The organism is Pseudomonas sp. WS 5079 (assembly GCF_012985465.1).
In the GTDB taxonomy this organism is placed as follows: domain Bacteria; phylum Pseudomonadota; class Gammaproteobacteria; order Pseudomonadales; family Pseudomonadaceae; genus Aquipseudomonas.
On sequence record NZ_JAAQWN010000005.1, the window covers coordinates 1 to 451,989 of the forward strand.

426 protein-coding genes, 10 tRNA genes, 1 other RNA gene and 5 pseudogenes (1 of these 442 only partly in view) are annotated in these 451,989 nt (G+C 60.7%); 234 read left to right on the plus strand and 208 right to left on the minus strand.

Annotation, left to right across the window (positions count from 1 at the left end; all coding sequences use genetic code 11):
- Positions 1 to 37: 37 nt before the first annotated feature.
- The 17 genes and pseudogenes from HBO05_RS14300 to HBO05_RS14375 all read right to left on the minus strand — a co-directional run bounded on the left by HBO05_RS14300 (position 38) and on the right by HBO05_RS14375 (position 8,742).
- Positions 38 to 421 carry a hypothetical protein gene (locus tag HBO05_RS14300; RefSeq protein WP_262381415.1) on the minus strand — a complete coding sequence of 128 codons (384 nt, stop codon included), beginning with the start codon at positions 419 to 421 and terminating at the stop codon, positions 38 to 40.
- Between the two features lie 72 nt (positions 422 to 493).
- Positions 494 to 619 (minus strand): annotated as a pseudogene (locus tag HBO05_RS29445) (HGGxSTG domain-containing protein); the annotation flags it as partial.
- A 296-nt stretch (positions 620 to 915) separates the two neighbouring features.
- Positions 916 to 1,125 (minus strand): hypothetical protein, encoded by a 210-nt coding sequence (locus HBO05_RS14305; RefSeq protein ID WP_169956914.1) that lies wholly within the window; start codon positions 1,123 to 1,125, stop codon positions 916 to 918.
- A gap of 163 nt (positions 1,126 to 1,288) precedes the next feature.
- Entirely contained in the window at positions 1,289 to 1,621 is a 333-nt protein-coding gene (locus HBO05_RS14310) for a phage holin, lambda family (RefSeq protein WP_065943809.1), read from the minus strand.
- A gap of 223 nt (positions 1,622 to 1,844) precedes the next feature.
- Complete coding sequence (locus HBO05_RS14315) at positions 1,845 to 2,132, minus strand: hypothetical protein (protein WP_172312980.1); 288 nt, start codon at positions 2,130 to 2,132, stop codon at positions 1,845 to 1,847.
- 150 nt (positions 2,133 to 2,282) lie between these two features.
- A complete protein-coding gene (locus HBO05_RS14320; protein WP_169956910.1) occupies positions 2,283 to 2,864 on the minus strand; it encodes a hypothetical protein in 582 nt (193 codons plus the stop codon).
- Entirely contained in the window at positions 2,861 to 3,460 is a 600-nt protein-coding gene (locus tag HBO05_RS14325) for a recombination protein NinG (RefSeq protein ID WP_172312982.1), read from the minus strand. The genes HBO05_RS14320 and HBO05_RS14325 overlap by 4 nt, the downstream gene beginning before the upstream one ends.
- Entirely contained in the window at positions 3,457 to 3,738 is a 282-nt protein-coding gene (locus tag HBO05_RS14330; protein WP_169956908.1) for a hypothetical protein, read from the minus strand. Before HBO05_RS14330 ends, HBO05_RS14325 begins: the two co-directional genes overlap by 4 nt.
- Complete coding sequence (locus tag HBO05_RS14335) at positions 3,738 to 4,154, minus strand: recombination protein NinB (protein ID WP_169877750.1); 417 nt, start codon at positions 4,152 to 4,154, stop codon at positions 3,738 to 3,740. The genes HBO05_RS14330 and HBO05_RS14335 overlap by 1 nt, the downstream gene beginning before the upstream one ends.
- The gene (locus HBO05_RS14340; protein WP_172312984.1) at positions 4,151 to 4,387 is read right to left on the minus strand and encodes a hypothetical protein; all 237 of its coding nucleotides are present in this window, start codon (positions 4,385 to 4,387) and stop codon (positions 4,151 to 4,153) included. Before HBO05_RS14340 ends, HBO05_RS14335 begins: the two co-directional genes overlap by 4 nt.
- Positions 4,384 to 5,355 carry a hypothetical protein gene (locus HBO05_RS29305; protein WP_262381416.1) on the minus strand — a complete coding sequence of 324 codons (972 nt, stop codon included), beginning with the start codon at positions 5,353 to 5,355 and terminating at the stop codon, positions 4,384 to 4,386. The genes HBO05_RS14340 and HBO05_RS29305 overlap by 4 nt, the downstream gene beginning before the upstream one ends.
- Positions 5,352 to 5,624, minus strand: a complete 273-nt coding sequence (locus HBO05_RS14350) for a hypothetical protein (protein ID WP_172312986.1) — start codon at positions 5,622 to 5,624, stop codon at positions 5,352 to 5,354. Before HBO05_RS14350 ends, HBO05_RS29305 begins: the two co-directional genes overlap by 4 nt.
- Before the next feature lies 1 nt (position 5,625).
- Positions 5,626 to 6,432 carry an ATP-binding protein gene (locus HBO05_RS14355; protein WP_172312988.1) on the minus strand — a complete coding sequence of 269 codons (807 nt, stop codon included), beginning with the start codon at positions 6,430 to 6,432 and terminating at the stop codon, positions 5,626 to 5,628.
- A complete protein-coding gene (locus tag HBO05_RS14360; RefSeq protein WP_172313401.1) occupies positions 6,422 to 7,228 on the minus strand; it encodes a hypothetical protein in 807 nt (268 codons plus the stop codon). The genes HBO05_RS14355 and HBO05_RS14360 overlap by 11 nt, the downstream gene beginning before the upstream one ends.
- Entirely contained in the window at positions 7,228 to 7,983 is a 756-nt protein-coding gene (locus HBO05_RS14365; RefSeq protein WP_172312990.1) for a phage antirepressor KilAC domain-containing protein, read from the minus strand. Before HBO05_RS14365 ends, HBO05_RS14360 begins: the two co-directional genes overlap by 1 nt.
- 334 nt (positions 7,984 to 8,317) lie before the next feature.
- Complete coding sequence (locus HBO05_RS14370; RefSeq protein WP_058410615.1) at positions 8,318 to 8,509, minus strand: hypothetical protein; 192 nt, start codon at positions 8,507 to 8,509, stop codon at positions 8,318 to 8,320.
- A 29-nt stretch (positions 8,510 to 8,538) separates the two neighbouring features.
- Entirely contained in the window at positions 8,539 to 8,742 is a 204-nt protein-coding gene (locus tag HBO05_RS14375) for a helix-turn-helix domain-containing protein (protein WP_172312992.1), read from the minus strand.
- A 99-nt stretch (positions 8,743 to 8,841) separates the two neighbouring features.
- Between HBO05_RS14375 and HBO05_RS14380 the strand changes: the two genes are divergently transcribed.
- From HBO05_RS14380 to HBO05_RS14520, 29 genes are all read left to right on the plus strand, one after another.
- Complete coding sequence (locus HBO05_RS14380; protein WP_095040227.1) at positions 8,842 to 9,498, plus strand: S24 family peptidase; 657 nt, start codon at positions 8,842 to 8,844, stop codon at positions 9,496 to 9,498.
- 363 nt (positions 9,499 to 9,861) lie between these two features.
- A complete protein-coding gene (locus HBO05_RS14385) occupies positions 9,862 to 10,113 on the plus strand; it encodes a hypothetical protein (protein WP_172312994.1) in 252 nt (83 codons plus the stop codon).
- A 998-nt stretch (positions 10,114 to 11,111) separates the two neighbouring features.
- Positions 11,112 to 11,318 carry a hypothetical protein gene (locus tag HBO05_RS14390; RefSeq protein WP_172312996.1) on the plus strand — a complete coding sequence of 69 codons (207 nt, stop codon included), beginning with the start codon at positions 11,112 to 11,114 and terminating at the stop codon, positions 11,316 to 11,318.
- Between the two features lie 39 nt (positions 11,319 to 11,357).
- Complete coding sequence (locus tag HBO05_RS14395) at positions 11,358 to 11,618, plus strand: hypothetical protein (protein ID WP_172312998.1); 261 nt, start codon at positions 11,358 to 11,360, stop codon at positions 11,616 to 11,618.
- A gap of 21 nt (positions 11,619 to 11,639) precedes the next feature.
- A complete protein-coding gene (locus HBO05_RS14400; RefSeq protein ID WP_172313000.1) occupies positions 11,640 to 12,062 on the plus strand; it encodes a hypothetical protein in 423 nt (140 codons plus the stop codon).
- Complete coding sequence (locus HBO05_RS14405) at positions 12,059 to 12,250, plus strand: hypothetical protein (RefSeq protein ID WP_012724021.1); 192 nt, start codon at positions 12,059 to 12,061, stop codon at positions 12,248 to 12,250. Before HBO05_RS14400 ends, HBO05_RS14405 begins: the two co-directional genes overlap by 4 nt.
- Positions 12,247 to 12,396 carry a hypothetical protein gene (locus tag HBO05_RS14410; RefSeq protein WP_010566434.1) on the plus strand — a complete coding sequence of 50 codons (150 nt, stop codon included), beginning with the start codon at positions 12,247 to 12,249 and terminating at the stop codon, positions 12,394 to 12,396. The genes HBO05_RS14405 and HBO05_RS14410 overlap by 4 nt, the downstream gene beginning before the upstream one ends.
- A complete protein-coding gene (locus HBO05_RS14415) occupies positions 12,393 to 12,848 on the plus strand; it encodes a hypothetical protein (RefSeq protein WP_172313002.1) in 456 nt (151 codons plus the stop codon). Before HBO05_RS14410 ends, HBO05_RS14415 begins: the two co-directional genes overlap by 4 nt.
- A 161-nt stretch (positions 12,849 to 13,009) precedes the next feature.
- Positions 13,010 to 14,206 (plus strand): hypothetical protein, encoded by a 1,197-nt coding sequence (locus HBO05_RS14420; protein WP_172313004.1) that lies wholly within the window; start codon positions 13,010 to 13,012, stop codon positions 14,204 to 14,206.
- 7 nt (positions 14,207 to 14,213) lie between these two features.
- On the plus strand, positions 14,214 to 15,134 hold the full coding sequence (locus HBO05_RS14425) for a hypothetical protein (RefSeq protein ID WP_122753998.1): 921 nt from the start codon (positions 14,214 to 14,216) through the stop codon (positions 15,132 to 15,134).
- Positions 15,131 to 15,775, plus strand: coding sequence for a lambda exonuclease family protein (locus HBO05_RS14430; RefSeq protein WP_057712091.1), 645 nt, complete (start codon positions 15,131 to 15,133; stop codon positions 15,773 to 15,775). Before HBO05_RS14425 ends, HBO05_RS14430 begins: the two co-directional genes overlap by 4 nt.
- Positions 15,772 to 16,365 carry a hypothetical protein gene (locus tag HBO05_RS14435; RefSeq protein ID WP_172313006.1) on the plus strand — a complete coding sequence of 198 codons (594 nt, stop codon included), beginning with the start codon at positions 15,772 to 15,774 and terminating at the stop codon, positions 16,363 to 16,365. Before HBO05_RS14430 ends, HBO05_RS14435 begins: the two co-directional genes overlap by 4 nt.
- 69 nt (positions 16,366 to 16,434) lie before the next feature.
- A complete protein-coding gene (locus tag HBO05_RS14440; RefSeq protein WP_172313008.1) occupies positions 16,435 to 16,800 on the plus strand; it encodes a hypothetical protein in 366 nt (121 codons plus the stop codon).
- 57 nt (positions 16,801 to 16,857) lie between these two features.
- Positions 16,858 to 17,451 carry a DUF1566 domain-containing protein gene (locus tag HBO05_RS14445; RefSeq protein WP_172313010.1) on the plus strand — a complete coding sequence of 198 codons (594 nt, stop codon included), beginning with the start codon at positions 16,858 to 16,860 and terminating at the stop codon, positions 17,449 to 17,451.
- Between the two features lie 79 nt (positions 17,452 to 17,530).
- Positions 17,531 to 18,151, plus strand: a complete 621-nt coding sequence (locus tag HBO05_RS14450; RefSeq protein WP_172313012.1) for a DUF1566 domain-containing protein — start codon at positions 17,531 to 17,533, stop codon at positions 18,149 to 18,151.
- A 55-nt stretch (positions 18,152 to 18,206) separates the two neighbouring features.
- Positions 18,207 to 18,563: a four helix bundle protein gene (locus HBO05_RS14455; protein WP_172313014.1), complete on the plus strand. Its 357-nt coding sequence runs from the start codon at positions 18,207 to 18,209 to the stop codon at positions 18,561 to 18,563.
- 211 nt (positions 18,564 to 18,774) lie between these two features.
- Complete coding sequence (locus HBO05_RS14460; protein WP_262381417.1) at positions 18,775 to 19,935, plus strand: RNA-directed DNA polymerase; 1,161 nt, start codon at positions 18,775 to 18,777, stop codon at positions 19,933 to 19,935.
- A 43-nt stretch (positions 19,936 to 19,978) separates the two neighbouring features.
- Complete coding sequence (locus HBO05_RS14465) at positions 19,979 to 20,575, plus strand: hypothetical protein (RefSeq protein WP_172313016.1); 597 nt, start codon at positions 19,979 to 19,981, stop codon at positions 20,573 to 20,575.
- The gene (locus HBO05_RS14470; protein ID WP_172313018.1) at positions 20,572 to 20,883 is read left to right on the plus strand and encodes a DUF4406 domain-containing protein; all 312 of its coding nucleotides are present in this window, start codon (positions 20,572 to 20,574) and stop codon (positions 20,881 to 20,883) included. The genes HBO05_RS14465 and HBO05_RS14470 overlap by 4 nt, the downstream gene beginning before the upstream one ends.
- On the plus strand, positions 20,880 to 21,275 hold the full coding sequence (locus tag HBO05_RS14475; protein WP_172313020.1) for a hypothetical protein: 396 nt from the start codon (positions 20,880 to 20,882) through the stop codon (positions 21,273 to 21,275). Before HBO05_RS14470 ends, HBO05_RS14475 begins: the two co-directional genes overlap by 4 nt.
- Entirely contained in the window at positions 21,265 to 21,561 is a 297-nt protein-coding gene (locus HBO05_RS14480) for a hypothetical protein (protein ID WP_172313022.1), read from the plus strand. The genes HBO05_RS14475 and HBO05_RS14480 overlap by 11 nt, the downstream gene beginning before the upstream one ends.
- An 89-nt stretch (positions 21,562 to 21,650) precedes the next feature.
- On the plus strand, positions 21,651 to 21,941 hold the full coding sequence (locus tag HBO05_RS14485) for a hypothetical protein (protein WP_172313024.1): 291 nt from the start codon (positions 21,651 to 21,653) through the stop codon (positions 21,939 to 21,941).
- On the plus strand, positions 21,932 to 22,330 hold the full coding sequence (locus HBO05_RS14490; protein ID WP_172313026.1) for an HNH endonuclease: 399 nt from the start codon (positions 21,932 to 21,934) through the stop codon (positions 22,328 to 22,330). The genes HBO05_RS14485 and HBO05_RS14490 overlap by 10 nt, the downstream gene beginning before the upstream one ends.
- Positions 22,327 to 22,683, plus strand: a complete 357-nt coding sequence (locus HBO05_RS14495; RefSeq protein WP_172313028.1) for a hypothetical protein — start codon at positions 22,327 to 22,329, stop codon at positions 22,681 to 22,683. The genes HBO05_RS14490 and HBO05_RS14495 overlap by 4 nt, the downstream gene beginning before the upstream one ends.
- 49 nt (positions 22,684 to 22,732) lie before the next feature.
- On the plus strand, positions 22,733 to 23,158 hold the full coding sequence (locus HBO05_RS14500; protein WP_172313030.1) for a hypothetical protein: 426 nt from the start codon (positions 22,733 to 22,735) through the stop codon (positions 23,156 to 23,158).
- A 49-nt stretch (positions 23,159 to 23,207) separates the two neighbouring features.
- Positions 23,208 to 23,672 (plus strand): hypothetical protein, encoded by a 465-nt coding sequence (locus HBO05_RS14505; RefSeq protein WP_172313032.1) that lies wholly within the window; start codon positions 23,208 to 23,210, stop codon positions 23,670 to 23,672.
- Between the two features lie 36 nt (positions 23,673 to 23,708).
- Complete coding sequence (locus HBO05_RS14510) at positions 23,709 to 23,930, plus strand: hypothetical protein (RefSeq protein WP_172313035.1); 222 nt, start codon at positions 23,709 to 23,711, stop codon at positions 23,928 to 23,930.
- A gap of 2 nt (positions 23,931 to 23,932) precedes the next feature.
- Positions 23,933 to 24,166 carry a hypothetical protein gene (locus tag HBO05_RS14515; protein WP_172313038.1) on the plus strand — a complete coding sequence of 78 codons (234 nt, stop codon included), beginning with the start codon at positions 23,933 to 23,935 and terminating at the stop codon, positions 24,164 to 24,166.
- Positions 24,166 to 25,302: a tyrosine-type recombinase/integrase gene (locus HBO05_RS14520; RefSeq protein WP_172313041.1), complete on the plus strand. Its 1,137-nt coding sequence runs from the start codon at positions 24,166 to 24,168 to the stop codon at positions 25,300 to 25,302. Before HBO05_RS14515 ends, HBO05_RS14520 begins: the two co-directional genes overlap by 1 nt.
- Positions 25,303 to 25,411: 109 nt before the next feature.
- Here HBO05_RS14520 and HBO05_RS14525 read toward each other — a convergent pair.
- Positions 25,412 to 25,488, minus strand: a tRNA-Val gene (locus HBO05_RS14525).
- Positions 25,489 to 25,672: 184 nt separating this feature from the next.
- Between HBO05_RS14525 and HBO05_RS14530 the strand changes: the two genes are divergently transcribed.
- A complete protein-coding gene (locus HBO05_RS14530) occupies positions 25,673 to 26,956 on the plus strand; it encodes an FAD-binding oxidoreductase (RefSeq protein ID WP_169953476.1) in 1,284 nt (427 codons plus the stop codon).
- 164 nt (positions 26,957 to 27,120) lie between these two features.
- Here HBO05_RS14530 and HBO05_RS14535 read toward each other — a convergent pair.
- From HBO05_RS14535 to leuC, 19 genes are all read right to left on the minus strand, one after another.
- Positions 27,121 to 27,197 (minus strand) — tRNA-Asp (locus HBO05_RS14535).
- A 105-nt stretch (positions 27,198 to 27,302) separates the two neighbouring features.
- Positions 27,303 to 27,379, minus strand: a tRNA-Asp gene (locus tag HBO05_RS14540).
- Positions 27,380 to 27,434: 55 nt separating this feature from the next.
- Positions 27,435 to 27,510: transfer RNA gene (locus tag HBO05_RS14545), tRNA-Val, on the minus strand.
- Positions 27,511 to 27,617: 107 nt separating this feature from the next.
- Entirely contained in the window at positions 27,618 to 28,382 is a 765-nt protein-coding gene (locus tag HBO05_RS14550) for an SDR family oxidoreductase (RefSeq protein WP_170043540.1), read from the minus strand.
- A gap of 11 nt (positions 28,383 to 28,393) precedes the next feature.
- Complete coding sequence (locus HBO05_RS14555) at positions 28,394 to 29,605, minus strand: O-succinylhomoserine sulfhydrylase (protein WP_169953475.1); 1,212 nt, start codon at positions 29,603 to 29,605, stop codon at positions 28,394 to 28,396.
- Between the two features lie 66 nt (positions 29,606 to 29,671).
- Positions 29,672 to 31,177, minus strand: a complete 1,506-nt coding sequence (gene purF / locus HBO05_RS14560) for an amidophosphoribosyltransferase (RefSeq protein WP_169953473.1) — start codon at positions 31,175 to 31,177, stop codon at positions 29,672 to 29,674.
- Positions 31,178 to 31,218: 41 nt separating this feature from the next.
- Positions 31,219 to 31,776: a CvpA family protein gene (locus HBO05_RS14565; protein ID WP_169953471.1), complete on the minus strand. Its 558-nt coding sequence runs from the start codon at positions 31,774 to 31,776 to the stop codon at positions 31,219 to 31,221.
- 249 nt (positions 31,777 to 32,025) lie between these two features.
- Entirely contained in the window at positions 32,026 to 32,685 is a 660-nt protein-coding gene (locus tag HBO05_RS14570; RefSeq protein WP_170043451.1) for an SPOR domain-containing protein, read from the minus strand.
- Positions 32,669 to 33,976 (minus strand): bifunctional tetrahydrofolate synthase/dihydrofolate synthase, encoded by a 1,308-nt coding sequence (gene folC, locus HBO05_RS14575; protein ID WP_172313044.1) that lies wholly within the window; start codon positions 33,974 to 33,976, stop codon positions 32,669 to 32,671. Before folC ends, HBO05_RS14570 begins: the two co-directional genes overlap by 17 nt.
- The gene (gene accD / locus HBO05_RS14580; protein ID WP_172313046.1) at positions 33,973 to 34,893 is read right to left on the minus strand and encodes an acetyl-CoA carboxylase, carboxyltransferase subunit beta; all 921 of its coding nucleotides are present in this window, start codon (positions 34,891 to 34,893) and stop codon (positions 33,973 to 33,975) included. The genes folC and accD overlap by 4 nt, the downstream gene beginning before the upstream one ends.
- Positions 34,894 to 35,137: 244 nt before the next feature.
- Positions 35,138 to 35,770: a phosphoribosylanthranilate isomerase gene (locus HBO05_RS14585; protein ID WP_172313048.1), complete on the minus strand. Its 633-nt coding sequence runs from the start codon at positions 35,768 to 35,770 to the stop codon at positions 35,138 to 35,140.
- A 64-nt stretch (positions 35,771 to 35,834) separates the two neighbouring features.
- Complete coding sequence (gene truA / locus HBO05_RS14590; protein WP_169953538.1) at positions 35,835 to 36,659, minus strand: tRNA pseudouridine(38-40) synthase TruA; 825 nt, start codon at positions 36,657 to 36,659, stop codon at positions 35,835 to 35,837.
- Positions 36,660 to 36,897: 238 nt separating this feature from the next.
- Positions 36,898 to 39,435 carry a FimV family protein gene (locus HBO05_RS14595; RefSeq protein ID WP_172313051.1) on the minus strand — a complete coding sequence of 846 codons (2,538 nt, stop codon included), beginning with the start codon at positions 39,433 to 39,435 and terminating at the stop codon, positions 36,898 to 36,900.
- Positions 39,436 to 39,597: 162 nt separating this feature from the next.
- Positions 39,598 to 40,608: an aspartate-semialdehyde dehydrogenase gene (locus HBO05_RS14600; protein ID WP_169953461.1), complete on the minus strand. Its 1,011-nt coding sequence runs from the start codon at positions 40,606 to 40,608 to the stop codon at positions 39,598 to 39,600.
- Between the two features lie 239 nt (positions 40,609 to 40,847).
- Positions 40,848 to 41,960: an aspartate-semialdehyde dehydrogenase gene (gene asd / locus HBO05_RS14605; RefSeq protein WP_169953460.1), complete on the minus strand. Its 1,113-nt coding sequence runs from the start codon at positions 41,958 to 41,960 to the stop codon at positions 40,848 to 40,850.
- A 64-nt stretch (positions 41,961 to 42,024) separates the two neighbouring features.
- Positions 42,025 to 43,107: a 3-isopropylmalate dehydrogenase gene (leuB, locus tag HBO05_RS14610; RefSeq protein ID WP_169953458.1), complete on the minus strand. Its 1,083-nt coding sequence runs from the start codon at positions 43,105 to 43,107 to the stop codon at positions 42,025 to 42,027.
- A gap of 51 nt (positions 43,108 to 43,158) precedes the next feature.
- The gene (locus HBO05_RS14615) at positions 43,159 to 43,923 is read right to left on the minus strand and encodes a class I SAM-dependent methyltransferase (protein WP_169953456.1); all 765 of its coding nucleotides are present in this window, start codon (positions 43,921 to 43,923) and stop codon (positions 43,159 to 43,161) included.
- A gap of 146 nt (positions 43,924 to 44,069) precedes the next feature.
- Positions 44,070 to 44,714 (minus strand): 3-isopropylmalate dehydratase small subunit, encoded by a 645-nt coding sequence (leuD, locus tag HBO05_RS14620; protein WP_169953454.1) that lies wholly within the window; start codon positions 44,712 to 44,714, stop codon positions 44,070 to 44,072.
- Positions 44,715 to 44,724: 10 nt separating this feature from the next.
- Positions 44,725 to 46,143 (minus strand): 3-isopropylmalate dehydratase large subunit, encoded by a 1,419-nt coding sequence (gene leuC, locus HBO05_RS14625; protein WP_169953452.1) that lies wholly within the window; start codon positions 46,141 to 46,143, stop codon positions 44,725 to 44,727.
- 146 nt (positions 46,144 to 46,289) lie between these two features.
- On the opposite strand from leuC, the gene HBO05_RS14630 reads away from it, so the two are divergent.
- Positions 46,290 to 47,180 carry a LysR family transcriptional regulator gene (locus HBO05_RS14630; protein WP_169953450.1) on the plus strand — a complete coding sequence of 297 codons (891 nt, stop codon included), beginning with the start codon at positions 46,290 to 46,292 and terminating at the stop codon, positions 47,178 to 47,180.
- Positions 47,181 to 47,243: 63 nt separating this feature from the next.
- The gene (locus HBO05_RS14635) at positions 47,244 to 50,537 is read left to right on the plus strand and encodes an EAL domain-containing protein (protein ID WP_172313054.1); all 3,294 of its coding nucleotides are present in this window, start codon (positions 47,244 to 47,246) and stop codon (positions 50,535 to 50,537) included.
- 28 nt (positions 50,538 to 50,565) lie between these two features.
- Here HBO05_RS14635 and HBO05_RS14640 read toward each other — a convergent pair whose 3' ends face one another.
- From HBO05_RS14640 to gltX, 13 genes are all read right to left on the minus strand, one after another.
- Positions 50,566 to 51,885, minus strand: coding sequence for a hypothetical protein (locus HBO05_RS14640; protein ID WP_262377068.1), 1,320 nt, complete (start codon positions 51,883 to 51,885; stop codon positions 50,566 to 50,568).
- Positions 51,886 to 52,054: 169 nt separating this feature from the next.
- Complete coding sequence (locus tag HBO05_RS14645; protein ID WP_346266497.1) at positions 52,055 to 52,807, minus strand: hypothetical protein; 753 nt, start codon at positions 52,805 to 52,807, stop codon at positions 52,055 to 52,057.
- Between the two features lie 279 nt (positions 52,808 to 53,086).
- A complete protein-coding gene (locus HBO05_RS14650; RefSeq protein ID WP_172313057.1) occupies positions 53,087 to 54,547 on the minus strand; it encodes a hypothetical protein in 1,461 nt (486 codons plus the stop codon).
- A 558-nt stretch (positions 54,548 to 55,105) separates the two neighbouring features.
- The gene (locus HBO05_RS14655; protein WP_170043442.1) at positions 55,106 to 55,555 is read right to left on the minus strand and encodes an Hsp20 family protein; all 450 of its coding nucleotides are present in this window, start codon (positions 55,553 to 55,555) and stop codon (positions 55,106 to 55,108) included.
- Positions 55,556 to 55,673: 118 nt separating this feature from the next.
- Positions 55,674 to 56,633 (minus strand): tRNA-dihydrouridine synthase, encoded by a 960-nt coding sequence (locus tag HBO05_RS14660; protein WP_169953442.1) that lies wholly within the window; start codon positions 56,631 to 56,633, stop codon positions 55,674 to 55,676.
- A 67-nt stretch (positions 56,634 to 56,700) separates the two neighbouring features.
- Positions 56,701 to 57,132: a thioesterase family protein gene (locus tag HBO05_RS14665; RefSeq protein ID WP_169953440.1), complete on the minus strand. Its 432-nt coding sequence runs from the start codon at positions 57,130 to 57,132 to the stop codon at positions 56,701 to 56,703.
- Between the two features lie 55 nt (positions 57,133 to 57,187).
- Positions 57,188 to 58,021, minus strand: a complete 834-nt coding sequence (locus tag HBO05_RS14670) for an alpha/beta fold hydrolase (RefSeq protein ID WP_169953439.1) — start codon at positions 58,019 to 58,021, stop codon at positions 57,188 to 57,190.
- 30 nt (positions 58,022 to 58,051) lie between these two features.
- Positions 58,052 to 58,591: a TetR/AcrR family transcriptional regulator gene (locus HBO05_RS14675; RefSeq protein ID WP_169953437.1), complete on the minus strand. Its 540-nt coding sequence runs from the start codon at positions 58,589 to 58,591 to the stop codon at positions 58,052 to 58,054.
- Positions 58,592 to 58,775: 184 nt separating this feature from the next.
- Positions 58,776 to 58,851 (minus strand) — tRNA-Glu (locus HBO05_RS14680).
- 78 nt (positions 58,852 to 58,929) lie between these two features.
- Positions 58,930 to 59,005: transfer RNA gene (locus HBO05_RS14685), tRNA-Ala, on the minus strand.
- A gap of 49 nt (positions 59,006 to 59,054) precedes the next feature.
- A tRNA-Glu gene (locus HBO05_RS14690) sits at positions 59,055 to 59,130 on the minus strand.
- Between the two features lie 77 nt (positions 59,131 to 59,207).
- A tRNA-Ala gene (locus HBO05_RS14695) sits at positions 59,208 to 59,283 on the minus strand.
- A gap of 147 nt (positions 59,284 to 59,430) precedes the next feature.
- A complete protein-coding gene (gene gltX / locus HBO05_RS14700; protein ID WP_169953435.1) occupies positions 59,431 to 60,912 on the minus strand; it encodes a glutamate--tRNA ligase in 1,482 nt (493 codons plus the stop codon).
- A 198-nt stretch (positions 60,913 to 61,110) separates the two neighbouring features.
- Here gltX and HBO05_RS14705 point away from each other — a divergent pair, with 198 nt between their 5' ends.
- Both HBO05_RS14705 and HBO05_RS14710 read left to right on the plus strand, forming a co-directional pair.
- On the plus strand, positions 61,111 to 62,157 hold the full coding sequence (locus HBO05_RS14705; protein ID WP_169953433.1) for an HlyD family secretion protein: 1,047 nt from the start codon (positions 61,111 to 61,113) through the stop codon (positions 62,155 to 62,157).
- A complete protein-coding gene (locus HBO05_RS14710; RefSeq protein ID WP_172313059.1) occupies positions 62,147 to 63,697 on the plus strand; it encodes an MDR family MFS transporter in 1,551 nt (516 codons plus the stop codon). The genes HBO05_RS14705 and HBO05_RS14710 overlap by 11 nt, the downstream gene beginning before the upstream one ends.
- A gap of 120 nt (positions 63,698 to 63,817) precedes the next feature.
- Here the strand turns inward: HBO05_RS14710 and uvrB are convergent, their stop codons facing one another.
- Complete coding sequence (gene uvrB, locus HBO05_RS14715; protein ID WP_169953429.1) at positions 63,818 to 65,833, minus strand: excinuclease ABC subunit UvrB; 2,016 nt, start codon at positions 65,831 to 65,833, stop codon at positions 63,818 to 63,820.
- A gap of 343 nt (positions 65,834 to 66,176) precedes the next feature.
- On the opposite strand from uvrB, the gene HBO05_RS14720 reads away from it, so the two are divergent.
- Together HBO05_RS14720 and HBO05_RS14725 are read left to right on the plus strand one after the other, a co-directional pair.
- The gene (locus HBO05_RS14720; RefSeq protein ID WP_170057798.1) at positions 66,177 to 67,373 is read left to right on the plus strand and encodes an amino acid aminotransferase; all 1,197 of its coding nucleotides are present in this window, start codon (positions 66,177 to 66,179) and stop codon (positions 67,371 to 67,373) included.
- 115 nt (positions 67,374 to 67,488) lie between these two features.
- Positions 67,489 to 67,698 carry a hypothetical protein gene (locus HBO05_RS14725; RefSeq protein WP_057438594.1) on the plus strand — a complete coding sequence of 70 codons (210 nt, stop codon included), beginning with the start codon at positions 67,489 to 67,491 and terminating at the stop codon, positions 67,696 to 67,698.
- On the opposite strand, the gene HBO05_RS14730 is transcribed toward HBO05_RS14725, so the two are convergent.
- The gene (locus HBO05_RS14730; protein WP_172313062.1) at positions 67,695 to 68,576 is read right to left on the minus strand and encodes a LysR family transcriptional regulator; all 882 of its coding nucleotides are present in this window, start codon (positions 68,574 to 68,576) and stop codon (positions 67,695 to 67,697) included. The genes HBO05_RS14725 and HBO05_RS14730 overlap by 4 nt on opposite strands.
- A gap of 104 nt (positions 68,577 to 68,680) precedes the next feature.
- On the opposite strand from HBO05_RS14730, the gene HBO05_RS14735 reads away from it, so the two are divergent.
- Together HBO05_RS14735 and HBO05_RS14740 are read left to right on the plus strand one after the other, a co-directional pair.
- Positions 68,681 to 70,072 carry an aldehyde dehydrogenase family protein gene (locus HBO05_RS14735; RefSeq protein WP_172313065.1) on the plus strand — a complete coding sequence of 464 codons (1,392 nt, stop codon included), beginning with the start codon at positions 68,681 to 68,683 and terminating at the stop codon, positions 70,070 to 70,072.
- Between the two features lie 82 nt (positions 70,073 to 70,154).
- Positions 70,155 to 71,018 carry a sensor domain-containing diguanylate cyclase gene (locus HBO05_RS14740; protein ID WP_172313068.1) on the plus strand — a complete coding sequence of 288 codons (864 nt, stop codon included), beginning with the start codon at positions 70,155 to 70,157 and terminating at the stop codon, positions 71,016 to 71,018.
- Between the two features lie 37 nt (positions 71,019 to 71,055).
- Here HBO05_RS14740 and HBO05_RS14745 read toward each other — a convergent pair whose 3' ends face one another.
- Together HBO05_RS14745 and HBO05_RS14750 are read right to left on the minus strand one after the other, a co-directional pair.
- Positions 71,056 to 71,496: a TspO/MBR family protein gene (locus HBO05_RS14745; protein WP_172313070.1), complete on the minus strand. Its 441-nt coding sequence runs from the start codon at positions 71,494 to 71,496 to the stop codon at positions 71,056 to 71,058.
- 115 nt (positions 71,497 to 71,611) lie between these two features.
- Positions 71,612 to 71,845 (minus strand): hypothetical protein, encoded by a 234-nt coding sequence (locus tag HBO05_RS14750; RefSeq protein WP_172313072.1) that lies wholly within the window; start codon positions 71,843 to 71,845, stop codon positions 71,612 to 71,614.
- 216 nt (positions 71,846 to 72,061) lie between these two features.
- On the opposite strand from HBO05_RS14750, the gene HBO05_RS14755 reads away from it, so the two are divergent.
- Entirely contained in the window at positions 72,062 to 73,108 is a 1,047-nt protein-coding gene (locus tag HBO05_RS14755) for an FAD-binding oxidoreductase (protein WP_172313075.1), read from the plus strand.
- Positions 73,109 to 73,120: 12 nt separating this feature from the next.
- On the opposite strand, the gene HBO05_RS14760 is transcribed toward HBO05_RS14755, so the two are convergent.
- Genes HBO05_RS14760 through HBO05_RS14770 form a run of 3 tightly spaced genes read right to left on the minus strand, consistent with a single transcriptional unit; the run spans position 73,121 to position 73,867 of the window.
- Positions 73,121 to 73,336 carry a cytoplasmic protein gene (locus tag HBO05_RS14760; RefSeq protein WP_346266496.1) on the minus strand — a complete coding sequence of 72 codons (216 nt, stop codon included), beginning with the start codon at positions 73,334 to 73,336 and terminating at the stop codon, positions 73,121 to 73,123.
- A 14-nt stretch (positions 73,337 to 73,350) separates the two neighbouring features.
- Entirely contained in the window at positions 73,351 to 73,620 is a 270-nt protein-coding gene (locus HBO05_RS14765) for a Rho-binding antiterminator (RefSeq protein WP_172313078.1), read from the minus strand.
- A 16-nt stretch (positions 73,621 to 73,636) separates the two neighbouring features.
- On the minus strand, positions 73,637 to 73,867 hold the full coding sequence (locus HBO05_RS14770; protein ID WP_169953408.1) for a thioredoxin family protein: 231 nt from the start codon (positions 73,865 to 73,867) through the stop codon (positions 73,637 to 73,639).
- A gap of 115 nt (positions 73,868 to 73,982) precedes the next feature.
- On the opposite strand from HBO05_RS14770, the gene HBO05_RS14775 reads away from it, so the two are divergent.
- The 6 genes from HBO05_RS14775 (at position 73,983) to HBO05_RS14800 (ending at position 77,494) form a co-directional block, all read left to right on the plus strand.
- Positions 73,983 to 74,552, plus strand: a complete 570-nt coding sequence (locus tag HBO05_RS14775; RefSeq protein WP_170043433.1) for a MarR family winged helix-turn-helix transcriptional regulator — start codon at positions 73,983 to 73,985, stop codon at positions 74,550 to 74,552.
- Entirely contained in the window at positions 74,549 to 75,235 is a 687-nt protein-coding gene (locus HBO05_RS14780) for an MOSC domain-containing protein (protein ID WP_169953404.1), read from the plus strand. Before HBO05_RS14775 ends, HBO05_RS14780 begins: the two co-directional genes overlap by 4 nt.
- Positions 75,236 to 75,376: 141 nt before the next feature.
- Entirely contained in the window at positions 75,377 to 75,544 is a 168-nt protein-coding gene (locus HBO05_RS14785) for a DUF2986 domain-containing protein (RefSeq protein WP_170057791.1), read from the plus strand.
- 69 nt (positions 75,545 to 75,613) lie between these two features.
- Complete coding sequence (locus HBO05_RS14790; protein WP_172313081.1) at positions 75,614 to 76,240, plus strand: glutathione S-transferase; 627 nt, start codon at positions 75,614 to 75,616, stop codon at positions 76,238 to 76,240.
- Positions 76,241 to 76,305: 65 nt separating this feature from the next.
- Positions 76,306 to 76,836 (plus strand): AAA family ATPase, encoded by a 531-nt coding sequence (locus HBO05_RS14795; protein ID WP_172313084.1) that lies wholly within the window; start codon positions 76,306 to 76,308, stop codon positions 76,834 to 76,836.
- A 37-nt stretch (positions 76,837 to 76,873) separates the two neighbouring features.
- Complete coding sequence (locus tag HBO05_RS14800; RefSeq protein ID WP_170057788.1) at positions 76,874 to 77,494, plus strand: LysE family translocator; 621 nt, start codon at positions 76,874 to 76,876, stop codon at positions 77,492 to 77,494.
- A gap of 40 nt (positions 77,495 to 77,534) precedes the next feature.
- Here the strand turns inward: HBO05_RS14800 and HBO05_RS14805 are convergent, their stop codons facing one another.
- The 5 genes from HBO05_RS14805 to HBO05_RS14825 are packed head-to-tail and all read right to left on the minus strand — an operon-like array spanning position 77,535 to position 84,242.
- Positions 77,535 to 77,831 (minus strand): DUF3144 domain-containing protein, encoded by a 297-nt coding sequence (locus HBO05_RS14805; protein WP_170043428.1) that lies wholly within the window; start codon positions 77,829 to 77,831, stop codon positions 77,535 to 77,537.
- Between the two features lie 57 nt (positions 77,832 to 77,888).
- A complete protein-coding gene (locus HBO05_RS14810; RefSeq protein WP_170057786.1) occupies positions 77,889 to 78,599 on the minus strand; it encodes a tRNA (adenine(22)-N(1))-methyltransferase TrmK in 711 nt (236 codons plus the stop codon).
- Entirely contained in the window at positions 78,596 to 80,053 is a 1,458-nt protein-coding gene (locus tag HBO05_RS14815) for a TolC family protein (RefSeq protein ID WP_172313087.1), read from the minus strand. The genes HBO05_RS14810 and HBO05_RS14815 overlap by 4 nt, the downstream gene beginning before the upstream one ends.
- A complete protein-coding gene (locus HBO05_RS14820) occupies positions 80,050 to 83,151 on the minus strand; it encodes a MexW/MexI family multidrug efflux RND transporter permease subunit (RefSeq protein ID WP_172313090.1) in 3,102 nt (1,033 codons plus the stop codon). The genes HBO05_RS14815 and HBO05_RS14820 overlap by 4 nt, the downstream gene beginning before the upstream one ends.
- Positions 83,148 to 84,242: an efflux RND transporter periplasmic adaptor subunit gene (locus tag HBO05_RS14825; protein WP_172313093.1), complete on the minus strand. Its 1,095-nt coding sequence runs from the start codon at positions 84,240 to 84,242 to the stop codon at positions 83,148 to 83,150. The genes HBO05_RS14820 and HBO05_RS14825 overlap by 4 nt, the downstream gene beginning before the upstream one ends.
- A 119-nt stretch (positions 84,243 to 84,361) precedes the next feature.
- Between HBO05_RS14825 and soxR the strand changes: the two genes are divergently transcribed.
- The 4 genes from soxR to HBO05_RS14845 all read left to right on the plus strand — a co-directional run bounded on the left by soxR (position 84,362) and on the right by HBO05_RS14845 (position 89,322).
- On the plus strand, positions 84,362 to 84,856 hold the full coding sequence (gene soxR, locus HBO05_RS14830; RefSeq protein WP_172313096.1) for a redox-sensitive transcriptional activator SoxR: 495 nt from the start codon (positions 84,362 to 84,364) through the stop codon (positions 84,854 to 84,856).
- 224 nt (positions 84,857 to 85,080) lie between these two features.
- Positions 85,081 to 86,379 carry an MFS transporter gene (locus HBO05_RS14835; RefSeq protein ID WP_172313099.1) on the plus strand — a complete coding sequence of 433 codons (1,299 nt, stop codon included), beginning with the start codon at positions 85,081 to 85,083 and terminating at the stop codon, positions 86,377 to 86,379.
- Positions 86,380 to 86,456: 77 nt separating this feature from the next.
- Positions 86,457 to 87,350 (plus strand): bestrophin family ion channel, encoded by an 894-nt coding sequence (locus HBO05_RS14840; protein WP_170057782.1) that lies wholly within the window; start codon positions 86,457 to 86,459, stop codon positions 87,348 to 87,350.
- A 112-nt stretch (positions 87,351 to 87,462) separates the two neighbouring features.
- A complete protein-coding gene (locus tag HBO05_RS14845; RefSeq protein WP_172313102.1) occupies positions 87,463 to 89,322 on the plus strand; it encodes a DUF3857 and transglutaminase domain-containing protein in 1,860 nt (619 codons plus the stop codon).
- Here HBO05_RS14845 and HBO05_RS14850 read toward each other — a convergent pair.
- A complete protein-coding gene (locus HBO05_RS14850) occupies positions 89,303 to 89,803 on the minus strand; it encodes a DUF2938 domain-containing protein (RefSeq protein WP_346266495.1) in 501 nt (166 codons plus the stop codon). The genes HBO05_RS14845 and HBO05_RS14850 overlap by 20 nt on opposite strands.
- Before the next feature lie 111 nt (positions 89,804 to 89,914).
- On the opposite strand from HBO05_RS14850, the gene HBO05_RS14855 reads away from it, so the two are divergent.
- Both HBO05_RS14855 and HBO05_RS14860 read left to right on the plus strand, forming a co-directional pair.
- Positions 89,915 to 90,577 (plus strand): metalloregulator ArsR/SmtB family transcription factor, encoded by a 663-nt coding sequence (locus HBO05_RS14855; RefSeq protein ID WP_169953377.1) that lies wholly within the window; start codon positions 89,915 to 89,917, stop codon positions 90,575 to 90,577.
- Between the two features lie 20 nt (positions 90,578 to 90,597).
- Positions 90,598 to 91,035, plus strand: a complete 438-nt coding sequence (locus tag HBO05_RS14860; RefSeq protein ID WP_172313105.1) for an N-acetyltransferase — start codon at positions 90,598 to 90,600, stop codon at positions 91,033 to 91,035.
- On the opposite strand, the gene HBO05_RS14865 is transcribed toward HBO05_RS14860, so the two are convergent.
- A complete protein-coding gene (locus tag HBO05_RS14865; RefSeq protein WP_172313107.1) occupies positions 91,029 to 91,646 on the minus strand; it encodes an XRE family transcriptional regulator in 618 nt (205 codons plus the stop codon). The genes HBO05_RS14860 and HBO05_RS14865 overlap by 7 nt on opposite strands.
- A gap of 142 nt (positions 91,647 to 91,788) precedes the next feature.
- On the opposite strand from HBO05_RS14865, the gene HBO05_RS14870 reads away from it, so the two are divergent.
- From HBO05_RS14870 to HBO05_RS14880, 3 genes are all read left to right on the plus strand, one after another.
- Positions 91,789 to 92,925, plus strand: coding sequence for an FAD-dependent oxidoreductase (locus HBO05_RS14870; protein WP_169953371.1), 1,137 nt, complete (start codon positions 91,789 to 91,791; stop codon positions 92,923 to 92,925).
- A gap of 27 nt (positions 92,926 to 92,952) precedes the next feature.
- Positions 92,953 to 93,339: a RidA family protein gene (locus tag HBO05_RS14875; protein ID WP_172313109.1), complete on the plus strand. Its 387-nt coding sequence runs from the start codon at positions 92,953 to 92,955 to the stop codon at positions 93,337 to 93,339.
- Between the two features lie 116 nt (positions 93,340 to 93,455).
- Positions 93,456 to 94,517 carry a hypothetical protein gene (locus HBO05_RS14880; protein ID WP_169953367.1) on the plus strand — a complete coding sequence of 354 codons (1,062 nt, stop codon included), beginning with the start codon at positions 93,456 to 93,458 and terminating at the stop codon, positions 94,515 to 94,517.
- On the opposite strand, the gene HBO05_RS14885 is transcribed toward HBO05_RS14880, so the two are convergent.
- From HBO05_RS14885 to HBO05_RS14900, 4 genes are read right to left on the minus strand one after another with little or no spacing between them, the layout of a single operon-like run.
- Entirely contained in the window at positions 94,514 to 95,623 is a 1,110-nt protein-coding gene (locus tag HBO05_RS14885; protein ID WP_170043417.1) for an agmatine deiminase family protein, read from the minus strand. The genes HBO05_RS14880 and HBO05_RS14885 overlap by 4 nt on opposite strands.
- Before the next feature lie 20 nt (positions 95,624 to 95,643).
- A complete protein-coding gene (locus HBO05_RS14890; RefSeq protein WP_169953363.1) occupies positions 95,644 to 96,729 on the minus strand; it encodes an extracellular solute-binding protein in 1,086 nt (361 codons plus the stop codon).
- Between the two features lies 1 nt (position 96,730).
- Entirely contained in the window at positions 96,731 to 97,639 is a 909-nt protein-coding gene (gene aguB, locus HBO05_RS14895) for an N-carbamoylputrescine amidase (RefSeq protein ID WP_172313112.1), read from the minus strand.
- A gap of 4 nt (positions 97,640 to 97,643) precedes the next feature.
- A complete protein-coding gene (locus HBO05_RS14900) occupies positions 97,644 to 98,696 on the minus strand; it encodes an agmatine deiminase family protein (protein WP_172313115.1) in 1,053 nt (350 codons plus the stop codon).
- A gap of 135 nt (positions 98,697 to 98,831) precedes the next feature.
- Between HBO05_RS14900 and HBO05_RS14905 the strand changes: the two genes are divergently transcribed.
- On the plus strand, positions 98,832 to 99,701 hold the full coding sequence (locus HBO05_RS14905; protein ID WP_172313117.1) for a LysR substrate-binding domain-containing protein: 870 nt from the start codon (positions 98,832 to 98,834) through the stop codon (positions 99,699 to 99,701).
- Positions 99,698 to 100,219, plus strand: coding sequence for a G/U mismatch-specific DNA glycosylase (mug, locus tag HBO05_RS14910; RefSeq protein ID WP_172313119.1), 522 nt, complete (start codon positions 99,698 to 99,700; stop codon positions 100,217 to 100,219). The genes HBO05_RS14905 and mug overlap by 4 nt, the downstream gene beginning before the upstream one ends.
- Before the next feature lie 59 nt (positions 100,220 to 100,278).
- Here the strand turns inward: mug and HBO05_RS14915 are convergent.
- Positions 100,279 to 100,354, minus strand: a tRNA-Asn gene (locus tag HBO05_RS14915).
- Positions 100,355 to 100,614: 260 nt separating this feature from the next.
- On the opposite strand from HBO05_RS14915, the gene HBO05_RS14920 reads away from it, so the two are divergent.
- Positions 100,615 to 101,235 (plus strand): hypothetical protein, encoded by a 621-nt coding sequence (locus tag HBO05_RS14920; RefSeq protein ID WP_172313121.1) that lies wholly within the window; start codon positions 100,615 to 100,617, stop codon positions 101,233 to 101,235.
- A gap of 18 nt (positions 101,236 to 101,253) precedes the next feature.
- Here HBO05_RS14920 and HBO05_RS14925 read toward each other — a convergent pair whose 3' ends face one another.
- The 3 genes from HBO05_RS14925 to HBO05_RS14935 are packed head-to-tail and all read right to left on the minus strand — an operon-like array spanning position 101,254 to position 104,828.
- A complete protein-coding gene (locus HBO05_RS14925; RefSeq protein WP_170057771.1) occupies positions 101,254 to 102,486 on the minus strand; it encodes a CaiB/BaiF CoA-transferase family protein in 1,233 nt (410 codons plus the stop codon).
- A gap of 24 nt (positions 102,487 to 102,510) precedes the next feature.
- Positions 102,511 to 104,040, minus strand: a complete 1,530-nt coding sequence (locus tag HBO05_RS14930) for a 3-hydroxyacyl-CoA dehydrogenase (protein WP_172313124.1) — start codon at positions 104,038 to 104,040, stop codon at positions 102,511 to 102,513.
- A gap of 2 nt (positions 104,041 to 104,042) precedes the next feature.
- A complete protein-coding gene (locus HBO05_RS14935) occupies positions 104,043 to 104,828 on the minus strand; it encodes an enoyl-CoA hydratase (RefSeq protein WP_170057769.1) in 786 nt (261 codons plus the stop codon).
- A gap of 262 nt (positions 104,829 to 105,090) precedes the next feature.
- Between HBO05_RS14935 and HBO05_RS14940 the strand changes: the two genes are divergently transcribed.
- From HBO05_RS14940 to HBO05_RS14955, 4 genes are all read left to right on the plus strand, one after another.
- Entirely contained in the window at positions 105,091 to 105,930 is an 840-nt protein-coding gene (locus tag HBO05_RS14940) for an IclR family transcriptional regulator (RefSeq protein ID WP_169953341.1), read from the plus strand.
- A gap of 67 nt (positions 105,931 to 105,997) precedes the next feature.
- A complete protein-coding gene (locus HBO05_RS14945) occupies positions 105,998 to 107,152 on the plus strand; it encodes an acyl-CoA dehydrogenase family protein (RefSeq protein ID WP_172313127.1) in 1,155 nt (384 codons plus the stop codon).
- An 83-nt stretch (positions 107,153 to 107,235) separates the two neighbouring features.
- Positions 107,236 to 108,510 carry an MFS transporter gene (locus tag HBO05_RS14950; protein WP_170043403.1) on the plus strand — a complete coding sequence of 425 codons (1,275 nt, stop codon included), beginning with the start codon at positions 107,236 to 107,238 and terminating at the stop codon, positions 108,508 to 108,510.
- Positions 108,511 to 108,697: 187 nt separating this feature from the next.
- Positions 108,698 to 109,450, plus strand: coding sequence for an alpha/beta fold hydrolase (locus HBO05_RS14955; protein WP_169953333.1), 753 nt, complete (start codon positions 108,698 to 108,700; stop codon positions 109,448 to 109,450).
- Positions 109,451 to 109,516: 66 nt separating this feature from the next.
- On the opposite strand, the gene HBO05_RS14960 is transcribed toward HBO05_RS14955, so the two are convergent.
- Positions 109,517 to 111,028, minus strand: coding sequence for a nucleobase:cation symporter-2 family protein (locus tag HBO05_RS14960; protein ID WP_169953331.1), 1,512 nt, complete (start codon positions 111,026 to 111,028; stop codon positions 109,517 to 109,519).
- A 172-nt stretch (positions 111,029 to 111,200) separates the two neighbouring features.
- Here HBO05_RS14960 and HBO05_RS14965 point away from each other — a divergent pair, with 172 nt between their 5' ends.
- Both HBO05_RS14965 and HBO05_RS14970 read left to right on the plus strand, forming a co-directional pair.
- Entirely contained in the window at positions 111,201 to 112,151 is a 951-nt protein-coding gene (locus HBO05_RS14965) for a LysR family transcriptional regulator (RefSeq protein WP_172313130.1), read from the plus strand.
- A 143-nt stretch (positions 112,152 to 112,294) separates the two neighbouring features.
- Positions 112,295 to 113,128, plus strand: a complete 834-nt coding sequence (locus tag HBO05_RS14970) for a nucleoside-binding protein (RefSeq protein ID WP_170043402.1) — start codon at positions 112,295 to 112,297, stop codon at positions 113,126 to 113,128.
- Here HBO05_RS14970 and punC read toward each other — a convergent pair.
- Positions 113,125 to 114,309, minus strand: coding sequence for a purine nucleoside transporter PunC (gene punC, locus HBO05_RS14975; protein ID WP_172313132.1), 1,185 nt, complete (start codon positions 114,307 to 114,309; stop codon positions 113,125 to 113,127). The two genes, HBO05_RS14970 and punC, sit on opposite strands and share 4 nt — an antisense overlap.
- A 122-nt stretch (positions 114,310 to 114,431) precedes the next feature.
- Here punC and punR point away from each other — a divergent pair, with 122 nt between their 5' ends.
- The gene (punR, locus tag HBO05_RS14980; RefSeq protein ID WP_169953328.1) at positions 114,432 to 115,349 is read left to right on the plus strand and encodes a DNA-binding transcriptional activator PunR; all 918 of its coding nucleotides are present in this window, start codon (positions 114,432 to 114,434) and stop codon (positions 115,347 to 115,349) included.
- Here the strand turns inward: punR and HBO05_RS14985 are convergent.
- The gene (locus tag HBO05_RS14985; RefSeq protein ID WP_169953327.1) at positions 115,341 to 116,507 is read right to left on the minus strand and encodes an aspartate aminotransferase family protein; all 1,167 of its coding nucleotides are present in this window, start codon (positions 116,505 to 116,507) and stop codon (positions 115,341 to 115,343) included. The genes punR and HBO05_RS14985 overlap by 9 nt on opposite strands.
- A 98-nt stretch (positions 116,508 to 116,605) precedes the next feature.
- Here HBO05_RS14985 and HBO05_RS14990 point away from each other — a divergent pair, with 98 nt between their 5' ends.
- Positions 116,606 to 117,511 (plus strand): LysR family transcriptional regulator, encoded by a 906-nt coding sequence (locus tag HBO05_RS14990; protein ID WP_169953533.1) that lies wholly within the window; start codon positions 116,606 to 116,608, stop codon positions 117,509 to 117,511.
- On the opposite strand, the gene HBO05_RS14995 is transcribed toward HBO05_RS14990, so the two are convergent.
- Positions 117,508 to 118,131, minus strand: a complete 624-nt coding sequence (locus HBO05_RS14995) for an HAD family phosphatase (RefSeq protein WP_170043400.1) — start codon at positions 118,129 to 118,131, stop codon at positions 117,508 to 117,510. The two genes, HBO05_RS14990 and HBO05_RS14995, sit on opposite strands and share 4 nt — an antisense overlap.
- Positions 118,132 to 118,230: 99 nt before the next feature.
- Complete coding sequence (gene fabV, locus HBO05_RS15000; RefSeq protein ID WP_169954153.1) at positions 118,231 to 119,424, minus strand: enoyl-ACP reductase FabV; 1,194 nt, start codon at positions 119,422 to 119,424, stop codon at positions 118,231 to 118,233.
- 328 nt (positions 119,425 to 119,752) lie between these two features.
- Between fabV and ppnN the strand changes: the two genes are divergently transcribed.
- From ppnN to HBO05_RS15010, 3 genes and pseudogenes are all read left to right on the plus strand, one after another.
- Positions 119,753 to 121,126 (plus strand): nucleotide 5'-monophosphate nucleosidase PpnN, encoded by a 1,374-nt coding sequence (ppnN, locus tag HBO05_RS15005; RefSeq protein WP_172313135.1) that lies wholly within the window; start codon positions 119,753 to 119,755, stop codon positions 121,124 to 121,126.
- A gap of 111 nt (positions 121,127 to 121,237) precedes the next feature.
- Positions 121,238 to 121,336 (plus strand): annotated as a pseudogene (locus HBO05_RS29310) (AbrB family transcriptional regulator); the annotation flags it as partial.
- Positions 121,337 to 121,420: 84 nt separating this feature from the next.
- Positions 121,421 to 121,795 carry a hypothetical protein gene (locus HBO05_RS15010; protein ID WP_170043399.1) on the plus strand — a complete coding sequence of 125 codons (375 nt, stop codon included), beginning with the start codon at positions 121,421 to 121,423 and terminating at the stop codon, positions 121,793 to 121,795.
- Between the two features lie 115 nt (positions 121,796 to 121,910).
- On the opposite strand, the gene mqo is transcribed toward HBO05_RS15010, so the two are convergent.
- Positions 121,911 to 123,557, minus strand: coding sequence for a malate dehydrogenase (quinone) (mqo, locus tag HBO05_RS15015; protein WP_169954289.1), 1,647 nt, complete (start codon positions 123,555 to 123,557; stop codon positions 121,911 to 121,913).
- A 275-nt stretch (positions 123,558 to 123,832) separates the two neighbouring features.
- Positions 123,833 to 124,459: a TetR/AcrR family transcriptional regulator gene (locus tag HBO05_RS15020; protein ID WP_172313138.1), complete on the minus strand. Its 627-nt coding sequence runs from the start codon at positions 124,457 to 124,459 to the stop codon at positions 123,833 to 123,835.
- Positions 124,460 to 124,567: 108 nt separating this feature from the next.
- Here HBO05_RS15020 and HBO05_RS15025 point away from each other — a divergent pair, with 108 nt between their 5' ends.
- The 5 genes from HBO05_RS15025 to tal all read left to right on the plus strand — a co-directional run bounded on the left by HBO05_RS15025 (position 124,568) and on the right by tal (position 129,468).
- Complete coding sequence (locus HBO05_RS15025; protein WP_172313141.1) at positions 124,568 to 125,638, plus strand: sugar phosphate isomerase/epimerase family protein; 1,071 nt, start codon at positions 124,568 to 124,570, stop codon at positions 125,636 to 125,638.
- Positions 125,635 to 126,525 carry an alpha/beta hydrolase gene (locus HBO05_RS15030; RefSeq protein ID WP_172313144.1) on the plus strand — a complete coding sequence of 297 codons (891 nt, stop codon included), beginning with the start codon at positions 125,635 to 125,637 and terminating at the stop codon, positions 126,523 to 126,525. The genes HBO05_RS15025 and HBO05_RS15030 overlap by 4 nt, the downstream gene beginning before the upstream one ends.
- A gap of 142 nt (positions 126,526 to 126,667) precedes the next feature.
- Positions 126,668 to 127,216, plus strand: a complete 549-nt coding sequence (locus HBO05_RS15035; protein ID WP_172313146.1) for a cytochrome b — start codon at positions 126,668 to 126,670, stop codon at positions 127,214 to 127,216.
- Positions 127,217 to 127,306: 90 nt separating this feature from the next.
- The gene (gene dusA, locus HBO05_RS15040) at positions 127,307 to 128,299 is read left to right on the plus strand and encodes a tRNA dihydrouridine(20/20a) synthase DusA (RefSeq protein WP_169954161.1); all 993 of its coding nucleotides are present in this window, start codon (positions 127,307 to 127,309) and stop codon (positions 128,297 to 128,299) included.
- Between the two features lie 242 nt (positions 128,300 to 128,541).
- Positions 128,542 to 129,468 carry a transaldolase gene (tal, locus tag HBO05_RS15045; RefSeq protein ID WP_172313149.1) on the plus strand — a complete coding sequence of 309 codons (927 nt, stop codon included), beginning with the start codon at positions 128,542 to 128,544 and terminating at the stop codon, positions 129,466 to 129,468.
- A 132-nt stretch (positions 129,469 to 129,600) separates the two neighbouring features.
- Here tal and rssC read toward each other — a convergent pair whose 3' ends face one another.
- Positions 129,601 to 130,083, minus strand: a complete 483-nt coding sequence (rssC, locus tag HBO05_RS15050) for an anti-sigma factor antagonist RssC (RefSeq protein ID WP_029293846.1) — start codon at positions 130,081 to 130,083, stop codon at positions 129,601 to 129,603.
- On the minus strand, positions 130,083 to 131,264 hold the full coding sequence (rssB, locus tag HBO05_RS15055) for a two-component system response regulator RssB (protein ID WP_032863287.1): 1,182 nt from the start codon (positions 131,262 to 131,264) through the stop codon (positions 130,083 to 130,085). The genes rssC and rssB overlap by 1 nt, the downstream gene beginning before the upstream one ends.
- 277 nt (positions 131,265 to 131,541) lie before the next feature.
- Between rssB and HBO05_RS15060 the strand changes: the two genes are divergently transcribed.
- The gene (locus HBO05_RS15060; RefSeq protein ID WP_172313152.1) at positions 131,542 to 131,838 is read left to right on the plus strand and encodes a PilZ domain-containing protein; all 297 of its coding nucleotides are present in this window, start codon (positions 131,542 to 131,544) and stop codon (positions 131,836 to 131,838) included.
- A gap of 59 nt (positions 131,839 to 131,897) precedes the next feature.
- Here the strand turns inward: HBO05_RS15060 and HBO05_RS15065 are convergent, their stop codons facing one another.
- Entirely contained in the window at positions 131,898 to 132,584 is a 687-nt protein-coding gene (locus tag HBO05_RS15065) for a VacJ family lipoprotein (RefSeq protein ID WP_169954164.1), read from the minus strand.
- A 195-nt stretch (positions 132,585 to 132,779) separates the two neighbouring features.
- Here HBO05_RS15065 and HBO05_RS15070 point away from each other — a divergent pair, with 195 nt between their 5' ends.
- The gene (locus tag HBO05_RS15070; RefSeq protein ID WP_170057759.1) at positions 132,780 to 133,391 is read left to right on the plus strand and encodes an HAD family phosphatase; all 612 of its coding nucleotides are present in this window, start codon (positions 132,780 to 132,782) and stop codon (positions 133,389 to 133,391) included.
- Positions 133,392 to 133,501: 110 nt separating this feature from the next.
- Positions 133,502 to 133,768 (plus strand): DUF4404 family protein, encoded by a 267-nt coding sequence (locus HBO05_RS15075; RefSeq protein ID WP_076961288.1) that lies wholly within the window; start codon positions 133,502 to 133,504, stop codon positions 133,766 to 133,768.
- Between the two features lie 139 nt (positions 133,769 to 133,907).
- On the opposite strand, the gene queF is transcribed toward HBO05_RS15075, so the two are convergent.
- Together queF and HBO05_RS15085 are read right to left on the minus strand one after the other, a co-directional pair.
- Positions 133,908 to 134,738: an NADPH-dependent 7-cyano-7-deazaguanine reductase QueF gene (gene queF / locus HBO05_RS15080; protein WP_169954166.1), complete on the minus strand. Its 831-nt coding sequence runs from the start codon at positions 134,736 to 134,738 to the stop codon at positions 133,908 to 133,910.
- Positions 134,739 to 134,804: 66 nt separating this feature from the next.
- Positions 134,805 to 135,329, minus strand: coding sequence for a cupredoxin family protein (locus tag HBO05_RS15085; RefSeq protein ID WP_172313154.1), 525 nt, complete (start codon positions 135,327 to 135,329; stop codon positions 134,805 to 134,807).
- 154 nt (positions 135,330 to 135,483) lie between these two features.
- On the opposite strand from HBO05_RS15085, the gene HBO05_RS15090 reads away from it, so the two are divergent.
- Together HBO05_RS15090 and HBO05_RS15095 are read left to right on the plus strand one after the other, a co-directional pair.
- Entirely contained in the window at positions 135,484 to 136,164 is a 681-nt protein-coding gene (locus HBO05_RS15090; protein WP_169954168.1) for a heavy metal response regulator transcription factor, read from the plus strand.
- Positions 136,164 to 137,525 (plus strand): heavy metal sensor histidine kinase, encoded by a 1,362-nt coding sequence (locus HBO05_RS15095; protein WP_172313157.1) that lies wholly within the window; start codon positions 136,164 to 136,166, stop codon positions 137,523 to 137,525. The genes HBO05_RS15090 and HBO05_RS15095 overlap by 1 nt, the downstream gene beginning before the upstream one ends.
- A 105-nt stretch (positions 137,526 to 137,630) precedes the next feature.
- Here the strand turns inward: HBO05_RS15095 and HBO05_RS15100 are convergent, their stop codons facing one another.
- From HBO05_RS15100 to HBO05_RS15110, 3 genes are read right to left on the minus strand one after another with little or no spacing between them, the layout of a single operon-like run.
- Complete coding sequence (locus HBO05_RS15100; RefSeq protein WP_169954170.1) at positions 137,631 to 138,875, minus strand: lipoprotein-releasing ABC transporter permease subunit; 1,245 nt, start codon at positions 138,873 to 138,875, stop codon at positions 137,631 to 137,633.
- A gap of 60 nt (positions 138,876 to 138,935) precedes the next feature.
- On the minus strand, positions 138,936 to 139,619 hold the full coding sequence (gene lolD, locus HBO05_RS15105) for a lipoprotein-releasing ABC transporter ATP-binding protein LolD (RefSeq protein ID WP_169954171.1): 684 nt from the start codon (positions 139,617 to 139,619) through the stop codon (positions 138,936 to 138,938).
- Between the two features lie 7 nt (positions 139,620 to 139,626).
- A complete protein-coding gene (locus tag HBO05_RS15110) occupies positions 139,627 to 140,877 on the minus strand; it encodes a lipoprotein-releasing ABC transporter permease subunit (protein ID WP_169954172.1) in 1,251 nt (416 codons plus the stop codon).
- A 94-nt stretch (positions 140,878 to 140,971) separates the two neighbouring features.
- Between HBO05_RS15110 and HBO05_RS15115 the strand changes: the two genes are divergently transcribed.
- Both HBO05_RS15115 and HBO05_RS15120 read left to right on the plus strand, forming a co-directional pair.
- A complete protein-coding gene (locus HBO05_RS15115; RefSeq protein ID WP_170043346.1) occupies positions 140,972 to 141,556 on the plus strand; it encodes a PilZ domain-containing protein in 585 nt (194 codons plus the stop codon).
- A 43-nt stretch (positions 141,557 to 141,599) separates the two neighbouring features.
- Entirely contained in the window at positions 141,600 to 142,322 is a 723-nt protein-coding gene (locus HBO05_RS15120) for a glycerophosphodiester phosphodiesterase (protein WP_169954174.1), read from the plus strand.
- Positions 142,323 to 142,364: 42 nt separating this feature from the next.
- Here HBO05_RS15120 and sthA read toward each other — a convergent pair whose 3' ends face one another.
- Positions 142,365 to 143,759 carry a Si-specific NAD(P)(+) transhydrogenase gene (gene sthA, locus HBO05_RS15125; RefSeq protein ID WP_024074093.1) on the minus strand — a complete coding sequence of 465 codons (1,395 nt, stop codon included), beginning with the start codon at positions 143,757 to 143,759 and terminating at the stop codon, positions 142,365 to 142,367.
- A 190-nt stretch (positions 143,760 to 143,949) separates the two neighbouring features.
- Positions 143,950 to 144,963, minus strand: coding sequence for an FAD:protein FMN transferase (locus HBO05_RS15130; protein WP_169954175.1), 1,014 nt, complete (start codon positions 144,961 to 144,963; stop codon positions 143,950 to 143,952).
- A gap of 263 nt (positions 144,964 to 145,226) precedes the next feature.
- Here HBO05_RS15130 and HBO05_RS15135 point away from each other — a divergent pair, with 263 nt between their 5' ends.
- Positions 145,227 to 146,525, plus strand: a complete 1,299-nt coding sequence (locus tag HBO05_RS15135) for an MFS transporter (RefSeq protein ID WP_169954176.1) — start codon at positions 145,227 to 145,229, stop codon at positions 146,523 to 146,525.
- A 176-nt stretch (positions 146,526 to 146,701) separates the two neighbouring features.
- Here HBO05_RS15135 and HBO05_RS15140 read toward each other — a convergent pair whose 3' ends face one another.
- Positions 146,702 to 148,165, minus strand: coding sequence for a glyceraldehyde-3-phosphate dehydrogenase (locus HBO05_RS15140; protein ID WP_076961276.1), 1,464 nt, complete (start codon positions 148,163 to 148,165; stop codon positions 146,702 to 146,704).
- A 338-nt stretch (positions 148,166 to 148,503) separates the two neighbouring features.
- On the opposite strand from HBO05_RS15140, the gene mfd reads away from it, so the two are divergent.
- From mfd to HBO05_RS15155, 3 genes are read left to right on the plus strand one after another with little or no spacing between them, the layout of a single operon-like run.
- On the plus strand, positions 148,504 to 151,953 hold the full coding sequence (gene mfd / locus HBO05_RS15145; RefSeq protein WP_172313159.1) for a transcription-repair coupling factor: 3,450 nt from the start codon (positions 148,504 to 148,506) through the stop codon (positions 151,951 to 151,953).
- A gap of 10 nt (positions 151,954 to 151,963) precedes the next feature.
- Positions 151,964 to 152,533: a CsiV family protein gene (locus HBO05_RS15150; protein WP_170043341.1), complete on the plus strand. Its 570-nt coding sequence runs from the start codon at positions 151,964 to 151,966 to the stop codon at positions 152,531 to 152,533.
- Between the two features lie 9 nt (positions 152,534 to 152,542).
- A complete protein-coding gene (locus tag HBO05_RS15155) occupies positions 152,543 to 155,236 on the plus strand; it encodes a DEAD/DEAH box helicase (protein WP_172313162.1) in 2,694 nt (897 codons plus the stop codon).
- Between the two features lie 123 nt (positions 155,237 to 155,359).
- Here HBO05_RS15155 and nagZ read toward each other — a convergent pair whose 3' ends face one another.
- Positions 155,360 to 156,370 (minus strand): beta-N-acetylhexosaminidase, encoded by a 1,011-nt coding sequence (nagZ, locus tag HBO05_RS15160; protein ID WP_169954290.1) that lies wholly within the window; start codon positions 156,368 to 156,370, stop codon positions 155,360 to 155,362.
- Positions 156,371 to 156,510: 140 nt separating this feature from the next.
- A complete protein-coding gene (locus tag HBO05_RS15165) occupies positions 156,511 to 157,218 on the minus strand; it encodes a TetR/AcrR family transcriptional regulator (RefSeq protein ID WP_169954182.1) in 708 nt (235 codons plus the stop codon).
- A gap of 263 nt (positions 157,219 to 157,481) precedes the next feature.
- Between HBO05_RS15165 and lexA the strand changes: the two genes are divergently transcribed.
- Both lexA and sulA read left to right on the plus strand, forming a co-directional pair.
- On the plus strand, positions 157,482 to 158,090 hold the full coding sequence (gene lexA, locus HBO05_RS15170) for a transcriptional repressor LexA (RefSeq protein ID WP_029300096.1): 609 nt from the start codon (positions 157,482 to 157,484) through the stop codon (positions 158,088 to 158,090).
- 10 nt (positions 158,091 to 158,100) lie between these two features.
- A complete protein-coding gene (gene sulA / locus HBO05_RS15175) occupies positions 158,101 to 158,580 on the plus strand; it encodes an SOS-induced cell division inhibitor SulA (protein WP_169954183.1) in 480 nt (159 codons plus the stop codon).
- 149 nt (positions 158,581 to 158,729) lie between these two features.
- Here the strand turns inward: sulA and HBO05_RS15180 are convergent, their stop codons facing one another.
- The 6 genes from HBO05_RS15180 to fadB all read right to left on the minus strand — a co-directional run bounded on the left by HBO05_RS15180 (position 158,730) and on the right by fadB (position 166,214).
- Positions 158,730 to 158,963, minus strand: coding sequence for a hypothetical protein (locus HBO05_RS15180; protein ID WP_026136850.1), 234 nt, complete (start codon positions 158,961 to 158,963; stop codon positions 158,730 to 158,732).
- Positions 158,964 to 159,144: 181 nt separating this feature from the next.
- A complete protein-coding gene (locus HBO05_RS15185; protein WP_076961269.1) occupies positions 159,145 to 159,666 on the minus strand; it encodes a DUF6586 family protein in 522 nt (173 codons plus the stop codon).
- A 129-nt stretch (positions 159,667 to 159,795) separates the two neighbouring features.
- Complete coding sequence (gene topA, locus HBO05_RS15190) at positions 159,796 to 162,417, minus strand: type I DNA topoisomerase (protein ID WP_169954184.1); 2,622 nt, start codon at positions 162,415 to 162,417, stop codon at positions 159,796 to 159,798.
- A 114-nt stretch (positions 162,418 to 162,531) separates the two neighbouring features.
- Complete coding sequence (locus HBO05_RS15195) at positions 162,532 to 162,768, minus strand: DUF1653 domain-containing protein (protein WP_029300088.1); 237 nt, start codon at positions 162,766 to 162,768, stop codon at positions 162,532 to 162,534.
- A 93-nt stretch (positions 162,769 to 162,861) separates the two neighbouring features.
- The gene (gene fadA, locus HBO05_RS15200; protein ID WP_005786153.1) at positions 162,862 to 164,037 is read right to left on the minus strand and encodes an acetyl-CoA C-acyltransferase FadA; all 1,176 of its coding nucleotides are present in this window, start codon (positions 164,035 to 164,037) and stop codon (positions 162,862 to 162,864) included.
- A gap of 29 nt (positions 164,038 to 164,066) precedes the next feature.
- Positions 164,067 to 166,214 (minus strand): fatty acid oxidation complex subunit alpha FadB, encoded by a 2,148-nt coding sequence (fadB, locus tag HBO05_RS15205; protein ID WP_029300084.1) that lies wholly within the window; start codon positions 166,212 to 166,214, stop codon positions 164,067 to 164,069.
- A gap of 17 nt (positions 166,215 to 166,231) precedes the next feature.
- On the opposite strand from fadB, the gene HBO05_RS15210 reads away from it, so the two are divergent.
- On the plus strand, positions 166,232 to 166,573 hold the full coding sequence (locus HBO05_RS15210) for a hypothetical protein (RefSeq protein WP_169954185.1): 342 nt from the start codon (positions 166,232 to 166,234) through the stop codon (positions 166,571 to 166,573).
- A 173-nt stretch (positions 166,574 to 166,746) separates the two neighbouring features.
- Here the strand turns inward: HBO05_RS15210 and HBO05_RS15215 are convergent, their stop codons facing one another.
- Positions 166,747 to 167,184 carry a hypothetical protein gene (locus HBO05_RS15215; protein ID WP_169954186.1) on the minus strand — a complete coding sequence of 146 codons (438 nt, stop codon included), beginning with the start codon at positions 167,182 to 167,184 and terminating at the stop codon, positions 166,747 to 166,749.
- Between the two features lie 105 nt (positions 167,185 to 167,289).
- Between HBO05_RS15215 and HBO05_RS15220 the strand changes: the two genes are divergently transcribed.
- Positions 167,290 to 167,727 (plus strand): universal stress protein, encoded by a 438-nt coding sequence (locus HBO05_RS15220; RefSeq protein WP_169954187.1) that lies wholly within the window; start codon positions 167,290 to 167,292, stop codon positions 167,725 to 167,727.
- Positions 167,728 to 167,905: 178 nt separating this feature from the next.
- On the opposite strand, the gene HBO05_RS15225 is transcribed toward HBO05_RS15220, so the two are convergent.
- The gene (locus HBO05_RS15225) at positions 167,906 to 169,822 is read right to left on the minus strand and encodes an ATP-binding cassette domain-containing protein (protein WP_169954188.1); all 1,917 of its coding nucleotides are present in this window, start codon (positions 169,820 to 169,822) and stop codon (positions 167,906 to 167,908) included.
- 212 nt (positions 169,823 to 170,034) lie between these two features.
- Here HBO05_RS15225 and HBO05_RS15230 point away from each other — a divergent pair, with 212 nt between their 5' ends.
- Positions 170,035 to 171,963, plus strand: a complete 1,929-nt coding sequence (locus HBO05_RS15230) for a transglycosylase SLT domain-containing protein (RefSeq protein ID WP_169954291.1) — start codon at positions 170,035 to 170,037, stop codon at positions 171,961 to 171,963.
- A 48-nt stretch (positions 171,964 to 172,011) separates the two neighbouring features.
- Here HBO05_RS15230 and HBO05_RS15235 read toward each other — a convergent pair whose 3' ends face one another.
- Positions 172,012 to 173,781: an ABC transporter transmembrane domain-containing protein gene (locus tag HBO05_RS15235; RefSeq protein WP_170043388.1), complete on the minus strand. Its 1,770-nt coding sequence runs from the start codon at positions 173,779 to 173,781 to the stop codon at positions 172,012 to 172,014.
- 245 nt (positions 173,782 to 174,026) lie between these two features.
- Between HBO05_RS15235 and HBO05_RS15240 the strand changes: the two genes are divergently transcribed.
- Positions 174,027 to 174,200, plus strand: coding sequence for a PA1571 family protein (locus HBO05_RS15240; protein ID WP_029300072.1), 174 nt, complete (start codon positions 174,027 to 174,029; stop codon positions 174,198 to 174,200).
- Between the two features lie 63 nt (positions 174,201 to 174,263).
- Here the strand turns inward: HBO05_RS15240 and pdxB are convergent, their stop codons facing one another.
- Positions 174,264 to 175,406 carry a 4-phosphoerythronate dehydrogenase PdxB gene (pdxB, locus tag HBO05_RS15245; protein WP_169954190.1) on the minus strand — a complete coding sequence of 381 codons (1,143 nt, stop codon included), beginning with the start codon at positions 175,404 to 175,406 and terminating at the stop codon, positions 174,264 to 174,266.
- A gap of 142 nt (positions 175,407 to 175,548) precedes the next feature.
- Between pdxB and HBO05_RS15250 the strand changes: the two genes are divergently transcribed.
- A complete protein-coding gene (locus tag HBO05_RS15250) occupies positions 175,549 to 176,934 on the plus strand; it encodes an MATE family efflux transporter (RefSeq protein WP_169954292.1) in 1,386 nt (461 codons plus the stop codon).
- On the opposite strand, the gene tusA is transcribed toward HBO05_RS15250, so the two are convergent.
- Entirely contained in the window at positions 176,931 to 177,182 is a 252-nt protein-coding gene (gene tusA, locus HBO05_RS15255; protein WP_076961259.1) for a sulfurtransferase TusA, read from the minus strand. The genes HBO05_RS15250 and tusA overlap by 4 nt on opposite strands.
- Positions 177,183 to 177,325: 143 nt before the next feature.
- Entirely contained in the window at positions 177,326 to 178,399 is a 1,074-nt protein-coding gene (gene rlmM, locus HBO05_RS15260; RefSeq protein WP_169954192.1) for a 23S rRNA (cytidine(2498)-2'-O)-methyltransferase RlmM, read from the minus strand.
- 190 nt (positions 178,400 to 178,589) lie between these two features.
- Here rlmM and acnA point away from each other — a divergent pair, with 190 nt between their 5' ends.
- Entirely contained in the window at positions 178,590 to 181,331 is a 2,742-nt protein-coding gene (gene acnA / locus HBO05_RS15265; RefSeq protein ID WP_170043335.1) for an aconitate hydratase AcnA, read from the plus strand.
- 51 nt (positions 181,332 to 181,382) lie between these two features.
- On the opposite strand, the gene HBO05_RS15270 is transcribed toward acnA, so the two are convergent.
- Positions 181,383 to 181,790, minus strand: a complete 408-nt coding sequence (locus tag HBO05_RS15270) for an ester cyclase (RefSeq protein ID WP_169954194.1) — start codon at positions 181,788 to 181,790, stop codon at positions 181,383 to 181,385.
- Positions 181,791 to 182,048: 258 nt separating this feature from the next.
- Here HBO05_RS15270 and HBO05_RS15275 point away from each other — a divergent pair, with 258 nt between their 5' ends.
- The 8 genes from HBO05_RS15275 (at position 182,049) to HBO05_RS15310 (ending at position 193,949) form a co-directional block, all read left to right on the plus strand.
- Entirely contained in the window at positions 182,049 to 182,843 is a 795-nt protein-coding gene (locus HBO05_RS15275; RefSeq protein ID WP_172313164.1) for a CPBP family intramembrane glutamic endopeptidase, read from the plus strand.
- A 219-nt stretch (positions 182,844 to 183,062) separates the two neighbouring features.
- Complete coding sequence (gene wecB / locus HBO05_RS15280; protein ID WP_169954196.1) at positions 183,063 to 184,202, plus strand: UDP-N-acetylglucosamine 2-epimerase (non-hydrolyzing); 1,140 nt, start codon at positions 183,063 to 183,065, stop codon at positions 184,200 to 184,202.
- Positions 184,199 to 185,461 carry a UDP-N-acetyl-D-mannosamine dehydrogenase gene (wecC, locus tag HBO05_RS15285; RefSeq protein ID WP_170043333.1) on the plus strand — a complete coding sequence of 421 codons (1,263 nt, stop codon included), beginning with the start codon at positions 184,199 to 184,201 and terminating at the stop codon, positions 185,459 to 185,461. Before wecB ends, wecC begins: the two co-directional genes overlap by 4 nt.
- Positions 185,462 to 185,473: 12 nt before the next feature.
- Positions 185,474 to 189,154: a glycosyltransferase gene (locus HBO05_RS15290; protein WP_172313167.1), complete on the plus strand. Its 3,681-nt coding sequence runs from the start codon at positions 185,474 to 185,476 to the stop codon at positions 189,152 to 189,154.
- Entirely contained in the window at positions 189,078 to 189,890 is an 813-nt protein-coding gene (locus HBO05_RS15295; RefSeq protein WP_172313170.1) for a hypothetical protein, read from the plus strand. Before HBO05_RS15290 ends, HBO05_RS15295 begins: the two co-directional genes overlap by 77 nt.
- A gap of 31 nt (positions 189,891 to 189,921) precedes the next feature.
- On the plus strand, positions 189,922 to 191,130 hold the full coding sequence (locus HBO05_RS15300) for a glycosyltransferase family 4 protein (protein ID WP_346343158.1): 1,209 nt from the start codon (positions 189,922 to 189,924) through the stop codon (positions 191,128 to 191,130).
- The gene (locus tag HBO05_RS15305) at positions 191,127 to 192,299 is read left to right on the plus strand and encodes a glycosyltransferase family 4 protein (protein WP_172313173.1); all 1,173 of its coding nucleotides are present in this window, start codon (positions 191,127 to 191,129) and stop codon (positions 192,297 to 192,299) included. Before HBO05_RS15300 ends, HBO05_RS15305 begins: the two co-directional genes overlap by 4 nt.
- A gap of 84 nt (positions 192,300 to 192,383) precedes the next feature.
- Positions 192,384 to 193,949 (plus strand): PAS domain-containing methyl-accepting chemotaxis protein, encoded by a 1,566-nt coding sequence (locus HBO05_RS15310; RefSeq protein ID WP_038442232.1) that lies wholly within the window; start codon positions 192,384 to 192,386, stop codon positions 193,947 to 193,949.
- Positions 193,950 to 194,034: 85 nt separating this feature from the next.
- On the opposite strand, the gene HBO05_RS15315 is transcribed toward HBO05_RS15310, so the two are convergent.
- Complete coding sequence (locus tag HBO05_RS15315; protein WP_262381418.1) at positions 194,035 to 194,727, minus strand: alpha/beta family hydrolase; 693 nt, start codon at positions 194,725 to 194,727, stop codon at positions 194,035 to 194,037.
- A gap of 79 nt (positions 194,728 to 194,806) precedes the next feature.
- Between HBO05_RS15315 and ccoN (HBO05_RS15320) the strand changes: the two genes are divergently transcribed.
- The 16 genes from ccoN (HBO05_RS15320) to hemN all read left to right on the plus strand — a co-directional run bounded on the left by ccoN (HBO05_RS15320) (position 194,807) and on the right by hemN (position 209,715).
- A complete protein-coding gene (ccoN, locus tag HBO05_RS15320; RefSeq protein WP_169954201.1) occupies positions 194,807 to 196,231 on the plus strand; it encodes a cytochrome-c oxidase, cbb3-type subunit I in 1,425 nt (474 codons plus the stop codon).
- 10 nt (positions 196,232 to 196,241) lie between these two features.
- Positions 196,242 to 196,850: a cytochrome-c oxidase, cbb3-type subunit II gene (gene ccoO, locus HBO05_RS15325; protein ID WP_029300055.1), complete on the plus strand. Its 609-nt coding sequence runs from the start codon at positions 196,242 to 196,244 to the stop codon at positions 196,848 to 196,850.
- Positions 196,851 to 196,853: 3 nt separating this feature from the next.
- Positions 196,854 to 197,072, plus strand: coding sequence for a cbb3-type cytochrome c oxidase subunit 3 (locus HBO05_RS15330; RefSeq protein ID WP_169954202.1), 219 nt, complete (start codon positions 196,854 to 196,856; stop codon positions 197,070 to 197,072).
- Positions 197,069 to 197,992 carry a cytochrome-c oxidase, cbb3-type subunit III gene (gene ccoP / locus HBO05_RS15335; RefSeq protein WP_169954203.1) on the plus strand — a complete coding sequence of 308 codons (924 nt, stop codon included), beginning with the start codon at positions 197,069 to 197,071 and terminating at the stop codon, positions 197,990 to 197,992. Before HBO05_RS15330 ends, ccoP (HBO05_RS15335) begins: the two co-directional genes overlap by 4 nt.
- 536 nt (positions 197,993 to 198,528) lie before the next feature.
- Positions 198,529 to 199,971 (plus strand): cytochrome-c oxidase, cbb3-type subunit I, encoded by a 1,443-nt coding sequence (ccoN, locus tag HBO05_RS15340; protein ID WP_057439486.1) that lies wholly within the window; start codon positions 198,529 to 198,531, stop codon positions 199,969 to 199,971.
- Positions 199,971 to 200,579 carry a cytochrome-c oxidase, cbb3-type subunit II gene (gene ccoO, locus HBO05_RS15345; RefSeq protein ID WP_029300047.1) on the plus strand — a complete coding sequence of 203 codons (609 nt, stop codon included), beginning with the start codon at positions 199,971 to 199,973 and terminating at the stop codon, positions 200,577 to 200,579. The genes ccoN (HBO05_RS15340) and ccoO (HBO05_RS15345) overlap by 1 nt, the downstream gene beginning before the upstream one ends.
- Before the next feature lie 5 nt (positions 200,580 to 200,584).
- Complete coding sequence (locus tag HBO05_RS15350) at positions 200,585 to 200,770, plus strand: CcoQ/FixQ family Cbb3-type cytochrome c oxidase assembly chaperone (RefSeq protein ID WP_003175465.1); 186 nt, start codon at positions 200,585 to 200,587, stop codon at positions 200,768 to 200,770.
- Positions 200,767 to 201,741, plus strand: coding sequence for a cytochrome-c oxidase, cbb3-type subunit III (ccoP, locus tag HBO05_RS15355; protein WP_170043329.1), 975 nt, complete (start codon positions 200,767 to 200,769; stop codon positions 201,739 to 201,741). The genes HBO05_RS15350 and ccoP (HBO05_RS15355) overlap by 4 nt, the downstream gene beginning before the upstream one ends.
- 156 nt (positions 201,742 to 201,897) lie before the next feature.
- Entirely contained in the window at positions 201,898 to 202,152 is a 255-nt protein-coding gene (locus tag HBO05_RS15360) for a type II toxin-antitoxin system Phd/YefM family antitoxin (protein WP_169954205.1), read from the plus strand.
- Positions 202,152 to 202,562 carry a type II toxin-antitoxin system VapC family toxin gene (locus HBO05_RS15365; RefSeq protein WP_169954206.1) on the plus strand — a complete coding sequence of 137 codons (411 nt, stop codon included), beginning with the start codon at positions 202,152 to 202,154 and terminating at the stop codon, positions 202,560 to 202,562. Before HBO05_RS15360 ends, HBO05_RS15365 begins: the two co-directional genes overlap by 1 nt.
- 207 nt (positions 202,563 to 202,769) lie before the next feature.
- Positions 202,770 to 204,185, plus strand: a complete 1,416-nt coding sequence (gene ccoG, locus HBO05_RS15370) for a cytochrome c oxidase accessory protein CcoG (protein WP_169954207.1) — start codon at positions 202,770 to 202,772, stop codon at positions 204,183 to 204,185.
- 14 nt (positions 204,186 to 204,199) lie between these two features.
- Positions 204,200 to 204,739, plus strand: a complete 540-nt coding sequence (locus HBO05_RS15375; RefSeq protein ID WP_057960318.1) for a FixH family protein — start codon at positions 204,200 to 204,202, stop codon at positions 204,737 to 204,739.
- 114 nt (positions 204,740 to 204,853) lie between these two features.
- Positions 204,854 to 207,304, plus strand: coding sequence for a heavy metal translocating P-type ATPase (locus HBO05_RS15380; protein WP_172313176.1), 2,451 nt, complete (start codon positions 204,854 to 204,856; stop codon positions 207,302 to 207,304).
- 22 nt (positions 207,305 to 207,326) lie between these two features.
- Positions 207,327 to 207,554, plus strand: a complete 228-nt coding sequence (gene ccoS / locus HBO05_RS15385; RefSeq protein ID WP_169954209.1) for a cbb3-type cytochrome oxidase assembly protein CcoS — start codon at positions 207,327 to 207,329, stop codon at positions 207,552 to 207,554.
- On the plus strand, positions 207,547 to 208,230 hold the full coding sequence (locus HBO05_RS15390; RefSeq protein ID WP_170043328.1) for a sulfite exporter TauE/SafE family protein: 684 nt from the start codon (positions 207,547 to 207,549) through the stop codon (positions 208,228 to 208,230). The genes ccoS and HBO05_RS15390 overlap by 8 nt, the downstream gene beginning before the upstream one ends.
- A gap of 102 nt (positions 208,231 to 208,332) precedes the next feature.
- On the plus strand, positions 208,333 to 209,715 hold the full coding sequence (hemN, locus tag HBO05_RS15395; RefSeq protein WP_169954211.1) for an oxygen-independent coproporphyrinogen III oxidase: 1,383 nt from the start codon (positions 208,333 to 208,335) through the stop codon (positions 209,713 to 209,715).
- Positions 209,716 to 209,721: 6 nt separating this feature from the next.
- Here hemN and HBO05_RS15400 read toward each other — a convergent pair whose 3' ends face one another.
- The gene (locus HBO05_RS15400; RefSeq protein ID WP_057960322.1) at positions 209,722 to 210,192 is read right to left on the minus strand and encodes a hypothetical protein; all 471 of its coding nucleotides are present in this window, start codon (positions 210,190 to 210,192) and stop codon (positions 209,722 to 209,724) included.
- 154 nt (positions 210,193 to 210,346) lie between these two features.
- On the opposite strand from HBO05_RS15400, the gene fnr reads away from it, so the two are divergent.
- Positions 210,347 to 211,081: a fumarate/nitrate reduction transcriptional regulator Fnr gene (gene fnr, locus HBO05_RS15405; protein WP_032863348.1), complete on the plus strand. Its 735-nt coding sequence runs from the start codon at positions 210,347 to 210,349 to the stop codon at positions 211,079 to 211,081.
- A 90-nt stretch (positions 211,082 to 211,171) separates the two neighbouring features.
- Positions 211,172 to 211,720: an adenine phosphoribosyltransferase gene (locus tag HBO05_RS15410; RefSeq protein WP_169954212.1), complete on the plus strand. Its 549-nt coding sequence runs from the start codon at positions 211,172 to 211,174 to the stop codon at positions 211,718 to 211,720.
- Positions 211,721 to 211,838: 118 nt separating this feature from the next.
- Here the strand turns inward: HBO05_RS15410 and HBO05_RS15415 are convergent, their stop codons facing one another.
- The 5 genes from HBO05_RS15415 to dnaX form a co-directional block, all read right to left on the minus strand.
- Positions 211,839 to 212,987, minus strand: coding sequence for an acyl-CoA dehydrogenase family protein (locus tag HBO05_RS15415; protein ID WP_172313178.1), 1,149 nt, complete (start codon positions 212,985 to 212,987; stop codon positions 211,839 to 211,841).
- A gap of 200 nt (positions 212,988 to 213,187) precedes the next feature.
- Positions 213,188 to 213,790, minus strand: a complete 603-nt coding sequence (recR, locus tag HBO05_RS15420) for a recombination mediator RecR (protein ID WP_172313180.1) — start codon at positions 213,788 to 213,790, stop codon at positions 213,188 to 213,190.
- A gap of 58 nt (positions 213,791 to 213,848) precedes the next feature.
- Positions 213,849 to 214,874, minus strand: a complete 1,026-nt coding sequence (locus HBO05_RS15425) for an NADP-dependent oxidoreductase (RefSeq protein WP_172313183.1) — start codon at positions 214,872 to 214,874, stop codon at positions 213,849 to 213,851.
- Between the two features lie 141 nt (positions 214,875 to 215,015).
- Positions 215,016 to 215,354 carry a YbaB/EbfC family nucleoid-associated protein gene (locus tag HBO05_RS15430; RefSeq protein ID WP_003193199.1) on the minus strand — a complete coding sequence of 113 codons (339 nt, stop codon included), beginning with the start codon at positions 215,352 to 215,354 and terminating at the stop codon, positions 215,016 to 215,018.
- 66 nt (positions 215,355 to 215,420) lie between these two features.
- A complete protein-coding gene (gene dnaX, locus HBO05_RS15435) occupies positions 215,421 to 217,472 on the minus strand; it encodes a DNA polymerase III subunit gamma/tau (RefSeq protein WP_169954298.1) in 2,052 nt (683 codons plus the stop codon).
- A gap of 134 nt (positions 217,473 to 217,606) precedes the next feature.
- Here dnaX and HBO05_RS15440 point away from each other — a divergent pair, with 134 nt between their 5' ends.
- Complete coding sequence (locus tag HBO05_RS15440; protein ID WP_170043324.1) at positions 217,607 to 218,374, plus strand: transporter substrate-binding domain-containing protein; 768 nt, start codon at positions 217,607 to 217,609, stop codon at positions 218,372 to 218,374.
- Here HBO05_RS15440 and HBO05_RS15445 read toward each other — a convergent pair.
- Together HBO05_RS15445 and HBO05_RS15450 are read right to left on the minus strand one after the other, a co-directional pair.
- The gene (locus HBO05_RS15445) at positions 218,353 to 220,044 is read right to left on the minus strand and encodes an EAL domain-containing protein (RefSeq protein WP_170043323.1); all 1,692 of its coding nucleotides are present in this window, start codon (positions 220,042 to 220,044) and stop codon (positions 218,353 to 218,355) included. The genes HBO05_RS15440 and HBO05_RS15445 overlap by 22 nt on opposite strands.
- Before the next feature lie 18 nt (positions 220,045 to 220,062).
- Positions 220,063 to 221,628 carry a PAS domain-containing methyl-accepting chemotaxis protein gene (locus tag HBO05_RS15450; RefSeq protein WP_170043322.1) on the minus strand — a complete coding sequence of 522 codons (1,566 nt, stop codon included), beginning with the start codon at positions 221,626 to 221,628 and terminating at the stop codon, positions 220,063 to 220,065.
- 458 nt (positions 221,629 to 222,086) lie between these two features.
- Between HBO05_RS15450 and HBO05_RS15455 the strand changes: the two are divergent.
- Positions 222,087 to 222,402: pseudogene (locus HBO05_RS15455) on the plus strand (helix-turn-helix transcriptional regulator).
- A 33-nt stretch (positions 222,403 to 222,435) separates the two neighbouring features.
- The gene (locus HBO05_RS15460; RefSeq protein ID WP_172312976.1) at positions 222,436 to 222,720 is read left to right on the plus strand and encodes a hypothetical protein; all 285 of its coding nucleotides are present in this window, start codon (positions 222,436 to 222,438) and stop codon (positions 222,718 to 222,720) included.
- A 156-nt stretch (positions 222,721 to 222,876) separates the two neighbouring features.
- Here HBO05_RS15460 and ffs read toward each other — a convergent pair.
- From ffs to HBO05_RS15490, 6 genes are all read right to left on the minus strand, one after another.
- An RNA gene (ffs, locus tag HBO05_RS15465) (signal recognition particle sRNA small type) lies at positions 222,877 to 222,973 on the minus strand.
- Between the two features lie 208 nt (positions 222,974 to 223,181).
- The gene (locus HBO05_RS15470) at positions 223,182 to 224,348 is read right to left on the minus strand and encodes a putative zinc-binding metallopeptidase (protein WP_172313186.1); all 1,167 of its coding nucleotides are present in this window, start codon (positions 224,346 to 224,348) and stop codon (positions 223,182 to 223,184) included.
- Positions 224,349 to 224,434: 86 nt separating this feature from the next.
- Positions 224,435 to 226,792: an NAD-dependent DNA ligase LigA gene (gene ligA / locus HBO05_RS15475; protein WP_172313189.1), complete on the minus strand. Its 2,358-nt coding sequence runs from the start codon at positions 226,790 to 226,792 to the stop codon at positions 224,435 to 224,437.
- Positions 226,793 to 226,880: 88 nt separating this feature from the next.
- The gene (zipA, locus tag HBO05_RS15480; protein WP_169954221.1) at positions 226,881 to 227,744 is read right to left on the minus strand and encodes a cell division protein ZipA; all 864 of its coding nucleotides are present in this window, start codon (positions 227,742 to 227,744) and stop codon (positions 226,881 to 226,883) included.
- 253 nt (positions 227,745 to 227,997) lie between these two features.
- Positions 227,998 to 231,486 (minus strand): chromosome segregation protein SMC, encoded by a 3,489-nt coding sequence (gene smc, locus HBO05_RS15485; protein ID WP_172313192.1) that lies wholly within the window; start codon positions 231,484 to 231,486, stop codon positions 227,998 to 228,000.
- 2 nt (positions 231,487 to 231,488) lie between these two features.
- The gene (locus HBO05_RS15490; protein WP_169954223.1) at positions 231,489 to 232,148 is read right to left on the minus strand and encodes a GntR family transcriptional regulator; all 660 of its coding nucleotides are present in this window, start codon (positions 232,146 to 232,148) and stop codon (positions 231,489 to 231,491) included.
- 267 nt (positions 232,149 to 232,415) lie between these two features.
- Here HBO05_RS15490 and xdhA point away from each other — a divergent pair, with 267 nt between their 5' ends.
- The 4 genes from xdhA (at position 232,416) to guaD (ending at position 238,526) form a co-directional block, all read left to right on the plus strand.
- Entirely contained in the window at positions 232,416 to 233,864 is a 1,449-nt protein-coding gene (gene xdhA, locus HBO05_RS15495; RefSeq protein WP_172313195.1) for a xanthine dehydrogenase small subunit, read from the plus strand.
- A complete protein-coding gene (gene xdhB, locus HBO05_RS15500) occupies positions 233,857 to 236,256 on the plus strand; it encodes a xanthine dehydrogenase molybdopterin binding subunit (RefSeq protein ID WP_172313198.1) in 2,400 nt (799 codons plus the stop codon). The genes xdhA and xdhB overlap by 8 nt, the downstream gene beginning before the upstream one ends.
- Positions 236,257 to 236,371: 115 nt before the next feature.
- Positions 236,372 to 237,214, plus strand: a complete 843-nt coding sequence (xdhC, locus tag HBO05_RS15505; protein ID WP_169954226.1) for a xanthine dehydrogenase accessory protein XdhC — start codon at positions 236,372 to 236,374, stop codon at positions 237,212 to 237,214.
- A gap of 7 nt (positions 237,215 to 237,221) precedes the next feature.
- Positions 237,222 to 238,526, plus strand: a complete 1,305-nt coding sequence (gene guaD / locus HBO05_RS15510; protein WP_169954227.1) for a guanine deaminase — start codon at positions 237,222 to 237,224, stop codon at positions 238,524 to 238,526.
- A 122-nt stretch (positions 238,527 to 238,648) separates the two neighbouring features.
- Here guaD and HBO05_RS15515 read toward each other — a convergent pair whose 3' ends face one another.
- On the minus strand, positions 238,649 to 239,413 hold the full coding sequence (locus HBO05_RS15515; protein WP_057439513.1) for a GntR family transcriptional regulator: 765 nt from the start codon (positions 239,411 to 239,413) through the stop codon (positions 238,649 to 238,651).
- A gap of 220 nt (positions 239,414 to 239,633) precedes the next feature.
- Between HBO05_RS15515 and HBO05_RS15520 the strand changes: the two genes are divergently transcribed.
- The gene (locus tag HBO05_RS15520; RefSeq protein WP_169954228.1) at positions 239,634 to 240,824 is read left to right on the plus strand and encodes a benzoate/H(+) symporter BenE family transporter; all 1,191 of its coding nucleotides are present in this window, start codon (positions 239,634 to 239,636) and stop codon (positions 240,822 to 240,824) included.
- A gap of 53 nt (positions 240,825 to 240,877) precedes the next feature.
- Here HBO05_RS15520 and HBO05_RS15525 read toward each other — a convergent pair whose 3' ends face one another.
- Entirely contained in the window at positions 240,878 to 241,222 is a 345-nt protein-coding gene (locus tag HBO05_RS15525) for a YggL family protein (protein ID WP_170043316.1), read from the minus strand.
- 237 nt (positions 241,223 to 241,459) lie between these two features.
- Here HBO05_RS15525 and dacB point away from each other — a divergent pair, with 237 nt between their 5' ends.
- Complete coding sequence (gene dacB, locus HBO05_RS15530; RefSeq protein WP_170043315.1) at positions 241,460 to 242,920, plus strand: D-alanyl-D-alanine carboxypeptidase/D-alanyl-D-alanine-endopeptidase; 1,461 nt, start codon at positions 241,460 to 241,462, stop codon at positions 242,918 to 242,920.
- A gap of 133 nt (positions 242,921 to 243,053) precedes the next feature.
- Here dacB and HBO05_RS15535 read toward each other — a convergent pair whose 3' ends face one another.
- Together HBO05_RS15535 and rlmKL are read right to left on the minus strand one after the other, a co-directional pair.
- Positions 243,054 to 245,453: a GGDEF domain-containing protein gene (locus HBO05_RS15535; RefSeq protein WP_169954230.1), complete on the minus strand. Its 2,400-nt coding sequence runs from the start codon at positions 245,451 to 245,453 to the stop codon at positions 243,054 to 243,056.
- 135 nt (positions 245,454 to 245,588) lie between these two features.
- Positions 245,589 to 247,859, minus strand: a complete 2,271-nt coding sequence (gene rlmKL, locus HBO05_RS15540) for a bifunctional 23S rRNA (guanine(2069)-N(7))-methyltransferase RlmK/23S rRNA (guanine(2445)-N(2))-methyltransferase RlmL (RefSeq protein WP_172313201.1) — start codon at positions 247,857 to 247,859, stop codon at positions 245,589 to 245,591.
- 533 nt (positions 247,860 to 248,392) lie between these two features.
- Between rlmKL and HBO05_RS15545 the strand changes: the two genes are divergently transcribed.
- Positions 248,393 to 248,608 carry a ribosome modulation factor gene (locus HBO05_RS15545; protein ID WP_002553055.1) on the plus strand — a complete coding sequence of 72 codons (216 nt, stop codon included), beginning with the start codon at positions 248,393 to 248,395 and terminating at the stop codon, positions 248,606 to 248,608.
- A gap of 133 nt (positions 248,609 to 248,741) precedes the next feature.
- Here HBO05_RS15545 and HBO05_RS15550 read toward each other — a convergent pair whose 3' ends face one another.
- The 4 genes from HBO05_RS15550 to HBO05_RS29475 form a co-directional block, all read right to left on the minus strand.
- Positions 248,742 to 249,767 carry a quinone-dependent dihydroorotate dehydrogenase gene (locus HBO05_RS15550; RefSeq protein WP_169954231.1) on the minus strand — a complete coding sequence of 342 codons (1,026 nt, stop codon included), beginning with the start codon at positions 249,765 to 249,767 and terminating at the stop codon, positions 248,742 to 248,744.
- Positions 249,768 to 249,857: 90 nt separating this feature from the next.
- Complete coding sequence (locus HBO05_RS15555) at positions 249,858 to 250,322, minus strand: lytic transglycosylase domain-containing protein (protein WP_172313204.1); 465 nt, start codon at positions 250,320 to 250,322, stop codon at positions 249,858 to 249,860.
- Positions 250,319 to 250,726 (minus strand): winged helix-turn-helix domain-containing protein, encoded by a 408-nt coding sequence (locus tag HBO05_RS15560; RefSeq protein ID WP_169954233.1) that lies wholly within the window; start codon positions 250,724 to 250,726, stop codon positions 250,319 to 250,321. Before HBO05_RS15560 ends, HBO05_RS15555 begins: the two co-directional genes overlap by 4 nt.
- A 177-nt stretch (positions 250,727 to 250,903) precedes the next feature.
- On the minus strand, positions 250,904 to 251,764 hold the full coding sequence (locus HBO05_RS29475; RefSeq protein WP_346343159.1) for a secretin N-terminal domain-containing protein: 861 nt from the start codon (positions 251,762 to 251,764) through the stop codon (positions 250,904 to 250,906).
- Positions 251,765 to 252,010: 246 nt separating this feature from the next.
- Between HBO05_RS29475 and HBO05_RS15570 the strand changes: the two genes are divergently transcribed.
- From HBO05_RS15570 to cobA, 8 genes are all read left to right on the plus strand, one after another.
- Positions 252,011 to 253,237: a CmpA/NrtA family ABC transporter substrate-binding protein gene (locus HBO05_RS15570; RefSeq protein ID WP_170043312.1), complete on the plus strand. Its 1,227-nt coding sequence runs from the start codon at positions 252,011 to 252,013 to the stop codon at positions 253,235 to 253,237.
- 13 nt (positions 253,238 to 253,250) lie between these two features.
- Positions 253,251 to 253,826 (plus strand): ANTAR domain-containing protein, encoded by a 576-nt coding sequence (locus HBO05_RS15575; RefSeq protein WP_038442299.1) that lies wholly within the window; start codon positions 253,251 to 253,253, stop codon positions 253,824 to 253,826.
- 247 nt (positions 253,827 to 254,073) lie between these two features.
- Entirely contained in the window at positions 254,074 to 255,285 is a 1,212-nt protein-coding gene (locus tag HBO05_RS15580) for a nitrate/nitrite transporter (RefSeq protein ID WP_169954236.1), read from the plus strand.
- Complete coding sequence (locus tag HBO05_RS15585) at positions 255,285 to 256,952, plus strand: bifunctional protein-serine/threonine kinase/phosphatase (protein ID WP_172313409.1); 1,668 nt, start codon at positions 255,285 to 255,287, stop codon at positions 256,950 to 256,952. Before HBO05_RS15580 ends, HBO05_RS15585 begins: the two co-directional genes overlap by 1 nt.
- A 368-nt stretch (positions 256,953 to 257,320) precedes the next feature.
- The gene (nirB, locus tag HBO05_RS15590; RefSeq protein WP_172313209.1) at positions 257,321 to 259,774 is read left to right on the plus strand and encodes a nitrite reductase large subunit NirB; all 2,454 of its coding nucleotides are present in this window, start codon (positions 257,321 to 257,323) and stop codon (positions 259,772 to 259,774) included.
- A complete protein-coding gene (nirD, locus tag HBO05_RS15595) occupies positions 259,771 to 260,088 on the plus strand; it encodes a nitrite reductase small subunit NirD (RefSeq protein WP_169954238.1) in 318 nt (105 codons plus the stop codon). Before nirB ends, nirD begins: the two co-directional genes overlap by 4 nt.
- Positions 260,088 to 262,796 (plus strand): nitrate reductase, encoded by a 2,709-nt coding sequence (locus tag HBO05_RS15600; RefSeq protein ID WP_172313211.1) that lies wholly within the window; start codon positions 260,088 to 260,090, stop codon positions 262,794 to 262,796. The genes nirD and HBO05_RS15600 overlap by 1 nt, the downstream gene beginning before the upstream one ends.
- Positions 262,797 to 262,807: 11 nt before the next feature.
- Positions 262,808 to 263,545: a uroporphyrinogen-III C-methyltransferase gene (gene cobA / locus HBO05_RS15605; protein WP_172313214.1), complete on the plus strand. Its 738-nt coding sequence runs from the start codon at positions 262,808 to 262,810 to the stop codon at positions 263,543 to 263,545.
- A gap of 60 nt (positions 263,546 to 263,605) precedes the next feature.
- Here cobA and HBO05_RS15610 read toward each other — a convergent pair whose 3' ends face one another.
- The 8 genes from HBO05_RS15610 to ppsA form a co-directional block, all read right to left on the minus strand.
- Positions 263,606 to 264,586 (minus strand): OmpA family protein, encoded by a 981-nt coding sequence (locus HBO05_RS15610; RefSeq protein WP_169954241.1) that lies wholly within the window; start codon positions 264,584 to 264,586, stop codon positions 263,606 to 263,608.
- Between the two features lie 107 nt (positions 264,587 to 264,693).
- Complete coding sequence (gene sigX / locus HBO05_RS15615) at positions 264,694 to 265,284, minus strand: RNA polymerase sigma factor SigX (protein WP_172313216.1); 591 nt, start codon at positions 265,282 to 265,284, stop codon at positions 264,694 to 264,696.
- Positions 265,285 to 265,371: 87 nt separating this feature from the next.
- A complete protein-coding gene (locus tag HBO05_RS15620; RefSeq protein WP_169954242.1) occupies positions 265,372 to 266,196 on the minus strand; it encodes a mechanosensitive ion channel domain-containing protein in 825 nt (274 codons plus the stop codon).
- Positions 266,197 to 266,198: 2 nt separating this feature from the next.
- On the minus strand, positions 266,199 to 266,444 hold the full coding sequence (locus HBO05_RS15625) for a hypothetical protein (protein ID WP_038442312.1): 246 nt from the start codon (positions 266,442 to 266,444) through the stop codon (positions 266,199 to 266,201).
- Between the two features lie 85 nt (positions 266,445 to 266,529).
- Positions 266,530 to 267,525 carry a zinc transporter ZntB gene (locus tag HBO05_RS15630; RefSeq protein WP_169954243.1) on the minus strand — a complete coding sequence of 332 codons (996 nt, stop codon included), beginning with the start codon at positions 267,523 to 267,525 and terminating at the stop codon, positions 266,530 to 266,532.
- Positions 267,526 to 267,549: 24 nt separating this feature from the next.
- On the minus strand, positions 267,550 to 268,041 hold the full coding sequence (rraA, locus tag HBO05_RS15635; protein WP_169954244.1) for a ribonuclease E activity regulator RraA: 492 nt from the start codon (positions 268,039 to 268,041) through the stop codon (positions 267,550 to 267,552).
- A 229-nt stretch (positions 268,042 to 268,270) separates the two neighbouring features.
- Entirely contained in the window at positions 268,271 to 269,260 is a 990-nt protein-coding gene (locus HBO05_RS15640) for an alpha/beta fold hydrolase (protein WP_169954245.1), read from the minus strand.
- 99 nt (positions 269,261 to 269,359) lie between these two features.
- Entirely contained in the window at positions 269,360 to 271,735 is a 2,376-nt protein-coding gene (gene ppsA / locus HBO05_RS15645) for a phosphoenolpyruvate synthase (protein ID WP_029298284.1), read from the minus strand.
- A gap of 178 nt (positions 271,736 to 271,913) precedes the next feature.
- Between ppsA and HBO05_RS15650 the strand changes: the two genes are divergently transcribed.
- Positions 271,914 to 272,732, plus strand: coding sequence for a pyruvate, water dikinase regulatory protein (locus HBO05_RS15650; protein ID WP_076961191.1), 819 nt, complete (start codon positions 271,914 to 271,916; stop codon positions 272,730 to 272,732).
- 97 nt (positions 272,733 to 272,829) lie between these two features.
- Here the strand turns inward: HBO05_RS15650 and HBO05_RS15655 are convergent, their stop codons facing one another.
- The gene (locus HBO05_RS15655) at positions 272,830 to 274,218 is read right to left on the minus strand and encodes a PLP-dependent aminotransferase family protein (protein ID WP_275941745.1); all 1,389 of its coding nucleotides are present in this window, start codon (positions 274,216 to 274,218) and stop codon (positions 272,830 to 272,832) included.
- Positions 274,219 to 274,414: 196 nt separating this feature from the next.
- Here HBO05_RS15655 and HBO05_RS15660 point away from each other — a divergent pair, with 196 nt between their 5' ends.
- From HBO05_RS15660 to HBO05_RS15680, 5 genes are read left to right on the plus strand one after another with little or no spacing between them, the layout of a single operon-like run.
- Positions 274,415 to 275,308, plus strand: coding sequence for an EamA family transporter (locus HBO05_RS15660; protein WP_169954285.1), 894 nt, complete (start codon positions 274,415 to 274,417; stop codon positions 275,306 to 275,308).
- A 26-nt stretch (positions 275,309 to 275,334) separates the two neighbouring features.
- Positions 275,335 to 277,197, plus strand: a complete 1,863-nt coding sequence (gene moeB, locus HBO05_RS15665; RefSeq protein WP_172313219.1) for a molybdopterin-synthase adenylyltransferase MoeB — start codon at positions 275,335 to 275,337, stop codon at positions 277,195 to 277,197.
- 25 nt (positions 277,198 to 277,222) lie between these two features.
- The gene (locus tag HBO05_RS15670; RefSeq protein WP_172313222.1) at positions 277,223 to 278,137 is read left to right on the plus strand and encodes a PLP-dependent cysteine synthase family protein; all 915 of its coding nucleotides are present in this window, start codon (positions 277,223 to 277,225) and stop codon (positions 278,135 to 278,137) included.
- 23 nt (positions 278,138 to 278,160) lie between these two features.
- A complete protein-coding gene (locus tag HBO05_RS15675; protein WP_172313224.1) occupies positions 278,161 to 279,153 on the plus strand; it encodes a serine O-acetyltransferase in 993 nt (330 codons plus the stop codon).
- Between the two features lie 2 nt (positions 279,154 to 279,155).
- Positions 279,156 to 279,884 (plus strand): alanyl-tRNA editing protein, encoded by a 729-nt coding sequence (locus HBO05_RS15680; RefSeq protein WP_170043301.1) that lies wholly within the window; start codon positions 279,156 to 279,158, stop codon positions 279,882 to 279,884.
- Between the two features lie 54 nt (positions 279,885 to 279,938).
- Here HBO05_RS15680 and HBO05_RS15685 read toward each other — a convergent pair whose 3' ends face one another.
- From HBO05_RS15685 to HBO05_RS15715, 7 genes are all read right to left on the minus strand, one after another.
- Positions 279,939 to 280,826, minus strand: coding sequence for a hypothetical protein (locus HBO05_RS15685; RefSeq protein WP_172313227.1), 888 nt, complete (start codon positions 280,824 to 280,826; stop codon positions 279,939 to 279,941).
- A 214-nt stretch (positions 280,827 to 281,040) separates the two neighbouring features.
- Positions 281,041 to 282,525, minus strand: coding sequence for a 2-methylcitrate dehydratase (prpD, locus tag HBO05_RS15690; RefSeq protein ID WP_172313230.1), 1,485 nt, complete (start codon positions 282,523 to 282,525; stop codon positions 281,041 to 281,043).
- 231 nt (positions 282,526 to 282,756) lie between these two features.
- Positions 282,757 to 283,947: a 2-methylaconitate cis-trans isomerase PrpF gene (prpF, locus tag HBO05_RS15695; RefSeq protein WP_169954253.1), complete on the minus strand. Its 1,191-nt coding sequence runs from the start codon at positions 283,945 to 283,947 to the stop codon at positions 282,757 to 282,759.
- 11 nt (positions 283,948 to 283,958) lie between these two features.
- On the minus strand, positions 283,959 to 286,553 hold the full coding sequence (acnD, locus tag HBO05_RS15700) for a Fe/S-dependent 2-methylisocitrate dehydratase AcnD (protein ID WP_172313232.1): 2,595 nt from the start codon (positions 286,551 to 286,553) through the stop codon (positions 283,959 to 283,961).
- 202 nt (positions 286,554 to 286,755) lie between these two features.
- Positions 286,756 to 287,883, minus strand: coding sequence for a 2-methylcitrate synthase (gene prpC / locus HBO05_RS15705; protein ID WP_170057721.1), 1,128 nt, complete (start codon positions 287,881 to 287,883; stop codon positions 286,756 to 286,758).
- A 41-nt stretch (positions 287,884 to 287,924) separates the two neighbouring features.
- Positions 287,925 to 288,818 carry a methylisocitrate lyase gene (prpB, locus tag HBO05_RS15710; protein ID WP_169954256.1) on the minus strand — a complete coding sequence of 298 codons (894 nt, stop codon included), beginning with the start codon at positions 288,816 to 288,818 and terminating at the stop codon, positions 287,925 to 287,927.
- A complete protein-coding gene (locus HBO05_RS15715) occupies positions 288,815 to 289,525 on the minus strand; it encodes a GntR family transcriptional regulator (protein WP_170043297.1) in 711 nt (236 codons plus the stop codon). Before HBO05_RS15715 ends, prpB begins: the two co-directional genes overlap by 4 nt.
- Positions 289,526 to 289,797: 272 nt before the next feature.
- On the opposite strand from HBO05_RS15715, the gene HBO05_RS15720 reads away from it, so the two are divergent.
- The 4 genes from HBO05_RS15720 to pabB all read left to right on the plus strand — a co-directional run bounded on the left by HBO05_RS15720 (position 289,798) and on the right by pabB (position 294,315).
- Positions 289,798 to 290,334, plus strand: coding sequence for an ATP-dependent zinc protease (locus tag HBO05_RS15720; RefSeq protein ID WP_038442340.1), 537 nt, complete (start codon positions 289,798 to 289,800; stop codon positions 290,332 to 290,334).
- Positions 290,335 to 290,339: 5 nt separating this feature from the next.
- Complete coding sequence (locus tag HBO05_RS15725) at positions 290,340 to 291,872, plus strand: inactive transglutaminase family protein (RefSeq protein ID WP_169954258.1); 1,533 nt, start codon at positions 290,340 to 290,342, stop codon at positions 291,870 to 291,872.
- Positions 291,872 to 292,858, plus strand: coding sequence for an alpha-L-glutamate ligase-like protein (locus tag HBO05_RS15730; RefSeq protein ID WP_170057719.1), 987 nt, complete (start codon positions 291,872 to 291,874; stop codon positions 292,856 to 292,858). The genes HBO05_RS15725 and HBO05_RS15730 overlap by 1 nt, the downstream gene beginning before the upstream one ends.
- A gap of 113 nt (positions 292,859 to 292,971) precedes the next feature.
- Positions 292,972 to 294,315: an aminodeoxychorismate synthase component I gene (gene pabB / locus HBO05_RS15735; protein WP_169954260.1), complete on the plus strand. Its 1,344-nt coding sequence runs from the start codon at positions 292,972 to 292,974 to the stop codon at positions 294,313 to 294,315.
- A 250-nt stretch (positions 294,316 to 294,565) separates the two neighbouring features.
- On the opposite strand, the gene thrH is transcribed toward pabB, so the two are convergent.
- Positions 294,566 to 295,183, minus strand: a complete 618-nt coding sequence (gene thrH, locus HBO05_RS15740; protein ID WP_029298307.1) for a bifunctional phosphoserine phosphatase/homoserine phosphotransferase ThrH — start codon at positions 295,181 to 295,183, stop codon at positions 294,566 to 294,568.
- Between the two features lie 154 nt (positions 295,184 to 295,337).
- Here thrH and HBO05_RS15745 point away from each other — a divergent pair, with 154 nt between their 5' ends.
- From HBO05_RS15745 to HBO05_RS15755, 3 genes are all read left to right on the plus strand, one after another.
- Positions 295,338 to 296,072 carry a phosphoadenylyl-sulfate reductase gene (locus HBO05_RS15745; RefSeq protein WP_057960355.1) on the plus strand — a complete coding sequence of 245 codons (735 nt, stop codon included), beginning with the start codon at positions 295,338 to 295,340 and terminating at the stop codon, positions 296,070 to 296,072.
- A gap of 500 nt (positions 296,073 to 296,572) precedes the next feature.
- The gene (locus HBO05_RS15750; RefSeq protein ID WP_172313235.1) at positions 296,573 to 298,102 is read left to right on the plus strand and encodes an NCS1 family nucleobase:cation symporter-1; all 1,530 of its coding nucleotides are present in this window, start codon (positions 296,573 to 296,575) and stop codon (positions 298,100 to 298,102) included.
- Positions 298,103 to 298,116: 14 nt separating this feature from the next.
- Entirely contained in the window at positions 298,117 to 298,845 is a 729-nt protein-coding gene (locus tag HBO05_RS15755) for an aspartate/glutamate racemase family protein (RefSeq protein WP_172313237.1), read from the plus strand.
- Between the two features lie 14 nt (positions 298,846 to 298,859).
- Here the strand turns inward: HBO05_RS15755 and HBO05_RS15760 are convergent, their stop codons facing one another.
- Both HBO05_RS15760 and HBO05_RS15765 read right to left on the minus strand, forming a co-directional pair.
- Positions 298,860 to 299,342 carry an anti-virulence regulator CigR family protein gene (locus HBO05_RS15760; RefSeq protein ID WP_172313240.1) on the minus strand — a complete coding sequence of 161 codons (483 nt, stop codon included), beginning with the start codon at positions 299,340 to 299,342 and terminating at the stop codon, positions 298,860 to 298,862.
- 79 nt (positions 299,343 to 299,421) lie between these two features.
- Positions 299,422 to 300,345, minus strand: a complete 924-nt coding sequence (locus tag HBO05_RS15765) for a LysR family transcriptional regulator (RefSeq protein ID WP_169954265.1) — start codon at positions 300,343 to 300,345, stop codon at positions 299,422 to 299,424.
- Between the two features lie 125 nt (positions 300,346 to 300,470).
- On the opposite strand from HBO05_RS15765, the gene HBO05_RS15770 reads away from it, so the two are divergent.
- Positions 300,471 to 301,217, plus strand: a complete 747-nt coding sequence (locus tag HBO05_RS15770; protein WP_172313243.1) for a 3-oxoacyl-ACP reductase family protein — start codon at positions 300,471 to 300,473, stop codon at positions 301,215 to 301,217.
- Positions 301,218 to 301,278: 61 nt separating this feature from the next.
- Here the strand turns inward: HBO05_RS15770 and HBO05_RS15775 are convergent, their stop codons facing one another.
- Positions 301,279 to 301,968, minus strand: coding sequence for an HAD-IA family hydrolase (locus HBO05_RS15775; protein WP_170043292.1), 690 nt, complete (start codon positions 301,966 to 301,968; stop codon positions 301,279 to 301,281).
- A gap of 115 nt (positions 301,969 to 302,083) precedes the next feature.
- On the opposite strand from HBO05_RS15775, the gene HBO05_RS15780 reads away from it, so the two are divergent.
- Positions 302,084 to 302,440: a DUF2784 domain-containing protein gene (locus tag HBO05_RS15780; protein ID WP_169954268.1), complete on the plus strand. Its 357-nt coding sequence runs from the start codon at positions 302,084 to 302,086 to the stop codon at positions 302,438 to 302,440.
- Between the two features lie 95 nt (positions 302,441 to 302,535).
- Positions 302,536 to 303,195, plus strand: coding sequence for an aminopeptidase P family protein (locus HBO05_RS15785; protein ID WP_262381421.1), 660 nt, complete (start codon positions 302,536 to 302,538; stop codon positions 303,193 to 303,195).
- A 5-nt stretch (positions 303,196 to 303,200) separates the two neighbouring features.
- Here HBO05_RS15785 and HBO05_RS15790 read toward each other — a convergent pair whose 3' ends face one another.
- From HBO05_RS15790 to HBO05_RS15800, 3 genes are all read right to left on the minus strand, one after another.
- Positions 303,201 to 304,211: an alpha/beta fold hydrolase gene (locus tag HBO05_RS15790; protein WP_172313246.1), complete on the minus strand. Its 1,011-nt coding sequence runs from the start codon at positions 304,209 to 304,211 to the stop codon at positions 303,201 to 303,203.
- Between the two features lie 322 nt (positions 304,212 to 304,533).
- Complete coding sequence (locus HBO05_RS15795; RefSeq protein ID WP_169954270.1) at positions 304,534 to 304,959, minus strand: response regulator; 426 nt, start codon at positions 304,957 to 304,959, stop codon at positions 304,534 to 304,536.
- Positions 304,960 to 305,039: 80 nt separating this feature from the next.
- Positions 305,040 to 306,269 (minus strand): EAL domain-containing response regulator, encoded by a 1,230-nt coding sequence (locus tag HBO05_RS15800; RefSeq protein WP_172313248.1) that lies wholly within the window; start codon positions 306,267 to 306,269, stop codon positions 305,040 to 305,042.
- Positions 306,270 to 306,719: 450 nt separating this feature from the next.
- Here HBO05_RS15800 and HBO05_RS15805 point away from each other — a divergent pair, with 450 nt between their 5' ends.
- Genes HBO05_RS15805 through HBO05_RS15820 form a run of 4 tightly spaced genes read left to right on the plus strand, consistent with a single transcriptional unit; the run spans position 306,720 to position 311,632 of the window.
- A complete protein-coding gene (locus HBO05_RS15805; RefSeq protein ID WP_169954272.1) occupies positions 306,720 to 307,298 on the plus strand; it encodes a fimbrial protein in 579 nt (192 codons plus the stop codon).
- A gap of 50 nt (positions 307,299 to 307,348) precedes the next feature.
- Entirely contained in the window at positions 307,349 to 308,044 is a 696-nt protein-coding gene (locus HBO05_RS15810) for a molecular chaperone (RefSeq protein ID WP_169954287.1), read from the plus strand.
- 14 nt (positions 308,045 to 308,058) lie between these two features.
- Positions 308,059 to 310,554 (plus strand): fimbria/pilus outer membrane usher protein, encoded by a 2,496-nt coding sequence (locus HBO05_RS15815; RefSeq protein WP_172313251.1) that lies wholly within the window; start codon positions 308,059 to 308,061, stop codon positions 310,552 to 310,554.
- A 19-nt stretch (positions 310,555 to 310,573) separates the two neighbouring features.
- Complete coding sequence (locus HBO05_RS15820; protein WP_172313254.1) at positions 310,574 to 311,632, plus strand: fimbrial protein; 1,059 nt, start codon at positions 310,574 to 310,576, stop codon at positions 311,630 to 311,632.
- A gap of 90 nt (positions 311,633 to 311,722) precedes the next feature.
- On the opposite strand, the gene HBO05_RS15825 is transcribed toward HBO05_RS15820, so the two are convergent.
- The 6 genes from HBO05_RS15825 to HBO05_RS15850 form a co-directional block, all read right to left on the minus strand.
- The gene (locus HBO05_RS15825) at positions 311,723 to 315,355 is read right to left on the minus strand and encodes a transporter substrate-binding domain-containing protein (RefSeq protein ID WP_172313257.1); all 3,633 of its coding nucleotides are present in this window, start codon (positions 315,353 to 315,355) and stop codon (positions 311,723 to 311,725) included.
- Between the two features lie 2 nt (positions 315,356 to 315,357).
- The gene (locus tag HBO05_RS15830; RefSeq protein ID WP_169954276.1) at positions 315,358 to 315,984 is read right to left on the minus strand and encodes a response regulator transcription factor; all 627 of its coding nucleotides are present in this window, start codon (positions 315,982 to 315,984) and stop codon (positions 315,358 to 315,360) included.
- A 112-nt stretch (positions 315,985 to 316,096) separates the two neighbouring features.
- Positions 316,097 to 317,329, minus strand: a complete 1,233-nt coding sequence (locus HBO05_RS15835; protein WP_172313260.1) for an EAL domain-containing response regulator — start codon at positions 317,327 to 317,329, stop codon at positions 316,097 to 316,099.
- Between the two features lie 1,429 nt (positions 317,330 to 318,758).
- A complete protein-coding gene (locus tag HBO05_RS15840) occupies positions 318,759 to 319,553 on the minus strand; it encodes a DNA adenine methylase (protein WP_172313263.1) in 795 nt (264 codons plus the stop codon).
- Positions 319,554 to 319,709: 156 nt separating this feature from the next.
- Entirely contained in the window at positions 319,710 to 320,729 is a 1,020-nt protein-coding gene (locus HBO05_RS15845) for a phage portal protein (RefSeq protein ID WP_172313265.1), read from the minus strand.
- A complete protein-coding gene (locus tag HBO05_RS15850) occupies positions 320,729 to 322,489 on the minus strand; it encodes a terminase ATPase subunit family protein (RefSeq protein WP_172313413.1) in 1,761 nt (586 codons plus the stop codon). Before HBO05_RS15850 ends, HBO05_RS15845 begins: the two co-directional genes overlap by 1 nt.
- A 155-nt stretch (positions 322,490 to 322,644) precedes the next feature.
- On the opposite strand from HBO05_RS15850, the gene HBO05_RS15855 reads away from it, so the two are divergent.
- The 25 genes and pseudogenes from HBO05_RS15855 (at position 322,645) to HBO05_RS15970 (ending at position 340,473) form a co-directional block, all read left to right on the plus strand.
- Complete coding sequence (locus HBO05_RS15855) at positions 322,645 to 323,496, plus strand: GPO family capsid scaffolding protein (RefSeq protein ID WP_172313268.1); 852 nt, start codon at positions 322,645 to 322,647, stop codon at positions 323,494 to 323,496.
- 45 nt (positions 323,497 to 323,541) lie between these two features.
- Positions 323,542 to 324,594: a phage major capsid protein, P2 family gene (locus tag HBO05_RS15860; protein ID WP_172313271.1), complete on the plus strand. Its 1,053-nt coding sequence runs from the start codon at positions 323,542 to 323,544 to the stop codon at positions 324,592 to 324,594.
- A gap of 10 nt (positions 324,595 to 324,604) precedes the next feature.
- Entirely contained in the window at positions 324,605 to 325,312 is a 708-nt protein-coding gene (gene gpM / locus HBO05_RS15865; protein WP_172313274.1) for a phage terminase small subunit, read from the plus strand.
- A 103-nt stretch (positions 325,313 to 325,415) separates the two neighbouring features.
- A complete protein-coding gene (locus HBO05_RS15870) occupies positions 325,416 to 325,877 on the plus strand; it encodes a head completion/stabilization protein (RefSeq protein WP_172313276.1) in 462 nt (153 codons plus the stop codon).
- Positions 325,877 to 326,089 (plus strand): tail protein X, encoded by a 213-nt coding sequence (locus HBO05_RS15875; protein ID WP_172313279.1) that lies wholly within the window; start codon positions 325,877 to 325,879, stop codon positions 326,087 to 326,089. The genes HBO05_RS15870 and HBO05_RS15875 overlap by 1 nt, the downstream gene beginning before the upstream one ends.
- A gap of 45 nt (positions 326,090 to 326,134) precedes the next feature.
- Positions 326,135 to 326,458 carry a phage holin, lambda family gene (locus HBO05_RS15880; RefSeq protein WP_172313282.1) on the plus strand — a complete coding sequence of 108 codons (324 nt, stop codon included), beginning with the start codon at positions 326,135 to 326,137 and terminating at the stop codon, positions 326,456 to 326,458.
- Positions 326,455 to 327,297, plus strand: coding sequence for an N-acetylmuramidase family protein (locus HBO05_RS15885; RefSeq protein ID WP_172313285.1), 843 nt, complete (start codon positions 326,455 to 326,457; stop codon positions 327,295 to 327,297). The genes HBO05_RS15880 and HBO05_RS15885 overlap by 4 nt, the downstream gene beginning before the upstream one ends.
- Positions 327,294 to 327,497, plus strand: coding sequence for a hypothetical protein (locus tag HBO05_RS15890; protein WP_172313288.1), 204 nt, complete (start codon positions 327,294 to 327,296; stop codon positions 327,495 to 327,497). The genes HBO05_RS15885 and HBO05_RS15890 overlap by 4 nt, the downstream gene beginning before the upstream one ends.
- A complete protein-coding gene (lysB, locus tag HBO05_RS29320; protein WP_172313291.1) occupies positions 327,494 to 327,937 on the plus strand; it encodes an Rz-like lysis system protein LysB in 444 nt (147 codons plus the stop codon). Before HBO05_RS15890 ends, lysB begins: the two co-directional genes overlap by 4 nt.
- Positions 327,852 to 328,037: pseudogene (gene lysC, locus HBO05_RS29095) on the plus strand (Rz1-like lysis system protein LysC); the annotation flags it as partial. The gene lysB and the pseudogene lysC, both read left to right, overlap by 86 nt.
- Complete coding sequence (locus HBO05_RS15900) at positions 328,034 to 328,516, plus strand: phage tail protein (protein ID WP_172313294.1); 483 nt, start codon at positions 328,034 to 328,036, stop codon at positions 328,514 to 328,516. The pseudogene lysC and the gene HBO05_RS15900, both read left to right, overlap by 4 nt.
- Positions 328,506 to 328,964 (plus strand): phage virion morphogenesis protein, encoded by a 459-nt coding sequence (locus HBO05_RS15905; protein WP_172313297.1) that lies wholly within the window; start codon positions 328,506 to 328,508, stop codon positions 328,962 to 328,964. Before HBO05_RS15900 ends, HBO05_RS15905 begins: the two co-directional genes overlap by 11 nt.
- Positions 328,965 to 329,025: 61 nt before the next feature.
- Positions 329,026 to 329,598 (plus strand): phage baseplate assembly protein V, encoded by a 573-nt coding sequence (locus tag HBO05_RS15910; RefSeq protein WP_172313300.1) that lies wholly within the window; start codon positions 329,026 to 329,028, stop codon positions 329,596 to 329,598.
- Positions 329,595 to 329,939 (plus strand): GPW/gp25 family protein, encoded by a 345-nt coding sequence (locus HBO05_RS15915; RefSeq protein WP_172313302.1) that lies wholly within the window; start codon positions 329,595 to 329,597, stop codon positions 329,937 to 329,939. Before HBO05_RS15910 ends, HBO05_RS15915 begins: the two co-directional genes overlap by 4 nt.
- The gene (locus HBO05_RS15920) at positions 329,936 to 330,847 is read left to right on the plus strand and encodes a baseplate J/gp47 family protein (RefSeq protein WP_172313304.1); all 912 of its coding nucleotides are present in this window, start codon (positions 329,936 to 329,938) and stop codon (positions 330,845 to 330,847) included. Before HBO05_RS15915 ends, HBO05_RS15920 begins: the two co-directional genes overlap by 4 nt.
- Positions 330,847 to 331,464, plus strand: coding sequence for a phage tail protein I (locus tag HBO05_RS15925; RefSeq protein ID WP_092231644.1), 618 nt, complete (start codon positions 330,847 to 330,849; stop codon positions 331,462 to 331,464). Before HBO05_RS15920 ends, HBO05_RS15925 begins: the two co-directional genes overlap by 1 nt.
- Entirely contained in the window at positions 331,461 to 333,140 is a 1,680-nt protein-coding gene (locus HBO05_RS15930; RefSeq protein WP_172313307.1) for a phage tail protein, read from the plus strand. The genes HBO05_RS15925 and HBO05_RS15930 overlap by 4 nt, the downstream gene beginning before the upstream one ends.
- A gap of 1 nt (position 333,141) precedes the next feature.
- Positions 333,142 to 333,747: a phage tail protein gene (locus tag HBO05_RS29325; RefSeq protein ID WP_262381422.1), complete on the plus strand. Its 606-nt coding sequence runs from the start codon at positions 333,142 to 333,144 to the stop codon at positions 333,745 to 333,747.
- A gap of 91 nt (positions 333,748 to 333,838) precedes the next feature.
- A complete protein-coding gene (locus HBO05_RS15940; RefSeq protein WP_172313310.1) occupies positions 333,839 to 335,014 on the plus strand; it encodes a phage tail sheath protein in 1,176 nt (391 codons plus the stop codon).
- Positions 335,015 to 335,070: 56 nt separating this feature from the next.
- Positions 335,071 to 335,586, plus strand: a complete 516-nt coding sequence (locus HBO05_RS15945) for a phage major tail tube protein (protein ID WP_172313313.1) — start codon at positions 335,071 to 335,073, stop codon at positions 335,584 to 335,586.
- A 47-nt stretch (positions 335,587 to 335,633) separates the two neighbouring features.
- On the plus strand, positions 335,634 to 335,966 hold the full coding sequence (locus HBO05_RS15950; protein ID WP_172313316.1) for a phage tail assembly protein: 333 nt from the start codon (positions 335,634 to 335,636) through the stop codon (positions 335,964 to 335,966).
- Between the two features lie 8 nt (positions 335,967 to 335,974).
- On the plus strand, positions 335,975 to 336,094 hold the full coding sequence (locus HBO05_RS15955; protein WP_029293885.1) for a GpE family phage tail protein: 120 nt from the start codon (positions 335,975 to 335,977) through the stop codon (positions 336,092 to 336,094).
- On the plus strand, positions 336,084 to 338,759 hold the full coding sequence (locus tag HBO05_RS15960) for a phage tail tape measure protein (protein WP_172313318.1): 2,676 nt from the start codon (positions 336,084 to 336,086) through the stop codon (positions 338,757 to 338,759). Before HBO05_RS15955 ends, HBO05_RS15960 begins: the two co-directional genes overlap by 11 nt.
- 5 nt (positions 338,760 to 338,764) lie before the next feature.
- A complete protein-coding gene (locus HBO05_RS15965) occupies positions 338,765 to 339,205 on the plus strand; it encodes a phage tail protein (protein WP_172313320.1) in 441 nt (146 codons plus the stop codon).
- A complete protein-coding gene (locus HBO05_RS15970) occupies positions 339,202 to 340,473 on the plus strand; it encodes a phage late control D family protein (RefSeq protein WP_172313322.1) in 1,272 nt (423 codons plus the stop codon). The genes HBO05_RS15965 and HBO05_RS15970 overlap by 4 nt, the downstream gene beginning before the upstream one ends.
- Before the next feature lie 333 nt (positions 340,474 to 340,806).
- Here the strand turns inward: HBO05_RS15970 and HBO05_RS15975 are convergent, their stop codons facing one another.
- Together HBO05_RS15975 and HBO05_RS29330 are read right to left on the minus strand one after the other, a co-directional pair.
- Positions 340,807 to 341,319: a zinc ribbon domain-containing protein gene (locus HBO05_RS15975; RefSeq protein ID WP_172313324.1), complete on the minus strand. Its 513-nt coding sequence runs from the start codon at positions 341,317 to 341,319 to the stop codon at positions 340,807 to 340,809.
- Positions 341,320 to 341,398: 79 nt separating this feature from the next.
- A complete protein-coding gene (locus HBO05_RS29330) occupies positions 341,399 to 341,821 on the minus strand; it encodes an XRE family transcriptional regulator (protein ID WP_346343160.1) in 423 nt (140 codons plus the stop codon).
- Between the two features lie 21 nt (positions 341,822 to 341,842).
- On the opposite strand from HBO05_RS29330, the gene HBO05_RS15985 reads away from it, so the two are divergent.
- The 15 genes from HBO05_RS15985 to HBO05_RS16055 all read left to right on the plus strand — a co-directional run bounded on the left by HBO05_RS15985 (position 341,843) and on the right by HBO05_RS16055 (position 353,711).
- Positions 341,843 to 342,043 (plus strand): DNA-binding protein, encoded by a 201-nt coding sequence (locus HBO05_RS15985; RefSeq protein ID WP_017477234.1) that lies wholly within the window; start codon positions 341,843 to 341,845, stop codon positions 342,041 to 342,043.
- A gap of 29 nt (positions 342,044 to 342,072) precedes the next feature.
- Positions 342,073 to 342,546, plus strand: coding sequence for a YmfL family putative regulatory protein (locus HBO05_RS15990; RefSeq protein WP_092231670.1), 474 nt, complete (start codon positions 342,073 to 342,075; stop codon positions 342,544 to 342,546).
- The gene (locus tag HBO05_RS15995; RefSeq protein ID WP_092231673.1) at positions 342,543 to 342,845 is read left to right on the plus strand and encodes an ogr/Delta-like zinc finger family protein; all 303 of its coding nucleotides are present in this window, start codon (positions 342,543 to 342,545) and stop codon (positions 342,843 to 342,845) included. The genes HBO05_RS15990 and HBO05_RS15995 overlap by 4 nt, the downstream gene beginning before the upstream one ends.
- Positions 342,842 to 343,231 (plus strand): hypothetical protein, encoded by a 390-nt coding sequence (locus HBO05_RS16000; RefSeq protein ID WP_092231675.1) that lies wholly within the window; start codon positions 342,842 to 342,844, stop codon positions 343,229 to 343,231. Before HBO05_RS15995 ends, HBO05_RS16000 begins: the two co-directional genes overlap by 4 nt.
- A 75-nt stretch (positions 343,232 to 343,306) precedes the next feature.
- Positions 343,307 to 343,540: a hypothetical protein gene (locus HBO05_RS16005; protein ID WP_172313326.1), complete on the plus strand. Its 234-nt coding sequence runs from the start codon at positions 343,307 to 343,309 to the stop codon at positions 343,538 to 343,540.
- 12 nt (positions 343,541 to 343,552) lie between these two features.
- The gene (locus tag HBO05_RS16010; RefSeq protein WP_172313417.1) at positions 343,553 to 346,270 is read left to right on the plus strand and encodes a toprim domain-containing protein; all 2,718 of its coding nucleotides are present in this window, start codon (positions 343,553 to 343,555) and stop codon (positions 346,268 to 346,270) included.
- A gap of 25 nt (positions 346,271 to 346,295) precedes the next feature.
- The gene (locus HBO05_RS16015; protein ID WP_172313328.1) at positions 346,296 to 347,114 is read left to right on the plus strand and encodes a DUF5906 domain-containing protein; all 819 of its coding nucleotides are present in this window, start codon (positions 346,296 to 346,298) and stop codon (positions 347,112 to 347,114) included.
- 38 nt (positions 347,115 to 347,152) lie between these two features.
- The gene (locus tag HBO05_RS16020) at positions 347,153 to 347,464 is read left to right on the plus strand and encodes a hypothetical protein (RefSeq protein ID WP_172313330.1); all 312 of its coding nucleotides are present in this window, start codon (positions 347,153 to 347,155) and stop codon (positions 347,462 to 347,464) included.
- A 58-nt stretch (positions 347,465 to 347,522) separates the two neighbouring features.
- Positions 347,523 to 348,191 carry a DUF5406 family protein gene (locus tag HBO05_RS29100; RefSeq protein ID WP_222932568.1) on the plus strand — a complete coding sequence of 223 codons (669 nt, stop codon included), beginning with the start codon at positions 347,523 to 347,525 and terminating at the stop codon, positions 348,189 to 348,191.
- A 2-nt stretch (positions 348,192 to 348,193) separates the two neighbouring features.
- The gene (locus HBO05_RS16030; RefSeq protein WP_172313332.1) at positions 348,194 to 348,796 is read left to right on the plus strand and encodes a hypothetical protein; all 603 of its coding nucleotides are present in this window, start codon (positions 348,194 to 348,196) and stop codon (positions 348,794 to 348,796) included.
- Positions 348,789 to 350,468, plus strand: a complete 1,680-nt coding sequence (locus tag HBO05_RS16035) for a DNA cytosine methyltransferase (RefSeq protein ID WP_172313334.1) — start codon at positions 348,789 to 348,791, stop codon at positions 350,466 to 350,468. Before HBO05_RS16030 ends, HBO05_RS16035 begins: the two co-directional genes overlap by 8 nt.
- Positions 350,461 to 351,087 (plus strand): hypothetical protein, encoded by a 627-nt coding sequence (locus HBO05_RS16040; RefSeq protein WP_172313336.1) that lies wholly within the window; start codon positions 350,461 to 350,463, stop codon positions 351,085 to 351,087. Before HBO05_RS16035 ends, HBO05_RS16040 begins: the two co-directional genes overlap by 8 nt.
- A complete protein-coding gene (locus HBO05_RS16045; RefSeq protein ID WP_172313338.1) occupies positions 351,084 to 351,335 on the plus strand; it encodes a hypothetical protein in 252 nt (83 codons plus the stop codon). The genes HBO05_RS16040 and HBO05_RS16045 overlap by 4 nt, the downstream gene beginning before the upstream one ends.
- 13 nt (positions 351,336 to 351,348) lie before the next feature.
- On the plus strand, positions 351,349 to 352,200 hold the full coding sequence (locus HBO05_RS16050) for a DNA adenine methylase (RefSeq protein ID WP_172313340.1): 852 nt from the start codon (positions 351,349 to 351,351) through the stop codon (positions 352,198 to 352,200).
- Positions 352,201 to 352,517: 317 nt separating this feature from the next.
- The gene (locus HBO05_RS16055; protein WP_169873893.1) at positions 352,518 to 353,711 is read left to right on the plus strand and encodes a DUF3596 domain-containing protein; all 1,194 of its coding nucleotides are present in this window, start codon (positions 352,518 to 352,520) and stop codon (positions 353,709 to 353,711) included.
- 133 nt (positions 353,712 to 353,844) lie between these two features.
- Here the strand turns inward: HBO05_RS16055 and HBO05_RS16060 are convergent.
- Positions 353,845 to 353,934 (minus strand) — tRNA-Ser (locus tag HBO05_RS16060).
- 333 nt (positions 353,935 to 354,267) lie between these two features.
- Between HBO05_RS16060 and HBO05_RS16065 the strand changes: the two genes are divergently transcribed.
- The 3 genes from HBO05_RS16065 to HBO05_RS16075 all read left to right on the plus strand — a co-directional run bounded on the left by HBO05_RS16065 (position 354,268) and on the right by HBO05_RS16075 (position 356,947).
- Positions 354,268 to 354,957, plus strand: coding sequence for a crotonase/enoyl-CoA hydratase family protein (locus HBO05_RS16065; protein ID WP_169956995.1), 690 nt, complete (start codon positions 354,268 to 354,270; stop codon positions 354,955 to 354,957).
- Positions 354,958 to 355,173: 216 nt separating this feature from the next.
- Entirely contained in the window at positions 355,174 to 355,896 is a 723-nt protein-coding gene (locus tag HBO05_RS16070) for a 1-acylglycerol-3-phosphate O-acyltransferase (RefSeq protein WP_170043290.1), read from the plus strand.
- 79 nt (positions 355,897 to 355,975) lie between these two features.
- Positions 355,976 to 356,947: a magnesium and cobalt transport protein CorA gene (locus HBO05_RS16075; RefSeq protein ID WP_169956993.1), complete on the plus strand. Its 972-nt coding sequence runs from the start codon at positions 355,976 to 355,978 to the stop codon at positions 356,945 to 356,947.
- 24 nt (positions 356,948 to 356,971) lie between these two features.
- Here the strand turns inward: HBO05_RS16075 and HBO05_RS16080 are convergent, their stop codons facing one another.
- From HBO05_RS16080 to HBO05_RS16090, 3 genes are all read right to left on the minus strand, one after another.
- A complete protein-coding gene (locus HBO05_RS16080) occupies positions 356,972 to 357,694 on the minus strand; it encodes an amidotransferase (protein ID WP_169956992.1) in 723 nt (240 codons plus the stop codon).
- Positions 357,695 to 357,792: 98 nt separating this feature from the next.
- Entirely contained in the window at positions 357,793 to 359,937 is a 2,145-nt protein-coding gene (locus HBO05_RS16085; protein WP_172313342.1) for a 3-hydroxyacyl-CoA dehydrogenase NAD-binding domain-containing protein, read from the minus strand.
- Positions 359,938 to 359,953: 16 nt separating this feature from the next.
- Positions 359,954 to 361,159, minus strand: a complete 1,206-nt coding sequence (locus HBO05_RS16090; protein WP_169956990.1) for an acetyl-CoA C-acetyltransferase — start codon at positions 361,157 to 361,159, stop codon at positions 359,954 to 359,956.
- A gap of 686 nt (positions 361,160 to 361,845) precedes the next feature.
- On the opposite strand from HBO05_RS16090, the gene HBO05_RS16095 reads away from it, so the two are divergent.
- On the plus strand, positions 361,846 to 362,658 hold the full coding sequence (locus tag HBO05_RS16095) for a cytochrome c (RefSeq protein ID WP_172313344.1): 813 nt from the start codon (positions 361,846 to 361,848) through the stop codon (positions 362,656 to 362,658).
- On the opposite strand, the gene HBO05_RS16100 is transcribed toward HBO05_RS16095, so the two are convergent.
- From HBO05_RS16100 to HBO05_RS16120, 5 genes are all read right to left on the minus strand, one after another.
- Positions 362,655 to 363,194, minus strand: a complete 540-nt coding sequence (locus HBO05_RS16100) for a C40 family peptidase (protein ID WP_172313346.1) — start codon at positions 363,192 to 363,194, stop codon at positions 362,655 to 362,657. The two genes, HBO05_RS16095 and HBO05_RS16100, sit on opposite strands and share 4 nt — an antisense overlap.
- A gap of 144 nt (positions 363,195 to 363,338) precedes the next feature.
- Positions 363,339 to 363,968, minus strand: coding sequence for an NlpC/P60 family protein (locus HBO05_RS16105; RefSeq protein WP_057438759.1), 630 nt, complete (start codon positions 363,966 to 363,968; stop codon positions 363,339 to 363,341).
- 213 nt (positions 363,969 to 364,181) lie between these two features.
- Positions 364,182 to 364,886 carry a DnaA regulatory inactivator Hda gene (gene hda / locus HBO05_RS16110; protein WP_029292403.1) on the minus strand — a complete coding sequence of 235 codons (705 nt, stop codon included), beginning with the start codon at positions 364,884 to 364,886 and terminating at the stop codon, positions 364,182 to 364,184.
- Positions 364,887 to 365,101: 215 nt separating this feature from the next.
- The gene (locus tag HBO05_RS16115) at positions 365,102 to 366,175 is read right to left on the minus strand and encodes an AI-2E family transporter (RefSeq protein ID WP_172313348.1); all 1,074 of its coding nucleotides are present in this window, start codon (positions 366,173 to 366,175) and stop codon (positions 365,102 to 365,104) included.
- Positions 366,176 to 366,218: 43 nt separating this feature from the next.
- Positions 366,219 to 367,277 carry a DUF2066 domain-containing protein gene (locus HBO05_RS16120; RefSeq protein ID WP_172313350.1) on the minus strand — a complete coding sequence of 353 codons (1,059 nt, stop codon included), beginning with the start codon at positions 367,275 to 367,277 and terminating at the stop codon, positions 366,219 to 366,221.
- 358 nt (positions 367,278 to 367,635) lie between these two features.
- On the opposite strand from HBO05_RS16120, the gene purM reads away from it, so the two are divergent.
- From purM to HBO05_RS16140, 4 genes are all read left to right on the plus strand, one after another.
- Positions 367,636 to 368,694: a phosphoribosylformylglycinamidine cyclo-ligase gene (purM, locus tag HBO05_RS16125; protein WP_172313352.1), complete on the plus strand. Its 1,059-nt coding sequence runs from the start codon at positions 367,636 to 367,638 to the stop codon at positions 368,692 to 368,694.
- Positions 368,694 to 369,344 (plus strand): phosphoribosylglycinamide formyltransferase, encoded by a 651-nt coding sequence (gene purN / locus HBO05_RS16130; RefSeq protein WP_169956984.1) that lies wholly within the window; start codon positions 368,694 to 368,696, stop codon positions 369,342 to 369,344. The genes purM and purN overlap by 1 nt, the downstream gene beginning before the upstream one ends.
- An 8-nt stretch (positions 369,345 to 369,352) precedes the next feature.
- Positions 369,353 to 370,066: a DUF3108 domain-containing protein gene (locus HBO05_RS16135; RefSeq protein ID WP_170043285.1), complete on the plus strand. Its 714-nt coding sequence runs from the start codon at positions 369,353 to 369,355 to the stop codon at positions 370,064 to 370,066.
- A gap of 368 nt (positions 370,067 to 370,434) precedes the next feature.
- Positions 370,435 to 370,623, plus strand: coding sequence for a hypothetical protein (locus tag HBO05_RS16140; protein ID WP_169956982.1), 189 nt, complete (start codon positions 370,435 to 370,437; stop codon positions 370,621 to 370,623).
- A 93-nt stretch (positions 370,624 to 370,716) separates the two neighbouring features.
- Here the strand turns inward: HBO05_RS16140 and HBO05_RS16145 are convergent, their stop codons facing one another.
- From HBO05_RS16145 to HBO05_RS16170, 6 genes and pseudogenes are all read right to left on the minus strand, one after another.
- Positions 370,717 to 371,262, minus strand: coding sequence for a DUF2058 domain-containing protein (locus HBO05_RS16145; RefSeq protein WP_076963006.1), 546 nt, complete (start codon positions 371,260 to 371,262; stop codon positions 370,717 to 370,719).
- Between the two features lie 25 nt (positions 371,263 to 371,287).
- Positions 371,288 to 372,121, minus strand: coding sequence for a nucleoside triphosphate pyrophosphohydrolase (mazG, locus tag HBO05_RS16150; RefSeq protein ID WP_172313354.1), 834 nt, complete (start codon positions 372,119 to 372,121; stop codon positions 371,288 to 371,290).
- Positions 372,122 to 372,287: 166 nt separating this feature from the next.
- A complete protein-coding gene (relA, locus tag HBO05_RS16155) occupies positions 372,288 to 374,531 on the minus strand; it encodes a GTP diphosphokinase (RefSeq protein WP_169956980.1) in 2,244 nt (747 codons plus the stop codon).
- 120 nt (positions 374,532 to 374,651) lie between these two features.
- On the minus strand, positions 374,652 to 376,004 hold the full coding sequence (rlmD, locus tag HBO05_RS16160) for a 23S rRNA (uracil(1939)-C(5))-methyltransferase RlmD (protein WP_172313356.1): 1,353 nt from the start codon (positions 376,002 to 376,004) through the stop codon (positions 374,652 to 374,654).
- Positions 376,004 to 376,906 (minus strand): cysteine synthase CysM, encoded by a 903-nt coding sequence (gene cysM / locus HBO05_RS16165; protein WP_170057704.1) that lies wholly within the window; start codon positions 376,904 to 376,906, stop codon positions 376,004 to 376,006. The genes rlmD and cysM overlap by 1 nt, the downstream gene beginning before the upstream one ends.
- A gap of 193 nt (positions 376,907 to 377,099) precedes the next feature.
- A pseudogene (locus tag HBO05_RS16170) lies at positions 377,100 to 384,981 on the minus strand (retention module-containing protein).
- 466 nt (positions 384,982 to 385,447) lie between these two features.
- Here HBO05_RS16170 and HBO05_RS16175 point away from each other — a divergent pair.
- The 3 genes from HBO05_RS16175 to HBO05_RS16185 are packed head-to-tail and all read left to right on the plus strand — an operon-like array spanning position 385,448 to position 390,354.
- Positions 385,448 to 386,806 (plus strand): TolC family outer membrane protein, encoded by a 1,359-nt coding sequence (locus tag HBO05_RS16175; RefSeq protein WP_169955621.1) that lies wholly within the window; start codon positions 385,448 to 385,450, stop codon positions 386,804 to 386,806.
- A gap of 22 nt (positions 386,807 to 386,828) precedes the next feature.
- Positions 386,829 to 388,988 (plus strand): type I secretion system permease/ATPase, encoded by a 2,160-nt coding sequence (locus tag HBO05_RS16180; RefSeq protein WP_170043281.1) that lies wholly within the window; start codon positions 386,829 to 386,831, stop codon positions 388,986 to 388,988.
- A gap of 10 nt (positions 388,989 to 388,998) precedes the next feature.
- Positions 388,999 to 390,354, plus strand: a complete 1,356-nt coding sequence (locus tag HBO05_RS16185) for an HlyD family type I secretion periplasmic adaptor subunit (protein WP_169955619.1) — start codon at positions 388,999 to 389,001, stop codon at positions 390,352 to 390,354.
- A gap of 120 nt (positions 390,355 to 390,474) precedes the next feature.
- Here the strand turns inward: HBO05_RS16185 and HBO05_RS16190 are convergent, their stop codons facing one another.
- Both HBO05_RS16190 and HBO05_RS16195 read right to left on the minus strand, forming a co-directional pair.
- Positions 390,475 to 391,071 (minus strand): DTW domain-containing protein, encoded by a 597-nt coding sequence (locus HBO05_RS16190; protein ID WP_172313358.1) that lies wholly within the window; start codon positions 391,069 to 391,071, stop codon positions 390,475 to 390,477.
- Positions 391,072 to 391,073: 2 nt separating this feature from the next.
- On the minus strand, positions 391,074 to 391,967 hold the full coding sequence (locus tag HBO05_RS16195; RefSeq protein WP_169955617.1) for a LysR family transcriptional regulator: 894 nt from the start codon (positions 391,965 to 391,967) through the stop codon (positions 391,074 to 391,076).
- Positions 391,968 to 392,254: 287 nt separating this feature from the next.
- Between HBO05_RS16195 and speB the strand changes: the two genes are divergently transcribed.
- Entirely contained in the window at positions 392,255 to 393,205 is a 951-nt protein-coding gene (speB, locus tag HBO05_RS16200; RefSeq protein WP_169955616.1) for an agmatinase, read from the plus strand.
- 53 nt (positions 393,206 to 393,258) lie between these two features.
- Positions 393,259 to 394,641 carry a sodium:solute symporter gene (locus tag HBO05_RS16205; RefSeq protein ID WP_169955615.1) on the plus strand — a complete coding sequence of 461 codons (1,383 nt, stop codon included), beginning with the start codon at positions 393,259 to 393,261 and terminating at the stop codon, positions 394,639 to 394,641.
- A gap of 197 nt (positions 394,642 to 394,838) precedes the next feature.
- On the opposite strand, the gene HBO05_RS29335 is transcribed toward HBO05_RS16205, so the two are convergent.
- A complete protein-coding gene (locus HBO05_RS29335) occupies positions 394,839 to 394,961 on the minus strand; it encodes a PA1414 family protein (RefSeq protein WP_003210728.1) in 123 nt (40 codons plus the stop codon).
- A 139-nt stretch (positions 394,962 to 395,100) separates the two neighbouring features.
- The gene (locus HBO05_RS16210) at positions 395,101 to 395,994 is read right to left on the minus strand and encodes a LysR family transcriptional regulator (protein ID WP_172313360.1); all 894 of its coding nucleotides are present in this window, start codon (positions 395,992 to 395,994) and stop codon (positions 395,101 to 395,103) included.
- A gap of 101 nt (positions 395,995 to 396,095) precedes the next feature.
- Here HBO05_RS16210 and HBO05_RS16215 point away from each other — a divergent pair, with 101 nt between their 5' ends.
- On the plus strand, positions 396,096 to 397,259 hold the full coding sequence (locus tag HBO05_RS16215) for a YbfB/YjiJ family MFS transporter (protein WP_172313362.1): 1,164 nt from the start codon (positions 396,096 to 396,098) through the stop codon (positions 397,257 to 397,259).
- Here HBO05_RS16215 and HBO05_RS16220 read toward each other — a convergent pair.
- Both HBO05_RS16220 and HBO05_RS16225 read right to left on the minus strand, forming a co-directional pair.
- Positions 397,249 to 397,656 (minus strand): DUF2177 family protein, encoded by a 408-nt coding sequence (locus HBO05_RS16220; protein WP_172313364.1) that lies wholly within the window; start codon positions 397,654 to 397,656, stop codon positions 397,249 to 397,251. The two genes, HBO05_RS16215 and HBO05_RS16220, sit on opposite strands and share 11 nt — an antisense overlap.
- 66 nt (positions 397,657 to 397,722) lie before the next feature.
- Positions 397,723 to 398,559: a S1-like domain-containing RNA-binding protein gene (locus HBO05_RS16225; RefSeq protein WP_038446825.1), complete on the minus strand. Its 837-nt coding sequence runs from the start codon at positions 398,557 to 398,559 to the stop codon at positions 397,723 to 397,725.
- A gap of 334 nt (positions 398,560 to 398,893) precedes the next feature.
- Between HBO05_RS16225 and HBO05_RS16230 the strand changes: the two genes are divergently transcribed.
- From HBO05_RS16230 to HBO05_RS16240, 3 genes are all read left to right on the plus strand, one after another.
- A complete protein-coding gene (locus tag HBO05_RS16230) occupies positions 398,894 to 399,073 on the plus strand; it encodes a hypothetical protein (RefSeq protein ID WP_007946007.1) in 180 nt (59 codons plus the stop codon).
- A 216-nt stretch (positions 399,074 to 399,289) separates the two neighbouring features.
- Positions 399,290 to 400,012 (plus strand): TorF family putative porin, encoded by a 723-nt coding sequence (locus HBO05_RS16235; RefSeq protein WP_169955611.1) that lies wholly within the window; start codon positions 399,290 to 399,292, stop codon positions 400,010 to 400,012.
- 66 nt (positions 400,013 to 400,078) lie between these two features.
- Positions 400,079 to 400,945 carry a DUF6279 family lipoprotein gene (locus tag HBO05_RS16240; protein WP_170057699.1) on the plus strand — a complete coding sequence of 289 codons (867 nt, stop codon included), beginning with the start codon at positions 400,079 to 400,081 and terminating at the stop codon, positions 400,943 to 400,945.
- A gap of 15 nt (positions 400,946 to 400,960) precedes the next feature.
- Here HBO05_RS16240 and HBO05_RS16245 read toward each other — a convergent pair whose 3' ends face one another.
- From HBO05_RS16245 to HBO05_RS16255, 3 genes are all read right to left on the minus strand, one after another.
- Positions 400,961 to 401,788 carry a copper resistance protein B gene (locus HBO05_RS16245; RefSeq protein ID WP_172313366.1) on the minus strand — a complete coding sequence of 276 codons (828 nt, stop codon included), beginning with the start codon at positions 401,786 to 401,788 and terminating at the stop codon, positions 400,961 to 400,963.
- A gap of 10 nt (positions 401,789 to 401,798) precedes the next feature.
- The gene (locus HBO05_RS16250) at positions 401,799 to 403,535 is read right to left on the minus strand and encodes a copper resistance system multicopper oxidase (protein ID WP_172313368.1); all 1,737 of its coding nucleotides are present in this window, start codon (positions 403,533 to 403,535) and stop codon (positions 401,799 to 401,801) included.
- A 98-nt stretch (positions 403,536 to 403,633) separates the two neighbouring features.
- Entirely contained in the window at positions 403,634 to 404,023 is a 390-nt protein-coding gene (locus tag HBO05_RS16255) for a transcriptional regulator (RefSeq protein WP_169955607.1), read from the minus strand.
- Positions 404,024 to 404,178: 155 nt separating this feature from the next.
- Here HBO05_RS16255 and HBO05_RS16260 point away from each other — a divergent pair, with 155 nt between their 5' ends.
- Entirely contained in the window at positions 404,179 to 404,454 is a 276-nt protein-coding gene (locus HBO05_RS16260; RefSeq protein ID WP_170043270.1) for a hypothetical protein, read from the plus strand.
- Between the two features lie 48 nt (positions 404,455 to 404,502).
- On the opposite strand, the gene HBO05_RS16265 is transcribed toward HBO05_RS16260, so the two are convergent.
- A complete protein-coding gene (locus HBO05_RS16265) occupies positions 404,503 to 405,849 on the minus strand; it encodes a DEAD/DEAH box helicase (RefSeq protein WP_169955605.1) in 1,347 nt (448 codons plus the stop codon).
- Positions 405,850 to 406,042: 193 nt separating this feature from the next.
- Between HBO05_RS16265 and HBO05_RS16270 the strand changes: the two genes are divergently transcribed.
- Complete coding sequence (locus HBO05_RS16270) at positions 406,043 to 407,341, plus strand: mechanosensitive ion channel family protein (RefSeq protein ID WP_169955604.1); 1,299 nt, start codon at positions 406,043 to 406,045, stop codon at positions 407,339 to 407,341.
- Between the two features lie 120 nt (positions 407,342 to 407,461).
- Here HBO05_RS16270 and HBO05_RS16275 read toward each other — a convergent pair whose 3' ends face one another.
- The 3 genes from HBO05_RS16275 to HBO05_RS16285 all read right to left on the minus strand — a co-directional run bounded on the left by HBO05_RS16275 (position 407,462) and on the right by HBO05_RS16285 (position 409,594).
- Complete coding sequence (locus HBO05_RS16275; protein WP_128593759.1) at positions 407,462 to 408,331, minus strand: carboxylate/amino acid/amine transporter; 870 nt, start codon at positions 408,329 to 408,331, stop codon at positions 407,462 to 407,464.
- Between the two features lie 203 nt (positions 408,332 to 408,534).
- The gene (locus HBO05_RS16280; protein WP_169955603.1) at positions 408,535 to 409,134 is read right to left on the minus strand and encodes an FMN-dependent NADH-azoreductase; all 600 of its coding nucleotides are present in this window, start codon (positions 409,132 to 409,134) and stop codon (positions 408,535 to 408,537) included.
- 145 nt (positions 409,135 to 409,279) lie between these two features.
- On the minus strand, positions 409,280 to 409,594 hold the full coding sequence (locus HBO05_RS16285; RefSeq protein WP_172313370.1) for a 3-phosphoglycerate kinase: 315 nt from the start codon (positions 409,592 to 409,594) through the stop codon (positions 409,280 to 409,282).
- A gap of 49 nt (positions 409,595 to 409,643) precedes the next feature.
- Here HBO05_RS16285 and HBO05_RS16290 point away from each other — a divergent pair, with 49 nt between their 5' ends.
- The 5 genes from HBO05_RS16290 to aqpZ all read left to right on the plus strand — a co-directional run bounded on the left by HBO05_RS16290 (position 409,644) and on the right by aqpZ (position 414,731).
- Positions 409,644 to 410,567, plus strand: coding sequence for a LysR family transcriptional regulator (locus HBO05_RS16290; protein ID WP_169955601.1), 924 nt, complete (start codon positions 409,644 to 409,646; stop codon positions 410,565 to 410,567).
- Between the two features lie 14 nt (positions 410,568 to 410,581).
- Positions 410,582 to 411,385: an alpha/beta hydrolase gene (locus HBO05_RS16295; protein ID WP_170043269.1), complete on the plus strand. Its 804-nt coding sequence runs from the start codon at positions 410,582 to 410,584 to the stop codon at positions 411,383 to 411,385.
- A 3-nt stretch (positions 411,386 to 411,388) separates the two neighbouring features.
- Positions 411,389 to 411,949: a peptidylprolyl isomerase gene (locus HBO05_RS16300; RefSeq protein ID WP_169955599.1), complete on the plus strand. Its 561-nt coding sequence runs from the start codon at positions 411,389 to 411,391 to the stop codon at positions 411,947 to 411,949.
- Positions 411,950 to 412,029: 80 nt separating this feature from the next.
- Positions 412,030 to 413,862, plus strand: coding sequence for an ABC transporter ATP-binding protein (locus HBO05_RS16305; protein ID WP_169955598.1), 1,833 nt, complete (start codon positions 412,030 to 412,032; stop codon positions 413,860 to 413,862).
- A gap of 167 nt (positions 413,863 to 414,029) precedes the next feature.
- Complete coding sequence (gene aqpZ, locus HBO05_RS16310; protein WP_169955597.1) at positions 414,030 to 414,731, plus strand: aquaporin Z; 702 nt, start codon at positions 414,030 to 414,032, stop codon at positions 414,729 to 414,731.
- Between the two features lie 146 nt (positions 414,732 to 414,877).
- Here aqpZ and HBO05_RS16315 read toward each other — a convergent pair whose 3' ends face one another.
- From HBO05_RS16315 to aceK, 7 genes are all read right to left on the minus strand, one after another.
- Positions 414,878 to 416,002: a GNAT family N-acetyltransferase gene (locus tag HBO05_RS16315; RefSeq protein ID WP_169955596.1), complete on the minus strand. Its 1,125-nt coding sequence runs from the start codon at positions 416,000 to 416,002 to the stop codon at positions 414,878 to 414,880.
- A gap of 165 nt (positions 416,003 to 416,167) precedes the next feature.
- The gene (locus tag HBO05_RS16320; RefSeq protein WP_169955595.1) at positions 416,168 to 417,502 is read right to left on the minus strand and encodes an OprO/OprP family phosphate-selective porin; all 1,335 of its coding nucleotides are present in this window, start codon (positions 417,500 to 417,502) and stop codon (positions 416,168 to 416,170) included.
- 335 nt (positions 417,503 to 417,837) lie between these two features.
- Complete coding sequence (locus HBO05_RS16325; RefSeq protein WP_172313372.1) at positions 417,838 to 418,071, minus strand: zf-HC2 domain-containing protein; 234 nt, start codon at positions 418,069 to 418,071, stop codon at positions 417,838 to 417,840.
- Complete coding sequence (locus HBO05_RS16330) at positions 418,065 to 418,679, minus strand: RNA polymerase sigma factor (protein WP_170043263.1); 615 nt, start codon at positions 418,677 to 418,679, stop codon at positions 418,065 to 418,067. Before HBO05_RS16330 ends, HBO05_RS16325 begins: the two co-directional genes overlap by 7 nt.
- A 43-nt stretch (positions 418,680 to 418,722) precedes the next feature.
- The gene (locus HBO05_RS16335; protein ID WP_170043262.1) at positions 418,723 to 419,844 is read right to left on the minus strand and encodes a beta-ketoacyl-ACP synthase III; all 1,122 of its coding nucleotides are present in this window, start codon (positions 419,842 to 419,844) and stop codon (positions 418,723 to 418,725) included.
- 226 nt (positions 419,845 to 420,070) lie between these two features.
- Entirely contained in the window at positions 420,071 to 423,982 is a 3,912-nt protein-coding gene (hrpA, locus tag HBO05_RS16340) for an ATP-dependent RNA helicase HrpA (RefSeq protein WP_172313374.1), read from the minus strand.
- A 188-nt stretch (positions 423,983 to 424,170) separates the two neighbouring features.
- Positions 424,171 to 425,904, minus strand: a complete 1,734-nt coding sequence (gene aceK, locus HBO05_RS16345; protein WP_172313423.1) for a bifunctional isocitrate dehydrogenase kinase/phosphatase — start codon at positions 425,902 to 425,904, stop codon at positions 424,171 to 424,173.
- A 401-nt stretch (positions 425,905 to 426,305) separates the two neighbouring features.
- Here aceK and HBO05_RS16350 point away from each other — a divergent pair, with 401 nt between their 5' ends.
- The gene (locus HBO05_RS16350) at positions 426,306 to 427,931 is read left to right on the plus strand and encodes a methyl-accepting chemotaxis protein (protein ID WP_172313376.1); all 1,626 of its coding nucleotides are present in this window, start codon (positions 426,306 to 426,308) and stop codon (positions 427,929 to 427,931) included.
- Positions 427,932 to 428,002: 71 nt separating this feature from the next.
- Positions 428,003 to 428,899: a DMT family transporter gene (locus tag HBO05_RS16355; RefSeq protein WP_170043259.1), complete on the plus strand. Its 897-nt coding sequence runs from the start codon at positions 428,003 to 428,005 to the stop codon at positions 428,897 to 428,899.
- 31 nt (positions 428,900 to 428,930) lie between these two features.
- Here HBO05_RS16355 and HBO05_RS16360 read toward each other — a convergent pair whose 3' ends face one another.
- Entirely contained in the window at positions 428,931 to 429,791 is an 861-nt protein-coding gene (locus HBO05_RS16360; RefSeq protein ID WP_170057690.1) for a DMT family transporter, read from the minus strand.
- 445 nt (positions 429,792 to 430,236) lie between these two features.
- On the opposite strand from HBO05_RS16360, the gene HBO05_RS16365 reads away from it, so the two are divergent.
- Together HBO05_RS16365 and HBO05_RS16370 are read left to right on the plus strand one after the other, a co-directional pair.
- On the plus strand, positions 430,237 to 430,785 hold the full coding sequence (locus HBO05_RS16365; protein ID WP_172313378.1) for a hypothetical protein: 549 nt from the start codon (positions 430,237 to 430,239) through the stop codon (positions 430,783 to 430,785).
- A 42-nt stretch (positions 430,786 to 430,827) separates the two neighbouring features.
- Positions 430,828 to 430,992, plus strand: coding sequence for a hypothetical protein (locus HBO05_RS16370; protein ID WP_172313380.1), 165 nt, complete (start codon positions 430,828 to 430,830; stop codon positions 430,990 to 430,992).
- A gap of 45 nt (positions 430,993 to 431,037) precedes the next feature.
- On the opposite strand, the gene HBO05_RS16375 is transcribed toward HBO05_RS16370, so the two are convergent.
- The gene (locus tag HBO05_RS16375) at positions 431,038 to 431,976 is read right to left on the minus strand and encodes an aspartyl/asparaginyl beta-hydroxylase domain-containing protein (protein WP_169955575.1); all 939 of its coding nucleotides are present in this window, start codon (positions 431,974 to 431,976) and stop codon (positions 431,038 to 431,040) included.
- 206 nt (positions 431,977 to 432,182) lie between these two features.
- Positions 432,183 to 433,157 (minus strand): cysteine synthase A, encoded by a 975-nt coding sequence (gene cysK, locus HBO05_RS16380; RefSeq protein WP_169955574.1) that lies wholly within the window; start codon positions 433,155 to 433,157, stop codon positions 432,183 to 432,185.
- A 125-nt stretch (positions 433,158 to 433,282) separates the two neighbouring features.
- Between cysK and HBO05_RS16385 the strand changes: the two genes are divergently transcribed.
- The 3 genes from HBO05_RS16385 to HBO05_RS16395 all read left to right on the plus strand — a co-directional run bounded on the left by HBO05_RS16385 (position 433,283) and on the right by HBO05_RS16395 (position 436,512).
- Positions 433,283 to 434,359: a DUF748 domain-containing protein gene (locus HBO05_RS16385; RefSeq protein WP_172313382.1), complete on the plus strand. Its 1,077-nt coding sequence runs from the start codon at positions 433,283 to 433,285 to the stop codon at positions 434,357 to 434,359.
- Positions 434,360 to 434,476: 117 nt separating this feature from the next.
- On the plus strand, positions 434,477 to 435,322 hold the full coding sequence (locus HBO05_RS16390; RefSeq protein WP_029292347.1) for a MoxR family ATPase: 846 nt from the start codon (positions 434,477 to 434,479) through the stop codon (positions 435,320 to 435,322).
- Positions 435,323 to 435,333: 11 nt separating this feature from the next.
- Positions 435,334 to 436,512 carry a VWA domain-containing protein gene (locus tag HBO05_RS16395; RefSeq protein WP_057441266.1) on the plus strand — a complete coding sequence of 393 codons (1,179 nt, stop codon included), beginning with the start codon at positions 435,334 to 435,336 and terminating at the stop codon, positions 436,510 to 436,512.
- Between the two features lie 116 nt (positions 436,513 to 436,628).
- Here HBO05_RS16395 and HBO05_RS16400 read toward each other — a convergent pair whose 3' ends face one another.
- From HBO05_RS16400 to HBO05_RS16410, 3 genes are read right to left on the minus strand one after another with little or no spacing between them, the layout of a single operon-like run.
- Complete coding sequence (locus tag HBO05_RS16400) at positions 436,629 to 437,543, minus strand: biotin-dependent carboxyltransferase family protein (RefSeq protein ID WP_172313384.1); 915 nt, start codon at positions 437,541 to 437,543, stop codon at positions 436,629 to 436,631.
- Complete coding sequence (locus HBO05_RS16405) at positions 437,540 to 438,244, minus strand: allophanate hydrolase subunit 1 (protein WP_172313385.1); 705 nt, start codon at positions 438,242 to 438,244, stop codon at positions 437,540 to 437,542. The genes HBO05_RS16400 and HBO05_RS16405 overlap by 4 nt, the downstream gene beginning before the upstream one ends.
- A complete protein-coding gene (locus tag HBO05_RS16410; protein WP_169955570.1) occupies positions 438,241 to 438,984 on the minus strand; it encodes a 5-oxoprolinase subunit PxpA in 744 nt (247 codons plus the stop codon). Before HBO05_RS16410 ends, HBO05_RS16405 begins: the two co-directional genes overlap by 4 nt.
- A gap of 178 nt (positions 438,985 to 439,162) precedes the next feature.
- Between HBO05_RS16410 and HBO05_RS16415 the strand changes: the two genes are divergently transcribed.
- Complete coding sequence (locus tag HBO05_RS16415) at positions 439,163 to 440,101, plus strand: LysR family transcriptional regulator (RefSeq protein ID WP_172313387.1); 939 nt, start codon at positions 439,163 to 439,165, stop codon at positions 440,099 to 440,101.
- Positions 440,102 to 440,225: 124 nt separating this feature from the next.
- On the opposite strand, the gene HBO05_RS16420 is transcribed toward HBO05_RS16415, so the two are convergent.
- From HBO05_RS16420 to HBO05_RS16430, 3 genes are read right to left on the minus strand one after another with little or no spacing between them, the layout of a single operon-like run.
- Entirely contained in the window at positions 440,226 to 440,768 is a 543-nt protein-coding gene (locus HBO05_RS16420) for a DUF2937 family protein (RefSeq protein ID WP_016971394.1), read from the minus strand.
- An 11-nt stretch (positions 440,769 to 440,779) separates the two neighbouring features.
- Positions 440,780 to 441,556, minus strand: coding sequence for a class II glutamine amidotransferase (locus tag HBO05_RS16425; protein ID WP_029292340.1), 777 nt, complete (start codon positions 441,554 to 441,556; stop codon positions 440,780 to 440,782).
- A 30-nt stretch (positions 441,557 to 441,586) separates the two neighbouring features.
- The gene (locus HBO05_RS16430; RefSeq protein WP_225923868.1) at positions 441,587 to 442,051 is read right to left on the minus strand and encodes an MFS transporter; all 465 of its coding nucleotides are present in this window, start codon (positions 442,049 to 442,051) and stop codon (positions 441,587 to 441,589) included.
- Positions 442,052 to 442,141: 90 nt separating this feature from the next.
- On the opposite strand from HBO05_RS16430, the gene HBO05_RS16435 reads away from it, so the two are divergent.
- On the plus strand, positions 442,142 to 444,196 hold the full coding sequence (locus tag HBO05_RS16435; RefSeq protein ID WP_170057685.1) for a S9 family peptidase: 2,055 nt from the start codon (positions 442,142 to 442,144) through the stop codon (positions 444,194 to 444,196).
- On the opposite strand, the gene HBO05_RS16440 is transcribed toward HBO05_RS16435, so the two are convergent.
- The gene (locus HBO05_RS16440; protein WP_169955567.1) at positions 444,193 to 444,477 is read right to left on the minus strand and encodes a hypothetical protein; all 285 of its coding nucleotides are present in this window, start codon (positions 444,475 to 444,477) and stop codon (positions 444,193 to 444,195) included. The genes HBO05_RS16435 and HBO05_RS16440 overlap by 4 nt on opposite strands.
- A gap of 81 nt (positions 444,478 to 444,558) precedes the next feature.
- Here HBO05_RS16440 and HBO05_RS16445 point away from each other — a divergent pair, with 81 nt between their 5' ends.
- Positions 444,559 to 445,245, plus strand: a complete 687-nt coding sequence (locus HBO05_RS16445; protein WP_169955566.1) for a hypothetical protein — start codon at positions 444,559 to 444,561, stop codon at positions 445,243 to 445,245.
- A gap of 12 nt (positions 445,246 to 445,257) precedes the next feature.
- Here the strand turns inward: HBO05_RS16445 and rarD are convergent, their stop codons facing one another.
- Entirely contained in the window at positions 445,258 to 446,142 is an 885-nt protein-coding gene (rarD, locus tag HBO05_RS16450; protein ID WP_170043250.1) for an EamA family transporter RarD, read from the minus strand.
- A 622-nt stretch (positions 446,143 to 446,764) separates the two neighbouring features.
- On the opposite strand from rarD, the gene HBO05_RS16455 reads away from it, so the two are divergent.
- From HBO05_RS16455 to HBO05_RS16465, 3 genes are all read left to right on the plus strand, one after another.
- Positions 446,765 to 447,139, plus strand: coding sequence for a YajD family HNH nuclease (locus tag HBO05_RS16455; RefSeq protein WP_038448187.1), 375 nt, complete (start codon positions 446,765 to 446,767; stop codon positions 447,137 to 447,139).
- A gap of 134 nt (positions 447,140 to 447,273) precedes the next feature.
- On the plus strand, positions 447,274 to 447,741 hold the full coding sequence (locus HBO05_RS16460) for an RNA methyltransferase (protein WP_032863501.1): 468 nt from the start codon (positions 447,274 to 447,276) through the stop codon (positions 447,739 to 447,741).
- Positions 447,742 to 447,810: 69 nt separating this feature from the next.
- Positions 447,811 to 448,152, plus strand: a complete 342-nt coding sequence (locus HBO05_RS16465) for a DUF2892 domain-containing protein (protein ID WP_172313389.1) — start codon at positions 447,811 to 447,813, stop codon at positions 448,150 to 448,152.
- Between the two features lie 138 nt (positions 448,153 to 448,290).
- Here the strand turns inward: HBO05_RS16465 and HBO05_RS16470 are convergent, their stop codons facing one another.
- On the minus strand, positions 448,291 to 449,523 hold the full coding sequence (locus HBO05_RS16470; RefSeq protein WP_170043249.1) for a hypothetical protein: 1,233 nt from the start codon (positions 449,521 to 449,523) through the stop codon (positions 448,291 to 448,293).
- Between the two features lie 12 nt (positions 449,524 to 449,535).
- A complete protein-coding gene (locus HBO05_RS16475; RefSeq protein ID WP_029292333.1) occupies positions 449,536 to 449,985 on the minus strand; it encodes a YcgN family cysteine cluster protein in 450 nt (149 codons plus the stop codon).
- Positions 449,986 to 450,138: 153 nt separating this feature from the next.
- Between HBO05_RS16475 and HBO05_RS16480 the strand changes: the two genes are divergently transcribed.
- Positions 450,139 to 450,732, plus strand: a complete 594-nt coding sequence (locus HBO05_RS16480) for a nitroreductase family protein (protein ID WP_169955562.1) — start codon at positions 450,139 to 450,141, stop codon at positions 450,730 to 450,732.
- Between the two features lie 71 nt (positions 450,733 to 450,803).
- Here the strand turns inward: HBO05_RS16480 and HBO05_RS16485 are convergent, their stop codons facing one another.
- Positions 450,804 to 451,989: the end of a hypothetical protein gene (locus tag HBO05_RS16485; protein WP_172313391.1), read on the minus strand. The gene runs 2,237 nt beyond the window's last position; 1,186 of the gene's 3,423 nt are visible here — the last part of the coding sequence; its start codon lies off the right edge, out of view — the gene reads right to left on this strand; the stop codon is at positions 450,804 to 450,806.

The window sequence follows — 451,989 nt, forward strand, 5'->3', positions numbered from 1 at the left end:
AAACTTCTTGGGGTGGCTGATGAACTCGAACTGGGGCCTATTCAGCTTCAGGGTCGCTTGCATCTTCTACCCCGATGATTACTTGCTTGGGCTCGGGCAGGCCCTTGTTCGGGTCTTCCAGTTCGCGTCGCAGCTTCTCATTGGTGAGTCGCCGCGTCTCCAGGTCTTCCTTCGTCCGCTCAAGGCTCTCGACACGGGCAGTGAGGCGGTCGATCAGGCTGGAATAGTCGCGAACCTTGCTCGTAGTCGTGATCGAGGTGAGCGAGGTCTCCTTGCCGCCGACCAGGATCGGCTCTTCCTTCTCCGACTCCACCTCCAGCGTGTTGCCGAATTCGTTCTCCCTGGCTAGGGCACGCATCAAGCGCACTCGCGTCAGTCGTAATTCATCATCCACGCGCCCCAGCTCTATGCCGGCAAGCATGTCGTTCTCTTCGTCAGTCAGGAATCGGCTGTAGATCGAGCCGGGCTTCGCAGCGTTCTTGTTGCCCCTCTGTTCCTTAGGGCCTGAACTCTTGCCGCCGTGTAGCTTGCAGCGAGAGGAACCCGGTATCGCGTGACGCTTGCATGGTTCCCCGTTGCCGCGCTTGGATGCGCCGCATAGGGCCATAGTCAGCCTCATTCATGGGGTTGGTTTTCGCAGAACGATTCATTCAATGCATTCGAACGTCATTCAATGATCATTCGATTCTGTTTTACCTCACCAGCCGCCGACCATCTTGGCCCCTACCGCCATACCGGCGATGAACACCAGTACGACCATCAGCGAACCACGGCTCGGTGCCATCGATGCCACTGGTTGGCGCATGGGTGGCGGCTCTGGAGGCCTGACCGACTGGCATCCACCACACACTGGAATGCGCTGGTCCGTGATCAACGACACTCCGCACCCAGTGCACGCGGCGCACCTGGTGGGAGTCATGGCGCAACCTCATACTGGAATGCCCGATCAGCAGGCATGGCCGTCACAAACCGGCACCGGTGAGTATCGAACGCCTCATTGAACGCAATGGTGCGGCGGTACTCGGAGGTGACCTTACCGGTGAACCGCTCGCGGTGAACGACCACACCCTCACGCAGAAACTCGACCTCGGCCGACCCCAAGAGCTTGGTTACGATTACTTTCATGGCGTCACACGAAGCTGAAGGCCGCCACTGCCAGGACAATGATCACAAGCGCGATCCCGCCCAGCAGGGTGACAGTCTTGGAGGAATTGGTATTCGAAGCCATGGCGATGCCCTCGGCGCATTCCGCGCCACAATTTTGCGAGTTACGAAAACGTGGCGCGGATTACTCAGCCTTACGGCCTGGCAGCTTGAAGTCAGTCACCCGGTCAGCAATGGACCGGATCTTCTCCACGCCCAGGAAGCCAACCCAGCCACCGACGAAGGTAGCCATGCTCTGTGGGAGCGAGAAGAACTCAAGCCCGCTGATGATGGTCAAGGCCAGGCCGCCACAGATAGCGCCCTCCACGATCATCTGGCGCCGGGTACCCCCACCGTAGGTGATTCGCAGAACAGCCATCGCACAGGACAACGCAGCCGCATAGAGGATTGGCGAATGCTGGCTCAACCACGCAAGCGCTATCGCCCAGGTGTCTGGTTTGTCTGGCATGTTGGACATCTCGGTACCTCCCCGTCAGGGAGTTAGGGATACAACAGGCCAAAGCCTGCGGAATTGAATCGGCTCACACGGCACTCCCAGCTCGGAGCAATGGGCGTGGTGGAGCCGAAAGATTGGGACTTGATACGTCCGGGAAAGCACCCACTTGGGTAGCGGCTTTCCTCGGAGGTACAAAAAAGCCCGGCGCATATGTCTGGGCTTTTTCTATTGCTTCCAGGCGTATTCAGCAGGGAGTCAGGCCGACACCGTCAGGCGCAGGCTTGGCCGAGGCCATCACGAAGTGGTTGCTGGATGCGCGCAGATTGGATGCCAAACTTTCATCAGTGGTCTGGCCACCCGTTCGCCACATGGCCAGGGTCAGCTCCAGGCGCTTCACGCCGACGCTTGGCAGTTCGGCCAGCATCACCACGGATCGATAAGCGTAGGCTGCAGGCTCGGCGAATGCCGACAGGGAGAAACAGGACAGGCAGGCGGCGAGCACCAGGCCCAGGCAAGCGGACATTCGCTTCATCATTCGGCATTCCTTGTGGTGGGTTTCTTTGGGCAATAAAAAACCCGGCGCGGTGGCCGGGTTTTCTTGGATCAGGGAGTAAGTTGCCGAAGGCAAAACTCTAACAGTGGCGAAATCATGCCATGAGCCGCACGGGAACGCAATAGGCCCTCATGCGGCCTCGCGCATTTCGTAAATTACCGCTGCAACGGGGCTCAGTGCGCGGCGGTCCAGATCCTCGCAACATTCGAAGATCAGTTGCAGCACACCACCCCAATCCCGATCCCAGTTGCACGATTCCAGGCGCACTTCGTAGACCTGCCACATCCAGGCCCTGAACTTCTCGGCGCTGGCCAGCGGGTCTTCGTTGGACGATTGCCCGCCCTGGTGCATGTGCTGGTACCGCCGTAGCACGCCCTTCACGACGAACTCCAGCTTCTCGCGCTTGGCCGCCGTCATGCGTGGAGACCTGTTTTGCACCAGCAGGAACACGACCTCTTCCGCCGCTTCCCGGATGTCGTCGCTTTGCTCGGCAGCGTACATGAAGTCACCGAATACGCGGATCTGCGGGTGCAGGCGAGCGATTGCCGACTGGATATGCCCAGCCAGCGCACCGTGCACCGCGTGGCTCGCCGTGGGCCCGCGCTCGGTGGTCTGCACCACCACGCCCAATTGCACTACGTCTGATGTCTGGCCGGGGGCCGGGTTGTACTTGCAGTCATGCCAAGCCTGGCGCGCTGAGTTGATCTTCATGCTGCCTGCCCCTTCTTGAGTTCTCTGGTCTTTGCCCGGTACGTGGCCTTGATGGCCTTGATCTCATCCACGGTGTACTTGCGAACGCTCTGGTCGGATTCCAGGGAGTCGACCGCCTCCTGGCCAATGCGCGCTATCAGGCCGATCCGGTAGTCCACGGCATTGCCGGACAAAAACCGGTTGTCCTGCTTGCTCTGTGCGTGACAGTTGCGTTCATCGAAGCGCAAGTGCGGCGCTGAGCCGACGCTGCGGTAATGACCTGCATCTACCGCGTTGCCGCTCCAGTCCAATGGCTTGCCGCTGGAGATGCATAGGTGGCCGGCGGCCTGGTCCCGGGTGCGGATGAACTCGTTGAACGCCTGCTGGGCTTCGCGGATGTGATCGCCGCGGGTCTTGAGCGCCTCCTTGCGCACCTTGATATCCCGGCGACCGGCCTGGGCCAGCGACTTCTTCTCCTTGGCCTTCTGCGCCTCTACGGTGGCCAGCGCACACTTGGGACTGCACACCGCCTGACCGAGGCGCTGCGGGACGAATGAGGCCCTGCATGCTGGGTTCTTGCAGGTCTTGGGCTTTGGTTGCTTGCGCTCAATGGTCATTCCTGACTTCTCCGCAAGCTGTCGATGTATGCCTGCTTGGCCCTTTCATTGCTCGCCTTGCGCCGCTTCTGGTTGATCGGCTCCATCACGCGGAAGAAGCCCCACAAGAAAGGAACCGATACTGGAAAGGTGATCAGCATCGCCAGCCGGATAACAAATGCCGTTACCGCGAAAGCCAGCCGGTACAGCCCTTTCCAGGCCTCCCGATACATATCCCGATCAAACATGCCGGTGGAAACCTGCCAGGCGATGTAGCGCATCGTGAATTTCTGGCTCATCAATAGCGCCCTCCCCAGTTGTCCTTTTGTGTCCACCGCACCTGGTGCTCGGCGCCAAAAGCAAAAACCCATTCGATCAACTCTCCGCACTGCTTCACGGTGAGCTTGCTTGTACGCTCGTAGATGACGTCGAAGCCGTTACCGTCTACCGCTGGGATCATCTGCGGTTTGTCGCCCGTCTCCCGCAGCCAGGCGGCCGTCAGCAGGCGCTTCCAGATCAGGACATCCCACTTCTTCCCGGCGTGCTCAACCTGGGCCGCGATATCGGCCAGCGCCGCGTGCAGGGCCTTGTTCTGCTCCCCGCTGCGGTCCACTTCGGTGATGGCCAGCTTCTTGGGCTTGGCCAGGTCCAGGCCGGCGATGTAGCCCATGGCCTTGCTGCGGTCTGATTCGTTGCGGATCTGGAGGCTGGTCATTGATCAATCTCCACGTCGCGGCACTCTTCGCAGTAGGCAAGGCGCCCGGCGTGCGTCAGGTAGTAACCCGATACGGTGACGATGCCTTTGCGCTCGCTACCGAGTTCCAGATAGCCGAACTCTTCCATCTCCACGGCAAGCTTGGATTTGGTCTGGTATGGGAGGCGGTTTTCAATTTCAGCCGCAAACACCTTTTCCAGCATGTTGAACACGCTCTTTGCCATACCGGTCATGACTGCTCTCCCTGGCCAAGGGCGGCGCGACGGTCTTCGTGGAAGGCCAGAACCTCTTGCATGCCGTTGTCGACCGCGACGATTTCCCGGTCGAAGTAGGCCTGAGCAAGCGTTTCGTTTTCAGGTGGAAGCTCTCCAGGGCCAACCAGCGAGTTGTAAATCCACATCATGGCGCCCTCTGCGCCCAGCCCATGCTCCTCCTCGATGACCGCTGCGCGCATGGCGAGGATGTAGCGACCGAACAGCAGATCCAGCTCCTTGATACGCATCCTGGACTCTTGAAGCTTGTCGATCATTGTCCCGCGCTCTTCGCTCCAGCACCCCTCGTTGAACTTGACTGTGTCTTTCCACTCCGTGGCTTCTTCGCGCAGCGCAGTCAGCTCTTCGGCCTGCCGTTCAACCTGGCCCTTCCACATGTCGCGGTTACGCTCAATACGTTCGTTCTCAGCCTTCAGCTCAGCATTCACCCGCTCGTAGGCTTCGTAGCCGGTGCGTAGGCCGGCGACTTCGGCGCGGAGCTGGTCTCGCTCGGCCACCGCGTTTTCGGCAACTCTACTGAACGCACGCAGGGCTAGTTCGTCACGCTCGTTCTCGGCCTTGAGCAGAACGTTCTGGTCCTCGAGTTTGGTCATCATCAGATGCCATTCGGGCTCATCGTTTTCGGACTTAAGGCGCTCGTTCTCGGCGATCAGGGCCAGGACTGCGGCAGGGTTGGCGGCGGCAATATATGCCGCGTCTTCGGCGGTCATGCTCACCATGTGGTGAACCGGAGTTTCGTCGGTGCCCAGCGCTACGGATCCATTGACGACCGGATACGGGGCCTTGAGTTGCGGGTGATCCTTGGCGGTGAATATCCGCCGCTCGACGTGCGGGCGTCCAATTCGGCAAGGAAGCTCTGTTTCGATTACCTGCCAATCGCCTTGGGTTGCAGCCTCGGCCAGACGTTTCAGTTCGGTGTTGTCGGTCATGTCCGCTTCTCCGCTGCTTCTGCGATCAATGCCAGGCGCTCCAACTTGCGCGCCTGGAGCCATGCAACGGACATGCGGTCTTTCTCGCTACCCTTGTCGACCCACTCCCATACTGGGCGGCCGTTGCTGACCATGTAGGCCCGGTACATCTGGCTGTACTGTTGCTGGCGGATCTGCGTGACGCCGCGACCTTTCAGGAATCGCTCGTCGCCGGCCTTAGGTTTTGGCTTGGTTGGTGCTGTGCTGTATCGAATGCTGGTTACTGCCATGTCAAAAGCCCTCCTTGCCGCGCTGTGATTCCCAATCGAACGGAACAACGATCAGCCCGCCTTCCCGCAACCGGTCGACGCAGCGGTCGCCCATGGCCCTGCCCAGGTCATTCGCTTCCAGGTTGGAAATGATCACCGTCGGCGCCTCACGCTCGTACCGGCCGTTGATGATTGCGAACAGGGTGGTCAGCTCGAAGTCGCTCGGCTGTTCCTTGCTCACGCCGATCTCGTCCAGCACCAGCAGGTCGGGATTGATCAGACTGGCCAGGATGTCGCCCTCGGTGCGCTCGCTGTGCCGGTCGTACGTGCCACGGATGGCCTGCAGGACTGCCCCAACCGTGCGATACACCGCCGACCGGGAGGTCTTGTGCAGCAGTTCGTTGGCAATGGCCACGCCGAGGTGAGTTTTGCCGGTACCAGGCTTGCCGATCAGCACCATGCACCGCCCTACTTCGCGGATCTGGTCGAACGTGGCTACGTAGTGGCGGCAGAACTTCAACGCCTTGCGCTGTTGGTCATGCTCGACCTGGTAGTTATCCAGCGTGCGAGTAAGGAAGCGTTTCGGGATCAACGCATCGCCCAGCTTGCGAGCCAGGGCAATCCGCAGCTCGTATGCCTTGTTCGCCTTATCGCTGGCTTCACGCTCTTCTGCGATGGCGCGCATGCATTCGGGGCAACCGCCCTTCAGCTCGCGACCCAGCAGCACTGTGACCTTCTGGTCGAAGCTGCCGTGCTTGTCGCATTCCGCTGGCTGGGTACGGATCGGCGGCGCGCCTTCTGGAAGCGCCATAACCTTCTCAGAGCGCATAGGAACCGTCCTCACGCTGAATCAGGCCTGCGGTGTAGTCGCGATCTGCGAAACCGGTGTGGCGCGATTGTGGGAACTGGTGGACGTTGGTCGGGGTGTCGGGTATCTCGTCCTCCCAACGCTTACCGTTCAGCCACGTCGATGGGTGCGGGATGAACTGGCCCTTGTCCTTGATCCATTCCGGCGTCAGCACCTGCTTGCCCAGCGCCTTGACCATCAGGTCGAACAGGTCCGGGCTGACCTTGAGCTTGGCCCAGGCCTTCTCCGCCTTGTCCTTCCCCACCTTTCGCGGATAGAGCTTCCAGAACTTTGGGAAAAGGTCTTCCACCACCACCGGAGCAGGCGACGGAGGAAGGGAATCCGGAATCAGGAATCCGGAATCAGAAGAGAGGGAATCAGCCGGGAAAGAACTGTTCTCGCCTGGTGCTTGCATGGTGCTAGCACCAACCTTTACCGGGCAATGCTCTGGGACGGGCATTTCAGGGATGGTGCTCTTCGCTTCCTTGAGGTGTGGGTTCTGGTGTTTCGCCCAGTTCACGATCTGGATGGCGTTGAATGATCCAACCGTGTAGCGGGTGATGAACCCCAAATGATCCAAGTCAGCGAGCATCTTTTCGATGTCGACGTTGTCGGCCGGGAACAGGGCCATTTTCAGGCGGCGGGGACGATCCTCAAGCCTGCCCTCGCGGTCTGCTTCGGTCCACATGCCGATAAAGAGCAAGCGGGTGGCGAAATCCACCTCTGCCAGATGTTCGTTCGAGAAGAACCCTGGTTTGATATTTCTTGAGCGGGCCATCATTGGACCTCCAGGTTGTACTGCGCCCATAAACCAGCCACCCAATTGACTCCCCTTGGGGTGAATTTGGTCTGGTTGAAGGCGTGGCCGTTATCAGCGGTATCGGTTTTGACTTCGAAACGCCCGGCGTCGATGTGATGCTGGTAGGCCTGCCATTCGCCGCCCATGCGGTACATGATCTTTTTGTCGATCAGGAACTCACGGAACCGGGATTCGTTGGCCTTGAGCAGTTTTGCTGTCTGGCGGAACCCTTTGAGCCCCGTTGATTTGACGTATTCGTCCACGAACGCGATCTTGGGCGCGGCCGCAATGAGGGCCTGATTAGCCTGCTGCTGGAGCTCAAACTGTTCTGCCCAGGCACGGGCGGCAGCAGCTGGATTGGAAAAGTCAGGAAGAGTTGCGATTACGCGAGGGGCTTCCAGTGCTTTCAGCTTTTTCAGCACGGATCGACGTACAGCTTTCGACTCACGCATCCCGACCAGCATGCACTGATCAAGAGTGAGGCTGTACGTGGCTACCTGGTTGCCATGGACGGGGGTGTAATATTTTTGCACCCCCCCCAATTCATCGCCCAGTTCATCCTCGATGCGAGCAAGGAAGTGATCGTTTCGCACCTTTGGCTCTCCGGCGGAAAGGCGCGCTTCGTTGATCATGTCTCGCAGTTCAATGCTCGACATTGTCCGCGCCACGTTTTGCGATTGCAGAAAACGTGGCGCGGTTTCGTTGGTGTTGACGACTGATTGGGGAATAGGCATTATTCGCTCCAGAACGTTTTTGAATGTGCTGCACGAAAAGCCACCATTGCCCGGTGGCTTTTTTGTGCGTCCGATTTACTGCTTGGTTGTTTCACTGGCAGATCCTCAATAGTCCCTGAGGGACTTATCAGCCCTTTCGTCCTATGGAAGCGACGTTGCTCCGGCTCTTTGGTGGTCGGGTCATTCGATCAAGCGCCCGGTTCATAATTGTTGCGGCCAGCTCTTCTGGGGTTACGCCGTTGCGTCTGGCCAATAGCTCCAGATCAGCGAGTCCCTGCCAGTCGAGCTGGATTTCCAGCGGTTTTCTTTCAGGCACAGGGCCTCCTCGGCTACTTCAGGCCACGTCTGTTTTCGCGTTAAGCTCTTCCATCATTTGGTTCAGGCCGCGCTCCAAGATTTCGCGAGCGAGCACGGCTTTCTGGGTCCGCTGAAAGCGCGCCATAGCCGTCAGCAAGTCATCGGCGACCTCATCCAGGCGAACCTTGGTTGGCTTGTCGTGAAGGTGGTCAGGTGCGAAGTACGACATCTGTGTTTCCTTGTGTGATTGGAATGGGTTTAAGCGGCTTGGAATTCGGTGTTCTTCGCGGTCTTCTCACGCTCAGCAAGCAGCAGCTCAATGGCCTTGCCTGTGCCGTAGCCGACCATCGTCCCGCTGGCTGCGCGGGAGATCGTGGCCTGCGTGGTGCCGCAGTGCTCAGCTACTTCTGTCTGCGACAGCCCGAGCTGGAAAAGGCGATTCAACATCTCTTGAACTGTCATGACTGGAATCCTATGAGGTTTTGCATGACAAATCATACGAATATGCATTGCGCCATGCAATAGAATTCTCATAATCCGCATTCGTATATTTGGTGAGTAATGGATATCGCTGGGCGCATACGCGCGAAAATGGCCGACGCTGACCTAAACGAAACGCAGCTCGGCAAGAGGTCAGGCGTTCCGCAGCCAACGATCAACCGGATTTTGTCCGGGGAAAGCGCAAGCCCGCGCATGCCGACAATTGCAAAGCTGGCCAAGGCTCTGAGGGTCTCGCCGGAATGGCTCATGTACGGCACCGGCGACGAAACCTTTGACGCGAACGTGGAGTCGGCTCCAGGGCCGAACCGGTACTACGAATACCCTGAAATAAGCTGGGTACAGGCGGGAGTTGCAGCGGAGGCAATGGACTTGTTCAACGTGGGCGACTTTGAGGCGATGCACCCTTCTGACGCATGGGCCGGCCCGAATGGCTTTTGGCTAAAGGTGAGAGGGCCATCGATGACCTCAACCAATGGCATGAGCTTCAGCGAGGGAATGCTGATTCTGGTGGCACCGGGTGGCGACGTGGAAAGCGGCCAGTACGTCGTGGCCAAGCTGATTGACACCAATGAGGCCACGTTCAAGCAATTCATCTGGGACTCCGGCAGGGCCTACCTGAAGCCACTTAACCCGTCCTTCCCCACTGTAGAGGTGGACGACACCTGGTCCGTTGTAGGTCGAGTGGTTGATGCGAAGTGGCCTAGATCCGTCCTATAGCTGAAAGGTAGAATCGGAAAAAACGCCCGGCTATGTTCGGGCTTTTTTACGCCTTCGAAAAATATTATGCAAAAACGTATTGACCGCCATTATGAGGATTCGTATAGTTCACTGCATCGAGTCACCCAACAGGGACTCGCCAGGGCCTACCAAGACCCGCCGCAACACAGGCAGCGATGCCAGGCAGACGCCGAACGCTCTTTAAAAGTCTGACGTGACCCAACGACGTACCGGCAACCCCGGTGGTGAGAAAGCTAAACCGTCGTCCATGCAGCCTCTGGTAGCTGCCGTACTCCCACATGTGAGTACGCGAAACCACGCTTCCAAACCGGAACAGCATCGAACACGAAATGTGCGACGCCGGTGAGAGACGACTCGGATGTGTTGCGTGGTGGAGACAGAAAATTACGAGTTCTTCGGCGAAAACCCGCCGGAGACGATGACAAGGCGCTGGCGATGAAACTTCGAAACCACATGGCCCTGCTCAACCTTGAGTTGAGTTTCAAGCCTACGAATGTGAGCGAGAAGCTTTGCGCCGCGCCCTGGCTTCAAGGTTTCAAACAAAGCATGAGCGTCTTCTATCTGCTTCTGGATGTTGGCGATTTTGCGCTTTGACGACATTTGATTCACCGATTCAGTTGAAAGCGGACTGTATCAAGGTTCGGAGTTAAGGAAACACCAGAATCGAATTAGCGGGCCCGATAGCTTCGGCTGGGACCGCCGGACCTCATGCACCCTGCCCACCTAACCGGGCAAACGAGCTGCAGAGTGCATGTTGTAGGGACCTGTGATCCAAGGCGAACAGATGCTGATTGACGCCCTGGGGAGGAAGCTCACCGCCAACCAATGAAGACGAACGGCCAGCCCTGCAATCAGCAGCGGGCAACTGGCCAACACCGCTGACGCAACAAACCCAGGCCGTCGCCAGTAGCGGGCCTTGGCACAGATGGCGCCCTGCTGTTTCAGGCCTGCCATCTGGTTTCACAAATGCCTCTAGTCCCCCTGGAGGTATTTGGAAGCCGAGTAATCAATGAGGGCAAGACAATGCCTAACCCAAACAGCCCAAACGGCTGCTATCAGCGCCACGGGTATACGGTTGAGCGAACGCCACGGAAGAGCGGCGCCGGCCACCACCGAGCCATCTACGACCATAACGGCCAGCAGGTTCTGAACCGCGCCGGATACGACGCAGAAATCCAGTTCTGCATTGAGCATGGATTGATGCTGAAAGAGGATAGGACCCGCTGCAGTCCGCGTAGCTGTTAGTAACAGCGGTTGAAACGGAATGCATGGACCTGCATCAACCCCGGGGCCCACTGCACATCCCGCCGGGAGGGAGCCGAAAGGTAGCAGCAGCCCGCACATGCGGATTAATTCAATAGGTGGCCACTGCCTGCCCAGTGAGCGCACAACGGGGGATACAGCCATGAAATAGCTCAGCGAAGTAGATACCCCGCGCCACGTAGGGAGGTCTATGTGTCGCACCGAAAGCCCGGGCAATGTTCGGGCTTTTTTACGCGCCTCGATTACGTCAGCACTTCTCCCCCGCGCCCATCGGCAACCAGCGGGAGGCATGTGTGCTGACGAATACAGGTGAGCCAAAGGAGCGAGACATGAACTTCCAACCGCCAGATCCGCCCGATTATGGCCACTGCCTGACCTGCAATCGGGTCATCCATGTGGACGAAAAGCGAGGCGATAACTGCATCGAGTGTGACGACCAAGGAGGGAGCGACGGCGCCGATGAAAACGGGGTTCGCCCCGCTGTTTCTGAGGACGGCGCCTACCGCTTCAACCCGTGGACCGGCCAGCACGAATAGTCCGCTCGTTCCGCCTAACCCCAAACACTGGAGGTCGCCATGGCCCGAACTTACGAATATTGGACGGTCAAGGACGGCGAGGACATCGCTATCAAGCTGACCGTCACATATTACTCGGCTCGAAAAGGAAACTTCAGCTCGCAAGCCGTCGATCCAGATGAGTACTTCGGTCATTGCGAAATCAATTGGGAGTCGGAAGACGACACCAGCTTCATGACTGAATCCGAAATCGCCTCGATGGAAGAATGGCTTGTAAATGAGCATTACGAGTATCTGGCCGACCAAGACTATTACGACTAACCCGCCATCCTGGAGGCGACCATGAACGCAGCATTGAAGATATGCCAGGAGCGTTACGACGCTCAGTTGCCGCCTCCAGTGAGCGAGTCGGCGGTAGAGATTGCCCGCAAGGAGTGGATCGACAACGCGGTGGAAACGCTGGTTGATCGGCGCAGCGACGTGCAGTTCAAGCGCCGACTGCATTCAGCTCAGGGCGTGACGTTCAAGACCTTCGCCGCCGAGGTCGAGCAGTTCGCGGTCAACAGTGACAGTAAGAGCCCATGCGCCATTGGCGAAATGGTCATTGCTGGGTTGCTTGGTGATCGCTTCCTGGCGCGCGACGGCGCCGAGGACCTGATGGCGGTAGCTGACCCCAAAGAACAACTCCGCGTGATCGCCGAGGCCCTACTCCGGCCCTTGGTCAATGACGCCCTGATCGCCCAGGCAGAGGACAACGAACTATGAGCCCGCACATCCTGATTGATGAGGCGCTCGAGGCCCTGGAGCATCCCGCCAGCGAGCCCGGCGCCCAGCGCGTCGTCCTGAACATGATCACCAATATGCTCACCGGCAACGCCATCACCAACGAAGAGTTCGCCCACTACTGCCAGCGCCTCCTGAAAGTCACCAGGCAGCGCAAGGAGGCCGCATGAACAGCATGACCCTGGCTTTTACTCACAAGTCCTGGCTCGGCGCCCTGTCGCTGGCCTATGACGCCGGTATCGAAAACGTACACGCATGGAGCCGCAGGGCCTGCCTGTGCGGTGAGTGGACTGTGGCTTATGAGGTGAAAGCGTGAAGCTTGAGCGATCAATACTCATCACCTTGGCGGCTCACGAATCGGTCTTGCAGCGGATCAAGTCGCTGACTGCGGATATCGGCCTTCACCTTAGTCGATGTGAGAACCGCTACGACCTGATCGGACCTAAGCCTGTCAATGAGTTTCCCGAGCTTGGCGATCTGCCTTGGCCGAACGGAAGTGAAGAGCACTGGAACATCCTGTACGACGAGAAAAATCGCCGTAAGACGCACATGTGGGAGGCGTTTAGAGGATGGTCCGAAGAGGAAGACCGAGGCCTAAACGACGAAGAGATAAGGGATTACCTGCTTAAGCAAGGGTGCGTCCACTGCACCAGGGCATGGTATTTCGTCAGAGAACGCAAGAAAGCCCGCCGCGACCTTGGCAACTTCCGCCGCTCACTTCGCGCCTTAGGCAAGTCAGCAATCAAAGCGCTGGACCCGCAGCCATGACCACCCACCAGCAGCACAGGCGCCGCGCCATCCGCTGGGCCTTCTTCATCACCGGCCTGATCTTCTACGCCGTCCTGTTCCTGGGCCCCGCTATCGGCGGCCTGATAACCGAATAACCCCCAAACCTTCAATCGCTGCGAGCATCGCGGCAAGGATTCCCCATGTCCGCAGAACAGCAACTGGCGATCCTGCCAGCTAAAGAAGTAGCCCTGGCAGTATTCAGCGCCCCCAACGGCCTCGACCCATACCTACAAAGCGTCCGGGAAGAAATCGACAAGTTCAACGCCTCGGCACCTGACGTTAAAACCAAAAAGGGCCAAGACGCGTATCGCTCGATTGCTTACAGCCTGGCGGGATCAAAAACGAAACTCGACAGCCTGGGCAAAGAGCTCGTCGCAGAACTGAAGGATGTGCCAAAAAAGATCGACGCCGAGCGCAAGCGCGTTCGTGAGCTGCTGAGCACGTGGCAAGAGGAAGTTCGCAAGCCGCTGACTGACTGGGAAGCCGCCGAGCAGGCTCGCAAGGATCGGCACGTCGATGCCGTACAGGCAATTGCGGATTTTGCCTTGGATCTGTCGGACGTCACCGCCGCGGTACTGCTTGAGTCTATCGCCTCGGTTGAGGCGGTGAAGATGGGCGAGCACTGGGAAGAGTTCGAGGCTGAAGCTGCCCGCACCAAGGATCAGGTTCTGGACAAGCTGCGCGCCACCCTCGCCGCCCGCCAGAAATATGAAACCGAACAGGCGGAACTGGTCAGGCTGCGCGCCGAAACAGAAGCGCAGGCCCAGCGCGAGCGCGACGCCCAGATCGCCCGTGAAGCAGAGGAGCGCGCCCGCCGCGAAGCCGAGCAGCGTGCACAGGCAGAACGCGATGCCGCAGCCAAGCGTGAAGCCGAAGCAAAAGCCGCCGCTGATCGCCGCGAGCTGGAGTTGAAGCTGGCTGCTGAGCAATCGGAGCGCGCCGCCGCCCAGGCAGCGCGGGACAAGATCGAATCGGAGCAGCGCGCCGCGCAACAGAAGATCGAAGACGAGCAGCAACATAAGCAAGCGATGGCTCAGGCCGAAGCCGATCGAGTCGCTGCTGAGCAGCGTGCAGAACAAGAGCGCATTGACTCGGAGCGCCGCCAAGCTGAAGCCGCCGAGCGAGCGAGACTCGCAGAGATCGCCCGGGCAAATGCAGCTGCCGACGAGATCAACCGCCAAGCCGCCGCGCGGGAAGCGGACAAGGCGCACAAAGCAAAGATCAACCGCGCCGCGCTGGACGCATTTATCGCCGGCGGTATGCCCGTGGAATGCGCGAAACAGGCAGTCACCTTGATTGCTCAGCGCAAGATTCCAGCCATCGCCATCACTTACTGAGGTCGTCATGAACGAGATCATTCAAATGCCGGCACGCGAAAGCGCCGGCCTTACTGCCGCCGAGGTTCACCGCTTCTCGGCCGTAGAGATTCGCCAGCGCGTTAACCTGGTGCAGGAAGTGATGCAGGGCATCATGAAGCGTGAAACGCACTACGGCACCATCCCTGGAACCCAGAAACCAACCCTGTACAAGCCGGGTGCAGAGGTGCTTTGTGTGACCTTCCGGGTTGCGCAGGAATACCGAATTGAAGATCTTTCCGGCCCAGGTGTAGCGCGCTACCGGGTCACTTGTGTTGGTCGTCACCAGATGACCGGTGTTGCTCTCGGCGAAGGCGTCGGCGAATGCTCGTCCAGCGAAGAGAAGTACAAGTGGCGCGGCGTCATCTGCAAAGCGGAATTGGACGCCACTCCGGAGAATCTGCGCCGGAAGAAATATTACAAAAACGGTAATACGGCCGACCAGATCCGCACCGAACCAGCAGACCTGGCCAACACCATCCTCAAGATGGCCTGCAAGCGGGCCATGATCGCCATGACGCTCAACGTCACCGCGGCATCGGACATCTTCACGCAGGATATCGAGGATCTACCCGAGGAGCTGCGGCCACAGGAGCAGGCTCAGGCTCAGGCGCAAAGCCAGAAGGCCACACCAGCCCCCCATGACCCTGCCCTGTCAGCTCACTGGATTGCCCAGGCCGAAGCTGCAATCACGCCCGACGCACTGACAGAAGTTTGGAAGGCTGGGGTGGCTGTCATCAATGACGCCAAGGACACAACAGCCTACGACCTGTTCAAGGCCGCGGTGGTGGCGTGCGGAGTGAAGCTCAAGGCCACCGAAGAGGCCAAGCCGGAAAGCGAGGACGTCGCAGACCAGCAGCCCGAACCACCAGCCGACGAAGAAGTTGAATTTGAGGAGGTCCCAGAATGATCATCGTGAATTGCGCGCAGGGGTCGGAAGAGTGGCACCAGGAGCGAGCAGGCGTTATCACCGCCAGCATGTTTGGCGATGCGCGAGCGAAGCTCAAGTCAGGACCGAACAAGGGCGAACCAACCGCCAAGGCTCAGGATTATGCATTCCGACTGGCTGTGGAGCGGATCAGCGGCAAGCCCCTTGATGGCGGCTTTGAGACCTGGCAAATGCGCCGGGGGCATGAGCTGGAACCACAGGCCCGCATGGAGCATGAAGCTCAAACTGGTTTGATTGTCACCCAGGTCGGACTGGTCAAAACCGACGACGGCGCATTTGGCGCCAGTGCAGATGGCTTCATCGGCGAAGATGGCGGCTCGGAGTACAAGTGCTTCCTCGCCCCTGAAAAACTTCGGTCGTTCCACATCGACAATGACGCCAGCGAGATCATGGACCAGGTACAGGGGTGCATGTGGATCACCGGTCGCAAGTGGTGGCACATCGGGATGTACTGTCCAGCCCTTGAGTCGGTCGGACGCCAGTTGTGGTGGCAGGAATTCAAGCGCGACGACAACTACATCGACAAGCTTGAAGAGGAGCTTTGGGAGTTCAAGCTGCTGGTGGACGGATATGAGGAGAAACTGCGGAGTAAAGCAGCATGATCAGCATCCTCCGTAACGAAGTGGAACGGCTGCGCCCGGCGCACGATGAACTGGCCGCGCAGATGGCTGAGTTTGTGGCATCTGGCGGTGAGATCGAAGTCGCGCCGCCCACTGGCTACAAGCCAAAGCCCATCACCTACAGCAACCAGATGCCGCCATTGCCGAAGCCGTTTGTTCGGCGCAAATCTGAGGCAGATGCCCTGCCCCTCGACAAGGACGACATCCGCACCCAGGAGCGCCTAAGGCTGGTTGAGCAGATACGCCAGCTCGGCGTCACGCACACCCAAACCGAAGTCGCTGCTGCACTTGGTGTAAGCCGACGGCTCATCTACAACCACGCCGCCCGGTACGACATCACGTTTAAGGCGCCAAGCCGGGGCGGCGCTCGCAACCTGGTGCACAACGTTGTTGATAAGGAGCGGGATGCGAAGTTCGCCGAGCGGATCAGGGCATTCATGGAGCTTGGCATCAGCCGGCGCCAGTGCTGCGGGAAGCTGGCAATCGGCAGCAAGGCATTCGAACGCATCATCGCCACCCACGGCATCGACTATCCCAAAGCACGCCAGGGCGGAACTTCATGCGCCGCATAGCCCGCACCCAGCAACGCAAACGTCAAACCTGGCTCGCACTGCCGGCCAGCGGAATAGAAGAGGTAGGCCATGGCCGAGGAAGAGCAGCAGCCAACGGCGGAAGCCTTGAAGCAGCGCCGAAAGCGGGAGAAGGCGGCAGCGAAGGACGCTGCATTGGGCGTCGAGAAATTTACAATTGAGGTGGCCGGCATCTTCAAGGCCGACCTCAAACGCCTGATGAAGCAGCACGGCTTCAACAACCAGCAGGAGGTACACCAGACCCTGCTGCGCAACGTAATCGCAGCCGACTTCGAAACGGCGGCGCAGATGCTCAAGTGTGTCACGACACCTTTTGTTGTTACTGAAAAGGTGTCTCGCCTCATCCGGGAGGCGGGGCTGAAGTCGCTTGCCGATGACCCGCCGGAAGCTGACGACGAAATCGAAACACCCGAATAACCCACCCTACTTGCTGCATCCGGCATCCGGAGAGCGGCGCCTATCTGAGGTAACCGCATGAAAACCGAAATGATCACCCTGAAGCACGGTGACGCGTCTATCAAGATGCCCGCTTCCTCTCTGGCAAAACTGGCCATTGCCAGCGTTTTCGCTCAGGTGCTACCGCCAGCGGCGAACGTTCAACCTGTCGCATTCACCGAGGCACCTGCCGTCGGCGAGTACTGGACCGGCCAAGGCGGCATCAACGCCGGCTACGTAGCTGCCCGTGGCAATGTTCCAGCCCACTACCTGATCCTCGGTGACAAAGACTTGGGCGAATTCAAGTGGGGGCGCTATCAAGAAGAGTCGGCAGCTATCAGTAAATGGGATGGCGACTCCAATACTCAGGCCCTTGTTGAGGCAGGCGGCCACCCTGCTGCTGAGGCCGCGAACTCATACCAGGCTGACGGTCATGCCGACTTCTACCTGCCAGCTGCCACGGAGCTCTATCAAGCCTGGGCCCACGACTTGATAGCGAAGGGCGCGTACTGGTCATCATCGCAGCGCTCAGCCGACTTCGCAGTCTACCTGACCTTCGGTGATGGCTATCAGTACTACGACGACAAGAGCGACGAGCTCCGTGTCCGCCCCGTCCGCAGATTCTTTATTTAATCATTCATCCATTCGTTCTTGATCCGGCACACCAGGGCGCACAGCGCCTTTTTTGTTGCCTTCGAAAAGAGGAAGCATCATGTCCGCAGTTGAGAAAGCAGCACCAGCAGTAACCACCCCCGCAATCGGTCAGGCCTACGGCGGCGGCTTCGTCACCGGCATTACCCGCGACCCGGCCACCGGCAAGCGCTCTCTTCACATCTCCGCCGGCGCCGCTCACGAACTGGTCGGCGCCTGGGGCGAGTACGGCGTCAAGATCGAGGGTGCCGACAGCTTCACCGACAGCCTGGCCAACACCCAGGCCATGGCGGCGGCAGGCAGCGAGCTGGCTGTGAAGGTGCTAGCCCTGGATATCGGTGGCTTCACCGACTGGGCAATCCCGGCGCGCGACGTGCAAGAGCTGCAATACCGCCACTTCAAGCCGACCACCGAAGAGAACTGGGCGAACTCGCGCAATGGCGACAACCCAAACAGCGAGCCTGTAGGCCTGCTGTACAGCGAAGAAGACCCGGTGCAGACCCTCCACGCCGCGTTCCAGGAAGGCGGTGCTGAAGCGTTCCGCGACACCTGGTACTGGTCGAGTTCGCAGCGCTCAGCCGACATCGCTTTCACCATGACCTTCGGTGATGGCTATCAGGTCAGCGGCGCCAAGTACTACGAGCTCCGTGTCCGCCCCGTCCGCAGCGAATTTATTGATTAATTCGCTTATTTAATCCGGCCGCTTGCGGCCGGTTGCTTCTAGGAGCTGTATCGCAATGGGAATGCACACTGACTTGTCGATCTACAGGGCGGCCATGGGCCTCCTGCACATGGCAACAACGCTCACACGCAACGTACCGCGAGACCTGAAGCAGTCACTCGGCAAGCGAGTGATCGACGAGTGCATCGATGTCCTGATGCTGATTGCCCGTGCCAACGCAACTCAGGACAAGCGGCCACACCTGACCCTGCTGGTCGAGAAGGTGCAGGTGGTCGAGTTCCTGATGCGGCTCTTCAAAGACAATCGCTTTATCAGCATCCCGCAACACGCCCAGGCAATTGAGGTAACGACCTCAATAGGCAAGCAAGCAAACGCCTGGAAACGCTCTACCCCAGCCGCGCCCGCTACCTGAAGGTTACGGCTTTCTGGTCTGTGCGAATTGAATCTGGTCGTGCCGCTGACCTTTGGGTCACCGCCATGCGCACAAGAGATACCGCCGGTCTAAAGCGTCCGGGCAGGTCTTGCGCAGTTTCCTTGCTGATCGGCTATGCCTTCGGCTCGGTGACGTAGATAGCACGATAGGTCGCAGCGCTCAGCCAACAACGCATTCAACATGAACTTCGATGATGGCAATCAGAACAACAACGACAAGAACAACGAGCTCCGTGTCCGCCCCGTCCGCAGATTCGACTTTGGGTCCCTACCCGTTTCAGGATCTGGTCCAGGCCTATTACGACTGCCGACGCACCAAGCGCAACAGCGACAGCGCGCTGGCTTTCGAGATAGACCTGGAGCGGAACCTGATCCAGTTGCACGACGACCTGGTCAGCGGCAATTACCGCCCAGGTCGATCTATCTGCTTCGTGGTCACCCGACCGAAAGCCCGGGAAGTCTGGGCAGCAGACTTTCGGGACCGCGTCGTCCACCACCTCATGTACAACCATGTGGCCCCGCGCTTCTACGCCAGCTTCATAGCGGACAGTTGCGCATGCATTCCCGGGCGCGGCACGTTGTACGCCGCAACCCGGCTTGAGTCGAAGATACGCAGCGCCAGCGAAAACTGGTCGAAGCCTGTCTTCTACCTGAAGTGCGACTTGGCCAACTTCTTCGTCGCCATCGACAAGGCGGTGCTGCGCAAGCAACTGGAGGCCAGGATTACCGAACCCTGGTGGTTGGCCCTGGCCACGCAGATCCTCATGCACGACCCGCGCGAGGATTACGAGACCCGCAGCCCGGCGCACCTGTTCAACCGGGTGCCACAGCACAAGCGCCTGGTAGCACAGCCGGCGCGCCTTGGCCTGCCGATCGGCAACCTGTCGTCGCAGTTCTTCGCGAACGTCTACCTCGACGCCCTGGACCAGTTCGCCAAGCACCAGCTGCGCGCCAAGCACTACATCCGGTACGTCGATGACTTCGTGCTCCTGCATGAGTCACCGCAGCAGCTCAACCAGTGGCTGGCCGAGGTTGAAGCGTTCCTGCCCAGGCTCGGCGCTAAGCTAAACCCCACGAAGACGATCCTGCAGCCCGTGGATCGCGGCGTCGACTTCGTTGGGCATGTCATTAAACCCTGGCGGCGTACCACCCGTAAGCGTTCCCTTGCCCAGGCACTGAAGCGCACCGCCGCGGCTCCGGACGAGGATCTGCGCGAGACCGCCAACAGCTACTTCGGCCTGCTCAGCCAGGCCAGCCATAGCGAGAAAGACCGGGCCGCACTGGCTCGGGTCGTGCTGAAGCGCGGCAACAGCGTCAACGCCGGACTGACAAAGACCTTCCAGAAGACGTAACTCCCCCACTCAACCGCCCGGGCATGGCCCGGAAGGACTCCCCATGCCTACAGAAAACCAAACCCCCAAGCCCGCGCCGAGCCTTGCTACCGGCCACGACCTGGATGCTGCGACCTGGGCCAACTTCGTGACCCGCCTTCGCCATGACTGTGTTGGTGCTGGTGTTCACGATCACTGCACCTCTGCAGCGATCTTCATCGTCCAGGCCAGGCGAATCGTCTACGGGATAGACACCGACTACAGCGACAACCGCGTGCTACTCGATCACTACAATGACAGTGAATGGTTTTCGCCAAAGGAATACTGGGTAGACCAGGACGAGGAGGGCCGTGCAGAGCTGAACAAGGCAATGCAGGACTGGTCGAGCTGCCAGTTCATGAAGGCGGACGAGTCGGATCAGTGGCATGTCCTTGGTGAGCTAGAGGGGCACGTAGTAACCGGCTGGTGTGAGAGCTGGGAGTACATCAACGCTCACTTCACCAAGGATGCGGCCGAGGCATTCATCCGCCGCAAGAAGCACGACTATGGCAAAGGCATGCGGGTCTACGTCGAATCCCAGTACTACGCCTGGGAGTTCAACGCCATCAAGGAAGCGATCCTCGACGGCACGCTGACCTACAAGCCGAAGGAGGTCGCATGAAACGCATCTACCTCAGCGGCCCCATGACCGGCCTGCCTGAACTGAACTTTCCGCTGTTCCACGCCGAGACAGTGCGCCTTCGCGCCCTCGGCTTTGAAGTGGTCAACCCCGCAGAAGTTAACCCCGGTGGCGGATCGTGGGGCGATTGCATGCGCCGCGACATCGTTGAGCTGTTGACCTGCGACACAATCGCCCTGCTGAAGGGCTGGGCAGGCTCGGACGGTGCTTTTCTTGAACTCACTATTGCGTCACGCCTCGGCATGACGGTTGTGAATGCCCATGATCTGGTAACGAGGGAGGCTGTATGAGCGAAGTGAGGAAGTGGTACATCGGGGTATACGGCGGTGAAGCTCAGGCACGGCCTTGCTCCCCTGCCGAGTTCGAGATCATCAACGAGCGTGAGGGTCGGTATTTCGTGCTCAAGGAAGATTACGACAGCGCCGCGCAGTGCTTCCTTACCGCTGCTGAGGGATGCGTCGCGGCTGAGCGACGCGAGCGGGCCCTGCAACAGCGCCTGACCGCAGCGGATGAGCGGGAAGATGCGCTGTGCAGTCTCGCGCCAGAGGCTGAACTGGCCTTGAAGGCGCTGAATGTGGCCGTCAGCGTTTATGACGTTGAACTGGCAGATAGTGCTCGGCGTGGGCTGCGCTTGATTATCGCTGCACTCAAGCCAGCAGAGGGCGACCGCGATGACGCATAAGTGCTACCGCCGCGATCCAGAGGTGCGCGCCGTCGCAGATCTTGTGAGCGATGAGCAGATGCAGAGCTCGTTCCAGGGCACCAACTTCGGCCACGATGATTTCCGGGGGTTGCTGGCCCAAGGCTGCATCAAGGCACTGGCGGGCTGGCACCAGGGCCACACGCTGACGACCATCCTTGAAGAGCTGCGGCTGATCACCTGGAATCGGCAGGTTGGCAAGATCAAGGTCACAGCCAAAGGCCGCCACTACATTTGGCTCGCGTTCAAGTGCCGCCCGGGCGTCTGATCCCGAAAGGAGTACATCCGTACTCCGCCCGCAAAACCTGTAACCCCTCCCCCTTCAAAGTCAGCCGCTATAGCGGCAAGGACGAAGTCATGCCCAAAGAAAAGTATCCGCTCGCCGTCGAGAGCGTTGGCGGTGACACCTACATAGTAATGAGCCGCGGGCACCACGACCTGCGCGTGTTCATGGCAGAAGTCATCAAGGATTACGGCGACTGGAATCTCGGCGGTGCGCAGCACGTCTGGATCAAAACAACCCCTACCAAAGGCGGCTGGAACTACAACATCGTAGACCAGAACACCCGCGGCGCCTGGCCGGCGACCTATTGCTGGGAGTACGGCGAGGGGTATGAAGAGTGGCGGCAGGTGAAGCCATGCGCCTGAAGAAAGCTGAGCGCGAACAAGTGCGCCTGAAATATGGCGGGCACTGCGCCTACTGCGGGGTGCTGCTGGGTGACCGATGGCACGCCGACCACCTGGCGCCTGTCGTGCGTGAGCTGCTGTCCAAGCAGACCGTCGCCGGCACCTGGAAGCTGGTATCCGGCAAGCCGCTACGCCCAGAGCATGACGTGCTGGAGAACATGATGCCGGCCTGCGCGCCCTGCAACATCAGCAAGGGTGGCCAAACCCTGGAAGGCTGGCGGACTTGGATCGCCGGGCACGTCAACTCCCTCAACAGCTACCACCCCATCTATCGCCTGGCCAAGTCCTACGGACTGATCGCCGAGACAGGCGCGCCAGTGGTGTTCCACTTCGAAAAGGTGTCGCCATGAAGCTCACAGAGAAGCAGCAACTCGTCCTCGATGAGCTGCGCAAGATCGGGCGGAAAAACGCCCATCGCTATCGAGACAGCCAGCCGTACCTGCATCAGAAGGATTGCGAGAAGCTGGCGCTCGGTGACCAGGCGTGCGTGTTCGGCATGGGCGGCCTTACCTTTCAGGTTGGGCATCGCCTCGGTGTATCGGCTCCATCTGTGCTGAGTATCTTCAAGGCTCTTCGCCGCAAGGGGCTGGTAATTCGCGAAGAGAGCTATCCGGACTATCAGCGTGCGCGTTACTGGTGGCCGGTTGGCTTGGCCGCCGAACTCTACGCCGAACTGTCGGCTGAAAAGCGGGTGACGCCATGATCGCCCCCCTCTGGTTCGACTACGTCTTCATCTACAAGGGGCCAAGGTCATGAGCAGACAAGTTACCGAGCGCGACTTCCGAATGCCCGAGTTCCGGGACGCCAAGATTGAGGACTACGAAATCCGCGCAGACGGCAAGGTAGTCCGAAAGGATCGGTGGGAAACAGGCATCCACCAGATTAAGGGCATCGTCGGATCGAGTCGCGGCGAGTTTGAAATCGCCGATGTGGTCGATGCGGTACGAAAGCTCAGGGGCAACTGGGAAGATGCCGATCCAGATGAAGACCCGGGCCACCAGACGATAGATCTGCGCCTTTCCTGCGGGACGGTCCTGGCGCGATGCGAGCGTGGACCAGGCCAACCGCCTTTCACCTACCACTGGCAATTCGGCGCTATCGACTTTACCCGTACTGACTTCGGCGCCGATGTCATCGAATGGCAGAGGTCGCCCGAAGCGACCGACGCGACAGACTAACCCCAATCCCCCTACATGCCTGCCGGTGAGCGGCGGGCGAGGTATTCCTATGCCACAAGAAAAGAATGCATTCCGCGAAGCCGCTATCGAAGCGATCTCGGATATGGCACAGCACCTGCCGCTCGATTGCGAACTGCTGGTGGTGGCCTGCCGCCCAGGCAAGAAAGACTTTGACCTGGTGCTGCCTTCACCCGAGTCGAACCTGAACAACGCCCTCGACGCGCTTCGCCGCAACGGCCTGAGCATCGACGGTGACAACGCCTACAAGTGTGACCTGCTGGACTGCGTTGTCGGTGCCCTGGCCACAGGCGCGCAAAACTCCAACCCGCCACCGGCCGGGCACTGGTGCCAGCGCTTCTGGGATATCGGCCGGGAAGAACGCGCAATGCAGGATGAGCTGCTCGAAAGCCTATCCAACTTGGTAGGCCTGGCGAAACTCGGCGCCGCCAGGCTCGACAAGTACCACGCAGCCCTTGCCCACGCCGAAACGGTAATAGCAAAAGCAACCAGCTAACCCACCTTCTGCCGCCCAGCGCGGCAAGGACACCCCATGTACGCAACGAAACTCACCCTGCTCATCACGGCCATCGTGTTGTACGTGGCGGGGTCCACCTTCTGGTTTTTCTGGCAGGTGCCGGAGCTGCTCTCCACCGGTACCGAACAGACCCTGGTCGCAGCATTCGCCGGCTCCGTCGCCTGGATGCTGCTCACCTTCGGTTTCATTATCCACATCATCAAGACAACGCGGCCCAAGGCAGCCGGCGGGAGGTAGCTATGGCACGACTTATTGCGCAGATCACAGTAAAGCTGCCGCGCCTCATGGAGGCCGGCGAATACAGGAAGTTGCGGTATGTCGGCGGAAAGCCGAGCCTGCAGCAATTGAAGAAATGGATTGAGGAAGGCGAAGTGATTGGAGAGGTAAAGGGCGGGATGTATTTCGTCGATGTGCAGGCGGCGGTCATGGGCTCGAGTGACCCGCTGCTGGCCAAGATGCTGGAGCTCGGCTGATGGCTGCCCGGCCCCGCACGCTGCAAAACAGAAAGCTGCCGCCAAACCTTTACCCGAATGGGAAGTATTGGCGGTATCGCAACCCGGTCACCGGAGTGATGACCAGCATCAACCGACCACTGGAGGAGGCAATCAAGCTGGCCCGGGCGGCTAACCTCAAGTTTGCCGAGCTCGTCGTCGATGACGGCTCGCTTCTGGCGGTGCTGACCGGCGACCGCTTGCCTATCGTGAGCAACCTGCTCACGCGATTCGAAGAGGAGTGGCTGCCGGACCGGTCATATGCCGCGCGCACCCTCGAGGAAATCAAGTTCAAGCTTGAGCGGTACCGGCAGGATCTGGGCGACCGGCTGATAGGCCAGCTGGATGTGCTGGCCATGGCCGAGTACCTCGACAACTTCAGCAACAACGCCTACACGAAGCACCGCGGGCTGTGGGTGCAGATCTTCGCCTTTGCAGTAGCCAAGGGCCTCGCCGAGCGTAACAACGCCGAGCTGACCCTGGTGAAGAAAGAGACCGAGAAGAAGCGGCAGCGCCACACGCTCGACGGTTTGAAGTTGATCATCGAGGCGGTGACCACGCCTCCCTGGCTGAAGCGGGCAATCCGCCTGGCCCTGGCCAGCCTCCAGCGCCGGGACGACATCGTCACATGGCTCAAGTCCGCTGCGGATATGGAGAAGAACACGCTCACCGTCTCCCCCGGAAAGACCCAGGGTTATGAGAACCCTGTGCACCTCAAAATCACCATGGGCGCTGCGCTGCGGGAGGTGGTCGGGGAATGCCTGCGCTCGCCGCTCGCGTCGCCCTACCTGATCCACTACAAGCCCAAGGCCCGCCGGCGGGAACAGATCGACGCCAAGGACCACTGGACATCGGTGACGCCTGACTACCTGACCAAAGAGTTCAGCAAGGCCAGGGACGCAGCGCATGCCTACGACCATGTGCCGGCCGGTGAGCGACCCACTTTTCACGAGATCCGCGCATTGGGTGCCTGGCTGTATGAGCAACAGAAATTCCCACAGGAATACATCCAGGCGCTCATGGGGCACGCGGACGAGAAGATGACGAAGCACTATCAGGAGGGGCACGACGAAAAGAAGATCGAGTACCTGGAGGTGGGCGCCGAATTGGCGTTCTGAGGTGGGAGTTTTGCAAAAGTTTTGCAAAAGTTTTGCAAATCGCAGGCAACAAAAAAGGGCCCACCTTTCGGTAAGCCCTTCTAGACCGCCCAGCAGAGCGGATTTTGTTTGGTAGGCGCGATTGGACTCGAACCAACGACCCCCACCATGTCAAGGTGGTGCTCTAACCAACTGAGCTACGTGCCTGCTGTGAGGCCGCATTCTACGGAATTCCCGAGGGGTGTCAACACCTTTTTTGCAGCTAAGCCTATGAATATGCGAATTTTTTATTTTTTATTGGCGCCGCTGCTTTTTCCGGGTGGCTGGCAGGGCATTTTCAACTGAGGTAGGATCGGCGCACTCGTAAAAAATATAAAACAGAGGTTCCAGTATGGCGAACACCCCCTACCCCCAGTCCTATTACGCCGCGTCCGCCAATGCGGTACCTCCCCGGCCAGTGCTGCAAGGTGAAGTCGAAACCGATGTATGCGTGATCGGTGCGGGCTATACCGGGTTGTCGAGCGCGCTGTTCCTGCTGGAGAACGGCTTTCGTGTGACGGTGCTGGAAGCCGCGAAGGTAGGTTTCGGTGCATCCGGGCGCAATGGTGGCCAGATCGTCAACAGCTACAGCCGTGATATCGATGTGATCGAGCGTAGCGTCGGTGCGCAGCAGGCACAGCTATTGGGGCAAATGGCATTCGAGGGCGGCAGGATCATTCGTGAGCGGGTCGCCAAGTACCAGATCCAGTGCGATTTGAAGGACGGCGGTGTATTCGCCGCGCTCAATAGCAAGCACATGGGCCACCTGGAGTCGCAGAAGCGCTTGTGGGAACGCTACGGCCATACTCAATTGGAACTGCTCGACGAGCGGCGCATCCGCGAGGTGGTGGCCTGTGAGAACTACGTGGGCGGCCTGCTGGACATGAGTGGCGGGCATATCCATCCGCTCAACCTGGCATTGGGTGAAGCGGCAGCCGTGGAGTCCCTGGGTGGCACGATCTACGAACAGTCCGCCGCCGTGCGCATCGAGCGTGGCGCCAACCCTGTCGTCCACACCGCCCAAGGCAAGGTGAAGGCCAAATTCATCATCGTCGCCGGCAATGCCTACCTGGGCAACCTGGTGCCCGAGTTGGCGGCCAAGTCGATGCCTTGCGGCACACAAGTGATTACCACGGCGCCCCTGGGTGATGAGCTGGCTAAAAGCCTGCTGCCCCAGGACTTCTGCGTCGAAGATTGCAACTACTTGCTCGACTACTACCGACTGACCAGCGACAAGCGCCTGATCTTCGGCGGTGGCGTGGTGTATGGCGCGCGGGACCCGGCGAACATCGAAGCGATCATCCGGCCGAAGATGCTCAAGGCCTTTCCACAATTGAAGGATGTAAAAATCGACTACGCCTGGACCGGCAACTTCCTGCTAACCCTCTCGCGCCTGCCCCAGGTCGGCCGCATCGGCGACAACATCTACTACTCCCAAGGCTGTAGTGGCCACGGCGTGACGTATACGCACCTGGCAGGCAAGGTACTGGCCGAAGCCCTCAGAGGCCAGGCAGAACGTTTTGATGCGTTTGCCGACCTGCCGCACTACCCGTTCCCGGGCGGCCAACTGCTGCGCACGCCATTTGCGGCGCTGGGCGCGTGGTACTACGGGCTGCGGGACAAGCTGGGTTTCTGATCGATACCCTGTAGGAGCCGGCAAGCCGGCTCCTACAAGTTGCATCATCAAATCGCAGACACAAAAAACCCCGGTCTTTCGACCAGGGTCTTTGCTATCGATCCAATCAAGCATAAAGCTCTTCTTGGCGCTCTCAGGGTGTTCAGTGGACCCTGGAACAGATATGGCGCAGCGGACGGGACTCGAACCCGCGACCCCCGGCGTGACAGGCCGGTATTCTAACCGACTGAACTACCGCTGCGTATCGCTCAGACTGCCGAAGTGTCACCTTCAACCGCGTTCAAACATCTGACCGAACAGCCTTGGCTGTTCAATCTCAAATCCGAAACATCGGACCTGGAAAATATGGCGCAGCGGACGGGACTCGAACCCGCGACCCCCGGCGTGACAGGCCGGTATTCTAACCGACTGAACTACCGCTGCGCGTCGGTGCAACCTTTAACGTTGCGTCTTGCCCTAGGGCAAAACTCTCAAGAAGTGGTGGGTGATGACGGGATCGAACCGCCGACCCTCTGCTTGTAAGGCAGATGCTCTCCCAGCTGAGCTAATCACCCTTTGCTTCGTTGAGGCCGCGAAATTTACGCAGGTAGCGGACCTAAGTCAAGAGCCTGCTTGAAGTTTTTCTGAAAAAGACAAAATCGCTTCAAGACCGCTCCCCGCTCTACTCGCTGTAAATCATCTTCTTGCTCATGCCACCATCCACCACGAACTCTTGCCCGGTGACAAACCCCGCGCTACGCGACAGCAGCCATGCCACCATAGCCGCCACATCCTCAACCGTGCCTACCCGGCCCGCAGGATGCTGCGCATGATCGGCGTCACTCAGTGGCTCTGCACGGCGCGCAGCGGGATCACGGGCGTCGATCCAGCCAGGGCTGACGGCGTTGACCCGCACCTCCGGCCCAAGACTGATGGCCAGCGCGTGCGTCAGGGCTAACAGGCCGCCCTTGCTCGCCGCATAGGCCTCGGTGTCCGGCTCCGACTGCCGGGCCCGGGTCGAGGCCAGGTTGACGATGGAGCCACCATGGGCCCGCAGATAAGGTGCGCAGTGCTTGGCCAGCAACATCGGCCCACTGAGGTTCACCGCCAGCACCCGGTTCCAGTACGCCAGGTCCAGGCTATCCAACGTGATATTGCGCGGATCGGCCACAGCAGCATTGCACACCAGCGCATCCAGGCGCCCGAACTGGCCCAGCACCTCGGCAACTCCCAGCGCCACCTGCTGCTCATCGGCCACATCCATGGTGATAAACCAGGCGTTATCGCCCAGCACCTTGGACACCTTGGCGCCCCGCTCGCGATCCAGGTCGGCCAACACCACTTGCCAGCCTTCGCTGACCAACCAGGCCGCGATCCCCAGGCCGATACCCCGCGCCGCACCTGTCACCAACGCGACCCTGCCATTACTGGCACCAGCCGCCTCCAGGGACCACTCGATCACAAGGCAGCCAGCCCGCGAGCCAGGTCGGCCTGCAAGTCAGCCACGTCTTCCAGCCCCACCGCAACGCGGATCAGGCTGTCGCGGATACCGGCAGCCTCACGCTCCTGCGGGGCCAGGCGGCCATGGGAAGTGGTGCTTGGATGGGTAATGGTGGTCTTGCTATCACCCAGGTTGGCGGTGATGGAAATCAGGCGCGTGGCGTCGATAAAGCGCCATGCGCCCTCCTTGCCACCCTTGACCTCGAAACTGACCACCGCACCGAACCCACGCTGCTGACGCTGGGCCAGTTCGTGTTGCGGATGGCTCTTCAAGCCGGCGTAGTGGACTTTCTCGATGCCGTCCTGCTGCTCCAGCCACTCGGCCAGGGCCTGGGCGTTGGCGCAATGGGCCTTCATCCGCAGGCTGAGGGTTTCCAGGCCCTTGAGGAAAATCCAGGCATTGAACGGGCTCAGAGTCGGGCCAGCGGTACGCAAGAAACCCACTACTTCCTTCATTTGCTCGCCACGGCCGGCCACCACGCCGCCCATGCAACGCCCCTGGCCGTCGATGAACTTGGTGGCCGAATGCACCACAATATCTGCGCCCAGCTTCAGCGGCTGCTGCAAGGCAGGCGTGCAGAAGCAGTTATCCACCACCAACATCGCACCTTTGGCGTGGGCCACTTCGGCGAGGGCGGCGATATCCACCAGCTCTGCCAACGGGTTGGACGGCGATTCGACGAACAGCAATTTGGTATTGGCCTTGATGGCCCCATCCCAGGCAGAAAGGTCCGCCAGCGGCACGTAGTCGACTTCAATGCCAAAGCGCTTGAAGTACTTCTCGAAGAGACTGATGGTCGAACCAAACACACTGCGCGACACCAACACGTGGTCACCGGCACTGCACAGGCTCATGACCACCGCGAGGATGGCCGCCATGCCAGTTGCCGTGGCGACGGCCTGCTCTGCCCCCTCCAGTGCCGCGATGCGCTCTTCGAAAGCGCGTACCGTCGGGTTGGTGTAGCGGGAATAGACGTTACCCGGCACTTCGCCAGCAAAGCGTGCCGCCGCGTCTGCCGCAGTGCGGAATACGTAGCTGGAGGTGAAGAACATCGGGTCACCATGCTCACCTTCCGGCGTGCGGTGCTGGCCGGCGCGCACAGCCAGGGTATCGAAAGCCACGCCATCGAGGTCGCTGTCCAACCGACCGGCATCCCATTCCTGACTCATGCTGCCACTCCTTCACTCAATTCTTTATTTAAGATACAAAACCGGCCCCTCAGGGCCGGTAGTTACTCAGTTGTTGTACAGATCGATGATCGCGCTGACCGCCTGGGTCTTGATCTTGGAGGAGTCGTTACGCGCCTGCTCGATCTTGTTCAGGTAAGCCTCGTCGACGTCACCGGTCACGTACTTGCCATCGAAAACCGCGCAATCGAAATGCTCGATCTTGATCTTGCCGCCGCCAACCGCTTCGATCAAGTCAGGAAGATCCTGATAGATCAGCCAATCAGCGCCGATCAGGTCAGCCACATCCTGGGTCGAACGATTGTGCGCAATCAACTCGTGGGCGCTCGGCATGTCGATGCCGTACACGTTCGGGTACCGCACCGCAGGCGCAGCGGAACAGAAGTACACGTTCTTCGCCCCGGCTTCACGGGCCATCTGGATGATCTGCTTGCACGTGGTACCCCGCACGATGGAGTCATCCACCAGCATCACGTTCTTGCCGCGGAACTCCAGCTCGATGGCGTTGAGCTTCTGGCGTACCGACTTCTTGCGAGCCGCCTGGCCCGGCATGATGAAGGTGCGGCCGATGTAGCGGTTCTTGACGAAACCTTCGCGGAACTTGACGCCCAGGCGAGTGGCCAGCTCCAGCGCGGCGGTACGGCTGGTGTCCGGGATCGGGATAACCACGTCAATGTCGTGCTCCGGACGCTCGCGCAGGATCTTCTCGGCGAGCTTCTCACCCATGCGCAGGCGCGCCTTGTACACCGAGACACCGTCGATGATCGAATCCGGACGCGCCAGGTAGACGTGCTCGAAGATGCATGGGGTGAGTTTCGGGTTGATCGCGCACTGACGGGTATGCAGCTTGCCATCTTCGGTGATGTACACCGCTTCGCCCGGCGCCAGGTCACGCACCAGGGTGAAACCCAGCACATCCAGGGACACGCTTTCGGAGGCGATCATGTACTCGACGCCTTCGTCGGTATGGCGCTGGCCGAACACGATCGGGCGGATGCCGTGGGGGTCGCGGAAACCGACGATCCCGTAGCCGGTGATCATTGCCACGACCGCGTAGCCACCCACGCAGCGGTTGTGCACGTCAGTCACGGCGGCGAACACGTCTTCTTCGGTCGGCTGCAACTTGCCGCGCTGGGCCAGTTCGTGGGCGAACACGTTGAGCAGCACTTCCGAGTCGGAATTGGTGTTGACGTGGCGCAGGTCAGATTCGTAAATCTCCTTGGCCAACTGCTCAACGTTGGTCAGGTTGCCGTTGTGCGCCAGGGTGATGCCATAGGGCGAGTTGACGTAAAACGGTTGAGCTTCGGCCGAAGTCGAGCTACCGGCAGTCGGGTAACGCACATGGCCAATGCCCATGTGCCCGACCAGGCGCTGCATGTGACGTTGATGGAACACGTCACGTACCAGGCCATTGTCCTTGCGCAGGAATAACCGGCCGTCGTGGCTGGTCACAATACCGGCAGCGTCCTGGCCGCGGTGCTGGAGGACGGTTAGCGCGTCATACAGCGCCTGATTGACGTTCGACTTACCGACGATACCGACGATGCCACACATGCGACGCAACCCCTACTTAATGAATCTTGACTGAACACTACTTACTGCGGCGTGTTGCCCGGCAAGAGGTGCTCCTTGAACGGAAGATCAGCGGGTACGCTGATTCCGCTGGCCAGCCACTGACTGCTCCACCCCAATATGAGGTTCTTGGACCAGTCTGCAACCAATAGAAATTTTGGCACGAGACTCGACTCCTGCCACCACGAATCCTGCTGTACCGGGCCCAGGCTCAACAGCCCGACCGCAATGACCACCAGCAGCGCGCCACGCGCGGCACCGAAGGCCATGCCGAGAAATCGATCGGTCCCGGAGAGGCCGGTGACACGTATCAATTCGCCGATAAGATAATTGACCATTGCTCCCACCAGCAGCGTGGCGATGAACATGATGGCGCAGCCCGCGATGACACGAGCCGAAGGTGTTTCGATATAACCGGCCAGGTAAACGGCCAGGGATCCGCCGAACATCCAGGCGACGACTCCTGCAACGATCCAGGTCAGCAGCGATAATGCTTCTTTGACGAAGCCGCGGCTTAGACTGATCAATGCGGAGATGGCGATGATGGCTACGATCGCCCAATCAACCCAGGTAAATGGCACAGTGCAGCCTACAGACGGATAAGGCGGCGCATTTTAGCAGAGCGCCGGGCTATCGGTAAGCGGTGTTTGGTGGTCCATTGCAAATCAATGGGTTGTGGCAAGCTACGACCATCTCAAGACAGGCACAAACCAATGTGGTAGCGGGCTTGCCCGCGAAAGAGGTGTGCCAGCCAACTAAAATATCGGCTGATGCACCGCTATCGCGGGCAAGCCCGCTCCCACACAAGCACGCACAGTGTATTGCCAGAATCAGCCGCGCTCTGGCTGGAAGCGCACCACAAAACCTTTCAGGTTCTGCTGGCGACCCAACAGGTCACGCAGGCGGTCCGCCTCGGCGCGCTCGATCAGCGGCCCGACAAATACCCGGTTCTTGCCATCGGCAGTCCGGATATACGCGTTATAACCCTGGCTGCGCAGGGTTTTCTGCAAGGCTTCGGCACTTTCGCGATTGGACAGGCTGGCGAGTTGCACCGACCAACTGATCGGCAAGCCATTCGGATCAATACGACTTTGCCCCACATCAGGCTTGCCCGGGGCTGCCGGCTGCGGCGCCACTGGCTTCGGGGCCGGAGCAGGTGTAGCAGGCTTGGCCGCCACCACCGGTGCAGGAGCAGGCTTTACCACCGGCACACTCGGCTGGATCGGCGCCGAAGGTGCTTGCTGTTCGGCAATTTCCGTATCAGTCGGCACCGGCTCTTCCTCGGGCAACGCCTGCGGCTCAGGCACCACCACTGGCTCGACCTGGACCTGCGGCATCACCGGGGCCTGGGGCGCAGCCGGGGCCTCAACCGTGACCTGGCGCTGCTCGTCCTGGCGAGAAAACAGCATCGGCAGGAAAATCACCGCCAACGCCACCAATACCAGGGCTCCGACCATTCGCTGCTTGTATGCGCTATCCAGTAATGCCATGTGCAGCTTCCTCCGTGGAGCGCCGGGCCAACCACTCAAGCGCCTCGGCAACACAATAAAATGATCCGAACAACAGAATCTCGTCCTCGGCCGTTGCCACCGCGCATTGAGCCTCCAATGCAGCGGTTACGCTTGCATGGGACGTCACCGTCGCGCCAAGGTTCTGCAACACCGCCTGCACATCATCGGCCATACGGGTGCGCGGCGTATCCAGCGGGGCGACTGCCCAGGACTGCACACTGCTCAGCAAAGGCGCGACCACACCATCCAGATCCTTGTCCGCCAGCAGGCCGAACACCGCCAGGCGCCGACCCGCTGGCACTTGGCCGGCCAAACGGCGTGCCAGGTACTGTGCAGCATGCGGGTTGTGCCCAACATCCAGCAACAGGTTCAAGCGCTTGCCTTGCCATTCGAACGAACGACGATCCAGGCGCCCGACCACCTGCGTACGCTGCAAGGTATCGGCGATCTGCGCGCCATTCCACGGCAGATCCAGCAACAAGTAGGCCTGCAGCGCGAGTGCCGCGTTTTCCATGGGCAGGTTCAGCAGCGGCAGGCCGTGCAACTCGACGCCCTGGCCCCGCGTATCGACACCGCGCCACGACCATTGGTCACCAGACACCTCCAGGGCAAAATCACGGCCCCGCAGGAAAAACGGGCAATCCAGCTCGCGCACCTTGTCCAGCAAGGTATGCGGCGGGTCCAGGTCACCACACAAAGCCGGCTTGCCCTGACGGAAGATCCCGGCTTTTTCATAGGCCACGGATTCGCGGGTATCGCCCAAGTAATCGGCATGATCCACACCAATACTGGTGACCAACGCCAGGTCGGCATCCACCACATTGACGGTATCCAGGCGACCACCGAGGCCGACTTCCAGCACCACCGCATCCAGCTGTTCACGCTCGAACAGCCAGAACGCGGCCAGGGTGCCCATCTCGAAATAGGTCAGGGAAATTTCGCCACGCCCGGCATCCAGCGCCGCAAAGGCTTCGCACAACTGCTCGTCAGTGGCTTCGACGCCGTTGAGTTGCACGCGCTCGTTGTAGCGCAGCAGGTGTGGCGAGCTGTAGACGCCAACCTTCAAGCCCTGGGCCTGCAGCAACGCCGCGACAAAGGCGCAGGTAGAGCCTTTGCCATTGGTGCCTGTGACCGTGATCACCCGTGGCGCAGGCCGACCCAACCCAAGGCGGGCCGCTACCTGTTGCGAGCGCTCCAGACCCATGTCGATGGCTGACGGATGCAACTGCTCAAGGTAGGCGAGCCATTCGCCCAGGGTTCGTTGGGTCATAGGTTTGCAGGCACCGGCGGCACAACGATGGGTTCGACCTTGGGCGCGACGTACACCGGTGTCGGCAAGCCCATCATCTGTGCCAGCAGGCTGCCCAGACGCGGACGCAGTTCGGAACGGGCGATGATCATGTCGATGGCGCCGTGTTCCAGCAGGAACTCGCTACGCTGGAAGCCTTCGGGCAGCTTTTCACGCACGGTCTGCTCGATCACGCGTGGGCCGGCAAAACCGATCAGCGCCTTGGGCTCGCCGACGATTACGTCGCCCAGCATCGCCAGGCTGGCGGAAACGCCGCCGTAGACCGGATCGGTCAGCACCGAGATGAACGGGATGCCCTCTTCACGCAGACGCGCCAGCACCGCAGAGGTCTTGGCCATCTGCATCAGCGAGATCAGCGCTTCCTGCATCCGTGCACCACCGGAGGCGGCGAAGCAGATCATCGGGCAACGGTTTTCCAGGGCGTAGTTGGCGGCGCGTACAAAGCGCTCACCGACAATGGCGCCCATGGAGCCACCCATGAAGGAAAACTCAAACGCCGACACCACTACGGGCATGCCCAGCAGCTTGCCACTGACGGAAATCAGCGCGTCTTTCTCGCCGGTCTGCTTTTGCGCAGCGGTCAGGCGGTCCTTGTACTTCTTGCCGTCGCGAAACTTGAGGCGGTCCACCGGCTCCAGGTCAGCGCCCAGCTCGGCACGGCCATCGGCGTCGAGGAAGATGTCGATACGGGCGCGGGCGCCGATACGCATGTGGTGGTTGCACTTGGGGCAAACGTCCAGGGTCTTTTCCAGCTCCGGGCGGTACAACACCGCGTCGCAGGATGGGCACTTGTGCCATAGACCTTCAGGAACCGAGCTTTTCTTCACCTCGGAACGCATGATCGAGGGGATCAGTTTGTCTACTAACCAGTTGCTCATGCTTTCTTTCTCCAGTACCGGTGGCTTGAACACAGCCCCGCGTATGCCCTTGAGCTAAATTCATTGATGTGGCGATAACAATCACAGGACGGGGTCAGACGTTCGACCAGCCATTTCCTGCACCTGCCCTCAGCCTTCCAGACAACCCGCCAGTGCGTGGCTGCCACTTCATTGGCGCCGCCCGAGGGCAACGCCGGCCTGTTTTACACAGTGGTAGTTACTGACGGCGGCAGACTGCCAGCCGTCACATCGCGCCACTGCTGCTGCGCACTGCCTGCATGAATGCGTGAATCTTGCCAGGATCCTTGATGCCCTTGGCCTGCTCCACCCCGCCGCTGACGTCGACGGCATACGGGCGAACCTGGGCAATGGCCTGCGCCACATTGCCAGCGTTCAAACCGCCCGCCAGGATGATCGGCTTGCTCAAGCCCTGGGGAATCAGCGCCCAATCGAAAGCCTCGCCTGTACCACCGGGAATGCCCTCGACATAGGCATCGAGCAATATCCCACTGGCCCCGGCGTAGGCGGCGCAACTGGCGGCGATATCGTCACCGGCCTTGACCCGCAACGCCTTGATATACGGACGATGGTAGCCGGCGCACTCCTCCGGGGTTTCGTCGCCATGGAACTGCAACAGGTCCAGGGGCACGGCATCCAGGGTTTCATTGAGCTCGCAGGCGCTGGCGTTGACGAACAGCCCCACCGTGGTCACGAACGGCGGCAAGCCGGCAATGATCGCCCGGGCCTGCTGCACCGACACCGCGCGCGGGCTCTTGGCATAAAACACAAAACCAATAGCGTCAGCCCCCGCCTCGACTGCCGACAGCGCGTCTTCCATGCGGGTAATCCCGCAAATCTTGCTGCGAACGCCTGACATATCGTCAAAACCTCAGGGGGCTGTCCAGGAAAGTCCCGGATGGTAACAAATGCTTTTCCGGGCGTCAGCCGCCAAGTTCAGTGAAACCTGTGAGGAAGTGTGGCCCGATGAAACGCTGCGGCAGCTCGAACTCATCTCGGTACTCCACATCCACCAGATACAGGCCGAACGGGTGCGCCGTCACCCCGCCGGTCCGCCGCACCCGGCTCTCCAGCACTTCCCTGGCCCACTCCACCGGGCGCTCGCCAGTACCAATGGTCATCAGCACCCCGGCGATATTGCGCACCATATGGTGCAGGAACGCCCCGGCGCGGATATCCAGGACAATCATCTTGCCGTGACGTGTCACCCGCAGGTGGTGGACTTCCTTGATCGGCGACTTCGCCTGGCACTGCCCGGCGCGAAAGGCACTGAAGTCGTGGATCCCCACCAGATGCTGGGCCGCCTCGGCCATGCGCTCGGCGTCCAGCGGGCGGTGGTTCCAGGTGATTTCTTCGTTCAAGTGCGCCGGACGGATCTGATCGTTGTAGATCACATAGCGGTAACGCCGGGCAATGGCCTTGAACCGCGCATGGAAGTGCGCCGGCATGACTTTGGCCCAACTGACGCTGACATCGTGGGGCAGATTGATATTGGCGCCCATGACCCACGCCTTCATCGAACGCTCGGCCTGGGTGTCAAAATGCACCACTTGCCCGCAGGCATGCACGCCCGCGTCGGTGCGCCCTGCGCACATCAATGAAACCGGCGAGTCGGCGACCTTCGACAGGGCCTTCTCCAGGGTTTCCTGCACAGTCGGCACGCCAGAGGCCTGGCGCTGCCAGCCGCGATAGCGCGAACCTTTGTATTCCACGCCCAGGGCGATTCTGAAAAAGCCGGCGGCCGCCATTTCGGCGGCCGCGTTATCTATATTTGCCAAGAGCTGAGAGCCTGATAGTTGCGCAAAGGCGGCCATTATAAAGTGCCGGGCCTGGTCCTGGGGCATTTTGTGGGAGCTGGCTGGCCTGCGATAGCCTCGCCTCAATTCTACCGAAGGACCGAGTCGCCTCTATCGCGGCCAAGCCCGGCTCCCACCTTTGAATGCAAAACGGCGACCCGAAGGCCGCCGCTGCGTTAATTGCCAGTAATCACGCCAGGCGGCTAAGCATTTCCTTGGCTTCGCTGCGTTGGCCGTCGTCGCCTTCGGTGAGGACTTCGGCCAGGATGTCACGTGCACCACCCTCATCGCCCATGTCGATATAGGCCTGGGCCAGGTCGAGCTTGGTGGCAACTTCGTCGGTGCCCGACAGGAAGTCGAACTCCGGCTCATCGTCGCCCTTGGCGGCATCTTCAGCGGTGAAGCTCGGCTCGATCGACGGGCTTTCCAGGCTCTGGGACAGGCGCTCCAGCTCGGCGTTGACATCGTCAAGCTCGGAGGTGAACGCATCAGGCTTGTCCGATGGCGCAGGTTCGTCGGCCAGGGACAGGTCGAAGTCTTCCGGCAGGTCAAAATCTTCCAGCGCGGCGGGTGTCAGGGTCGGCGGCTCTACCGGTGGCAGGTCCTTCATCTCTTCTTCCAGGCCCGAGAGGAAGTCGTCGTCGGACTGGGAAGCCGGTGCATCCAGTTGCAAGTCGAGATCAAAGTCAGACAAGTCGTCCTCGCTGGCCTTGGCTTCGGTCTGCTGCTGCAAGACCGAGTCGAAGCTCAGGTCATCGACCTCGGGGGCGACCACCGCCGGCGACGCCGCCTCCAGGTCGTCCAGGCTCAGGTCGAAGTCGGTGTCGAACGCATCGGTTTGAGGCGTGGCGGCAGGCGCCGGTTCTTCCTGGAGCAGATCCTTGACGTACTGCGCATCCAGCGCGGCAGCGGCGACTGCAGCACTCACGCCCGCAGCCAGCACGGCCATGGCCGGGTAGCGATTTTTCAACAGTTCGACCTGGGCGTGGTTCTCGCCATTGGCGACCAGTTGGCGCTCCTGGGTCACGAAACCATCCTTGTCGCCCTGCTGGCCGTAGACCTCCAGGAGTTTGAGGCGCAGATCGCTGCGCTTGGGCTCCAGCTTGATCGCTTCTTCCAGCACCGCAGCGGCCTGGTTCAAGTGACCACGGTCCAGATGGGACTGGGCCTGGGCCAGGGCATCAGAGGAACCGGGCTCGATGATGGGCTTGCTCGGCGGCGCCATGCTGGTCGCAACTGCAGCTACAGGCGCCACGGCAACCGGAGCTGGAGCTGGAGTTGGAGTTGGAGCCAGCTTGACGTTTGCCGCCGGGACTTCAAGGCCTTCGAAGCTATCGAGCGACAAGTCTTGTTCAAGTTTTGCGGAAAACTCTGGCTCTTCCGCCAGCGCCCGCGCCATGCGCAGGTGTTTTTTCTCTTCCAGGCGCGCATTGCGATGACGTGCCCACAGCAGCAGGAGCAACAGCACTAGAAGGCCGGCAGCGCCGCCGATCACCCCGAGAACAATGGGGTTGGTCAGCAGGTCATTGAATTTGCCTTCGGCGCTGGCCTCGGGCGCAGGCTCAGCCGGGCTTTGCACGGGCGCAACCACCGGCGTTTCGGCCGCCGGAGCAGGCGCAGTCGGCGCCGCAGCCAGTTCGGCAGGTATTACCGCCGGCTGCGCCGGGGCGCCGCCTTCGGCCTGCAATTTGGCCAATTGGTTGTTCTTCAGTTCGATCAGCCGCTGCAGCTTGTCCAACTGACTTTGCAGGTCAGACATGCGGCTTTTGAGTTCTTCGTTTTCGCGGCGGGTCGAATCCAGGCTTTCCTGGGTCACGGCCAACTTGTTGTTCAGGGCCTTGCTGTCACCTGCGGCGCCTTTGACGCCGGCCTTGGCGGCCTCGGCCGAGACCAGGCTCAGGTTGTCCTTGGCGGCCGTTTGCGACGGCGCTGCGCCAGCCTGGGCGCGCTTGGTGGCGTCCAGTTGCTGACGCCCCGCTGCTTGATTAGCGGCACCGCGACGCCCCTGGCGCCAAGCCGCATTCTGCGCGGTCACTTCGGCAATCGCCTGGGGTTGCGGCAGGCTGGTGCTTTGTACCGGATCCGGCAGGCGCAATACCTGGCCGGTCTTCATGCGGTTGATATTGCCGTCGACAAAGGCGTCCGGGTTCAGCGCCTGGATCGCCAGCATGGTTTGCTGGATCGAGCCGCCATTGCGGTTTTTCGCGGCGATTTCCCACAGGGTGTCGCGAGAAGTCGTGGTGTGTTCAGCCGCCTTGGTCACGCTGGCAGCAGCCGGCGTGGCAAGGCGCGGCCCTGGGGCAATGACCTCTGGAGCCTTTTGCTCGAACTTGGCCGGGTCCAGCAAGACGCTGTAGTCCCGCATCAACCGGCCATTGGGCCATTGCACCTGCAACAAGAAGCGTACGTAGGAGTCGGGCAACGGCTTGCTGGAGGTGACGCGCACCACACTGCGGCCACTGGGGTTGAGCACCGGGGTAAAGGTCAGCTCATCGAGGAACGCCTGGCGATCGACACCCGCATCCACAAAGGCCTGGGAAGACGCGAGGCTGGGCACGATATCGGAGGCGCTGAGCCCGCCCACATCGAGCAGCTCGATCTCCACCGACAACGGCTGGTTCAACTTCGACTTGAGGGTCATCTCCCCAAGTTGCAGCGCTTGCGCCATACCGGAGGACAGCGCCGAGACGGCCGCTATTGCTAACACCAGTTTGCGAACTTGAACCATAGCCTCATCCTTTGTTTGAACACTCCTCGGCCCGCGAGAAGGTTGGGTACCGCTGCCATTCGGCATGGCGAGCCGATAGGTCACCGACGCGCAACTTTTCCTGCATGGGGCCAAGCATAGCGCTTGGCTAGAATCAATCTACAAATTGCCGCCAAGTATCTTTTACACAAGGTGTTTTATCAACAACTGTGCCAGTTGCACCGCGTTAAGCGCCGCGCCTTTGCGTACGTTATCTGACGTCAGCCACAAGTTTAGTTCCGCCGGGTCATCAATACCGGCCCGCACCCGACCCACGTAGACCACGTCCTGACCGACCGCATCCCCAACAGCGGTGGGGTAATCGCCCTCTTCCACCAGTTCGATGCCCGGCGCCGCCTCCAACACGCGATTGACGGCGCCAAGGTCCACGGCCCCCGCCAGTTGCAGGGACACGCTCAGGCTATCGCCAAAAAACACCGGAGCTTGAACGCAGGTTGCGGAAATCTTCAGTAACGGTAATTCAAGCAGGCTACGCAGTTCGTGGACCAGGCGTTTTTCCAGGGCGGTGTGGCCCTGCGCATCCGGCGTGCCGACCTGGGCCAGCAGGTTGAAGGCCATCTGCCGATCAAAGAACTTGGGCTCCAGGGGCCGCACATTCAGTAGCTCGGCGGTTTGCCGGGCCAGTTCACTGACGGCTTCACGGCCCTGGGCAGACACGGCCAGGTTGGCGGTGACGCTCACGCGCTGGATGTCCAACAGGCCGCGCAACGGCGCGAGCACCACCGCCAGGTGGGTGGCGCAAGGGCTTGGGCTGCCCACCTGGAACGGCTTTTTCAAGCCGTCCAGTACCTGGGCATTGGCTTCCGGCACCACTTGGGGCGCCTGTTCGGCCGGCAGGGCGCCGGACAGGTCGATCAATGAGCAACCGGCTGCCGTGGCGCGCGGCGCGAAACTCAGGGTGACCGCCGGGCCTGCGGCGAAGAAGGCCAGTTGCACCTTGCTGAAATCGAACTCATCGACTTCCCGTACCCGCACGTTTTTGCCGCGAAACGGCACCGACGCGCCGGCCGACTCGCTGCTGGCCAGCAGGTGCAGGGCGCCTACCGGGAACTCAAGTTCTTCGAGGATCTGCACCAGGGTTTCGCCCACCGTGCCGGTGGCGCCGATCACGGCGATATCAAAGGTCTGGGTCATGGAGGCTGCCTCGGGCATTGCGGGGGGAGCGGCACTTTACCGGGTGGTGGGGGGTGAGGCAATTGGCCTGGGGTTTGTGGTGTGGCGCGGGCCGTCATCGCGGGCAAGTCCGCTCCTACATTTGGATTTGTGAACACATTCAAGTGTGGGAGCGGGCTTGCCCGCGATGATGGCCTCAGGCGCAATAAAAAACCCGCGCCTGTCACCAGAACGCGGGTTTCTTCAACACCACTAAGCGATCAACGCTCCAGCAGAATCCGCAACATCCGACGCAGCGGCTCGGCCGCGCCCCACAGCAATTGGTCACCTACAGTGAAGGCGCCCAGGTACTGGGTGCCCATGTTCAGCTTGCGCAGACGGCCCACCGGTACATTCAGGGTGCCGGTGACCTTGGTCGGGCTCAGCTCCTGCATGCTGATATCACGGCTGTTGGGCACCAGCTTGACCCATGGGTTGTGCTGGCTGATCAGCCCTTCGATATCGGCGATCGGCACGTCTTTATTGAGCTTGATGGTCAGCGCCTGGCTGTGGCAACGCATGGCGCCGATCCGCACGCAAATACCGTCCACCGGGATCGGGTTCTTGAAGCGCCCAAGGATCTTGTTGGTCTCGGCCTGGGCTTTCCACTCTTCGCGGCTCTGGCCGTTCGGCAGTTCCTTGTCGATCCACGGGATCAGGCTGCCGGCCAAGGGCACGCCGAAGTTCTCGGTCGGGTAGGCTTCGCTGCGCATGGCCTCGGCCACACGGCGGTCGATATCGAGGATCGCACTGGCCGGGTCGGCCAGTTGATCGGCGACAGCCGCGTGGGTCGCGCCCATCTGCTTGATCAACTCGCGCATGTTCTGCGCGCCGGCACCGGAGGCCGCCTGGTACGTCATGGCGCTCATCCACTCCACCAGCCCGGCTTCGAACAGGCCACCCAGGCCCATCAGCATCAGGCTGACGGTGCAGTTGCCGCCGACATAGTTCTTGGTGCCGGCATCAAGTTGCTGGTCGATGACCTTGCGGTTGACCGGGTCGAGGATGATCACCGCGTCGTCCTGCATACGCAGGCTGGACGCTGCATCGATCCAGTAGCCCTGCCAGCCGGCTTCGCGCAGCTTGGGGAAGACTTCACTGGTGTAGTCGCCGCCCTGGCAGGTCAGAATGACGTCGAGGGTCTTGAGCTCTTCAATGTTGTAGGCGTCCTTGAGCGGGGCGATATCCTTGCCCACGGACGGCCCTTGGCCACCGACATTCGAAGTGGTGAAAAACACCGGCTCAATAAGATCGAAATCCTGCTCTTCCAGCATCCGCTGCATGAGCACGGAACCGACCATACCGCGCCAACCGATCAGACCTACACGTTTCATCGCAACTACACCTTGTTAAAAAGTGGGCCGCCTTGCAGCAACAACTGCAAGCGGGCCCGAGAGATTACAGATTCCGCAGCGCGGCGACTACTGCGTCGCCCATTTCCTGCGTCCCGACCTTGGTGCAACCCTGCGACCAGATGTCGCCGGTACGCAGGCCCTGGTCCAGCACCAGGCTCACCGCTTGCTCGATGGCATCCGCCGCTTCGCTGAGGTTGAAGCTGTAGCGCAGCATCATCGACACCGACAAAATGGTCGCCAGCGGGTTGGCAATGCCCTGGCCCGCGATGTCTGGCGCCGAACCGTGGCATGGCTCGTACATGCCCTTGTTGTTGGTGTCCAGGGACGCCGACGGCAGCATGCCGATGGAACCGGTGAGCATCGAGGCCTGGTCGGACAGGATGTCGCCGAACAGGTTGTCGGTGACGATCACGTCGAACTGCTTGGGCGCACGCACCAACTGCATGGCGGCGTTGTCGACGTACATGTGGCTGAGTTCGACGTCCGGATAGTCCTTGGCCACTTCTTCGACGATCTCGCGCCACAGCTGGCTGGAGGCCAGGACGTTGGCCTTGTCTACCGAGCAGACCTTCTTGCCGCGCACGCGGGCCATGTCGAAACCGACACGGGCGATACGGCGGATTTCACTCTCGCTGTACGGCAGGGTGTCGTAGGCCTGGCGCTCGCCATTTTCCAACTCACGCACGCCCCGTGGCGAGCCAAAGTAGATACCGCCGGTCAGCTCACGCACGATCAGGATATCCAGGCCCGCCACCACTTCCGGCTTGAGGCTCGACGCGTCGGCCAGTTGCGGGTAGAGGATTGCCGGGCGCAGGTTGCCGAACAGGCCCAGTTGCGCACGGATTTTCAGCAGGCCGCGCTCCGGACGGATGTCACGTTCGATCTTGTCCCATTTCGGCCCACCCACGGCGCCGAGCAGCACCGCGTCGGCAGCACGGGCACGGTCCAGGGTTTCGTCGGCCAGGGGCACGCCATGCTTGTCGATGGCAGCGCCGCCGATCACGTCGTGACTCAGTTCAAAGCCCAGGCTGTACTTGCTGTTGGCCAATTCCAGGACCTTGACCGCTTCGGCCATGATTTCCGGACCAATGCCGTCGCCAGGGAGAATCAGAATCTGCTTGCTCATGGGTTCCTCATTTCATCAAGCGACCCGCCCTCGGGCAGGTCGGGAAAATTATTAGCGTTCGGCCCAGACCACCAGCACGTCGGTGCTGAAGGTGCCATCGGCTTGAATCTCAAAATAATCGCGCACTTCCTGGCCCATCGCCTTTTGCAGCTCCAGGATCGCGGCGCGCAATACCTCTGGCGTGCGCATGCGCTCGACCCACGAGGTGTATTCCAGGCGCAGGCGCTGGCGATTGCTGTTGCGTACATGCAGGCCGGCTTCGCTGAGCTGGCGCATCCACTCGCCGGCGGAGTAATCGCGCACATGGCTGGTGTCGCGCAGCACTTCGACGGTTTGCAGGTAAGTGTCCAACAGCGGGCTGCCCGGTGACAAGACATCGACAAACGCCGCTACGCCGCCCGGCTTGAGCACCCGGCGCACTTCGCGCAGGGCCTGGCCCAGGTCGCTCCAGTGATGGGCCGAGTAGCGGCTGAACACGAAGTCGAACTCGCCATCGGCGAACGGCAGGCGCTCGGCGGCGCCGTGCAGGGTACGAATATTGTCCAGGCCACGCTCTGTGGCAGCGGCGGCGACCACGTCGAGCATCTGCTGCGACAGGTCGTAGGCCACCACTTCCTTGACCAGCGGTGCTACGTGGAAACTCACGTGACCGGCACCACAGCCCAGGTCCAGCAGTCGTGCAGCGCCCTGCCCGGCCAGTTCGGCCTGCAGCAGTGCGAATTCGCTGCCCTGAGCGTGCACGGCACTGCTCAGGTAGGCCGAGGCCTGTTCGCCGAATTGTTTTTGCACGACTTGGGTGTGGGCGGTGTTGGTCATGGTGATGTTCCTGGCTTTTGTGGTGTTCATACAGGCCCTTTCGCGAGCAAGCCCGCTCCCACATTTGAGCGCATTTCAACTGAAGGAACTCGGTCGAATGTGGGAGCGGGCTTGCTCGCCAAGGGGCCAGTCCAGCCTACATAGAATTACGCATCACGAAACAACCAAGGCTGGCTGGCCCGGTGCTTGGCTTCAAACGCGGCAATTGCCTCGCCGTCCTGCAAGGTCAGGCCGATGTCGTCCAGGCCGTTGATCAGGCAGTGTTTACGGAAGGCATCCACTTCAAAGTGGTACACCTTGCCATCCGGACGGGTCACGGTCTGTGCAGCCAGGTCGACGGTCAACTGGTAGCCCACGTTGGCTTCCACTTGCCCGAACAACTCGTCCACTTCGGCATCGCTCAGGATGATCGGCAACAAGCCATTCTTGAAGCTGTTATTGAAGAAGATATCGGCGTAGCTCGGCGCGATGATGCTGCGAAAACCATATTCTTCCAGGGCCCACGGCGCGTGTTCGCGGCTGGAGCCGCAACCGAAGTTTTCCCGGGCCAGCAACACGCTGGCGCCCTGGTAGCGCTCGGCGTTGAGTACGAAATCCTTGTTCAACGGGCGCTTGGAGTTGTCCTGGTAGGCGTAGCCCACGTCCAGGTAGCGCCACTCATCGAACAGATTGGGGCCAAAGCCGGTGCGCTTGATCGACTTCAAGAACTGCTTGGGGATGATCTGGTCAGTGTCCACGTTGGCACGGTCCAACGGCGCGACCAGACCTGTGTGTTGGGTAAAAGCTCTCATCGGGTATTCCTCAGATCAATTCGCGAACGTCGATGAAACGACCGTTGACGGCAGCCGCAGCGGCCATGGCCGGGCTGACCAGGTGAGTACGACCACCGGCGCCCTGACGCCCTTCGAAGTTACGGTTGGAGGTGGACGCGCAATGCTCGCCGGACTCCAAACGGTCCGGGTTCATCGCCAGGCACATCGAGCAGCCCGGCTCGCGCCATTCAAAGCCCGCTTCGAGGAAGATTTTGTCCAGGCCTTCCGCTTCCGCCTGGGCCTTCACCAGGCCCGAACCTGGCACCACAATGGCCTGCTTGATGGTCGAGGCCACCTTGCGGCCCTTGGCGATCACCGCCGCGGCGCGCAGGTCTTCGATCCGCGAGTTGGTGCAGGAACCGATAAACACACGGTCCAACTGGATGTCAGTGATCGCCTGGTTGGCTTTCAACCCCATGTACTTCAAGGCGCGCTCGATGGAGCCGCGCTTGACCAGGTCGGCTTCCTTGGCCGGGTCCGGCACGTTCTGGTCAACGGCCAGGACCATTTCCGGCGAGGTGCCCCAGCTGACTTGCGGCTTGATCTGGGCCGCGTCGAGTTCAACCACCGTATCGAACACCGCATCCTTGTCGGACACCAGGTCTTTCCAGGCTTCTACGGCGGCATCCCAATCGGCGCCCGCCGGTGCAAACGGACGACCCTTGACGTATTCGACGGTTTTTTCATCCGCCGCGACCATGCCCACGCGGGCACCGGCCTCGATGGACATGTTGCAGATGGTCATGCGGCCTTCGATGGACAGGTCGCGAATGGCGCTGCCGGCGAATTCGATGGCATGGCCGTTGCCGCCGGCGGTGCCGATCTTGCCGATCACCGCGAGCACGATGTCCTTGGCGGTGACACCAAAGGGCAAGGTGCCTTCGACCAGCACCAGCATGTTCTTCATTTTTTTAGCAACCAGGCACTGGGTGGCGAACACATGTTCCACCTCGGAAGTGCCAATACCGTGGGCCAGGGCGCCGAACGCGCCGTGGGTCGAGGTATGGGAGTCGCCGCAGACCACGGTCATGCCCGGCAAGGTCGCGCCCTGCTCCGGGCCGATTACGTGGACGATGCCCTGGCGCACGTCATTCATCTTGAATTCGGTGATGCCGTACTCGTCGCAATAGTCGTCGAGGGTCTGGACCTGCAAACGCGAGACCTGGTCGGCAATGGCTTCGATACCGCCCTTGCGCTCCGGGGTGGTCGGCACGTTGTGGTCTGGGGTGGCGATGATCGAGTCGACGCGCCATGGCTTGCGCCCGGCCAGTCGCAGGCCTTCGAACGCTTGGGGCGAGGTCACTTCGTGGATGATGTGACGGTCGATGTAGATCAGCGACGAGCCATCATCGCGCCGTTTCACTTCATGGGAATCCCAGAGTTTGTCGTAAAGCGTTTTGCCGGCCATCAGTCGGTCCTCATCAGCGTCTTTCTATGCCCTGGGCGTTGAACGATTCAATAACCCTTTGGCTTGTGAGGCTGATGCTATGGCGTTACATTAAATAACTCAAATTCATATTTTTCATGCTTTGGATAACCAACTGGAATACGACCATGGACCTGGCCAACCTCAATGCTTTTATTGCCATCGCCGAAACCGGCAGCTTCTCCGGGGCCGGGGAACGCCTGCACTTGACGCAACCGGCAATCAGCAAGCGCATCGCCGGCCTTGAGCAACAACTGAAGGTGCGCCTGTTTGATCGACTGGGCCGGGAAGTGGGCCTGACAGAGGCCGGGCGTGCCCTGCTGCCCCGCGCCTATCAGATCCTCAATGTGCTGGATGACACCCGCCGCGCCTTGACCAACCTGACTGGCGAAGTCAGCGGACGCCTGACCCTGGCGACCAGCCATCACATCGGCCTGCACCGCCTGCCCCCGGTGTTGCGCACGTTCACCCGGGAATACCCGAACGTGGCACTGGATATTCAGTTCCTGGATTCGGAAGTCGCCTACGAGGAAATCCTCCATGGCCGTGCCGAAGTGGCCGTCATCACCCTGGCCCCGGAGCCCCACAGCCTGGTGCGAGCCACCCCGGTGTGGGACGACCCCCTGGATTTCGTGGTGGCGCCCGAACATAGCCTGGCCAGCAACGCCAGCATCAGCCTGGCCGACATTGCCCGGCACCCGGCGGTATTCCCCGGTGGCAACACCTTTACCCACCATATCGTGCACCGGCTGTTCGAGGCCCAGGGCCTGACGCCGAACATCGCCATGAGCACCAACTACCTGGAAACCATCAAGATGATGGTCTCCATCGGCTTGGCCTGGAGCGTGTTGCCGCGCACCATGCTCGATGATCAAGTGGCCAGTATCGCTTTACCGGGCATACAGCTCAGTCGCCAGCTAGGCTATATCGTGCACACCGAAAGGACGCTGTCGAACGCTGCGCGGGCTTTCATGAGCCTATTGGATGCACAGGTCGATCCGGCTGGGATGCCGGCATGAGGCCGTGCGGCCTGTAGACCCTGCTCCCGCGCCGAACGCCCATCGAGCCAAGGCCCCTTGATAATGCCCAACCCTGTCGATCCCGTGCCGCCGCTGCCGCGCATTCACGCCCTGGACCCCCAGCAGGCGGAACAAAGCTGGGAAAACGCCCCGCAACTGCTGGCGGCGCTCAATGCCGCACGGCTCGGCGCCTGGAGCTGGGATATCGACAGCGGGCGGATCAGTTGGTCGCGCGGCACCCAGGCGCTATTCGGCTTCGACCCCCGGCAGCCATTGCCCAAGGACCTGGACTACCTCGACCTGCTGGCCGCCGAGGACCGCGGCCGCGTGATCCGGGCGTTTCACGCGGTCCTGGCCGGCGCACCCTTCGAACAAGCCATGCATCACCGCATCCAGTGGCCGGACGGCAGCCTGCACTGGCTGGAAATCAATGGCAGCCTGCTGCCGGATGCGTCCGGGCGCCGGCGCATGATCGGGGTGATCCGCGAAACCACCCAGCAGCGCGAACGCGAACATGCCCTGGGCCACTCCGAAAAACGCTTCGCCACGCTGTTCCACCTGTGCCCGAACATGGTCCTGCTGACCCGCCAGGAAGATGGCCTGATCAGTGAAGCCAACCAGTATTTTGAAAGCCTGTTCGGCTGGCCGGTGGCCGATGCCATTGGCCGCACCACCCTCGACCTGGGGCTGTGGGTCCACCCGGAGCAACGGGCCCTGTTGGTCAGGGCGACCCAGCGCAAGGGCGAGCCCATCACCATGGAGGTGCAATTTCGCGCCAGCAACGGGCAAATCCATGACGGCACCCTCAGCGCACAAAAGGTCGAGCTCGAGGGCCAGGCCTACCTGATCAGCACCTTCCTCGACACCACCGAACGCAAGAACGCCGAGCAGGCCCTCAAGGACAGCCAGGAACGCCTGGACCTGGCCCTGGACTCGGCCCAGTTGGGCACCTGGGACTGGCATATCCCCAGCGGCATGCTCTACGGCTCGGCGCGGGCCGCGCAGTTGCACGGCCTGGATCCGCACCCGTTCCATGAGTCGTTCGACGCGTTTTTTGAAGGCATGCCCGATGAAGAGCGCGCCAGCATGCGCGATGCCTATCGCACCTTGCGTGAGGGGCCGGCGGGCAACTACCAACTGACCTACCGCGTGCAACTGGAAGACGGCAGCTCGCGCTACCTGGAAAGCCGCGCCCGCCTCTACCGTGACGCGCAGGGCACGCCGGTGCGCATGGCCGGCACCTTGCTGGATATCACCGACCAGGTGGAACGCGAACAGCGCCTGAGTGCCTCTGAAGAGAAATTCGCCAGCCTGTTCCTCGCCAGCCCCGACCCGATCTGCGTCACACGCCTGGCCAGCGGCGAGTTCATCGAAATCAACCCCAGTTTCAGCCAGACCTTTGGCTGGGCCGCCGCCGAAGTCATCAACCACACCGCCGAGCAGATCGGCCTGTGGGATCAGCCAACCCAGCGCCTGCAGCGCATCGAGCAGGTGATCCGCGAGCAGGCGCTGAACAACGTGGCGATCATCGTCCACCACAAGAACGGCCAGCGCCTGGCCTGCATGATTTCCAGCCGGCTGATCAAGGTCGGCAACCAGCCCTGTGTGGTCACCACCCTGCGCGATATCACCCAGCAACAGCGCTCGGAGGCGGCGCTCAAGGCCAGTGAGGAGAAATTCGCCAAGGCCTTCCATTCCAGCCCCGATGCGGTGTCCATTACCGAGCGCGACACCGGGCGCTATGTGGAGGTCAATGACGGCTTCTGCCGCCTGACCGGCTACCGCGCCGAAGAAGCCATTGGCCTGACCCTGTATCAGATCGGCATCTGGGCCGATGAAAACCAGCGCGCCGCGCTGTTGGCCGAATTGCAGATCAAGGGCCGCATCCATCACCTGGACATGCTCTGGCACAACAAGCGTGGCGAGTTGCTGGCGGTGGAAGTGTCGGTCGAGCCGATTACCCTCAATGAAACCCCGTGCCTGCTGCTGACCGCACGGGATGTCAGCCTGCTCAAGAGCGCGCAGGCGCAGATCCGCCACCTGGCCTATCACGACCCGCTGACCAACCTGCCCAATCGCGCCTTGCTGATGGACCGCCTGAGCCAGCAGATCGCCCTGCTTAAACGCCACAACCTGCGGGGTGCGCTGCTGTTTCTGGACCTGGATCACTTCAAGCACATCAACGATTCCCTCGGCCACCCGGTGGGCGACACCGTGCTGAAAATCGTCACTGCGCGCCTGGAGGCCAGCGTGCGCATGGAGGACACCGTGGCGCGCCTGGGAGGGGACGAATTCGTGGTGCTGCTCAGCGGGCTGGAAGGTACTCGGTTAGAGGTCAGCAAGCAGGTGCAGTTGCTGTCCGACACCCTGCGCGAACTGTTGTCCGAGCCGATGTTTCTCGATGGCCAGCGCTTGCAGGTCACCCCCAGCATCGGCGTGGCGCTGATTCCCGACCACGGCTCGACCCCGGCCGACCTGCTCAAGCGCGCGGATATTGCCCTGTACCGGGCCAAGGATTCGGGGCGCAATACCACGCAGATGTTCCATAACAGCATGCAACGCACCGCCAGCGAGCGCCTGCGCATGGAGACAGACCTGCGCCTGGCGTTGTCGCGGGGCGAGTTCAGTGTGCATTACCAACCCCAGGTCGATGCCCGGGGCAATCGCATTGTCGGCGCCGAGGCCCTGGTGCGCTGGCAGCATCCGCAGTTGGGTGCGCAATCGCCGACGGAGTTCATCAAGGTTCTGGAAGACAGCGGGCTGATTCTCGAGGTGGGCACCTGGATCCTCGACGAAGCCTGTGGTGCCTTTGCCCGGCTGATCGCCGAAGGCCTGGTGGAGCCGGACGGCTTCAGTCTGTGCGTGAATATCAGCCCCCGGCAGTTTCGCCAGAATGATTTTGTCGAACGGGTAGAGCGCAGCCTCAAGCAGCATCAACTGCCGTTCACCTTGCTGAAACTGGAAATCACCGAAGGCATCGTGATCCAGAACCTGGACGACACCATCGGCAAAATGCGCCGCCTGAAAAAACTCGGGGTCAGCTTCGCCATGGACGATTTCGGCACCGGTTATTCGTCATTGACCTACCTCAAGCGCCTGCCGGTCGATGCCTTGAAGATCGATCAATCGTTTGTGAGGGACGCCACCCACGACCCGAACGACGCCGAGATCATCCGCGCGATCGTGGCCATGGCGCGCAGCCTGAACCTGGAAGTGATTGCCGAAGGCGTAGAAACGCCCGAGCAACTGGCGTTCCTGCAGGGGCTGGGTTGCCATCTGTATCAGGGTTATTTGCACAGCCGGCCGTTACCCCTGGATGCATTTATAGAGCTGTTACGGCCAGGCGCCGGGACCTGAAGAGCGCTCTGGGTCCCTGCGCCGGGTATCACACTAATTTCAATGCCCGGTGGAAGTGCCCCTGCCAGTGCGAGTTTTCCAGGCTGAGTTTTTGCCCATACAGGTCCAGCTTGCCGTCGATCACCGCCACCGAGTGGTAGGTGTTGGCCAAGGTGCCCGTGGTGCCACGAGCCAGTTCTTCAACCGTACTTTCACGGATATAGGCAAACAACCCAAGCCGACGCAATGCGGCGCCGGGGTATTCACCGTCGTTGAGTGTTGCCATGGCAACCTCGTAACTTTGGTTGCCACGCGAATCGTTGTTTTCCACCTGGGCCCGCTTGGCACTCACGGCGTACAAGAAGTTGGCATCGTCCAGCAGCGCCGGATTGCTACCCTTCAAGTTGGAGGCAGCCTTGGCCTGTTTCAGTTCATCGTGGGTCAGGGTCAGCTTGAAGGAATCCCTCATGAGCACTTCATAACCCTCAGCCGTGGCGGTGATCTTTTTAAAGATGCCTTGGGGATTTTGTCCAAACCGCATCATGGCCGCCTTGATCGCTGACACGGTGACACAGTTGCCTTCTGCCCCCTGGTAAAAACCGTTCCAGATATCTGCGGGCTGGGTGCCTATGGGCACACTGGATAATTTCAGATCAGGTAAATCGACGGTTGCGGGCGATACGCCAGGCACAGTCTGGTCATTGAACAACATATAACCGTAACTTCTATCAACCCGCTGTTTTTGCCCATAATTATGTTGGGTATTGTCCATGACAAACGCGGAGCCAAAATTATGGGTTTCCACCACACCTACGGCGCCGCTGGCGGCCATGTAAGTGGCAGGCACAAACTGGGCAAAACCAATCATCCCCATGCCCCGCAGGCAGTTCTGCATCGTTTCACCCTCAAGGCTCTTGTGCAGGACCTTGTCGAAACTGTCATAGCCACCTGCTTGTTGTTTGCGCTTGGCAAAAGCGGCGAGTACAACGTTGGCGTCGTTGATGGCTGCTCGGTCGTTGCCGGAAAATCGCGAGGCCTGCGCCGTAAGTTTTAGTTCATCATGGGACACATGAACCTTAAACTCATCTTTCATCGTAATGTCATAACCATCACCGGTCGATTTAATCTCATCAAACATATCGCGGGGGCTTTGACCAAAGGTCATCATCATCATTTTGATAACAGCCGCATGGGTACTATTGTCAAAATGCTCACCGAATCCACGGGGGGTGGCGGTAAAGGCATTCACGATATCTTGGGGCTTCTCCCCGCTACTAGTTGAAAAAACGTCAGCAGAAACAGCATTGACAGGTTTATCACCCAGCCTATAACTGTCAGTAAATGACCGATTGAGCATATTCACATTCATGACAACCTCCTAACCACAGACTTATTAAAAGTATGACAAACAAGACATCGCGCAAACCCGCGCATGCCAAGCATCCGGAAAACCCAAAGTAAAATTAACGTTAAAAACCTGCGCAGGAAAACAACAGCCACTCTTATAATTTAAAACGACAACTACACAACACTACTGATCACCCGATTAACGCCACTGCATCCCCATACCGCGGCGCCCTGCCTTTTCGACCCCATAACTCTTCCTTGCCGTCGATCACTGCGACCGAATGCCGGGCGCGGTTGACCATCCCGACCTGGCCGCGGGCCAAGGTATTTACCGGGACATTTTTTATATGCTTCTTTAAGCCCAAGCGCTCGAACCCTTCCCCTGCGCCACGCTCATCTTCACCATCATTGAGACTGCGGATGGCCGCGCTGAAACTTCTCGCCGCTCGACCGTCGTTGTTTTCTATCTGCGCACGCTTGGCACTGGCAGCAAACAAAAACTCAGCGTCCTTGAGCATGCCCCTGTCGCGCCCAAAAAAACGTGCGCCCGCTGCCGCCTGTTTCAACTCCTGGCTGGTCAACGTCAAATGAAAACCGTCACGCATCGTCACGTCATAGCCGCGCTCGGTTTTACTGACATTTTTGTAGATATCAGTGGGGCTTTGTCCAAACTTGTGCATGGCGGCCTTGATCGCTGAAACCGTTACGCAATTGCCATCCGGCCCTTGGCGAAAACCACCCCAGATATCATCGCATTTGGCCCCATTGCGCTTGGTCGACAAATCCGGAAGAGGTGTCTGGGGCTTTGGCACTAACGGTAAGGGCTTGATTTCAGGCGTGACAGGCGCGGGAACAACCTTGGCTTTATCAAGCTCCTTGCCACCCGACAGCAGCGCTGTAATTTGGCTCATGAACGTACTGAACATTGAAATGATGGTTTGCAAGTCCGCCGCCTGGTTTGCCCCACAGCCGTCCAGTTCAGCGACATGCCTGGGCGAGTGCTGATGGGAAAACCTGCTGACAGCCGAGCCCTGTAGCGAGGGACTAGCGGTCTCAATACTAAAAGCTCCTGCCAAGTACCCGGAACCATTACACATGACGCTGGAAGCACGGTTAACGCTTGAAACAGACATGTTTTTTCTCGCACAAAGTGCCCCTCCGGCCGATCGCTGACCGGAGAAGCAACTGATTGAAGTTAGAGGTCTATTGGCCCAAGAGGCGCGTTAAAACCGGCGATAGGGACGCGCCGACCACCCCATTTCATCAGGGCGGCATTCCGGCCCCGCAGCGGTCACATCCGGCTCAGGCCCAGGCTTATCCGGTAGCACTTCAGGGTTTGGCAGCGGGGATACCTCAGGCTTTACGCGACTGTCATTCGGGACTGCCGGTTCAGGCACCGCGTCGGGTGTCACCGCTGCAACACGGTTGGGCACCAAGCCCGGCCTCGCCCGACCATCACTCCCAGGCACCTGGGTATCAGGCGTCACCTTCGCATCGTTACCGGGCACTACCGTTGGCTTGGACTGCGGGCCAGGCCTCACCTTGGCGTCGTGGCGTATCACCACACCTGGCTCGGGTTCGAAACGAGGCGTCACTGTGACGCCGCCGCGCGGGCTGGGTGGCTGGTAAGTCGATGGGCAGTGGCAGTTGTTCACATTCACGTTCACCTGCACATGGTTGTCCGACGACACCTTGGCCTGCGCTTCTGGAGTCCCTGGCATAACCTTGACCTGCGGCAGCACCACAGGTTGTTTGCCGCCATCCAACAGTACCTTGACTTCTTTGCCGGGAGTCGCGGGCTTGGTGTCCGTGTCCAGTTTTTGCTCGGGCTTCTTATCGCTATCAACCAGGACCTTGGCGTCCTTGCCCGCGGGCACGGGCTTGCTTTCGGCGTCCGGTTTTAGCTCCGGTTTCTTGTCGCTATCAACCAGGACCTTGGCGTCCTTGCCCGCAGGTACGGGCTTGCTTTCGGCGTCCGGTTTTAGCTCCGGTTTCTTGTCGCTATCAACCAGGACCTTGGCGTCCTTGCCCGCAGGTACGGGCTTGCTTTCGGCGTCCGGTTTTAGCTCGGGTTTCTTGTCGCTATCAACCAGGACCTTGGCGTCCTTGCCCGCAGGTACGGGCTTGCTTTCGGCGTCCGGTTTTAGCTGGGGCTTCTTGTCTGTATCAAGCAGTAGTTTGGTGTCGTTGCTCGCAATCGCAGGCTTGCTCTCAGTGTCGGGTTTCTTCTCGGCTAGCTTGTCCGCATCGAGCTGCTTTTTTAAAGCCTGGCCTGAAATCAACAGTTTGCCGGTGGTCTGCGGTGTGTGCGTAGTAGGTTTGTCTCCACCCACCTGTGCCTTTGCATCCTTAGTGGTAATGGCGGCTCTGTCCCCAAGAGCAGGTTTGGTTTCAGACGGTTTATCCGCCGTGGGCAAGGCCTCGGAAGGATGCTTTTTACCCGACAACACATCTCGCATTGCCTTGAAGAGCAGTTCGAACATATCCAGCAGCTTTGCAAGAGCATCCGTACTGACAGTTGTATTTTCCCGCCCAACTTCAACATGCCGAGTGTGTTCCGGCACTACGCTCGACTTAGTATTTAACAACTTACTCACATCACCACTTCCAGGCGGCGCGACCAGATCAAGCTGATGATTAGCAACATTGACGCTCGGAGGATTATTAACAGACAGATAAGACATTATTCATCCCTCTTTCAGAAAAGCACCAGGACGTTCAGACGCCCATGACAAACACTGTTTTTTATGACTTGAAACGGCAGCGACCGTATCGAAGTCACTGGATTCGTGGGGAAATAAGCGTTCTGGTTCCAGATATCGCGGAAAACATAAGGACACTAAAAGGTAACTTAGGACTTTTACCCATGGACTTCTGCCGAAAACCTGCTTTTCTACGGCTTGTGCCTGATAAAAACACGTCATACCCGTTAATAAACTGCTGCGAGGAAAAAAACCGTTATAATTCGCCGAGTGTGCATGACAGCGCCCATGATATTTCCCGCGCGACTAAGACTGCTGCCATGCATCCAAACAAAGAAACACTCTAACTATGCAAACACGCACCCAACCAAGAAAGTTACACACACCTGCTAGCAAACAAATAAAACAACACACCCTCAACTAAACAAAACTCCCCTCGCTATCGATTAAAACACCTGCAACCTCCTTCAAGCCCCTAAACAAAAAAAGGGCGCCAGAGGCGCCCTTTTTGCAGATGATGAAAGATTTAAAAATATGCGCTTAGTGTTGCAGCGCCGGCTTCTGCGCCCCATTGATCGGGATACGCTTGGCCTTCGCTTCTTCCGGCACGACCCGCAACAGATCGATGCTCAGCAAACCGTTACTCAGGTCAGCAGCCTTGATCTCGATATGGTCCGCCAAGCGGAATGACAGCTTGAAGGCCCGCTGGGCAATGCCTTGATGCAGATAGGTGACGCTCTCAGCCTTGGTGTCGCGCTTGCCGCCGCTGACGGTCAACACGCCCTTCTCCACCTGCAACTCCAGATCGTCTTCCTGGAAACCGGCGGCCGCGATCACAATGCGGTATTGGTCTTCGCCATGTTTCTCGACGTTATAAGGTGGGTAGCTGCTGCCCGGCTCATTGCGCAATGCGGTCTCGAACAGGTCGTTGAAACGGTCGAAACCCACGGAAGAGCGGAACAACGGCGCCAGGGAAAATGCGGTACTCATAGGTCAAATCTCCTGAAATATCAGCAAGGTTCTTTATCTCCACGACCCGAGTTCGGCATCGTGTAATCCCTAGATAAGGACCACCCATTACATTTCAAGAGAGGCTGTAAGAAAAATTTCAGGCCGCTTGCGGGTGAGGCATACCGAGCAAACGACTGACCTGCAGCAGATCGGTTTCCCGGCGCAGCGCGGTAAACAGCTCCACGGCTTGCGGGTAATTGCGCGTCAGCATCGCCAGCCACTGCTTCAAGCGGCCAGGAGCCTGGCGCTCAGTCAGTTGCGCTACAGACTGCGTCCAGAACTCCCGGAGCATGGGCTGCATCTCCTCCCAAGTCATCTCTACCACCTCTTCACCTGCACGCGCGGCGGCGATTTGCCGGGCCAGGTCGGGACGCGCTACCAGGCCGCGGCCGAGCATGATGTCTTCGACCCCACTGATCTCGCGGCAGCGCCGCCAGTCCTCGACGCTCCAGATATCACCGTTGGCAAATACCGGCACCTTGACCACGTCCTGCACGCGCGGGATCCATTCCCAATGGGCGGGGGGCTTGTAGCCATCGGCTTTGGTCCGCGCATGCACCACGATGTGCGCCGCGCCACCTTCGGCCAGGGCCGTAGCGCACACCAGCGCGCCATCCGGGCTGTCGAAGCCCAGGCGCATCTTGGCAGTCACCGGGATATGCGCCGGCACCGCACGACGCACGTGCTCGACGATCTGGTTGAGCAGCTCCGGCTCCTTGAGCAGCACCGCACCGCCACGGGATTTGTTGACGGTCTTGGCCGGGCAGCCGAAGTTCAGGTCGATTACCTGCGAACCCAGCTCGCAGGCCAGCGCGGCGTTTTCCGCCAGGCACACGGGGTCGGAACCAAGCAACTGCACGCGCAACGGCACGCCCGCAGCGGTCTTGGCGCCGTGCAGCAGTTCAGGGGCAAGCTTGTGGAAATAGGCCGGGGTCAGCAGGCGGTCGTTGACCCGGATAAATTCGGTCACGCACCAATCGATACCGCCCACCTGGGTCAGCACATCCCGTAGGATGTTGTCGACCAACCCCTCCATGGGCGCCAAGGCAATTTGCATGGAAAACACTCAACGAAAAACGTGGCGCAGTTTACTGGGTTTCCCACAGTAACCGTTAACCCCCTTGTCAGATGTGCAACGCCACGCCATAGCCCTCGATAAACTCCGCCGGCATGCGCTTGGGCTTGCCACTGGAGAGTTCGATACAGACAAAGGTGGTTTGTGCACGCAGCAAGGTGGTGCCATCACTGGGGCGTATCAGTTGGAAGCGCCGGGTCATTTTCAGGCGCTGGTCCCAATCGACGATCCAGGTCGCCAATTGCAACTCATCACCTTCGTAGCCCGCCGCCAGGTAATCGATTTCATGGCGCACTACCGCCATGGCCCGATCCAGGCGCCGGTACTCGCTGAGGTCCAGGCCCAGGCGCTGGGAATGGCGCCAGGCGCAACGCTCCAGCCAGGATACGTAGACGGCATTATTGGCATGCCCCAGGCCGTCGATATCCTCAGGGGCCACCTGCAGATCGATGATAAACGGCTTTGCCAAGTCCCAGCCCATGCCCTGCTCCCGGTCGATTAATGTCGGCGGCGAGCAGTGTAACCCATCGTTCGGCTCAAGCGGTTTGCCGCGCTGGTTCACGACAGCCGGCCAGTAGCGCCAGTACGCCTTCGACCACCCGGGGATCGGCCAGGACTTTCTGGTGCCCGCCTTGCTCCAGGCGCAACAGGCGGCTGTCGAACCAGGCCTCGTGGATCATCTGCGAAGCTTTGACCGGGACGAAGGTATCGTCTTCGGCATGCACGATCAGGCCCGGGATATTCATTTGATAGTGCGCCACATCCAGGTGCTTGAGCGGGATGCCCAGGGAGTACTCGACCTCCTGGATAAACGCCGCCCGTGCCCGCGCCGGCATGCCGACCACTCCGGCAAAGCCGCGCAATACATCGAGCAAGCGAGAAGGCGCGGCAATGCTCACCAACGCATTGGTGCGCAGGCCCAACTGGATGGCCAGCATCGCACTGGCGCCGCCCATGGAGTGGCCGACCACCGCGTGCAACGGCGGCAACTCAGCGGCAGCCTCCAGCATCGCCCGGGCAAACAGCACCACGTGGGCCTCGCGGCCCGGCGAGCGGCCATGGGCCGGACCGTCGAGGGCAATCACCGAGTAGCCGGCACCCACCAATGCGTTGATCAGGCTGGCGAACTGGGTCGGGCGCCCTTCCCAGCCATGCATCATCAGCACCGCCGGGCCCTGGCCCCAGCGCAGGGCCGACAGGCCAAAGCGCAAGGTGATGCGCTCGGCCTGCGCCAGCAGCGGCAATTCCCAATCACGCGGCGGCAGATCCCGCGGCGTCATGAAAGCGCGACGCATCTGGTTGGCGATGGTCTGCGGCGCCAGCCTGCCCACAGTGCCGTTGACACGACGAATCCAGCTCAAGGTGCTCATCCATTCACTCCCCAGGCCCGCAAGCCTTGTTCAGCGCACTGCCGACTTGGAGGCGCGCAATACACGGTCCGACAATTCGCCAGGCCCCAGCGCCCGGGCCAATGCCAGACCACCAATCATCAAGGCCATGTCGGCCAGGGCCTTATCGGTGTCTTCCGGGCTGGCAGCCAGTTGTGCGGCCATCAGTTCGACGTGCCGGTTCAATACATCGCGAAATTCATCTGGCAGGCGGCTCATCTCGCCGACCGTGGCCGGGATCGGACAGGCCTGGGCGGTGGAATCGCGGTGCTTGCGCGACAGGTAGAACGCCGCCACCAGGGCTCGGCGCTCTTCGCCTGTCAGGCTGGGGTCCATATCGTCGATAGACGCCCGACGCGTGGCCAATAGCTGCTCGAACGCCTCCAGCATCAAGGCGTCCTTGCTTTCAAAGTGGGCGTAGAAGCCACCAACGGTCAGCCCCGCCGCTCCCATGACTTCACCCACACTCGGTTCGGCCGGGCCACGCTGGATCAGCGCGGAGCTGGCGGCCTGCAAAATACGTTCACGGGTTTGCGCTTTCTTATCGCTCATGACGGCCTCCGAATATTACGGTTAAAATATTATCTTCATAATAATTTTTAGCAAGCGCTGAATTCGACCGCTGGTCAGAAGAGGTTTTTTGTAAAGAGGGAGGGAGAAAACCCAAATGCCAGACAAACAAAAGGGCCATTCAATAATTGAATGACCCTTAAAAATCCCGCAGAGCGGGTAATCGTGGCGTCCCCTAGGGGACTCGAACCCCTGTTACCGCCGTGAAAGGGCGGTGTCCTAGGCCACTAGACGAAGGGGACACAAACCTTCTATACAACTGATCAGGCTGAACCTGATCGATCCAAGGACGGTGTGGCCGGAACCTTGAACCTGTAAATTGGTGGAGCTAAACGGGATCGAACCGTTGACCTCTTGCATGCCATGCAAGCGCTCTCCCAGCTGAGCTATAGCCCCGATTTTTCGCCTGGCGGCGCAGCAGACCTTGCGAGCTGCTTGTTGAAACTGGCGTCCCCTAGGGGACTCGAACCCCTGTTACCGCCGTGAAAGGGCGGTGTCCTAGGCCACTAGACGAAGGGGACAAAACCTTCTGTACAACATGATCAAGCTGGGCCTGATCGATTCAAGGACGGTGTGGCCAGACCTTGAACCTGTAAATTGGTGGAGCTAAACGGGATCGAACCGTTGACCTCTTGCATGCCATGCAAGCGCTCTCCCAGCTGAGCTATAGCCCCTCATCGGTGAGGACGGGGCGAATCTTAATGGCGCTTTGAAAGGCTGTCAAATTTATTTTCAACAATTTCCAAAGTTTTTTGCCGGGATAACAATCACTTACCGTCAAAACCCCGCAAAGCCGGGGTTTTGCCCTCACCAACGCTTAACTAGGCGATAGCAGCCAGCAGCTTTTCCCATTCCTTGTTTTCTTTCTTTGATACACCGCCAAGCAAATCAAGGGCTTGGCGCAGACGGAAACGGGTCAGGTCCGGACCGAGGATTTCCATCGCATCGAGTACCGACACCGAGCTGGCTTGCCCGGTAATCGCGGCAAACATCAGCGGCATGGCATCGCGCAGCTTCAGTTCCAGGGATTCGACCACAGCCTGGATGGTCGCGGTGATGGCCTCTTTTTCCCACTGGCGCAGGCTTTCGAGCTTCCACAGGATCAACTGCATCAACTGGCGAACCTGGTCAGCCGAGAGTTTTTTCGACTCGAACAGCTTGGCATCCGGATTCACGCCACCGGCAAAGAAGAAGCTGGCCAGCGGGGCGACCTGGCTGAAAGTCTCCACCCTGCCCTGCACCAGCGGTGCGATCTTCATCATGTACTCGGGGTTCAACGCCCACTGCTGCACACGGCTGGCGAACTCTTCCACCGGCAGGTCACGCAGCCATTGGCCATTGAGCCACGACAGCTTCTCGATATCGAAAATCGGCCCGCCCAGCGAGACGCGGGACAGGTCGAAGTTATCGACCATCTCCTGCAGCGAGAACTTCTCGCGCTCGTCCGGCATCGACCAGCCCATGCGGCCCAGGTAGTTGAGCATCGCTTCAGGCATGAAGCCCATACGCTCGTAGAAGGTCACCGAAGTCGGGTTCTTGCGTTTGGACAGCTTGCTCTTGTCCGGGTTACGCAGCAGCGGCATGTAGCAAAGCTGCGGCTGTTCCCAGCCGAAATATTCGTAAAGCAAGATCAGCTTGGGTGCCGACGGCAACCATTCTTCACCACGCAACACGTGGGTGATGCCCATCAAGTGGTCGTCAACCACGTTGGCCAGGAAGTACGTCGGCAGGCCGTCGGTCTTCATCAGCACTTGCATGTCCATGCGGTCCCACGGGATCTCCACGTCGCCACGCAACATGTCTGGCACCACGCACACGCCTTCGCTCGGCACTTTCATACGGATCACGTGCGGCTCACCGGCGGCCAGGCGCGCGGCCACTTCTTCCTTGGACAGCAGCAGCGCGCGGCCGTCGTAGCGCGGGGTTTCGCCGCGGGCCTGTTGCTCGGCGCGCATCTGGTCCAGTTCTTCGGCAGTGCAGAAACACGGGAAGGCGTGGCCCATATCGACCAGTTGCTGGGTGTATTGCTTATAGATGTCGCTGCGCTCGCTCTGGCGATACGGGCCGTGCGGGCCGCCGACATCCGGGCCTTCAGCCCAGGTGATGCCCAACCAGCGCAGGGCATCGAAAATCTGCTGTTCCGACTCACGGGTCGAACGCACCTGGTCCGTGTCTTCGATCCGCAGGATGAATTCACCGCCGTGCTGCTTGGCAAAGCAGTAGTTGAACAAGGCGATGTAGGCAGTACCGACGTGGGGATCCCCAGTAGGCGATGGCGCGATGCGCGTGCGGACGGTGGTCATGGCGGGTCTCGAATGGGCAATAAAGCTGAAAATAAAACAAGGGGCGAATGGTAACAGCCCCAAGCCCCCTGGCTCCAGCGTAGGCCGATCAACAAAGGGCATATAAGCCAAGGTTGGGGCTGGAACCTCGACATGGCTATTTGCCAAATCGTTAGCTGGCTATATTCCATTACCTTTTGTAACTGACACTGCGCCGCCATGCCTGCCCAACTCAAACGCCGCCTGTTTATCTTCCTGTTTATCGTCGCCCTGGTCGCCGCGGGCTTCTTTGCCCATTGGTTCTTCAAGGGACGTTTTTATGAAAGTACCGATAACGCCTACGTGCAGGGCGAGATCACCCGGGTCTCCAGCCAGCTTGGCGCGCGCATCGCCGAGGTGAAAGTGGGCGATAACCAGCACGTAGAAAAAGGCCAGTTGCTGGTCATCCTGGAGCAGGACGACTTCCTGCTGGCCATCGACCGCGCCAACGCCGCCCTCGCCACCCGCGAAGCCGAGCGCTTGCAGGCCACGAGCAAGCTAACCCAACAAGCCAGCCTGATCGCGGCCGCCGATGCCCAGGTGGCGTCCAGCCAGGCGACCCTGGGCCGCGCGCAGATCGACTTGTCCCGCGCGCAAACCCTGCGCAAGCCCGGCTATGTCTCGGAAGAACGCGTCACCACCCTGTCTGCCGACAACCATATCGCCCGCTCCCAGGTCGCCAAGGCCCAGGCTGACTCCCAAGGCCAGCGCCAGCAAGTCAGCGCCCTGAACGCCGAGATCAAGCGCCTCGACGCGCAGATCGCCAATGCCCGCGCCGACATCGCCCAGGCCGAACTGAACCTGACCCGCAGCGAAATCCACGCGCCCATCAGCGGCCTGGTTGGCCAGCGCGCCGCGCGCAACGGCCAGTATGTGCAGGCCGGCGCGTACCTGCTGTCCATCGTTCCCGACCAGGACATCTGGATCCAGGCCAACTTCAAGGAAACCCAGATCGGCCATATGGCCCCTGGGCAGACGGCCGAGTTGACCTTCGATGCCTACGGCGATACCCCCATCGAGGCGCGGGTCGACAGCCTGTTCGCCGCCTCCGGCGCGCAGTTCAGCCTGCTGCCGCCAGACAATGCCACCGGCAACTTCACCAAAGTCGTACAACGAATCCCGGTAAAACTCACCTTTGCCGCCGACAACCCACTGCACGGCAAGATCCGCCCTGGCATGTCGGTGACCGTCAAAGTGAAGATCCAAGACCCTGACCATGGCCGGTGATCAACTGCTGCGCCCGGTCGGCGAACCGACCCGGCGCGACTGGATCGCGGTAATGAGCGTCATGCTCGGCGCCTTCATGGCGGTGCTCGACATCCAGATCACCAACTCCTCGCTCAAGGACATCCAGGGCGCGCTGTCGGCCACCCTGGAAGAAGGCTCGTGGATTTCCACCTCCTACCTTGTAGCCGAAATCATCATGATCCCCCTCACCGCCTGGCTAGTGCAGTTGCTGTCGGCACGGCGCCTGGCGGTGTGGGTGTCGGTGGGGTTCCTCATCGCTTCGCTGATGTGTTCCATGGCCTGGAGCCTGGAAAGCATGATCGTGTTCCGCGCCCTGCAAGGCTTTACCGGCGGTGCGCTGATCCCGCTGGCCTTCACCCTGACCCTGATCAAACTGCCCGAACACCATCGCGCCAAGGGCATGGCGATGTTCGCCATGACGGCCACCTTTGCCCCCTCCATCGGCCCGACCATTGGCGGCTGGCTCACGGAAAACTGGGGCTGGGAATACATCTTCTATATCAACGTACCGCCAGGGCTGCTGATGATCGCCGGCCTGCTGTATGGCCTGGAGAAAAAGGCCGCGCACTGGGAATTGCTCAAAAGCACCGACTACATGGGCATCCTGACCCTGGCCGTGGGCCTGGGCTGTTTGCAGGTATTTCTTGAAGAGGGGCATCGCAAGGACTGGCTGGAATCGAGCCTGATCGTCAGCCTGGGCAGCATTGCCCTGTTGAGCCTGATCACCTTCGTCATCGTGCAGTTGTCCAAGCCCAACCCGCTGATCAACCTGGGCATCCTCGCCAACCGCAACTTTGGGCTTTCAAGCATTTCCAGCCTGGGCATGGGCGTGGGGCTGTATGGCTCGATCTACCTGCTGCCGCTGTACCTGGCGCAGATCCAGAACTACAACGCCCTGCAAATCGGCGAAGTGATCATGTGGATGGGGGTGCCGCAGTTGTTCCTGATCCCGCTGGTGCCGAAACTGATGAAATACGTGTCGCCGAAGTGGCTTTGCGCGGTGGGATTTGGCCTGTTTGGCTTTGCGAGTTTTTCCTCGGGCGTGCTCAACCCGGACTTTGCCGGCAGCCAGTTCAACCAGATCCAGATCATCCGTGCCCTCGGCCAGCCGCTGATCATGGTCACCATTTCGTTGATCGCCACCGCGTACATCCTGCCCCAAGACGCAGGCTCGGCGTCGAGCCTGTTCAATATCCTGCGAAACCTGGGCGGTGCCATCGGTATTGCGCTGCTGGCGACGTTACTGGATGCGCGGACCAAGACCTACTTTGACTACCTACGCGAAGCCATTGTGCCGACCAACCCGCAGGTGGCCGAGCGCATGGCGATGCTGACCCAGAAGTTTGGCAATGAGACGGCAGCGCTGGGCAAGCTCAGTGAGATTGCGCATCAACAGGCGCAGATCATGGCCTACAACGATGCATTTCACTTTGTGGGGTTAGCGTTGGCGGTGAGCATGCTGGCGATCTTTTTGACCAAGGCGTTGCCGACGGGACTCAAGGCTGGGGAAGCCCACTAGACCGAGTTGCCCCTATCGCGAGCAAGCTCGCTCCCACATTCGACTGCATTCCAAAGGTGGAACTCGATCAAATGTGGCAGCTGGCTTGCCTGCGATGAAGCCCAAGCAGTCAACGCAAATTCAGACCGCCAGCAACCGCTCGCGCAACTTGCCAATCTCATCGCGCATCTGCGCTGCCGCTTCAAACTCCAGGTCCCGCGCCAACTGGTACATCTTCTCTTCCAACTGGCGGATACGCTTGGTGATTTCACTCGGCGAGCGCAGTTCGTTTTCGTACTTGGCGCTTTCCTCGGCAGCCTTGGCCATGCCTTTGCGCTTCTTGCTGCGCGAACCCGGTACGGTGGCGCCTTCCATAATGTCGGCGACGTCCTTGAACACGCCCTTGGGGGTGATGCCATTGGCCAGGTTGAACGCAATCTGCTTGTCGCGGCGGCGCTCGGTCTCGCCGATGGCCCGCTCCATGGAGCCGGTGATGCGGTCGGCGTACAGGATCGCGCGGCCGTTGAGGTTACGCGCGGCACGGCCAATGGTCTGGATCAGCGAGCGCTCGGAGCGCAGGAAACCTTCCTTGTCCGCGTCCAGGATTGCCACCAGCGACACCTCGGGCATGTCCAGGCCTTCACGCAGCAGGTTGATGCCCACCAGCACATCAAAGGTGCCCAGGCGCAGGTCGCGGATGATTTCCACGCGCTCCACGGTGTCGATGTCCGAGTGCAGGTAACGCACGCGCACGCCGTGGTCGGCCAGGTAATCGGTAAGGTCTTCGGACATGCGCTTAGTCAGCGTGGTGACCAGCACCCGCTCTTCCAGGGCCACGCGCTTGGTGATTTCCGACAGCAGGTCATCGACCTGGGTCAGGGCCGGGCGGATCTCGATTTGCGGGTCGACCAGGCCGGTGGGGCGCACCAGTTGCTCGATCACCCGGCCAGCATGCTCGGCCTCGTAGTTGCCCGGCGTGGCGGACACAAAGATGGTCTGCGGGCTGATGCTTTCCCATTCGTCAAAGCGCATCGGCCGGTTATCCAGCGCCGAAGGCAGGCGGAAGCCGTATTCCACCAGGGTTTCCTTGCGCGAGCGGTCGCCTTTATACATGGCGCCGACTTGCGGCACGCTGACGTGGGATTCGTCGATCACCAGCAACGCATCCGCCGGCAAGTAGTCGTAGAGGGTCGGCGGCGGCGCACCGGACTCACGGCCCGACAGGTAGCGCGAGTAGTTTTCGATGCCGTTGCAGTAGCCCAGCTCGAGAATCATCTCCAGGTCAAAACGCGTGCGCTGCTCCAGGCGCTGGGCTTCCACCAGCTTGTTATTGGCGCGCAGGTATTCGAGGCGCTCGGCCAGCTCGGCCTTGATCCCCTCCATGGCATCCAAAAGGGTTTCACGTGGCGTCACATAGTGGCTTTTTGGATAGAAGGTAAAGCGCGGCAGTTTGCGGATCACTTCGCCGGTCAACGGGTCGAAGGCCGACAGGCTCTCGACCTCATCGTCGAACAGCTCGATCCGGATCGCTTCCAGGTCCGACTCTGCCGGGTAAATGTCGATCACATCCCCACGCACGCGGAAGGTCGCGCGGGCAAAGTCCATGTCGTTGCGGGTGTACTGCAAATCCGCCAGGCGTCGCAGCAAGGCGCGCTGGTCGAGTTTGTCGCCGCGATCGACGTGCAGCACCATCTTCAGATAAGTTTCCGGGCTGCCCAGGCCGTAGATGCAAGAAACGGTGGTGACGATGATCGCGTCCTTGCGTTCCAGCAGCGCCTTGGTCGCCGACAGCCGCATCTGCTCGATATGGTCGTTGATCGACGCATCCTTCTCGATAAAGGTATCGGAGGACGGCACATAGGCTTCGGGCTGGTAGTAGTCGTAGTAGGAAACGAAGTACTCCACCGCGTTGTTCGGGAAGAACGCCTTGAACTCCCCATACAACTGCGCGGCCAGGGTCTTGTTTGGCGCCAGCACCAGGGTCGGGCGGTTGATCTGCGCGATCACGTTGGCGATGCTGAAGGTCTTGCCCGAACCGGTCACCCCGAGCAACGTCTGGTGAGCCAGGCCGGCCTCGATGCCTTCGACCATCAGGCGGATGGCCTCGGGCTGGTCGCCAGCAGGTTCAAAGCGGGTGACTAGTTGGAAATCCGACATAACGTACCTCTTGAAGTCACCCCAGACTGTAAACCCGTCGGGGACGAAAAAGACCACAGCCCGCGAAGTTTCAGAGCAGACCGTAGGAAAAAACCATGATAGCTGTAGAAGTGGAGGCGAATGTGACGGGTTTCAAGGCACTCGCCCTACATGCCTGTGGCCATCAATGTTGCAATAAGACTAACGGTCGATAAATAAACCGAAAAACTTGGCCGAAAAGCCGTTTCGGCTGTCGCCGCGAGCGGTGTTGGCCTCTATACTAGCTCCCCGTTTGTGCACCGCTCTAGTGCATTCGGCTGGAGCGCGACACGTCCCTCCATTCCCCCATAGAGCTGCCGCAAAAATGAGCCTGTTCTCCGCTGTCGAAATGGCACCACGCGATCCTATCCTGGGCCTCAACGAAGCATTCAACGCCGATACCCGTACTACCAAGGTCAACCTTGGCGTAGGCGTTTACTGCAACGAGGAGGGGAAGATTCCACTCCTGCGTGCCGTTGCCGAAGCGGAAGCCATTCGCGTGGCGCAACACGCCGCTCGTGGCTACCTGCCGATCGATGGCATTGCCGCCTACGACCTGGCCGTACAGAAGCTGCTGTTTGGCGCCGAGTCGCCATTGCTGAGCGCTGGCCGCGTGATCACCGCCCAGGCCGTTGGCGGCACCGGCGCGCTGAAAATCGGTGCCGATTTCCTCAAGCAGCTGCTGCCCAATGCCGTGGTTGCCATCAGCGACCCGAGCTGGGAAAACCACCAGGCGCTGTTTGAAAAAGCCGGCTTCCCGGTGCAGACCTATCGTTACTACGATGCCGCCACCCACGACGTGAACCGCGCCGGCCTGCTGGAAGACCTCAACGCCCTGCCCGCCCAGTCCATCGTCGTACTGCACGCCTGCTGCCACAACCCGACCGGCGTCGACCTGAGCCCGGCCGACTGGAAAGACGTGCTGGAAGTGGTCAAGGCCAAGAACCTGGTGCCGTTCCTCGACATGGCCTACCAGGGCTTTGGCGACGGTATCGACGAAGATGCCGCCGCCGTGCGCCTGTTCGCCGAGTCGGGCCTGACCTTCTTTGTGTCCAGCTCGTTCTCCAAATCGTTCTCGCTGTACGGCGAGCGCGTGGGCGCACTGTCGATCGTCAGCGAGTCGAAAGAAGAAAGCGCGCGCATCCTGTCCCAGGTCAAGCGCGTGATCCGCACCAACTACTCCAACCCGCCGACCCACGGCGCGGCGATTGTGGCGGCGGTGCTCAACAACCCAGAGCTGCGCGCCCAGTGGGAAGCGGAACTGGCCGAAATGCGCCTGCGCATCCGCGGCATGCGCGAGCAGATGGTCAGCGAGCTGGCCAAGGCAGCGCCGGGCCACGACTTCAGCTTCGTCGGTCGCCAGCGCGGGATGTTCTCCTACTCCGGCCTGACCGTAGAGCAAGTCACCCGCCTGCGTAGCGAGTTCGGCATCTACGCCCTCGACACCGGCCGCATCTGCGTGGCGGCGTTGAACCAGGCGAACATCGCTGCCGTGACCAAGGCGATTGTGCAGGTGCTGTAAGCCTGAGTGCGAGGTACGAAGGGGGAAGCCAATGGCTTCCCCTTTTTTGTGCGAGACTCTGTAGGAGCCGGCTCCTACAGAGGCCGTGTTCCTTCACCATTGATATGAGCCGCCTATGAGAAACGACGACCTGGACCTGCGTGCCGACCGCGACGAACTGGACCACTTCACCCCGCGCACGCCCCCAGCCAAGCGGCAAAAAAGCCTGGTCCTGCAAGTCGCCCTGGGCGTCTTCCTCGGCGGCCTGGCCCTGTGGCTGGTACAGCTGGGCGCCACGGCGCTGATGGCGAAACTGGCGATGGGCACCCTGCAATTTGGTGGCTAGCTTGCCGGCTCCTGCAGGGGAATGCGTTCCTCCAGCAGTTGCACAAAGCTGTCCAGACTCTGCGACACCGTGCCCCGACGCCAGATCAGCCAGGTGTTGAGCAGGCGGAACTCGTCCGCCAACGGCCACACGCTGACCGTGGTAAACCCCGGCATACTCTCCAGCATACTGCGTGGCATCAGCGCCAAACCGGCGCCGGCGCTGACGCAGGCGAGCATGCCGTGGTACGACTCCATCTCGAAAATCTTCCCCGGCACCGCGCCATCCTGGGAAAACCAACGCTCAAAGTGATGCCGGTACGAGCAGTTGGAGCGAAAGGTATAGATGCTCGCCCCGTTCACATCCTGCCCACGGGTGATCGGCCCGTGATGCAACGGCGCAATCACCACCATTTCCTCTTCAAACACCGCCACGCCTTCCAAGGTGGGGTGCAACACCGGGCCGTCGACAAATGCCGCCGCCAGTCGGCCCGATAGCACGCCTTCGATCATCGTCCCCGAGGGCCCGGTGGTCAGGTCCAGCTCGACCTTGACGTGTTTCTGGTTGTAGGCCGCAAGCAACGCCGGGATGCGCACGGCGGCGGTACTTTCCAGCGACCCCAGGGCAAATGGCCCCTGGGGTTCCTCACCCGCCACGGTGGCGCGAGCCTCTTGCACCAGGTCGAGGATGCGCCGCGCATAGCCGAGGAAATTCCAGCCGGCAGGCGACAGGCGCAGGCGACTTTTCTCACGGATAAACAACTCCACACCCAGGTCCTGCTCCAGTTGCTTGATACGCGTGGTCAGGTTCGACGGCACCCGATGAATCAATTGTGCGGCAGCGCTGATGCTGCCTTGCTCGGCCACGGCCTTGAAAATCTCCAGTTGCACCAGATCCAAGTCATTCTCCAATCGTGAACGTATTGCTTAATATTATTCAGTTCCCGGAAAAGATACAGCCCCGTACGCTGGGCATCTTCTCCAACACTGCGCAGGACGGTGCCATGACCGCTATTTCTCACCAGACCCATGCCTTGTCGATCAACCCCGCCAATGGCGAAACCGTCGGCAGCTACCCGTACGAATCCGCCGCACAACTGGACGCCGCCCTCACCCGCGCCAGCACCGCCTTTCGCAAGGGTCGCCATACACCTGTGGCACAGCGCGCCGAATTGCTCCTGGCCCTGGCCGGCGCCCTGCGCGAACAAGCTGAAGAAATGGCGCAAATGATCACCCTGGAAATGGGCAAGCCCATCGCCCAGGCCCGTGGTGAAATCGAGAAATGCGCCTTGCTGGCCGAGTGGTACGCCGCCCACGGGCCGGCCATGCTCGCGCCGGAGCCGACCCTGGTCGACAACGGCAGCGCCCGGATTGAATATCGCCCGCTGGGCCCGATCCTCGCCGTAATGCCGTGGAACTTCCCGGTCTGGCAGGTACTGCGCGGTGCCGTGCCGACCATGCTCAGCGGCAACACCTACGTGCTCAAGCACGCGCCCAACGTGATGGGCAGCGCCTACCTGATGCAACGGGCCTTCCACACAGCCGGTTTCGCCGAAGGCTTGTTTGAAGTGATCAACGTCACCGCGCACGGTGTGTCCCAGGCCATCGCCGACCCGCGCATCGCCGCCGTGACCCTGACCGGCAGCGTGCGCGCGGGTATCGCCATCGGCTCCCAGGCCGGCGCTGCGTTGAAAAAATGTGTGCTGGAACTGGGGGGCTCCGACCCCTTCATCGTGCTCAACGACGCCGACCTCGATGCCGCCGTGCAAGCCGCGGTGACCGGCCGCTTCCAGAATTCCGGCCAGGTCTGCGCCGCCGCCAAGCGCCTGATCATCGAGCAAGGCGTAGTCGAGGCCTTCACCGCCAAATTCCTTGAAGCCAGCCGGCAACTGGTGACGGGCGACCCGACATCGAACGACACCTATATCGGCCCCATGGCCCGCTTCGACCTGCGCGACGAACTGCACGCACAAGTCCAGGCGACCCTGGCCGAAGGAGCCAGCCTGCTGCTGGGCGGCCACCCCATCGAGGGGCCAGGCAACTATTACGCCCCCACCGTCCTGGCCGATGTCACCGACCAGATGACCTCGTTCAAGCAGGAACTGTTCGGCCCCGTCGCCTCGATCATCACCGCCCGCGACGCCGACCACGCCGTGGCCCTGGCCAACGACAGCGAGTTCGGCCTCACCGCCAGCGTCTTTACCCGCGACCCGGCCAAGGCACGCGAGATCGCCAACCAGTTGGAAACCGGCGGCATCTTTATCAACGCCTACAGCGTGTCCGATCCTCGGGTGGCGTTTGGCGGGGTGAAAAAGAGTGGGTTTGGCCGCGAATTGTCACATTTCGGCGTGCGCGAATTCTGCAATGCGCAGACGGTATGGGTAGATCGGCGGTAGGCCGATCATCAAGATTCCTCATTGCCAGCTTGCGGGTTCAGGATATGATCAGGCCGTTATTTGAACCGGACTGCACTGACCCATGCCCGTTGACCTGCAAGCGCTCTATCCCAAACTGATCCATCTGATGCTGGATACGGTTTTCGTGGTCGACAGGGACAACCAGATTGCATTTGTCAGCGACGCCTGCGAGGCACTGCTCGGCTACCGTGCCGACGAGCTGACCGGCAGCCTGATCACCGACTACATGCACCCCGAAGACCTGGCAGCCACCCGGGCCTCGATTATTCGGGTGATGAACGGCCAGCCCCACGTGGATTTCCGCAACCGCTATATCCGCAAGGATGGCAGCCTCGTCCATATCCTGTGGGCGGCGTTCTGGTCCGAGGATGTCGGCGCGCGGATCGGCGTGGCGCGGGACATCACCGCCCTCACCCAGGCCGAGGAAGAACTGCGCTTCCTCGCCCATCACGACCCGCTGACCACCCTGACCAACCGCTCGCTGTTCAATGATCGCCTCGATTCGGCCCTGCGCAACGCACGCCGGCAGAAGAGCACGCTGGCGCTGCTGTTCCTGGATATCAATGACTTCAAAGGCATCAACGATGTGCATGGGCATGTCGCCGGCGACCGCGTGCTGTGCACCATCGCCAGGCGCCTGGAAGCCTGTGCGCGCGAGACCGACACGGTGGCGCGAATGGGTGGCGATGAGTTCACCGTGCTGTTGACCGACCTTCATTGCGAAAACGCCGTGGCCGAGAAGGTGCAGCAGATCCTCGCCATCATGGCCGCCCCCCTTGGCCCTGAGTTTGGCCCGGTGAAAATGCCGTCGTGCAGTATCGGCGTGGCGCGTTACCCGGATGACGGGGAAGATGCCGACACCCTGCTCAGCCATGCCGATGGCGATATGTACCGGGTGAAAAAACTGCACCGCGCGGCGGGGTGAAAGTCGCCCCTGCCCTGGCGATTATCCACGCTGGCCATCAACGGTTACTGCGCAGGATCGAAAAATTCAACGCCGCGGCAACACACAGCCACGCCAGGTAAGGGAACAGGATCAACCCGGTTATCAGGTCCAGGCGCACCGCCAGCACCACCATGGCCGCCACAGTGAGCCAAAGCAGGGTGATAACCACCATCGCGGCGAAAATCCGATGTGCGCCGAAAAACACCGGCGTCCACAGGGTATTCAACGCAATCTGCGCCGCCCACAAGGCCAGCACCGTTTGACTGCCGGGGATCAGGCTCAGGCGGTAACCGGCCCAGGCGAGCAGCAGGTAAATCAGCGTCCAGGCCACCGGGAACAGCCAGTTGGGCGGGGTGAAGCGGGGTTTGACCAGGGACTCATACCAGGCACCGGGCTTGAACATGATGCCGGTGCTGGCAGCGGCGGCGCAGGCGAGCAGGAAGATAAAGAAGGTCATTGGCGGTCCTTGGCTCAAGTCAGCAATCTGGGAAGTGTCCCAGGATTGGACGCCCCGGGGGCCCTGAAAAGTTCAGTATTTCCCGGTACGACAATCTGAACCGCAACCGTACTGGCTAGCCCTTCAACTCGCCGGCGCGATTACTCGCGGCGTCGTCATAAGCCACATACAGCGACTCGGCGATCTGGCTCTTGATGGCCTTGCTGGCCTCCAGCCCCAACACAAAGCCTTCGGCCTTGCCGCCAGCGCGGTTCAGGTCTTCGACGGTGCTGGCGCCAGTGATCGCTTCCAGCAATTTGGTAGCGTGCGGGCCAACGCCCTTGGGCAGGCTGATCTGGTCGATGCTCATTGCGCCACCTCGCAGAAGGTTGGGGATGGGGTGCTGCGGGTAAACGAGGTCATATGCGATACCTTGATGGCTTGGGGCCGATAGCGCGTGGAACCACTGCCGGGCAGGCATGGTAGACCGGGACGGAGGAAAAGGGTTGTATAAACGATCAGGCGCCGATGCTGTAGGATCTTTCACCTTTCGTGGCATCGCCAAGGCAATGGAGCGCAGGTCTAAATGGAAAACCCGCAGGGCAAACGAGTCGTGGTGATTGGCGCCGGTATCGTCGGCGCATCCTTGGCCTATCACCTGGCGCAAAAGGGCGCGCAGGTCAGCCTGGTCGAGGCGCATGAGATTGCGTCAGGCGTCACCGCCACGTCATTCGCCTGGCTCCACGCCACCCATCCGGGGCCCGACCCCATTGCCCAATTACGCGGCGCCGCAATCCAGGAATACCACCGCCTCCAAACCCAGCTGCCCGGCTTGCAGATCCAATGGACGGGCGCCTTGTCTTACGATGGCTCGCCACCGGCCTCGACAAACCGGGTATCACGCGCGCAGATTCTTGAGCTTGAGCCCAACCTCAAGCAGCCCCCTGACTATGCAACGTACGTAGCCGAAGAAGGTGCCCTCGACGCAGTGGCGGCAACCCATGCGCTGGTCGCCGGCGCCCAGGCGCATGGCGCGAAGCTGCTCACTCAGACGCCAGTGCTGGGGTTTGTCACCGAGGGCCAACAGGTGACCGGCGTCGAAACCTCACGGGGCATCATCCACGCCGATATCGTTGTACTGTCAGCCGGGACAGGCACCGCCAGGCTGACAGACATGTTGCACGTATCCCTGCCGATAACCGCATCGCCGTCCATCTTCATCCGCTACAAGCCACAACCCAAGCTTGTGCACACCCTCATTTCCAACCCGCACATGGAAGTGCGGCAAAACGCGGATGGCGCATTGCTGGCAGCCGAGGATTACCTGGGCGACGCCGAGGAAAACCGGGCAGACGCGATAGCACTACGCACAGCCAAGGCGATCGACCATGAGCTCAATGGGCTGGTGTGCCTTGAGCCGGAGTTGGCCTGTGTCGGGCTCAGGCCAATTGCTGCCGATGGCATCCCGATCATTGGCTATCTGCCCCAGGTGGCAGGTGTGTACGTTTGCACCATGCACCCTGGGGTCGCACTGGCTGCGGTCGTGGGTCGGCTTGCCAGTGAAGAGATGCTTGAAGACAAGCCAGCAGAGGCGCTTGGGGGATGTCGTCCGGGTCGATTTTTCCGCGGGTAGGCGCCGGCTTGCCTAGGGCAAGGTCGCGCTCTTGAAAATCGGTTCGCTGTGCAGCACTCGCACCCCATCCGGACCGCTTTCAAGCAGCCGGCGCTCGCTATCGGCGACCAGCAGTTCAAGGCCGTACCCTGCAGCCGCCAGGCACCGCGCGATTTCCTGCGCGGCGTCGTGCGCCCACGGGGTGGCGGATTCGAAATGCCCCAGCAGCCTGTCGTTGCTACTAATCATGAGTCGGTATCTATTCATTCTGTTCTCACAAGTTCAATACGGCCAAAACTGACATTAAGGCCAAGCGGGGAAATGGCCAGCAATTGGTCAAGACGCACCTCGCACTGGCCACTGTCGCGGGCCAGCAGCAAAAACTCTTCCTTGCTCGCCGCAATTCGCGTAGTCAGCGCCCTGGCGACGAAGCTGCGCCCGTCGATCAGTTCTACCTGCAGGCGGTAACGGTGCATGCAGGCGATCTCCAGGTAGTCGTGCACATCGCAGTTCAGGGGCTGATACGCGTTCATGATGATTTCCAGCGCCTTATTTCAGGTCATCGATGGACGCACCGAAATTCAGGTGCAACACCTGGCCGTCGTGAACAAACGCAGGGACTGACTTGACCCCGGCCAGTTCGGCTTCGCCAATGCGCTGGGGTTGTTGGCCAAGGTGGACGACCTCGACCTTGAGTGCCGGGTCCAGCAGGTTGAGCAAGGTCTGCTCAGCGGAAATACAGACGGAGCAACCAGCGTGGTAGAAGCGTGCGTTAGACATTTTGCGTCTCCTTCATTGAGTTGGTATCGATTCGATACCTAACCAAGAATTACCCCCGCGTCGCTATTTGTCAATATAGTATTTAATCGATACTATATGTCGACAGGAGTGACTCATGTCCGACACAACCCTTTTCGATCTGCTTGAACGGCTTGCCAGCCTCAGCCGCATCTGGTTCCGCCAGCACCCGTTGCTGGCCGATTTGCAACCCATCCAGTTGAGCGCGCTGATGTACCTTTCGCGCTGCAACCGCTACTCCAATACGCCGTTGGGCGTGACTGACTATTTGGGCCTGACCAAAGGCACAGTGTCGCAGTCACTCAAGGCGCTGGAGGCCAAGGGGCTGATCGTCAAAACCCAGGATGTGCACGACAAGCGCAGCGTGCATCTGCAGTTGACGGACACGGCGCGCGGCCTGCTGGACGCATTGTTGCCGCCGGACTTCCTCGCCGCCGGTGAGGCACGCATGGGCGCGCGCGGCGGGCAACTGCAGACACTGCTTGGCGAGTTGCTGCGCGAAGTGCAGCGCAGCGCGGACGTGCCCAGCTTTGGCCTGTGCCGCACCTGCCGCTTCCATCAGCACGTCGACGATCTGCCGTTCTGCGGCCTGACCCAGGAACCCCTGGCGCCGAGCGATGCCGCGCTGATCTGTCGTGAACATCAACCCCCGCAGGTGCCTGCATGAGCCTGACCACGATTCGCCTCGACACCCTGCTCACCGGGCGTGCGCAGCCTTTCACCCGGCCCGGCTCCCGCAGCGCCATCGACAAACAGCCGCGACCCGGCCCCCTGAAGGTCGCCACCCTGGGCCTCAGTGGCGACGAACAGGGCGACCTGCGCATCCATGGCGGAGTAGAAAAAGCCATCCACCACTACCCGCTCGAGCATTACGCCCGCTGGGCCGAGGAGTTGGGGGCCCATCCATTGCTCGCCCAGCCGGGAGCCTTTGGCGAGAACTTCAGCACCACCGGCTGGAGCGAGCATGACGTCTGCCTGGGCGATCGCATCCGGGCCGGGACAGCGTTGCTTGAAGTGTCCCAGGGGCGTATGCCGTGCTGGAAACTCAGCGACCGCTTCGCCGTGGCCGAACTGGCCCTGCGCGTGCAGCAGTCGGGCCGCACCGGATGGTACTACCGGGTGCTGGAGGAAGGTGTGGTGAGCGCCGGCGACAGCCTGCAACTGGTCGAGCGGCAATTTGCCGACTGGTCATTGGCACGCTTGTCCGCTGTGCTGTTCGACAAGCGAATGGAGAGCGAACTGTTGCGCGAATGCCTGGCGCTGCCGTTGGTCCCGTCATGGCGGCGCACGCTGGAGCGGCGCCTGGAAAAAGGCATGACCGAAGACTGGGGGCCCCGCCTGTTGGGTTGAAGCGCGGCGCGGGAGCGAGTGCTGCTACCCCGCCAGATTGTGCGAACAACCCGGCAGATGCCCAGGTTTTTCGCCGCAAAGCCGGCGCCTACTGGGGGTTGAGCTGATATCATCCAGGCATTAACGCGCTGAGTAGAAAGCATGAACCGTCGTAAGAAACTCAATCAGATATTAAAAGCCAACGCCAAAAAGGCCAGTGCCAAACTGGCCCCCAAAAGCAAAGAGAAGTACATCAGCAAGGCCGATCGCCTGAAACTGGAGACCGAGCCCGCTCAGGACGCGCCGATTTCCTCTGACACGCCCAGCTGATTCAGGGCACTCTACGCCGGCGCAGCAGTCTGCTTACAGACACCCCACTCTCGCCCGGCGGAGCTTCCCATGATGATTGTTCACCACCTCAACAACTCACGCTCGCAGCGCATTCTCTGGCTGCTCGAAGAACTCGGCCTGCCCTACGCGCTCAAGCTCTACCAGCGCGACCCAAAGACCAACCTCGCCCCACCAGAGCTCAAGGTGATCAACGCATTGGGCAAATCGCCGGTGCTTGAAGACGGCACCCGCGTGGTGATCGAGTCTGGCGCCATTGTCGACTACCTGATCCGCCGCCATGGCCAGGGCCGCCTGCAACCAGACTCCGCCACGGCCGCCTACGACAGCTACGTGCAATGGCTGCACTTTGCCGAAGGCTCGGCCATGCTGCCGCTGATGCTCAACCTGTACGTCGGCCGCCTGGGTGAAGCCGGCGCGCCGTTGCACCCGCGGATCGAGTCGGAACTGGCCAACTACCTGGGTTACCTGAACGACGCCCTGGCGCAGTCGCCATACCTGCTGGGCGAGGAACTGAGCGGCGCGGATATCCAGATGAGCTTTATCGGCGAAATCGCCAAGGCCCAGGGCAAGTTGCCGGCGTACCCGAACCTGGCCGCGTGGGTCCAGCGGTTCCAGGACCGGCCGGCCTATCGCAAGGCGCTGGAGAAGGGTGGGGAATACGCGTTTGCCCAGTAAATCACCGGGCGTTTGACTCCTCTTCCAGAGCCGGCATAATTGCCGGCTTTTTTCGGGACGTCCCCATGCAACGGATTGTAATTCTGGGCAACGCCGGCAGCGGAAAATCCACCCTCGCCCGCGCCCTTGGCCAGCGCCTCGGCCTGCCCGTCGTGCACCTGAACACCCTGTTCTGGGAACCCAACTGGGTCGAGACCGACGCCGAACAATTCCGCACACGGGTACGCGAAGCCGTCGCGTCGGACACCTGGGTGTGTGAAGGCAACTACGCCCGACGCACCTTCGACCTGCGCCTGCCCCGTGCCGACCTGATCATCTGGCTGGATACACCGCGACTCACCTGTTTCACCCGGGTACTGATACGCAGCGCCATGAAACGCCCTCGCGCGGATCGGCCCGTGGGGTGTACCGACAAGCTCGACCGGGAGTTCCTGACGTTTCTGGACTTTGTATGGAATTTTGATCGCGGCTATCGGCCGGGTATCGAAGCGATGCGCCTGGCAGTGGGGCCGGATGTTCCGACAGTGCATTTGCGCGGTAACCGGCAGGTGGCAGATTTTCTCGACCGCTTGCCTGGCCTTGCCATCGGCGTGTGATAACGTGCCCCAGGCCCACTGTGCAGGCACCCGCCCCATGTCCATCGCCGATAATCTGCTCGCCTTTACCCTCGCCGCCACCCTACTGACCCTCACTCCCGGGCTCGACACCGCGCTGGTGTTGCGTACCGCCACGGTGGAGGGCAAGCAGCAAGCATTGCGCGCAGCGCTGGGGATCAATGCGGGCTGTTTCTTATGGGGTGCGGCGGTGGCCTTTGGCTTGGGGGCGTTGATCGCAGTATCGGAGCTGGCGTTCAACCTGTTGAAGTACTGCGGCGCCGCTTACCTGGCCTGGCTGGGGCTGAATATGCTGCTGCGCCCACGTACTTCCCTGACGGTCGGCGACGCCCATGCCACACCCGGCACCCGCTGGTTCTTGAAAGGCATGCTGGGCAATGTGCTCAACCCCAAGATCGGGATTTTCTATGTGTCGTTCCTGCCGCAGTTCATTCCCCAGGGCCATTCGTTGATCGCCTGGACATTCGGCCTGGTGAGCATCCATGTGGTGCTCGGCCTGGCATGGTCCTTGACCCTGATCGGCGCTACCCAGCCACTGGCCGCAGTGCTGCGCCGGGGCAAGGTGATCACCTGGATGGACCGCAGCACCGGCCTGCTCTTTGTGCTGTTCGCGGCCCGCCTGGCATTGAGCAAACGCTAATCAGGGCTTGGACAAAGATCCAGCTGGGCGCTGGGGATCACTACGGCTTCGGGGCCGTCATGTACTGGCTGAAGTTGTTGATGTGATCATCCAGATTGTCTTCGAGCATCATCCGGTACTGCTCACAGAAGTACTTGAGCATCGCTTCTCGCGCCTCGGCCATCTCGGCGCCGGACTTGAAGTTGCGCGCACTCGCCCAGGCGTTGAAACGGGTGGTGCCGAACATCATCGAGGCGCTGACCTGGCCCAGGTTCTCGAGGGTTTTGAGTTGCTCGTTCGACAGCTCGATGTGCGCGTCGGCGCGGTCGTAGAAGGCTTGGTCGGTAGCGTCTGGCATGGTGGAACACCTGGGTTGGATAAATGAGTCATTGAAACATTTGCGGCAGGCAAGACCCTAGACCGGGTGCGTCGCCTCCAGCAACTGGGTAATCCAGCGCACCTCTTGCGCCAGTTCCTGCACTTTCTGTTCGGGCAGCGCCTGTCGCGCCTCGGCGAGTTGGCCCAGGGTGCGTTGTTTGTAGCGCAGCAGGCGCTGCCACTTGGCCAGGAAGGCCGGGCTGCGCGCCTGCATCTGCAAGGGGCCGAAGTACAGTTGCTCGGCGCTGTAGCTCACCGGCCCGCTGCGCTCGGCGACGATGATTTCGTAGTCGAAGCGGTTTTCCCGCAGCAACTCCTCGCAAAGGATGCGGTAGCCGTTGTCCATCAGCCACACACGCAACGGTTGTTCGCCGCCGTTGGGTTGCAGGATCAGGCGTTCCCGGCCGCTGAGATGCGCCTTGCCGCGCTCGAGGATGTCGCGGATGGTCTCGCCGCCCATGCCGCAGATACTCACCGCATCGAGCAGGTCGGCCGGTTCGATAGCCGCCAGGCCATCGGCCAGGCGCACGTGGATGTGCAGTTCGTGGCCGTTGTCGCACACGGTGCGCTGGGCCGCGCGAAATGGCGTCAACGCCACCTCGCCGGCCACTGCCGCGACAATCGCGCCGCGGTTCATCAACGCTACCGGCAGGTAGGCGTGATCCGAGCCGATGTCGGCCAGGCGCGCCCCGGCTGGTACCTGCGCCGCCACGCGCTCCAGGCGCTTGGACAATGTGTTGTGGTTCAACTGCTGTTCCTTTTCAAGGCACCGTTGGCCTCGCTGAGGGCCGCAGGGTAAAGCCTCGGCGCCCGCCAGGCCAGCGCCTTGTACAGGTCCACCGCATTGCCATAGGACGCAGCCTGCGCCTGGGCAATGGCCTGGCGCAGGTTGAGCAGGTCGCGCAGGCTTTGCTGCACCGACAGGTAACTGCCGGAACCCGCGCCATAACGTCGCTGGGCGATGTCCAGTGCAGCTTCGGCATGCCGTGCCGATTGCACCAGGTTGAGCAGGTGTCGCTGATGCTCGGCCAGTTGGGTGATGGCACCCTCCACTTCTTCCACGGCCACCAGCAGCACCTGTTCAAAGTGCGCGGTCTCGCGCTGCGATAGCGCCTGGGCGCCCCGCAGGCGCGCACGCACGGTGCCCAGGTTGAGTGCCGGCCAGGTCAGGCCTGGGGTCAGCTCGAATGCCCGGGATGCACTGCCCAGGTCACCGTCGCGCAAGGCGAAAAAACCGACAAACCCACCCAGGTTCAAGCGCGGGTACAGGTCGGCAGTCGCCGCGCCCACATCCTCGACACGCGCCGCCAGCAGCCGCTCGGCCTGCACCACGTCCGGTCGATTGCGAATCAACTGGTCGACATCTCCCAACGGTAATTGCCGCGCTACAGGCCCCGGCGCCAGGGCGTCGAGTTCGACGTTGAAACTACCCGGCCGCTGCCCCGCCAACACCTGCAAGCGGTACAGGCTGCGTTGCAGCTGGCTTTGCAGCGGCGCAATCGCCGCCTGGGCGCGCAGCGCATTGCCGCGGGCGCTCTCCAACTCTTCAGGCAAGCCACTGCCGGCCTGGCTTTGTGCCTCGGTCAGGGCCACCGTCTCTTGCCAACTGCGCACCGCATCCTGTGCCAACCGTAGTTGTTCGCGCTGGCCCTGCGCCGCGTAATAGGCATGGGCCACTTGCGCGGCAATACTCAATTGCACCTGCTCAAGGTCGGCTTGGGAGGCTTGGGCACGGGATTGCGCGGCACGGTTCAAGTGATCGAGACGGCCAAACAGATCCAGCTCCCATTGCAGGTCCAGGCCAGCACGCCAGGACTCGGACAAGCTGCGACTCGGCCGCGCGCCCGTCACCGCCTGCTGCTCCAGGCTGCGCTGGTACGCCGCCGTACTGGTGACCGTGGGCAGGCGCTGCAACGCTTGCTCATCGACATACGCGCGAGCCAGCAGCAGGTTTGCGCGCGCCTGGCGCACATCGTGGTTGTGGGCCACGGCGCTATCGATCAGGCGCGCCAGTTGGGCGTCGTCGAAAAAAGTCCACCACGCGGCCACCGGCTGCACCTTGGGCCCGGCGAATTCCTGGGCCTGCGGGCTGGCCAGCTGAATCGGCGCGATCTCGGGCACGCGGTAGTGTGGCCCCACCGAACACCCGCCCAGGCCGGCCAACGCGCCAAGCAACAGCGGGTAATGGATAAACGTCTTCATGGGCGTACCTCGACATGCCCGGGCGCCAGGTACTGCTCGGCATCGGCCAATTGTTGCTGGCGCAGGCCCCGCACCCGGTGATCACGGGCCAGCCAGGCATAAATAGTGGGAAGGACAAACAGCGTAAACAACGTGCCAACCAGCATGCCGCAGACGATCACCACGCCCAGGCCAAAGCGGCTATTGGCCCCGGCACCGTTGGCGAACAGCAGCGGCAGCACGCCGAAGGTCATCGCCGCCGTGGTCATCAGCACTGGCCGCAGACGGATCTGCGCGGCCCGGATGATCGCGCTGGCGCGGTCGAGGTTCTCGCGCACCTGGAGCTCATTGGCGAACTCCACCATCAGGATCCCGTGTTTGCTGATCAGGCCGATCAAGGTCACGAGCCCGATCTGCGTGTAGATATTCAACGTGGCCCAACCCAGCGCCAGCGGAATCAACGCGCCGCAAATGGACAAGGGCACGGTGACCAGAATGATCAACGGATCGACCAGGCTCTCGTACTGCGCCGCGAGCACCAGATAAATCACCACCAGGGCGGCGAGAAACGCCAGCACCAGCGCACTGCCCTCCTGCACGTATTGGCGCGACTCGGACTGCCAGTCGTGGCTGAACCCCGGCGGCAGTTCGCCGGCCAATTGCTCCAGCAGGGCCACCGCCTGCCCCTGGGAAACGCCCGGCGCCGGAATGGCTTGCAAGGTGCTGGCGTTCTGCTGATCGAACTGCAGCAAGCGGTTCGGCGCCACCGTGATATCCAGGTGCACCAGCGCCGACAGCGGGATCAACTGCCCGCCTTCGGTGCGCACATACTGGCGGGCCAGGGCCTGCGGAGTCAGGCGCTGCTCCTCGGTGCTTTGCGCAATCACATCATAAGAGCGTCCATACAAAGCGAAGCGGTTGATGTACTGCTCGCCCACCAGCACCGCCAGCGAATCGCCGATGTCGCGCATGCCAATGCCCAGGCTCGCGGCCTTGGCCCGATCGACCGTGACTTTGACCACCGGGTTGTTGTAGTCCAGGTCGCTGTCGACCACGGCAAACAGGCCGCTGTCACGGGCACGCTGCTTGAGGGTTTCCATGGTCTGGTACAGCACCGGGTAGTCCTGGGCGCTGCGCAGCACCATCTGCACCGGCAGGCCGCCGCTGGAGCCGGGTAGCGCCGCCACCTGGAAGGCAAAGATGCTGCTGCCCTCGACCTCGCCCACGGCCTGCTGCAACTGGGCCTGGACCTGCTCGGCCGAGCGCTCGCGGGCCTGCCAGGCGCTGAGGTTGATCCCACCGAAACTGGCCGCCGGCCCGTCGGTACCATTGATGATCCAGGTGTCGGTGGTTTCCGGCAGGCTTTCCATGACCCGATTGAGCTTGCTCGCAAAGCGTTCCGCGTAGTCGAGGTTGGCGTACTGCGGTGACTTGATGGCGGTCAATATCGCCGCCTGGTCCTCGGGCGGCGCCAGTTCGCGCTGCGGTAGCGTGTACAACCACGGCAGGCTCAGGCACACCAGCACGGCAACGCCGCCGCTGATCCAGCGTCGCGCCAGGGAGTAGCCCAACACCCGGCCATAGGTCGCGGCCAGTGCGCCAAACACCCGCTCGGCCAACTTGGCCATGCGCCCTTCTTGCTGCCCGGGCTTGAGCAGCAGCGAGCTCATCACCGGCGACAGGGTCAAGGCGACCACGCCCGAGACAATCACCGCCCCCGCCAGAGTCAGGGCAAATTCGCGGAACAGCGTGCCGGTCAGCCCGCCGATCAGGCCGATGGGCGCATACACCGCCGCCAGCGTCAGAGTCATGGCAATCACCGGCCCGGCGATTTCCCGGGCGCCGACCAACGCGGCGGCCACCGGCGTCAGGCCTTCTTCGATATGCCGGTGGACGTTTTCCACCACCACAATCGCGTCGTCCACCACCAGGCCGATGGCCAATACCATCGCCAGCAGGGTCAGCAGGTTGAGACTGAAGCCGAAGAGCAGCATCAAGGCTGCTGCGCCGAGCATCGACAGCGGTATCGCCAGCACCGGAATCGCCACGCTGCGCAGCGAGCCCAGGCACAACCAGATCACCAGCACCACGATCAGCATGGCCTCGAGCAAGGTATGCAGCACCTCCTCGATGGACGCCTCGATAAACCGTGCGGTCTCGTAGGCCAGGGCCACATTGACCCCCGGTGGCAGGGTCTGCTGGATTTGCGGCAGCAGTTTGCGGATCCCATCAACGATCACCAAGGGGTTGCCCGAAGGCGTGGGGAATAACCCCAGGTGCACCGCCGGGCGGCCATTCATGGTGGCGCTGGTCTGGGTTGCCGCAGCGCCCAGCTCCACGGTGCCGACATCGCGCAGGCGTACCAGGGCCGTGCCATCGTTGCGAATCACCAGGTCACGGAAGGCCTCGACGCTGGTCAGGTCGGTGTCGATATGAATGTCGGCCAGCACGAACTGGCCACGGATCTGCCCCGGCGTGGCCTGGTAGTTATTGCGGCGCACCGCTTGCGCCACGTCGGCGGCGGTCACTCCGCGCCCGGCCATGCGATCACTGTCCAGCCACAGACGCATCGCCAGGTTCTGCCCGCCGAAGGTCTGCACCTTGGCTACCCCGTCGATCCCGGACAGCTGCGGTTCGACCACCCGCGACAGGTAGTCGCTGAGCTCGGGAATCGACAGCGTGTCACTGGCAAACCCCACGTAGGCGACGGCGGTGGAGTCGCCGGCCGACAGCTCGACCACCGGGTCGTAGGCATCGTCGGGCAAGCGGTAACGCACCTGATTGACCTTGGCCATGGTCTCGGCCAGCGCCTGGGTCGAATCGCGGTTGAGGGTCATGCGCAGGGTGATCACGCTGCGCCCCTGGACCGACGACGACGCCAGGTAGTCGATGCCCTCTACCGACGACACGGCCTGGGTGATCGGCTGGGTGACGAAGCCTTGCATCAATTCGGCCGAGGCCCCGGGGTACTCGGTGCTGACGGTGATGGTCGAGCTTTCCAGCAGCGGGTACTGGCGTACCGGCAACTGGCCGAGGGCAAACAGGCCGGCGAGGACGATCAGGCTACTGACCACCAGCGCCAGCACCGGGCGCCGCACAAAACTGTCGGTGAAGTTCATGAGGCGGGTTTCCCTTCAACGTCCAGGGTGTTTTGCTCGACCGCTTCGACGGGCATGCCGTCGCTGAGCTTGAGCTGCCCGGAGACCACCACCTGGTCGTCCAGCGCCAGGCCCGAGGTGACTTCCACCAGGCCCTGCCAACGCTCCCCGGTGGTCACCTGGCTGCGACGCACACTCAAGGTGCCGGCCGGATCGGCATTGGCGACAAACACGGTCTGCCCGTAGGCGGTATAGGTGATGGCCGTTTCCGGCACCACCAGCACCCTGGGCGACTGCACCGCCGACAGGCGCACGCTGGCATACATGCCGGCCTGCAACGGCCCGCCGGGGTTGGCCAGGGTCGCTTGCACCCGCACCGAGCGCGACTGGCCGATCAGCGGGTCAATGGCGTTGATCTGCGCCGAAAAATGCTGGCCGGGCAAGGCATCCACCGTGAGTTCGGCGGTCTGGCCGATGCTCAAGCCTGGGGCCGACTGTTCACTCAGGGCGAAATTCACGTGCAGGCGCTGGGCATCCACCAGGCTGGCGATGGCTTCGCCGGTCTGCAGGTAGTGGCCTTGATGCACACGGCGGATGCCCAACTGCCCGGCGAACGGCGCGCGGATGGCTTTTTGCGCAATCCGCGCGTCGACCTGTTGCAGCTCGCCCTTGGCCATGTCCAGGGCGGCGGTGGCGTTGTCCAGTTGCTCCTGGGTCGCGACATTCACGGCCTCAAGCTTTTGAATGCGCTGGAACAGGGTCTGGGCATTGCGCAGTTGCGCGTGCAGGCGCAAGCGGTCGGCCTGCTCGGGGGCGTCATTGAGCTGCACCAGCAACTGCCCGGCCTTGACCGCTTGCCCGGACTCGAACGCGATCCGCGTGATCCGCCCTGGGGTTTCCGCCGCCACCTGCACCTGATTGGCCGCCTCCAGTTCCCCGGCGGCAAAGGCCTGGCGAGGCGCCTCGCCCTGGCGCACCTTGGCCAGCGCCACCTTGGCTACCGGCCACGCCGCTGCTGCCTGGGTTGAGGGTTGATTGCCCCATAACGTGATAACCAGGGCCAGCACCGCTACCGCTGCCACGCCCCCGCCCACTAGCATCCTTCTGCCCATGCCCTGCTCCGCTGATTTGTGGTGTGTTCGCTGCCGCTCCACCCCACACAGGCGCAAAGCGGTTGCAGCAAAGATCGGGCAGGACTATAAAACCTCAACTTAACTTGAGGGCAACCCCCATGGCAGCAGAAAAGCACCCGGACGGCGTGCGCTCACTCACCATTGGCGAGGTGGCCAGGCGCAGCGGCGTACCGATCTCCACCTTGCACTTCTACGAGTCCAAGGGCCTGATCGCCAGCACCCGCAACGCGGGCAACCAACGGTGCTTCCCGTCGCTGGTGCTGCGCAGCATCGCGATTATCAAAGTGGCGCAACGTACCGGCATCCCTCTGGAAGAGATCAAGCGCGCCCTGGGCCGCTATCCGCCGAACAGCAAACTGACCGCCGCGCAATGGTCAGAAATGTCCTCGGCCTGGCGCGACAACCTCAACGAACGCATCCGAACCCTGCAAGCCCTGCGCGACAGCCTGGACAACTGTATTGGCTGCGGTTGCCTGTCGCTTAACGACTGCCCGTTGCGCAACCCCGGCGATACCTTGAGCCAGGAAGGACCGGGCCCGAGGATCCTCGAGCGCGCCGCTAGCGCATCTGAAATGCAATCTTCCAATCCCTGAAGATCGAGGTGGGAGCTGTCGAGCCTTGGCGAGGCTGCGATGGCGGCGGCATTGCTGGGGTTGATGTTGGCTGACCCACCGCTATCGCTGGCAAGCCAGCCACATTTGATCTTCAGGGCCTTGCCAGGTCGGTGCTGACTACGCCGATGACACTTTTGAAGTAAGCCGCCCCGGGCGCTTTCCCGATAATCGAGGGCTTACTGACAAAATGCCGAGGCCCCGCCATGACGCGCGCATCTACCGAACAGGTCCCGCCGCAAACCCTGAGAAAAGTCATCGTCGCCGCCGGTATCGGCAATTTTGTCGAGTGGTTCGACTTCGCCGTGTATGGCTTTCTCGCCACCACTATCGCGCAACAGTTTTTCCCCAGTGGCGATGCCAGCGCGGCGTTGCTCAAGACGTTCGCGGTGTTTGCCGTGGCTTTTGCCTTTCGGCCCCTGGGCGGGATTTTTTTCGGCATGCTGGGCGATCGCATCGGCCGCAAGCGCACCCTGGCGATGACGATTTTGCTGATGGCCGGGGCCACCACCCTGATCGGCCTGCTACCCACGTATGCCACGATTGGCGTTACCGCGCCGATCCTGCTGTCGTTGATCCGCTGCGCCCAGGGCTTTTCCGCCGGCGGTGAATACGCCGGCGCCTGCGCCTACCTGATGGAACACGCGCCCAGCGATAAACGGGCGTGGTACGGCAGCTTTATCCCGGTGTCGACCTTTGCCGCCTTCGCCTCGGCGGCGGTGGTGGCCTATGCGTTGGAGGCCTCGCTGTCGGCCGAAGCCATGGGCAGCTGGGGCTGGCGCCTGCCGTTCCTGATTGCCGCACCACTGGGCCTGGTTGGCCTGTACCTGCGCTGGCGGCTGGATGAGACCCCGGCGTTCCAGGCGGTGAAGCAGGAGCATGCGGTGGCCCATTCGCCGCTCAAGGAAACCCTGCGCAACCATGGCGCGGCGATCTGCTGCCTGGGCGCCTTTGTGTCGCTGACGGCGCTGTCGTTTTATATGTTCACCACCTACTTTGCCACGTACCTGCAAGTGGCCGGTGGCCTGAGCCGGGCGACGGCGTTGCTGGTGTCGCTGATTGCACTGATCTTCGCTGCGGCAATGTGCCCGCTGGCCGGCTGGTATTCCGACCGCGTCGGGCGGCGCGTCACGGTGATGACCGCCTGCGGGCTGTTGATGGTGGTGGTGTATCCCTCGTTCCTGATGGCCAGTTCCGGCTCGTTCGCCGCGTCCATCGTCGGCGTGATGCTGCTGGCGGTGGGCGCGGTGTTGTGCGGTGTGGTCACGGCGGCCCTGCTCTCGGAAACCTTCCCGACCCGCACGCGCTACACCGCCTCGGCGATTACCTACAACATGGCCTACACGATCTTTGGCGGCACTGCGCCACTAGTGGCGACGTGGCTGATCAGCACCACCGGCAGCAACCTGTCCCCGGCGTTTTACCTGATTGCCGTGGCCCTGCTCGCGCTGGCCGGGGGCCTGGCCTTGCCGGAGACCTCGCGCATTTCCCTGCACGACGCGTAAGGCGCGGCGAACCTTTCTTGCGCAAACACCGTCCGAGCTAGGGCACTGATGCTTTTCGCCCGCTCGGAGGTTTGTGTTTGAAAGCTGCCATCGTCAAAAAGTACCGCCTGATTATCAAGACCATGGGTTATGTCGGCTGGGCACTGTTCTGGCTGCTGCTTTGGGATATTGCGGTCACCGTGGACTTCATGCTGTTTCTCAACGCCAAGATCAACCTGCCGCTGATGCCCCTGACGCTGCTTGGTTCGGCGCTGGTGGTGCTGATCAGTTTTCGTAACACCAGCGCCTACAACCGCTGGTGGGAAGCGCGCACGCTGTGGGGCGCGATGGTCAACAATTCGCGCAGCTTTGCGCGGCAGGTGCTGACGTTGCTCGACGACCCAGGCAGCGAGGTCAACCCGATCAAGTCGACCCTGCTGCGCCGCCACGTGGCCTATGTGAACTGCCTGGCGGCGCACCTGCGGGGCGAGCCGTGCCCGGAGGAAGTGCGGGCGTTTATTCCTGGGGATGAGTTTGCGCGCAACGGTGCTACCAACAACTTTGCCAACGACATCCTGACCGGCTCCGCCGCCCTGCTGGCGCGCGAGTACAAGGCCGGGCGCCTGGACAGTATTCGCCTGGCGCGGCTCGAATCAACCATGGTGGACTTGTCCAACAGCCAGGGCGGCATGGAGCGCATTGCCAATACGCCACTGCCCTACCCGTATGTGTATTTTCCACGGCTGTTTATCTCGCTGTTCTGCCTGATCGTGCCGGTGGGGCTGGTGGAGTCCCTGGGCTGGTTCACCCCGCTGGCATCGACGGTGGTGGGGTTTATGCTGCTGGCCATCGAACGTATCGGCACTGACCTGCAAAGCCCGTTTCGCTCCAGCGAACACCAGATCCAGACCGAAGCCATCTGCGAAACCATCGAGAAAAACCTGCAGTCGATGCAGCGTGATTCGTTGGGGGATGTTCGCAGGGACCACTAAAAAGCCTGCATTTTTCGAGCATCTATATAATAATGCGTCGCATTAAACGATTCGTTTATCACACCGCGCTCTTCCCCGCCGAGTGAGCGTCGCATTAGTCAGAAGGATCTCTATGCAAGGCTTTTACCTGCCCTCTGTGCGCCTGCTGGGCGCACTGTTTTTGGCTGTCTGTTCGCTGATGACCCAGGCCGCTACCGATGAAACCGACCACTCGGCCACCTTCGAAAAAAACCAACAGTCCTACGTGATCAATGCCGATGGCAGTTTCGTCCAGACCATCGAGCTGGTCACGCGGATCAACGAAGAACGGGCGATCAAGCACAACGCGCAACGTTCGCTGAGCTACAACCGCTCCCTGGAAAACCTCGAAGTGCTGCAAGCCTTCACCCAGAAACCCGATGGCCGCAAGGTGAAGGTGGGCGCCGAACAGATCAAGGAGCAGCAGGAAACTGCCTCTTCCCAGGCGCCGATGTTCCAGGACTCGCGGGTCAAGGTGGTGATTTTTCCAGAGGTGGCGGTCGGTGACCGGCTGGTCCTGCGCTACCAGCGCCAGCGCACTACGGCGCTGTTCCCGCAGCAGTTCGAAGACTTCTTCGTGCCGGACTTCTACGATGCCGAGCAGTTGAGCCTGAGCTACGACTTGCCAGCCGACAAGCCGCTGTTCGTCGATGCCCGGGGCTTCAAGGCCAGCACCCCGGCCGCGGCAGCCGGGCGCAAGGTGTACCGTTGGGACTACGTACCGCAGGAAAAAGCTCGCATGGAAACCGGCGCGGTGTCCTATGTCGATTACGGCCAATTCCTCGCGGTCTCGACGTTCGCCAGCTACAAGGACTTCGCCCAGGCCTATGAGGCCAGGGCCCAGGTCGAAGTGACGCCGGCCATTGCCGCCCTGGCCAAGGAACTCACGGCCAACCTGAGCACCCCGCGCAGCAAAGCCCTGGCCCTGAGCGACTGGGTGCGTAAGAACATTCGTTATGTCGCGGTGTATGTCGGCGCGGGCGGCGTAGTACCGCATCCAGCCCAGGCCGTGCTGGACAACCGCTATGGCGACTGCAAGGACCATGTGGCCCTGCTGGAAGCCATGCTGCGCGCAGTAGCGATCGAGAGTTCGCCGGTGCTGGTCAACCTGGGTAACAGCTACACCCTGGCCAAAGTACCCACCCTGGGCGTGCTCAACCATGCGATCACGTATGTGCCGGCCCTGGATCTGTACCTGGACTCTACCGCCACGGCCATCGCCGCCGGCTACCTGCCGATCCCGGTGCTGGGCAAGCCGGTGCTGTTGACGCAATCGGGCGAACTGGCCAAGACCCCGGCCGCGCAAACCGGCAAGGTTACCAACGACCTGCTATTCAAGGTCGACAGCAACGGCGCGGCGGACTTTGTGCATGCCACCACCGTGGAAGGCTGGGGCTCGGAGTTCAATCGCTACCTGCTCAATGCGATGAAACCGGCTGACCGCGACTCGATGATCCGCAACGTCCTCGGCTGGTACGGGCAAACGGGCCAGGGCACGTTCAAAAGCGACTCCCTGCAGGATGAAGGCAACCCGTTCAAGAACACCCTTGAAGGGCGCACCGACAACCTGGTCAACCTTCCAGGCCCCACCGGCGTGCCAGCGCTCAGCAGCCTGGTCGGCGGCATTGCGCAGAACGTGTTTGCCTTCGCCTCCGAGAAAGACCGCACCCAAGGCTTCGGTTGCCTCTCCGGAGAAACCCAGGAGCAGGCCCGCTTCGAGTTCCCCAAGGAAGTCACCGTGCTCGCCGTGCCCAAGCCGCAGTCCCTGCAACAGGCCGGCTTTGACTACCAGGCCACCTACGCCAAGGAAGGCAACACGGTGCTGATCACCCGCCACTTCAAGTTCGCCCATGCCAATACGGTGTGCAGCCCCGAGGACTTCAAGGCGATGAAGCCGGTGATCGAAAGCATGGTCAACGACCTCAAGAGCCAGATCATCGTGCAGACCCTGTAAGCAGGAGCAGCGCCCAGGCGGCCAGATACAGACCCACCCCAAACACCCCATGGGCCACCGTGCTGCGCAACCGCGCAGTATTGGGCCTGGGGGTTCTGGACGCTGCGATGCCGGCACCCATCGCCGGTTGCAAGATGAAGAACGGCGCGACCACCGATAGCACACCGAAGGTCAGGGCCGGCAGCAACGTAGGCTGTCGCGCCCATTCAAGACCCACCATCAACAGCAGCAACGCCGCAAAGAACACCCCGATCAGGTAATGGGTGACCCAACCCAGCAGCCCCTCCCCCGGCACGGGTGATGATTGGGCGATACCGGCATGCATCCAGCGCCCACGCGGCAGGTGGCCGACCCAACGACCGACCATGGAAAAATCCAGGGACGGCATGCCAAGGCAGCGCTTGAGCAACAACGCCCAAAGATCCATGACCAGGGTCGCACCGGCCCCGATAAACACCGAAAACCCAACAAACTCAAGCACGTCCCTACTCCCTTTGACCATTGGCGGTGAGCGCAGCAGCGGTGCTGAAGCGCCAGCAAAAAAACATTCAATTAATTGATTGAATGTTTGGCCGATGCTAGGATCTTTGCCATGAAACCGTCAAGCCCCTTATTCCCCGCCGATCACTTCATCGCCCTGGCCGACATTGCCCGGACCCTGGGCCACGCCCATCGCCTGGCGCTGCTTGAACACATTGCCCAGGAGGAGCGCTCTGTCGAACAACTGGCGCAACTGTCCGGCGTGTCTGTGGCCAATGCTTCGCAGCATTTGCAGCAACTCAAGCGCGCGGGCATCGTGCAGACGCGCCGTGATGGCAAACGGGTGCTGTACAGCCTGGGGGCCGGTCCGGTGGCGCCTTTGCTGGAAGCATTGCGTGGCTACCTGGCGTTCCAGCATGCCGAGATACGCGAGGTAGCCCTCGATAGCCTGTCGCGACGTGACCGCCTGGAGGGTATATCCATCGAGGAGTTGCTGCTGCAGATGCAAAGCCAGAGCGTGGTGCTACTGGATGTGCGCCCCGAAGACGAGTTCGCTTCAGGGCACTTGCCAGGCGCGCTCAACATCCCGGCTGAGGCCCTGCAACAGCGTTTGGCAGAGCTGCCCAAAGGCAAGCACGTGGTCGCCTACTGCCGCGGGCCTTATTGCGTGCTGTCCACCGATGCCATCAACACCTTGCACGCCCATGGCTTGCCCGCACGCCGGCTGCGCGCCGGGTTTGACGACTGGAAAGCGGCCGGCCTGAGCGTCGAATAACCCATCGCAAGACTTAAAAAATGATCAGACCCCTTGACCCCAAAGACCTCGATTGCGTCCTGCAGATCTGGCTGGATGCCTCGCTCATAGCCCACGACTTTATCGACGCCGCCTTCTGGCAGTCGCAGGTCGAGAACATGCGCAACCTGTACCTCCCTGCATCCCAGACCTTCGTCATTGAGCGTCAATCGACGGTGGTGGGGTTTTACTCGTTGCTCGAGCAGCAGATGGCCGCGCTGTTTGTCGCCCCCGACTGCCAGGGCCAGGGCCTCGGCAAACAGCTGGTGGCGCACGCCAGGAAGCAGCAGCCCGTACTGACCTTGGCGGTTTATAAAAACAACAGCGCCAGTTACCAGTTCTACCTGTCACAAGGGTTTGTGGTCACCCATGAGGAGATCGATGAGCACAGCGGCCAAGCGCAATACTGGATGAACAGCGTCGCCAGCACACCTCAGTAATCCGTCATCACCACCATCACTTCAGCGTCCACCTCGCTTTCGGCGAGGTAGATATGGCCGATGCCGCTATTGAAATAAGCGGTTTCGCGACAGCCAATGCTGATGGACTCGCCCGTTTCGAATTGAATCCGCACCCGTCCGGACAGCACCACCGCGAACTCCTGGCCGGGGTGGCGGATGTAGTCGTCAAACTGGGTCAGTTCACGGGCGAAGATGCGTGCGTACATCGGCGTCATGCGCCGCCCGGGGAAGTCCCCGGCCATCGGGTGATAGTCATAATTGCCCGTGCTGTAGCCCGCCGCGCTATCTATGGCGGTGCTGACCACGGTGGGCTGGACCTGGTTGGGCGCGGTCGTTTCCGGGATGAATAACTGCGCAATATCCACGCCCAGCGCCCGCGCCGCCGCCGCCAGTTTTTCGTAGCTCACCGATACCTGCGCCAGTTCCATCTTCGACAAGGTCGACAGCGCCACGCCCGAACGCTCAGACAATTGCTTGAGCGTCAGCTGCTGGTTTTTGCGGATCCCCCGCAGGCGGGCGCCTACCTGGCTGCGATCTATCAGCGGATGGGCCGTGGAACACGAAGCGGGCGCTGTCTGATCGGAACTCATGCTGACTCTCTGTCGTGGACCAAGCCCGGAATATTAACCCACGAGGAAGGCTTGACTGGGAAATTCTCATACCCTACATTTCTCTTATGTGAGAATTATCAAAAACGAGAAAAACCCATTCGCACACAGAAGGTACTCAGGCATGCAGGACCGCGATTGTTTCGATTTCGCCATTATCGGCGGGGGCATTGCAGGGGCTTCACTGGCCTATCGCCTGGCAAGTGAGGCCAGTGTGGTGGTGCTCGAGCGTGAGAGCCAGCCGGGTTATCACGCCACTGGCCGTTCTGCCGCCATGTTCATGGAAACCTACGGCACCCCGCAGATTCAAGCGCTGACCCGCGCCAGCCGGGCCTTCTACGAGCAACCACCGGCAGACTTTACCGAGCACGCACTGCTGGAGCCTCGCGGCTGCCTGTATGTTGCCAATCACGGACAGCAGCCATTGTTGAAAAAAACCTTCGACAGCCACTTGGCAACCGCAGCCAATGTGTCGCTGATCGATCGCGAACAGGCGCTGTCACTGGTGCCTTGCCTGCGCCCGGAGGCGATCGCCGGTGCCATGCTTGAAACCGAGGCCCGTGACCTGGATGTGCATGCGCTACACCAGGGTTTCCTGCGGGCGATGCGCCGTGCCGGTGGGGTCTTGCAGTGCAACGCGCAGTTGAGTGGCGCCACCCGCCAGGGCCGTTACTGGCTGCTGACATTGGCCGACGGTCGGCAAATACGCGCACGTAATCTGGTCAACGCCGCTGGCGCCTGGGCCGACCAGGTTGCACAGCTATGCGGCGTAGCACCGGTCGGCTTGCAAGCGTGCCGCCGTACCGCATTCACCTTCGATGGCCCCGAGGGCGTCGACTTTTCACGCTGGCCCGCCGTTATCGGCATCGATGAAAGCTTCTACTTCAAACCCGACGCCGGCCAACTGCTGGGCTCACCGGCCAACGCCGACCCGGTCCCGCCACAGGACGTGATGCCCGAAGAGCTGGATGTTGCCACCGGGATTTATCACATCGAAGCCGCCACTTCCCTGAGCATTCGACGGCCACGCCACAGCTGGGCCGGCCTGCGCTCATTCGTGGCCGATGGCGACCTGGTGGTCGGCTGGGACGAACAGTGTGAAGGCTTCTTCTGGCTCGCCGCCCAGGGCGGTTATGGCATCCAGTCGGCGGCAGGCGTCTCGCAACTGGCCTGCGCCCTATTGCTCGATCAACCCTTGCCTGAAGCGCTGCGGCGCCAGGGCGTAGAACCACAGCGCCTGGCTGCGGCCCGCTTGCGCTGATCATTCACTCTGCCGAGGTTCCTTGTCATGTCAGAAAGTCTCCAGCGTTATCCCAGTCACCTGCCCTACCCGTTCTCCAAAGCCATTCGGGCGGGCGATCTGCTGTACCTCTCCGGGCAAGTGCCCATGGACCCAAAGGGCGAAGTGGTACGCGGTGATATCCAACTGCAAACCGAAGCCGTCATGAGCCGCATCGGCGAAACCCTGGCCGAATGCGGTGCCGGGTTTGACCAGGTGGTGAAGGCCACGGTGTGGCTATCAGATATGCAGCATTTCGCCGGTTTCAACGAGGTGTACGCACGCCACTTCAAGCAGGGATTCCCGGTGCGCTCCACGGTCGGTGGTACGCAACTGGCGCTGGGGGTCGATGTAGAAATCGAAGTCCAGGCCTGGGTCGGCCCGCCTACCCGCTGATAGTTCGCCACAAACCTCAAGGCAACGCGTTGGTTCAAGGACTGCGCGTTACGCCTGCGGTGTTTCACAAGCAAGCTCGCACGCCCCTTAACAAAAACAATTCAAGGGAAGTCGTCATGAAAGAGAGTCTGAAGATTGCCGGTGCATTTGTCGGCGTGATCGTTGGTGCGGGATTCGCCTCGGGTCGGGAACTGTTGCTGATGTTCGTCGATTTCGGCGTATGGGGATTGCTCGGCGCAGTGCTCAGCGCGGCATTGTTCACCTTCCTTGGGATGGCGCTGGCGGGCATGGGAAACCGCCTGCGCGCCACCTCCCATAAAGATGTGGTGTATGCGTTGTGCGGGCGGCACCTGGGGGTGCTGGTCGACCTGATGATCACCTTTTTCATGTTTGCGGTAACGGTGGTGATGCTCGCGGGCGGCGGCGCATTACTGGAACAGCAGTTCGGCATCCCGGCCACCCTGGGCAGCGTGGCGGTCACCCTGGTGGTGATCGTTATTGTGTGCCTGGATGTGCACAAGGTCATCGGCCTGATCGGCTCGGTCACCCCGTTCTTGATCCTCACGGCAGTCGGCGTGGCGCTGTACGGCGTTGCCACCCGAGGCCTGAGCTTTCCTGAACTGGACCAACTGGCCGCCCGCCAGAGTGCCGGCGCCAGCCATTGGCTGCTCGGCGCATTGCTGTACGTGTCCTACAACATTGTGGCCGGCGTACCGATCCTGGCAATCATGGGCGGCGCGGCGAAAAGCGAAAAACAGGCAGTCTGGGGCGGAATTCTCGGCGGTGCCATATTGGGCCTGCTGATGCTGGTCATGAGCCTGGGGTTGTTGTCGCGCCTGGACAGCGTGGCGGATCTGCCGATGCCGATGCTGTCCATCGCCAGCGAAGTCTCGCCGGCGCTCGGGCTGCTGATGGCAGTGATTATCTTCCTGATGATCCTCAATACCGCCGTCGGCACTTTGTACTCCTTCTCGGCCCGCCTGCTGCCACCCGGCACCCGTACATTCCGGGTCGGTTCGGCGGCCTTTGCCACACTGGCCTTTGCCGGCAGCCTGATCGGTTTTATCAGCCTGGTCGGCCAGGTTTACCCGCTGTTTGGCTACCTGGGTTTCTTGCTGATCGCGGCCGTGTTGATTGGCTGGTTGCGCCTCGGGCGCCTGGCCGGGGCAACAAGCTAAACCCAAGGCTGATGGCTGGTCACGCAGTGAATGCCACCACCGCCGGCCGCAATGGCGTCGATATCCAGCTGCACCACCTTGCGTCCCGGATAGAGCCGGGACAACAGGTCGAATGCCTTGCGGTCGGCGGCCTTGTCGCCAAACTGCGGGGCGATCACGGCGCCATTGATCACGAAGTAGTTGATGTAGCCGGCGGCGTAGTCCGGATTGTCACGGCTGAAACGGTTGCTGCGCGGGTTGAGCGGCGGCGATACGGTGTGTATTTGCAACGGCCGGCCATCGGCATCGGTGGCCTGCTTGAGAATATCCAGGTGGGCCAAGGTCACCTGGTGGTCGTAGGACTCGGGGTCGGTGTCCAGGTTGGCGATGACCACGCCCGGCGAGACAAAGCGTGCGTAAAAGTCGACATGGGCGTCGGTAATGTCCTTGCCCTTGATGCCCGGCAACCAGATGATCTTGCGCAAGCCCAGCCGGCTCTTCAGTTCGGCCTCGACGTCGGCCTTGCTCCAGCCGGGGTTGCGGTTGCTATTGATCCAACTGCTTTCGGTCATGATCCCGGTGCCGTGGCCGTCCACTTCGATGGCACCGCCCTCGCCCACCAGTTCGCTGCGGATATAGGTGGCGCCTGCCAGCTCGGCAACGTGAGCCGCCAGTTCGGCATCGTCGGCGTGCTGCTGCTTGTTGCCCCAGCCGTTGAAGTTGAAGTCCACCGCGCCCAACTGGCCATTGTCATCCACGACAAAGTTGGCGCCGGTGTCACGCATCCAGATGTCATCCAGTTCGGTGTGCACGAAGGTGATGTTGCGGGTGCCGCATTTTTCTTCGGCCAACTCACGCTCTTCTTCGCGGCAGAACACCGTGACCGGCTCGTACGCGGCAATCGCCCGGGCGATACGGCCCAGGGCGTCCTGCACAGCGGGGGTAAAGTCCTGGTGAATCGCCTCCTGGGCGCCGAAGGCGATAAAGGCACGCTGGTGTTTCTCACCCTCGTCGGGCATGAACCAGCGGCCCAGGAGTGCCGCCTGCACGGGCAGCCCCATGGAGGCGGCGGCGCCCAGGCTGGCCACCACAGCGGCCTGTTTGATGAATTGGCGACGTGTGCTCATGTGTACCTCTGTAGGTGCCGTCATTGACCGACGGCCGTCTTGAATTTAGTCCAAACCCGCATGCGTGCGCGCATATCGGCCTGGGGAATATCCTGGCCGGCCACCAGTCGCTTGAAGGTGGCGTCGTCCGGGTAAATGTCCGGGTTGTTGCCCATGGCCGGATCCACACTGGCGCGGGCCTTGGCATTGGCCGTGGGGTAGCCGGTGAAATTGCTGATGGCCGCCATGTTCTCCGGGCGCATGACAAAGTTGATAAACGCGTAGGCATATTCCGGATGCCGCGCATCCACGGGAATGGCCATGGTGTCCATCCACACCGTCGTGCCCTCGCGGGGGATGTGGTATTGGAAGCGCGCCTTTTTACCCGCCGCATCCGCCGCCCGTTGCGCCTGGGTCATGTCGCCGCTGTAGCCCAGGGACAGGCACAGGTTGCCATTGACCAGGTCAGTCACCGGCTGCGACTGGAACTTGCGGATGTATGGCCGCAGCTTGAGCAACAGGGCGCTGGCCGCGGCCAGGTCTTCGGGCTTGGCACTGCGCGGTTCGCGCCCCAGGTAAATCAGCGCGACGGCCAGTACTTCGTCGGGCGAGTCGATCAGCGAAATGCCGCAATCGGCAAATTGGCGCGCCAGTTCCGGCTTGAACAACAGGTCCAGGCTATTGACCGGCGCATTCGGCATGCGCTGTAGGATTTGCTCGGCGTTATAGGTCAGGCCAATCGTGCCCCAGGTGTAGGGCACTGTGGCCTGATTGGACGCGCGGTAATGACTGCGCAATTGTTGCAGGCCTGGTTCGATATCCTCCAGCGCCGCAAGTTTCGCCGGATCCAGCGGTTGCAGGCTGCCGGCGCGCATCAAGCGCTCGCCCACCGTATCGCCGGGGAAGATCAGATCATAGCCACTGCCACCGGCCATCAGCTTGGCCTCCAGGGTCTCGCTGCCATCCATCACGTCGTAGATCACCTGGATCCCGGTTTCGGCAGTAAAGCGAGCCAGGGTGTCTTCGGCAAAATAGTCGGCCCAGTTGTACAGGCGCAGGATCTTTTCGTCGGCCTGTACCGTCGGGATGACGATGCTCAGGGCCAGGGTGCAGTGGATCAGCTTCATGTCATACCCCTTGGGTCTGCCAGCGTGGGTGCAGATGGCGACCGTCCTGGGTCAGCAAGCCGCCATACATGTCCGGGCGGCGGTCGCGGTAGATGCCCCAGGTCAGGCGCTCTTCGGCCATGGCCGCCAGGTCCAGGCACTGGAGCAGCACGCCGCTGCTGGCGCGGTCGGCCTCGGCCAGCAGTGCGCCTTTGTGGTTGCAGATAAACGACGAGCCGTAGAACGCCATCTGCAAGGCCGGGTCGCTGGTCGCCACTTCCCGGCCGACACGATTGGCCGCCACCACCGGCAACAGATTGGCGGCGGCGTGCCCGCGCATGGTCATCTGCCAGTGATCACGGGAGTCCAGGCTGGCACAACCCGGCTCGGAGCCGATGGCGGTGGGAAACAGCAACACCTCGGCGCCCAGCAACGCCAGGCAGCGCGCGGTCTCGGGGAACCACTGGTCCCAGCAGATACCCACGCCGAGGCGGCCGAACGCGGTGTCCCAGACCTTGAAGCCAGTGTCGCCGGGGCTGAAGTATTCCTTCTCCTGATAGCCAATGGCGTTGGGAATATGGGTCTTGCGATACACCCCCAGCAGTTTCCCGTCAGCATCGGCCACGCTCAGAGAATTGAAGTAGGCGTTACCGGCCTTTTCGAACCAGCTCAACGGCAGCACCACGCCCAGCTCCCCGGCCAGCGCGGCGAAGCGCTTGAGCACCGCGCTATGGCGGTACTCCTCAGCCAATGCCAGGTGTTTGTGTTGCTGTTCGATGCAGAAATACGGCGTGGCAAACAGTTCTTGCAGCAGGATGACCTGGGCGCCCTGGCTGGCCGCTTCACGCACCAGCCGTTCGGCTTGATCAAGGTTGTGCGGCAAATCCCAGGTGCAGGGCATCTGAGTGGTGGCGACGGTCATCAAGGTCATGGCATCAGCCCTCCACCGGCCAGGCCGGCTGCTGCTGGGTGATGCAATGCACGCCGCCGCCGCCATGGGCCAGGTGGTTGATACACACCGGTACCACCACGCGATCCGGGAATGCCTGGGCCAGCACCTCGGCAGCCACCTGGTCGGCCGCAATGCCATAGGCCGGCATGATGATCGCGCCGTTGGCGATGTAAAAGTTGGTGTAGGACGCGCAAAACACCTCGGCGTCGGCATCCACCGCCTCGCTGGCCTCAAAGAGTTCGATCAACTCGAACCGGCGCCCCTTGGCATCGGTGGCCAATTCCAGGGCGCGGCGGTTTTCCCGTGCCACCTCGGCGTACACCGAACCCTGGTCGTGGGTGGCGTCCACCAGCAACACGCCGGGGCGGGCAAAGGCGCACACACCATCGACATGGCCGTCGGTCATATCCCCGGTGACGTAATCCGGATCGCCCGGCAGCCAGATGGTTTTTGTCACCCCCAGCCAGCGCGCAAAGAACGCCTCCATCTCGGCCTTGCCCATGCCCGGGTTGCGATTGGGGTTGAGCAACACCGACTCGGTGGTAATCAACGTGCCCTCACCGTCCACATGAATCGCCCCGCCTTCATTGCTCAACGGCGTGCCAAAGCATGGCAGGCCCAAGTGGTTGAGGGCGCGCCGGGCCAGGCTTTCGTCCAGGTCGTGGGCCGACTTGCCGCCCCACGCGTTAAAACGCCAGCTCACACCGGCCAGGCCCAATTGCGGGTGGCCAATAAAGCTGGGGCCGGAGTCGCGGCACCAACTGTCGTTGACCGCCAGCGCGATCAGTTCGATGTTGGGGCCGCACAGGGCTTTGGCCGTGTCGAGTGCACAAGGGTCAACCACCAGCTTCACCGGCTCGAACCGCGCGATGGCATTGGCGACCCGCGCAAAATCCGCCTGCACCTGGGCCAGAGTCACGCGCCATCCCGCCTCCCAGAGTGCCTGGTTATGGGGCCAGACCATCCAGGTCGCGGCATGCCTGGCCCATTCCGCCGGCATCCTCCAGCCGCTGTGTGGCATCTCGTTCTGCAGCATGACAACCCCCTTCTGAGTTAAGCCTTTGTGTTCACCGAAAACGACGTACACGCTATGGGGATCCATGCTACGTTTGGCCAAACCGCCAAACAAACGATGGATTTTGCAGGTAAATGATTAGAGAAACTTATCAGCATGCTTAAACACTGGCCGCCCCTGGGGGCACTGCGCGGCTTCGAAGCGGCGGCGCGGCTGGGCAGTTTTCACAAGGCTGCCAACGAACTGCACCTGACCCAATCGGCCATCAGCCAACAGATCCGCAGCCTCGAAGCGTACCTGGAACAGCCGCTGTTCTTTCGCAACGGGCGCAGCGTCGCCCTGACTGATGCCGGCCATGATTTCCTCAGCACCACCCAGGCCCTGTTGCAACAGTTGTCAGTGGGCGTACGCCGGCTGGGGCAGTACCGCAAGGCCAATCAACTGGTGCTCAACACCACGCCCGCCTTTGCCCGCCACTGGCTGTTGCCACGCCTGGCCGACTTCCGCCGACACCACCCGGACGTGGATTTGTGGCTGTTCAGCACCGACGAAGTACCCGACATGGCCACCCAGACCATCGACCTCGCCGTGCGCGACGACATCAGCGCCCAGGCCGAGTGCAGCTTCAAAGTGCTGCACACCGACCGCCTGTATCCCGCCGCGCACCCCAGCGTACTGGCCCTGCCCCGCGAGCAACGCACCACCCTGCATGGCGAGCGGGAAATGGACTGGAGCCATTGGGCGGTGGAAGCCGGGATCGACGTGGGCCAGCAGGATCAGGGCCTGAACTTCTCCGACCCCGGCCTGCTGCTGGACGCAGCCTGCGGTGGCCTGGGCATCGCACTGGTCAGCCAGTTACTGAGCCAGCACGCGCGGGACAACGGCCTGCTGCAACCCTTGGTCGACGCGACCATTCGCGGCCCCAACTGGGCCTTGCTGACCCACCGCGACAGCGAAAACGACCCACTGGCGCGCAGCTTCAGCCAGTGGTTGCTGGACAACCTGGCGCAAGGTGCCCCGACATGAGTCAAGGACTGGAAGACATCCTGGCCGAGCGGCTGGCCGTGATTTTTTGCGGGATCAATCCGGGCCTGCTGGCAGCCGCCCAGGGCCATCATTTTGCCGGGCGCAGCAACCGCTTCTGGCGCACCTTGCACCTGGCTGGGTTTACCCCACATCAAGTTCAGCCCGAGGATGATCGGACAATCTTGCAGTACCACTGCGGGCTGACGACCGTCGTGGAACGGCCAACGGCGCGGGCCGATCAACTGTCCCAGGATGAATTCAAGGCGGCGGCCGAGGGCTTTGAAAACAAAATCCGCCGGTATGCACCGCGCTATGTGGCGTTCCTGGGCAAGGCGGGTTATTGCGCGTTGTCGGGGCAACGCGAGGTGGCGTGGGGGCTGCAACCGCGGACGTTGGGGGATGCTGCGGTGTGGGTGCTGCCCAATCCCAGCGGGCGGAATCTGGCGTTTACGTTGGAGCAGTTGGTGGCAGCGTATGGGCGGCTCTGTTTGGCAGCATTCCCCGAGACGGGCAAGTAGCGTCAGGGACCAAATCGCGAGCAAAAAAAAGCCTGCATCGCTGCAGGCTTTTCTCTATCTGGCTCCACGACCTGGACTCGAACCAGGGACCCAATGATTAACAGTCATTTGCTCTACCAACTGAGCTATCGCGGAATGCGGCGTATCTTACTGATTGAAAAGGATAAGTCAAATATTTAATGCATTTGTACGTACGCGATTCCAGCGAATCTGGCAAATTTGGGGAGATTCAACTTTCAGCAGCCTCACTCACAACCTACAAAAAAGCAGGAACCCTCCGACTGGATCATCAAAGCGCTTGAGCTGAATATTTCGCCGGTGTCGCCGAAACTCTTTACCATCCCAGCCAACATTAACCCACCAAGACCTACCCATTCGACAAGGAGTCGGACTACGTGAAAAAACTGCATGACCATCCCTTTTTCAAACCGCGCCACCCCATCACTCCCCTGACGCCGGAAACACCCAAGCTATCTTTAGGCACGCTGCTCTCACTGGCAGCCGTGGTGATCTCGATTGCCGCCGCGTCGATTTCCTTCTGGCAACTGGACCTGATGCGTGAGCACAACCGACTGTCCGTACGGCCCTACCTGATGATCACTCCGCATTTAACGGCACAAAAAAGCGGCCTGTACCTGTCCAATGAAGGGATTGGGCCGGGCATCATCACTGCGTTCAGCATTCGCGTTGGCGATGAACACTTCGATGGGCTGGGGGACAGTCGCTGGCCCGCCGTGCTGGAGAAAGCGCGCTTGAATCCTGAATGTTTCGCCAAAGGCTGGCCCACCAAAGGCTCAGCCGTAAGGCCGGGAAATGACATCGCGATTCTGGAGCCGACTAAAAGCACCCAGTTCGGCCCCTTGTGCCTGCTGCAAATGAGTCTGTTCCTACAAAGGAATGACGTATTTGTGCAGATGGACTACGAGTCACTCTACAAGGAGCCCTTCACCTTTTCTGCGCCCTTGAAAATGAATGAAGCCATGGATATGGGCGCGTTGAGCAAAATATTTCAGTAGCAACCCAACGCGCGCCCATCACGGCAACTGCTCAATAACCCCGTTACTCTTCAGTTGCCCCAACTGCTCACCAGACAACCCCAACCGCCCCGCCAACACCTCATCCGTATGCTGCCCCAGCATCGGCGCTGGTCGCACGTACTCCACTGGCGTGCCAGACATCTTGATCGGGCTGCCAACCATGGCGAAGTCGGGGTTTTGCGGATGGGGGATCTTCACCATCAAGCCACGGGCAATCACCTGCGGCTCTTCCAGGGATTGCGCGATGTTGTTGATCGCCCCCACCGGCACTTTCGAGGCATGGATGCAGCTGACCCACTCATCTGCCGTGCGGCCAAGGAAGTGCGCCGACAGCAGCTCGACGATTTCGGCCCGATGGGCGACACGGTCGGCATTGCGCCGAAAACGCGGGTCGTCCGGCAGGTGTGGCAGACCGATGCTGTGGCACAAGGCGATAAATTGGCTGTCGTTGCCACAGGCGATGATGAAATCGCGGTCGGCGGCGCGAAACACCTGGTACGGCACGATATTGGCGTGGGCATTGCCAAAGCGCTGGGGCACTTTGCCGGAGGCCAGGTAGTTCATGCTCTGGTTGGCCAGGGTTGCCACTTGCACATCCAGCAGGGCCATATCGATGTGCTGGCCGACGCCGGTGCGTTCGCGGCTGAGCAGCGCGGCCTGGATCGCCACGGTGGAATACAGCCCGGTCATCAGGTCAGAAAATGCCACGCCGACTTTTTGCGGGCCGCCGCCCGGCAAGTCGTCGCGCTCACCGGTAATACTCATCAGGCCGCCAATGCCCTGGATGATGAAGTCGTAGCCGGGCTCTTGCGCACGCGGGCCGGTCTGGCCGAAGCCGGTGATGGAGCAATACACCAGGCGCGGGTTGATCTGGGCCAGTGTCGCGTAGTCCAGGCCGTAGCGCGCCAGGGAACCGGCCTTGTAGTTTTCGATCAGCACATCGGAGCTGGCCGCCAGCGCCCGTACCAGTTCCTGGCCTTCGGTACTGGCCAGGTCGATGGCCACCGACAGCTTGCCGCGGTTGGTGGACTGGTAATACGACGCCTGCCCGGACGACTCGCCGGTGTCGGTCTTCATCCATGGTGGCCCCCAGCCCCGAGTGTCATCGCCGCTCTGCGGGCGCTCGATCTTGATCACTTCCGCGCCGAGGTCCGCCAACACCTGGCCACACCATGGGCCGGCCAATACCCGGCTCAAATCCAGTACACGCAAACCTGTTAATGCACCCATTGTTTTTATTCCTGAAAGTCTGTGTCAGCCGATTGCCGGCTCTGGATGGCGCAAGGAAATCCCCAGCAACGCACGGCGTCTCAGCCAGGGGCTGGGGCGGTAGCGTGGGTCGTGGGTGATCTCGCACAGGCGCTGCAAAATCGTCAAAATCCTGCGGGGCCCGAGGGCGTCGCCCCAAGCCAGCGGGCCATGGGGGTAACCGAGGCCCAGGTGTACCGCCTGATCGATATCCTCGACGCTGGCGATGCGCTGCTGCGCAATGTCGCAGGCCAGGTTGACCACCATCGCCAAGGTACGCTGGGCCACAAAGCCAACACTGTCGCCAATCACCGTCACCCCCACGCCATCCCTGGCGAGCAAGGCGTGGGCAGCGTCACGCATCGGCGCGGCAGTCAGCGGGTTTTGCATCAGGGTGCGATGGCGCGACAGGTCGGGCAGAAGGTCAATGCACAAGGTGCGCGCCGGATCGGTGTGGAACCACTCGCAGGTGGCGGTCGCGTCGCGGCCGTAAGGTGCCAGCAGGCACAACGCAGCGGGCGACGGCTGCGCGCCCGTCTCCAATTGCACGCCGAGGTTGATCAGCAAGGTGCTGAGGCGTTCGTGGTCTTCGGGGTTTTCCGTGGCGATCCACACCGGTGGCAGCGTGGTAATAGTCGGCACCGGCTGCGGCTGTGGGCCGTCGATCCTCTGGCCATTTTCGTAGCGGTAGAAACCCTGGCCGGTCTTGCGTCCCAGGCGCCCACCCACCAGCATCTGCCGGGTCAGGGCCGAGGGTTTGTAGCGCGGCTCCTGGTAGAACTGGTTGTAGATTGATTCCATGACCGGGTGGGAAACGTCCAGGCCGGTGAGGTCCAGCAGCTCCAGCGGCCCCATGCGAAAACCCGCACCGTCGCGCAGGATGCGGTCGATATCGCCCCCCTCGGCAATGCCTTCATCCAGCATCTTCAAGGCTTCGGTGCCGTAGGCACGGCCGGCGTGGTTGACGATAAAACCGGGAGTGTCCTTGGCACGCACGCCACGATGGCCGGTGCGCGCAACAAATCCCAGCAAGGCCTCGCCGACGGCTGGCGCGGTGGCCAGGCCGTCGATGACTTCCACCACGCGCATCAGCGGCACCGGGTTGAAAAAGTGCAGGCCGGCGACTCGCCCAGGATGCTGGCAACCCGCGGCAATCGCCGTGACCGACAGCGATGAGGTGTTGCTGGCGAGGATGCACCCCGGCGTCACGATGGCCTCCAACTGGTGCAGCAGGCCACGCTTGGCATCGAGGTTTTCGACAATGGCCTCAACCACCAGGTCGCAATCGTGCAAGGCGTCAAGGCTGGTGGCCACGTGCAGGTTGTGCAACGCGCTGTCCATGGCCGCCTGGGTGAGCTTGCCCTTGCCGACCAGCTTGGCGAAGGTCGCGTCGAGGCTGTCGCGAGCCGCCTGCGCCGCGCCATCGCGGACGTCGAACAAGCGCACGCGCACGCCGGCCTGGGCGGCAATCTGCGCGATGCCGGCGCCCATGACGCCAGTGCCCACCAGGCCCATGATGTTGATCGAATCGGCCATGGTTATTCCCCGAGGTAGTTGGGTGTGCGTTTCTCGAAGAACGCCGCGGCGCCCTCCTTCTGATCCGCAGAATCGAACAGCAATTGGAACGCCTTGCGCTCCAGTACCAGGGCGCTTTCCAGCGGCAGGTCGGCGCCCGCAAGCATCACCTCCTTGATCTGCTCCACCGCCAGCGGCGGCAGCGCGGCGATCTGCGCCGCCAGCTCCAGGGCTCGTGGCAAGGTCTGGTCGTCGGCCACCACCTCACTAAGCATGCCCATGGCCAGGGCTTCGGGGGCCTTGACCATGCAGCCAGTCAGGGCAATACGCATGGCCTGGAATTTTCCCACCGCACGCACCAGGCGTTGTGTGCCGCCGGCACCCGGCATCAGGCCGAGCTTGACCTCAGGTTGGGCAAAACGCGCCGATTCGCCGGCCACGATCATGTCGCAATGCATCGCCAACTCGCAGCCACCGCCCAGGGCAAAGCCGTTGACCGCAGCGATCACCGGTTTCGGGCAACGGCTGATCGCTTCCCACAGGTACTCGGTGTGCCGGCGATACATCTCGATAGGACTGGCGCTGGCGAACTCCTTGATGTCGGCGCCCGCCACAAAAAACTGCTCGCCACCGGTCAGCACAATGACGCGCACATCCCGGCGCCGGGCCAAGGCACGAAAGTGCCCGGCCAGTTCCTCACGCACCTGGGCGTTAAGGGCATTTTTGACGTCGGGGCGATGGATCCGCACCACCGCAACGCCATTGTCCTGGACGTCGAGGTGGACCACGGGTTGATCAGGATTAGCCACATGTACTCCTGCTGCAATGTTCTTGTTAGTGCGGTCAACGTTAGTTTCGCTATGCGAAATAACATTCCGTATTTAGCCATGATCATAGGTATCGACCCGGCGGGTGTAAATGCAAAAACCGCAACGCCCAATGAAATCTCGATTAACTCATTGTTTATTGAAGGTTAATTAGGAACGCACGGAGAAAACCAATCAGTTGCTTAGTTTCGCACTGCGGAATACAATTTTGTTTTGTTGATTTTATAAAAAAAGAGGGACTACCATGCGCCGCACACCAGAGGCACCTGCAGGCAGCAACGGGTTCGAACATCTGCGGGTGGATCCGATGAATAGCGAGGAGGAGGAAGACAAGGACCGCCAGTTCATCACGGCCCTGGCCCGTGGCCTGGAACTGCTGCGCTGCTTTACCCCCAGCGAAAGCGTGTTGGGTAACCAGGAACTGGCGCGCAAGACCGGCCTGCCCAAGCCGACGATTACCCGCATGACGCACACCCTGACCCGCTTGGGTTACCTCAAGCACCTGCCGCAGTCGGGCCGGTACCAGTTGGATGTGGGGGTGATGGCGTTTGGTTACGCGATGCTTTCCAACCTGTCGGTGCGGGCCGTGGCCCACCCGCTGATGGAAACCATGGCCAAGTACGCCCAGGCCGCCGTCGCAATGGCCACCCGGGACCGCCTGGACATGGTGTACCTGGACGTGGTCCAGGGCGAAGCGAACATGACCATGCGCCGCCAGGTCGGTACGCGCCTGCCGCTGCACTTGAGTTCGGCAGGCCGCGCTTGCCTGGCGGCGATGCCGGAAAACGAGCGTGAGTTCATGCTCGACCATATCCGCCAGCGCCATCTGGAGGATTGGCCGACGATTCGCAAAGGGCTGGAGCGCGCGTTCAGGGACTACACCGACTTCGGCTATTGCATGTCGATCGGGGAATGGCACCGCGATGTCAACGCCATCGCCGTGCCCATGCTGCACGCACAACATGGGCTGTTGACGTTCAACTGTGGCGGGCCGAGTTTCCACCTTTCCCGGGAAAAACTCGAAGACGACATCGGGCCGCGTCTCAAGCACATGGTCAACAACATCGAGGCCGCCGCCCGCTAGACAGATCGGTGCACGGCCTCGGCAGATCAAACAACAGGCCCGCCGAACGGGCCGCCGAGGAATGCACATGATCCGAGACCCGCAAACGCTGCATCTGCTGCTGGATTCCATTCGCCAGTTCGTCAATGAAGCGCTGATCCCACGGGAAAACGAAATCGCCGAGACCGATGAGATCCCGGCGGACATTGTCCAGCAATTCCAGGACATGGGCCTGTTCGGCCTGACCCTGCCCGAAGCCTATGGCGGCCTGGGCGTGACCATGGAAGAAGAAGTCTGCATCGCCTTCGAGCTGGGGCGCACCTCGCCGGCATTCCGTTCCTACTTCGGCACCAATAATGGCATCGGCTCCATCGGCATTCTGCTGGACGGCACCGAGGCGCAGAAACAGCACTACCTGCCCAAGCTGGCCAGTGGCGAGTTGCTCAGTTCGTTCTGCCTGACCGAACCGGACGCAGGCTCCGACGCCGCCTCGCTGAAGACCACCGCCGTGCGCGATGGCGAGCATTACCTGATCAATGGCACCAAGCGCTTTATCACCAATGCGCCCCATGCCGGGATTTTCACGGTGATGGCCCGCACCAACCCGGATACCAAGGGCTCGGGCGGGATCAGCGCGTTTATCGTCGAGCGCAATACGCCGGGGGTGTCCCTGGGCAAGCGCGACCACAAGATGGGCCAGAAAGGCGCCCATACCAGCGACGTGATTTTCGACAATGTGCGGGTCCCCGTCGGGCAACTGATCGGCGGCGTCGAAGGCGTGGGGTTCAAGACCGCGATGAAGGTGCTCGACAAGGGCCGCCTGCATATCGCAGCGGTCAGCGTCGGCGCCGCCGAACGCATGCTCGACGATGCCCTGCACTACGCCATCGACCGCAAGCAATTCGGCCAGCCGATTGCCGAGTTCCAGTTGATCCAGGCGATGCTCGCCGACAGCAAGGCTGAAATCTACGCGGCCCGCTGCATGGTGCTGGACGCGGCGCGCAAGCGTGACGACGGCTTGAACATCGGCACCGAAGCCTCCTGCGCGAAGATGTTCGCCACCGAGATGTGCGGCCGGGTGGCAGACCGCTGTGTGCAGATCCATGGTGGCGCAGGTTATGTGAGCGAGTATGCGATCGAACGGTTCTATCGCGATGTACGGCTGTTCCGGCTGTATGAAGGTACGACCCAGATCCAGCAGTTGGTGATTGCACGCAACATGATTCGCGAGGCCCAGCACTGACCCCGCCTCTACGGTGGGAGCCGGCAAGCCGGCTCCTACAAACCCCCATAAACCGTGCCCTACAACTACAACAAGGTATCGCTATGGAAGTCGCCGCATCGGCGGGTGCGTTGTCGCCCGCAAAAAACAACCTGTGGATCATTGTTTTCATTTTCTGCTTCCTCGGCCTCTTGATCGATGGCGCAGATTTGATGCTGCTGTCCTACAGTCTCAGCAGCCTGAAAGCCGAGTTCGGCCTGACCAGTGTCGAGGCCGGCAGCCTGGGCAGTTTCACCCTGGCCGGGATGGCGGTCGGCGGGATTTACGGCGGCTGGGCCTGTGACCGCTTTGGCCGGGTCAAGACCGTGGTGTGGAGCATCGTGCTGTTCTCGGTGGGCACCGCGATCCTTGGCCTGACCCACAGCTACTGGCAGTTTGCGGCCACCCGTTTCTTCGCCTCCCTTGGCCTGGGCGCGCTGTATGTCGCCTGCAACACCCTGATGGCCGAATACGTGCCGACCCGCTACCGCACCACCGTGCTTGGCACCTTGCAGGCCGGCTGGTCGGTGGGCTATATCGTCGCGACCTTGTTGGCCGGCTGGATCCTGCCGGACCACGGCTGGCGCTGGCTATTCTACGTGGCGATCATCCCGGTGATCCTCGCCGTGCTGATGCAACGCCTGGTGCCGGAGCCCCAGGCCTGGCTCAACGCCCAGGCCGAACGCGCGCGGGAAAAAGCCGAAGGCACCCAGCGCGTCTCGGCGAAAAAGCCCGATGGCATGTTCAAGCTGATTTTCAGTGATCCCAAGGCCAGCCGCATGTTCCTGCTCTGGGCGCTGACCGCAGGCTTCCTGCAGTTTGGCTACTACGGGGTCAACAACTGGATGCCGTCCTACCTCGAAGGCGAGTTGGGGATGAACTTCAAGTCGATGACCAGCTACATGGTCGGCACCTACGCGGCAATGATTTTCGGCAAGATCCTCGCCGGCCTCGCGGCCGATCGCCTGGGGCGGCGCGTGGTGTTTGCCTTCGGCGCATTGGGGACGGCGGTGTTCCTGCCGGTGATCGTGCTGTACCAGAGCCCGGAGAATATCCTTTGGCTGCTGATTGTCTTCGGCTTCCTGTATGGCATTCCCTACGGCGTGAACGCGACCTACATGACCGAGAGTTTCGAGGCGAAATTCCGCGGCTCAGCCGTGGGCGGCGCCTACAACATCGGGAGGATCGGCGCGGCGGTCGCGCCGGCGGCCATTGGCTTCCTGGCGTCCCACGGCTCGATTGGCGTGGGCTTTTTGGTGATGGGCGCGGCGTACTTCATCTGCGGGGTGATCCCAGCGCTGTTCATCCGCGACAAGCAGTTTGACCCGCAAAAACAATAACCCCGCTGTCGGCGCCGGCTTGCCGGCGATAGCGGTGCCTCAGGCCAATACGCTATCGCCGGCAAGCCGGTTTCTCCAATGGGCACTCACACCAATCCCCCTGGAAAACCTAGCCGTTTTGCCAGTTACTTAAACGTTTTGTTCAAACTATCGTGTACCCCACCAATTTTTGATGGCAGGGCCGGAAATGGAATTCATCGAACAGATCCGCCAGGGCTACGCCGCCTTTCGCGGTTACCAGACCTGGTACCGCGTGACCGGCAATCTCGACAGCGGCAAGACCCCACTGGTCGTCCTCCACGGCGGCCCCGGTGGCACCCATGACTACCTGGACGCCTTCAAGGACGTGGCCGCCAGTGGGCATGCGGTGATTCACTACGACCAACTGGGCAACGGCCACTCCACCCACCTGCCCCACCAGCCCGCCGGCTTCTGGACGGTTGAGCTGTTTCTCGAAGAGCTGGACAACCTGCTCGACCATCTGCGCATCAGCGACCATTACGCAATCCTTGGGCATGCCTGGGGCGGCAGGCTCGGCAGTGAACATGCGCTTCGCCAACCCCGGGGCTTGCGCGCCTTGATCGCCGCCAACCTGGCGGCCGGCTTCGATGACCAACCCTTGTGCCGGATCAACCCGTGGCCCGAAGAAGTGGCACGTACCTTCGCCCAGATGGCGGCCGATCCTACGGTTTACAACGCCCTGCACGGCCCGATCAGCATTGGCCGGCTGACGCAGATCCAAGTGCCAACCCTGATAATTTCCGGGCGGCATGACCAGGCCACACCGCTGGAATTCAAGGCATTCCTCGATGAAATCGCCGATGTACGCGCAGCGCTGTTTGAAGACTCCAGCCATATGCCCCATGTGGAGGAGCGCCAGCCGTGCATGGGCACGGTGGTGAAGTTTTTGGATGAGGTGTGCTCACCAACGGTCTTCTAAACACCACCAATCAAATGTAGGAGCGGGCAAGCCCGCTCCCACATTCAGTTTTTTGCGGTGTTTTGGCTACACCTCGCTCGTTTCAGCCCGCCCCGCCACCGTCGCTTTCTGCAGTGATGCATCCACCAGCGGGATCTCCTTGCCCTCGGCATCAAACAATTTGCCCTTGCTGAAATAATCCCCGTCGCGCAGCGCCGCCACATCCTGGAAGCACAGGCTGCGCTCGGTGCCGGCGACGAACACCGACTGCTGGTCCGAGTTGCCGGCAGTGAAGTGGTTGAACGCCAGGTTCAGCAGGATCGCCATGATCGCCGAGGAACTGATCCCCGAGTGGAAGATGGTCGCGAACCAGCTGGGGAACTGATCGTAGAAGCTCGGCGCGGCGATGGGGATCATGCCGAAACCGATGGAGGTGGCGACGATGATCAGGTTCATGTTGTTACGGTAATCAACCTTGGACAGCGTACGTATCCCACTGGCCGCCACGGTGCCAAACAACACGATCCCGGCGCCGCCCAGCACCGAGGTCGGTACTGCGGCAATCACCCGGCCCATGAAGGGCAGCAGGCCAAGGATCACCAGGAACAGGCCGCCCGTGGCCACCACATAACGACTCTTGACCCCGGTCACCGCCACCAGGCCGACGTTCTGGGCGAAGGCGCTTTGGGTGAACGAACCGAAGATCGGCGCGAACATGCTCGACAGCATGTCGGCACGCAGGCCGTTGCCCAGGCGCTTGGAGTCAACCTTGGTGTCGATGATCTCGCCCACCGCCAGAATGTCCGCCGAGGTTTCCACCAGGGTCACCATGACCACGATGCACATGGACAGGATCGCCGCCACATGGAAGGTCGGCATGCCGAAATGGAACGGCGTAGGGAAGCCGATCATCGGGCCCTGGGTCACGGTAGAGAAGTCCGCCATGCCCAAAAACACCGCGATCAATGTGCCAAACACCATCGCCAGCAGGATCGACAGGCGCGAGATGGTGGCGCTGCCCACTTTGCTCAGCAACAGCACCAGCACCAGGGTGATGGCCGCCAGGCCGATGTTCGGCATGCTGCCAAAATCAGCGGCACGGCTGTTACCGCCCATGGCCCAGCGGGCGGCGACCGGCATCAGCGTCAGGCCGATGGTGGTAATCACGATCCCGGTCACCAGCGGCGGGAAGAACTTGGTAATTCGCGAGAATATCGGGGTAATCAGCAGCCCGATCAGCGACGCGGCCATCACCGCCCCCAGGATCGCCGGCACACCGCCTGCGCCATCGCTGCCGACAATCGCCACCATGGTCGCCACACCGGCAAACGACACCCCTTGCACCAAGGGCAACTGACAGCCAAAAAACGGCAGGCCCAGGGTTTGCAACAGCGTGGCCAGGCCACCGGCAAACAACGACGCGGCGATCAACAGGCCAATATCGGCGGGGGATAACCCGGCCGCCTGGCCGACAATCAACGGCACGGCCACGATACCGCCGTACATGGTCAGTACATGCTGCAGGCCGTAAGCCATGTTGGCAGCGACGCCAAGATTCTCATCTTCTGGCCGTTGCGGTGACGCCTTCGGGATAGTCATGGTGAGGGGATCTCTGTTTTTGTTGTGCGCTCACTGTATGCAATAGAAAGATTGGATGTCCATAGAGTTGTATACAATCATTTCCACAAGATACCCGGCATCGACGTTACAAAAATCCATTCAGCCGCCCTGCCCCAAGGCTTGAAGCCGTGCCCACAAGGATCTGAAAAAAATGCTCAACCGCACGCTGCGTATCCACTCTGCGGCCATTTGCTACTTCGATATGGTCCGCCGCTGCCATTCGATCCGCGAAGCTGCGCGCCGGCTGAACGTGGCGTCGTCGGCGGTGAACCGGCAGATTCTCAAACTTGAAGACGAAGTCGGCGCGGCCTTGTTCGAGCGCTTGCCCGGTGGGTTGCGCCTGACCGCTGCGGGGGAAATCCTGACCCGCCATGTCACCCTGGTGTTGCAGGATGTGGAACGGGTGCGCGGCGAACTCGAAGGCCTGAACCAGGTGCAGACCGGGCATGTGGAAATCGCCACGGTGGAAGGCGCGACAGTGGAGTTGCTGCCAGCCGTGCTCAAGCGCATGCGCCAGCGCTACCCGGCGGTGACCATCGGGGTGACCGTGCAGGGTTCACAATCGATTCCGGCGGCGGTGATCAACGGCCAGGCAGACCTGGGGCTGGCCTTTGCCCTGCCACGCAGTGCGGAAACCACACAGTTGTGTGTCGGGCATTTCCGCCTGGGTGCGTTGGTGGCACCGGGACATCCACTGGCCTCACACGCCAGCGTCAGCTACACCCTGTGCGCTGAACACGGGGTGATCCAGGCCAACAGCGAGCTGTCGATCCATCACCTGATTGCCCCGCTGCACAAACGTTCGCCGGCTGCGCACAAGCCGTTGCTGCAAAGCAACTCCATGGAACTGGCGCGGCAGTTGGCGCGCCAGCAATTGGGGGTGGCGTTCCAGACGCGGATCGGGATCGAGGCCGATTTGGCCAGGGGTGAGTTGCTGCACATCCCCTTGAGCGACCAGGGCGGGATGTTCAGCGACCTGGGGCTGTATGCGCGCAAAGGTCGGGATTTGCCTACGGCAGTGGAGTCGATGGCCCACCTGATCAGCGAGGAAATCGCTTTGCGCGAACGCGAAGAATCACCCTGTACACCGTGTATTTCCTGACCTTCAGGCCAGCTTCAGTGCTGCCGATTCGGCAGCAGCCCAGTCGATATTCTGTTCTTTGAGCAGCACGGCGGTTGTGTCGATACTGCGCCCGGCGGCCCCTGCACGGCTGCCATGAGCCAAACGCCAAAGGAACTAAAACAATGAAAAAGGCACTGCACGGCGCAACCGTATTACTCACGCTCCTCGGCGGCGGGGAGGCTGTCGCGGTGGAATGGATGAACAACAGCGTAGGATTTCGCTACGGGCAACAGTTCACCAATCCGAACAACCCTGACGATTTCAGCAAGCGCATCTACAGCTTCACCCACGCCAGCGGCTACCAGTACGGCAGCAACTTCCTACATCTCGATGTATTCCTGTCCGACAGCCGCGATCCGCGCAAGGGCACCGATCACGGTGGCAGCGAGGTGTATGCGGTCTACCGGCACCAGTTGTATGCATCACGGGTATTCGACATGCCGCAGGGCACCGGGCTGATCAAGGATTACGCGCTGACCCTGGGGTTCGACGCCAACCGCAACAACAACCTGGCGTCGGCGAAAAAACGCGCCCTGGTGATCGGGCCGACCCTGAAGTTCAATACCGTCGGGGTGCTGGACCTGAGCCTGATGTACTACAAGGAAAACAACCATTCCGGCATCCCAGGCGCGAAAGATCCGAACCACACCTTCGACGACACCTACATGCTCAACCTGACCTGGATGCGCCCGTTCGAGCTCGGCAACCATGGCGCGAAGTTCCAGGGGTTCATCAACCATGTCGGCGACAAGGGCCACGACTACAACAGTCGCGACACCGCCGCAGAAACGCTGATGCGCACGGCACTGATGGTCGCCGTCCGGCCGGGCAAAAGCGTCAAGCCCAACCTATACCTGGGCGTGGGCTACGAATACTGGCATAACAAGTTTGGCGTGGACGGCGGCCGTGGCAGCCGCACCTCAACGCCAACCCTGAATATGGAAGTGACGTTTTAAGCTGCCGCCAACTGCGACTCGTCCGACTTGGGCCGCGCCAGCCAGTAACCCAACACCGCCAGCGGCGCGGTCGCCAGCATCACGATCACCGTGACCAGCAATGGCTGCTCCAGCAACGACGACACCAGCAGGCTGGCGACAAAGCACAAGCCCAGTTGCAGGGTGTTTTGCAGTGCCGCAGCCTTGCCGGAGTTTTCCGAAAACGGCATCAGCGCATTCGCCACTACAATCGGGTAGCTGGCGCCGTTGACCAGGGCCATCAAGCAGAACGGAATCAGCAAGGTGGTCAGCGTCGGCACCGTCAAGGTCGCTACCAAATACAGCGCCACCATGCTCACGCAATACGCCACCAGCAACCAGGGCAACAAGAGTTTGCCCTGGAACCGTTGCAAGGCGCTGCGGCAACTGTAGCCACCCACCAGAAACGCCAGGGTCGGCAGCACATAGCTCAGGCCGATGTCATTGGGGCTGTAGCCCATGCCACCGAGAATAAACGGCGAGGCCGTGAGCCAGGCGAAGAAGCTGGCGGAGCACGCGGCGAAGATCAGCACATTGCCGATGAACACCCGCGACTTGAACAGTTGCCCGTAGCTCAGCCGGGCTTTTTCGCCGTCGGCGGCCAGGCGTTTGGGCATGGATTTGAGAAACAGGGTCGGTAATAGCAGCAACAGCGAAATACCCAGCAACACGGCGAAGATCGCCTGCCAGCCCCAGTGATTCAATACCACCGCGCCCAACAGCGGCGCCAGCGCCGGTGACAGGGACATCAGCGGCATGATGCTGGCAAACACCCGGTGCGCCTTGTCAGCCGGGTACCGGTCAATCACCAGCGCCTGCCAACTGACTGCGGCGCTGCACACCCCAATCGACTGTACAAAACGCAAGGCCAGCAGTTGCGGCGCGGTCTCGACCCAGAACATCCCCAGGCAGCCGAGCACGAACAGACTCAGGCCGGCCAACAGGATCGGCTTGCGCCCCAGGCGATCAGACAGCGGGCCCCAGAGCAGTTGCCCCACGGCAAAACCGGCGAGGAAGATGCTCAAACTGGCCCCCACCGCACCGGGGGGAATCTGCAAGTGTTCGCCCATGGCACCGAACGCGGGCAAGTACATATCCATGGCCAGATAGCCGAGCATGCTCAGCCCCGCCAGGTACCAGGTGAAACCAAAAGAGTTTTTCATTGAAGCCTTGTTAGTCCTGCCATCAAACAATTTGCTGACTGGCGCCTATTATGAGGCTGACAGTTGCGCTGTGAAGCGATAATAATTGAACACTCTTATCAATATTTTTGAAGGCAATGCCCATGTGGTCCGAATACTCCCTGGACGTGGTGGATGCCGTGGCCCGTCACGGCAGCTTTAGCGCCGCCGCCCAGGAACTGCACCGCGTACCCTCGGCCATCAGCTACACCGTACGGCAAATCGAAGAGTGGTTGGCGGTGCCGTTGTTTATCCGTCGCCACCGGGATGTGGAACTGACCCCCGCCGGCCGCCTGTTTATCGACGAGGCCCGTGGCGTGATGAAAACCATGCTGGGCACCCGCCGACTGTGCCAGCAAGTGGCCAATGGCTGGAGCGGCCAGCTGAAAGTGGCGGTGGATTCCATCGTCAAACAGCAACGCTGCCGGCAACTGGTGCTGGATTTCTATCGCCAGTTCCCGGAAGTGGAACTGCTACTGGAGTACGAGGTGTACAACGGTGTGTGGGATGCCCTGGCAGACGAGCGCACCGATATTGTGATCGGCGCCACCAGCGCGGTGCCGGTGGCCAGCCACTTCACGTTTCGCGACATGGGCTTGTTGAACTGGCTATGCGTGGTCAGCGCCCGGCATCCGCTGGCACAGGTCGAGGGTTTGCTCAGCGACGATCAATTGCGGCCCTTTGCGTCGCTGTGCATGACCGACACCTCACGCAACCTGCCCAAGCGCGACACCTGGACCCTGGATAACCAGCGACGCCTGGTGGTCCCCAACTGGGCCTCGGCCATGGATTGCCTGCAGGACGGGCTGTGCGTGGGCATGGTCCCGGCGCACCTGGTGCAGCCATTGATCGACAGCGGCGAACTGGCCGCCCTGGAACTGTCCCGGCCCTTCCCGGCCAGCCCGTCCTGCGTGGCCTGGGCCCAGGACAAACTGTCACCGGCCATGGCCTGGCTCCTGGACTACCTGGGAGATAGCCAGACCATGAACCAGGAGTGGCTCAACGGGCCCGTTTCACAGTAACCGAGCGATGCCCCGCACAATCATCTCCACTTCCTTGCTATCCAGGGTCAGGGGCGGCAACAGGCGAATAACCTTGCCCCGCGTGACATTGAGTAACAATCCCTGTTCGCGTGCGGCCCGTTCGGCCAGGTCGCGCTGCGGCGTGGCCAGTTCAATGCCGATCATCAGTCCGCGCCCACGGATCGCCAGCACCTGCGGATGTTCGCTCAATTCCACCCGCAGCCGCGCCAGGAGGCGCTCGCCCTGACGCGCGGCGTTCTCCAGCAGGCCTTGTTCCTCGATGATATCCAGCACCGTACAGCCCACGCGACACGCCAGCGGATTACCGCCAAAGGTGCTGCCATGGCTGCCGGGGGTGAAGAGTTTGGCCACCGAGGCACGGGCCAGGCAGGCGCCAATCGGAATACCGTTGCCCAGACCTTTGGCCAGGGTCATGACTTCCGGGACAATGCCCTCCTGCTGGAAAGCAAACCATGTGCCGGTCCGGCCAATGCCAGTCTGGATCTCATCGAGCATCAATAACCAACCGTGCTGGCTGCAGTGGGCGCGCAAGGCCTGCAGATAACCCGGCGGGGCCAGTTGCACGCCACTTTCGCCCTGGATCGGTTCCAGCAATACAGCCACTATCCTGGGCCCGAACTCACGGGTCACCGCGTCCAGTGCCGCCAGGTCGCCAAAGCCGACCTTGATGAAATCTCCCGGCAAGCGCTGGAACCCCAGGCGCACCGATGGCCCGTCGCTGGCGGCCATGGTGCCCAGGGTGCGGCCGTGGAAGGCGTTCTCCATGACCACCACCAGCGGCTGCTCGATGCCTTTTTTCCAGCCATGCAGACGCGCCAGTTTCAGCGCGGTTTCATTGGCTTCGGCGCCGGAGTTGTTGAAGAACGCCTGGTCCAGGCCGGATAGCCGGGCCAAGCGTTGGGCCAGGCGCTGCTGCCAGTCGATGCCATACAAGTTGGAGGTATGCAACAGCAAGCCGGCCTGCTCGCTGATTGCCGCCGCCAGTCGCGGATGGGAGTGACCGACATTGGTCACGGCGACACCGGCCACGGCATCCAGGTACTCACGACCCTGCTGGTCCCACAGGCGGGTGCCCAGGCCACGGGTGAAGCTCAGGGGCAAGGGTTGATAGGTGTTCATCAGGCAAGCGGCGGTCATGGCATCGGGCTCCATCGTAGTCAGGGCCTCAGTATCGTTAGCCACTCAAGCTGGATAAACTGCGCAGATCTGCAATGACTTTAAACCAAGGCTTGATAATGGACCTGTTCCAGGCAATGACCGTCTACGTCAAAGTGGTGGAGACCGGCAGCATGACCGCAGCGGCCCAGGCGTGCGGCCTGTCGACCACCATGGTCGGCAACCACCTACGCGCCCTGGAGCAACGCCTCGGCGTCAGCCTGCTCAAGCGCACTACCCGCAAGCAAAGCCTGACCGAGTTCGGCGGCCTTTATTACCAGCGCTGCCTGGAGGTGCTGGGGTTGGTGGCCAACTCCGAGCAGTTGGCTGAACAGATCCACAGCGAGGCGCCACAAGGGCTGCTGCGCATCACCGCGCCGCCCGCGTTCGGTGCCGAGCGCCTGGCACCGGCGCTCAGCGAGTTCTCCCGGCGCTACCCGCAGATCCAGCTGTACGTGGTACTGAGCAATCAAGCGATGGATCTGATCGACAGCGGCTTCGACGTCGCAATCCGCCTGGGAGAGCTGCAGCCTTCCAGCCTGATCGCCCGGCCCTTGCAGGACTACACCATGACCCTGTGCGCGTCGCCGGATTACCTGGCCCGCCGGGGTACGCCGCAGCAGCCCATGGATTTGCAGGAGCATGACTGCCTGGCATTCGCCTACCCATCGACCGATGACTGGCGCAACGCCGACAAACTCTGGCGCCTGCGGGGGGCAGCAGGTGAAGTCGAAGTCGCCGTATCCGGGCCCATGACCATCAACAGCTCCCAGGCCCTGCACCGCGCGGCCGTCGAAGGCATGGGCATCGTGATGCTGCCCGACGCGCTGGTTGGCGCCGACCTGCAGGCCGGCCGGCTGGTGGCGCTACTGCCAGGCTATCAGTCACCCTCGCGCTCGATGCACCTCTTATATGCACAGGATCGCTATCGCCTGCCCAAGCTGCGGGCCTTCGTCGACTTTGCGATCGAACAATGGGCGCGCTAGAAACTCACTCCCAGGGCCTGTAGCTCACGACGGGTCTGCGCGGGTGATACGTGATGAATACCGTGCCAGCCCAGGGCGCTGGCGGCATGGGCGTTTTCGGCCACATCGTCGATAAACACCAGCTCCTCGGGCTGGATATCCGGCAGATGGGCGCACACCTGGTCGAGGCTGGCATGGTAGATCGCCGGGTCAGGCTTGATTAGCTTCACCTCGCCGGACACCACGATATTGCGAAAGTGTTTCAGGAAGGGATAGTTGGCGCGGGCGTAGGGGAAGGTTTCTGCGGACCAGTTGGTCAGGCCGAACAGCGGCACTTTGGCCTCATGCAAGTCTTCGAGTATCGCCACGCCGTCGGCGAGCGGGCCGCGCAGCATTTCATGCCAGCGGTCGTAGTAGGCCCGGATCAGCGCCTCATGTTGCGGGTGTTTGGCAATCAGGCTGTGGGTGCCTTCAGCCAGGGTGCGTCCAGCGTCCTGTTCGGTATTCCAGGCCTGGGTGCAGATGTTCTCGAGGAACCATTGGCGCTCCTCGTCACCGGTAATCAGTTTGCGGTACAGATGCTGCGGGCTCCAATCGAACAGGACACCGCCAAAGTCAAAAACTACTGCACGAATCGTCATGAAGATCCTCCGTTAGCCGAGTGTGATAACGGACGCAGTCTGGCACACCGAGGTCAAGAAGGGGCAAGCAAGGAAAGGTAGGACGGCTCCTACAAGGGGTTAAGCCTGGACCAGACCTTCGATCTTCACGGTCGGATTGACGTCAGCGTCGTAATCCACGCCATCAATCTCAAAACCGAACAGGCGCAGGAACTCTGCCTTGTAGCCGGCAAAATCGCTGATCTCGTTGACATTGTCATCGGTCACCTGGTTCCACAGCGCCGCCACGGCGTCCTGGACTTTCGGTTCCAGCTCAGCCAGGTCGGCACGCAGGCGGCCATCGGCGTCAAGCTTCGGCTCGCTGCCGTACAGGCTGTCCTTGAACAGGCCGTAGACCTGCTCGATGCAGCCTTCATGGGTGCCCTGCTCTTTCATCACCTTGAACAGCAGCGACAGGTACAGCGGCATGATCGGGATCGCCGAACTGGCCTGGGTAACCACGGCCTTGAGCACCGAGACACGGGCATCGCCCTTGAGTGCGGCGAGGTTGTCGCGCAGGGTCAGGACTTTCTTGTCGAGGTCTTTCTTGGCCTCGCCGATGGAGCCATTCCAATAGATATCCTGGGTCAGCTTTTCGCCCAGGTAGGTGAACGCGGTGGTCTTGGCGCCTTCGGCCAGCACGTCGGCGTCACGCAGGGCGTCGATCCACAGCTGCCAGTCTTCGCCGCCCATCACTTTGACGGTGCCGTCGATTTCTTCCTGGGTCGCCGGCTCTAGCGTGGTGTCGACCACAACGCCCTTGTCGGTGTTGATCCCACGCAGGGTCACGGCCTTGCCGATCGGCTTGAGGGTGGAGTTGTGCACCACGCCCTGCGGGTCGGTACGGCGTGGCGCGGCCAGGCTGTAGACCACCAGGTCGATCTTGCCCAGGTCTTTCTTGATGGTTTCGATGGTCAGGCGCTTGATCTCGTCAGAGAACGCATCGCCATTGATGCTCTTGGCGTACAGGCCTTTTTGTGCGGCAAACTTGTGGAAAGCGGCGCTGTTGTACCAGCCTGCAGAGCTGAGCTTGCCTTCTTCGCCTTCTTTTTCGAAAAACACACCAAGGGTGTCGGCGCCACAACCAAAAGCGGCACTGATACGCGCAGCCAGGCCGTAACCGGTGGACGCACCGAGCACCAGGACTTTCTTCGGGCCGCCTTCGATGGCACCGTGCTGGGTCACGTAGTCGATCTGCTCTTTGACGTTCGCTTCGCAGCCAACAGGGTGGGCGGTCACACAGATAAAGCCACGAACCCGCGGTTTGATGATCATAAAATTTCTGCCTCTTCCAAGGTGCCGATGGCCAATGGTGGCCATTACGGCGTCAATCGTACTGGTCTATGACGTCCGAAAAACCGAAGCGTCACGATAGTCGCAATTCTTCTGTTCGCAAAATCCAATCCACACTGGCCAAAGGCACTATATTTTTCCGACAAGGGCGTGAATTCAGCAAATTCTGCGGCATGATGAGGCAGAGCGGAGTTTGCGTCCTGCCTGTAGGGCAGGGAAAATGCCCGTCCTGTGCGACCGTATTCGGCGCTCGTCATCCTCATGCCACTGGCTGTTCAGCGCCCGGTGGCTGCGCTTTCAGGGAATAAGAATGCCTCAACGCCAAGTCATCAATGCCTCCGTCAGCCCCAAGGGCAGTCTCGAAACGCTGTCGCAACGTGAAGTCCAGCAACTGAGCGAAGCCGGTTCCGGCAGCATCTATACGCTGTTTCGCCAGTGCGCCCTGGCAATTCTCAACACCGGCGCCCATATCGACAATGCCAAGACCATCCTCGACGCCTACAAGGACTTTGAAGTACGCATCCATCAACAGGATCGCGGCGTGCGCCTGGAACTGTTGAACGCGCCCGCCGACGCGTTCGTGGATGGCGAAATGATCGCCAGCACCCGGGAAATGCTGTTCAGCGCCCTGCGCGACATTGTCTACACCGAAAACGAGCTCGATAGCCAACGCATCGACCTGAGCACCTCCCAGGGCATCACCGACTACGTGTTCCACCTGTTGCGCAACGCGCGTACGCTGCGCCCCGGTGTCGAGCCGAAGCTCGTGGTGTGCTGGGGCGGGCACTCGATCAATACCGAAGAATACAAATACACCAAGAAAGTCGGGCACGAACTGGGCCTGCGCAGCCTCGATGTGTGCACCGGTTGCGGCCCGGGCGTGATGAAAGGCCCGATGAAGGGCGCGACTATTTCCCACGCCAAGCAACGCATCACCGGCGGGCGCTACCTGGGCCTCACCGAGCCTGGCATCATCGCCGCCGAAGCGCCGAACCCGATCGTCAACGAACTGGTGATCCTGCCGGATATCGAAAAACGCCTGGAGGCCTTTGTGCGTGTCGGCCACGGCATCATTATCTTCCCGGGCGGTGCCGGTACGGCCGAAGAATTCCTGTACCTGCTGGGCATCCTCATGCACCCGGACAACCGTGACGTGCCCTTCCCGGTCATCCTCACCGGGCCAAAACAGGCAGCGCCGTACCTGCAACAGTTGCATGCGTTTGTCGGCGCGACCCTGGGTGAGGCGGCCCAGGCCCACTACCAGATCATCATTGATGACCCCGCCGAAGTCGCCCGGCAGATGACCGCGGGCCTCAAGTCCGTCAAACAGTTCCGCCGCGAGCGCAACGATGCCTTCCACTTCAACTGGCTGCTGAAGATCGACGAAGGCTTCCAGCGCCCGTTCGACCCGACCCACGCCAACATGGCCAGCCTGCAACTGAGCCATGCCCTGCCGCCCCATGAACTGGCGGCCAACCTGCGTCGGGCGTTCTCGGGGATTGTGGCGGGTAACGTCAAGGACAAGGGCATCCGCCTGATCGAACAGAACGGCCCGTACGAGATCCACGGCGACCCGAGCATCATGAAGCCGCTGGATGAGCTGTTGAAGGCGTTTGTGGAGCAACACCGGATGAAACTGCCCGGTGGCGCGGCGTATGTGCCGTGCTATCGCGTGGTGCAGTAAGGCACATCGCCAGATCATAGGTTGGATTGCTTTAGGGCTGTCGGATGGGTGTCGAGGGTATGAAGGCGGACTAAGGTTTTACCTATTCAGACCAGCGACACCTACCATAGCGTCCAGGACCTCAAGGGCCTGATCCGCAAACCCGCCACGGCCGTCAGCATTGAACAGGTGAGCCAGGCAGTCGCCGCGCAGGGAGCAAAAGCGCGATGATTGGCCAGGATACCTTGGCGTTGCTGCAACGGACCTGCTTTGGTAAAACCTGTGTTCCACCGCCCTTATTAGAGACTGCCCAACGTGCGCACGCTTCTGCTCGCTGCCCTGCTCCTGACACCCACCCTCGCCCTGGCAGAAACCATCGCCTGGCCGGACCTTCCAGAGACCTGTTTCGTCAGCGGCCGTTCTGCCACCAACGACGATGTCGACAATGGCTGTGCGGCGTTTCTGATCAATGTGAAAGGCAAGGCGGCAGGCACGCCCATCAAGCTGGAAATCCCCCAATACGCCATGCACGTCGAAGCGGGTACAGGCAAGGAGACGCCGGTGATCATCATCCAGGCGGAAGAGAACGGCGAGATCAAGGCGGTTGGGTACAAGGAGCTAGGTACCGAACAATTGGGGGCGGCACTGCTCAAGGAAGTGCGGCTGCTGGGAACGAAAAAGCCCGGCTAAAGCCAGCCCAGTTGCGCTCCAATAAAGCTCCACAATCAAAAAACCCGCTGACCGTTACCGGTTCAGCGGGTTTTTAACTGGCGACTCAATCCTGTTTCAGGACCTCGTCAACCGCTTACAGCGCGATGTCAGCCGCCGGCTTGCTCGGCTCGGCCGCAGGCTTGGCAGCCTCGGTCGCCTGTGGGGCAGCCATTTGCGGAATGGCTGGCGGAGGCGTCAGTTGCAGAACCTTGGCAGTGTAGGCCCATTCTTGCGCAACCCGCTCAGGGCTGCCGTTCAGCTTGGTGCCATAGCTCGGCACGATCTGCTTCAGCTTTTCCTGCCAGGCCGGGGTAGCGACCTTGTCCTTGAACACTTTTTCCAGCACGGTCAGCATGATCGGCGCTGCCGTGGACGCACCTGGCGATGCACCCAACAGGCCGGCGATGGTGTTGTCGGCGGAGCTGACCACTTCGGTACCGAGTTTCAGGACGCCGCCCTGCTCTTCGTCACGCTTGATGATCTGCACACGCTGACCGGCTTGCCACAGGCGCCAGTCTTCTTTCTTGGCGTTCGGGAAGTACTCTTGCAGCGCCTTGAAGCGGTCGTCATCGGACTGCATCAGTTGGCCAGCGAGGTACTCGACCAGTGGGTATTCACGAATACCGACTTTGGTCATTGGCCAGATGTTGTGGGTGGTGGTGCTGGTCAGCAGGTCCAGGTACGAGCCTTCTTTGAGGAACTTGGTGGAGAAGGTCGCGAATGGGCCAAACAGGATCACGCGCTTGCCATCCAGCACGCGAGTGTCCAGGTGCGGTACCGACATCGGTGGCGCGCCAACCGAAGCTTTACCGTAGGCCTTGGCCAGGTGCTGTTCGGCAATCGTTGGGTTCTCGGTCACCAGGAACGAGCCACCCACCGGGAAGCCTGCGTATTCCTTGGCTTCAGGAATGCCCGACTTCTGCAACAAGTGCAGGGCACCGCCGCCCGCGCCGATGAATACGAACTTGGCGTCGGTCTCGGTCTTGCTGCCGTCTTTCAGGTTTTTGTAGCTGACACGCCACGAACCGTCGGCGTTCTTGGTGATGTCCTGCACTTCGCTCGACAGTTTCAGGTCGAACTTGGGTGTGGTCTGCAGGTGAGCGACGAACTGGCGGGTGATCTCGCCGAAGTTCACGTCAGTACCGATTGGTGTCCAGGTCGCGGCGATTTTCTGGTTCGGGTCACGCCCTTCCATCATCAGCGGAACCCACTTCTTGATCTGTACCGGATCTTCGGAATATTCCATGCCAGCAAACAGCGGGCTCGCCTGCAGCGCTTCGTAACGCTTTTTCAGGAACTTGATGTTGTCATCGCCCCACACAAAGCTCATGTGCGGAGTGGAGTTGATGAACGAACGCGGGTTCTTCAGAACGCCTTGCTGAACCTGCCACGACCAGAACTGGCGGGAGATCTGGAATGCTTCGTTGATCTCGACCGCTTTCGGGATCTCAACGGTGCCGTCCTTGTTTTCCGGGGTGTAGTTCAGCTCAGCCAGGGCCGAGTGACCGGTACCGGCGTTGTTCCAACCATTGGAGCTTTCTTCGGCGACGCCATCCAGGCGCTCGACCATCTCCATCGACCAATCCGGCTGCAGCTCATTGAGCCATACACCCAGGGTCGCACTCATGATGCCGCCGCCGATCAGCAGCACATCGACTTTCTTTGCCTCTTCCGCCTGGACGGAAGTAATCCCCATCGACAAAGCCAGACCCAGCAGGGCAGTGTTCACTTTTTTAAACATCGTAGCACCTATGATAAAACGCCTTCCGCCCTACCGCCCTCGACCTTCCGGCAACCGTGGTGCGCCAAACATCAGGCAACGTCTGGCGGGTTCCCGTACTCGCAAGTACTGCAGGGTGGGCACACAAGGCCGACGTATCGACCTCACTTTTATGTCCCTTCTGCGCTGACTTCTTATCATTATTGGCTTCAGCTACCTCGGCGACAGCTACCCTGCCGGTACGCATTCGGGAGTGCGTACCAGAGAGAGAATAGACCAAGATGGCGCGCAGAATATCATGCTCCGGCGGGATCGGGCGTCTGTTCTGGACTTGACGGTCGTGTTGGCAACAGGCTCAGCGCCACCTCGACAGACTGGCAAAGACGCTCAGGTGTAACGCCATCCCTCGCCTGGATGGAAATACCGTGCAAAAAGGTCGCATAAAAGTCCCCCAGTGCCTGCACGTCGGCACCCGCGCCAAGCTCGCCGCTTTCCTGCCCGCGCTGCAACCTGTCGATAATCGACTGGGTACGTTGCAGGCGGTGCTCGCGCAGCCATTGCTGAACTTCGGCGCCGTCCGGGCTGGTACTGCTTGCGGCACTCACCACCAGGCAGCCGCCGGGCCGACCCGATTGCGTGTAAGTGCTGATGGCATCGTCCAGCATGCCCCTGATCGCGCTTTTCAGGTCTGCCTGCGCCAGCGCATAGTCGGCAAAACCACCCTCGCCGCTTTCATATAACGCCACCGCCTCACGGAACAGCGCCTGCTTGCTGCCAAAAGCGGCGTAAATCCTCGCCGAGGCAATGCCCAGCGCCTCCACCAGCGCCGACATGCTGGTGCCCTCGTACCCTTGCTCCCAGAACAACAACATGGCGCGCTGCAATGCCGCTTCCCTATCAAATTCGCGCGGACGTCCGGCCATTAATTGCTTACCTGTGGGTGTGATTTCATCACTTTAACCCATATCGAGTTGACGGTAATGAATGGACGGGCCTATTCTTTGTCAATCGACAAACAATAGGAACACATGATGCGTACGCTTAAAGGACCCAGTTTGCACCTGGCACAATTCAGTGCCGCCGAGCCGCCTTTCAACAACCTGGAGAACATCGCTCAGTGGGCCAAGGCGCAAGGTTTCAAGGCGCTGCAGATTCCGGCCTGGGACAGCCGACTCTTCAATATCGAACTGGCCGCGCAAAGCCAGGCGTACTGCGATGACATCAAGGGCATGCTCGGCGACCACGGCCTGCAGATCAGTGAATTGACCAGCCATATTTTTGGCCAACTGGTGGCAGTGCATCCTGCCTACGACGCCTTGTGGGACGCATCCATTCCAGCGCCGCTGCGGGGCAAACCCCAGGCCCGTACCGAATGGGCGATCGAACGCATGAAATGGACCATCACGGCCTCGCAACGGCTTGGTATTGAAGACCTGGGCACGTTTTCCGGCTCCCTCGCCTGGCCCTATCTGTTCCCCTTCCCGCAACGCCCGGAAGGTCTTATCGATGCCGCATTCGATGAGCTGGCCCGACGCTGGCGACCGCTGCTGGACCTTGCCGACGAGCAAGGCGTCAACCTCTGCTACGAAATCCACCCCAGCGAGGACCTCCACGACGGCACCAGTTTCGAGCGTTTCTACGAACGGGTTGACCAGCATCCGCGCTGTCGGATCCTGTTCGACCCCAGCCACTTCGTGCTGCAACAACTGGACTACTTGAGCTACCTCGACATTTACCAGTCGTTCATCCGCATGTTTCATGTCAAGGACGCCGAGTTCAACGCCACCGGCCGCCAAGGTATCTACGGTGGCTACAGCGACTGGGCCAACCGTGCCGGGCGTTTTCGCTCACTGGGTGATGGCCAGGTGGATTTCAAAGGCATTTTCTCCAAACTCGCCCAATACGACTATCCGGGCTGGGCCACGCTGGAATGGGAGTGCTGCTTGAAAAACCAGGAGGACGGAGCCCGCGAAGGCGTCGAGTTCATCAATCGTCATATCATTAAAGTCACCGACCGGGCCTTTGACGACTTCGCCGGTGCGCCGGTCGATCAGCGGCAGATCCAGGCCATGCTCGGCCTTCAGCACGAGGCACGACCATGAACGCTCGCACCGCCCTATCCCTCGATACCAGTGACGATTTCACACACCACTACGTGCGAATCGACGGCAAGAAAATCCACTGCGTCATGGCCGGCGCCGGGCAACCGGTGTTGCTGGTCCCGGGCTGGCCACAAACCTGGTACGCCTTCCGGCATATCATGCAAGCCCTGGCAATTCAGGGCTTCCAGGCCATTGCCGTCGACCCGCCAGGCCTGGGCAACTCAGACCGTCCTGCACTGGGCTTCGACACCGGCAATATTGCCGACGTGCTCCATCGGACGATGCTGGGGCTCGGCATCCCGCGCTATCACCTGGTCGGGCACGATGTCGGCATGTGGATCGGCTATGCGCTGGCAAGTGACCAGCCACACGCCGTGCGCACATTGACCCTAACCGAAGCCGTCATACCCGGCCTGGCCCCGCCGCCGCCGATTTTTGTGGCGCCGGAACAGAACATCTTCCTGTGGCACTTCCTCTTCAACCAGATCCAGGACCTGCCCGAAGCCCTCATCACCGGACGGGAGGAAACGTACCTCAATTTCATGTTCGACCGCTGGTCATTTCACCGCGACTCCGTTGCGTCCGACGTCTACATTCGCGCCTATTCGACACCCGGTGGCTTGCGCGCAGGGTTCGACTATTACCGCGCGATTCCCGAAACCATCCGGCAAAACACCGAGCGCGCTACCCGCATGCTGGAAATGCCGGTACTGGCCATCGGCGCCGAACATGCCACTAACGACGCCCCCCTGGTGACGCTCCAGGGGCACGCAACCGACCTGCGCGGGGCGATCGTCGCCGATTGCGGGCATTTTGTGATGGAGGAGGCACCGCAGGCATTCGTGGAGCATCTGCTTGGTTTTCTGCAGGCGCATCCTGAAAGCTAAAGGCTCAGGCCAGAGGAGTGACGGAACAACCTTGGGCGTGCTGGAATCAGGAAAGTCGATGGGAATCATCAAGTTTTCATGGTTTTCAGCCCTGCCCGATTGTCGATAATCGCGCCTACTCAAAAGGGAGGCGCGTATCCAGATGACACAGGCAAAAAGCTATACAGCCACGGCAAAGTGGCTGCACTGGAGCATGGCACTCATCTGGATTGCTGCCTGGCTGGTGGGAATCGTGGCCGTTCACTGGCGCGATGAATTAAACCCGCAGCATCAACTCACTTTTTTACACAAGGCGATGGCTAGCACCCTGCTATTGCTTATCGTCCTACGCATCGCCTGGCGCCTGACCCATGCAGCGCCGGCGATGCCCGACACCATGACACCGATAGTCAAGCGTGCTGCGCTCATTGGCCACCTGTTGCTGTATATCGTGGCGCTAGTCGGACTGCCGATATCCGGCTGGTACTGGAGTTCGGTGGCGGACAAACCCATCCTGGTTGCCGGCTTATTCCTGCTACCGCCGCTGGTGGAGGCGGATAAGAGTCTCTATGACCTGGCAAAGGCAATTCATACCTACAGCGCGTGGTTATGCGGTGCTCTTGTGGGAGGGCATGTGATGGTGGCGCTGAAGCATCACTTTGTTGATAAGGACAAGGTACTGGCGGGGATGCTGCCGGGGCGCGTCGACTGATGTGGAAACGCCCCGGATACCTGGCCTCAACGAGGCCACTCCGTTCCTGATAAACTGATCGCCCTTCGCCTTCCCCGTCCAGATACTTCAATGCCCCTACAAATTGCATCAATGCCACTTTCCCGCCGGTTTTCGGTTGCGCCGATGATGGATTGGACCGACCGCCACTGCCGCTTTTTCCTACGTCTCCTCTCCAAGCACGCCCTGCTCTACACCGAAATGGTCACCACCGGCGCCATCCTCCGCGGTGACCACGAACGCTTCCTGCGTCACAACGAGGCCGAGCACCCACTGGCGTTGCAACTGGGCGGCAGTGTTCCAGCCGATTTGGCTGCCTGTGCCCGCATGGCCGAGGATGCAGGCTACGACGAAGTGAACCTGAACGTCGGCTGCCCCAGCGACCGGGTGCAGAACAATATGATCGGCGCGTGCCTGATGGGGCACCCCGCTCTGGTGGCGGACTGTGTAAAGGCGATGCGTGATGCGGTGTCGATTCCGGTGACGGTCAAGCACCGTATCGGGATTAATGGCCGGGATAGTTATGCCCAGTTGTGTGATTTCGTCGGGCAGGTGAAAGACGCGGGTTGCACCAGTTTTACCGTGCATGCGCGGATTGCGATTCTGGAGGGGTTGTCGCCCAAGGAGAATCGGGACATTCCGCCGTTGCGTTATGACGTAGCGGCGCAATTGAAGCGGGATTTTGCCGAGTTGGAGATTATTCTCAATGGCGGGATCAAGACGCTGGAGCAATGCGAAGAGCATTTGCAGGTGTTTGATGGGGTAATGCTGGGGCGTGAGGCTTATCACAATCCGTATTTGCTGGCAGAAGTGGATCAGCGGCTGTTTGACAGTACGGCGCCGGTGATCAGTCGGGCCGAGGCGTTGGCGAAGTTGCGGCCTTATATCGCCGAGCACCTGGCCACTGGTGGGGCGATGCATCACATTACGCGGCATGTGTTGGGGTTGGGCACCGGATTTTCGGGGGCGCGCAGGTTTCGGCAGTTGTTGTCGGTGGATATTCATAAGGCCAGCGATCCGTTGGCTTTGTTGGATCAGGCTGGGGCGTTGCTGGAGGGCCACTGACGGAGCCGGTCAGTCGGTTTATTGGACGACTGGTCCAGCGCTATCGCGGGCCAGCCCCACATTTTGATCGCGGTGCAGGCGGAACCTGATGGCGATTCCGCCCTCCTATCTAGCAGCACGGCCGGTCATTCAAACGGCTGTTTTCAGGTTGTTGCCCTCGCAAACGATCGAACGCATTTTCGCCCTTGAGCGGCTAGCAACCCTCGGGTAATGTCATCAGACCCATAGGACAGAGCACGCCCATGACTTCCAAGCTGGAACAACTCAAGCAATTTACCACTGTAGTTGCCGACACCGGCGATTTTGAAGCTATCGCTCGCGTCAAGCCACAGGATGCCACCACCAACCCTTCCCTTTTGCTCAAGGCTGCGTCAATTCCAGGCTACGCCAAGTTGCTGGATGCGTGCGTGCAGGATTGCAACGGTGATGTGGGCCTGGCCAGTGACCGCTTTGCGGTGGCTGTGGGCCAGGAGATCCTGAAAGTGGTGCCAGGACGCATTTCCACCGAGGTGGATGCGCGCCTGTCGTTCGACACTGACGCGGTACTCAAGCGTGCGCATCGTCTGATCGATCTGTACGAAAAGGTAGGTATTGGCCGCGACCGCGTGCTGATCAAGATCGCGTCCACCTGGGAAGGCATTCGTGCCGCCGAGCAACTGGAAAAGGAAGGCATCCAGACCAACCTGACCCTGTTGTTCTCGTTCGCACAGGCCGTGGCCTGCGCGGAAGCCGGGGTGTTCCTGATTTCACCGTTTGTCGGTCGTATCTACGACTGGTACAAAAAGGCCAACGGCAACGACTACATCGGCGCCGATGATCCAGGCGTGCAGTCGGTCACCCGCATCTACAACTACTACAAGGCCAATGGCTACAAGACTGTGGTGATGGGCGCGAGCTTCCGCAACCTGAGCCAGATCGAGGAGTTGGCCGGTTGCGACCGCCTGACCATCAGCCCGGACTTGCTGGAGAAGCTGGCGGCCGACACTGGCAAGCTCGAGCGCAAGTTGGCGCCGGGCCACGCCGGCGAACCTCGCGTGCATATGACCGAGGCGCAGTTCCGTTGGGAGTCCAACGAAGATGCGATGGCCACTGAGAAGCTGGCTGAGGGGATTCGTCAGTTTGCCCGGGATCAGGAGAAGCTGGAGGCGTTGTTGAGCGCCAAGCTGTAAAAAGCGAGCGCGGCAAAAAGGGCGGCATCTTTGGGATGCCGCCCTTTTTTGTACCCGCTCAATATGGGTGGTTGGGCTGGCGCTATCGCAGGCAAGCCAGCTCCTACATCTTGACCTTGCTCAACAGTGAGATCAGTGACGCTCCAGGGCGTTGACCAGGTCGTGAAACGCCTCGCGGTTGGATTCGTTCAGGCCCATCAGGATCTTGTGCGCTTCCAGCACCTTGAGCCGCACCACTTCCTCGGACTGGTCCTGGGAAGGCAAGTCGGTCAGGCATTCCGGACAGGGGATCGGGCGATCGACGATGTTGAACACCTGGTCGAAACCCATCGACTGCAACAGCCGGGTGATGTCTTCGTGTGTGGTGACGACGGTCGGCAGCAGTCCAACCTTCTGCCGCGACAGAATGGACAACTTGGCCAACAGCCCAAGGGTGGTGCTATCGATGCTGCGGGTTTCGGTCAGATCGATCACGATCGCCGAGAAATTCAAAGCTGTGAAAATCCGCTCAATCGTTGCATCCAGCGCCGAACACAAGGTCAGGCGCACTTCACCGACAAACTTCAGGACGAAGGTCCCGTCTTGCTCGGCGAATTGGATTCTTCCGGTACTCATCAAAGATTCCTGCTCAACACCAATAGGGCGATATCATCCGGCATCTCCCCTAGCGTGGCCAATCCAAAAACCTGCCGCAGGCCATCCAGGCTGCCGCCCGCCGACCTTACCCGTTGAGGCAAGGCGGCTTCTTTCTCTTTGAGTGTAGGCTCTGGAAGAAGGTCCAGGATGCCATCGGACATCAGCGTCAGGCTGAAGGCCGGTGGCAGTTCCAGGATGTGATCTTCATAGGTGGCTTCGTTGAACAAACCCACCGGCAGACCACGCCCTTCCAGATAACGCACACTGTCTGGAGTGTATAAAACCGGCAATGGCAGGTGACCGCCAATGCTGTAGGTCAAAAGACCCGTTTCTTCATCAATCACGCCGCCCACCATCGTCACGTGCTTGCCCAGCTTGCAGCTGATCAGGCCCCGGTTGATGTGGCCCAGCACTTGCGAGGGAGTGAACTCCGGCAAAGTGCCGTTGCGCTTGGATTCGAACAACAGCCGTGTGGTCATGAACTTCAACAACACAGTTACGAATGCAGAAGATGCGCCGTGCCCGGAGACATCGGCCAGGTAGAACGCGACACGGCGCTCATCAACGCGAAAATAGTCGACAAAATCACCCGACAAATACAATGAAGGGATGATCTGGTGGGCAAACTGGAACTCGTCGATGCTCCACGGGCTGACCGGCAGCATGTTCATCTGCACCTGGCGACCGGCGTTCTGGTCTTCCTGGAGCAGGTTGAGGCTGGCTTCGAGTTCACGGTTGGCGGTTTCGAGCTTTTCGCGGTAGCGCTGGTTTTCCAGCAGCAGGCGGGCACGGTCCAGTGCACGGCGCACCGAGTGTTCCAGGACGGCCAGGTCTTCCAGGGGCTTGATCAGGTAATCGGCGGCGCCCAGGCGCAAGGCTTCCACGGCGTCGTTCATCACTCCGGCACCCGACACGACAATGACCGGCGTCTGCGGGGCAAGCTCGGTCACCTGGCGGATCAGCTCAAGGCCGCCCATCTGGGGCATGCGCAGGTCGCAGATCACCAGGTCGGGCTGGTCGCGCTCGAACACCTGGAGACCCTGAAGACCATTGCCGGCCTGCAGGACGCTGAAGCCACTGTCTTCCAAATAGGCCGCGAGGCTCGCGCGCACTACTTCGTCGTCATCGATTATCAGCAGCGTGGCACTGGTTTTTTGCATGTGGGCAAACGGCGCCAGAATTAGGTTGGCGTAGGCAGTCAGGCAATGGCCCGGCTCGCACTACTGGATTCGCTTTCTAGCCTCTCTGTCCTACAAAACATGAGCTGTTGGCCCACGCACAAAGGTAAAGCAGAGGTGCCCTTCTAAGGCGCAGACGGTACTCCCATCCGCCAGGGGTTTCAAGCTCATGCCGATGGTCGCTGGGCGTCTTTACATCGCAAATCACCGGGAGTTATAAGAACAGGCAAAACCACAACGCAATGGAAGGATGAAAGCTATGAGCGCAAATGAACGTGACTACGCAGAAAAGCGCGATTTCATCCGCATGCGGGTGGAGGCAGACGTGTCGCTGATCCATGCCGGGCAAGAGATTGCCGGGGTCTGCCTGGACCTCTCCAGCTCTGGCATGCAGGTCCAGGCGCAGCATCCGTTCAACGTTGGCGACCAACTGAAGGTGCGTATCGACTCTGAACACGCCGCGCTCAAGGGCCTTGAGGCGGACACCGAGGTGGTCTGGGCCAGGAAAGAAGGCGACGACCAACACCTGGGCCTGAAAATCCTCACGATGTACTGAAATCAATGCACACAAAAAAGGCGGCCTCAAGGGCCGCCTTTTTCATTCAAGGTTTAACCTTAAAAGTCATCCACTACATTGCCGTCCTTGACCTTGAACTCGCGGTTCTGCAGATAGGCATTGCGAATAAAGGTGTATTTGTCGCCGTTGATCAGCTTTTCAGCCGACAGCAGGCTGGCGCGGGTATCGATGATATCCAGGCCCATGGCGCTGTTGCGCGTAGGAATGTCGTTCATGTAGCGGTAGGGTTCGGTGTAGCTGTCGACATACTTGGACGGTGCATCACGCAGGGTGCTCGGGCCCAGCAGCGGCAGCATCACGTACGGACCGCTGCCCACGCCCCAGTAACCGAGGGTCTGGCCGAAGTCTTCATCGCTGCGCTGCAGCCCCATTTTGGTGCCGACATCAACCAAGCCCAGCACGCCAAACGTGGTGTTGACCAGCAAGCGCGCGGTATCGACACCGGCCTGATGCGGCTTGAGTTGCAGCACGTTGTTGGCCAGGTTGCCCACATCGCCGATATTGCGGAAGAAGTTGTGGATACCGTCTTCGACAAATTGCGGGGTGATGAACTGGTAGCCCTGGGCCAATGGCTTCAGTGCATAGGTATCAACGGTGTCGTTGAACGTGAAGATCGGGCGGTTGATGCTCTCCCACGGATCTTCTTCTGCGGCCTGGGCGGCGAAAGGCACCAGCAGGACACTGGCACATACCGATAGTTGAGCAAGACACTGGCTCCAGCGCATAGCTTGAACTCCTTGAATGATCTGTCATGGGCGCTATGCCCTGAATAAGGCGGCAGTATATGACGGAAGTGTAGGATTAGGCAGCTTGACGGAATTGTCATTCAGAAAATGTACAAATTCCCTACAATCTCATCAGGTGTCATCTGCCTGTCACGGACCTCCGATAGCGTCACAGCTATTTTCAGGGACGTCGAAATGCCCCACCCCCAGATCGTTGCAGACAACGCCCCTTCCCTGACCGCCGTGTTGTTTGGGCTCAGTGGTTGCCTGGTGGACTTCGGTTCCACGGCCCACGCCAACACCGTCCCCGCAGCCGAAACCCTGGCCACCCCTGGTGCCCTGAATATCCTGCAATGGCTCAACACCCAAGGCACCCCCTGCGCCTGGCTGGATGAGTTGCCTTGCGCCGTCACCACGCCGTTGGCCGCAGCCCTGCCCGGCTGGGTGCATGGCTGCCGCCCTGCGACCGCCCCCTGGCCTGCGCCCCATGCCTGCTGGCAAGCGTTGATGGAGTTGAACATCGCACACCTGGATGGCTGCGTGCTGGTCAGTGGCGAGCCGCGGCTGCTGCAATCAGGGCTCAACGCTGGGCTCTGGACGATTGGCCTGGCGTCCTGCGGCTCCCTCTGCGGGCTCTCCCCTGGCCAATGGCAAGCGCTGGACGAACAGGCACGCGAACACAAGCGCGCCAAGGCCACCGTCGCGCTGTACGGGCTTGGCGTGCACTCGGTGATTGATCACCTGGGTGAACTGGGCACCTGCCTGGCGGACATCGGCCTGCGCCGGCTCAAAGGCGAGAAGCCCTGATCAAGATCATGCACAGTCGCCGCCAGTGGATTAATCTACAGGTCGTCCCGTAGACCTTTCTCGGCGTGCCGTGGTCTATGCCAGTGCCTATTGATAAAAGGAAGAACGCCATGCCTGCCCGCGAAAAACTGCAAGAACAGGTTTCCATCCTGCGCGAGCAATTGAACCAGGACCCGCCTCTGTCGCTGGAAAAACGCGAAGCGCTGGAAGCGTTGATTGCCAAGTTTGAAGTGCAACTGGAACTAGAACCTGCCACTCAGAACCCCAGCCTTGCCGACGGTGTCAACCTGGCTGTAGAACGCTTCGAGCTGGAGCATCCGGGCATAGCCGGGACATTGCGCAATATTGTGGTGACCCTGGGCAATATCGGGATCTAATCCGCATCCAGGCCAAACCCAGAACCAAAAAATGTGGGAGCGGGCTTGCTCGCGATAACGGAGTGCCAGTCACCGAAGATATTGACTGAAACACCGCTATCGCGAGCAAGCCCGCTCCCACATTTGTGTGGTGTAAAGCTTACTGGCGAGCCAGGCGCAGGTTCTGGAACTGCACAGCCTCGGTACTGCGATAGGGGTTGATATCCAACCCACCGCGACGCACATACCGCGCATACACCGTCAACTTCTGCGGCTTGAGCAACCGCTGCAGGTCGAGAAAGATCCGCTCCACGCACTGCTCATGAAAGTCCGAGTGCTGGCGGAAGCTCACCAGGTACGCCAACAGGCTCGCATGGTCCAGCGCCGCGCCACGGTATTCCACCGCCACGCTGCCCCAGTCCGGCTGGCTGGTCACCGGGCAGTTGGATTTGAGCAGGTGGCTGTGCACGCTCTCCTCCACCACACGGGAATCATCGCAACGCAGCAATTCCGGACGCGGATGCTCGTAGTTGCTGACACTGATATCCAGGTCATCGATGCACACCCCCGGCAGGCGCACCACGCCTTCGTCTTCCACCTCGGCCAGGCTGCGGATGCGCACACCCACGGGTTTGCCGGCCGCTGCGCTCAAGTCGGCACGCAAGGTCGCCTCAAGGTTGGACACATCGGCAAACGGCGTCTGGTTCAACGAGTTGAGGTAGAGCTTGAAGGACTTTGACTCGATGATGTTCGGCGAGTCAGCCGGGATGCTGAACTCACCGATAGCCACCACCGGCTTGCCAGACGGCAGCAGCCAGGACAGTTCAAAACAGTTCCAGAAATCCACGCCCTTGTAAGGCAGCGTCTGGGCGGTGAGGCCCAGCTCGGCCCATTTGGCGGCGCGAGGGATAGGGAATAGCAATGAAGGGGTGTAAGTGGAGATGTATTCACTGGACTTGCCCAGCGGCGAATGTTCGGCTGCGGGATGCATGGCGGAAACCTGGCTAAATAAACCCCGCCAGTCTACCAGCCTTTGCTCCCGGCCTTAACCCGCGCGTCAGGGGGCAACAGTCAGCTTGCCGACCATCCCCGCCTGGTAATGCCCGGGGAGGTTGCAAGCGAACTCCAGGGCCCCAGCCTTGCTGAAGGTCCAGGTCAATTGCGCGGTCTTGCCTGGCTCCACCAGCACGCTGTTAGGATCGTCATGCTTCATGCCACCCATATCACCATGGCCCATCGCCGCGTGATCCATCTGGCCCATGCCGGTGGAGGTCAACATGCCACTGGCTTGCATCTTGAGCATTTCTTTCTGGTGATCGGCATGCATGCTTGCGTCACCCAGGTTGAACTCATGCAGCAACTGCCCCTTGTTGACCAGCACAAAGCGCACCGTCTCACCGGCCTTTACATCAAGTGAGGTGGGTGCAAAGGAAATATCCTGCAGCACCACTTCCACCGTACGAGTGGCCTTGGTCGCCGGAGCCGCCTCGCCAAAGGCAAACGTGTGAGCGCCATCGGCCAGCGCCGGGACGCTCAACATCATCAAGCAACCTGCCAGCCACCCAGATTTACGCAAAAACATGTTTATCCTCCAAAGGTATAAGACCAGCCTGTGGGACACTCTAATAATGCACCGCTGCCAGTTACCTGACTGCTAGATTACAACTTTGTCAGGTTGCGCCAGCCCACCGGCGCACACGGTATAAAGCCCGCTGCTACCCCGCCATGAGTCGCCTATGAAACTGCTGATCGTCGAAGACCAACCCAAAACCGGCCAATACCTGCGCCAGGGCCTGGCCGAAGCCGGGTTCAATACCGAACTGGTGGCCGACGGCACCACCGGCCAGCACTTGGCGCTGACAGGTGACTACGACTTGCTGATTCTCGATGTGATGCTGCCGGGCCGCAGCGGCTGGCAGATCCTGCAGGCGGTGCGCAGTGCCGGCCTGGAAATCCCGGTGCTGTTCCTGACGGCACGGGATGCGGTGGAAGATCGGGTCCACGGCCTGGAGTTGGGCGCTGACGACTATCTGGTCAAGCCATTCGCGTTCTCCGAACTGCTGGCCCGGGTGCGCAGCCTGTTGCGCCGCGGCAGCAGCACACCCCAGGAAACCAACCTGCACCTGGCCGACCTGCGCCTGGACCTGATCCGGCGCCGCGTGGAGCGCAGCGGCCAGCGTATCGACCTCACCGCCAAGGAGTTCGCCCTGCTGGAAATGCTCCTGCGCCGCCAGGGCGAAGTGTTGCCCAAGTCGCTGATCGCCTCCCAGGTCTGGGACATGAATTTCGACAGCGACACCAATATCATCGAAGTGGCCATCCGCCGCCTGCGCTTGAAGATCGATGACGGCTTCCCCAACAAGCTGATCCACACCGTGCGCGGCATGGGCTATGTGCTGGAAGAGCGGTTCAGTTGATGAAACGCCTCTCCCTGGCCAGCCGCCTGGCCCTGCTGTTTGCCGGCTGCACCGCCGTGGTCTCGCTGCTGGCGGGCGTATTGTTCAGCCAGGCCAGCGAAAAGCACTTCATCGAACTCGACCAGCAATTGCTCGACAGCAAGCTGCTGGCCCTGCGCAGTGCCCTGCAAGGCGCCGACACCCCGGCGCTGTTCGCCCAACGCGTGGCCGCACTGACAGACGAACTGAGCCATCAACCGGACCTGGCCGTGCGCGTCAACGCCGCCGACGGCCAGCGCTGGTTTGACAGCGCGCCGCGCATCCCCGCCGACCTGCCCACCGCGCCCGGCCTGCACAGCCTGCAAAGCGCCGGCACCAGCTACCGGGTGTACAACGCTGCGTTGAACCCCGCCCAGCCCGGTTCTGCGCAGTTGGTCCTGATGCTCGACATCACCCATCACCAGCACTTCCTGCAACGCATGCAACACCTGATCTGGCTGACAGTCGGCCTGTCCGCCCTGGCGACCGCGCTCCTTGGCGCCTGGGCCGCGCGCAGCGGGCTGCGGCCCCTGCGGCGAATGACCGAAGTGGCCAGCAATATCCGCGCTCACTCCCTGACCCAGCGCCTGCCCCAGGAACAGATGCCCGCCGAACTGGCGGAACTGGCCCAGGCCTTCAATGCGATGTTTGGCCGCCTCGATGATGCGTTCCAGCGGCTATCGGCGTTCTCTGCCGATATCGCCCACGAACTGCGCACACCGTTATCCAACCTGCTGACCCAGACCCAGGTGATCCTCACCCAACCCCGGCCGCTGGAAGACTACCGCGAAGCGCTGCACAGCAATCTGGAAGAGCTGCAATGGATGGCCCAGTTGGTCAACGACATGCTGTACCTGGCCAAGGCCGACCACGGTTTGCTCAACCCCAAACGCGAACCCCTGGCCCTGGCCGACGAGGTAGATGCCTTGCTGGAGTTCTTCGCGCCGTTGGCCGAGGACGCCCAGGTCAACCTGCTGCGCGACGGCAGCGCCAGTGCCGCCGGTGACCGCAGCATGCTGCGCCGGGCGTTTTCCAATCTGTTGGACAACGCCGTGCGCTTTACCTCGCCGGGTGGCGAAGTACGGGTGAGGATCAGCGAAAACGCCCAGGGCGTGCCACTGAGTGTGGAAAACACCGGGACCGGGATTCCCCAAGGGTTGCTGCCCAAGCTGTTTGACCGGTTCTACCGCGCAGATCCGGCTCGGCATGAAGGCAGCAGTGAGCATGCGGGGCTGGGGTTGGCGATTACCCAGTCGATTGTGCGGGCGCATGGGGGGAGGATTTTCTGTGAATCACAACCGGGGTGGACGCGGTTTGTGATTGAGTTGCCACAGGGGGTTTGAGGCAAGCTGGGCGGGCCTCATCGCGGGCAAGCCCGCTCCCACATGTTGATTTGCGAACACCGTCAAATGTGGGAGCTGGCTTGCCTGCGATAGCGATCTCAAGACCTACGAATATCTCAGGGCATGCGCCGGCTCGATCTTCGCCGCCCGATACGCCGGGTAGATCGTCGCCAAAAAGCTCAACACAAACCCCGCGCTGCAAATCAGCAGCACATCGCCACCTTGCAGCTCCGATGGCAGGTTGCTGACGAAATACACGTCCGAACTGAAGATATGCTGCCCGGTCACACGCTCCATCCAGCCCACCAGCTCACTGACGTTGAGCGCGGCTATCACCCCCAGCACGCCGCCAATCAGAGTGCCGACAATACCGATCACCGTGCCCTGGACCATGAAGATCGCCATGATCTGCCGTGGCGTGGCGCCGATAGTGCGCAGGATCGCGATGTCCGCGCCCTTGTCGTTCACCACCATGATCAGCGTGGCGATGATATTGAAGGCCGCGACGGCGACGATCATCAGCAGCAACAGGCCGATCATGGTCTTTTCCATCTTCATCGCGCTGAACAGGCTGCCCTGGGTATGGGTCCAGTCATCGGCCTTGTAGGCCGCACCCAGCCCACTGGCGATGTCTGCCGAAACCTTGGGCGCCGCATACAGGTCCTTGACCGCCAGGCGCACGCTTTGCACCTGGTTGGGCTGCCAACGCAGCATCTGCGCGGCATCGGCGACGTGGATCAGGGCCATCGAGCCGTCCAGCTCGGCACCGACCTTGAACACACCGACCACATTCAAACGCTGCATACGCGGGGTAATGCCGCCGGGAGCCGTGCTGATTTCCGGGACGATCAATGTCAGCTTGTCACCCACATTCAGGCGGAAACGGCGTGCGGTGATTTCCCCGATCACCACGCCGAACTCACCCGGCTGCAGGTCTGCCAGGTTCCCCTGGACGATATGCTGGGTGACGATGGAGACCTTGCCTTCCTGCGCCGGGTCGATCCCGCTGATCTGGATCGGCTGCATCGAACCCTTGTAGGACAGCATGCCCTCCATCTCGGTGAACGGCACGGCGGCGGTCACTTCGGGGTTTTTCAGGGCGGCGGCGGCCACGGGCTGCCAGTCGCTGATCGGGTTTACGCCGACGATGGTGGCGTGCGGCACCATGCCCAGAATGCGTGAACTCATTTCCCGCTGGAAACCGTTCATCACCGACAACACCACGATCATCGCCAGCACGCCCAAGGCGAGGCCGATCATCGAGGTCATCGAAATAAACGAGACAAAACGGTTGCGGCGCTTGGCGCGGGTATAGCGCGCGCCGATAAAAATCGATAACGGTCTGAACATTCGCTTGCACCGCCTGAAAAAAAAGAAAACCCAGGCACAGGCGCCCGGGCTTGAAACAGGTCAGATGGCGACCAGATGACCTTCCTGCAGGTGCAACACGCGGTCCATCTGCCGGGCCATGCTCATGTCATGGGTCACCACCAGGAACGCGGTGCGCATCTGGGTGCTCAGCTCCAGCATCAAGTCCTTGATGCCCTGGGCGGTGTGGGAGTCAAGGTTGCCGGTCGGCTCGTCGAGCATCACCAGGCCTGGGTTGTTCACCAGGGCGCGGGCAATCGCCACACGCTGGCGCTCGCCACCGGACAACTCTGAAGGCTTGTGCTCCAGGCGATGGCCAAGGCCGACGCGCTCCAGTAACGCCGTGGCACGCTGGCGCGCCTGCGGGATCGCGGTCTTGCCGATCAAGAGCGGCATGCACACGTTTTCCAGGGCGGTGAACTCTGGCAGCAAATGGTGGAACTGGTACACAAAGCCCAGGGAGCGGTTGCGCAACTGGCCACGGGCCTTCTCGTTCAACGCCGAGAGCTCTTCACCGGCCAGCCACACGCTGCCGTGGGACGGCGTATCAAGGCCGCCCAACAGATTGAGCAAGGTACTTTTGCCGGAGCCGGAACTGCCGACGATCGCCACGCGCTCGCCGGGATGCAGTTCCAGTTGCAGGTTGGACAGCACCACTACCGATTCCGGGCCTTCCTCGTAGGATTTGCCCAGGTTGCGGCAGCTCAGGATTGCTTTTTCACTCATGCCCGATTCACTCATAGCGTAAAGCCTGCGCCGGCTGGGTACGTGCCGCGCGCCAGGCTGGATATAGGGTGGCAAGGAAACTCAGGACCAACGCGGCGCCGCCGACCATCAGCACATCCTGGCTCTGCACCTGGGATGGCAAATAGTCGATGAAGTAGACGTCGGCGTTGAGAAACTTGTGGCCGATCAGGGTTTCGACGCCGGCGATGGCGGCGCTGACGTTCAGCGCGGCAAAAATCCCCACCGCCGTACCGATCAAGGTGCCGACCACGCCAATCACCGTGCCCTGGACCATGAAAATCGCCATGATCTGCCCCGGCGTGGCGCCAAGGGTACGCAGGATGGCGATATCGCCCTTCTTGTCGTTCACCACCATCACCAGGGTGGAGATGATGTTGAACGCGGCCACGGCGACGATCAGCAGCAACAACAGGCCGATCATGGCTTTTTCCATGCGGATCGCCTGGTACAGGTTGCCGTGGGTACGGGTCCAGTCGCGGGCGTAGTACTGGCTTTCACCCAGGTGCTGGGCAATTTCCCAAGCGCCGCGCGGTGCTTCGAACAAGTCGTTGAATTTCAGGCGCAGGCCCTGCACCTGGTCCGGCTTCCAGCGATGCAGGCGGGCCAGGTCGGTGAGGTTGGTCAGGCCGAGGAAGCCATCGATCTCGCCGGCGCCGACATGAAAGATGCCGACCACGGTAAAGCGCTTCATGCGCGGGAACATCCCGGCCGGGGTCACCGTGACCTCGGGGGCGACAAACGTCAGCTTGTCGCCGATAGCCACGCCCAGCTTGGCTGCCGCCCGGTCGCCAATCACGATGCCGAAGCTGCCAGGCGTAAGGGCATCGAGTTGGCCCTGCTGCATGAACTGGTCAATGATCGAGACCTTGCGCTCCTGCGCCGGGTCGATGGCATTGAGCAGGACTTTCTGCACCTTGCCGTCGTTGGTCAGCAGGCCCTGCATCTGGGTAAATGGCGCGACGGCCAGCACCTTGGGGTTCTGCTTGACCTTGTCGGCCAGGCCTTGCCAGTCACCCAGGGGCTCGCCGGACTCGATGGTCGCGTGGGGCACCATGCCCAGCACGCGGGTGCGCATCTCATGATCGAAGCCATTCATCACCGATAGCACCACGATCATCACGACAACGCCCAGGGCGAGTCCGATCATGGAGGTCAGGGAAATGAACGACACAAAATGATTGCGACGCTTTGCACGGGTATAACGCGTGCCGATAAATACGAAGAGAGGTCTGAACATGTCGGGGCTTGTTCGGAGGAAAAGAAGACGTCCCGGTGGCGGGGTCTGGTAAGCAGCTTTACACTCAGACCATTACCGTTACCTGGGGTTCGCCATGACGACATTAGATGAAGAAGATCGCCGCGAATACTACCGTATCGACGACATGATCGCACTCCAAATCAAAAGCCTGTCGGCCCCGCAAGCGGCGAGCAAGGAAGTGTTGCTGGATGATTCCCCGCTGTTCAACCTGCTCAGTGAACTGCACCTGAGCGAATTCGAGTCCCAGCACCTGCTGCGCCAGCTCGGCGAGCGCGACCGCACCCTCGCCGCCTTCCTCAAGGTGCAGAACAAACGCATGGACCTGCTCAGCCAAGTCATGGCGCAAAGCCTGCTGGGTGAGATCGGTGCGCCGCAGCCGGTGATCATCTCCGAAGGCGGTATCGACTTCCAGCACCCCACGGTGCTCGCGCCGGGCAGCCACCTGGCAGTCAAGCTGGTGCTGATGCCCCAGGCGCTGGGCCTGTTGTTACGGGCCAAGGTCACCCACTGCGATCCAAAGGGCGATGGTTTTGACGTGGGCACCGAATTCGAATCCATGACCGACGCCCAGCGCCAGTTGCTGGCGCGATATATATTGCAAAAACAGGCCCAGGAACGGCGCCTGGCCCGGGAACAAAGCGACGGCCAAGACACCTGATTTGATATTCATCCAGCCATACACCTGGCGAAAAGGAGCAACTGTGACCCTGATTTATGGCCACCGCGGCGCTAAAGGCGAAGCACCGGAAAACACCCTGACCAGCTTCCAGCAATGCCTCAAGCACGGCGTGCGCCGTTGCGAGCTGGACTTGCACCTGTCCATGGACGGCGAGCTGATGGTAATCCACGACCCAACCCTCAAGCGTACCGCCGACCGGCGCGGCAAGGTGGTGGAATATGCCGCCGCCGACCTGGTGAAGATGGACGCGCGCAACGGCGGCCCAGGCTGGGTCAGCCCCTGCCCGATCCCGCGCCTGGAGGAGTTGTTCGAGAAGTGCGACTTCGATCACTGGCAACTGGAAGTCAAGAGCGCCTCGCGCACCCGCGCCGCGACCACTGTGCTGGCGATCCGCGAAATGGCCCAGCGCTTTGGCTTGCTGGACAAGGTCACCGTGACCTCAAGCTCGCGGGAAGTGTTGAAGGCTGCCCTGGAGTTGACGCCGGACCTGTCCCGTGGACTGGTGGCCGAATACGCCTGGCTCGACCCGCTGAAGGTCGCGCAGAACTATGGCTGTGAGATTTTGGCGTTGAACTGGACGTTGTGTACCCCTGAACGCCTGGCCAAGGCCCAGCGCCAGGGGTTGCACGTGTCCGTGTGGACAGTCAACGAACCCGCGCTGATGCGCAGGCTCGCCGACTTCGGCGTAGATAGCCTGATTACAGACTTTCCCGGTTTGGCCACTGCCACTCTCGGGAATTACTGAAATCGGTCTCCCCGGCCGGCTCAGGCCACCGGCCGGAGCCGCTCAAAAAAGCCGGTTGAGGCCGTCGTAGGCCGCTACCCGATAGGCTTCGGCCATGGTCGGGTAGTTGAACGTGGTGTTGACGAAATACTTCAGGGTATTTTGCTCGCCCGGCTGGTTCATGATCGCCTGGCCGATGTGCACGATCTCCGAGGCCTGGTAGCCGAAGCAATGCACGCCGAGCACTTCCAACGTCTCGCGGTGGAACAGGATCTTCAGCATGCCTTGAGGCTCGCCGGCGATCTGCGCACGCGCCATGCTCTTGAAAAATGCCTTGCCCACTTCATAAGGCACCTTGGCCTTGGTCAGTTCGTGCTCGTTCTTGCCGATGGAGCTGATCTCGGGAATGGTGTAGATCCCGGTCGGCACGTCGTTGACGTAACGCCAGCTGCCGTTGTCGACAATGCTGCCAGCGGCAGAACGGCCCTGGTCGTGGGCGGCACTGGCCAGGCTCGGCCAGCCGATCACATCGCCGGCACCATAGATATTGGTGACGCAGGTGCGGTAGTTCTCATCCACCTCGATCTGGCCACGGCTGTTGACCTTGACCCCGATGTTTTCCATGCCCAGCTTGTCGGTGTTGCCGGTACGGCCGTTGCACCAGAGCAAGGCGTCGGCCTTGATCTTCTTGCCGGACTTGAGGTGCAGGATCACCCCGTTGTCCAAGCCTTCAACGCGATCGTATTCCTCGTTGTGGCGCACGGTGATGTTGTTGTTGCTGAAGTGGTAGCTCAACGCCTGGGAGATTTCCGAGTCGAGGAAGCTCAGCAACTGGTCACGGTTGTCCACCAACTCCACCAGTACACCCAGGCCACTGAAGATCGAGGCGTATTCACAGCCGATCACGCCAGCGCCGTAGATGATCAGTTTGCGTGGGGTGTGGCCCAGGCTGAGGATGGTGTCGCTATCGTAGATACGCGGGTGGTGAAAATCGATATCGGCCGGGCGATACGGGCGCGAGCCAGTGGCGATGATGATGTGCTTGGCCACCAGTTTCTCGACCACGCCATTGGCGCAGACCACTTCGACAGTTTGCTCGTCGGCGAAGCTGCCGGTGCCGAAGAACAGGTCGACACGGTTACGGGCGTAGTAGCCGGTACGCGAGGCGACTTGCTTGGAAATGACTTTCTCGGCGCTTTTCAGCACATCCGGGAACGAGAACCAGCGCGGCTCACCAATGGCCCGGAACATCGGGTTGGTGTTGAACTGCATGATCTGGCGCACCGAGTGACGCAAGGCCTTGGACGGGATGGTGCCCAGGTGGGTGCAGTTACCGCCGACCTGACGACGGCTATCGACCATCGCCACCTTGCGTCCTGCTTTGGCGGCATTCATCGCCGCACCTTCTCCAGCTGGGCCAGAACCCAGTACCACCACGTCGTAGTTGTAGACAGCCATGCGTACTCCTCAGAACAGGCCAGGGCGCACGGTTGGGCGCCTGGCTAAATCATGCCGCGGCCAGCGGTCATGAAGGATCAAATAGGCTCAGGTGTGTGAGCCGGGGCACAGTCTATATAAGGCTCAACGCCGCGCACATTAACCCTTGGTCGCGTCGTAGGCCAGTTTTGCCTTTACTACACAGTATTGATTACGGCTTGACCGCCGTCAGTTGTTCGAACGCTTTGTTGCTGCGTGTGACGAAAGCATCCCCCTCTCGCATCACAAAAAACGCCGCGATCTGGTGTTTTTCTGCATAGTCCCAGCCTTCTTCAGGCCCCAGCACCAGCAGCAACGTCGACAAGCCATCGGCCATCAACGCCGAAGCCTCCAGCACCGTGACCGACGCCAGGTGATGGGTGATCGGCGCACCGGTTCGCGCATCGAGGGTGTGGGAATAGCGGCGACCATCCTGCTGGAAATAATTGCGATAGTCACCTGAAGTAGACACGCCAAAGCCGTCCACTGCGATAACGCGCTCTGCGACCTGCTGGTCATCGCGGGGCTCCTCCAGAGCCACACGCCAGGGCGTACCGTCAGGTTTGCGCCCGGCGGCCTTGAGCTCGCCGGTCACTTCGACCAGGTACCGCTCAATGCCCAACTGATCAAGCCGCTCGGCAATCCGGTCCACCGTGTAGCCGGCGGCGATGCTGTTGAAGTCCACCTGTACCGCCGCATCCTTGCACAACTGGCCAGCGTCGATACGCAGGTGTTGATGGCCGACCCGCTGGCGCGCCAGGGCCAGCGCGATGGGCTCCGGGACTTTTACCTGGCGCGCCTGGGGGCCAAAACCCCACAGGTTCAGCAGCGGCTCGACCGTCAGGTCAAAAGCGCCGCCACTGGCCTGGGACAGTTGCTCGCCCGTGCGCACCAACCGCAGGATCGATTCGGGCATCGCCTGACAGCGGTTGGCCGGCAGGTCGTTGAAACGCTCGATATCGGAATCGCTGCGATAGGTCGACATCTGCCGGTCGACCTCGGCAAGGATGCGCTCGACTTGCGGCTGTACAGCACTGGCCGCCGGCGTACCGGGGGTGCGGACGTACTTGATCGAATAAGTGCTGCCCATGGTCGGGCCGCCAAAAGCCTCCAGGGGCTCACCTTTACCGCAGCCCGCCAGGATCGCCAGTGCAGCGCCCACCACTACGTATCGCAAACCGCCCATAAGCCACACAACCTTCTCGCTGCTGAAAACCAAAATGATGCCGCACTCAAGCATATTTCCCGGGCGAGCCATTATGCGGCATGTCGTCGCCTGCTCAGGACCACTTGCGGCAAATAGCCAGCGTGCTAACGGTTTTTGTTGCTCGGCAACACGGATACACATATGGTTACAAAACTCTTTGGCGCCACCGCGCGCCCAGATTCTGCAGCACGGACGAACAACAACCAGGGATTTCCAACAAGATAGCCAGTTGAGTAAATGACATGTCCAGCACCACGGGCAAAGGCAAGGCGATCTTTCGCGTTGTCAGCGGTAACTTCCTCGAAATGTTCGACTTCATGGTCTACGGCTTCTACGCCACGGCCATCGCCAAGACCTTCTTCCCTGCCGACAGCGCCTTTGCCTCCCTGATGTTGTCCCTGGCGACCTTCGGTGCCGGGTTCCTGATGCGCCCGCTGGGGGCGATTTTTCTCGGTGCCTACATCGACCGCCATGGCCGTAAAAAAGGCCTGGTGATCACCCTGGCCATGATGGCCGCCGGTACGGTGTTGATCGCCTGCGTGCCCGGCTACGCCACGCTCGGGGTGGCCGCGCCGCTGATCGTGCTGCTTGGCCGGTTGCTGCAAGGCTTCTCCGCGGGTGTCGAGCTGGGCGGGGTTTCGGTGTACCTGGCAGAAATCGCCACGCCGGGGCGCAAGGGCTTCTTCGTCAGTTGGCAGTCCGCCAGCCAGCAAGCCGCCGTGGTCTTCGCCGGCCTGCTGGGCGTAGGCCTGAACCACTGGCTAAGCCCCGAGGAAATGGGCGAATGGGGCTGGCGCGTGCCGTTCCTGATCGGCTGCCTGATCGTGCCGGTGATCTTCGTGATTCGCCGCTCCCTGGAAGAAACGCCTGAGTTCCAGGCGCGCAAACACCGCCCTACCCTGCAGGAAATCATCCGTTCCATTGGTCAGAACTTTGGCATCGTCGTGGCAGGCATGGCGCTGGTGGTGATGACCACCGTGTCGTTCTACCTGATCACTGCCTACACACCGACCTTTGGCAAAGCCGAGTTGCACCTCTCGGACCTGGATGCGCTATTGGTCACCGTGTGCGTGGGCATTTCCAACTTTATCTGGTTGCCGGTGATGGGCGCCGTGTCCGACAAGATCGGCCGCAAACCCTTACTGCTCGGCGCGACGATTCTGGCGATTCTCACGGCATACCCGGCGTTGTCGTGGCTGGTGGTCAATCCGAGTTTCAGCCACCTGCTGATCGTGCTGTTATGGCTGTCCTTCCTGTATGGCTCGTATAACGGCGCCATGGTCGTTGCACTGACCGAAATCATGCCGGTGGAAGTCCGCACCACAGGTTTTTCCCTGGCCTACAGCCTGGCGACCGCAACCTTTGGCGGCTTTACCCCGGCCGCCTGCACTTACCTGATCCATGTGCTGGATAACAAGGCAGCGCCGGGGATCTGGCTCAGTGGGGCGGCGGTGCTGGGGTTGATTGCGACCCTGGTGCTGTTCAAGGGTAATCGGCATGAACTGCGCACTGCACAGGCTTCGGTAGTCGGTGGGGCCTGATAGATCGCTATCGCGGCGATGCGGCGGCCCGACAAGCCCGCCCCCACATTTGAATGTATTCGCAAATCAAACTGTGGGAGCGGGCTTGCCCGCGATGAGGCCTTCAAATCCAACACAATCCCCCAGACACAAAAAAGCCCCGAACCAGTCGGGGCTTTTTCATCTACCGCTAATGCTTAGCGCGGAAACGCCGGCGGGTTGACCCCAGCCATGTCTTCCATCACACGCACCACCTGGCAGCTGTAACCGAATTCGTTGTCGTACCAGACGTACAGTACAACGCGGTTATCCTGGGTGATGGTCGCTTCAGCATCGACCACACCGGCGTGGCGCGAGCCAACGAAGTCGGTGGACACCACTTCCTGGGAATTGACGAAGTCGATTTGCTTATGCAGATCGGAGTGCAGCGCCATGTAGCGCAGGTACTCGTTCATCTCTTCACGGGTGGCGGCTTTCTCAAGGTTGAGGTTGAGAATGGCCATCGACACGTTCGGCGTAGGTACACGGATCGCGTTACCGGTCAGCTTGCCGGCCAGCTCAGGCAGGGCCTTGGCAGCAGCGGTGGCAGCACCGGTCTCGGTGATCACCATGTTCAGCGCGGCGCTACGGCCACGGCGATCGCCCTTGTGGAAGTTGTCGATCAGGTTCTGGTCGTTGGTGTACGAGTGAACGGTTTCGACGTGACCGTTGATGATGCCGAACTTGTCATTCACAGCCTTGAGCACCGGCACGATGGCGTTGGTGGTGCAGGAAGCGGCAGACACGATCTTGTCGTCAGCGGTGATTTCGTTGTGGTTGATGCCGTGAACGATGTTCTTCAGCTTGCCCTTGCCAGGCGCGGTCAGCACAACGCGGTCGATACCTGGGCACGCCAAGTGCTGGCCCAGGCCGTCGGCATCACGCCAGACGCCGGTGTTGTCCACCAGCAAGGCGTTCTGGATGCCGTACTGGGTGTAATCCACCTCGGTCGGGTTCTTCGCGTAGATCACCTGGATCAGGTTACCGTTGGCGGTGATGGTGTTGTTTTCTTCGTCGATGGTGATGGTGCCATTGAACGAACCGTGTACCGAGTCGCGGCGCAAGAGGCTGGCGCGCTTGGTCAGGTCATTCTCGGCGCCTTTGCGCACGACAATGGCCCGCAGGCGCAGGCCGTCGCCACCGCCGGTTTTTTCGATCAGGATGCGTGCCAGCAGGCGGCCGATACGACCGAAGCCGTACAGCACCACGTCGGTGCCTTTGCGGGACGCGGCATTTTGCTGGCCAACCACGTCGGCCAGCTCTTCACGCACGAACTGCTCGGCGCTGCGGCCATTGCCTTGAGCGCGGAATTTGAACGCCAACTTGCCCAGGTCTACCGAGGCCGCGCCGAGCTTGAGCTCGCTCATGGCTTTAAGCAGAGGGAATGTTTCGTGGACGGAGAGTTCGCTATCGTCGGCAGAACGATGGCGAGCAAAGCGATGAGCCTTGAGAATCGCGATGACTGATTGGTTGATCAGGCTGCGGCCATAGATCGAGCTCACCACATTGTTATTGCGGTACAGCTGACCGATAAGCGGGATCATCGCTTCTGCGAGTGCTTCACGGTCGATCCATTCACCAAGACACTGGTCGGGCTTCTGAGTCACGGGAACCTTCCACATGTAGGGGCTGAAAAAAGGGGCTACATTATGCCGCCCGACCGCCCCCTGAGCAATGCGCGTCACGCAACAAAAGCCCTTGCAAATAATTTTCACCGCGCTACAGGCCAGTAAATACGCGGCTTCCAGCGAACCCCTCGGAGAGAGCCCCAGGCGACTTGTCCGTAACCCTCCGAAACATATGTGCATTTCGGCACTACATATTGAGTCAAAACCGCGCATTGTTTGTCTTAGCCACTACATTTCCTACAAACCGTAATAGGCACAGTCAGCAACTGACAGGCGGCACTCCAGGCCGTTACAATTACCGACTTTGTCGCAACGCTGGAGCTCAACCTTCCGTGCCCGTCCTGCGTCTACCGCTACTCCCTGCCCAGGCAGGTAAACAGCATTGGGGCAATCTGCCCGGTGCCGCCCTGAGCCTGGCCATTGCCGAGGCTGCCAGTGCAGCCAAGCGCTTTACCCTGCTCCTGACCGCCGACAGCCAAAGTGCCGAGCGGCTGGAGCAGGAGCTGAGCTTCTTCGCCCCCGATTTGCCGGTGCTGCACTTCCCGGACTGGGAAACCCTGCCCTACGACTTGTTCTCGCCGCACCAGGACATCATCTCCCAGCGCATCGCCAGCCTGTACCGCTTGCCGGAACTGGCCCACGGTGTACTGGTGGTGCCGATCACTACGGCGCTGCACCGCCTGGCGCCGACCAAGTTCCTGCTGGGCAGCAGCCTGGTGCTGGATATCGGCCAGAAGCTCGACGTGGAGCAAATGCGCACGCGCCTGGAAGCCAGTGGCTACCGCTGCGTCGATACGGTGTACGAACATGGCGAGTTCGCCGTGCGCGGCGCACTGATCGACTTGTTTCCGATGGGCAGCAAACTGCCCTACCGCATCGACCTGTTCGATGACGAAATCGAGACCCTGCGCACCTTCGACCCGGAAAACCAGCGTTCCATCGACAAAGTACAGTCGATCAAACTGCTGCCGGCCAGGGAGTTCCCCCTGCAAAAAGACGCGGTCACGCGCTTCAAGGCGCGCTTTCGCGAGCGCTTTGACGTGGACTTCCGTCGTTGCCCGATCTTCCAGGACCTGAGCAGCGGGATTACGCCCGCCGGTATCGAGTACTACCTGCCGCTGTTCTTCGACGAAACCTCGACCCTGTTCGATTATCTGCCCCAGGACACCCAGGTGTTCTCGCTGCCGGGTATCGAGCAGGCGGCGGAAAACTTCTGGAACGACGTGCGCAACCGTTATGAAGAACGCCGCGTCGACCCCTCCCGGCCTTTATTGCCGCCTGCCGAGCTGTTCCTGCCGGTAGAGGACTGCTTCGCCCGCCTGAAAAACTGGCCGCGCGTGGTCGCCAGCCAGCAGGATGTGGAAGCCGGCGTCGGTCGCGAGCGTTTCCCGGCCCAGACCCTGCCCAACCTGGCCATCGAGGCCAAGGCCAGCCAGCCGCTGCAAGCGTTGTCCGACTTTCTCGGTGACTTCCCCGGTCGTGTGCTGTTTACCGCCGAATCCGCCGGGCGCCGCGAAGTGCTGCTGGAGTTGCTGGAACGCCTGAAGCTGCGACCAAAAACTGTCGACAGCTGGCCAGATTTTGTCGCCGGCAAGGATCGCCTGGCGATCACCATTGCGCCGCTGAACGAAGGCCTGCAACTGGATGATCCGGCCCTGGCGCTGATTGCCGAGAGCCCGCTGTTCGGCCAACGCGTGATGCAGCGCCGGCGCCGGGAAAAACGCGCCGACGCCAACAACGACGCGGTGATCAAGAACCTCACCGAACTGCGCGAAGGCGCGCCGGTGGTGCACATCGACCACGGCGTGGGGCGCTACCTGGGCCTGCAGACCCTGGAGATCGACAACCAGGCCGCCGAATTCCTCACCATGGAATACGCCGAGGGCGCCAAGCTCTATGTGCCGGTGGCCAACCTGCACCTGATCGCGCGCTACACCGGCAGCGACGACGCCCTCGCACCGTTGCACCGCCTGGGCTCCGAGACCTGGCAGAAGGCCAAGCGCAAGGCCGCCGAGCAGGTGCGCGACGTGGCCGCCGAACTGCTGGACATCTATGCCCGCCGTGCGGCCCGCGAAGGTTATGCGTTCGCCGACCCGAAGGCCGACTACGCCACGTTCAGCGCCGGCTTCGCCTTCGAAGAAACCCCGGACCAGCAAACCACCATCGATGCGGTGCGCGCCGACATGCTTGCGCCCAAGCCCATGGACCGCCTGGTCTGCGGCGACGTGGGCTTTGGCAAGACCGAAGTGGCGATGCGCGCCGCGTTCATCGCGGTGCATGGCGGCCGCCAGGTGGCAATCCTGGTGCCGACCACCCTGCTCGCCCAGCAGCACTACAACAGCTTTCGCGACCGCTTCGCCGATTGGCCGGTGACCGTGGAGGTGATGAGCCGCTTCAAGTCGACCAAGGAAGTCAACGCCGCCGTCGCCGACCTGGCCGAAGGCAAGATCGATATCGTGATTGGCACGCACAAGCTGCTGTCGGACGATGTGAAGATCAAGAACCTGGGCCTGGTGATCATCGACGAAGAGCACCGCTTTGGCGTACGCCAGAAGGAGCAACTCAAGGCCCTGCGCAGCGAGGTCGATATCCTGACCCTGACCGCCACGCCAATCCCGCGCACGTTGAACATGGCGGTGTCGGGCATGCGCGACCTGTCGATCATCGCCACGCCGCCGGCGCGACGCCTGTCGGTGCGCACCTTCGTCATGGAGCAGAACAACAGCACGATCAAGGAAGCCCTGCTGCGCGAGTTGCTGCGCGGCGGCCAGGTCTACTACCTGCACAACGATGTGAAAACCATCGAGAAATGCGCCGCCGACCTCGCCGAACTGGTGCCGGAAGCACGGATCGGCATCGGCCACGGGCAGATGCGCGAGCGCGAACTCGAACAGGTGATGAGCGACTTCTACCACAAGCGCTTCAACGTGCTGATCGCCTCGACCATCATCGAGACCGGCATCGACGTGCCGAGCGCCAACACCATCATCATCGAGCGCGCCGACAAGTTCGGCCTGGCGCAGCTGCACCAGTTGCGTGGCCGGGTCGGCCGCAGTCACCACCAGGCCTATGCCTACCTGCTGACGCCACCGCGCCAGCAAATCACTGGCGACGCCGAAAAGCGCCTGGAGGCCATCGCCAACACCCAGGACCTGGGCGCAGGCTTTGTGCTGGCCACCAACGACCTGGAAATCCGTGGCGCCGGCGAACTGCTGGGCGACGGCCAGAGCGGGCAGATCCAGGCCGTGGGCTTTACCCTCTATATGGAGATGCTCGAGCGGGCGGTAAAGGCCATCCGCAAAGGCGAGCAACCGAACCTCGATCAACCCCTGGGCGGCGGCCCGGAAATCAACCTGCGCCTGCCGGCGTTGATTCCCGAGGACTACCTGCCGGATGTGCATGCACGGCTGATCCTGTACAAGCGCATCGCCTCGGCCACCGACGAAGAAGGCCTCAAGGACCTGCAAGTGGAGATGATCGACCGCTTCGGCCTGTTGCCGGAACCGACCAAGAACCTGGTGCGCCTGACCCTGCTCAAACTGCAGGCCGAGCAACTGGGGATCAAGAAGGTCGACGCCGGGCCGCAGGGCGGGCGTATCGAGTTCGAAGCGCAGACGCCGGTAGACCCACTGGTCCTGATCAAGTTGATCCAGGGCCAGCCCAACCGCTACAAATTCGAAGGCGCCACGCTGTTCAAGTTCATGGTGCCGATGGAACGTGCAGAAGAGCGCTTTAATACATTGGAGGCGCTGTTTGAGCGCCTCATCCCGAAATCTGCTTGAAGGACGCCCCATGCGCCTGCTTCGTATCCTGAGCCTGTTGTTGGTGGTAGTTGCACCTTCGGCGTTTGCCGACAGCCTCTACCAGGTGGAAATGATCCTGATCCGCCAGAATGCGGAGCCGGTGATCAACAGCCGGCCAGCCCCGGAAGACTGGGCCGCCGGGGCGCCACGCCAAGGGATCGAGAAAATCAGCCCGCCGCGCCTGAACAACATCGTCGAGAAACTAAAGGCCAATGGCGACTACACCGTACTGCTGCACAAGGCCTGGGAACAGAACCTGGGCGAGCAGCCGGTGAAGGTGAAAATCACCGACGGCCAGGAACAGTTCGGCCAGTACCCCATCCAGGGCACCCTGGACCTGCAACTGGGGCGCTTTACCCGTATTGACGCAAGCCTGTGGCTCAACCAGTTCGACAACAACGGCAGCGTGATTGCCAGCGAACACCTGAGCCAGCCAGACGTGCGCACCAAGAACAACCAACTCAACTACCTGGACGGCGGCCACCTGGCCTTGCTGATCAAGATCACCTCCCTCACCGCCAAGCCACCGAGCGCACCGCCGCCCGGCCTCGCGGACTGATCCAGCGCCATGCCCCTGACGCCCTCGCTGACCAAGCCCCTGGCCCCCTCCTGGGCCAACCGCTTCAAGGAACAAAGCCTGGAGCGCGGCAGGCGCTACGCCCTGGAAAACCGCGTGCGGATTGTCGAGTCGGGCGACAGCACCATCATCGCCAGTTGCGAAGGCTCGGGCGGCAATGTGTATCGCCAGACCATCTCTCTGCGCGAGTCGGCCAAAGGCACCTTGATCCTGGTGGACAGTCGCTGCACCTGCCCCGTGCACACCAATTGCAAACACATCGCGGCGGTGCTGCTGCAGGTCCAGGAAACCCTGGCCTACCCGGCAGCGGCCAAGGATGCCGAACTGCTGGAGAAGCTGCAGGCCGTGCTGGATAACCGCGTGGTCCTGCCGCAAGTGGTGCTTGAGGACGTGCAGCCGATTCCACGGCTGTGGCTGGCCAGCATCGAGTTCAGCGCCTTTGAGCCGCGCAACGGCAAGATGCAGCGCTATATCCAGCACCGGGCGGCGCTGTCGTTCAATTACCTGGGCAATTACGTCAGCGGCCAGAAAAACGCCGATATCATCGTGCGCCAGGAAACCCAGAGCCTGCGGATCAAGCGTCACCCCGAGGTGGAACAAGGCTTTCGCGAACACCTGCGCCTGCTTGGCTTCAAGATCGCCACCCGCCAGAGCAAGGCCCTGCCGGAAAGCGCCGGCGAGTTGTTTGAGATGGTCAATGACAGCGCCTGGCTGAACTTCACCCTCAACGCCTCGCCGAGCCTGCGCGCTGAAGGCTGGGAGCTGCAGATCGATGAGGATTTCGGCTTTGACCTGAGCCCGGTCGATGACTGGTACGCCAGCGTCGATGAAGTGCCGGAGCGCGACTGGTTCGACCTGGAGCTGGGGATCATCGTCAATGGCGAACGGCTGAGCCTGCTGCCGATCCTGTTGAACCTGATGCGCTCCCACACCGAAATCCTCAACCCGGAAAAACTCGCGCGCCGTCGCGACGACGAACTGATCCTGGTGAACATCCCTGGCCTTCCCAACGGTGGCCACGGCCCACTGCAAGTCGCCCTGCCCTATGGCCGGCTCAAACCGGTGCTGGCGACCCTCGGCGAGTTCTACCTGCAAGAGCCCGGCACAACTACCTTGCGCCTGGCCAAGGCCGACGCCACTCGGCTCAACCCGCTGGAAGACCTGCCCCTGCAATGGGAAGGCGGCGAGCAGATCCGCAGCTTTGCCCAGCGCCTGCGCGACATCAAGGACTTCACCTGCATCGCCCCCGAAGGCCTGAACGCCACGTTACGCCCCTATCAGCTCGAAGGCCTGAGCTGGATGCAGTCCCTGCGCCAACTGGAAGTGGGCGGGATTCTCGCGGACGACATGGGCCTGGGCAAAACCCTGCAGACCCTGGCACATATTCTCAGCGAAAAAATCGCCGGGCGCCTGGACCGGCCGTGCATGGTGGTGATGCCCACCAGCCTGATCCCCAACTGGCTCGACGAGGCCGCGCACTTCACCCCGCAGCTCAAGGTATTGGCGCTGTACGGTGCCGGGCGCAAGAAACACTTCGCCCAGTTACAGGATTACGACCTGCTGCTGACCACCTACGCCCTGTTGCCCAAAGACATCGAGCAACTGGCCGCGCAGCCGCTGCATGTGCTGATCCTCGACGAAGCCCAATACATCAAGAACCCCACCAGCAAGGCCGCCCAGGCCGCCCGCGAGCTGAATGCACGCCAGCGCCTGTGCCTGAGCGGCACGCCCCTGGAAAACCACCTGGGCGAACTGTGGTCGCTGTTCCACTTCCTGCTGCCGGGTTGGTTGGGCGATGTAAAAAGCTTCAACCGTGATTACCGCGTGCCCATCGAAAAACGCGGCAGCGACGTGCGATTGCAACACCTCAACGGTCGGATCAAGCCGTTCCTGCTACGCCGCACCAAAGAACAGGTGGCCACTGAATTGCCGCCCAAGACTGAGATCATCCACTGGGTCGATCTCAACGAAGCCCAGCGCGATGTGTACGAAACCATGCGCCTGGCCATGGACAAGAAGGTGCGCGACGAGATCACCCGCAAGGGCGTGGCTCGTAGCCAGATCATCATTCTGGAAGCGCTGCTCAAGCTGCGCCAGGTCTGCTGCGACCTGCGCCTGGTGAACGACGCCACCCCGCCCGCGCGCGGCAGCAGCTCGGGCAAGCTCGACAGCCTGATGGAGATGCTCGACGAACTGTTTGCCGAAGGGCGCAGGATTTTGCTGTTCTCGCAGTTCACCTCAATGCTCAGCCTGATTGAGATCGAACTAAAAAAACGCGGGGTCGCCTATGCCTTGCTGACCGGCCAGACCCGCGACCGGCGCACGCCGGTCAAGGACTTCCAGAGTGGCAGGCTGCAGATCTTCCTGATCAGCCTCAAGGCTGGCGGCGTGGGGCTTAACCTGACCGAAGCCGATACCGTGATCCACTACGACCCCTGGTGGAACCCAGCCACGGAAAACCAGGCGACTGACCGTGCGTATCGCATCGGCCAGGAGAAGCCGGTATTCGTCTACAAGATGATTGCCCGGGGCACCGTGGAAGAGAAGATCCAGGCGTTGCAGCAAGAAAAGTCAGACCTGGCGGCGGGTGTGCTGGATGGTCGTACCACGGGCGACTGGAAGTTGGGCAACGAAGATATCGAGGCGCTGTTCGCGCCATTGCCCCAAAAGCTAGAGAAGCGTTGATAGTTAGATAGCTATCGCGGGCAAGCCCGCTCCCACAGGGGGGGCTCACTGGGGCAGAGATTTTTGGTACCGCCACAAATCAAATGTGGGAGCGGGCTTGCCTGCGATGGGCGCAGCTCAATCTCATTCGATCAACTGCGCATCCCGAAGCGCGCCGAGCGCCGCCAACCAACGTGGGTGCTGCTTGTAGTCAGTCGACGCAATCGCCTGCCCACGCATACGGGCAATGCGCGCCGACGGCGTGACCTTCATGCGCTGGGCGGCACTCAGGGCCAGCTCGGCGGCCGCACGGTCATTGCACACCAGGCCCATGTCGCAGCCAGCACTCAACGCAGCCTCGATCCGACTCGCCGCATCCCCCACCACATGGGCACCGGCCATGGACAGGTCATCACTGAAAATCACCCCGTCGAACTGCAACTCGCCGCGCAGAATGTCTTGCAGCCAACGGCGCGAGAAGCCGGCCGGTTGGTTATCGACCTGCGGGTAGATCACGTGGGCCGGCATGACCGCGGCCAATTGCTTGCTCAGGCGCGCAAAGGGCACCAGGTCGTGGGTGCGAATCTGTTCCAGGCTACGTTCATCATTGGGAATGGCGACGTGGGAATCTGCCTCCGCCCAGCCATGCCCCGGGAAGTGCTTGCCGGTGGCGGCCATGCCGGCGCTGTTCATACCCCGGATAAAGGCGCCGGCCAGCAGCGCTGCACGTTCGGGATCACCTTCGAACGAACGCGTGCCTACGACGGCGCTACGCTGGTAGTCGAGGTCCAGCACGGGGGCGAAGCTCAGGTCCAGGCCAACTGCCAGTACTTCCGTGGCCATGACCCAGCCACACTGCTCGGCCAGGTATTCGGCGTTCGGATTGTCCGCCAGCGCACGCATGGCCGGCAGGCGTACAAACCCCTGGCGCAGGCGCTGGACCCGACCGCCTTCCTGGTCGACGGCCAGCAGCAGGTCCGGGCGCACCGCACGAATGGCGGCGCTCAATTCCCGCACCTGGCGCGGATGCTCGATATTGCGCGCAAAAATGATCAGGCCGCCCACTTCAGGCTGGCGCAACAAGTGGCGATCTTCAGCTGTCAGCCAGGTGCCGGCGACGTCCACCATCAAAGAGCCTTGCAGGGCAGCAGTCATAAATTTTCCTTGAATGACGCGCGCACCCCGCCGCTTCGCCAGGTCGAGCCGGGCAAGGCGATGGGGTGCGGGTAACTAGTTGAAATCGGCATGGGCGGCTAGCTTAGCGGATGCAAGCGGTTGCGCCCAGACGCCAGTGGCTAAACCTTGGCCGCCACCGGTACGGACTTGCTGCGCGGGCGCAGTTGGGCGGCCGCCATGGCCGGGTCGGTAACACCGCTTTCAGCGCGCATGCCAGCGGCCAGGAACGGCACCATCAGGCGCATGACCTGCTCGATGGAGGTGTTGACTCCAAAATCGGTCTCGGCGATGGCGCGCAAAGCCTTGATCCCGGACATGCTGAACGCCGCTGCGCCGAGCATGAAGTGCACGCGCCAGAACAATTCGATAGGCGGAATACGTGGCGCCGCCTCGTTGACCAGCAACATATAGCGACGGAAGACCTTGCCGTACATGTCTTCGAGGTAACGGCGCAAGTGGCCCTGGCTCTGGCTGAAGGCCAGGCCCAGCAGGCGCATGAAGATCGACAGGTCGTTGCCGCTGCGTGGCTGCACCACCAGGGCTTGTTCGACGAGGATTTCCAGCAGGTCTTCCAGGCTCGGCTTATTGTCGGGCTTGGCTTGGCGCCGCTCCAACTCACGGTCGAGGCTGATGCAGAACGGCCCCAGAAAACGTGAGAAGACGGCCTGGATCAGGGCTTTTTTCGAGCCGAAATGATAGTTCACTGCCGCCAGGTTGACCCCGGCTTTGCTCGTGATCAGGCGCAATGAGGTTTCAGCAAATCCTTTTTCCGCGAACAACTGCTCGGCAGCATCGAGAATGCGTTCAACGGTTTCCGACTGGGCCATGGCTACTCCGCCTGACAAACACTTGTTTGAAACATACGTTTCACCTTGTGCAATGTCAAGCCTGCAGGTCCGTTTTCCGGCCGGGCAGTCACCCGATTCGCACCTATTTAATCACATCTTCAACGGCCTGTAGGCCGCGCTATCTCCGGGCTTTGCAAGGACCGACGGATGACCGTCCGGCGGAGTCGGCAAAAACGATGATTGCCAAGCGCAGTTCACTGTATATAATCCCAGTCACTGTATAAAAAGACAGAGCGATCAACATGCTAAAACTGACGCCACGCCAAGCTGAGATTCTCGCTTTTATCAAGCGCTGCCTCGACGACAACGGCTATCCGCCGACCAGGGCAGAAATCGCCCTGGAGCTGGGGTTTAAATCCCCCAATGCTGCCGAAGAACACCTGAAGGCCCTTGCCCGCAAGGGCGCAATCGAAATGACCCCGGGCGCATCCCGTGGCATTCGTATCCCTGGCTTCGAAGCCAAGGCTGACGAATCGACGCTGCCGATCATCGGCCGGGTCGCTGCCGGTGCGCCGATTCTTGCACAACAGCACGTCGAAGAGTCCTGCAATATCAACCCGACCTTCTTCCATCCTCGCGCCGATTACCTGTTGCGGGTCCATGGCATGAGCATGAAGGACGTGGGTATCTTCGACGGCGACCTGCTAGCCGTACACACCACCCGCGAAGCGCGCAACGGCCAGATCGTCGTGGCCCGCATCGGCGATGAAGTGACGGTCAAGCGCTTCAAGCGCGAAGGCAGCAAAGTCTGGCTGCTGGCAGAAAACCCCGAGTTTTCGCCAATTGAAGTCAACCTGAAGGATCAGGACCTGGTGATCGAAGGCTTGAGTGTCGGCGTTATTCGCCGCTAACGGAGGCATCATGCAGTTCCCACATGCGCAACAACATACACAACTGCCACTGTTTGAGGCCTTTTTGGCCCAGCCGCTTGCACCTATCCTCAGCGAGACGGTGGAGTCCCCATGGACCGCCCCCGCCGAACCGGAGGTATTCAGTGAATTGTCGTTGCGTGGCGCTGCCGGGAACTGCCTGAGCTTGCTGGCGCCAATCCTGCGTGACCTGAGCGAGGAACAGGACGCCCGCTGGCTGACCCTGATCGCCCCGCCGTCCAGCCTGACCCAGGCTTGGCTGCGGGATGCAGGCCTGAACCGCGAGCGTATCCTGCTGCTGCAACCGCGCGGCACCCAGAGCGCCCAGCAACTGACCTGCGAAGCGTTGCGCCTGGGGCGTAGTCACACTGTTGTCAGCTGGCTGAACCCGCTGGGTGCTTCGGCCAAGCAGCAGTTGATCAGCGCAGCGCGCACGGGCGACGCACAAAGCTTGAATATTCGATTGGGATAAGCCCGAGACTGACGCGCAACGCGTTATCGGGAGTGGTACAGGTCGTCCGATTGCAGCCTGACGTCAGGTCAGTGCCTGCGATGGACGCAAGGCTTCTACAGAATTGAGAAGCCGATTGAACATTTGAATCTTAAAAACGACAAACGGACTCAGTGAAGAACCCGTGGACCGTCGTCTTTCTCTGGCTCACCTTCAGCCAGGCGCCCCGCCATCTGCACACCCACGCTCAACATGGCTTTTGCCACTTCCACATGCTGGCCTTGCAGGAACGCCTTGGCGTCCTCGGAAAAGTCCAAAGTCACCAGAGAACCCTCGTCCTCAGCCCTGCGCAGCTCAATTCGGCCGTCGGGCAATTCAACAATTTCCAGAAAGGACGTTGGCATAAAAATCTGTTCTCCACGAAAGGCCGGCATTATATCAGTCATCAACGCGGCCTCGCTCAGGATCTGAACAGCTTTCTTTACGGCTTGATGAATGGTCTGTAGGCGTTGGCTTGCCAGCGATAGCGCTCCGGCAGTCAACTTGGCATTGCTCGGCAAGCTGGCTCCTACAGTGCCCTGCCGCTCAGCACTCGTTCAAGCCATCCCGAAAGCGGATCGCCAGCTTCTTCAGCTCCTGGCGCCAGCTCTCCAACTCAGCCCGGCTCAGCGGCTCCGGCCCTTCTTCTTCCAGGCTGACCGCAACGATCAACGGCTGGGTCACATCGCCCTTGGGCTTGTGCGGCACACGCGGCGGCTGGAACAGCGCCGAATGGGCAGCCAACAAGCGAGCCAGCCAACTGTCAGGGCTGCGGGCCATTTCCACCAGCTCGGCCAACTCGGGGATGGCCATAGACTCGAGCACCTCACGGGTCAGGATATCCTCGGCCCGAGGCGCATTCGCCTGGGGCAGGCGATAGAAACCGGCAATTTCATGACACAACCCCAGCAAAGCCCCATACAGATGGAACAAGGCCGACTCTCGCCCCGCCTGGACCAGCGCAATAGCATTCATCTCCTTCCCTTCCTCGGCACGACCAAGGGCTTCCAGGGACAAACCCGCGAAGTAAATTTTCTGGTTGGTACGGGTATAGAGTTCGTTGGCCATGACGGCAGTCTCCACAACGACATAAACGTGATGCTGGCTGAACAGTGTCACGGATGAGACAAGCCCACTGCAAGCGCAAAACAAAAGGCCGCCTGTGAAGGCGGCCTTTATTTCAATGCAGGAGCGGGATCAAGCGCCCTGGCGCTTGTCCTCGACCTTCCACTTGCCACCGTCGTAGAACGCCTTCCAGCCCGTAGGCTTGCCGTCCACTTCAGTCTGCACGTACTGCTCCTTGGTCTTGCGGCTGTAGCGGATCACGGCCGGACGACCGTCGGGATCCTTCTTCGGCGCTTCGCACAGGAAGTGGTACTTGGGATCGATCTCGTCCTTGTGCGGCACGATCTCCATCACCAGCGGTGCACGGGTCTCGCGGTTTTTCGGGAACTGGCTGGCGGCCAGGAACAGGCCCGAAGCGCCGTCACGCAGGATGTAGGTGTCGTTGACCTTCTCGCACTTGAGCTCGGGCATCTTCACCGGATCCATCTTCGGCGGCGCCGCGTCACCGCTTTTCAGCAGCTTGCGGGTGTTCTTGCAGGTCGGATTGGTGCAACCGAAGAACTTGCCGAAGCGACCGGTCTTGAGCTGCATCTCGCTGCCGCACTTGTCGCATTCCAAGCTCGGGCCTTCATAGCCCTTGATGCGATAGGTGCCTTCTTCAATCTCGTAGCCGTTGCAATCGGGGTTGTTACCGCAGATGTGCAGCTTGTGCTTCTCGTCCAGCAGGTAGGCATCCATGGCCGTGCTGCAGATCGGGCAACGGTGCTTGCCACGCAAAACCAGCGACTCGGATTCACCCTCGTCGTCAGCGGCGATTTCATCACCCGGCACCAGGTTGACGGTGGCCTTGCAGCGCTCTTTGGGCGGCAGGCTATAGCCCGAGCAACCCAGGAACACACCGGTAGACGCGGTACGGATCTGCATCGGCCGGCCGCAGGTGGTGCACGGAATATCCGTCATCACCGGCTGGTTGGCGCGCATGCCGTTTTCCGGGCTCTCGGCTACTTCGAGTTTTTTCTTGAAGTCACCATAGAACTCGTCGAGGACGTTTTTCCAATCGCGCTCGCCCTGGGCCACGTCATCGAGGTTCTCTTCCATGCCGGCGGTAAAGCCGTAGTCCATCAGGTTGGAGAAACTCTCGGACAAACGCTCGGTAACGATATCGCCCATCTTTTCCGAATAGAAACGACGGTTATGCAGGGCCACGTAGCCGCGGTCCTGGATGGTGGAGATGATCGCCGCGTAGGTCGAAGGACGACCAATACCGCGTTTTTCCATTTCCTTGACCAGGCTGGCTTCCGAATAACGGGGTGGCGGCTTGGTGAAGTGCTGGCTCGGGTCGAGCTTGATCAGCTTCAGCGCATCGCCCTGGGCCATGTCTGGCAGGACGTCGTCATCGCCCGGCTTGGCAATTTGCGGCATCACGCGGGTATAGCCGTCGAACTTGAGGATACGACCCTTGGCGCGCAGCTCGAAGTCCCCGGCACCCACTGTGACGGTCGTGGACAGGTATTGCGCCGGCAGCATCTGGCAAGCCAGGAATTGGCGCCAGATCAACTCGTAGAGGCGCTCAGCGTCGCGCTCCATGCCGCTCAGCTTGCTTGGCTCGGTATTGGCATCGGAGGGACGAATCGCTTCGTGGGCCTCTTGTGCGCCTTCCTTGCTGCTATAGACGTTTGGCTTCTCCGGCAGGTACTTCTTGCCGAATTCGCTTTCAATATAAGTACGCGCCATCGCCACCGCGTCCACCGACAGGTTGGTGGAGTCGGTACGCATATAAGTGATGTAGCCCGCTTCGTACAGACGCTGGGCCATCATCATCGTCTTCTTCACGCCAAAGCCCAGGCGGTTGCTCGCGGCCTGTTGCAGGGTGGAGGTGATGAACGGCGCCGACGGCTTGCTGCTGGTGGGCTTGTCTTCACGCTTGACGATGCTGTAGCTGGAAGCTTTGAGCTTCTCCAGCGCGGCCATGGCCTGGGCTTCGTTGAGCGGCTTGAAGGCCTCGCCTTTCTCGCGGGCCACTTCAAAGCGCACGTTATTGCCCTTGGCGGTGCCGAGGTCCGCGTGGACTTCCCAGTACTCTTCAGGGTTGAACGCACGAATCTCGCGCTCACGCTCCACCACCAGCTTGACCGCTACCGATTGCACACGACCAGCGGACAGGCCACGGGCGATCTTCGCCCACAACAGCGGCGAGACCATGTAGCCGACCACGCGATCGAGGAAGCGCCGAGCCTGCTGGGCATTGACGCGGTCGATGTCCAGTTCGCCCGGCTTGGAGAAGGCTTCCTGGATCGCCTTCTTGGTGATTTCGTTGAACACCACGCGTTTATAGCGGCTGTCGTCCCCACCGATGGCTTCGCGCAGGTGCCAGGCAATGGCTTCCCCTTCGCGGTCCAAGTCCGTCGCGAGATAGATGGTGTCAGCATCCTTGGCGAGCCGGCGCAGCTCCTCGATCACCTTTTCCTTGCCCGGAAGGATTTCGTACTTGGCCTTCCAGCCATGATCCGGGTCCACACCCATGCGCGAGACCAGCTGCTTGCGCGCCTTCTCTTTAGGCGAGAGCACCGGACCTTCGCCCGCAGCCGCCTTGCCGCGCTTGGCAGCAGGCTCCTTGCTGGCGCTAGCCGAACCGCTGGTGGGCAGGTCTCGGATATGGCCGATACTCGACTTCACCACGTACTCGTTACCCAAGTACTTGTTGATGGTCTTGGCCTTAGCCGGGGATTCCACAATGACCAGCGATTTGCCCATGGATCGGAAAATTCCTGAATTCGAGAAGAGAAAGGCGGTTGGCGCCTGACGCGGCAACGCTATATATAGTGGCAACACAGTGAGGTCAAGCACAGCATTCTGCGCAACCTGCCGTTATTGCCCTGAAAAAAGACTGGGTTCGACCTGCACCAAAGCAAAGCGCGGGACCTGCTTGCCGTCAACTTCGACGGTCTCCAGGAACATGCTCAAGGGGCGCACCCAAAAGCCGTAATCGCCATACAGTGCTTGGTAGAACACCACTTCTTCTTCGGTCTCGGAGTGCCGCGCCACATTAAAAACGCGGTACTTGGGACCTTTATAATGCTGGTAGAGCCCTGGTTCGACTTTCATGCTCTGGCCCTCTTACAAAATTTATAAAAAAAATTAAAAATTCCAAAAAACAAAAGCCGGGGCACTGGGCCCCGGCTTCCGTCAACCCAACGCTTAGACGCGTTCGAAGACGGTAGAAATGCCTTGGCCGAGACCAATGCACATGGTTGCAACCCCAAGGTTGCCGCCATTTTGCTTCATCACGTTAAGCAAGGTGCCGGAGATACGCGCACCGGAGCAACCAAATGGGTGGCCCAGGGCGATTGCACCGCCGTGCAGGTTAACCTTCTCGTTCATCTTGTCGAGTACTTTCAAATCTTTCAGCACTGGCAGGGCCTGTGCGGCGAAAGCTTCGTTGAGCTCGAAGAAGTCGATGTCGGAGATACTCAGACCTGCGCGCTTCAAGGCTTTTTGTGTGGCCGGTACTGGACCATAGCCCATGATCGCCGGGTCCACACCCGCCACAGCCATGGAACGGATCACTGCCAGAGGCTGGATCCCCAGGTCCTGGGCACGCTGGGCCGACATCACGATCATGCACGAAGCACCATCGGTGATCTGCGACGAAGTACCGGCAGTCACGGTGCCGCCCTTTGGGTTGAATGCCGGCTTCAAGGCCGCCAGGCTTTCCAGTGTGGTGTCCGGACGAATGGTTTCGTCGTAGTCGAACAGTTTCAGGAAACCGTTCTCGTCATAGCCGTTCATCGGGATGATCTCATCCTTGAACTTGCCTTCCACAGTCGCCTTGTGGGCCAACTGGTGGGAGCGCAGGCCGAAGGCGTCCTGGGCTTCACGGGTGATGCCATGCATCTTGCCGAGCATTTCTGCGGTCAGGCCCATCATGCCCGAGGCTTTCGCCGCGTACAGCGACATGTGCGGGTTAGGATCGACGCCGTGCATCATGCTGACGTGGCCCATGTGCTCCACGCCACCGACCACAAACACATCACCGTTGCCGGTCATGATCGCCTGGGCGGCGGTGTGCAGTGCGCTCATGGACGAACCACACAGGCGGCTGACGGTCTGGCCGGCAGCGGTGTGCGGGATCTGGGTCATCAAGGAGGCCATGCGCGCGATGTTCCAGCCCTGCTCCAGGGTCTGGTTGACGCAGCCCCAGATCACGTCCTCGACTTCGTTCGGGTCGACCTTGACGTTGCGTTCCAGCAGCTTGCTGATCAGGTGCGCCGACATGTCTTCGGCGCGGGTGTTGCGGTGCATGCCGCCCTTGGAGCGGCCCATCGGAGTACGACCGAAGTCGACAATCACGACGTCTCTTGGATTCAAGCTCATAAATATTCTCGCTCTAGTCGTCTGGGCACTTAACCGAAGAAGCTCTGGCCATTCTTGGCCATCTCGCGCAGCTTCGCGGTCGGGTGGTACAGCGGGCCCAGATCAGCGTACTGATCAGCCAGGGCAACGAACTCGGCCACACCGATCGAGTCGATGTAACGCAGCGCACCACCACGGAATGGAGGGAAGCCAATACCGTACACCAGGCCCATATCGGCTTCGGCAGCGGTTTCGACGATCCCATCTTCCAGGCAACGCACGGTTTCCAGGCACAGGGCGATCATCATCCAGTTGATGATGTCCTCGTCGGACACCTCACGCTGCTCGTAGACGATTGGCGCCAGCACTTCGTGAACCGATGGATCGGCAACTTTCTTCTGCTTGCCTTTCTTGTCGGTCTCGTAGGCATAGAAACCCTTGCCATTCTTCTGGCCCAGGCGCTTGGCTTCGTACAGCGCATCGACAGCCGAGCGACGGTCGTCTTTCATGCGGTCCGGGAAGCCTTCAGCCATGACGTCGCGACCGTGGTGGCCGGTGTCGATACCGACCACGTCCATCAGGTACGCCGGACCCATTGGCCAACCGAATTTTTCCATGACCTTGTCGATACGCACAAAGTCCACGCCAGCACTGACCAGCTTGGCGAAACCACCGAAGTACGGGAACAGCACGCGGTTGACCAAAAAGCCCGGGCAGTCGTTGACCACGATCGGGTTCTTGCCCATTTTCTTGGCGTAGGCAACGGTGGTGGCAACTGCCAGCTCGCTGGACTTCTCGCCACGGATCACTTCTACCAGCGGCATCATGTGCACCGGGTTGAAGAAGTGCATGCCGACGAAGTTTTCCGGACGCTTGAGGGCCTTGGCCAGCAAGGTGATGGAAATGGTCGAGGTGTTGGAAGCCAGGATCGTGTCTTCTTTGACCTGGGCCTCAACTTCAGCCAGGACCGCCTGCTTGACCTTCGGGTTCTCGACAACGGCTTCGACCACCAGGTCGACGTGGCCGAAATCACCGTAGGAAAGCGTAGGACGAATGCCGTTAAGCACTTCAGCCATCTTCGCAGCGGTCATGCGACCTTTATCAACGCGGCCTACCAGCAGCTTGGCGGCTTCCGCCAGACCTTGCTCGATACCGTGCTCGTTGATGTCTTTCATCAGGATCGGTGTGCCTTTGGACGCCGACTGATAGGCAATACCGCCACCCATGATCCCGGCACCGAGGACGGCAGCCTGTTTCACGTCTTTGGCAATTTCGTCGTAGGCCTTGGCCTTTTTCTTCAGCTCCTGATCGTTCAGGAACAGGCCGATCAGGCTCTGCGCAGCAGAAGTCTTGGCCAGTTTGACAAAGCCGGCGGCTTCGATTTCCAGGGCCTTGTCGCGACCGAAGTTCGCGGCTTTCTGGATGGTCTTGATCGCTTCGACCGGGGCCGGGTAGTTAGGGCCCGCTTGACCGGCGACGAAACCCTTGGCGGTTTCGAACGACATCATTTGTTCGATGGCGTTGAGCTTGAGTTTTTCCAGCTTCGGCTGACGCTTGGCCTTGTAGTCAAATTCGCCGCTGATGGCGCCCTTGATCAGGTTCAGTGCAGCTTCTGCGAGTTTGTCCGGAGCAACCACGGCATCCACGGCGCCGACTTTCAGCGCGTCTTCAGCACGGTTTTCCTTGCCGGCAGCAATCCACTCGATGGCGTTGTCGGCACCGATGATACGCGGCAGGCGTACGGTACCGCCGAAGCCCGGGTAGATGCCCAGCTTGACTTCCGGCAGGCCGATTTTCGCGCTGGAGGCCATGACGCGAAAGTCCGCGGCCAGGCACATTTCCAGACCGCCGCCCAGAGCGATGCCATTGATCGCGGCAACGGTCGGCACGTTGAGGTCTTCGAAATCGCTGAAAATCTTGTTGGCTTCGAGGTTGCCAGCCACAAGCTCGGCATCGGGCAGCTTAAAGTTGTCGACGAATTCGGTGATGTCAGCGCCGACGATGAACACGTCTTTGCCGCTGGAGACGATCACACCCTTGATCGATGCATCAGCCTTGATGGTGTCTACGGCCTGACGCAGTTCGTTCAGGGTTAGACGGTTGAACTTGTTGACGGACTCACCCTTGAGGTCGAATTTCAATTCGACGATGCCACTTTCAAGAGCCTTAACCGTGATGGCTTTACCTTCGTAAATCATCAACTGATCTCCACGATATGGAAGCTGAACAGTACACATCGGACGCTGGCCCCTGGTCGGGCATTGATCACTTCGTCAATGCTCATACCAACGCGCCAGGCACACCCGCCAATGCGATAGTCGGGATTATGTATGAGATGCCTGACAGACAAACACTCAATTCATACGCCCGTTTGATTTGGGTACGCCACCTTCAGCCAATTCCGGGCAATTGTCAATCGCCCGAAAGCGCCGTAAAAACGCGACTTTTCAGTCATTTCATAACCGCCAAGGCTAATCAATGCGCAGGCATTCACCCGATCAATAATGCGAAAGAGCCAGCAACGGCCTGTACAGCGGCGGATATCCGGCTAGGCTAGCCGCATGTGAGAACGCCTGTGCGAATGCGCGGCGTGACGAATTACAGATTTACCGGCCTGCCTGGCCAGTTCCAGCCCGATGATGATGTCGGGCTTTTTATTGCCTACGTTTTATTGCCGGCGATGGCGTGCTCAACGGCCCTATCGCCGGCAAGCCGGTTCCTACAGGTGTGTCAGGCCAAGGCCTTGAGTAACGCACTGATGGCCTGCAAGTCGCTGGACTCGCCCTTCTCACCCCAATACACGGCGATCATTTGCTTGTCCGCCTCCACTTTGTAGACATTGGCCGGCAGCGTTGCAAAATGCGGCAACAACTTCTCGTCCACGCAGGTTTCCTGCCATTGGTTGACCCACACCCCGGGCTCCTGCTGCCAGTAAACCCAGAGTGCGGGTTTGCTGCCGCGCCGTGGCCGACAGTACTGCGCACAGGGGCTGGGCGGCTCTTGCTTGAGCCAGTGCGGCCACTCCTGGGGCGACAATTGCATCGCCAGGCCGATGCGGCGCGCCTCCATGCGCAGGGCCATGCGCCCGCTCTGGTGGCGCGACGGTCGCAACCATGCCAGGGGGCTCAAGACCACTAGAAGGATTGACACCACTATCCAGACCGTCATATGTGTACTCCCGAATTTCTAGATGAGCGGATTTGACCTGACTCAACCCCATCCGCTTGAAAGCAGCCATACTGAACTTATTGCAGTCCCCTGGAGGAACGCCTCATGACTTACGAACATATTCTGGTCGCCGTGGACCTGACCGAAGAGTGCGATCCGGTGATCAAGCGCGCCGTGGCCATTGCCGGCGATACCGTGAAGCTGTCCCTGGTGCATATCGTCGAACCCATGGCCATGGCCTTTGGCGGCGACGTGCCGATGGATCTTTCGCAACTGCAACAGCAGCAGTTCGACCAGGCCAAGGAGCGCCTGGACCGACTGATTGACAAGTATCCCGCGCTGAAAAAAGACCAAAGCCACCTGACCTATGGCCAGCCGCGCCAGGAAATCCACCACCTGGCCAAGGAACAGAGCTGCGACCTGATCGTGGTCGGCAGCCATGGTCGTCACGGCTTGGCGTTGCTGCTGGGCTCCACTGCCAACGATGTACTGCACGGCGCGCCTTGCGACGTACTGGCAGTGAAGCTGGTAAAAAGCTCGTAAGAACACTGCAAATCAAATGTAGGAGCTGGCTTGCCTGCGATAGCAGTCTGTCAGTTGATACATCTGGTGGCTGGCATACCGCTATCGCAGGCAAGCCAGCTCCTACCTATTGAAGTGCGTTTCATATAAAAAAACCGGTGCTCGTAAGAGCGCCGGTTTTTTATTGCCGCTAAATCAATCAGGCATCCAGCTCGGCCCAACGCTCAACCAATACTTCCAGCTCCTGGTTCAGCTTCTCAAGGGACTCGATGACCTTGGCCGTTTCTGCCGCAGGACGCAGGTAGAAACCCGCGTCAGCCATGTCGGCCTCCACGCCAGCGATCTGCTTTTCCTTGGCCTCGATCTCACCCGGCAGGGCTTCGAGCTCACGCTGCAGCTTGTAGCTGAGCTTCTTCTTGGCGGCCGGCGCGGCTTCTTGAACCGGCGCAGCAGCCGCCGGTGCAACCACCGCAGAGTTCAAGTCGGCCTTGCCGGACTTGCTCTCGGTCACACCCAGCAGGCGCGGCGAGCCGCCCTGGCGCAGCCAGTCCTGGTAACCACCGACGTATTCGCGCACCTTGCCTTCACCCTCGAAGACCAGGGTGCTGGTGACCACGTTGTCGAGGAATGCCCGGTCGTGGCTGACCATCAGCACGGTGCCGTTGAACGTCAGCAGGACCTCTTCCAACAACTCCAGCGTTTCCACGTCGAGGTCGTTGGTCGGTTCGTCGAGCACCAGCAGGTTGGCCGGCTTGCTGAACAGCTTGGCCAGCAGCAGACGCGCACGCTCACCGCCAGACAACGCCTTGACCGGCGTACGCGCACGTTGCGGGCTGAACAGGAAGTCCCCCAGGTAGCTCAGCACGTGGCGGCTCTGGCCGTCGATGTCGATAAAGTCGCGGCCTTCAGCGACGTTGTCGATCACGGTCTTTTCCAGGTCCAACTGGTGGCGCAGTTGGTCGAAGTAGGCCACGTCGATGCGCGTGCCCTCTTCCACGGTACCGCTGGTCGGTTGCAGGCCACTGAGCATCAGCTTGAGCAAGGTGGTCTTGCCGGTACCGTTGGCGCCCAGCAGGCCGATGCGGTCGCCGCGCTGCAGGACCATGGAGAAGTCCTTGATCAGGAACGGGCCATCCGGGTGATGGAAGCTGACGTTCTCCAGGACCATGACCTGCTTGCCCGACTTGTCGGCGGTATCGAGCTGGATATTGGCCTTGCCAGTGCGTTCGCGACGCTCGCTACGCTCCACACGCAAGGCTTTCAGGGCCCGTACGCGGCCTTCGTTACGGGTGCGGCGGGCCTTGATGCCCTGGCGGATCCAGACTTCTTCCTGGGCCAGTTTCTTGTCGAACAGCGCGTTGGCGGTTTCTTCGGCGGACAGCGCGGCCTCTTTGTGCACGAGGAAGCTGGCGTAGTCGCCGTTCCAGTCGATCAGGCCGCCGCGATCCAGTTCGAGGATGCGCGTGGCGAGGTTCTGCAGGAAGGAACGGTCGTGCGTGATGAACAACACGGCGCCCTGGAAGTCCTTGAGGGCTTCTTCAAGCCAGGCAATCGCGCCGATATCCAGGTGGTTGGTCGGTTCGTCGAGCAGCAGCAGGTCCGGCTCGGAAACCAGGGCCTGGGCCAGCAGGACGCGGCGACGCCAGCCGCCGGACAATTCGGCGAGGGTCTTGTCGGCCGGCAGTTGCAGGCGGCTCAAGGTGCTGTCGACCAATTGCTGCAAGCGCCAGCCATCACGGGCTTCAAGGTCTTGCTGGACGTGCATCAGTTTGTCCAGGTCGGCATCGGTGACGCAGTTCTGCGCCAGGTGATGGTATTGGGCAAGCAATGCGCCCACGCCGTCGAGGCCTTCGGCAACCACGTCGAACACGGTCCGTTCGTCGGCCACCGGCAATTCTTGCGGCAATTCGCCGATCTTCAGGCCCGGGGCGCGCCACACGGAGCCGTCATCGGGCTTCTGGTCGCCTTTTACCAGCTTCATCATGCTGGACTTGCCGGTGCCGTTGCGGCCGATGATGCACACCCGCTCACCACGGGCGATCTGCCAGGACACCTTGTCCAACAACGGCATAGCGCCGAAAGCAAGGGACACATCGCTGAATTTGAGCAGGGTCATACGCTTCTCCAAAAACTGGGCGCGCATTCTACCTGAGTTGGGGGGTGAAGCGGCCGGCATTTTCGTGCCCGACACGTTCTGTAGGACATTTCTTTAGAACTTCAGCGAAGCGGCCTGCAAAGCTTTCACCGGCTGCGGGCAAAAGGCTAAGCTAGGGGCAATCAGTGTCGGCGGCGCCGGCACTAGTCCTGATTTCTTTGCACGGACGTCTCATGCGCAGTCGCCTTTTCAGCTTTTTATCTTGCCTGCTTCTTTCCTCCACCGCCGTCCAGACCGCCCAGGCAGTGGACCTGACCACCCAACGCCAATATTACGACCAAGCCAAGCGCGCCCTGGCCAAAGGCGATACCGGCCCCTACATGCAATACAGCCAGGCCCTGGCCGATTACCCGCTGACGCCGTACCTGGCCTACGACGAACTGACCGCTCGCCTGAAGTCCGCGAACAACCAGGAAATCGAACAGTTCCTGGCCAAGCATGGCGACCTGCCCCAGGCCAACTGGATGAAGCTGCGCTGGTTACGCTGGCTGGCCGAGCGTGGTGATTGGCAGACCTTTGAAAAGTACTACGACGCCAAGCTCAATTTCACCGAGCTGGACTGCCTGCATGGCCAGTACCAGTTGAGCCACAACCTCAAGGCCGAAGGCTACAAGACTGCCGAAGCCCTGTGGATGACTGGCAAATCCCAACCGGCCGCCTGTGATGCCACGTTTGGCCAGTGGGCCGCCGCTGGGCAATTGACCGAACAGAAAATCTGGGACCGCGCCAAGCTGGCCGCCGAGGCCCGCAACTATCCCCTGGCCAACAGCCTGGTGAAAACCCTGCCCACCCTGGGCGCCCAGGGCCGCCTGATGGTGGATGTAGCGCAAAAGCCCACCATGCTCAGCGACCCATCGCGCTTCCTGCCCGCCACTGAAGCCATGTCCGACGCCGTCGGCCTGGGCCTGCGCCGCCTGGCGCGCCAGGACCCGGAACAAGCCATGGCCCTGCTGGATGGGTATGCCAGCAGCATGCACTTCTCGCGCGACGAAAAAGTGTCCATCGCCCGGGAAATCGGCCTGACCTTGGCGCGCCGCTACGACCCGCGCGCCCTGGACGTGATGACCAAATACGACCCGGAGCTGCGTGACAACACCGTCTCCGAATGGCGCCTGCGCCTGCTGCTGCGCCTGGCCCGCTGGGAAGATGCCTATCAATTGACCCGCAAGCTGCCCCAGGACCTGGCCACCACCAACCGCTGGCGCTATTGGCAGGCCCGCGCCCTGGAGCTGGCCGAGCCGAAGAACCCGCAAGCGCTGGTCCTGTACAAAGGCCTGGCAAAGGAGCGGGATTTTTATGGCTTCCTTGCCGCAGACCGCTCCCAGGCTCCGTATCAACTGAATAACCAGCCGCTGGTGATGAGCCAGGCCCTGGTCAACAAGGTGCGCAATACCCCGGGTGTACGCCGCGCCCTGGAGTTTTATGCCCGCGGCCAGATCGTCGACGGCCGCCGCGAGTGGTATCACGTCAGCCGTCACTTCAACCGTGACGAAATGGTCGCCCAGGCCAAGCTCGCCTATGACATGAAGTGGTACTTCCCGGCGATCCGCACCATCAGCCAAGCCAAGTACTGGGACGACCTGGACATCCGCTTCCCCATGGCCCACCGCGACACCCTGGTGCGGGAAGCCAAGGTCCGTGGCCTGCATTCGAGCTGGGTGTTTGCTATCACCCGCCAGGAAAGCGCGTTTATGGATGACGCCCGTTCCGGCGTCGGCGCCAGCGGCCTGATGCAATTGATGCCCGCCACCGCCAAGGAAACCGCACGCAAGTTCAGCATTCCGCTGGCATCACCGCAGCAGGTGCTGGACCCGGACAAAAATATCCAGCTCGGCGCCGCCTACCTGAGCCAGGTCCACAGCCAGTTCAACGGCAACCGCGTGCTCGCTTCCGCCGCCTACAACGCCGGCCCTGGGCGCGTACGCCAATGGCTGCGTGGCGCGGACCACCTGAGTTTCGACGTGTGGGTGGAAAGCATCCCGTTCGACGAAACCCGCCAGTATGTGCAAAACGTGCTGTCTTATTCGGTGATCTACGGGCAAAAGCTCAATTCACCACAACCGCTGGTGGACTGGCACGAACGTTATTTCGATGACCTGTAGGAGCCGACCTGGCGATGGCGATCTCACGGACGCCATCGCCAGCCCCCCCTACACGGGTTCTTCGCTAAATTGCAGGGCCGCCAGCCGCGCATACAGCGGGTTGCTGGCAATCAGCTGCTGATGTGTGCCCACAGCCACCAATTTCCCCTGATCCATCACCGCAATCCGGTCGGCGTTTTTCACCGTGGCCAGGCGGTGGGCGATCACCAGGGTGGTACGCCCCTGCATCAATTGCGGTAATGCCTGCTGGATCAGGTGTTCACTCTGCGCGTCCAGGGCGCTGGTGGCCTCGTCCAGCAACAGGATGGGCGCATCCACCAGCAAGGCCCGGGCAATCGCCAGGCGTTGGCGCTGGCCGCCAGAAAGACCCATGCCGCCATCCCCCAGGTGGGTCTGGTAACCGTCGGGCATTTGCAGGATGAAATCGTGGGCGTGGGCAATGCGCGCCGCCTCTTCGACCTGGGCAAAACTGGCCTTTGGGTTGCCGTAGCGAATGTTGTCTTCGACGCTGCCAAAAAACAGCGCCGGGCTTTGGGACACCAAGGCAAAACAGCGGCGCAGGTCCAAAGGATCGAGGCTGGTCAGCTGTTGGCCTTCGAGCAGCACCTGCCCCTGTTGCGGGTCGTAGAAGCGCAGCAGCAAGTCGAACAGAGTGGACTTGCCCGCCCCGGACGGCCCGACCAGGGCCAGGGTTTCTCCGGCCTTGATACTCAGGCTCAGGCCCTCGATGGCAAAACGATCGGGACGCGACGGGTAGGAAAAGTACAGATCCTGTAGCTCCAGGCGGCCACTGACCCGCTGCGGTAACGTGATCACGCCCGTGGCAGGCGCGTGGATGTCATTGTTCGACTGCAACAGCTCGGCAATCCGCTCCGCCGCCCCGGCGGCCCGTTGCAACTCGCCGATCACCTCGCTCAAGGTGCCAAAGGCGCTGCCGACGATCAGGCTGTAGAACACAAAGGCCGCCAGCTCACCGCCGGAGATACGCCCGGCGATCACATCCATGCCGCCCACCCACAGCATCACGCCGACAGCGCCCAGCACCAGCACAATCACCAGGGTGATCAGCCAGGCACGCTGCACGATGCGTTTGCGCGCCGTGGTGAACGCCTCCTCCACCGTCACCGCGAAGCGCTGCTCATCCTGCACCTGATGGTTGTAGGCCTGCACGGTCTTGATCTGGCCCAGGGTCTCGGACACGTAGCTGCCGACGTCGGCAATCCGGTCCTGGCTCTGGCGCGACAGGCTGCGCACGCGGCGGCCAAAGACCAGGATCGGCGCCAGCACCAGCGGCAATGCCACCACCACAATGCTGGTGAGCTTGGGGTTGGTGATAAACAGCAACACAATCCCGCCGATCACCATCAACGCATTGCGCAGGAACAGCGACAGGGATGAGCCGATCACCGATTGCAGCAAGGTGGTGTCGGCGGTCAGGCGCGACTGGATTTCCGAGCTGCGATTGTTCTCGTAGAACCCCGGATGCAGGTAGATCAGGTGATTGAACACCTGCCGGCGAATGTCCGCCACCACCCGCTCGCCGATCCACGACACCAGGTAGAAGCGTGCAAACGTGCCCACCGCCAGGCCCAGCACGAGGATCATGAACAGACCGATGGACTGGTTGAGCAGGTGCGGCGACTGGGTCATGAAGCCCTGGTCCACCAACAGGCGGATGCCCTGGCCCATGGACAACGTAATGCCTGCGGTGACGATCAGCGCCAGCAAGGCGCCGACGGCCTGCCAGCGATAGGGGGCGATAAAGCGCATGGCCAGGCGAATGGCGCGGCGTTGACGGGCTGAAAGCATGGAGAGCATCACCTGAGGAAGACAACCTCAAGCCTACACCGCAATCGGATTGAACTTGGGTAAATCACAATGAGTCAGGTTAATTATGCCCGGCAAGACTAGGCCCTAGAGGCTATCGGTCTAAAGTGCGGCTGGAAATCCAAAGTGATTTCTGCTGGACTGGGCATTCGATCCGTCGACGGGCCATGGAGTTGTAACAGCTCGGTCACGCGGGGGAATTAGAGTAGGTACACAACCTGATGAGGAGACAGGCCATGTCCTTGCAAAACAGCAGCACTGACAAAGTTGAAGTAATCCGCCAGCCGCAGCAGTTGCCATGCTCGTACATCGATGCCCAGGGCCGCGAAGTGCAGATTACCGAAGAGATGATCCAGGGCGCGTGCGCCGAACTGGAGCAGAAACTGGTCAAGCCTGCCCAGCAAGGCTGATACGCCCCAGCTCTTTCAGACCCGGCCCCGGTGGCCGGGTTTTTTATGCCTGCGCTGTGTACATCAGCAAAGGTTTGCGCCCAGGGCGTTGACGAGGCTGTGCAACGCCGCCGACTCCCCGCTGACCCGCACCTTCAAGCCGTCAATCTCGCGGCGATCCGGGTAGTGCTTGCGCAGCAGGTCGAAGGCCTTGCGCTGCTGCTCCACAGTGCCCACCAGGCTGCGGCGAAAATCCGCATCGTCACGGCGCGGGTCGTAGACGCTGCGGCACAACGTCGCCAGGGCCCAGGCCGGGTCGGTGCTGGCATGCAGGTTGACCTCGGCCAGCCAAGGCTCGGGCAGCAAGTCACTCAGTTGGATGCGCGCCGGCTGGCCAAGGTGCGCGCACAGCGCCTGGTAGATCTGCGCCGTGCCGCGCTGCTTGCCGTCCAGGCTGTAGCCGGCGATATGCGGGGTCGCCAGCACGCACAACTCGGCCAGCTCGACATCCACCTCAGGCTCGCCTTCCCACACGTCCAGCACCGCCTGCAGGTCTTCGCGCTCCAGCAACACCTCGCGCAGCGCCGTGTTATCCACCACCGGGCCACGGCTGGCGTTGATCAGCCAGGCACCGGGCTTGAGTTGCTCCAGGCGCTGGCGATCCAGCAGGTGCCAGGTCGAGCCACTGCCGGATTTTTTCAGCGGGGTATGCAGGCTGATCACATCACATTGCTCGATGATCTGCTCAAGGCTGACGTAATCACCGTCTTCGGCAATCTGGCGGGGCGGATCGCAGACCAGCACCTTCCAGCCCAGGCCCCTGAGCACCTTTACCAGGCGCCCGCCCACTTCACCGGCACCGACGACGCCATAGGTGCGCTGGGTCAGGTCCGCACCCTCGATTTCAGCCAGGGTCAGCAGGCTGCCCAGCACATAGTCCACCACCCCACGGGCGTTGCAGCCCGGCGCGCTGGACCATTGGATACCGGCCTTTTGAAAGTAGTCGAGGTCCAGGTGATCGGTGCCGATGGTGCACGTGCCGACAAACCGTACCGGCGTGCCTTCGAGCAGCGCCCGGTTGACGTTGGTCACCGAACGCACCAGCAGCACATCGGCCTGTTCAATGGCGGCGCGGTCGATGGCGCGGCCCGGCACCCGGCGGATCTCGCCAAAACCTTCAAAGAACGCATCGAGCAGCGGGATATTTTCGTCGGCAACAATCAGCATGGCAGGCTCCTTTGGCGGACCCGCAGTGTACAGGCACCAGCCTGTGGCGCGTTTACAAATCCGCTACACAGGTATTTTCCTGACCTACCCGTCAAGGCGTAGAATGCGCCGTCCTGCGCTCCCCCTTATCGGACATCTGCACGTGAACACTGCCACTCTGCCCCTCTCCCGCCCTGCCCGCGTTCGCCGGGAAGTCCACAGCCTGCTGGCGCTGGCCCTGCCGATCATGATCGGGCAACTGGCAACCACTGCCATGGGGTTTGTCGATGCAGTGATGGCCGGGCGCGTGAGTGCGCGGGACCTGGCGGCGGTGGCCCTGGGCAATTCCATCTGGATCCCGGTGTATCTGTTGATGACCGGCACCTTGCTGGCCACCACCCCCAAAGTCGCCCAGCGCTTTGGCGCCGGCAGCCACACCGAGATCGGCCCGCTGGTGCGCCAGGCGTTGTGGCTGGCGCTGGTGGTGGGGTGCACCGCGGCATTGCTGTTGATCAGCGCCGAGCCGATCCTGCATGCGATGAACGTCGACCCCGAGCTGATCGCCCCCTGCATGGGCTACCTGCACGGCATCGCGGCGGGCATGCCGGCGGTGGCGCTGTATTACGTACTGCGTTGTTTCAGTGACGGCCTGGGCCGCACGCGCCCGAGCATGATCCTCGGCCTGGGCGGGCTGGCGTTGAATATCCCGCTGAACTACGTGTTCATCTATGGCCATTTCGGCGTGCCGGCCATGGGCGGCGTGGGCTGCGGCTGGGCCACCGGGATCGTGATGTGGGCAATGATGCTGGGCTTCGCCGCCTGGACGCGCTGGGCCCCGGTCTATCAAGCCAGCGAGCTGTTCAAGCGCTTCGACTGGCCGAAATGGTCGGTGATCAAGCGCATCCTGGGCATCGGCCTGCCGATTGGCATCGCCGTGTTTGCCGAATCGAGCATCTTTGCGGTGATCGCCCTGCTGATCGGCAGCCTGGGCGCAACTGTAGTGGCCGGGCATCAGATCGCCCTGAACTTCAGCTCCCTGGTGTTCATGATTCCCTACTCCCTGAGCATGGCCGTGACCGTGCGGGTCGGCCAGGCCCTGGGCCGTGGCGAACCCCGTGAAGCGCGCTTCGCCGCAGGCGTGGGGATGGGCACCGCACTGGCTTATGCCTGCCTGTCGTGCAGCCTGATGCTGTTGTTTCGCGAGCAGATCGCCACGATCTACACCGCCGACCCACAGGTGGTCCAGGTGGCGGCGATGCTGATTGTGTTTGCGGCGCTGTTCCAGTTCTCCGATGCGATCCAGGTGACCGCCGCCGGCGCCCTGCGTGGCTACCAGGACACCCGCGTGACCATGATCCTGACCCTGTTCGCCTATTGGGGCGTGGGCCTGCCGGTGGGTTACTTGTTGGGCCTGACCGACTGGCTGGGCCAGGCCAACGGCCCGAGCGGCTTGTGGCAGGGGCTGATCGTCGGCCTCAGCTGCGCGGCGGCGATGCTGGTAGTGCGCCTGGCACGCAGTGCGCGCAAGCGCATCCGCACGGCGGTTTAAGCGAGCTTCTTGCGGATCCAGTACAGGTAAGTACCGGCCTCTTCGCGCTGTTCTACCAGTTCATGGTCCAGGAACACGCAGAACTTGGGGATATCGCGACGGGTCGAGGGATCGGTCGCGATGACCTTGAGCAGGCCGCCCGGTGCCAGGTCGCGGATATGCTGGTGCAGCATCATCACCGGTTCCGGGCAGTTGAGGCCGGTGGCGTCGAGGGTGCCGTCGACGGGTACATCCGAAAACTGACTCATACTTCACTCCGAAAACAGATCCGCCCCTGTGTGGGAGCGGGCTGCCCGCGATGACGTGGGCACATTCAACATTGATTTCGATTGTTATAACGCTATCGCGGGCAAGCCCGCTCCCACATTTTGGAGCGGTGCCCGCCACAGGATCAACGGGCCTTGGGTTTCTTTACGTCCAGGCGGCGCAGGTGGCAGGTCACTTCCTCGCGGTCGTGGTACAGCTGCTTGCAACCGATTTCCACGCGAATGCCTCGCGCCTTGAAGCCTTCTTCGATGCGCTCCAGCAGGCGCTTCACTTCGGCATAACGCTGTTTCATCGGCAACTTGAGGTTGACCACCGCTTCGCGGCAATGCCCCTCGCCAATCCAGGTTTCCAGCAGGGCTGCGTTGCGCGCCGGCTTCTCGACGATATCGCAGACCATCCAGTCCACCGGCTGCTTGGGGGTGAAGGTAAACCCATCCGCCATCAGGTGTTGCACCAGGCCGGTGTCCATCAGGCTTTCGGCCATGGGGCCGTTATCGATCGCCGTCACCAGCATGCCACGGTTGACCAACTGCCAGGTCCAGCCGCCCGGCGCTGCGCCAAGGTCCACGCCAGTCATGTCGCCGTGCAGGCGCTCGCCCCACTGGTCCCGGGGGATAAAGTGGTGCCAGGCCTCTTCCAGCTTGAGGGTCGAGCGGCTTGGCGCGTCACGGGGGAATTTCAGGCGCGGGATGCCCATCGGCCACATCGCCGAGTTATTTGACTCGGCCAGGCCCATGAACACTTCGCGGCCGCTCTTGAAGGTCAGCAGCAGGCGCGGCTTGCTCGGGTCTTCGACCAGTTTGCCGGCGGCCAGCAGGGCCTTGCGCAGGTGCACTTCGAATTTCTTGCAGAAGTTCGACAGTTCCTTGCCGTCGTTGGTATCGACCATTTCCAGCCACAGGCTGCCGCACACCGGGAAATCGCGCAGGTGCGCGAGGATCACGCTGATGCGGTCGGTCTCTGGCAAGTCGATGAACACCCCACGCGCCCACTGCCTTGGGAAGATCAGCTCGGCAAAGCGTTGGCCGCGCATCAGGCGCTGGGCGCCGTCTTCTTCGGTGCAGACAAATTCGGCGCAGGCGCTGCCGGTCTTGGCCTTGGCATAGCCGGAAACGTTCAGGCGCGCGGCGTGTTCCGCGATCTCGGAACAGACTTCGCCTTCAAAACCCGGGCGGCAGTGCATAAAAAGGGTGTTCATTGAATCTCCTGGCAACTGGCTTGCTCTATCGCAATGCCTGTCATGAAAACGCGCGCATGATAGCTGAGTTCGGAACCTTGGACTTGTCCATAGAGTCCAGTTATTAGCCTGCTACTGAAAACAGGGCTAAGTTGAAAGCTCTGTTCGTCCCGTCAGGTCCGTAGCCGTGCGGACCATAAGGAGTCATGTAATGTCATCCGTTGATAGCCTGAGAACCCTTAAGACCCTGCAAATCGACAGTAAGACCTACCACTACTTCAGCTTGCCCGAAGCCGCCAAGAGCCTGGGTGACCTGGACAAGTTGCCGATGTCCCTCAAGGTGCTGCTGGAAAACCTGCTGCGCTGGGAGGACGAAAAAACCGTGACCGGAGCCGATCTCAAGGCGCTGGCCGCCTGGCTCAAGGAGCGTCGCTCCGACCGCGAGATCCAGTACCGCCCGGCCCGGGTACTGATGCAGGACTTTACCGGCGTACCCGCCGTGGTCGACCTGGCCGCCATGCGCGCCGCCGTGGCCAAGGCCGGTGGCGATCCGCAGCGCATCAACCCGCTGTCGCCGGTGGACCTGGTGATTGACCACTCGGTGATGGTCGACAAGTTCGGCAACGCCGATGCCTTCGAGCAAAACGTCGATATCGAAATGCAGCGCAACGGTGAACGCTATGCGTTCCTGCGCTGGGGCCAGAGCGCCTTTGATAATTTCAGCGTGGTGCCACCGGGGACCGGCATCTGTCACCAGGTCAACCTGGAATACCTGGGCCGCACGGTGTGGACCAAGGACGAGGACGGCCGCACCTACGCCTTCCCGGACACCCTGGTGGGCACCGATTCCCACACCACCATGATCAACGGCCTCGGCGTCCTGGGCTGGGGCGTGGGTGGGATCGAGGCGGAAGCGGCGATGCTCGGCCAGCCGGTGTCGATGCTCATCCCGGAAGTGATCGGCTTCAAGCTCACCGGCAAGTTGAAAGAAGGCATCACCGCCACCGACCTGGTGCTGACGGTCACGCAAATGCTGCGTAAAAAAGGTGTGGTGGGCAAATTCGTCGAGTTCTATGGCGACGGCCTCGCCGACCTGCCCCTGGCCGACCGCGCGACCATCGCCAACATGGCCCCGGAATACGGCGCCACCTGCGGCTTTTTCCCCGTCGATGAGGTGACCCTGGACTACTTGCGCCTGTCGGGCCGGCCTGCGGCCACCGTCAAGCTGGTCGAGGCGTACACCAAGGCCCAGGGCCTGTGGCGCAATGCCGGTGAAGAACCAGTGTTCACCGACAGCCTGGCCCTCGACATGGGCACCGTAGAAGCCAGCCTGGCCGGGCCCAAACGCCCGCAGGACCGAGTCTCGCTGCCGGATGTGAGCCAGGCGTTCACGGACTTCCTCGACTTGCAGTTCAAACCTGCCAGCAAGGAAGAAGGTCGCCTGGAAAGTGAAGGCGGCGGTGGTGTCGCGGTGGGTAACGCCGACCTGGTCGGTGAAGCCGACTACGACTTTGAAGGCCAGACCTATCGCCTGAAAAACGGCGCGGTGGTGATCGCCGCGATCACCTCCTGCACCAACACCTCCAACCCCAGCGTGATGATGGCTGCAGGCCTGGTCGCGAAAAAAGCCGTGGAAAAGGGCCTGAGCCGCAAGCCCTGGGTAAAAAGCTCGCTGGCGCCAGGCTCCAAGGTGGTCACCGACTACTACAACGCCGCCGGCCTGACCCCCTACCTGGACCAATTGGGCTTCGACCTGGTGGGTTATGGCTGTACCACCTGCATCGGCAACTCCGGGCCATTGCCCGAGCCTATCGAGAAAGCCATCCAGAAAGCCGACCTGACCGTGGCGTCGGTGCTGTCCGGCAACCGTAACTTCGAGGGCCGCGTGCATCCGCTGGTGAAAACCAACTGGCTGGCCTCGCCGCCGCTGGTGGTGGCCTATGCCCTGGCCGGGACCGTGCGCATTGATATCAGCAGCGAGCCCCTGGGCACCGGCAAGGATGGTGCGCCGGTCTACCTGCGCGATATCTGGCCCAGCAGCCAGGAGATCGCCGACGCGGTGGCCCAGGTCAGCACCAGCATGTTCCACAAGGAATACGCCGAGGTGTTCGCCGGTGACGCACAATGGCAAGCCATTGAAGTGCCACAGGCCGCGACCTATGTGTGGCAAAAAGACTCCACCTATATCCAGCACCCGCCGTTCTTCGATGACATCGCCGGGCCGCTGCCGGTGATCAAGGATGTGCAGGGTGCCAATATCCTGGCCCTGCTTGGCGACTCGGTAACCACCGACCACATCTCCCCGGCCGGCAATATCAAGGCCGACAGCCCGGCCGGCCGTTACCTGCGCGAACAGGGCGTGGAACCGCGGGACTTCAACTCCTACGGCTCGCGCCGTGGCAACCATGAAGTGATGATGCGCGGTACCTTCGCCAACATCCGTATCCGCAACGAAATGCTTGGCGGCGAAGAAGGGGGCAACACCCTCTACATTCCCACCGGCGAGAAGATGCCGATCTACGATGCGGCCATGAAGTACCAGGCGTCCGGCACGCCACTGGTGGTGATCGCCGGCCAGGAATACGGCACTGGCTCCAGCCGCGACTGGGCCGCCAAGGGCACCAACCTGCTGGGGGTCAAGGCGGTGATTGCCGAGAGCTTCGAGCGCATTCACCGCTCCAACCTGGTGGGCATGGGCGTGCTGCCGCTGCAGTTCAAGCTGGACCAGAACCGCAAGGCGCTGCAACTGACCGGCAAGGAGAAGATCGACATTCTCGGCCTGACCGATGCCCAGATCGAGCCACGGATGAACCTGACGCTGGTGATTACCCGCGAGGATGGCCGCAGCGAGAAGGTCGAGGTGCTGTGCCGGATCGACACCCTCAATGAAGTTGAATACTTCAAGGCGGGTGGGATTCTGCACTACGTACTGCGTCAACTGATCGCTTCGTAAACCGCGCAGCACACCTCTCGCGGAGGGGTGTGCTGTTTGTTCAGCACAGGTTTATTGGTCTTTAAATCCCAGTTGTTTGAACAACGTGGCCATATTGTAGTAATCCGTGCACTCGATGATTTTACTATTGGCGGTTTTAATCACGCACACCCCGCGAACCAAAATCTCTTTATGGGTTGCAGCCCGATCAAACAACGTCCCTTTGTGCGTGCCTGTCATATGCCATTGAATAGTGCCGCCGCCCTCTCCCAGGCTGATCACTTCCTCGAACACCTTGAAGTCCGGCAAGGCTTGCCTGATCAAGTCGAAAAACCCGCCTAACTCGGGTTTTCCCTTCATTTTCATTTCAGCCGCGACATCCTCGTAAATGCAATCATCTGCAAAGATCGCGAGAAATCGCTGTTTGGAGGAAGTGGACCATGCGTCGGCCCATTCTTTAATCAGTTGATGATCATTCATTGTAAAAGCCTCTGAAAGTCGGGAACACGCCTCTTGCGCTGCATACTCCGCCTGACAGATACACCTTCAACTCCTGCTGAGCAGATACTCCCTCTGTTCGTAAGCGTGAAAAAAGCTTAGTTGCCGCCGCGCCATCCAACCAATGTCCAGATGGCGGTTTTTTCATTTAAGTGATCAATGGCGCTCCGTATAATCGGCCGCTGATTCCTGGGCGCCGATTAATACTGAGCGCCCGCTTGACCGTCACAAGGACTTCTCATGTTTGCTGCTTTACCCTGGCTGTACCTGGCGCTTCTTTCGATTGGCTATGCGCTGGCCCTGACCTATGGACAACTGGGGTTGCTGGCGCTGGTATCGGTCGGTTTACTGGGGGGCGCCGGGTATGCCGTGCGCCAACAACACATCCCTTGGGCCCGCTACCTCGGCCATGGCCTGTTCATCGTATTGGCCCTGGGCCTGGCGATGCACTGGCTGCCCGGTTTCTACAACGGTCGCGGCATCGACCCACAGCGCTTCACGGCCGATGCCGTGCCCTTCTCGATGTACCTGAACCAGGACAAGCCGCTGATCGGCTTCTGGCTGCTGCTCGCCTGCCCGTGGATCGTCGCTCGCCGCCCGTTGCGCCTGTCGATCTACGCCACGGCCCTGGCCTTGACCCTGACCACCATCGCCGCCCTTGGCGGTGCGGTACTGCTGGGCATCATCAGTTGGGCCCCCAAATGGCCGGACCAGGCCTGGCTCTGGGTGTTGAACAACCTGTTGCTGGTGACCCTGGTTGAGGAGGCACTGTTTCGCGGCTACATCCAGGGCGGCCTGAGCCGGCGCTTCAAACAACTGCCCTATGGCGAAAACCTCGCCTTGCTACTGGCTTCGCTGCTGTTTGGGGTGGTGCATGTGGGCGCGGGTTGGCAGTGGGTGCTGCTGGCCAGTATCGCCGGCGCGGGGTATGGCCTGGCCTACCGCTTCGGCGGCCTGGGCGCAGCGATTGCCACGCACTTTGGCTTGAACCTCCTGCATTTCGGCTTGTTTACCTACCCGATGCTGGCGGGCTGAGCAGTCCCTCTGCACTGAACACAAAAGCCGCCTTCGGGCGGCTTTTGTGTGTTCGGCGCTCGATAAAACCTAGCCGGACGGTCAGTGGTCGCCCCTCCCCCCGTTCGGCAGAATGCCTAGGAGCTTTCGTACTCACCCAACCAGCAGCGTTTCAATTGCCGGGGTTGCGATGAGGCAACCCACGCCTGTGTGTCAGGCATCCAATAAGAACCCACGCCCATGCCTCTCAAGACCCTGTCCATCTTCGGCACTCGCCCGGAGGCCATTAAAATGGCACCGCTGGCGATCCAACTGGCAAGCGATGCCCATTTCGACTCGAGGGTCTGCGTCACCGCGCAGCACCGCGAGATGCTGGATCAAGTTCTCGAGCTGTTTGAACTGGTGCCGGACTATGACCTGAACATCATGAAAGCCGGGCAAAACCTGACAGATGTGACCACGGCCATCATCCAGGGGCTCCAGGCAGTGCTGGATGACTTCAAGCCGGATGTGATCCTGGTCCATGGCGACACCGCTACCACCTTCGCTGCCAGCCTGGCGGCCTATTACCGGCAGATTCCGATTGCCCACATCGAGGCCGGGCTGCGTACCAACGACCTGTATTCACCCTGGCCGGAGGAAGGCAATCGACGCCTGACCGGCAGCCTGGCGACGCTGCACTTTGCCCCCACGCAAACCTCCCGGCAAAACCTGCTCAAGGAAGGCGTGGCCCCGGACAGGATCCATGTCACGGGCAATACCGTGATTGATGCGCTGCTCAGCGTGGTAGAGAAGCTGATGCCGATGCGCGCCCGGCTTGATCGACAGTTTTCGTTCCTGCCCAAGGGGCAACGCATGGTGCTGGTAACCGGGCATCGCCGGGAAAACTTTGGCGAGGGTCTGGAGCGTATCTGCCAGGCCCTGGCAGACAGCGCCCGGTGCTTTCCAGAGGTGGCCTTTGTTTACCCGATGCACCTGAACCCCAATGTGCAGAAGCCGGTAAAACGCCTGTTGGCCGGGATCGACAATGTGTACCTGATCGCCCCGCAGGATTACCTGCCCTTCGTGTACCTGATGACCCGCGCCTACCTGATTCTCACCGACTCGGGCGGCATCCAGGAGGAAGCGCCCGCCCTGGGCAAGCCGGTACTGGTGATGCGCGATACCACCGAGCGCCCCGAGGCTGTGGCGGCAGGCACCGTCAGGCTGGTCGGCACCGAGGTCAGTTGCATCACCCACCACCTTAACCAGTTGCTGGAGAACGAGGCCGCCTATCGGCAAATGAGCATCGCCCATAACCCTTATGGCGACGGGAATGCTTGCGTGCGTATCCGGGCTGCGTTGCTGGACCTGCCGCAAAAAAGCGAGGCCGCTGCATGAATGTCGAGAAGATTTGCGTCATGGGCCTGGGCTACATTGGCCTGCCCACCGCGGCCATTTTTGCCTCGCGCAAAAAGCAGGTGATCGGCGTGGATATCAACCAGCGCACCGTGGACATCATCAATCGCGGAGCCGTGCATATTGTCGAGCCCGAGCTGGAGCTGCTGGTCCACGGGGTGATCACCCAAGGCTACCTACGGGCAACCACTACGGTGGAGCCTGCCGAGGCGTTCCTGATCGCCGTTCCCACGCCGTTCACGGGCAACCATGAACCTGACCTGAGCTACATCCGGGCCGCTATCGAAGCCCTGGCTCCGGTGCTGAAAAAACACGACCTGGTCGTCCTCGAATCCACCTCACCAGTGGGCACTACCGAGCGCATGGCCCAGTGGCTCGCCCGGGCACGACCCGACCTGACCTTCCCGGCGACCCACGGCCAAACCAGTGATATCCGCGTTGCCCACTGCCCGGAGCGTGTGTTGCCGGGCCATGTACTGCGCGAGCTGGTGAGCAATGACCGGATCATCGGCGGCCTGACGCCGGCGTGCTCGGCGGCCGCCACCCAGTTGTACCGGACATTCGTCAAAGGCCAATGCATCGAGACCGACGCACGCACGGCAGAGATGTGCAAGCTCACGGAAAACAGCTTTCGCGACGTCAATATCGCCTTTGCCAATGAGCTTTCAATGATCTGCGCACAGTTGAAGATCAACCCCTGGGAGCTGATTCGCCTGGCCAACCATCACCCGCGGGTGAACATCCTCCAGCCAGGGCCGGGTGTGGGCGGGCACTGCATTGCCGTCGACCCGTGGTTCATCGTCAGCAAGAGCCCGGACCTGGCGCGTTTGATCCGCACGGCGCGGGAGGTCAATGAGCATAAGCCGCAGTGGGTGATCCAGCAGGTCAAGCTGGCGCTGGCATCCCTGCTGCTCAAGCGTACCGACCTGCAGGCCGGCAGCGTGCGCATTGCCTGCTATGGCCTGGCATTCAAGGCCGATATCGATGACTTGCGTGAAAGCCCGGCCTTGAGTATCGCCCGGCAACTGGGCCAGGAACTGGGGGTCAAGCTGCTGCTGGTGGAGCCCAACATCGAGGCGCTGCCCGCCGACATGGCCATGCACTCGCTGACCGACACCGTCGACGCCCTCGAGCGCGCACAGATTCATGTGTTGCTGGTCAGGCACCGCGAGTTCGTCTCGATGCCCGCCCTGCGCGATGGCCTTCTGGTGATTGATGCTGCCGGCGTGCTGGCAGCCTGAGAGGTACCGATAATGAATGCGATGGAACGCGCCGCACACAAGCAAGTGCGCCACGACCTGGAGGAGCAACGCGCTACCAGCGAACAGCTGCAGGCTGCCCTCAGCCAAGCCCGTGAGCAGATCGCCACGCTCAATGACAACCTGCACAGTGCCAATGCCAAGCGCCATCTGGCAGAACAGCGGCTGATCAAGACGCGCGCCAGCCTCACCTATCAATTGGGTTATCAATTGAAGGCCGGCACCCGCTCGCTGGGCGCATTGCTGCGCCTGCCAGCGACCTTGTTCAGGCTGTACCGCCAGGCCCGCAGGAGCCGTCCGAACACCCAGCAAGCAAGCGCTGAGCCCCCACGACAGCCGCTGCCAGCCACGGCACCGGTTACAGCGACATCCCGGCCCCGTCCGCTGGCAGAGGCCGACTACATCCACGACCACCTGTTGCCAGGCGCCCAGGACAATGCCCAGCCACTGAGAGTGGCCTGCGTGATGGACCCGTTTACCTACGATGCCTACCGCCACGAATGCCAGTTGCTGCAACTGACCCCGGCCCACTACCTGGCAGAACTTGAAGCGTTCCAACCCGAGCTTCTGTTTATCGAGTCGGCTTGGCGCGGCAAGGATGACTTGTGGCACAACAAAGTGGGGCACAACTGCGAGGAACTGCGGGGCACCTTGCAGTGGTGCAAGGAGCACGGCGTGCCCACGGTGTTCTGGAACAAGGAAGACCCCGTGCACTACGAAACCTTCCTCAACACGGCCAAGCAATTGGACTTTGTATTCACCACCGATATCGACTGCATTCAGCGCTATAAAGGCGCATTGGGTCACGAGCGTGTCTACCTGCTGCCCTTTGCCTGCCAGCCCGTGGTGCACAACCCGATTGAGCTGTATGAACGCAAGGACGGGTTCTGCTTTGCCGGTGCCTACTACGTCCGTTATCCCGAACGGACCCGTGACCTGGTCAATCTCATCAGCGAACTGCCACGCTTGCGCCCCTTGGAGATCTTTGATCGCAACTTCGGCAAACAAGACGCCAACTATCAGTTCCCCGCCGAATATCAACCCTACATCGTCGGCACGTTGAGCCCTGCACACATGGACCTGGCCTACAAAGGCTATCGCTACGGGGTCAACCTCAACTCGATCAAGCAATCCCAGTCCATGTTCGCGCGGCGCGTCTTCGAGCTGCTGGGCTCCAACACCCTGACTGTCAGCAATTTTTCCCGCGGCCTGCGCGTATTGCTGGGTGATCTGGTAATTACCACCGACAACAGTGCGCACATGCTCAACCGGCTCAAGGCGCTGGCGGATAACCCGCAACATAGCGCCAGACTGCGCCTGGCCGGCTTGCGCAAAGTGATGCAGGAACATACCTACGCCCATCGCTTGCGCTATGTCATGGCCAAAGTCAGCGGCACGCCCCAAGACGATCCCTTGCCCAAGATTTGCATCATCGCCAATGCGCTCAACAATGCCGAGCTGCTGGCACTGACCCGGCACCTGCAGCGCCAGCGCTACAGCAATATCATCATGAAGGTCGTGGTGAACACGGGCGTAACCGCAACAGACCCGCGATTACACCTGATCAGCCGCACGCAGTTGAACGCCGTTACCGTGGCTGAACTGGCCAACGGCGCCGCCTGGGTTGGCGCGATGGTCGCGCAGGACTACTACGGCCCCCACTACCTGCTCGACCTGGCCCTGGCCACGCGCTACAGCCAGGCCAACGTGATCGGCAAGGCGACGCACTACGTAGCCGATGAGCATGGCATCCACCTGCACAATGCCGGGCAGGACTACCGCTGCGCCAGCGCCATCGCCGCCCGTTGCGCGCTGATCAAGCCCTCATTGCTGGCCAGCCAAACGGTTGGCGACTGGCTCCACGCCCTGCCCTCCCTTGAGTACCGCAACCCGAAGGCCCTGGCGAGCGACGTCTTCAACTACTGCAAAAACGCGGCGGGCACCCACCCGCAGCAGGTCAGCGCCATGGTGGATGATCTTGCGGTGGATAGCGGTGTGAGCCTCGCCACCCTGCAACGGCACGCCGAAACCATTCCCCCGCTGCAAGCGAGCGCCAGTACGCCGTACATCAGTGGTGCAGCCCTGGCGAAACTGTTTGCCCCCATCGCCAGCAAGTTCCTGCAAACCAAGGTCGATGCCGATACCTGGCATATCTCCTCATCCCTGGCGGACGGTAGGCACGAGTACCATTACGCCAGGCAGGAACTGCCCGTGGCCCAACTGGCAACCGACGCGCCTCTGCAACTGTTCCTCGACGCCACCCCAGGCTTGAACATTCAGTTGGTCGTCCTGTTCCTGGATGCACAGAAACAACGCATCAGCCATCTGCTGCAAACGGCCAATCGCAACCAGAGCTGCGAGGTCCCTCCCGAAATCGCCTACGTGCGCCTGGGAATCCGTGCTTACGCAAGCGGCAGTTCCACGATTAAGGAACTGGTCCTCGGCCATCGTGATATCCAGCCATCCACACTGCTCGCCAAGGCCGGGCACCTACTGCTGACCAACCACTACCCGGCCTATGACGATCTGTACCGCAACGGCTTTTTGCACACCCGTGTGAGCGCCTATCAAGCACAAGGCTTGCCGGTGGATGTGTTTCGCCTGCGCGCAAATGAGCCGGTCAGCTATCAAGAATTTGAAAACGTCGATGTCATCACTGGCTCCCAGGCAGCCCTGGCCAACATGCTTGGGTCAAGGTGTTATCAATCGGTGCTGGTGCATTTTCTGGACCCGCAGATGTGGGAAGTCCTGCGCCTGCACGCCATCCCCACCATCGTCTGGGTGCACGGTTCCGAAATCCAGCCATGGTGGCGTCGGGCGCACAACTATGGCAGCGATGCGCAACGGCAACTGGGCAAGCTCGAAAGCGAGCGGCGCATGGGCTTCTGGCGCAAGCTGCTAAACCCCATGCCGGCCAATTTGCAGTTGGTCTTCGTATCGCATCACTTTGCCGAAGAGGTCATGGAAGACCTGGGCTTTCGCCTGCCAAAAAGCCAGTACCGGATCATTCACAACCCGATCAATACCCAGTTGTTTTCCTATCAGGAAAAACCGCCGGAACAGCGTAAGAAAATCCTCTCGATCCGCCCTTATGCATCGCGCACCTATGCCAATGACCTGAGCGTCAAGGCCATCCAGTTGCTGGCGCAAAAGCCCTGGTTCAGTGAACTGCAGTTTCGCCTGATCGGGGATGGGCCGTTATTCGAGGAGACATTGGCGCCCCTGCGCCAATACCCCAACGTACAGATTGAAAGGGGCTACTTGAAACAGTCCGAAATCGCCGAACTGCACAAACACTATGGGGTATTCCTGTGCCCCAGCCGCATGGATACCCAAGGTGTCTCTCGTGATGAAGCAATGGCCTCGGGCCTGGTACCGATCACCAATCGAGTCGGGGCAATACCGGAGTTTGTCGATGACAACAGTGGTTTTCTAGCGGCCCCGGAAAGTTTCATCGAGCTGAGCGAAGCCATTGAAACCCTGTTCCTGCACCCCTGCACTTTCCAGGAAAAATCCCTGAGCGCCAGACAACGCGTGGTCATGCAAAGCGACACGCTGCAGATTTCAAAAGCTGAACTCAACCTCATACGAGACACAAATGACCATCGAGAAAGAGTCGACACTCCAGATAATCCTGCTATCGACACTCGGCTGGTGCATGTCATTGGCTCGTAAATTCATACGAGTCACTCCGACCGCAACTTTCACCGCCCATACCGCACATTTTTGCGCGCAAGGCCTATTGATCGTAACGTTCCTGTTACCGCTGAAAATCCTCATCCTGCTGGGCTCCGAGTCAATTCCCGAATATTTGCCGCAGGCATTCAAGTCGTTCAGCAAACCCTGGCTGATTATTGGCCTCAGTTTATTGACCGCTGTGTTTTATGGCCTCTATTTGCTGTCGGAAGTTATCGCGTCACGTTATTCGAGAACGGGCGCCTACCAACTAATGAACCACAACCAGAAGTCCAACAGTCTGGGTAACCAGCGACCTCTGGCAGTATTGGCGTTCTCCAGGCTCACCCGAGGCTTGTCTGCGGCCAGTTTTGTGACCATTGCCCTGAGCCTATTGCTTTACATCTACCCGGCGCTGCTGACCATTGCCCTGGCCTATATTGCGGGGGTCACGACACTGATCATCGTTTTATACAACCGCAAACACCGCATACGTTCAATTGTGCAGCGCCACCATCATGCGTTGCTCAATGCACTTTCGTCCCTGGGGTTCCTGGGGACATTTGCCTTCATGGTCATGGACTTTCTGTACATGACACCTGCCCCCATCTCTATCGCGCTCATTTCATTGATTCTGGTCCGGCAAAGCCTTGCCCGGCTCAAGTCGATGATTGAGGACGCTATCTACCTGAAAAACCATCAACAGAAAATCAATGCGCTGTTCTTCGCCTATTGATTGCCAACGTGCCGAACAGGAGTGGGTTCCCGTGAATCGTATTGCCATGCTCGTATGGAACGAATTTCGCAACGACGCCCGCGTGTTGAAACAGGCCCAGACACTTCAGTCGGCGGGCTATCAAGTCACGGTTTTTGCCCTGCATACCCCAGGTATAACCTGCCAAAAAGAAACCCTCGCGGATGGCACTCAGGTGATACGAGTCGCGCGGCGTCCGGTATGGCGGTGGCGCAGCGCCAAGGCGCAACAATCGAGGGGCGCGTCGGCGACTGGCAAGCCAATGTCAGTGCTGCGCGTACTTGCGCGGGTATGGACACATATCGGCCTGGTGACCCGTATCGCCTGGCATCGCGCAACGGTGATCCACGCCCATGACGTCAATACCCTGCCCAGCGCCTGGCTCGCCGCCCGGCTCAGCGGGGCCAAGCTGGTGTATGACGCCCACGAAATCAGCACCAGCCGCGAAGGTTACGGGCGCTATCGCCAGTGGGTGGCGCGGGTCGAGCGCACGCTGATGCCCAGGACTGACGGCAACATCACCACCACCGAGACGCGGGCGAAGTTCTTTGCCCGCGCCTACGCCATTGCCCGCCCGCTGGTGCTGCAGAATCGGCCACGGTTGAGCAGCAGCCCGCCAACACAACGGATCCGCCATGAACTGGGGCTGGTACAGCCCTGGCCGATCATCGTCTATCAGGGCGGATTGCAGCAGGGACGCGGGCTGGAGCGCCTGCTGCGGGTAGCGGCAAGCGTACCGGATGCCTATTTCGTGTTGATTGGGGGCGGAAATCTGTGCGGGCCGCTGCTGGCATTGCGCGATGAACTGGGCCTGGCCGAGCGCGTGCATTTTATCCCCGTGGTGCCCCTGGCGGATCTGCCCAGCTACACCGTATCAGCCGATATTGGCGTGCAACCCATCGAACACACCTGCCTGAACCACTTCACCACCGACTCCAACAAGCTGTTCGAGTACGTGATCGCCGGGCTGCCGGTAATAGCCACGGACTTCCCGGAGATTCGCCGGATTGTCAAAGCCCATGACATCGGGTTGCTGGTGCCGGCCGGTGACGACCTGCAATTGCGCGCGGCTCTCAGGCATTTGCTGGATGACCCTGTGCTACGCCGCAGGTATGCCGGCAACACACGAATTGCCGCCAGGTACCTGAACTGGGAACAGCAGGAGGCAGAGCTGGTAACGCTGTACTACCGGTTGACGGGCATGGGCCAGGTGCATCCATGACGATGCGTATCCTGTTGTTGAGCTACTACTACCCACCTGACCTGGCAGCATTTCGGGTCGAAGCGATGGTCGAGGCCCTGCTCGCACACCCTGGCGGCGAGGCGCAGATCGACTTGCTCACCACTTGTCCCAACCGCTATGCCGCCTCTTACGTGGCAGGCAGCGATGGCCCACAACGACCGGGGCTTTGTATTACGCGCATAGCCCTGCCCAGGGCCCCCAACAACTTCCGCGATCAGGCAAGGGGGTTTGCGGCCTATGCCCATGGCGTACGCAAGGCGATAAAAGGCAAGGAGTACGACTTGATCCTTGCCTCCTCCTCGCGGCTGATGACCGCCGCGCTGGCGGCCTCGATTGCCCGGGCACGCAAGACCCCGCTCTATCTGGATATCCGCGATATTTTCGTCGATGTGCTGCCCGAGCTTTTCCCTGGCCTGCGCGGCAACATCCTCGCCCGGCTGTTTGCCGTGGTCGAGCGACTGACGATCAACCAGGCCTCGCGGATCAACCTGGTGTCACCGGGGTTTCTCGGTTACTTCGTCGCGCGCTATCCGCACAAGAGGTTTGCCACCTTTACCAATGGCATTGACGATCTGTTTTTCCAGTCAGCGCTCCCCCAAGGCATACCCTGCGCACCTGCCGGCCGATTGAAAATCGTGTATGCCGGCAACATCGGCGCCGGCCAGGGCCTGGAGAAAATCATCCCGCAACTGGCGCAACGGTTGGCCGACCGTGCCAGCTTTTATGTGATTGGCCATGGCGGCACCCTGCACAAGTTGCGCGATGAGCTGCAACGCCTGCGCATCACCAATGTCGAGCTGATTGCCCCCATGCCCCGCGCCCAGCTCATCAATCACTATCGCCAGGCCGATGTGCTGTTTTTGCACCTGAATACGTTCAAGGCATTCCTCAAAGTCATACCCTCAAAACTGTTCGAGTACGCCGCCACCGGCAAGCCGATCCTGGCGGGCCTGGATGGTTACTCAAAACACTTCGCCACCACCCATATCGCCAACACCGCAGTGTTTGCCCCCGCAGACCTGGAGTCCGCCATCGCCGCCCTGGCTCGACTCAGGCTCGAACCCACCGACCGTTCGGCATTCATTCGCGATTACGCGCGCACGACCATCCAGCAACACATGGCGATCGACATTCTGAGCACCCGATAAGCGCCCGCCGATTATTGCAAAAATAAGTTAAATAAAAGCCCGCCGGGGCCGACAACCTGTCAAAGCCTTGCGGATTGATCAATCATGCGTAATAACCAACCCGTTACCCAGCGCGAACGTACCTTCCCCGCTCAACAACGGTTGATCTCCACGACCGATGCCAAAGGCGTGATCACTTACTGCAACGACGCGTTCGTCGAAATCAGTGGGTTTTCCCGGGATGAACTGATGCGCGCCCCGCACAACCTGGTTCGCCACCCGGATGTGCCGGCCGCGGTGTTCGCGCATATGTGGGCGACGCTCAAACAAGGCTTGCCATGGATGGGCATCGTCAAGAACCGCTGCAAGACCGGCGATCACTACTGGGTCAACGCCTATGTGACCCCGGTGTTCGACGGCGAACAGGTGATCGGCTACGAGTCGGTACGGGTCAAGCCGACCGCCGAGCAGATCCGCCGTGCCGAAGCGCTGTACCAGCGGATCAATCAGGGCAAGTCGGCCATCCCGCGCAGTGATAAATGGCTGCCGGTGTTGCAGGACTGGCTGCCGTTTATCCTGGTCAGCCAGTTGAGCTTCCTGATCGGCATCTGGTTCAACTCCCACTGGGGTTTTGCCCTGGCCGCCGCACTGTCGGTGCCGCTGGGCCTGCTCGGCCTGAGCTGGCAGCAGCGCGGTCTCAAGCGCCTGTTGCGCCTGGCCGAACAGACCACCTCCGACCCGCTGATCGCGCAGATGTACACCGACAGCCGTGGCGCGCAAGCACGCCTGGAGATGTCGATCCTCAGCCAGGAAGCCCGCCTGAAGACCTGCCTGACCCGCTTGCAGGACACCGCCGAACACCTCAACGACCAGGCGCGTCAGTCCAACACCCTGGCCCACAACAGCTCGACCGGCCTGGAACGCCAGCGCGTGGAGACCGAGCAGGTAGCCACCGCCGTCAACCAGATGGCCGCCACCACCCAGGAAGTCGCCAGCCATGTACAACGTACGGCTGACGCCACCCAGGAGGCCAATCGCCTGACTGGGCGCGGGCGTGATATCGCGGGCGAAACCCGCGAAGCCATCCAGCGCCTGTCAGTGGTGGTTGGGGAAACCGGCGTGACCGTGACCCAACTGGCCAAGGACAGCGACGAGATCGGCGGCGTGGTGGATGTGATCAAGGGCATTGCCGACCAGACCAACCTGCTGGCCCTGAACGCCGCCATCGAAGCGGCGCGCGCCGGTGAAATGGGCCGCGGGTTTGCGGTGGTGGCCGATGAAGTGCGGCAACTGGCGCAACGTACCAGCGAATCCACCGGGCAGATCCATGCCCTGATCGCCAAGTTGCAACAGACCGCCAGCACCGCCGTGCAGACCATGGATGCCGGGCATCGCCAGGCCGAAGAAGGCGTGGCGCGAGTGATGGAAGCGGACGCGGCGCTGGTGGGGATCAGCGAGGCGGTGGCGCACATTACCGACATGACCACCCAGATCGCCGCCGCGACCGAGGAGCAAAGCTCGGTGGCCGAAGAGATCAGCCGCAATATCAGCACCATTGCGCTGTTGGCGGACCAGACTTCGGAGCAGGCGTTGAATTCGGCGCAGTTGAGTGAAGAGCTGACCCATACGGCCAATACGCAGTATTCGCTGGTGGAGCGGTTTAACCGCTAGATCGCTACCGCAGGCAAGCCAGCTCCCACATTTTGATCTGTGAATACATTCAAAATGTGGGAACTGGCTTGCCTGCGATGAGGCCCTAACGGGTGCCGAAAAAACCAGCCACCTTCCCCGCCGCAGCTTCCAGATGCTGCTCATGGGTAAACCCCGAAGCCTTCAACGGCTTCAAATCGTGATCCCCCGCCACCAGCCACATCACCTCGATGCTCGGCGACAATACATACCCCTCCACCGCCGCCCGATTGCCCAGCGCATCGCGTTCGCCCTGCACAATCAAGGTCAGGGTCTTCAGCCCTGCCAGATGCTCGACCCGTGGCTTCTCTGGCTTGCCCACCGCATAGAACGGATACCCCAGGCACACCAGCGCATCTGCCGCCAATTCATCGGCCACCAAGCTGGCCATTCGCCCGCCCATGGACTTGCCGCCAATCGCCAAAGGCCCAGCGACATGACGTCGCACCTGGGCATATACCTCGCGCCAGCATTCCAGCAGTTTTGGCGCCGGGTTCGGCGGGCGTTTGCCGCCATCCACACGGCGCTGGGCCATGTAGGGAAACTCGAAGCGCAACACGTTCACGCCATGCCCGGCAAGGCGTACAGCCATGTCGTCCATAAAGCCCGAGTCCATCGGCGCGCCGGCACCGTGAGCCAGGATCAGCGTCGGTGATTGGCCCGCGTCAACGCTCGTGGCCGCATTCCACAACCACCCGTGTTCACGCACACACTGCGCCCATTGATCCCCGTCAATACTGGCCTTGTGCTCTTTGCCCATGCTTGCCTCGCTTTTTAGTCTGCCTATAACTCCAGCCCAAGTGCCGCATCTGCTTGGGTTGAACCGTGGATGGGGAACCATGAACACTACTTTAAGTACCGCCTATAACTACAAGGTGGTCCGCCAATTCGCCATTATGACGGTGGTGTGGGGCATCGTCGGCATGGGGCTCGGGGTTTTTCTCGCCGCCCAGTTGGTATGGCCCGAACTCAACTTCAACCTGCCTTGGACCAGTTTCGGTCGATTGCGCCCACTGCACACCAACGCGGTGATTTTCGCGTTTGGTGGCTGCGCGCTGTTTGCCAGCTCCTTCTACGCGGTGCAACGCACCTGCCAGACCCAGCTGTTCGCGCCGAAAGTCGCCGCGTTCTGCTTCTGGGGCTGGCAGTTGGTGATCCTGCTGGCAGCAATCAGCTTGCCACTGGGCTACACCAGTTCCAAGGAATACGCCGAGCTGGAATGGCCGATCGACATCCTGATCACCATCGTCTGGGTCGCCTACGCCATCGTGTTCTTCGGCACCGTGGCCAAGCGCAACACCAAGCACATCTATGTCGGTAACTGGTTCTTCGGTGCGTTCATCATCACCGTGGCGATCCTGCATATCGTCAACAACCTGGAAATCCCGGTCAGCCTGACCAAGTCCTACTCGCTGTACGGCGGTGCGACGGATGCCATGGTGCAGTGGTGGTACGGCCATAACGCCGTAGGTTTCTTCCTCACTGCGGGCTTTTTGGGGATGATGTACTACTTCGTACCCAAGCAGGCCGAGCGTCCGGTTTACTCCTATCGCTTGTCCATCGTGCACTTCTGGGCACTGATCACCCTGTACATCTGGGCCGGTCCTCACCACCTGCACTACACCGCGCTGCCGGACTGGGCACAGTCCCTGGGCATGGTGATGTCACTGGTTCTGCTGGCGCCAAGCTGGGGCGGCATGATCAACGGCATGATGACCCTCTCGGGCGCCTGGCATAAGCTGCGCAGCGACCCGATCCTGCGCTTCCTCGTTGTATCGCTGGCGTTCTACGGCATGTCGACCTTCGAAGGGCCGATGATGGCCATCAAGACGGTCAACGCCCTGTCCCACTACACCGACTGGACCATCGGCCACGTACACGCCGGCGCTCTCGGTTGGGTGGCGATGATCTCCATCGGCGCGCTGTACCACATGATCCCGAAAATCTTCGGTCGCGAGCAGATGTACAGCCTCGGCCTGATCAACGCGCACTTCTGGCTGGCGACCATCGGCACCGTGCTCTACATCGCTTCGATGTGGGTCAACGGCATTGCCCAGGGCCTGATGTGGCGTGCGGTCAACGAAGACGGCACCCTGACCTACTCCTTCGTCGAAACCCTGGTGGCCAGCCACCCAGGCTTCATCGTGCGGTTGGTGGGCGGAGCGATCTTCCTCAGCGGCATGTTCCTGATGGCTTACAACACTTGGCGCACCGTGCGTTCGGCACAACCTGCCGAAGTGGCCGCTGCGGCGCAGATGGCCTGAGGAGTCGATGATGAAACACGAAACGATTGAAAAGAACGTCGGCCTATTGATGCTGCTGATGGTGCTTGCCGTGAGTATCGGCGGCCTGACGCAGATCGTCCCGCTGTTCTTCCAGGACGTCACCAACAAGCCGGTCGAAGGCATGAAGCCCTACACCGCGCTGCAACTGGAAGGCCGTGACATCTACATCCGCGAAGGCTGCGTACAGTGTCACTCGCAGATGATCCGGCCGTTCCGCGCCGAGACCGAACGCTACGGCCACTACTCGGTCGCCGGCGAAAGCGTGTGGGATCACCCGTTCCTGTGGGGTTCCAAGCGTACCGGTCCGGACCTGGCCCGTGTTGGCGCGCGCTACTCCGACGACTGGCACCGCGCGCACTTGTACAACCCGCGCAACGTTGTGCCTGAGTCGAAGATGCCGGCCTACCCTTGGCTGGTCACCGCCCAGGTCGACAGCAGCCACACCGAAACCAAGCTCAAGGTCATGCGCACCCTCGGCGTGCCGTACACCGACGCAGACATCACCGCGGCCGTGGACAGCCTCAAGGGCAAGACCGAAATGGACGCCCTGGTCTCCTACCTGCAAGTGCTCGGCACTGCAATCAAGAGCAAGAGGTGAACCATGGGTTTTGAACTGGATACCGGAATGATCCGCGGCCTCGGCACGCTGGTGGTGGCAATTGCCTTCATCGGCCTGTCGCTGTGGGTGTTCAACTCCAAGCGCAACCCGGAGTTCGCCGAGGCCTGCCTGCTGCCATTTGCCGATGAGCCTAAGCCTGACGCCATCGACACCCCATCCGACGCTCAAGAAGAGCCTGTAACAAGGAGCATTCGGCCATGACTACCTTTTGGAGTACATGGATCTGTGTACTGACCCTCGGCAGCCTGATCGGCCTGACCTGGCTGCTGTTCGGCACCCGCAAGGGCGAGACCAAGGGCAGCGTCGACCAGACCATGGGCCACGCCTTCGACGGGATTGAGGAGTACGACAACCCCCTGCCCCAGTGGTGGTTCATGTTGTTCGCCGGCACCCTGGTGTTTGCCGTCGGCTACCTGATCCTCTATCCGGGCCTGGGTAACTGGAAAGGCGTGTTGCCGGGCTATGAAGACGGCTGGACCCAGACCAAGGAATGGGACAAGGAAATGGCCAAGGCCGACGCCAAGTTCGGGCCGATCTTCGCCAAATTCGCAGCCATGCCCGTGGAAGAAGTAGCCAAGGACCCGCAAGCGTTGAAAATGGGCGGCCGCCTGTTTGCCTCCAACTGCGCGGTGTGCCACGGCTCCGATGCCAAGGGCGCCTATGGCTTCCCGAACCTGGCGGACGACAACTGGCGCTGGGGTGGTTCGGCAGACGCGATCAAGCTGACCATCATGAACGGGCGCCACGCCGCCATGCCGGCCTGGGGTGAAGTGCTGGGCGAGGACGGGGTGAAAAACGTCGCGGCCTATGTGCGCCACGACCTGGCCAAGTTGCCACTGCCGGCTGACAGCAAGGTCGACCTGGCTGCTGGCAAGCAAGCGTTCGACACCACCTGCGTGGCTTGCCACGGCCCAGAAGGCCACGGCGTTGAAGCCATGGGCGCGCCAAACCTGACGCAGCCTGCCGGTTTCATCTACGGCACCAGCCTTGCGCAGTTGCAGCAGACCATCCGTCACGGCCGCCAGGGCCAGATGCCGGCGCAGGAAGCCCTGCAAGGCAACGACAAGGTCCACTTGCTGGCGGCCTACGTCTACAGCCTGTCGCAGAAAGAGCAGAAGTAAGCTTCAAGCTACACGCTGCAAGAGAAGAGTTCTCAACTCGGCTCTTGCAGCCCTCCCTCTCCCCGCTCCAAACCTGCCCCTTGCAGCTTGCTACTAACCGCTGCGCCCTGCGCCAGATTGTCACACCCTTCTAAAGCACACCTTTCCCCTCTCGCCATTCGGGTCTACGCTTGTTTCCACAGTGGGCCGGCATTGATCGGTCGCAGCTCGACTTGCACTCGATGAGTCAGACACTCCAGCAGGGTGACAGGCGCAAAGGCTGGCAGTTACCGGCTGTCGTGCCATTGACCATTCGTCACTCCGCCAGCTTGTTTGTACATACCTCGCTACAAGTACCTGCGCCCCCTCAAAATTCCTGTCCAACCCGTCAGCTTTTCATTTTTGATTTTGTCCTTACGCCAAACATGGAAAGGGCGCAGAATCTGGTTTGTAAAGCATTGACGCAGGTCAGCGTTACGTTGCAATGGCACCTCGCTTTCTCCATACTTGCGACCGATTTTTATCCTAATAAAACACCTAAACCGTGGAACCTTAGAATGAGCACAGCAATCAGTCCGACTGCTTATAACTATAAGGTAGTCCGCCAGTTCGCCATCATGACGGTGGTCTGGGGGATCCTTGGCATGGGGCTCGGTGTCTTCATCGCCTCGCAACTGGTCTGGCCGGAGTTGAACTTCGACCTGCCATGGACGACGTTTGGACGCCTACGCCCACTGCACACCAACCTGGTGATCTTCGCCTTCGGCGGATGTGCACTGTTTGCCACTTCTTACTATGTCGTGCAGCGAACCTGCCAGACGCGACTGATTTCCGATGGTCTCGCCGCCTTCACCTTCTGGGGATGGCAAGCGGTGATTGTCGGCGCCATCATCACCCTGCCAATGGGCTTCACCACCACCAAGGAATACGCGGAATTGGAATGGCCCCTTGCCATCCTTCTGGCGATCGTCTGGGTGACCTACGGCATTGTGTTCTTTGGCACCATCGTCAAGCGCAAGACCAAGCACATCTATGTCGGCAACTGGTTCTACGGCGCATTCATCGTCGTGACGGCGATGCTGCACATCGTCAACCACGCGTCCCTGCCGGTGAGTTTCTTCAAGTCCTACTCGGCCTACGCCGGTGCGACCGATGCGATGATCCAGTGGTGGTACGGCCACAACGCCGTAGGGTTCTTCCTGACCACCGGCTTTTTGGGGATGATGTACTACTTCGTGCCGAAACAGGCCGAGCGTCCGATCTACTCCTATCGCCTGTCCATCGTGCACTTCTGGGCGCTGATCACCCTGTATATCTGGGCCGGTCCGCACCACCTGCACTACACCGCACTGCCAGATTGGGCACAGTCCCTGGGCATGGCCATGTCGATCATCCTGCTGGCTCCTAGCTGGGGCGGCATGATCAACGGCATGATGACCCTGTCGGGCGCCTGGCATAAGCTGCGCACCGACCCGATCCTGCGCTTTTTGGTGGTATCGCTGGCGTTCTACGGCATGTCGACCTTCGAAGGGCCGATGATGGCCATCAAGACCGTCAACTCGCTGTCCCACTACACCGACTGGACCATCGGCCACGTCCACGCCGGCGCCCTCGGCTGGGTAGCGATGATCTCCATCGGCGCGCTGTATCACATGATTCCCAAGCTCTATGGCCGGGCGCAGATGCACAGCACCAGCCTGATCAATACCCACTTCTGGCTGGCCACCATCGGCACCGTGCTCTACATCGCCTCGATGTGGGTCAACGGCATCACCCAGGGCCTGATGTGGCGTGCGATCAACGACGACGGTACCCTCACCTACTCCTTCGTCGAAGCGCTGCAAGCCAGCCATCCTGGTTTCATCGTCCGTGCCCTCGGTGGTGCGTTCTTTGCCAGCGGCATGCTGTTCATGGCCTACAACGTGTGGCGCACCGTGCGTGCCTCCAACCCTGTAGAGGCTGAAGCCGCCACCAAGATCGCCGTCGTGGGAGCTCACTGATGAAGCATGAAGTAGTCGAGAAGAATATCGGCCTGCTGGCCTTCTTCATGGTCATCGCCGTGAGTATCGGCGGCCTGACCCAGATCGTTCCGCTGTTTTTCCAGGACGTCACCAACAAGCCGGTCGAAGGCATGAAGCCACGTACCGCCCTTGAACTGGAAGGTCGCGATGTGTACATCGCCAACGGCTGTGTCGGCTGCCACTCGCAGATGATCCGCCCGTTCCGTGCTGAAACCGAACGCTATGGCCACTACTCGGTCGCCGGCGAAAGCGTGTGGGACCACCCGTTCCTGTGGGGCTCCAAGCGTACCGGTCCGGACCTGGCCCGCGTGGGTGGTCGTTACTCCGATGACTGGCAGCGTGCGCACTTGTACAACCCGCGCAACGTGGTGCCCGAGTCGAAAATGCCGGCGTACCCGTTCCTCGTGGAAAACAAGCTCGACGGCAAAGACACTGCCAAGAAAATGGAAGTCTTGCGCACCCTCGGCGTGCCTTACACCGACGAAGACATCGCCGGTGCCCAGGCAGCCGTCAAGGGCAAGACCGAAATGGACGCGCTGGTGGCCTACCTGCAAGGCCTGGGCACCATCATCAAAAGCAAACGGTGATCTGAATGGATATCGGGATGATTCGAGGCCTGGGCACCGTTGTCGTGATGGTGGCCTTTATCGGCCTGGCGTTGTGGGTGTTCAGCCCCAAGCGCAAGTCAGAGTTTGAAGACGCGACCTTGCTGCCTTTTGCGGATGATCCCGAAGCCATCAAGCACGTCGAGCAAGCTTCTAGGAGTAACAAAGAATGACTACGTTCTGGAGTCTGTACGTCACAGTCCTCAGTCTGGGTACCATTTTTGCCCTGACCTGGCTGCTGCTGTCGACCCGCAAGGGCCAGCGCGCCGAACAAACGGACGAGACGGTTGGCCACTCGTTCGATGGCATCGAGGAATACGACAACCCACTGCCAAAGTGGTGGTTCATGTTGTTCGTCGGCACCATCGTGTTTGCCCTGGGCTACCTGGTGCTGTACCCGGGCCTGGGCAACTGGAAAGGCCTGCTGCCGGGCTATGCCTACCTCGATAACGACAAGCAAACCCCATTCGCCAACGGCCAGAGCGGCTGGACTGGCGTGCACGAGTGGGAAAAGGAAATGGCGCGCTCGGACGCCAAGTTCGGGCCGATCTTCGCCAAATTCGCGGCCATGCCTATTGAAGAAGTGGCCAAGGACCCGCAAGCGCTGAAGATGGGAGGCCGCCTGTTCGCCTCCAACTGCTCGGTCTGCCACGGTTCCGACGCCAAGGGTGCCTACGGCTTTCCCAACCTGACCGACGCCGACTGGCGCTGGGGCGGCGAGCCGGAAACCATCAAGGCCACCATCATGGCCGGCCGCCATGCAGTGATGCCGGGCTGGGCTGAAGTCATCGGCGAACAAGGCGTGGCTGACGTGGCCGGCTTCGTGCTGACCAACCTCGATGGCCGCAAGCTGCCGGAAGGCGCCAAGGCCGACGTGGCCAACGGCGAGAAACTCTTCGCCGCCAACTGCGTGGCCTGCCACGGACCGGCCGGCAAGGGTACGCCAGCAATGGGCGCACCCGACCTGACCCACCCGGGCGCGTTCATCTACGGCTCCAGCTTCGCCCAACTGCAGCAGACCATCCGTTACGGCCGCCAGGGCCAGATGCCTGCGCAAGAGCAACTGCAAGGTAACGACAAGGTGCACTTGCTGGCGGCGTATGTTTACAGCCTGTCGCACAAAGAGCAGCAAGAGCAGAAGTAAGCTGCAAGCCCCAATAAAAAGCCCCGTACAGCGCATGCTGGCGGGGCTTTTTTGGTTCTGGTGAAGCCTATCGACCGTTTGTAGCTTCAAGCTTGTGGCTTGCAACTGCGTAGTAGTAACGTAACTACATTCACCCATCCCGCTGGGAGGCGCCCCATGACTATCACGACAATCTCCAGCCGCGAATTCAACCAGGACACAAGCGGTGCCAAAAAAGCCGCGCGCCAAGGACCGGTTTTTATTACCGATCGAGGCAAGCCTGCCCATGTACTGCTAAGTATTGAGGACTACCAAAAATTGACAGGCATCAACGCCGATATCGTTGACCTGTTGGTGATGCCCGAAGCGGCGGATATCGAGTTTGAAACCGAGCGTGCCGTGATTACACACCGACCCGTGGACCTCTCCTGATGTATCTGCTCGATACCAACGTCATTTCCGAGTTACGCAAACCCCAAGCCGACAAAAATGTGGTGGCCTGGGCCAGAACCGTCGCCGCACCGCGCATGTATATTTCGGCGATTACCTTGAAGGAACTGGAGACTGGGGTGCTGCGAATGGAGCGCCGTGACCCCGCGCAGGGCAAGGTCTTGCGCACCTGGCTCAAACGCCACGTCATGCCGGCCTTCGATGCCAGAATCCTGCCAATTGACGCTGCCGTGGCATTGCGCTGCGCCAGCTTGCATGTGCCCGATTGTGCCAACGAAAGTGATGCGCTTATCGCCGCAACCGCTCTGGTTCACGGCCTGACCGTGGTCACCCGCAATGTCACCGACTTCCAAAGCAGCGGTGTGACACTGATCAACCCATGGGACGAATGACCTTCGAGCCCTGAAAAACCGTCCATACTCATCCTGTCAATTGATTCAAGTCACGTACACCATCAATTGATTTCCCCCAACGCGACCAAAGGTCGCACCCGTTCATCGGTACTACAGGCGTATCATTACGCCACTGCAAGACCCCTATTTTGACCCCGGCTGGCACGTACTGGCCGAGGCAAATCTCCACTGCCGTGGGATGCAATGATGAGCAACCAGATTCCGGTACATGACGTTACCCCGCCTGCCAAAAAAACCAGCGACACCGTCGATCTCTACGCCTCGCGGGAGAAAATCTACACCCGTGCGTTCACCGGGATGTTCCGCAATCTGCGGATGCTCGGCGGTGCCGGGTTGTTCCTGCTGTACTTCGGTACGGTGTGGCTGAACTGGGGCGGGCACCAGGCCGTCTGGTGGAACCTGCCAGAGCGTAAATTCTTCATTTTCGGTGCGACATTCTGGCCCCAGGATTTCATCCTGCTGTCGGGCATCCTGATCATCTCGGCCTTTGGCCTGTTCTTTATCACCGTGTACGCCGGGCGGATCTGGTGCGGCTACACCTGCCCGCAAAGCGTGTGGACCTGGATCTACATGTGGTGCGAAAAGGTCACCGAAGGCGACCGCAACCAGCGGATCAAGCTGGACAAGGCGCCGATGAGCGCCAACAAGTTCCTGCGTAAACTCAGCAAGCACAGCCTGTGGCTGATCATCGGTTTTGTTACCGGCATGACCTTTGTCGGCTACTTCTCGCCGATCCGCGAACTGGTCTTCGATTTCTTCACAGGCCAAGCCGATGGCTGGTCGTACTTCTGGGTCGGCTTCTTCACCCTCGCCACCTACGGCAACGCCGGCTGGCTGCGTGAACAAGTGTGCATCTACATGTGTCCGTATGCGCGCTTCCAGAGCGTGATGTTCGACAAGGACACCCTGATCGTCTCCTATGACCCGCGTCGTGGCGAAGTGCGTGGCCCACGCAAGAAAGGCATCGACTACAAGGCCCAGGGCCTGGGGGATTGCATCGACTGCACCATGTGCGTGCAGGTCTGCCCCACCGGGATCGACATCCGTGACGGCCTGCAGATCGAGTGCATTGGCTGCGCGGCCTGCATCGACGCCTGCGACACCATCATGGACAAGATGGACTACCCTCGCGGGTTGATCAGCTACACCACCGAACATAACCTGTCGGGGCAAAAGACCCACAAGTTGCGCCCGCGCCTGATCGGCTATGCGCTGGTGCTGCTGGCGATGATCAGCCTGCTGGCCACGGCGTTTTTCATGCGCTCGCTGGTGGGTTTCGACGTCAGCAAGGACCGCGTGCTCTACCGCGAAAACGCCGAAGGGCGGATCGAGAACGTCTACAGCCTGAAAATCATGAACAAGGACCAGCACGACCACACCTACGTGCTGGACGCCAGCGGCCTGCCGGACCTCAAGCTGCAAGGCAAGCGCGAGATCAAGGTCGCCGCCGGGGAAATCTTCACTATGCCGGTGGAGCTGTCGAGCGCGCCGGAACAATTGCCATCGAGCACCAACGAGGTGAAATTCATCCTCAAGGATGCTGACGATGACAGCGTCCACGTTGAAGCCAAGAGCCGGTTCATCGGCCCACAAATTCGTTAAAAGAGAGCAGAACAATGCCCGTAGCAACTGCCGCAAGCCCCTGGTACAAGCACCTCTGGCCCTGGATCATCATTGCCATCCTGGCCTGCTCGGTGACGCTGACCTTGTCCATGGTGACCATCGCGGTGAACAACCCGGACAACCTGGTCAACGACAACTACTACGAGGCCGGCAAAGGCATCAACCGCTCCCTGGACCGCGAACTGCTGGCCCAGACCCTGCAAATGCGCGCCACCCTGCACCTGGATGAACTGACCGGTGAAGTGGAACTGTTCCTCACCGGCAACAGCGGGCCGACTACTCTGGAGCTGAACCTGATTTCGCCGACCCAGCCGGAGAAAGACCGCAAGGTCGTGCTCACCCGCAGCCAGAGCGAGCCGGGGCGGTACATCGGCCAGGTGACCGACAAGGTCGAGGGGCGGCGCTTCGTCGAACTGCTGGGGGTCGAAGGCGACAGGACCTGGCGCATGTTTGAAGAGGAAGAAGTCAGCCATGGCACCGACTTGAAGTTGGGTGACGAGCCGTTGCAGGGTGCTGAAGACCTGAAGAACTGACAGCCGCGCTTCGCGCATCGCCGGCAAGCCGGCTCCTACAGGGAGTGTGCGATAACCTTGTAGGAGCGGGCTTGCCCGCGATGAGGCCCTCCCCGCCCACACAGATCCAAAACCATGACCACCCCAACCCCCTGCTACCACTGCGCCCTCCCCGTCCCGCCCGGCAGCCGCTTCACTGCGGTGATCCTTGGCGAGTCCCGCGAGCTCTGCTGCCCGGGTTGCCAGGCGGTGGCCGAGGCGATTGTCGCAGGCGGGCTGGAAAGCTATTACCAACACCGCAGCGAGGCCTCGGCCAACCCCGAAGCGCTGCCCGTGCAGTTGGTCGACGAACTGGCGCTGTACGACCGCGCCGATGTGCAAAAACCCTTCGTGCGCCACGACGGCGACCTGGCCGAAGCCACCCTGTTGATGGAAGGCATCAGTTGCGCCGCCTGCGGCTGGCTGATCGAAAAACACCTGCGCAGCCTGCCCGCCGTGGCCGAGGCGCGACTGAACCTGTCCAACCATCGCCTGCATGTGCGCTGGGCCGATGGGCAGTTGCCGTTGAGCCAGGTGCTCAGCGAGCTGCGCCAGATCGGCTACGCCGCCCACCCCTATCAAGCCGACCGCGCCGCCGAACAACTGGCCAGCGAAAACCGCCTGGCCCTGCGCCAACTCGGCGTCGCCGGCCTGCTGTGGTTCCAGGCGATGATGGCAACCATGGCCACCTGGCCGGAATTCAATATCGACCTGAGCCCCGAGCTGCACGTGATCCTGCGCTGGGTCGCGCTGTTTTTGACCACCCCCATCGTGTTCTACAGCTGCGCGCCGTTTTTCAAGGGCGCCATGCGCGACCTGCGCACTCGCCACCTGACCATGGATGTCTCGGTGTCACTGGCCATCGGCGGCGCTTACCTCGCGGGAATCTGGACCGCGATAACGGGAGTGGGCGAGCTGTATTTCGATGCCGTGGGCATGTTCGCCCTGTTCCTCCTGGCCGGCCGCTACCTGGAGCGCCGTGCCCGCGAGCGCACGGCCGCCGCCACCGCCCAGTTGGTCAACCTGCTACCGGCCTCGTGCCTGCGCCTCAAAGGCGATGGCCAGAGCGAACGCATCCTGCTCACCGAACTGGCCCTGGGCGACCGGGTGCTGGTGCATCCGGGCGCGATCCTGCCGGCCGACGGGGTGATCCTGGAGGGCCAATCGAGCATCGACGAGTCCCTACTCACCGGCGAATACCTGCCACAACCGCGACAGGCCGGCGATAGCGTCACCGCTGGCACCCTCAACGTCGAAGGCGCGTTGACCGTGCAAGTGCGCGCCCTGGGCCACGACACCCGCTTGTCGGCCATCGTGCGCCTGCTGGAGCGGGCCCAGGCCGAAAAACCGCGCCTGGCAGAAATCGCCGACCGCGCCGCGCAATGGTTCCTGCTCTGCTCACTGATCGCCGCCGCTGTGATCGGCCTGCTGTGGTGGGAGCTGGATTCATCGCGAGCATTCTGGATTGTCCTGGCGATGCTGGTGGCGACTTGCCCGTGCGCCCTGTCCCTGGCAACCCCCACGGCCTTGACCGCCGCCACCGGCACTCTGCATAAACTCGGCCTGCTGCTGACCCGTGGCCATGTGCTGGAAGGCTTGAATCAGATCGACACAGTGATTTTCGACAAGACCGGCACCCTCACCGAAGGCCGCCTGGCCCTGCGCGCCATCCGGCCGCTGGGCAGCATGAGCAGCGACCTCGCCCTGGCCCTGGCCGCCGCCCTCGAAAACCGCTCCGAACACCCGATTGCCCGGGCCTTTGGCCGCGCGCCGCTGGCAGCTGAAGAGGTGCTCAGCACCCCTGGCCTGGGGCTCGAAGGGCGGGTCGGCGAACGCCTGCTGCGGATCGGCCAACCCGCTTTTGTCTGTGAATTAAGCGGCTGTGGGATTCCTGATTCGCCGCAAGATGCCGGCCAATGGCTGCTGCTGGGCGATACCCACGGCGCCCTGGCCTGGTTTGTCCTGGATGATCGCCTGCGCAGCGATGCACCGGCGCTGCTGGCCGCGTGCAAGGCGCGGGGCTGGCGTACCTTGTTGCTGTCGGGTGACAGCTCGCCGATGGTCGCCAGCGTCGCCGCCGAACTGGGGATTGATGAAGCCCGTGGCGGCCTGCGCCCGGATGACAAGCTGCAGGTGCTGCAACAACTGCACAAGGAAGGCCGCAAGGTGCTGATGCTCGGGGACGGCGTGAATGACGTGCCGGTGTTGGCCGCCGCCGATATCAGCGTGGCCATGGGCTCGGCCACTGACCTGGCGAAAACCAGCGCCGATGCGGTGCTGTTGTCCAACCGCCTGGACGCCCTGGTGCAAGCCTTCAGCCTGGCCCGGCGCACGCGCCGGGTAATCATTGAAAACCTGCTGTGGGCCGGGCTGTACAATGGCCTGATGTTGCCGTTCGCCGCCCTCGGTTGGATCACGCCGATCTGGGCTGCGATCGGCATGTCCCTCAGTTCGTTGACCGTGGTGCTCAACGCCCTGCGCCTGACACGCCTGCCGCGCGCCAGTGCCGCGAGCACCACCCCACAGCCCCGCCCGCTGCCGGCTTGAGCCGCGCGGGCATGGAGTAGCGATGCCAGCTCTTTACGTAATGATTCCAGCGGCGCTGCTGATCGTCGCCATCGCCATCTACATCTTCTTCTGGGCGGTGGACAGCGGCCAGTATGACGACCTCGACGGGCCGGCCCACAGCGTGTTGTTCGACGACCAGGACCCCAAGCACCTGGCCGCTGTCGACGAAGCCAGCAGCCATGCGCAACCACCGACCAAGCCTGACGAGCCGGCGCCGCCCCATGCTTGACCTCGCGCCGCTGCTGGTTTCTGCGCTGATCCTCGGCCTGCTGGGCGGCGGCCATTGCCTGGGCATGTGCGGCGGCCTGATGGGCGCGCTGACCCTGGCCATCCCCCCGGAGCAACGCAGCCGGCGCTTTCGCCTGCTGCTGGCGTACAACCTGGGACGCATCCTCAGCTATGCCTGCGCCGGCGTATTGATTGGCCTGGCCGGCTGGGCCGTGGCCAACAGCCCGGCGGCGATGTTCATGCGCATCCTCGCGGGCCTGCTGTTGATCAGCATGGGCCTGTACCTGGCCGGCTGGTGGAGCGGCCTGACCCGTATCGAAAGCCTCGGCCGCGGCCTGTGGCGCCATATCCAGCCGTTTGCCAGCCGTTTGCTGCCGGTGTCCAGCCTGCCCCGCGCCTTGCTGCTGGGCGCGCTGTGGGGTTGGTTGCCGTGCGGCCTGGTCTACAGCACCTTGTTGTGGGCGGCCAGCCAGGGCAATGCGATGGATAGCGGGTTGCTAATGCTGGCCTTCGGCCTTGGCACCTGGCCGGTCTTGCTCGCCACCGGTCTGGCGGCGGAGCGTGTCACCGCGCTGTTGCGCAAGCGCAGTGTGCGCGTGGCGGGCGGCCTGCTGGTGATGGTGTTCGGGATCTGGACCCTACCCGGCCCCCATCAGCACTGGCTGATGGGCCACTAAAAGGCCATGTGGCATAGCGCCGCTCCCCTTTGATACAAATCAAGATGACCGCCCGGCCATGCCCCTAGACTCGGCCCACTAGCCAATCCGGGGAACGCCCGCATGCTCGACGCCATTCGTTGGGATACTGATCTGATTCATCGCTACGACCTCGCGGGGCCGCGCTACACCTCCTACCCCACCGCCGTACAATTCACCAGCCAGGTCGGCACTTTCGACCTGCTGCACGCCCTGCGCGACAGCCGCAAGGCGGTGCGCCCGCTGTCGCTGTATGTGCACGTGCCGTTCTGCGCGAACATTTGCTACTACTGCGCCTGCAACAAAGTCATCACCAAGGACCGCGGTCGCGCCCAGGCCTACCTGCAACGCCTGGAACAAGAGATTCAACTGGTCGCCTGCCACCTGGACCCCAACCAACGGGTGCAGCAACTGCATTTTGGCGGCGGCACGCCGACCTTTCTCAGCCACGACGAATTGCGCCAACTGATGGCGCAACTGCGCCAGCACTTCAACCTGCTGGATGACGACTCCGGCGACTACGGCATCGAGATCGACCCCCGGGAAGCCGACTGGGCCACCATGGGCCTGTTGCGTGAACTGGGCTTCAACCGCGTGAGCATCGGCGTGCAGGACCTGGACCCCGAAGTGCAGCGGGCGGTCAATCGCCTGCAAAGCCTGGAAGAAACCCGCGCGGTGATCGATGCGGCGCGCACCCTGCAGTTTCGCTCGATCAATATCGACCTGATCTACGGCCTGCCCAAGCAGACCCCGGAGCATTTCGCCCGCACGGTGGCCGAGGTCATCAGCCTGCAACCCGACCGCCTGTCGGTGTTCAACTATGCCCACCTGCCCGAACGCTTCCTGCCCCAGCGGCGGATCAACGGCGAAGACCTGCCGGCCCCCGCCGTCAAATTGCAGATGCTGCAGGAAACCATCGAACAGTTGACGGCGGCTGGCTACAACTACATCGGCATGGACCACTTCGCCCTGCCCGATGACGAATTGGCCATTGCCCAGGAAGAGTCCACCCTGCAGCGCAACTTCCAGGGCTACACCACCCACGGTCACTGCGATTTGATCGGGCTCGGCGTTTCGGCCATCAGTCAGATTGGTGACCTGTACTGCCAGAACAGCAGCGACCTGAATCACTACCAGAACGCCCTGGCGGGGGCGCAACTGGCCACCAGTCGCGGCCTGCTCTGCACGGCGGACGATCGTTTGCGCCGGGCGGTGATTCAACAGTTGATCTGTCACTTCAGCCTGGACTTCGAAAGCATCGAGCAGGCCTTCACCGTGGATTTTCGCGGCTATTTCGCCGAGCTTTGGCCACAACTCCAAGCCATGGCCAGTGACGGCCTGATCGAACTCGACGCCGAAGGCATTCGGGTACTGCCGGCCGGACGCCTGCTGGTGCGCTCGGTGTGCATGGTGTTCGATGCCTATCTGGAGCAACAGAATAGGCAGCGATTTTCGCGGGTGATCTAAGCCGGGTTACTTGGCCATCAACGAGGCGGCCTTCACCGCGTCTTCGGCGCTCAGGTTCTTCATCGCTTCGCTCAACGACGCATAGGCGCCGGTCAGCGAGGCTTGCAAGCCGCCCAACGCCGATTGCACGCCGCTCAGTTTCGCCAGGACCTGCTCCGGGCTGAGGCGCTTGTCGGACATGATCGCCGACATCTCTGCCATCTTTTCCGCGATCTGCTGCTTCAACTGGCGAATCATTTTCAGCAGTTTCTGCACGTTCTCGTCCAGCCCGCTTTCTTCGATATCGTCGTTGGCGGTCTTCTCGGCGCTGGCAGCCTTCAGCGACGCACCGGAAAAGGTCACGCTCACGCCTTCGGCAGGCTGGGTTTCACCCAGCGCCGTTGATTCGGTACCGGCGCCCACGGTGCTGGTTTTTTTCGGTTCAAGCAGCGTCGGCACAGTGGTGCGGGACGGGAGATTGCCGTCGATGGAAAGCATATCGTGAGCCTCCAAGCTCTTGGTCGTTAGCAGTTCATCGACCGCGGGGTAAAATTCTTTATACCCCTGCCGGTTTTTTGTACAGGCTGGCCTGATAGTCCCTCAGTGCGGTACCCTTACGTCTTATGTGTGTTTTCCCACAAGGATTTAAGAAATGTCCGAGCCAGTTAAACTGCGCGCTCATAGCCAGGCTCACTGCAAGGATTGCAGCCTGGCGCCCCTCTGCTTGCCACTTTCGCTGAATCTGGAAGACATGGATGCGCTGGACGAAATCGTTAAACGTGGTCGCCCCCTGAAGAAAGGCGAGTTTCTGTTTCGCCAGGGTGACAAGTTCGATTCCGTCTATGCAGTACGCTCGGGCGCCTTGAAGACGTTCAGCCTGAGCGACAGCGGCGAAGAACAGATCACCGGCTTCCACCTGCCCAGCGAGCTGGTGGGCCTGTCGGGCATGGACACCGAGATTCACCCGGTGTCGGCCCAGGCCCTGGAAACCACGTCGGTGTGCGAGATCCCGTTCGAACGCCTGGACGAACTGGCCCTGCAATTGCCGCAGTTGCGCCGCCAGTTGATGCGCGTGATGAGCCGGGAAATCCGCGATGACCAGCAAATGATGCTGCTGTTGTCGAAAAAAACCGCCGACGAACGGATTGCCACCTTCCTGGTCAACCTGTCGGCGCGTTTCCGCGCCCGGGGTTTCTCGGCCAATCAGTTCCGCCTGAGCATGTCGCGCAACGAAATCGGCAATTACCTGGGCCTGGCGGTGGAAACCGTATCCCGGGTATTCACGCGCTTCCAGCAGAACGAACTGATTGCCGCCGAGGGCAAGGAAGTACACATCCTCGACCCGATCCAGCTCTGCGCACTGGCCGGCGGCTCCCTCGACGGCTGACCGCCGGACCAGGGGCGCGACACTTGCGGCCAAGCCAACCGGCGAGGCCGCAGGTATACTGCGAAGTCTTTGCGCCCAGGACTCCCGACGATGGCTTTCGACTCCTTCGACATCAAATCCCTGATTCGCCCCGTCATCGACTTCCCCAAGCCTGGGGTGATCTTTCGTGATATCACGCCGCTGTTCCAGTCGCCCAAGGCCATGCGCCTGGTGGCCGACACCTTTATCCATCGCTACGTCGAAGCCGAGTTCAGCCATATCGGCGCGATGGATGCCCGCGGCTTTCTGATCGGTTCGGTGATTGCCTATCAACTGAACAAGCCGCTGATCCTGTTCCGCAAACAGGGCAAGCTGCCGGCGGACGTACTGTCCGAGGGCTATCAGACCGAATATGGCGAAGCGTTCCTCGAAGTACACGCCGATAGCCTGTGCGAAGGGGATTCGGTATTGATGTTCGATGACCTGATCGCCACGGGTGGCACCTTGATTGCTGCGGCTAATCTGGCGCGGCGCATGGGGGCACGGATTTTCGAGGCCGCGGCGATTATTGATCTGCCGGAGCTGGGGGGCTCGCAGCGTTTGGAGGATATGGGGATCGCGACCTTCTGCTTGACGCAGTTTGGCTTGACTGAGCGGTAATTTGCGCCGGTCTTGCGGGCCTCATCGCGGGCAAGCCCGCTCCCACTTTTGAATGGGTTCACAAATCAAAATGTAGGAGCGGGCTTGCCCGCGATGAGGCCAGTAATAACACCCTCAATCACAACCCCATCTGCTTACTGATGATTTCATTCATCACCTCCCGCGTCCCGCCACCAATCGACAAAATCCGGTTATCCCGGTACAGCCGCTCCACCAGGCTGCCGCGCATATAACCCAGGCCTCCCAGGATCTGCACCGCGTCATACGTCACCCGGTCGGCGGTGTCGGTGGCCAGGTTCTTGGCCATGGAAATCTCCTTGATCACACTCTTGCCCGCCGCCATCTTCGCGGCCTGGCGGTAGGTGAACTCGCGGGAAACCTCGACCGCCGTGGCCATCTCCGCCAGGCGGTGCTTGAGCACCTGGAACTTGCCAATCGGCTTACCAAAGGCCTCGCGCTGCGCAGCCCACTTCAGGCTCTCTTCCAGGGCCATCTGCGCCGTCATGTTGGCCATCAATGCCAATGCCAGGCGTTCGCTCTGGAAATTGCCCATGATGCAGGCAAACCCCATGTTTTCGCTGCCGATCAGGTTGCCTACGGGCACCTGGCAATTGTCGAAGAACAACTCGGCCGTGTCCGACGCCCACCAGCCCATTTTCTTCAGCGGTTGGCCGACGGTGAAGCCAGGTGTGCCCTTCTCGATCAGCAACAGGCTGATGCCGGCAAAGCCTGGCCCGCCGGTACGTACGGCGACAGTGTAGTAGTCGGCGCGCACGCCACTGGTAATAAAGGTTTTGCTGCCACTGACCCGATAGCAATCGCCATCGCGCACGGCACGGGTTTGCAGGCTGGCCACGTCGGAGCCACCACCGGGCTCGGTGACGGCCAGGGCCATGATCTTCTCGCCAGACAAGACCTGCGGGGCCACGCGCTCGCGGATTTCGGGGCGGGCCCATTTGACGATGGGCGGCAGGCCGATATCCAACGAGCCCAGCCCCGCCACCACGCCGCCGGAGCCACAGCGCATCAGCTCTTCGCTGGCGGCCACCTTGGCGAACAGGTCGCCTTCATGGCTGCCGCCGAGGGCTTCGGGGTAACCGATCCCGAGAATCCCCGCCGCACCTGCCTTGAGGTACAGCTCGCGAGGGAAGTGTTCGGCCTCCTCCCACTGCTCGATGCCCGGCACAATCTCGCGCTCGACAAAACGGCGCACGCTGTCGCGGACCAATTGGTGACTGGGGTCGAAATATTCCTGGTAGGCAGACATCGGCAAGCTCCATGCAGAGATGGAGCGAACTTACCAAGCGCTTGCTTGGTTATCAAGCCGAACGCAAATGCAATATGCATGCTTGTGTAGGAACTGGCTTGCCTGCGATGGTATCGCCTCGGTCCCCCTGATACACCGCAGTGCCTGCATCGCAGGCAAGCCAGCTCCCACACAAGCCAGCGTGCCCCAGGGAGTTTGGCTTACAGCGCGATAGGTTTACGCCCGGCAAACGAGTGCGCCAGGGTGCCGCCGTCCACCAACTCCAGCTCACCACCCAACGGCACGCCGTGGGCGATGCGCGAGGTGATCAGGCCTTTGTTGGTCAGCAGTTGCGCGATGTAGTGCGCCGTGGCTTCCCCTTCCACCGTAGGGTTGGTGGCCAGGATCACTTCGGTAAAGGTGCCCTGCTGTTCAATGCGCGCCACCAACTGCGGGATACCAATGGCTTCAGGTCCCAGGCCGTCAAGGGGCGACAGGTGGCCCTTGAGCACGAAGTAGCGCCCGCGGTAGCCGGTCTGCTCCACCGCATACACGTCCATCGGCCCTTCGACCACGCACAGCAGGGTGTCGTCGCGACGGGGGTCGGCGCATTGCGGGCACAGTTCTTCTTCGGTAAGGGTGCGGCACTGACGGCAATGGCCCACACCTTCCATGGCCTGGCTCAAGGCCTGGGCCAGCCGCGAGCCACCGCTGCGGTCACGCTCCAGCAGTTGCAGCGCCATACGCTGGGCGGTTTTCTGGCCCACGCCCGGCAAGGTGCGCAGGGCGTCGATCAGTTGACGAATCAGAGGGCTGAAGCTCATGGGGCAAAGGTCCGACAAAACAACGAGACGCGGTTTATACCCGCGCCTCGGATAAGCGTCAAATACGCACGACCAACTTGCCGAAATTGCGCCCTTCCAACAGGCCGATAAAAGCTTCGGGCGCCTGCTCAAGGCCCTCGACCACGTCTTCGCGAAACTTGACCTTGCCGTCCCGCACCCACGGCGCCATGGCGCTGATGAATTCCGGGTGGCGGTCGCCATAGTCGTCGAACACGATAAAGCCCTGGATGCGCACGCGCTTGGTCAACAGGGTGCGTTGCAACGCTGGCAGCCGGTCAGGGCCGGTGGGGGCCTCATGGGCGTTGTAGCCGGCAATCAGGCCACACAGGGGGATCCGCGCCTTGGGATTGAGCAGGGGCAGTACGGCGTCGAAAACCTTGCCGCCGACGTTCTCGTAATAAATGTCCACCCCTTTGAAACAGGCCTGGGCCAGCTCATCGGCAAAATCTGCGCCTTTGTGATCGATGCAGGCGTCAAAACCCAACTCTTCCACCACGTAGCGGCATTTGTCTGCGCCGCCCGCGATGCCAACCACCCGCAGGCCCTTGAGCTTGGCCACCTGGCCAACCACCGAGCCCACTGCACCGGAGGCCGCCGCCACCACCAGGGTTTCCCCGGCCTGGGGTTGGCCGATATCCATCAGGCCCATGTAGGCCGTCATGCCGGGCATGCCCAGCACACCCAGGGCCATGGACGGGCTTGGCAAGCCGTTGGGCACCGGTATCAAATTGCGGCCGTCACTGATGCTATGGCTTTGCCAGCCGGTGGCGCCGACCACCAGGTCACCCACCTCGAACTTGGGGTTACGCGACTGTTCGATGCGGCTGACAGCGCCACCAGTCATCACCTCGCCGATTTCTACCGGGGCTGCGTAGGACGGCGCGTCACTCATGCGTCCACGCATGTAGGGGTCCAGGGACAGGAACAGGGTCTTGAGCAGGACCTGGCCGTCTGCCAGGTCGGGCAGCGCCACGCGCTCCAGGCGGAAGTTTTCCGGCACGGGCGCACCCTGCGGGCGTGATACCAGGACGATGCGCTGGTTGAGGGTCATGGCTTGGGTCATCAGCGAGGCTCCTTTATATCGGTGATTGAATTCAGCGGTATAGGGTGCAGACAGCTGTTGCAGGGCTGACGTTCGATTGTGCCCGAGACAAACAAAAATGCCAGGCGCGATGCCTGGCATTTTCAGTCTTGCGCTGGCCGGTCAGAACGGCAGCTTCATGCCCGGCGGTAGTTGCATGCCCGCGGTCACGCCGGACATTTTGTCCTGGCTGTTGGCTTCGATCTTGCGCACGGCGTCGTTGACGGCCGCGGCGAACAGGGCTTCGAGCATTTCCAGGTCGTCTTCGCCAACGCCCGGCAATACGCTTGGGTCAATGCTCACGCGCTTGATGTCGTGACGACCGGTCATCACCACGCTGACCATATCGCCACCGGCTTTACCGGTGACTTCGGCGTTGGCCAGTTCTTCCTGCATCTTGGCCATCTTTTCCTGCATCTGCTGCGCCTGCTTCATCAGGCCGGCCATGCCACCTTTCATCATGGGAATCACCTCAAAAGTACGTGGATCAATACGGCGCCGAGCCTCGGGGCACGGCGCCTGCAATTATCAGCCCGCTGCAGCCTGGGCTTCGACAGGTTCAATAGTATCGTGTCGCACCACTGCGCCAAACTGCTCCATCATCTGCTGGATCAGCGGGTCGGCCTGGATCGACTCCTCGGCCTCGCGCTGGCGGTTGAGCCGGCGACGGGTGGCGGCCTGGGCCGGAGTTTCCTGCTCGGGCTTGATCAGCTCGATGGTCACCGTCAGGGTGCGTTCGTGGAACTGGTTCAGGGCATCGTTGAGCCGGCGCTGCTGGGTCGCGTTGAACAGGGCGCTGTGGGCCGGGTCCAGGTGCAACAGCCAGTGATCGCCATCGACAGCGATCAGCGTGCAGTTGGCGGCGATGCTGCCGGTCATGCCGGAAATCGGCAATTTCGGGAACAGCTCCAGCCATTGCAGGGCCAGGCCAGTGGCCGGCATGGCGGCAGGCTCCGCCTCGGGCTCGGGCGCAGGCTCGGCGGTGTGCTCGCTGGCCAGGTCGTCCAAGTAGCTGTAGGCCGAATCCATGTCCGGCTCGATGTAATCTTCGTCCAGGGGCGGTTCGTCATCCAGGTCGATGCCTGGGGTAGCGGCGTCCACTTCGGCAATAGTCGGCTCGGGCACGGGTGCCGAGACCCATTCCGGCGCGTCGGGTACCACGCTGTCGGGGGTTGGCGTCGGCATCGGCGTCAGTTCAGGCTGCTCGCCGGTGGTTTCGAGGACAGGCTCGACGGCAGGAGCCAGCTCGACCACGGCCTCTGCCGGCTCATTCCAGGGCAGATCGACTACCGGCGCGGGCTCGGGCTCGACCATCGGCTGCGGCGCCACTACAGGCGCCACAGGCTCCACCGCGACCATGGCTGGAGCAGCGGCCACAGGTTGCGGCGCGCTTACTGGCGCAACGACCGCCGCGCCAGCCACTGGTTTGGCGGAATCAACTGTGGCCTGGCTGATCCCCACTGGCTTTAGTGGCTGTCTCGGCGCGTCGGCGGTATCCGCGGGGCGAAACGCCAGCATGCGCAGCATGACCATTTCGAAACCGCCGCGCGGGTCTGGTGCCAACGGCAGGTCGCGGCGCCCGATCAGGCCCATCTGGTAGTAGAACTGCACATCTTCGGCCGGCAGCGCCTGGGCCAGTGCCAATACGCGGTCGCGGTCGCCGTGGCCGTTGTCGACCCCCTCAGGCAGGGCCTGGGCGATAGCGACGCGGTGCAGCACATTGAGAATTTCCGAGAGCACGCCATTCCAGTCCGGCCCCTGCTCCGACAGATGGCGCACGGCTTCGAGCAGCGCCTTGGCGTCGCCTTCGATCAGCGCATGCAGCACGTCGAACACTTGGCCGTGATCGAGGGTGCCGAGCATGGCGCGCACGTCGGCGGCCATTACCTTGCCTTCACCGAAGGCAATCGCCTGGTCGGTCAGGCTCATGGCATCGCGCATCGAGCCATCGGCGGCGCGGCCCAGCAGCCACAGCGCATCGTCTTCGAACGGCACGTTCTCCACACCCAATACGTGGGTCAAATGCTCGACCACCCGCTCAGGGGTCATGTTCTTCAGGGAGAACTGCAGGCACCGCGACAAAATCGTTGCAGGAAGTTTCTGCGGATCGGTGGTGGCCAGGATGAACTTAACGTAGGGCGGCGGCTCCTCCAGGGTCTTCAACAGCGCGTTGAAGGAATGGCTGGAGAGCATGTGCACTTCGTCGATCAGGTAGACCTTGAAGCGCCCGCGGCTGGGGGCGTACTGCACGTTGTCCAGCAGTTCGCGGGTGTCCTCGACCTTGGTGCGGCTCGCGGCGTCGATTTCGATCAGGTCGACAAAGCGCCCTTCGTCGATCTCCCGGCACACCGAGCAGGTGCCGCAGGGCGTCGAGGTGATGCCGGTCTCACAGTTCAGGCACTTGGCAATGATCCGCGCAATGGTGGTCTTGCCCACCCCGCGCGTGCCGGTGAACAGGTAGGCGTGGTGCAGCCGTTGGCTGTCCAAGGCATTGATCAGAGCCTTGAGCACATGGGTCTGGCCGACCATTTCGCGGAACGAGCGCGGACGCCATTTACGTGCAAGAACCTGATAACTCATCGAAAACCGTCGCAACTGGGAAGCGGAAGCCGGTAATGCTAGCGGAGCAGGGGGGAAATTGCATCCGGCACGCTCGCCTAATCTGACTAAGCTGGTAGTGGCACGCCCTGCAAAGGGCTGATCCCGGAGAGTTTATGCGCGTAGTCCTGGGCGCTTTATGGATGATCACCACACTGAGCCTGGCGGCGCCCGCCCCGTTGCGCTTCGCCATTTCCGACAGCTGGGCCATGCCCATGGTGCAGATCGAGGGGGCCCAGCCGACCCAGGGCATTTTGTATGACTTGATGCTCAGCCTGGCAACCCAGGTCGGCCACCCGGCGCAGTTCCAGGTACTGGCCCGGGCCCGTATCGCTCCAGCCATGGAGCACGGCGAGATTGATGTGCGCTGCTACGTCGCACAAGCGTGGCTGAATAATCTGTCCGGGGACTACATATGGAGCATTCCGTTATGGGTGCAGCGCAATGTCCTGGCCAGCGCCCATGTGCCGCCGCTGTCGGTGAATGTGGCGCAGCTGGCGGCACAGAATATCGGCACGGTGCTCAACTACAGCTACCCGACCCTCGAACCGCTGTTTGCCAAGGGCCAGCTCAAGCGCGACGACGCCCGCAGCGAAGAGCAAGTGCTGCAAAAGCTGGTGGCGGGACGCTTCAAGTACGCGGTCACCAACGAATGGACCCTGGAACGCTTCAATCAGCAGTTACCGGCAGGTCGCAAGCTGCACGTGGTGGCCGTGATTGAAGAGCAGAGCCTGGGCTGCTACGTGCGCAACGACCCAGCCCTACCCGTGCAGCGGATTTTGCGCACACTGCTGCGTATGAAAATGTCCGGGGAGATTGACGCAATCATCCTGCTCTATACCGGCGACGCTGGGCGCCTGCCTCAATCCCCGCCAGCGCCATAGTTGAGCAGATCAAACCCCGCCGCCCAGGCCGGCACCTCGGCTGCCGGCATCGGTTGGGCGAAGTAATAGCCCTGCGCCACTTCACAGCCCATGCGCAGCAGCAACTGGCCATGCTCGAGGGTTTCCAGGCCCTCGGCGATCACTTCGCGACCAAATGCCCGGGCCAGGCCGATCACCGCCTGGGTCAGCGCGAGGTCATCCTTGTCATGCAGGATGTCGCGCACAAACGACTTGTCGATCTTGATGGTCTGGGTGGGCAGGCGCTTGAGGTAGCTGAGGGACGAATAGCCCGTGCCGAAATCGTCCAGGGAAAACCGCACTCCCAGCGCCTGGCATGCCGCCAGGTGCTCGGTGACGCGCTGGATATGATCGATGGCTACCGATTCGGCGATCTCCAGGTCGAGCATGTGCGGCGCAACGTCAGGATGCTGGGCCAGCAGCTGTTGCAAGCGCTCGACAAAATCCGCGCGCTGGAAGTGTCGCGCCGCGATATTCACGCTGACCGGCCAGCAGTGCCCGGCATCTTGCCACTGGCGTATCTGCGCCAGCACCTGGTCCATCACCCACTCGCCGACATCGACGATCAGGTCGGTCTGCTCGATCAACGACAGGAAATCCTTGGGCGACACCAGCCCGCGAATCGGGTGCTGCCAGCGCAGCAATGCCTCAAAACCCACGACCTGGCCGTGGCGCAGGTTGATCTTGGGATGGAAGTGCAGGCACAACTCCCCCGCTGCCAGGGCCTGGCGAATCTGCTGCACGGTCTGGTGGGTGGCCTTGACCTCCTGCTCCAGGGACACATCAAACAGCTGGTAGCGGTTACGGCCACTTTGCTTGGCCACGTACATCGCCTGGTCGGCATGGCGCAGCAGGGTGTCGGCATCCTCGTCATCCAACGGGAACAGCGTGACGCCAATGCTGGCAAACACGTTGATCTGCGCGCCGAGGATCGAGTACGGCTCGGAAATGGCCGTGAGGATGCGCCGCAAAGCGCGGTTCAACTCCTCGGCATCGCGCACGTAGCGCAGGATCAGCACAAACTCGTCACCGGCAAGCCTTGCGACCACATCTTCGCCACGGATGATGTCGCGCAGGCGGCTGGCGACCTCCACCAGCAACAGGTCGCCAGAGGCATGGCCGTAGCCGTCGTTGACCGCCTTGAAGCCGTCCAGGTCGAGCATGCACACCGCCAGGGGGATGTGCTCGCTGCGGGAAAACTCCAAGGATTGCACGAGCAGTTCAGACAGATAGGCACGGTTGGGCAGCCCGGTCAGCACATCATGGCCGACCCGCCATTGCAGGGTCTGCAACAACTGGCGCTTTTCGCTGACATCAAAACGAATCGACACGTACTTCTGCACCTTGCCGGTCCGCTCATCGACCAGCGGCACCATGGTGCTGTCGACCCAGTACAGCGAGCCGTCCTTGGCGCGGTTACAGATTTCCCCGCGCCAGACCTTACCCTCGGTGATGGTGCGCCACATCCCCTGGAAAAACCCGGCAGGATGCAACCCGGAACTGAGGATCCGGTGGTTGCGCCCCAGCAACTCGTCGCGGCTGTAGCCGGACATGCCGCAGAATTGGTCGTTTACATAGGTGATGCGGCCGGTGAGGTCTGTCTCGGAGAAAATGGCGGCGGCATCCACGGCCCTGCGGTATTTCTCATCCATGAATGAGGCTCTAGGTGGCTAGCGGTTGAACCGCTCGACCAGGGCACGCAACCCGGAAGAGATGCTTTCAAGTTCCCGGCCCCGGGTGACTGCAGCGTTGGCATTGCCCGCTGTCTTTTGTACCGTGGCCGCGACGTTATTGATCTGTTGTGAAACATCCTCTGCGACGTGGGATTGTTCCTGCGAGGCAGCAGCCATTTGCTGACTCATGCCGGTAATGCGCTCTACTGCCTGGCGAATACCTAGCAATGCCTGTTGCGCCTGCAATACCTGCTGCACGCCCTGCTCGGCCTCATGGATACCGGTGCTGGCAATTTCCACTGCTTCATCGGCGCCCGCGCGTAGATTCTGGATGATGCCCTGGATCTGCTCGGTCGACTCCCGGGTCTTGCCCGCCAGCGCCCGCACTTCATCGGCCACCACCGCAAAACCACGGCCCTGTTCACCAGCCCGCGCCGCCTCGATGGCAGCATTCAGGGCCAGCAGGTTGGTCTGGTCGGCAATCGCCTGGATCATGCTCGCCGCCACGCGGATTTCCTGGGTCTGGCCGGCCAGGTGGCCCACCGCCTGGTTGATCTGGGTAACGGTGGCCGCCAGCAGTTGGATCGCGTCGCGTGTGGTTCCGACCACCTGGCTGCCATGCCCGGCCAGGTCGTTGGCGGTACGGGCTTCGCTGGCGGTCTGCTGTACATGTGTCGCCACTTCGGCGATGGAGGCGGCCATTTCGGTCATGGCCGCGGCGGTCATATCGGTTTCGGCGCGCTGTTCCAGCAGTGCCGACTCGGTATTGCCCGACAACACGCTGGAATCGGTAGCCGCCTCGGCCATCTGTGTGGCCAGGTCGCTGAGCCGCGTGAGGGCGGTTTTCAAGCGCGCCTCTTCGCTGATCAGGATCATCTCCAATTGCGCGGCCGGACCTAGCGCATCGCTGTAGGTCATGGCGCTGATCGGGTCGGAAAAGGTGTTGGGAGTGTGCTCGACAATCTGCTTGAGCTGCTGCCCCAGACGCAGGTGCGCCCAGGCGCCCAGACCGAGAAACAGCAGCGCAGTCGTTGCCTGAGCCCAGCCGCTGGGCAGCCATTGCACCGCGCCGCCAGCCGCCACCGCCGCCAGGGCGGGCACGGCCAGGGCATTGCCGAACTGGCCCAGGCGTTGCAGCGGCGAAACCGCCGAACGCCCGGCACGCAAGCGCGCGTAGAGCGCTTCGGCACGCCGCACCTGTTCGCGCGTCGGCTTGACCCGCACCGACTCATAGCCCACCAACCGGCCGTCTTCGAGGATGGGGGTCACATAGGCGCTGACCCAATAAAAGTTGCCATTTTTGCAGCGATTCTTGACCACGCCCATCCAGCTCTGGCCGGCCTTGAGGTAGCGCCACATCAGTTCGAAGACCGCCGGCGGCATATCCGGGTGGCGTACCAGGTTGTGGGTACTGCCGATCAGCTCGGCTTGGGTGAAGCCGCTCATGGCAGCAAACTCGGCGTTGCAGTAGGTAATGTGGCTATTGATGTCCGTCGCGGAAATGAGCCGTTGCTGCTCCCCGAAAGTCTGTTCAACTGTGGTGACCGGCAAATTGACGCGCACTTTAAAGCTCCATGGACAGCATTCGATCTACCGGCCCGGGATCGGGTAGATCCGGCAGGTAGAGGGGTATTTCCAGACGGGTAAACCGTCAATCGGCTGGCTGGCGCCATTGGGCGGCCAAACCAGGTTTTGCCCAGCACCTGAGCTTCGGTTTAGCGAAGATCAACTAGGCTTTAATTCGAGCGTCTGGTGTGAAAGGCGGGGGCTGCGGGGGCGCGCAAGAGCGAGCCTGGCGCTGCGGCCAAGCAACTGTTTTGCAACTACCTTTATGAAAGAGAGGAGAAAGCAATGATTTCCCGTTTCATAAAGGTGCCCTGTGAAACGACACCGCCAAATACTTGTCCTAAACGCCGATTCTACGAATTACATCACATTTTGCAAGAAAAGGTGATGGTGCGTGCCGTTGTCTAATGCCAATATTTATCGTTAAGTTCTTGATTCTAAATGGGAATTGAGCGATGCAAATTTCAAGTTTGGGTCCAGCCATCAGACGTTATCGAAAGGTAGCGGGGCTTACTCAGGCTGAACTAGGTGAGAAAACCGGTTTTGACCCTAAAACCATCAGCCGCTTCGAAACCGGCACCTATACACCCAGCGTTGACGCTCTCTTCTTGTTTGCAGAGGCTCTGGGAGTGAAGACTGAAAGTCTTTTTTGCCGATCTGGGCGATGAGGACGAACAGCGCGCTTATCTGTTCGGTGTCATTCATAAAGCCACCCCGAAGGATCTGGGAAAGCTGATAGCGGCGGTAGACCAGGCCTTGTCCAAGCCTTAGAGCTCGTACGACATAAAAAAGAGCAGGTCGCTGATGCCGCCTGTTCTTTGCTCTTTGCCTACTGACATGATCCAACCGGACAGCGCCTCTCCTGGCAGGCGCTGGGCCACGCCTTTTGCCAATATGCTCGCGCAGCCCAAGCGGACTCGGCATCCTTTCGCGCAATTACTTCAAAATGCAAGGGACTACCATGAGCTACCTGCGCCTGCTGGCGGTGGCTGGCACCTAGAACCTGCCTGCAAGACCGGCATCTTCCTGCTGGCGGCGAAGAAGCTTCTGGTGATTGACGTGGTTGCGTTGCTGGCAGGCGTGCGCTAGTTCTTCAACCGCAATAAAGGCCGATAGCCAGACACGAAAACGCCGCGAAAAAAACGCGGCGTACAGACGGCTTCGACCGCTGCGCAATAACGCACGGCAAAGTGATAATTTTTGATCAGAGGGAGAGTTGTTACGAAGGGAGCGTTATGGAGGCAACCCCACCAGCCACACCCCGGCACACAATGTTCCCGCTGTGGCTGCTGCCTTCCGGCTCTGACCAGGTTCACGGGTAATCGTTGCGGGGGGACCGATGGGGTCACCATAACGACGCTGGCCTCTCGGCAAGCCGCGCCATTGTACCGATCTCATCGGAAGTTACAACCGTTGGTGCAGGATTAAAAAGCCAAGGGGCTCAAGCACTTGCCATAGCCCTGAAGAACACCCTCTATGTGGTGTGGGAGCGGGCTTGCCCGCGATGGCGGTGGTCACGTCATCGCGGGCAAGCCCGCTTCCACATTGGATCATTGGGCTTTCAACACCTCATCCGCCCGGCCGCCCTCCTCCTGGATCACCAGGTGGATGAAATGCAGCTTGGCAATCACCGCCGGTGGCAGCACGAAGGGATAGAAATCCGGTTGCCCCATGCTGCGGGACAGTTCGTTGAGCATGCCGGCCAGTTCGATCCAGGCGTTGACGAACGACAGGAACGCCGCCCCGCCAGGGTGTTGCGGATCGTAGAGCGTGGCGAGGGGAAACGGCTGGTAGTCCAGGTCCATCTCCCGCGCGCTCATGCCAAAGCCCAGGGCGGTATCGACCGCGTCCATCATGTGCAGGTAGTGGGCCCAGGTTTCCGCCCAGTCTTCCCAAGGGTGCATGGTGGCGTAGGCGCTGACGCAGGTTTGCTGCCAGCCCGGGCGCGGGCCGTTCTGGTAGTGCTGCTCGAGAGCATCGGCATAGCTGGCACGCTCATCACCAAACACCTGGCGGAACGGCTCCAGCCAGTGGCTGCCGGCGACCAGGCGATCCCAGTAATAGTGACCGACTTCATGCCGGAAATGACCGAGCAAGGTGCGGTACGGTTCACGCATCTGCACGCGAATTTTCTCACGGTGTTCGTCGTCGGCTTCCTTGATATCCAAGGTGATCAAGCCGTTGGCATGCCCGGTAGTGGGGGCCTTGCCTTGCAGGTCGATACCGACGAAGTCAAAGGCCAGGCCATTGGCTTCATCGACGGACTTGGGGACCACCTGCAACCCCAGGCTGATCAGTTGCGCCACCAGCCGGCGCTTGGCGGTTTCGACTTTGCGCCAGCGCTCGGGGTTTTCTGCAATCGACAGGTCGGGGATGGTGCGATTAAGGCTACACGCCACGCACAGCGGTGCGGTGCTGTAGGCCGGGATCAGCCAGTTGCAGGCAGCAGGCGTGTCGAGGTTGGCGCAGCGGCGCGAGGCGCCCGCGTCAAGATTATCGTCCTGCAGCCAGGTATTGACGACCGGCCCAGGTTGCAGGGACGACAGCCGGCTTTGCTCGGGCAGATAGCCCAGCAGCGCCGAACAGGCCAGGCATTGGCTGTTGCGAAAGAACAGGGATTGCCCGCAACGGCACTGCCACACCTTGCTATTGCGCGAAGTCCCGGCCATGAACGGTGCGGCGATGCGCGAACTGAGCTGTTCGAAGAAGCGGTACATGGCGATCTCTCCAGGGGCGTGCCCAAGACTAGATCATTTACCACGCAAGATCGTTCCCACACTCTGCGTGGGAACGATCGCCATCATCAGATGGAGATGTTGTGGCGGGTCAGAAAGGCGACAAAAGCCTCTTCATCCATGACTTTCAACCCCAGCTCACTGGCCTTGGCCAACTTCGACCCGGCGCCTGGCCCCGCGACCACGCAATAGGTTTTCGCCGACACCGAACCGGCGACCTTGGCGCCCAGGCTTTCGAGTTTTTCCTTGGCCACGTCGCGGCTCATCAACTCCAGCGAGCCGGTCAGCACCCAGGTATGGCCCGCTTCGGGCAAGCCCTCGAGGACTTTCTTCTCGCTCTGCCAGTGCATGCCAAAGTCCTTGAGCTGCTGCTCGATGGCTTGCGCACGCCGGGCATTGTCCGGATTATCAAAAAACTCGCGCACGGCATTGGCCTGTTTCTCTGGGAGTGCCTGGCGCATATCCAGCCAATCGGCCTGGATAACGCCCTCCAGGGAGCCGAACTTGTCCGCCAGCTTCTGCGCAGCCCCCGGCCCCACGGAAGGCACGTGCAGCTTGTCGAGAAAGCCGCCCAGGGTGGTACTGGCCGCGAACTCGGCGCTCAGTTCGCCCTGGTCCTGCAATTGCAGGCCGCACTCATCCGGCGACAGTAACGCGCCAATCACCTGCTGGTTATGGCTGTCTTCAAAGAAGCTGTGGATCTCGTGCGCCACCTCCAGGCCAACATCCGGCAAGTACGTCAACACTTCCGGCAAGGCTTGCTGCACGCGCTCCAGGGACGCCAGGGAGCGCGCCAGCACCTTGGCGGTTTCCTCGCCGACATCGGGAATGCCCAGGGCGTAGATAAACCGTGCCAGGGTTGGGGTCTTGCTGTTTTCGATGGCAGCGATCAGTTTCTTGCTGGAAACATCAGCGAAGCCTTCCAGGTCGATGATCTGTTCGTACTTGAGCTTGTACAGGTCAGCCGGCGAACCGATGAGCTTTTCATCGACCAGTTGCTCAATGGTCTTGTCGCCCAGGCCGTCGATATCCATGGCCCGTCGCGAGACAAAATGGATAATCGCCTGCTTGAGCTGCGCACCACAGGCCAGCCGCCCGACACAGCGATACACCGCGCCTTCGCTGACGGTTTCCTTGCCCTTGCTACGCTTGACCAACTGCGTGCGTTCCACATGGGAGCCACACACCGGGCAGGTTTGCGGGATCTGTACGGCGCGGGCATTTTCCGGGCGGCGCTCGGCAACCACCGACACGACCTGTGGGATTACGTCACCGGCACGGCGGATGATCACGGTGTCGCCGATCATCAAGCCCAGGCGCGCCACTTCGTCCATGTTGTGCAACGTCGCATTGGACACAGTGACGCCCGCCACCTTGACTGGCTTCAAGCGTGCTACCGGGGTCACGGCGCCGGTGCGGCCGACCTGGAACTCAACGTCCAGCAGCTCGGTGAGCTCTTCCAGCGCCGGAAACTTATGAGCGATGGCCCAGCGCGGCTCGCGGGCGCGAAAGCCCAGTTCACGCTGGTAGGCAATGCTGTTGACCTTGAACACCACCCCGTCGATTTCATAGGGCAGGCTACTACGCCGCTCACCGATATCGCGGTAGTACGCCAGGCAATCCTCAATCCCCTTGGCCAGCTTCAACTCGTGGCTGATGGGCATGCCCCATTTCTGCAACTGCTGCAGGTTGCCGATATGAGTGTCGCTGATATCCGTGGTCACGCCGTAGCAGCAAAACTCCAGGGGGCGACTGGCGGTGATCTTCGAATCGAGTTGGCGCAGGCTGCCGGCGGCGGCGTTGCGCGGGTTGGCGAAGGTCTTGCCGCCGACTTCCAGTTGCGAGGCATTCAAACGCTCGAAACCGGCCTTGGACATGAACACTTCACCACGCACTTCCAGGGTCGCCGGCCAGCCTGTGCCGTGCAGTTTCAACGGGATATTGCGCACGGTGCGCACATTGACGCTGATGTCTTCGCCCGTGGTGCCGTCGCCACGGGTCGCGCCGCGTACCAACTCGCCATTCTGGTACAGCAGGCTGACCGCCAGGCCATCGAGCTTGGGTTCGCAGCTGTATTCCACCGCCGCACCACTGCCAAACAGATCGCCCACCGGCAGGTCGAGGCCCTCGGTGACCCGACGATCAAATTCCAGCATGGTGGTTTCATCAAACGCGTTGCCCAGGCTGAGCATGGGGATCTCATGGCGCACCTGGGTAAACGCCGACAACGCCGCACTACCCACCCGTTGCGTTGGTGAATCACGGGTCACCAGGTCGGGGTGCTCGGACTCCAGGGCCTTGAGCTCATGGAACAACCGGTCGTACTCGGCGTCCGGGATGCTCGGCTCGTCGAGTACGTGATAACGGTAGTTGTGCTGATCCAGTTCAGCGCGCAGTTCGAGGATGCGGGTGTGGGCGGCGGTCATGGGTGTTCTCTCATAAAGCAAAAGAGCAGCCGAAGCTGCTCAATATGTTAGTGCGCTTAATTCTACTGACAACGCTGAAGACCAATCCTCAGCGTTTCTGTGTCAGGGCGCGACGCTCGAACTCGACGATGCGCTGACGGTAGTGTTCGATGGTCTGGGCGGTCAGTACGCTGCGCTGGTCGTCCTTGAGCTCGCCGTTAAGTTCCTGGGAAAGCTTGCGGGCGGCGGCCACCATGACGTCGAACGCCTGTTTCGGGTGGCGCGGGCCTGGCAGGCCGAGGAAGAAGCTCACCGCCGGGGTGCTGAACAGGTCGATATCGTCCAAATCGAAGGTGCCCGGCTTGACCGCGTTGGCCATGGAGAACAGCACTTCACCGTTGCCCGCCATGCTTTCGTGACGGTGGAAAATATCCATCTCGCCAAAACGCAGGCCGCTTTCCAGGATGTTCTGCAACAGCGCCGGGCCCTTGAAGCCGGCCGCGTCGCGGCAGATCACGCTGATCACCAGCACTTCTTCAGCCGCCGGCTGATCCTTGGAGGACTCACGCGGTGCGCTCTTGGCCGGGGTTTCATCCGGAAAATCACCGTCACGGCTACTGAAGCTCGGGCCTTCGTCGACGTCGAGGTTCAGGTCGCCCTGATGCGGCTCGGCCACGACAGCACTGCCACGCTTGCCGCGCTTGGACGACGGCTCGCGGGGCTCGCGCACCGGCGCGCTCATCGACGGCAGGTCGTGTTCGTCCAGTTGCGGTTCTTTATGGGTATCCAGGACACGGGGAGGCCCCAGCAGCTCGGCGGCGCCATCGTCGTCGGGCAGATTGGACAGGTTTCGGTCCAGGCGGAATTTCAGCTTGCCCTTGCCGCCGCGCATACGGCGCCAGCCATCAAAAAGAATACCGGCTATTACAATAATGCCGATGACGATCAGCCACTCGCGCAGACCGATTTCCATGTAATCCCTTGCCTCTATAAAAAATGCTGAAAAATAAGGGGTTTAGCACCGTGCAAACCGCTTTAAAACGTGGCGCCAACTCTATGTTCTGACTGACGTTTTGCCCACGCATACGAAAAATTGACATTAAACTAGCACGACCAAAGATAACTTTACACAGTTGGCGCAAAATGTGTCGGCTAACGCAGGAATCAGGCTACAAATCATAAGCTTCAAGCCGACACTCTTGCCCCTTGAAGCCAGCAACTTGCCGCTAACTTTCCACCATCGCCATCGCCTCTTCCACATCCACCGCCACCAGTCGCGAACAGCCCGGTTCATGCATGGTCACCCCCATCAATTGATCAGCCATTTCCATGGCGATCTTGTTGTGGGTGATATAGATGAACTGCACCGTCTGGGACATCTCTTTAACCAGGCGGGCATACCGTCCAACGTTAGCGTCATCCAGCGGCGCGTCAACTTCGTCGAGCATGCAGAACGGCGCCGGGTTCAACTTGAAGATGGCAAACACCAGGGCCAATGCGGTCAGGGCCTTCTCGCCGCCGGACAACAAATGGATGGTGCTGTTCTTCTTGCCCGGAGGCCGCGCCATGATCGTTACCCCTGTATCGAGTAGATCTTCGCCCGTCAGTTCCAAGTAAGCGCTGCCACCACCGAAAACTTTTGGGAATAAGGCCTGTAAACCGCTATTAATCTGATCAAAGGTATCTTTGAAGCGGTTTCGGGTCTCTTTGTCGATCTTGCGAATGACGTTTTCCAAAGTGTCGAGGGCTTCCACCAGATCGGCGTCCTGGGCATCCAGATAACGTTTGCGTTCGGACTGCTGCTGGTATTCGTCGATGGCCGCGAGGTTGATCGCCCCGAGTCGTTGAATACGTGCGCCAATGCGCTCAAGTTCTTCCTCGGCGTCCTTCTCGTTGGCCTGGGCGGTCAGGGTATTGAGTACGCCGTGCAGGTCGTAGCCATCTTCCAGCAACTGGTCTTGCAGAGTCTTGCGGCGCACCGTGAGGGCTTGCCACTCCATGCGCTGCTGTTCGAGTTGGCCGCGGATCAATTGCGATTGCTGCTCGGCCTGGGTCCGGCGCTTTTCTGCGTCGCGCAGTTCGCGGTCGGCATCTTCCAGGGCGATTTGTGCGGTCTTGAGTTCTTCGTCGACGCTCATGCGTTTATCGAGCAACTCTTCGAGCTTCAAGCGCAGCTCTTCCAGCGGCGCCTCGCCCTCCTCCAGGTTGAGGCTCAGTTGCTCGCGCTTTTCCGTCAGGCGTTCGGACTGCATCTCCAGGCGCTCCAGGGCCTGGCGCGTGGAATCGTGCTGGGCGCGCAAGGAGCCCAGGCGCACGGCCAACTGGTGGGCGTGATCCTTGTGCTGGCGCGCTTCCTGGCGTACCCGGTCGAGGCGCTCGCGCAGGCTGTCACGCTGGGCCAGCAACAGTTCGCGCTGCTCGGTATCGAGGGCCATGCTGTCGAGGGCCTCCTGCAATTGCAGGCGTGCCTCACCGACTTGTTCGTGTTCGAGGGCGCGCTGTTCGCCCATTTCGGCCACTTCTTCGTCGAGCCGGGTGCGGCGCAGGGTCAGCTGTTCGGCCTTGGCCTTGCTGGCCGAGAGTTGGGCTTTCAATTCGCCCTGCTGGCGCGCTTCGTCCTGCAACAGGCGGCGCAAGTGTTCGCGGCCGGTCTCTTGCTGGCGCTGAGTGGCGCGCAGGGTTTGCAGTTGGGTTTCCAGGGACTCAAGGGTGGCTTCGCGCTCTTCACGCTCGGCACTCAGGTTGACGATTTCCTGGCCACGGGCCAATACGCCACTTTCGGCTTCACTGGCGCGGCGCACCCGCAAAAAGTGCCGGCCTACCCAGTAGCCGTCGCGGCTGATCAGGCTTTCGCCAGAGATCAATTGGCCACGCAGCGCCAGGGCCTGTTCCAGCGAGTCCACCGGTTTGACCTGGCCCAGCCACGGCGCCAGATCAATCTGCGCCTCGACTTTATCCAACAGGCTGCCGGGCACGCGGGTGCCATCGGCTGCCGGGCTGAGCAGGCGCAAGTCACCTTGTGTGAAGCCCGCCAGGTCAAAGCCGCCAAAATCGTCCACCAGCACCGCTTGCAGGTCCGCACCGAGCACGGTTTCCACAGCCAATTCCCAACCAGCTTCAACCTTCAAGCCTTCGGCCAGGCGCGGGCGCTCGGCCAGGTGCTGGTCGCGCAGCCATTCGGCGGTGCCGGTGCCTGGGTCCAATGCGGCCTGCTGCAAGGCTTCAAGGGAGGCCAGGCGCCCGTTAAGGCGCTGTAAATCGCCCTGGGCCTGCTGTTGCGCCTGGGTCGCCTGCTGCAGCTCCTGACGCAATTGCTCCAGGCGTTCCACTTGTTGTTCTTCGCTGGCCTCCAGCTCTTCCAGGGTCATTTCGCTTTCGGCCAACTGCTCGCTCAGCGCCATGATCGCCGCGTCTTCCGGAGCGGAGGCGAGCAACGCGCGCTCCTCCAGGGCCCGGCGCTGACGCTCGGCCAGGCGTTCCATACTGGTTTCCAGTTGCTGGATGCGCGACTGCTGCACCTCAGCCTGGCGCCGTGGCTCGGCGGAGCGCAGGTTGAACGCGTCCCACTGCTCCTGCCAGCCGTGCATGGTGGTTTCCGACTCTTCCAGGGCGGCGGCGGCTTCTTCGGCGGCGGCGCTGGTGATTTCCTGCTCGGGGGTGAGCATGTCCAGCTCTTCGCCGAGGGCCAGCAGCAAGGTGCGGTCGTGGCCCAGGTGGGATTCGGTTTCCAGCCGCGCCCGCTCCGCTTCCTTGAGGTCATCCTGCAACTGGCGCAGGCGCTGCTGGCCGTGCTGGATGCTCTGCTCGACCCGCGCAATATCGCCGCCCACCGAATAGAAACGGCCCTGCACCAGATTGAAGCGCTCGGACAGATCATGGTGACCGTCACGCAGGCGCTCGATGCTGGCGTCGGCATTGCGCTGCTCGGCCACCAGGGCTTCGAAGCTGATTTCCTGGGTGCCGATGATCGCTTCGCGCTGGCCCACCTGGTCATTCAAGGCCTGCCAGCGCAGGGCCGAGAGTTGTGCCTTGAGCTGGCGCTCTTCGCCTTTGTATTCCTGGTATTTCTCGGCGGCCTGGGCCTGGCGGTGCAGGCGCTCCAACTGGCGCTCCAGCTCTTCACGCAGGTCGGTCAGGCGCGCCAGGTTTTCGTGGGTGCGGCGGATGCGGTTCTCGGTCTCGCGCCGGCGCTCCTTGTACTTGGAGATGCCGGCCGCTTCCTCGATAAAGTTGCGCAAGTCCTCGGGCTTGGCTTCGATCAGCTTGGAGATCATGCCCTGCTCGATGATCGAGTAGCTGCGCGGGCCCAGGCCGGTGCCGAGGAAGATGTCGGTGATGTCGCGGCGCCGGCACTTGGTGCCATTGAGGAAGTAACTGTTCTGGCTGTCGCGCGTCACTTTGCGGCGGATGGAAATTTCTGCGTAGGCCGCGTATTCGCCCACCAGGGTGCCGTCGGAGTTGTCGAACACCAGTTCGATGCTGGCCTGGCTCACCGGCTTGCGGCTGGTGGAGCCATTGAAGATGACGTCGGTCATCGACTCGCCACGCAGGTTTTTTGCCGAGCTCTCGCCCATCACCCAGCGCACGGCGTCGATAATGTTCGACTTGCCGCAACCATTGGGCCCGACCACTGCCGCCATGTTACTGGGGAAGTTCACCGTAGTCGGGTCGACGAAGGATTTGAACCCCGCCAGTTTGATGCACTTGAGCCGCACGCTTAGGCGTCCGCCAGGGCTGCGATAACCAGGGTGCAACTGCGCTGGCCATAGGCCGACAACACTTGGCGAATCTGCGGCAAGTCACGGGCCAGTACGGCAGCGAGCAGTTGCTCGAACAGCACCAGGTACTCGCTCATGGACGCCTTGCGTTGATCCAGGGCCAGGTAATAGGCGCGATTCATCGCCGGCTGCAGGTTCTCGACGGTTTCCTGCAGGTACGGGTTGTTGGCAAAGGGGTACGCGGCGCGCATGACATTGAAGCATTCCTCGACAAAGGCGCGGATGTCCTGGCGTTCGAAATTGCTCACCAGTCGTTGCTGGATCTGCACGAACGGCGCCATGTCGACCTGGGTCTGCCAGCCTTCGGCAACCGCGTTGCCCAGCAGGATGTACAGCTCGCTCATCAGCGTGCACAGGCTCTGCACCTTGTGTGCGGTGAGCTCGGTGACGTGGGCGCCACGGCGCGGCAGGATGGCGATCAGGTGCCGCCGCTCGAGGATCAGCAAGGCTTCGCGCACGGAGCCACGGCTGACATTGAGTGCCAGCGTGACTTTCTGTTCCTGGATCCGCTCCCCAGGCTTGAGATCGCCGCGAATGATGCGTTCGGCGAGGTGGTGAGCGATTTGCTCGGCGAGACTATCCGGCGCCTTGAACGTCATGTTTTCCCTTCAAAATCGTCTATCGGTACAAGGGCGGCAGTGTAGCGCAATCACTGGGCCAGCAACGCCGAATTTGGCATGAAATAAGCAGACGATAAAGCCCAGGCGCCCCTGAAAACGGCGGTTACAGGGATCTGCACCATAATCAAAGGTGTTGCAATCGCTTTTTCTTGACCTTCTGGTCAGAAAATCGTTGACCGAAAAGTCAGACATGACTAGATTCGGCGCAAAGCGGTTAACAACAATAATGAGTCTGCGAGGCCTTCCGTGATCCAGTTTTTACTAAACCAGGAGCTCCGTAGCGAGCACGCCCTGGACCCGAACCTGACTGTGCTCAACTACCTGCGTGAGCACCTGGGCAAATCCGGAACCAAGGAAGGCTGCGCCAGCGGCGACTGTGGTGCCTGCACCGTGGTGGTCGGCGAGTTGCATACCGACGAGCAAGGTGCCGAGCAGATTCGCTATCGCAGCCTCAATTCGTGCCTGACGTTTGTCTCGTCCCTGCACGGCAAGCAACTGATCAGCGTGGAAGACCTCAAGCACCAGGGCCAACTGCACAGCGTGCAACAGGCGATGGTCGAGTGCCATGGCTCGCAGTGCGGTTTCTGCACGCCGGGCTTTGTGATGTCACTGTTCGCCCTGCAAAAAAACAGCGACGCCCCGGACAGCGCCAAGGCCCACGAAGCCCTGGCCGGCAACCTGTGCCGCTGCACCGGCTACCGGCCGATCCTGGCCGCCGCCGAACAGGCCTGTTGCAACAAGCCCCAGGACCAGTTCGATAGTCGCCAGGCGCAGACCATCGCCCGCCTCAAGGCCATCGCCCCGACGCAAACCGGCGAACTGAACAGCGGCGACAAACGCTGCCTGGTGCCCCTGACCGTCGCCGACCTGGCCGACCTCTACGACGCCTACCCACAGGCCCGGCTGCTGGCCGGCGGCACCGACCTGGCGCTGGAAGTGACCCAGTTCCACCGCACGCTGCCAGTGATGATCTATGTGGGCAACATCGAGGCCATGAAGCGCATCGAGACCTTTGACGACCGCCTGGAAATCGGCGCCGCCACCGCCCTCTCCGACTGCTACAGCGCGCTGCACCATGAATACCCGGACTTCGGCGACCTGCTGCACCGCTTCGCCTCCCTGCAAATCCGCAACCAGGGCACCCTCGGCGGCAATATCGGCAACGCCTCGCCCATCGGTGATTCGCCGCCGCTGCTGATCGCCCTCGGCGCGCAGATCGTGCTGTGCAAGGGCAGCGTGCGCCGCACCCTGGCCCTGGAAGACTACTTTATCGATTACCGCGTCACTGCCCGCCAGGACAGCGAGTTCATCGAAAAAATCATCGTACCCAAGGGCCACGCGCTGTTTCGTGCCTATAAGGTTTCCAAGCGCCTGGACGATGACATCTCGGCGGTGTGCGCGGCGTTCAACCTGAAAATCGACAACGGGGTGATCAGCGATGCCCGCGTCGCCTTCGGCGGCATGGCCGCCACGCCCAAACGCGCGCAACACTGCGAGACGGTGCTGATCGGCGCCACCTGGAACAGTGCCACCGTGGAGAAAGCCTGCGCGGCCCTGGCCGAGGATTTCACCCCGCTGTCGGACTTTCGCGCGAGCAAGGAATACCGCCTGCTCAGCGCACAGAACCTGCTGCGCAAATACTTCATCGAACTGCAAACGCCGCACATCGAGACTCGGGTGACCGCTTATGTCTAACCATCACGCCGTGGTAAAAACCCAAGCCGAAATGGCCGCGCTGTTTGCCCAGGACCTGACGTCCGGGGTCGGGCGCAGCGTCAAGCATGACAGCGCCGCAAAGCACGTGTCGGGCGAAGCGCAGTACATCGATGACCGCCTGGAATTCCCCAACCAGTTGCACCTGTATGCGCGCATGTCCGACCGCGCCCATGCCCGGATCCTCAGTATCGACACCGCGCCCTGCTACGCCTTCGAGGGGGTGCGCATCGTCATCACCCACGAAGACGTACCGGGCCTCAAAGACATCGGCCCGCTGATGCCCGGCGACCCGTTGCTGGCCATCGACACCGTGCAGTTCGTCGGCCAGGTGGTGCTGGCCGTCGCCGCCCGCGACCTGGAGACCGCACGCAAGGCCGCCATGGCGGCGGTGATCGAATACGAAGACCTGGAGCCGGTGCTGGATGTGGTCGAGGCCTTTCGCAACAAACATTTCGTGCTGGACAGCCACACCCACCAGCGCGGGGATTCGGCGGGCGCCCTGGCGAGCGCGAAACACCGTATCCAGGGGACCCTGCATATCGGCGGCCAGGAACACTTCTATCTGGAGACCCAGATTTCCTCGGTGATGCCCACCGAAGACGGCGGCATGATCGTCTACTGCTCCACCCAGAACCCCACCGAAGTGCAGAAACTGGTGGCCGAAGTGCTGGACGTGTCGATGAACAAAATCGTCGTGGATATGCGCCGCATGGGCGGTGGTTTTGGTGGCAAGGAAACCCAGGCGGCCAGCCCGGCATGCCTGTGTGCAGTGGTCGCGCGCCTGACCGGCCAGCCGACCAAAATGCGCCTGCCACGGGTCGAAGACATGCTGATGACCGGCAAGCGCCACCCGTTCTATATCGAATACGACGTGGGCTTTGACGACAACGGCCGCCTGCACGGGATCAATCTGGACCTGGCGGGTAACTGCGGCTGCTCGCCAGACCTGTCTAACTCGATTGTCGACCGCGCGATGTTCCACTCCGACAACTCGTATTACCTGGGCGACGCCACCGTCAACGGCCATCGCTGCAAGACCAACACCGCCTCCAACACCGCCTACCGTGGCTTCGGCGGCCCGCAAGGCATGGTCGCCATCGAGGAAGTGATGGACGCCATCGCCCGCCACCTGGCGCTGGACCCGCTGGCGGTGCGCAAGGCCAATTACTATGGCAAGACCGAGCGCAACGTCACCCACTACTACCAGACTGTCGAGCACAACATGCTCGAAGAGATGACCGCCGAGCTTGAGGCCAGCAGCCAATACGCCGAGCGCCGCGAAGCGATCCGCCTGTACAACGCCCACAGCCCGATCCTGAAAAAAGGCCTGGCGCTGACCCCGGTCAAGTTCGGTATTTCGTTTACCGCCAGCTTCCTCAACCAGGCCGGTGCCTTGATCCATATCTACACCGACGGCAGCATCCACTTGAACCACGGCGGCACCGAGATGGGCCAGGGCTTGAACATCAAAGTCGCACAAGTGGTGGCCGAGATTTTCCAGGTGGAAATCGACCGGGTGCAGATCACCGCGACCAACACCGACAAAGTGCCCAACACCTCGCCGACCGCCGCCTCCAGCGGTGCCGACCTCAACGGCAAGGCCGCGCAGAATGCCGCCGAGACCATCAAGCAGCGCCTGGTGGAATTTGCCGCGCGCAAATACGACGTCAGCGAGGCCGATGTTGAGTTCCACAACGGCCATGTGCGGGTGCGCGAGCAGATCCTGACCTTTGAGGAGCTGATCCAGCAGGCGTATTTCGCCCAGGTGTCGCTGTCCAGTACCGGCTTCTACAAGACCCCGAAAATCTTCTACGACCGCAGCCAGGCACGGGGTCGGCCGTTCTACTACTTCGCCTTCGGCGCGGCCTGCTGCGAAGTGATCGTCGACACCCTGACCGGCGAGTACAAGATGCTGCGCACCGACATCCTCCACGACGTGGGCGCCTCGCTGAACCCGGCCATCGATATCGGCCAGGTGGAAGGCGGTTTTATCCAGGGCATGGGCTGGCTGACCATGGAAGAGCTGGTGTGGAACAACAAGGGCAAATTGATGACCAATGGCCCGGCCAGCTACAAGATCCCGGCGGTAGCGGACATGCCCCTGGATTTGCGGGTCAAGCTGGTAGAAAACCGCAAGAACCCGGAAGACACGGTGTTCCACTCCAAGGCCGTGGGTGAACCGCCATTCATGCTCGGGATTGCCTCGTGGTGCGCGATCAAGGATGCGGTGGCGAGCCTGGGTGACTATCGCCATCAACCCAAGATCGATGCACCGGCGACCCCGGAGCGGGTGTTGTGGGGCTGTGAGCAGATGCGCCAGTTGCAGGTGGCGACGGTGGGTGAGGCAGAGACCGAGATGGCTTCGCTCTAGACCCAGGTGCTGCCATCGCGGGCGAGCCCGCTCCCACATCTGGATTGCATTCCCCTGTGGGAGTGGGCTTGCCCGCGAAGACGGCCGAACTGACAACAGAAATGTTGAGGTAGACATGAACAACTGGATCAGCGCCCTCGCCGACCTGCAACACCAGGGTGAACCCTGCGTGCTGGTGACCATCATCGAAGAACTCGGCTCCACGCCGCGCAACGCCGGTTCCAAGATGGTGATCAGTGCCGCCCGGACCTTCGACACCATCGGCGGCGGCCACCTGGAATACAAAGCGATGCAGATCGCCCGCGAGATGCTCGCCAGCGGTCAGCACAACACCCATCTGGAGCGCTTCAGCCTGGGGGCCAGCCTCGGCCAGTGCTGCGGTGGCGTGACTGTGCTGCTGTTTGAGCCCATGGGCCAGGTGCAGGCGCAGATTGCCGTATTCGGCGCCGGCCATGTCGGCCGCGCGCTGGTGCCACTGCTGGCCAGCCTGCCGTGCCGGGTGCGCTGGATCGACTCGCGGGAACAGGAATTCCCGGAGCATATCCCCCAGGGCGTGCGTAAAATCGTCAGCGAAGAGCCGGTCGATGAAATTGCCGACCTGCCGGCGGGCAGTTACTGCATCGTCATGACCCACAATCACGCGCTGGACCTGGAACTCACCGCCGCCCTGCTCAAGCGCAATGACTTTGCCTACTTCGGCCTGATCGGCTCGCAGACCAAACGCGTCAAGTTTGAACACCGCCTGCGTGAGCGCGGCTTCGAGGCCGCGCAGTTACAACGCATGCGCTGCCCCATGGGCCTCACCGAGGTGAAGGGCAAATTGCCGGTGGAAATCGCCATTTCCATCGCCGGCGAGATCATCGCCACCTATAACGCCAATTTCGGCCAGCACACCGCGAGTGCCGAACCCATTGCCAAACTGCTGCCGGCCTCGCGCCGCAGCCAAGCTATCAATTGAGACGACCATGCCTTTGACTCGCAAAGCCTACCGCGCCGCCATCCTGCACAGCCTCGCCGACCCTGCCGTGGTTGGGATCGACGCCTCCTACGAGTATTTCGAAGACGGCCTGCTGGTGATCGACAACGGCCAGATCAGCGCCCTGGGGCATGCCAGCGACTTGCTGCCGACGCTGGCGGCCGATATCGAAATCACCCATTACCAGGACGCGCTGATCACCCCCGGCCTGATCGACACCCATATCCACCTGCCGCAAACCGGCATGGTCGGGGCCTACGGCGAACAACTGCTGGATTGGCTCAACACCTATACCTTCCCTTGCGAAAGCCAGTTCGCCGACAAGGCCCACGCCGAAGAAGTGGCGGATATCTTTATCAAGGAACTGCTGCGCAACGGCACCACCACCGCCCTGGTGTTCGGCAGCGTGCACCCGCAATCGGTCAACTCATTCTTTGAAGCCGCCGAGAAACTCGACCTGCGCATGATCGCCGGCAAGGTGATGATGGACCGCAATGCGCCGGACTACCTGACCGACACCGCCGAGTCCGGCTACCAGGAGAGCAAGGCGCTGATCGAGCGCTGGCACGGCAAGGGCCGTTTGCACTACGCCGTGACCCCGCGCTTCGCGCCTACCAGCACACCGGAACAGTTGACCCTCGCCGGGCAATTGCTGGGGGAATACCCGGACCTGTACATGCAGACGCACATCAGTGAAAACCTGCAGGAAGTGCAATGGGTCAAGGAGTTGTTCCCGGAGCGCAGCGGCTACCTGGACGTGTACGACCACTACAAGCTGCTGGGGGAACGTTCGGTATTCGCCCATGGCGTGCACCTGTGCGACGACGAATGCGCGCGACTGGCGCAAGCGGGTTCAGCAGTGGCGTTCTGCCCGACGTCGAACTTCTTCCTCGGCAGCGGCCTGTTCAACCTGCCGATGGCCGAGAAGCATCAGCTCAATGTGGGCCTGGGCACGGACGTGGGGGGTGGCACCAGTTTCTCGCTGCTGCAGACCCTGAACGAGGCCTACAAGGTCATGCAATTGCAGGGCGCGCGGTTGAGCCCGTTCAAATCGTTGTACCTGGCGACCCTGGGCGGTGCCAAAGCGCTGCGCCTGGAAGACAAGATCGGCACCTTGCAGCCGGGCACCGATGCCGATTTCCTGGTCCTGGACTACAACGCCACGCCACTGCTCAGCTATCGCCTGAAGCAGGCCAAGAACATTGCCGAGACGTTGTTTGTATTGATGACACTGGGGGATGATCGGGCGGTGATGCAGACGTATGCGGCGGGCAATCTGGTACACCAACGCTGACCCAAAGAACACCACAAAACCCTGTAGGAGCTGGCTTGCCAGCGATAGCATCACCGCGGTGAACAGATACACCGCGGTGCCTGCATCGCTGGCAAGCCAGCGCCTACACAGTTTGATCGGGTTTACAGCTTGATCGAGGAGCGGCCCGGCTTCTTGGTCTGCAGCAAATGCGAGAACACCGCATGCAAATCATCCGACGCGCTTTCCTCATCGAGGTTGAGCTTGCTGTCGATATGATCCATGTGGTGCATCATCAGGTTCACCGCCAACCCCACATCCCTAGCTTCGATAGCATCGATCAACTGGGTGTGCTCGTCGTAGGAACAGTGCGAGCGGTTGCCGCTTTCATACTGGGCGATGATCAGCGAAGTCTGGGACACCAGGCTGCGTTGGAAGCTGATCAGCGGGGCATTCTTCGCCGCCTCGGCCAGTTTGAGGTGGAACTCGCCAGAGAGCCGGATACCCGCGCCACGATCGCCACGGGAGAAGCTGTCGCGCTCATCGTTGACCATCTGCCGCAACTCGGCCAACTCTTCGGTGGAGGCATGCTGCACCGCCAATTCGGTGATAGCCCGCTCGACCAGGCGCCGGGCGAGGAATACCTGGCGGGCTTCCTCGACACTTGGGCTGGCCACGACCGCACCCCGATTGGGGCGCAACAACACCACGCCTTCATGGGCCAGGCGCGACAAGGCGCGGCGGATGATGGTGCGGCTGACGCCAAAGATCTCGCCCAGTGCTTCTTCACTCAATTTGGTACCGGGCGCCAGGCGTTGTTCGAGGATGGCCTCGAAGATATGCGCGTAGACGATATCGTCCTGGGTTCCACTGCGACCGGCCTTACCGGCTCGCGGCTGTTTCTTGAGGGGCTGCAACTGTTCGTTCATGGGCACTCGGGTCGGGAGAACGGCGGCGAATTGACGTTGACTGTAATAAGGGTATAGCGGGTCGCTGGCAAGTATCGCGTAAAAACAGCGCACATTGTACACAACCCGTTGCGCCAACACACTGTACGGCTGTTTGCGCGGCCGGCTGTATTGCAACAGTCAGTTACGTTTGAGTTTAGGCTTGATTCCACGATTTCCCAGGTACAAGGAACACCGCCCCATGACCGACGCGACCCAGGCGCCCCTGCGCCCACTGGCCGACACTTCACCCTCGGCCATTGTCGCCGGCTTCATCGCCATGATGACCGGCTACACCAGTTCGCTGGTGCTGATGTTCCAGGCCGGCCAGGCTGCCGGCCTGACCACCGGGCAAATCTCCTCGTGGATCTGGGCGATTTCCATCGGCATGGCGGTGTGCAGCATCGGCCTGTCCCTGCGCTACCGCACGCCCATCACCATTGCCTGGTCGACCCCCGGTGCGGCGCTGCTGATTACCAGCCTGGGCGGGGTCAGCTATGGCGAGGCCATTGGCGCCTACATCACCTGCGCGGTGCTGGTGACGATCTGCGGCCTCACCGGCAGCTTTGAGAAACTGGTGAGGAAGATCCCCGCCTCGCTGGCCGCCGCGCTGCTGGCCGGGATTCTGTTCAAGATCGGCAGCGAGATTTTCGTCGCCGCGCAGCACCGCACCGCCCTGGTACTGGGCATGTTCTTTACCTACCTGATCATCAAGCGCCTGTCGCCCCGGTATGCGGTGCTGGCGGCGCTGCTGATCGGCACCGCCTTGTCCGGGCTGATGGGGCTCCTGGATTTCAGCGGGTTCAGCCTGGAAGTGGCGACGCCGGTGTGGACCACGCCGCACTTCTCCCTGGCGGCGACCATCAGCATCGGTATTCCGCTGTTCGTGGTGGCGATGACTTCGCAGAACATGCCGGGGGTCGCGGTGTTGCGCGCCGATGGCTACGATGTACCGGCCTCGCCACTGATCACCGCCACCGGCCTGGCCTCGCTGGTGCTGGCACCGTTCGGCTCCCACGGCATCAACCTGGCAGCCATCAGTGCGGCCATCTGCACCGGGCCTCACGCCCATGAGGATCGCAACAAGCGCTACACCGCCGCGGTGTGGTGCGGGATTTTCTACGGTATCGCCGGGGTATTTGGCGCAACCTTGGCGGCATTGTTCGCCGCATTGCCCAAGGAGCTGGTGCTGTCGATCGCGGCATTGGCGTTGTTTGGCTCGATCATCAATGGCCTGAGCATCGCCATGAATGAGCCCAAGGAGCGGGAAGCCGCGCTGATTACCTTTATGGTCACGGCGTCGGGGCTGACGCTGTTTTCCATCGGTTCGGCATTCTGGGGGATTGTGGCGGGGGTGTTGACGCTGGTGATTCTGAACTGGCGCAAAGCCTGACTTTAATACCCTGAAACGAAAAAGCGACCCGGGAGGGTCGCTTTTTCATGACATCAGACAGCCGGGTTGATCGGCTTTTCTGGGTGCCAGGCGTCCAGCAGTTCGCTGACTTCAACGCGGGTCAGCTCTGGACGAGCCTTGAGCCACGCTTCGACAGCTGCACGCTGCTCAGGGGTAACCGAACCACGGGTGGCTTTGCAGACCAGACCGAAGTCGTCGCCGCCCACGTAGTCCAGGCCATTGCCATCCATCGCTTCGGTCAGGAAGGCGTCGAGGAAAGCGTCAACCGCTTCGTCGTCCAAACCTTCTTTGAAATCCAGGTTCAGTTCGAAACCCAGCTCTTGAAATTCATCAACGCACAGTTTTTTGCGCAGACGCCGGGAACGGTTAGTCGCCATTGGAACAATCCTCTTAAGTATTAACGGCCGGCACTCTACCAGTTTAAGGCGCTGATTGCCCGGCAATCCAAGACGGGTGGCACGATAGCGCGAAAAAAAACCGTGATTTGCAGCTATCGTTGAGGCACAAGTAGCTCCACCTTGGGGCATAATGCCGACACTTTCATGACCACTGGGGGATTTTCTTACATAGCCCCCGCTATATTCACCCTCCTATGCAGTAGGGTCTTACTTCTTATGATCAAATCCTTGCGTCCATTGTTACTCGCCAGTTTCCTTTTGCCCCTGGCCCTCTCTGTCACCGCCGCCCCGATCAATACCACCTTGCCACCTAAAGTCCAGGAAGCCCTGCAGAAAGCCAAGCTGCAGAACAATGCACTGTCCCTGGTGATGATTCCGCTCAATGGCCCCGGCACTGCCACGGTGTTCAACGCTGACGTCTCGGTCAACCCGGCGTCGACCATGAAGCTGGTCACCACCTACGCTGCCCTGGAAATGCTCGGCCCCAATCATCAATGGAAAACCGAGTTCTACACCGACGGCACCCTCAGCGGCGGCGTCCTGCGGGGCAACCTGTACCTCAAGGGCGGCGGCGACCCCAAGCTGAACATGGAAAAACTCTGGCTGCTGATGCGCGACCTGCGTGCCAATGGCGTCCAGCAAGTCACCGGTGACCTGGTGCTGGACCGTGGCTTCTTTATCCAGCCGCAATTGCCGGAATTCAACGACGACGGCAACGATGCCAACAAACCTTTCCTGGTCAAGCCGGACGCCCTGCTGGTCAACCTCAAGGCCCTGCGTTTCGTGACCCGCAACGATTCAGGACGGGTGTTGGTGTCGGTGGAACCGCCGATTGCCAGCATCCAGATCGACAATCAGGTCAAGGCCACCAACGCCAAGCAGTGCACCGGTGACGTGCGCTACAACCCGGTCACCGCCGCCGATGGCAGTGTCACCGTGACCGTCAGCGGCCAGTTGGGCGATGGCTGCAGCTCGCAGACATATCTGTCGCTGCTCGACCATGCCACCTACACCGCTGGTGCCGTGCGCGCGATCTGGAAAGAACTCGGCGGCACGATCCAGGGCCGCGACGTGCTGGCCCCAGTGCCGAAAACCGCCAAGGTCCTGGCCCGGGCGTTCTCCCCGGACCTGGCCGAGATCATTCGCGACATCAATAAATACAGTAACAACACCATGGCCCAGCAACTGTTCCTCAGCCTCGGCGCGCAATACCGCACCGATGCCGATGGCGACGATGCCAAGGCTGCGCAGCGTGTGGTGCGCCAGTGGCTGGCGAAAAAAGGCATCACCGCGCCGCACCTGGTGATGGAAAACGGCTCCGGCCTGTCCCGTGCCGAACGGGTCAGTGCCCGGGAAATGGCGACCATGTTGCAGGCTGCCTGGAGAAGCCCGTACGCGGCAGAGTTCATCAGCTCGATGCCGATTGCCGGCAGTGACGGCACCATGCGCAAGCGCCTGAAGACCACGGCCCTGCGTGGCGAAGCCCACGTCAAGACCGGCACCCTGAACACCGTGCGCGCCATTGCCGGCTTCAGCCGTGATAACAATGGCAATACTTGGGCGGTGGTGGCGATTCTCAACGATCCGAAGCCTTGGGGTGCTTCATCGGTGCTCGACCAGGTGCTGCTGGACCTGTATCGCCAGCCGAAGCTGGCAGCAGCGGCACCAGGTCTATAGATGGGGACTCAATGTGGGAGCGGGCTTGCCCGCGATAGCTGTGGGTCAGTCAGCACATTTGGCACCTGATACACCGCCATCGCGGGCAAGCCCGCTCCCACACAACCCTGCTCCCACATTCGGTATACGGTACTCAGGCAGGCAAGCGCTGCGCCTCGACCCGATCCCGGCCCGCCTGCTTGGCCGCATACACCGCCGAATCCGCACGCAGCAACAAGCTATCCACGCCCTCATCGACCCGCCAACTGGCCACGCCGAAACTGGCCGTTACCGTGCCGACGCCGTCCATTGGTGTACTGCGCAGCACTTCCCACAACTCAACGGCCAGGCTGTAGGCCTGAACGCCATCGGTGTTCGGACACAACACCATGAACTCCTCACCGCCCAGGCGACAGAACACATCGCTGCGGCGCACACGCAGGCGGATACGCCGGCACAGCTCCTGCAGCACGCCATCCCCCGCCGCGTGCCCATGCTGGTCATTGATACGTTTGAAGTGATCGATATCCAGCATGATCACTGCCAGTGCTCCCGACGTGCGCCGCACCCGGCTCATCTCGGCCTTCAGCCGGTCCTGGAAATAGCGACGATTATGGATACCCGTCAACGAGTCGGTGATGGACAACGCCCGCAACTCTTCCTCTACCCGCTTGAGATCGGAGATATCCGACACATAGCCATGCCATAGCGTACCGCCGCCAGGTAACTCTTCCGGCGTCGCCTCGCCGCGAATCCAACGCAGGCCCCGACCTGGCAGTTGCACCCGGTACTCTTCACGCCAGTGGCTCAATTGCAGCGCTGACAGGCGGATGGAGGCGCGGATGCGCTCGGCGTCCTGAGGATGAATTCGCTCGAAGACTTGCTTGGCATCCTGTTGCAGCAACCCCGGATCGATTTCGTAGATATCGCGAATACCGTCGCTGGCGTAGATAAACCGCCAATTGTCGTTAGGCTCCAGGGTGAACTGGAAGATCCCGCCCGGCACATGGGCGCTGAGTTTTTTCAGCAACCGATCCCTCGCCGCCAGGGCCTCATAGGCGCGTTTCTGTTCGGTGACATCCAGGCAGATCGCCAGGTGCCCGACCCACAAACCATGTTCATCAAGCAAGGCTGTGGCCAGCATATTCACGGTCAACTGGCTGCCGTCCTGGCGCACCAGCGTCCACTCCCGGGCCTCATGCAGGCTGTCGGCGCCCTCCACCAGCATCGCCTGGCCGGGCATGATCCGCTTGCCGAGAGCATGGCTCAGTTGCATGGCACGGGTTTCCAGCTCCACCGCCAGGTGCAGGCTTTCGAGGGTCATGTGGCCCAGCACCTGGTCAGCCGGATAACCCAGCATTTGCTCGGCGCCGGCATTGAAGGTGCTGATCACGCCCCGCAAATCGGTGGCAATGATCGCCACCTGGGTCGCGGCGTTGAGCACACTGCGCAACTGGCCGTGGGCACCGCGCAACTCGTACTCGCGCTGGTGCAATTGCCCGGTGCGTTGCTGCACCAGCCGCACCGCCCGTTGACGCTGGCTGACCAGCACATAGAGCAAGGCACTGAGTAACAGGCTGAGCAAACAGCCCATGGTCAGGATACTGGCGACGGAGGAATGATTGGCCTGGGCGAATACCTGGCTGGGGCGCAGGCTCAGGGCGTAGACATGATCCCCAAGGGTCAGCCGGCGGATCGCTTCCAGGCCACTATCGCCCAGGGCATTGTCCGACGCATACAACACCCGCTGCTGGGTATCGGAAGTATCCACAATCTGCATCACCAGGTTGTCCCGCGCAGGTTTGGGCAGACCGTCGGCGACCAATTGGCGCATGCTGATCACCGCCATGACGAAACCGTAGGGTTCGTTGTAGGGCATTTGCGCGGTGGGCGCTCGAGTGACGGGCGCCACCAGCAACACCCCCATGGCATACGCCGGCTCGACGCCCACCAGCGACATCGGTTGGGACACGGCGATGGTGCCGGAACGGTACGCCCGCTCGACCGTCGATCGGCGCAGTGGCTGCGCCAGTAAGTCAAACCCCAAGGGTGAGCCGAGCAGGCTTTGGGTCTGGCTGTACAACACCGGCACATATTCGTCGCGCTCGCCCGCCGTCACCAAAGTCCCGGCTTCGTTCAGCTCGCGAATGGAGAACGACATGCCACGCTGGAGTGACACTTGCTGTTCAAAAGCCTGGCGCTGATCGCGAAATATCCGTGGCGCCCAGGCGTAGGCACGCGCGCGCAACAGTAGCGGCTGGGCGAACCCATCGAACTCTTCGCGGGAAACATCATGGGAGTTGACGAAAAAACGCCGCAGGCTGCCCAGGCGCTGTTCCTGGTCTTCAAAACGCTCTTCCAGGCGGCTATAGCGTTCGTTGACCAACAACTGAAAACGCTGGCGGACCTCCTGGTGATGCAGGTCGGCCGTGGCCAGCGCCAGTACGCCGGTAAGCGCCACACCCACCAGCAAGACCACCAAAGCCACCAGCCAAGCCGACGCCTGTTCGCTGATAAATCCCAGTATTTTCGGGCGGACGGCTTGCAACGGCATAGGCAAAACTCGCAACACCAGCGTGCAGGGGCGCCACTTTGGCTAAGAGAATAGTTATAGCCATCGAGCCCACTTTTGACCAGCGCAAAAAAGCCGCGAGCCCGGAAAAATCCAGGCTCGCGGCTTCAAGGTCGATCAGCGTGCGGTGATTTTCCAGGCGCGGTGGATTTTCGGGTTACGGGCGAAATCCGGATCGATGGTTTTGTCGCTGATTTCCTCGACGGCATAGCGCTCGCCCAGGTTGTCTTCCAACTGGAACTTGCGGAAGTTGTTGGAGAAATACAGCACCCCGCCCGGAGCTAGGCGGGCCATGGCCAGGTCCAGCAACTGCAAATGGTCACGCTGGACGTCAAACACGCCCTCCATGCGCTTGGAGTTGGAGAAGGTTGGCGGATCGATGAAGATCAGGTCGAACTCATCACGACTGGCTTCCAGCCACGCCATCACATCACCCTGCTCCAGGCGGTTCTTGTCGGAGAAGCCATTGAGGGACAGGTTGCGACGTGCCCAGTCCAGGTAGGTTTTCGACAAATCGACGCTGGTGGTGCTGCGCGCACCGCCTTTGGCCGCGTGCACACTGGCAGTGGCGGTGTAGCAATACAGGTTGAGGAAGCGCTTGCCGGCGGCTTCTTTCTGGATGCGCATGCGCATCGGGCGGTGGTCGAGGAACAGACCGGTGTCCAGGTAATCGGTCAGGTTGACCAGCAACTTCACCCCGCCTTCGCTGACTTCCGTGAACTTGCCCTGGGCACTCTGGCGCTCGTACTGCTTGGTGCCGCTCTGGCGCTCGCGGCGCTTGACCACCACACGGTTCTTGTCGATGTTCAGCGCCTGGGGAATTGCGGCCAGGGCATCGAACATGCGCGCCGAGGCTTTTTCCGGGTCAATGGATTTGGGTGCCACGTATTCCTGGACGTGCACCCAATCGTGGTACAGATCGATAGCCATGGAGTATTCCGGCATATCGGCGTCGTACACACGGTAGCAATCCACACCCTCGCGCTTGGCCCACTTGCCTAGCAACTTGAGGTTCTTTTGCAGGCGGTTGGCAAACATCTGCCCGCCTTCGCTCAAGCGCGCCTGCTCGACCACCGGAGCCGGTGCCGGCGCGGGTTTGATCGGGTTACCGTTCTTATTGTACTGGCGCTCTTGCGGCTCGGTCGGGGCCTGGTCGTAAGCGGCTTGCTCACGTTCGGCCTGGCGCTGTTCCGGGGTGCGGCGCTCGCCGGTGACGAACTGGTCCGGGTTGACCTTGATCAGCAGCAGCTTGCACGGCAAGGCGCCGTTCCAGAACGAGTACTGCTTGTGGCTGCGGATACCCATGCGCTTGCCCAGGTCTGGCGCGCCGGTGAACACCGCCGCTTCCCAGCCCATGCACGCCTGGCGCAGACGCTCGCCAAGGTTCTGGTAGAGGTACAACAGGCTGGCTTCATCACCCAGGCGCTCGCCGTACGGCGGGTTGCAGATGACCAGGCCTTTCTGGTTCTGGTCCGGGCGCGGTTCGAAGGTGCCGACTTCACCCTGGTAGATCTTGATCCAGTGGCTCAGGCCGGCGCGCTCGATGTTGTTGCGCGCGGGCTGGATCAGACGCGGATCGGCTTCGTAGCCACGGATCCACAGTGGTGGCTTGTTCATGCCGATAGCCGCACGCTCGCTGGCCTCGGTGTGCAGTTTTTTCCACAAGGCCGGCACGTGGCCGAGCCAGGCGGTGAAGCCCCACTGTTCGCGATTGAGGTTGGGGGCCATGTCGGCGGCGATCATCGCGCCTTCGACCAGGAAAGTGCCGACGCCGCACATCGGGTCAGTCAACGCGCCGTTTTCAGCGGCAATGCGCGGCCAGCCCGCACGAATCAGAATTGCCGCCGCGAGGTTTTCCTTCAACGGTGCCGCACCCTGCTGCAAGCGGTAACCGCGCTGGTGCAGGCTATGGCCGGACAGGTCAAGGGAGAGGATCGCTTCGCCACGGTCCAGGCGCAGGTGAATGCGCAGATCGGGGTTGATCTTGTCGATGGACGGACGTTCGCCGGTCGGGGTACGCAGCTTGTCGACAATCGCATCCTTGACCTTCAGCGCGCCGAAGTGAGTGTTGTCGATACCCGAGCCATGGCCGCTGAATTCCACCGCGAGGGTGCCATCAGGGACCATATGGTCTTGCCATTCGATATCCAGCACGCCGTGGTACAGGTCTTCGGCATCCTTCATCGGGAAGCGCTTGAGCACCAGCAACACACGGTTGGCCAGGCGCGACCAGAGGCACAGGCGGTAGGCGGTTTCCATGTCGGCCATGCCGCGCACGGCCGAGGTGTGCTCGCGTGCTTCTTCAAGGCCAAGCCCGACGGCTTCCTCGATCAGCAGGCCTTCGAGGCCCTTGGGGCAAGTGAGGAAGAGTTCGTAACGGTCCGACATGGGCATTCCAGGCTTTTCAGCAATAAGTGAACGGGCGACGCATCGCGCGTTCGGTTTTCAATCAAGCGCTTTTCTTGAAGAGCGCTCGCGTGGCACGAATGTGTGCCGTTCCACCCCGGTCTCCTGGCCTATTGGCCTTGATTGCCGGGGCAGAGAGATATTTTGTGCAACAAAAGGAAATATTCTGACCCTTCGTCGAATAATAACCGACTGCAAGCGGCGGGTATTCTCACTAAAGGATTAAACCCATCCTCTATACAGGGCACATCATAGCTGGCTTTGCCCTGTAAATGGGGCGAAAAGCCATCCCAGCTTATGGCTATAGCATCGTTATCGTTACGTGCTTATGACAAAACGATCATTGAATCCATGTGACCTATTGGTTAGAACTCAACACAGGTTAGCGCCGCAACGACGCTGACACAGAGGCTCGCCACGCCGGCAGCGAGCCACACCAACGGCAGAAAAACTCTGCCCGGCCTCGGATGAGGTCGAAGGATATCAAGACAGTCAACAAGTGAGGGAAACACCCTATGAGAAGACTTAAGCGTGATCCGTTGGAAAGAGCATTTTTACGCGGATATCAGTATGGCGTTCATGGCAAATCCCGTGAGCTTTGCCCCTTTACTCTACCGTCGGTACGCCAAGCCTGGATTAACGGCTGGCGCGAAGGACGCGGCGACAATTGGGACGGTATGACCGGCACTGCGGGGATCCACAGACTCAACGAACTTCACGCCGTCGGCTAATCAGGGCACTTAATTCCGACAACCACCTTGAAGAATGTAACGACTTAACCACGCACGCCCCATCCGGGCGGCGGGCTTCGGCCCAGGGGCTCCTTCGAGGAGCCCTTTTTTATGGGCCGGCTCCTACAGGGGCTCAGGATTTGGGGAGCGCCGCGATAGCGTCGACCGATTGGCGAATCAGCGCTGGCCCCTTGTAGATAAACCCGGAATACAACTGCACCAGGCTGGCCCCTGCGGCGATTTTCTCGGCAGCGTGCTTGCCTTCGGTGATCCCGCCCACGGCGATGATCGGCAAACGACCGGCCAGTTCGGCCGCCAGCACCTTGACGATATGGGTGCTCTGGTCACGCACTGGCGCACCGGAAAGGCCACCGGCTTCGTCACCGTAGGCCAAGCCTTCAACGCCGACACGGCTGAGGGTGGTGTTGGTCGCAATCACCGCGTCCATCCCCGAATCCACCAGAGCCTGGGCCACCAGCACGGTTTCTTCGTCGCTCATGTCCGGGGCGATCTTGATTGCCAACGGCACGCGCTTGCCGTGGCGTACCGCCAGGTCTTCCTGGCGCTGGCGCAGGGCTTCGAGCAACTGTTTGAGGGAATCGCCAAATTGCAGGCTGCGCAGGCCCGGGGTGTTGGGCGAACTGACGTTGACTGTCACATAGCTGGCGTGGGCGTAGACCTTGTCCAGGCAAGTCAGGTAGTCATCCACCGCACGCTCCACCGGGGTATCGAAGTTCTTGCCGATATTGATCCCGAGGATGCCCTTGTACTTGGCGGCCTGTACCCGGGACAACAGGTGGTCAACCCCCAGGTTGTTGAAGCCCATGCGGTTGATGATCGCCTCGGCTTCCGGCAGGCGGAAAATGCGCGGCTTGGGATTGCCCGGCTGCGGGCGCGGCGTGACGGTGCCGATCTCGACAAAACCGAACCCCAACTGCGCGAAGCCATCGATGGCCGCGCCATTCTTGTCCAGGCCAGCCGCCAGACCCACCGGGTTGGGAAAATCGAGCCCCATCACCGACACCGGCATCTTCGCCGGCGCCTTGCACACCAGGCCATTGAGCCCCAGGCGGCCACCCGCGCCGATCAGGTCCAGGGACAGATCGTGGGAAGTTTCCGGGGAGAGTTTGAACAACAGCTGGCGGGCCAGGGTATACATGGGCGGGCTTGACTCGGATGGCGGCAAAAGGTGGCGGCGATTATAGCCGGGGTGGCGGGTCCGTGCGAGGCATGGCACACCGCCGGTCGATCATCCATTGCGATGGGCCATCAACTCTTCATAGCGGCTCCAGATCTTCTGCGCGTAGCGCAGGCGCAACGCGTCACGCTCGGCCCCCGCCCCAGGCCCGACGTTATAGGCGCCCACGGCAGTCCAGTTGTAGCCAAACTGCTTGATGAAGCCGGCCAGGATCGAGGCCCCCACCTCGACCGACAGACAGGGCTCATCCAACAGGCGCTGCTCGGTAATGCCCTGCTTGACCAGGCGAGGCAGATGAATGCTGTTGATTTGCATCAGGCCAATATCATAGGTGCCGTTGTTATTGCTGTAGTTCATGGCCTCGGCGCGGTAGCCGGACTCCACAGCGGCAATCGCCTGCAACAGTTCCGGCTCGATATCGTATTGACGAGCGGCCTCGGCCCAGCAGTAAGCCCGGGCTTCGCCTGCCCCGCCCAGGCAAAGCAACAACAGTCCCAGCCGGCAGGCGCGTTTCATGCCCGCTCGCCATACCATCCACAGGCAGGGCACGCACGGGGCGCTTTGCCCGCCGCCTGCGCCGGGCCAGGCGGCTCGATCACCCGCACCCGGCCATTGAAGCGATAACCGCGGCCATACACGGTCGCGATCAACGCCCGGTCGCCCTCCAACTGCTTGCGCAGCGCGTAGATGCAACGGGTCAGGGATTCTTCGGCGATATCGGTATGGGGCCAGACCTGCTCCAGCAGGTGGTCCTTGCTGACCAGCACGCCGGGCGTGGCCAGCAACAGGCGCAACACGTGACATTCCTTGGGTGGTAACTGAATGTCGCGACCTTCAGTGGTCAACCTGCCATCCGCCTGCAACCTCCAATGACCAAAGGCGAGGGACGCCGCCATCAAGCCCTCAACTGCAACAACCATTCAAACCTCTGTACCTGTCTGCGGACATTCACGGCGCCCTGATTTTCCATAGCGCACCGTCTGGGAGATAGGGCGACTATAGAAACCCGCGGCCAGTTTCACGTTAGGAAAAAGCCCGCTGCTTCGAAGTTTTCCGGGAGTGTTGCGTAGGAACTTTCGAAGTCTGTACAAACCCCGCTACGGCTCGGCGATCCGCGCAAATGCACGCCGCACACGCTCGTATTGCTCGGCACTCAAGGGCGTTGAAGTGACGGAATGCGCGGGTGTGTCCAGCTCAGCCACCAGTTTTTTGATCAGCCTCAACTGCTGCTCACTGCCTTTGACCAGCAGGCTGTTGGTCTCTGGGTAGGCGATTACCACCGCGCCGGTGCCGGCCTTGCGCCCCAGCGTGGCGAGCTGTTTCTCGAGCAGCGTGGCGACACCCGGCACGGTGATGGTCTGCGAGCCCATGTCATACCGACGGTCCGAGACGTCGGCATTCTGCACCTGGACTACGCCCACTTCAGGCGGGGCCTCGCGTCGCGCCGGGCGCGGACGATCCATCAACTGGGCCAGGCGCAGGACGTGGTCGACGTAATTGGCGGGCCCCGACACATAAAACAATCGGGCGCCGGCCTTGCGCAGGGGGTAACGCGCCTCTTCGAGCCCCGCGCGGCGCATGACCTGGCGCAATCGGTCGACGGTCATGTAGCGCAGGGTCACCCCGGAACTCTTGGCCTCGCTGGCGTCGTAGAGATGCAGCACCTGGCCGTCGCTGTACCAGATCAGATCGTGCTGCAACGCCACGCTCTCCAGGACCGCTTGTGCATGGGCAAAATCAAAATGCCCGGTAATGCGCTTGCCCTCCGCCAGTTTGCTGACCACGATGGGCTGGCCCAGGGGCACCGCAAGCCGTCTGAAGAAGCCTTGTAGGCTTTCGTCCCACATCAGATAGGACTCGCCCATGGCCGGTAAGGCATTGAGCATCAACAGACCGCCCAGCAGCCAGCGCTGTAAAAAGCCACGACAGGTCGTTGCGTTAGATCGATCAAGGAGCACGCCGGGTTTCCTGGACGGTGTTGCGTGAAAGAGCGCCATAGTGAAAGCCCACCCGGGTGCAATCTTGATGAAAACCTGATCAACCACCACTCGCCCGGGCGCCGTGGCATGTGCCTTGCTTTGCCCTACCCAGCGCAGCCCGCGCCAACGCCGGAACGGGCTCACAGACAAAGGCGTCGTTACCTGCCGCGGCTTGCATGCCGCCTGGCATGACGACGCCTTTTTTCATACAGAAGGTAGGTGTAGATGAGTGATCAGCTCGGCAACAGCCAGGCCAACAACCCTCTGGCCTGGGTCAACGGCAGCGATGCCCCGGAAAAGAGCAGCCTCGACCTGGGCTTCATGGCCTTGAGCGATTGCGCCTCGCTGGTGGTCGCGGCGACCCAGGGGTTTGCCCAGCCCTACGGCCTGACGCTAAACCTCAAGCGCCAGTCATCCTGGGCCGGCCTGCGGGACAAGCTGGTCAGCGGCGAACTCGACGCCGCCCACAGCCTGTACGGCCTGATCTATGCGGTGCACCTGGGCATCGGCGGCGTTGCGCCGACCGACATGGCGGTGCTGATGGGCCTGAACCAGAACGGCCAGGGCATCAACCTGTCCCAGGGCCTGCAACAACAGGGCGTGACCAGTCCTGAGGCACTGGCGCGCAAGGTGCACCAAAGCCGGACAAAACTGACCTTCGCCCAGACGTTTCCTACCGGCACCCACGCCATGTGGTTGTATTACTGGCTGGCTAGCCAGGGCATTCATCCATTGCGGGATGTGGACAGTGTGGTAGTGCCGCCGCCGCAGATGGTCGCGCACCTGCAAGCCGGGCGGATCGACGGCCTGTGTGTCGGCGAACCCTGGTGCGCCAGCGCGGCGCAACAGCACCAGGGTTTTACCCTCGCCACCAGCCAGGCGATCTGGCCGGACCACCCGGAGAAAGTCCTGGGCTGCACCCAGGCGTTTGTCGAGCAGTACCCCAACACCGCCCGGGTGCTGGTGATGGCGGTCCTGGAAGCCAGCCGCTTTATCGACGACAGCATCGAAAACCGACGTTCCACCGCGCAACTGCTGAGCGCCCGGGAATACCTGGACGCCCCGCTCGACTGCATCGAGCCACGGCTGCTGGGCGCCTATGCCGACGGCCTGGGCAACCACTGGCAGGACGCGCACGCGCTGCGCTTCCATGGCGAGGGCGAGGTCAACCTGCCGTACCTGTCCGATGGCATGTGGTTCATGACCCAGTTCCGCCGCTGGGGCCTTTTGCGGGAAGACCCCGATTACCTCGCCGTGGCCCGCCAGGTGCAACAACTGGATCTCTATCGCCAGGCCGCAAGCGCCGTGGGCGTGGCGGCCATGGACACGCAGATGCGCAGCAGCCAATTGATCGACGGCAAGGTCTGGGACGGCTCGGACCCGGCCGGTTATGCCCGCAGTTTCCGCCTGAATGCCCTGGCCGACGATGTCGTCCGCCACGCCTTGCGCTGACCGGAGGCCACCCATGTTGCGAATCCTGCTGATCAATGACACCCCACGCAAAGTCGGGCGCCTCAAGAGCGCGCTGACCGAGGCCGGCTTTGAGGTAATCGACGAGTCCGGCCTTACCATCGACCTGCCGGCGCGCGTCGAAACGGTGCGCCCGGACGTGATTCTGATCGATACCGAATCACCCGGGCGCGATGTGATGGAGCAAGTGGTGCTGGTCAGCCGCGACCAGCCGCGGCCCATCGTGATGTTTACCGACGAACATGATCCCGGGGTAATGCGCCAGGCGATCAAGTCCGGGGTCAGCGCCTACATCGTCGAAGGCATCCAGGCCCAGCGCCTGCAACCGATCCTTGATGTCGCCATGGCGCGCTTCGAGAGCGACCAGGCCTTGCGCGCGCAACTACTGGCCCGCGACCAGCAACTGGCGGAACGCAAGCGCATCGAGCTGGCCAAGGGCTTGCTGATGAAAATGAAGGACTGCAATGAGGAACAGGCCTACACCCTGATGCGCCGCCAGGCCATGAGCCGCCAGCAGAAGTTGATCCAGGTGGCGGAGCAGATTATTGCCATGAGTGAATTGCTAGGCTGAGCCACACAACCGCAATCGCCCAAGGTGGGAACGGGCCTGCCCGCGAGGGCAATGTCACGGTTGGCGCAAGACTTGCTAACTAAACACCACAGGTAGCCAACGGCGGTTGCCCCTCCACGACAAAGACGTCGCACATCCGGTTTGCCCAGGCGAACCCGGTGGCGGCGTTTTTTCGTTTGGATGGGGCGGCCTTCGCTGGCCGTTCCATCACCAGGCCTTCTACAAGATCCCCAATCTGAGGTGCGTGATGAAATCAAGCTTCTGGAAATCCGGGCACACCCCGACCTTGTTTGCCGCGTTCCTGTATTTCGACCTGAGTTTCATGGTCTGGTACCTATTGGGCCCGCTGGCGGTGCAGATCGCCGCCGACCTGCAACTGACCACCCAGCAACGCGGGCTGATGGTCGCCACGCCGATCCTGGCAGGGGCGATCCTGCGCTTCTTGATGGGCATGCTCGCGGACAAGCTGTCGCCCAAGACTGCCGGCCTGATCGGCCAGGTGATCGTGATTGTGGCGCTGTTCTGTGCCTGGAAACTGGGGATCCACAGTTATGAACAGGCGTTGCTGCTAGGGCTGTTCCTCGGCATGGCCGGGGCCTCGTTTGCCGTCGCCCTGCCGCTGGCCTCCCAGTGGTACCCCGCCGAACACCAGGGCAAGGCCATGGGCATCGCCGGGGCCGGCAACTCCGGCACGGTGTTCGCCGCGCTACTGGCACCGCTGATCGCCGCCGCATTTGGCTGGACCAACGTGTTCGGCTTTGCCCTGATCCCGCTGATCCTGACTTTGATCGTGTTCGCCTGGCTGGCGCGCAATGCGCCTGAGCGACCCAAAGCCAAATCCATGGCCGACTATTTCAAGGCCCTGGGCGACCGCGACAGTTGGTGGTTCATGTTCTTCTACAGCGTGACCTTCGGTGGTTTCATCGGCCTGGCCAGCGCCCTGCCCGGCTACTTCAACGACCAATACGGCCTGAGCCCGGTCACCGCCGGTTACTACACCGCCGCCTGCGTGTTCGGCGGAAGCCTGATGCGGCCCCTGGGCGGCGCCCTGGCTGACCGTTTCGGCGGGATCCGCACCCTGCTGGGCATGTACGGCGTGGCGGCCGTGTGCATCGCCGCAGTGGGCTTCAACCTACCGAGTTCCTACGCGGCACTGGCACTTTTCGTGTGCACCATGCTCGGCCTGGGTGCGGGTAACGGTGCGGTATTCCAGCTGGTGCCCCAGCGCTTTCGCCGCGAGATTGGCGTGATGACCGGGCTGATCGGCATGGCCGGCGGTATCGGCGGTTTCGCCCTGGCAGCGGGCATGGGCGCGATCAAGCAAAGCACCGGCAGCTACCAGTTGGCATTGTGGCTATTCGCCAGCCTGGGCGTGCTGGCGTGGTTCGGCCTGTATGGCGTGAAGCGCCGCTGGAGGACCACCTGGGGTTCGGCGGCCGTCACCGCCGCGCGGGTCTGATGAGCCTGCAATTGAGCGTGGCCCAGGCCAGCGCCATCGGGCCACGCGCGGAAAACCAGGACGCCCTGCGCCTGGTCACGCCGGCTCCGGAACTGGCCGCCAGCAAAGGCTATCTGTGTGCTATCGCCGATGGCGTCAGTCAATGCGCCGACGGCGGCCTGGCCGCGCGCTCGACCTTGCAGGCCCTGGCCCTGGATTACTACGCCACGCCACAGACCTGGGGCGTGGCCCAGGCCCTGGAGCGGCTGTTGCTGGCACAGAATCGCTGGCTGCAGGCCAATGGCGGCGGCCAGCCGTTGCTGACCACCCTCAGCGCCCTGGTGTTGCGCGGCCAGCGCTTCACCCTGGCCCATGTTGGTGATTGCCGGGTGTATCGCTGGTTTGACGGTGAGTTGCAGCGCATCACTCAAGAGCATGTCTGGGAGCAACCCGGCATGCAGCATGTGCTCAAGCGCGCCCTGGGCCTGGACCAGCATCTGGTGGTGGATTTTCTCGACGGTGAACTGCGCCAGGGCGAATGTTTCCTGCTGCTCAGCGATGGTGTGTGGGCGACCCTCGCCGACCACAGCATCCGCGCGATCCTGCGCGAACAGGCCGACCTGGACGTGGCCGTCAATACGCTGGTCAACGCCGCGCACCTGGCAGGTAGTCAGGACAACGCCAGCGCCCTGCTGGTGCGCATCGACCGACTCGGCGCCGCGACCCTGGGCGATGCACTGGTGCAGTTGCAACAGTGGCCATTGCCGCCACTGTTGAAGGCCGGGCAATCCTTCGAAGGCTGGCAGGTGGAATGCCTGCGGGCACACAGTCGCCAGTCGTTGCTGTACCGGGTGCGCGATGCCCAGCAGCAACCCTGGCTGCTCAAGACCCTACCCCCTGACCACGATGATGACCACGATGCCGCCCAGGCCCTGCTCGCGGAGGAATGGTTTCTGCGCAGGGTGGCCGGGCGGGCATTTCCTGAAGTCCATCCGGGCGGCGGGCGTCAGCATTTGTACTACGTGATGCGTGAATACAGCGGGCAAACCCTGGCGCAGCTGTTCCAGCGGCAAGGCCCGTTGCCACTGGCGCAGTGGCAATCCATTGCCGAACGCTTGCTGCGGGCAGTGGGCATGCTGCATCGCCGGCAAATCCTGCACCGCGACATCAAGCCGGAAAACCTGCTGCTGGGCGATGACGGCGAACTGCGGGTGCTGGATTTTGGCCTGGCCTATTGCCCTGGGTTGTCCGAAGACCGCGCTCACCTGTTGCCGGGCACGCCCAGCTTTATCGCGCCCGAAGCCTTCAGCGGCGAACGTCCGACCCCGCAGCAGGATTTGTACAGCGCCGGTGTGAGCCTGTATTACCTGCTCACCGGGCATTATCCCTACGGTGAGATCGAAGCTTTCCAGCGGCCCCGGTTCAACACGCCGGTCAACGCCAGCCGCTACCGGCCGGACCTGCCCGATTGGTTGCAGCAAAGCCTGGAACGCTCGGTTGCCGCGCAAGCAGATCAGCGTTACGAAACCGCCGAGCAATGGCTGCTGGTACTGGAACAGGCCGACCGCCGCGAACTGAGCCTGCGCCCGCGGCCGCTGCTGGAACGCGAACCGCTGAAGGTCTGGCAAACCCTGGCGTTGGTGTCGCTGCTGATCAATCTGCTGTTGCTGTATCTGTTATCCCTGTAGGAGCCAGCTTGCCGGCGCAAAACCCACAATCACCGTATTCATCCAGGTACCTCGCGTTATCGTTAACGTCCTTCGCCGGCAAGCCGGCTCCTACAGGAGGTCGACGCGCCAGTTGTGGGCATCGCGCCTTTAAATGGTGCGAAACAGCCTTGTGGCAACCGCCAGAACCTCAGTAAATCCGGCTTTTCACGACTTGGCACAACCGCTGCATTAGCTCCTGCAACACCCCCACATACAGCCCACCCTTCAACGACGAAGGTGGGGCTCTCCCGAGAGAACGGGACCAGGACAAAGGCGTCCTCGCTAGGCAACTAGCGGGACGCCTTTTTTGTTTGCGCGTGATTTGTCGAGCCACTGCGGAGAACGACATGAAGAAACTCAAACTGGTGATGATCGGCAACGGCATGGCCGGGGTTCGCACCCTTGAAGAACTGCTGAAACTGAGCACCGAGCTGTACGACATCACGGTGTTTGGGGCCGAGCCCCACACCAACTACAACCGCATCCTGCTCTCGCCGGTGCTGGCCGGCGAGCAGACGTTCGAAGAGATCGTGCTCAACGACCTGGACTGGTACCTGCAAAACAACATCAAGCTGCTGCTCAACCGCAAGGTGGTGCAGATCGACCGGGTCAAGCGCAAAGTCATCGCCGAAGACGGCACCGAGGCCGAGTACGATCGCCTGCTGATCGCCACCGGTTCGACCCCGTTTATCCTGCCGATCCCCGGCAACACCTTGGAGGGCGTGATTGGCTACCGCGACATCGCCGATACCCAGGCCATGATCGACACCGCCAAAACCCACAAGCACGCGGTGGTCATCGGCGGCGGCCTGCTGGGCCTGGAAGCCGCCAATGGCCTGATGCTGCGCGGCATGCACGTGACCGTGGTGCATATCGGCGAATGGCTGCTGGAACGCCAGCTGGACAAGACCAGCGGCCAGTTGCTGCAAACCGAACTGGAAAGCCGGGGCCTGGTGTTTCGCCTGTGCGAACAGACCCAGGCCCTGCATGACGCCGGCAATGGCCGCGTGGGCTCGGTGCAGTTCAAAAATGGCGAAGTGATTCCGGCCGACCTGGTGGTGATGGCCGCCGGTATCCGCCCCAACACCGAACTGGCGGAACGGTCCGGCATCCCGTGCAACCGTGGGATCCTGGTCAACGACACGCTGCAAACCTACGACCCGCGCATCTATGCCATCGGCGAGTGCGCCAGCCATCGTGGGATTGCCTACGGCCTGGTGGCACCGCTGTTCGAACAGGCCAAGGTGTGTGCCAACCATCTGGCGCAGTTGGGCTTCGCCACCTACAAAGGCTCGGTGACCTCGACCAAGCTCAAAGTCACCGGCATCGACCTGTTTTCTGCTGGCGACTTCATGGGCGGCGAAGGCACCGAGACCATCACCCTTTCCGACCCCATTGGCGGCGTCTATAAGAAGCTGGTGATCAAGGACGACATACTGGTCGGCGCCTGCCTGTACGGCGATACCGCCGACGGCGGTTGGTATTTCCGGCAGATCCGTGAGAACCATGGCATTGGCGAGATCCGCGACCACCTGATGTTCGGCGAAAACGCCTTGGGCGATGTAGGCCACCAAGGCCAGGACAAAGCCATGAGCATGGCCGACAGCGCCGAAGTCTGCGGCTGTAACGGGGTGTGCAAGGGCACCATCGTCAAGGCGATCCAGGAACAGGGCCTGTTCAGCGTCGATGAGGTAAAAAAACACACCAAGGCCGCCAGCTCCTGCGGCTCCTGCGCCGGGCTGGTGGAGCAGATCCTGATCAATACCGTGGGCGGCGCCGCCGACGTCAAGCCCAAAAGCGAAAAAGCCATCTGCGGTTGCAGCGACCTCAACCACGGGCAAATCCGCCAGGCCATCCGCGACCAGCACCTGCTGACCATCGCCGACACCATGGGCTACCTCAACTGGCGCACGCCCAACGGCTGCGCCACCTGCCGCCCGGCCTTGAACTACTACCTGATCTCCACCTGGCCAGGCGAAGCCAAGGACGACCCGCAATCGCGCCTGATCAACGAACGGGCCCACGCCAATATTCAGAAAGACGGCACCTACTCGGTAGTCCCACGGATGTGGGGCGGTGTGACCAATCCTGCCGAGCTGCGGCGGATTGCCGATGTGGCCGACAAGTACAACGTACCAATGGTCAAGGTCACTGGCGGCCAGCGCATCGACTTGCTGGGCATCAAGAAACAGGACCTGCCCGGGGTCTGGAAAGACCTCGATATGCCGTCCGGGCATGCCTACGGCAAATCCATCCGCACCGTGAAGACCTGTGTCGGCAGCGAGTTCTGCCGTTTCGGCACGCAGAACTCCACGCAACTGGGCATTGAGCTTGAGCATGACCTGTTCAATATGTGGTCGCCCCACAAGGTCAAGCTGGCGGTGTCCGGGTGCCCGCGCAACTGCTCGGAAGCCGGGATCAAGGACGTGGGAATAATCGGCGTCGACTCGGGGTGGGAGATGTATATCGGTGGCAATGGCGGGATCAAGACCGAGGTCGCGGAATTTTTCGTCAAGCTCAAGACCGCCGAGGAAGTGCGTGAGTACAACGGCGCTTTCCTACAGCTGTACCGCGAAGAAGCCTTCTACCTGGAGCGCACCGTGCATTACCTGCAACGGGTCGGCATGGACCACATCAAGAAGGCCGTGCTGGAAGACCCGGCGCGGCGCCAGGCCCTCAATGAGCGCCTGCAATTTTCCCTGTCGTTTGAACAGGACCCGTGGAAAGAGCGCCTGGAGCAGCCATTGCTGAAAAAGGAATTCGACACCATCGCCGTCAAACAGCTGGAGGTAGTGCTATGAACTGGCTGGATATCTGCGCCCTCGAAGAAATCAACGCCCTGGGCTCGCGCATTATCAGCGGCCCGAAAGGGGAAATCGCGATTTTTCGTACCAGTGACGACGAGGTTTTCGCCCTCGACGACCGCTGCCCGCACAAGGGCGGCCCACTGTCCCAGGGGCTGATCTATGGCAAACGCGTGGCCTGCCCGCTGCACAACTGGCAGATCGACCTGGCATCCGGCGAAGCCCAGGCCCCGGATATCGGCTGCGCCCACCATCACCACGCCCGGGTGGAAAACGGCCGGGTGATGCTGGCCCTGCGGGACGCCGGTTGATGAACCGCCAGGTCACCGCATCGACCTGCTGCTACTGCGGGGTCGGCTGCGGCGTGCTGATCGAACATGATGGCGCGCAGATCCTCGGGGTCAGCGGCGATCCGGCGCACCCGGCCAACTTCGGCAAACTGTGCAGCAAGGGTTCCACCCTGCACCTGACCGGCGACCGGTCGGCGCGGGCGTTGTACCCGGAACTGCGCCTGGGCAAAGGCCTGGCCCGTAGCCGCACCGACTGGGACACGGCCCTGGAACACGCGGCCAATGTGTTCGCCGATACCATCACCGAGCATGGCCCCGACAGCGTGGCGTTCTATATCTCCGGGCAACTGTTGACCGAGGACTACTACAGTTTCAACAAACTCGCGCGAGCCCTGGTGGGCACCAACAATATCGACAGCAATTCCAGGCTGTGCATGTCCTCGGCGGTGGTCGGCTACAAGCGCAGCCTGGGTGCCGATGCGCCACCGTGCAGCTATGAGGATCTGGAGGCCAGCGATTGCGTGATGATCGTCGGCAGTAACATGGCCTACGCCCACCCGGTACTGTTTCGCCGGCTGGAAGAAGCCAAGGCGCGCCGACCGGACATGAAGGTGCTGGTCATCGATCCCCGACGCACCGACACCTGCGACCTGGCGGATATGCACCTGGCGATCCTGCCGGGGACTGATGTGGCGTTGTTCCATGGGATTTTGCATCTGTTGCTGTGGGAAGACTGGATCGACCGCGACTTTATCCAGGCCCATACCGAGGGTTTGGTCGAGCTGAAACGGCTGGTGCATGACTACACGCCGCAGATGGTCACGCAATTGTGCGGGATCAGCGTCGAACAACTGCGCCAGTGTGCTGAGTGGGTCGGCACCTCGCCGAGTTTCCTGTCTTTGTGGTGCATGGGGTTGAACCAGTCCACTGCCGGCAGCGCGAAAAACAGTGCACTGATCAACCTGCACCTGGCCACCGGCACCCTTGGCCGCCCAGGTTGCGGGCCCTTTTCCCTGACCGGCCAACCGAATGCCATGGGTGGCCGGGAAACCGGCAGCCTGTCGAACCTGCTACCGGGCCATCGCGACGCCGGCAACGCCGAGCACCGCGCCCAAGTCGCCGCTTATTGGGGGGTTGAGCAACTGCCATCCAGCACCGGCTTGACCGCCATCGAACTGTTCGAGCAGGTGCAGGCCGGCAAGATCAAGGCATTGTGGATCGCCTGTACCAACCCGGCGCAATCAATGCCGGACCAGAACAGCGTGCGCCTGGCCTTGGCCGCGTGCCCGTTCGTGGTATTGCAAGAGGCCTTTCGCACTACCGAAACCGCGGCCTTTGCCGACCTGTTGCTGCCGGCTGCCAGTTGGGGCGAGAAGGACGGCACGGTGACCAATTCCGAGCGGCGCATTTCCCACGTCCGCCAGGCCATCACCCCACCGGGCGAAGCGCGACCGGACTGGGCAATCACCGTGGATTTCGCCCAGCGCCTGGAACGCCGCTTGCGCCCGCAGAAAACCGGCCTGTTCACCTTCGAAAACCCGGCACAGGTGTTTGATGAATACAAACAGCTGACTTGTGGCCAAGATTTGGACCTGTCAGGCCTCAGCCACGCGCTGCTCGACCGGATCGGCCCGCAGCAATGGCCGTTTCCCGCAGAGGCCCAGGCCGGCACGGCACGCTTGTACACCGACGGTATCTTCCCAACCGCCAATGGGCGGGCGCGGTTTGTCGCCGACCCTTATCGCGCCGCCAAGGAGCAGCGTGATGCGCGCTTTCCCCTGACCCTGATCACCGGCCGCCTGCGTGACCAATGGCACGGCATGAGCCGTACCGGCACGGCGGCGCAGCTCTTCGGGCACGTCAGCGAAGCGTTGCTCAGCCTGCATCCGGACGAATTGCGTCGGCATCGTTTCAAGGAAGGCGACCTGGTCAACCTCAAGAGCCGTCGTGGCAATGTGATCGTGGCGGTGAGCAGTGATGACAGCGTGCGCCCCGGCCAGGCGTTCCTGCCGATGCATTGGGGCGATCGCTTCCTCAAGGGCGGCGTCAACGCCCTGACCCAGCCGGCGTTCGATCCACTGTCGAAACAACCGGAACTCAAGCACAGCGGCGTGCGCCTGGAAGCCGTGCAATTGCCCTGGCACTTGTTCGCGCTGATCGAGGGCGATGTGCAGCAACACTTCGAAGCCTTGCGCCCCCTGTGCGAGGGTTTTGCCTATGTCAGCCTGAGCCTGGCCGGGCGCGAACGGCCTGCCCTGCTGGTACGCGCGGCACATAGCGAGGCGCCGGACCTGCAACTGCTCAAGGCCATCGACCAACTGCTGGGCCTGAATGACGGCCCGGTCATGGCCTATGACGACCCGCGGCGCTCCATCGGCAAACGGGTAAAAATCGAGAAAGGCCGGATTACCGCGATCCGCCTGGCCGGCGAAACCCTAGCCCGCCACTGGCTGCAAAGCCTGTGGCTGGAAGGCCGGGCCGACGAGCAATTGCGCCGTTGGCTGCTGGCACCGCTGAGTGCGCCGCCCGGTGGTGAAATGACCAGCAACAGAACCCTCTGCAACTGCAAGAACGTCAGTGAAAGCGCGATATGCGCCGGCATCGGCCGTGGTTTGGATCTGGATGGGCTGAAACAAGCGTTGGGCTGCGGTACGCAATGTGGCTCCTGCGTGCCCGAAATCAAACGGCTATTGGCGAGCACCTCGCAGCCAATCGCTATCAGTGTGTGAGGGCAATACCTATGAACGCAAAAGTCTGGCTGGTGGGCGCAGGCCCAGGTGATCCGGAGTTGTTGACCCTCAAGGCGGTACGGGCCCTGCACGAGGCCGATGTGGTACTGATTGATGACTTGGTCAACCCTGCGGTACTTGAGCATTGCCCCGGTACGCGGGTGATAACCGTCGGCAAGCGCGGGGGATGTCGTTCTACGCCCCAGGACTTCATTCACCGCTTGATGCTGCGTTATGCACGCCAGGGCAAATGTGTGGTGCGCCTGAAAGGCGGCGATCCGTGCATTTTTGGGCGCGGCGGCGAAGAGGCGAGTTGGCTGAGAGATCGAGGGGTGAGCGTGGAGTTGGTCAATGGCATCACGGCGGGGCTGGCGGGTGCCACAAACTGCGATATACCGCTGACGTTGCGGGGAATCAGTCGCGGCGTAACGCTTGTCACCGCCCATACCCAGGACGACAGCCGCCTCAATTGGCGGGCATTGGCCGAGGGTGGCACGACACTGGTGGTGTACATGGGTGTGGCGAAGCTTTCAGAGATTGCCCGGCACTTGCTCGAAGGGGGCATGGCCCCTGATATGCCGGTGGCGATGATCGAGAACGCCTCGCTGCCCCAGCAGCGTGAGTGCCGCAGCACCCTGGCGCACATGCAGGAGGATGCCAAGGCGTTTGCCTTGAAGAGCCCGGCGATCCTGGTGATCGGAGCGGTAGCGGGCAACGTGGTAGAGGTCGCCTTGCAGGCCAGCGCCTGAGGCAAATGGCAGGCGAAAAAAAGCCCGGCCTAAGCCGGGCTTTTTTCTACCACTCAGTAATTACTGAGCTTGAGCTTCAACCGACGCTTCTACACGACGGTTAACAGCACGACCAGCTTCAGTTGCGTTGTCAGCAACTGGGCGGGATTCGCCGTAACCTACCGCGGTGATGCGGTTGGCTTCAACGCCATCATTGGCCAGGACTTTCTTAACAGCGTCAGCACGACGCTGGGACAGCTTCTGGTTGTAGGCGTCTGGACCGACGGAGTCAGTGTGACCAGCAACTTCTACGTTGGTAGCTGGGTACTGCTTCATGAAGTCGGCCAGGTTTTTCACGTCGCCGTAGCTGTTAGGCTTAACAACGGCCTTGTCGAAGTCGAACTTCACGTCCAGCTCAACACGAACAACCTGAGCAACCGGAGCTTCTGGCTCTGGAACTGGCTCTGGAGCTGGTGCTGGGGTAGGAGCTGGAGCAACTGCGCCAGCGTTACCGCCGAAGTTTACGCCCAGGCCAACCAGTGCGGAGTAGTCCCACTTGCCGTTGTCCAGACCGTAGTCAGCTTCAACACCGGCACGAGCGTACAGGTTGTTGGTGAAGTAGTACTTAACGCCGGTACCAACGGTAGCGAAAGTAGTCTGATCGCGACCAGTGTGGCCATCAGCACGTACGTTGCCACGGCTCTGGTGACCGAAACCACCTTCTACGTATGGACGCAGGGAGTCGACGCCAGCTTGACCGAAGTGGTACTGAGCAACGAGGCTGCCGGTATCACCTTTGATCTTCTGGTTGCCAGTACCGTCAGTCGAACGGGTGTGGTTGGTCTTGTCGTAGGACAAGTTCAAGGACAGGTCGTCGGTCAGGAAGTAACCGATGCGAGCGCCAGGATTGAAGCCGTCTTCGATGTGCTTGACGCTATCGTTGTACTGCTTCTTGTAGAACAGCTCGCCTTCAACTGCGCCTTGGCCTTGTGCCAGAACGCCGAAAGAAGTAGCGGCAATAAGAGAACCAATGGCCAAGCCCAAGGTGTTTTTCAGTTTCATCCGTTAAATCCCCATCTGGTGATTGTAAAGCAGTCCCACATACCGGGGGACAACTCGGCGACAAGTCTAACAGAACTTGCCTACACGTAAGAGATATTTGCACCGAACTAAGTTTCAGTACTGTCCGCAAATTTCTCACGCAATTTATCAAGAGCACGTTTGTAACGCATTTTTGTAGCACTCAAACCCATATGCATAATGTCAGCAATTTCCTGAAATTCCAGTTCTGCGACAAATCGTAGCACCAGAATTTCCCGGTCAATTGGATTCACATGCACCAACCAGCGATCAAGCCCGCCCTGCTCCTCGGGTGCCGGCGTCTTTTCTTCAGACGCCTCCTCAAGGGGGTCCAGGCTCAACGCGTCCATCAAGCGACGCTTTCGCCGTTCCTTACGATACTGCGTGATGCACTCGTTGTACGTGATGCTGTAGAGCCAGGTTTTGAACTTCGATTTACCCTCGAAGTTCTTCAGGCCATACAACACCTTGAGCATCACTTCCTGACAGACATCATCCGCATCACGATCGTTCCCTAAATATCTTGAACAAACGTTGAACAGAGTGCGTTGATACCTGCGCATCAATTCTTCGTACGCGCGTGTTACGTGAAACAGCTCCGTGTGCGAGCGCGCGACCAACTCCTCATCAGAGAGCTCACGGGGGTCATAGCGCGTGGACAGCGTTTGGGCTTTATTCAAAACAAGTCGTGCCGACAGTCAGGTCAATGTCCGCCACAGCCTGGATACCCAGGTTTGCGGCGGCGTACATTAGCAGGGTTTACCGGGTTAGCGGCTATTGACCTGCTGTTCCAGCAGAACCCGATTGGACAGCGACACTAGTTCGCCATCATCGGTCAGCACCGTGGTTTTCACCGTACCGATCTCTTCAATCTGCCCTTCGACCTCGCCAACACGCACGTGTTGCCCAACCTGATACAACTCACGCACATAGATTCCCGCAAGAATCTGACCGGCAATTCCCCGGCTTCCCAACCCCATGGCCAGTGCAACGGCCAGACCAACGGTAATCAAAACGATCACAATCACATGGTTGAGCAGGTCAGTCTTGACCTCCAACTGGCTGATCGCCACCGAAATACTGATGATGATTACCAGCCCCTGGGCGATTCGCCCCAGGCCGCTGGCATAGTCCAGGCCCACTCCTTCGGCAGCGCCGCGTACCAGCCCATTGGCCAGTTGCGCCAGCAAAACCCCCACCAGCAACACCAGCGCGCCGCCGAATACCTTCGGCAAATACAGCGCCAGCATGTCGAGCGTAGCTGAAACTCGCTCAAGTCCAAGTGATTGCGCCGCAGAAACCAGAAAAATCAGCAAAACAAACCAATAGACGATCTTGCCGATCAGTGTCGAGATCGGCACTTGCAGCCCGGCACGCCCCAGCAGCTTGGTCAATCCGGTGCCGGCCATCAGGCGATCGAGGCCCAGCTTGGCGAGCAATTTTGAGAGCAGGGTGTCGAGCAACTTGGCCACGACAAAACCCAGCAGCACCAACACCAGCGCACCAAACAGGTTGGGAATGAAATTCGCCACCTTGGTCCACAACGCAGTCATTGCAGTGACCAGACTCTGCGTCCAGAGATCAAGTTCCATATTCAATCAGCCTTATCAGCAGTGCGAGCAATAGGTTTACGACGAGAAACAGGTGATACGTGGGCCGAACCATTGTTCAGGGCCATCATCAATGCCGGCACCCAGCGGCCGAGCAGACCAAACAGATCGCCCGCACCTACCTGGCGGTTGGCAGTTTTCAGTACGCGGCCCAGGCAAGCGTCGTCGTCACGGTTGGACGGCGAAGCATTAAGCATGTCACGCAGAGACTGTTCAAACGGATCGTGCATAGGGACCTCTCGCAAGTGAGTTAAAAGACGAGGGCAAAATTCGTCGGGTCACATGACCTCTCCCGCCGTTCAGGTCACGTTCAGGTCAAACCCAGCGTAAACGTCGAAACAACCACCACTGCCCAAGGGCCACCGAGACCATCAACAGGCACGCTAGCGCGAAACCATATGGGCTCTCGGAGAATGGAATTCCGCCCACGTTGATCCCCAGCAACCCTGTCAGAAAACTCATCGGCAAAAAGATCCCGGTGATGATCCCGAAGCGGTACATGGTGCGGTTCATGCGCACGCTCAAACGCCGATCCTCGGCCTCCAGCACCAGCCCCACGCGCTCCCGGCTCAGTTCCAGCTCTTCCAGGTAACGGGTCAGGCTGTTATTCAATTCATTCCAATAGTCAGCATCGTCATCGGCAAACCATGGCAGTTTTATGCGTGTCAGTTGCGCGAAAATATCGCGCTGCGGCGCCAAAAAACGCTTGAGCGCGGCGGCACGCCGACGGATCTGCAGGACACTGCCATGCTCCGGGGTATACCGTTCGTCGGTATCGAGTTTTTCTTCTTCGATATCGACGATTTCAGACAGGTCACTGACCAGATCCTGCACTTTATGGGTCAGGTACTGCGCCATGTACAGGATCAGCTCGGAAGCAGTCCTGGGGCCTTTACCATCCGCCAACTGCACCAGCAACTCGTCGGTGGCGCGCAATGGCCGCAGACGCAGGGAGATGACCCGGTCAGCCGAAGCAAAGATACGCACCGACACCATGTCTTCCGGCTCGGCTCCTGGGTTGAGGTTGATCCCGCGCAGAAACAGCAGCAATTCGTCGTCCGGCAACGGCAGCAGACGCGGGCGGGTGTTCTCCTCCAGCAGCAGGTCACAGGCAAACTCGCTCAGGCCACTGGATTTGCGCAACCAGGTCTGGGTCTGGGGATGACTGCGATCCCAATGCAGCCACAGGCTTTCCTGAGGCTGCAGTTGCAGCTCGTCAAGCTCAGTCCGGGCAATTGAACGCGCACCGCCTTTACCGTCCAGCACCAGGGCATGCACCAGCCCCCACTGCGCGTTTTCTTCCTCGAACATCCTCACCCCTGTCGGCTGCTGCAGTTATTCAGGCATTTTCAAAGGGCTTGGCGAAACAATCACGCCATTATTATCGGCATAGACATATTCGCCTGGACGCAATGTCACGCCGGCAAAGATCACGGCCCCGCCCACGTCACCCACACCCTGGCGATGACTCTTTTTAGGGTGGCTGGCCAGGGCCTGCACACCCAGGTCGGTCTGCGCCAGTACGTCAACGTCACGCACACAACCGTAGATCACCAAGCCTTCCCAACCATTCTTTGCGGCTCGATCAGCGATCATGTCGCCCAGCAAGGCGCAACGCAGCGAACCACCACCGTCGACCACCAGCACTTTGCCAGTGCCGTCCAGCTCGGCCTGTTCCTTGACCCGGGAGTTGTCCTCAAAACACTTGACGGTCACGATCTGCCCACCGAAGGAGTCCCGGCCCCCAAAGTTGGCGAACATCGGCTCCAGCACCTGCACCAGGTCCGGGTAGGCGTCACACAGGTCGGGGGTAACGTAATGGTTCATCGAGAAACTCCTGTCGGTGAAAGAAGGTGTCGAACATCCACAGCCACATCAAGAAAACGCATCGCAACGGGCATTCTTTAAGACCTGCCGCTGCAAGGGCGACAATGATCAGACCCACCAGACTGTAACGCAATAGCCACTGCGCGACTGAATATGACCAAAATAGCTCGGTGCGTCATATCTTAGCCGTAAGCCACTTCAAGCGAAACGCCCTCTTTAGAGCCTTTTCTCAGACAGTCGCAGGCACCGGCGCCTGTGCATCCACCGGAGGTGTCAGGGGATCTTTCAGCCAGCGCTGCACCAGTGGCCATACTTCGGCCTGCGCCGCTTTGCTGACCAGCATCTCGACATGCCCGAAATCACCGCTGAACCCATGCTTGCGCCCCAGGCACAGATAGTGGCGATGCTCGCTGCCCACCTGCTCAAACAGCTTGCGGCAGGCCCAGTCCGGGTCCTGATGATCGCCAGCGGCACTCACGGCCAGTAGCGGCACATCGACCTCGGCCAGGCCTTTCCACCAGTCGCGCTCGGCATCGCCGAAACGCCCGAACAAGCCATGCCAGCGCATGCTTTCCAGGGCCAGGCCGATAGGCTCGTCTTCCGGACCACGCTTGAGGCGCGAGCCGGAGAGCTGGGCAAAGCGCTTGAGGATCAAGCGTCCACCCCACTCCACCGGCGGAATCTTCAACGGCCAGTAAGTGCGGCTGACCTGGCAGCCAAACAACGCCACCGACGCCACCGCCGGCGCGCCCAGATAGTGGCCGCCCAAGGCTGCCGCCAGAGTCGTGCCACCCAATGAATGGCCGATCCAGTGCGGGATCTGCGCACTTTGCTCACGCACAAAGGCGGCAATGGCTGGCAAATCGTAACGAGCATAGTCGGCGACACGATTCTTGGCGTAGTCCTGGTTGCGCCGGGAAAGCCCGTGGCCGCGCATTTCCGGGATCCATACATCAAAGCCCTGGCGCGCCAGGTACGCCCCCAGGCCGATACCTTTGGGCGAATACCAGAAGCGCCGGTTGGAAAAGCTGCCATGCACCAGCACCACCGGTATGCCACGGCTTTGCGCGACATCGGCCAGGCCCAGGCGTGTCACCGCCAGCTCTACGGTGCTGTCGGGGCTGTTGCCAGGCTTGAGGCGATAGACATCTTCACTCAGGTCGCCACGACGCTCAGCGCTGATCAAGGCGACGGGAAACAGGTTGCTGCTGCTTTGCATAATGTTCTTGCACAAAAAAGGGCGGCGTCCGGTAGGAGTTCCGCCCTGTACAGAATGAGAAATGCCGGCCAGCCGCACTGGCTGGCCGGCAAATGGCAATTACGCCGAGGCTTGACCTTCAGCCAGGAAGAACCAGGTTTCCAGCACGGAATCGGGGTTCAGCGAGACGCTTTCGATGCCCTGTTCCATCAGCCATTTGGCCAGGTCCGGGTGATCGGAAGGGCCTTGGCCGCAGATGCCGATGTACTTGCCGGCCTTGTTACAGGCCTGGATGGCGTTGGCCAGCAGCTTCTTGACCGCAGGGTTACGCTCGTCAAACAGGTGCGCGATGATCCCGGAGTCACGGTCCAGGCCCAGGGTCAACTGGGTCAGGTCGTTGGAACCGATGGAGAATCCATCGAAGAACTCCAGGAACTCTTCGGCGAGGATGGCGTTGGACGGCAGCTCGCACATCATGATCACGCGCAGGCCGTTTTCGCCGCGGGTCAGACCGTTCTCGGCCAGCAGGTCAACGACTTGGCTCGCTTCGCCCAGGGTACGCACGAAGGGCACCATGATCTCGACGTTGGTCAGGCCCATCTCGTTGCGCACACGCTTGAGAGCGCGGCACTCAAGCTCAAAGCAGTCACGGAATGCTTCGCTGATGTAACGCGAGGCGCCACGGAAGCCCAGCATCGGGTTTTCTTCTTCCGGCTCGTAGAGCTTGCCGCCGATCAGGTTCGCGTATTCGTTGGACTTGAAGTCGGACAGGCGCACGATGACTTTCTTCGGCCAGAAGGCCGCCGCCAGGGTGCTGATGCCTTCCACCAACTTCTCGACGTAGAAGCCCACCGGGTCGTTGTAGCCGGCGATGCGCTTGTCGACGCTGTCCTTGATTTCCACCGGCAGGCCGTCGTAGTTCAACAGGGCCTTGGGGTGCACGCCGATCATGCGGTTGATGATGAACTCCAGGCGGGCCAGGCCCACACCGGCGTTCGGCAACTGCGCAAAGTCGAAGGCGCGGTCGGGGTTGCCGACGTTCATCATGATCTTGAACGGCAGGTCCGGCATGGCGTCGATGGAGTTTTGCTTGATATCGAAGCCCAGCTCACCTTCAAAGATGAAGCCGGTATCGCCTTCGGCGCAGGACACGGTGACGCCCTGGCCATCCTTGAGCAGTTGGGTGGCGTTGCCACAACCCACCACTGCCGGGATCCCCAGCTCACGGGCGATGATCGCCGCGTGGCAGGTACGCCCGCCACGGTTGGTGACGATGGCGCTCGCGCGCTTCATCACGGGTTCCCAGTCCGGGTCGGTCATGTCGGAGACCAGCACGTCGCCTGGCTGGACCTTGTCCATCTCGGACACGTCCTTGATGATCCGCACCTTGCCCGCGCCGATGCGCTGGCCGATGGCACGGCCCTCTACCAGCACGGTGCCGGTTTCTTTCAATAGGTAGCGTTCCATGACATTGGCCGAGGTGCGGCTCTTCACGGTTTCCGGACGGGCCTGGACGATGTACAGCTTGCCGTCGTCGCCGTCCTTGGCCCATTCGATGTCCATCGGGCACTTGTAGTGCTTCTCGATGATCATCGCCTGCTTGGCCAATTCGCTGACTTCGGCATCGCTGAGGCAAAAGCGCGCACGCTCAGCCTTGTCGACATCAACGGTTTTCACCGAGCGACCGGCCTTGGCCTCGTCGCCGTAGATCATCTTGATGGCCTTGCTGCCCAGGTTGCGGCGCAGGATCGCCGGGCGACCGGCCTCAAGGGTGTGCTTGTGCACGTAGAACTCGTCCGGGTTGACCGCGCCTTGTACGACGGTTTCGCCCAGGCCGTAGGCGCCGGTGATGAACACCACGTCACGGAAGCCCGATTCGGTATCCAGGGTGAACATCACGCCGGCAGTACCGGTTTCCGAACGCACCATGCGCTGTACGCCGGCAGACAACGCTACCAACTTGTGGTCGAAACCCTGGTGTACACGGTAGGAAATGGCGCGGTCGTTAAACAGCGAGGCAAATACTTCCTTGGCTGCACGGATAACGTTTTCCACGCCACGGATATTCAGGAAGGTTTCCTGTTGGCCGGCGAACGAGGCGTCCGGCAAGTCTTCGGCGGTGGCCGAGGAACGCACGGCGACGGCCATGTCCGGGTTGCCGGCCGACAAGGTGGCGAAGGCTGTGCGGATTTCGGCGTTGAGCTTCTCGGGGAACTCGGCTTCCATGATCCACTGGCGGATCTGTGCGCCGGTCTTGGCCAGGGCGTTGACGTCATCGACGTCCAGCGCGTCCAGGGCAGCGTGGATCTGATCGTTGAGGCCGCTCAGTTCGAGGAAATCGCGGTATGCCTGGGCCGTGGTGGCGAAACCACCGGGCACCGAGACACCAGCGCCCGCAAGATTACTGATCATCTCGCCGAGGGATGCGTTCTTGCCCCCCACATGCTCTACATCATGGACGCCGAGCTTATCGAGGGAAACTACGTACTCTACCAAGGTGATCTCTCCACTAACTGTGTTGGAAAAGCTCAGGGCGCCGGCGGCTCAGTAGGAGCATTTACCGGCGTTTGTGGCCTGGACCTGGAAAATAAGTGAGAATGCGGCCCACTGTGGGACGGCAAAATCGCGCCTATCATATCCAAGATTCGTCATCAGCTTAAGGCCCAAGGCTCAAATGAAACGATCTGCTTTCTTTATCTCCGATGGCACCGGCATTACCGCCGAAACCCTGGGTCAGAGCCTGCTGGCGCAGTTCGAAAGCATTACCTTTGCCAAATTTACCCGGCCTTATATCGATAACGTGGATAAAGCGCGGGCCATGGTACAACAAATCAATCTGGCCGCCGAAAAAGACGGTGTGCGCCCGATCATTTTCGACACCATCGTCAATCAGGACATCCGTGAGATCCTCGCGACCTCCAATGGTTTCATGATCGACATCTTCTCGACCTTCCTAGCGCCCCTGGAACAGGAGTTGAGCGAACACTCCTCGTACTCCGTAGGCAAGTCCCATTCCATTGGCCATAACTCCAACTACATGGAGCGGATTGAGGCGGTGAACTTCGCCCTGGACAACGACGACGGCGCCCGCACCCATTACTACGACAAGGCCGACCTGATCCTGGTCGGCGTGTCGCGCTGCGGCAAGACCCCGACCTGCCTGTATATGGCCATGCAATTCGGCATCCGCGCGGCCAACTACCCGCTGACCGAGGACGACATGGAGCGCCTGCAACTGCCGGCGGTGCTGCGCACCCATCAGCACAAGCTGTTCGGCCTGACCATCGACCCGGACCGCCTGACAGCGATCCGTAATGAACGCAAGCCCAACAGCCGCTATTCGAGCTATGCCCAGTGCGAGTTCGAGGTGCGGGAAGTGGAAAATCTATTCCGTCGGGAGAACATTGCGCACATCAATTCCACGCATTTTTCGGTGGAAGAGATTTCGGCGAAAATTCTTGTAGAAAAGGGCGTCGAGCGGCGCTTCAAGTAATTTGCATTGCTTGAGCCAGCTCCCATATTTGATCGGGTTCACACGTCAAATGCGGGAGCTGCGGTGCGACTTGCCTGCGATCAACGATAACCCAGCCTCACAGATGAAACCGGTCCCCACCCTGGCCCAGCGCCGTGGCCAGCGCATCAAACCCTGCCCTTAGCAACTGATCATCCCCAGACGTATTGCAGATACTCGCCCGAATAAACTGCGGCACGGCCGTCTGCCCCACGGCGAAGGCCTCGGCCGTCGCGATCAGGTAATTGTTCTGCTTGAGCTCAGCCTCGATTTCCGACGCACGCCATGGCTCCGGGACTTCAATCCAGAAGTGCGGGCTATTGGGGTGCGTCCGGTATTCCAGGCCGCTCAGCAGGTCCTCGACCAACGCCTTGCGCCGGCTGATTTCGTGGATCTGCTGACGCAACAGATGCGCTGCCGTGCCGTTTTCAATCCACTGCGTGGCCAGTTCCAGGGTCACAGGGGTGGCCATCCAACAGGTTGAGCGCAGCGCTGCGGAAATACGGCTGACCAACGCCGGCGGCGCATGCACATACCCCACGCGCAAGCCCGCCGACACCGCCTTGCTCAGGCTGCTGATCAGAATCGTGCGCTCCGGGGCAAAATGACTCAGGGGCGGCGGGCGATCCTCCACCAACACACCATGGGCCTCGTCCTCCAGGATCAGCAGGTTGTGCTCACGGCAGACCCTGACCAGCGCCTCGCGACGGGCAACCGACAAGACCGCTGTCGTCGGATTCTGGATGGTCGGCGTGCAGTACAGGGCAGAAACCCGGTGATTACGACACACCTCCTCCAGGGCCGTCGGCAGCACACCCTCCTCGTCCATTTCCAGGCCGATCAGGCGGATGCCAAGCATCCGTGCGGCAGTGATCAGGCCGGGATAGGTCAACTGCTCGGTGACGACCGTATCGCCCGCGCGCACCAACGCCATCAACGCGCACAACAAACCGTGCTGGCCGCCGTTGACACAGATGACCTGCTCGGGAATCGGATGAAAATCACGCTGCACCAACCATTGCGCGCCCGCCGCGCGGTAGCGGGGCAAGCCGGCGTCCGGGGTGTAGGCACTGATGTCCTGCAGGAACTTGGCATTGGTGGCCAGGGTTTCAAAGCTCTGGGCCAGGAACGTGGTCTCCTGCCCCGGGATGTGCATATTGCGGCTCATATCGAAGTACTGGCGCGGTTCCTCGCTGACGTTGCGAAAGCCTTCGTCGCGCTGGCGCTCCATCCCACGCTTGCGCACGAATGTGCCGTCGCCCACCCGCGCCACCACCAGGCCCAGGCGTTCCAGTTCGCCGTAGGCGCGGCTGATCGTGCCGATGGTCACCCCCAGGTTGTCGGAAAGCACCCGATGAGGCGGCAGTTTGCGCCCTGGTTCGATCAAGCCCTCGAGGATGCCCCGCTCCATCACATCAGACAGGCGTTTGTACTTCACGCCCTGCCCACTGGACAGTCCCTCTCGCATAATTGACACCATGTCAATATTTGTTTTGACAGCCATCATTCGCCCTAATAGTGTGCTTTTACGGGTTCAATCACCGGGTGAAACCTCTAATTACAAGTCCAATATAGAGTTCAATTCCGGCTCAGGGAAGCAATAAACGATGCCAATGTCCGCCGTTCTCGAAAATTCCGAAAAAACCAAATCCCCCAAACAATGGCTGGCTGGCCTGATCACCAGTGTGATGTTCCTGATTGTCTGCCTAAGCTGGGGCACCACCTGGCTGGGGATCAAGATCGCCGTGGAAAGCGTGCCGCCCCTGACGTCGGCGGGCCTGCGCTTTTTGATCGCCTTCCCGCTGTTCCTGTGTTTTGCCTTCCTGCGTCGCGAGCCGATCCTGTTTCCACGGGAAAGCCGCTGGTTCTTTGTGTTCGTGACCCTTTGCTATTTCAGCGTGCCCTACTACCTGCTCAACTATGGCGAGATGCACGTCTCGTCCGGCCTCACCGCCCTGCTGTTCAGTTGCATGCCGGTGTTCATCCTGATCTTCTCCGCGCTGTTCCTGCGCGAGCGCATCTACTTTTCCCAGGTCGTGGGGATCGGCATCGGTTTCGCCAGCCTGTACATGATCATCAAGAGCCAGGGACTGCACCTTGACCATGCCGAGTTCTTTGGCGTCCTGGCCATTCTGAGCGCCGCGATCATGCATGCCTTGTGCTATGTCATTACCAAGCAAAAAGGCAGCGCCATCAGTGTGATCACCTACAACACCCTGCCCATCGGGATTGCCGGGCTGATGCTGTTCGTCGCCGGGCTGTGGTTTGAATCACCGACCTTCGAGGCCATTACCCTGCGTTCCTGGAGCGCCCTGTTCTACCTGGGCCTGGTGGCCTCGGTCGGTGGGTTTATCGTGTACTTCATGCTGCTCAAGCGCCTGAGCCCGATCATCCTGTCGTTCGTCTTCATTATTTTCCCGGTGTTCGCCGTGATCATCGGCGCCTGGTACGAAGGCCTGGAACTGTCCCGGGACCTGATGCTGTATTCGGCGATCCTGCTGGTCGGCTTTGCCATCACCAAGTTGCCGATCGAAAAGCTGCTGGCAAAACCCAATTGACCCTTTCCCCACCACGCGAGAGAAACATGGACGTCCTCCGCCAAACCGCCCTGGCACAGATCTACGCCCACGCCAGCAGCACCTACCCCGAAGAGTGCTGCGGCTTTGTCTTCGCCGACGGCAGTGTGTACCTGGGCAGCAATATCCAGAACGAGTTACACCGCAAGAACCCCGAGGCCTACCCCCGCAGCGCGGCCAACGGCTACACCTTCTCGGTGACCGACACGCTGCTGATGAACAAGGCCTTTCGCACGGATAACCCGGTGGTGGTGATCTACCACTCCCACCCGGATGTCGGTGCCTATTTCAGCGACGAGGATCAGAACAAGGCCCTCTACATGGGGGAACCGATCTACCCCGTCAGCTACCTGGTGGTGGATGTCCGCCAGGGCAAGGCCCTTGGGTCGAAGCTGTTTGCCTGGGATGGCACGCACTTCGCCCTCAACCCCTTCAACGACCTGCAAACGGAGTTGTACATGAACGCTATCTCTTTCCCCGACATCCTGGCCCGTGTGGCCAAGTTGCCAGAATCGACCCTCGAGGGTGCCGGATCGACATTGCGCGAAGTCATTGAAGGCCTCTGTGCCCGCTACCCGCATCTGCGGGCGCACCTGTTCCACGAGAACAACGGCCGACTAAAGGAACACTTCCTGTTCACGGCCGGGGAAGAACTGATCGATCCCGACGAGCCGCTGCCCGAAAAAGCAAAAATCGAAGTGCTGCTCGCCACCTCCGGCGGCATGGACATCGAGTCCCTGAGCAACGAGGAAGTGCAGCGCTATGTGCGCCATATCACCCTGCCCGGCGTCGGCCGCGAAGGGCAACTGAACCTGAAGAAAGCCAAGGTGCTAATCATCGGTACCGGTGGCCTGGGCTCGCCCATCAGCCTGTACCTGGCCGCAGCCGGCATCGGCACCCTGGGGCTGGTGGACTTCGATGTGGTGGAAAGTAGCAACCTGCAACGCCAGGTCGTGCACGGCAACAGCACCCTGGGCCTGCCCAAGGTCGAATCCGCCAAGCGCCGGCTGCAGGACCTCAACGCGCATATCCGGATCAACACCTACGACACCGCGCTGAATGCCGACAACGCCCTGGAACTGGTCGGCGCCTACGACCTGGTGATCGACGGTACTGACAACTTCGAGACCCGCTACTGGGTCAATGATGCCTGCGTACAGTTGGGCAAGCCGTTGGTGTACGGCGCGATCTACCGCTTCGACGGCCAGATCAGCGTGTTCAACTATCAAGGCGGGCCCTGCTACCGCTGCCTGTACCCCCACGCGCCACCCGCGGAACTGGCGCCCAACTGCAGCGCCGGTGGGGTGATCGGTGTATTGCCCGGTGTGGTAGGGATGATCCAGGCCACCGAGGCGATCAAGCTGTTGATCGGCCTCGGCGAATCCTTGTCCGGCCGGTTGATGCGCTTTGATGCCCTGGCCATGAAATTCAGTGAACTGCGTTTCAAGCGCCGCGCCGACTGCCCGTGCTGTTCCGACTTGCGTGAAGAACACCAACCCGCCGCCGCCGTGTGTGCCGATACCCTCCGCAGCACCCAGGGCCTGGCAGAAGAGCACTACATCAAGCCCCAGGTGCTCAAGCAACTGCTGGAGCAGCGCCGCAGCGCCGATATCCTGCTGGATGTACGCGACGCCAGCGAGCTGGAGGTCTGCCAACTGCCCGGCGTGGTGCACATCCCCCTGGCCCAGCTCGACGAGCAACTCGATACCCTCAGCCGTGACAACACCCATTACCTGATCTGCTATGCCGGCAGCCGCGCCGAGCAAGCCGCCAGTACGTTGCTGGCCGCAGGCTTTGCCAACACCCGGGTGCTGCAAGGCGGCATGAAACACTGGGTACGCGACGTCGAACCCGACATGCCGTTGTACTGACCACAGGCCTTGGGGTGCTTATCCGATGCTGCATAACTCCATACTCGACGCCATTGGCCAAACGCCTATCGTGCGCCTGGAACAATTCTCCGAAGACCTCGGCATCGAGGTCTTCGCCAAGCTTGAATCCCTGAACCCGGGCGGTAGCCACAAGGCACGGATTGCCCTGGGAATGATCCTCGACGCCGAGCGCCGGGGCATCCTGATTCGCGATTCGGGGCAAACCATCATCGAACCCAGCGGCGGCAACACGGGCATCGGCCTGGTGATGGCCGGCAACGTGCTGGGCTACAAAGTGGTGCTGGTGATTCCCGACAACTACAGCCCCGAAAAGCAAAAGCTGCTGCGCCTGTATGGCGCCAAGGTGGTGCTGTCCGATAGCCGCCTGGGCAACAACTCCCATGGCGAAAAGTGCATGGAGTTGCAGCTGGAAAACCCCAGCTTCGTCATGCTCAACCAACAGCGCAACGGCGCCAACCCCCAGACCCACCGCGACACCACCGCCCCGGAAATCATCCGTGCCTTTGGCGAGCGCCAGGTCGACTATTTCGTCAGCGGGATAGGCACCGGGGGCCACATCACCGGGATCGGTGAAACCCTCAAGGCCACCTGGCCGCAGATCCGCGTGATGGGCGTGGAGCCCGAGGAGTGCGACCTGCTCAGTGATAGCCATGCGCCGCATCATATCCAGGGCCTGTCCATCGGCCTGATCCCGAGCATTCTCAACCTGAACGTGCTGGACGGCATGCTCAAGGTCTCGCGCCTCGATTGCCTGGAAATGATGAAACGCATCATGCGTACCGATGCCATCAGCCTGGGTCTGTCGTCGGCCGCCAATATGGTGGCCATCGCCAAGCTCGCACCGGAACTGCCCACCGACACCGTCGTCCTGACCATGGTGTACGACAGCGCCGACAGTTATCTGCCCTGCTTCGAATAACGACAATTACGGGGGTGCCTTCCATGGGAGGCTTTATCGACATGCAACAGCTGCACGATGAGCTGCTGACCCACCTCATCAAGACCCTGTCGCCGGCGCAGATGGCACAGTTGCAGCCACACCTGGCGGCGTTGATCCAGCCCGCCGCGCAGGAGGTGGCCGAGGACTTGATCGCCTATGCCTGGCGCGATCCGGCGTCCAGGGGCCGCGGCGAACTGATCCTGGAGTCCTACGCCTCATTCAAGGCCGTGCTGTATTACCGGCTGGCGCATCGGGTATGGAATCTACCCGACCAGGCCCACGGCCAGTTCTGTGCGATCGCGCTGACGTTGAGCAACCAGGGCAAGATCCTGTCCGGCGCCGAAATCCACCCCGCCGCCCGCATTGGCCGGCGCTTCGTTCTGGATCATGGCTTTGGCACGGTGGTCGGCGAGACCTGCGAGATCGGCAATGACTGCTACATCCTGTGTGGCGTGACCCTGGGCGCCAGGGGCATCGCCAACAACCCGGACGGTAAGCGTCACCCACGCCTGGGCAACAACGTGGAAGTCGGCGCGGGCGCGAGGGTGCTCGGGTATGTGCTGATTGGCGACAACGTGTTTATCAGCCCCTCCTGTGTCATCACCCAGGACGTGCCCGCGGGCACCAAGGTCAAGGTGGTCAACCAGATCCAGTTGCAGAAAAACGGCGAAGCTGACGCCAGCAATTACCTCGGGGCATTTGCCCTCGACGAGCGCCTGCACGTGGTCGGCGAAGTCAACATCAGCCACCGGGTCACGGTGCTGGATGCCGACTTCCACCCACTGTCAGGCCTGGTGCTGGAGCCCACGGTCAAGGAGCGTCATCACCTGCAGTTTCGCCTGCGCACGCTGCAGGCCCCCACCTACCCCCCGCGCCTGCCGCTGAACCTGAAGGTGTGCGGACCGAGGTTCGAGGTCACCCTGCTCTCCCCACCCGGGCTGAGCGCAATGGTGCGGCGCCTGCTGCAAACCAGCCCACTGATCGTTGGAGGATGAACATGTCCGTACACACCATGGAAACCTTGGCGCTGTTCGACAGCGCGCCTTACCAGAACGCCTTCAGCGCCCGAGTAATCGCCGTCAGCGAACAGGGCGTGGCCCTCGAACACACGCTGTTCTACCCCACCGGCGGTGGGCAACCCGGCGATACCGGTTACTTCACCCTGCCGGACGGCAGCCGGGTCAATGTGACCGGCACCGTACGCGACCCGGTCCTGCGCTCGATCATCTGGCACCAAGTGGAACACTGCCCCGAGTCACTGCGTGCGGGGGTACAGGTAGATGCCGGCCTGGACTGGGAGCGTCGCTACCAACACATGAAAATGCACACCTGCCTGCATCTGTTGTGCTCGATCATCGACGCACCGGTAACCGGTTGCAGCATCAGCGCCGACAAGGGCCGCCTGGACTTCGACCTGCCGGAAATGACCCTCGACAAGGAAAGCATCACCCGCGACCTCAATGCCTTGATCGAGCAGGCCCATGGGGTCAAGTCGCTGTCGATGCCGGCCTCCGAATACTCCACCCTGCTGCAAATCACCCGCACCCAGGCCGTCGCGCCTCCGGTGATCCAGGGCGCGGTACGGGTGATAGAAATTGCCGACATCGATATCCAGCCGTGTGGCGGCACCCATGTGGTCAACACCGAGGAAATCGGTCGTGTGTTCTGCGAAAAAATCGAGAAGAAGAGCAAGCACAACCGACGGGTGATCCTGCGGTTCGAGTGAATCGGCAAGCAGCCAACAGGGAGGCCCAGCCTCCCCTTATCGACGCGTTTGCCCTTACTTCGACTGGGCTTTGACCTGGGCACTCAATTGCGCTATTTGCTGTTGCAGTTGGGAAATCACCTGGGTGAACTCAGTCATCATTTGATCGATGCGAGCGCGCAATTGCTCGTTCTCGCGCATAAGATCATCAACACTGCGGGCCGACGGCGCCGTGGCTTCATCGGCCTGGGCCGATGGGGTGGCGCCCTTGGCACGGGGCGCTTGCTCAGCCGGCGCAGAGTCCGCCGCGGTATTGCTGTCAGCCTTCGGGCCTGCGCTAGGAGCCTGGTTTGCGGAAGTACCGGCCCCCGTTATTTTCTGGCTCAACGCCTGGATCTGCTCTTGCAGCCTGGTAACCACCGTCGTGAACTGGGTTTGCAACCGCTCGACCGTTTCACGCAGTTGGTCGTTTTCAGCAGTCAACTGCTCAAGGTTAACCGGCGCTTCGGGGCCTGAAACCGGCGTACTTTCTGCGTGGGCCGATGCTGCAGGCGCTGTTCCGTCCTGCTGCACCGCTGTGCTGTCCTGCCGAGCCGCTGGTTTTTCACCCGCGCCCTGATTGGATGGAGCGTCCTCTTTCTGCGGTTTTTGCATCGTGTTGACTTGCTGAGTCAGCTCAGCCACTTGCTGCTGCAGCGCGGTGATTATCGGCGAGAACCTGGCCACCAACTGGTTAAGCTGGTCGCGCAGCTGATTGTTTTGCTGGGAAAGCTGAGCGAGCTGGGCCGGGGCGGTATTGGTCGCAGATGACGGTGAGTTGACCAAGCCCTTGTGGGCCGCAAACTGCCCGCGCTGCTGTGCAGTCATAGGCTTTCGAGGGGATGCTGAATCTGCTGGAGTCTGGCCGGGAGTCTGGGTTTTGGCGCTGTTTTCTGGCGGCGCGGATGCAGGCTTGGAGGGCATTTCATAGCCGTGGTAGGGCGCGTACTGCTGCTGGTTTACGCTAGTCATGGCGAACCTCTCATTTAATTCACAGGTCTTGCTTGCCAGACGACCCGGTACAAAAGGTCATCTGGCTACCTGATTGGCAATTATCTGAAGACGGTTCCGAAGATGTAGGACATACGATTGGCAAAGTGTGTCGACTGCAAATCCTGCCACCTCGCAGCGGCTTTTATTACATCACCCACAGATCCACAAATCGATTCACCGGCGTCCCTTCCAGCCGTGCCTGGTCCTTGCACAGTGCAAAAATCTCAGCGCTGCGCTGCGCGGTGAAGCGTGTCGCCAGGTTGGCCTTGAACTTGTCTTCCAGCAACGGAATGCCATCCGCCCGGCGCCGACGATGGCCAATCGGGTATTCCACCGCGACCTGTTCGGTGCTCGAACCATCGGTGAAAAACACCTGCACCGCGTTGGCAATGGAACGCTTGTCAGCTTCCAGGTATTCGCGGCTGTAACGCGGGTCTTCGACGATGACCATTTTTTTGCGTAACTCATCGATGATCGGGTGCGCGGCATGGAATTCATCTTCGTACTGCTCGGCCACCAGGTTGCCAAACGCCAGGGGCACGGCGGTCATGTATTGCAGGCAGTGGTCGCGGTCGGCCGCATTAGCCAGTTGGCCGACCTTGGAAATGATGCGAATGGCCGACTCGTGGGTGGTGATCACGATGCGCTCGATTTCATGCAAGCGCTGCTTGACCTGCGGGTGCAAGGTGACGGCGGCTTCACAGGCGGTCTGGGCGTGGAATTCGGCGGGAAAGCTGATCTTGAACAGCACGTTTTCCATCACATAAGTGCCATAGGGCTGGGGCAGGCTGAACGCGCGCTTGTCCTCAGGCTTGAGGGCCAGGTCCTTGTTGGTGTGGCTGAACAGCACGTCATAAAAACCCCATTGCGGCGCGCTCAACACACCCGGGATGCCCATTTCGCCGCGCAGGGCGATATCCGCCAGGCGCACGCCACGGCTCGACGCATCCCCCGCCGCCCACGACTTGCGCGACCCGGCATTCGGCGCGTGACGGTAAGTGCGCAGCGCCTGCCCATCGACAAACGCCTGGGACAACGCCGCCAGCAGTTGCTCACGATTGGCGCCCATCAACTTGGCGCAAACCGCCGTAGAGGCGACTTTGACCAGCAGCACATGGTCGAGGCCGACGCGGTTGAAGGAGTTTTCCAGGGCAATCACGCCCTGGATTTCGTGGGCCATGATCATCGCTTCCAGCACCGCGCGCACGGTCAGCGGCGCCTCGCCATGGGCCACGCGTTTTTGCGACAGGTGATCGGCAACGGCCAGGATGCCGCCGAGGTTATCCGAAGGATGGCCCCATTCGGCGGCGAGCCAGGTGTCGTTGTAATCGAGCCAACGCACGATGCAGCCGATGTCCCACGCGGCCTTGACCGGGTCCAGGCGATAGGACGTACCCGGCACCCGGGCACCGAACGGCACCACTGTGCCTTCGACAATCGGTCCCAAATGCTTGGTGCACTCAGGAAAGCGCAGGGCCAGCAGGCCGCAGCCGAGGGTGTCCATCAGGCAGTTGCGGGCGGTGTCCAGGGCGTCCCGTGAGTCGATGCGGTAGTTGAGGACGTAATCGGCGATGTCCTGCAAAACCTGATCATAGTCGGGGCGGTTGTTCTGGTCGACGTTGGCGCTCATGGCAGTACTCCAAAATAGGTGGGTGTGTTCCTTCCTCAGGCTCAGGGTTGGTCGTTTGTGGCAGGTCTGAATGCCTGCTCTCGTACATAAATCCAGAGGCCGCTGACGCTCCCTTGTGGGAGCGGGCTTGCCCGCGATAGCGCTGGATCAGTTGGTATCTGCGTGACTGACACGCCGCAATCGCGGGCAAGCCCGCTCCCACACAAGCCCACTCACACATGGGGGCCGGCTTTAGAATGCGTCGCCGGGCACGCGCACGTAGCCTTCCATCAAGACCCGTGCACTGCGGCTCATGATGGCCTTCTTCACCACCCATTCGCCGTTGACCTGGCTGGCCTCTGCGCCCACGCGCAAGGTGCCGGACGGATGCCCGAAGCGCACCGCATTGCGTTCCACACCGCCCGCCGCGAGGTTGACCAGTGTCCCGGAAATCGCCGCCGCCGTGCCAATCGCCACCGCGGCCGTGCCCATCATCGCGTGGTGCAGCTTGCCCATGGACAGCGCCCGCACCAGCAGGTCCACATCGCCGGCCTTGATCGCCTTGCCACTGGAGGCCAGGTAATCCGCAGGCTTGGCCACGAACGCCAGCTTCGGTGTGTGCTGGCGCTGGGCCGCTTCGTCCAGGTGCTTGATCAGGCCCATGCGCAACGCCCCATGGGCCCGCACTGTCTCGAACATGGCCAGGGCTTTCGGATCGCTATTGATCGCGCCTTGCAGCTCGGTGCCGGTGTAGCCGAGGTCTTGCGCGTTGATAAAAATCGTCGGGATCCCCGCGTTGATCAGCGTCGCCTTGAAGGTGCCGACACCCGGCACTTGCAGGTCGTCGATCAGGTTGCCGGTGGGGAACATCGAACCGCCGCCGCCCTCTTCTTCGGCTGCCGGGTCGAGGAATTCCAGTTGCACTTCGGCCGCCGGGAAGGTCACGCCATCCAGCTCGAAGTCGCCGGTTTCCTGCACCGCGCCGTCGGTGATCGGCACATGGGCGATGATGGTCTTGCCGATATTCGCCTGCCAAACCCGCACCACGGCCACGCCGTTAGAGGGGATACGCGCAGCGTCCACCAGGCCAGCACTGATGGCGAATGCACCCACCGCTGCCGACAGGTTGCCGCAGTTGCCGCTCCAGTCGACAAAAGGCTTGTCGATGGACACCTGGCCAAACAGGTAGTCCACGTCATGCTCGGCGCGGGTGCTCTTGGCGAGGATCACGGTTTTGCTGGTGCTCGACGTGGCACCGCCCATGCCGTCGATCTGCTTGTCATAGGGGTCGGGGCTGCCGATCACCCGCAGCAGCAGGGCATCGCGCGCCGCCCCCGGGACCTGGGCCGATTCGGGCAAGTCCTTGAGGTTGAAAAACACGCCCTTGCTGGTGCCGCCACGCATGTAGGTGGCGGCGATCTTGATTTGCGCTACGTGTGTCATGGTTATCCTCTTCAGGCGGTCGCCGCCGATTCCAGGAAGTCCTGGGCAAAACGCTGCAACACGCCGCCCGCCTCGTAGATCGACACTTCTTCGGCGGTGTCCAGGCGGCAGGTCACTGGCACTTGGACACGTTCGCCATTCTTGCGGTTGATCACCAGGGTCAACTGCGCACGCGGGGTGCGCTCGCCGATTACGTCATAGGTTTCGCTGCCATCGATCTGCAGAGTCTTGCGGTCGGTGCCCGGCAAAAATTCCAGGGGCAGCACGCCCATGCCCACCAGGTTGGTGCGGTGGATGCGTTCGAAGCCTTCGGCGGCAATCGCTTCCACACCCGCCAGGCGCACGCCCTTGGCCGCCCAGTCGCGGGACGAACCCTGGCCGTAGTCGGCGCCGGCAATGATGATCAGCGGCTGCTTGCGCTCCATGTAGGTTTCGATGGCTTCCCACATCCGCGTGACCCGGCCTTCCGGTTCGATGCGCGCCAGGGAACCCTGCTTGACCTTGCCGTTTTCCTGGACCATTTCATTGAACAGCTTGGGGTTGGCAAAGGTCGCGCGCTGGGCGGTCAGGTGGTCGCCACGGTGCGTTGCATAGGAGTTGAAGTCGACTTCCGGCAAGCCCATTTTCGCCAGGTATTCGCCGGCGGCGCTGTCGAGCATGATCGCGTTGGACGGCGACAAGTGGTCAGTGGTGATGTTGTCCGGCAGCACCGCCAGCGGGCGCATGCCCTTGAGCGGACGCGCACCGGCCAGGGCGCCTTCCCAGTACGGCGGACGACGGATGTAGGTGCTTTGCGGGCGCCAGTCGTATAGCGGGGTGACTTTCGGGCCGGTGTCTTCATGGATCGCGAACATCGGGATGTAGACCTGGCGGAACTGCTCAGGCTTGACCGATGCCTTGACCACCGCGTCGATTTCTTCGTCGCTCGGCCAGATGTCCTGCAGGCGGATTTCCTTGCCGCTCGCGTCCAGGCCCAGTACGTCTTTTTCGATATCGAAACGGATGGTGCCGGCAATCGCGTAGGCCACCACCAGCGGTGGCGACGCCAGGAACGCTTGCTTGGCGTACGGGTGGATGCGCCCGTCGAAGTTGCGGTTACCCGAGAGCACGGCGGTGGCGTACAGGTCGCGGTCAATGATTTCTTGCTGGATCACCGGGTCGAGTGCACCGGACATGCCGTTGCAGGTGGTGCAGGCGAAGGCAACGACGCCAAAACCCAACTGCTCCAACTCGCTGGTCAGCCCGGCTTCGTCGAGGTACATGGCCACGGTTTTCGAACCCGGGGCCAGGGATGACTTGACCCACGGCTTGCGGGCCAGCCCCAGCTTGTTGGCATTGCGCGCCAGCAGGCCGGCGGCGATCACGTTGCGCGGGTTGCTGGTGTTGGTGCAACTGGTAATGGCAGCGATGATCACCGCGCCGTCGGGCATTTGCCCCGGCACGTCGTCCCATTGCCCGGAAATGCCCTTGGCCGCCAGGTCGCTGGTAGCCACACGTGCATGCGGGTTGCTCGGGCCGGCCATATTGCGCACGACGCTGGACAGGTCAAAGCTCAGGCCACGCTCGTATTGCGCCCCCTTGAGGTCATCGGCCCACAGGCCGGTGTGCCGTGCGTACTGCTCGACCAGGGCGACTTGTTCGTCTTCGCGACCGGTGAGCTTGAGATAGGCGATGGTCTGCGCGTCGATGTAGAACATCGCCGCCGTGGCGCCGTATTCCGGTGCCATGTTGGAGATGGTGGCGCGGTCGCCCAGGGTCAGGGCCGAAGCGCCTTCACCGAAGAACTCCAGCCAGGCACCGACGACTTTCTGCTGGCGCAGGAACTCGGTCAGGGCCAGCACCATGTCGGTGGCGGTGATGCCCGGTTGCAGCTTGCCCGTCAGTTCGACGCCAACGCTTTCCGGCAGGCGCATCCACGACGCGCGGCCAAGCATCACACTCTCGGCTTCCAGGCCGCCGACGCCAATGGCGATCACGCCCAGGGCGTCGACGTGGGGGGTGTGGCTGTCGGTGCCGACGCAAGTATCCGGGAAGGCCACGCCGTCACGCACCTGGATCACCGGGGACATTTTCTCCAGGTTGATCTGGTGCATGATGCCGTTGCCCGGCGGGATCACATCGACGTTCTTGAAGGCCTTTTTGGTCCACTCGATAAAGTGGAAACGGTCTTCGTTGCGGCGGTCTTCGATGGCGCGATTTTTCTCGAAGGCCTGTGGGTCAGAACCACCGGCCTCGACCGCCAGGGAGTGGTCGACGATCAGTTGGGTCGGCACCACCGGGTTGACCTGGGCCGGGTCCCCCCCTTGCAGGGCGATGGCATCACGCAGGCCGGCGAGGTCCACCAGGGCGGTCTGGCCGAGGATGTCATGGCATACCACACGGGCCGGGAACCAGGGAAAGTCGAGGTCGCGCTTGCGTTCGATCAACTGGCTCAGGGACGCGTTGAGCGTCGCCGGGTCGCAGCGGCGCACCAGGTTTTCGGCGAGCACGCGGGAGGTGTAGGGCAGCGTGGCGTAGGCACCGGGGGTGATGGCCTCGACAGCCGCACGGGCGTCGAAGTAATCCAGGCGGCTGCCGGGGAGCGGTTTGCGAAATTCAGTGTTCATCGTCAGGACTCGGTCACGGTAGTTACAGAAGGAAGACCTGTACCGACCCAGAATTGGAATGAGGTCAAAATGTGGGAGCGGGCTTGCTCGCGAATGTGGTGTGTCATTCAACACATTCAGTGACTGTTACCCCGCATTCGCGAGCAAGCCCGCTCCCACACTTCTGATTCGGTTACCAATTCGGGATTGTCGGTCTCCTCATTCAGCGACGTTCGATTGGCACGAACTTGCGCTGCTCGACGCCGATGTACTCGGCGCTTGGACGGATGATGCGGTTGTTGGCACGCTGCTCGAACACATGCGCCGCCCAGCCGGTGAGGCGCGAGCAGACGAAGATAGGCGTGAACAGCTTCGTCGGGATGCCCATGAAGTGGTACGCCGAGGCATGGTAGAAGTCGGCGTTGGGGAACAGTTTTTTCTGTTCCCACATGGTTTTGTCGATGGCTTCGGAGACCGGGAACAGCACCTTGTCGCCCACTTCATCGGCGAGTTTTTTCGACCAGCCCTTGATCACTTCATTACGCGGGTCGTTGTCTTTATAGATCGCGTGGCCAAAGCCCATGATCTTGTCCTTGCGCTCCAACATGCCAAGGGTGCCTTTCACGGCTTCTTCGGCCGAGGAGAAACGCTCGATCATTTCCATCGCCGCTTCGTTGGCGCCGCCATGCAGCGGGCCGCGCAGCGAGCCGATGGCGGCGGTGACGCAGGAATATAAGTCGGACAGGGTCGAGGCACACACACGAGCGGTGAAAGTCGAGGCGTTGAACTCGTGCTCGGCGTACAGGATCAGCGACACGTTCATGACTTTTTCGTGCAGCGGGCTCGGCTTCTCGCCGTGCAGCAGGTGCAGGAAATGCCCACCGATGCTCGGCTCGTCGGTCACGCAGTCGATGCGCTTGCCGTCATGGCTGAAGCGGTACCAGTAGCACATGATCGCCGGGAACGCGGCCAGCAGGCGGTCGGTGACATCGCGCTGCACGCTGAAGTCTTGTTCCGGCTCGATGTTGCCGAGGAACGAGCAACCGGTGCGCATCACGTCCATCGGGTGGGCGTCGGCGGGGATGCGCTCCAGTACTTCCTTGAGCGCCTGGGGCAGGTCACGCAGCTTGCTCAGCTTGGCGCTGTAGGCCGCCAGCTCGGCCTTGCTCGGCAATTCGCCGTACAACAGCAGGTAGGCGACTTCTTCAAACTGCGCGTCGGCGGCCAGTTCACGCACGTCGTAGCCGCGATAGGTCAGGCCGGCACCGGCCTGGCCCACGGTGGACAGTGCCGTCTGCCCGGCCACCTGGCCACGCAGGCCGGCGCCACTGAGTACTTTTGCTTCAGCCATGGTTCTTCTCCAATTTTGTAGTTATCTGGGAGGCGCTGCGCTTATTTCTTGGCGGCGAACAGCGCGTCGAGCTTCTGCTCGAAGGTGTGGTAGTCAATGCGATCGTAAAGCTCCATGCGGGTTTGCATGGTGTCGATCACGTTCTGTTGGGTGCCGTCGCGACGGATCGCGGTGTAGACGTTCTCGGCGGCCTTGTTCATGGCGCGGAATGCCGACAACGGGTACAGCACGATGGAAACATCGGCAGATTTCAACTGTTCGGTGGTGTACAGCGGCGTCGCGCCGAATTCCGTGATGTTGGCCAGGATCGGCGCCTTCACACGGGAGGCGAACAGCTTGTACATCTCCAGCTCGGTGATGGCCTCGGGGAAGACCATGTCGGCGCCGGCCTCGATGCACGCGGCAGCGCGTTCCAGGGCAGACTCCAGGCCTTCCACGGCCAGGGCGTCGGTGCGCGCCATGATCACGAAGCTGTCATCGGTGCGGGCATCCACGGCAGCCTTGATGCGGTCGACCATTTCCTGCTGCGAGACGATTTCCTTATTCGGGCGATGGCCGCAGCGCTTGGCGCCCACCTGGTCTTCGATATGGATCGCGGCGGCGCCGAACTTGATCATCGACTTGACGGTACGCGCCACGTTGAACGCCGAGGAACCGAAACCGGTGTCTACGTCCACCAGCAGCGGCAGGTCGCATACGTCGGTGATCCGGCGCACGTCGGTCAGCACGTCATCCAGGCCGGTGATGCCCAGGTCCGGCACACCCAGGGAGCCCGCGGCGACACCGCCACCAGACAGGTAAATGGCCTTGAAACCGGCGCGCTTGGCCAGCAAGGCATGGTTGGCGTTGATCGCGCCAACCACTTGCAGCGGGTGTTCGCTGGCTACCGCATCACGGAAACGCTGGCCTGGGGTGCTGTTTTTATCGGAACTCATGACTCACCTCTCGAGGGGGCGCCGTCGGGGAAGTGACGGGCGATATTGCGTTTGGAAGCGCCGATATGACGGCGCATCAACAACTCGGCCAGTTCACCGTCGCGATCGGCAATCGCGTCAAGAATGCGGTGATGCTCGGCAAATGCCTGGCGTGGACGATTGGGGGTGGCGGAGAACTGGATGCGGTACATGCGCACCAACTGATACAGCTCGCCGCACAGCATCTGGGTCAAGGTGCGGTTACGCGCGCCCTGGATGATCCGGTAGTGAAAGTCGAAGTCGCCTTCCTGCTGGTAATAGCCAACACCGGCCTGGAACGCAGCATCGCGCTCGTGGGTGTGCAGGACCTGGCGCAGTTCCTCGATTTCTGCGTCGCTCATGCGCTCGGCGGCCAGGCGGCAGGCCATGCCTTCGAGGGACTCGCGGATTTCGTAGAGTTCCACCAATTCCGCCTGGCTCAGGGACACCACCCGCGCGCCGACATGGGGCACGCGCACCAGCAGGCGCTGGCCTTCCAGGCGGTGGATCGCCTCGCGCAACGGGCCACGGCTGATGCCGTAGGTGCGCGCCAGCTCAGGTTCAGAGATCTTGCTGCCGGGGGCTATCTCGCCCTTGACGATGGCGGCCTGGATACGACGGAAGACGTTCTCGGACATCGTCTGGGAATCGTCCTGCCCTGCCACCGGAATTTCCAGCTGATCCAGCATGATTGTCGACACCTTTAAAAGCAATGCCGCAAAAACTAGCCAATCAGCCCCTGATAGTCAAAGAATAAATGCACATTGTCGACAATCGTCTAATAATCCGCCCTGCACGCGACAAGGCATGGCCGGCTGCCAGCGCTGGCGCCAGAAAACCTTCATGTTAGAATGCCCGCCGCATTTGCCTGACATCTCCGGATGAAAAGGCGCACGAGGGAGCTTGCGCAGCAATGCCAGTCGCCTTGAATCAAACATCGCACTGCACCGCCTCAGGATCTATGAGACTCAAGCCCTTCCCCCTATTGTTCTGCCTACTGATGTTTCCGGGCCTTGGCATCGCTGCCGAGAAGACGGTTTACGGCCTCAATGAATACGCCAAGCTGGCGGGCATTGACCTGGAAGTCGCCGCCAAGCTCGACACCGGCGCCAAGACTGCGTCCTTGAGTGCCCGGGATATCAAGCGCTTCAAGCGCAATGGTGAGTCCTGGGTCCGCTTCTACCTGGCCATCGACACCGCCCATTCGCACCCCATCGAGCGCCCCCTGGCCCGCGTCAGCAAGATCAAGCGCCGCGCCGGCGACTACGACCCCGATGAGGACAAGAACTACACCGCCCGTCCGGTGATTGCCCTGGACATCTGCATGGGCACCGCTTTACGCAGCATCGAAGTGAACTTGACTGACCGCAGCGCCTTCCAATATCCGCTGCTGATCGGCTCCGAAGCCTTGAAACGCTTTGATGCGCTGGTCGACCCCAGTCTTAAATACGCAGCGGGCAAACCTGCCTGCGCCACCGACGCTCATACCGCCGAGTAATTCCAATGCGCTCTCTTACTATGCACCTGAAGATTCTGATCGCCGTCCTGGTGGTACTGGGCATTTCGGTCACGGCCTATCAGATCTTCGTCCTCGGCATCCCGGTGACCGAAGACGCCACTGACGACCTGTGGAACATCGACGCCAAGGTCGAGTTCGTCGCCAATGCCAAGGACCCGGTCAAGGTCCAGATGTTCGTGCCGCCCCTGAGCCGCGACTTCGTCAGCCTCAATGAGAGCTTCATCTCCAATAACTATGGGGTGAGCGTCAACCGCATCGACGGCAACCGCAAGGTCACCTGGTCGGCCCGGCGCGCCAAGGGCAACCAGACCCTCTACTACCGCCTGGTGCTGACCAAGCGCTACAGCGGCGAGAAGGTCAAGGTCAAGGGCCCGACCTTCCGCGACAGCATTGCCGTGGAAGGCCCGGAAAAAATCGCCGCCGAGGCCCTGCTGGCACCGATCCGCCAGCACTCGGCCGATGTCGAGACGTTTATCAGCGAAGCCATCAAGCGCACCAACAACCTTAACGACGATAACGTCAAGCTGCTGCTGGCGGGCGATCCGTCGACGCCCCACAAGGCCAAGATCGTCGAGTTACTGCTGTCCATCGCCCACGTGCCGGTAGAAAAAGTCCACACCATCCGCCTGGTGGCCGACCAACCGCAAACCCCGGAGCTGTGGCTGCGCAGCTTCAATGGCAACGACTGGCTGTACTTCAACCCGGAAACCGGCGAACAGGGCCTGCCCTCGGACCGCCTGCTGTGGTGGACCGGCGATGAAAACCTGATCACCGTCGATGGCGGCAAGAAAGCCGCCGTGACCTTCAGCCTGAACAACAGCGAGATGAACGCGATCCGCCTGGCCAAGCTGACGGACGAGAACACCGACGCCAACTTCCTCGAATACTCGCTCTACGGCCTGCCGCTGCAAACCCAGCAGACCTTCATGATCATGGTGATGATCCCCATTGGCGTGCTGGTGATCCTGATCCTGCGCAACCTGATCGGCCTGCAAACCCTGGGGACATTCACCCCGGTGCTGATCGCCCTGGCATTTCGCGAGACGCAGCTGGGCTTTGGCATCGTGCTGTTTACCGTGATTACGGCGCTCGGGCTGTCGCTGCGCTCGTACCTGGAGCACTTGAAGTTGCAGATGCTGCCGAGGCTGTCGGTGGTGCTGACCTTCGTCGTGGTGCTGATTGCGGCCATCAGCCTGTTCAGCCACAAGCTGGGCCTGGAACGCGGCCTGTCGGTGGCGCTGTTCCCGATGGTGATCCTGACCATGACCATCGAACGCCTGTCCATCACCTGGGAAGAGCGCGGTGGCGGCCATGCGATGAAAGTCGCGATTGGCACCCTGTTCGCCGCGTCCCTGGCCCACATCATCATGAGCGTGCCGGAGCTGATCTACTTCGTGTTCACCTTCCCGGCGATCCTGTTGATCCTGGTGGGCTTCATGCTGGCCATGGGTCGCTACCGTGGCTACCGCCTGACCGAGCTGGTGCGTTTCAAGGCCTTCCTCAAGGCTGATTCGTAATGTTCGGGTTCTGGAAGACCTGGAAGGCCCTGGAGGCGCGGGGCATCATGGGCATCAACCGGCGTAATGCCGACTACGTGCTCAAGTACAACAAGCGCAGCCTGTATCCGATTGTCGATGACAAGATCATCACCAAGGAGCGGGCGATTGCGGCCGGGATCCATGTGCCAGAGATGTACGGGATCATTTCCACCGAGAAAGAAATCGACAAACTCGACGAAATCATTGGTGGCCGTAGCGATTTCGTGATCAAGCCGGCCCAGGGCGCCGGCGGCGACGGCATCCTGGTGATCGCCGACCGCTTTGAAGGGCGCTATCGCACTGTGTCCGGCAAGATCATCAGCCATGAGGAAATCGAGCACCAGATCTCCAGCATCCTCACCGGCCTGTATTCCCTGGGCGGCCACCGTGACCGCGCACTCATCGAGTACCGCGTGGTACCCGACCAGATCTTCAAGAGCATCAGCTACGAAGGCGTGCCGGATATCCGCATCATCGTGTTGATGGGCTACCCGGTGATGGCCATGCTGCGCTTGCCGACCCGCCAGTCCGGCGGCAAGGCCAACCTGCACCAGGGCGCGATTGGTGTCGGTGTGGACCTGGCCACCGGCCTGACCCTGCGCGGCACCTGGCTGAACAACATCATCACCAAGCACCCCGACACCACCAACGCGGTGGACGGTGTGCAACTGCCCAACTGGGACGGTTTCATGAAACTCGCCGCCGGCTGCTACGAGTTGTGCGGGCTGGGTTACATCGGCGTGGACATGGTGCTGGACCAGGAAAAAGGCCCGCTGATCCTGGAACTCAATGCCCGGCCGGGGCTGAATATCCAGATCGCCAACGATTGCGGCCTGACCTTGCGCACCCATGCGGTAGAAGCTCGCCTTGAAGAGCTGAAGGCGGCGGGCGTGACGGAAACGGCTGAAGAACGCGTGCGGTTTGCCCAGGAAATGTTTGGGCATATTCCACCGGTAGAAGGCTGAATAACCCACCCGGCCGCGCCCCTCAACCAACAATCCCCGACATCCCCTCTAGGAGCAAATCCTACAGGGGACTACAATCCCCTCCCCCGCGCCCATGGCTGATACACCCCCGCATGTCGACCTGCTCCGTACACCCGCTGCCCTACCACGCCAACCCCGCCGAGTATTTTGCGGCGATCCGCCATGCGCCTGGCGCCGTGCTGCTGGACAGTGGCCGGCCGGCAGCCGAGCGTGGTCGTTATGACCTGCTCAGCGCCTGGCCGGAAGCAACGTTGGCGGTGTGGCCGGATGAAAGCGGTAGCGATTTCCTGGAGCGTCTGAGGGAAAACCTGACGCTGCTGGGTGACGCCAGCCTGCCCGCGCCTTATGAACTACCGTTTGCCGGCGGCTTGATCGGCTACCTGAGCTACGACTTTGGCCGCCACCTGGAACAACTCCCGCAGCAGGCAATCGATGACATCGGCCTGCCCGACGCACGTTTTGGCCTCTACTCCTGGGCGTTGATCAGCGACCACCAGGCACGCACCAGCCAGTTGGTGTTCCACCCGAAACTGCCGCAAAGCGAACGGCAAAGGCTGCTGGACCTGTTCCGCCACCCTGCCGCCCACACCCCGGCCAGCTTCAAGCTGCACAGCCGAATGACCCCAGACCTGAGCGCCGCCGCCTATGAACAGGCCCTGGCGCGGATCCAGGACTATATCCAGGCGGGTGACTGTTACCAGGTCAACTTTGCCCAACGCTTTCGCGCGGCGTGCAACGGCGATCCCTGGGTCGCCTATTGCGCCTTGCGGGCCGCCTGCCCGACGCCGTTCTCGGGCTTCCAGAGCCTGCCGGATGACGGCGCGGTCGTGAGCCTGTCACCGGAACGCTTCGTGCGGATCAGCCAGCGCCAGGTGGAAACCCGCCCGATCAAGGGCACCCGCCCCCGAGGGCGAACACCCAACGAGGATGCAGCCAACGCCGCCGAACTCCTGGCCAGCCCCAAGGATCGGGCAGAGAACCTGATGATCGTCGATCTGTTGCGCAATGACCTGGGGCGCACCTGCCGCACCGGCTCGGTCAAGGTGCCGGAGCTGTTCAGCCTGGAAAGCTACCCGAATGTGCATCACCTGGTAAGCAGCGTCACAGGCGAGTTGGCTGACGACAAAGACGCCCTGGACCTGATCGCCGGCAGCTTCCCCGGCGGCTCGATTACCGGCGCACCGAAGATCCGTGCAATGCAGATCATCGACGAACTGGAACCGACCCGGCGCGGGCTGTACTGCGGCTCGCTGCTATACCTTGACGTACGCGGCGAGATGGACAGTTCCATCGCCATCCGCAGCCTGCTGGTCAAGGACGGCCAGGTCTGTTGCTGGGGTGGCGGCGGGATCGTCGCCGATTCCCAGTGGCAAGAGGAGTACCAGGAATCGATGACCAAGGTGCGGGTGTTGCTGGAGACGCTGGAAGGGCTGTAAGCGCATATCCCACTGAATCAGAACCGCCGTGGACCGTACTGGAGCGCAAGGATAGCGTCTGCCGTCCGTGAGGGATCACATGGCGCAACTGCTTGTTGCCCTGATCGTTTTTGTCGCTTGCGCCGTTGAAGCACAGCCCTTTTTCGAGGGCCTCATCGTGAGCAAGCCCACCTTCGACTGCGTTCCCAAAGGATAAACACGGTCGAAGGTGGGCTTGCTGGCGACGAGGCATCCAGCCCCGCTAAATCACTTACAGGCTCAACGAACGATTCGAAGCCTTGATGAACTCCCGCTTCAAGTCCTCAAAGGTATGCACCGCCGGAAATTGCGGGAACTCGCGGATCACGTTTTCCGGTGCATGGAACAGAATCCCACGGTCCGCTTCACCGAGCATGGTGGTGTCGTTGTAGGAATCGCCCGCAGCGATGACCCGGTAGTACAGGGTCTTGAAGGCCAGCACCGACTGGCGCTTGGGGTCTTTCTGGCGCAATTGATAGCTCACCACCCGGTCATTTTCATCGGTAATCAGGCGGTGGCAAAGCAGGGTCGGAAAGCCCAGCTGACGCATCAACGGCTGGGAAAACTCATAGAAGGTGTCCGACAGGATCACCACCTGGAAGCGCTCGCGCAGCCAATCGACGAACTCGATCGCACCTTCCAGCGGCTTGAGCGTGGCAATCACTTCCTGGATATCCGACAGCTTCAAGCCGTGCTCGTCGAGAATCCGCAGGCGCTGCTTCATCAGCACGTCGTAGTCGGGAATGTCCCGGGTGGTGGCCCGCAAGGATTCAATACCGGTTTTTTCAGCGAAGGCGATCCAGATTTCCGGAACCAGCACCCCTTCCAGGTCGAGACAGGCAATTTCCACAAGACACTCCCATTTGGATTTTTTTTCAGTTGAGCGAGCAAAAGGACTGCCGAACTCTAGCGATTCGCGCTGGCCGCCGCAACGCAGGGCGGATTTTGTTAACATCCCACTCCTATAGAGCGCTCAGCGCCACTGACCTGTAGGAACCGTCCTGATGAACCAAGCCTTCGACGTCGCTGAACTCGCCGCGACCTATGCCAACAAGTCCGCCCAGGACATCCTCAAGCTGGCGTTCAGCCAGTTCGGCGATGACCTGTGGATTTCCTTCAGCGGTGCCGAGGACGTGGTGCTGGTGGATATGGCCTGGAAACTCAACAAGAACGTCAAGGTCTTCAGCCTCGACACCGGCCGCCTGCACCCGGAGACCTACCGGTTTATCGAGCAGGTGCGCGACTTCTACAAGATCGATATCGAATTGATCTCGCCAGACCAGAGCAAGCTGGAACCCTTCGTCAAGGAAAAGGGCCTGTTCAGCTTCTACAAGGACGGCCATGGCGAATGCTGCGGCGTGCGCAAGATCGAACCGCTGCGCCGCAAACTCTCCGGCGTACGTGCCTGGGCCACCGGCCAGCGCCGCGACCAGAGCCCCGGCACTCGCAGCCAGGTGGCGGCCCTGGAAGTCGATAGCGCGTTCTCCACGCCCGAGCGCACCCTCTACAAGTTCAACCCCCTGGCACAAATGACCAGCGAAGAAATCTGGGGTTATATCCGCATGCTCGAACTGCCGTACAACAGCCTGCACGAACGCGGGTTTATCAGCATCGGCTGCGAACCCTGCACCCGCCCGGTGCTACCGAACCAGCACGAGCGCGAAGGCCGCTGGTGGTGGGAAGAGGCAACCCAGAAGGAGTGTGGGCTGCACGCGGGAAATATCATCAGCAAGGCCTGAAGCCTGGCCTGCCAAGCATGTCGCAACAAACTCGTGTGGGAGCTGGCTTGCCTGTGATCGCATCACCTCGGTGTAGTTGAATACCGGGATGATGCGATCACAGGCAAGCCAGCTCCCACATTTGTTTCCATCGACCATAAAACCTGTACACACAAACGTTACAACCAGTGCCATTTTTGTGTGCACTTTAATAATTACGCACCGAAAAGTTACACCCTGTTTTTGCCTACTTCCTACATCCTCCATTCCCACAATCCCGCAAAAAAATAAATACCTGTTCAAACGGTCAATTTATAACTGTTTAAATTCAGCCAATTATTAATAAACCCTGCAAAAACGAAATTAGCCGAACTTTTGATAGATGAAAACCTGGCACACAAGTGGCTAAGGGAGTTGAAGTCTTTGTATACAACTTCAACAACAACCTTCATACACTTTGTGTCCGCACGCTAGCCGCGCCTTACCCACGCGCTCGCTGCAGATGCCAGGAGCCTGCCGGAATGCGTACAACTCTGCCCAACACTCTCGCACTGGATCTGCCCTCCTCCACAGCAATACCCACGACCCCCAACCTCGGGCCACTGGTACTCAGCCCGCGCCTGCACAACAAGGACCTGGCACCCACCGAGGCCGAAGGCCGGCGCTGGGGTGGCTATAGCATTTTTGCCCTGTGGACCAACGATGTGCACAACATCGCCAACTATTCATTCGCCATTGGCTTGTACGCTCTGGGCCTGGGTGGCTGGCAGATTCTGCTGTCCCTGGGGATCGGCGCGGCGCTGGTGTATTTCTTTATGAACTTGTCGGGTTACATGGGCCAGAAAACCGGCGTGCCATTCCCGGTGATCAGCCGGATCAGTTTTGGCATCTATGGCGCGCAAATACCTGCGCTGATCCGGGCCGTGATCGCGATCGCCTGGTTCGGGATTCAAACCTACCTCGCATCAGTGGTGTTCCGCGTGCTGTTGGTGGCGATTCATCCAGGGTTCGCCGACTACGACCACAACTCGATACTCGGCCTCTCAACCCTGGGCTGGGCCTGTTTTGTGATGATCTGGTTCGTGCAACTGGTGATCCTGGCCTACGGCATGGAAATGGTCCGGCGCTACGAGGGCTTTGCCGGCCCGGTGATCCTGCTGACCGTTGCGGCACTGGCCGGCTGGATGTATTTCCAGGCAAGCGGCACTATCGCCTGGTCAATCCGCGAGCCCCTGAGCGGTGGCGAGATGTGGCGCAATATCTTCGCCGGCGGCGCCTTGTGGCTGGCGATCTACGGCACCCTGATCCTCAACTTCTGCGACTTCGCCCGCTCATCGCCCTGCCGCAAGACCATCAAGGTCGGCAACTTCTGGGGCCTGCCGGTGAACATCCTGGTGTTCGCGATCATCACCATCCTGTTGTGCGGCGGGCAGTTCCAACTCAATAGCCAGGTGATCGAAAGCCCCACCCAGATCATCGCGGCCATTCCCAACACCTTCTTCCTGGTGCTGGGCTGCCTGGCATTCCTGATCGTCACCGTGGCGGTGAACATCATGGCCAACTTCGTTGCCCCAGCCTTTGTATTGAGCAACCTGGCGCCCAAGTATCTGAATTTCCGGCGTGCGGGGCTGATCAGCGCGTTCCTCGCGGTGCTGATCCTGCCGTGGAATCTCTACAACAGCCCGCTGGTGATTGTGTACTTCCTCTCCGGCCTGGGTGCGCTGCTGGGCCCGCTGTATGGCGTGATCATGGTGGATTACTGGCTGATCCGTAAGGGCCGGATCGACGTGCCGCAGCTGTACAGCGAGGCCCCCAACGGGACGTATTACTACAGCCGCGGGGTGAACATGCGGGCGGTCGCCGCGTTTGTCCCGGCTGCGGTGATTGCCATTGTGCTGGCGCTGTTGCCGGGTTTTGCCAGTGTCTCGCCGTTCTCCTGGCTGTTTGGCGCGGGGATTGCCGGGGTGCTGTATCGCCTGATCGCCAAGCGCCAGCCGTTCTATGCCGATATCAGCGGCGAGAGCATCGCTGTCGACAACGTCAGTCATTGATCAGGGAGCATTCCATGCGCATTCTCGTCGTCAACGTCAACACCACCGAATCCATCACCCAAGCCATCGCCCAACAGGCGCGCAGCGTTGCGGCAGCGGGCACCGAAATTGTCGGCCTGACCCCGTTTTTCGGCGCCGAGTCGGTGGAAGGCAATTTTGAAAGTTACCTGGCAGCCATCGCGGTGATGGACCGGGTGATGGCCTACGACCAACCATTCGATGCGGTCATCCAGGCCGGCTACGGCGAACATGGCCGCGAAGGCCTGCAGGAACTGTTGAACGTGCCGGTGGTGGATATCACCGATGCCGCCGCCAGCACCGCAATGTTCCTTGGCCATGCTTACTCGGTGGTCACCACGCTGGACCGCACAGTGCCGCTGATCGAAGACCGGCTCAAGCTTTCCGGGCTGTTTGAGCGCTGTGCCTCGGTGCGCGCCAGCGGTATGGCGGTGCTGGAACTGGAGGAACACCCGCTGCGGGCCATGGAGGCCATCGTGCGCCAGGCCGAGCTGGCCATCAGCGAAGACAAGGCCGAGGTGATCTGCCTGGGTTGTGGCGGCATGGCCGGGCTCGATGAGCAGATCCGCCAGCGCACCGGCGTGCCGGTGGTCGATGGCGTGACTGCAGCGGTAACCCTGGCCGAATCCTTGGTGAGGCTGGGGTTGTCGACGTCGAAGGTGCGCACCTATGGAACACCCCGGCCAAAGACCATCATCGACTGGCCTGGCAGGTTCGCACGCTGAATCGCCGATCTCGATCAGTTCAAGACGTCATTGAGCACTTCATAAATGATCCCGGTGGCAATCGTCACCAGGATCAGGTCGGTGCCAGCCTGTTGCCATTCGTAGCCGTCGTAATGGGGCAGGCGCCCCAACAGGCGTCCATCGAGTTTCTTGGCGATTCCCGGTGGCAGGGGTTTGCCACGGGCCAGGTTTTTCTGGATGCCTGGCGGCAGGGACGAACCACCGCGCCAGTAGTCGCGGCTGTCACCAAGGATTACCCGCACACCCCCGATATCAATTTGCGGGCCGCTGTAATGGGCGCCTGCACCCTTCTTGCCACCACCCTGGCCCTGATTACCCTGGCCGCCACCCTTATTGCCATGGGCACTGCCTTTGTCCTTGCCGTTGCCGTTGCCATTGCCATTGCCATTGCCATTGCCGGGATCGGCCAGCAGCGCCGGGGAGCCTGCAATCAACGCCAGGCTGGTAAATACGAGTAAAGCGCGTGATATGGACATGATCGGTCTCGACAGTCGCAAGCCCCATTGGCCCGTATCAGCTTAGAACACTAGCGGGCAGCGAGTTCAGCAGTGAGTGCTATACCGCGCTGAACCGCTGCGCCAACTGCTGCTGGGCAAACTGCTCGAGGATGAAGTCGACGAACACTCGGGTCTTGCCCGGCAGCAGTTTGTGCTCGGCGTAGTACAGGGAGATGTTGCCGTCATCGACGTACCAGTCGGGCAGCACCCGCACCACGGCGCCACTGTCGAGGAACGGCACAGCCATCGGCATGCTGACCAGGGCAATCCCCAGGCCTTGGGTGCAGGCGCAGCACGCGGCTTCGGAGTCGCCCATGGTCATGCGTGGCTTGAGCATCAGGGGCCGCTGTTCGCGGGCGCGGTTGGTCAGTTGCCAAGTGCGCACGCGGCCGGTTTGCGGCGAGCGAATCAGGATGCCATTGCACAAGCCCAGGTCTTCGGGAACACGCACGGGCAGGCGCTTGGCCAGGTAATCGGGCGAGGCCACCAGAATCCGGTGGGCCGGGGTCAACTTGCGCGCGACCACGCCCTGGGGTAGCTCGAACCCGCCGCCGATGGCGGCGTCGAAGCCCTGGCCGATCAGGTCGACCTGGCGATTATCAAAATGCCAATCAGGGCTGATATCGGGAAAGCGCCGCAAAAACTCCGCCAGCAACGGCACCACATAACGGTTGCCAAATACCGTGCCCATACTCACCTTGAGCGTGCCCACCGGCCGGCCTTCGGCGCTGGCCAGGTTGGCCACGGCATTCTGGATGGTGGTGAGGCTGGCGCTGACCTCTTGCAGGAACAACTTGCCGGCTTCGGTCAATGTAAGCCGCCGGGTGCTGCGCTGGAACAGCCGCACCCCCAGGCGCGCTTCAAGCTTAGCCACGCTTTTGCCGACGGCCGCCGGCGTCAGGCTCAGGTGCCGCGCCGCTTCGGCAAAGCTGCCGCCTTCGGCGCTGCGCACGAAGCATTCGATACTGCCGAAGCTCTCCATACCACCTCACTCTAAACTTTTGGTTTACACAGACTATAGCAATCACGGTCTACCGAGGGATGCCCGCGAGGTCGATACTCGGCAACAACACAAGGCATTCGCGCCTTGCCTAATTGGAGATCGACATGACCACGCAAAATCTCAGCGGCAAAGTTGCCTTGATCCAGGGCGGTTCCCGCGGTATCGGCGCCGCCATCGTCAAGCGCCTGGCCGCGCAAGGTGCAGCCGTTGCCTTTACTTACGTCAGCTCTGCCGCCAAGGCCCAGGCCCTGCAGGACAGTGTGATCAGCGATGGCGGCAAGGCCCTGGCGATTCACGCCGACAGCGCCGATGCCGTGGCCATTCGCAATGCGGTCAACGCCACGGTCGAAGCGTTCGGGCGCCTGGACATCCTGGTGAACAACGCCGGGGTGCTGGCGGTCGGCCCGCTGGAAGAGTTCAAACTGGAAGACTTTGACCAGACCCTGGCCATCAACGTGCGCAGCGTGTTTATCGCCACCCAGGAAGCGGCGCGGCACATGGGCGAAGGGGGTCGCATCATTAATATCGGCAGCACCAACGCCGAGCGCATGCCCTTTGCCGGCGGCGGCCCGTATGCCATGAGCAAGGCCGCGCTGGTGGGCTTGACCAAAGGCCTGGCGCGCGACCTGGGGCCACGGGGAATTACCATCAACAACGTGCAGCCGGGCCCGGTGGACACCGATATGAACCCGGCCAACAGTGAGTTTGCCGAGAGCCTGATTGGCTTTATGGCGGTGGGCCGTTATGGGCAGGTGGCAGAGATCGCCAGCTTTGTTGCCTACCTGGCAGGGCCGGAGGCGGGCTATATCACCGGGGCCAGCTTGACTATTGATGGTGGCTTTAGCGCCTGATTGCAGTGTGCTATCGGGCGCCATCGCCGGCCGCCGGCGCCTACGCAGGCGCCGATAGCTTTCAGCGCATCGGTGGCAGGCCGTAGGCCGCCAGGTCGAAGTCCGCGAGTTTGCGGATGATCTGGTCGGCATGAGCGTACTTGCTGTCGGCCATGGCCTCATCAGGCACGGCGATGGCCGTCATGTTCGCAGCCTTGGCTGCGGTCACGCCAAACGGTGAGTCTTCAAACACCAGGCAATCCTCGGGCGCAACGCCCAGGCGGCGGGCAGCGGTGAGGAAGATGTCTGGCGCAGGCTTGGCTGCGCCGACTTCCGGGTCGTCGGCGGTGACGATGGTGCCGAACAGGCCAAACCACTCCCGGTGCAGCGTGGTCTTGTGGCCAAACGAATTGCGCGACGAACTGGTGCCCACGGCTATGGGGATATTGTGCGCACTTAAATGCCGCACCAACGCCTCGGCGCCCGGCATGCCCAGCGCCTTGGGAAAACGCTCGCTCATCAACGGCTCACGGATGCGCAGGAACTCCTCGGGAGTGATCGGCAAGTCCAGCGCCTTGACCACATACTCGGCCAGGTCCTGGGCGCCACGGCCGATGATGTGCTGCTTGATGCCCCAGTCGTAGGTACGGCCATAGCGTTCGGCAATAATCTGCGTGACTTGGGTATAGATGCCTTCAGTGTCCAGCAACAACCCGTCCATATCGAAAATCACGGCCTTGATCGGGCCGACAGCAGTACGCGATGCGCTCATCACAAAAGATCCGTGGCAAAGGACTAAAAGGATTCAGCACAATAACGGCCCTGCCAGCCTGCAAGCAACCCATTATCCCTTAGACTGGCGCCCTAACCGTTCAAGCGAACCCGATATGCTTTTGCGCATTGCCGCCGACAGCCTGGTGCTGTTTCACCTGTGTTTTATCCTGTTTGTGCTGTTCGGTGGCCTGCTCGCCCTGCGCTGGCGCCGGGTCATCTGGCTGCACCTGCCCGCCGCCGCCTGGGGCATGGCCGTCGAGTTCTTCCATCTGCCCTGCCCCCTGACCCGCTGGGAAAACCTGCTGCGCCACCTCGCCGGGCAAGAAGGTTATGGCGCGGGTTTTATCGAGCACTACATCATTGCCCTGATCTATCCGGCGGGCCTGACACCCCAGATCCAACTGGGCCTGGGCGCCCTGGTCCTGCTGATCAATATTGCGGTGTATACGCGCCTGGCCAGGCGCTCGTAGCCTGGCTTCGTTGCATGCATGGGTATCCCGATCACTACCGCTCGCTATATAGTAAAAGATATAGCGATTAGCCAATAAAAATCGAGGATACCCCGTTGAACGCACCTTCGAAGGAAGCCGTGGGCGCCGCCTACAGCATCGACTCCATGCGCCACGCCCAAGCCATGACCTGGCGCGCCATCGAGCAATTGTCCCAGCAGATCCGCCCCGGCATGCTCGAATCCCAAGCCCGGGAACTGGGCAAGCAGGTGCTTGCCGATCTGGACATGCAACGCATCTGGCACCCGCTGCTGGTGCGATTTGGCGCCAACACCCTCAAGACCTTCAAGCAACGCTCCGACGGCGACCCGGTACTAGCCGAGAACGACATCTTCTTTATCGACATGGGCGCAGTGTGGCAGGGCCATGAAGGCGACGCCGGCGCCACCTTCACCACCGGCAGCGACCCACAAATGGCCGCCTGTGCCAGCGCAGCCAAAGCGCTGTTCGAGCGGGTGCAGTTGCGCTGGAAAACCGAAAAAGTCGTCGGCCTTGAGCTCTATCGCTATGCCCAAGAACAGGCCCGGGACATGGGCTGGGAACTGAACCTAAGCATCAAGGGGCACCGCGTCAGCGACTTCCCCCATGCCATCCACCGTGGCGGCGACCTGGGGGATTTCGAACATTACCCCAATGAAGGGCTGTGGATCCTGGAGATTCAGATTGCCCACCCGAGCAAGGCTTATGGGGCGTTTTATGAGGATTTGCTGGCCTAGCCTGTTTAACGAGCCAGAAATTCAACAATCAGGGAAGTGACCTGCTGCTGGATCACCTCACGCGGGCGGGCACCTTCGCCATCGCGGCAGATCATGCCGTCGCCTGGCGAGCTTTTTTCAATCAACGCCTCCCCGCCCGGCTTGCACACGGCCATAAAACTGAAGTGAGTGGCGTCGCTGATTTCGACATAGCGCGTCGATGCCGGGGGCAGGCGCTTGGCCAAGTCAGCAGACTCCAACTCAGCGGGAAGCTCTGTTGAGGGCACGCCCGCAGCAATCACCAACGTCGGCACCGGCAACGCCGCCAGGCTTTGATCGGTAAACCCACGCGACAGGCCCAGGTCCAGCGAAACAATGGCAGTGACCCGCTTGTCACTCAAATCCTCTGCCAACGGCGCCTGCGCGGGGTTCAACTGCTGGTAGACCGCGCAAGGGGCCAACTGCCGGTGAACCTTGCAGTCCTCGGCAAAACGCTCGGGGTCGAAACGGGCACCGGCGACTTCCAGCGCCGTCCAACCACCCAGCGAATGACCCACCACTGCAATTCGACCGGGCAGCACCTCGCCAAACTGGTTTGGCTGCGCCAGCACTGCGTCGATAGCGCGGCGGATATCCACCGGCCGCTGCCATAACTGCGCGGCGGCACGAGCGCTGCGGTCCTTACTGGTAGTGCCAGGATGATTGACCGCCGCCACGATAAAACCCCGCTGGGCCAACGCACTGGCCAACCACTCCTGATTGCCCCAACTGCCGCCGAAACCGTGGGAAAGCACCACCAACGGATGCTCACCCACCGCCGCAGGCGCATCACGCACGGCCAGGGCACTGAAAAACACCGGGTTGTCGTCGATCACCTTTGGCGTGGCGGTAATGGAGCTGGGATACCAGACCACCATCTCCAGCGGGCGCTCGTTGTTGGGGTCTGGCAAGGTCGAGGCTTGGAAGCCGACAGGGTTACTGGCAAAAACGGTGGAAGTAACGCAGGTAAGGAGCAGAGCGATTAGGGCTGCTTTCAATGGGAATCTTCCTTGATGGGATGCAATGCACGGCAGACACTGCGCGTGTGGCCACATTATTCCCATATCGCTGGTTTTCATGCAGCAAAAACCACAAACCCCCGGCTTTCTCTAGGAAAACCGGGGCGATTCAAACGGCTTCGTCCGTACATTCACAGCATTCGCGGGCGATGGCGAGAGCAAAGTGCAACAGTCAATAGTTCCCTTAAAACTGGAAATCGACTGCGAGTCTGATGTTTTGTCCAGCGATGCATGGACGGCTTGATGCCGGAAATGGAAATGTCTACGAGCCCTGTTCGGTAATCGCTATAACGGTCTGAGTTCAAAGCACCCTGCGCAAACGAATACTACGTGTGGGTTGAACTTTTGGTGGGTCGATCGTGCGCATAAGGCTTCTTATCGCCCGCTCATCAGGTGTTCGCGTGAGTTTACTAATTACTTTTGATCCCGGCGCCGGGACTGTCACCAGGTTGTCAACTGGGAGGCCGTCATAAACTAACGTATGACGAACAGCCGGACAGTTCATAAAAAAATCATCCAGGCTAAATGTTACATCTACTCCCAAAGCACTGTTTATCACCAAAAGGTCAAAGGGCTCGACGGCGTTTTCAACCATTGCCAACAATTCCGCAAATGTTTCCACGGGTGCGATTCGGTGATACCCCTGCTGATTCAGCATTTTCTCAATACTCAACCGTTGTGCAGGTTGATCGTCAACAACCAAAATTCGTAAATAGGGGGTCGGCATTCTTGATCCTTGTAAATTGCGAAAGCACGCAGTAACTGCATGCAGACAGCGATGCAGGCCTACAAACTGATGCCAACGTGTTATCGGGGTGTGAGCGAGCGCAACCTTCGCTCCTCGGGATTTGGGTAACGCGATTGAAGCCAACTTTCCAGGCCGTGCTTCGTCATCGGTTTGGCAAAAAAGTAGCCCTGACCATGCACGCAGCCAAGATCCACTAATTGGTGGTGTTGTTCCTGGGTTTCGATACCCTCAGCCACCACCGTCATACCTAAGGACTCTCCTAACGCGATGGTGCTGCTGATGACAGCCCGGGAACGAGGCCCATCACCCAGTGACTGAACAAACTCACCGTCCAGCTTGATCTCGTTGAAAGGCCACTGACACAAACGTTGCAATGACGAAAAACCACTGCCGAAATCATCAATGGATAGCCGGCATCCCATCATGCGCAGCCGCACGAGATTTTCCATGCAGGTAGCTGAAGCTTCCACAAGGCCTGTTTCGGTCAGTTCGAAAGTGACGCCGGCTCCAGGCAACCTGAAACTCGCCAGGGTTGCTTTAATCCTTGTGACCAAAGCCGCATTGGAAAGCTGTGAAGGTTGCAGATTGAATGCAATGTTCAAAGGGGTTCCGTGCATCAAAAAATACCGCTGCAACTGCAACCCTTGATCAAACTGGGCGAAAAACAACTCATCCATCAAGTTGCAACGCTCAAGAGTCGGCATAAAAACGACCGGTGAAACAACGCCACCGGTTGGGTGGTTCCAGCGCGTCAGAGCCTCGACACCTGATACCTCATTGCTCAACAGATTGATTTTGGGCTGAAAGTAAGTCTCCATCTGCGCGCATTCCATTGCACGGCGGACCTGCGCTTCATCAGCTACCAAATCGATGTTAGGGGAATCCGATGGGGTAGCCGGCTGATTCAAGTAGTTTTTCAGCAACCTGCTCAACGTATCAAACTGCAGAGGCTGCCCCAGCTCCCCCAACATTCTCAATCCTAATAAAGGGATCAGTTTTGTGGCGGCTCTGCGCACGTCCTCCGCAAGCGAACTGTTGACAATGACCGACTTGACTAAACCGTTCTGTGCCGAGCACCGTAAAAAATCGAGGCTATCGAGGCCGTGCATACGTAGATCGCATAACACAACATCTACGGGCCCGACGCTTTGCAGGGTGTGTAGCGCATCCAGCGCCGAGAGAGCACTGAACACCGACTCACAGCCCAATTGCCGCAACATATTGACGGAGATTGCTCGTTGAAAAAAATTGTCGTTCAAGACCAGAACACGTAATGGTAGTACTTGCATGAATAGCTCTCCGGAATACGGTAAAACTTTAATTTTCTATACTCCTTAACTTTCGAGTGCTTTTCCCTTCCTCTAAACATGACGTACTACACGCGGGTCAAACACGTATCTTGGTGCTTTAGTACGATCTAGTTGGATTCCTTATTATCGCTATCCTTCACCGTGCAAACGCCTAGAAATCTCCCGCCACAACGTAGGAAATTTCTCACAGAAAGAAATACGGAATGACCGCTCGCGTCCGAACGTCACGAGGAAATTTCCTACAATTCAGAAGGAACGAGACTACACACACCTTCATTCCCCCCAGACAAACTATTGCCAATTCGATCTGCACCATACAACCACTACGCAACGTTAGTGCTCGTCGAAGTTGGTTTCTACTCTGCAGAGATTCACTGGTCTTGCAAGGTAAAAACCTAATACGTACCTTAACCAAGCAATGGAATTTTTATGATCAAGCACGCTTTCTCCCTGGTAGCACTGACCGCCGCACTGACCTCTGCAAATGTAATGGCTGCCGACAACGCCGCCGGTGGTGTTATTTCCTTCAGTGGCGCAATTACCGACACTACTTGCACTATTAACGGCGGTAAAAGTGCAGACTTCACCGTTGCCCTGTCGCCTATCTCTGTTAACGACGCCGGCACCACTGTTGGCCCGCTGACCAAAAACAAAAAATCGTTCTCGCTGACCTTCTCGGGTTGCACCCCAGCAGCAGGAACTGCTGGCACTCCATTGAAAATGTATTTCTCGTCCGCAGATAACATTTCCACAGACGGTAAGTTCTTGCTGAACAACACAGTCAACGAAAGTGATGCTGCTGTTGCCAAAAACGTCGGCTTCTCGTTGGCGAAACCAGGTTCCACCACACCGATCCAATTGAACGTGCCGTTCAACACGCTCATCAGCGGAGCCGGTACAACACCTGAAACACTAGTACTTGATGCGTACTACTACAAAACCAACACCGCCGCCGCCAAAGTTGGTGCCCTTAGCTCCAACCTGACCTACACCATTTCCTACTTGTAATACAACCCGTGTGCCAGGCCCATCCCATGGGCCTGGTTCAGGAAAACATCATGATAAAGCAACTAGTTTTAGCAGGGTTACTACTTGGCTCGGTGTCTGCGCAGGCCAACATTATCATCAATGGCACTCGGGTGGTTTATCCAGAAGCAAACAAAGATGTGATAGTTCAACTCATCAATAATGGGAGTGACTCATCCTTGGTACAAGCCTGGATAGATGATGGCGACATCAACTCCACGCCGGAAACAGCGAATGTTCCGTTTCTGCTATCTCCGCCGGTTGTCAAAGTATCCGGCGATAGCGGTCAACAGCTCCGAATTACAAAAATCGGCGCCCCACTGGTTGCGGATCGGGAGTCTGTTTTCTTTTTAAACGTGCTGGACATCCCGCCAACTCCAGAAAATTTGCAGGGTGCAAACACACTGCAACTGGCGATCAAGTCTCGCATAAAAATGTTCTATCGCCCGAGCGGACTAAAAGAGAAAGCCAGCAGCAGCGTCGAAAAAATCGAACTGCAAGCGGTCGCGAAAGGTTTTAACGTGATCAATAAAAGCGCGTACTTTTTCACACTCGCCAACATTGACCAGCACGATAAAAAACACCTGCTCGTTGACTCAGTCATGGTCGCTCCTTTTTCCTCCGCATTCGTCGAGAGCAAAGAGTCCGTCAGTAAAAATACACCCTACACCATGATGTATATTGATGATTTGGGTGCCTACAAAACTAAAGCTGTAGTATCGCACTAAGGTGAAGCCCCAGAATGAAACAGCATAAACCCCTTATTAAAGCTCTCACGATGTCCTCGCTGTTTCTACTGGACAAAGCCTATGCAGAAACCTTTGATACTTCGCTTATGGCCGGTAAATCTCGCGAATCCGATCTTTCACGCTTCTATGCAAACTCCGAGATACCTGCGGGCAAACAAGATGTTGATATTTATGTCAATAACACTTGGAAAGGTCGCTATTCATTAGTGTTTGGCGGCGTAAAAGACGACATCAAGATCAGCTACGAAGATAGCGCACTTCTTGGGATCAACATGGGTGGCTTGCCCGCTGCGCAGCCAGGCGCGGACAGTCTACAAGTCAGCCAATTGGTTCAAGGCGGTTCTTTTATTTTAGATATTAGCACCCTGAGCCTGAAGCTGACTGTGCCCCAGTCTTATGTGAATCGTTCGGAAGCTGGTTATGTCGACCCGAAATTCTGGGATCATGGCGTGCCTGCATTTTTATTTGGCTACAATGCAATGCATTACAGCATACAATCGAAAAAAGGCGGCTCATCCAGCGACGAACTGTACTCTGGTCTGGATTTCGGTATCAACTTTGCTGGTTGGCAGTTCCGGGAAAATAGCTCGTTAAGAAAAAGCTCCTCGGAAAATTTAAAGTACCAAAAAAATACACGCTATCTTCAGAAGAACATTGCCTCCATCACCTCCAACTTCAAGCTCGGTGATTTTTACTCGGAAGGTGATCTCTTTGACTCGATTAGAGTTCGAGGTGTGGCGTTGACGTCCGACATCAATATGCTGCCTAACTCCAAACAGGGTTTTTCACCCATTGTGCGTGGCGTCGCACAAACCAATGCCCTGGTAAAAGTCATCCAGAACGGCAGCGTGGTTTATCAGGAGAGCGTACCGCCAGGCGCCTTTACCTTCGACAATATCCAGCCCACCGGCTCTGCTGGCGACCTGACGGTGGTGGTCCATGAGGCCGATGGTCGAGAGCAATCGTTCAGCGTACCGTTTTCTGCCGTGCCTAATATGCTCAAGGAAGGGATCAGCCAGTACAGCCTGGTGGCGGGTAAGGTAAACCAGACCAATACCGACTATAACCCTGATTTTGTGCAAGGTACGTTGCGCTATGGGCTTAACAATTTGTTGACCGGGTATGCAGGCACGACCCTGAGTAATGATTACCGCGCCTATCTTCTCGGTAGCGGCTTGAACCTGCCGATCGGTGCTGTCTCTGTTGATGTGACCCAATCGAATACTCAGTTAAAAAACCAAAGCAAAAGTGGGCAAAGCGTACGCGTGTCCTACAGTAAATTCCTGGATGTAACGGCTACCAACTTTACCTTGGCGGCGTATCGCTACTCCACCGAAGGCTACTACAGCTTCAGCGATGCTATTTATTCCCAAGATGGATACCGTGAACTCGAAAGACAAATCAACGACTATCGAGACAGACTTGACGAAGATGATGCTCCGATCCTCGACTTGAATACCTGGGATGCCTTGCGCAGCGCACGCCCACGCAACACCTTCAATTTAAGTCTAAACCAGCGCTTGAAAGATAACTGGGGCACCATATTTTTTTCAGGAACACAACGAGACTACTGGACAAACAACACTAAAAGTCGTGAGTACCAATTTGGCTATACAAACGTTGTGGGCGAGGTTAATTACAGTATCTCTGCTAACCGCGTCCGAAATTCCAACCGTGACGAAGAGACACGGTTCTATCTCTCAATGACAATGCCCTTTGATATCGCCGGCAATAGGGTGTATCTCAACAGTGGCGCGTCACTAGTGGACTCGCGCTACCAGCAAAGCAACATTAGCGTGAGTGGCAATGCACTGGAGTCAAACCGTTTGAGTTACACCATGGCTGCCAGCAATCAAAACGGAGGAGATAATACCGCCAGCGTCAATACCTCCTATCGTAGCAATGTCGCAACCGTGGGTGCCTCTTACGGTGAGTCGTCCGATTATCGGCAAACCGGCCTAGGTGCTCGCGGCAGTATCGTGATGATTCCTGGGCATATATTGGCCTCCAATGAAATCGGCAGCACCATGATGGTAGTCGAGGCACCCAAGGCCAAAGGCCTGATGGTCAATGGTGACCAAAGTATCGTCACCAACAAAGAGGGCTTGGCGCTAGTCCCGTACGCCACTCCTTATCGGCTCAATTCAGTTACGTTGTCCGATACTGGCAATAGTTCCGGCGCAGAGATTGTCGGAAACATCGCCAACACAGTGCCCTTTGCTGGCACGGTCAACCTTGTGAAATTTGAAACTGACCAACGTCAGTCTTACACCGTGCAGGCGCGTAAGACCGATGGAGGCCCCCTTCCATTTGGTGCTGAGGTATTGGATAAAACAGGCCAGTCTGTCGGTTTTGTTGGTCAGGCCAGTGTCCTGTACATAAAGTCCGAAGAAAAGCCAGAGCACCTTGAGGTTCGACTGAGTAACGGCAACTGCATTATCCGCGAGCAAAACTTGGTCACGAATACTTCTCAAAAGGTTTGCCGATAATATGAGGAAGTTATTTTCCATGAATAAATTTTTTATTTATATCTTGCTGTTTGGCTTAGTTAGCAGCACTAGCTACGCTTCTTGCTACGCTGGAGGCACTCGAAAAGGTGCACCGATAACTATCGACCTTTCAGACAAATTAAGCGAAAGAAATCGAGAGTTCATTCAACCCCTCACGTCAGATTTCGGTTCACATGGCTTTTGGTGTGATGGAGGCAATGCTGAATTTCTATTTAACACCCCATTACATAGCAATCCTAGAGTGGTTGGATTTGAAGGAGGCAAGTATTGGGTGCGCGTGTCAATTGCAAATACAATCCCAAACAAGTATTTGTCACATGGTAGCCACACAAGCGCAGAGTTGAATGTTCCTGTAACGCTTCGGTTTACATTGATGGATGGGGGAACAGACGCACCGTCCACAGGAAATACGGCTACGATTCAAGATGTAGTTATAGCTAGAGATAATTCTGACTGGAGCTGGTGGGAAACGGCTACGGCGTGGGCCACATATCTCAGAAAGCTTGGCACATTTATAATTACCTGGCGCTGGCCTCACGACTACAGAGATATGTTCACTCAAGATCTTGAAATTAAATACACCCCTAAGATGTCGACATGTATGTTTAACAACGCTGGTTTAATGGTGAATTTGCCGAAAACAGGAGTTGCTCAACTAACAAAATCACCTCAGCCGGGTTATACACCGTTCACATTGAATTTCAGCTGTAACAACCTGTTGGCTAACGGCAGCACCGACCGCTCAATCGATATGTTTTTATCCAGCAATAACCTGCTTCCGTCCGACAACAGCGTCTTGATGGACAGCACGCCTGGCTCGGCCAAAGGTGTCGGTATAAAGGTAGCCAAACGCGATAATCCCAACGCACCGGTTGTCTTTTCCACCTCCACCTTAAACCGCGGAAGTGCCACCTCCATTTTCAGTGCCGCTGCAGGTGCTGTGGTTAATAGCAATTTCTCGGTTGGCATGGGCGCTTACTACTTCCCTTACAGCCCCGCTGAACTTACCAGCGGCGAGATCAGGGCAACCGCCACGCTGAACATCGTTTATCAGTGATCATCAGCCCTGCCCGATCAACCCACAACGCCCAACGCCCCCGTGATACAGCCGGGTCGTTGGGCGTTGCCGCGTAGAACCCCTCGGTCTTTATGCCTGCCCCAGTAGCTGTTCCAGACGCTGCGCCAACGCCTCCATCGCCTCGTGCAGAGCATCCACCGATTGGGTCAAGCGCACATCGTCATGCCCGTTGCAGTCGGCTTGCAACTGCTCACAGGATTGGATCAGTCGGTACGCCTTGATGATGCGCGCGCCCCCCTTGACTCGATGACTCAGGTCAGACAGTCCGGTCAAATCGTGCTCGCTGAACAGTTTGAGCAACCTTTGCAAATCCTCTTCATTGCTGCTGGCCAGATCCTGCAACAGGCTGTTGACCAGTGTGCGGTCACCATGGGCCAGTTGTTCGAGGCTGCTCAGGTCAATATCGTCGGACAGATGTAATGCGTCTTCGACGTCCACCGCACCGTCGAACAGCGACTCGACGCCGGACAGGCGTGCGGCCAGGTCCTTCATGCTGATGGGTTTGAACAAACAATCATCCATGCCTGCATCCCGACAACGTTCCTTTTCTTCCGGTTGTGCATTGGCGGTGAAACCCAGAATCAAACAATGGGCTGCGCCCGAAACGGCTTCCTCGGCGCGGATCGCCTTGGCCAGTTCATAGCCTGTCATCACCGGCATATTGCAGTCGGTAATCACCACATCGAAATGGCCCGTGCGCCAGGCACGCAAACCATGGGCGCCGTCCGGCTCATCACCAACCGTGTGCCCCAGGAAACTCAATTGTTGCGTTAACAGCAAACGGTTGGCCGGATAATCATCCACCACCAACACTTTTAAGGGAGTGCCAACGTCGGGGGCCAGCGCCTCCGACCGGATGAGCGGCAAGGGCGCTAGAACCGCCAGTGTCAACAGCACCTCGGCCTCCGTGCCCTGCCCCAGCACGCTGCGCAGGTTCAACGCCCCTTGCATCATCGAACACAGCTTGCGGCTGATCGCCAGCCCCAAGCCCGAACCTCCAGCCTCTGAATGGCTGCCCTGGTTGAACGGCACAAACAGCTGTTGCTGATCGTCAAGGGAGATGCCCATGCCGGTATCGCGCACCAGTACCCGGATCCCCATGCTGTCGTTGGCAAGTGGATGGGTGACTTCTACACAGACCAGAACCTGCCCGGCCGTGGTGAACTTGATGGCATTGCCGAGCAGATTGGACAGCACCTGCTTGAACCGAAGCGGGTCGATCAGCACATCCCGGTTGGCGTCCTCATCGAATGACAGCACAAGATTGAGTTGCTTCTGCCGGGCCAACCCTTCAAATACCCGGACCACCGACGCCACCAGGTCTTTGAATGCCGCCCTTTGCGGTGACAGCGTCAAGCGCTCGGACTCGATGCGCACCACGTCCAGGATGTCGCCAATCAGCTCCAAAAGCCCCCGCGCGGCGCCCGACGCCACTTCAATGGCAAAGCGGTCAAGAATGCCCTGGTCAGCCTTTTTCATGGCCAGCTCCAGCATCCCGACCACGGCGTTCATCGGGGTGCGGATCTCATGACTCATGGTGGCCAGAAAAGTGGTTTTCGCGCGGTTGGCCTTCTCGGCATCCTGCTTGGCGTCTTTGAGCTCCACCAGCAAACGCTCGCGCTCACTGATATCAATCCAGCCGGCAATGATGCCCTTGACCTCACCCGCGTTATTGCGAAACGGAAGAATCCAGTGATAGGCGGTAATACTCCGCCCATTGGAAAACACGATCTGACGGTCAGCCAGTAACTCCTGGCCACCGTCCATAACCTCCAGGTAGAGCTGCTCATAGGCCGTTCCCTGGCCTGACTCGTCGTTCAACGTCCGGGTTTCAGATAGCCGCGTCCCAATCACCGCCTCGAGGGTGCTGCCAATCACCTCCAGATAGCGGCGATTGCACACTAACAAGCGGGTCTGGCGGTCTCGTACATAAATGGGATGCGGTAACCCATCAATCAGTACGCGCATAAACTCCATTTGTTCTTTCAAGGCCTGCTCGGCCACATCGCGTTTTTGAATCAGGCGTCGCAAATAGAAAATCCAGCCGAGGGCCACCAGTAACAGGATCACCGCGATAGCCGAGCCGCGGATGATTTCCGATTGATTGGCGTGCGTACGTTTATTGTCCACCGCGACTTCCCCCCGCCAGCGACTGGTCAGTTCGTCCAACTCTTGCGAGGAGATACTGAGCATCGCCTTGTCCAGGATCGAGTACAGCTCCAGCGAGCCTCGGTCGGTGGCAAGTGCCATCTGCGCGGGTTGAGCCCCCACAGCGCCACTTACACGCAGACTGGATTGGTACTGGGTAGCAATCAGATAACGGGCATTGACCAGGGTCGTGACAGCGCCATCTGCTTTACCCTGTGCAACCATTGATAACGCTTCACCCGCCTCTCGCGCTTCAACCAAAATAATGCGCGGGTACTGCTGTTCAATGTAATCCCGGACGCCGCTGTCGTGCCTGATTGCCAGGTGCTTGCCGGTCAGGTCCTCCAAACGGCCAAATGCCTCATCGCCCTTACGAATGCTCAATACATAAGGGTTGGTCAAATAGGACCGGGTAAAACGCAGGTCGCTGTTATCAGTATTTTGGTGAAACGCGGCAATGAAATCCACTTTGCCCTTCTTGACCAACGCCACCAGGCCATCCATCGAATCTGCACGTACCACCTCGAAGGTAAGGCCGGTACGCCGGCGAATCATCGCCAGCAAATCAGCGCTGATACCGCGAAAACTCCCCTGCTGATCGAAAAATGCCAGTGGAGGACTGCTCTCCAATACCCCTACCCTCAACTGCGGATGGTCTGCGAGCCAGCGCCTCTCCTTGGGGCTTAGGTCAACCTGGCCTTGGTCGCGTACGGTGATCGTATCCGCCCCCCAGCGCTGCAGGATCGTCATGCTTTCTTCGGCAGGGATCGCCGCCAACACCCGATTGATGATTTCAAGAAACTGCCGGTCTTCAACCCGTAATGCAAAACCAATGCTGCTCACTTCCAAGCTCGCGAAGTCCGACAGATAAACTTCGTGCAGAAAGTTTCGGTTGATCAGATAGTTGGAAGTAATCGCCCCTCCCAGGTACACGTCAGCCTGGTCGAAAACCACAGCGCTGATGGCGTCCAGATCGGTCGGGTAGATCTGTAGCTTAGCCAACGGGTAATACGCCATGACCTCGGATGGGGGTAGGCCATTCGCAGACATAGCCAAACGCTGCCCGCCAAGATCCTTAGGCAACTCCACGCCGGCATCACGCCGGCTAACCAACACCGGCTGATCATCGAAGTAAGACCTCGAAACTACAAGTTCGGGATCGGCCTCGTCGACATGCGTGGCGATCCCGAGCAGGTCAAACTCACCTCTTTTAAGTGCCTCTATCGCGTGTGCACGGTCGGGATAGCGTTGAACCTGGATGTCGATGTTCAACAGGTCCGAAATCAGCTCCACGTAGTCGGCCGTCACCCCTTCGTAATCGTAGGTACTTGCACTCAAGCCCAAAGGCGCCGAGTCGGTGATGGCAACCCCGACTCGCACGTTTTTTTTATCGCGCAACAAACGGTTGTCGGCGTCCGACAACTTCAGGTTCAACCCGGTGAGATGGGAGCGTCCCAATAACCTCAACGGCTCGATATCGTCGTGAAAATGCACCGCCTGAACAAGAGGGCTGATACAGAGTAAAAAAAACAGAAACCCGATTGGCCGCTTCATGCTTAAAGAAGGTTGTTGCGTTTGGCAAATTCGGCAAGATAGACCACTGACTTGACGTTGAGCTTTTCAATCAGTCGGGTTTTATAGGTGCTGATGGTTTTGTTACTCAGAAGCATGGAGTCGCCAATTTCCTTGTTGCTAAAACCCCGAGCCAGTTGCTGCAAAATGGTCAGCTCACGGTCGGACAGTTGACCAATCAAGTCAGACTCACTGACCTGATTGTCACCAGCGCGCACCGAGCTGTTGGAGAGCAATGGAAAATAGCTGTAACCATCCTTTATCGCCTTGATCGCGCGAGTCAACTCCTCAAGGCTCCCCGTCTTGGAAACATAGCCCGAGGCTCCGGCTTTCATGCAGCGCATGGCATAAAAAGAAGCCTCCATGGATGTCAGCACCAGAATTTTACAGGGCAATCCAAGCGCCGAGATGCGACCGATCACCTCCAGACCATCAAGTAATGGCATGGCGATATCGAGCAGGATCAGATCGGGGACATGCTCTCGCGCTAGGCGTACAGCCTCCACACCGTTAGCCGCCTCCGCCACAATTTCAAACTGTTCGGCACCAACCAGTAACTTTACAGAGGCACGAACAAACGAATGATCATCAACGACTAACGCTTTTAACATATGAACCTCTTCGGGAGACAACAACACACCATCACCAGAACAAGACATCCCGACCTTAAGCTCTATACAAAGTAGCTTAAAACGCGCCTGGCAAAATTATGGCATCTATTTTTTATGCAACCGAGGCGCGGCATTGCAACCACACTGCAAAGTCGTCAGCACTCATGGGGACCGCCAGATGAAAACCCTGGCCAAATGAACAGCCCAGATCGACGAGGGCGTTGAGCGTATAGGCATTTTCAATGTTCTCGACAACCAGATCCATCTTCAGCGCCCTGGCCAGCGCCACGCTACTTGAAATGACCGCCCTGTTCCCCAAATCGTCAACATCCCGGACAAAGACACCGTCTAGCTTGAGTTGGTTGAAGGGCAAATGCGCCAGTTGCGTCAAAGAGGAAAAGCCAATGCCGAAGTCATCGACCGACAAACCACAGCCGGCTTGATGCAGATGCAACAAATTTTCCACAGCAGAGGCTGGCAAATCCAGCAGACCGTTTTCGGTGATCTCGAACATCAGTGCAGCACCCGGCAATTCATATTGATGCAAGCGCTGGATAACGTGTTCGACCAGGTCGCTGCTCACCAATTGAGAGGCTGTCAGGTTGAACGCTAGCCCCGTATCAAACCCTCGCTCGCGTAGCCGGCTCATGAGTTCGAGCCCTTGGTCTAGAAGCCGCTTGAACATCTCATCGAGCAGGTCATAAGCCACCACTGCCGCCAACAGATCCCGAGGCAGTAAAAGCCCGCGCTGGGGGTGATTCCAGCGCACTAGAACCTCGGCACCAAACAATCGGCCATCGTGCAGGTTGAACTTGGGTTGGTACCAGGCCTGAAACTCTCCAGCCATCAAACCCAGCAGAACCTGCTGGCGAGGGATCAACTCAATCGCTGTCAGAGTCCCCCTCAGTGCAGAGCAGTACAACGGGGTGAAATCAGACAGGATCTTTTGCAAAGCCCGCAGTTGCAGGGGCTTTTCCAACACACCGAGTAAACGGATAGAAGATAAAGTGGTCAATTTCTCGACCGAACGCCGCAATGCCAGCGGCAACTCTCCATGTATAACCAGCGCACGTACGTTACCCAGTTCGCTGGCCACGCGCAGAAACTCAAGGTTGTTAATCGAACCGTCAGCCAGGTCAAAAAAAATGATGTCGATCACTGCTTGACTGCGAATGTGATCCACTGCTTGCATTGCATTTCCGGCCGACACAACGCTCGCCACCTGCAGATTCAGCAACCCGTTGACCAACACACTGCGTTGCAACGCATGGCTTTCTATGACGAGAACACACCCCTCAACCATCTGTTTCAACCTACCCATTATTAATGGGTAGGACTTTGCCAACTAACTATCCTGCGCCCTTAGAGAAACATCCTCCCGACATGTAGGAAATTTCCCAGGGATAGCCTTAATTACCGTGCCAGAAATTAAATAATCCGTAAGGCGACCTGCGGTTGGATCACCTCACTCGCACGAGCGCCGTCGACATGTCCAGTAGAACTCACGCAAGGCCTCAGGAGGCCAGCCAGCAAATGACCAAGCGACATTCATTGCCAGCTTAACCGACACGCAAAAAAACGTAGGGGGGGCGGATGGGGGAACAAAAAACATCAGACATGAAAAAGCCCCGTAAAACGGGGCTTTTTCATAACAATATGGCGGTGAAGGAGAGATTCGAAAGTACCCGCACCCGCAATCTCGCAGCCGAGGCCCCGGAATACAAGGGCTCCAGCGGTGCCAGTTGCGCAAAAGCATTCCCACGCCATTCCCATGAGCATCAGCATGCATCTCTGTACGCGTGCGCATCACACGTATAGGGGCCTGACGTCCGGGGTCTGGAGGGGGGCAAAAAAAAGAGTAACATAAGTAATCTTGACCGTTTTTTACGCTCAAGCCATTGAAGTTAAAGGGTTTTATGTTTCGAGCAAAAGGTAATCTTTAAGTAATATTGAAGTAATCTGATTACTCTTTATAAACGTAATTCTCTACTTTTATAAACCCCTTTAAAATCAACAGTTTGGTAAAAAATTACCTTTCCAATTACTTCTCTGTTACTCCTTTTTGTAATCTCAAAACCCACGGGATACGTGGCCTCCAGACCGTTTCTATGGGGAGATTACTGAAGTTACTCTTTTTGAGACTCCCCCCCTCCCCATCAACAACAGCGCCTCCAAGGCCCTTCCACAAAATACCCCCTCGGTGCAGGGTTCCGCAGGTATTTCCGAGTTCGGAAATCGGAAAGCGGCCCCCAGCCAGCGCCATGTTGAAGGGGTTGCAGGTGTGCAGAAAAAGCGACCCATTTAGCCCGCAGGCGAGGTGGGGGGACGACGGCGCGCGCCAGGTGCTGAAGCACGTCACTGGCCCCACATGTAGCACGTCAACTCCCCAACCTAGACCTGTGGCACGCCAACCTCTCATGACCGTCGGCGACCCCAGCAGATGCCCGCTCCGACTGAGCCTCATACACCTGAAAGCCCCGTATTCACTGGACCGAACGCCCCTTAAGGCTTGCCGTGACAACCTTAAAATGCTATGTTGAACTGGGTTTTTTCATGCTGCTGAAGGGCGAAACTTCATCGTTCCAGGCCGGACTTTTGCCATGGGAAAGCCAATCTCCAGGCGGCAAAAAGCCGCCTCATGGGCGGCTCAATGTTTTGCAGAGAACGTATCGGAGAGTATCGAGGCGATGTGCAGTTAAAGCCTGCCGCGCGAGTGCCAGCCGGGGTCAATGACCTGTAGGCGCAAGCCGCGATGCTCTACCAATACAGTCTGGTCAGAACAGCCCCCCCAGTGCCGCAGGCTCCCAGTTCATGATCACAAGCTCACCGCTGACCTCGGCTTTCCCCTGTCGTTGATTCGCCGTGCTGTACCGAATGTCCACCGTTTCAAAGTGAAACCCCTCAAACACCCGCCTTATGTCGGGATGATCGTTAATGCTGACCATCACCTTGCCCTTGCAGCGCCGCATGAACTCGGCCATCCGCTCGTAATTCTCAAACGGGAAGTCCACGCCATATCCGGCGGTCTGCCAGTAAGGCGGGTCCATGTAATGAAAGGTGTGTGGCCGGTCATAACGCTCGGCGCATTCAAGCCAGCCCAGGTTCTCAACATAGGTGCCAGACAGCCGTTGCCAGGCTGCTGACAAGTTTTCCTCGATCCGCAGCAGGTTGATAGCCGGTCCAGTGGTGGCGGTACCGAAGGTCTGCCCGCTGACCTTGCCGGCGAAGGCATGGTGCTGCAGGTAGAAAAACCGGGCAGCCCGTTGGATGTCGGTGAGGGTTTCCGGCCTGGTCATCTTCTGCCATTCGAACACCTGGCGGGAGCTGAGCGCCCACTTGAACTGGCGCACGAACTCTTCCAGGTGGTTCTGCACAACCCGGTACAACGTCACCAGGTCGCCGTTGATATCGTTGAGGACTTCAACGGGCGCCGCCTGGGGCCGCATGAAGTAAAGCGCGGCACCACCGGCAAAAACCTCGACGTAGCATTCGTGAGGTGGAAACAGTGGAATTAGACGATCTGCCAAGCGGCGCTTGCCGCCCATCCACGGGATTATTGGTGTGCTCATAAGTGATCCTTGTTTCGACAATTGGATTCGCTTAGGCTTCGCACCCCCTGCGCAGTGGGGCGAGGCCTTGGTTGGAGCACTCGGCGTGTTCGAGTGATTCAGCGTCGAGCTGGTGTTAGCGCACCGGCTCGTCGCCTCGTTTACTGCGCGGGGGTACTACTCCCCCGATCCTTGATTAAAGGGCTTGAAGCGCACGACCTCCTCGCCTACCCAATCATTGAGTAGAGCCAGCCGTGTCTGAATCGGCTCAAGCTCCAGGGTGGCCCAGACCTCCCCCGCTTCCTTCGGCGAGCCAAAGCCCCCCGCGTTTTTCGGCACGATGCCCATCAGCTGTGGATAGACCCGCAACGCCGCCAGCACATCGCCCTGGGTCTGATCCTTGATTGAGTTGAATTCGTCCTTCGCCGAAACCTCGCTCACGGGGATCAACTGAATGCCTTCCTTCTTCCCGTTCGGCGCGTACACAAACAGGTTGCGGAAGTTGCCAGGCCCTTTGGAGTTTTTCAGCGCCACTCGCAAGTCTTCGATGTCGGATTCGTTTTGTGCCGCGTCCGTCATATAGAGGATGAAACCGGCATGGCTGCCGTTCTCGTAATACTTGCGGCGGAACAACGTCGCCGACTGGTTCAACAGCGCGGATTGCAACGCACACAGCCATTCCGGCAAACCATAAATTTCCTGATGCAGATCCAACTCACGCAAGTGGAAAACACTGCCCTGGTCAAACTCATGCTCATTCTTCCAGCCCTGCACTTGGAAAAAGTGCCCGTCCTTCCCTACCCGCATATACTTCGCCAGTGCGGGCTTCAGCGCTACAGTCGTACCCAGCAATGACCGCCGCGCCTCCACATACCCATTGCCCAGTGCCAAGTAGTCCTGGGCGTACTGGTCAAACGCCTCACGGCTCAGCAGCTTGTGAGGAATGAACGTGCGGGTCAGTTGGTTGCGCTTAAACCGAAGCCCCGAGTCGAGATGAACACTGGCCTTAACCGACCGGGCCAGCCCATCCAGCGACAACGGTGGCTCATACCAACGCCCGTTAAACCAGCACTCCAGCGAGTCGAATATCTCCCTGGCCGACAACACTGACTCCGGCTCGCCGAACGTGAACGCCACCGATTTGTGGTCACTCACCGCCTGCTCCGTGGCAACCGCCACCTCATTGTCTGTACTCATCAAAAAAGCTCCATCCGCCCGGTATTGGCAGCCGTCTGCCCTTCGAGCGGTTCGTGGTGTAGTGCATGGAAAAGGGCCCAGGCCAGGTCGGCGTGGCCGGTTGATTCGCTACGCCCAGCGGTATAGGTAAATTGCCGGCCGCTGGCGGTGATGGTTTTGCGGATGGCCATCAGTGATTGCGCGAAGTCCGTCCAGCCGGCGTCGAACTCCAGCCGGCCCTTGTTGATCACGTCATAGGCCTTCATCACCAGGCGTGACTTCACCTCTGGCGAATAGCTGAATGTTGTCAGTCCGGGGAAGAATTGCCGCACCAGCTGCGCCACGCCGGAGCCCATGCCTGTTACATCGATGCCGATGTAGGTCACCCAATATCGTTGGGTCACCATGCGGATGGATTCGGCCTGCGCCGCGAAATCCATGCCACGGAACTGGTGACGCTCAAGCACCCGGAACTTACCGCCTGGCACCATCGGCGGCGCCACGACCACCAGACCAGAGCTATCGCCCGTTTCGGCCGGGTCATAGCCCAACCACACCTGGCGGTCGGCAAACGGGCGCGGCGCCATCGGTTTGTAGTCCTCGGCCCAGTCAACCCAGCTGTCCACCATGCATGACTGCAACATCGACAGAGGGAAGATGCTCGCCCCGTCATCCACAAACTGGCACATCAGCAGGTTCTGGAACGCCTCGGCGTCGTACTCCTGACGCAGTTCCTCAAGGTCAAACCGGTCACAGCCTCGCTGCTCGGCGTCCAAAATCGTGACGATCTGGCGCCACACCTTGTCCTCGCACAGCCGCCCCTGTTGCAGGGCATCGTGGGAAACATCCACAGAAATTCGGTTGGCGGCGGGTTTGCCTTTGTTGAATCGCTCCCCTGTCCAGAACGTGTAAGCCTCATGGGCCATGCTCGACGGGGTGCTGAAATAGGTGCGGCGGTACTGTTTCTGCATCGCCATACCCGAGGCTACTTTGTTCAGTTCCTTGAACTTGAACGTCCAGAAGAATTCGTCGAAGTAGAAATTGCCGTGGTAGCCCTGGGCGGTTCGGGCGTTGGTACCCAGGAAGTGCAGCTCGGCGCCGTTCGCCAGCGTAATGGGATCACCGGTCAACTCGACGCCGACCACTTCCCTGGCAAAGGACTGAATGTACGACTTGAAAATGTGAGCCTGATTCTTCGACGCCGACAGGAAGATCTGGTTGCGCCCCGTGGTCAGCGCATCAATTAACGCCTCCCGAGCGAAGTAGAACGTCGCCCCGATCTGCCGGCTTTTCAGGATGGCCCTGGTGCGCTGATTGCCAGCCTTGTACCAATCCAACTGATAGCCGAAGCACCCATCGATAAACGCCTGAGTGAGCAGCTCGATATGCTCTTCGCTGAACTCGTTGCGGCTCGGCTTTTTCTTCGGCCCGCTGTTGCGGTCATTCAGTTTCGGATTTAACTCAGCCTCGGTACCGCCGCCCTGGAACCGCTCAATACGGGCCTGGCGCTCCAGTTGCCGGTGGAGCAGGTCAATTTCCTTGAAATCGCCGCTGCTCTTGCCGTCTTTCAGGATCAACTGCACCAACCGCGCTTCCAGAGCGCCACCAATGCGTTCTACGTTATCCGCACGGTCCCACTCGTCACGGGCCTTCCAGCTATGGACGGTCTTCTCTTTTTCGTCCAGGTATTCGGCAATTTCGGTGATGCGCCAGCCTGTCCAGTACAAAAACTTGGCCTGGCGACGGTTATCACGGACGGGAATTTCAGCGAGAGCATTCATGGCGCAGATGCTGCCTCGCACGCGCGTGCTGTACCCGCGCCACTCCTTGTAAGAACCCGCCCTACAAGGTCGACTCGTTGCTCGCTGCACGCCAGCTCACGAACATGCCCTCAACGCAACGGCAGTACGCCGCCACCGCATCGAGGACAGCCCGCATGGCCGCCAGCACTCAACCCACCAAGAAATTCCGCTCCAAGTGGACCCGCATTGCCGTAGAAGGCGCGACCACCGATGGCCGCATCATCGAGCGGAGCTGGATTGCCGAGATGGCCTCCCAATACAGCCCCAACACCTACGGTGCTCGCATCAACTGCGAACACATCAAGTGGTCCTGGCCGGGTGGCGAGTTCGGCGCGTACGGCGACGTATTAGCGCTCAAGGCTGAAGAAGTCGACATTGCGGGCATCAAGAAACTGGCGCTGTTCGCCCAGCTCGAACCCAACGAAGCACTACTGACCCTGAACAAGCAAGGCCAGAAGGTCTACACCTCGGTCGAGATCCAGCCGAAGTTTGCCGACAGCAACAAGGCCTATCTGGTCGGCCTCGCCATCACCGACACCCCCGCCAGCTTGGGCACCGAAGCACTGAGCTTCAGCGCACAACACGGCACTTTGGCCGGTCGCAAACAGGACAAAGACAACCTGTTCAGCGCCGCCGAAGAAGCCGAACTCGAATTCGAAGAAGTCACCGACCAGCCGAGTGCTTTTGCAGCAATCAAGGCCAAGCTCGGTGAGTTCATCAAACTGAGCAAGGACAAAGAGGGCAAGGACGCCACCACTTTCTCCGACATCGGTGAAGCCCTGGAAAGCCTGGTAACCCTCGCCACCCAGCAGGCTGAGCAAGCCGACGCTTCAAGCAAGGCCTTGGGAGATCTGAAAAAGCAGTTCACCAGCCTGGATACCGAGCTGAAAGAGCTCAAAACCAAGCTCGGCCAAACCGCTGACCACAGCCAGCCACAGCGTCCGCACAGCACTGGCGGCAACGGCACTGTGCTGACCGCTTACTGACCCACGGCCCAACACCGACAAGCCTTTTCACCGGAGAACACCCCCATGCGTAAAGAAACACGCTTCGCCTTTGCCGCCCTGGCCGTGCAGATCGCCCTGCTCAATGGCGTAGCCAGTGCCCACGAGAAATTCAGTGTTGATCCCAGCATTCAGCAAAAACTGGAAGTTGCGGTGCAGGAATCTGATGGTTTCCTGAAACAGATCAACATCATTGGCGTCGACGAGCAGTCAGGCGAGGCCCTGCTGCTGGGTGTCAATGGCCCGGTCGCAAGCCGCACGGACACCTCCGGTGGCACTCCCCGCAGCCCGCTGGGCAGAAGCTCACTGAGCAAAGACGCCTATATCTGCAAGCAGACCAACTTCGACAGCGCGTTCCCCTACGCCCTGCTGGATGCCTGGGCCAAGTTTCCAGACTTCCAAGTCAAGCTGAGCAACGCGATCATCCTGCGCCAGGCCCTGGACCGCATCATGATCGGTTTCAACGGTACCAGCGCCGCTGCAACCACCAACCGCGCCGCGAACCCTCTGCTGCAAGACGTCAACATCGGCTGGCTGCAAAAGATCCGCCTCAGCGCCGATGACCGCGTGCTCGACGCTGCCACCATCGGCCCCCGCAAAGTCATCAAGGTTGCGGGGGTAGACACCGTATTCGAGGGTGATTACACCAACCTCGACGGTCTGGTATTCGACGCCATCCAGATGCTCGACCCATGGCACCGCAACCGCCCGGATCTGCGCGTCATGGTTTCGCGCAACCTGATGCACAGCAAACTGCTGGCAGCCGTGGAAAAGGGTGCTGACTCCAACCAGGAAGAGAACGCCGCTCAAGAGATCGTCAGCCGCGCCCGATTGGGTGGCCTGCCAGTGGTCGACGCCCCGTTCTTCCCAGACAACACGGTGCTGGTCACTACCCTCAGCAACCTTTCGATCTACTACCAGAACGGTGCCCGTCGTCGTCACCTGAAGGACGAGCCCGAGCTGGACCGTATCGCCGACTACCAGTCCTCGAACGAAGCCTACGTCATCGAAGACTTTGGCTTGGTCGCCCTTGTGGAAGGCATCACCGCCGTCAACTACCCAGCACCGACTGAGGCTTAAGAGGCGCGCCATGCACCAGACACCTGCCCAACGCAACCAGCTGCGCAAGCGCGCAGCCATTGAGGCCGCCGCAACAGCGCCGGCCACGTCAATGGAAGGCGCCACCGCCTACGAGCACCAACTTGCCCAGCTGGCACAGCACCGCGCGCGTCTCAAGCAGGTGCAGTCCAACCAGGGCAAAGCTGAGCTCAAGGCGCTACTGATCCCTGAGTACGAACCCTACGTGCAGGGTGTGTTGGACGCCGGCAACGGTGCTCAGGACGAGGTGCTCACCACCATCATGCTTTGGTGCATTGATGCCGGCGGCTATCTCGGTGCACTGCAAATCGCCGAATACGTCATCAAGCACGGCCTGAAAATGCCGGATCGCTTCGAACGCACCACCGGCACTTTGATCGCCGAGGAAATCGCCGAAGCCGCCCTGAAAGCGCAAAAGGCCGGCGACACATTCCCGCTGGAGATCCTGCAACAGGCCGCACGTATCACCGCCGAGCAAGACATGCCCGACCAAGCCCGCGCAAAGCTGCACCTGGCAATCGGCAAAGCGTACGCCGCAAGGGTAACGGACGAAAACCCCGCTGGAATGGAAATTGGCTGGCTTGAAGGTGCCAAAGAGCACCTGGCCAAAGCCATAGACCTGAACAGCAACTGCGGCGGTAAGAAAGATTTGGAGCGCGTCGAACGGCTCCTCAAGAAATACGCTGCACCAAGCAGCTAACCGAGCGTCCCCACGCACCCCGCCGGCTCGGGGCGGATCGGTCAGGCCGCTCCTCCTGAACGTGAAGCCCCGACCACCGGCGACCTATTTTCGAGTGCAGTTCATGAGCGCATTTGTAGCCAGCGGCCCAGTCGCAGGCGGTCATATCAACACCGACCCCTTCTGGCCGTCGATTGACCTGGACCATTTGCGCGCCACCCTGCGCATCAACGACAGCGTCACCCCGGCCCGCCTGGAAACCGCTGTTATTTCTGCTGCCATCAACCTCAACCGAGAGCTGGCCGGATGGCGGGAAGCCCAGCAAGCAGCCGGCCACGCCAAGCTGGACGACGTACCCGGTGATCGCATCAATGACGTATCGGTAAAGGCCCACCTCTACCGCCGTGCCATCGAAGCAGCTACCGGCGCCGAAGTCTGCGAGCGTTACCGAGACTACAGCGCCACCAACAGTGGCAGCCAGAAGGCCGAAGAAGTCACCCCCACCATCGACGACTACCGCCGCGACTTGCGCTGGGCCGTCCGCGACTTCCTCGGCCGCTCCCGTACCACCGTGGAGCTGGTCTGATGGCCGTCGCCGTCCGCGCCAATCAAAACGACACCGTCGATGCCCTGTGCTGGCGTTTCTACGGCCGCACCGCAGGCGTCACCGAAGCCGTCCTTGAGGCCAATCCCGGCCTGGCCGACCACGGCCCAATCCTGCCGCAAGGCCTTGTCGTCAACATGCCCGAAGCCCAAGCCAGCGCCCCGCAGCGGCAGATGGTGCAGTTATGGGACTGACAGAGCTGCACCCGGACCTTGAACCCACCAACCCTGGACAACGGAATGAAGCGCATGCCTGAACGTCCCGACACCTGGGCCTGGCTCGCCGCCTGGCTCGAACAGAACTGGCCGACTCTTTACGCCGGAGTCCTCGCCTTGATCATCGCGGCCCTACGAGTCATGTACGGCGGTGGCACGCTGCGGCGCATGCTGGTCGAGGCGCCGCTGTGCGGCACCTTGGCATTGGCCGCCAGCCATGGCTTGGCCTTGCTCGGCATTCCGATCTCCACCGCACCGTTTTTCGGCGGCGTGATTGGTTTGCTCGGCGTGGAAGGCACCCGCGCGGTCGCCAAGAAGTTTTTCACCCGCAAGGTAGAACAGCTATGACCACCCTACGCCACGGCGACCGCTCGCAGGCCGTCCGCACGCTGCAAAAGAACCTCAACAACCACGGCGCCAAGCTGGACGTGGACGGCAGCTACGGCGACGACACCGAAGCTGCTGTCCGGGCCTATCAGCTCAAGGTCGGCCTGGTCGCTGATGGCGTGGCCGGCAATAAGACCCAAACCAGCCTGGCCGGTGGTGACTGCGCCAAGCTGCTGCGCAACAACGACCTGACCGCTGCCGCCGAACGCCTCGGCGTGCCGTTGGCAAGCATCTACGCCATCAACGAGGTGGAATCCAAGGGCAAGGGCTTCCTCGAAAACGGCAAGCCAGTGATCCTGTTCGAACGGCATATCATGTACCGCCAACTCGCCAAGGTGCGGCACGAAGGCGATGACCCGGCCGAACTCAAACGCCACGCCGACCAGCTCGCCGCCGTCAATCCCGCCCTGGTCAACCCAAAGTCGGGCGGATACTCCGGCGGTACCGCCGAACACCAGCGCCTGGCCATGGCCCGCCTGATCGACGACACCGCCGCCCTTGAATCTGCATCCTGGGGGGCATTCCAGATCATGGGCTTCCACTGGCAGCGCCTGGGCTACACCAGCGTGCAGGACTTCGTGGCGGCCATGAGTGCCAGCGAATCGCAACAGTTCGACGCCTTCACCCGCTTCATTGAAACCGACCCTGTGTTGCACAAGGCGCTAAAAGCCCGCAAATGGGCCGAATTCGCCAAGCTCTACAACGGACCGGACTATCAGCGAAACCTCTACGACGTGAAGCTACAGCGCGCCTACGAACGGCACGCCGACTGCGGTTGCGGGCAAGGGGTAGCGGCATGATCGACTTCGAAGCGGTGCAAAAACTGCGAGTGAAGGACGGCGATCTGCTGGTGGTACCGGAATCCACCGAAGAGGACGATATGCAGGTGCTGGCCGAGGCCATTCAGTTGATGAGCGGTGCCAGGGCAGTGATCGTTCGCGGCCCTATTAAACAGCTCGATACCGAAGGCATGAATAAGCTCGGCTGGTACCGCGCATGAGCACCCTGCGCCAGGCCCTGTACGGCATTGCCCTGCTCGGGGCCTTGGCGCTGCTGATCTGGGGCCAGCAACAGCGCATCAGCGTCGCCGTGGGTAAAGCCGAGCGGGCAGAAACTGCGGCTAAGACCGCCCGCGAAGACGCCGACCGCAACCTGACCACCGCCAACACGCTCACGACCACCCTGAAACAGGAACGTGACGCCCAAAGCACCTTGCGCACCCAACAGGATCAGTTGCGCCAGGGCCTGGCAAAGCGCGAGCGAACCATAAAGGAGCTGAAACTTGAAAACGCCGAACTACGCACCTGGGCTACTCAGCCTTTGCCTGATGTTGCTCGCCGGTTGCGGGAGCGCCCCGCCCTTATCGGCGCCGAAGCTTACCGTCAGTGGATGTCCGGCCGTGGTGCCGTGCCAGTTGCCGGCGACCAGCCCACGCAATAACGGTGACCAGCTCACCGACCTGGACCGCGTCGAAGCCGCCTGGGCCGACTGTGCGGCGCAGGTCGACATGATTTATCAACATCAGCAGGCAGCGCCATGAACAAGCCCGAAAGCCTACGCGCCCACCTCCTGGCCACCGTCGCCGAGTTCAAGCACAACCCTGACCGGCTGCTGATCTTTATCGACAATGGAAAAATCCGCTGCACATCTGCGGAAAGTCTCTCTTTCGAGTACAGCTTTGACCTGCAGATCATCCTCACCGAGTTCGCGGGACACCCTGATAGCGTAATGCTCCCGCTGCTGGGCTGGCTCAGCGTCAACCAAAACGAACTGTTGGATAACCTCAACAAGGTCAAAGATGGCATTGCGTTTGAGGCCGATATCCTCGACAAGGGCGCGGTAGACCTCAGCATCACCCTGCCGCTGACCGAGAAAGTGATCGTCGGCAAAGATGACCAGGGCAACACCACCGTCAAACATCCAAACGAACCACAGCGTGTAGCGGGCTACCTCGATCCGAACTGGAAGCCTGGCGCCCAGGGCAACACCAGCGAATGGATTGTGCCCGATGGCAAATGATCTGGAGGCGTTGGAGACCTGGGCAGCCACGCTGCTGGAACGGCTGGAGCCTGGGGCACGCAATCAACTGGCCCGCAGCATTGGCCAGGAGCTGCGTCGCAGCCAACAAAAGCGTGTTATTGCACAGCAGAACCCGAACGGCAGCAAATTTGCCCCCCGCAAACAGCGCAATTTGCGCGGTAAACAGGGCCGCATTCGTCGCAAGCTGGAGATGTTCAAGAAGCTGAAGAACGCCACCTACCTCAAGGCCAGGGGCGACAGCAATGCCATTACCGTGGGGTTTACCGGCCGCATTGCGCGCATTGCACGGGTTCACCAATACGGTTTGAAGGACCGCGCAGAGCGTGGCGCTCCCGACGTGCAATACGAACAACGTGAAGTGTTGGGGTTCACCGAAGCGGATCTTGATGTGATCCGTGACAGCTTGCTTGCGCACCTGACACTGTAAACCCCCTCCCTACAAGGCAGCGAAGCTGCACCCGCGCACGCGTGGCGCCACCATCGGCGCCATGAACAATTTCGCCGCCTTCGCCCGCATGCTTGAAAACCTCATCCGCTTCGGCGTCATCGCCGAAGTCCAGATGGTGCCCCCGCGCGTGAAGGTAAAGACAGGCGAATTGACCACCGCCTGGCTGCCGTGGATCGCTCAACGCGCGGGAGCCGATCAGGTATGGGACCCGCCGACAGAGGGCGAACAAGTCATGTTGTTCAGCCCATCCGGCCAGCTTGCCAATGGCGTCGTCGTGACCGGTCTGTTCAGCGACCACATCCCGGCCAACGGCAACCGCGCCGGCCTGCACCGTCGCACCTACGCCGATGGCGCGGTGATCGAGTACGACAGTGTCACCCACCACCTGAACGCCACCCTGCCCGACAGCGGCACGACCAGCTTGGTCAGCAAGGGCGGCATCAACATCATCGGCCCTATCAATCACCAGGGCGATTACAACCAAACCGGCAACCAGAACGTGGTTGGCCTCGTAACCGTCTCCGAAGACGTGGTTGCGGCCGGTATCAGCCTGGTGGAACACCCGCACGGCGGCGTCATGCCAGGCAGCGGCAAGACGGGGAAACCAGAATGAACCGAGAAACCGGCGGCGCCATCGGCGATCTGGACCACATCACCCAGTCAATTGCCGACATCCTGACCACCCGCATCGGCTCCCGCGTCATGCGCCGCGAATACGGCAGCCTTTTGCCCGAGCTGGTAGACCATCCCTTCAACGATGCCACCCGCCTGCGCGTGTACGCGGCCACGGTCATGGCGTTGATGCGCTGGGAACCGCGCATCAGCCTGAACCGGGTGCAATTCCTCGGCGCCAATCTGCAAGGCCAGTCGGTGCTGGACCTGGACGGCACCCTGGTCGACACCAATGAGCCGTTGAGCATGAGCCTGCCGTTGCAACTGGGGGCCAGTGTATGAACACGTTCGCCGCCATCGACCTCAGCCTGTTGCCCGCGCCGCAGATCGTCGAACAGATCGATTACGAGCAGATCCTTGCCGAGCGCAAGGCCTACGCCATCAGCCTGTGGCCGGTCGAGGAACAGGCAAAAATCGCCGCGCGCCTTGAGCTGGAGTCGGAGCCACTGACCAAGCTGCTGCAAGAGAACGCTTACCGCGAGACGATCTGGCGGCAACGGGTCAACGAAGCATCAACCGCCAATATGCTGGCCTTTACCAAGGGATCCGACCTGGAAAATTTGGCCTCCAACTTCAACGTCAAGCGCCTGGTGATTCAGGAGGGCAATGCATCCGCATCCCCGCCCGTGGCACGTGTCATGGAAGATGACGACAGCCTGCGCGAACGTACGCAGATGGCCTGGGAAGGCCTCAGCACCGCCGGCCCGCGCAACAGCTACATCTTCCACGCCCGCGCAGCTGACGGCCGGGTTGCCGATGCCACAGCGGAAAGCCCTTCCCCGGCCGTGGTCGTGGTGACGGTCCAGGGCATGCTGGCCGATGGTAGTGCGGAGCCTGGGTTGCTGGCCGTGGTGGACGCCTACCTCAGCGATGATGATCGCCGCCCCGTCGCCGACCGCCTGACCGTCCAGGCCGCACAGATCCTGCGTTATCCGATCAAAGCCAAAATCTATTTGAAAACCAGCGGCCCGGAAACTGAGCCTGCGCGGGCCGCTGCCGAGCAACGCTTAAAGAACTACGTCCACCAGCGTCGGCGCCTGGGCATGGAAGTCTCAGAATCGGCAATCCACGCTGCGCTGCACGTCGAGGGCGTGCGCAAGGTCGTGCTGGAAGGCTGGACCGACATCATCGCCACGCCTTACCAGGCGCCGTTCTGCACCGATATTCAATTGTCGGTTGGGGTGGAGTGATGGGCGCCCAGCACCTGCTACCCGGCAACTCGACGCAGTTGGAGCGCGACGCGGCCGTGGCACTGGCGCAGATCCAGCGGGTACCTATTCCCATTCGCCTGCTGTGGAACCCTGACCTGTGCCCGCTCGCTGTGTTGCCGTACCTGGCCTGGTCGTTTTCGGTCGACCGCTGGGACAGCACCTGGTCGGAGTCCACCAAGCGCGCGGCGATCCGGGCCGCGTACTACCTGCATTCGCACAAGGGCACCATCGGAGCGTTGCGCCGAGTGGTCGAGCCCCTGGGCTATCTGATCGAGATTATTGAGTGGTGGCAGGACGTTCCGGTCGGTGTACCGGGCACCTTCAAGCTCAAAGTCGGTGTGCTGGAAACCGGTATCACCGAAGAAATGTATCAGGAGCTGACCTTCCTGATCGATGACGCCAAACCCCGCAGCCGCCACCTCACCGGCCTGGCCATCAGCCTGGAAACCACCGGCAGTTTCTATATCGGCGCCTGCGTCAACGAAGGCGATGAACTCAGCGTTTACCCACCGACCCAACGCGACATCGAAGTCAGCGGCTATCTGCGCCTGGGCGGTCGCGAACATCACATTGATACGATGGACATCCTCCCATGATCGACCAGAACAGCCAGTTTCAAGCCATTCTTACGGCCATCGGCGAGGCCAAACAGGCAAACGCGGATGCCCTGGGCGTCCCCTGGACGTTCGCGCAGATGGGTGTGGGTGATGCCAACGGCACCGACCCGTTCCCCGACCGCCTGCAAACCAAGCTAATCAACGAGTGGCGCCGTGCACCGCTCAACCAGCTCAAGCCAGACCCGAAAAACGCCGGCATCATCATTGCCGAACAAGTCATCCCAGAAAACGTCGGCGGTTTCTGGATTCGGGAGATAGGCCTATACGACACGGACGGCGATCTGGTGGCCGTCGCCAACTGCGCGCCAACCTTCAAACCGTTGCTGACCCAAGGGTCCGGTCGAACGCAGATTATTCGAATGAATCTGATCGTTTCCAGCCTGGCCAACATCGTGCTGAAGATTGATCCGTCAGTAGTCCTGGCAACTCGGGATTATGTGGATCGTTCGATTGGTGACGTGCTGCCGGCGGATAAAACGCCCGGTACTTATCACCGAGTTACGATCAATGCGCGGGGCATTGTGGTGTCGGGCAGCAATCCAACCACGCTTGACGGATTCGGCATTAAAAACGCTTACACCAAAGACCAGACCGATAGCCTGCTCGATCAGCGGGTTGCCGCAGACAGCATACTGGCGGCAGGTGTGGTGAATGGAGACCCAGGCGCGCCATATTTCAGGTTCAAGAAACATGATGGCTCTGTGGGTCATATCATCAACCTGTCACTGTCATCTCATGGTCACACCTTCGATAGCTTGAGTGACAAGCCAACAACACGCGATGGCTACAAACTCAGCGATGTTTTTACAAAGACCGAAACACGAGCCGGTTTTGTTGCCGCCGGTTCGGAAAACCGCATTACTCTTTCCTGGGCTGCGGAGGGGTTAAAAGCCGCTGTTGATGTTACTGACCTCGGTGCATTATGGCTGACGTCAAACTTCAATCCTGACACGAAGGCAGACAAGTCCAATACCTACACCATTGGGCAAGCAGATGTCCGCTTATCGCAGCGAGTTGTCAGCGATTGGATATCTCATGCAGGGTTGATTTCGGATAACCCGGACCTTCCTTACTTCATGCAGACTTCGACCGGCGCTATTTTGCAGCTTGCTCGCCGGGTGCATCGTCACGCATTTTCCGATCTGGATGGGCTTCCGCCTACCGCTGTAGGGCATGGAATTTATGACGTCTACTCCGTAACTCAATCGGATGTGAGGTTTAATCAAAAGCTCACCCGTGATGCGATTAGCGTGGCTGGATTATGGGGTGGAGACATCAATCTCCCTTACTTCAGGAGAGCTGTCGATGAGCAGCCGGTGTACTTCATCACCCAAGCCACACTGCCGAAAAACACCTGCCAGAAGGGTATTCCAGGCTGGTGGAAATGCGCCGATACCGGCCTGTTACGTCAGCGGGTCTCCATCTATATCGGTGATGTCTCAACGGCGTGGGCGGGTGCGGTTACATGGCCTGCCGCCTTTGCAGAGCAAGCTGATTCAGTGAAGCTTTCGTTTCTCCATACCAATGGCTCGCCGGCAACCGTATCAAGTGCGTATTCCGACCTGACCCGCACAGGGTGCAATTTGCGCGTAGATGAGTGGGGGTTAAATCCGCAGTACGGGCTGACACTGATCGTAGAAGCGGAGGGTTATTAAGATGAGCGTATTTTTTCACGCAAAGAGTTGTGGGTTTTACATTGATGAGATTCACGGCCCCCGAACTGTCCTGGTAGTTGATCCCAAGTGGAAGCAGCCAGAAATCAAGATTACTGATCCCAATTGGGTTCCTGGTGACGATGATAAAGACGCAGAGCCCCCGCTGATTAGCGTCCCGGATACTGACGCGGTTCCGCCTCTAATTGAAGTGCCGAATCCTAAATGCTCGCTGCCCCCGAAAGCCGAACTGCGGGAATTACCCCAGGACAAGTACCTGGCGCTCCTAGTCGCACAGTCCCAAGGTAAAGTCATTCAAGCCAACTCAAAGGGAGAGCCTGTTGCTGTTGAGCCACCGCCGCCCAGTGACGTAGAGCTTGAGCGACGCGAGCGAATTTGGCGCGACTCAGCGCTGGCAAATACCGACGGTTTGGTTGTGCGCCATCGTGACGAGTTAGAGCTTCAACAGGCTACAACGCTTACAACTGAACAGTATCAGCAGTTGCAGCGTTATCGCTTGGACCTGCGAGCCTGGCCCGTCGCTGAACATTTCCCAGACAGACAATTCCGCCCAGTAACACCAGATTGGGTTGCTACCAAGAACTTGTAAGCGTTGCGACTACAAGCCCGCGTGCTCGCCCAATCGGCGCGCGCGCGGCAGCCTGTGCACTGTCATTCCATCACAGCGCAGGCAACCACCCATGGCCGGTTCAGACTATCTCCACGGCGTGCGGGTCATCGAACTCAACGACGGCACCCGCCCCATTCGCACCATCTCCACCGCAGTCATCGGCCTGGTTTGTACGGCTGAGGATGCAGACCCCCTGATGTTTCCGTTGGACACCCCGGTACTGCTGACCAATGTGCAAAGCGCCATTGCCAAAGCCGGCGTCAAAGGCACCCTGGCGAGCAGCCTGCAAGCCATCGCCGACCAGACCAAGCCCTACACCATCGTGGTGCGGGTAAAGGAAGGCGCCGACGAAGCCGCCACCACCAGCGCCCTGATCGGCACCACCACCGCCGATGGCAAGTACACCGGCATGAAAGCCCTGCTCGCCGCCAAGGCCCGCGTGGGCGTGACGCCGCGCATTCTCGGTGTACCTGGTCTCGACAGTTTGCCGGTGGCCACCGCCCTGGTATCGGTTGCCCAGGACCTGCGCGCCTTCGCCTACATCAGCGCCTGGGGCTGCAAAACCAAGGAAGAGGTGGTCGCCTACCGCGAGAACTTCGGCGCCCGTGAGCTGATGGTGATCTGGCCGGAGTTCCAGAACTGGAGCACCGTCACCAATGCCACAGTCACCGCCTCGGCCGTGGCTCGCGCCCTGGGCCTGCGGGCCAAGATCGATCAGGAAACCGGCTGGCACAAGACCCTGTCCAACGTCGCCGTCAATGGCGTGACCGGCATCAGCGCCGACGTGTTCTGGGATCTGCAAAACCCGGCAACCGATGCCAACTACCTCAACAGCAACGAAGTCACCACCCTGATCAACGAAGGTGGCTTCCGCTTCTGGGGCAGTCGCACGTGCAGCGAAGATCCGCTGTTCGCCTTCGAAAACTACACCCGCACCGCGCAGATCCTCGCCGACACCATGGCCGAAGCGCACATGTGGGCGGTCGACAAGCCCATGCACGCCTCCCTAGTGCGGGACATCATCGAAGGCATCAATGCCAAGTTCCGCGAGTTGATTGCACAGGGCTACCTGATCGGCGGCAGTTGCTGGTACGCCGAAGACATCAACGACAAGGACACCCTCAAGGCCGGCAAGCTGACCCTGGACTACGACTACACCCCAGTGCCGCCCCTGGAAGACCTCACGCTTCGCCAGCGCATCACCGACCGTTACCTGATGCAGTTCGCCAGCCAGATCAACAGCTAACCCGGGCCTCCCCGCAGGGGAGTTAACCCCGTGCCATACCCCCGGAGAACACCGCCATGGCCCTGCCCCACAAGCTCAAAAACCTCATGTTGTTCAACGACGCCAACATCTACCGTGGCTTGATCAAGTCAGCCACCCTGCCCCCTCTCGCTCGCAAGATGGAAGCCTATCGGGGCGGCGGTATGAACGGCCCGGTCAAGGTCGACCTGGGTTTGTCCGACGACGGTATCCAGTTCGAATGGAAAACCGGTGGCCTGGATCTGGTCAGCCTGAAACAGTTCGGCGCAGTCAATGCTGCAGGCGTGGCCTTGCGCTTTACCGGGGCCTTTGAACAGGACGACACAGGCGAAGTCAGCGCCGTGGAAATCGTGGTACGCGGCCGCCACGAAACCATCGAAATGGGTGACGCCCAGCCAGGCGAAGATACCGAACACTCAATCACCACCACCTGTTCCTATTACAAGTTGACCGTGGACAACGAAGAAATCATCGAAATCGACCTGCTCAACTTCATCGAGAAGGTCGGTGGCAAAGACATTCTGGAAAAACAGAAAAAAGCCCTGGGCATCTGACAGCCCGCCCCAACTGACGCTTATCCCTCTCACCAGGAGCAACAACCATGAAAGAAGTTATCGAACAAGCCGATGTTCAACCACTGGCCGACGACAACACCGTCATCCTCGACACCCCGATCCGTCGCGGCACCACCACCATCAATAGCATCACTCTGCGCAAGCCCAGCTCGGGCGAACTGCGTGGTGTAAGCCTGGCAGATCTGCTGCAAATGGACGTCAACAGCTTGATCAAGGTCGTGCCGCGTATCAGCAGCCCAACCCTCACCGCTGTTGAGGTGACAAGCATGGACCCGGCCGACCTGGTTGCACTCAGTGCGAAAATCACCGGTTTTTTGTTGCCGAAGTCGGCGAAGACGGACGCATCCCTCGTTGCGTAGAGGACGCCATGGCCGATCTGGCCGTGGTTTTTCACTGGGCACCAGCTGATATGGATCAGTTGGGCCTGCAAGACCTGATGGACTGGCGCGAGCGTGCCAGGGTGCGGAGTTCCACCGATGGCAAATGATCTGAAACTTCAGGTGCTGCTCAGTGCCATCGACAAAGCCACCCGACCGCTGAAGCAAATCAACAACGGCAGCCTAGAGACCGCCCGTGCGCTCAAGGCTGCCCGCGACAGCCTGAAGGAACTCAACACCCAGCAGAAAGACGTCACCGCTTGGCGGTCGCAACGCGCAGCTGTCGAGCAGACCAACGAGGCGTTGCATTCCGCCCAGGCCAAAGTCAAAGCCCTCAGCCAGCAGTTTGCCGCGACCGGCGTGCCGACCAGGGCAATGGCGAAGGACTTCAGAACCGCCGTGCGCGAGGCCCAGAAGCTAAAACAGCAGCATCAACAGCAGAGCGAGCAGCTCCAGGGGCTGCGCTCCCGACTGTATGACGCGGGAATCAGCACCAAGAACCTGGGCACCCACGAACGCCAGCTGCGCGAGCAAATCAACGCCACCAACGCCAGCATCAGTACGCAGGGCAAGCGAATGGGCGAACTGGCCGCCCAGCACAAGCAGGTAGCGACAGCCCGCAACCAGATGGAGAAAACCCAGAGAGCCGCCGGCAATTTGGCAGTCAATGGGGCTGCTGGTTTGGGTGTGGGATACGCGGCAAGTCGGCCCATCATGGCGGCAGTCAGGGCCTTTGCTCCCAATGAAGACTCAGCCACACAGCTCAAAGTGTCCATGATGGGCGACACCGGCAAGGTGTCAGAGGACTTCCAGAAGATCACAGAGCAGGCCACCAAGCTCGGCGACCTCTTGCCCGGTACCACTGCCGACTTTCAAAACATGATGACCATGCTTCGTCGCCAGGGTCTGAGTTCGAAAAATATCTTGGGCGGTACTGGTGAAGCCGCTGCCTACCTCGGCGTCCTGCTGAAAATGGAAGCGACTCAAGCCGCTGAGTTCGCCGCCAAGATGCAAGACGCTACGCGCACCACTGAAAAAGACATGATGAGCCTGATGGATACCATCCAGCGAGGGTTCTACGCGGGTGTTGATCCGACCAACATGCTTGCTGGCTTCAGCAGCATTTCGCCTGTGATGGACATCATCAACAAGTCAGGTCTGGAAGCAACCAAAAGCCTGGCACCACTCCTGATCATGATGGATCAGGCCAGTATCGAGGGGAGCAAAGCAGGTAACGCCTTTCGAAAGATATTTCAGGCATCGTTGAAGAAAAGCAACGTCGACAGCATCAACAAAATGCTCGCCGACAAAGGGCAGAAAATCAGCTTCAGCTTTACCAATGAGGAAGGGAATTTCTCTGGCGTGGAGAACCTTTACGCCCAAATCGACAAGATCAAGGATCTGAATCAGGTCGATAGAACAGCGGTCATTGGAAAGCTATTTGGCGACGACGCAGAAACCATCACTACCCTCAACGTCATGATGAACAAAGGGCTGGCCGGGTATCAGCAGGTACAGCAGCAACTACAAACCCAAGCGGATCTACGCACCCGCGTCAACGAACAGTTGGGCACCCTGACCAACGTGATGGAAGCCGCAGAGGGCAGTTTTACCAACGCCTTGGCCGAATTCGGCGCGGCCGTCGCGCCCGACTTGAAAGACCTGATTAAAACACTGGGCGACATCGCCAACAGTGTCGGAACTTGGGCACGAGAAAACCCTAAGTTGGCTGGTGGTCTGGTGAAGGTAGTGGGCCTTGTGGCGGTCCTGGCGTTCAGCTTCGGGGGCCTGGCATTGACCATGGCGAGTCTGCTGGGACCATTTGCCATGCTGCGCTATGGCATGACCATGTTTGGCATACAGGGCGGCGGTGTCTCCAAAATGGTGAAGGGGCTATTCCCCACACTGACTGGACTTGCTCGCAACGTCTTTCCGATGTTCACCCAGGGCATACGCCTGCTCGCCACGACCATGGGCGGTGCGCTTTTAACCGCCCTTCGCACCGTAGGGATTGCACTGTGGGGGCTGGCAGCAAACCCGATTGTCCTGGTCATCGCCGCCGTGGTCGCCGCCCTGGCTGCCGGCGCCTACCTGATCTACACCAACTGGGACGCGGTGAAGAACTACTTCGCCAACGCCTGGACCGAAATCAAGGCAGGGTTTAGCGGCGGGATCGGCGGCATCATCAATACCCTGGCCAACTTCAGCCCCATCGGCCTGATTTACCAGGCCTTCGCTGGGGTGTTGAGTTACCTGGGCGTGGATCTGCCCAGCCGATTTACCGAGTTCGGCAACATGATCGTCAACGGCCTGGTCAACGGCCTCATGGCTGGACTTGGCAGCGTCAAGACGGCCATCAGCTCAATCGGCGACGCCAGCATCGGTTGGTTCAAGGAAAAGCTCGGCATACACAGCCCTTCGCGGGTGTTCGCCGAGTTGGGCGGGTTCACTATGGCAGGCCTAACAAAAGGCCTGGAGGGCGGCCAGAAAGGTCCGCTCGACGCCCTGAGCAGCATGGGCAAGCAACTCACGGCAGCCGGCACCCTGGCACTGAGCGCCACAGCCATGCCAGCACTGGCTGTGGATGACCGCCCGCCCATCAGCAGCTCACCGGCAGCAGCCACGTACGACAGCCACGATGTGTATCAAATCAACCTGCCGGCGTCGCCGAGCATGGACCTGCAAAGCCTCGAAAAGAGCCTACGCGCCATGCTCAACAAGATCGAAAACGAAAAAAAGGCGCGCCAGCGCAGCAAACTCTCTGACCGGGAATAATCACCATGATGTGTGCCCTCGGCATGTTCGTATTCAGCCTCTCCACCGCCGCTTACCAGGAGCTGCAGCGCCAAACTGATTGGCGCCACGCCAGCAACAACCGCGTCGGCGCAGCTCCTGCGCGCCAGTTCGTGGGACGTGGCGACGACTCCATCACCCTCCCTGGCATCATTTTCCCGGAACTGGCCGGCAGCGCCCTCAGCCTGGACGCCCTGCGCCTGATGGCAAACACCGGCAAGGCCTGGCCCATGGTCGAAGGCAGTGGCCGGATCTACGGCCTGTGGGTGATCGACAGCCTCAGCGAAACCAAAACCATCTTCTTCAGCGATGGGACTCCACGGCGCATTGAGTTCACCCTGAGCCTCAAACGCACCGACGATGACCGTATCGATCTGCTCGGCGCTGCCACCAATATCGGCGTCAACATCCTGCGGGGGCTGCTGTGATCGAGGTCGCTCTGTCCAAGGTCACCGGCTACCTCAAGGACACCGCCCAGCGCTTCATCCGCGACGCAGCCTACCCGGTGCCGGCGTTCCGTCTGTCCGTGGACGGCCTCGATATCGCCCAGAAGATCAGCCCGCGGCTGATGAGCATGGAGCTGACCGATAACCGCGGCGTCGAGGCCGATCAACTCACCATCACCCTCAGCGACCACGACGGCCTGCTGACCATCCCGCCCAAGGGTGCAGTGTTGCGGCTGTGGCTGGGTTGGAGTGATACAGGCCTGGTGGACAAAGGCACCTACACCGTCGACGAAACCGAGCACAGCGGCGCCCCGGACGTCCTAAGCATTCGTGCCCGCTCGGCGGATCTACGCAAGGGGCTCAAGACCAAACGCGAACGCAGCTGGAGCAACACCACCCTCGGCGAGGTCCTGGGCGATATCGCCATCGGCAACAACCTCACCGCCACGATTGCAGGCGCTCTGGACGGGTTGCCCATCCTGCAACTGGACCAGGCCAACGAATCCGACGCCAACCTGATCAGCCGCCTGGGCGAAGAATTCGACGCGGTGGCCAGCGTCAAAGCCGGCTGCCTGTTATGCCTCCCGGCCGGCGGCGGCAAGACCGCCACCGGTCTGGACCTGCCCCACATTACCCTGAGCCGCATCGACGGCGACCAGCACCGGTACCTGCAAGCCGACCGCGACAGCTACGACGGCGTGCGCGCCTATTACTACGACGTCAACAGCGCCAAGAAACAGGAAGCCATTGCCGGCAGTGGCGACAACCTCAAAGATCTGCGCCACACGTACAGCGACCAGCAGTCAGCCCTGCGCGCTGCCCGTGCCGAATTCAGGCGCCTGCAACGAGGCAGCGCCACCCTAAGCTATACCCTCGCCATGGGCCGGCCGGACCTGATCCCCGAACTGACCTACACGCTCCAGGGCGTGAAGGCGGAAATCGACGAGATCATCTGGTACGGCGGGAACGTGCAGCACAGCCTTACCGCTGACGGCGGCTACACCGTGAGCCTGGAGCTGGAGAGCAAGTTACCCGAGGACAATGTCGAGGATCTGGCAGAGGACAACGCAGGGGATTACACAGGGATTATTGCGTACTACCGGGATGAGAAAAGCGGGAAGGAAAAAACCATAACTGCGGGGGATCAGGCGAAGCCGAGGCGGTTGCGGTGGTTGTATGCCAGTGAGAAGACGGCCAAGCGTGCCGTAGATCGAGAGTGGAAAAAGGCACAAGCCGAAAAGTCGGCATAAACCCCGGCGCTCGGCCGGGGCCCTGTGGGCGTTACTCAGGTGCCTGCGCAAACACTTCCAAAAGTCGCATCACATCATTTTGTCGTTGGGCACTTATGGCCCGAAACAATGCCAACAATATGACTTCTTGCTCACTCAGGCAGTCCGAATTTACGGCTGACGACTGGCTGTTCGAGACGCTATTGTTCCCCATCATGCGATTACTCCTTTCACATGCAACGGGAGCCCGGTGCCAACACGGCACCGTCAAGGTCTCCCGGAGAACAACGGATGTTCATCACAAAATCGGTGTGTCATCAGCTCACGAACAAAAAACTGTGAGGCTTTGTAACGTTACAACTGCCCAGGTCGAGCCCGAACATCAAGAACCTGGTTGTTCACCGGATTGAAGTCGCATTCATAGATGTGCTTTTGGAAGGCGCCAAAGCCGTTCTGAAATTCGATCTTGTCACCGATGAACGTCAGCGTGCCTTGCTCTTGATTCAGCCAACGGAAATGGCTGAACTTCGTCTCGAAAGTGCCATCAGTCCAGCGGGAGGTGTATTTGGCCAGGCGAGATACCGGATCTTTGCAATAGATACTGGCGGCAATTCCATATTTGTCCCCTGCGCACTGTAGATCCTTACGACAGGCGGCTTCATCGACCTTGGCTTGTTTCTCATCTGGTTTATCGCTTTCACCGCCAGAGCACATTGAAACGACGATAGCGATGATGATCACCAAAAATATTAGCCCTCCAATGGCGCTTCCAGTAGAAACACCTGGATTTGCCACGCCGCAGTTAGGGCATGTTTTCGCTGACGTATCGACATTGTGTTTGCAGGACTTACAGGGCTTCAGCGCCATTTGAATAGCTCCTTTCTAATACACGAAAAACCGACCCTCTTGGTCGGCGTATTACTTCCCGTCTACAACTGCACCTTGCTTAGTTGTGGCCTTTCGCCCCCTCCAAACTTGCAGCACCTGCAAATGCCGAGGCAGTGCGGAGCAGAACATTGCGATCTGCTTCAGCCATTTGCCTCAAATGGCCCAACACAGCCATCTCGACATCGCTCAAGTTGTTGAGGTCTGTGTCGACCCGAGAACCGGTCAGCACGTAATGCACATCTACACCAAGCTCCTGGAGCCCAGAGAGATAGCGGATATCGGGGGAGCTGGACTCAAGTTCATAGGCCTTTTGAGTCCCACGGCTAACACCAGCGGAGGCACCAAAGTCGGTCTGATTTTTACCCAGCCGCTCGCGTTCCTCTCTCAGGCGTTCGCCTACCCCTAAAGAAATGAGCATTTTTTTGATCAAAATAAGTTGACTTGAGCAGAAATCTGACCAAGAATCCTTGTCGTCGAACACGATTAAACACGGACGAACACTATGCATGCCCTACAGACCCCCGAGCAAGCCCGCGCGGTTCTTGATCGCGAGGGTAAAAGCATTGCCGAATTCAGCCGCCAGCATGGCTTGAACAAAAATCTGGTCAGTGACCTGCTGAACGGCCGTAAGAAAGGCCGTCGTGGTGAAGCACATCGAGCAGCTGTACTGCTCGGTATCAAAGACGGCCAGATCACAAACTAGGGCCTCTGGCTCCAAGGGGAAACCAGAAGATGAAACGCCCAGTTCTAGCGACCAAGCGGCAAGTCATGAGCGCTGTCATCAGCGACTACAAAGGTGGTCGCGAATGCGCTGCGGCGCGCCTCGGTTACGAAATCAAAAAATTCGATAACCACATCTACGAAAACGCCGGCAGCCGGCCTTTGAGTGATGAGCAGATCCATATGCTGGAGCAGGACGCCGGTACCACCCATCTGCCGGAATACATAGCAGCCATGTACGGCGGCATGTTTGTGCCCCTGGCCAAGCCTGAAACGCTCGACAACGTCGACCTCTACAGCCGGTCAGTAAACGCTGCCGCCAAGCGCGGCGTCGTCGACCAGATCATCGCCAAGGCATTGGACGACGGGGTCATTGAGCGGGACGAGGCTGAGGCCATTTTGAGCGCTCATAGCCATTACCAAGCGGCGCGCCATTCCGAGGTTCTGGCAACGATCATGCTGCACGGCCGGGGGCAAAAGCATTGAGCACCTACAAGCTGGTTTGCCCTGCCTGCTACGGCCCGCTGCGTATTCGGACGTCTGAGGGGCAGACGCCATGTTTCCGGTCTTTGTATTACCAATGCACCAACGTCGTGTGCGGGGCAACTTTCACCGGTACTCAAACCATCGACTTTCAACTCAGTCCATCGGGTGTTGATAAGCCGCTGACCATAGTCCCAATCGCCCCGTACATAGCTCGCCAAAAGGCGATACGCGATAGCCGTTCCGATACAAACCAACCCGATTTGCTGGACCAACTGGACGTGGAGACTGCATCCGTATGAACGCCATCAACTTGACCGCCAACCCCACCAGCGACTACCGCGTAGCGATGCAGCAAGCGGCCGTGGCCTATCTGTACCGCCACCGCTCCCAACACCTGGCCGGTGACACCCAACTGCTGGATAACTGCGCCCAGTACCTGACGCTGTCATTGGAAGTGCCGCCGCACCTGGTGCAACGCATTGCTGAATTGGCCGTGGCCGAGTTTGAAAGCATGACATGCAACCGCATTGCCTGGCTCGGTATCTACCCCAGTAGCGGCCCATTCCGGCCTGTCATTTGGCTGCTGGACACCTTGACCCAACAGCGCCGCCCTATTTCGGGACGACTGCTCCCGCAAAAACTGCTCGACCAACGCAACACCGTGCACAAGCCACACCCTCAGTAAGCCCCTTTTAAACATCCCGCCCTTCCCCGGTTGCCGTGGGTTTGGGTGAGCTTTGCCCGAAATCCGAGGTGGACCATGGAAATCGACGTCGCCATCACCGCAAAACTGCCCCGCGACCAGGCTAAGGCACTGCTCGTTGAGCTACGTGCGCAGTACGCGGTGCTGCTCAACGAGCATTGGCACGACGACCGCTTTCGCATGATCCCCGAGGGTTTGCGGCATGGCTCGCTGCTCGTTGCATTCCCGGTGATGGCAGCACAGAAACGCCTGATCGGCGCCCTTAAACACAGTCTCGACGAAGCGAAGTAAGCCCCGATGGAAATGAAAGAAAGGCTGCGCGCCGACGTCATCCAACGCATTGAGCGGGATTACCAGCTCAAGCACATGCGCGGCACCGACTATATGCGTAAGGGTGTTTGCCCTGCCTGCGGCCAGAAGACTCTGTACACCTTCTACGATTCGCCCTGGACGTTGATCTGTGGACGGCCGGAAAAGTGCGACCACCGCGTCTATATAAAGGACGTGTATGACGACCTGTTCAACGACTGGAGCAAGACCGCCCCGTCGACACCGGACAATCCCCTTGCCACCGCCCGCGCGTACCTGGAGTTTGCGCGGGGCTTCAAATTTGAGCTGATCGCCGGATGGTTCACCCAGGAAAACTACTGGGATAGCCGGCTCAATATCGGTAGCGCCACGGTGCGTTTTGCCCTGGAGAAAGGCGGCTACTGGGAACGCCTGATAGATCGGCCTGACCGCTTCGGCAAGATGAAAGCGCGCTTTCGCCCTACCGGCGAAGGCGCAACTGGCTACAAAGGCGTTTGGTGGTGCCCGCCTAGCGTAGACCTGTTGGAGGTCGACGAGCTGTTTATCGTCGAAGGGATCTTCGACGCTATCGCGCTGCTGCATAACGACGTATCGGCAGTGTCGATGATGTCCAGTGCTCCCTGCCCGATTGATTCACTCAAGGCCCTGGTCAAGCTGCGCCATGACGCTGACAAGCGCCTGCCGACTCTGGTGTGGGCACTGGATAACGAACCGGTGGCTAAAGCCAATACACGCCGCTGGGTCAAAGAGGCCCGCGACCTGGGCTTCACCTGCAAAGCGGCGGTGATCCCACAGCCCAACGGTAAAAAGGTCGACTGGAACGATCTGCACCACCGCTGGAAGTCGATCGAGGGCGACGAGAAACGTGCCGAACGCATCGAGCAAGACCTTGATGACGCTCGCCACCAGGGTGACCTGCTGCTGGCTGACTCGGCAGAGGAAAAGGGTTTCCTCATCTACCTGCGCGACGAGCGCAAGGAATTCAACTTCACATTCCGCAAGCGCCTGTACTGGTTCCGGCTTGACATTGATAAGTACGACCGCGCCGTGGGCGATCTGGAAAGCTCTGAGCGGCATGAAGATCAGTTGCTCACTGAGGAACAGCGGCGCTACAAGGCACTGCGCCAATCCGGCTCAGTGACCTGCATCGCCAACTGCAACTTCCAAGCGCTGTACTACATGCGCAACGACCTGACCGATGAGGCCTGGTACTACTTCCGTATCGAGCGCCCACAAGGGCCTGCCATTAAAAGCACCTTCACGGCAAAGCAGCTCACGTCGGCGCCCGAGTTCGCGAATCGCCTGCTCAACGTCTCCAATGGCGCGATGTTCGAGGGCAGTGCCCAACAATTGAAACGGATTCTGGCCCCCCAGTTGGATTGCCTGAAAGCCGTCAACACCATCGAATGGATCGGCTACAGCCGCGAACACGGTGCTTATGTTTTCAACGACCTGGCCTTCTTCGACGGGGCGGTGCAGGTGCGCAACAAAGAAGACTTTTTTGACCTGGGCAAGCTGAGTATCAAGTCCCAGAGCCAGTCGCCCGTGCTGCATATCAATACCGACCTGAACGCCTACAACGAAGGGTGGTTCGACATTTACTGGCGTTGCTTTGGCGTCCAGGGCCTTGTGGTACTGGCCTGGTGGCTGGGCGCTTTGCATGCCGAGCAGATCCGCCAGATCCACAAATCTCTGATGTTTCTGGAGCTGGTAGGCGAAGCCGGCTCGGGCAAAACCACCCTGGTCGAGCTGCTGTGGAAACTGGTCGGCCGCACTGATTACGAAGGTTTCGACCCTTCCAAAGCGACCGCCGCCAGCCGTGCGCGCAACTTCTCGCAAGTCAGCAACCTCCCGGTGGTGTTGATCGAGTCCGAGCGTGAGCAGAAGGAAGGCCAACCCGTAAAGCACTTCGACTGGGACGAACTGAAAACCGCCTACAACGGCCGCAGCGTTCGCTCCACTGGCGTGAAAAACAACGGCAACGACACCCACGAACCGCCGTTCCGCGCGGCCCTGCTGATTGCACAGAACAACGCTGTAAACGCATCAGAACCGATCCTCCAGCGTCTTTGCCACGTCCACCTGACCCGCGAGCACCACACCCCGGAAACCAAGCAGTTCGCCGAGCAGCTGGAGCGCATGCCGATGGAAAGGATCAGCGGCTTCCTGGTCAAGGCGTTGCAACGCGAAGCCAACACCATGCGCGTGATGGAAGAAAACACCTCCGGCTACGAGCAGGAGCTGCTGGCACAACCCGGCATTCGCACGGTGCGTATCGCGAAAAACCACGCCCAGTTGCGCAGCCTGGTGGACGCCCTGGCCGACGTTGTACCGCTTGGCGAGCACCGTAAAGCCCTGGCACACGCCGAGGTCAGTCGCATGGCCCTGGAGCGCCAGCAAGCAATCAACGCCGACCACCCAACCGTTACTGAGTTTTGGGACCTGTACGACTTCCTCAACGGTATGGACGAAACAGGGGCGCTCAACCACGCCCGCCGGGATGGGCTGATTGCCGTGAACCTCAACGAATTTGTAGAGATGGCGGCCAACAAGCGCCAGCAGGTACCGGCACTCAGTGACCTGAAGCGCCTGCTCAAGACCAGCAAATCACCCAAGTTTCTGGAATCCAACAAGGCCGTCAACTCGGCGCGGGCGCTGGACGCTTTCGACAAACCGAAAACCATTCGCTGCTGGGTATTCCAGGGCGTGTAACCACCGCAACAACAGGAGCAGCACCATGCAAAACGAACTCAAATCAGCCATTCGCTTCAACGATTTTGCCGCGTACTTCGGCGCGCGCGGGGTACTGGCTATGGCCTGGTGGATGGGGGCTGTGCATGCCGCCCGAATTCGTCAGGACCAGAACAGCTTCCCGTTCCTGCAAATCGTCGGTACCGCCGGCAGCGGCAAAACTCTTCTTTTGGATTACCTACAAAAGTTGAACGGGCAAACGCCTTACTCACAGGCACTTTCCCATGCCACTCCGGCCGGGCGAGCGCGGACATTTGCCAGCGCAGGGCAGCGGATTGTTATTTGCGAGGAACAAGGTGAGTTAGGCCAGGCCATTGATTGGGATGAACTGAAGCCGCTTTTTGACTCGGGCAGCGTGTTGATTCGATCAGCAGAGGGCCCCAGCGAAGAAGTGACGTTCCGGGGGGCTCTGGTGATTACCGCCAATCAACCGCTGGAATGCAGCGATGCAGTCAAAAGCCGCATAGTTTTGATCGATCTTTCAGCTGCCGATGCCCATACACCCCGAATCCGGCCTGAAGCCATCGGCAACCTCAGCGCATCGGAGGCAAGTGCATTCGGTGTCGCAGTCGCTCAGTACGGAGACTGGGTTTGCGGCAGCCTCCAGGCTTTTCTACCCGCCTACAAAGGCCAGTTCACTCGTAAATACGGTGAATGCCTGAACGCGCGTACAGCACTCAACTGCGCACAATTGATCTGTTTGATCGATCTGCTCTGCAATCTTCTCGCTATCCCGCAGGACCTGCAGCTTGAGACCAGGAAGCTGGTACACGACATCGCTTTTCTCGACACCATTCCTTACTGACTGGCGCTGCAACGCCTACCACCCAAAGGAGAAGCACCATGCACGTACAAGTCATCACCGGTGCCGGCCAGAACGGGGAAACAATCCGGCTCAGGCTTCTGAAAGGCCTTAAGGACTGGATTGGCGAGACCGGGAAAATCGTTCACGCCGAAGCCTACCACCCAGCCGGGCTGGTCGAGATTCTGGAGGTTCAGGCAGTTAACAACGAAGAGATCCTGGTGTTGGAGTGCGGCCGGGAACAGATCCAAGCGGTCCTGGAATGGCAGTCCGCAACTGATGATGTTGTTGAGTTTGAAAACCTGCTGGTGCACCTGGTGCGCAAGCAAAACCCAATCGGCGAAAGCCAGTAAGAAGGTGGTGCCGAGGGGCTGCAACCCCTCGACACCGACCACCCAAAGGAGAAGCACCATGCAAGTGAATCAACCCCAAGGCGGCACCGTAGAGGCTACCACACCACGATACGACACCATCGTTATCCGAGGGGCCAAAGGAAACACAGTCCCGAGGGAGGTAGACGGTGGTGAAGTCATCTCTTGGGCTCGCGGCCATTCCCTGGCTGCTATGGATGCCCTGGAGCACTTCGTCGACGACCTCGCTGCGGGGGACTGCTCATATCCCGACGCGATCACCAAGCGAGCCCAATCCGCTCTTGACCTGATGACCTGTCGACTCGACAAAGGATGGGGCGAGGAAAGCAATGATGTAATGAACTACGACCCGAATCTAACCAGTTCAGGGAACATGGCTACCCAGAAAGTCCGGCTCACTTTCGGTTACTGGCAATACCGCGCAGAGATTGAAGTTTCAGTAGGTGGTAATTGCACTGGCCTGGAAGTTATCGACTGCGCCGTTGGCAATGCCTATAAAACCCTTCAACAACGCGGTATCTACGGCACCGACGAAACTTACGCCGTAATCGTGATGGTCGACCCAGCAAAGTCAGACTCAACACTTGAATGTTGTGAAGATGACGGAGGCGACTGTCTTCGGGGTGATTACTGGCTGAAAGACATGCTCATCGGCGCTGAAATCACGTCTATTGCCCCAATTCCCCGCACGACTTCGGGAGGGCAGTGATCATGGCCGAGTATTTTTATAAGTCCAATGAGCCGGCGACCGTCGCCATTGTTCGCGAGTTTTACGCGCAGAAGGACATTTTCCTAGCACGACTGGCCGTTCTCGGTTCCATGTTCGGCGGCAAGGTCGCCCCAATGCGCGACGTTGATTCCAACTACGCCGGCGGCGTGAAACTCACCAGCGGTCGCGAGCATGATGTGCACTGGTGCCGTCCTGATGATCACGGATACCGAGCACTGCGCGCAGCTGCCAAGCCTGGAAAAGGCATCCCGAAGGAAGAACGGGCTGCTATTCGAGCAGAGCATGAACGGCTTGTAGCTCTGTGGAATGAGCATTGTCCAAAACGCTTGAGCAGCACCGAATACTGGGATCGACTCGGCGTAAATAGCGGCAACCTGTGGTTGTGCGGCGGAATTAAGTTTGAACTCGACGGCACCGCCTATTTTCACCTGGGCTTTCAGATCAACAAAGCCGAGCACGACTCCAACGTCGCGGCAGGTCAACCAACAAGTGGGTGGATTGACGGGGCGGTTGAGATTTTGTCCAGTGAATTCCAGGCGGCACGCGCGGCGAAGCTGAAGGCCGTCGAGGTGTCCAATGCTTAAGCGCATTTTCAAGCACTTCCATTTTTGCTGCGGCCTCGGCGGCGGCGCCAAAGGGTTCAACAACGCCAAGCCCGTGGTGGGCAACATGCAAGCCGAATGGCAATGCATCGGCGGCATCGATGTTGACCCGGCCGGGTTGCGGGACTTCCAACGGCTGTCTGGTGTACCTGGCACGCTGCTGGACCTGTTCACTCTTGGTATGTACACCGCTTTTCACGGCAAGCAGCCACCACCTGGATGGGTTGAAGCTGGCCCTGACGACGTGCGCAAGGCCGCTGGCTATCAGCGCCCCGACGCTGTGTTTATCTCCAGCCCATGCAAAGGCGCCTCGGGCTTGCTGTCCGAGACAATGAGCCTGACCCCGAAATACCAGGCCCTCAACGAATTGACGCTGCGCTGCGTGTGGCTGATGTGCGAAGCCTGGAAGGATGACCCGGTATCGTTGATCGTTTTCGAGAACGTACCGCGCCTGGCTACCCGTGGCCGGCACTTGCTGGACCAGATCAATAAGCTGCTGAACCACTACGGTTATGCAGTTGCAGAAACCACGCACGACTGCGGCGTGATCGGCGGCCTGGCCCAGAGCCGCAAGCGTTTCTTGCTGGTGGCCAGGCACATCGAAAAGGTGCCGCCCTTCCTGTACGAGCCAGAGAAGAAGACGCTCAAATCTGTGGGTTCGATCCTGGGCCGCATGCCAATGGCTGGTGATGTTGCCGCCGCTGGCCCAATGCACCGGGTACCGGCGCTGCAATGGAAAACGTGGGTTCGCCTCGCCCTGGTCGAAGCCGGCAAAGACTGGCGCTGTCTGAATGATTTAGCGATCGAGGACGGCTACCTGCGCGACCTAGTCATTGTTCCCCAGTTCCGGGATGGCTTCCTTGGTGTTCACGACTGGAGCGAAACCGCCGGCACCGTCGCCGCACGCAGCGGCCCAACCAACGGCAAGTTTTCGGTAGCGGATCCACGGGCCAGGGCCGGCGCCCTGCAATACCAGCAGTACGGTGTCCGCCGTTGGGATGAGACGAGCGGCGCAGTAATCGGCGTCAAGTCGCCCGGGCAAGGGACATTCAGCGTTGCTGATCCCCGCGACCCAGGCATTGGGCACGCCAAGTACAACGTGGCCCAGTGGGACGGCACCTCGCGCACGGTAATTTCTGGCAGCACCACCGGCCAGGGCGCTTTCGCTGTTCAAGACCCACGCCCGGGCATGAAGCGCACCAAGGGCGATGCCTACCTAACCGGCGGCCATTACGGCGTCGTGGGCTGGAGCGACCAGTGCGGCGCGGTTTCAGCCAGCGCCCGCCAGGACAATGGGCGGTGGTCCGTCGCTGACCCACGCATGCCAGAAGCCAACGAGCGGCTGACCTGCGTTATCGAAAGCCTCGACGGCACCTGGCACCGGCCGTTCACAACGCTGGAGCTGGCCGCGCTGCAAAGTCTGGTTGAGCCAGAAGAATGGTTTGAGCTGGACGGCCTGAGTGATCAGGCATGGCGCGAGCGGATCGGCAACGCAGTGCCACCGTCAGCAGCCGAAGCAATCGCCCATGTGATGGGCACCACCTTGTTGCTGGCCCAGGCCGGAGAAACTTTCATGCTCAACAGCATGCCAATCTGGGTTCAACCCGTGGCGGTGGCATTGAGCGTGGCCCAGCGGGAGATTGTTCATGTCTGACCTCTTCTTCTTGCAGGACAGCCGCAGTAACGTCGGCAGCCGGGCCATGTTCTGGCGCGACGGTGGCGGCTACACCTCGAACCTGAACGAGGCTGAGCAGTTCAAACGCGAGCCCGCGGTCAAGCAGTACGAATGCCGCGAAACCGACCTGCCCTGGCCAGTGGAGTACGTCCGCAACCTGTCAGAGATCGGCGTTGACTGCCAGTTCCTCACCAAGTCAGAGGCCGGGGCCTACCGCAACGAAGACGGCCGCGTATATGTGGCTTACGCACGCGAGTGGGACGGCAATGATCTGGTGTGGCGCGGCGGCAAAGGCCCAACCACCAACCTGAATGACGCAATCCACCCGGGCGCGGCAGATGCCGCTGGGTACCTGGCGCAAGGCTTCGAGCTTTGGCCATGCGGATACATCGTCGAGCGTTCACGGCCGGTGGTCCGGGCCGCGCTGCTCGACCACAAGCAGGCACTGCGCTCAGTCGGCCTCAAGTTGCCCAAGCTCAAGCGCCCGCGCAACCGACTCTACAGCGACCGGATCAACTGCGAAGGCTGCGGGCGTTTTCTAAGTGAGCGTCAGCGCTTCAACGACTGTCCGAACTGCGGCGCGGGGAACGCACCATGACCGTGTTCCTTTTGCTTTACCTGTGCGCGGATGCGACCCGGACGGATTGCCAGGTGGTGAGGGCTGATAGCTGGAACGGCCCTACCGCCTATGAGCAATGCGCCGACGTCTTACCTGAGCTGACAGAGGCGCTGACGGAGCCCAACCAAAAGCGGCATCGGTTTGTCTGTGAGGTCCAAAGCGACAGCGCAAAACCCGCAGAGCATAAGGCTCAGCCGGTATTCATTCATCAATCGTTTCGGATGTGATGGGGAGCCACCAATGACAATTACATCACCAGTCATCCGCTATCACGGCGCCAAATTCAGACTCGCACCATGGGTGCTGCAACACTTCCCACATCACACTTGCTACGTAGAGTCATTCGGTGGCGCCGCCGGCGTGCTGATGCAGAAGGCTCGATCATATGCAGAGGTTTACAACGACCTGGACGGCGACATCGTCAACCTTTTCCGAGTGCTGCAGGATCAAGACTCTCGATCAGGACTCGTTGAACGCCTGGTTTTCACACCCTACTCAAGGGAGGAGTTCGAGTTGTCCTGGGAGTCTTGCGCCGACCCAATAGAACGCGCCCGCCGGACAATCATCAGGGCTCAAATGGGCTTCGGCTCTGCCGGCGCGACAAAGGGCATCACGGGTTTTCGCATTGATACCAAACGCCAATACGGCACAGCCCAGTCACTTTGGGTGAGCTACCCCGATCAACTTGCAGAGGTAGGTCAGCGACTGAGTGGAGTGTTGATTGAGAACCGACCGGCGACCGAGGTGATTAAGGCGCACGACGGGCCGCAGACCCTGCACTACGTAGACCCACCCTACGTGCACGACACCAGGTACAAGGGTGCATCCAGCGGCCGGTACTACAAGCACGAAATGGACGACACCGCGCATCGGGAATTGCTCGCCGTTTTACTCGAGCTGGAAGGGATGGTGGTTTTGTCTGGTTACCCAAGCGATTTGTATGCCGAGCTGCTGCCTGGCTGGGCCAGTTATGGCACTTCCGCCCGTATTAGTGCGGGGCGCGGATCCGCGACCCGTACTGAATGCATTTGGGTCAACCCGCACTGCCACAGTCAGTTAAATCGCCTGTCTCTGTTTGGAGAAAACCGATGACTAAGGACAAACCATGAACAACGGTAAATCCTTCCCCTGGAACCTCGACCTAACTGGCATCTGCGATCAGTGCAACAGATCCCGCGCCCACGGCAACCACCAGAAGTGCAGCAAAGCACGCCAGGCGCTAAACGCTCAGCGGCGGGCCGAGGAAGCCCAATCCGGTACCGCACAGGCACCTAGAAAAAGTGCCAGCCTATTCTGGTTACTTCGCCAACAGTGATCGGCAACACTAAAACCGCAATACATCAGGCCCGGCGACGGGCCTTTTTTCTTCCTGTTGGCAGAATCTTTCGATACATCGTGTGGGGACGGATATGGCAGATGGCGTAGAGGCCCGTGGCAATTCGGTACGGGTCTATTTTCGTTTCAATGGCGAGCTTTGTCGGGAGCTGGTGCCCGGCGGCAACACACCGGAGAACCGTGAGCATGCAAAGCGCCTGGTGACGGTGATCGAATACGAGATACAGGCTGGCACCTTCGATTATCGCCGGCATTTTCCCGAATCGACCAAATTGGCCGAGAACAGCTTTGGGCATTACCTGGACCTATGGCTGACCATCAAGAACAACAGCGTGGCCGCGACCTCTTTCCGTGGGTACAAAAACAAGGCTGAGGTGCATGTGCGGCCCCGCTGGGGTGACATTCAGATCGATCAGATTGACCACCTGGACCTGCAAGAGTGGATTCAAGGGCCGCTGTCGAAACGTCTCAAGAACAAGACGATCCGCGACATCATCAGCAACGTGCGCCAGGTGTTCCGGCTTTACCGCACCAGGAAGAAGGTCGCGCACGACCCAACCGAAGGTTTATTCGTCCGCCTGCCCGATCCAGAGGCGCCGGACCCGTTCACCAGGGCGGAAATCAAGCAGATCCTTGAAACACACACCAGTCGCACCCAGGAGCTACTGATGGTGCAGTTCATGATCTGGGCAGGCCCACGGGTGTCGGAGACCATCGCGCTGGCCTGGGAGGACGTCGACCTGAAACAGGGGACAGTGACTTTCCGCCGGTCCAAGGTGCGCGGGGCCTACCGCGTGACCAAAACCCGGCGCTCGACGCGCAAAGTGCGCCTGCTGGAGCCCGCGTGGGATGCCCTGCGCAAACTGGACGCCATCAACCAGCTCAAGACTGTGGACACGGTCGACGTCGTCGAGCGGGACAACAAGACCGTCCGCAAGCACAAGCTGCATTTTGTGTTCCTGAACACCAAGAGCGGCCTACCGCACGTCAGCGACTTCGTCGTGAGGGACAGGTTCTTCAAAGCGCACTTGAAAGCGGCCGGCGTTCGCTATCGTGGTCCTGGCCAATGCCGACACACCTACGCCAGCCAGTTGCTCACCACCGGCGTGGCCTCGGTCGACTGGATCGCGGAACAGATGGGCCACACCAGCGCGAATATGATCCGGCAGCACTACGGCATGTGGATCAACGAGGACGGCCCGGACGTCATCGGCATGCTGCAGCACGCCCTGGGCATTCAGCCACCAGGTGCTGACGAAGGCCCGTAAACCGGGGTTCGAACGCGGCCAATTCAGCAGCCCGTATTCCCATGGATGTTCCCATATGGGGCTTTTTTGACCCTCTGAAAACACAAAACCCCTGAAAACTTTAACGTTTTCAGGGGTTTAGTCGTTTCAAATTTGGCGGTGAAGGAGAGATTCGAACTCTCGATACAGTTTCCTGTATACACACTTTCCAGGCGTGCTCCTTAAGCCACTCGGACACTTCACCGTATCTCGTCAAACTGATTCAGTCTGTCGAGGCGCGCTAATGTAGTCGAAAGCTTTTCCGATGGCAAAGGTTTTTTTCAGAATTTTCATGCGCTTAGACGGTTATCCCATGCCGCCTCCCTCTGGCGCGGTGTGGAGGGCGGCGATTGTGCCATTTTCAAGGCGTGTCGGTATGGGGCCAAGGTGGCTGGCGAGCCCTGACGTAGCCTACTCTGGGCCGGGCGGTTGGGAAAAGTCTGACTGGCCAGTCAGTCATGGCGCTTTACCGGGGCGGCCATGCTGGGTAACGTCTGCGGCCTGCCCTTCTATTAAACGTATTACAAGGAATCGCGTCATGAGTGAGTTGATTGCCTACCACCTCGAAGACGGTATCGCGACCCTGACCTTGAGCAACGGTAAGGTCAATGCCATTTCCCCTGCCGTGGTCAGTGCGTTTAATGAAGCGCTGGACCAGGCCGAGAAGGATCGCGCGGTGGTGATTATCACCGGTACGCCGGGGATTCTGTCGGGTGGTTATGATTTGAAAGTGATGACGGCCGGCCCTAAAGAGGCGGTCAGCCTGGTGACGTCGGGCTCGACCCTGGCGCGTCGCCTGTTGTCGCACCCGTTTCCGGTGATTGTCGCGTGCCCTGGGCATGCGGTGGCAAAGGGGGCGTTCCTGTTGCTGTCGGTCGATTACCGGATTGGTGTCGAGGGGCCTTTTAGCATTGGCCTGAATGAAGTGATGATCGGCATGACCATGCACCATGCCGGGATTGAACTGGCCCGCGATCGCCTGCGTAAGTCGGCGTTTCATCGTTCGGTGATCAATGCCGAGATGTTCACCCCGCAGGACGCCTTGAGCGCCGGTTTCCTCGATAAGGTGGTGGCACCCGAAGAGCTGCAAGCCGCGGCCCTGGAAGCGGCGCGGCAGTTGAAGAAGATCAATATGAACGCCCACAAGCAAACCAAGCTGAAGGTGCGTAAAGCCCTGCTGGATCTGCTGGATAACGCGATCATTCAGGACCAGGAACATCTGGGCTGAGTCTCCCGAGACCGCATCAAACAAAGCCCGACCCTGCGTCGGGCTTTTTCTTACAGCCCGTTCTGAATCACCTTGCAACCGCTCTAGATGGCATCTGTCTCCATCTGCTGAAACATGTACTTAAACATCGCCCATCTCCTACCACTACAGGGGTAATTGCCGAATACAGTGCACGTCCGTACACTGCGCCACCTTTTGTCCCGATGGTCCGTGTCGATGCTCTATTGTTTACGCATGTTATTGATGGGCCTGCATTTTCTGATTGCCGGTGTGCTGGGCGTGCTGCTGGGGATCTGCCGGCCGTTCAACCCGGATAACAGCCGCCTGTGCGCCCGCCTGTATGCTCTGCCGGCCATGTGGATCCTGCGGCTGCGGGTCAAGCCGCAAGTGGACTCGCTGCGCAACAAGCCGAGCAGTTGCGTGATTATTGCCAACCACCAGTCCAACTATGATTTGTTCGTGTTCGGCAATGTGGTGCCCTATCGCACCGTGTGCATCGGCAAAAAAAGCCTGAAGTGGGTGCCACTGTTCGGGCAACTGTTCTGGCTGGCGGGCAATGTGTTGATTGACCGGGGCAATGCGCAGAAGGCGCGGCGGTCGATGTTGACCACCACCCATACCCTGCAACACGAAGAAACCTCGATCTGGGTGTTTCCGGAAGGCACACGCAACCTGGGTGAATCGTTGCTGCCGTTCAAGAAGGGCGCGTTCCAAATGGCGATTGCCGCCGGAGTGCCGATTGTGCCGGTGTGCGTCAGTACCTATGTGACGCAGATGAAGCTCAATCGCTGGAACAGTGGCGATATCTTGATCCGGTCATTGGCGCCGATTCCTACAACAGGATTGACGATGGATGACATGCCCGGGCTGATGGAGAAGTGCCGGACGCAAATGGTCGAGTGCATTGAAGCCATGGATAAAACACTGCAAAAAACCTGACGGCAAGCCGGCTCCTACAATGTGGCGTTTCAGGCTAAGCTGGCCGGTTACTGCCACTTGTGAAGAAGCGATCAGCATTATGGGTAGAGTTGTTGCGGCGGCCGTCTATAGCGCCGGTAAAAAAGTCCGGGATATCACCCTCGATGAAGGCGCCGCCTGGGCGGCCAAGCCTGATCACTTTGTATGGATCGGCCTGGAAGAGCCCGACGCCCAGGAACTGGCCAATCTGCAACGCCAGTTCAACCTGCATGAACTGGCCATCGAAGACGCCCTCGAAAAACACAGCCGGCCGAAGCTGGAAACCTTTGGCGACGCACTGTTTATCGTGACTTATTCGCCGGTGCGCCATGAAGGCAAGCTGGAGTTTATCGAGACCCATATTTTTGCCGGCAACGGCTATATCATCACCGCGCGCAACGGCCACTCGGCGTCCTACGGCTATGTACGCCAGCGCTGTGAGGCGCGGCCGCTACTGCTGGAGCACGGGGAAGATTTCGTACTCTATGCCCTGCTGGATTTTGTCACCGAAAACTACCAGCCCGTGAGTGAGGCGATTCATGCCGAGATCGATGCGCTGGAGCACAACGTGTTGTGCAACTCCCTGAACGAGCGCGATATCCAGAACCTGCACGGCCTGCGCCGCGACGTACTGCGGCTGCGCCGGCATGTGGCGCCAATGGTGGAAATCAGCGAGGAATTGCAAAAGCTGAGCTTCCCGTTTATCGACAAGAACATGCGCCCATACTTTCGCGATGTAGAGATCCACGTCACGCGGCAGATGGAAGACCTTTCGACCCTGCGCGACATCGCCAGCCAGACCATCGAGATCGGCGTGCTGCTCGAAGCCTCGCGCCAGAGCGTGGTGCAGCGCAAGTTTGCAGCCTGGGCGGCGATCCTCGCATTCCCCACGGCGGTGGCCGGGATCTATGGGATGAACTTCCAGAACATGCCGGAACTGCAATGGCACTACGGCTATTTTGCGGTACTGGGATTTATCGCGGTGGGGTGTACGGGCCTGTGGGCCAGCTTCAAGCGCTCGGGGTGGCTGTAACCTGCCCACCCCGGCCGGCCGGGGTCAAGCGACCTGCGGCTTGTGGGCTACAAAACGCATCATCCATTCCGCCACGGTTACCCCGTGGTGGTCATGGGCAAGGCTGGCGACGCCCTGCTGGTAGATCTGTTCGCCAAGGTTGAGCTGGCGAATGTCGAGCAAGGCCCGGGAGTAATCGTGGATAAACTCCGGATGCCCCTGGAAGCACAGCACCTGATCATTGATGTGATAAGCGGCAAACGGGCAGAAATCGCTGGAGGCGATCACCGTGGCGTTTTCCGGCAAGGCGGTGACCTGGTCCTGATGGCTGATCAATAGGGTCAGTTCTTCTACCACCGGGCTCATCCACGGCGCCTTGGCGGCCAATTGATAGTTGTGCGTGCCCACGCCCCAGCCCTGGCTCGCCCGCTCGCTCTTGCCGCCCAGCAGCAGCGCCAGCAGTTGATGGCCGAAACAGATGCCGAGCAGCTTGTCGCCCCGCTCGTAACGGTTCAGCAGGTAGGCCTTGAGGGTTTCGATCCACGGGTCGGTAGCGAAGGAATCCGCCTTGCTGCCCGTGACCAGGTAGGCGTCGAACACTTCGCTGTCCGCCGGGTAGTGGCCTTGCATCACGTTGTAGACGACGAATTCGGCGGCAATCGGCTGCTGCGAAAACAGGCGCTGGAACATCTGCCCGTAACCTTGATATTGATCGACCAGTTCCGGACGCAGGATATCGGTTTCCAGAATGCAGACGCGTAGCGACATAAAAAATACCTGACACGGTGATGGGAATAACGCACACCCGCCAGCCTGCCCTGAAATACCCTTTCAAGGCAAGCCCCCACCCATGACCTGTCGGGAGGTTAGAACGTTGTGCCCTGGGCGGCCTTTTCCAGCAACAAGGCTGGCGGGGTGAACCGTTCGCCGTATTGCTCGGCCAGGTAACGCGCCCGCGCCACGAAGTCGTTCAAACCGTACTGGTTGATAAACTGCAGCGCCCCGCCGGTCCACGCCGCAAAGCCGATGCCGAAGATCGAACCGATATTGGCATCGGCGGTGGACATCAACACGCCCTCCTCCACACACCGCACTGTTTCGATGGCCTGGATAAACAGCAGGCGGTCGCGCACATCCTGTGCCGAAATCTGCTGGCCGGGCTTCTCGAAGCGCACCTTGAGTTCTGGCCACAGGTATTTCTGGCCACCGCTGGGGTATTCGTAGAAACCACCGCCCGCCGCCTTGCCCGGGCGCTTGTACTCATTGAGCAACAGGTCGATCACCGCAAACGCCGGATGCTCGGGCAGCGTCTTGCCTTCGGCGTGCAGATCCTTGGCTGTCTGCTGACGGATATGGCTCATCAGGCTGAGGGAAACTTCGTCAGAAATCGCCAGCGGACCAATCGGCATCCCGGCCTTGCGCGCTTCGGTCTCGATCATCGGCGCGGCTACGCCTTCGCCGAGCAGGGTGATGCCTTCGTTGGTGAAGGTGCCAAATACCCGCGAGGTGAAAAAGCCGCGACTGTCGTTCACCACAATCGGGGTTTTCTTGATTTGCAGTACGAAATCAAAACCACGAGCCAGGGTTTCGTCGCTGGTATTGGCACCTTTGATGATTTCCACCAGTGGCATTTTTTCCACCGGGCTGAAGAAGTGCAGGCCGATAAACTTGCCTTGGTCCGGCACCGCATTCGCCAGGCCGCTGATGGGCAAGGTGGACGTATTGGAAGCAATCACCGCGTCAGCGCCTACCACGCGCTGGGCCGCCGCCGAGACCTTGGCCTTGAGGTCACGGTCTTCGAATACGGCTTCGATGATCAGGTCGCAACCGGCCAGGTCGGCATCGCTGTCTGTAGGATGGATCCGCGCCAGGGTGCTTTCCCGCTGCTCAGGCGTCAGTTGCCCACGGCTGACTTTCTTGTCCAGCAGCGCCGCCGAGTGGGCCTTGCCCTTCTCTGCCGCCGCCAGCGTCACGTCCTTGAGCACCACTTCCACTCCCGCCGATGCACTGGTGTAGGCAATCCCCGCGCCCATCATGCCGGCGCCGAGGATGCCGACCTTGCGCGTGACATACGGCGCAAACCCCGCAGGCCGTGAGCCACCAGCGTTGATTTCGTTGAGCTGGAACCAGAAGGTGCCGATCATATTCTTCGCCACCTGGCCGGTGGTGAGCTCGGTGAAGTAGCGGGTCTCGATCAGGTGCGCGGTGTCGAAGTCCACCTGGGCGCCCTCCACGGCCGCACAGAGGATTTTCTCCGGCGCCGGGAAGCAGCCATTGGTTTTGCTGCGCAGGATCGACGGCGCAATGGCGAGCATTTGCGCGACTTTTGGATTGGACGGTGTGCCACCTGGAATCTGGTGACCCTTGATATCCCAAGGCTGTTTGGCCGTCGGGTTGGCCAGGATCCAGGCCCGGGATTTGGCCAGCAGTTCATCGTGATCCGCCGCCAACTCGTCGATCAAACCGGCTTGCAGGGCCTTCTGCGCGCTGATCTTCTTGCCTTCCAGCAGGTACGGCAAGGCCTTCTCCAGACCCAGCATGCGCACCATGCGCACCACCCCGCCGCCGCCCGGCAACAGGCCGAGGGTGACTTCCGGCAAGCCGATCTGCACGGCTGGATGATCCAGCGCCACGCGGTGCTGGCACGCCAGGCATAGCTCCCAGCCACCGCCGAGGGCGGCGCCGTTGATCGCGGCCACCACCGGCTTGCCGAGGGTTTCCAGGCTGCGCAACTGCGCCTTCAGGCCCAGGACCATGTCGTAGAACGCCTTGGCATGGGGCTTGTCGACTTTGATCAGCTCATTGAGGTCACCGCCGGCAAAGAAGGTTTTTTTCGCCGAGGTGATTATGACCCCGGCAATCCCATCCTTTTCCGCATCCAGGCGTGCGACCGTGGCGGCCATGGCCTCGCGGTAGGCCGCGTTCATGGTGTTGGCACTCTGGCCGGGCATGTCGAGGGTCAGCACCACGATTTGGTCCTGGCCTTTTTCGTAACGAATGGCGTCGGTCATGACAGATTCCTTAGGCTCAGAGGCGTTCGATAATGGTGGCGATACCCATGCCGCCGCCCACACAGAGCGTGGCCAGGCCGTAACGCTGCTGGCGCACCTCCAACTCGTCGAGCAAGGTGCCGAGGATCGCGCACCCCGTGGCCCCCAGCGGGTGGCCCATGGCAATCGAGCCACCATTGACATTGACCCGGGCGGCGTCGATGCCCATGTCCTTGATGAACTTGAGCACCACCGAGGCGAAGGCTTCGTTGACCTCGAACAGGTCGATGTCCTCGACCCGCAGGCCGGCCTTGGCCAGGGCCTTGCGGGTGGCCGGCGCGGGGCCAGTCAACATGATGGTCGGATCGGTACTGGTGACGGCGGTGGCGACGATACGCGCACGCGCTTGCAGGCCCAATTCACGGCCCCGGGCCTCGGAGCCGATCAGCATCAAGGCCGCGCCATCGACAATCCCGGAACTGTTACCCGGTGTGTGCACATGCTGGATGCGCTCGACATGGCTGTAGACCCGCAAGGCCGTGGCATCGAAGCCCATCTGCCCCATCATTTCGAAGCTCGGCTTGAGTTTGCCCAACCCTTCGAGCGTCGAGTCGCCACGGATAAATTCGTCGTGATCGAGCAGTACGATGCCGTTCTGGTCCTGCACCGGGATCAGGGATTTGTTGAAGGAACCATCTGATCTGGCCCGCGCCGCTTTCTGCTGGGAGTGTAAGGCGAAGGTGTCGACATCTTCGCGGCTGAAGCCTTCCAGGGTGGCGATCAGGTCGGCGCCAATCCCCTGGGGCGTGAAGTGGCTGTGCATATTGGTCTGCGGGTCCAGCACCCAGGCACCGCCATCGCTGCCCATGGGCACGCGGGACATGGACTCGACACCGCCGACCACCACCAGGTCCTCGAAGCCGGAACGCACCTTCATCGCCCCAAGGTTGACCGCCTCCAGGCCCGACGCACAGAAGCGGTTGACCTGCACACCGGCGACGCTGACGTCCCAGTCGGCTACCAACGCGGCGGTCTTGGCGATATCCGCGCCCTGGTCCCCGACTGGCGTGACGCAACCGAGCACGATGTCATCCACCTGGCGCGTGTCCAGGTCACTGCGCTGTTGCAGGGCGCTGAGCAAGCCGGCCAGCAGGTTCACCGGCTTGACGCTGTGCAAGGCGCCATCGGCCTTGCCTTTGCCCCGGGGCGTACGTATCGCATCAAAGATCAAAGCTTGGGTCATGACGTCCTCGAACCACTGTGCAATGGAGCTCTCAAGGGGAGAGCCGACCGTGCCCTTACCTTAAGCGCCGCCAGGGCAGATTCAATGACCGATGCGCTCATTGGCCTTGACGAGCACGCTCAGACGAACGGTAGGAGGCTGGCGAAAACCCCAGGTTAATCGTTTTAGCTGTCTAGCCAAGGGGCTGGCGCGAAGATGGCCATATGCCTCATGCGCTTTTAAAAGGATTTCAATCTAAGTTGATATGAAAGCGATCTAAGCCACGCCCGACATGGGCTCTAAGGTTGAATCAGTAAGAAGTGTATGACGCTGCTGCCGGGTCTTGCTGGAGCAGCTGTAAGAAAAATGCCATCTCGCAGGCCTAACGTAGTCAATGATGGTGCTTGCATCGGCGCATTTGACGCTCAGGAATAACAACAAAAGGCAGTCAGCCATGTTCAAACAATCGAAAGTCCGCCAGGCGGGGCTCATTCTCTTCGCCACCACACTGATTCTGATTTTGCCCAACCTGACCAAGATCATTGGTTGAGCGGGCCGATCACACCTAGACATTGCAGCCTTTGGCAGCACCGCCCGGGAAACCGCGTAGAGCGTTCCCGTGGCCGGGGCTGTCTTTTTTGCGTACGGCTTCGTCGTCGATGTCCGGTATCCTGAGCCCAGACCGCCACTGCCGAATGGGACTCGCCTTGAAACACATTATCGTCCTGCTGATGCTGATCCTGGCCTACCCCGCCAGCGCCGCCTCGTTGACCATCGAGCTGGATCACAGCCGCACAACCTGGCAAACCGCCGAGTTGCTCAAGCACCCGGCAGCGCAAACCGTGCAGATCGTTGATGACGTTTCCTACAAGCGCAACATGACCTATCGCGCAGTACCGCTGGCCGTACTCTTGCCGGGCGTGTTGGCGCAGAACCATGTGCAGGCGGTAGCGCTCGATGGTTTCGCCGCCGAACTGGCTGCCGCGCCGCTGCTTTCGCAAAGCGGCGCCCAGGCGTGGTTGGCGGTGGAGGATCCGGCCCAGCCATGGCCCCCGCTGGCCAAGGGCAAGCCCAGCGCCGGGCCGTTTTACCTGGTGTGGACCCAACCCCAGGCGAGCGGGATCAGCCCGGAACAATGGCCCTTCCAGATCTCGACGATCAAACAGTTGAAAACCGTTGCCGAACGCTTCCCGGCGCTGCTGCCGGACCCTGCGCTGGCGGTGGACGATCCGGTCAACCAGGGGTTCGCCCTGTTCCAGAAGAACTGCCTGGCCTGCCATCGCCTAAACGGCGCAGGTGACGCGCAGGTAGGCCCGGACCTGAATCTACCCTACAGCCCCACCGAATATTTCGGCGGCGACTTTCTCAAGCGTTACATCCGTGATCCCCAGAGCCTGAGGCATTGGCCGCAAGCCAAGATGCCGGCGTTTACCGCCAGCGTGTTGCCAGAGGCCGACCTGGAGTTGCTGGTGGGCTATTTGAAGCATATGGCCACTCGCAAAACCGACACCCCCTTCTAGGGGTTCCGCGCCAGATGCTCCGACGGCAATACGCGCTTGGCGCTCAGATAGGCATTCTGCCAGTAGGCCTTGGACAAGGTATCAAGCTTCACCGTACCGCCGGTTTGCGGTGCATGGACGAAACGCCCTTCACCCACATAGATGCCGGCATGGCTGACCTGCGAGCCGCCGCCCGTGGCGAAGAACAGCAAGTCACCGGTCTGCAGCGCATCTTCACGCACGTCCTGGGCCCGCATCACGATCAACTCGCGAGTGGTGCGCGGCAGGGAGATACCAGCGGCATCGCGGTATACAAAACCAATCAGGCCACTGCAATCAAACCCCGAATCCGGAGTATTGCCGCCCCAGCGATAAGGCGTGCCGACCAGGCCCAGGGCGCGAAACAGCACATCTTCAGCCGCTGGCGAAAAATTCTGGGTGGCGTAGTTGAAGACCGGCTTGGGCTTGACAGCCACAGGCGCAGGTGGAGGACGGCTGGCGCAGGCACTGAGCAGTGCGGCGCAAACAACAAGAATTAGGCGGGCCGAGGTCGACATGGGCAGAACAATCCTGATCTGGATGCGGCTTTCGCTGCCGAACGCTGAAAACTAGACCGCGCAAGCAAGCTTGCGCGGTCAGGTTCGCAACAATATCTCAGGATTCTAGCGGTTACGCGTCAAACTTCAAGTATCACTTTAACTTTACTTGCGAGCGGTAACGGTAGTCGGGGCCATCGCCAATGCACGCTTGGCTTCGATGAAGGTTTTGCTCCAGTAGCTGTCGCCCAGCTTATCGACCCGCACCCCACCGCTGCGGCGGCTGCTGGAGTGGATGAACTGGTCATCGCCCAGGTAGATACCGGCGTGGCTGACACGACCACGGCCATTGGTACTGAAGAAAAGCAGATCGCCAGGCTTGAGGTTGTTCCGTGCGACCAACGGTGCATCCACGTTGATCATTTCGCGGGTGGAGCGCGGCAGGTTCATGCCGGCCTCTTCACGAAACAGATAGCCGATAAAGCCACTGCAGTCGAAACCGGCTTCAGAGGTACCGCCGAAACGGTAACGGGTACCGATCAGGGACATGCCGCGTTCGAGAATGCTATCGGCCAGCAGCGGCAGCTGATAAGGCTTGCTATCGGCGAACTGGGCCAGTTCTTTTTCGGTCGCCACCTCTTCTTCATAAACAGAAGAAGACTGTGCTGCGACGAATTTGGCTTGATGCTGTTGTTGCGGCTTTTGCTGCTCGACCACCTGCTGGGGGTGGGTGGCGCAACCAAACAACAGGGTAACGAGTGCGAGAGGCACGAGGGGTGCGAAGCGATTTAGCATGGGCACGACCGTGGCTGATATGTAAAGAAGTCGAGACTATGCCTTCTATGACATCGATTTGCAAATTCAATCGTGATCTATGTGACTTCTTGTTTGACCTATGTCATCTAAGCCCTTACACCCCATTTAAGCCCTTTTGCGTGGCCATAGCGGCTCAAGCGCAGGTTTTCTGGCGCCTGGAATTTGCCAGGAGCACCGGTTTCAAAGGGCTGGCTACCAGCCGAGGGTTTCTTTGAGAAAGGGGATAGTGAGCTTGCGCTGGGCCTGCAAGGAGGCCTGGTCGAGCTGCTCGAGCAAGTCGAACAGCGCGCTCATGCTGCGGGTACCGCGGGTGAGGATGAAATGCCCGACTTCATCGGTCAGGTGCAAGCCACGGCGCGAGGCACGCAGTTGCAGGGCCCGCAATTTGTCTTCGTCGGACAGCGGGCGCATCTGGAAGATCAGCGCCAGGGTCAGGCGCGACTTGAGGTCTGCCAGCTTGACCGGCAATTCCCGTGGCGAGGTAGACGCGGCAATCAACAGGCGCCGGCCACTGTCGCGCAGGCGGTTGAACAGATGGAACAGTGCTTCTTCCCAGTCTGCCCGGCCGGCGACCGCTTGCAGGTCGTCCAGGCACACCAGTTCGTATTGCTCAAGGTTGTCGAGGATACCGATGCCACGGTCCAGCAGCTCGGCCAACGGCAGGTACACCGCCGGCTCACCCAACTGCTCAAAACGCAGGCAGGCGGCCTGCAACAGGTGGGTCCGCCCCACGCCGTCCTTGCCCCAGAGGTAGATCAGGCTTTCCGTCCACCCGGCGTCGGCTTCGCAGAGCCGCTCGACATAGCCGAGTGCAGCGGCATTGGCGCCTGGGTAGTAATTGATGAAGGTAGCGTCGTCACGCAGACGCACACCTAGGGGCAGCTGAATCGGTTTCATGCTGACTGAACGGTTCCAATCGAACCGTTAGTGGCCTCTGTGAAAAGTTTGCAAAGTTTATACCCGTGACGCCGGGCGCACAATGCAACAGACCACAAGCAAAATCAAAGGTTTGCGTTAACTCATTGGATTTTTTGGAGATTGTTTGACGCGATGGCTAAATGCCAAGCCCTAGAGGTAACAAACCCGGCCTTGAGCCGGGTTTGTGATCAGCCTTACAACTGAGGGTCATCGGCGCCCGTATAGACGTCCGAATCCTTGTACACATCATGCACATGGCGCACCAGCACCATGATCACCGCCGCCACCGGCAGCGCCAGGAGGATGCCGGTAAAGCCAAACAGCTCGCCGCCCGCCAGGATCGCAAAGATCACGGCCACCGGATGCAGGCCGATGCGGTCGCCCACCAGCAACGGCGTCAGCACCATGCCTTCCAGGGCCTGACCAACCATGAACACCGCGACAATCCCCAGCATCGGGTACAAGTCGCCGCCAAACTGGAACAGGCCGGCCACCAGCGCCGCGCCAATCCCGATGACAAAGCCCATGTACGGCACAATCGCCGCCAGGCCGGCAATCATGCCGATCAACAGGCCCAGTTCCAGGCCAATCGCCATTAGCCCGCCAGCGTAGATAATCCCCAGCGCGACCATCACCAGCAACTGCCCGCGAACAAACGCACCCAGTACCTCATGGCACTCCCCGGCCAGGGACACGATGCGCTCCTCGCTATCACGGGGCAGCAGGTTGCGGATCTTGGCCATCATGATGTCCCAGTCACGCAGCAGGTAGAACGCCACCACCGGGATCAACACCAGGTTGGTCAGCCAACCGATCAGCGCCAGGCTGGAAGCCGTGGCTTGGCTGAGGATCACCCCGACGATATCGGTGGTCTGGCCCATATGCTCGCTGATCGCGGCCTTGACCTTGTCGAACTTCCAGAAGCCATCGGCCAGGCCGAGCTTGGACTGCGCCCACGGCATGGCCGTGTGTTGCAGCCAGTCGAGCATTTGCGGCGCCAATTCGTACAGGCGGATCATCTGCTTGGCCAGCATCGGCACCAGCACCAACAGCAGCGCCATGACGATCAGGGTAAACAGCGCAAATACCGCCACCACGCCCCAGGTGCGCGACAGGCCGAGTTTTTCCAGGCGATCGACCACCGGGTCGAACAGATAAGCCAGCAGCAACGCGACCAGGAACGGCGTCAGGATCGAATGCAGCAAGAACACAAAGACGCACAGCAGGACAATCCCGCCAAGCCACACCCAACGACGCGTATCCGCCATAAACCACTCCATCTGTCAGTTGCTTCTATATAAGGAAGAACATTTACCAACGAAAACGCAGCTGCGGCTCGGGCTCGGCTTGCGGCACGGGTGCCCGTGAAGCGCCTTCGACCACTGGCGCCGGCACAGGTTGTGGCGCGAGCGCCTCGCCGGCCGGCACTTCCTGCAGCTTGGCCAGGCTCAACTGGCTGCGCAGTTGCTCGCTGCTGCCATTGACCCGATAGACGATCCGGTCGCCATCCACTCGCTGCAACTGCGCACCAAAGGGCTCCAGCAGGTGACCGAGGGCGGCGTAGCGTTCCAGGGTCATGCCCTGCACTTGCAGCAACTGCTCGCTCGACACCCCGGCTTTTACCGCAAACCGTGGGGCAAGCCGCTCACTGACCGCCAGCAAGACGGCATCGGCCAAGGCCGCGGTGTCGGCGCCCTGTACGGTGCCCTGCTCGGCTTTGTCACCCAGCCACAGGCGCCACTTGGCTTGCCATTGGCCCGTGTCTTCACGGGCATGCACCGCCAGCAGCGCATCGGCGCCATAACGCTCGGAGGCCGAACGCAGGGGCGCGGGATCTGCGCTCTCAAGATTAGGCGCGGTGGCAACGATCTGTTCATCGAGGTCACCCAGCGGCAGGCGCAACGGCAAGCCCCGATGCTGGGCCGCACGGCGCAGCGGCTCGGCAGCGGCCTGGCCATCACCCACCAGGCTGCTGCCTTCGGTGGAATCGCTGAGCCACCAGCCAAGGATCGATGGCCGATTGTTACCCCACAGCGCCAGGCCGGCATCACGCAGGGCGCGGTCGGTGCTGACCGGATCGAAATCCACTTGCAGGCTTTCCGGCGGGCCGGCGTCGTAGCCGTACTGGCTGATGATCTGTTGCGGATCCTTGCGAATTGCCGCCAGGCCAGGGCCCTGGGCGGCCTTGGTGTCGCCGGTGAGGCGGATCACCAGGGTTTCCAGGGCGCGCTGGGTAGCTTGTGCGCGCTCCTCGGGCGCCTGGCTGCTGACCGGCTCCAGCACTTGATAAAGACCATTAACAGTTTCGGCATGACTGGCCAGGCTGACCAACGACAAACAGCCCACAAAAAAATATCTACTCAGACCCATGAAAAAAGATTCCCGAACGACAAAAAAGCGGCTGGAACAGGCCGCGTGAAGAAGGTTAAGCAAGGCTGTGACCACAGCGACCGGCAAAACATTCACAAGGCCCCGGTAAGTTTTCGTACTGTCATAACGATAGCGGGTTAAAGGCTATACCTTAATACAGGCGATCGCGGCGCCGATTAAGGTTTTTTTAGCACCATATGCCCCTGCCCGTCGGCCCGAGGATGGCCGCTGCCCCTCAAGCCTGATAAAATCGCGCGCCTTCGCAGACCGTCAACGGCTGGGCGTCCTGAAGTGTTCGACTTCCGTACCCCCACCGCATCGGTCGTTACCCCTGAATCCCCCCCTAAAGGCCTGGATCATGAGCAAGCAACCCTCCCTGAGCTACAAGGACGCCGGTGTAGACATCGACGCCGGTGAAGCATTGGTCGAACGCATCAAGAGCGTCGCCAAGCGCACTGCGCGCCCCGAAGTCATGGGTGGCCTGGGCGGTTTCGGCGCCCTCTGCGAGATCCCGGCCGGCTACAAGCAGCCTGTGCTGGTCTCCGGCACCGACGGCGTGGGCACCAAGCTGCGCCTGGCGCTGAACCTGAACAAGCACGACACCATCGGCATCGACCTGGTGGCCATGTGCGTCAACGACCTGGTGGTATGCGGTGCCGAGCCGCTGTTCTTCCTCGACTACTACGCCACCGGCAAACTGAACGTGGAAACCGCTGCACAAGTGGTCACCGGTATCGGCGCTGGCTGCGAACTGTCGGGTTGCTCCCTGGTCGGCGGCGAAACCGCTGAAATGCCAGGCATGTACGAAGGCGAAGACTACGACTTGGCCGGCTTCTGCGTCGGCGTCGTGGAAAAAGCCGAGATCATCGACGGCTCCAAGGTAGCTGCCGGTGACGCCCTGCTGGCCCTGCCATCGTCCGGCCCGCACTCCAACGGCTACTCGCTGATCCGCAAGATCATCGAAGTGTCCGGCGCCGACATCGAGAACACCCAGCTCGATGGCAAGCCTTTGACCGACCTGCTGATGGCCCCGACCCGCATCTACGTCAAGCCGTTGCTCAAGCTGATCAAGGACACTGGCACAGTCAAGGCCATGGCCCACATCACCGGTGGCGGCCTGCTGGACAACATCCCGCGCGTGCTGCCAAAAGGCGCCCAGGCCATCGTCGACGTGGCCAGCTGGCAGCGCCCGGCGGTCTTCGACTGGCTGCAAGAGAAAGGCAACGTCAACGAAACCGAAATGCACCGCGTGCTGAACTGCGGCGTGGGCATGGTCATCTGCGTGGCGCAAGAGCACGTGGAAAGCGCGCTGAACGTACTGCGTGAAGCCGGCGAGCAGCCATGGGTGATCGGCCAGATCGCCACCGCTGCCGAAGGCGCTGCCCAGGTTGAACTGAAGAACCTCAAGGCTCACTGATGCCAGCAACCTGTGATGTCGTGGTGCTGCTCTCCGGCACCGGCAGTAACTTGCAGGCCCTGATCGACAGCACGCGCGCCGGCGACAGCCCGGTGCGCATCGCTGCGGTGATTTCCAACCGCAGCGACGCCTACGGCCTGCAACGCGCCCAGGACGCGGGTATCGATACCCGCTCCCTGGATCACAAGGCGTTCGAAGGTCGCGAGGCCTTCGATGCAGCCTTGATCGAACTGATCGACGCCTTCAACCCCAAACTCGTGGTGCTCGCCGGCTTCATGCGCATTCTCAGCGCTGATTTCGTGCGCCATTACCAGGGGCGCCTGCTGAATATCCACCCTTCCCTGCTGCCCAAATACAAAGGGTTACACACTCACCAGCGGGCCCTTGAGGCCGGCGATACAGAGCACGGCTGCAGCGTGCACTTTGTCACCGAGGAACTCGATGGCGGGCCACTGGTCGTACAGGCAGTAGTTCCGGTAGAGTCTGCGGACTCAGCGCAGAGCCTTGCGCAACGGGTTCACACCCAGGAACACAGGATTTACCCGCTGGCGGTTCGCTGGTTTGCCGAAGGACGCTTGGTTCTCGGTGAACAGGGTGCATTGTTGGACGGCCAGTTACTTGCGGCCAGCGGCCACTTGATTCGTACCTAGGAGATTTTATGCGTCGCGCCCTGCTCTTCGCTTTTGCTCTGCTTGCCCTGCCTACCGTGCACGCGGCAGATCTTCAGCCTTTCTCCGCCAGCTATACCGCCGACTGGAAGCAGTTGCCCATGAGCGGTACTGCGGAACGCAGCCTGGAAAAAACCGCCGACGGTACCTGGAAGCTCAGCTTCAAGGCCTCGATGATGATCGCCAGCCTGACCGAAACAAGTACCTTGACCCTGGACAAGGATACTTTGCTGCCACAGTCCTACCACTTTGAACGGGGTGGGCTGGGTAAAGCCAAGAAAGCCGACCTGGACTTCGACTGGACCGCCAAGATGGTCACCGGTACCGATCGCGGCGATGCAGTGAAGATCCCGCTGAACCGTGGCATGGTCGACAAATCCACTTACCAGTTGGCCCTGCAGCATGACGTGGCCGCCGGCAAGAAAACCATGAGCTACCAGGTGGTGGATGATGGTGAAGTCGACACCTATGACTTCCGCGTGCTGGGTGCCGAGAAAGTCGACACCAAGGCCGGCAAGATCGACGCCATCAAGGTTGAACGCGTGCGCGACCCGACGCAAAGCAAGCGCACCACCGTGATGTGGTTTGCCAAGGATTGGGACTACCTGCTGGTTCGCCTGCAGCAAGTCGAAACCGACGGCAAGGAATACAACATCATGCTGTTGGACGGCACGGTCAATGGCAAGGTTGTGAAAGGCATCTGATCGTTGATGGGTTGAAAGAGCCTCGCTAAATGCGGGGCTTTTTTTCGCCTGGAGTTTGTGGTGAGGCGACTGGCGCTATCTATCGCAGGCAAGCCAGTTCCCACAGGTGAGCGCATTCCAAGCTGGCTTGCCTGCGATAGCGGTGGGATGCCCGGCACACGGCCAAAAGCCTCACTCAAACATGAAACTTTTGTCATAAATCCCCGCCCCCTGCGACGCAATGTCGCGGTTTACTTGGCCTGGAGCATTGTTGCGTTTGCTGCAATGAATTGTTGCGCGCAAAGTCAGTTTACTTAGCAAGCTAACAAAATATATAACAAAGGCCTGCGACGCCTTGCCGCAGATCAACCAGAGACTGGAGCAAGCAGATGACAGTAAAAGTAACGGAACGCGACGATGCCCATATGTCCCACGAGGCCCTGGCCCACGGAATTCATATCTGGGATGTACATCAACAAGACCTGCTGGTCGGTATGTTTCACAACGAGTCCGACGCCCATAACTATAAAAACGAGCTCGAAACCCTCGAAATGAGACGCCAGGCATCTAGCTCCTGAATAACTGAAATCCCATAGCCACCCGGCCCACGCAGCCGCAGTGCCTATAAACACAAACCCCGCCTTTTGAGCGGGGTTTGTTGTTTTAACGCTTTACCACATCAGATCGTCAGGGATCTGGTAGGCGGCATACGGATCATCTTCATCCGGTACCTGGGCCTCGGTGAGGATGTTCATCTGCACGATACGCTCCGGTGCGCGCTCCTGGATTTTCAGCGCGGCCTCCCGCGGGATCACTTCGTAGCCGCCGCCGTGATGGACAATCGCCAACGAGCCGTTGCTCAGCTTGTTGCGCATCAAGGTGTTGACCGACAGGCGCTTGACCTTCTTGTCGTCCACGAAGTTGTAGTAGTCCTCGGTGGTCAACTTGGGCAGGCGCGAGGTCTCGATCAATTGCTTGACCTGCGCAGCACGGGCCTTGGCCTCGACCTTTTCCTGCTGCTGGCGGTTGAGCTCCTGGTCGCGCTTGACCTTCTCGGCCTGCGCTTCCAGGGCCAGGCGCTGCTGGGTGTCATCGGCCTGGGCCTGGCCTTTGTGAACCAGGCGCTGCTGCTTCTGCTTGTCTTTGCCGACCTGCTTGGCCTGCTTCTGATTGACCAGGCCTGCTTTGAGCAACTGGTCGCGAAGGGAAATGCTCATGGTGCTTACTCACTTAGGCAACTGCTCAACCGCAGTTGGACACATTCTTTTCCTGGCGTTTGGCTTCGCCCCATAGGGCGTCCAACTCTTCGAGGGTGCAATCTTCCATGGGACGGTGGGTGTCGCGCAATGCCTGTTCGATAAATCGGAATCGCCTTTCGAATTTGGCATTGGCACCGCGCAGGGCGGTTTCCGGGTCCACCTTGAGGTGCCGCGCCAGGTTGACCGCCGCAAACAGCAGGTCACCGACTTCATCGGCAATCGCTGCCGGGTCGTTGTCGGCCATGGCTTCGAGCACCTCATCGAGCTCTTCACGTACGTTATCCACCACCGGCAACGCCGCCGGCCAGTCGAAGCCGACCTGGCTGGCGCGCTTTTGCAATTTGGCCGCGCGAGACAGGGATGGCAAGGCGGTAGGCACATCATCGAGCAGGGACAATTGCTGCGGGGCGTCGGATTTTTCTGCGCGCTCCTCGGCCTTGATCTGCTCCCAGCGCGCCTTGACCTGCTCTTCGTTTAACTGAGGATTATCCAGCGGCGCATACAGGTCACCGGTGGGAAACACATGGGGATGGCGGCGAATCAGCTTGCGGGTGATGCTGTCGATCACGCCGACAAACTCGAAGCGCCCTTCTTCCCGGGCCAACTGGCTGTAATACACCACCTGGAACAACAGGTCGCCCAACTCGCCTTGCAGATGATCAAAATCCCCGCGCTCAATGGCGTCGGCGACTTCGTAGGCTTCTTCCAGGGTGTGGGGCACGATACTGGCGTAGGTTTGCTTGATGTCCCACGGGCAACCGTATTGCGGGTCGCGCAGGCGGTTCATCAGGTGTAGCAGGTCTTCAAGTGAATACATCGTTCTCTATCCGATCAAGTGGGAAAACCACCGAGCAAATGTGGGAGCCGGGCTTGCCCGCGATGCAGGCACCTCGGTATCGGGTAGACCGAGGCGCCTGCATCGCAGGCAAGCCAGCTCCTACACAAGCCCGCTCCCACATTTCAGGCCGCACTCATCCAGCGACTCATGGCGTGCGGTTACGCCGGGTCTCGATGATGTTCGGCAACTGGGAAATACGCCCCAGCAGCCGCCCCAACGCGTCCAGCCCCGGAATCTCGATGGTCAGGGACATCAACGCAGTGTTGTCCTCCTTGTTCGAGCGGGTGTTGACCGCCAGTACGTTGATCCGCTCGTTGAGCAGCACTTGCGAGACGTCACGCAGCAACCCCGAACGGTCGTAGGCGCGGATGATGATGTCCACCGGGTAAGTGAGCACCGGCACCGGGCCCCAGCTGACCTGGATGATCCGCTCCGGCTCGCGCCCGCCCAGTTGCAACACCGAGGCACAATCCTGGCGGTGAATGCTCACCCCACGGCCCTGGGTGATGTAGCCGACGATCGCGTCGCCCGGCAACGGCTGGCAGCAGCCGGCCATCTGGGTCATCAGGTTGCCCACGCCCTGGATCTGGATATCGCCGCGCTTGCCCGGCTTGTAGCCCGTGGCCTTGCGCGGAATCAGCTCCAGTTGCTCGCTGCCGCGCTCCGGTTCCACCAACTGCTGGGCCAGGTTGACCAGTTGCGCCAGGCGCAAGTCGCCGGCGCCGAGGGCGGCGAACATATCCTCGGCAATCTTCATGTTGGCTTTTTCGGCCAACTTGTCGAAATCCACCTGGGGCAGGCCCAGGCGCCCCAGTTCGCGTTCGAGCAGGGTCTTGCCGGCGGCGACGTTCTGGTCCCGCGCCTGCAGCTTGAACCAGTGGACAATCTTCGCCCGCGCCCGCGATGTGGTGATGTAGCCCAGGTTCGGGTTCAGCCAGTCGCGGCTCGGCGTGCCGTGCTTGCTGGTGATGATCTCGACCTGTTCACCGGTCTGCAGGCTGTAGTTGAGCGGCACGATGCGCCCGTTGATCTTGGCGCCACGGCAGTTGTGGCCGATCTCGGTGTGCACGCGATAGGCGAAGTCCAGCGGCGTCGCGCCCTTGGGCAGGTCGATGGCGTGGCCGTCGGGGGTGAAGATGTAGACCCGGTCAGGCTCGATATCCACCCGCAACTGCTCGGCCAGGCCGCCGATATCACCGAGTTCCTCGTGCCACTCCAGCACTTGGCGCAGCCAGGAGATTTTCTCTTCGTACTGGTTGGAGCCCGCCTTGACGTCGGTGCCCTTGTAGCGCCAGTGCGCGCAAACGCCCAGCTCGGCTTCCTCGTGCATGGCGTGGGTGCGGATCTGCACTTCCAGCACCTTGCCCTCGGGGCCGATCACCGCGGTGTGCAGCGAGCGGTAGCCGTTTTCCTTGGGGTTGGCGATGTAGTCGTCGAATTCCTTGGGAATATGCCGCCACAGGGTGTGGACGATGCCCAGCGCGGTGTAGCAATCGCGCATTTCCGGCACCAGCACACGCACGGCGCGCACGTCGTAGATCTGGCTGAAGGCCAGGCCCTTGCGCTGCATTTTGCGCCAGATCGAATAGATATGCTTGGCGCGGCCGCTGATATCGGCCTCGACACCGGTGGCCTGCAACTCCGAGCGCAACTGGCCCATCACATCGCTGATAAAGCGCTCACGGTCCAGCCGCCGCTCATGCAGCAGGGTCGCGATCTGTTTGTATTGATCGGGTTCGAGGTAGCGGAAGGACAAGTCCTCCAGCTCCCACTTGATATGGCCGATCCCCAGGCGGTGGGCCAGGGGCGCATAGATGTCGAAGACCTCGCGGGCGACGCGGTTGCGCTTTTCGTCATCGGCGGTTTTCACCGCACGGATCGCGCAGGTGCGTTCGGCCAGCTTGATCAGGGCTACGCGCACGTCGTCGACCATCGCCACCAGCATCTTGCGCAGGTTTTCTACCTGGCCCTGGGTGCCCAGCACCATCGACTGGCGCGGGCTGAGGCTGGCGCTGATCGCGGCCATGCGCAGCACGCCATCGATCAGCTTGGCCACCACCGCGCCGAAACGCTGGCTGACCAAGGGCAACGCGATATGCCCTTCGCGCACGCCGCGATAGAGCACCGCGGCGATCAGCGAATCCTGATCCAGCTTGAGGTCGGCGAGGATCTCGGCGATTTCAAGCCCGGTACGAAAACTGGAGGTTCCTTCGGCCCAAAGATTCTTGGCCGCATTGTCTTGCTGTTCAGCCTCGCGAGCGAACTCGCAGGCGGCTTTCAAGGCTTCACGGTCCAGTGCCGGATCGACACTGATGGCATGATCCAGCCATGCCTCGAGATTGATACTGCCGTCGGTGTTGATCGGCTGGTGTGCTCTCACCTGTACCATCTTGCTTACCTTCCCTACGACGCGCCTGTAGCGCGTCAAAATCGCTGACCCTTGTACCGCGAACTCCCTGGCAGGTCACAGGCCCTGGAGAACGCAGGCCAGTCGGACTAAGCGAGCATCCTAGCTCGCTTCAAATAACGCCATCGCCTCGACATGCGCGGTTTGCGGAAACATATCGAGGATCCCGGCACGTTTTAGCCGGTAGCCTTGCTTGACCAACTCGACAGTGTCCCGCGCCAGCGTGGCTGGATTGCAGGACACATACACCAGGCGATCAGCCCCCAGAGTGGCGAGCTTGCGCACAACCTCCAGGGCACCATCGCGGGGTGGGTCCAAGAGTACCGCACAAAAGCCTGCTTTGGCCCATTGCGCATCACTCAAAGGCTGGGACAAATCGGCCTGAAAAAACTGCACATTATGCAAATTATTGCTGCCTGCGTTGAGGGCTGCGCGGTCCACCATGGCCTGCACGCCCTCTACCGCCACCACTTCACGCACTTGGCGAGCCAGGGGCAAGGCAAAGTTGCCAAGGCCGCAGAACAGGTCCAGCACCCGTTCGTCGGAACGCGGGGCCAACCAATCCAGCGCCTGGGCCACCATCGCCTCGTTGACCCCGGCATTGACCTGCACAAAATCCCCCGGCCGGTACGCCAGCTCCAGGTCCCACTGCTCCAGACGATAGCCCAGGGCCGCCCCGGCCGCGAACGGCTGCGGCTCGCCCTCGCCATGCAGCCACAACTGGGCGTCATGGAACCCGCAGAATTCTTGCAGCACCAGCAGGTCAGCGTCGGACAACGGCGCCATATGCCGCAGCAACACGGCAATCGACGAGCCGCTGAACAGTTCCACATGCCCCAGGGCCTGAGGTTTGCTCAGGCGCCGCAACATGTTGGGCAGGCGCTGCATGATCGGTTGCAAGGCCTGTACCAGCACCGGGCAATCATCGATGGCGACGATGTCCTGGCTGGCCACGGCGCGAAAACCCACGTCCAGGCGCTTGGCCTTGGCATCCCAACGCACGGCGACCCGCGCCCGGCGGCGATAGCCGAACTCGGGGCCGCTCAACGGCGCTGCCCACTCCTGGGGCTCGACCCCGGCAACACGGGACAATTGCTCGGCGAGCATGCGCTGTTTCAGGGCAAGCTGTTCGGCATGGGGCAGGTGTTGCAGGCTGCAACCGCCACAACGGCCAGCATGCACGCACGGCGCCGGGCGGCGCAGTTCGCTGGCCTGGAACACCCGCTCGGTGCGGGCCTCGACCACTTTGCCATGGGCACCGAGCACCCGCGCCTCGACCTCTTCGCCGGCCAGGGCGCCCACCACAAACCAGGTGCGACCTTCGAAAAACACGATCCCCCGGCCATCATTGGCCAGGCGCTCAATGGTCAGGCGTTGTTTCTTGCCGACCGGGATTTGGGGCGCCCGGCTGCCGCCCGTGGGCTGGAAGCGCAGGCCTCGCTCTTGCTTGGCCATCAGTTGGGCGCGTCGAAAATGCCGGTCGACAGGTAACGGTCGCCTCGGTCACAGATGATCGCGACGATCACCGCGTTTTCCAGTTCTGCAGACAGGCGCAACATGCCGGCCACGGCGCCACCGGAGGACACGCCGCAGAAGATGCCTTCTTCACGGGCCAGGCGACGGGTGGTGTCTTCGGCTTCGCGCTGGGCCATGTCGATGATGCGATCGACGCGGGCAGCGTTGTAGATCTTGGGCAGATACTCTTCGGGCCAACGACGGATCCCCGGGATCGCCGCGCCTTCCATCGGTTGCAGGCCAACGATCTGGATCGCCGGGTTCTGCTCCTTGAGGTAGCGCGAGTTGCCCATGATGGTGCCGGTGGTGCCCATGGAGCTGACGAAATGGGTGATGGTGCCCTGGGTCTGGCGCCAGATCTCCGGGCCGGTGCTGGTGTAGTGCGCCTCGGGGTTGTCACCGTTGGCGAACTGGTCCAACACCTGGCCACGGCCTTTGGCGGCCATGCGCTCGGCAAGATCGCGTGCGCCTTCCATGCCCTCTTCCGGGGTCACCAGTACCAGCTCGGCGCCATAGGCGGTCATTGCGGCCTTGCGCTCGGCGCTGCCGTTGTCGGGCATGATCAGGATCATTTTGTAGCCTTTGATCGCCGCGGCCATGGCCAGGGCGATCCCGGTATTACCGGAAGTGGCTTCGATCAGGGTGTCGCCGGGCTTGATCTGCCCGCGCTGCTCGGCACGGGCGATCATCGACAGCGCCGGGCGGTCCTTGACCGAGCCCGCCGGGTTATTCCCCTCGAGCTTGAGCAGCAAGGTATTGCTGGTGTTACCCGCCATGCGCTGCAAGCGGACCAAAGGTGTGTTGCCGACGCAATCGGCGATGGTTGGGTATTGCAGGGTCATGGCGTATTCGCAATCCAGACTGCGGGGGCGCCTATCATACCGGCAAACGCTGGCGGGCCATATCACGCAAAGTATGGTGCTTATAACTCAATGCGCTAACAGCGCCAAAAATGCCTGTCGGCGATGGCGACCTATTGATCGCCATCGTCGGCAAGCCGGCTGCTGCACAGTGTTTTGCGTTGCAAGGATCCGCTCAGACCGTATCCACCTTCAACGAATGGTCATTCAACATCCCGTTGATGATCGTCGCGGTATCCGCGCCACCCGCAATCAGCCCGCCCGCGCCCGGTGTCACACCGTATTGGGTCGCCAGGTTGACCCCGGCCAGGTCGATGGTCTGGGTCGGCGTGGCACCGGCCACGGCGCTGATGTCGATGGTGGTCAACAACGTGGCCCCACTGCCCGTGACCTTGAAGTGCAGGTAGTCATCCAGGGACGCCGCCGTCGCATTCTCCCCTTGCAACAATTGCGAGAGGTCCAGCTTGTCGGTGCCCACGCCAAAGTCGGTGATGACATCGTGCCCGCTGTTGCCCGTCAGGTACTGGAACGTATCGGCACCAGGGCCACCGGTCAGGGTGTTGTTACCCGGGCCGCCGATCAGGATGTCATCGCCACCCTCGCCCTTGAGGGTGTCATTGCCCAGCCCGCCGGAGATCAGGTTGTTGTTGCCGTTGCCAGTGAGGAAGTCATTGAAGTTGGAACCCACCAGGTTTTCCAGGGCCATCAATGTATCGGTCCCGGCCCCGCCGGTGGCTTGCGCGCTCGCCAGGCCAAGGTTGACGGTCACGCCTGCCGTGGCGTGGGCATAGCTGACCGTATCGATGCCCGCCCCGCCATCGAGCAGGTCGTTGCCGATGCCACTGAACAGCAGGTCATTGCCATTGCCGCCGTGCATCTCGTTGTTGCCGGTGCCGGCGGTGAGCACGTCGTTGCCATCGCCGCCATTGAGGATGTTGTTGCCGGGCCCGGCCATGATGATGTCATCACCGTTGGTACCGGTGAGGGTCGTACCGGCCTGGTAGCTGATGTCTACCGCGGCGCTGTCGCTGCCGCCGTGGTTATCGCTGACCGAGTAGTTGCCGTGGTAGTCCGGCGTGAAGTCCTGGGCGCCGGAGTAGTTGATCTTCATGTTCAACTGGTAGTTTTCGGCGCTGTTGCCCCCACTGCCTGTCGGGTTGGTGACGTTGGTGATATGGATCTGATAGGTGCTGTCCATCGCTGCAGCAGGCAAGGTCGTGCCATCGGGAATGACGGTCTCGGGGCCGCCATTGATCGAGTACGCCATGATGACGTTACCGCTCGCCAGGTTGTGATCCAGGTTGAGGGTTTCACCCGCCTTGAGGCTGACCGTAATGCGGTCTTCGGCATTACTGTTGCCGACCGCGCCGAGGTTACCGCTGACCACGAGTAAAGCGGTCATGGCCGCCGAGTCGCGGGCAAAGGAGGTACGCACATCCGCCAGGGTCGTGCTGCTGGGGTTGATGAACGATCGGCTCCCCGACCCGGTAAAGCTGACGCCCTTGGTGGCCACCCAGCCGGTTGGAAAACTGGTAGGGATAGCCGTCAGGGTGTCATGGTTGGCATCGCTGTCATTGGCCAGCAGCAACTCGGCAGGCACCACGATATTGCCCGACAGGATATTGGTGATCACATGGTCGTCACCGGCCACCGGCGCCACGTTGGGGTTGACCTTGACCACCAGGCTGGAACTCGCCAGGTCGCCGTCGTTGTCGCTGACGATCACCCCAAAGGTTTCGGTGACCAGCGAGCCGGTCAGCTTGGGCGGTGTGTAGCGGAACTCGCCGTTGTCCATGTCCACTATCAGCGTGCCGCCCTGGTTGGTGGTGATGGTGACGCTGTTGCTGACGGTGTCGAACGTGCCATGCCCGCCCGGCAGGTTGGCGCTCATCGAGCCCCCCGCCGCGGGGTTGTAGGTATAGGTGATGCCGTCCACCGTGAGGGATTTGACGAAGCCACCATCGGCACCGAACGAGCCGTCCGTCAGCAGGCTGCCGGTGACTGGCGCGCCCTGTACCGTGCCGGCCAGCACTGCATCCAGGCCTGCGAGGTTGGCCACCACCACCGCGTTGGTGTTGGTGTGGGTGCTGCCGTCGTAGGCCACCGGGTCCAGGTAAATGCTGTTGACGCCGGCCCCCAGGCCGATGGCATAGGCCTTGATGCCGTTGGCATCGAGGAAGGCCCGCCATACACCTTCTTCAGTGGCGTCGATCCCATCACCGTATTCCGGGTTGACCACGTTGCCGGGGTTGTTCGGGTTATTGGTGTTGGACGTGGTGGGGTTACCGTCCGAGAAGAAATACGCCACGTTCTGCGCACCTTCCAGCTTGCCGGCAGCGCCGTAGGCGGTCTGCGCGGTGCCGAGGGCCGAATCGTAGTTAGTGCCGTTGAACGCGGTGAGGCCGTTGACCAAGGACTTGGCCGTGGCGACGCTGACCCACTGGCTGCTCAATTGCTGGGAGCTGTCATTGAAGGTCACGATCTGCACCTTCACATCACCCATCTCGTCATAGCGGTTGAGCAACTCGACGATGGAGGCCTTGGCCAGGTCGAGCCGCGAACCACCGGCCCCGGACGGGTCGTTCATGCTGCCGGAAATATCGATGATCAGCAGCAGGTTGGAATCCACCTCCGTGGCCGTGACCTCACGTGCGCTGGACACCACTTTGGGCACGTCATCGACGATGCTCACCACGATGCTGCTGGTGGTGGAGTTGCCCAGTTGGTCGGTGGCCTTGTAGGTGAAGGTCTCGGTCAGCACATTCGGCCCATCATTGCTGTTGGGCAAAGTCTTGGGAGCCGACGTCAGGGTGTAGGTGTAGGTGCCGTTGGGGTTGAGCAGGATCTGCCCATAGCTGCCCGTTGCGCTGCCCACCAGGCTGAAACTCAACGGGCCACTGCCGCCAGTGGCCGACCCCACCAGGGTGCCGCTGGCAGTTTCGCTGGTGGCGGTCGGGTCGCTGCCGACCACGGTGCCGGGCGCCAGGTCCTGGCCATCGAGGTTCAAGTCCAGGGCTTTCTCGTAGACCGTGACGTCGCCGTCGACTGTCGCCACCAGGCCGCTGTCGGCCACCGTAATGGTCAGGGTCGTGGTGCTCAAGTCACCGTCGCCATCGCGCACGGTATACACGAAGGTATCCACGGCTCCCGGCGGGCTCACCGAGTTGGGGTTGCTGTGGTACACGGCATTGCCGTTCGCATCCAGGGTCAGGTAACCGAAGTTGCCGTTGATATTCACGCCCAGGCCACCACTGGCCGGGGTGCCGGTATTGCTCCCCGCCCGCACCCCGACCACCGCGCCGGCCAACGTGGGGCTATCGGCGCCGCCGACGTCATTGCCCAGCACATTGGCGCTGACCACACCGCCTTCTGCCACCGAGCGCACGTCAGGGTTGGCGGTGGGCAGGTCGTCGATGATGTTGATATCGATCGTGCCCGTGGCCGTATTGGTGTCGTAATCGCTGGCCGTGACCGTGATGTGCTCGGGCAGGCTGTTGTCACCGCTGGCATTGGGGTGCATTTCATTGTCGAGCAGGGTGTAGCGGTAGCTGACCACCCCGGTGTTGGGGTCGTAGCCGACCACCGTAAAATTGTTGCCCAGCAGGGTGCCTTCCGACAGCGGGAAGGTGGCTACGACGCCGTTGGTCACCACGTTCAGGCCGCCGACCGTGAGGTTCTTCAAACCGTCCAGGGCCGTCACGGTGAAGGTACCGGTCTGGGTCAGCAAGGGGGTGTTGGGGCTGGAACCATCGATCAGGTTTTTTTCAAAGACGGTCAACTCACCGCCGGTGAGGTCCAGACCGGTCAGCACCACCGGATCGTTGTTGTTATGCACCTGTAGCACCAGTTTGGCGGTGCTGGTATCGCCATCGCTGTCGTTCAACTGATAAGTGAAGGTCTCGGTGCCGTTCCCCCCACCGTGAAGGGCGACGAATTGTGGGTCGGTCTTGTCGAGGGTGTAGGTGTAGCTGCCATCGGCAAACAGTTGCAGGGTGCCGTAGGTGCCGACGATGGTGTTTGGCGTAACCGGGCCGGTGGCGATGCGGTCGGCGCCTTGTACGTCGTTACCGAGAACACTGCCGCTGAGGATGAGCTGGCTTTCAGAGGCAATACCAGCGGGGTTGTCGTCGACGGCTTTGGGCACGTCGTCGACCACCTTGACGTCCAGGGAGCCATTGGCGCTGCTGTTGTTGCTGTCGGTGGCGGTCACCGTGAACGACTCGCTGATGCTATTGATGCCCGCGCCGGTTGGGTGGCTGTCAGTGCCGTTGAGGGTGTAGCTGTAGCTGATCACCCCAGTGCTGGCGTTGTAACCGGTGATGGTCAGGGTGTTGCCGAAGCCGGTGGGTTCCGACTGCGGGAACGTCGCGGCGACGCCGTTGGTGACGACGTTGATGCCGCCAACGGTGAGGTTTTTCAGGCCGTCCAATGCCGTCACGGTGAAGGTGCCGGATTGGGTCAACGCAGGCCCGTCGATAGCACTGCCCAACGGCAGGTTTTTCTCGTAGACCGTGACCTCCCCGCCATTCACCTCGAGTCCCGTCAACACCACCGGGTCGTCGTTGTTATGCACCTGCAACACCAGGTTCGCGGTGCTGGTATCGCCGTCGCTGTCGTTCAGTTGGTAGGTGAAGGTTTCAGTGCCGCTGCCACCGCCATTTAGGGCGACGAATTGTGGGTCGGTCTTGTCGAGGGTGTAGGTGTAGCTGCCATCGGCAAACAGTTGCAGGGTGCCGTAGGTGCCGACGATGGTGTTTGGCGTGACGGGGCCGGTGGCGATGCGGTCGGCGCCTTGTACGTCATTGCCCAGCACGCTGCCGCTCAGGGTCAGCAGGCTCTCGGAGGCGATACCTGCGGGGTTGTCGTCGACGGCTTTTGGCACATCGTCGACCACATTCACGTCCAGTGAACCGTTGGCGCTGCTGTTGTTACTGTCGGTCGCAACCACCGCAAACGACTCACTGATGCTATTGGTGCCCGCTCCGGTTGGGTGGCTATCGGTGCCGTTGAGGGTGTAGCTGTAGCTGATCACCCCAGTGCTGGCGTTGTAGCCGGTGATGGTCAGGGTGTTGCCAAAGCCGGTGGGTTCCGACTGCGGGAACGTCGCGGCGACACCGTTAGTGACGACGCTAATGCCGCCCACAGTGAGGTTTTTCAGGCCATCCAACGCCGTCACGGTGAAGGTGCCGGATTGGGTCAACGCAGGCCCGTCGATAGCACTGCCCAACGGCAGGTTTTTCTCGTAGACCGTGACTTCGCCGCCGGTGACGTCTAAGCCGGTCAACACCACCGGGTCGTCGTTGTTATGCACCTGCAACACCAGGTTCGCGGTGCTGGTATCGCCGTCGCTGTCGTTCAGTTGGTAGGTGAAGGTTTCGGTGCCGCTACCACCGCCATTCAGGGCCATGAACTGCGGGTCAGTCTTGTCGAGGGTGTAGATGTAGCTGCCATCGGCAAACAGTTGCAGGGTGCCGTAGGTGCCAACGATGGTAGTTGGCGTAACCGGACCAGTGGCGATGCGGTCGGCGCCTTGCACGTCATTGCCCAGCACGCTGCCGCTCAGGGTCAGCAGGCTCTCGGAGACGATGCCTGCGGGGTTGTCGTCGACGGCTTTTGGCACATCGTCGACCACATTCACGTCCAGGGAGCCATTGGCACTGCTGTTGTTGCTGTCGGTGGCGGTCACCGTGAACGACTCGCTGATGCTATTGATGCCCGCGCCGGTTGGGTGGCTATCGGTGCCGTTGAGGGTGTAGCTGTAGCTGATCACCCCGGTGCTGGCGTTGTAGCCGGTGATGGTCAGGGTGTTGCCAAAGCCGGTGGGTTCCGACTGCGGGAACGTCGCGGCAACACCGTTGGTGACGACATTGATGCCGCCAACGGTGAGGTTGTTCAGGCCATCCAACGCGGTCACGGTGAAAGTGCCGGACTGGGTCAAAGCAGGCCCATCGATAGCACTGCCCAGCGGCAGGTTTTTCTCGTAGACCGTGACCTCCCCGCCATTCACCTCAAGTCCCGTCAGCACCACCGGGTCGTCGTTGTTATGCACCTGCAACACCAGGTTCGCGGTGCTGGTATCGCCGTCGGCATCCGTCAGGGTGTAGGTAAACGTCTCCGTCCCATTGCCGCCACCGTGCAACCCCAGGAAGTCGCTGTCGGCCGGGTTCAGCGTGTACACATAAGTGCCATTCGCCGCCAACTCCAGCGTGCCGTAGAGCCCCGTGAAGGAGCCCGGTCACCGGCCCGGACGCGACCCGATCAGCGCCTTGCACGTCATTGGTCAACACCGTGCCGCTCAGGGTCAGCAGGCTTTCGGAGGCCACTTGTGCATTGCTGTCATCGGCAGCGGTCGGTACATCGTCCACCACGCTCACGTGCAGGGTGCCGGTGGCGGTGCTGTTGTTGGTGTCATTGGCGATAACGCTGAAGCTCTCGGTCAGCTCATTCACCCCTCCCGCCGACGGGTGCGCCTCGGTGCCGGTCAGGGTGTAGCTGTAGCTGATCACCCCGGTGGCCGGGTCAAACCCGGTGATGGTCAGGGTATTGCCCAGGCCGGTGGCGATCGATTGCGGGAAGCCGGCGGCGACACCACCGGACACCACGTTGATACCGCCCACGGACAGGTTCTGCAAACCGTCCACGGCCGATACGGTCAGGCTGCCGGTACGGGTCAGCGCGCCAGCGTCGGGGCTGCTGCCATCCACCAGGTTTTTTTCGTAGAGGGTCAGGTCAGCGCCATTCACGCTGATGCCGCCGATCACCACCGGGTCGTCGTTGTTGTGCACTTGCAGCACCAGGTTGGCGGTGCTGCTGTCGCCATCGGCGTCGGTCAGGGTGTAGGTGAAGGTTTCCGTGCCATTACCGCCGCCCTGCAGCGCGACAAAATCAGGGTCGGCGCTGTTCAACGTGTAGGTGTAGCTGCCATCGGCCGCCAGCACCAAAGTGCCATATTGACCCGTGAACGTACCGCCCGTGATCGGGCCACTGGCGACTCGGTCGGCGCCCTGGGTGTCGTTGTCCAGGACGTTGCCGCTGAGGGTCAACAGGCTTTCCGAAGCGCTGCCCTCATGGCTGTCATCCAGCGCCTTGGGCACGTCATCGACAATGGTGATATCCAGCGAGCCGGTGGCGGTGTCGTTATCGCTGTCGGTGGCCACTACCGCAAATTGCTCGCCCAGGCTGTTGGTGCCGCCACCTGACGGATGGGCCTCGTTGCCGGTCAAGGTGTAGCTGTAGCTGATCACCCCGGTGGCCGCGTTATAACCGGTGATGCTCAGGGTATTGCCCAGCCCGGTGGTGATAGTTTGCGGAAAGCTGCTGGCCACCCCGCCGCTGACCACACTGATGCCGCCCACCGTCAGGCTTTGCAGGCCGTCGGGCGCTGTGACGCTGAAGGTGCCGCTTTGCACCAGCGCCGCCGGGTTGCTGGCCGAGCCCTGGGCAAGATTGGCCTCGTTGAGCGTCAACTCGCCGCCCTCGACCTCCAGCCCACCCAGGCTCACCGGATTGTCGGGAGGCACCACCACAGGCTGGCCGTTGCCGGTGTCCGGCTGGCCGGCGACCTGGAACAACGGGAACTCGGGAATCCCACCAAACCCCGCCGTAGGAAAGCCGATGACCGGCTCCACGCGCCCGGCGACTTCGGTCAGCAGCACAAAGGAGTGCCCGCCGCCCAACTCACCCGCCGCCGTGCTGCCGGTTTGCCCGGCAGCCGTGGCTTCTGCGGTCTGGGTCGGGTCGTCACCGGCGGCGATGGCTTTTTGCAACTGCAGCACATCGGTCAACTGCGCCTGGCTCGGCGCAAGGTCTTCGGAGGCGTGAATCTGCGGCGCCTGGCCAGCCAGCAATTGCGGGGAAAGGCCCAGGCTGCTGTCGCGCCCCAGGGTCAGCTCATGGCCGTTGGTCAGTTGCACCGCCACCGCACCGGCCGCGCCGGTCTGCAGTTGCTCGCCGGCAAACAGTCGGTCGCCTTCGACCAGGCTTCGGCGGCTGCCATCTCCCGCCACCGCGAAGACTTCCCCAACCACCTTGCTGACAACACCGATTAACTTGGCCATGTGCTTATCTCCCTGTCCGACCCCAGTAGTCGGCACCTCGGTTACGTGCACAAGCGCAGTGGATCGGGTGGCCCGCAGGTGGCACAAAACTGATTCAAATCAGCCGCCAACCAGCGCTTTGACCCGCCTGCAGAGAGCCTTCCAAGGGAACAAGTGACAAAAAACCGTCACCCTGAAATTCCCTTTTTTCCGCTACCCCATCATCCGCTTGCACTTGCGATTGAACTTTCCAAGAGCCTCAAAACGCGCCGAAGCGCACATAACTCAAGGCTTGTGCTTTGAACAATGTCTTGCTTCGCGCAGAACGCATAAGTTTTTTTGGACATAACCATTATGAGAAATCCTTCTTAGGTCCTCCCGCAAATGTTCTTAGCTCTGTTGTTACAAGCCTGAGACGGTTTGACCCCTTAAATTCGTCAAATAAATGGCGACAGACCAGCAACATTGATACACAGGAGAGGTACCCATGCGCGTCTTTACCCCCCTCTGCAGCGCGATTCTGATCGCCATGGCCTGCACCAACACCCAAGCGATGTCGCTGACCCAAGCGATCCAAAGCACGCTGGACACTCACCCGGAACTCAATGCCAGCCGTAATAGCCGGCTGTCGGCTGATGAAGATGTGAAAGTCGCCAAGGGCGGTTTCTACCCCAGCCTCGACCTCAACGCCGCCTACGGCCGCGGTTACAGCGACAACAGCACCACCCGCGCCCGTGGCGGCAACCACCACACCGAGACCGACAACTACACCCAGTCGGAACTGCGCCTGCGCCAGATGCTGTTCGACGGCTTCAACACCTCCAACGAAGTGCAGCGCACCGGGGCGGTGGTCAACTCCCGCGCCTATTACACCCGAGGCACCGCCGAAAGCCTGGCCCTGCGCACCGTCGAGGTGTACCTGGAAGTGCTCAAGCGCCGCGACCTGCTGACACTGGCCAAGAACAACCTGCAGGCGCACCTGCGGGTCACCGACCAGATTGGCCTGCGCACCGAGCGCGGCATCGGCAGCACCGCTGACCGCGATCAGTCCACCGCCCGCCGGGCCCTGGCAGACAACAACTACCAGACCGCCCTGGTCGACCTGCAAGACGCCGAATCGAACTTCTACAGCGTGGTCGGGCGCATGCCGGACGAACTGGAAAGCCCGGCCTCGATCAAGGGCGAACTGCCCAGCGACCAACTCGGCGCCCGGCGCAGCATGCTGGAGAACAACCCCTATCTGAAATCGGCCCAGTCCGACGTGATGGCCGCCGAGAGCCAGTACGAAGTGGCCAAGTCGCCGTTCTACCCACGCTTCGATGCCGAGGCGGCGGTGGGTGCCAATAACAATGTGCAGGGCGACCTGGGCCACGACAACGAATGGCGGGTGGGCGTGGTGATGAACTACAACCTGTTCCGTGGCGGCAGCGACAAGGCCCGCCTGGCGTCGGACTCGCACAAGATCAACCAGGCCATGGACATCCGCAACAACGCCCTGCGCATGCTCAACGAGAACCTCAACCTGGCCTGGCATGCCATGGACAACGCGCGCATCCAGACTCCCACCGCCCGCGAATACGCCGAAACCACCCAGCGCGTACGCGCGGCCTACCAGGACCAGTTCGGCCTGGGCCAACGCACCTTGCTGGACCTGTTGGACAGTGAAAACGAGCTGTACAACGCCAATCGGCGCTACACCGAAGTGCGCTACACCGAAGAGTTCTCCATGTACCGCGTGCTGGCCAACATGGGCGAGTTGCTGAACAAGGAGCGCGTGGTGGTGCCGGCCGAAGCCATTGCCCAGTCGGAAGTCAGAAGCGAAGCCCACCTGCCTGACCTGAAGTAGCCAACACGTGGAGCAGATCGCCGTGAGCCAGATGGAACCGCTGAACCCGGGTGTCGACCCGCGCCAGAGCTTTGATGACCCGTTGCTCGACGGCCTGCTGATCCTGTGCAAGCTGCACGGCTGTACCGTCAGCCGCTCCAGCCTGAGCGCCGGCCTGCCCTTGGCAGAGCAACGCCTGAGCCTGGACTTGCTGCCACGGGCGGCGGCCCGGGCCAGCTTGCAGGCGCGGGTATTGCGCCGGGACTTGAAGGCCATCTCGGCGTTGAACCTGCCAGTGCTGTTGCTGCTCAACGAAGGCCGCTGCGCGGTGCTGCGGCGCTGGGGCGAGGATGGCCAGGCGCTGATCCTGCCCAGCGAAGCCGAGGGCGGCGAACAGTGGGTCAGCCGCGAGGAGCTCGAAGCGGCCTACAGCGGCCAGGCCCTGTTCGCCCGGCCCCGGCACGAGATCGAAGACCTCCGCGCGCCGCTGGTGCCCCGGGTCGAGGCGTGGTTTCGCGACACCCTGAAGCTGTCGCGCTGGCTGTACAGCGATGCGATCCTCGCCAGTTTGCTGATCAACCTGCTGGGCCTGATGGTGCCGCTGTTCGTCATGCAGACCTACGACCGCGTGGTGCCGAACCAGGCCACCTCGACCTTGTGGGTGCTGGTGATCGGCCTGCTGATCGGCACGGGCTTCGAGCTGGTGCTGCGAGTGGTACGCGCCCATCTGCTGGACACCGCCGGCAAAAAGACCGATGTGATTCTTTCCGCCACCCTGTTCGAGCGCATCACCGGCATGTCGATGAAAGCGCGCCCCGCGACCATCGGCGGTTTTGCCCAGAGCATCCATGACTTCCAGGGCCTGCGCGAATTTCTCACCGCCGTGACCCTCACCAGCCTGATCGACCTGCCTTTCGCCGTGCTGATGCTGGTGGTGATCGGCCTGCTCGGTGGCTGGCTGGTGATCATCCCCTTGTGTGCGTTCCCGCTGACCATCGGCTTTGCGATGCTGATCCAGGCGCGCCTGCGCGACACCGTGCAAAAAAGCCTGAGCCTGGGCGCCGAACGCCAGGCGCTGTTGATCGAAACCCTCAGCGGCCTGGAAACCCTCAAGGCCTGCAGCGCCGAAAGCGAGCGCCAGCACCAGTGGGAAAGCACCCACGGCGCCCTCACCCGCCTCGACAGCCACGCGCGCAACCTCTCGGCGCTGGCCACCAATGGCACGCTGTTCATCCAGCAGTTTTCCGGGATGGCCACGATTGTCGCCGGGGTCTACAGCATCATCGCCGGCAGCCTCAGCGTCGGCGCGCTGGTGGCCACCTACATGCTCGGCAGCCGGGTACTGGCGCCGCTGGGGCAGATCGCCGGGTTGATCACCCGCTACCAGCAGGCGCAGTTGACCATGCGCAGCACCGACGCGCTGATGGCCCTGCCCCAGGAGCGCGACCCGCAGCAGCGCCCACTGGAACGCACGCAACTGAGCGGCGCCCTGGAAGTCAGCCAGGTCACCTTCCGCTACGCCGGGCAAAACGCCCCGGCCCTGAGCCAGGTCAGTTTCCAGCTCAAGGCCGGCGAGCGCGTGGGGATTATCGGCCGCAGCGGCTCGGGCAAAAGCACCCTGGGCCGCCTGGTGATGGGCTTTTACGCGCCAGAAGAAGGCCAGTTGCTGCTCGATGGCCTCGACCTGCGCCAATTGGATGTGGCCGACCTGCGCCAGCAAGTGGGTTATGTGGCCCATGACCTGCCGCTGTTGGCCGGCAGCCTGCGCGATAACCTGACCCTGGGCGCGCGCTACATCAGCGATGCGCGGATGCTCGAAGTGGCCGAATTGACCGGTGTCAGCGAACTGGCCCGCCAGCACCCACAAGGCTTCGACCGGCCGGTGGGCGAGCGCGGGCAGTTGCTGTCCGGCGGCCAGCGCCAGGCGGTGTTGCTGGCCCGCGCGCTGCTGCTCGACCCGCCGATCCTGCTGCTGGACGAACCCACCAGCGCCATGGATAACAGCAGCGAAGAAACCCTGCGCCAGCGCCTGGAACTGTGGGTCAAGGGCAAGACGTTGCTCTTGGTCACACACCGCACCTCGATGCTCAGCCTGGTCGACCGCCTGATCGTGCTGGACAACGGCCGCATCGTTGCCGATGGTCCCAAAGAAAGTGTGATCGATGCTCTGCGCAAGGGCCGTGTCGGCTCGGCCGCCGTCTAGGAGCCCCACCATGTCAGCCACTCCCACGTCACCGGGCTATTTCAAGAGCTTTGGCAAAACCGCCGACAGCGAATTCATGCCCGAACTGGCGGGCGCTGCGCTGCAGGACTCGCCGCGCCGCTCACGGATTATCGTGTGGCTGACCGCCGGCCTGATCATCTGCGCCCTGCTATGGGCCAACTTTGCCGTACTCGATGAAGTGACCATGGGCGAAGGCAAGGCCATCCCGTCGAGCAAGGTGCAAGTGATCCAGAACCTGGAGGGCGGCATCGTCACCCAGATTTATGTGCGTGAAGGGCAGATGGTGGACAAGGGCGACAAACTGCTGCAACTGGACGACACGCGGTTCCGCTCGAACAAGGGCGAAAGCGAAGTCGACCGGTATGCCCTCACCGCCCAGGTCGAACGCTTGTCGGCCGAGGCCGAGGGGCGGCCGTTCAAATTGTCCGATGAAGTGATCGCCAAGGCCCCGCAAGTGGCCGAAGACGAACGTTCACTGTTCGAACAACGCCAGCGCCGCTTGAGCAGCGAGCAACGGACCTTGAGTGAACAACTGCGGCAGAAAACCCAGGAACTGGCGGAGTTTCGCTCCAAGCAGGGCCAATTCAGCTCCAGCCTGGCGCTATTGCAACAAGAGATGAACATGTCGGCGCCCCTGGTGGGCACCGGTGCGGTATCGCCGGTGGAAATCCTGCGCCTCAAACGCAGCGCCGTGGAGATCCGCGGTTCGCTGAACGCCACCACCCTGGCGATCCCCCGGGCGGAATCGGCGATCAATGAGATCAAGAGCAAAATCGACGAATCGGTACAGACCTTCCGCTCGGAAGCCGCCAAGGAACTCAACGAAAAACGCACCGACCTGTCAAAAATCACCGCCACCAGCATCGCCATCGATGACCGCGTCAGCCGCACCACCGTGGTCTCGCCGGTGCATGGGGTGATCAAGCAATTGAAGGTCAACACCATCGGCGGCGTCGTCCAGCCAGGCAGCGACATGGTGGAAATCGTCCCGCTGGAAGACAACCTGCTGATCGAGGCCAAGGTGCGGCCCCAGGACGTGGCGTTCTTGCATCCGGGGCAGAAGGCGATGGTCAAGTTCAGTGCCTATGACTACACCATCTACGGCGGGCTGGCGGCGAAACTGGAACTGATCGGCGCCGATACGATTACCGACGACAAGGGCAACAGCTTCTACCTGATCCAGGTGCGCACCGATAAGAACCATCTGGGTGGGGAGAAAAAACCGCTGCTGATCATCCCGGGGATGGTGGCGACGGTAGACATCATTACCGGGGAGAAAAGCGTGTTGGATTACTTGCTCAAGCCGGTGTTGAAGGCACGCACGGAGGCGATGCGCGAGCGTTAGCGGTGTTTGGGTGGGCGCCATCGCCGGCAAGCCGGCTCCTACACTGACCGCGCATGTCTTGAGCAACGCGGTCAATGTGGGAGATGGCTTGCCAGCGATGGCCCCACCTCGGTGCCCCTGCTAGTCACCCCCATGATTGCGCTGGAAAACCTCTTCCCCCATCGCCGCAATCTGCCCCTCGATCAGCGCCTCGAACGGCCGCAACAAGGGCTCGAATGACTGCGGCGCCTCCAGCACCTGCAACGCCTGCACGATCGCCTCCACCGTCGACAGCGCCCCCGGCCCCGGTGCCTTGCGCAGCCGGTAGCGGGACACGGCCCCTTCAGCCAGCGTCACCCGTGGCAACGCCGCCAGCAGCGGGTTGAGGTGCAGCAACTTGCGCGCCTTGCGCCAGGTGCCGTCGGGCACCACCAGCAGCAACGGCTGGCTGGATAGGCTGTAGGCCTGCAAAGGCTGCGCATCCTCGGCGGGAAACAGCAGCCGCGCCTGATAACCCGGCGGGTTGAGCAAGGTCTGCAAGTCTTCGAATATTTCACCTACCACCAGTTGCGCATTCACCAGGCCCAACGCGGCCAGGCGTGCGGTGTTGAGCGCATGGTTGACCTCGCTGGGATGCTGCAACAGCAACACCCGGGTGCGGCTGTCGAGGCGCGGGATCAGTGCGCACAGGCAGTGGGTGGTTGGCCGCAGGCAGCGGGGGCATTGGGGTCTGGACATGTTCAGGCCTGATTGAGCTGTGCTTTGAGTAAATCGCGGAAGGTCTGGATCAACGGCTCGCGGCTGCGCCCACGGCGCATGATCAGCGAAAACGGCGCCTGGTAGCCAAAGGTCGCCGGCAGCAGCACCCGCAAGTCGCCCTTGTCGGCCCAGGCCTGGGCGTAGTGTTCGGGCAAATAGCCGATGTAGGCGCCGGACAGCACCAGGATCAACTGCGCCTCCATACTTTCTACGGTGGCGGCGCTGTGCTTGAAGCCGTGGCGCGCCAGTTCCGCCTGGCTCCAGTAACCGCGCCCGACCATGCGTTGCTGGGTGATCACCTGCTCCGGAATGCGCCTTTCGCTGAACAGCGGATGCCGCGAGCTGCAATAGAGCCAGTGCTGTTCGCGGTACAGCGGCATGTAGACCAAGCCGCTCATGCGGTTGGAGAAGGCGCCGATGGCCAGGTCCAGGCGATTGTCCTGCACCCCCAGTTGCAGTTCGTAGGGGCTCATGACCGATAAGTGCAGATGCACCGCCGGGTGCTCAAGGCTGTAGGCGCCGATGACTTCGGCGAATGGCAGGGCCTTGTCGCTGACCGTGGAGTCGAGCACACCCAGCTTGAGCGTGCCGCGCAGTTCGCCCTTGAGCGCCGCCGCGTATTGCTCGAAGCCCTCCAGTTCGCCCAGCAGGCGCAGGGTCTCCTGGTGAAACAACTCACCCTTGCTGGTCAGGCTGAAGCCGCCACGCCCGCGATGGCACAACACCAGGCCCAAGGCGCCTTCCAGCTGGCTCATGTAGGTGCTGATGGCCGAGGTCGACAGGTTGAGCTCGTGCTGGGCACTGGCAAACCCTTGGTGGCGCACCACGCTTGCGAAGATGCGCAACAGTTTCAGGTCGGGCAAGGCGCTGGCCATGGAACCTCCAGGCAAAAAATCGGCTGACAGGCCCATTCCCTGTAGGAGCGAGCTTGCTCGCGAAAAACCTGAGAGCGCCGCGTACATTCTGAATGCCCGCGTAATCGTTAACGTTTTTCGCGAGCACGCTCGCTCCTACAGGGAACAGGGTTTGCAACCCGGTGGAGTCTACCCCAGGCATTAGTTCAGAAAAATCTGAACTAAGTATTTCCCCACAGCGATTCTTCCCTTGTCTGACATTTCGCAGAATCGACTCCTGATAACCACAACAACGATGAGGCCCTGCCGTGGACAAGATCTTTCACCAACCACTGGGCGGCAACGAAATGCCGCGCTTTGCCGGCATCGCCACCATGATGCGCCTGCCCCACCTGCAAACCGCCGCCGGCCTGGATGCGGCCTTTATCGGTGTGCCCCTGGACATCGGTACTTCACTGCGCGCCGGCACCCGCTTCGGGCCGCGTGAAATCCGCGCCGAATCGGTGATGATCCGCCCCTACAACATGGCCACCGGCGCTGCGCCGTTCGACTCGCTGTCGGTGGCCGATATCGGCGATGTGGCGATCAACACCTTCAACCTGCTGGACGCCGTGCGCATCATCGAAGAGTCCTACGATGAGATCCTCAAGCACGATGTGATCCCGCTGACCCTGGGCGGCGACCATACCATCACCCTGCCGATCCTGCGGGCGATCCACAAGAAGCACGGCAAGGTCGGGCTGGTGCATATCGATGCCCACGCCGACGTCAACGACCATATGTTCGGCGAGAAAATCGCCCACGGCACCACCTTCCGCCGGGCCGTCGAAGAAGGCCTGCTCGATTGCGACCGCGTGGTGCAAATCGGCCTGCGCGCCCAGGGCTATACCGCCGAAGACTTCAACTGGAGCCGCAAACAGGGGTTTCGCGTGGTCCAGGCCGAAGAGTGCTGGCACCACTCCCTCGCGCCGTTGATGGCCGAAGTCCGGGAGAAGGTCGGCGGTGGCCCGGTGTACCTGAGCTTTGACATCGACGGCATCGACCCGGCCTGGGCGCCGGGCACCGGCACCCCGGAAATCGGCGGGCTGACCACCATCCAGGCGATCGAGATCATCCGTGGCTGCCAGGGCCTGAACCTGATTGGTTGTGACCTGGTGGAGGTTTCGCCGCCCTACGACACCACCGGCAACACCTCGTTGCTGGGCGCCAACCTGCTGTACGAAATGCTCTGCGTACTGCCGGGCGTCACGCACCGCTGATGTAGCGCGCTACCTGATCAGTCAATAAAAACAATAACTGGAGAAGCGCCACCATGGCCCTGGATCTGTTCGTCGTACTTATCTACGCCGCCGGCATGCTTGTGCTCGGCTATTTCGGCATGCGCCGGGCCAAGACCCATGAAGACTACCTGGTCGCCGGGCGCAACCTGGGGCCGACGCTGTACATGGGCACCATGGCCGCGACGGTGCTGGGCGGCGCGTCCACGGTGGGCAGCGTGCGCCTGGGCTATGTGCATGGCATTTCCGGTTTCTGGCTGTGCGCGGCGCTGGGCACAGGGATCATTGCGCTGAACCTGTTTCTGGCCAAACCCTTGCTCAAGTTGAAAATCTTCACCGTGACCCAGGTCCTGGAGCAGCGCTACAACCCCACGGCCCGCCAGGCCAGCGGCCTGATCATGCTGGCCTACGCGCTGATGCTGGCGGTGACCTCGATCCTGGGGATTGGCACCGTATTGCAAGTGATGTTCGACCTGCCGTTCTGGGCTGCCATCCTGCTGGGCGGTGGCGTGGTGCTGGTGTATTCGACCATCGGCGGCATGTGGTCGCTGACCCTGACCGATATCGTACAGTTCGTGATCAAGACCGTCGGCCTGATGTTTATCCTGCTGCCGATCTGCCTGTACCGCGTAGGCGGCTGGGATGAGCTGGTGGCCAAGCTGCCGGCGGCCAGTTTCAGCTTCACCAGCATCGGCTGGGACACCATCATCACCTACTTCATGATCTACTTCTTCGGCATCCTGATCGGCCAGGACATCTGGCAACGGGTATTTACCGCCCGCGACGCAAAGGTCGCCCAGTATGCGGGGACCTTCGCCGGTTTCTACTGCATCCTCTACGGCCTGGCCTGCGCCCTGATCGGCATGGCCGCCCACGTGCTGATCCCGGACCTGGACAACGTCAACAACGCCTTCGCCGCCATCGTCAAACTGTCGTTGCCCGATGGCCTGCGCGGCCTGGTGATTGCGGCGGCCCTGGCGGCGATGATGTCCACCGCCAGCGCCGGCCTGCTCGCCGCATCCACCGTGCTGACCGAGGACCTGCTGCCGCGCCTGCGCGGCGGCAAGCAGTCGAGCCTGAACATCAACCGCCTGTTCACCCTGCTGACCGGCTGCGCCGTGCTGGCTATCGCCCTGGTGGTCAGCGATGTGATCAGCGCACTGACCCTGGCCTATAACCTGCTGGTCGGCGGCATGCTGATTCCATTGATCGGGGCGATCTACTGGAAACGTGCCACTACCGCGGGCGCGATCAGCGCCATGGCATTGGGGTTTGTCACATCCCTGGGGTTCATGATCAAGGATGGTTTGGAGGCAAACACACCGATCTACTACAGCCTGGGCGTGAGTGTGGTGAGTTTTGTGCTGGTGAGTGTGCTGTCGCGTCGGCCAGAGGTGGCGGCGGCCGACGCAGCCTGAGTGAAGCTGGCTTGAGCGGGTGCGATAAACATCAAACAAAAAATGGGAGCGGGCTTGCCCGCGATTACGGTAGGTCAGTCAAACTTTCAGTGACTGATTTAGCGTAATCGCGAGCAAGCCCACTCCCACATCGAATCTGCGGTGTTGCGTGGTCCTACAACCGCGCTCAAACCCTGTGTCTGAGCGCTTTTACGGACTTACCTGCGACGCGGGCGGCGCTGTTCGTCATCGGTGCGGATTGGCACCGGTTGCAGCGGTGGCTCGATCAAGCCGAGTGCGACGCCGAGGTCGTGCAGCCAGTTTTGCAGTTTTTCTTTCATGGTGCCCCCTTTGAGGGTAGTGCCGAGCAGCTGGAATTCTGTGGCTGCTTCCTACAGATAGTAGTACTAAGTCCTACGCAATGCTTGCCTGAAACCGCAACGAACCATTACTGAATTGATACAAATCCTGACGGGGTGGTCAGGCAATCGCTTGCGCCTGCTGTTCTGGACGCGTCTTGCCCGCTTGCTGCAGGTCAATCCACGCGTTGAGATTAGCGCCGAGCATGCCCTTGCGCCACATCAGCCAGGTGGTGGCATGGGCAAATGGCTCGGCCAGGGGGTGGATCGACACACTGTCCTTGCCCGGCAGACTGTCGAGCATCGACTCGGACATCAACGCGACCCCGGAACCGGCGATCACGCACGCAAGCATGCCTTGATAGGACTCGATCTCGATGGCCCGGCCCATGGCCACGCGATCGTGGGAAAACCACGCCTCCAGGCGCGTCCGATAGGAACAACTGCGTCGGAAGGTGAATACCGCGCGCCCGGCCACATCCTGCGGGCCGCGTACCGGCGGGTGGTCCGCCTCGCAAATCAGCAGCAAACGTTCCTCGCACAATGGCACACCGTCCAGGGTCGCCAACGCCAGCGGGCCATCCACCAATGCCGCATCCAGGCGCCCGGTGATCAGGCCCTCGAGCAACTCGCCACTGGGCGCCGACTGCACTTGCAGGTTCACCATCGGGTAAGCCTTGTGATAGCGCGCCAGCAGTTTTGGCAAATGGATCGCGGCGGTGCTGTACATGCTGCCCAGCACAAAGTCCCCGGCCGGCTGCCCGCCCTGCACGGCGCCGTGCGCTTCATCATGCAGGGCCAACAGCCGCGTGCTGTAGTCGAGCAGCACCTTGCCCGCAGGCGACAGTTGCAGGCGCTGGCGCTCGCGCACGAACAACTCGACACCCAATTGCTCTTCCATTTGCTTGAGCCGGGTCGAGAGGTTCGACGGCACCCGGTGCAGACGCTCTGCAGCACGGGTGATGGAGCCCTCCTCGGCCACGGCCTGGAAAATACGCAATTGGCTGAACTCCACGACCATTCTCCTTAACTGAACAAGTTGCTCAGTATTATTCATTTTTACTGAACAACAATCCACCTTAACCTGGGGTCATCGCTTCTGCAGGAAGGTGCCCCATGTCTCCCCTGATCCGTTTACTCGCCAGTTTTATCGCCCTGATGATGGCCATGGGCATTGGCCGCTTCGCCCTTACCCCACAGATGCCGCACTTGCTCAGCGAAGGGCAAATCGACCTGACCGAGGCCGGGCTGATCGCCGCAGCCAACTACTTGGGCTACTTCGTGGGGGCCGTGGACTCGATGTTCGCGCGCAGTCATCACCACATACGCGGGCGGTTGCTCGGCGGGTTGTGGTTGTGTGTGCTGCTGACCCTGGCGTCGTTCTGGGCCACCGGCTTCTGGTCGCACCTGCTGCTGCGCTTTGGCACGGGCGTGGCCAGCGCCTGGGTGCTGGTGATGATTACCGGCCTGAGCCAACCCCTGGCGATTGCCGCCGGGAGCCCGCGGCTGGGCGCATTGGTGTTTGCCGGGCCGGGGCTGGGGATCCTGCTGACGGGATTGCTAGCACTGGCCTCCAACCTGCTGGGCAAGGATTCGGCGACGCTGTGGCTGGTGTATGGCGTGGTCGCTCTGGGCATGTTGCTGGTGATCCTGCCATTGCTGCCCAAGCCGCACAGGGAGGCGCTACAAAGCAGCGCCGCTGCCGGGCGCAACGCCAGCATCACGCATCTGGGCTGGGTTTACCTGCTGTATGGCCTGGGCTACATCATTCCCGCCACCTTCCTCTCGCAAATGGCCAGCGCGCAGTTCAAGGGCGCCTGGCAGGCAGACCTGTTCTGGCCATGCTTTGGCTTGGCGGCGGCCCTGGGCGTGTTGCTGGTCAGCCTGCGCAAGCCCAACCCCGACACCACGCGCTACTGGTTGATGGCCACACTATGGCTGCAAGCGGCTGGCGTCTTCGCGTGTTTGTTGGGCAATGGCGTGGGTTTGGCCCTGGGCGTCGTGCTCTGCGGGCTGCCGTTCCTGGCGTGCATGCAACTGGTGATGCAACGCCTGCGGGAAATCGCGCCCCACGCGGCGCAACGCGGCACGGGGTTGCTGACGGCGTGCTTTGCCCTGGGCCAGTTGAGTGGGCCGTTGCTGGCTTCGTTAAGCAGTCACCTGAGCGGCGGCTTGCAACCGGCACTGATCGTGGCGGGCAGCGGCCTGATACTGGCCGGCGCATTGCTGCTTCGACCTGCCCGGGCACTGATTGATTGCCGGGCGCGGGTCAGCCGCTGACGCGCCGCGCCGCGCCGTACCCCAACGAGCAACAGGCCGCCGTGAGGCAGGTGCCCCACGCCATGTCCATCAATGCGAGGCCCGCAGACCAGCCTTGCAAGGTCGCCCAGTTGCTCAGGTCATAGGTGCCATAGGCGACCAACCCGAGCAACGCGCCCAGGCGGGCGGCCCGTTGCCAGCCTCCACTGGCCAGCGCCGGCACCACCACAAAGGCTACACAGCCCAATACATAAAGGAAGTAGAACAGCGCCGCCGGCAGCCATCGCGGTTGTTCAAGCATCAGCGGCCCCAGCAAGGCCTTGTAGGTCGGCCCCATCAACACGCCAAGCCAGAGGCCATCGAGCACCAAAAAAGCCAATAACGTACCGAAGTAAGCAAACACGACTTTTTTGCCCATGACGACAACCTACTGTAGGAGCCGGCTTGCCGGCGATAGCGACTCCTACCCAAGAGCAGCTTGCAGTCAGCTTAGTTCAATGCGATCGGCATGAATCACGATCTGACCCTGCTTGTACAGCGCACCAATGGCCTTCTTGAAGTTGCCCTTGCTCACGCCAAACAAGTTGCTGATCACGGTCGGATCGCTCTTGTCGCTGACCGGCAGGCTGCCGTTGTTTTCACGCAACTTGGCGAGGATCTTCGAGTTCAGGCTGGACGCCGCTTGCTCGCCGACCGGCTGCAGGCTCAGGCTGATATTGCCGTCGGCGCGGATTTCCTTGATGAAGCCCTTCTCTTCCTTGCCCGGACGCAGGAACTTGAACACTTCGTTCTTGTGGATCAGGCCCCAGTGCTTGTTGTTGATAATTGCCTTGAAGCCCATATCAGTGGCTTCGGCAACCAGCAAGTCGACTTCCTGACCCACGGTGTAGTTGGCCGGCGTCTTGTCCAGGTAACGGTCCAGGCGCGCGGTGGCGGTGATGCGCTTGGTGTGTTTGTCGAGGTAGACGTGCACCACACAGTATTCACCGGCGGTCAGTTGGCGCTTTTCCTCGGAGTAAGGCAGCAGCAGGTCCTTGGGCAGGCCCCAGTCGAGGAACACCCCGATACTGTTGACTTCGACCACTTTCAGGCTGGCAAACTCACCCACCTGCACTTTTGGTTTTTCAGTGGTGGCGATAAGTTTGTCATCGCTGTCCAGATAAATAAAAACGTTAAGCCAGTCTTCATCTTCACTGGGAATATCTTTGGGAATATAACGATTGGGCAAGAGGATTTCGCCATCTTGCGCACCGTCCAGATACAAACCAAAGTTAGTGTGTTTAACCACTTGCAAACTGTTGTAGCGCCCGACTAAAGCCATTTCCAATACCCTCATTGCGTGGGCGGCATTCTACCCGAGTTGAAGGCGGCGGTCCCGTGTCCGGGCGCGCAACCCTGAAAAATCGCGGGTTTGCCGGGCAGGTGTGGGCAATTGCCCCGCTCGTCAGGTCAAGCCCGAGCTGTGCAGCAATGGCCAGGTGCTGTTTTTACCCATGGTTTCTATTTAAAACAGCGAGTTAGGGCCTTCGATCAAAGACCAACTTCGGGCTTTTATAATAGCGCAGCTTATTCCTGGGAGATATTTACCAAGCAATTGTCAAGCTTTTCATGTACGATGCCTGGCCAAGTTAATTTTCTACAGGTTAGTGGCCGCCATGCGCGTAAAAGCATCCAACAGCAAAGCAAAGCCAGCTCCCGCCGTTGAAACCAGCGAATCGATCAACAACCAAATCGCCGCGTTCCTCAAGTCCGGTGGCGAAATCCAGCAGATCGCCAAGGGCGTGAGCGGCCAGACTTTCGGCCCGTCCAAGCAGATCACCCTGGGTAAAAAGTAAGCGCGCAGCCGCCTACGCACCCCACCTGGTCCCTAAGCGCCTTGCCATCAAGGCGCTAGGACTAGAGCAAGCAACCTCCCCCTGACACACATTCAACTGCGCCAATCGACGAACGGGCCTCAACCCCGGACTTTCGCCGGTATGCTTGCACACCTCTAGAACGGGCGTTTGCCCGATTCCTTCGGTTACTGCTCCTCGCTTTTCATGGAGTGACGCATGCTCAAGCCCTGCATATTCCTGGTCAGCGCCCTGCTCGCCAGCCCCCTCGCCCAAGCGCAGGTTTTCCAGCGTGAACTGGGCGACTTCGACTTGAAACTGGGAACCACCCCCAGCCGCAGCATGGCCCAGGGCCTGGTCAAACCCACCGCTCCGGGCAGCAACTCGTTCCACGGCGGCCTCGACCTCACCCACGCCAGCGGCCTGTATTTCGGCCAGTTTTCACCGAGCATGGGCCTGTCGCCCGCCAGCAACCTCGAAGTCGATTCCTACATGGGCTTCAAGCGCCCGTTCGACCAGACCCTGGGCTATGAGCTGGGGATGATTCACTACAGCTACCCCAAGCTCAGCCCCCTCGACAGCCAGGAGTTCTACGGCGGCCTGAACCTGCTGGGCAATCGGTTTGGCGTGTCACTGGGCAACGACCCCGACCGGCGCGACAGCACCCTGTTTGCCGACCTGGGCGGGACCCAACCCTTCGGCATTGGCGTGAGCATGAAGTACACCACTCATCAGTTGGGCGCCCCAGCCTCGGTGGAGGGCGGCTCAATCCGCAGCTTCAGCGACTGGTCGGTGAAATTCTCGCGGCCATGGATGGGCATGGACCTGGACCTGATCTACAGCGACTCCAGCCTCAACGGCAGCGACTGCTCGGCCTACTCCGGACACAATTCGCAATGTGATGGCCTGTTGACCCTAAAGGCCGAGCGGTCGTTTTATTGATGGGCTGAACTGTCATGCCCCCGGCGGGTTCAGATAAACATCCCTGGTCTGTGCAAGGACTCGCCCATGCTGCGTCGGTTAAGAATCCTGGTGGCCTTGCTGGCCCTGAGCGTCCTGCTGGCCGGCTGCAATCGCGTGGGCCTGGCCTATCGCAATCTCGATGTGATCATCCCCTGGACACTCAACGACTACCTGGACATGAACGCCGGGCAGAAAAGCTGGTTCAACGACACCCTCAAGGAACACCTGGCCTGGCACTGCACCACCCAATTGCCCGGCTACCTGGACTGGCTCGACCGCCTGCAACAGATGGTCGACAACCATCAAGTCAGCGATGCCGCCCTGCAAACCCGCACCCTCGAAGCCAAGCTGGCAATCGCCGACGTCGCCCGGCAGATCACCCCGTCAGCCATCGAGTTGCTGCGCGGGCTGGATGAGCAGCAGGTGCGCGAGATGGATCGAGCGCTGGCCAAGGACCTGCGCAAACGCCAGGACGAATACCTCAAGCCGCCCTTGGAACAGCAGATCAAGGACCGCAGCGAGCGCATGAGCGAACGCCTGAATGCCTGGCTTGGCCCGTTGAGCATCAGCCAGCAGGAGCGTGTGCGGGCCTGGTCCACCGCCCTCGGTGCGCAGAACCAGCAATGGATCGGCAACCGCGCCCATTGGCAGGCGCAGTTCATCGCGGCAGTCAATCAACGGGCCAATAGCGATTTCCCGCGCAAGATGGAGCAACTGCTGGTGGACCGTGAAAGCCTGTGGACGGCGGACTATCGCCAGGCCTACGCCCAGACCGAAGCGGCGGCCCGCAGCCTGCTGGTGGACTTGATGGCCGAAAGCACCGTGCAGCAACGCCAGAAGCTGGTGCAGCGGATCGATAAGGTGCGCAGCGACTTCCAGTCACTCAAGTGCCTCAAGGGCAGCGCGGCCTAGGCGACTGCAGCGCCCTCAGAACCACAGGCGTACACCCAGGACCCAGCGCACCTCGTTGCGGTCCTCGCCCTCATCCCTGGCGTATTCGGCCGTCTGGCCATAGGCGCGATTCCAGGTCACGCCGACATAAGGGGCAAACTCGCGGCGGATTTCGTAACGCAGCCGCACCCCGACCTCGGTGTTCGCAAGGCCGGAACCAATCCTCCTCTGAGGGTCGTTTTTCCCGTAGACGTTGGCCTCGGCGGTGGGCTGCAGCACCAGGCGATTGCTCAGCAAAATGTCGTAGTCGCCCTCCAGGCGCGCGGCAGTCTGGCCACCTTCACCGACAAACAGCGTGGCCTCGGCCTCGAAGTTGTACAGGGCCATGCCTTGCAGGCCCAGCGCCGCCCAGCTCTGGCTGTCGCCCGGCTTGAAATCCTGGCGCATACCGGCCACTACATCCCACCAGGGGCTAATGGCGTGGCCCCATAACGCCTGGACCTCGGCCTTTTCGGTATTGCCCTTGGCGCGCTCGCCCTCGCTGCGCAGCCATAGGCGATCGATATCCCCGCCGACCCAACCCTTGGCATCCCAGCTCACGGCATGGCCATCGCCGGCCCCCTGCCATTCCAGCTGGTTGATCACAAACAGTGAGTTGAGGGCGCTGTCATGCACCACATGCCCACCCGGCGCGTCGTACACCGCTGCGCGGTCGGCATCGGTCAGCAGCGGGATCGGCGTGCGGCTCTGGCTGGGCGGCGTCATGCCGTGCATCTGGCGGTGGTCCATGGTTTGAGCGGTGGCAAGCGCTACGGGGGCGAATGTCGTAATCAGCAGCGCAACGCGGCGAAATAGAGGGTTCATGCTCGGCTCCTCACTCTTGCACCCGGACTTCACGGAACATGCCCATTTCCATGTGGTACAGCAGATGACAGTGGAAGGCCCAGCGCCCCAGGGCATCGGCCGTCACCCGGTAGCTGCGGCGGCAACCTGGCGGCATATCGATGGTGTGTTTGCGCACCATGAACTGGCCGTTTTCGTCTTCCAGGTCGCTCCACATGCCATGCAGATGGATGGGGTGGGTCATCATGGTGTCGTTGACCAGCACCAGCCGCACGCGCTCGCCATAGGTCAGCCGCAGCGGCTCGGCATCGGAGAACTTCACCCCGTCGAAGGACCAGGCGAACTTCTCCATATGCCCGGTCAGGTGCAACTCGATGGTACGGCCGGGTTCGCGGCCATCGGGGTCGGCAAAGCTGCTGCGCAAGTCGGCATAGGTCAGGACCCTGCGCCCGTTGTTGCGCAGGCCCATACCCGGATCATCGAGCTTGGGTGAGGTGCTCATGGCCTGCATGTCCACCAGCGGGTTATTGGTTTCGCTGGCCGGGTGGCCTTGCATCGGCATCGCCATCCCTGCCATTGCGCCGTGGCCCATACCGGGCATCGCACTGTGGTCCATGCCAGGCATAGCCCCCGTGGCACCGTGATCCATGCCGCCCATGCCCATGTCGTCCATGGTCAACCAGGGGCGCGGGTCCAGCGCGGGAACCGGCGCCCGCAAGCCCGGCTGGCGGCTGAGAGTGCCGCTGGCGTAGCCGGTGCGGTCCATGGATTGGGCGAACAGGGTGTAGGCGGCGGCGCTCGGTTCGACGAGCACGTCGTAGGTCTCGGCCACGGCGATGCGCAACTCGTCCACACTGACCGGTTTTACCGGCTGGCCATCGGCAGCCACCACCGTCATCTTCAGGCCCGGAATACGCACATCGAAGTAGGTCATGGCCGAACCATTGATCAACCGCAGACGGATCTTCTCACCGGCGCGAAACAGCCCGGTCCAGTTTTGCGCAGGTGGCTGGCCGTTCATCAAGAAGGTGTAGGTCGCGCCGCTGACATCCGCCAAGTCCGTGGGATTCATCTTCATTTGCGCCCACATCAGACGGTCGGCAGCGGTGGCCGACCAGCCCTTGTCGGCCACATCCTTGATGAAGTCGCCCACGGTGGGTTTATGGAAGTTGTAGTAATCGGACTGTTTCTTCAGGGTCTTCATCAGGCTGGCGGGATCTTCATCGGTCCAGTCCGTGAGCATCACCACATAGTCGCGCTGGTAGGTGAAGGGTTCCGGCTCCCGCGGATCGATCACCAGCGGCCCATAGACCCCTTGTTGCTCCTGGAACCCGGAGTGGCTGTGATACCAGTAGGTGCCGTGCTGGTTGACCTTGAACTGGTAGACATACACCCCGCCCGGCTCGATCCCCTTGAAACTCAGGCCCGGCACGCCATCCATATTGGCCGGCAGGATAATCCCATGCCAGTGGATCGACGTCGGCTGCGCCAGGCGATTGCGCACGCGCAGCGTCACGGTATCGCCTTCACGCCAGCGCAGCAGCGGGCCCGGCAGGCTGCCGTTGATCGTCAGCGCGGTGCGCACGTGGCCGGTGATATTGACCGCAGTCTGGCCGATAGACAGCTCGAACTCGCGGCCCGCCAGCACACCCGGCTCCCCGGGGCTGGCCAGGGCCCAGACCGGTGGCCGCCACAGGCCTGCGCCGCCCAGCAGGCCGGCCGCAGCCAAGCCTTTGACGAAGGTTCGTCGAGAAGTGTTGGGGTGCATGCCGATTCCATTCCCGTCAATTGAATGACCGCAGAGTAGGGACCGGCGCCTATCAGTTGGCTTAGCGCCAGATTACCTATTTGACAGTTTGCGCGTGCTCAGGCGATCTGCGCCTTGGAGGCCACCACCTCGAACGTCGCCGGGTCCAGCGCGTCAGCCTGCTCGTCCAGCACCTGGCGCGGATGATTGTTACCCGGGATGGAGCTGTCGATCAGCGCCAGCAGCCGCGCACCCAGCGGCGTCAAAATGAAGTTCTCACCGTTGCCGCCCTCATCCTCGGGCCGGGACTCGATAAAGCCGCGCTTGAACAACAATGCCTCGTAGTCGGCGGCAGTCTTTTTCAGCGCATCAAGGTCACCGTTGAACTCGCCGGCCGTGGCCTTCTCGGCGGCTTCCTGTTCGGCATATTTGCGCGGGGCAAAGCTGCCCTCGCCGTTTTGCACTTCATGCAATAGACGTTCGATCAGATCCCAATTGTAAGTGCTCATCCTCAATCCTCCTGCAGGCACACCGGCTGGCTGCCTTCAAAGGTTGTGACCTGTGGGTGCGGGCGCCGTTCAGCCGGGTCGACGGGCGTGATTGCACTGAACTTTTCGCCGGCCGGTGCCCTCAACCGGGTATCACCGCCAAGGAGGTCTACCCCATGAAAACCCTGATGCAACTGGCTGTCGCCGCCACCCTGTTGAGCGCCTTGCCCGCCTGGGCCTGTACCCCGGAAGAAGCCACGCAAAAACGCGAACAACTGGCCAAGGAGGTCAGCACCCTCACCCAGCAGAACCCGACCAAGGCCAAGGAAATCAACGACGAACTGCAGCAGATGGACCTGGACACCGAAAGCGCGAAGTTTCCGGACAAGTGCCAGTTGATCGAGGCGCGGCTCAAGGAGTTGAAGGAAGCGGCGGCCAAGGCGAAAAACTGAGGGCATAAAAAAACCGGACATTGTCCGGTTTTTTAGTGCGCTGGCGTATTACTCGGCAGCCGGCGCTTCTGGCTTGCGGCGCTTGAGCGGCGCCATGCCGTCCTTGCTGACCAACGACAGGTTGTCGGTCTTCGGCCGGTTGGCGATCTTGCGCTTGGTCGGCGACTTGGCGCCGGTTTTCTTCTTGTCGCCCTTGGCGTCGACCTTTTTCTTCTTCACGCCCACGGCCTTGCCCGAAGCCTTGACCTTCTTCGGCCCGGTGTAGGTGCCTTTGACTTCCTTGATGGTGCGGCGCTCGAACGACTGCTTGAGGTAGCGCTCGATGCTCGACATCAGGTTCCAGTCGCCATGGCAGATCAGCGAGATGGCCAGGCCATCGTTGCCGGCACGCCCGGTACGGCCGATACGGTGCACATACTCGTCGCCGCTGCGTGGCATATCGAAGTTGATCACCATGTCCAGGCCTTCGACGTCCAGGCCGCGCGCGGCGACGTCGGTGGCCACCAGGATCTTCACGCCGCCCTGCTTGAGGCGGTCGATGGCGAGCTTGCGGTCCTTCTGGTCCTTCTCACCGTGCAACACAAACGCCTTGTACTCCTGAGCCACCAGGCGCCCGTAGATACGGTCAGCCATGGCCCGGGTGTTGGTGAACACGATGGCCTTCTGATAGGTCTCGTTGGCCAGCAGCCAGTTGAGGATCTGCTCTTTGTGCACATTGTGGTCAGCGGTGATGATCTGCTGACGGGTAGTCGAGTTCAGGTCGCTGACGTTATTGACCTGCAGGTGCTCGGGGTTGTTCAGGACCTTGGCGACCATCTCGCGCAGGGTCGAACCGCCGGTGGTGGCGGAGAACAGCATGGTCTGCTGGCGGTTGACGCATTCTTCGACCAGGCGCTGCACATCGTCGGCAAAGCCCATGTCGAGCATGCGGTCGGCTTCGTCGAGCACCAGCACTTCGACTTCCTTGAGGTCCAGGTTGCCGGCGTTCAATTGCTCGATCATCCGCCCTGGGGTGCCGATCAGGATATCCGGGACCTTGCGCAGCATGGCGGCCTGCACCTTGAAGTCTTCGCCACCGGTGATCAGGCCGGACTTGATGAAAGTGAACTGCGAGAAGCGCTCCACTTCCTTCAAGGTCTGCTGGGCCAGTTCGCGGGTAGGCAGCAGGATCAGGGTCTTGATGCTGACGCGGACCTTGGCCGGGCCGATCAGGCGATTGAGGATCGGCAGGACGAAAGCGGCGGTCTTGCCACTCCCGGTTTGAGCCGTCACCCGCAGGTCACGCCCTTGGAGCGCGAGCGGGATGGCCGCTGCTTGCACAGGCGTAGGCTCGACAAATTTAAGCTCGGCCACGGCTTTGAGCAGGCGTTCGTGCAGGGCGAATTGGGAAAACACGGGTGCTACCTCGAAGAAATACAAAAAATCAGCTGCATAGGGTAACGGTTTCGGGCGCTCAGGCCGAGTTTCTTTACGCGAAGTGGGCCAATCAGGTGGTTTTTTGTCAGGTGATTTGTCTGCCTGCACAACTTTGCAGCACTTAAATGCTCTAATCGCCCCGTCATGTCTTACAGAAGAATCGCGTTAAACCATGGATATCAAACAGCTCTGGCTCAATGTCCAAGACCTCTGGGGTGCCTTGGACCAACACCCGCTGCTGCATTCAAGCCTGGCTTTGCTGGTGCTGTTGGTGGTGGCCCTGCTGGTCGGACGGGTGGCACGCTACCTGATCCTGCATGCCGTCAAGTTGCTCGGCCGCCAACCTGCCCTGCATTGGCTCAATGACCTGCGCCACAACAAAGTCTTCCACCGCCTGGCACAGATGACGCCGTCGCTGGTGATCCAGTTCGGCCTGCACCTGGTGCCGGAATTGAGCAAGACCAGCGCGCTGTTCATCGGCAACGTGGCGCTGGCGTTCACCATCCTGTTCCAGGTATTGGCCATGAGCGCCCTGCTCAACGCCCTGCTGGATATCTACGCCCGCACCGAACATGCCCGCACGCGGTCGATCAAGGGCTATGTGCAACTGGCGAAAATGGTGTTGTTCGTGTTTGGCGCGATCATCATCGTCGCAACCTTGATCGACCGCTCGCCGCTGTTGCTGCTGTCGGGGTTGGGTGCGATGTCGGCGGTGATCCTGTTGGTGTACAAGGACACCTTGTTGTCGTTTGTCGCCAGCGTGCAATTGACCAGCAACGACATGCTGCGAGTCGGCGACTGGATCGAAATGCCCCAGGTCGGCGCCGATGGCGACGTGGTGGACATCACCTTGCATACGGTCAAGGTGCAGAACTTCGACAAGACCATCGTCTCGATCCCTACCTGGCGCTTGATGTCCGAGTCTTTCAAGAACTGGCGCGGCATGCAGGCCTCGGGCGGGCGGCGGATCAAGCGCAGCCTGTTTATCGACGCGGCCGGCGTGCGTTTCCTGCGTGACGATGAAGAAGTGCGGATGACCCAGGTCCACCTGCTGACCGACTACATCAGCCGCAAACAGGCAGAATTGAAAGCCTGGAACGAAGCCCAGGGCCACAGCGCGCAACTGTCGGCCAACCGCCGGCGCATGACCAACCTGGGCACCTTCCGTGCCTATGCCCTGGCTTATCTGAAGAGCCATCCGGATATCCAGCCGAACATGACCTGCATGGTGCGCCAGATGCAGACCACCTCCCAGGGCGTGCCGCTGGAAATCTACTGCTTCACCCGCACCACGGCGTGGGCGGATTACGAGCGGATCCAGGGGGATATTTTCGACTACCTGCTGGCGGTGCTGCCGGAGTTTGGCTTGAGCCTGTACCAGCAACCGAGTGGCAACGACCTGCGGGCCGGAGTACTGCCGGCGGTGTTGGGTGCCAGCCATTTGCCGGCGCCGGAGAAGGCTACGCTCTAACCAGGCGCGAAGCAGCGCCCCTGTGGGAGCGGGCTTGCCCGCGATAGTGGTGGGTCAGTCAACACATCTGTTACTGATCGTCCGCTATCGCGGGCAAGCCCGCTCCCACCTTGGGAACGATCATTGCCGGCAGAGTGGCGCCGGGCGAATCCCCAACCGGCTGATCCACACTGCCGCCACAATCACCGCCCCGCCCAGGAACAACCGCCCCAGCGGCTCATGCTGATTCCAGATCAGCAGATTCAGCAGCAACCCCACCGGCACATGCAGGTTGTTCATCACCGCCAGGGTGCCGCCATTGACCAGGCACGCGCCCTTGTTCCACCAGTACAAACCCAAGGCGGTGCTGACCAGGCCAAGAAACAGCAGCACACCCCATTGCAACGGCGCTTCGGGCAGGAAGTTGGCCTTGCCGAACAGCAGGAACGCCGGCAATACCACCGCCAACGCCCCCAAATAGAAGTAGCCAAAGCGCCGGTAGTGCGGCAGGTCGCTCGGGTGCCGCGCCACCAGGCGCCGATACAGCACTTGCCCAGCGGCGTAGGTGAAGTTGGCCAGTTGCAGCAGCAAAAAGCCCATGAAAAAGTCCGGGTTGATCTGGTCAAAACGGATCACCGCCGCCCCCGCTACCGCCACCAGCGCGGCGATCAGCGCCCAGGGGTTGAAGCGCCGGTTCAGCGCGTCTTCGATCAGGGTCACATGCAACGGCGTGAGGATGGTGAACAGCAGCACCTCCGGCACCGTCAACACGCGAAAGCTCAAATACAGGCACACGTAGGTCACGCCGAACTGCAACGCGCCGATCAGCAGCATGCCGCGCATGAACGCAGGCTCCACCGAGCGCCAGCGGGTCAGGGGGATAAACACCAACCCAGCCAGCAGCACACGCACCAGCACGGCGAAGTAGCTGTCGACATGACCGGCCAGGTATTCGCCGATCAAGCTGAAGGAAAACGCCTGGATCAGGGTGACAATCAGTAAGTAGCCCATGTGCGCCTCATATTTGAATGGGCGCGACATTAGCGTCTTTCACGGCGGGGCGAAACTCGGGGCAAAAAAAACCCGACCTCGCTAAAGCGTCAGTCGGGCAGGAGCACTCAGGAGCAACGAGCGCAAAGGGAGGTTCGATACGCGTACTTGAAGGGTTGCGTGGAGCTATAAAAACATCGCGCGATTATCTGGCGATTAACGCTTCAGGCAACTTGTGCCAGCAGGGCCTTGGCATGGTTCACGCCCTTTTCCTGGAAATCGCCACCCAGGTTCACCCCTTCGGCATGAATGAAGGTCACGTCATGGATGCCGATAAACCCCATGACCTGGCGCAGATACGGTTCCTGGTGATCGCTGCTCGCGCCGGTGTGGATGCCACCACGGGCGGTCAGCACAAAGGCGCGCTTGCCGGTCAACAGGCCCTGGGGGCCGGTGGCGGTGTACTTGAAGGTCACGCCGGCACGCAGCACATGGTCAAGCCAGGCCTTGAGGGTGCTGGGGATGGCGAAGTTGTACATCGGCGCGGCCATCACCAGCACATCGGCGGCCAGCAACTCGTCGGTCAGGTGGTTGGAACGGTCCAGGGAAGCCTGCTCGTCGCTACTGCGCTGCTCGACCGGCTTCATCCAGCCACCCAGCAGGTTCGCGTCCAGGTGCGGCACCGGGTTGACAGCCAGGTCGCGCACGGTGATCTGATCGGCCGGATGGGCCGCCTGCCATTGGCTGATGAACTGTTGGGTCAACTGGCGGGAGATAGAGTCCTGCTGGCGGGCGCTGCTTTCGATGATCAGAACGTTGGACATGGCTTTGTAAGCTCCATCGGTAATTGCTGTAAGTCGATGGAGTGAAGGTTAAACAGAGACCGTTCGATAAAAAAGCGCAAAAAACTGCTATAACCCATCTATAAAGTTGTTTATAAGCGGAGCATCGTCAGTGCTCCGCAGCACCTTACTTGGGTTCGCAGGTCAGCTTGATCCGCATCTTGATAATCGCGCGGCTGAACTTGACCGTGGTGTTGGTGCTTTTGCCGGCGGGGACCGTGACCTTGCGCACCCGCGCTGGCTCCGGGCCATTGGTAAACGCGACCGTACACGCAGCGTCATTGCTGCCGAAGTTACTGAGCCGGATGGAGCTGATATCGCCGTCCACATCGGAGGCGTTGTAATCGATGCTGACCCCCTTGATCGACTTTGACACGTCGATCGGATAGGCAAACGCGCTCAACGGCAACAATGCCAGCACTACACAACAGAATTTTCTCATTCGGCAGTCTCCAATAAGGACCGCCAGCTTAGGACAAGAGGAGCTCATCTTGAAAGCGCCCCGCGTGACCCTTGATCAATGGCGCACGTTGCAAGCCGTGGTCGACCATGGCGGCTTCGCCCAGGCGGCCGAAGTGCTGCACCGCTCGCAATCCTCGGTGAGCTACACCGTGGCCCGCATGCAAGACCAACTGGGCGTGCCCCTGTTGCGCATCGATGGGCGCAAGGCCGTACTCACCGACGCCGGCGAAGTGCTGTTGCGTCGCTCCCGGCAACTGGTGAAAAACGCCAGCCAACTGGAAGACCTGGCCCACCATATGGAACAAGGCTGGGAAGCCGAAGTACGCCTGGTAGTCGATGCCGCCTACCCCAACGCCCGCCTGGTACGCGCCCTCACCGCCTTTATGCCGCAAAGCCGTGGCTGCCGTGTGCGCCTGCGCGAAGAAGTGCTGTCGGGTGTCGAGGAACTGCTGATCGAAGGCGTGGCCGACCTGGCGATCAGCGGCTTCAGCATCCCCGGCTACCTGGGCACGGAAATGAGCGACGTGGAATTTGTCGCCGTGGCCCACCCCGAACATCCGTTGCACCGGCTCAACCGCGAACTGAGCTTCCAGGACCTGGAAAGCCAGATGCAAGTGGTGATCCGCGACTCCGGTCGCCAGCAACCGCGGGACGTCGGCTGGCTCGGCGCCGAACAGCGCTGGACCGTGGGCAGCCTGGCCACCGCCGCCACCTTCGTCGGCAGCGGCCTGGGGTTTGCCTGGCTGCCCCGGCACATGATCGAGCGGGAACTCAAGGAGGGTGTGCTCAAGCAACTGCCCCTGGAGCAAGGCGCCAGCCGCCACCCGACGTTCTACCTGTACTCGAACAAGGACAAGCCCCTGGGCCCGGCCACGCAGATTCTCGTCGAACTGCTGCGCACCTTCGACACCGCACCGCTGGACGCACCCTTTGCCGCTCCCCGGCAAGCCTGACACGGAGTTCACCGATGGCCTATTTCGAACATGAAGGCTGCACCCTGCATTACGAGGAATACGGCCACGGCGAGCCACTGATCCTGATCCACGGCCTGGGCTCCAGTTGCCAGGATTGGGAGCTGCAAATACCGGTATTGTCCCGGCATTACCGCCTGGTGGTGCTGGATGTGCGCGGTCACGGGCGCTCCGACAAGCCCCGGGAGCGCTACAGCATCGCCGGTTTTACCGCCGACCTGGTGGCGCTGATCGAACACCTGCAACTGCCCGCCGCCCACGTGGTAGGCCTGTCGATGGGCGGGATGATCGCCTTCCAACTGGCGGTCGACCAACCGCAGTTGCTCAAAAGCCTGTGCATCGTCAACAGCACACCCGAGGTCAAGGTGCGCAGCGCCGATGATTATTGGCAATGGGCCAAGCGCTGGAGCCTGGCGCGCGTGCTGAGCTTGAATACCATCGGCAAGGCGCTTGGCGACCGGTTGTTCCCCAAGCCCTCACAGGCCGACCTGCGGCGCAAGATGACCGAACGCTGGGCAAAAAACGACAAACGTGCTTACCTCGCCAGCTTCGATGCGATTGTGGGCTGGGGGGTGCAGGAACGACTTTCGCGGATTACCTGTCCAACCCTGGTCATCAGCGCCGACCACGACTACACCCCGGTGGCGCAAAAACAAATCTATGTAAAACTGCTGCCTGATGCGCGGTTGGTGGTGATTGCGGACTCACGTCACGCGACACCGCTGGACCAACCCGAGACCTTCAATACAACCCTGCTCGATTTTCTCAAGACCGTCCAAACCACTTCCCAGGATCACTGACCCATGCTGAAAAAAATCGCCGTTTTTGCCGGTTCTGTTCTGTTTGCTGCCAACCTGATGGCGGCGGACGCCAAGGCACCGCATGTCTTGCTGGACACCAGCTTCGGCAACATCGAAATCGAACTGGACCCGGTCAAGGCGCCGATCTCCAGCAAGAACTTCCTGGAATACGTGAAGAGTGGTTTTTATACCAACACCATTTTTCACCGTGTGATTCCAGGCTTCATGGTCCAGGGCGGTGGCTTCACCTCGCAAATGGTCCAGAAAGACACCAAGGACCCTATCCGCAACGAAGCCAGCAACGGCCTGCATAACGTGCGTGGCAGCTTGTCGATGGCCCGGACCTCCAACCCCAACTCGGCCACCAGCCAGTTCTTCATCAACGTTGCCGACAATGCCTTCCTCGACCCAGGTCGCGATGCCGGTTACGCAGTCTTCGCCAAAGTCGTCAGTGGCATGGACGTGGTGGACCAGATCGTCAACTCGCAGACCACCACCAAGCAAGGCATGCAAAACGTGCCCGTCGATCCTGTGCTTATCAAGTCGGCCAAAATCATCGACTGATCGACAGGAGTTCCGCGCGCCGCCCACAAGGCCGCGCGCGTATTCAACAAGGAGAGCCCGCCCGGCGGGCGTCAGACCTAATGCTCTATCGTCGTTTTGAACAACTGATCGATATCTTCCGCGACGCTCCCAGCGCGGCACCTCCCGATAAAGTCCTGCCCTTCTACCTCTATTACCTGCGCCAGGTGTGGCCGTGCTTTGCCGCGCTGCTGGTGGTGGGCCTGATCGGCGCGCTGATCGAGGTGGCGCTGTTCAGCTACCTGAGCCGCATCATCGACCTGGCCCAGGGCACGCCGCCGGCCAATTTCTTCCAGATCCACGCCACCGAGTTGATCTGGATGGCCGTGGTCGCCCTGCTGCTGCGCCCGATCTTCGGCGCCCTGCACGACCTGCTGGTGCACCAGACCATCAGCCCCGGCATGACCAGCCTGATCCGCTGGCAGAACCACAGCTATGTGCTCAAGCAGAGCCTGAACTTCTTCCAGAACGATTTTGCCGGGCGCATTGCCCAGCGCATCATGCAAACCGGCAATTCGCTGCGTGATTCGGCCGTGGCCGCCGTCGATGCCATCTGGCACGTGGCGATCTATGCCATCAGTTCCCTGGTGCTGTTCGCCGAGGCCGACTGGCGCCTGATGATCCCGCTGGTCACCTGGATCATTGCCTACAGCCTGGCGCTGCGCTACTTCGTGCCACGGGTCAAGGAACGCTCGGTGATTTCCTCCGAGGCGCGCTCCAAATTGATGGGGCGCATCGTCGATGGCTACACCAATATCACCACCTTGAAGCTGTTCGCCCACACCCAGTCCGAGCAGGAGTACGCCAAGGAAGCGATCATCGAGCAGACCGAAAAAACCCAGCTGGCCAGCCGCGTGGTCACCAGCATGGACGTGGTCATCACGACCATGAACGGCCTGCTGATCGTCACCACCACCGGCCTGGCCCTGTGGCTGTGGACGCAATCGCTGATCTCGGTCGGCGCCATCGCCCTGGCGACCGGCCTGGTGATCCGCATCGTCAACATGTCGGGCTGGATCATGTGGGTGGTCAATGGCATTTTCGAGAACATCGGCATGGTCCAGGACGGCCTGAAAACCATCGCCCAGCCCCTGGCGGTAATCGACCGCGAGAACGCCCCGCGCCTGCGCGTGCCCCACGGCGAAGTGCGCTTCGAACAGGTGGATTTCCACTACGGCAAGAGCAGCGGCATCATCAGTGGCCTGAACCTGGTGATCAAGCCAGGGGAAAAGATCGGCCTGATCGGCCCGTCCGGTGCCGGCAAGTCGACCCTGGTCAACCTGCTGCTGCGCCTCTACGACCTGCAAGGCGGACGCATCCTGATCGACGGCCAGGACATCGCCGAAGTGGCCCAGGAAAGCCTGCGCGAACGCATCGGCATGATCACCCAGGACACCTCGCTGCTGCACCGCTCGATCCGCGACAACTTGCTGTACGGCAAACCCGATGCCACTGACCAAGAGCTCTGGGAAGCGATCCGCAAGGCGCGTGCCGATGAATTTATCCCGCTGCTGTCGGACGCCGAGGGCCGCATTGGCCTGGATGCCCATGTGGGTGAGCGCGGGGTGAAACTCTCCGGCGGGCAACGCCAGCGCATCGCAATCGCCCGGGTCCTGCTCAAGGATGCACCGATCCTGATCATGGACGAAGCCACTTCGGCCCTGGACTCGGAAGTGGAAGCAGCCATCCAGGAAAGCCTGGAAACCCTGATGCAAGGCAAGACGGTAATCGCTATCGCTCACCGCCTGTCCACGATTGCTCGAATGGACAGGTTGGTGGTCCTGGAAAAAGGCCAGATCGCCGAAAGTGGCAGCCATGCGCAATTGCTGGCACATGGCGGCCTGTACTCGCGATTGTGGCAGCACCAGACCGGAGGATTCGTGGGTATCGACTGATTCTGGACTACTAACCGCGCGATCAATTCCGAACAATTCTGACAGTTTTTTCTAACTCGCTGGCCGTGTATCACAATCCTGCTGTACTGCAATCAGGGCCCAGGGAGGGCCCTGACATCAGACTGCAGGGAAGCCTCACCGACCAGTTGATTTAGAAGGACGCGTTCATGTCTCTGTTCAAACGTTCCGTTACAGAAGGGTTAGGTACGTTTTGGCTGGTGTTGGGTGGTTGCGGGAGTGCGGTTCTGGCCGCAGCGTTCCCCGATGTCGGAATCGGCCTGCTGGGTGTCTCGCTGGCATTCGGGCTTACCGTACTGACCATGGCATTTGCCATTGGCCATATCAGCGGCTGCCACCTCAACCCGGCAGTCACCGTGGGCCTGGTGGTCGGCGGCAGGTTTTCGGCCAGGGAAATGCCAGCGTATATCGTCGCGCAAGTCATTGGCGGCGTAGTGGCAGCGGCCCTGCTGTACTTCATTGCCAGCGGCAAGCCGGGTTTTGAACTGGCTTCGGGCCTGGCATCCAATGGCTACGGTGAACACTCGCCGGGCGGGTATTCGATGGCGGCCGGGTTTGTCACCGAACTGGTGATGACCGCAATGTTCGTGCTGATCATCCTCGGCGCCACTGACCGTCGCGCACCGGCTGGCCTGGCACCCATCGCCATTGGCCTGGGGCTGACACTGATCCACCTGATCTCCATCCCGGTCACCAACACCTCGGTCAACCCGGCCCGCAGCACCGGCCCTGCGCTGATTGTCGGCGGTTGGGCGATCCAGCAGCTGTGGCTGTTCTGGCTGGCGCCGATCCTTGGCGCAGTGATCGGTGGCATCACCTACCGTTGGTTGGGCAAAGAAGAAACCGCCTGATCCAACAGTATTGACCCACCCTGTGGGAGCGAGCTTGCTCGCGAAAAACCTGAGGGCGCCGCGTTTATCCAGAATGAACGCGGTGTACTTGAGTTCTTCGCGAGCAAGCTCGCTCCTACAGGGGAACAGGTTGAGTTCCCTGAGCGTTATTCCTGTCGATACGGCAACGCCGACCGCGCCTCCTCGGCATACGCCAGAATCCCCACCCGCTCGCGCTCCAGGAAATCCGCCACGGCGCTTTTCAAGCCTGGATGGCGCAAGTAGTGCCAGGAGTGGGTAATCACCGGCTCAAATCCACGGATCAACTTGTGCTCGCCCTGGGCCCCGGCGTCGAAACGTTGCAGGCCATTGGCAATCGCGTGGTCCATGCCTTGATAGAAGCAGGTCTCGAAATGCAGCCGGTCGAATTCGCCCAGGCAGCCCCAATAGCGGCCATATAGGCTGTCGCCGCCGACCAGGCTGAACGCCATGGCCACCGGGCGCGGCCCTTGCTTGGCCAGCACCACCCGTATTGCCTGCGGCATGCGTTCGGCCAGCAGGCTGAAAAACGCTCGCGTCAGGTACGGTGACTGCCGGCGCACCGCATAGGTGTTGGCGTAGCAGGCGTAGACAAAATCCCACTGGGCCTCGCTCAGTTCATGGCCGTGCAGCCACTCGAACTCGATGCCCTGCCCCGCCACTTGTTCGCGCTCCTTGCGCATCTGCTTGCGCTTGCGCGAGCTCAAGGCGTCGAGGAAGTCCTGGAAGTCGCGATAACCACGGTTCTGCCAGTGGAACTGGCAACCCAGGCGCGCAAGCCAACCGGGTTGCTGGCCCAGCGCGGCATCGGCCATGGCATCGGTGAAGTTGATGTGGGCACTGGAAAGCCCTTCGATCTCCAAGTAGCCAGGCAGGCTCTGGAGCAGCTCCAGGCCATCCGCGCCACTGGCCGTCAACAGGCGCGGCCCGCTGACCGGGCTGAAAGGCACCGCTGTCAGCAGCTTAGGGTAATAGTCGATGCCCGCGCGCGCGCAGGCGTCAGCCCAGCCATGGTCGAATACGTATTCGCCATAGGAGTGCCATTTGCGATAGCTGGGCAGCGCCGCCACCAGCCGCTCGCCCTCGTAATGCAGCAAGTGCTCCGGCTGCCAGCCAGAATGCCGGCCAAGGCTGGCACTGTCTTCCAGCGCACTGAGGAAAGCATGGCGCAGAAACGGCTGATCCTCGGGAACCAATGCGTTCCATTCATCAGGCGATACTTCGGACAGGCTATTCAAACGTTTCAACGGCATGCCATTCCCCGACGGTAAACGCTCGCTCACGATATTCAGGCCATTCTGACAGAACCTGCCACCCGCGCGGTCAGCAAAAAAAAACCCCGCCAGTTGGCGGGGTGAAAAAGAGGATCGCGCTTTAACGGATGAAGAAAGAGCGCGTTGGAGCGGTATTACAGTTGCTTAGAACACGTACTGCACACGACCGACGATGGAGTCACCGCTGTCATCGCCATTGGCGTTGGTGATTTTGTCGGTGCTGACCTTGCTGTAGTTCACGGACAGCTTGACCGCTTCGTTGGCGTACCAGTTCACACCCAGGGTGTTCACGTTGGCCTTGGCGTCGCCGGTTTCGCGGGTAGCGCTGCTGACGACGATGTTCTTGTCGTCAACCTTGATGCTGTCATAACGGTAGAACACTTCCCAGGCGCCGTACTGCTTGTTCTCAGGCTTGATGGCGTCGAACTTGCCGCCGTCGAGCTTGTAGGCACGGGATTCGCCGGTCAGGGTGTAGGCCAGTTGGCCGTAGAAACCGCTGGTTTTCACGTCCTGGTAGGCATTGCTGTCAGCCTTCATCTTGCGGCTCAGGGCTTCAGCCTGTACCGAGAATGGGCCAGTGGCGAAGGCAAACTCACCACCAAACACGGTGTCGGTGTCATAGGCGCCGACTGCGGTCAGGTTGCTGGCGTTCAGGCCCACACCGCCGCCGAAGGTAGCGCGGTTGCCGTTGGAGCCAGCATCGTTGCCACCGGTCGTCGCCACGCCACGGGCGCCAAGACGCGGACGGATCCGCGAGTCGAAGGCCGCGTCGTTGAGGTCACGTGCCGCCACGTTCAAGCCGAAGTGCAGGACGTCGCCGCCTTTGTTCATCGGCGCCAACACGATACGGCCGTTGAATTGCTTCACGCCCTTGCCGTCTTCGTCGTTGATGTCTTTGGAAGCCAGGCTGGCGGAGCCGTAGAACATCTCAGCCGCAGTGCCGCTGACCTGGATGCCCATGCCGTTTTCGTGGGTGTTGACCCAGTCTGCAACCTCGTAGGCCGAGTTACGCTCCATGGCGGTGATCCACTTGGAGCTGGTAGCTTTTTCCAGGCCGAAATCCGGGTCAAAACGACCAACGCGGATAGTCACCGGCTTGAAGCCCACATAGGACATGGACGCTTCGTCGAAGTAACCGTCGTCGGAGTTACCCGAGTTGTGGGAGAAGTCGTAGTTGAGCTGGTATTTGAAATCCTTGTAAACGGTGCCACCCAGCTCCAGGAAGGCGCGACGGAAGTAAGCGGCGTCGCCCGAATCACCGTTCTTGGTGTAGAAGCCGTCAAATGTGCCGTAATCGGCTTGCAAGCGACCACCCAGCTTGAAGCTGAAGTTCTGGTCGGTAGTAGCAACCTCAAGGCCGCCCTTGGTTTTGACAACGATATCGGCGCCGTCAGTAGTGACAGTACCAGCGAAAGCCTGGGCGGTAACGGCCAGGGCCAGGGCGCTGGCCGCGAAACCGGCGAAGTGCTTACGGATCATCGAAGAATTCCCCTAATTGGTGGTCTTTTGCGTTGGAAAACACACGGGTTCTGCCCCGCTGGTGTTGGGAGGGGATCTTGGCGAGGGGATATTTCAGCCAAGTTGCTGCAAGATAAATATTTTATTACAGGGGAACTTTCTTACAACCACTTGGAATAAGCGCAACGCTACGGCCGGCGTGGGTTTGAGCTAAAAAAGTACGAGAAATGCCAAGTGAAAAAAAGGTGAAAAAAAATGACAAACCTGCAAGGTTTTTCAGCGCATAGCTTTTCGCCGACACAAAAAAGCCCGCGACGGGGACGTCGCAGGCCTTGGCAACCGCAGACAGCGTTGGGTCAGGAGTTGCGCTTGAGCTCCGAGGCCAGGCGCTCGGCCAACCCTTGCGCATCGGCCACTTCGGGTTCGGGCAGGATGCGCAACGTGGCTTGCATCAGGCGCATCTGGCGAATGAAGCGCCGGCAATTGGCGCAGAACATCAGGTGATGGCGCATACGCAGGCGATCACCAAAGGTCAGTTGCCCATCGAGAAAATCGCTGGAACGCGCCACTTGTTCTTTGCAGGTCAACATTCGCCGGTCTCCTCGAAATGCTCCACCGTAGCGAAGACTTTAAGCCGCGCCCGGTGCAGCAGCACTCGCACATTGGAGAGCGAGATCTCCAGAAGATTACAAATCTCTTCCAGTTCCAGCCCCTGGCGCTCGCGCAGCAGCAGCACACTGCTTTGCAGCTCGGACAGACTTAGCAACGTGTGCTCCAGACATTCACGCAGCTCGTTTTCGGTGAGCAACGCCTCGGGGGTGTCCTGGTGCCAGGCAAATGGCGCGACCAGCCAATGCTCATCGCCGGCGGCAAAACGCTCATCGCCGATGGTGCCGTGGGGCGATGGCAGGTCGTCCAGCAGCACTTCCCGTCGATTCTGCTTGTAGCGCCCCTTGGCCGAGTTGGCGGTGATGGTCAGCAGCCAGGTCTTGAGGCTGGAACGCCCTTCAAACCGGGCGAGGCTGCGCACCACCGAGAGCCATGCGTCCTGGACCACTTCGTCGGCATGGCGCTGGCCTACGATGGCGTAGGCCACCGCACGCATCGCGCTCTGGTAGGTGGTGACCAATTCCTTGTAGGCCCGCTGCTCGCCCTTGAGCAGGCGTTCAAGCAGGTGCGCGTCGTCGGCTGCTGCCATTCAAAACCTCATTGTGCAAGACGTGGCCGCAATCGCCTGGTTCCTAGCGCTTGCGCAGGATCACGCTGCCAATCGAATACCCGGCGCCAAACGAGCTGAGTACCGCCAGCGCGCCCTTGGGCAGGTCGTCCTGATAGGTGTGGAACGCGATCACCGAACCCGCCGAACTGGTGTTGGCGTAGGTATCGAGGATCACCGGTGCTTCTTCGATCTCGGCTTCACGGCCCAGCAGCTTCTTGACGATCAGGTGGTTCATGCTCAGGTTGGCCTGGTGCAACCAGAAACGCTTCACATCGGTGACGCTCAACTGGTTTTCCGAAAGGTGCTGGCCGATCAACTCGGCAACCATCGGGCAGACATCACGGAAGACTTTGCGGCCTTCCTGCACGAAAAGTTTATCTGGCGCACCAACGCCCTCTTCCGCCGCGCGGTTGAGAAAGCCAAAGTTGTTGCGGATGTTATTGGAGAACTTGGTCAGCAACTTGGTGCTGACAACGTCGAACTGGTGTTCGGAAGTGGCCAGGTCGGCACGCTCCAGAATCACCGCGGTCGCCGCATCGCCGAAGATGAAGTGGCTGTCACGGTCGCGGAAGTTCAGGTGGCCGGTGCAGATCTCCGGGTTGACCATCAGGATCGCCCGGGCCTGGCCCAGCTGAATGCTGTTGCAAGCGTTCTGGATACCGAAAGTCGCCGAAGAACACGCCACGTTCATGTCAAAACCAAAACCCTGGATGCCCAGGGCTTCCTGGACTTCGATGGCAATGGCCGGATAGGCGCGTTGCAGGTTGGAGCAGGCGACGATCACCCCATCGATATCGGCGGCAGTCTTGCCGGCACGCTGCAGGGCTTGCTCGGCGGCGCCCACAGCCATCTGGCAGAGAATCGACCACTCGTCGTTGGAGCGCTCGGGCAAACGCGGGGTCATGCGCTGGGGGTCAAGAATGCCTTCCTTGTCCATGACAAAGCGGCTCTTGATACCTGAGGCCTTTTCGATAAAGGCGGCGCTGGATTCGGTCAACGCCTGAACGTCGCCCTGCTCGATGGCCACGGCGTTGTCGGCATTGAACTGTTGAACGTAAGCATTGAAAGACTGCACCAGCTCTTCGTTGGAGATGCTGTTGGCCGGGGTGTACAGGCCTGTGCCGCTGATGACGACGTTATGCACGGTCGTTCCTCTAAATCTGTTCAGGCAGAAGGGATTGGTACCTTCGTACCAAACCGTAAATCGCTCTAGTCCGCCGCGCGGACATCAAACGGGGAAACGCTTTGTCCCGGCGCGTCGAGGCTGATACAGCCAATCTAGACGATCCTGGCATTTATAGCGGCGAAGTTTGCCATAAACCGGGGGGTTTGGCGCCTGTCGCGCGCGCACCCGCCCCCGGCACGCCAGGTCAAGGCTCGACCTGGCTCCACTGTTTGCTCAAGCGCTTGTCGGAAATCGGCGCCTTGGTGCCCAACTGCTGGGCAAACAACGACACCCGGTATTCCTCCAGCCACCAGCGGTAAAGCTCCAGTTGCGGGTCGCGCTTGCCTTCCTGGGTGTGCTTGTTCAGGCGCGTCTGGTACTGGCTCCACAGGCCGCTCAACTCACCGCTCCAGACCCGGTCCTTCTGCACCTGGCTGGGCAGTTTTTCCAGGCGTAGCTCGATGGCCTTGAGATAGCGCGGCAGTTCCTTGAACCACTGCGCCGGGGTTTCGCGCACAAACCCTGGATACACCAGGTTGCTCAGTTGCTGCTTGATATCGTTGAGTGCCACGGCCTGGGCCAGGTCGATCTTGCCTTTGAAGCGCTTTTGCAGGCCATGCCACAGTTTCAGCACTTCCAGGGTCAGGCGCGCCAGGCGTTCGGCATGTTCGGTCCAACTGCCGCGCTTGCGCTCGGCCAGGGCGGCCAGGCCCGCGCCATCCCTGGGCAGGCTGGCCTCGCCTTCCAGCACGCAGCTGTCGAGGCTGGCCAGCAGAATGTCCTCCACCAGGGCCTCGATACGTCCCAACTCGCGGTACATCAGCCCCAGCTCTGTCAGGCCCGGCAATTTGCCGCGCAGGAATTTTGCCGGTTCGGCCAATTGCTGCATCAACAGGCGCTGCAAGGCGCGGCGATGCTGGAACTCGGCTTCGGCAGCCGTAGAGAAACGTCCTTCCTTGACCGTGCCGTTTTCTTCTACCAGCGCCGGATACACCGTCATCGACAGGCCAGCAATCTTCTGCTGGGTAGTCTCGGCAACCGCAGCGAAGACCTTGGCCTCCACCGGCTGCTGGCTTTTGGCAGTCTGCGGCACTGCCAGGGCAGCCTGGCTGGCTTCGACAAACCGCGCAGTCAACGCTGCCAGGTCGCGGCCTTCGCCGAGGAACTTACCCTGGGCATCGACCACTTCCAGGTTCATCTTCAGGTGGTTTTCCACCTGCTGCGCCGCTTCGCTCCAGGCTTCATCGCTGACCCGTACACCGGTCATGCGCAACAGTTCGCGCCCCAGCGCCTGGGGCAGCGAGCCCTGGGCAAATTCGATACGTTGCAGCGCGGCCTTGACGAAGTCCGGCACCGGCACGAAGTTCTTGCGCAGGGCCTTGGGCAGGTTGCGCACCAGGGCAATGCACTTGGCTTCGATCAGCCCGGGCACCAGCCATTCCAGACGCTCGGCGGGCAAGGCCGGCAACAGCGGCGCCGGCACGCGCAAGGTCACGCCGTCGCGCGGGTGGTTGGGTTCAAAGTGGTAACTCAAGGCCAGGGCCAGGTCGCCCAGGTGCAAGGTGTCGGGGTAATGGGCGGCGGTGACCTCGCTGGCCTCGCGGGCCAGCACGTCTTCTTCGCGCATGATCAGCAGTTGCGGGTCTTTCTGGCTGGTGATCTTGTACCAACTGTCGAAGGTCGCCGTCTGATGAATCTCCGCCGGCAGGCGCGCGTCGTAGAAGGCGTACAGGGTTTCCTCGTCGGCCAGGATATCGCGGCGCCGGGCCTTGGCTTCCAGCTCGTCCAATTGCTCCAGCAACTGCTGGTTTGCGGCCAGGCACTTGGCCCGGGATTGGATCTCGCCACGCACCAGGCCTTCGCGGATAAACAGCTCGCGGGACACCACAGGGTCCACCGGCCCGTAATGCACGGGCCGGCGCCCCACCACAATCAAACCGAACAACGTGATCTGCTCAAAGGCCACGACCTGGCCGCGCTTCTTCTCCCAATGGGGTTCGAAGTGGTTTTTCTTGATCAGGTGCCCGGCCAACGGTTCGATCCAATCGACATCGATCTTGGCCACCATGCGCGCATACAGCTTGGTGGTTTCCACCAGTTCGGCGGTCATCAACCATTGCGGACGCTTCTTGCCGATCCCCGAGGAGGGATGAATCCAGAAGCGCCGCTGACGAGCCCCCAGGTAATCGCCGTCTTCGGTTTTCTGGCCGATCTGGCTCAACAGGCCGGACAGCACCGCCTTGTGCAGTTTCGGGAAGTCCGCCGGTTCCTTGTTGACCGTCAACTGCATATCGCGGCAGATCAGGCTCAACTGGCGATGGGAATCGCGCCACTCGCGCAGGCGCAGGTAGTTGAGGAAGTTCTTGCGACACCAGTTGCGCAGCGGGCTGGCGGTCAGTTCCTGGCGCTGCTCTTCAAAGCCGCGCCACAAATTGACCAGCCCGGCGAAGTCCGAATCGGGATCCTTCCATTGCGCGTGGGCCTGGTCGGCCGCTTGCTGGCGCTCCGGCGGGCGCTCGCGCGGGTCCTGGATCGACATGGCGCTGGCGACGATCAGCACTTCCTGCAAACTGCCAAGCTTGGCCGCTTCCAGCAACATGCGACCCATGCGCGGGTCCACCGGCAGGCGCGCCAGTTGCCGGCCCAGGGGTGTCAGTTGGCTATTGCGGTCTACTGCCGAGAGTTCCTGCAGCAGGTTGAAACCATCGCTGATGGCCTTGCCATCCGGCGGCTCGATAAACGGGAAGTCGGTGATTTCGCCCAGGCGCAGGTGCAGCATCTGCAGGATCACGGCCGCAAGGTTGGTGCGCAAGATCTCCGGGTCGGTAAATTCCGGGCGCCCGATAAAATCTTCTTCGCTGTACAGGCGCACGCAAATGCCCGGTTCGACCCGGCCGCAACGGCCTTTACGCTGGTTGGCGCTGGCCTGGGAAATCGCCTCGATCGGCAGGCGCTGGACCTTGGCGCGGTAGCTGTAGCGGCTGATGCGAGCGGTGCCGCTGTCGATCACGTAGCGGATGCCCGGCACGGTCAGCGAGGTTTCCGCAACGTTGGTCGCCAGCACCACGCGCCGCCCCGGATGGGACTGGAAAATGCGCTGCTGTTCGGCCGGTGACAGGCGCGCGTACAACGGCAGGATTTCGGTGTGCTTGAGCTGGGCCTTGCGCAGCATATCGGCGGCATCGCGGATCTCGCGCTCACCGGGCAGGAACACCAGCACATCGCCAGGGCTCTTGCGCTCGCTGCGCTCAAAGGCGGCGATTTCATCGAGGGTGGCGAGGATCGCCTGGTCCACGGTCAAGTCGTCTTCGACGCGGTTGCCCTCTTCGTCCTGTTCCAGGGTCAGCGGGCGGTACCAGGTTTCCACCGGGAACGTACGCCCCGAGACCTCGACAATCGGCGCATCGTCGAAGTGCTTGGAAAAGCGCTCCAGGTCGATGGTGGCCGAGGTGATGATGACTTTGAGGTCGGGACGGCGCGGCAGCAGGGTCTTCAGGTAGCCGAGCAGGAAATCGATGTTCAGGCTGCGCTCGTGGGCTTCGTCGACGATGATCGTGTCGTAGCGTTCGAGGTAGCGATCGTTCTGGGTCTCGGCGAGCAGGATGCCGTCGGTCATCAACTTGATCAGGGTGTTGGAATCGCTCTGGTCCTCGAACCGCACCTGATAACCCACCAGCGCCCCCAGCGGCGTGGCCAACTCGTCCGCGACCCGGCTCGCCACACTGCGCGCGGCGATACGCCGGGGCTGGGTATGACCGATCAAGCCGTACTGGCCGCGACCGATTTCCAGGCAGATCTTCGGCAACTGCGTGGTTTTACCCGAGCCGGTCTCGCCCGCGATGATCAGCACCTGGTGCTTTTGCAGCGCGGCCTTGATCTCGTCGCGCTTGGCGGCGATGGGCAGGCTGTCGTCATAGCGAACCTGCGGTACGCTGGCCGCGCGCGCCGTGACCTGGGCACACGATGCCTGCATGCGCGCCACCCACTGCGCCAGCTTCTCCTCATCGGGTTTCTTGCGCAGCTCAAGCAACTGCCGACGCAAGCGGTGGCGGTCGGCGAGCATGGCGTGATCGAGGTTTTTCAGGAGTTGTTCGATAGCGGGCGCTTGGTCAGTCATCAGGTACTTTGAAGGTCGTCTATTTATGCACGGCCGGCAATTGTGGCAGAAAAGCGCACACAACGTTAAAGGCCGCGTAAATCACCTGAAGGGGCTGGCCCGGTCGGCATCGCTGTTGGCTGGCCCAGCGCTATCGCAGCCTCGCCGGGGCTCGACAGCTCCCACAGGGTCTGGCGGTGTTGATGCCCTTATTCGTTATCCAGGCCCTTGCGCCGATACGGGAACACATCAATCACCTTCCCCGCCCGAATCGCCTCTTGCAGGCCTTTCCAGTAGTCGGCGTTGTACAACTCGCCGTGCAGTTCATCGAACAGGCGCCGCTGCCCGGCGTCGGCAAACAGGAACGGCGGGAATTCCTCGGGGAACACGTCCAGCGGGCCGATGGAATACCAGGGCTCGGAGGCCATTTCGTCTTCCGGGGTGCGCGGTGCCGGGATGTGGCGAAAGTTGGCTTCGGTAAGAAAGCAGATCTCGTCATAGTCGTAGAACACCACGCGACCATGACGGGTGACGCCAAAGTTTTTCAGCAGCATGTCGCCGGGAAAGATATTCGCCGCCGCCAGTTGCTTGATGGCCAGGCCGTAGTCTTCGAGGGCTTCGCGTACCTGGGCCTCGTTGGCGTTTTCCAGGTAGAGGTTGAGCGGGGTCATGCGGCGTTCGGTCCAGCAGTGGCGAACCAGTACCGTGTCGCCTTCGACTTCGACCGTGCCGGCAGCCACTTCCAGCAATTCGGCCAGGCATTGCGGCTCGAATTTGCTCAAGGGGAAACGGAAATCGGCGAACTCCTGGGTATCGGCCATGCGCCCGACCCGGTCGACACTCTTCACCAGGCGGTACTTCTCGATCACCGTGGCACGGTTGACGTTTTTCGACGGCGAAAAACGGTCCTTGATGATTTTGAACACCGTGTTGAAGCCCGGCAGGGTAAACACGCTCATGACCATCCCACGCACGCCCGGGGCCATGATGAACTGATCGTCAGTGCTGGCCAGGTGGTTGATCAGCGCCCGGTAGAACTCCGACTTGCCGTGTTTGTAGAAGCCGATGGAGGTGTACAGCTCGGCGATGTGCTTGCCCGGCAGGATGCGCTTGAGAAAGCCGATGAACTCTGCCGGCACCGGCACATCCACCATGAAATAGGAGCGGGTGAACGAGAAGATGATCGACACATCGGCTTCATCGGTGATCAGCGCGTCGATGCGGATGCCCTGCCCTTCGCGGTGCAGCAGCGGGATGACCAGCGGCCATTGTTCATCGCGGGTGTAGAGGCGGCCCACCAGGTACGCGCCCTTGTTGCGGTAAAGCACCGAGGAAAACAGCTCGACGTTGAGGTCCGGGTCCTTGCATACCCAGTCCGGCAGGTTCTCGCGCAGTTGTGCTTCGAGACGCTGCAGGTCGCCGGCAAGGTCGGCGTAGGGTTCGCTGAAGCGGTAGTCGCTGAAAATTTGCTCGAGCATCCCGGCCAACTGGCCCTGGGGCTTGTAGGTGCGGGTTTGCGCGGCACGGGCGCGGCGCAGGCTCGGGCGGGTGGTGTGGATGAACATACAGCCGTCGCTGATCAGGTCGTGGCTGAACAGCCCGCAAAAGATCGAGTTGTACCAGGTCTCGGACAGTTCATCGTCAAACCGCAGGTCGATCAGGCTGATATAGGCGCTCTTGACCAGGGGCCAGGACTGGATATCCAGCAGCGCCCCCGCATCGAAAGTGGCTCGCAGGCGCGTGGTGACTTCGCCGACCTTCTCTTCATAGAGGTTGATCCGCGCCGCCGAGGCGGCTTGCGCCTCTTGCCACTGGGCCTTTTCAAAACGCTCGCGGGCGCCGTCGGTGATCTGGCGAAAGTGCTCGCGGTAATCGTCGAAGCCATCGAGGATCATCTTGGCGATGGACTGCGCGGTGTCGATGGCAGGCGTTTGCTGCGGCATGTCGTAGACCTCTGCGGGCATTCGGAAGACCTGAGATTAGCCAGAGTCCTCATGCAGGAGAAGTACATTTTTTACCGGGCGCTGGCTCTTCACGGGGGCGACTCAAACAATTGTTTACGATTTTTTAATTCGACCACAGGGTCAATAAAACACCCATAAAGTCACCTCGCGCTGATTAATCGATTCATCTGAAGGCCACAAAACACGGGCGCTGGCACCGCGAACAGGAAGAACCCCAGGCCGGGTGGGGTTTGGCGACCTTATACGGACTTGGATCCAACGTAAGGGAAACCCCGATTACCTCAATGATGGCACTTTGCTATATAGCCCAGCGTTTTCCCTGATAACAAGGTCCTAAGACCGGCTCGGGAATCGATTTAAATCGCCCAAGGAGCATTGATATGTCATTGAGGAACATGGGAATCGGCCTGCGTGCCAGTCTGAGTTTTGCGGTATTGGCCGGCCTGCTGGTGCTGGTCGGGGTGTTTGGCCTGGGGCAGATGGCCAAGCTGCGCGAAAGCGCCGCCATCATTGAAACGGCCTGGATGCCGAGTATCGAGAACATCCACAACAGCGCCGCCAACGTCGCGGCTATCCGCCTGGAGGCGTTGCGCTTGCTGACCACCGATGAATCGGCGGTGCGCGAGCGCAGCAAAGAGGTGATCACCAAGGAGCGCGGCTATTTGCAGGAACGCCTGGACAATCACCAGGCCCTGCTGAGCAATGACCAGGAGCGCCAGCTACTGGAGCAGCTCAAGGCCACCGCGTCGGCCTATATGACCATCGTCGACCAATTGATCCACCTGGTGGACCAGGATAACCAGATGCAGGCCCTGACCCTGCTCACCGATACGTTGACGCCCCAAGGCGTGATCCTCAACCGGAGCCTGGGCGCCTTGATCGACTTCAACCAGCAAGGCGCCCAGGATGCGGCGCAATCGGCGGCGCAGATGTACCAGAGCGCACAGTGGATCGTCGGCCTCATCATCGCGGTCGCCCTGATCGCGACGTTGCTGCTGGCCTGGCTGTTGACCCGCAGTATCACCACGCCCCTGGCGCAGGCATTGCACGCGGCACGCACGATTGCCGCCGGCGACCTGAGCCAGCCGATCCACGTGCACGGCAAGGACGAACCGGCACAGTTGCTGGGCGCCCTGGCCACCATGCAGGAACAGTTGCAGGCGACTATTCGCGGCATCAGCGAGTCCGCCCAGCAACTGGCCTCGGCAGCCGAAGAGATGAGTTCGGTGATGGAGCAAAGCACTCGCGGCCTGCAAGCACAGAACGATGAAATCGAACAGGCCGCCACCGCCGTCACACAGATGAGCGCAGCGGTGGATGAAGTGGCGGGGAATGCGGTCTCCAGCGCCGAGGCATCCCAGGCGTCCGATGAGGACAGCAAGCACGGCCATTTCCAGATCAGCGAAACCATCAGCTCGATCCAGAGCCTGGTCAACGAGGTGCTCGACGCCTCGGGCAAGGCCGAGGGCCTGGCGCTACAGGCGCAAGACATCAGCAAGGTGCTGGAAGTGATACGCGGGATTGCCGGGCAGACCAACCTGCTGGCCCTCAACGCGGCCATTGAAGCCGCCCGCGCCGGCGAGGCCGGGCGGGGTTTTGCGGTGGTGGCCGACGAGGTTCGCTCGCTGGCGCAGCGGACCCAGGATTCCACCGAGGAAATCGAGCAGATGATCACCGGTATCCAGCAAGGCACCCAGGCCACGGTCGGCGCCCTCACCAGCAGCGCCGAGCACGCCAGCCAGACCCTGCAACGGGCCAACAGCGCCGGCAATGCCCTGGAAAAAATCACCGCCGCCATCTCGCAGATCAGCCAACGCAACCTGGTGATCGCCAGTGCCGCCGAGCAACAGGCATCGGTGGCCCGGGAGGTGGATCGCAGCCTGGTGAATATCCGCGACCTGTCGACGCAAACCGCCGCCGGTGCGACCCAGACCTCGGCCGCCAGCCAGGAGCTGTCGCGCCTGGCGGTGGACCTCAACGGCCTGGTGACGCGCTTTATTGTGTAGTTGATACGTAAAAGATTGTGTCAGGCAGGCCCCTGGGCAACACTCTCGCCCTTGTTGAAAAGGAGCTGTCCGTGAGACCTGTCGACACCCTCTACCTGCTGCTACTGGCCGCCATCTGGGGCGCGAGCTTTCTGTTCATGCGGATTATCGCGCCGCAGATCGGCACCTTGCCTACGGCGTTTTTCCGCGTTTCGATTGCCGCCGCCGGCCTGCTAGTGATCCTCGCGATGCTACGGGTGCGCTGGGATTTCCAGGGCAAGTTCAAGATCGTGTTGTTGCTGGGGGTAATCAACTCGGGGATTCCCGCGACCATGTATTCGGTGGCGGCCCAGGTCTTGCCAGCGGGTTACTCGGCGATTTTCAACGCCACCACGCCGTTGATGGGGGTGTTGATTGGCGGGCTGTTTTTCCATGAGCGGCTGACACCCTCGAAAATTGCCGGGGTGTGCCTGGGCCTGTTCGGCGTGGGCATCCTCACGCGCGCCGGGCCGGTGGCGTTTGACCTGGAATTGCTGATGGGCGCCCTCGCCTGCCTGCTGGCAACCACCTGCTACGGCTTCGCCGGTTTCCTGGCACGCCGTTGGCTGGATCAACAGGGTGGCCTGGACAGCCGCCTTTCGGCACTGGGCAGCATGCTCGGCGCCACATTGTTTCTATTGCCGTGGTTTGGCTGGAGCGCCATCAGCCACCCGCCCGCCAGTTGGGGCGGCTGGAATGTGTGGCTGTCCCTACTGGGCCTGGGGCTGCTATGCACGGCATTCGCCTACATCCTGTACTTCCGTTTGCTGACCTCCATCGGGCCGGTGAAGTCGATGACCGTCACCTTCATGATTCCGCCATTCGGCGTGTTGTGGGGCGCATTGCTGCTGGACGAGCCGTTGTCCATGGCCCATCTGTATGGCGGGTTGTTGATCGCGGGGGCGCTGTGGCTGGTGCTACGGCGAGGGAAATTGATCAAAGCTGTGTAGGAGCCGGCTTTTCGGCTCCTACACAGGGATATCAAGCTTTACGGAAGACGAATACCAACCCGATGATGATCAACCCCATCCCCAGCACGCTCAGCACTGCCAGCCGATTACCGAAGATCAAGTAGTCCATCACCGCAGTGACTGCCGGCACCAGGTAGAACAGGCTGGTGACATTCACCAGGTTGCCCCGGGCAATCAGGCGGTACAGCAGCAGCGTCGCCAACAGTGACACCACCAGCCCCATCCACAGCACCGGCAGGTAAAAGCCACTGTTGTGCTCGAAAGCAAAGGGCTGGAACGGCACGAACACCGCGCACAACAACAAACCCGCCAGGTACTGCACCGGCAAGGTACCCAATGGGTTATCGGTGATGCGCTTTTGCATGATCGAGCCCAGGGTCATGCTCGCCAGCGCCAGCAAACCAAACAGCATGCCGGCCAGGGACATGCCAGCCAGACCGATGCCCTGGTACACCACCATGATCAGGCCCGCCAACCCCAACGCCAGGCCGAACATCCGGCGCCATGAACGCTGGCGCTCCATCAGCACTACGGTGAGGATCGGTTGCACGCCCATGATGGTCGCCATCACGCCGGGGGTGACCTTCAGGTCCAGGGCCAACAGATAAAAAATCTGATAGGCCCCCAGCAACACCAGCCCGGTGGCCGCCGCATACCACAGCGGTTTGCCCGGGCGCGGCAACCTCAGTTTGAGAATCGGCGCCAGCAACACCAGGCCCGCCAGGGCAATGGCAAAGCGGATCAACAGGAAGGCAAAGGGGGACGCATGGGCCAGGCCCAGCTTGGAGAAAATCGCACCGCTGCTCCACAGCAGCACAAACAGGCTCGTCGAGGCCGCCGCGGCCACGGATTGTTTCGAAAGAACAGACATGATGAACACCTGTAGTCAGGCAAAAAGCCAACTCAGCCAAGGCTGAAATTCAGTGGGTTCGGTACAGGCAGGCAACGGGGAACAGCGGTCTGCTGATCAGCCCGAAATGCCAACGCCCGGCGGTGATACGAGTGCGTACACCGGGGTGCTACTGACAGGTGGGGGGTAATGACTGATCTGCACAGGCTGCTGATTCCCGCACGGCACGACCGCAGCGTTGACCGCTGAATCGACTACCGCTATGCGTGGGGAAGCAGGCATGGGCTGATCTTTTTTGAAGGGATGAAAGGTGCTGCTAAACACCTGGCGCCGACTATAACCAGCCGCTGACACGCTTTGCAATGGCTTTGCCAAAAGGCCAGTAAGGACATGTTGAAAAACCACCTCTAGCCTTGGGAAAACCCAACGCCCTCCGCTTCAGGAGGCTCTCGACTCATGACCGCCAATGCCAAAAAAACGCGACCCCTTGCGATACCAGCTCTACCGATCAAAAGCCTTACGCCTTGTGAATGCATCGACTCAACAGTGGTACAAAAACCTGAAACACACCGCCGCCCAAGGCACAGAGATCGACTTAACCCATGTCCGTTTTGAATTGATCGACAGCCATGCATTGGCTGCCTATCAGGGCTGGGCAGCAGACTCTCACTTCTCATGGGACGAGGTTGCGACGTGGAAAGGCCGTGAACCGATGGCGTTCGATTTGTCCCTCTGGTACGAAGAGGAACTCTGTGGGCTGTGCTTTGCCAATCCCAATCAAAGCCGATTGCGGATCAAGGTCATCCGCCTGGAGGGAAGACCTGGAAAATCCCACCCGTTGAAAAGCCGCATAGCATCACTGACGATGATTGCCATCGACCATTACGCGAGAATCATTGGCAGCCAATGGATAGAAATTCAGGAGCCCGCACCCGGTGCTATTGCCCTCTATCAAAACCTGGGCTTTGACTTCGATTCACGGGGCAGGCTTGTGATAGCGGTAGAGAACGAATAGCATCAAAAACATGTTCAATTAATGATCAATTGTGGAGGCTGCATGGGAGAACTTATTAAAAAACCCGTCGCCCGAAAAGCGTCGTCCAAGGCCCGCCAGGAACCTAAAAACACTGTACTGACTGCCAATCAGCGCCGTTTTCTAAACGCGGCCATGGCCGGCAACGTTGAAGAACCAAGCCTTTTGGCGGGTCACCCGGAAAAATAAAAGTCATAAAAAAACCGCTCATACGAGCGGTTTTTTTTGAACCCATCAGCCAAATAACCAATACACCAACGCCACAACCACCACCGCCGCCAGCACCGGCCGCATGATGCGATAGGCTTTGGGGTGCTTGCGCTTCCACTGCTTGACCACCCCACTGAAACGATCACTGAAGCTCTTGCTCCAGGCATAGGCTTGGTTGATCCCGCCCACGCGCTCGTCATCCAGGTTCTGCGGCGCGGTTGCGCGGCCCAATTGGGCACTGACCCAGCGATTGACGCGAGTCATCAACCGGTTGCTCAGTGGCCGCTCGATGTCACAGAACAAAATCACCCGGGTCTTCTCGGTTTCGTTCTTCACCCAGTGCACGTAGGTTTCGTCGAACATCACGTCTTCGCCATCGCGCCAGGCGTAGACCTGGCCATCGACGAAAATGCGGCAGTCGTCGGAGTTGGGCGTCGACAACCCCAAGTGATACCGCAGGGAGCCGGCAAACGGGTCGCGATGGGGGTTGAGGTGGCTACCGCCCGGCAACAGCGCGAACATGGCGCCCTTGACGTTGGGAATGCTGCTGACCAGGGCCACGGTCTTGGGGCACAGCAACTCGGCCGATGGCAGCGGTTTGTCGTACCACTTGAGGTAGAAGCGCTTCCAGCCCTTCTTGAAGAACGAGCCAAACCCGGCATCGTTGTTCTTCTCGGCAGCGCGGATATAGCCTTCGTCGAACAGGTGCATGGCCTCCTCGCGGATCACCTCCCAGTTGTCCTTGAGCACATCCAGTTCCGGGAACTTGCTGCGATCCAGGTAGGGCTTGGACGGTACAGCCGAGAAGATGTACATCAACGCGTTGTACGGGGCGAACAGCGCCGAATGGTTGACGAACTGGCGCAGCACCGGCAAACGCGCCTTGCCGCGCAAATGCACGTAGAGCGTACTGCCGATAAACAGCAACAGCACCGACAGCTTGGCGGCCAAAGAAAAGGTCATGCAGCAACTCCTGGAAATAGCCTCCCGGCAGCGGGAAACCAGACATAGCAGCCGGCCATGATAAACACTCCGGGCCGGAGGAAAAACCCGCGTCATCCAACAATCCGTTTTAAGGGGCGCGCGGCGAGCAATCAATTATGCATAAGGGGCATAAAACCGGGCTGATATGGATCAACCCGACTCCCCTGGAACGGCACCTACCAGGGTCAGGCCTGGTTTTCCTGGTCGGTGAACAGATCGCTGAACAACATACTCGACAAGTAACGCTCGCCGGAGTCCGGCAGGATCACCACGATAGTCTTGCCCTGCATTTCCGGTTTCTCGGCCAGGCGCACCGCAACGGCCATCGCCGCGCCACAGGAGATCCCGCACAGGATGCCCTCTTCCTGCATCAAGCGCAGGGCCATGGCCTTGGATTCCTCGTCACTGGCCAACTCCACCCGGTCGACCATCGACAGGTCGAGGTTCTTCGGCACAAAACCGGCACCAATGCCCTGGATCTTGTGGGGGCTGGGCTTGATTTCTTCACCGGCCAACGCCTGGGTAATCACCGGCGAGCTGATGGGCTCCACCGCCACCGAAAGGATCGGCTTGCCCGCCGTGTTCTTGATATAGCGCGACACGCCCGTGATCGTCCCACCCGTGCCGACGCCCGCCACCAGTACATCCACCGCGCCATCGGTGTCATTCCAGATTTCCGGGCCAGTGGTTTTCTCATGGATGGCCGGGTTGGCCGGGTTGTCGAACTGCGCCGGCATGAAATAGGTCGCCGGGTCGCTGGCGAGGATTTCGCCGGCTTTCTCGATCGCGCCTTTCATGCCCTTGGCCGGCTCGGTCAGCACCAGTTCGGCGCCCAGGGCCTTGAGCACCTTGCGCCGCTCGATACTCATGGACGCAGGCATAGTCAGCAACAATTTGTAGCCACGGGCGGCGGCGACAAAGGCCAGGCCAATCCCCGTGTTGCCCGAGGTCGGTTCAACGATGGTCATGCCTGGCTTGAGTTTGCCGCTGCTTTCCGCATCCCAGATCATGCTCGCGCCAATCCGGCACTTCACCGAATACCCAGGGTTACGCCCTTCGATCTTGGCCAGGATGGTCACGCCACGGGGCGCGATACGGTTGATCTGAACCAGGGGCGTGTTACCGATGGAGTGCGCGTTATCTGCAAAAATGCGGCTCATGGCGGGGTCCTTTAGGCAGTTTTCATGAAGGCAACAAGGGTATGCCTCGTACTCCAAGGCGTCCAGTCGAGGAACGTTGCCGCTGCCGGCGTAGTCAACCGCCTATACACAGGGAGGAAAAACCTATGAAGCGTCGCTACAGTTGGCCGATATGGACGGTCGCCGGGCTGGTGGTCGTGCTGGTGGCACTGGACATCGCACTGCCCTACCTGGTGCGCAACTACCTCAATGAAAAACTCGCCGACATGGGCGACTACCGTGGCCAAGTGACGGACGTAGACCTGGCCCTGTGGCGCGGCGCGTACCGGATCAATGGCCTGCAGATCGTCAAGGTCGACGGCAAGGTGCCCGTACCGTTCGTCAAGGCGCCGGTCATTGATCTGTCAGTGAGCTGGCATTCCTTGTGGTATGACCATGCGGTGGTGGCCCAAGTGCAATTCGTCAAGCCAGAGCTCAACTTCGTCGACGGTGGCGCCAACAAACAGGCATCCCAGACCGGTCGTGGCACCGACTGGCGGGCGCAACTGGGCAAACTGCTGCCCATCACCCTCAACGAAGTGCGCATCGACGACGGCAAGATTGCCTTCCATAACTTCAACTCCAAACCGCCGGTTAACATCGGGGCCACCCAGGTCAACGCCAGTTTCTACAACCTGACCAATGTGGTGGACGTCGAAGGCAAGCGCGATGCGCGCTTTGACGGCAAAGCCCTGTTGCTTGGGCATGCGCCGCTGGAAGCCAGCGCGACTTTCGACCCGCTGAGCAACTTTGAAGACTTCGAGTTCCGCTTTCGCGCCCGCGATATCCAGCTCAAGCGCATGAACGACTTCGCCTCGGCCTACGGCAAGTTCGACTTCAATGCCGGCACCGGCGACGTGGTAATCGAGGCCCAGGCCGAGAAAGCCCAACTGACCGGCTATATCAAGCCACTGTTGCGGGATGTGGAAGTCTTCGACTGGCAACAGGATGTGCAGAACAAGGACAAGGGGATTTTCCGCTCGATCTGGGAGGCCGTGGTCGGCGCCAGCGAAACCGTGCTGAAGAACCAGAGCAAAAACCAGTTCGCCACTCGGGTCGAGCTCAGTGGCAGCGTTCACCAGCAAGATATCAGCGCGTTCCAGGCGTTTTTGCAGATTTTGCGCAATGGTTTCGTCCAGGCGTTCAGTGCCCGCTACGAACAACCCAAACCCAGCGCCGATTGAACCTGGCGTGACTGGTCATTCAGAGACTGAATAACCCGTCTGCGTTCACAGTCACCGGGGCTGCGCGCTATAGTCGCAGGCATGCTGACTACCGGCGTCATGTTCGAGGATTGAGAAATGAAGTTCGAAGGCACCCAGGCCTACGTTGCCACCGATGACCTGAAATTGGCCGTCAACGCTGCCATCACGCTGGAGCGCCCGCTGCTGGTCAAGGGCGAACCGGGTACCGGCAAGACCATGCTCGCCGAACAACTGGCCGAATCGTTCGGCGCGCGGTTGATTACCTGGCACATCAAGTCCACCACCAAGGCGCACCAGGGCCTGTATGAATACGATGCGGTCAGCCGCCTGCGCGACTCGCAGCTGGGTGTGGACAAGGTCCATGACGTGCGCAACTACCTGAAAAAAGGCAAGTTGTGGGAGGCTTTCGAGTCCGAAGAGCGGGTGATCCTGCTGATCGACGAGATCGACAAGGCCGATATCGAGTTCCCCAACGACCTGCTGCAAGAACTCGACAAGATGGAGTTCTACGTCTACGAAATCGACGAGACCATCAAGGCCAAGAAACGCCCGATCATCATCATTACCTCCAACAACGAGAAAGAGCTGCCAGACGCGTTCCTGCGTCGCTGCTTCTTCCACTACATCGCCTTCCCCGACCGCACCACCCTGCAAAAAATCGTCGACGTGCACTACCCCGACATCAAGAAAGACCTGGTCAGCGAAGCGCTGGACGTGTTCTTCGACGTGCGCAAGGTGCCGGGCCTGAAGAAAAAGCCCTCCACCTCCGAACTGGTGGACTGGCTCAAGCTGCTGATGGCCGACAATATTGGCGAGGCGGTGCTGCGCGAGCGTGATCCGACCAAGGCCATCCCGCCACTGGCCGGCGCCCTGGTGAAAAACGAGCAGGATGTGCAACTGCTTGAGCGCCTGGCGTTCATGAGCCGTCGCGGCACTCGATAAGGGCTTTTGCCATGCTGCTCAACCTGTTCAATGAAATGCGTGCAGCCAAGGTGCCGGTCTCGGTGCGTGAGCTGTTGGACTTGATCAACGCCCTGAAACAACGGGTGACCTTCGCCGACATGGACGAGTTCTACTACTTGTCCCGGGCGATCCTGGTGAAGGACGAGCGCCATTTCGACAAGTTCGACCGGGCCTTTGGGGCCTACTTCAACGGCCTGGAAAAACTCGACGATCACCTGCAGGCGCTGATTCCCGAAGACTGGCTGCGCAAGGAGTTCGAGCGTTCGCTGAGCGATGAAGAGCGCGCGCAGATCCAATCCCTGGGCGGCCTGGACAAGCTGATCGAAGAGTTCAAGAAACGCCTGGAAGAACAAAAGGAACGCCACGCCGGCGGCAACAAGTGGATCGGTACTGGCGGTACCAGCCCGTTCGGTTCCGGCGGTTTCAACCCCGAGGGCATTCGCGTGGGCGATGCCGGCAAGCGCCAGGGCAAGGCGGTCAAGGTCTGGGACCAGCGCGAGTACAAAAACCTCGATGACTCGGTGGAGCTGGGCACACGCAATATCAAGGTGGCCCTGCGCCGCCTGCGCAAATTTGCGCGCCAAGGGGCCGCCGAGGAGCTGGATATCGACGGCACTATCGACCACACCGCCCGCGACGCCGGCCTGCTGAATATTCAGATGCGCCCGGAGCGGCGCAATACGGTCAAGCTGCTGTTGCTGTTCGACATCGGCGGCTCGATGGATGCCCACGTCAAGACTTGTGAAGAGCTGTTCTCGGCCTGCAAGACCGAGTTCAAGCACCTGGAGTACTTCTACTTCCACAACTTTATTTATGAGTCGGTGTGGAAGAACAACATGCGCCGCACTTCCGAGCGCACCTCGACCCAGGACCTGCTGCACAAGTACGGCGCCGACTATAAGGTGATCTTTATCGGCGACGCGGCCATGGCACCTTACGAAATCACCCAGGCCGGTGGCAGCGTGGAGCACTGGAACGAGGAGCCGGGGTATGTGTGGATGCAGCGGTTCATGGAGAAGTACAAGAAGCTGATCTGGATTAACCCTTACCCGAAAGACACCTGGGGCTATACCTCGTCGACCAACATCGTGCGGGATTTGATTGAGGACCAGATGTATCCGTTGACCTTGCGCGGGCTTGAAGAAGGGATGCGTTTTCTCTCCAAATAGGCGGTGAATTCACCGCCGCTATCGCAGGCAAGCCAGCTCCCACAGTTGAATTGCATTCACAAATCAAAAGATGTGAACGCCGCTCAACTGTGGGAGCTGGCTTGCCTGCGATGCCTTTAGCGATTCGTAAATCGCTGCAAATAGCTCAGATGCTCGCGATGCGCCGTCTCCTGCATCACCGGCGCCAGCCTCACCTTCTCCCCCGGCAGGCACTGCGCCAGGCGCGCCAACGCCAATGGCGTCAACGCCCCCAACCGCGGATAGCCGCCAATGGTCTGGCGATCATTGAGCAATACAATCGGCTGCCCATCCGGCGGTACCTGGATCGCACCCAAGGGGATGCCTTCGGAGATCAGCGACGGCCCCTGATACGCCAACGGCGTGCCCAGCAAGCGCATGCCCATGCGGTCGGCGCGGCTGTCCACGGCCCATTCGGTATTGAAGGCATCGAACAGGCTCTGGCCGCTGAACTGGCCGATCTGCGCGCCGAGGATCACGTCCAGGGGCGCGGTAGCTTGCAACCGCTCAACCGGCAACTCCCGCAACTGACTGCCGGTGCCGGAATACCCCAGGGCCGCACCTTCGGCCAGGGCCCGGCCAAAACCGTCCAGCCCGCCCAGGGCTTCGCGCCCGACGCTGGCACAACTGCCCAGCACCTTGGGCGCGTCAAACCCGCCCGGCGCCGCCAGGTAAGCCCGCGCACCACGGTGTGGCTGGGTGAAACGCAGACGCTGGCCTTTTTGCAGAATGAAACTGCGGCCAGGGCTGATGGCGCGTTCGTCGATATACGCCCCCAGGTCCGCACCGGCCAGGGCCAGCACGCACAGCGCCTCGGCCTGCACGGTAAAACCGCCCAGGGTGATTTCCACCACCGGCGCATCCAGCGGGTTGCCCAACAGCCAGTTGGCCCAGGACATCGACACCCAATCCAGCGCGCCGCCCTGGGTCACGCCCAGGTGCCGCACGCCAAAACGCCCGGCATCCTGCAACAGGCACAGCGCGGTGCTGGCCTCGATCAACAAGCGGCTCATACCTGGGCCTCCAGGGGCGTGTCATCGCCACCCAGCTTGATAAATTCAGCGCGGCCAATAGCTTCGAAACGCACGCTGTCGCCTGGCTGCATCAGGCTGTAGCCGTCGCGCTCGCGGTCGAACAGTTTGGCCGGGGTGCGGCCGATCAGGTTCCAGCCACCAGGAGATTCCACCGGATAGGCTGCGGTCTGGCGCTCGGCAATGCCGACGCTGCCCGGCGCCACCCGTTTGCGCGGGGTGCCCAGGCGCGGCGCGGCAAGCTGTTCTTCCACCAGGCCCATAAACGCAAACCCAGGAGCAAACCCGAGGGCGAAGACCTGATAGTGATGCTGGCTGTGGCGGCGAATCACCTCGTTGACCGCAAGCCCGCTACGCTGGGCGAGCAAGGTCAGCTCAGGGCCGACGCTCAGGTCGTACCACACCGGCAATACATGACACTGCCCACTGCCCTGGGCCTGCGGCTGCAAGTCCGTCAGGGCGTGCTCGATCAGTTCCCGGGCCTGTGCCGGGCTCAGTGCCAGCAGGTCGTAATGCACCATCAGCGTCGTGTAGGAAGGCACAAAATCCACCAGCGCCGCGCCAAACCCCTCGCGCAGCCGGCGCGTGGCAGCAAGCATCCAGGGCATGTTGTCTTCGGCGATCACGTCAAACAGGCGCACCATCAGACAGTCGATGGCGACTACTTCAATCCGTGGCTTCATGCTGGCGTCAACGCCTGGCGAATGCGCTGCACCGCCGCCACCGAGCTGGCGTTATCGCCATGCACGCAGAGGGTGTTGGCTTGCAGCAACAGCGGGCTGCCATCGCTGGCGACCAGGGTTTGGCCACGGGCAATGGTCAAGGCCTGCTCAAGGATGACCTGCGCATCGTGATGCACCGCGCCCGGTAACTGGCGCGAGACCAGGTGCCCGGCGTTGTCGTAGGCGCGGTCGGCGAAGGCTTCGAACCACAGGGTCACGCCATATTCATCCCCCAGGGCCTGGGCGGCGCTGTTGTCACGGGTGGCCATCAGCATCAACGGCAGGCTGGCGTCGTACGCCGCCACGGCCTGGATCACTGCGCGCAGTTGCGCAGGCTTGGCCATCATGTCGTTGTACATCGCGCCATGGGGTTTGACGTAGCTGACCCGGCCACCCTGGGCCCGGCAGATACCGTCGAGGGCACCGATCTGGTAATGCAACAGGTCCTGGAGTTCCTGGGGCGCATAGGCCATGGAGCGGCGGCCGAAGCCTGCCAGGTCCTGATATGCCGGGTGCGCACCTATCTGCACGCCATGCTGCAACGCCAGGGCGACGGTCTTGCGCATGATGCTCGGGTCGCCGGCGTGGAAACCGCAGGCGATATTGGCGCAATCAATGAATGGCATGACCTCGGCATCCAGACCCATGGTCCAGGCGCCAAAACTTTCGCCGATGTCGCAGTTCAGTAGCAGGCGGCTCACACTGAAGACTCCTGTAGGCTTTATTTTTTTGTAGTGTGGGATCTTTTACCAAGATCCCGCAACGATGTTGTCCTGAGCCCCGACGACGCTTATCGTGAGACAGCCCGATTTTTGGCGCGCAGCCCCTGCTGCGTCCAACTAATAAAAACCGATCCATGCATAAGAAAAAGTTGATCCCATGAATTTGAAGTTCCTCGAAACCTTCGTCTGGGTGGCCCGGCTCAAGAGCTTCCGGCTGACCGCAGAGAAGCTGTTCACCACCCAGGCCTCGATCTCCAGCCGCATTGCAGTGCTGGAAAGCGAGCTGGGGGTGAAGCTGTTTTTGCGAGACTCGCGTGGCGTAAGCCTGACCCCGGACGGGATGAAGGTGCTCGATTATGCCGAACAGATGATGGTCACCATGCAGGGGCTCAAGCAATCGCTGGAAACCACCAGCAGCAAGGTCGGACGCATCCGCATCGGCGCAATGGACACGGTGATCCACACCTGGCTCAGCCCGTTGGTGACCGAGCTGATGGACCACTTCCCCCTGGTTGAGATCGAATTGGTCGCCGATACCGCGCTGAATCTCTGCGATCAGCTGCAAAAAGGCTTCCTCGACGTGATCCTGCAAACCGACCTGATGCGTCAGGAATCGGTGCGCAGCCTGGAACTGGCCAGCCACCCCATGGGCTGGATCGTCGCCAGCCACTCGATCTACAACCGCGACTACGCCTCCCTCGCCGAACTGGCCCAGGAACGGATTATTACCTACTCGAAAAACTCCCATCCCCACCAGGACGTGTTGAGCCTGATGCAGGCCCATGGCGTGGCGGCGCCGCGCATGAACTGCGTGAACTCGGTGTCGGCCATCACCCGCCTGCTACGCGACGGCTTCGGTATCGGCGCGTTGCCGCCGGTGCTGGTCAGCGAAGAATTGGCGCGGGGCGAGTTGCTCGTGCTGCCGATGGCGCAGCGCTTGCCGAACCTGCAGGTGGTGGTGTCGTGGCGCGTGGGGGTGGAGTTGGTGGAAGAGATTGTGGCGTTGTGCCAGAACGTAGTGGCGCGGTATGCCGAGGAAGTGGGTGAAGAGCGCATGGTGCTCAACCAACCAAACCCGCTGAGGACACCCGATTAAACCTGTGGGAGCTGGCTTGCCTGCGATGCAAGCACCTCGCTACATAAGCTGCACCGGGGTGACGCCATCGCAGGCAAGCCAGCTCCCACACAAACCCGCTGCAACCTTGGGATTTGTGGCGTAGTTACAGGCCCTTGAGGTCCCGCTCTTCAATCGGCCGGCTCTGGCGCAAGCGCTTGCCGCCCAGCACCACCCAGTCGATCAGGCGGAACAGGCACTCCAGGCCGAACGACAGCAGCATCGCCCCACCCAGGCCCCAGCCCATGGCTTCGGGGGTCAGGAGGATCTGGTAGCTGTAGCCATTCCAGGTTTCCCGGCGGATATCCGGGTCGGCGGCCACCGCCACCTGCAAGGCGCGGATGTACCACGGCCCCTGCATGGCCTGAAATTGCTTGTCCAACGCCACCTGGCGATCGAGCAAAGTGCCGAGGCTGTTGGCATCGCTGCGGAACACCGGGTCATCGCTGGCACGGTAATGCGCCACCAATGCTTGCAAATCGCCATTGAAGAACTGCTGGGCCGTGCTTTCAAAACCGCGCAAACCGGTCTGGGCTTCGATCAGGTGGGCCTCGACCCGCTTGGCGTAGTCGTTGATAAACCCCGGGACTTGCACCCCGACCAACAAACCGATGGCAAACAACACCAGGCGCAGATAGCTGAGCAACATAATCGACGTCCTTATGCGGTTGTGCCCTGGCGCACGCATTCGCCGCGCCGCCACAGGCTCCACTGGCCCGGTTCGTAGCGGGTCCAGGTCTCGTTTTCGGTCAAGGGTTCGGTGGCAATCACCGTCACCACATCGTTTGGCGTGGTTTCAGCCTGAAAATCGACGATCACGTCGACATCTTTCAACCGTGCAGGGCCAAACGGCGCACGGCGAGTGATCTGCGCCAGCTTGGTCGAGCAGTAGCAGAACAACCAATCACCATCACTGAGCAGGCAGTTGAACACGCCCTTGCTGCGGTATTCGGCGCAGGCCGCGATCAGGTCCGGCAGCACTTGCTCGATATCCACCGGTTCTGGAAACGCCTCGCGGATGCGGTTGAGCAGGTCGCAGAACGCCGCTTCGCTGTCGGTATCGCCCACCGGGCGGTAGAACGTGGCCTGGGGCGTGAAGTCGGCGAGTTGGCCATTATGGGCGAAACACCAGTTGCGCCCCCACAGTTCGCGCACGAACGGATGGGTGTTGGACAGGCTCACCTTGCCGACGTTGGCTTGGCGGATATGACCAATCACCACTTCACTTTTGATCGGATAACGCTGCACCAGCAGGGCCACTTCCGACTCGCTGCTGGCCGCCGGGTCCTGGAACAGCCGCAGGCCACGGCCCTCATAGAAGGCAATGCCCCAGCCATCGCGGTGTGGCCCGGTGCGCCCACCGCGCTGCATCAGCCCGGTGAAGCTGAACACGATATCGGTCGGTACGTTGGCACTCATGCCCAATAATTCACACATGCCAGGACTCTCGATGCAGGGCTTACAACGTTAAAGACGCGGCTCGACCCGCATACCACTGACCGGGGCCGGCGCACGGCCATAGGGCTCGTCGTCCTCAGGCTCGGCCGCGACCGCTGCCGCAGCGGCGGCCTTCTGCTCACGCCGGGCCTTGGCGGCACGCTCGATGGGCCAGCGAATCAGCACAAAGACCAGGTACAGGCCAAAGGCGATCATGGCGTACATCAGCAAATCGGACACCGCCCGCCAGGCGTTATTGCCCACTTTGAGCAACAGATCCAGGGCGGTGATGGCCACGGCCGGGGCGAATTGCTCCTTGACCGGGTCGACAATGGTCGGGCTCAACAGCAGCACCGCCATCAGCAACCGCAGCGGTTCGCGCAGCCAGCGCCAGATCCAGCGGGTCAGGCGAAACCACACCAGCAGGCAGCCCAAAGCGGCGAAGGCGTAGAGGCCCCAAGCGGTCAGATAGTCGTTCTCGGTCATGGTGTCCATGGCAAGGTAGGCAAACAGGCCCGTATGATAACGGCTTTTGAGTGCCACGGCTGCAATGCCGTCGGCCCGCCACCAGACAGAGAGTGATCCATGCCTTCATCGACCCACGCCGCTGCCGCCCCGATTGCCCGCCAGGACTCAGGCCAGGACCCGTATGCCTGGTTGCAGGAACGCGACAACAGCGAGGTGCTCGACTACCTCAAGGCCGAAAATGCCTGGCAAGAGGCGCAGCTTGAGGACCAGAAAGCGTTGCGCGAAAGCCTGTTCCAGGAGATCAAGGGTCGTATCCTCGAGACCGACCTGTCACTGCCCTCGCCCTGGGGCCCGTACCTGTATTACACGCGCACCACCGCCGGTGACGAATACGCGCGCCATTACCGCTGCCCGCGCCCGGCCGACGACAGCCAGCAGATCGATGAAAACGCCGAAGAACTGCTGCTGGACCCAAATGTGCTGGCCAATGGCGGCTTTTTCTCCCTCGGCGCCTTCAGCATCAGCCCGGACCACAAGCGCCTGGCCTACAGCCTGGATACCAATGGCGAAGAGATCTACACCCTGTACGTGAAGGAATTGTCTTCGGGCAAGGTCAGTGAACTGGCCTTCGAAGACTGCGATGGCAGCATGACCTGGGCCAACGACAGCCTGACGCTGTTCTTCGGTGAACTGGACGACACCCATCGCCCGCACAAGCTGTATCGCTACCGCCTGGACGGTACCGCTGCCGAAGAAGTGTTCCACGAGCCCGACGGCCGCTTCTTCCTGCATTGCTACCGCTCCAGTTCCGAGCGCCAATTGCTGCTGTCCCTGGGCAGCAAGACCACCAGTGAAATCTGGGCCCTGGACGCCGAGCAGCCGCAACAGGCGTTTGCCTGCCTGGCGCCACGGGTTGAAGGCCATGAATACGATGTCGATCACGGCAAGCTGGACGACCAATGGACCTGGTTTATCCGCAGCAACCGCGATGGCATCAACTTTGCGCTATTCCAGGCGGCCGACACCGGCGGCGTGCCCACCGAAGACCAGTGGCACAACCTGATTGCCCACGATGACGCGGTGATGCTCGATGGCGTGACGCTCAATGCCCGGGCCATGACCCTGAGCCTGCGCATTGGCGGCCTGCCGGTGATCGACGTGCACCCACAAGGCCTGCCGGCTTATCGCGTGGAGCTGCCGGACGCGGCCTACAGCCTGTATGTGCAAAACAGCCTGGAATTCGACAGCGACAAAATCCGCCTGCGCTATGAAGCACTCAATCGTCCGGCCCAGGTCCGCCAATTGGAGCTGGCCAGCGGCGCGCAGCACGTGCTCAAGCAAACCCCGGTACTGGGCGTGTTCAATGCCGACGATTATGTCAGCCAGCGGCTGTGGGCTACCTCTGCCGATGGCACCCAGGTGCCGATCAGCCTGGTGGTCAAGCGTGACCAGGTGGGCCAGCCGACGCCACTGTACCTGTACGGCTACGGCGCCTACGGCTCGAGCCTCGACCCGTGGTTTTCCCATGCGCGCCTGAGCCTGCTGGACCGCGGCGTGGCGTTTGCCATTGCCCATGTGCGCGGGGGCGGCGAATTGGGCGAAGCCTGGTACCGCGCCGGCAAGCAGGAGCACAAGCAAAACACTTTCAGCGATTTTATTGCCTGCGCCGAACACTTGATCGCCGAGGGCCTGACCACCTCCAAGCAACTGGCCATAAGCGGCGGCAGCGCCGGCGGGCTGTTGATCGGTGCCGTGCTCAACCAGCGCCCGGAGCTGTTCCAGGCAGCAATTGCCGAAGTGCCCTTTGTCGATGTGCTCAACACCATGCTCGACCCGGACCTGCCACTGACCGTCACCGAATATGACGAATGGGGCAACCCTCAGGAACCCGAAGTGTACGAGCGGATCAAGGCCTATGCGCCGTACGAAAATGTCAGCGCCCAGGCCTACCCGGCGATGCTGGTGATCGCCGGCTATAACGACAGCCGCGTGCAGTACTGGGAAGCCGCCAAGTGGGTGGCCAAGCTGCGCGCCACCAAGACCGACGACAACCTGCTGCTGCTCAAGACCGAACTGGGCGCCGGCCATGGCGGCATGAGCGGGCGTTACCAGGGCTTGCGTGACGTGGCCCTGGAATACGCCTTTGTGTTCAAGGCCCTGGGGCTGGTTTAAGAACCCGCCGCCTTGGGCTTGCTGTCGTTTTGCTGCAAGCCAGGCAAGGTCTGGTCCTTGGGCGGCTTGGGCATTTCAATCGGCGGCAACAACGGCGCCCCGCTACCTTGTGGCTTGGGCGCCGTTGGCGGCGTGACTTGCGGATAGGGGGTCGGCGTGGCAGTGCCCGGCGCCCCCGTGGTGGTCGCCGGCGTGTTCGGCACGGGTTGCAACTGCTGGGCATGTGCGGCACCCAATGTGAGCACACTCCCTACAATGACCGCTAGAATGCTGCACTTCATCGATGGCTCCATGGCCTGACTGTTAACCAGTCCCAAGGCTACTCCCAACCGCGCAAGAATGCCCTTCCCAATGAGATTTCCATGAAACGTTTCGTGCTGCTCGACACCACCCCGATCCCCGATAACGGCGGCGCCCTGTGCCTGTTCGAGTACGGCGAGGATTTTGTGATCAAGATCCAGGGCGGTGACGGCGGGCAATTGATGAACACGCGCATGCACGGCTCCGAAGATGCCCTGGCCGAAATCCCCTGCCGCAAGGTCGCCGGCCGCCCTGGTTCACGGGTATTGATTGGCGGCCTGGGCATGGGGTTCACCCTGGCCTCGGCGCTCAAGCACCTGGGCAAGACGGCCGAAGTGGTGGTGGCTGAATTGGTACCGGGCGTCGTGGAGTGGAATCGCGGCCCGCTCGGGGAAAAATCCGGCAACCCGCTGCTGGACCCGCGCACGGTAATCCGCCTGGAAGACGTGGCCAAGGTGCTACAAGCCGAGCCCCAGGGCTTTGATGCAATCATGCTCGACGTCGACAACGGCCCCGAAGGCCTGACGCAGAAAGCCAACAGCTGGCTGTACTCCGCCGGTGGCCTCAGCGCCTGTGCCAAGGCCCTGCGCCCCAAGGGCGTGCTGGCCGTGTGGTCGGCCAGCGCCGACAAGCAGTTCAGCGACAAACTGCGCAAGGCCGGCTTCAAGGCCGAGGAAGTGCAAGTGTTTGCCCATGGCAACAAGGGCACCCGGCATACCATCTGGATTGCCGAGAAACTCAAGGGCTGAACGGCGCGCCGCTCAGATCGAGCGACGCAGTCGACTCAGGTGCCGCAAGCCTTCCAGTACCAACACCACCACCGCCAGCCAGATGGGCAGGTAGGTCATCCACTGGCCCGGCTTGAGGCTGTCGCCCAGCATCAACGACACCGCCACCAGCAACACCGGCTCAGCGTAACTGAGCAGGCCGAACAGGCTGAAGGGCAACAGGCGGCTGGCCAGGATGTAGCAATAGCCTGCCGCCGCGCTGACCAGGCCCATCACTGGCACCAGCCAGTACAACGCCGGGCGCTGCGCCAGCGTTTCGCCAATGGGTTGGCCGCCGAGGATGAACCACAGCGCCACGGGGATCATCAGCATCATGTCCAGCCACAATCCGCCCAGGTTGTCGGTGCCACAGCGCCGGCGCAGGACGAAATACAGCGGGTAACCAACACACACCACCAGGGTGGTCCAGGAAAACCCGCCCGTGCGGTACAACTCATTGCCCACGCCCACTGCGGCCAACACGGCGGCAATCTTTTGCAGATGGGAAAGGCGTTCGCCATAGACGATACGCCCGGTGATAACCATGGTCAGCGGCAACAGGAAGTAACCCAGGGAAACGTCCAGGCCATGGCCGTTGAGCGGCGCCCACATGAAGATCCACAACTGCACACCCACCAACGCGCTGGTCAGCACCACGCAAGGCAACAACCCCGGTTTGTCGCGCAAGCGCTGGTAGATCAGCGGCACCCATTTCCAATCCCCGGACAGGCACAGCAGCAGCGTCATGAAGGGCAACGAAATAAGGATTCGCCAGCCAAATATCTGCTGGCCGTCCAAAGGCTCAAGAAGAGAAGTAAAGAAATACAGCACACCAAACAGCAAGGACGCGGAAACCGCCAGAACAACACCTTTAGACACAACAGCCTCTACAACAAATTGCATGTATTGAATTGAAGCTGGCAGTTGAATGTAAGCGAGACGAACATCAAAACTTATTAACGCGCACCACAAACTTACAACTCACACAGAATAGAATTCCAGAGTCATGAATTTATAAGCACAGGGTAACTCGTCGATTTTTTATTATTGGCAAGACGCTGATCAAACTCTTCAACCAACCCGACTTCGGTGATTGGCAGCAGTACGCTCTGCACGAGCGCCTCTGATTTGAAACGCCACAACGCCAGCCGCGGGGGCTGATATCGTGATGGGAAAACCCGATTGCACGGGAAACTAACGGTCGCCAGGCAAGACCTGGCTTATTGAGAACCTGACACCACCACATAACAGCGGCAGTGGGCCAAGAGACGCCACATTAAAGAACTTGGCAAAGTTAGTCCAACACTTTCTCAGCTAAAACTAACGTTGGCCTTATTTAACTTCCCAACGGTATTCAAACACAGCGCTGGCCAGCCATTGTTAGTGCGCCCCAAGCCGGCCAATCGCCGCCCGGCACCCGGACTGAAAAAGCCAAGGGCTTATTGCTCCGCGAGCAGCTAGAATCAACGCCATCCGTGATCCACTAAAAACAGGAGCCATGATGAGCTCAAGCAACCCGCCCTCCCACACCGCCAAGCTGGACCGTATCCTCGCCGATGCCCAGCGCGACCGGGAAATGGGCTACCGCGACAAAGCCCTGAAAATGTACCCCCACGTATGTGGCCGCTGCGCCCGTGAATTTGCCGGCAAGCGCCTCAGCGAATTGACCGTGCACCACCGCAACCACAACCATGACGACAATCCCCAGGACGGTTCCAACTGGGAATTGCTGTGCCTGTACTGCCACGACAACGAACACTCGCGCTACACCGACCAGCAGTATTTCGGCGAAGGCTCCACCAGCAGCCCGACCATTGCCAAGGCCACGCACAACCCGTTTGCGGCGTTGGCGGGGTTGATGAAGAAGGACGACTGACGGTCGTCGCTGAACGTTACGACGTCATCGCGGCGATGCTGCGATGACAATCACCCAAACACGCCATTTCTATAGCGACCGCTGCTCGAGCAATCCCCGTATAATTGCGGTTTTTCTCGAAGGCACCCTCTCCCGTGGGCAATAAACGCTACAGCTGCATCGGTCTGTACAACCCCAAATCCCCCGAAAACGTCGGTTCGGTTATGCGCGCCGCCGGCTGCTATGGCGTGGCTTCGGTGTTCTACACCGGTAAACGCTATGAGCGGGCCCGGGACTTTATTACCGATACCAAGAAGGTCCACCACGATATCCCGCTGATCGGTATCGACGACCTGAAAAAGATCCTGCCCCTGGGCTGCATCCCGGTCGCCGTCGAGCTGGTGGACGGCGCCCGCCCGCTGCCCGAATACACCCACCCGGATCGCGCGCTGTATATCTTCGGCCCCGAAGACGGATCCCTCGACAAAGAGATCCGCGACTGGTGCGAAGACGTGATCTACATCCCGACCACCGGTTGCATGAACCTCGCGGCTACGGTCAATGTGGTGCTCTACGATCGCCTGGCCAAGGGCAATAACACCCGTTCGGGCCCCAAGTACTGATTTGGCGGGAACATCCACGAACTGCCGGCAGTCAGTTGCATATCAATGGCCCTTTGTTGGAGACAGACCATGAGCGACAGCAAAACCCTCAACCCTGTAATTGAATCGACGCCGTTCCAAACCCAGCCGACCCAGAATGTCCAAGGCTGGGAGCGCATTGGCTCCTTGGCCGGTGGCGTGGTGATGATGGGCAAGGGCATTCGCCGGGGCGGTTTCTTTGGCCTGATCCAAGTGGCGATTGGCGGTGTGGCCTTGGCACGCGGGATCAGCGGGCATAGCTCGGCCAAGTCGCTGCTGGAAAAAAGCCGCCAGGATATGAACAGCGTACGCACTAAAATCGAACGCGCCGGCGAAGAACTGAAAAACCTCAAGACCCGCGCGCAAGTGGCTGCCGAAAGAACCACCCCGTGACGCAACTTGTGTGGGAGCTGGCTTGCCTGCGATGCGTGCGGCTCGGTCTTTTAGTCAGACCGAGGTGATGCTATCGCAGGCAAGCCAGCTCCCACACAAACCCAGTGCCTACACAAGCTGTGTTTGCACCATTGAGGTTCAGCGCAGCAGTTTGCTGTCGAGCACCACCGAGGATTCGCCAATCACGCTTTCGGCCAACTGCACAAACTCCCTGGTCGTGATGCTGTCCAGGCGCATCAGCGCCTGCGTCAGGTCATCCAGGGAACGCTTGTTGTGGGTTTTCAGGCGGATTTCGCGATCCAGTTCCTGCAACACCACCACCGCCCGCGCCACCGTGGCGCCGCTGACGTGCTCGCCGCGCAAGGTCGTCACACCCTTGCCGTCCTTGCTCAAGCGCGCCTGTATTGCCTCATAACGCTCGTCGCTGATGCCACCCGCGCGGCGTAGCAGTTCAATGGAGTAATACTCGGCAAGCCCTTCGCTGATCCAATCGCTGCCCTGATGGTCGTTGAACCGGCCGATGGCCTGCACCACTTCGCGAATCAACGGGCTACTGCCATTTTCGCTGACCAGCGGCGTGCGGCTATTGAGGTACACCGAATCGCGCCCGGAAAACGCGCCACGGCGCATCGGATCACTGGCCCCCACGACCAGCAGTTTGGCCGGATGCCGGGGAAACGCTGCTTGCACCTGGGGCCAAACGAATGTCAGCAACGTCAACACGTCCATGCGGCGCATGGCCTGGCCCTTGGGCGAGGTCACGGTGATTTCAGTTTCGCCAAGGCGTACCCGGCGGCTGCCCAGGTTACCGGCGAGCATCCAGCCCGTAGGCCGGTCGAACAGACGGGACACGTTGTCGATACGGAACTTGTGCTTGCCGATCCGCGGCCAGGGGGTCTCGACGCTTTTCCAGCCTGGCGGCAGCTCGAAGGTCAGCCGCGACACCAACTCCACGCCGTCCTGCTGGTCAAGCCGGGCCGCAGGCACCAAGTCTTCACCACGAAACAGCGCCCAGCTGGGGGTCATGCGCGATTCGTAGATGCCAGGCTTGCGCGCATGGCTCAGGCGCACGCGGTAGGTCAGGCTGGCCTTGTCCGCGCCCGGCTGCCACAGGCCACGCCGGGCGCCCGTATCGGGCGTGACCTGCCACTGGCCGTCGGCCTTGAAGTCGCTGTAGTCACCGTCGCGCCCCAGGTCGAAGTTCAGGCTGCGCACCGCCGAGCCCTCGGACAGGCTCAGGCGCACCTCGGCCTGATCGCTCTGGGGTAATAGTTTGACGTGATAGTCGAGGTCGACTTTTTTCGCCGACCATGCCGACGTGCTCAACCCCAGCAACAGCAGGCTTGCCGCCAGCCTGGCTTGGACCGTCATACGCTCTCCTTTTCAGCCTGCGCGAAAAATCAGGTAATCCTCCCAATCGTCCTCGGGCACGCTGCCTTCGCTGAGCATGCGGCCGGACTGGGAAATGCGTTCGTGGTGCACGGCGTCGCGATCACCGCAGACCAGGTGGTGCCACAGCGGCAAGTCCTTGCGCTCACTGACCAGGCGATAGCCACAGGTCGGCGGCAGCCATTTGAACTGATCGGCCTGGCCCGGCGTGAGCTGGATGCAATCGGGCACCGAGTCCCGACGGTTAGGGTAGTCGGTGCACTGGCAGGTTTTCAGGTCCAGCAATTTGCAGGCGATGCGCGTGTAATAGACGCTGTTGTCGTCTTCATCTTCAAGCTTTTGCAGGCAGCACAGGCCACAGCCGTCGCACAGCGACTCCCATTCCTCCTGGTCGAGGTGCTCGAGGGTTTTGCGTATCCAGAAAGGTTCGACTTTGGCGGCCATGGCTCTACATCAGTATCGGTAGGTGAAAAGGCCGCCAGTCTAGTGCCCAAGCCCCCTGGGGCCAAGCGCTTACGACTGCCGGTAGGGCAAGACTTGTCAGGCGCGCGGCGGCGCAGTAGCTTTGAGGGCCGTTTTTTTCACCAGGATCCGCTTATGAGCACTGAGCCACGCGTTGCCGATTACCCGATCCACCCGCAGTTCACCGAGCGTTGGTCGCCGCGTGCGTTTACCGGGGAAAGCATTCCGGAGGAAACCCTGCTGAGCTTCTTCGAAGCCGCGCGCTGGGCGCCTTCGGCCTACAACTCGCAGCCTTGGCGGTTTCTCTATGCCCGTCGCGATACACCGCACTGGCAGCGTTACCTGGGCCTGCTCAATGAATTCAACCGTGGCTGGGCGCAACATGCCTCCGCACTGGTGATCGTGGTGTCGAAAACCACTTTCGCAGTGCCCGGCGCCAGCGAAGAAACCCCGGCGCTGTGGCACACCTTTGACACCGGCTCGGCCTGGGGCCACCTGGCGCTGCAAGCCAGCATCAGCGGCTGGCATACCCACGGCATGGCCGGCTTCGACCAAGAGCTGACCCGCAAGGAACTGAAGATCCCCGAGGGTTATGCGCTGCATGCGGCAGTTGCGGTGGGCAAACTGGGGGACAAGGCGACCCTGGCGGACTACCTACAGGCCCGGGAAGCCCCAAGCCCCCGCCGGCCGTTGAGCGAGTTGGTATCTGCTGGTGACTTCAAGCTCTAAGCCCCCGGCTGCATAGGCCATCGCCTGGCGTATGCAGCTGGTTGAAAGCGCCAAGGTGCAGATCACGACGCTCAGGCAAGCAGGCGCGCAAAGGCCTGGCGCAGCGCCTCTCTTTGACGTACATACGCGGCCATCACCACCGGCACCATGAACTCCAACGGCTGGGAATCCATATCCACCGGGTAGATCTTCTGGTCTTTCGCCGAGTACATAAAGTTCTTCAGTTGCAGATCATTGTGATAGATATCCTTCGCTTCCATTTGCGCCAGGGCATCATCCAGCAAGGACCGTGCTTGCGGCGGCAAACTCCCTCTCTCAAAATGACTGAGCGCCACCCCATCAAGCTTGCGCATCTTTATGTATTTAAAGCCGTCCTCAATGATCCCTCTTGCAAAACTATCGCCATAATATTTATTCAGCGATATCACCTCCATGTTGAGGTAATTGGCCGAAGGTTGCAGTGAAGTAGGCCCAAGATCCTTGTAGACACTTTTGCCATCGCGGCTGGCGTAAATCACACCCTCGCCACCGGCCGCGATTTCCGGCCCCAGATCGTCCGCGACTGACACAGGCCCCGCCCCGCGCAGCGTCAACCGCCGCCATTGATCGCCCTGGACGTGCTCGACCAGCAACGGCGTTTGCCGGCCATTGTGATAGATCCGTGCCTGGACAGTGCTGTCCTCGGCACGACTGACTTGCCGGACTTCATACACCGCCGTCTGACCGGCACTGTCGATGTGGCGGATATGAGACAGATGGCCATCAGCGGCGAGATAAACCCCCTGGCTGTTGCGCGAAAGCCCGGCGATTCGCGAGGGCGCAACGCTGTACTCGGCAAACATCCGGTTGCCCAGCTCGCTACCCGGGGCGATACGCGCCATGGCCAGTGCGCCGTCCACGGCCGTGGTTTGGGCAACAAACCCTTCAAGGGGGCTACCATAGGGCCGTATCCTGTCAACATCGAAGGCATACCATTTACCGTTGCGCAGCACCGCGCCGCCTTCGATACGCCTTCCTGCAACTATGTAGGTGCCTGTTGCCGCAACACCAGACTCCTTGCTGACCGCCTTCAATAGGTCATAGCTGCCGCTGCTCCCCCTGAGCTTGTTAACCGCGTGGATACCTTTGGACAATCCTTTACCGGCCAGTCGCGCACCGCCCACGGCCAAGTCGCCCAATCCTCCCAGGGGGTTAAACGCGCCAATCGTGGCCACACCGATTATCTTCGTCCCCCGTAATACCTTGGTCACCCCGGAG

What these genes read in the sequence shown, in the direction of transcription:
- HBO05_RS15685 (WP_172313227.1), bottom strand. Translation starts at nt 280,826, where the DNA reads ATGCCCTCCAAGCCTGCATCCGCGCCGCCAGAAAACAGCGCCAAAACC.
- HBO05_RS15680 (WP_170043301.1), top strand. Translation starts at nt 279,156, where the DNA reads ATGTCCGTACACACCATGGAAACCTTGGCGCTGTTCGACAGCGCGCCT.
- HBO05_RS14905 (WP_172313117.1), top strand. Translation starts at nt 98,832, where the DNA reads ATGCTTAAACACTGGCCGCCCCTGGGGGCACTGCGCGGCTTCGAAGCG.
- HBO05_RS14585 (WP_172313048.1), bottom strand. Translation starts at nt 35,770, where the DNA reads ATGTCAGGCGTTCGCAGCAAGATTTGCGGGATTACCCGCATGGAAGAC.
- HBO05_RS16085 (WP_172313342.1), bottom strand. Translation starts at nt 359,937, where the DNA reads ATGACCGACGCCATTCGTTACGAAAAAGGCCAGGACCAAATCGTGGTG.
- zipA (WP_169954221.1), bottom strand. Translation starts at nt 227,744, where the DNA reads ATGGAAATCGGTCTGCGCGAGTGGCTGATCGTCATCGGCATTATTGTA.
- HBO05_RS15820 (WP_172313254.1), top strand. Translation starts at nt 310,574, where the DNA reads ATGAATAAATTTTTTATTTATATCTTGCTGTTTGGCTTAGTTAGCAGC.
- HBO05_RS29335 (WP_003210728.1), bottom strand. Translation starts at nt 394,961, where the DNA reads ATGAAAGAAAAACTGCAAAACTGGCTGCACGACCTCGGCGTCGCACTC.
- HBO05_RS14310 (WP_065943809.1), bottom strand. Translation starts at nt 1,621, where the DNA reads ATGTCCAACATGCCAGACAAACCAGACACCTGGGCGATAGCGCTTGCG.
- HBO05_RS15115 (WP_170043346.1), top strand. Translation starts at nt 140,972, where the DNA reads ATGACGACATTAGATGAAGAAGATCGCCGCGAATACTACCGTATCGAC.
- HBO05_RS15390 (WP_170043328.1), top strand. Translation starts at nt 207,547, where the DNA reads ATGCTTGACCTCGCGCCGCTGCTGGTTTCTGCGCTGATCCTCGGCCTG.
- HBO05_RS16245 (WP_172313366.1), bottom strand. Translation starts at nt 401,788, where the DNA reads ATGAACCCTCTATTTCGCCGCGTTGCGCTGCTGATTACGACATTCGCC.
- pabB (WP_169954260.1), top strand. Translation starts at nt 292,972, where the DNA reads ATGTCGACCTGCTCCGTACACCCGCTGCCCTACCACGCCAACCCCGCC.
- HBO05_RS16375 (WP_169955575.1), bottom strand. Translation starts at nt 431,976, where the DNA reads ATGACCTTTTCTTTGGCCGCCAAGCTGTCGGTGCTGTTGCTGTTTATC.
- guaD (WP_169954227.1), top strand. Translation starts at nt 237,222, where the DNA reads ATGCCTTTGACTCGCAAAGCCTACCGCGCCGCCATCCTGCACAGCCTC.
- HBO05_RS15965 (WP_172313320.1), top strand. Translation starts at nt 338,765, where the DNA reads ATGATGTGTGCCCTCGGCATGTTCGTATTCAGCCTCTCCACCGCCGCT.
- asd (WP_169953460.1), bottom strand. Translation starts at nt 41,960, where the DNA reads ATGAAACGTGTAGGTCTGATCGGTTGGCGCGGTATGGTCGGTTCCGTG.
- HBO05_RS16145 (WP_076963006.1), bottom strand. Translation starts at nt 371,262, where the DNA reads ATGAGCATTTCCCTTCGCGACCAGTTGCTCAAAGCAGGCCTGGTCAAT.
- HBO05_RS14615 (WP_169953456.1), bottom strand. Translation starts at nt 43,923, where the DNA reads ATGACCAACACCGCCCACACCCAAGTCGTGCAAAAACAATTCGGCGAA.
- HBO05_RS15880 (WP_172313282.1), top strand. Translation starts at nt 326,135, where the DNA reads ATGAAGCGCATGCCTGAACGTCCCGACACCTGGGCCTGGCTCGCCGCC.
- HBO05_RS16215 (WP_172313362.1), top strand. Translation starts at nt 396,096, where the DNA reads ATGTCTCCCCTGATCCGTTTACTCGCCAGTTTTATCGCCCTGATGATG.
- ccoP (WP_169954203.1), top strand. Translation starts at nt 197,069, where the DNA reads ATGACTACCTTTTGGAGTACATGGATCTGTGTACTGACCCTCGGCAGC.
- HBO05_RS14930 (WP_172313124.1), bottom strand. Translation starts at nt 104,040, where the DNA reads ATGGCCGATTCGATCAACATCATGGGCCTGGTGGGCACTGGCGTCATG.
- acnA (WP_170043335.1), top strand. Translation starts at nt 178,590, where the DNA reads ATGTCATCCGTTGATAGCCTGAGAACCCTTAAGACCCTGCAAATCGAC.
- HBO05_RS14835 (WP_172313099.1), top strand. Translation starts at nt 85,081, where the DNA reads ATGACGCGCGCATCTACCGAACAGGTCCCGCCGCAAACCCTGAGAAAA.
- HBO05_RS15650 (WP_076961191.1), top strand. Translation starts at nt 271,914, where the DNA reads ATGAAACGATCTGCTTTCTTTATCTCCGATGGCACCGGCATTACCGCC.
- recR (WP_172313180.1), bottom strand. Translation starts at nt 213,790, where the DNA reads ATGAGCTTCAGCCCTCTGATTCGTCAACTGATCGACGCCCTGCGCACC.
- HBO05_RS14515 (WP_172313038.1), top strand. Translation starts at nt 23,933, where the DNA reads ATGGCACGACTTATTGCGCAGATCACAGTAAAGCTGCCGCGCCTCATG.
- HBO05_RS15730 (WP_170057719.1), top strand. Translation starts at nt 291,872, where the DNA reads ATGTTCGGGTTCTGGAAGACCTGGAAGGCCCTGGAGGCGCGGGGCATC.
- HBO05_RS14860 (WP_172313105.1), top strand. Translation starts at nt 90,598, where the DNA reads ATGATCAGACCCCTTGACCCCAAAGACCTCGATTGCGTCCTGCAGATC.
- HBO05_RS14505 (WP_172313032.1), top strand. Translation starts at nt 23,208, where the DNA reads ATGCCACAAGAAAAGAATGCATTCCGCGAAGCCGCTATCGAAGCGATC.
- HBO05_RS15295 (WP_172313170.1), top strand. Translation starts at nt 189,078, where the DNA reads ATGACCATCGAGAAAGAGTCGACACTCCAGATAATCCTGCTATCGACA.
- rraA (WP_169954244.1), bottom strand. Translation starts at nt 268,041, where the DNA reads ATGAACCATTACGTTACCCCCGACCTGTGTGACGCCTACCCGGACCTG.
- HBO05_RS15155 (WP_172313162.1), top strand. Translation starts at nt 152,543, where the DNA reads ATGCCCCTGACGCCCTCGCTGACCAAGCCCCTGGCCCCCTCCTGGGCC.
- HBO05_RS15915 (WP_172313302.1), top strand. Translation starts at nt 329,595, where the DNA reads ATGAACCGAGAAACCGGCGGCGCCATCGGCGATCTGGACCACATCACC.
- HBO05_RS14305 (WP_169956914.1), bottom strand. Translation starts at nt 1,125, where the DNA reads ATGAAAGTAATCGTAACCAAGCTCTTGGGGTCGGCCGAGGTCGAGTTT.
- mqo (WP_169954289.1), bottom strand. Translation starts at nt 123,557, where the DNA reads ATGTTTAAAAAAGTGAACACTGCCCTGCTGGGTCTGGCTTTGTCGATG.
- HBO05_RS16315 (WP_169955596.1), bottom strand. Translation starts at nt 416,002, where the DNA reads ATGCCGTTGAAACGTTTGAATAGCCTGTCCGAAGTATCGCCTGATGAA.
- HBO05_RS15490 (WP_169954223.1), bottom strand. Translation starts at nt 232,148, where the DNA reads ATGACGTTCAAGGCGCCGGATAGTCTCGCCGAGCAAATCGCTCACCAC.
- HBO05_RS14765 (WP_172313078.1), bottom strand. Translation starts at nt 73,620, where the DNA reads ATGAACGCGTATCAGCCCCTGAACTGCGATGTGCACGACTACCTGGAG.
- gltX (WP_169953435.1), bottom strand. Translation starts at nt 60,912, where the DNA reads ATGACCACCGTCCGCACGCGCATCGCGCCATCGCCTACTGGGGATCCC.
- HBO05_RS14530 (WP_169953476.1), top strand. Translation starts at nt 25,673, where the DNA reads ATGGCGAACACCCCCTACCCCCAGTCCTATTACGCCGCGTCCGCCAAT.
- HBO05_RS15810 (WP_169954287.1), top strand. Translation starts at nt 307,349, where the DNA reads ATGATAAAGCAACTAGTTTTAGCAGGGTTACTACTTGGCTCGGTGTCT.
- HBO05_RS14800 (WP_170057788.1), top strand. Translation starts at nt 76,874, where the DNA reads ATGTCCATCGCCGATAATCTGCTCGCCTTTACCCTCGCCGCCACCCTA.
- HBO05_RS14400 (WP_172313000.1), top strand. Translation starts at nt 11,640, where the DNA reads ATGAACGCAGCATTGAAGATATGCCAGGAGCGTTACGACGCTCAGTTG.
- HBO05_RS16140 (WP_169956982.1), top strand. Translation starts at nt 370,435, where the DNA reads ATGACAGTAAAAGTAACGGAACGCGACGATGCCCATATGTCCCACGAG.
- accD (WP_172313046.1), bottom strand. Translation starts at nt 34,893, where the DNA reads ATGAGCAACTGGTTAGTAGACAAACTGATCCCCTCGATCATGCGTTCC.
- rlmM (WP_169954192.1), bottom strand. Translation starts at nt 178,399, where the DNA reads ATGAACACCCTTTTTATGCACTGCCGCCCGGGTTTTGAAGGCGAAGTC.
- HBO05_RS14795 (WP_172313084.1), top strand. Translation starts at nt 76,306, where the DNA reads ATGCAACGGATTGTAATTCTGGGCAACGCCGGCAGCGGAAAATCCACC.
- HBO05_RS15550 (WP_169954231.1), bottom strand. Translation starts at nt 249,767, where the DNA reads ATGTATACCCTGGCCCGCCAGCTGTTGTTCAAACTCTCCCCGGAAACT.
- fabV (WP_169954153.1), bottom strand. Translation starts at nt 119,424, where the DNA reads ATGATCATCAAACCGCGGGTTCGTGGCTTTATCTGTGTGACCGCCCAC.
- HBO05_RS15230 (WP_169954291.1), top strand. Translation starts at nt 170,035, where the DNA reads ATGCGCAGTCGCCTTTTCAGCTTTTTATCTTGCCTGCTTCTTTCCTCC.
- aqpZ (WP_169955597.1), top strand. Translation starts at nt 414,030, where the DNA reads ATGTCTCTGTTCAAACGTTCCGTTACAGAAGGGTTAGGTACGTTTTGG.
- HBO05_RS15715 (WP_170043297.1), bottom strand. Translation starts at nt 289,525, where the DNA reads ATGCTGGATCAGCTGGAAATTCCGGTGGCAGGGCAGGACGATTCCCAG.
- ligA (WP_172313189.1), bottom strand. Translation starts at nt 226,792, where the DNA reads ATGACCGCCGCCCACACCCGCATCCTCGAACTGCGCGCTGAACTGGAT.
- HBO05_RS14655 (WP_170043442.1), bottom strand. Translation starts at nt 55,555, where the DNA reads ATGAGTACCGCATTTTCCCTGGCGCCGTTGTTCCGCTCTTCCGTGGGT.
- HBO05_RS15990 (WP_092231670.1), top strand. Translation starts at nt 342,073, where the DNA reads ATGAAACGCCCAGTTCTAGCGACCAAGCGGCAAGTCATGAGCGCTGTC.
- HBO05_RS15630 (WP_169954243.1), bottom strand. Translation starts at nt 267,525, where the DNA reads ATGTTCGAGGAAGAAAACGCGCAGTGGGGGCTGGTGCATGCCCTGGTG.
- HBO05_RS16065 (WP_169956995.1), top strand. Translation starts at nt 354,268, where the DNA reads ATGAGTGAGTTGATTGCCTACCACCTCGAAGACGGTATCGCGACCCTG.
- HBO05_RS15440 (WP_170043324.1), top strand. Translation starts at nt 217,607, where the DNA reads ATGCGCGTAGTCCTGGGCGCTTTATGGATGATCACCACACTGAGCCTG.
- HBO05_RS14720 (WP_170057798.1), top strand. Translation starts at nt 66,177, where the DNA reads ATGAGCCTGTTCTCCGCTGTCGAAATGGCACCACGCGATCCTATCCTG.
- nirD (WP_169954238.1), top strand. Translation starts at nt 259,771, where the DNA reads ATGAACTGGCTGGATATCTGCGCCCTCGAAGAAATCAACGCCCTGGGC.
- HBO05_RS14490 (WP_172313026.1), top strand. Translation starts at nt 21,932, where the DNA reads ATGCGCCTGAAGAAAGCTGAGCGCGAACAAGTGCGCCTGAAATATGGC.
- lolD (WP_169954171.1), bottom strand. Translation starts at nt 139,619, where the DNA reads ATGAGTGAAAAAGCAATCCTGAGCTGCCGCAACCTGGGCAAATCCTAC.
- HBO05_RS14950 (WP_170043403.1), top strand. Translation starts at nt 107,236, where the DNA reads ATGGAAGTCGCCGCATCGGCGGGTGCGTTGTCGCCCGCAAAAAACAAC.
- HBO05_RS16365 (WP_172313378.1), top strand. Translation starts at nt 430,237, where the DNA reads ATGCCAAAAAAACGCGACCCCTTGCGATACCAGCTCTACCGATCAAAA.
- HBO05_RS16035 (WP_172313334.1), top strand. Translation starts at nt 348,789, where the DNA reads ATGCTTAAGCGCATTTTCAAGCACTTCCATTTTTGCTGCGGCCTCGGC.
- ccoO (WP_029300055.1), top strand. Translation starts at nt 196,242, where the DNA reads ATGAAACACGAAACGATTGAAAAGAACGTCGGCCTATTGATGCTGCTG.
- lexA (WP_029300096.1), top strand. Translation starts at nt 157,482, where the DNA reads ATGCTAAAACTGACGCCACGCCAAGCTGAGATTCTCGCTTTTATCAAG.
- HBO05_RS15640 (WP_169954245.1), bottom strand. Translation starts at nt 269,260, where the DNA reads ATGCAAAGCAGCAGCAACCTGTTTCCCGTCGCCTTGATCAGCGCTGAG.
- HBO05_RS16235 (WP_169955611.1), top strand. Translation starts at nt 399,290, where the DNA reads ATGCTCAAGCCCTGCATATTCCTGGTCAGCGCCCTGCTCGCCAGCCCC.
- HBO05_RS14770 (WP_169953408.1), bottom strand. Translation starts at nt 73,867, where the DNA reads ATGTCTAACGCACGCTTCTACCACGCTGGTTGCTCCGTCTGTATTTCC.
- HBO05_RS15815 (WP_172313251.1), top strand. Translation starts at nt 308,059, where the DNA reads ATGAAACAGCATAAACCCCTTATTAAAGCTCTCACGATGTCCTCGCTG.
- HBO05_RS15310 (WP_038442232.1), top strand. Translation starts at nt 192,384, where the DNA reads ATGCGTAATAACCAACCCGTTACCCAGCGCGAACGTACCTTCCCCGCT.
- HBO05_RS14390 (WP_172312996.1), top strand. Translation starts at nt 11,112, where the DNA reads ATGAACTTCCAACCGCCAGATCCGCCCGATTATGGCCACTGCCTGACC.
- HBO05_RS14705 (WP_169953433.1), top strand. Translation starts at nt 61,111, where the DNA reads ATGCCTGCCCAACTCAAACGCCGCCTGTTTATCTTCCTGTTTATCGTC.
- mug (WP_172313119.1), top strand. Translation starts at nt 99,698, where the DNA reads ATGAGTCAAGGACTGGAAGACATCCTGGCCGAGCGGCTGGCCGTGATT.
- HBO05_RS14660 (WP_169953442.1), bottom strand. Translation starts at nt 56,633, where the DNA reads ATGCAAATTGCCTTGGCGCCCATGGAGGGGTTGGTCGACAACATCCTA.
- leuB (WP_169953458.1), bottom strand. Translation starts at nt 43,107, where the DNA reads ATGAGCAAGCAGATTCTGATTCTCCCTGGCGACGGCATTGGTCCGGAA.
- HBO05_RS16185 (WP_169955619.1), top strand. Translation starts at nt 388,999, where the DNA reads ATGTCAGCCACTCCCACGTCACCGGGCTATTTCAAGAGCTTTGGCAAA.
- HBO05_RS14790 (WP_172313081.1), top strand. Translation starts at nt 75,614, where the DNA reads ATGATGATTGTTCACCACCTCAACAACTCACGCTCGCAGCGCATTCTC.
- HBO05_RS15805 (WP_169954272.1), top strand. Translation starts at nt 306,720, where the DNA reads ATGATCAAGCACGCTTTCTCCCTGGTAGCACTGACCGCCGCACTGACC.
- HBO05_RS14845 (WP_172313102.1), top strand. Translation starts at nt 87,463, where the DNA reads ATGCAAGGCTTTTACCTGCCCTCTGTGCGCCTGCTGGGCGCACTGTTT.
- HBO05_RS15850 (WP_172313413.1), bottom strand. Translation starts at nt 322,489, where the DNA reads ATGAATGCTCTCGCTGAAATTCCCGTCCGTGATAACCGTCGCCAGGCC.
- wecC (WP_170043333.1), top strand. Translation starts at nt 184,199, where the DNA reads ATGAATGTCGAGAAGATTTGCGTCATGGGCCTGGGCTACATTGGCCTG.
- HBO05_RS14890 (WP_169953363.1), bottom strand. Translation starts at nt 96,729, where the DNA reads ATGAAGCTGATCCACTGCACCCTGGCCCTGAGCATCGTCATCCCGACG.
- HBO05_RS15840 (WP_172313263.1), bottom strand. Translation starts at nt 319,553, where the DNA reads ATGAGCACACCAATAATCCCGTGGATGGGCGGCAAGCGCCGCTTGGCA.
- HBO05_RS15025 (WP_172313141.1), top strand. Translation starts at nt 124,568, where the DNA reads ATGCGTACGCTTAAAGGACCCAGTTTGCACCTGGCACAATTCAGTGCC.
- HBO05_RS16050 (WP_172313340.1), top strand. Translation starts at nt 351,349, where the DNA reads ATGACAATTACATCACCAGTCATCCGCTATCACGGCGCCAAATTCAGA.
- HBO05_RS15365 (WP_169954206.1), top strand. Translation starts at nt 202,152, where the DNA reads ATGTATCTGCTCGATACCAACGTCATTTCCGAGTTACGCAAACCCCAA.
- HBO05_RS16440 (WP_169955567.1), bottom strand. Translation starts at nt 444,477, where the DNA reads ATGAAGTGCAGCATTCTAGCGGTCATTGTAGGGAGTGTGCTCACATTG.
- HBO05_RS16465 (WP_172313389.1), top strand. Translation starts at nt 447,811, where the DNA reads ATGAGCGACAGCAAAACCCTCAACCCTGTAATTGAATCGACGCCGTTC.
- HBO05_RS14435 (WP_172313006.1), top strand. Translation starts at nt 15,772, where the DNA reads ATGATCAGCATCCTCCGTAACGAAGTGGAACGGCTGCGCCCGGCGCAC.
- HBO05_RS15410 (WP_169954212.1), top strand. Translation starts at nt 211,172, where the DNA reads ATGGCTTTCGACTCCTTCGACATCAAATCCCTGATTCGCCCCGTCATC.
- fadB (WP_029300084.1), bottom strand. Translation starts at nt 166,214, where the DNA reads ATGATTTACGAAGGTAAAGCCATCACGGTTAAGGCTCTTGAAAGTGGC.
- HBO05_RS16045 (WP_172313338.1), top strand. Translation starts at nt 351,084, where the DNA reads ATGACCGTGTTCCTTTTGCTTTACCTGTGCGCGGATGCGACCCGGACG.
- HBO05_RS14365 (WP_172312990.1), bottom strand. Translation starts at nt 7,983, where the DNA reads ATGCCTATTCCCCAATCAGTCGTCAACACCAACGAAACCGCGCCACGT.
- HBO05_RS15585 (WP_172313409.1), top strand. Translation starts at nt 255,285, where the DNA reads ATGAGCCTGCAATTGAGCGTGGCCCAGGCCAGCGCCATCGGGCCACGC.
- HBO05_RS15060 (WP_172313152.1), top strand. Translation starts at nt 131,542, where the DNA reads ATGAGCGCAAATGAACGTGACTACGCAGAAAAGCGCGATTTCATCCGC.
- queF (WP_169954166.1), bottom strand. Translation starts at nt 134,738, where the DNA reads ATGCATCCCGCAGCCGAACATTCGCCGCTGGGCAAGTCCAGTGAATAC.
- HBO05_RS14460 (WP_262381417.1), top strand. Translation starts at nt 18,775, where the DNA reads ATGATGGCAATCAGAACAACAACGACAAGAACAACGAGCTCCGTGTCC.
- HBO05_RS14635 (WP_172313054.1), top strand. Translation starts at nt 47,244, where the DNA reads ATGCCCAACCCTGTCGATCCCGTGCCGCCGCTGCCGCGCATTCACGCC.
- moeB (WP_172313219.1), top strand. Translation starts at nt 275,335, where the DNA reads ATGGACGTCCTCCGCCAAACCGCCCTGGCACAGATCTACGCCCACGCC.
- HBO05_RS16080 (WP_169956992.1), bottom strand. Translation starts at nt 357,694, where the DNA reads ATGTCGCTACGCGTCTGCATTCTGGAAACCGATATCCTGCGTCCGGAA.
- punR (WP_169953328.1), top strand. Translation starts at nt 114,432, where the DNA reads ATGTGGTCCGAATACTCCCTGGACGTGGTGGATGCCGTGGCCCGTCAC.
- HBO05_RS16280 (WP_169955603.1), bottom strand. Translation starts at nt 409,134, where the DNA reads ATGTCCAACGTTCTGATCATCGAAAGCAGCGCCCGCCAGCAGGACTCT.
- HBO05_RS14670 (WP_169953439.1), bottom strand. Translation starts at nt 58,021, where the DNA reads ATGAGCACCTTGAGCTGGATTCGTCGTGTCAACGGCACTGTGGGCAGG.
- HBO05_RS14555 (WP_169953475.1), bottom strand. Translation starts at nt 29,605, where the DNA reads ATGAGTCAGGAATGGGATGCCGGTCGGTTGGACAGCGACCTCGATGGC.
- HBO05_RS16285 (WP_172313370.1), bottom strand. Translation starts at nt 409,594, where the DNA reads ATGAGAAAATTCTGTTGTGTAGTGCTGGCATTGTTGCCGTTGAGCGCG.
- leuC (WP_169953452.1), bottom strand. Translation starts at nt 46,143, where the DNA reads ATGGCCGGCAAAACGCTTTACGACAAACTCTGGGATTCCCATGAAGTG.
- gpM (WP_172313274.1), top strand. Translation starts at nt 324,605, where the DNA reads ATGCACCAGACACCTGCCCAACGCAACCAGCTGCGCAAGCGCGCAGCC.
- HBO05_RS15415 (WP_172313178.1), bottom strand. Translation starts at nt 212,987, where the DNA reads ATGTCTGCCTACCAGGAATATTTCGACCCCAGTCACCAATTGGTCCGC.
- HBO05_RS15380 (WP_172313176.1), top strand. Translation starts at nt 204,854, where the DNA reads ATGACCACCCCAACCCCCTGCTACCACTGCGCCCTCCCCGTCCCGCCC.
- HBO05_RS14965 (WP_172313130.1), top strand. Translation starts at nt 111,201, where the DNA reads ATGCTCAACCGCACGCTGCGTATCCACTCTGCGGCCATTTGCTACTTC.
- HBO05_RS16010 (WP_172313417.1), top strand. Translation starts at nt 343,553, where the DNA reads ATGAAAGAAAGGCTGCGCGCCGACGTCATCCAACGCATTGAGCGGGAT.
- HBO05_RS14985 (WP_169953327.1), bottom strand. Translation starts at nt 116,507, where the DNA reads ATGACCGCCGCTTGCCTGATGAACACCTATCAACCCTTGCCCCTGAGC.
- nirB (WP_172313209.1), top strand. Translation starts at nt 257,321, where the DNA reads ATGAAGAAACTCAAACTGGTGATGATCGGCAACGGCATGGCCGGGGTT.
- HBO05_RS15135 (WP_169954176.1), top strand. Translation starts at nt 145,227, where the DNA reads ATGTCCAGCACCACGGGCAAAGGCAAGGCGATCTTTCGCGTTGTCAGC.
- HBO05_RS15180 (WP_026136850.1), bottom strand. Translation starts at nt 158,963, where the DNA reads ATGCCAACGTCCTTTCTGGAAATTGTTGAATTGCCCGACGGCCGAATT.
- HBO05_RS15900 (WP_172313294.1), top strand. Translation starts at nt 328,034, where the DNA reads ATGAACAAGCCCGAAAGCCTACGCGCCCACCTCCTGGCCACCGTCGCC.
- HBO05_RS14675 (WP_169953437.1), bottom strand. Translation starts at nt 58,591, where the DNA reads ATGAGCGATAAGAAAGCGCAAACCCGTGAACGTATTTTGCAGGCCGCC.
- HBO05_RS14875 (WP_172313109.1), top strand. Translation starts at nt 92,953, where the DNA reads ATGTCAGAAAGTCTCCAGCGTTATCCCAGTCACCTGCCCTACCCGTTC.
- HBO05_RS16470 (WP_170043249.1), bottom strand. Translation starts at nt 449,523, where the DNA reads ATGACGGTCCAAGCCAGGCTGGCGGCAAGCCTGCTGTTGCTGGGGTTG.
- HBO05_RS14395 (WP_172312998.1), top strand. Translation starts at nt 11,358, where the DNA reads ATGGCCCGAACTTACGAATATTGGACGGTCAAGGACGGCGAGGACATC.
- HBO05_RS15035 (WP_172313146.1), top strand. Translation starts at nt 126,668, where the DNA reads ATGACACAGGCAAAAAGCTATACAGCCACGGCAAAGTGGCTGCACTGG.
- HBO05_RS15745 (WP_057960355.1), top strand. Translation starts at nt 295,338, where the DNA reads ATGAACCAAGCCTTCGACGTCGCTGAACTCGCCGCGACCTATGCCAAC.
- HBO05_RS14410 (WP_010566434.1), top strand. Translation starts at nt 12,247, where the DNA reads ATGAACAGCATGACCCTGGCTTTTACTCACAAGTCCTGGCTCGGCGCC.
- HBO05_RS14355 (WP_172312988.1), bottom strand. Translation starts at nt 6,432, where the DNA reads ATGCGCTCTGAGAAGGTTATGGCGCTTCCAGAAGGCGCGCCGCCGATC.
- ccoP (WP_170043329.1), top strand. Translation starts at nt 200,767, where the DNA reads ATGACTACGTTCTGGAGTCTGTACGTCACAGTCCTCAGTCTGGGTACC.
- HBO05_RS16260 (WP_170043270.1), top strand. Translation starts at nt 404,179, where the DNA reads ATGAAAACCCTGATGCAACTGGCTGTCGCCGCCACCCTGTTGAGCGCC.
- ccoN (WP_057439486.1), top strand. Translation starts at nt 198,529, where the DNA reads ATGAGCACAGCAATCAGTCCGACTGCTTATAACTATAAGGTAGTCCGC.
- HBO05_RS15625 (WP_038442312.1), bottom strand. Translation starts at nt 266,444, where the DNA reads ATGCACGATCCGTTTGAACAGTCTCTGCGTGACATGCTTAATGCTTCG.
- HBO05_RS14870 (WP_169953371.1), top strand. Translation starts at nt 91,789, where the DNA reads ATGCAGGACCGCGATTGTTTCGATTTCGCCATTATCGGCGGGGGCATT.
- HBO05_RS14630 (WP_169953450.1), top strand. Translation starts at nt 46,290, where the DNA reads ATGGACCTGGCCAACCTCAATGCTTTTATTGCCATCGCCGAAACCGGC.
- HBO05_RS16205 (WP_169955615.1), top strand. Translation starts at nt 393,259, where the DNA reads ATGGCCCTGGATCTGTTCGTCGTACTTATCTACGCCGCCGGCATGCTT.
- rlmD (WP_172313356.1), bottom strand. Translation starts at nt 376,004, where the DNA reads ATGGCCAAGCAAGAGCGAGGCCTGCGCTTCCAGCCCACGGGCGGCAGC.
- folC (WP_172313044.1), bottom strand. Translation starts at nt 33,976, where the DNA reads ATGACCCAACGAACCCTGGGCGAATGGCTCGCCTACCTTGAGCAGTTG.
- HBO05_RS16090 (WP_169956990.1), bottom strand. Translation starts at nt 361,159, where the DNA reads ATGACCCAAGCTTTGATCTTTGATGCGATACGTACGCCCCGGGGCAAA.
- HBO05_RS15315 (WP_262381418.1), bottom strand. Translation starts at nt 194,727, where the DNA reads ATGGGCAAAGAGCACAAGGCCAGTATTGACGGGGATCAATGGGCGCAG.
- HBO05_RS15845 (WP_172313265.1), bottom strand. Translation starts at nt 320,729, where the DNA reads ATGAGTACAGACAATGAGGTGGCGGTTGCCACGGAGCAGGCGGTGAGT.
- HBO05_RS14340 (WP_172312984.1), bottom strand. Translation starts at nt 4,387, where the DNA reads ATGACCGGTATGGCAAAGAGCGTGTTCAACATGCTGGAAAAGGTGTTT.
- HBO05_RS15275 (WP_172313164.1), top strand. Translation starts at nt 182,049, where the DNA reads ATGTTTGCTGCTTTACCCTGGCTGTACCTGGCGCTTCTTTCGATTGGC.
- HBO05_RS15560 (WP_169954233.1), bottom strand. Translation starts at nt 250,726, where the DNA reads ATGGTTGTTGCAGTTGAGGGCTTGATGGCGGCGTCCCTCGCCTTTGGT.
- HBO05_RS16360 (WP_170057690.1), bottom strand. Translation starts at nt 429,791, where the DNA reads ATGTCTGTTCTTTCGAAACAATCCGTGGCCGCGGCGGCCTCGACGAGC.
- HBO05_RS14785 (WP_170057791.1), top strand. Translation starts at nt 75,377, where the DNA reads ATGAACCGTCGTAAGAAACTCAATCAGATATTAAAAGCCAACGCCAAA.
- HBO05_RS16325 (WP_172313372.1), bottom strand. Translation starts at nt 418,071, where the DNA reads ATGTTGACCTGCAAAGAACAAGTGGCGCGTTCCAGCGATTTTCTCGAT.
- HBO05_RS14865 (WP_172313107.1), bottom strand. Translation starts at nt 91,646, where the DNA reads ATGAGTTCCGATCAGACAGCGCCCGCTTCGTGTTCCACGGCCCATCCG.
- HBO05_RS15670 (WP_172313222.1), top strand. Translation starts at nt 277,223, where the DNA reads ATGCTGCATAACTCCATACTCGACGCCATTGGCCAAACGCCTATCGTG.
- HBO05_RS15795 (WP_169954270.1), bottom strand. Translation starts at nt 304,959, where the DNA reads ATGCCGACCCCCTATTTACGAATTTTGGTTGTTGACGATCAACCTGCA.
- HBO05_RS14330 (WP_169956908.1), bottom strand. Translation starts at nt 3,738, where the DNA reads ATGAGCCAGAAATTCACGATGCGCTACATCGCCTGGCAGGTTTCCACC.
- HBO05_RS16275 (WP_128593759.1), bottom strand. Translation starts at nt 408,331, where the DNA reads ATGGGCTACTTACTGATTGTCACCCTGATCCAGGCGTTTTCCTTCAGC.
- HBO05_RS14475 (WP_172313020.1), top strand. Translation starts at nt 20,880, where the DNA reads ATGAGCGAAGTGAGGAAGTGGTACATCGGGGTATACGGCGGTGAAGCT.
- fadA (WP_005786153.1), bottom strand. Translation starts at nt 164,037, where the DNA reads ATGAGCTTGAATCCAAGAGACGTCGTGATTGTCGACTTCGGTCGTACT.
- HBO05_RS15830 (WP_169954276.1), bottom strand. Translation starts at nt 315,984, where the DNA reads ATGTTAAAAGCGTTAGTCGTTGATGATCATTCGTTTGTTCGTGCCTCT.
- purF (WP_169953473.1), bottom strand. Translation starts at nt 31,177, where the DNA reads ATGTGTGGCATCGTCGGTATCGTCGGTAAGTCGAACGTCAATCAGGCG.
- mazG (WP_172313354.1), bottom strand. Translation starts at nt 372,121, where the DNA reads ATGTATTCACTTGAAGACCTGCTACACCTGATGAACCGCCTGCGCGAC.
- HBO05_RS15470 (WP_172313186.1), bottom strand. Translation starts at nt 224,348, where the DNA reads ATGTACCGCTTCTTCGAACAGCTCAGTTCGCGCATCGCCGCACCGTTC.
- HBO05_RS29325 (WP_262381422.1), top strand. Translation starts at nt 333,142, where the DNA reads ATGAGCGTATTTTTTCACGCAAAGAGTTGTGGGTTTTACATTGATGAG.
- HBO05_RS14485 (WP_172313024.1), top strand. Translation starts at nt 21,651, where the DNA reads ATGCCCAAAGAAAAGTATCCGCTCGCCGTCGAGAGCGTTGGCGGTGAC.
- HBO05_RS16445 (WP_169955566.1), top strand. Translation starts at nt 444,559, where the DNA reads ATGAAACGTTTCGTGCTGCTCGACACCACCCCGATCCCCGATAACGGC.
- HBO05_RS15860 (WP_172313271.1), top strand. Translation starts at nt 323,542, where the DNA reads ATGCGTAAAGAAACACGCTTCGCCTTTGCCGCCCTGGCCGTGCAGATC.
- HBO05_RS14500 (WP_172313030.1), top strand. Translation starts at nt 22,733, where the DNA reads ATGAGCAGACAAGTTACCGAGCGCGACTTCCGAATGCCCGAGTTCCGG.
- HBO05_RS15100 (WP_169954170.1), bottom strand. Translation starts at nt 138,875, where the DNA reads ATGTTCAGACCGTTATCGATTTTTATCGGCGCGCGCTATACCCGCGCC.
- HBO05_RS15425 (WP_172313183.1), bottom strand. Translation starts at nt 214,874, where the DNA reads ATGACCCAAGCCATGACCCTCAACCAGCGCATCGTCCTGGTATCACGC.
- HBO05_RS14735 (WP_172313065.1), top strand. Translation starts at nt 68,681, where the DNA reads ATGACCGCTATTTCTCACCAGACCCATGCCTTGTCGATCAACCCCGCC.
- purN (WP_169956984.1), top strand. Translation starts at nt 368,694, where the DNA reads ATGCCAGCAACCTGTGATGTCGTGGTGCTGCTCTCCGGCACCGGCAGT.
- HBO05_RS15855 (WP_172313268.1), top strand. Translation starts at nt 322,645, where the DNA reads ATGGCCGCCAGCACTCAACCCACCAAGAAATTCCGCTCCAAGTGGACC.
- HBO05_RS14480 (WP_172313022.1), top strand. Translation starts at nt 21,265, where the DNA reads ATGACGCATAAGTGCTACCGCCGCGATCCAGAGGTGCGCGCCGTCGCA.
- HBO05_RS14925 (WP_170057771.1), bottom strand. Translation starts at nt 102,486, where the DNA reads ATGGGTGCATTAACAGGTTTGCGTGTACTGGATTTGAGCCGGGTATTG.
- HBO05_RS15655 (WP_275941745.1), bottom strand. Translation starts at nt 274,218, where the DNA reads ATGCGAGAGGGACTGTCCAGTGGGCAGGGCGTGAAGTACAAACGCCTG.
- HBO05_RS14825 (WP_172313093.1), bottom strand. Translation starts at nt 84,242, where the DNA reads ATGGGCAGAAGGATGCTAGTGGGCGGGGGCGTGGCAGCGGTAGCGGTG.
- HBO05_RS15870 (WP_172313276.1), top strand. Translation starts at nt 325,416, where the DNA reads ATGAGCGCATTTGTAGCCAGCGGCCCAGTCGCAGGCGGTCATATCAAC.
- relA (WP_169956980.1), bottom strand. Translation starts at nt 374,531, where the DNA reads ATGGTACAGGTGAGAGCACACCAGCCGATCAACACCGACGGCAGTATC.
- ccoS (WP_169954209.1), top strand. Translation starts at nt 207,327, where the DNA reads ATGCCAGCTCTTTACGTAATGATTCCAGCGGCGCTGCTGATCGTCGCC.
- pdxB (WP_169954190.1), bottom strand. Translation starts at nt 175,406, where the DNA reads ATGCTGATTGTTGCCGACGAAAATATCCCGCTGCTCGATGCGTTCTTT.
- HBO05_RS15985 (WP_017477234.1), top strand. Translation starts at nt 341,843, where the DNA reads ATGCATGCCCTACAGACCCCCGAGCAAGCCCGCGCGGTTCTTGATCGC.
- HBO05_RS15305 (WP_172313173.1), top strand. Translation starts at nt 191,127, where the DNA reads ATGACGATGCGTATCCTGTTGTTGAGCTACTACTACCCACCTGACCTG.
- HBO05_RS15525 (WP_170043316.1), bottom strand. Translation starts at nt 241,222, where the DNA reads ATGGCGACTAACCGTTCCCGGCGTCTGCGCAAAAAACTGTGCGTTGAT.
- HBO05_RS16225 (WP_038446825.1), bottom strand. Translation starts at nt 398,559, where the DNA reads ATGGCTTTAGTCGGGCGCTACAACAGTTTGCAAGTGGTTAAACACACT.
- cobA (WP_172313214.1), top strand. Translation starts at nt 262,808, where the DNA reads ATGAACGCAAAAGTCTGGCTGGTGGGCGCAGGCCCAGGTGATCCGGAG.
- HBO05_RS16420 (WP_016971394.1), bottom strand. Translation starts at nt 440,768, where the DNA reads ATGTTGCTCAGCTATCTGCGCCTGGTGTTGTTTGCCATCGGTTTGTTG.
- HBO05_RS16435 (WP_170057685.1), top strand. Translation starts at nt 442,142, where the DNA reads ATGCCTTCATCGACCCACGCCGCTGCCGCCCCGATTGCCCGCCAGGAC.
- HBO05_RS16175 (WP_169955621.1), top strand. Translation starts at nt 385,448, where the DNA reads ATGCGCGTCTTTACCCCCCTCTGCAGCGCGATTCTGATCGCCATGGCC.
- HBO05_RS16255 (WP_169955607.1), bottom strand. Translation starts at nt 404,023, where the DNA reads ATGAGCACTTACAATTGGGATCTGATCGAACGTCTATTGCATGAAGTG.
- HBO05_RS16330 (WP_170043263.1), bottom strand. Translation starts at nt 418,679, where the DNA reads ATGGCAGCAGCCGACGACGCGCACCTGCTTGAACGCCTGCTCAAGGGC.
- HBO05_RS14360 (WP_172313401.1), bottom strand. Translation starts at nt 7,228, where the DNA reads ATGGCCCGCTCAAGAAATATCAAACCAGGGTTCTTCTCGAACGAACAT.
- HBO05_RS15570 (WP_170043312.1), top strand. Translation starts at nt 252,011, where the DNA reads ATGAGTGATCAGCTCGGCAACAGCCAGGCCAACAACCCTCTGGCCTGG.
- xdhB (WP_172313198.1), top strand. Translation starts at nt 233,857, where the DNA reads ATGTCTAACCATCACGCCGTGGTAAAAACCCAAGCCGAAATGGCCGCG.
- wecB (WP_169954196.1), top strand. Translation starts at nt 183,063, where the DNA reads ATGCCTCTCAAGACCCTGTCCATCTTCGGCACTCGCCCGGAGGCCATT.
- HBO05_RS14335 (WP_169877750.1), bottom strand. Translation starts at nt 4,154, where the DNA reads ATGACCAGCCTCCAGATCCGCAACGAATCAGACCGCAGCAAGGCCATG.
- HBO05_RS15955 (WP_029293885.1), top strand. Translation starts at nt 335,975, where the DNA reads ATGGCCGATCTGGCCGTGGTTTTTCACTGGGCACCAGCTGATATGGAT.
- HBO05_RS14940 (WP_169953341.1), top strand. Translation starts at nt 105,091, where the DNA reads ATGCGCCGCACACCAGAGGCACCTGCAGGCAGCAACGGGTTCGAACAT.
- HBO05_RS14750 (WP_172313072.1), bottom strand. Translation starts at nt 71,845, where the DNA reads ATGAGCATCGACCAGATCAGCCTGCCCAAGGGCGTTGGCCCGCACGCT.
- HBO05_RS14450 (WP_172313012.1), top strand. Translation starts at nt 17,531, where the DNA reads ATGTCCGCAGTTGAGAAAGCAGCACCAGCAGTAACCACCCCCGCAATC.
- HBO05_RS14900 (WP_172313115.1), bottom strand. Translation starts at nt 98,696, where the DNA reads ATGCTGCAGAACGAGATGCCACACAGCGGCTGGAGGATGCCGGCGGAA.
- rlmKL (WP_172313201.1), bottom strand. Translation starts at nt 247,859, where the DNA reads ATGTCGGACCGTTACGAACTCTTCCTCACTTGCCCCAAGGGCCTCGAA.
- dnaX (WP_169954298.1), bottom strand. Translation starts at nt 217,472, where the DNA reads ATGAGTTATCAGGTTCTTGCACGTAAATGGCGTCCGCGCTCGTTCCGC.
- HBO05_RS15430 (WP_003193199.1), bottom strand. Translation starts at nt 215,354, where the DNA reads ATGATGAAAGGTGGCATGGCCGGCCTGATGAAGCAGGCGCAGCAGATG.
- HBO05_RS15620 (WP_169954242.1), bottom strand. Translation starts at nt 266,196, where the DNA reads ATGGAACTTGATCTCTGGACGCAGAGTCTGGTCACTGCAATGACTGCG.
- HBO05_RS14710 (WP_172313059.1), top strand. Translation starts at nt 62,147, where the DNA reads ATGGCCGGTGATCAACTGCTGCGCCCGGTCGGCGAACCGACCCGGCGC.
- HBO05_RS16120 (WP_172313350.1), bottom strand. Translation starts at nt 367,277, where the DNA reads ATGGGTCTGAGTAGATATTTTTTTGTGGGCTGTTTGTCGTTGGTCAGC.
- HBO05_RS16430 (WP_225923868.1), bottom strand. Translation starts at nt 442,051, where the DNA reads ATGGACACCATGACCGAGAACGACTATCTGACCGCTTGGGGCCTCTAC.
- HBO05_RS16000 (WP_092231675.1), top strand. Translation starts at nt 342,842, where the DNA reads ATGAACGCCATCAACTTGACCGCCAACCCCACCAGCGACTACCGCGTA.
- HBO05_RS16055 (WP_169873893.1), top strand. Translation starts at nt 352,518, where the DNA reads ATGGCAGATGGCGTAGAGGCCCGTGGCAATTCGGTACGGGTCTATTTT.
- ccoN (WP_169954201.1), top strand. Translation starts at nt 194,807, where the DNA reads ATGAACACTACTTTAAGTACCGCCTATAACTACAAGGTGGTCCGCCAA.
- tal (WP_172313149.1), top strand. Translation starts at nt 128,542, where the DNA reads ATGACTTCCAAGCTGGAACAACTCAAGCAATTTACCACTGTAGTTGCC.
- HBO05_RS14665 (WP_169953440.1), bottom strand. Translation starts at nt 57,132, where the DNA reads ATGGGCTGGGACTTGGCAAAGCCGTTTATCATCGATCTGCAGGTGGCC.
- HBO05_RS14990 (WP_169953533.1), top strand. Translation starts at nt 116,606, where the DNA reads ATGGACCTGTTCCAGGCAATGACCGTCTACGTCAAAGTGGTGGAGACC.
- HBO05_RS16385 (WP_172313382.1), top strand. Translation starts at nt 433,283, where the DNA reads ATGAAGCGTCGCTACAGTTGGCCGATATGGACGGTCGCCGGGCTGGTG.
- HBO05_RS16135 (WP_170043285.1), top strand. Translation starts at nt 369,353, where the DNA reads ATGCGTCGCGCCCTGCTCTTCGCTTTTGCTCTGCTTGCCCTGCCTACC.
- HBO05_RS14425 (WP_122753998.1), top strand. Translation starts at nt 14,214, where the DNA reads ATGAACGAGATCATTCAAATGCCGGCACGCGAAAGCGCCGGCCTTACT.
- HBO05_RS14880 (WP_169953367.1), top strand. Translation starts at nt 93,456, where the DNA reads ATGAAAGAGAGTCTGAAGATTGCCGGTGCATTTGTCGGCGTGATCGTT.
- HBO05_RS14465 (WP_172313016.1), top strand. Translation starts at nt 19,979, where the DNA reads ATGCCTACAGAAAACCAAACCCCCAAGCCCGCGCCGAGCCTTGCTACC.
- HBO05_RS16475 (WP_029292333.1), bottom strand. Translation starts at nt 449,985, where the DNA reads ATGGCCGCCAAAGTCGAACCTTTCTGGATACGCAAAACCCTCGAGCAC.
- HBO05_RS14780 (WP_169953404.1), top strand. Translation starts at nt 74,549, where the DNA reads ATGAGCCTGACCACGATTCGCCTCGACACCCTGCTCACCGGGCGTGCG.
- HBO05_RS15085 (WP_172313154.1), bottom strand. Translation starts at nt 135,329, where the DNA reads ATGTTTTTGCGTAAATCTGGGTGGCTGGCAGGTTGCTTGATGATGTTG.
- HBO05_RS15905 (WP_172313297.1), top strand. Translation starts at nt 328,506, where the DNA reads ATGGCAAATGATCTGGAGGCGTTGGAGACCTGGGCAGCCACGCTGCTG.
- HBO05_RS16300 (WP_169955599.1), top strand. Translation starts at nt 411,389, where the DNA reads ATGCTGAAAAAAATCGCCGTTTTTGCCGGTTCTGTTCTGTTTGCTGCC.
- HBO05_RS14640 (WP_262377068.1), bottom strand. Translation starts at nt 51,885, where the DNA reads ATGAATGTGAATATGCTCAATCGGTCATTTACTGACAGTTATAGGCTG.
- HBO05_RS15885 (WP_172313285.1), top strand. Translation starts at nt 326,455, where the DNA reads ATGACCACCCTACGCCACGGCGACCGCTCGCAGGCCGTCCGCACGCTG.
- HBO05_RS15020 (WP_172313138.1), bottom strand. Translation starts at nt 124,459, where the DNA reads ATGGCCGGACGTCCGCGCGAATTTGATAGGGAAGCGGCATTGCAGCGC.
- truA (WP_169953538.1), bottom strand. Translation starts at nt 36,659, where the DNA reads ATGGCGGCCGCCGGCTTTTTCAGAATCGCCCTGGGCGTGGAATACAAA.
- hemN (WP_169954211.1), top strand. Translation starts at nt 208,333, where the DNA reads ATGCTCGACGCCATTCGTTGGGATACTGATCTGATTCATCGCTACGAC.
- HBO05_RS15825 (WP_172313257.1), bottom strand. Translation starts at nt 315,355, where the DNA reads ATGAAGCGGCCAATCGGGTTTCTGTTTTTTTTACTCTGTATCAGCCCT.
- HBO05_RS15765 (WP_169954265.1), bottom strand. Translation starts at nt 300,345, where the DNA reads ATGGAGAGCTTCGGCAGTATCGAATGCTTCGTGCGCAGCGCCGAAGGC.
- HBO05_RS15950 (WP_172313316.1), top strand. Translation starts at nt 335,634, where the DNA reads ATGAAAGAAGTTATCGAACAAGCCGATGTTCAACCACTGGCCGACGAC.
- HBO05_RS15930 (WP_172313307.1), top strand. Translation starts at nt 331,461, where the DNA reads ATGATCGACCAGAACAGCCAGTTTCAAGCCATTCTTACGGCCATCGGC.
- HBO05_RS15780 (WP_169954268.1), top strand. Translation starts at nt 302,084, where the DNA reads ATGCTTTTGCGCATTGCCGCCGACAGCCTGGTGCTGTTTCACCTGTGT.
- HBO05_RS14815 (WP_172313087.1), bottom strand. Translation starts at nt 80,053, where the DNA reads ATGAAGACGTTTATCCATTACCCGCTGTTGCTTGGCGCGTTGGCCGGC.
- HBO05_RS16320 (WP_169955595.1), bottom strand. Translation starts at nt 417,502, where the DNA reads ATGATCCGTAAGCACTTCGCCGGTTTCGCGGCCAGCGCCCTGGCCCTG.
- HBO05_RS14755 (WP_172313075.1), top strand. Translation starts at nt 72,062, where the DNA reads ATGGAAAACCCGCAGGGCAAACGAGTCGTGGTGATTGGCGCCGGTATC.
- HBO05_RS14495 (WP_172313028.1), top strand. Translation starts at nt 22,327, where the DNA reads ATGAAGCTCACAGAGAAGCAGCAACTCGTCCTCGATGAGCTGCGCAAG.
- HBO05_RS29100 (WP_222932568.1), top strand. Translation starts at nt 347,523, where the DNA reads ATGCAAGTGAATCAACCCCAAGGCGGCACCGTAGAGGCTACCACACCA.
- HBO05_RS14960 (WP_169953331.1), bottom strand. Translation starts at nt 111,028, where the DNA reads ATGACTATCCCGAAGGCGTCACCGCAACGGCCAGAAGATGAGAATCTT.
- HBO05_RS14370 (WP_058410615.1), bottom strand. Translation starts at nt 8,509, where the DNA reads ATGTCGTACTTCGCACCTGACCACCTTCACGACAAGCCAACCAAGGTT.
- HBO05_RS15330 (WP_169954202.1), top strand. Translation starts at nt 196,854, where the DNA reads ATGGGTTTTGAACTGGATACCGGAATGATCCGCGGCCTCGGCACGCTG.
- HBO05_RS14745 (WP_172313070.1), bottom strand. Translation starts at nt 71,496, where the DNA reads ATGACCTTCTTTATCTTCCTGCTCGCCTGCGCCGCCGCTGCCAGCACC.
- HBO05_RS16250 (WP_172313368.1), bottom strand. Translation starts at nt 403,535, where the DNA reads ATGCACCCCAACACTTCTCGACGAACCTTCGTCAAAGGCTTGGCTGCG.
- HBO05_RS14445 (WP_172313010.1), top strand. Translation starts at nt 16,858, where the DNA reads ATGAAAACCGAAATGATCACCCTGAAGCACGGTGACGCGTCTATCAAG.
- HBO05_RS15350 (WP_003175465.1), top strand. Translation starts at nt 200,585, where the DNA reads ATGGATATCGGGATGATTCGAGGCCTGGGCACCGTTGTCGTGATGGTG.
- HBO05_RS14775 (WP_170043433.1), top strand. Translation starts at nt 73,983, where the DNA reads ATGTCCGACACAACCCTTTTCGATCTGCTTGAACGGCTTGCCAGCCTC.
- HBO05_RS15925 (WP_092231644.1), top strand. Translation starts at nt 330,847, where the DNA reads ATGGGCGCCCAGCACCTGCTACCCGGCAACTCGACGCAGTTGGAGCGC.
- HBO05_RS14570 (WP_170043451.1), bottom strand. Translation starts at nt 32,685, where the DNA reads ATGGCATTACTGGATAGCGCATACAAGCAGCGAATGGTCGGAGCCCTG.
- HBO05_RS14455 (WP_172313014.1), top strand. Translation starts at nt 18,207, where the DNA reads ATGGGAATGCACACTGACTTGTCGATCTACAGGGCGGCCATGGGCCTC.
- HBO05_RS15140 (WP_076961276.1), bottom strand. Translation starts at nt 148,165, where the DNA reads ATGTGGAAGGTTCCCGTGACTCAGAAGCCCGACCAGTGTCTTGGTGAA.
- topA (WP_169954184.1), bottom strand. Translation starts at nt 162,417, where the DNA reads ATGGGCAAATCGCTGGTCATTGTGGAATCCCCGGCTAAGGCCAAGACC.
- hrpA (WP_172313374.1), bottom strand. Translation starts at nt 423,982, where the DNA reads ATGACTGACCAAGCGCCCGCTATCGAACAACTCCTGAAAAACCTCGAT.
- HBO05_RS16240 (WP_170057699.1), top strand. Translation starts at nt 400,079, where the DNA reads ATGCTGCGTCGGTTAAGAATCCTGGTGGCCTTGCTGGCCCTGAGCGTC.
- HBO05_RS14325 (WP_172312982.1), bottom strand. Translation starts at nt 3,460, where the DNA reads ATGACCATTGAGCGCAAGCAACCAAAGCCCAAGACCTGCAAGAACCCA.
- HBO05_RS15770 (WP_172313243.1), top strand. Translation starts at nt 300,471, where the DNA reads ATGACCACGCAAAATCTCAGCGGCAAAGTTGCCTTGATCCAGGGCGGT.
- HBO05_RS15400 (WP_057960322.1), bottom strand. Translation starts at nt 210,192, where the DNA reads ATGCTTTCCATCGACGGCAATCTCCCGTCCCGCACCACTGTGCCGACG.
- HBO05_RS15960 (WP_172313318.1), top strand. Translation starts at nt 336,084, where the DNA reads ATGGCAAATGATCTGAAACTTCAGGTGCTGCTCAGTGCCATCGACAAA.
- HBO05_RS16390 (WP_029292347.1), top strand. Translation starts at nt 434,477, where the DNA reads ATGAAGTTCGAAGGCACCCAGGCCTACGTTGCCACCGATGACCTGAAA.
- HBO05_RS16405 (WP_172313385.1), bottom strand. Translation starts at nt 438,244, where the DNA reads ATGAAGCCACGGATTGAAGTAGTCGCCATCGACTGTCTGATGGTGCGC.
- HBO05_RS16270 (WP_169955604.1), top strand. Translation starts at nt 406,043, where the DNA reads ATGGATATCAAACAGCTCTGGCTCAATGTCCAAGACCTCTGGGGTGCC.
- HBO05_RS15520 (WP_169954228.1), top strand. Translation starts at nt 239,634, where the DNA reads ATGACCGACGCGACCCAGGCGCCCCTGCGCCCACTGGCCGACACTTCA.
- HBO05_RS15130 (WP_169954175.1), bottom strand. Translation starts at nt 144,963, where the DNA reads ATGGGCGGTTTGCGATACGTAGTGGTGGGCGCTGCACTGGCGATCCTG.
- HBO05_RS15975 (WP_172313324.1), bottom strand. Translation starts at nt 341,319, where the DNA reads ATGGCGCTGAAGCCCTGTAAGTCCTGCAAACACAATGTCGATACGTCA.
- dusA (WP_169954161.1), top strand. Translation starts at nt 127,307, where the DNA reads ATGCCCCTACAAATTGCATCAATGCCACTTTCCCGCCGGTTTTCGGTT.
- HBO05_RS16220 (WP_172313364.1), bottom strand. Translation starts at nt 397,656, where the DNA reads ATGGGCAAAAAAGTCGTGTTTGCTTACTTCGGTACGTTATTGGCTTTT.
- HBO05_RS14760 (WP_346266496.1), bottom strand. Translation starts at nt 73,336, where the DNA reads ATGATTAGTAGCAACGACAGGCTGCTGGGGCATTTCGAATCCGCCACC.
- HBO05_RS15165 (WP_169954182.1), bottom strand. Translation starts at nt 157,218, where the DNA reads ATGGCCCAGTCGGAAACCGTTGAACGCATTCTCGATGCTGCCGAGCAG.
- HBO05_RS16455 (WP_038448187.1), top strand. Translation starts at nt 446,765, where the DNA reads ATGAGCTCAAGCAACCCGCCCTCCCACACCGCCAAGCTGGACCGTATC.
- HBO05_RS16230 (WP_007946007.1), top strand. Translation starts at nt 398,894, where the DNA reads ATGCGCGTAAAAGCATCCAACAGCAAAGCAAAGCCAGCTCCCGCCGTT.
- HBO05_RS15725 (WP_169954258.1), top strand. Translation starts at nt 290,340, where the DNA reads ATGCGCTCTCTTACTATGCACCTGAAGATTCTGATCGCCGTCCTGGTG.
- HBO05_RS15910 (WP_172313300.1), top strand. Translation starts at nt 329,026, where the DNA reads ATGAACAATTTCGCCGCCTTCGCCCGCATGCTTGAAAACCTCATCCGC.
- HBO05_RS15225 (WP_169954188.1), bottom strand. Translation starts at nt 169,822, where the DNA reads ATGACCCTGCTCAAATTCAGCGATGTGTCCCTTGCTTTCGGCGCTATG.
- HBO05_RS15270 (WP_169954194.1), bottom strand. Translation starts at nt 181,790, where the DNA reads ATGAATGATCATCAACTGATTAAAGAATGGGCCGACGCATGGTCCACT.
- HBO05_RS16425 (WP_029292340.1), bottom strand. Translation starts at nt 441,556, where the DNA reads ATGTGTGAATTATTGGGCATGAGTGCCAACGTACCGACCGATATCGTG.
- HBO05_RS15940 (WP_172313310.1), top strand. Translation starts at nt 333,839, where the DNA reads ATGGCCGGTTCAGACTATCTCCACGGCGTGCGGGTCATCGAACTCAAC.
- prpD (WP_172313230.1), bottom strand. Translation starts at nt 282,525, where the DNA reads ATGAGCGCCAACGTCGACCAGAACAACCGCCCCGACTATGATCAGGTT.
- HBO05_RS14320 (WP_169956910.1), bottom strand. Translation starts at nt 2,864, where the DNA reads ATGAAGATCAACTCAGCGCGCCAGGCTTGGCATGACTGCAAGTACAAC.
- HBO05_RS14805 (WP_170043428.1), bottom strand. Translation starts at nt 77,831, where the DNA reads ATGCCAGACGCTACCGACCAAGCCTTCTACGACCGCGCCGACGCGCAC.
- HBO05_RS14380 (WP_095040227.1), top strand. Translation starts at nt 8,842, where the DNA reads ATGGATATCGCTGGGCGCATACGCGCGAAAATGGCCGACGCTGACCTA.
- HBO05_RS14740 (WP_172313068.1), top strand. Translation starts at nt 70,155, where the DNA reads ATGCCCGTTGACCTGCAAGCGCTCTATCCCAAACTGATCCATCTGATG.
- HBO05_RS15220 (WP_169954187.1), top strand. Translation starts at nt 167,290, where the DNA reads ATGACTTACGAACATATTCTGGTCGCCGTGGACCTGACCGAAGAGTGC.
- HBO05_RS15575 (WP_038442299.1), top strand. Translation starts at nt 253,251, where the DNA reads ATGTTGCGAATCCTGCTGATCAATGACACCCCACGCAAAGTCGGGCGC.
- HBO05_RS15580 (WP_169954236.1), top strand. Translation starts at nt 254,074, where the DNA reads ATGAAATCAAGCTTCTGGAAATCCGGGCACACCCCGACCTTGTTTGCC.
- fnr (WP_032863348.1), top strand. Translation starts at nt 210,347, where the DNA reads ATGTCCGAGCCAGTTAAACTGCGCGCTCATAGCCAGGCTCACTGCAAG.
- purM (WP_172313352.1), top strand. Translation starts at nt 367,636, where the DNA reads ATGAGCAAGCAACCCTCCCTGAGCTACAAGGACGCCGGTGTAGACATC.
- ppnN (WP_172313135.1), top strand. Translation starts at nt 119,753, where the DNA reads ATGCCTCAACGCCAAGTCATCAATGCCTCCGTCAGCCCCAAGGGCAGT.
- ccoO (WP_029300047.1), top strand. Translation starts at nt 199,971, where the DNA reads ATGAAGCATGAAGTAGTCGAGAAGAATATCGGCCTGCTGGCCTTCTTC.
- HBO05_RS15290 (WP_172313167.1), top strand. Translation starts at nt 185,474, where the DNA reads ATGAATGCGATGGAACGCGCCGCACACAAGCAAGTGCGCCACGACCTG.
- tusA (WP_076961259.1), bottom strand. Translation starts at nt 177,182, where the DNA reads ATGAGTCAGTTTTCGGATGTACCCGTCGACGGCACCCTCGACGCCACC.
- HBO05_RS14350 (WP_172312986.1), bottom strand. Translation starts at nt 5,624, where the DNA reads ATGGCAGTAACCAGCATTCGATACAGCACAGCACCAACCAAGCCAAAA.
- HBO05_RS14995 (WP_170043400.1), bottom strand. Translation starts at nt 118,131, where the DNA reads ATGACGATTCGTGCAGTAGTTTTTGACTTTGGCGGTGTCCTGTTCGAT.
- dacB (WP_170043315.1), top strand. Translation starts at nt 241,460, where the DNA reads ATGATCAAATCCTTGCGTCCATTGTTACTCGCCAGTTTCCTTTTGCCC.
- HBO05_RS15070 (WP_170057759.1), top strand. Translation starts at nt 132,780, where the DNA reads ATGCCCCACCCCCAGATCGTTGCAGACAACGCCCCTTCCCTGACCGCC.
- rssC (WP_029293846.1), bottom strand. Translation starts at nt 130,083, where the DNA reads ATGAGTACCGGAAGAATCCAATTCGCCGAGCAAGACGGGACCTTCGTC.
- HBO05_RS14885 (WP_170043417.1), bottom strand. Translation starts at nt 95,623, where the DNA reads ATGAGCACACGTCGCCAATTCATCAAACAGGCCGCTGTGGTGGCCAGC.
- HBO05_RS15030 (WP_172313144.1), top strand. Translation starts at nt 125,635, where the DNA reads ATGAACGCTCGCACCGCCCTATCCCTCGATACCAGTGACGATTTCACA.
- prpB (WP_169954256.1), bottom strand. Translation starts at nt 288,818, where the DNA reads ATGAGTTCCGATAAAAACAGCACCCCAGGCCAGCGTTTCCGTGATGCG.
- HBO05_RS16295 (WP_170043269.1), top strand. Translation starts at nt 410,582, where the DNA reads ATGGCCTATTTCGAACATGAAGGCTGCACCCTGCATTACGAGGAATAC.
- HBO05_RS15720 (WP_038442340.1), top strand. Translation starts at nt 289,798, where the DNA reads ATGAGACTCAAGCCCTTCCCCCTATTGTTCTGCCTACTGATGTTTCCG.
- HBO05_RS16415 (WP_172313387.1), top strand. Translation starts at nt 439,163, where the DNA reads ATGAATTTGAAGTTCCTCGAAACCTTCGTCTGGGTGGCCCGGCTCAAG.
- hda (WP_029292403.1), bottom strand. Translation starts at nt 364,886, where the DNA reads ATGAAACCGATTCAGCTGCCCCTAGGTGTGCGTCTGCGTGACGACGCT.
- HBO05_RS14430 (WP_057712091.1), top strand. Translation starts at nt 15,131, where the DNA reads ATGATCATCGTGAATTGCGCGCAGGGGTCGGAAGAGTGGCACCAGGAG.
- punC (WP_172313132.1), bottom strand. Translation starts at nt 114,309, where the DNA reads ATGAAAAACTCTTTTGGTTTCACCTGGTACCTGGCGGGGCTGAGCATG.
- HBO05_RS15610 (WP_169954241.1), bottom strand. Translation starts at nt 264,586, where the DNA reads ATGAAACTGAAAAACACCTTGGGCTTGGCCATTGGTTCTCTTATTGCC.
- HBO05_RS14945 (WP_172313127.1), top strand. Translation starts at nt 105,998, where the DNA reads ATGATCCGAGACCCGCAAACGCTGCATCTGCTGCTGGATTCCATTCGC.
- HBO05_RS15775 (WP_170043292.1), bottom strand. Translation starts at nt 301,968, where the DNA reads ATGAGCGCATCGCGTACTGCTGTCGGCCCGATCAAGGCCGTGATTTTC.
- HBO05_RS16350 (WP_172313376.1), top strand. Translation starts at nt 426,306, where the DNA reads ATGTCATTGAGGAACATGGGAATCGGCCTGCGTGCCAGTCTGAGTTTT.
- HBO05_RS14315 (WP_172312980.1), bottom strand. Translation starts at nt 2,132, where the DNA reads ATGAAGCGAATGTCCGCTTGCCTGGGCCTGGTGCTCGCCGCCTGCCTG.
- HBO05_RS15600 (WP_172313211.1), top strand. Translation starts at nt 260,088, where the DNA reads ATGAACCGCCAGGTCACCGCATCGACCTGCTGCTACTGCGGGGTCGGC.
- HBO05_RS15215 (WP_169954186.1), bottom strand. Translation starts at nt 167,184, where the DNA reads ATGACGGTCTGGATAGTGGTGTCAATCCTTCTAGTGGTCTTGAGCCCC.
- HBO05_RS15875 (WP_172313279.1), top strand. Translation starts at nt 325,877, where the DNA reads ATGGCCGTCGCCGTCCGCGCCAATCAAAACGACACCGTCGATGCCCTG.
- cysK (WP_169955574.1), bottom strand. Translation starts at nt 433,157, where the DNA reads ATGAGCCGCATTTTTGCAGATAACGCGCACTCCATCGGTAACACGCCC.
- rssB (WP_032863287.1), bottom strand. Translation starts at nt 131,264, where the DNA reads ATGCAAAAAACCAGTGCCACGCTGCTGATAATCGATGACGACGAAGTA.
- HBO05_RS15095 (WP_172313157.1), top strand. Translation starts at nt 136,164, where the DNA reads ATGAAACGCCTCTCCCTGGCCAGCCGCCTGGCCCTGCTGTTTGCCGGC.
- prpC (WP_170057721.1), bottom strand. Translation starts at nt 287,883, where the DNA reads ATGGCTGAAGCAAAAGTACTCAGTGGCGCCGGCCTGCGTGGCCAGGTG.
- HBO05_RS15760 (WP_172313240.1), bottom strand. Translation starts at nt 299,342, where the DNA reads ATGTCCATATCACGCGCTTTACTCGTATTTACCAGCCTGGCGTTGATT.
- HBO05_RS15675 (WP_172313224.1), top strand. Translation starts at nt 278,161, where the DNA reads ATGGGAGGCTTTATCGACATGCAACAGCTGCACGATGAGCTGCTGACC.
- HBO05_RS14955 (WP_169953333.1), top strand. Translation starts at nt 108,698, where the DNA reads ATGGAATTCATCGAACAGATCCGCCAGGGCTACGCCGCCTTTCGCGGT.
- HBO05_RS15920 (WP_172313304.1), top strand. Translation starts at nt 329,936, where the DNA reads ATGAACACGTTCGCCGCCATCGACCTCAGCCTGTTGCCCGCGCCGCAG.
- HBO05_RS16005 (WP_172313326.1), top strand. Translation starts at nt 343,307, where the DNA reads ATGGAAATCGACGTCGCCATCACCGCAAAACTGCCCCGCGACCAGGCT.
- HBO05_RS15750 (WP_172313235.1), top strand. Translation starts at nt 296,573, where the DNA reads ATGCGTACAACTCTGCCCAACACTCTCGCACTGGATCTGCCCTCCTCC.
- cysM (WP_170057704.1), bottom strand. Translation starts at nt 376,906, where the DNA reads ATGACCCTGCAATACCCAACCATCGCCGATTGCGTCGGCAACACACCT.
- HBO05_RS15235 (WP_170043388.1), bottom strand. Translation starts at nt 173,781, where the DNA reads ATGCTCTCCATGCTTTCAGCCCGTCAACGCCGCGCCATTCGCCTGGCC.
- HBO05_RS15945 (WP_172313313.1), top strand. Translation starts at nt 335,071, where the DNA reads ATGGCCCTGCCCCACAAGCTCAAAAACCTCATGTTGTTCAACGACGCC.
- HBO05_RS16020 (WP_172313330.1), top strand. Translation starts at nt 347,153, where the DNA reads ATGCACGTACAAGTCATCACCGGTGCCGGCCAGAACGGGGAAACAATC.
- leuD (WP_169953454.1), bottom strand. Translation starts at nt 44,714, where the DNA reads ATGAGAGCTTTTACCCAACACACAGGTCTGGTCGCGCCGTTGGACCGT.
- HBO05_RS29305 (WP_262381416.1), bottom strand. Translation starts at nt 5,355, where the DNA reads ATGACCGACAACACCGAACTGAAACGTCTGGCCGAGGCTGCAACCCAA.
- HBO05_RS14510 (WP_172313035.1), top strand. Translation starts at nt 23,709, where the DNA reads ATGTACGCAACGAAACTCACCCTGCTCATCACGGCCATCGTGTTGTAC.
- HBO05_RS14420 (WP_172313004.1), top strand. Translation starts at nt 13,010, where the DNA reads ATGTCCGCAGAACAGCAACTGGCGATCCTGCCAGCTAAAGAAGTAGCC.
- HBO05_RS16195 (WP_169955617.1), bottom strand. Translation starts at nt 391,967, where the DNA reads ATGGCCAGCGCCTTGCCCGACCTGAAACTGTTGCGCATCTTCGCAAGC.
- HBO05_RS16100 (WP_172313346.1), bottom strand. Translation starts at nt 363,194, where the DNA reads ATGTCGACCTCGGCCCGCCTAATTCTTGTTGTTTGCGCCGCACTGCTC.
- HBO05_RS14855 (WP_169953377.1), top strand. Translation starts at nt 89,915, where the DNA reads ATGAAACCGTCAAGCCCCTTATTCCCCGCCGATCACTTCATCGCCCTG.
- HBO05_RS16105 (WP_057438759.1), bottom strand. Translation starts at nt 363,968, where the DNA reads ATGCTAAATCGCTTCGCACCCCTCGTGCCTCTCGCACTCGTTACCCTG.
- prpF (WP_169954253.1), bottom strand. Translation starts at nt 283,947, where the DNA reads ATGACACACGTAGCGCAAATCAAGATCGCCGCCACCTACATGCGTGGC.
- HBO05_RS16040 (WP_172313336.1), top strand. Translation starts at nt 350,461, where the DNA reads ATGTCTGACCTCTTCTTCTTGCAGGACAGCCGCAGTAACGTCGGCAGC.
- HBO05_RS16190 (WP_172313358.1), bottom strand. Translation starts at nt 391,071, where the DNA reads ATGTCCAGACCCCAATGCCCCCGCTGCCTGCGGCCAACCACCCACTGC.
- HBO05_RS15090 (WP_169954168.1), top strand. Translation starts at nt 135,484, where the DNA reads ATGAAACTGCTGATCGTCGAAGACCAACCCAAAACCGGCCAATACCTG.
- HBO05_RS14375 (WP_172312992.1), bottom strand. Translation starts at nt 8,742, where the DNA reads ATGACAGTTCAAGAGATGTTGAATCGCCTTTTCCAGCTCGGGCTGTCG.
- HBO05_RS14595 (WP_172313051.1), bottom strand. Translation starts at nt 39,435, where the DNA reads ATGGTTCAAGTTCGCAAACTGGTGTTAGCAATAGCGGCCGTCTCGGCG.
- HBO05_RS16015 (WP_172313328.1), top strand. Translation starts at nt 346,296, where the DNA reads ATGCAAAACGAACTCAAATCAGCCATTCGCTTCAACGATTTTGCCGCG.
- HBO05_RS16400 (WP_172313384.1), bottom strand. Translation starts at nt 437,543, where the DNA reads ATGAGCCGCTTGTTGATCGAGGCCAGCACCGCGCTGTGCCTGTTGCAG.
- HBO05_RS15150 (WP_170043341.1), top strand. Translation starts at nt 151,964, where the DNA reads ATGCGCCTGCTTCGTATCCTGAGCCTGTTGTTGGTGGTAGTTGCACCT.
- HBO05_RS16070 (WP_170043290.1), top strand. Translation starts at nt 355,174, where the DNA reads ATGCTCTATTGTTTACGCATGTTATTGATGGGCCTGCATTTTCTGATT.
- HBO05_RS15110 (WP_169954172.1), bottom strand. Translation starts at nt 140,877, where the DNA reads ATGTTCAGACCTCTCTTCGTATTTATCGGCACGCGTTATACCCGTGCA.
- xdhC (WP_169954226.1), top strand. Translation starts at nt 236,372, where the DNA reads ATGAACAACTGGATCAGCGCCCTCGCCGACCTGCAACACCAGGGTGAA.
- sulA (WP_169954183.1), top strand. Translation starts at nt 158,101, where the DNA reads ATGCAGTTCCCACATGCGCAACAACATACACAACTGCCACTGTTTGAG.
- HBO05_RS14600 (WP_169953461.1), bottom strand. Translation starts at nt 40,608, where the DNA reads ATGACCCAGACCTTTGATATCGCCGTGATCGGCGCCACCGGCACGGTG.
- lysB (WP_172313291.1), top strand. Translation starts at nt 327,494, where the DNA reads ATGAGCACCCTGCGCCAGGCCCTGTACGGCATTGCCCTGCTCGGGGCC.
- HBO05_RS14725 (WP_057438594.1), top strand. Translation starts at nt 67,489, where the DNA reads ATGAGAAACGACGACCTGGACCTGCGTGCCGACCGCGACGAACTGGAC.
- HBO05_RS15890 (WP_172313288.1), top strand. Translation starts at nt 327,294, where the DNA reads ATGATCGACTTCGAAGCGGTGCAAAAACTGCGAGTGAAGGACGGCGAT.
- HBO05_RS15210 (WP_169954185.1), top strand. Translation starts at nt 166,232, where the DNA reads ATGGAAGCTGAACAGTACACATCGGACGCTGGCCCCTGGTCGGGCATT.
- HBO05_RS15515 (WP_057439513.1), bottom strand. Translation starts at nt 239,413, where the DNA reads ATGAACGAACAGTTGCAGCCCCTCAAGAAACAGCCGCGAGCCGGTAAG.
- HBO05_RS15195 (WP_029300088.1), bottom strand. Translation starts at nt 162,768, where the DNA reads ATGAAAGTCGAACCAGGGCTCTACCAGCATTATAAAGGTCCCAAGTAC.
- HBO05_RS14650 (WP_172313057.1), bottom strand. Translation starts at nt 54,547, where the DNA reads ATGTCTTATCTGTCTGTTAATAATCCTCCGAGCGTCAATGTTGCTAAT.
- HBO05_RS15375 (WP_057960318.1), top strand. Translation starts at nt 204,200, where the DNA reads ATGCCCGTAGCAACTGCCGCAAGCCCCTGGTACAAGCACCTCTGGCCC.
- ccoG (WP_169954207.1), top strand. Translation starts at nt 202,770, where the DNA reads ATGAGCAACCAGATTCCGGTACATGACGTTACCCCGCCTGCCAAAAAA.
- uvrB (WP_169953429.1), bottom strand. Translation starts at nt 65,833, where the DNA reads ATGTCGGATTTCCAACTAGTCACCCGCTTTGAACCTGCTGGCGACCAG.
- HBO05_RS15065 (WP_169954164.1), bottom strand. Translation starts at nt 132,584, where the DNA reads ATGCGCTGGAGCCAGTGTCTTGCTCAACTATCGGTATGTGCCAGTGTC.
- HBO05_RS14970 (WP_170043402.1), top strand. Translation starts at nt 112,295, where the DNA reads ATGAAAAAGGCACTGCACGGCGCAACCGTATTACTCACGCTCCTCGGC.
- HBO05_RS14820 (WP_172313090.1), bottom strand. Translation starts at nt 83,151, where the DNA reads ATGAACTTCACCGACAGTTTTGTGCGGCGCCCGGTGCTGGCGCTGGTG.
- HBO05_RS16115 (WP_172313348.1), bottom strand. Translation starts at nt 366,175, where the DNA reads ATGGCGGATACGCGTCGTTGGGTGTGGCTTGGCGGGATTGTCCTGCTG.
- HBO05_RS16370 (WP_172313380.1), top strand. Translation starts at nt 430,828, where the DNA reads ATGGGAGAACTTATTAAAAAACCCGTCGCCCGAAAAGCGTCGTCCAAG.
- HBO05_RS15555 (WP_172313204.1), bottom strand. Translation starts at nt 250,322, where the DNA reads ATGAAACGCGCCTGCCGGCTGGGACTGTTGTTGCTTTGCCTGGGCGGG.
- soxR (WP_172313096.1), top strand. Translation starts at nt 84,362, where the DNA reads ATGGCAGCAGAAAAGCACCCGGACGGCGTGCGCTCACTCACCATTGGC.
- HBO05_RS15185 (WP_076961269.1), bottom strand. Translation starts at nt 159,666, where the DNA reads ATGGCCAACGAACTCTATACCCGTACCAACCAGAAAATTTACTTCGCG.
- HBO05_RS16305 (WP_169955598.1), top strand. Translation starts at nt 412,030, where the DNA reads ATGCTCTATCGTCGTTTTGAACAACTGATCGATATCTTCCGCGACGCT.
- sthA (WP_024074093.1), bottom strand. Translation starts at nt 143,759, where the DNA reads ATGGCTGTCTACAACTACGACGTGGTGGTACTGGGTTCTGGCCCAGCT.
- HBO05_RS16030 (WP_172313332.1), top strand. Translation starts at nt 348,194, where the DNA reads ATGGCCGAGTATTTTTATAAGTCCAATGAGCCGGCGACCGTCGCCATT.
- HBO05_RS15360 (WP_169954205.1), top strand. Translation starts at nt 201,898, where the DNA reads ATGACTATCACGACAATCTCCAGCCGCGAATTCAACCAGGACACAAGC.
- HBO05_RS15800 (WP_172313248.1), bottom strand. Translation starts at nt 306,269, where the DNA reads ATGCAAGTACTACCATTACGTGTTCTGGTCTTGAACGACAATTTTTTT.
- HBO05_RS16075 (WP_169956993.1), top strand. Translation starts at nt 355,976, where the DNA reads ATGGGTAGAGTTGTTGCGGCGGCCGTCTATAGCGCCGGTAAAAAAGTC.
- HBO05_RS14300 (WP_262381415.1), bottom strand. Translation starts at nt 421, where the DNA reads ATGCTTGCCGGCATAGAGCTGGGGCGCGTGGATGATGAATTACGACTG.
- HBO05_RS16395 (WP_057441266.1), top strand. Translation starts at nt 435,334, where the DNA reads ATGCTGCTCAACCTGTTCAATGAAATGCGTGCAGCCAAGGTGCCGGTC.
- HBO05_RS15545 (WP_002553055.1), top strand. Translation starts at nt 248,393, where the DNA reads ATGAGAAGACTTAAGCGTGATCCGTTGGAAAGAGCATTTTTACGCGGA.
- HBO05_RS15075 (WP_076961288.1), top strand. Translation starts at nt 133,502, where the DNA reads ATGCCTGCCCGCGAAAAACTGCAAGAACAGGTTTCCATCCTGCGCGAG.
- aceK (WP_172313423.1), bottom strand. Translation starts at nt 425,904, where the DNA reads ATGCCGCAGCAAACGCCTGCCATCGACACCGCGCAGTCCATCGCCAAG.
- HBO05_RS14405 (WP_012724021.1), top strand. Translation starts at nt 12,059, where the DNA reads ATGAGCCCGCACATCCTGATTGATGAGGCGCTCGAGGCCCTGGAGCAT.
- HBO05_RS15240 (WP_029300072.1), top strand. Translation starts at nt 174,027, where the DNA reads ATGTCCTTGCAAAACAGCAGCACTGACAAAGTTGAAGTAATCCGCCAG.
- HBO05_RS14520 (WP_172313041.1), top strand. Translation starts at nt 24,166, where the DNA reads ATGGCTGCCCGGCCCCGCACGCTGCAAAACAGAAAGCTGCCGCCAAAC.
- aguB (WP_172313112.1), bottom strand. Translation starts at nt 97,639, where the DNA reads ATGACCTTGATGACCGTCGCCACCACTCAGATGCCCTGCACCTGGGAT.
- HBO05_RS14470 (WP_172313018.1), top strand. Translation starts at nt 20,572, where the DNA reads ATGAAACGCATCTACCTCAGCGGCCCCATGACCGGCCTGCCTGAACTG.
- HBO05_RS15755 (WP_172313237.1), top strand. Translation starts at nt 298,117, where the DNA reads ATGCGCATTCTCGTCGTCAACGTCAACACCACCGAATCCATCACCCAA.
- HBO05_RS15460 (WP_172312976.1), top strand. Translation starts at nt 222,436, where the DNA reads ATGCCGCCTGTTCTTTGCTCTTTGCCTACTGACATGATCCAACCGGAC.
- HBO05_RS14440 (WP_172313008.1), top strand. Translation starts at nt 16,435, where the DNA reads ATGGCCGAGGAAGAGCAGCAGCCAACGGCGGAAGCCTTGAAGCAGCGC.
- acnD (WP_172313232.1), bottom strand. Translation starts at nt 286,553, where the DNA reads ATGAACACTGAATTTCGCAAACCGCTCCCCGGCAGCCGCCTGGATTAC.
- nagZ (WP_169954290.1), bottom strand. Translation starts at nt 156,370, where the DNA reads ATGACTGCTGCCCTGCAAGGCTCTTTGATGGTGGACGTCGCCGGCACC.
- HBO05_RS15535 (WP_169954230.1), bottom strand. Translation starts at nt 245,453, where the DNA reads ATGCCGTTGCAAGCCGTCCGCCCGAAAATACTGGGATTTATCAGCGAA.
- HBO05_RS16480 (WP_169955562.1), top strand. Translation starts at nt 450,139, where the DNA reads ATGAGCACTGAGCCACGCGTTGCCGATTACCCGATCCACCCGCAGTTC.
- HBO05_RS15445 (WP_170043323.1), bottom strand. Translation starts at nt 220,044, where the DNA reads ATGGATGAGAAATACCGCAGGGCCGTGGATGCCGCCGCCATTTTCTCC.